Origin of the sequence: Streptomyces sp. G7(2002) (genome assembly GCF_028870195.1) — a bacterium.
GTDB classification, from domain to species: Bacteria; Actinomycetota; Actinomycetes; order Streptomycetales; family Streptomycetaceae; genus Streptomyces; species Streptomyces nigrescens.
The window spans coordinates 5,777,660-6,239,032 of the sequence record NZ_CP102609.1 but is presented as its reverse complement, the minus strand read 5'-3'; the positions used below and the strand labels follow the sequence as shown (position 1 = coordinate 6,239,032).

Genomic DNA, 461,373 nt, shown 5'->3' with positions numbered 1-461,373 from the left:
GGGTGTGGACAAGGCGGTGCTCTACGGCCGCGAGGCGTATATCGCCGATGCCCTGCAGCGCACGATGCTGCCGGACTCGCTGCCGCAGCCGACCGGGGTCCGGCTGGCCAGCCGCTATCTGCCGGCCGCCGAGACGGCCCGGGTGGGCGGTGACTGGTACGACGCGATCCCGCTGCCGGGCAGCCGGGTGGCGCTGGTCGTCGGCGATGTCATGGGGCACTCGATGACCTCGGCCGCGATCATGGGCCAGCTGCGGACCACGGCCCAGACCCTGGCCGGGCTGGATCTGCCGCCGCAGGAGGTGCTGCACCACCTCGACGAGCAGGCCCAGCGGCTGGGTACGGACCGCATGGCGACGTGCATGTACGCGGTCTACGACCCGGTGGCGCACCGGATCACCATCGCCAACGCGGGGCATCCGCCGCCGGTGATGCTGCACCGCGGCGGGCGCGCCGAGGTGCTGCGGGTGCCGTCGGGCGCGCCGATCGGTGTCGGCGGGGTGGACTTCGAGGCGGTGGAGCTGGACGCCCCGGCGGGCGCCACGCTGGTGCTGTACACGGACGGTCTGGTCGAGTCGCGGATCCGGGACGTGTGGACCGGGATCGAGCAGCTGCGGGAGCGGCTGGCGGAGACGGCCCGGCTGACGGGGCCCAACCCGCCGCCGCTGGAGCCGATGTGCGACGAGGTGCTGGACATGCTGGGCCCCGGCGACCGCGATGACGACATCGCGCTGCTGGCGGCCCGGTTCGACGGGATCGCGCCCAGCGATGTCGCGCGTACTGGTATCTGGACCCGAAGGCGCAGACGGCCGGCCAGGCCCGGCGGCTGGCCCGGCGGGCGCTGGCGCGCTGGGGTCTCGATGAGCTGACCGACCAGCTGGAGCTGCTGGTCAGCGAGGTGGTGACGAATGCGGTGCGGTATGCGGAGCGGCCGATCACGCTGCGGCTGCTGCGCACGGACGTACTGCGCTGCGAGGTCGGTGACGATGTTCCGCAGCTGCCGCGGCTGCGTCAGGCCCGGCCGTCGGATGAGGGCGGGCGGGGCCTCTACCTCGTCAACCGGATGGCGCGGCGCTGGGGCGCGACCCGTCTGAGCATGGGAAAGGTCGTCTGGTTCGAGCTGTCGATGCCGCCGGGGACGCCGCGCCGCTGAGCCTGCCGGGCGCCCCGGCCCCGTCCCACATGTTGGACCCCGTCTGAGACCGGACGGGGTCCAACTCTTGCCGACATGCCGTCGGGGGAGTTCACTGCTTGGGTGGGCGCAAGGGACTGACTGCCCCAATTCGGGACTGACCGACCCCTGCTCCCAGTCGTCGAAACAGGAGGCACTCCTCCATGACCAGCACCGCGCACAACGTCCCGCGCACGACGAACAACGCCGGCGTTCCGGTGGAGAGCGACGAGCACTCCCTCACCGTGAGCCCGGACGGCCCCATCCTGCTCCAGGATCACTACCTCATCGAGAAGATGGCCCAGTTCAACCGCGAACGGGTCCCCGAGCGGGTGGTGCACGCCAAGGGCGCCGGCGCGTACGGCTTCTTCCAAGTCACCAATGACGTCAGTCAGTTCACCAAGGCAGATCTGTTCCAGCCGGGCAGGACCACCGAGATGCTGGCCCGGTTCTCGACCGTCGCGGGTGAGCAGGGCTCCCCCGACACCTGGCGCGACCCCCGTGGCTTCGCGCTGAAGTTCTACACCCAGGACGGCAACTACGACCTGGTGGGGAACAACACCCCGGTCTTCTTCGTCCGGGACACGATCAAGTTCCAGGACTTCATCCGCTCCCAGAAGCGCCGCCCGGACAACGGGATGCGCGACAACGACATGCAGTGGGACTTCTGGACGCTCTCGCCGGAGTCGGCCCACCAGGTCACCTGGCTGATGGGCGACCGCGGCATCCCCAAGAGCTACCGCCACATGAACGGCTACGGCTCGCACACCTACATGTGGGTCAACGCCGGCGGCGAGAGGTTCTGGATCAAGTACCACTTCAAGACCGACCAGGGGATCGACTTCCTCACCCAGGAGGACGCCGACCGGATCGCCGGCGAGGACGGCGACTACCACCGGCGCGATCTGTTCGAGGCCATCGACGGCGCGAACGCTCCGTCGTGGACGCTGTATGTGCAGGTCATGCCGTTCGCGGACGCCCCGGACTACCGGTTCAACCCGTTCGATCTGACCAAGGTGTGGCCGCACGGCGACTACCCGCTGATCGAGGTCGGGCGGATGACGCTCAACAAGAACCCCGAGGACTACTTCATCCACATCGAGCAGGCGGCGTTCGAGCCGTCCAACATGGTGCCGGGTGTCGGTCCCTCGCCCGACAAGATGCTGCTGGGCCGGCTCTTCTCGTACGCGGACACCCACCGGTACCGCATCGGCCCGAACTACGCCCAGCTGCCGCCCAACCGGCCGCATGTGCCCGTCCACTCGTACGCGAAGGACGGCCCGATGCGGTACGAGCCGTCCCGTGCGGCCCGGCCGTACGCCCCGAACAGCTACGGCGGCCCGGCGGCGGACACCCTGCGCTACGGGGAGCCCGCGGGCTGGGAGACCGGCGGTGAGATGGTCCGCGAGGCGTACACGCTGCGCCGCGACGACGACGACTTCGGCCAGCCGGGCACCATGGTCCGCCAGGTCCTCGACGACGCGGCCCGCGACCGGCTCGTCGGCAATGTGTCCGGCCATCTCCTCAACGGCGTCAGCCGTCCGGTGCTGGACCGCGCGCTCCAGTACTGGCGCAACATCGACAAGAACGTGGGCGACCGGATCGCCCACAAGGTGAACGGCGGCTGAGGCACCGCCCGCCGTAAACACGCACCGCGGCCCCCGCCTCGATGGTGGGGGCCGCGGTGCGTGTGTGCCGGGACCGGTGTCAGCGGAAGTCGGTCAGGCTCTCGCCGTCGGGCTTCCCGCCGGTCGGCTTGCCCCCGGTGTCCCCGTCGTCCGTGCCGCCGGTCGGCGGACCGGAGCTCGGGTCGGTCGGGGTGGCCGGGTCCGACGGCTTGCCGCTCGTGGGGTCCGACGGCCGCCCGCTCGGGCTGGACGGGGTCTGCGACGGGGTCTTGCTCGGCGTCTCGGACGGTGTCGGGCTCGTCGACGGGGTCTTGCTCGGCGTCGGGGTGGGCGTCGGCGGCACCCCGGCACCGAGGTCGGTCTCCAGGTCGAACTCCGCGCCGGTGCTGCCGCCCAGCGCCGACTCCGTGTAGTCGGCCCACACCCGGGCCGGGTAGCCGCCGCCGTTGACCCGGCCGCCGCCACCGGTGCCCTTCAGGGTTACCTGGGCGCCGCCCTTGGGGGACTCACCGAACATGCCGACCGCGGTGACCAGCTTGGGCGTGTAACCGACGAACCACGCCGACTTGTTGTCGTCGGAGGTACCGGTCTTGCCGGCCGCGTCGTACGCCGTGTTCTGCACGGACTCCGAGGCGGTGCCGTCGTTGACCACGCCGGTCAGGACCGAGGTGAGGGTGTCGGCGGTCCGGCGGCTGAGGACCTGGTCGCCGATCGGGTCCTTGAGCGGGACCGCGGTCTGGACGCCGTTGACGGGGTGCATCGCCTTCTTGACCAGGGTCGGGGTGACCTTCTTGCCGTGGTTGTCGAGCGTGGCGTAGGCCCCGGCCATCTGGAGCGGGCTGGCGCCCATGGTGCCCAGGGTCATCGCGGGCTTGGCGTCGATCTTGGAGCCGTCCATGCCCAGCTTGACCGCGGTCTCCTTGATCTTCTCCAGGCCGACGTCCGCGCCCATCTGCGCGAAGACCGCGTTGACGGAGTTGTTGGTCGCCGTCTGGACGCTGATCTTCCCGTACGGGTGCTCGTCCTCGTTGGGCGGCGCGAAGGGGATGGTGCCGCCGACGACCGGGCGGCGGTTACGGCCGTCGTAGATCGTGTTCGGGGTGATCGGGAGGCCGTCCTGAGTGACCGCGTTGTTCTCCATCGCCGACGCCAGGATCAGCGGCTTGAAGGTGGAGGCGGGCTGGTAGTCGGAGCGCGTGGCGTTGTTCGTCCAGTGCTTCGGATAGCCGTCGCCGCCGTACATCGCCACGATGTGCCCGGTCTTGGGGTCCACCGAGGTGGCACCGAGCTGGGCGTCCCGGTCGACCTTGCGCTTCTCGGGGTCGAGGTCGTCGGTGAGCTTGCGCTTGACGGACTTCTCCAGCGCCTTCTGCTTGTTCTTGTCGATGCCGAGGGTGACGGTCCAGCCGCCGGCCTCGAATTCGGACTCGTCGACGCCCTGGGCGAAGAGTTCCTGCTTGGCCTGCTTGACCAGGTAGCTGGTCTGGCCGCTCACGCCGGGCAGCGGCCTGGGGGCCTGGGGCACCTCGAACTTCTGCCGGGCCCGGTCCGCCGCGGGGAGCCACTTCATCTCGACCATGTTGTCGAGGGTGTACGCCCAGCGTTCCTTGACCCGCTTCTTGCCGGCCTTGGTCGCGCTGGACCAGTCGTACTGGCTCGGCGCCTGGAGGAGCGACGCGAGGTAGGCGCCCTCCGAGACGGTGAGCTTCTCGACGTCCTTGCGGTAGTAGGCCTGGGCGGCAGCCTGGATGCCGTAGGCGCCGCGGCCGTAGTAGCTGGTGTTGATGTAGCCGGCGAGGATGTCGTCCTTCTTGAACTTGTTGTCCACCTTGAGCGAGATGACGATCTCCTGGAGCTTGCGGGAAACCGTCTGCTCCTGGCTCAGGTAGTAGTTCTTGACGTACTGCTGGGTGATCGTCGAGCCACCCTGCTTGCCCTGACCCCGCAAGGTGTTCAGGACCCCGCGCAGGGTGCCCTTCAGGTCGACGCCGGAGTCTTCGTAGAAGGATTTGTTCTCCGCGGCGACGAAGGTGCGCTGGACGTCCTTGGGTATGCGGTCGAGCGGGACCGTCTCGCGGTTGACGTCGCCCACCCGCGCCATGACCTTGCCGTCGGCGTACTTGTAGACATTGCTCTGCAGCTTGGCAGCGCTGTTGCCCTTGGGGATGTCCACGTACAGGTACAGGCCGATGAATCCGAGGATGCCCAGCAGGCACGCCCCGAGAAAGGCTCCGAGGAGCTTCTTCCAGGTGAAGAAGCGGCGTATGCCGGACTTCTTGTCTGTCTGCTTGGCACGGCGAGCGCTCCCCTGTCGCGCCCGTCTCGCTTCCGCTCGGCCCATCGCTTCAGCAACTCCAGTCGTTCCGCCCCCAGCTAATTCAGCTGTTGAAGCTAACACCGCATCTGTCAACAAATACTCATCGATCAAGGCTTTTCCCGACGTGACAAACAGCACCCGCCGCGACGGAACCATGAGGTGGGTTTTGCGCGTCGCCACCCCCTCACCTGGGGCCTTGCCGCCGGAGAACCCTCGCACACCACTGGACGCCGGTACGCGGCGCCAGATAAAGTGCTATCACTTTGCTAGACCAGCGACATCACCAATTGCGGCGGACATCACCTGCCGCACCTGGAGAAACGGGGACCCCTATGTCCGACCAGACACCGGCCGACACGTCAGGCCAGACGCCGGCCGACCACCCCGGCGGCGACCTCGGCGTCGACGCCCCCGAGATGCCCAGGCCGCAGGTCCGCGAGGTCCCGGCGCACAGCATCGGGGGCGGGCTGGCCCTGCTGCTGACCGTGCTCGGCGTCGCGCTGAGCGTCGGCCTGCTGATCGTCGGCGGCATACTCGGCTCCGCCGGCAAGGACGCGGCCGCCGTCCCGATGTTCATCGGCGGCGTCCTGCTGCTGCTCACCTCGTTCTTCTGCATGACCGGCGTGAAGATGGTCGCGCCCGGCGAGGCCCGCGTCATCCAGCTCTTCGGGCGTTACGTCGGCACCATCCGCACCGACGGACTGCGCTGGGTCAACCCGCTCACCAGCGCCCGCAAGATCTCCACCCGGGTGCGCAACCACGAGACCGCGGTACTGAAGGTCAACGACGCCTACGGCAACCCGATCGAGCTGGCCTCGATCGTGGTCTGGCAGGTCGAGGACACCGCCCAGGCGCTCTTCGAGGTCGACGACTTCCTGGAGTTCGTCGCCACCCAGACCGAGGCGGCCGTCCGGCACATCGCCATCGAGTACCCCTATGACGCGCACGACGAGGACGCCCTGTCCCTGCGCGGCAACGCCGAGGAGATCACCGAGAAGCTCGCCCTGGAGCTGACCGCCCGGGTCCAGGCCGCCGGCGTACGGATCATCGAGTCCCGCTTCAGTCACCTCGCCTACGCCCCCGAGATCGCCTCCGCCATGCTGCAGCGCCAGCAGGCCGGCGCGGTGGTCGCGGCCCGCCAGCAGATCGTCGAGGGCGCGGTCGGCATGGTCGAGCAGGCACTGGCACGGATCAGCGAACAGGGCATCGTCGAGCTGGACGAGGAGCGCAAGGCCGCCATGGTGAGCAATCTGATGGTGGTGCTGTGCGGCGACCGGGCCGCCCAGCCGGTCCTGAACACGGGCTCGCTCTACCAGTGAGCACCGACGCCCCCAGGGAGACCGGCTCCGGGAACGAGCCGGCCCCCGCGCGACGGCCGCAGCAGCGCAAGCAGGTGCTGCTGCGGCTGGACCCGCTGATCCACGACGCCCTGGCGCGCTGGGCCGGCGACGAGCTGCGCAGCGCCAACGCCCAGATCGAGTTCCTGCTCCGCAAGGCCCTGTCGGAAGCGGGCCGGCTGCCGAAGGGAGCGGGGGCACCACCGCGACGGGGGCGGCCGCCGAAGGAGCCGGGGGGCGAGTGAAACACGAGCTCTATACACACTATGTATAGAGCTCGTGTAGAGTGCGTCCACGCCCCTGGCCCGGTACGTGCACAGGCCAACGGGGATCAGTCCCCCCGCCCGCACTCCCGGAGGTCCGCCATGAGGAGGAGCATCCCTGCCGCCTGGGCCCGTGACCTCGCACGGGGTGCCCGCTTCGCCGTCGGCACCGGCCGGGAGGGCTGGGCCCGTACGCTCCTGACCGCGGTCGGCGTGGGGCTCGGCGTGATGCTGCTGCTCGGTGCCGCCTCGGTCCCGCACCTCATGGACAGCCATCAGGCACGCCGCGAGGCCCGGCTCATCGACGCGAACACCGAGAAGGGGACCCGGCCCGGCCCCAGGACCCTGCTGTACACGGACCGTGACACGGTCTTCCGCGGCGACGGAGTCCACGGCGTACTGCTGCGGCCCGACGGCCCCGCCCCCGTCCACCCGCCCGGTGTGCGCACCCTGCCGCGGCCCGGCGAGATGGTGGTCTCGCCCGCGCTCAAGGAACTGCTCGCCGCACCGGACGGCGCGCTGCTGCGGGAACGGCTCGGCCGCACGGTGGTGGGCACCATCGCCGCCCCGGGACTCGTCGGACCCGGCGAACTGACCTACTACGCGGGCGATGACACCCTCACCGCCTCTGCCCGGACGCCCCGCATCAGCCACTTCGGTGGCGAGCTCCCCACGTCACCGATGGGCCCCCGGCTCACCGTCATCGTCATCGAGGCCTGTGTGGTGCTGCTGATGCCGGTGGCCGTCTTCCTCGCCACCGCCGTGCGCTTCGGCGGCGAGCGCCGCGACCGCCGGATGGCCGCGCTGCGGCTGATGGGCGCGGACAGCCGGATGACCCGCCGGATGGCGGCCGGGGAGGCACTGTGCGGGGCGCTGTGCGGGCTGGTGCTGGGGGCGGGCCTGTTCCTGCTCGCCCGCCGGTTCAGCGGGCGGATCACCGTCTGGGACGTCAATGCCTTCCCCTCCGACCTGGTCCCGGACCCCGCGCTCACCGCGCTGATCGCCCTCGCCGTACCGCTCTGCGCGGTCATCGTCACCCTCGTCGCGCTCCGCGGTGTCACCGTCGAACCGCTGGGCGTCGTACGCCACCACACGCCCCGGCGCCGGCGGGTGTGGTGGCGGCTGCCGCTGCCGGTCCTCGGCGCGGTGATGCTGCTGCTGACCGGCAGGGCCGGCCCGGCACCGGCGGAGGCCCGGGTCGATCCCTATCTGCTCGCGGGCGGTGCGCTGCTGGTGCTCCTCGGGATCACCGTGCTACTGCCGTGGCTGGTGGAAGCGGTGGTGGCCAGGCTGCGCGGCGGCCCGGTCCCCTGGCAGCTCGCCGTCCGCAGGCTCCAGTTGAACAGCGGCGCCGCGGCCCGCGCGGTCAGTGGCATCACCGTCGCGGTGGCCGGCGCCATCGCGCTGCAGATGCTGTTGGCCGCCGTCCAGGACGACTTCACGAGCGTGACGGGGCAGGACACGTCGCGGGCCCAGCTCACCGTCGCGTTACCGGCCCGGGGTGCCGTCACCCACCGGAAGGTGCTCGACGAGTTCCGTGCGACGGAGGGGGTCCGCGGGGCCACCGCCGTCCTGCACTCCACGGTGTCGCGCCCCGGGGGCCGGGCCTTCGACTCCGCCGCCCCGTTGACCGTCGGTGACTGCCGCAGCCTCCGGGAGCTGGCGCGCCTGGGCCCCTGCAAGGACGGCGATGTCTTCCTCGTCCGGGACAGCAGCGGAGCGGTCGGCGACGGCGCTCTCGCACGGACCGCGCAGCCGGGCGGGAAAGTGCTGCTCCACAGCGAACCGGACGGGCCACGGGCCAAGGGCCGGCCGCCGCTGTGGACCGTCCCGGAGACGGCCAGGACCGTCCCCTCGCGCTCCGGCCCCGCGGGCGATGTGGTCTTCGGGATCTTCGCCACTCCGTCGGCGGTCCCGGTGCCGGACCTCGCCGCCCCGGTGGCCGAGGCGATGCTCACGCTCGCCCCCCGGGTCCCGGACGCGGCCGAGTACGCCCGCAACACCGCGGCCCGCCTCGATCCGTGGGCGGACGTCCGCACGCTGCGGAACACCGAGCGGGACCATCAGTTCTCCACGGTGCGCACCGGGCTGCTGGTCGCCTCGACGGTGACGCTGGCGCTGATCGCGGCGAGCATGCTGGTCACCACACTGGAACAACTGCGGGAGCGCCGCCGGCTGCTGGCGGCCCTGGTGGCGTTCGGCACCCGGCGCGCCGACCTGTGCTGGTCGGTCCTGTGGCAGACCGCCGTTCCGGTGGCGCTCGGGCTGGCGCTCGCCGTCGTGGGCGGCTGCGGGCTGGGGCTCACCCTGCTCCGCCTGGTCGGCGAATCCTCGCCCGACTGGTCGGTGATCTGGCCGATGGCGGGAGCCGGTGCGGCCCTGGTCCTCCTCGTCACCCTGCTGAGCCTCCCGCCGCTGTGGCGGCTGATGCGCCCCGACGGGCTGCGAACGGAATGAACACCCCCGCCCCCCCGGGCCGACTGCCGCCCCCGGTCAGGCCGCTATACAACACACGTATACACCGACGACACACCCACGAGTAAGGTGGTCGGCATGTCAATCGGTCATACGCTGCTGGGCCTCCTGGAGTCCGGTCCCCGCCACGGCTACGACCTCAAGCGGGCCTTCGACGAGCACTTCGGGCAGGACCGTCCGCTGCACTACGGGCAGGTCTACTCCACGATGTCCCGGCTGTTGAAGAACGGTCTGGTCGAGGTGGACGCCGTGGAGGCCGGTGCCGGTCCGGAGCGGAAGCGGTATGCGATCACGGACGCCGGGATCACCGATGTGGCCCAGTGGCTGGCCCGTCCGGAGAAGCCCGAGCCGTATCTCCAGTCGACGCTCTACACCAAGGTCGTCCTGGCGCTGCTGACCGACCGTAACGCCGCCGGACTGCTGGACACCCAGCGCGCCGAGCATCTGCGGCTGATGCGCGGGCTGACCGAGCGCAAGCGCACCGGTGACCTCGCCGACCAGCTGATCTGCGACCATGCGCTCTTCCATCTCGAAGCCGATCTGCGCTGGCTGGAGCTGACCGCCGCGCGGCTGGACAAGCTGGCGGAAGCGGTCCGCGCATGACGCCGGAGGGATCCCTGCTCGCGGCGGAGGGGCTGTACAAGGCCTACGGGGCGACACCGGCGCTGGACGGCGCGGAGTTCTCCATCCACCCCGGTGAGGTCGTCGCCGTCATGGGCCCGTCCGGCTCCGGCAAATCGACCCTGCTGCACTGCCTGGCCGGGATCATCAGCCCGGACTCCGGCACCGTCCGCTACGGTCCGCACACCCTGACCCGCCTCAGCGACGCACAGCGCAGCGCCCTGCGCCGTACCGACTTCGGCTTCGTCTTCCAATTCGGCCAGCTGGTACCGGAGTTGACCGCGCTGGAGAATGTGGCGCTGCCGCTGCGGCTGAACGGCACCAAGCGCAAGGAGGCCGAGCGGCAGGCCCGCGCATGGCTGGAGGAGCTGGAGGTCGAGGCCGTGCACGACCGGCGGCCCGGTGAGATATCCGGCGGCCAGGGCCAGCGGATCGCGGTCGCCCGCGCCCTCGCCACCCGGCCGCGGGTCATCTTCGCGGACGAGCCCACCGGCGCCCTGGACTCGCTCAACGGCGAACGCGTACTGACCCTGCTGACCAACGCCGCCCGGGAGAGCAATGCCGCGGTGGTCCTGGTCACCCACGAGGCCCGGGTCGCCGCCTACTCCGACCGGGAGATCGTCGTCCGCGACGGCAAAGTGAAGGACATGCTGGCGGGCTTGATATGAGCCCGCTGCGCTCGCCCGCCGGCTCCGGCGGCGGGCACGGTGACGACCGCGCGCCGGCCTCCCCGGCCCCGCTCGCCACCCCGCGCACCGGCCCCGGGACCTGGGCCCGTGACCTCGCGATGGGGATGCGGTTCGCGGCCGGCGGGGGCCGCGAGGGCTGGATCCGTACGGCGCTGACGGCCGCCGGTGTCGCCCTGGGCGTGGCCGTCCTGCTGCTCGGCGCGTCCGTGCCCACGCTGATGGACTCCTGGCACGGCCGGGAGAAGGCCCGCGAGAACCTGGGCCAGTCACACGAGCCCCTGCCCGCCGACAACACCCTGCGCTACGCCTCGGCCGACACCCTCTTCCACGGTACGCCGGTCCGCGGCCGCCTGGTGCGCCCGGACGGCGCGCGTCCGCCGGTCCCGCCCGGCGTCCGCCAACTCCCCGGCCCCGGCCGGATGCTGGTCTCCCCGGCGCTCAAGGAGCTGCTGGCCTCCCCCGAGGGCGCGCTGCTGCGCGAGCGGCTGGACTTCCGGGTGGCCGGTGTCATCGGCAACGAGGGTCTGCGCGGCCCGCGAGAGCTCACCTATCTCGCACAGAGCGCCACTCTCGCCGCGCCCGACGGCTATCGCATCGACCACTTCGGCAAGGGCTGGAACCCGCTGCCGATGCGGGCGCCCGCCGTGGTCCTGGTGATCATGACCTGTGTGGCGCTGATGACGCCGGTGATGGTCTTCATCGGCACCTCGGTACGGTTCGGCAACGAGCGCCGGGAGAGACGGCTGGCCGCGCTCCGGCTGGTCGGCGCCGATGTCCGCACGACCCGCCGGATCGCCTCGGGCGAGGCGCTGTTCGGCTCGCTGCTGGGGCTGGTGGCGGGCGGGGCACTGTTCCTGGGCGGCCGGCAGTTCGCTTCGGTGATCACGCTGTGGGACATCAATGTCTTCCCCTCGGACGTGACGCCGGGGCCGCTCGCCGTGGCGCTGATCGCCGTGCTCGTGCCGGCGGCGGCGGTGGGGGTGACGCTGTTCGCGCAGCGCGGGGTCACCGTCGAGCCGCTGGGCGTCGTCCGCAACCGCCCGACGGTCCGCCGCCGGCTGTGGTGGCGGGTGGCGCTGCCCGCCGTGGGCGCCCTGCTGCTGGTGCCGCTGGCCCGGGAATTCCCGTGGCGGGACACCCCGTTCAACACCGTCCGGCTCGCGGCCGGGGCGATGCTGCTGCTGTTCGGTGTCACCGCCCTGCTGCCCTGGCTGGTGGACGCGGTGGTCGGCCGACTGCACGGCGGCCCGGTGTCCTGGCAACTCGCCGTCCGCCGACTGCAGTTGAGCAGCGGCTCGGCCACCCGCGCGGTCAGCGGCATCACCGTCGCGGTGGCCGGCGCCATCGCGATCCATATGCTGATGACCGGTATGCAGACCGGCTACGCCCAGGCCTACGCCGAGTCCGGCAAGGCGCCGCGGATCGGGCTGTGGGGCAACGCCCACGACTGGCCGCAGGTCCAGCGGGCGCTCACCGCGCTGCGTGCCACCCCCGGAGTGGCGGCGGTCCGCGGCACGATCGACGCGAACGTCGCCCGCCGGCCCGCCGCCGGGAACTCCCGGTCCGCCGGCCGCTACGCGACGATCGCCGTCGGCAGCTGCGCCGAACTGCGCACCCTGGCCCGGGTGGGCTCCTGCCGGGACGGCGAGGTGTTCCTCACCGGCGCCCGGGGCCGGGACCTCACGCCCGGCGCGGCCGTCGACCTCAACCCTCCGGACTTCCAGGGCGATCCGGCTGCGCCGCGGCCCTGGAAGATCCCCACGGCGGCCCGCGAGGCCCGGCTGCTCCACCCGGGACGCGCTCCCGACCGCGTCCCCTACGATCTGCTGGCCACGCCGTCCGCGGTCGACATCGGCCGGTTCCGGTCCCCCACCATGGAGCTCAAGGTCACCTTCGACCGTGGCACCCCGGACGCGGTGGAGCACATCCGCACCACCGCGGCCCATATCGACCCGACGATGAACGAGTTCTCCGCGGTCGACAATCCGCATGACGCGCAGTACTCCAGCGTCCGCAACGGCCTCTTCGCCGGCGCCGTCGTCACCCTGCTGCTGATCGGCACGGGCCTGATCATCTCCACCGTCGAGCAGCTCCACGAGCGCCGCCGGGTGCTGTCCACCCTCGATGCCTACGGCACCCGCCGCACCACCCTGGGCTGGTCGGTGCTGTGGCAGACCGCCATCCCGGTCGTGCTCGGCCTGGGCCTGGCGCTGGGCTGCGGACTGGCACTCGGGACGCTGCTGCTGACGATGCTGGACAGCGTGGTGACGGTGGACAAACCGGTGGTGGCGGGGATGACCGGTATCGGCGGCGCGGTGATCCTGTTCGTGACGGCGCTGAGCCTGCCGCCGCTGTGGCGGATGATGCGGCCCGACGGGCTGCGGACGGAGTGAGCGCGGCGATGCCCGGCCCTTCCCGCGCGGACCGCACCCGGGGCCGGACCGCCCGCCGCTGGTGTGCCGACCTCACCATGGGCGCCCGGTTCGCCTTCAGCGGCGGCCGCGAGGGCCTGCTCCGTACGGCCCTGACGGCGCTCGGCGTCGGCCTCGGCGTCGCGGTCCTGCTGCTGGCGGCCGCCGTCCCGAACGCGCTGAACGCCGCCACACACCGGCAGTCGGCCCGCTCCGTCGTGCCCGTCGCGGAAGGGACCGGCCCCTCGGACCAATCCCTGCTGACCGTCTCCTCCTCCAGCGGCTACCGCGAACTGCCGCTGCACGGCCGGATCCTGGCCGCCGAGGGTCCGCACGCCCCCGTCCCGCCGGGCCTGTCCCGGCTGCCGGGCCCCGGCGAACTGGCCGTCTCCCCCGCCCTCGCCGAACTGCTGTCCTCGCCCGAAGGCGCACTGCTCAAGGCCCGCTTCCCGCATCTGCGGATCACCGACACCATCGGCGACGAGGGCCTCACCCACCCCGGCGAACTCCTCTTCTACCAGGGCAGCGACGGCTTGCCGCGGCCCGGCAACGGGGTCGAGCGGATCACCGCGTTCGGCGACCACGGCACACCGTTCCGGGCGAGCCCCCTCGTGGTGCTGATCATCCTCGTGTGCTGTGTCGCGGTGCTCACCCCCGTCGCCGTCTTCATCGCGACCGCGGTGCGGTTCGGCGGGGAACGCCGCGACCGGCGGCTCGCCGCGCTCCGGCTGGTGGGCGCGGACCGGGCCACCACCCGGCGGATCGCCGCGGGCGAGGCGCTGGCCGGTGCGCTGTGCGGTCTGCTCACCGGCGCCGCGCTGTTCCTGGCCGGCCGGGCCCCGCTCGCCGGCCTCTCGCTCTTCGGCCTCGGCGTCTTTCCCTCCGATGTGGTGCCCGACGCCGCGCTCGTCTGCGCCATCGCGTCGGCCGTCCCGCTCTGCGCGGTCGGCGTCACCCTGTTCACCCTGCGGCGGGTCGCCGTGGAGCCGCTGGGCGTCACCCGTACGGCACCGCCGCTGCGCCGCCGGCTGTGCTGGCGGGTGCTGCTGCCGGCCGCCGGGGTGGCGCTGCTGCTGCCGCAGGCGATCGGCGGGCTGGGTCCCGGCGACACCGCCGACGCCCAGGTGCTCCTCGGGGTGTCACTGCTTCTGCTGGGGGTGGCGGCGCTGCTGCCCTGGCTGCTGGACGCGCTGGTGGCCCGCCTGGGCCGCGCGGGCTTCGGCGGCCAGTCCTGGCATCTTGCCGTACGGCGGCTGCAGTTGAGCAGCACCACGGCCAGCCGCTCGGTCAGCGGGATCACCGTGGCGGTGGCCGGCGCGGTCGCCGTGCAGGTGCTGCTGACCGGTTCCCAGGACCTCGCCGAGCGGATGCGGCGGCCCGCCTGGACCGAGGTCGTGGCGCGCTCCGGTACGGTGCCCGCCGGCCGCGCCCCGCGGATGTCCGCCCGGCTGCGCGCGGCCCCCGGCGTCCGCGAGGCGCACGGCCTGGTCTCCGTCTATGCGGACTCCGTCCGCCACCACCGGGCCATGGCGCACACCGCCCCCGAGGACCGCGACGACCCCGAGCCGTATCCGGTGACCGTCGCCGGCTGCGGCACCCTGCGCCGGCTCGCCCACATCGGCACCTGTTCCGACGGCGATGTCTTCCTCTCCACGGACCGCGAGGCCTCCGTCCCGCTCCCGGCCCCCGGCACCCGGCTGGCCCTCGACCCGGTCGGCAGCGACAACGACCACCGGGCGCCCGCGCACTGGTCCGTCCCGCGCGGCGCCCGCCACACCACCGCCGTGTCCTACGGTCTCGCGCCCGACGTCACGGGTATCGGGGTGCTCGCCACCCCCGGCGCGCTGGACGCGACGCTGCTGCGCCACCCCGGCCTCACCGTCCTGCTGCGGCTCGACCCGCACGCCCCCGACGCGATCGAACACGTCCGCAACGCGGCCGCCCGGATCGCCGTGGGCACCGCCGTGTTCACCTCCGGCGACGGCACCGAGGACGCCATCACGGTCTTCCGCCACGGTCTGACCGCCGGCGCCGCCGCCGTACTGCTGCTGATCGGCTGCGGCCTGCTGATCACCGCCCTGGAGCAACTCCGTGAGCGCGCCCGGATGTTGTCCGCCCTGGAGGCCCTCGGCACACCGCGCGCCGTACTGGGCCGCTCGGTCCTGTGGCAGACCGCCGTCCCGGTGGCCCTCGGCCTGGCCCTGGCGGTCGGCTGCGGGGTGTCCCTCGGCGCACTGCTCCTCCACATGGTCGACCGCCCGCTCCGGCTCGACTGGTCGGGCATCCTCACCCTCAGCGGCACCGCGGCGGCCGTCATCCTGGGGGTCACCGCGCTCTCGCTGCCGCTGTTGTGGCGCCTGATGCGGCCGGATGGCCTGCGTACGGAGTGAATCTGCGAGATCATTCCGGCGCAGCAGTGCACACCAACTGCCCAAGGGGGGCCCTTCATGCGCCGACTCGTCTACTGCATCGCTTCCACTCTCGACGGCTTCATCGCGGGCCCTGACGGCGCGGACCCCACCGGCCCGGACGGCTTCTGGCCGATCGCCGACGACTACATCAAGCACCTGGCCGCCGAACTCCCGGAAATCCTGCCCGTCCAGGCCCGGTCCGCACTCGGCATCACCGACGAGGGCACCCACTTCGACACCGTCCTGGAGGGCCGCCGCACCTACGAGATCGGCCTCCGGGCCGGCCTCACCGACGCCTATCCCCACCTGCGGCATCTGGTCTTCTCCCGGACCATGACCGAGAGCCCTGACCCGGCGGTGGAGCTGGTGGCCACCGACCCGGTGGCCAAGGTGCGCGAACTGAAGGACGCGGACGGCAAGGACATCTGGCTGCTGGGCGGCAGCGAACTCGCCGGTGTGCTCTACCCGGAGATCGACCAGCTGATCGTCAAGCTGAGCCCGCTCACCGTCGGCAGCGGCATCCCGCTCTTCTCCCGGGACACCGCCTTCGATCCCCGCACCTGGGAGCTGACCGAGCACACCGTCCTCCAGAGCGGGGCGGCCTTTCTGACGTATACGCGGGCGGCGGCAGCCTGAGCCCTGCGGGCGCTCCACGGCCTCATGGAGCGGGCGCCCGGCGGCGCATCGTGCAGAGTGACCCCACGAACGGGTGAACGCTCTCGGACGAGACGTGCGCGGGCGCCCGGCCTACGATGATGACCTCGGCACCAGGCAACGGGAGGCGTGCAATGTCCGCAGCAGCTGCCGAGGGTCCGTACGCGGGTGAACACCGGCCCCTGACGCTCCTCGAACAGGCCGACCAGCTCATGAAGCAGCTCCCTGGCCACCGCGTCGAGATCCTCGGAGGCGTCCTCACTGTGACCCCACCCCCCGACCCCGCCCACGCGAAGGGGCTGTCCCGCCTCAGGCGCCCCTTCGTCGCGGCCGGCCTGGACGGCGGCGAAACCGAAGTCCTCGAAGGCCTCGGCCTGTGGCTCCCGGACGGCCCGGAGAACTTCGCCGTACCGGACCTTTGCGTAGTGGACGCCGACATCGAGGACCACATCATCCAGTACGAGTGCTGTGACCCAGCGGCATTCCGCATGGTCCTTGAGATCACCTCCGGCAATTACACGAACGACTTGCGTACGAAGGTCACCGCTTACGGCTCCGCGAGGGTTCCGGTGTATGTGATCGTCGACCGCAAGCACGAACGCCTCCACGTCCTCACCGAGCCCATGGAAGACGGCTACGCCGTACACCGCATCCATGTAGCCGGGGAGAAGGTCACCCTCCCGGAGTCCATCGGCGCCGGAGTCACGCTGGACGTGGCCCAGACCCTGGACGATGCCAGGCGTCGCACTCCGCAGCGCCCCTGACCCTCACCCCTTCACGATCCGCACCGGCAGCCCCCGCAACGCCCCCCGCAGCGCCTCCGCGAACTCCTCGAACTCCTGTTGGCGGGCGGCGCCCGTCCGCATGGCCAGGGCGATTCTGCGCGAGGGGGCCGGATCCGCGAAGTAGCCGGTCGTGAGCTGGTCGTTGCGGCCGGTCTCGACCCGGAGCGCGGTGCGGGGCAGGAGGGTGACACCGAGGCCGCCGGCCACCAGCTGCACCAGGGTGGAAAGGCCCGCCGCACTGGTCGTCACCGGGGTGTTCTCGTCGCGGCCGGCCTCCCGGCAGATGTCCAGGGCCTGGTCCCGTAGGCAGTGGCCCTCGTCGAGCAGCAGCAGATCCAGTTCCTGGAGGGCCTGGCGCGGGATGTCGCCGCGGCCGCCGAGCCAGTGCTCCTTGGGCGCGACCAGGACGAAGTCCTCGTCGAAGAGCGGGAGTTCGGCGACCTGGGGGACGCCGAGGGGGACGGCGAGCAGCAGCAGGTCGAGTCGGCCGTGGGCCAGACCGTCCAGGAGGGACGCGGTCTGCTCCTCGTGCACCTGGAGGTCCAGGTCGGGGTAGGTGTCATGGACCAGCCGCAGCACGGCCGGCAGCAGATACGGGGCGACGGTCGGGATGACGCCGAGCCGCAGTACGCCCGTGAAGGGTGCGCGGGCCGCCTCCGCCTCCTCCATCAGATCCCCGACGGCCTCCAGGACCGCACGGGCCCGGGCGGCCACCCGCTCCCCCGCGGGCGACAGCAGCACCTTGCGCGTCGTACGCTCCAGCAGCTGCACTCCGAGGGTCTCCTCCAGCGTGGAGACCGCCCCGGACAGCGCGGGCTGGCTCATACCGATCTCGGCCGCCGCCTCGCGGAAATGCAGATGCTCGGCCACCGCCGCGAACGCCCGCAGCTGCGCCAGGCTGGGCTGGCGGGGACGGCCTCCCAGGCTTGCCGGTGACGCCACTGATAACCACCTCCGATCAACATCAACCAGTCTAGCTATTTCCCTGATCAATGGCTGCTGTGCCACTGTGTAACCCGTCCAAGCCTCAAGGAAAGTCCTCAAAAGGGACTTTCTGCGCAACAAGGAGAGTACGTGCTCACTGTCGGTGACAAGTTCCCCGAGTTCGACCTGACCGCCTGCGTTTCGCTGGAAAAGGGCCAGGAGTTCGAGCAGATCAACCACAAGACCTACGAGGGCAAGTGGAAGATCGTCTTTGCGTGGCCCAAGGACTTCACCTTCGTGTGCCCGACCGAGATCGCCGCCTTCGGCAAGCTGAACGACGAGTTCGCCGACCGTGACGCCCAGGTCCTCGGCTTCTCCGGCGACTCCGAGTTCGTGCACCACGCCTGGCGCAAGGACCACCCGGACCTGACCGACCTGCCCTTCCCGATGCTCGCCGACTCGAAGCACGAGCTCATGCGCGACCTGGGCATCGAGGGCGAGGACGGCTTCGCGCAGCGCGCCGTCTTCATCGTCGACCAGAACAACGAGATCCAGTTCACCATGGTGACCGCCGGCTCCGTCGGCCGTAACCCCAAGGAGGTCCTCCGGGTCCTCGACGCGCTGCAGACCGACGAGCTGTGCCCCTGCAACTGGAGCAAGGGCGACGAGACCCTCGACCCGGTCGCGCTGCTCTCGGGCGAGTGAACCGCAGCTAGCGAACTGGAGGCAGATCTGACATGGCTCTCGACGAACTGAAGTCCGCGGTCCCGGACTACGCCAAGGACCTCAAGCTGAACCTCGGCTCGGTCATCGGCAACAGTGACCTGCCGCAGCAGCAGCTGTGGGGCACCGTTCTGGCCTGCGCGATCGCCTCGCGCTCGCCGAAGGTGCTGCGCGAGCTGGAGCCGGAGGCCAAGGCCAACCTCTCCGCCGAGGCGTACTCCGCCGCCAAGTCGGCCGCGGCCATCATGGCGATGAACAACGTCTTCTACCGGACCCGGCACCTGCTGTCGGACCCGGAGTACGGCAACCTGCGCGCCGGTCTGCGGATGAACGTCATCGGCAACCCGGGCGTGGACAAGGTCGACTTCGAGCTGTGGTCGCTGGCCGTCTCGGCCATCAACGGCTGCGGTATGTGCCTGGACTCGCACGAGCAGGTGCTCCGCAAGGCCGGTGTGGACCGCGAGACGATCCAGGAGGCCGTCAAGATCGCGTCCGTCCTGCAGGCCGTCGGCGCCACCCTGGACGCCGAGGCCGCGCTCGCCGAGTAATTCCCGGTACGCGCGGACACCCGCAGACAGAGCCCCCGCAGACCTGGCGTCTGCGGGGGTTCTGTGCGTCCGGTGCGAGGTGGGGCTACTCCTGGTGCCCCTGGGACGGGCGCGGCTCCGGGGGCGGCGTCGGGGCCACTCCGAGCGCGGTGGCGCCGCGCGGGGCCACCGACATCCGCAGCGCCTGTTCCCTGGAGTAGGAACGGAGGTAGCCGACCACCGTGTTGGTGACCGCCACCAGGGGGACCGCCACGACCGCGCCGCCGATGCCCGCGATCAGCCCGCCCGCGGCGACCGAGAGGATCACCGCGAGCGGATGGACCCGGACCGCCCGGCCCAGGATGAACGGCTGCAGGACATGGCCCTCGATCTGCTGGACGGCCAGCACGACCGCCAGCACCATCAGGGCGGTGAACACCCCGTTGGCGACCAGCGCGATGACACAGGCCAGCGCGCCCGAGACCACTGCGCCGACCAGCGGGATGAAGGCGAACAGGAAGATGAAGACGGCGAGCGGGACGGCCAGCGGCACATTGAGGAAGTAGAGCCCGATGCCGATGAAGATGGCGTCGATCAGGGCGACGACGACCGTGCCGCGAACGTAGGCGGTCAGGGTGCGCCAGGCCCGCGGCCCGGCCCCGGCCACGCCCTCGCGGGCCGCGCTCGGGACCAGCTTGAGCAGCCAGTTCCAGATCCGCCGGCCGTCGTAGAGCAGGAAGAGCGTGGTGAACATCGCGAGCAGGATGCCGGTGAACACCTCCAGGATGACGGTGACGCCCTCCAGGCCGGCCGAGGTGATCGCCTCGGTGTTGGCGCCGACCGCGTCCTGCAGATTCTTCGCGATGTGGTTGATCTGACTCTCGGTCACATGGAACGGGCTCTTCAGCAGCCAGCCCTTGAGCTCGGTGATGCCCTCCTGGATACGGCTGGAGACCGAGTCGATGTTGTCCTGGACCTGCCACACCACGAACCAGCCGACCAGGCCCATGATCACGAACCCGCTGATGAAGGTCAGCGCGGTGGCCGGCCCGCGCGGCAGCCCGCGCGCACGCAGCCACCCCACGGAGGGCTGCAGCAGCGCGGTGATCAGCGTCGCCGCGATGAAGGCCAGCACGACCAGTTCGATGGTGGTGATGACGCGCGCCAGCACCCACAGGGTGGCGGCCAGCACCAGCAGCCGCCAGCTCGCCTCCGCGGCGACCCGTACGCCCCACGGCACCGCGTCCACCGGCTCCGGGCGGGCCGCGACGGCCGGGGCGTAGGAGGGCGGTGCGGGCACCGACTCCGGCGGGCCGGCCGCGGTGGCCGGCGGCACCTGCTCGGTCCCGGGCCCCGGCACCCCGTCCACCGCCTTGGGCAGCTGGGTACGGGGGACGGTGAGCGTGCCCACCGGGCGGTCGCCCGCCGAGCCGTCGCCCTCCGGACCGTCGACCGCCGGGCTTTCGACCGCGGGGGCGTCCGCGTGCCCGGCACGCCTCAGCTCATCCGGGTCGCCTGCCGCCGCCGAAGCCTCCGCACGGCGGCGCTGATCCTCCAGCCGCTGCGAGAGCCGCGTCAGACCGGCGCCGAGGCCACCGACCCACTGAGGCAATCTGGACATGTCCTTCCTCTTCCCCTCCCACGCGCCACAACCTGACGGCACGACGTTACCTGTGCAGCACGCGCGAAACCCCCGACGCGGGCGCGTTCGGGGGTTTCGGAAGTGCTGTGGTGCGGCTTACGGCCTAGTACCAGCTGTTGGCCTGCCAGAACGACCAGGCACCACACGGGCTGCCGTAACGGTCGTTCATGTAGTTCAGGCCCCACTTGATCTGGGTGGCCGGGTTCGTCTGCCAGTCGGCACCGGCCGAGGCCATCTTGGAGCCGGGCAGCGCCTGGACGAGCCCGTAGGCGCCCGAGCTGGCGTTGGTGGCCTTGTAGTTCCAGGTGGACTCGTGGTCCACGATGTTGCTGAAGCACTGGAACTGGTCGCTCGCCATCATCTGGCGGGCCATGGCCTGCGTCTCGGCGACCGTGTACGAGCCCTTGACGGCGAAGTCGCCCGCGTCGCGCGTGGCGGAGCGGGACGCGGCCAGCGTCTTCTCCTTGCGCGCGTCGGCTTCCTTCTTCGCCTTCGCCTCGTCCGCCGCGTCCTTCTTGCTCTGCGCGGTCTCAGCAGCTGCCTTGCGGGCCGACTCCTGCGCGGACTTGAGGGCTGCCGTGTCCGCCTGGGTGGACTGGTCGTCCGCCTGCTGCGTCAGGGAAGCCGTCTGCACCTGGGCCTGTGCGCCCGCGGGGATGTCGGCGATCGTCGCGTCGGCAGCGGTGGCCTCGGTGTTGCCGACCGAGGCGGGCTCGTTGCCTGCAGCGACGCCGACCACGGCGCCGACGGTGGTGACCGCGGTGGCGGATGCCACGGCGAATCCCCGGACCGAGATCCGGCTCACACGTTTTCCTTCCAGCATCGTCCGCATAGGTGACCTCGCGGACGCAATCGTGCCCCTGGCGCTGGTCTCCCCTTGTTCCGGGCCCGGTTGAACGGGTGGGTCCGGCTGGTCACGGGAGGCACTGGCCCGGTACGTCCCCCTCGGGGTCCGCGTGGTGCTCGGGCGGCATACGGCTGTTCGCTATGAAGTTCGAGTTCGTTCCACACCGCTGGGGGTGTTGATGCTGCCGTATGCGGGGCCTGACAGGACCCAGACTCTGCCCGACCGGCACGCCGGGAATCAATTCCCCGCTGGGTGTGAAAGCTCACACCCCGTTTACGGCAAACGATTTTCGGATATCCACTCGCAGCACAACGCCGCCCGGCTAAGCTCCTTGGCTTCGCCGGGCGGCGTCGTCTTCATGACCGGTCAGATCCGGCCTTCCTCCAGCATTTCGGTCACCAGCGCCGCGATCGGCGAGCGCTCCGAGCGGTTCAGCGTGACGTGGGCGAACAGCGGATGCCCCTTCAGCTTCTCCACCACCGCGACCACACCGTCGTACCGCCCGACCCGGAGGTTGTCGCGCTGCGCGACATCATGGGTCAGCACCACGCGCGAGTTGGCGCCGATACGGGACAGAACCGTCAAAAGGACGTTCCGTTCCAGTGACTGGGCCTCGTCCACGATGACGAACGCATCATGCAGCGACCGCCCCCGGATATGGGTCAGCGGCAGCACCTCCAACATGCCGCGCCCCACCACCTCTTCGATGACGTCCTTGGTGGTCACCGCGGACAGCGTGTCGAAGACGGCCTGCGCCCAGGGGCTCATCTTCTCCGCCTCGCTGCCCGGCAGATAGCCCAGCTCCTGCCCGCCGACGGCGTACAGCGGGCGGAACACCATCACCTTGCGGTGCTGCCGGCGCTCCAACACGGCCTCCAGGCCCGCGCACAGCGCCAGCGCCGACTTGCCCGTACCGGCCCGCCCGCCCATGGAGACGATGCCGACGTCCGGGTCGAGCAGCAGATCCAGCGCGATCCGCTGCTCGGCGCTGCGGCCGTGGATCCCGAAGACCTCCCGGTCGCCCCGCACCAGCCGGACCGCCCCGTCCGAGGTGACCCGGCCGAGCGCCTTGCCGCGCTCGGACTGCAGCACAAGTCCGGTATGCACCGGAAGTTCGGACACTTCCGGCACATGGGCGGTCTCGGCGGCGAACAGGTCGTCGACCTGGTCGGCGGAGATGGTCAGCTCGGCCATCCCCGTCCAGCCGGAGTCGGTGATCGCCAGCTCGGCGCGGTACTCCTCGGCCAGCAGCCCGACCGAGGAGGCCTTGATGCGCAGTGGCAGGTCCTTGGAGACGACCGTGACGTCGTACCCCTCGGCCTGCAGATTGCGCGCCACCGCGAGGATCCGTGAGTCGTTGTCGCCGAGCCGGAAGCCCGCGGGCAGGATTCCGGGGTCGGAGTGGTTCAGCTCGACCCGGAGCGTCCCGCCGAGATCCCCGATGGGGATGGGCGAGTCCAGCCGCCCGAACTGCACCCGGTACTCGTCCAGCAGGCGCAGCGCCTGCCGTGCGAAGTAGCCGAGCTCGGGGTGGTGCCTCTTGGCCTCCAGCTCGGTGACCACGACGACCGGAAGCACGACTTCGTGCTCGTCGAAGCGGGCCATGGCGCCTGGGTCTGCCAGCAGGACACTGGTGTCGAGGACATAAGTGCGCCGGTCGTTCTCACGGCGCTGCTTGATGTTCACCACGGGTGGACGAACCCCCTCGGATGAGGTTGGGGTGCGACGGCGTCGCGGGGCGGTGTTCTCCCGGGACCGCCGCTCTCCCAGCTGCTGCTGGGCGGCGTCCCCGGGACCCCCGGCCATCTAGTGACCGGACCGGGCTCGGACCACAATGCGCGGGCCGAGCGCCGGCCCTCCGCGTCGACCGTGCGGTGTGCACGGACCTCCGTGATGTGCAAAGGGCCTCCCGGGCGGACGGCCCCATGCCGTCCGCTGAGATGCGGCGCCTGATGGCTTGTTCCTGACGCCGACCTGGAAGGGATATTCCCTCGAACCCTCGTTGCCATGCCACGGCATATGACGCACGGCCGATGAACCTTGGGTGACGTGTGATCGTCCAGCGGCGGCGGCATTCGGGTGAGACCCGAGGGGACGGAGCGTCAGAAGAGGCCCCGCCGACGGTTCATGGGGCCGGCGGGGCCTGGTGACGCACCGTGACAGCAAAGGATGTCCGGGACGTATGGGGCGTTTGGGATGTAACGCGCCTGGCGGAACGGGAGCGGCTCGGCAGGACGCCGTTCAGAAGCCGTAGCGCCGGTGCCGGGCGGCGTAGTCGCGCAGGGCGCGCAGGAAGTCGACCTTCCGGAACGCCGGCCAGAAGACTTCGCAGAAGTAGTACTCCGAATGGGCGCTCTGCCACAGCATGAAGCCCGACAGCCGCTGCTCCCCGCTCGTACGGATCACCAGGTCCGGGTCGGGCTGGCCGCGGGTGTAGAGGTGCTCGGAGATCAGGTCGATGTCGACGACCTCGGCGAGCTCCTCGAAGGAGGTGCCGCGCTCGGCGTGTTCCAGCAGCAGGGAGCGCACCGCGTCGGCGATCTCCTGCCGGCCGCCGTAGCCGATCGCGACATTCACCAGCACGCCGGTGTTGTCGACGGTGGCCTGCTCCGACTCCTTGAGCACCCGCTGGGTGGCGGTGGGCAGCAGATCGCGGTTGCCCACGTGGTGGACCCGCCAGCGGCCGTCGGCGGCCAGGTCCCGGACGGTGTTCTCGATGATGCCCAGCAGCGGCTTCAGCTCTGCCTCGGGCCGGTCGAGGTTGTCCGTCGACAGCAGCCACAGCGTGACCACCTCGACATCGGTCTCCTCGCACCAGCCGAGCAGCTCACTGATCTTGGCCGCACCGGCCTGGTGGCCCTGCTCGGTCGTCCGCCCGTCGGCCCGCGCCCAGCGCCGGTTACCGTCCAGGATGACGCCGATGTGCTTGGGCACCTGGGTGTGATCCAGGCGACCCTCCACCCTGCGCGCGTACAGCCGATAGACCAGATTGCGCAGTGCAGGCGGATACGGGATGCGCATCCCGGAAGATCGCAGCATGTGTGGTCCAGCCCCTCCGTGCCAATGGCGGTCGCCCCGTCGCCTCAAGTGGGCAACTTTACTTCTCGGCTGTCTCGACAGCCCAATCAGGTAGGTCACAAGTACGTGATAGGGAGATGAGCATGACTGGCACCGACTACCGTGCAGCGGATTCCCGCTACGACTCGATGAAGTACCGGCGAACGGGTCGCAGCGGACTCAAACTCCCCGCTATCTCCCTTGGACTCTGGCACAACTTCGGGGACGACCGCACCCTGAGCTCCCAGCGCGCCATCCTGCGCCGCGCCTTCGACCTGGGCGTGACCCACTTCGATCTGGCCAACAACTACGGTCCGCCACCCGGGTCCGCCGAGCTCAACTTCGGAAAGATCTTTGCACAGGACTTCCGCGGCTACCGCGACGAGATGATTCTCTCGACGAAGGCCGGATATCTGATGCACCCCGGCCCCTACGGCGAATGGGGTTCGCGGAAATATCTCCTCTCATCGCTGGATGCCTCCCTGAAGCGGATGGGGGTCGATTACGTCGATATCTTCTACTCGCACCGCTTCGATCCCGACACCCCGCTCGAGGAGACGATGGGCGCGCTGGCGTCCGCCGTACAGCAGGGCAAGGCCCTGTATGTCGGCATTTCCTCGTACAACGCCGAGCAGACCCGGGACGCGGCCGGCATCCTGCGCGCCATGGGCGTACCGGCGCTGATCCACCAGCCCTCGTACTCGATGATCAACCGCTGGACCGAGGACGACCTGCTGCTGGACACCCTCGAAGCGGAGGGCATGGGCTGCATCTCTTTTGCGCCACTGGCACAGGGCATGCTGACGGACAAGTATCTGCAGGGCATCCCCGAGGGCTCGCGCGCCGCCCAGGGCAAGTCCCTGGACCCGAACCTGCTGTCCGACGAGGTCGTACGGCGGCTCCGGGGCCTCAATGACATCGCCGCCCGCCGTGGCCAGTCGCTGGCCCAGCTCGCCCTGGGCTGGGTGCTGCGCGACGAGCGGATGACCTCCGCCCTGATCGGCGCCAGCAGCGTCGCCCAGCTGGAGGCCAATATCGCGGCCCTCGACGCCCCCGCGATCACGGAGGCCGAGCTGGCCCAGATCGACGAGTTCGCCAGGACCACGGACGGTGTGAACATCTGGGCGCGGCGGTAAGCGCTCCGCACGCGGGACGTGCCGGGAGGTGCCGTGATGCGTCTGCGGCCGCGTTGTGGCTGGTCGCGCAGTTCCCCGCGCCCCTTCCGGGCGCAACCGAACCGCACCCGATGTCAGCGGGGCCACTCGCCGCCCGTGCGCGCACAAAAAAGCGGGCCGGTCCGTGGGGGGGGATACGGACCGGCCCGAGGGGGGGTTTCCACCATAACCCCGCGGGAGGGGTGCTGCGTGCACCGGCGCGCGCGGCGGCGTGGCTCGGGTGGAGCGGGGTGTGCCGGAGGCTCCGGCACAGGTGGGGGTCAGGCCGCCGCGGCGGCGCCCAGGAGCAGCCCGCAGAACGCCCCGATGATCATGAAGGGCCCCAGTGGCATGGCCTCTTTCCACGCCTCGCGCCGTACGAGCAGCAGCCCCGCGGCGTAGAGCGCGCCGATCAGCACCCCCGCCGCGCCGCCCACGACGAGGGTGCGCCAGCCGTACCACCCAAGGGCGATCCCCAGCCCGACCGCGAGCTTGACGTCGCCCAGCCCGATGCCCCGTGGGTTCACGACATAGAGCAGGAGATAGAAGGCGCCGAGGAACAGCCCGCCCAGCAGGGCCCGCCGCCATGCCCCGGTCTCCCCCGTCAGCCAGCCGCCGAGCCCCAGCAGCGCCGCTCCCGCGACCGCGAGCGGCAGCGTCAGCGCGTCCGGGAGGCGCCGGGCCCGCCAGTCGACGGCGGTCAGCAGCACCGCGACCGGTGCCATCACCAGCCAGGCGACGAGTTCCGGCCGTGGCCCGGTGGCCGCCGCGAGGGCCGCGCAGACCAGTGCGGTGGCCGCCGCCGTCGGCAGTGGGCCGGGCCCGTACGCCCCGCAGTCCGGGCAGCGCCCGCGCCCCAGCCAGCCCCGGGCCGGACCGGTGATCGGATGCCCCCCGGGACAGACCGCGCGCCACTCCTCCTCGGGCTCGACGGCCATCCGGTGGGCGGGCCGCGGTATGAGCAGCCCGGCCGCGGCCCCGTAGACGGCGGCGAGAACCATCAGCATCAATGACACCTGTCGACCCTAGAGCCGTCCAGCGCCGGTCCGGAGCCCGTCCGCCGGGAAAGACCTGGAGTGCGGGAGCTGATAGAACGCTGCGCATGGCGCGTTGGGAGAACGGTCCGGGAGTCCTGCACGGCGTGGAGAGCGCCGTTCCGGTGGAGATCGCGGCGTCCTACCGCGCCCGCGCCCGGGGCCTGTTGGGCCGCGACGGCATCGAGGGGGCGCTGCTGCTCACCCCGGCGAGCGGGGTGCACACCTTCCGGATGCGGTTCGCGATCGATGTCGCCTATCTGAGCCGGGACTTCACCGTGCTCGCCGTACGCACCATGCCCCCGGGGCGGCTGGGGCTTCCCCGCCTCCGCGCCCGGCACGTCCTGGAGGCGGAGGCCGGCGCCATGGCGCGCTGGGGCCTGCGTCCCGGACTGCGCCTGGGCGTCGAAGCCCGCCGCTGACGGCGGTCCGCGCGCTCATTCCCGCCAGTCGGCGACCAGTGCCAGCAGCCCGGGGAACCGCGCCTCCAGGTCGTCCACCCGGACATGGCTGCGCCGCTCCAGCCCGTACTGCCGCTGACGGATCAGCCCGGCGTCCCGCAGCGCCCGGAAGTGGTGGGTGAGCGAGGACTTGGGCCGGTCGAGGCCGAACCAGCCACAGGTGTGGTCGAAGGCCTCCGACTCCAGCAGGAGGGTGCGCACGATGTGCATCCGCAGGGGATCGCTGAGCGCGCCCATGACGGTCTCCAGCCGCAGGGCGGCGCGCGCCGGCTCCGGCAGCGGCTCGGGGGCGCCGTCCGGGACGGGCCGTTGCGCCGCCGCGAAGGCGCGCCGCGACGCCTCTCCCGCCGCCGCGGCCTGCCCGGTCGCATGGGTCTGCTCGGCTCGCACGCCCGCCTTGGACGACATCCGGCGCTCCTTCTGGTCGGTCCCCCGGTCACCCGGTCACTCAGTACGACTTGCATCGTACTGTGTGGCACTGTACGAATCTTCTCGTACCGCTTGTACGAATCAACTCGTACTCGCTGGAGGAGGGGACACACCCATGCCCGAAACCCGGCCCGCACCGGTGCCCGTGACCGCGCCCGCGGCAACCACGCCACCCACGGCCACGCCACCCACGACCGCACCGCTCCCGGCCGCGCCGCCGCCCACCCGGGAGGTCTGGTTCGCCGCCTGGCCGGTGGTCGCGCTCTTCATCCTGTCGAATGCGGCGATGCCGCTGTACGCCGTCTGGCAGCGGCAACTCGGCTTCCGCTCCGGCACCTTGACGCTGGTGTACGCCGCCTATGTGGCCGGACTGCTCGGCGCGCTGCTGGTGGCGGGCGTGGCCGCGGACCGTCTCGGGCGGAAGCCGGTACTGGTCCCGGCGCTGCTCCTGGGCATCGTCGCCTGCCTCCTCTACGCCACCGCACCCTCGGTGGCCGTGCTGGTCGTCGCCCGTCTGCTGACCGGAGTGGCCACCGGTGCCGCCGTGTCGGCCGGGATGGCCGCCGTCACCGATCTCGCGGCCGGCCGCCGGACGGGGCCGCTGCTCGCCTCCGCCGCGATGGTGCTGGGCGCCGGGATCGGGCCCGTACTGGCCGGGGTGCTGTCGGAGACCGTGCCCGCGCCGACCGTCACCGTCTTCGTCGTCGAAGCCGCCCTGCTGGTCACGGCGTTGGCGGTGGTGGCCAGGATGCCGCTGCCGCCGCGCCGGGCGGGCGCCGGTGCGAGCGGCCCGTCCGGCTCCTGGGTGCGGCTGCCGGCCGTCCCCCGGGACAACCGCCGCCATCTCGCCCTGGGGCTCGCCGCGTTCGCCCCCGGCATCAGCGCCACCGCCTTCGTGCTGTCGCTCGGGCCGTCCCTGCTGTCCGGGCTGCTCGGCACGACGAACCGCGCACTGGCGGGCGGTTTGGCGCTGGCGATGTTCCTGGCCGCCACCGGCGTGCAGTTCGCGCTGGGGCGACGGGCGGTCCGTACGGTCCTGCTCACCGCCGGCGGTGCCACCGTCTCGGCCGGCCTGGCCATGGTCGCCGCCGTGCACACCGGCACTCTGCCCCCGCTGATCGCCGCGGTGATCCTGGCCGGTGCGGGTCAGGGGGCCGGACAGCTGGGCGGGCTGACGCTGCTGAGCCGTGAGGTACCGGCGACCCGCCGCGCGGAGGCCAACGCGGCGCTGAACGCGGGTGGTTATGTCCTCGCCGGTGCCCTCCCGGTCGCCGACGGCTACCTCAGCGACGCCATCGGCCTCCCGTCGGCGGCCACCACCTTCGGCCTCGCGGTGGCCGCGCTCGCCGCGGCGGGGGCGGTGCTGGTGGCGGTACGGGGCGGGGACGCGCGGTGAGGGGGGTGGCAGGGGCGGACGTGCGGGCCGGGCCGCGGGCGTGCGCTGGGCGGCGGGCGGCCGGGCGGACGGACCGCGGGCGTGCGCCGGGCGGCGGACAGCCGGGCGGGCGGACCGCAGGCGTTCGCCAGGCCGTCAGAAGGTGCTGAGCGTCGCGTCCGCGACGGCTTCCAGGGCGGCGCGGCCGACGCCGGACCGCGCCGAGACGCGCAGCCCGCCGACCGAGGCGATGACGAGGTGGGCGAGGGTGCCGGCGTCCTTGCCGGGCGCGATGTCGCCGTCGCGCTGACCGGACTCGATCACGGCTCGGAGGGCCGCCAGCCGTACGCCGTAGTCCTGTTCCAGCGAGGCCGCGACCGACGGGTCATGGGCCGACACCTCGATACAGGTGTTGACCACCAGACAGCCACGGCCGTCCCCGTCGTCGGCGCACTCCTCGTCGATCACCCGCTGCAGGAGCGCGCGGATCTTCTGCCGCGCGGGCAACTCGCTCTCCAGCAGCGTGAAGAGTTCGGCGTTCTTGTGCTCCATGTAGCGGGCCAGCGCCCGCTCGAAGAGGTCGTGCTTGCTCTTGAAGGTGTGATAGATGCTGCTGCGCCCCAGGCCCGTGGCGTCACACAGGTCCTGGGTGGAGGTCGCCGCATAGCCGGCGGCCCAGAACGCGTCCATCGCGGCGTCGAGCGCCTGCCCCTCGTCGAATTTCCTGGGTCGCGCCATAACGGAAACGCTAGCAGTTATTGGATCGTACGGTTCAATACGTCGGGCGCACGCGCTCCGGCCGCCCCAGGGGGCCTGCCGGTATCAAGTTGCCGCCGGGCAGGGCGGGATGGTCACATGCGCGGCATGAACGCGACACCGCCACCCAGACACATACCTCCGCCGGGCCCCGGACTTCCGGCGGACCCCGGACTTCCGGCGGGCCCCGCGTACCCCGCGGCTCCGGCGCCCCAGGGGCCGGCCCCGCGCATCCTCGGTAACCGGGGGCTGCGGCTGCTCGCGCTCCTCATCGACGTGGTGCTCGCCGTCACCGTCCTGTTCCTGGTCACCACGGGCGTCGGCCTGGTCGTCACCTTCGGCGACAGCAAGGACAACTCGCCGTTCTACCTCGGCGTCCTGGTGGCCGTGGCGCTGCTCTTCCTCTACTCGCCGCTGCTGACGGCCCGTTGCGGCGGCACCCTGGGCAAGCTCCTGTGCGGACTGAGCGTCGTACGGCTCGCCGACGGGAGCCCGCTGTCCTACGGGGCCGCCCTGGGGCGGCACCTGGCCCATCTGGGCATGCGACTGGTGCCGGTGCTCGGGCTGCTGGACCCGCTGGCCTGCTGCTGGGACCGGACGTTGCGCCAGTGTCTGCACGACAAGGTGGTGGGCAGCCTGGTCATCCGCCGCAGTATGCGGCCGACTCCGGCACCCGCCCCGGTCACGAGGCCCGCGGGAAGCTGACCTCGACCCGGCGGTTCTTCTTGCGTCCCACCTCGGTGCCGTTGTCGGCGATCGGGTACTGCTCGCCGTAGCCGCGGATCTGGAAGGTGACGGACGAGCCGAGGTCCTTGGCCAGCTCCTGCTGGACGGCGTTGGCGCGCTTCTTGGACAGCACCAGTCCGTGGCTCGCCGAGCCCAGGTTGTCGGTGAAGCCGAAGACCCGCAGACGGGTGGCGTTCTGCTTCTTGATCTCCGCGCCGATCGTGCTGATCCGGGACAGCGCCTCCGGCGTCAGCTCGGCACTGTCCTTGCCGAAGAGCACCTCGGCCTGGAGCGCGAAGGTCACATTGTCGTTGGTGTCCTGGCGGCGCTCGGAGCCGTCGTCGGCCTCGACGATCGACTTGATGTTGAGGACCTTGGACGGGGCGAGCTTGCCGCCCTGCACCATCCGCAGATCGGGGTCGTGGGGGTCGATGTGCACCGGCGGGCTGGAGTCCTCGGTCACGCCCGGCGGATCGGCATGGGCGACGGGGACCGTCAGCGCCGCGGTGAGCAGCAGCGCGAAGGCGGCGGTGGCGGCGCTGCGGGGCGCTCGGCGCACCCGGCGTCCTCGGGGCATCTGGGTCGCGGTCATCGCTGCCCGCTCAGTCCGTGATCCGCACGCTGGCCGGCGGCAGGGTCGGCAGCTGGAAGTCGACCTCGGTCACCTTGGCCGGCGGCGCCGGGAACTGCGCGAAGACCGGGCGGCTGGCACCCGGCATCAGCCCGCTGAGGCCGGTCGTGCACAGGCACTCGCCGTTGGTGTCGCGCAGCACCAGATACCGCTTCTTGCCCGCCTTGTCGACGAGGGTCGCCCCGGAGATGGACGAACGGGAGCGCAGCTCGGTCTCGTTGGAGCGCCAGTCGATGGCGTTGAAGGCGCGGGTGCCGCGGTTGGTGACCGTGCCGTTGACGGTGACGAAGCCGCCGGAGTCACGGACGACGGAGTGCAGCGTGACCACCACGCCGTCCGGCCCCTTCATCTCCCCGATCACCTTGTCGGAGTCGGCCGCCGGGGCGCCGGGGCCACTGTCCTTGGGGGCGGTGCTGCGGGCCGGCGGCTTGTCGCCGTCCGACCCCTTCGCGCCGCCGCCGTTACCACCACCGCAGCCGGCCACAACGAGCGCGAGGCCGACAGCGCTCGCCATGGCGACCGCTCCCCTGGCGGCCTTCGTGGTGCGCCGAATGCTCATGGGATGCGATTCCTTTGATCGTCGTCTGGTCGTCTCAAGGGGGGTGGTCGGGTGCGGGCGGTCAATGGGCGAGGCGTACGGAGAACAGGTCGGCGGCGTCGGGCAGGTCCTGGAGGTGATCGGGGTCGAGCGTCCAGCGCGTGCCGTCGCAGGTGATGTCGACGGGGGCGGGGGCGTCGTCGTCCTTGCCGTCTTTACCGCCCTTGCCCCCCTCGTCGTCCTTGCCGCCCTTGCCGTCCGCCCCGCCGGTGTCGTCCTTGGCGGGGTCGAGGGTGCAGCGGGGGCCGACGACGGACTTCGCCTCGGCCGACGCATGGGTGCTGCTGGTCTTCGGGATGACGGAATCCCCCACGGTGTTGCGGGTGGTGACCTGGACGGCGAACGCGGTGGGCCAGGAGTCCGGGGTGCAGCGGGGGCCGGAGAGCTCGGCGCCGTTGCGTCCTGCGAACCAGCCCGCGCTCGCGCAGGCCGCCTCGGACGGGGCGCCGCGCCCGTTCAGCAGTTCCTCCCAGGCCGTCGGATCGGTCCGGTAGCTGCCGTCGCGGAGGCCGTCGAGCACACCCTCGCGCAGCAGGTCGCGGTACTTCTGGCCGGCGGCGAGCGCGGCCGCGTCTGCGGCGGTCTGCGCACCGTTACGGGTGGCCGCCGCCTGCCCGACGGCGAAGAAGGCGAGCGCGAGGAAGAGCAGGCCCCCGACCGCGACGATGTAGAGCGGGAAGGCCTGCCCTGCGTCGCGCCGGCGGCAGCGTGGGGTCATGGCCGGCACGGTGATGGCGGTGGGGGCTAAATGCCGACGACGTCGGAGATCTTGTTGGCGATGGCGTTCGCGATCTGGCTGCCGAAGTCCGTGGTCGACAGGACCAGGACGATCGCCACGACCACCGCGATGATGCCGAGGTACTCGATCGAGGTCTGTCCCCGGTCGTTCCCCAAAATACGCTTCGCCATCGTCTTCCCCTCCATGGGCGGCCGTACCGCTCTGGTCCGGCTGGTCTGTCCCCGTGGTGTCGGCGCGTTCGGCCGCGCTCACGACACGAGAAAAGTACGCCGGAACAGCGTGCCCGGAACAGGGATTCCGTACCCAATCCTCTTTCGGGAACCCGGATGACAGGCACAACATCGCATTTCGGCCACTCAGTCGCACTCTACCCACCCCCGCTCCCCGCCGGGACCATGCCCCGTTCCGTCACCCATAAAGACCGGACGATTCCTCAGCACCATAGTGCGAGCGCAACCGTCCGCCCACCCACTGTGACACAACTCGTTGCTGTTGCGAAGGAGTTGACGGGAAGCCGGGCCCGCGGCGCACTCATCCGGCCGATTACGGGGCGCCGCCGCCCGGGCCCGTCCACGCGAAGATGTGCATCCGCAAGGACGAGCCGAAGCGGCGGCAGTCCTGACGGGTGGCGGCGGAGGGCGGGGCGGGGGTGCGGCCGAACGCCGCGCCGAGGGCGGCCGGCGCACGGACGCCGGGCCCGGTCCCGTGGCGCCGGACCGGTGCGGGCGGGGCCGGTGCCGGGCCCCGTACCACGGGTCACCTGCCCATCAGCGACCCGAAGTTGGTGCCCGAGCCCAGGAAGAAACCGGCGATGAGCAGGATCATCGTGGCCGGAACCATAAAGGTGGTGACGACCATGGTGGCCTTGGGGACCGCGCGGGCGGCCCGGCGCCGGGCGTTCTGGGCGTCGGTCCGGCGCATGTCGTCGGCGATCTGGATCAGCGTCTCGACGATCGGCGAGCCCAGCTCCTCGCCCTGCTGGAGGGCGGTGACGAACTGCGCGACCTGTTCGGAGTCATTGCGTTTGCGCAGTTCCTCGAAGGCCGCGCGGCGGCTGACGCCCATGTCCATCTGCCGCAGGGTGATGCGGAGTTCATCGGCCCATGGCCCCTCGTACTTCTCCGCGACCCGGTCCAGGGCCTGACGGAAGCCCAGGCCGGCGCTGACCACGACGGCCAGCACATCCAGAAAGTCCGGAAGGGTGCGCTCGATGGTGTCCTTGCGCTGCCGGATGGCGGCCCAGATACCGACCTCGGTCCAGAAGAGGCCGAAGAGCACCATCAGCACACCGAGCAGCGGCTGGCCGCGCAGGAACATCACCAGCGCGCCGAAGAAGCCGAGGGCCCCGTAGACGGCGCGCCGGGCGGCGTACCGGTCGACGGTCAGCCCGCCCGGATTGCCCGCCAGGTCGATCCGGCGGCGGACCCGGGCGGTGCGCTTACCGCCCATCAGCCGCAGCACCAGGGGCGCGTACCGCATCCCGGCGCGGTCCACCGCCGAACCGACGGCCGTGGTGCGGGTCGCGCCGACCTCCAGGGACAGCGCCAGGTCGGGCGGCAGCCGGGCTTCGCGCCGGTAGAGCGCGATACCGCAGCAGATACCGGCGACCGAGAGGGCGAAGGCGAGGGCCAGCAGGATTCCGAGTGCCATGGCGATACCGATACCTAGACGTCGATCTTGGAGAGGCGGCGGATGAAGAAGAACCCGAGGCCGTAGAGGGCGAAGGCCACCACGACCGCGAGCTGGCCGAGGAAGGAGGAGGTCATCCGGTCGATGGCGCCCGGCGCGATCCGGTTCATCAGCAGCAGGGTGCCGATCCCGAGCAGCGGGACGACATAGGCGGTGACCACGACCTGGGAGAGCTGGGTGCGGACCTCCCGGCGGGTCTCCTTGCGCTCCTCCAGGGTCTTGGTGAGGTTGCGCAGCGAGCCGACGACGGTGCCTCCGGCGCGGTTGGCGAGCACCAGCGTGGTGACGAGCACGACGAGTTCGCGGGACGGGAGGCGTTCGGCCAGCTCGCCGAGTGCCTCGTCGATGGAGTGGCCGACGGAGAGCTTGTCGGAGACCTTGGCCAGCTCCTCACCGGCCGGGGCCTCCAGCTCCTCGGCCGCCATGCCCAGGGCCGTCCGCAGCGCGAGCCCGGCCTGGGTGGCGTTGGCGAGGATCCGGGAGAGCTCGGGCAGCTGGTTGATGAACTTCTCGATGCGCTTCTGCCGCTGCCAGTTGAGGAAGGCGAACGCCGCCCAGATGGCGACCAGTGCGGCGATCGGGCCGAAGAACGGGGCGAGGGTGGCCTGCGCGACCAGCCACAGCGCGAGGATCGCGCCGAGCAGATAGACGACGAACTCGCCGGGGGTGACGTCCAGGCCGGTGGCGGTCAGCCGCAGTTCGAGGCGGCGGCCGAAGCGGGTGCCGCGCAGCGCCCGGTCGACGGACGGGAAGCGGCGGCGCCCGGTCGCCGGCAGTCCGCGCTCGTCGGCCAGCCGGTCGACGACGGCCTGCCGCTGGGCGCGCCCGGCCGCGTACGTCCGGGCGCCGGCGATCGCGAGCAGCCCGCACAGCAGCGTGGCGCCGATGGCGAGCAGGGCGAGGGGGTTCCCGCCGGTCATGAGAGGGCCTTCCGGGTGGCGAGTTGGTCGTCGTGGGTGGCGACGCCGAAGGCGGGCGGGGTGGGCTCACTCGCCATGAAGAGGCGTTCGGCGACCCGGCGGGGCAGCGGGAAGTAGCGGAAGCGGCCGTGCACGATGCGGTCGGCGCCCATCGGTTCGGCGTCGAAGCGGCAGACCGTGGCGATCCGGTAGTCCTCGTGGCCGCGGGAGTCGAGGATGGCGATCTCGCTGATCCGGCGGGAGCCGTCGGCGTGCCGGGTGAGCTGGACCAGGCAGTCGACGGCGCTGTTGATCTGGTCCCGCAGCGCCTCGAAGGGGATCTTGACGTCGGACATGGACGCCAGGGTCTGCAGCCGCATCAGGGCGTCCTCGGCGCTGTTGGCGTGCACGGTGGCCAGCGAGCCGTCGTGGCCGGTCGACATCGCCTGGAGCATGTCGAGGGTCTCGCCGCCGCGCACCTCGCCGACGATGATCCGGTCGGGGCGCATCCGCAGGGAGTTGCGGACCAGGTCGCGGATGGTGATCCGGCCCTTGCCCTCGACGTTGGGCGGCCGGGACTCCAGCCGGATGACATGGCTCTGCTGGAGCTGGAGTTCGGCGGCGTCCTCGACGGTGATGATCCGCTCCCCGTCCGGGATCAGACCGGACAGCGCGTTGAGGAGCGTGGTCTTGCCCGCACCGGTGGCACCGGAGACCACCACATTGAACTTGGCCCGCACCAGCCCCGCCAGCAGCATCAGCATCTGCTCGTCGAGCGTGCCCATGCCGATGAGTTCGGCGAGGGTGTAGGCGCGCGGGAAGCGGCGGATGGTGAGGGTGGCGCCGTTCAGCGCGAGCGGCGGGATGATGACATTGACGCGCTCGCCGGACGGGAGCCGGGCGTCGACCATCGGATTGGACTCGTCGACCCGGCGGTTGACGGTGGACACGATCCGCTCGATGGTCTGCATCAGCTGCTCGTGCGAGGCGAAGCGCACGGGCAGCAGCTCGACCCGGCCGGCCCGCTCGACGTACACCTGGTCCGGGCCGTTGACCATGATCTCGGTGATCGAGGCGTCTTCCAGCAGCGGCTCCAGCACTCCCAGGCCCAGCGCCTCGTCCACGACCCGGCGGATGAGCTGGGAGCGTTCGGCGGTGGAGAGCACCGGGCCCTCGCGGCTGATGATGTGGCCCAGTACGCGTTCCAGCCGCGAGCGGCGCTCGGCCGCGGCCAGCGAGGACATCTCGGCGAGGTCGATCTCTTCGAGCAGCTTGGCACGGTAGACGGCGACCATATGGCTGTCCTCGCGCGCCTCACCGGCCGGCTCGGGTGCGACGATCCGGGCTTTCAGGCTCATCGCGGGGGTGCTCCTTCGTACGTGTCCGCGGCCCGGAGACCCAGGGCGCCGGGTTCCTGCGGGCGGGGCATGGTGGCGGTGCGGCTGGCGGTGCCGAAGTTGTCGACGCCGGGGATGATCGAGGGGATCGGTACCCGCGCCGTCGCGCTGACCTCGTCGCCCCCGCCGCCCACCGAGATCGTCGCGCCGTCCGCGACCCAGCCGCTCATCGCGGACCGGCCGGCGTCCTGCGGGCCGGCCTCCCGGTCGGCCTCGTCCATCGAGGCGGTACGGGCCGCGGCGCGCGCTCCGGTCCCGGCCTGCTGGACGGTGTAGGCCGCCAGACCGAGCTGGACCACGGCCAGCCCGACGACCAGCAGGATCGGCAGGAAGCCGAGGAATTCGATGGAGACCTGGCCCCGGTCGCGGCCGTGGCCGCGCAGCCGGGCGGGAAGGCGTACAGCGCTCATCCGGTGTCCTCCTTCGCGGCGCCGGCCGAACCGGTGACCGTCCACGGGTAGCTGCCCGCGCCGGGGAAGAGCACCGGGACCTTGATCCGGACCGTTGCCTTCCACAGGCCCGACTCCGTTCCGCAGGAGGTCGAGGCGCCCGCGCGCCAGGAGCCGGGCAGCTCGTCCTCGGCGGCGGTGCGGCAGGCGCCCGCGCCGCCGCCCTCGGTGGCGGTGGCGGCCCGTGCGCCGCGGTCGGCGGAGTGCGCGGCGAGCGAGTAGGTGTACCCGACCAGCACCAACTGCCAGAGCAGGGCGAGGACCAGCAGGATCAGCGGGAGCAGCCCCATGAACTCCACGGCCACCTGCCCCCGGTCGTCACCGCCCAGCGGGCGCCGCACCGCTCAGCCCTCGCCGGACGGGTCGAACGGCCCCTGGCCGCCGGCCGCCGCCGCGGGACCCCGCCGCACGCCGAACCGGGTACCGGAGCCCGGACCCGCCCCGGAGGCCGCCCCCGGTGCCTGACCCGGAACTCCCCCGGAACCGGGAGCCGCCCCCGGCGTTATGGCCTTGCGCTTGCGCCCCGTCAGCGTCGGGCGGGCCCGGTGGCTGCCGCGGCCCTGCCGCGCGGCCGGCGAGTCGACCAGACCGAGTTCGCCGGCCAGCGCGCACAGTGCCTGCTTGACCGTGGACCGGTTGTCCAGATCCTGCATCCGGCCCGCGTCGACACAGGGCTGGAGCTCCTTGAAGGCGGCCGGTACGTGGGTCCGGGCGACCTGGGTGCCGGTGGCCTTGGCGACCAGCGGCGGCTGGATCTCGGTGTTCCGGGTGAGGCGGTTGACCACCGTCGTGGTGTCCTCCGCCTTACGGATCTGCAGCCGGTCCCACAGTCGGACCTGCCGCTTGGCGGCCCGTACGGCCACCACGTCCGGAGTGGTCACCAGCAGGGCCAGATCGGCGAGTTCGACGGCCGCGGCGTTGGCGGACTGCATCTGGGAGCCGCAGTCGACCAGCACCACTTCGTAGCGGGAGCGCAGCGCGCCGATGATCTGGCGGGCCGCCCGGTCGTCGACCTCCTCACCGCGTTCGCCCTCCTCGGGCGCCAGCAGCAGCCCGAGGCCCGTGTGGTGGTCGTGCACGGCGTCCTGGAGGACCCGTACGGAGATGTCGTGAATGCCCGCCAGATCGACCACCGAGCGGCGGAACTGGACGTCCAGATAGGAGGCCACGTCACCGGACTGCAGATCCAGGTCCACCAGCGCGACACTGCGGCCCGCGGCCCGCGCCGCCAGCGCCAGTTGTACGGCGGTGACGGTGGTGCCGACGCCGCCCTTGGCGCCCGTCACCGTCACCAGCGTGCCGGCCGGCCCGGGCACCGCCTCCGGGCTCCCCCCTAGGTGGACCCGTACGCCCGCCGACCACTGGGCGGCGGCCTGCACCCGGGCGGCCAGCTCGTCGTAGCCGAGCGGCATCCCGACGATGCCGCGGGCACCGGCGTCCATCGCCGCGGAGAACAGCGCGGGCCCGGCGTCCGTGGTGATCAGAACGACGCCGACGGCCGGGAAGCGCAGGGCCACCTCACGGATCAGCTCCAGCGCCGGCGTCGGACCGATCCGCTCATGGACGAGCACGACCTCGGGCAGCGCCTCCACGGCGGACGGCTGGCCCGCGGCGGGCGGGGCACCCGCGGCCGGAGCGCCGGCCCCCTGGGCGGCGGCGCCGGCCAGCGCGTGGAGCAGCGCGGCGGAGTCGGCGACCGTGGGCGAGGGTTCGGCGTCCGGCAGCTGGTGGAGCAGCGAGGACACGGCGCGTGCGGCATCGGGGTCACCGATGGCCGGGAGGATGCGGATGGTCACCTGAGGCTCCGGGTCACTTGTCGCCGTCGAGGGTGTAGCTGCGCTGGCCGGGCGGGATGGCGGTCCCGTCGCCGGGGGCGAGCAGGGCGAGCCGTACGTGGGAGGCGAAGGACTCGGCGTACGCGACCCGTTGGGCGTCCTGGGTGTTCAGCGCGAAGGTGATCGGGACGGCCTCACCGGCCTGCCGGCTGTTGGCGGTGGTGTCCCCGGGGTCCTTGGCCTCCAGGGGCGTCAGCTTGCCGACGTCGATGACCTGGGCGCCCGCGACGATGACCTTGGAGACCGGCTTGTCCTCGGGGCGCTTGCCCTCGAAGGTGGCGTAGATGTTCACCCGGGCACCGGGGTTGATCTTGCCGGCCACACCGGTGGCGGCATCGATCATGATGGCGATCTCCTGCTGCCCCGCCTTCAGCGCGGGCCGCTCGACGATCATGTCGTCCTGCAGCAGCGACCCCTTCTTCAGCGGGGTCACCGCGATCCTGCCGCTGACCTGGTCCAGGTCGGTCACGGCGGTGGGCGGCAGCCACCGCTGCGGCATCGTCACCCTTTCGAACTGCCCAGGATCCAGCTCTTTATAGGCCGCGACATCCGTCTTCAGCCGGTACGCGGTCTTCTCGGGTCCGACCTTGGATTCGACGTTCTTGATCACCGACAGCACGCCGACGAACGCGCCGACCGCACAGAGAACCGACAGGAGCAGCAGGATCACTCCGCGGCGCTGGCGTGAGTTCATGGGGGAGGGACCTCGATCGGGACGGGGAGAAGGGACGGGCGGGCGGACGGGGGGCGGGCGGTCACCGGGCGGGACCACCCGGCGGGGACGGCCTGCGGGGACGGCCGGCGGGGCGGGGCCACGGCGGCCCGTTCGGGCTCAGCGCACGCGGGCCACCGTCCGCGGGGTGCCGGGGACGTCCGGGTGACCGGGAAGATCCGGATGACCGGCGACATCGGAGTGACCGGTGAAATCGGGGTGGCCGGCGAAGTCGGGGTGACCGGGCAGCTCCCACTGGCCGGAGACGTGGGGCGCGTCGGTCGCATAGGGGTTTCCCGGCACCGGGCGGCCGGACCCGTACGGGTTCCCCGGCGCCGCCGGGCCGCCCGCCGCGAGATCCGGTCCGCGTACGTCCAGTTGCCCGGATTCACCACAGCCACCGGGGCGGCCGCCCCATACACCCACCACACCGGGCGCATCCGGCACACCGGACACTCCCGACGGCGGCACCACCGGCGCCAGGTCGCGCTCGCCCCACGGCGAGGCAGGCTGCCCGGCCGGCGGCGAGGCGGAGGAGGACGCGGGCGCACCGGAAATGCCGGAGGGTGGGGGCGGGGCGGGAGTGGACGGCTGGGCCGGGGCCGGAGTGGATGCCGGGGCGGCCGGGGCCGGAGTGGGCACCTGGGCCGGGGTTGGAGTGGCCACCGGGGCCGGGGCCGGAGTGGACGAGGGCGCGGCAGACTGAGCCTGGCCGCGGGCCTGTTCCGGGCTTTGGGTCTGTCCCTGGCTTTGTGCCTGCCCCGGGCCCTGACCGGCGGCCGGAACCGGAACCGGAACCGGAGCGTGCGCGGGCACGGGCGCGGCACCAGGAGACGCCCCGACGCCCGGAGACGCCACAGCGCCCGGAGACGACGCACCACCCGGAGACGCCCCAGCGCCCGGAGCCGGAGCAACGCCCGAAGCCGGGGCAGCAGCGGAAGCACGGGCCCCGGCCGCCCCCGGAGCGTGGACGGCGGGGGCCTGCACCGCAACCGCAGGGGATGCCGGGGCCCCTATGGCCGCCGGCCCCTGGCCCGAGCCGCCACCCCCCGTCGCCCGTTGCCTCGCCAGTGGGGCCGCGCAGAACGCGCAGCGGTCGCCGAGGAGTTCCAGCCCGCACCAGCCGCACTCCTCGCGGCGTACGGAGGCCACCAGCTGATAGAGGACCGACACATCCGGTATGGCCGCCGCGAATTCGATCAGCTTCTGTGTGCCCCACCACCGGGCGGACTCGGCAGGCAGCCGGGCCTCGTAAACCCCCTGCACCTGCCAGGCCGGGGCGAGCGCACCGGTCACCCACTCCGAGGTGAGCTGACCGCGGGCGACCGCGAGCTGGGTGGCGAACCCGGGCGCCGGTAGTCCGGCCTCGGTGCTGTGCCGGTCCAGATGCAGCAACTGCGGCTGGGGATGGGCCAGCACCGCGAAATGCGCGCCGGGCAGCCAGGACTTCATATGGGCCCGGAGATCGACCTCGACCCGGTCCAGGCCGTTGACGCTGCCCAGCAGGGCGCCGGCGTGAATGTAGTGGGTCAGCAGCCGGGCCGCGCTGGCCAGCACCCCGGGGCTGAAGTCGCACAGCGACAACTGCCGCAGCTGCCGGGCCAGTAAGGCCACCCCCAGCGGCGGCAGGGACAGCGGCACGATGGCGATCCGGTCGCTCTCCAGGACGGCGCGCAGGGTGTGCAGCCGGCGGATGTGTTCCGGCGGGCAGACGGAGGAGTACAGCACGACGAGATGGCCGTGGTGCTCCAGTATCGCGCTGGTCTCCGTCAGGGCGTCGTCCAGTGGCTGGAGATGCGGAGCCTGGACGACGACGGCGGCGGGGGTCTGCCGGTCAGTCGCAGGCAGCGCGAGGTCAGGGCTGGTGACTGCAATCGCGGTCGGCACGTCGCTCCCCCACTCCCTCCGGCCGCCGGGGGTCCCGGGACCGCGGATCGGCACAGCTCTGCGCCATCGGCGCCATTCGCTCAGCACTTTATCCACAGAGATACGTCCCAGAGAACACGTTCTGGGCTACTCGTCATGACCATCACCCCGCAGGGAAATGGCGTATACCGGCCAAGCGTCCCGCAGAGGAACATCCGCTTCCGACAGGACTCTTGACAGAGCGATTGGTCTGGACCACGTTGTACGGCACGCACAGGGGCCCCTGAACACGCGTCCGCACACCCCCCAACTCCCCCACATCCGGAGGCAGTCGTGGTTCGCGCACGATCAGGAAGACCGAAGACCAGGCCGATGACCGGACTGCCGGCGAGGCTGCTCGCCGGACTCACCGCCGCGGTGCTGGCCTCGGCCGGCATCGTCGGGACGGGTACCGCGCAGGCGGCCGGAACCCGCTCCCCGGCCCCCGCGACCTCCTCGGCCCCCGCCGCACCCACCGCCGCCGTCCCCCGGCACGCCGTCACCGGCTACTGGCAGAACTTCGACAACGGCGCCACGGTGCAGAAACTCAAGGACGTCGACGACGCCTACGACATCATCGCGGTCTCGTTCGCCGACGCCACCGGACAGCCCGGCGCCGTCACCTTCCGCCTCGACCCGGCCGTCGGCTACGGCTCCACCGACGAATTCAAGGCAGATATCAAGGCGAAGCAGGCGGCCGGGAAGTCGGTGATCCTCTCCGTCGGCGGCGAGAGGGGCGCGGTGTCGGTCAACGACGCCGCCTCCGCGAAGAACTTCGCCGACTCCGTCAGCGGCCTGATGGACGAGTACGGCTTCAACGGCGTCGACATCGACCTGGAGAACGGCCTCAACTCGACCCACATGACACAGGCGCTCAAGTCCGTGCACGACCGGCACGGCGATGTCGTGGTGACCATGGCCCCGCAGACCATCGACATGCAGTCACCGCAGAACGAGTACTTCAAGACGGCGCTCGGCATCAAGGACTTCCTGACCGCCGTCAACATGCAGTACTACAACAGCGGTTCGATGAACGGCTGCGACGGCAAGGTCTACTCCCAGGGCACGGTCGACTTCCTGACCGCGCTCGCCTGTATCCAGCTGGAGGGCGGGCTCGATCCGTCCCAGGTCGGCATCGGGGTACCGGCCTCCGCCCGCGCGGCCGGCGGCGGTTATGTCGCCCCGTCCGTCGTCAACGCCGCCCTGGACTGCCTCACCCGGGGCAGCAACTGCGGCTCCTTCAAGCCGTCCCGGACCTATCCGGGGCTCCGCGGCGCCATGACCTGGTCCACCAACTGGGACGCGGCCAACGGCAATGCCTTCGCGAGCCAGGTGGGCGCGCACGTCCACGGGCTCCCGTAACGCTCCCCGGGCCCTCCCCGTCAGCGGCCGGACGCCGGCCCCGCCCCCAGGTCCCGCGCACCTCGCGCACGGGACCTGGGGTGCGGCTTCCGCCTCAGCTCACCGGCGCGTGGCCTGCGGCTTCGGCAGCACACAGCCCTCGGCGTTCAGGTCCAGCTTGTTGCCGTCGCCGAAGCACTTCGGTATCTGGTACGTCTCCTGGGCGTAGCCGATGCCCTTGCGCACCGTGGTCTTGCCGTTCTCGTCCACCTCACAGGGGTTGTTGAGGGTGCACTCCTCGCCACTCTCATTGGTGGTGTTGTTGACGGCCGTGACCTTGCCGGTCGCGGTGTCGACCACCGGGGATCCGGACGTGCCGCCGATGATCTGGCACTCCGGGGTGTAGCGGACCGAGTCCTTCCAGGTCCACTCGCCCTCCTTGAGGGTGGAGGCGAACCCGTCGATGCCGCAGGAGTAGATCTTCTTCCAGTAGCCGGAGACGATGCTGATCTTCGCGCCCTTGGCCGGGTGCTCGGTGGCCAGCTCCAACGGCTTGATCTTGTACTTCTTCTCGATCTCGGCGTAGGTCGAGCCGGTCTCGTAGAGCGAGACATCGGTGTCGGTCATCGTGGCGTAGGCGACCTTGGTGGCCTTGATCGTGCCCAGCTTGCCGGCCGACTTGTCCAGCAGGGTGAAGCTGCGGCTGGACGGCTTGTCGACGACGACCTCGCCGGCGCCGGGCATACCGCCTTCCAGGCAGTGGCCGTTGGACATCACCAGTGCCGGGTCCTCCGGCTTCGAGCCGGGCATCCGGACGACCGAGCCGGAGCAGTTGCTCAGCGCGACACTGCCGGCGAAGTCCACCGCCTTGGTCTTCTTCTGTGCGGGGCGCTGGACACCGTCCTGCGGCGCGGCGTGTGCCGTTCCGACGGTGCCCAACAGGGTTGCGGCGCCCAGTGCGGCCGTGGCCAGGGTGCCGACGAGAGGTCGATTCATGTGGGGGTCCTCTCAGCGTCTGTCACCGAAGTCCTTGTGCGGACCTTCGGTTTTGTCGTGCGCATTGTTGGCGACTCCGCAGCGCCTGGCAATCAATTTCCGTCCCTCAGGAGGAAGTTGAGGGATTCGCCACTTTCCGGTGGCCGATTCCCGTGCGCCCCACATATGACCGTCCGACGTCTTGACCCGGCCATGCCAACAGCCGAACACTGACGCCGTCGCTTCGCCTCACACCCCACAGGAGACCGCATGCGACCACGTATCCGCGGTGGACGCACCACTGTCCTCGCCGCACTCCTCTCCCTCACGCTCGCCGCCCCGATCGCCGCCGCCCAGGCACAGGACGCCCCCTCCCCCGGGTCCACCACCGGCGCCGCGCGGCATGCCGAACTCCCCCACCAGTACGAGGTGACCGGCCCCGCCACCCGCGCCGAGCGCACCGCCCTCCTCGCGACCGGCGTCAGCATCGACGAGGTCCACACCCGCGCGGTCGTCATCACCGCGACCCGCGCCCAGGCCGCCACGGTCCACGAACTCGGCTACACCCTCCGCAAGTTGCCCGACCCGCCCGGCTTCGCCACCGCGGCTCCCCACAAACCCCGCGTCAAGGACTTCCCGGCCGGCTACGCGAACTACCACACCTACGACGAGGCCACGAAGGAGATCGACGCCCTCGTCGCCAAGTACCCGGAGATCCTCAGCAAGCAGGTCATCGGCACCTCCCACGAGGGCCGCAACATCCTCGCCCTCAAACTCAGCAAGAACGTCACCAAGGACGAGCAGGAGCCCGAGGTCCTCTTCACCGCCCACCAGCACGCCCGGGAACACCTCACGGTCGAGATGTCCCTCTACCTCCTCAAGGAGTTCACCTCGAAATACAGCAGCGACTCCCGCGTCACCAAGATGCTCGACTCCCGCGAGATCTGGATCATCCCGGATCTGAACCCGGACGGCGGCGAGTACGACATCGCCTCCGGCCAATTCCGGAGCTGGCGCAAGAACCGCCAGCCCAACGCCGGATCGAGCGGCGTCGGCACCGACCTCAACCGCAACTGGGACTTCAAGTGGGGCTGCTGCGGCGGCTCTTCCTCCAGCCCCTCCTCCGAGACCTACCGAGGCAAGTCCCCCGCCTCGGCCCCCGAGGTCCAGGTCGTCTCGAAGTTCGTCCACGGCCGCAACGTGGGCGGCAAACAGCAGATCAAGGCCGCCATCGACTTCCACACCTACAGCGAACTGGTCCTCTGGCCCTTCGGCTTCACCAACGACGACACCGGCCCCGGTATGACCCAGGACGACCACGACGCCTTCGCCACCATCGGCAAGAACATGGCCGCCACCAACGGCTACACCCCCGAACAGTCCAGCGACCTGTACATCACCGACGGCTCGATCGACGACTGGCTGTGGGGCGACCAGAAGATCTTCGCCTACACCTTCGAGATGTACCCGTCCTCATTCGGCTCCGGCGGCTTCTACCCGAAGGACTCGGTGATCCCGAAGGAGACCGCACGGAACCGGGAAGCGGTACTCCAACTCCTGGAAACCGCCGACTGCGTCTACCGCGCGATCGGCAAGGAAGAGCAGTACTGCAGCGGTAACTGACCCGCAGCTTCCCCGACGAAAAAGGCGGGCCGCACCGTCGCGGCCCGCCTCCTCCAGTCCTTACGCCGCCTTCCGATAGGCCCGGAAGGCCCGTGTGGCCAGGAAGCCCATCACGAGGACCGCCACCGCGAGCAGTCCCAGACAGGACAGGACCGTGCTCCCGTCACCGGGCGCGGACATCGCCTGCCGCGCCGCGACGACCGCCCATTCCACGGGGTTGTACCGGGCGACGTTCCCCACCCAGGCCGGAGCGAGGTGAAGGTCCATCACGGCAGAGCTCAGGAACATCAGCGGCAGCGTGGTGAACTGGGAGATCGCGATCAGCGTCGCCTGCTGACGGGTCAGCAGGGCGACGGCATTGGACAGTGCCGAAAAGACCAGCGTCAGCAGCACCGCGGCCAGGACGGTGACCCCGACCCCGGCGACGCCGCCGGGGAAGCGGGCGCCGGCGATCAGCGCGATGACCACGATGATCAGGCTCTGGATGACGGTCTGGATCGCCTGGTGGGCCATGGTCGCGCACATCATGGCGCCCCGGCTGACGGGCGAGGTCAGCAGCCGGTCCATCACACCGCGGTCGATGTCCTGCAGGTAGGTCGTCCCTGCCCACGCGCTCGCGAACAGCGCGGTCATCATCACCACACCCGGGGTGAGGAACGTCAGGAACCCGTCGCTGCCGTACGCGAATCCGGGCAGATGCACCACCGACCGGAAGAGCTGCCCGAACAACAGCAGCCAGATCACCGGCTGCACGAGCCCGATGACGAGGAAGGTGGGCATCCGCCACAGCGCGCGCAGCAGGCGGCCGGTGAGGAACGCGGAGTGTGTGATCACGGTCAGCGGACGCGTGCCGACGGGTTCGATGTGTGCCGTGCTCACTTCGCCACCTCCAGGACCTTCACGTCGTCGTCGCCGGCGGCGGCCGCAAGGCTGTGGCCGGTGTGCTGAAGGTAGACGTCATCGAGCGAAGGGCGGGCCAGCGTCGCAGAGGTCACGACGATTCCCGCGTCGTCGAGTGCGGCCAGCACGGGAGGCAACGCCCGCGCGCCGTTATCGGTCCGGCCACGGACCGTGCACCCGTCCATGGTGATCTCGCGTAGCTCCGGCACCCGTTGCAGCACCGCGCGTGCTCTGCCGTCGGACTCGGCCAGCTCGACCTGCACCGCGTCACCGCGCAGCTCGCTCTTGAGTTCCTCCGGGGTGCCCGCGGCGACCACTGTGCCGTGGTCGACGATCGCCAGCCGGTCGGCGAGGTGGTCGGCCTCGTCGAGGTAGTGCGTGGTGAGCAGCACCGTCATCTGCTCGTCACCGGCCATCCTGGCGATCTCGTGCCACATCTCGCTCCGGGCCTGGGGGTCGAGACCCGTCGTCGGCTCGTCGAGGAAGAGCACCTGCGGGCGGTGCATCAGCCCCAGCGCGACGTCCAGCTTGCGCGCCATCCCGCCGGAGTACGTACCCACCAGCCGCTCCGCGGCGTCGGCCAGGCCGAACCTGCCGATGAGCTCACGGGCCCGCGCCTTGGCGTCACGGCGGGACATCCCGTGCAGGCGGCCCGCGAGCAGCAGATTCTCGCTCGCGGTCCCCCTCGGATCCGTACCGGGCTTCTGCGCCACGAACCCGATCGCCTGGCGCACCCGGTCCGGCTCCGCCGCAACGTCGAAGCCTGCGGCGCGTGCCGACCCCGAGTCCGCGACGGACAGCGTGGAGAGAATCTTCACCGTGGTGGACTTGCCTGCCCCGTTCGGGCCGAGCAGCCCGAAAACGGTCCCCTTCGCAGCGGAAAAGCTCAGCCCCCGCAACGCGGTGACCGGGGGTTTGTTCCTGCCTGCCGAGTAGGTCTTGACCAGATCAACGGCTTCCAGAGCCGTTTCCGCTCGCCGAACCACAACCATCGCCGCACACCCTTGTCAGAACGTGGTGTGACTCCCACCTTCCTGGTGTCACCGGACACAAGGAGGCTGAATGGCGAGGGCGGAACCCTACGGTGAGATGTCGCAGCCGAAGGTAACAAGGGCGCGCGAGCAGTTGCAACCAAATTCTCCGCGCGGAGCGGGCCCGACGGCCCCCGCCAACTCAGTGCCGACGCGCCCTAGAGCAGGTGGTCGGCCTTGCCGGCCTTGATGTCACGGATGAGCATGCGGAGGGCTTCGCGGGTGTCGGTCACGTAGGCGTCCTCGGCACCGGCCACGGCGATGTAGGCGTTGCCCTGGTCATCGGTACCTATGCGGAAGCAGTTGTTGCCTTCGCCGCAGAAGGGTTCTTCCCAGTTGATGTCTCGCATGGTGACCTTTCTAGAGTGAGCGCTCGATGTTGCGGATGAAGTCACGCGAAGCCGGGACCGACAGCGACGCGTTGTCCATCCAGTCCAGATGGGCACGGTACTTCGCGAGCTGGGCTTCGGCGTGCGTGAATTCCGGGCCGTGGGCAGAGTCCAGCTGCACCGTGTCGAGCTGAGGTACGACGCCTCCGGCGTACAGGAGAGCATGTCCAGCGCCCGGGAACGCGCCGACCTCCACCGGGAGGACCCGCACGTCGACTCCCTCGCGTTCCGACACGTGGCACAAATGCTTGAGCTGGTGGCGCATGACGTCGGCTCCGCCGAACCTCATACACAGCGCTGCCTCGTGAACGTATGCCACATAGGTGGGTGGCTCAGGCCGCTCGAAGACCTGCTGGCGCTCCATGCGGTGGGCGACGCGCAATTCGATTTCGAGTCGTGTCGGCGGCGGCAAGACGGCAGTGAAGACGGCTCGGGCGTAGTCCTCGGTCTGGAGCAGACCCGGAACGTGGACCGTCTGCGTGGTGCTAATGCGTGCGGCATGCCATTCGAGCTCCGCGATATCCAGCAGCCCGGCGGCGAGCGTGCCCCGGTACCGCTCCCACCAGCCGCGCTCCCGGTTCGCGGCCATGTCGACCAGGGCGTCAACGTACGACTCGTCCGGGCAGGCGTAATTGCAGGCCAGAGTGCGCACACGATCAAGGGAGACCGGCCTGATGCCGCCCTCCATATTGGAGATCCGCGTCCGGTCGATGCCCAATAGCCCCGCGGCGTATTCGGTGGTGGCCCCGGCAGCGAGACGCATCTTGCGCAGCTCGGCACCAAGTCGCTGCTGGCGCACCGTTGGTGTGGTCCTGGTCGGCATGCAGCCCCTTCCCGCGCGGTGGTCGGGGTCAGTCTGCCTCTGCGCGGCCACGCCAGTCCATCACGGGTAGGGGTAATTACCCCTCAGCGAGGTGGACACTGTGCCAGGCACTCCCTACAGTCAGTAACGCAACGCTTACGCTCCACGCAGTCGGAAGCGCATCGCGCGAGCCTGCCCGCGACCTCCTGCCCTGGGAGAGGCGGGCCCGCGCCAGGGAGACAGGCCACTGACTGCCGTGCCATCAATCAACCCTCTGCAACAGGGAGTTGCCATGCCCGAAGCCGTGACCGTCTGCCCGCACCCCGTCGACACCCGCACACCTCGCGTGCCGGAAAACCTGGCCTATAGCCTCACCCTTCCCGCCGCGCTCGCCAGTCCGGCCGTTGCGCGCTCTGCCGCCCGTACGATCCTGGAGGCGCACGGCCTGTATGACGTGACCGCCGCCGCGATCCAGGTGATCGGTGAACTCGCGGCCTGTGCCTGCCTCTTCACGCCGTCCGACAACGTCTACCTGTCGCTGCGCTATCGCGACGACGCGCTGCGCATCAGCCTTTACGACGGGCACCCACGCCACACCCACCGCCGTCTCGCAGCGGCCTGCGACGGCAGGCGGCGGTCCCTGCTCCTGCTGCTGGCCTGTGTGATGCGTGCCTGCGACGGTGAGTGGGGGTTCGGGGCGTCCCAGGAGCCCGGCGACGGGACCCGGTTGTGGGCCGTGCTGCCGCGCAAAGGGGCGCGGGCGTACGGGCAGGTGGCGTGACGCCGAGGGGCCCCGATGCCGGGCGCACCCTCGGCGTACGCGGACGCGATGTCGCCACCCGCGCCTACACGACCAGGCTCACCAGCGCCGCCACCGCGAACCCCGCGACCGACAGCACCGATTCCAGCACCGTCCAGGACTTCAGGGTGTCGCGTTCCGAGATGCCGAAGTACTTGCTGACCATCCAGAAGCCGCCGTCGTTCACATGCGAGGCGAAGATCGAACCGGCCGAGATCGCCATGATGATCAGGGCCAGTTGGGCCGGGGACAGGCCCTGGCCCTCGACGAGGGGGACGACGATGCCGGCTGTGGTGACGATGGCGACGGTGGCCGAGCCCTGGGCTACGCGGAGGACGAGGGAGAGCAGGTAGGCGAGGACGATGACGGGGAGGCCGACGTGGTGGAAGGTGTCGGAGAGGGCGGTGGCGACGCCGCTGCCCTTGAGGACGGCGCCGAAGACACCGCCGGCGCCGACGACCAGGATGATGTTGCCCACCGGCTTCAACGACGCGGTGGAGACGGTCTCCAGGGACTTGCGGGACCAGCCGCGGCGGATGCCCAGCAGGTAGTACGACATCAGCAGGGCGATCGACAGGGCCACGAAGGGGTGGCCGAAGAACTCGATCACCGAGCGGCCGGCCGAGGGCGCCAGGGCGATGGAGGAGAAGGTCGCCAAGAGGATGAGGAGCAGCGGGGTGCCGATGATGGTGAGGACGGTGCCGAGGGAGACCGGCTCCTCGTGTGTCGTGAGGCCGGCCGCGGCCTTTTCCCGGGTGACCGCGGCCCTGGCCTCGTCGGCGGCCTCGACCATGTCCTGCGGGACGTCCACGAAGAGGCGCTTGCCGATCCAGGCCGCGTAGCCCCAGGCGGCGAGCACGGCCGGGATGCCGCAGATGAGGCCCATGAGGATGATCCAGCCCAGGTCGACCTTGAACAGGCCGGCGGCGGCGACCGGGCCGGGGTGCGGCGGCAGGAAGGCATGCGTCATGGAGAGGCCCGCGAGGAGCGGCATGCAGTAGAGGAGGATCGACTTGCCGGACCTCTTGGCCGCCGCGTAGACGATCGGGGCGAGGACGAAGATGCCGACGTCGAAGAAGACGGGGATGCCGAAGATCAGGCCGGTCAGGCCCATGGCGAGGGGTTCGCGCTTCTCGCCGAAGAGGCGGAGCAGCCGGGTGCTCAACACCTCGGCGCCGCCGGAGACTTCGAGGATCGCGCCGAGCATGGTGCCCAGGCCGATGATGATGGCGACATGCCCGAGGATGCCGCCCATGCCGGTCTCGATCAGCGAGACGGCGTCGGACTTCTGGACCGTGCCGAAGAGTTCGGTGACGGAGAGGCCGGCGGCGAGGCCCACCGCGATGGAGACCGTCAGCAGTGCCACGAACGGCTGTAGCCGGACCTTGATGATCAGGACGAGGAGCAGGGCGATGCCCAGGGCGGCGACCGTCAGCAGCCCCGCGGTGCCCGGTATCAGGGCGAGCAGTCCACCGGTGTGCGGTGGTGGTGGAGGGGCGGCCGGGGCGGCGGTCGTGGCGGCGAGGTACATGGGGGCACTCCGTTGGCAGGCAGAGGTTTTCCAGGTAGGGGGGACCGCGGCAGGGCGCCCCTACGGTGCGGGGTGCCCTGCCGTGCGGCGGATGGTGCGGACGTACTAAAGGCACAGCGGGTGGCTCACTAAAGGCGCGGCGGGTGGCTCAGCTCAGGACGGCGAGGGCGTCGATCTCGATGAGGAGCCCCGCGGGCAGACCGACGTAGACGGTGGTGCGGGCGGCGGGGGCCTCCTTGAGGCCCTGCTCCTCGAAGTAGGCGTTGTAGATCTCGTTCATCTCGGCGAAGTGCGCCACGTCGGTGAGGTAGACGCGGATCATCATCGCGTCGTCCCAACTGGCGCCGCCCTCTTCGAGGATGGCCTTGACGTTGGCGAGGGTCTGCAGGGTCTGCTCGCGCAGGGTGGGGCCGGCCGGGGTGGGGGCCTGGCCCTCGACGGCGGGGAGGAAGCCGACCTGGCCCGCGACCTGGAGGATGTTGCCCTTCTTGACGCCGTGGGAGAACTTCGCGGGCGGGGTGGTGTGGGTGGCCGGGGTGAGCGCGGTCTTCTCGGTCATGGTGTTCAGGCTTCCTCTGCGGGGTCGGTGGCTGACGGGGGGACGGCGGTTCCGGAGTACTCCCTGCTGATGGCGTCGGCGGTGCGGCGGACCAGCGGGAGCAGTCTGAGGAGTTCCTCGGCGCTGACGACGACATTCGGCGCGGAGACCGACATGGCGGCGACCAGACGCCCGTCCGCGCCGCGGACGGGGGCCGCGACGCAGTTGATGGACTCCTCGTGGCCACCGAGGTCGGTGGCCCAGCCCTGTTCGCGGACCTTGGCCAGCTCGGCGAGGAACGCCGTGGCGTGCGGGGTCGAACGGGACGTGTAGTGGGGGTAGTCGAGCTTCTCGGCGAGGGCGCGGCGCTCGGGTTCGGGGAGGTCGGCGAGGAGCAGCTTGGCGACCGCGGCGACGGTGATCGCGACGGGTTTGCCGATCCGGGAGTACATCCGGACCGGGTAGCGGCTCTCCACCTTGTCGATGTAGAGGACCTCGTTCTCCTCGTGGACCGCGAGGTGGACGGTGTGTCCGCATTTCTCGTTGAGTTCGACGAGGTGGGGGTGGGCGATCTCGCGTACGTCGAGGCTTTCGACGGCCTGCTGGGCGAGCGCGAAGAGCCGGGCGCCGAGGCGGTAGCGCTGGTCGGACTGGCGGTAGACGAAGCCGTGTTCGTGGAGGGTGCGCAGCAGCCGGAGAGCGGTGGACTTGTGGACGCCGAGCCGGTCGGCGACCTGTCCCAGGTCGGCGGGCCCCTCGGCGAGCAGCGGCAGAATGCCCAGCGCGCGGTCGACGGTCTGACTCATACCGGCACCTCGCTCCGCCCGGCGTCGCCCTCGCCCGGCGCGCGCCTCCCGGTGGTTCTCTCGCATCGCTCGTTCACTGCGTAGGTACCTCCTCGTCGGCCCTGCGGCCGGATACGTCGGCGTCGGTCCAGCCGGGACCGAGGTGCAGTCTCTCCCAGGCCGTGTCGTCGAGGGCGGCCAAGCGGTCGGCGTACGGCCGGCTCGGCGGGGTGGCGAGATCGCCGGGGACGGTGAGGGCGGCGGCGGCCCACAGATGGCCGTGCCGGAGGCGGTCGCGGTCCGGGAGGCCGCGGAGGGTGGCGGAGAGGAAGCCGGCGGCGAAGGCGTCGCCGGCGCCGGTGGCTGCCACGAGGTCGACGTTCAGGGCGGGCACGAAGGTGGCGGTGGCGTCGTCGCGGCGTCCGTCCAGCTCTCCCGTACGCCGGAGGTCCGTCTCTCCCGTACGCCGGAGGTCCGTCTCTCCCGTACGCCGGAGGTCCGTCTCTCCTGTACGCCGGAAGTCCGGCCCTCCCGTTCGCCGGAACACTGTGGCTCCGGCCCTGCCCTGTTTGACGACCAGGAGTTGCGGTTCCGGCAGTGCGCGGCGGATGGCCCGGGGACCGTGCAGGCCCCAGGCGTCCCGGGCCTCGTCGTCGCCCACGAACACGAGGTCCGCGCCACGCGCGAGGTCGAGCAGTACCCGGGCCCGTGCGGTGTCGCGCCACAGCCCCGGCCGGTAGTTGACGTCGAAGGAGAGCAGGGGGCGCCCGGGGCGGCGGGCGGTCAGTTCCCGCAGCAGGCCGAGGCAGTCCGCGGAGAGCGCCGCCGTGATGCCGGACAGATGCAGGATGCGGCCGGCGCGGAGGGCGGCCGCATCCAGGCCGTCCGCCGTCATGGCGGAGGCGGCGGAACCGGCGCGGTAGTAGGCGACTTCGTGGGTGTCGGTGGCGCGGTCGCCGGCGGTGCGGAAGTAGACGCCGGTGGGACGCAGCGGGTCGCGCCGGACATGGGCGACGTCGACGCCGCAGTCGGCGATGGCGGTCAGGAGGTGGTCGCCGAAGCCGTCGGAGCCGACCCGGGAGATCCAGCGGGTGGTGTGGCCGGTGCGGGCGAGGGTGCAGGCGACGTTGGATTCGGCGCCGCCGATGGCGCGGTCGAAGGAGGGGACGTCGGCGAGCCGCCCGGGGAGACGGGGCAGGAAGGTGACCATGGACTCGCCGAGGCAGACGACATCGACGACCGGGACGGACGCGCCGTCCGGGCCGGTGGTGCCGCTGACGTCCGGGGGCTGGATCACGATCGGTTCCGCTCCTTCGCTGCGGTGCGTGCCGGGCCGGGAGCCTCGGTGTTCCGGCCGTTTCCCGCCGTGTTTCCCACCATTGACCGGGCAATGCTGCGGATGTTAGACAGCGGTTAGCGATACGCGCAATGAGCGTTGCAGATGGTGCAACATGATCTTTTGAGGAGGCCGCATGGCCGGCGAACGGCTCGCGCAGGGACTCAAGGGACTCGCGGACGAACGGGTCGATCACCGCTTCAAGGGCCTCCCCCCGGACGCCGACGGCCGGACCGTCGGCGAGCTGGCCGCCGAGCGCCGCAACCTCTTCGGTGACGGTTTCACCACCCCCGTCCTCGCCCTCTCCGCCGAGTCGGTCGAGCACAACCTCGCCCTCATGGAGACCTACTCCACCCGGCACGGCCTGGCCTTCGCCCCGCACGGCAAGACCTGCATGGCCCCGCAGCTCTTCGCCCGCCAACTGGAGCACGGCGCCTGGGGCATCACCGCCGCCGTCCCCCACCAGGCCCGCGTCTACCGCACCTTCGGTATCCAGCGGATCTTCCTGGCCAACCAGGTGGTGGACGCGGCCGCGCTGCGCTGGCTCGCCGCCGAGCTGGCCGCCGACCCCGACTTCCGCTTCCTCTGCTACGTCGACTCGCTGCGCGGAATCGAGCTGATGGACACCGCGCTGCGCGAGGCCGGTGCGGTCCGCCCGGTGGACGTGGTCGTCGAGCTCGGCGCCGGGGAGGGCGCCCGTACCGGGGTCCGTACCGAGGCCGAGTGCCTCGAACTCGCCGACGCCATCGCGGGCGTGGACACCCTCCGCCTGGTCGGCGTGGCCGGCTACGAGGGCGAGGTCCCCGACGCCACCGCTGAGCGGGTGGACGCCTGGATGCGCCGACTGGTCGCGCTGGCCGCGGAGTTCGACAAGGCGGGCCGGTTCGCCGACCTCGACCAGATCGTCATCAGCGCCGGCGGCAGCGCCTGGTTCGACACGGTCGCCGAGGTCTTCGCCGAGATCCCGGAGCTGTCAGCCCCGGTCCTCAAGCTGCTGCGCTCGGGCGCGTATGTCTCGCACGACGACGGGCACTACCGCCGGCTGACCCCCTTCAACCGCGTCCCGGAGGAGGGCGCCCTGCAGCCCGCCTTCCGCCTCTGGGCACAGGTCGTCTCCCGCCCCACGCCCGAGCAGGCATTCCTCAATGCGGGCAAGCGCGATGCGGCGTACGACCTGGATCTGCCGCGGGCCCTGGTCGTACGGTCCGGCCGGGACGGCAGCCTGCGCCCGGCGGACGGGCTCACCGTCACCAAGCTGTCCGACCAGCACGCCTGGGTCAGCACCGAGCGGGCCGGCGACCTGGAGGTCGGCGACTGGGTCGGGCTGGGGCTGTCGCACCCCTGCACGTCCTTCGACAAGTGGCAGCTGATTCCGCTGGTCGAAGAGGACGGCACGGTCACGGACTTCATCCGCACCTTCTTCTAGGCCTGCTTCTTCCAGGACCTGCCCGGCGGGGCCGCCCCCGGCCCCGCCCGGCTCCCCGGGCCGGAGCTCCGCGCCCGCCCCCGGACCGCCGGCGGTGCGCGCCGATCCCCCGCGGCGCGCGCCGCCGGCCCCACGCCCCTGCGACCGCACGTCCCCTGGGCACCGAGGCACTGACAGAGCGAGCCGCCGAGGTACCGAGAGAGGCAGGCTTCACCATGGACACCGTGTTCCGCGACGTACGCGTCATCGACGGGTCCGGCGGGCCGTCCTACCGCGCCGATGTCGCCCTGTCCGGCGGCCGGATCGCCGAGATCCACCGCGAGTCGGACGGGGGCCCCCGTCCGGGCGCCGCCCGTGTGGTGGAAGGCCAGGGCCTCGCCCTCTCCCCCGGCTTCATCGATATGCACGCGCACAGCGACCTCGCGCTGCTGCGGGACCCCGGGCACGAGGCGAAGGCCGCCCAGGGCGTCACCCTCGAAGTCCTCGGCCAGGACGGTCTGTCGTACGCGCCGGTCGACGACCGCACCCTCGCCGAGGTCCGCGCCCAGATCGCCGGCTGGAACGGCGGAGCGCCCGGGGACACCTCCCTCGACTTCAACTGGCGCACCGTCGGCGGCTACCTCGACCGCCTCGACCACGGCTTCGACGGCCAGGGCATCGCCGTCAACGCCGCCTATCTCGTCCCGCAGGGCACCGTACGGATGCTCGCCGTCGGCTGGGACGACCGCGCGGCCACCGCCGAGGAGCTGGCACGGATGCGGCAGCTGGTCGCCGAGGGCCTGGAACAGGGCGCGGTCGGGCTGTCCTCCGGTCTGACCTACACCCCCGGCATGTACGCCTCCGACGCCGAACTGACCGAACTGTGCCGGGTGGTGGCCCGCTACGACGGCTACTACTGCCCGCACCACCGCTCGTACGGCGCCGGCGCCCTCCAGGCGTACGAGGAGATGGTGGCCCTCACCCGTGAGGCCGGCTGTGCGCTGCATCTGGCGCACGCCACCATGAACTTCGGCGTCAACGAGGGCCGCGCGCCCGAGCTGCTGGCGCTCCTGGACCGCGCGCTGGACGCCGGCGCGGACCTCACCCTGGACACCTATCCGTACACTCCCGGCTGTACGACCCTGGTCGCCATGCTGCCGAGCTGGGCGAGCGAGGGCGGTCCCGGGGTGATCATGGCCCGCCTCCGGGACGAGACGACGGCCGCCCGCATCCGGCACGTCATGGAGGTGGAGGGCGCCGACGGCTGTCATGGGGTACCCATCGACTGGGACACCATCGAGATCTCCGGTGTCTCGGACCCCGCGCTGGCTGACCACGTCGGCAAGACCGTCGCCCGTAGTGCCGCGGAGCGCGGTGAGGAGCCGTGGCAGACCGCCCGCCGGCTGCTGATCGAGGACCGCCTCGGTTCGACGATCCTGCAGCACGTCGGCCACGAGGACAACGTCCGCCGGATCATGCGCCACCGGGTGCACACCGGCGGCAGCGACGGCATCCTCCAGGGCGACAAGCCGCATCCGCGCGCGTACGGCACCTTCCCCCAGTACCTGGGCAAGTACGTCCGCGAGCTGGGGGTGCTGTCGCTGGAGGAGTGTGTCGCGCATCTGACGGCCCGTCCGGCCGCCCGGCTGCGGCTCCCCGACCGCGGCCTGGTGCGCGAGGGCTACCGCGCCGACCTGGTCCTCTTCGACCCGGAAACGGTCGCCGCCGGCTCCACCTTCGACGCCCCGCGCACTCTTCCCACCGGCATCCCGCATGTGCTGATCGACGGCCGGTTCGTGATGGAGGACGGGCGGCGGACTAGCGTGCTCGCGGGGCGGGCGGTGCGGCGGACGGCGTCAGGCCGGGGCTGAGGTCAGCCGGGCGGCGGCAGCTGCCCTTCGGCCGCGCGCAGCACCAGCCGCTCGATCTCGGGCCCGCTGCTCGTCAGATGGGCCCCCAACTGCTGGGTGAGCGCGATCCGTTCCGGTGTGACACGGCCGGCGTAGAAGACGACCGGACCGGTGTAGCGGCCCTCGCGCCGCAGCCGCCCGATGTGCTCCAGGCCCTCCCGCGGATTGGTTCCCCTGTCGATGTCGGAGACGACCATCGTCGGTGTCCCGACGGCGAGGGCGGCGTCCGCGGCCTGGGAATCCTCGGCGATCCGCACCACGGCGCCCGCCGCCCGGAAGGCGTTGACCAGCGTCTCGTTGTTCCGCGGATGGTCGTCCACCCACAGGATGTGCACACCGCGCAGCACCTGGTCAGCCGCGCGGGGTGCCGCGGTCCACGCCGGCGGCACCGTGCCGTACAGCTGCCCCTGAGGCGGACGCGCCTGGACGTACGGGGCGGGCTCCGGCGGCACCGGAGCCGGGAGCGAGGCCCCTTCGCGCAACCGCCGCAGCAGCTCGTCGGAGCGGGGCAGCGCCACCAGCCCCTCGATCAGCGAGGTGAACTCCTGGTCGGACACCATCTCCGGGAACCCGCTGGGCAGTTGGCGCTCCAGCCGGCTCAGGGTCTCGCCCCGTGCCGCGGTGCTCAGGTTCTGCTCCGGCAGGTCGTGCTCGCGCAGAAAGCGGTTCACCCGGGGCAGCTCCGCCTCGGGAACCGATTGCGGTGTCCGCAGCAGCCGGCGCACCTGCTGATAGGTACGGAACTCGGCGATCACATCGCCCACACCGGCCCCCGGGGCACCGGCCACCATCCGGTAGAAGTCGGGGTAGAAGTACTGCAGCAGCAACGTCCTGACCACCGCCTCGGGCGGGAAGTCCTCCCACATCGGATTGAGCGTCGCCTCCAGCACGAAGCCGTTCACCAGACGCTTGATGCGGCGCGGATTGCGGGCCGAGCGCTCCGCGAGCAGGGTGGTCAGCCGCTCGTCCAGGAGCTGGTCGATCCCGACGGCGCGGGCGCAGCGGTCGATGTACTCCCGGACACCCCGCTGGTCGGGGACCGGAATGCGATAGCTGGTCTGGAAGATTTTTTCCATGAAGGCCGAAGCGGCGGGCGACAGATCACGTAACAGCCCGTTGGGCGCCAGCGCCGAACGGTCGCAGCCGATGACGAACTCCAGCCCCGGCACGTCCAGATAGACCTTCACCGCCTCGCAGACGGCGAGCACCGTCTCCTCCGAGCAGCGGTCGAGGTCGTCGATGAAGACGACCAGGAGCCGGCGCGGCCGGAAGTCGTCGGTCTGCGACCACTCCTGCACCAGTTCCCCGATCGCCCCGCGCATCTCGTTGCGGGCCTGGGAGTTGACGGACAGGCTGCGCCACAGCTCGTCGACCAGGCCGGCCACCCCGAGCGGCCCGGCGGCGACCGTCAGCACGGACCGTACGGCCCGCAGCAGTGCGCGCCGCTCGGAGATCCGCTGCAGTCCGCGCCGCAGCACCCGCCGGTCGAACCGCATCAGTACGGACTTGATCAGCCCTTCCAGCGCGTCGGCGCCGGTCGAGGTCCAGGCGTTGTACCAGACGGTGTGCACCTCGGGGGCCTGCGCCAGCTCCGCGTCGACCAGCCGCATCAGGCTGCTCTTGCCCATACCCCAGCCGGCGTCGACGGCGAGGGTGAAGGGGGTGGAGTCGCGGGAGGCAACCAGGAGCCCGGCGAGGCGGCGGGCGGCCCGGCCGGCGCCGAGCAGATCCGCTCCGGACTCGACCACCGGCTCATCGTTGAGCAGCGCGAACGGGCCGGGTGACGAGGGTGCGGCCAACAGCGGTGCGGCAGCCCCCCCCCCCCGTCACCGGGCGTGAGGAACTCCACACCGTCCGCTGATCAACGTGGGGAAAAACACCGGGCGGCCACCGAAACACGCCCGTAAGGTGGCGGACATGCAGGTGATCCAGTCAACGAAGCTCTCCAACGTCTGCTACGAGATCCGTGGCCCGGTGCTCGAGGAGGCCATGCGGCTGGAGGCGGCGGGTCACCGCATCCTCAAGCTCAACACCGGAAACCCGGCAGCGTTCGGCTTCGAGTGCCCGCCCGAGATCCTGGAGGACATCCTCCGCACGGTCGGGACGGCGCACGGCTACGGGGACGCCAAGGGCCTGCTCTCCGCCCGCCGCGCGGTGATGCAGCACTACCAGACGCAGGGCATCGACCTCTCCGTCGACGACATCTACCTGGGCAACGGCGTCTCCGAGCTGATCCAGATGTCGATGCAGGCCCTGCTGGACGACGGCGACGAGGTGCTGGTCCCAGCCCCGGACTATCCGCTGTGGACGGCGTCCGTATCGCTCTCCGGCGGTACGGCCGTGCACTACCGCTGCGATGAGCAGGCGGACTGGATGCCGGACCTCGCCGACATCGAGCGCAAGGTCACCGACCGCACCAAGGCCATCGTCGTCATCAACCCGAACAACCCCACGGGTGCCGTGTACGACGACGAGCTGCTGCGCGGTATCGCGGAGATCGCCCGCCGGCACAACCTGATCGTCTGCGCCGACGAGATCTACGACAAGATCCTCTACGACGGTGTCACCCACACCCCCTTCGCCTCGCTCGCCCCCGACCTGCTGACCCTGACCTTCAACGGGCTGTCCAAGTCGTACCGGGTGGCGGGCTACCGCAGCGGCTGGATGGCGGTCTGCGGCCCGAAGGCACATGCCTCCTCGTACATCGAGGGGCTGACGATCCTCGCCAATATGCGGCTGTGCGCCAATATGCCGGCCCAGCACGCGGTGGCCACCGCCCTCGGTGGCCGTCAGTCGATCAACGATCTGGTGCTGCCCGGCGGCCGGCTGCTGGAGCAGCGCGACACGGCGTACGAGCTGCTGACACAGATCCCGGGCGTCAGCTGCGTCAAGCCCAAGGGCGCGCTGTACGCCTTCCCGCGGCTGGACCCCAAGGTCTACAAGGTCAAGGACGACCGGCAGATGGTGCTCGATCTGCTGCGCGAGGAGAAGATCATGATCGTGCACGGCACCGGCTTCAACTGGCCGGAGCCCGATCACTTCCGCCTGGTCACGCTTCCCAGCAAGGACGATCTGGCCGATGCCGTCACCCGGATCGGCTCCTTCCTCGACGGTTACGGACAGTACTGACCCGGAGCAATTTTCTGTACGCGCCACAACTTTAGACAGTGTCTAAGCTAGGATGGTCTCCTAGACGTTTTCAGGAGGCCGTCCCATGTACGAACCGATCCGCACCAAGTCGGTCCACACCATGGCCGCCGCCCCGGAGATCCCGCACCGCTCACGCGAACAGGAGCTGGACATCCGGCTCGCCGGACAGCTGACCGCCCTGCTCACCGTCACCGATGAGCTGCATGCGCTGGCGACGCGGACGGACGGCGGCGCGCAGGGCACCGGGCCGGACGGTGCCGCGCTGGACGGTGCCGCGCTGGCCGCCGCCGCCGAGCGCATCGCCGAGCAGGTCGCGCGGCTGAGCGGCGGCCACTATCCGCTGCGCGCCGAGCCCACCGACGGCGGCGCCCCGGCCCGGACCGAGGCCCTCCAGCAGCGCGCTCACACCCTGGCCGGGAACGCCCTTGCGGTCGCCACCTCCCGGGGCGACTCCGCGGCCATGGCCCTGGCAGCGGAGCGGATGGAGGCCCACACCGCAGCACTGCGGGACCGGGACCTCGCCACGGCCTGAGGCCGGGGGGCGGCGGGACGTCGCTGAGGCCGGGGGCGGCGAGACGTCGCGGCCTGAGCCCGGGGCGGACGGGACCCCGCGGCCTGGAGGCGCCACGCCCCCGCATCACTCCACCGGCCCAACCGGCCGGCATCTCTTTCTGCGCACGGTCCGTGGCGTCGCCCGGTCACAGGGCGGGCGCCCATGCGCCGGGCACCCACGAGCCGGGGCCCCGCACCTCTCGTGCGGGGCCCCGGCCTGGGCGGTGTGCGCGGCGGTGACTAGCCGAGCCGCTGGACCAGTGCGCGGTACTCGTCCCACAGCTCCTTCGGCGTGTGGTCACCGAAGGTGTTGAGGTGCTCGGGGATCAGCGCCGCCTCCTCGCGCCACACGTCCTTGTCGACGGTGAGCAGGAAGTCGAGGTCGGCGTCGTCGAGGTCGAGGCCCTCGGTGTCCAGCGCCTCCTTCGTGGGCAGCACACCGATGGCGGTCTCGACGCCCTCGGCCTTGCCTTCCAGCCGCTCGACGATCCACTTGAGCACCCGGCCGTTCTCGCCGAAGCCCGGCCACACGAAGCGGCCCTTGTCGTCCTTGCGGAACCAGTTGACGTAGTAAATCTTCGGCAGCTTGGACTGGTCCTTGTCGGCACCGACCTTGACCCAGTGGCCCATGTAGTCGCCCATGTTGTAACCGCAGAACGGCAGCATGGCGAACGGGTCCCGGCGCAGCTCGCCGACCTTGCCCTCGGCCGCGGCGGTCTTCTCGCTGGCGACATTGGCGCCCATGAAGACCCCGTGCTGCCAGGTCAGCGACTCGGTCACCAGCGGCACGGCGCTGGCGCGACGGCCACCGAAGAGGATCGCCGAGATCGGCACGCCCTTGGGGTCCTCCCACTCCGGCGCGATGATCGGGCACTGGCCGGCCGGGACGGTGAAGCGGGCGTTGGGGTGGGCGGCCGGGGTCTCGGACTCCGGCGTCCAGTCGTTGCCCTTCCAGTCGGTCAGATGGGCGGGCTTCTCCTCGGTCATGCCCTCCCACCAGACATCGCCGTCGTCGGTGAGCGCGACATTGGTGAAGACGGAGTTGCCCCACATCGTCTTCATGGCGTTGGCGTTGGTGTGCTCGCCGGTGCCGGGCGCGACACCGAAGAAGCCGGCCTCGGGGTTGATGGCGTAGAGGCGGCCGTCCTCGCCGAAGCGCATCCAGGCGATGTCGTCACCGATGGTCTCGACGGTCCAGCCGGAGATCGTCGGCTCCAGCATCGCGAGGTTGGTCTTGCCGCAGGCGCTCGGGAAGGCGGCGGCGACGTACTTGGACTCGCCCTGCGGCGGGGTGAGCTTGAGGATCAGCATGTGCTCGGCGAGCCAGCCCTCGTCACGCGCCATGACGGAGGCGATACGCAGCGCGTAGCACTTCTTGCCGAGCAGGGCGTTGCCGCCGTAGCCGGAGCCGTAGGACCAGATCTCGCGGTCCTCGGGGAAGTGCGAGATGTACTTGGTGGAGTTGCACGGCCACGGCACATCGGCCTCGCCCTCGGCCAGGGGCGCGCCCAGGGAGTGCACCGCCTTGACGAAGAAGCCGTCCTCGCCGAGCTCGTCGAGGACCGGCCGGCCCATGCGCGTCATGGTGCGCATCGAGACCGCGACATAGGCGGAGTCGGTGATCTCCACGCCGATCGCGGAGAGCGGGGAGCCGAGCGGGCCCATACAGAACGGGACGACGTACATCGTCCGGCCGCGCATCGCACCGCGGAAGATGCCCTGCTCACCGGCGATGCTGCCGTCTCCACCGGTAAAGATGGCCCGCATTTCGGCGGGGTCCTTCCAGTGGTTCGTGGGGCCGGCGTCCTCCTCCTTCGCGGAGCAGATGAAGGTGCGGTCCTCGACACGCGCCACGTCCGAGGGGTCGGAGGCCGCGTAGTACGAGTTGGGGCGCTTGATCGGGTCGAGCTTCTTGAACGTGCCCTTGTCGACGAGCTCCTCGCACAGACGCTCGTACTCCGCCTCCGAGCCGTCACACCAGACGACCCGGTCGGGCTGGGTGATCGCTGCGATCTCGTCGACCCAGGAGATGAGCTCCTGGTGACGGGTGAGGACGGGGGGAGCCGCGTTGTCGCGCGCCACGATCGCTCCTAGATGAGGGTGTGGACGAATTTATGCCCGATTTAGCCGGGAAAATCCGCTTCTTTAGATGTCTACCCCTTGGGGGCTGCGACCCGGATGCTTCGTGACCGCTCATCCGGTGCCGACCGCACTCATTTGATCATCCGACCGTTATGGGGTTCTGTCCAGAGGGCGCCTTCGTGACCGTCACCACTTCGGCACGAATCCGTAACTTACGGTCGCGTAGGTAGCATTGCGCCATGACTTCCGCGCCCGACGCCGCCGAGAGCCAGCCCCCCTCCGCTCCGCCCGCGATCGCGGCGGTCGCCGCCGTGGCCGCACCCCTCAAACCCAGACTCCGCGGCTGGCTCCACGCCGGAATGTTCCCCGCCGTGCTCCTCTCCGGCGTCATACTCACCGCCCTCGCCGACAGCCCCCGCGGCCGCCTGGCCTGCGCGATCTACACCATGACCGCCTGTCTGCTCTTCGGGGTCAGCGCCCTTTACCACCGCGGCAATTGGGGCCCGCGCGCCGACGGCGTACTGCGCCGGCTCGATCACGCCAATATCTTCCTGATCATCGCGGGCACCTATACGCCGCTGACGATGCTGCTCATGCCAGGCTCCCGCGGACAGACGCTGCTCTGGGCGGTCTGGGCGGCCGCACTGGCCGGGATCCTCTTCCGGGTCTTCTGGGTCGGCGCTCCACGCTGGCTCTACACCCCCTGCTACATCGCCATGGGCTGGGCCGCCGTCTTCTTCCTGCCCGACTTCCTGCGCACCGGCGGCGTCGCCGTCCTCGTCCTGGTCATCGTCGGCGGGCTGCTCTACAGCGCCGGCGGCGTCATTTACGGGCTCAAGCGCCCCAACCCCTCACCCCGGTGGTTCGGCTTCCACGAGGTCTTCCACTCCTTCACCCTGGCGGCCTTCGTCGTGCACTACGTCGGCATCTCCCTGGTGGCCTATACGCACTCCTGAGGCACCCCGGCCCGAGCGGCCGGCACCCCCGATCCCCCGCGCCCCGTGGCCGCGGCCTTCCCGGCCGCGGCCATGCGCCGTATCGGGACCTCCGCAGAACCAGGGTCGTCGCGGAACCGGAACCTTCACGGAACACCTCCCCACCCCCTGCACCTCACTCACAGTAACCATTCCCATGCCACAGCGTGACACACCCCACCGACAGTCAAAGCCGTGGAATGTCCGCGGCGCCGCTGACGGCCGTCTTGAGGCCCAACTCCCGTACGGGGCCGTACCCGCACGGGCCCGGCCGTGGCCTCCGGGACACCTGATGCCTGACAATGCTGCGCATGGTCTCCGCACGTACCTCTGCCACCACGCCGCCCGGAACTCCGAAGGTCGGGCTGCGGGAGCGGAAGAAGATCCAGACCCGGCAGGCGATCCGGCGGGCCGCCTACCGGCTCTTCGAGGAGCAGGGGTACGACGCGACCCCCATCGATCAGATCGCCGAGGCCGCCGATGTCTCGCCGAGCACGGTCTTCCGCTACTTCCCGACCAAGGAAGACATCGTGCTCACGGACGAGTACGACACCGTCTTGGAGGCCGGACTGCGGGCCCGTCCCGCGGACGAGCCGATGGTCGAGTCGATGCGGCGGGTCACGGTCGAGGCGCTGCGCGAGATCGCCGCTGCCGACCGCGGCGAACTCGTGCAGCGCATCCGGCTCATCCGTGAAGTCCCCGCGATCCGGGGCCGTACGGCCGAGAACACCGCCCGGGACGCCGCGTTGATCAGCGCCGTGCTGGCGGAGCGCACCGGCCGCCCCGCCGGTGATCTGGAGCTGCGGGTGATCAGCGCAGCGATCCTGGCCGCGCTCCAGGAGGCGATGCTGAACTGGGTCGAGGGCGGCGAGAGCGCCGAACTGGAGGCGCTGATCGACCAGACGATGGACGTGCTGGCGCGGGGCCTCACGCTCTGACGGCGGGGGTGCCCGGGGCCGGCGCGTCCGCCAGCCGGAAGAGCGCGCCGCTGTCCGCCCCCGCGCGTACCGTGCCGCCCGGTGAGGCCGGCTCCGTCACCCCGGCCTCCGGTTCGCCCAGGCGCGCCGCGAGTCGCGCCCGGAGGTACGACAACCGCGCGATACGGGCATCCAGGTCGGCGAGCCGGCGCCGGGCCACCGCCTCCACCGCCGCACAGCGGCCCGGGCGGGGTTCTTGAGAGAGCAGGTCCGGCACCTCGTCGGCCGGCACCCTGCCCAGCAGATGGGCGAAGGCCCGCACGTCCCCGACCGTCAGCCCCGCGTCCCGGAGCTCGCGCACCGCCCGCAGCCGCCGGATGTCCTCCTCGTCGTACACCCGGTGGCCGGACGGCGTCCTACGGGCCGTCACCAGCCCCTGCTGTTCGTAGTAGCGCAGCGCCCGCGGTGTCATTCCGGCAGCCGCAGCGGCGTCCCCGATGCGCATCTCCCCCTCCTTCGTCGCAGTGCTCAGTCCACCCGTTCCGGGCCCGGACGGCGCCCCGCACGCCCCCGACCACCGGCGTTCCGTGCGCTTTCGCTGGGCACGGCCGTGTCCCGCCCGCCCCCGTTGAGTACGTGCTCGATCCCTGCCGCCCCGTGGAGCAGGTCTTCGTCCGCGCCGGATCCGCCGATGAGTTGGAGTCCCAGCGGCAGCCCGTTGGCGGCGTGCCCCGCGGGCAGGCTGACGGACGGCAGTCCGGCGTTGCTCCACGGCAGGCACATGATCGAGGCGCCGGTGGTGGTGAGACCGGCGGGCGCGGGCCCGGTGGCCGACGGGGAGATCCACAGGTCGATACCGGCCGCGGCGCGGTCGGCCGCGAGCCGTGCGCGGAAGGTGTTGCGCCGTGTCCGGGCCGCCTCGTAGGCGGCGTCCTCGATGGTCCGGCCCTCCAGGATGGCCGCCGTGGTCTCCTGGCGATAGCGGTCGCCGAAGCGGGCGAACCAGTCCTGGTGCGCCCGCGCCACTTCGTAGCGGTTCATCGTGCGCAGCTGCTCCACGATCTGCTCGAAGTCGTCCATCACCGGCACCTCGTGGACGGCATACCCCGCGGACCGCAGCAGCTCCCGCTGCTCCTCGAAGGCGCGCAGGGCCTCGTCGCCGGCGCGCTCCAGGTAGGGACCGGCCGGCACGCCCAGCACCGGGCGGGGCCCGCGCCCCGCCGGATCCCTCCACCGGGCACTCCGGCCGGCTTCGTTCGGCGGGTGTCCCCTCTGCCACCCGTCGACCAGCGCCGATGCCGCCAGGGCGACACCCGCCACCTCCGTGGCGTAGCAGCCGAGGGTGTCGAAACTCGCGGCGTTGGGGATCACCCCGTCGACCGGTATCCGCCCGTAGCTCGGCTTGAAGCCGACCACTCCGCAGTACGCGGCGGGCCGGATCATCGAGCCGACGGTCTGCGTCCCGATGGCCAGCGGCACCATCCCGGCGGCTACGGCGGCCGCCGAACCGCTGCTCGAACCGCCGGGCGTATGCGCCGGGTTGTGCGGATTGCGGGTCGGGCCCGGGGCCGTGACGGCGAACTCCGCGGTGACGGTCTTGCCCGCGACCAGCGCACCGGCGGCGCACAGCCGGTCGACGACGGTGGCCTGCGGGCCGCCGAGCGCCTCGGGCGGCAGCGCCGAGCCCGCACGGGTGGGCAACCCGTCGACCTGCACGATGTCCTTGATACCCACGAGGACGCCATGGAGGGCGGGCCGGCCGGCGGGGCCCCGCACATCGGCGGCCGCCCGTCGCGCCGCCTCCAGAAGCCGGCTACGCCGCCCTTCCTCGGGCACGAAGGCCCGCACCTGCGGATCGACGGTGTCGATGCGGTCGCACGAGCGGTTGACCGCGTCGACGGGGTCGTCCGTGCCGGCCCGTAGCGCCGCGGCTTCCTGGACGAGTGATCGCTTCCTGAGCAAGTTCGTCACACTGCGAGGCTACAACCGGCCTCTGACAGCGCCGGGTTCCTCACTCCGCCACGCTCTCCCGGCGCCCGTGCTCACAACTCCACGAGTACGGCGCCCAGATGGCGTCCCTCGGTCAGCTCGCGCAGTGCCCGCGGCGCCTGCTCGATGCCGTGCAGCCGGGTGTGCGGGAAGGTGAGGGTGCCGTCGCGCAGCCCCTCGCCGAACCGCTGGTTCCACTCGGGGACCAGATCCATGTGCGCGTGCAGGGCGACACCGCGCAGGGTGATGTTGCGGGCGAGCAGCGAGAGGGTGTCGATCTCGGTCGTATGAGGCTTGCCGTCCTCGGACAGCTGGCTGGACAACGCCCCTACGAGGGCGAGCCGGGCACCCGTGTTGGCGACGGCGATGGCGGCCCTCAGCTGTTCGCCGCCGACGTTGTCGAAGAGCGCGTCGATGCCTTCCGGGGCCGCCGCCCGCAGCTGCTCCTCGATGGGTCCTGCGCCGCGGATCACCACCGCGTCATAGCCGAATTCCTTGATGAGCCGGTCCGCTTTCTCCTGCGACCCGGTGCTGCCGATCACCCGGGCGGCGCCGCGCAGCCGGGCGACCTGACCGGCCAGGGAGCCCACGCCGCCGGCCGCCCCGGTGACGAAGACCGTGTCCCCGGGGCGTACTTCGGCACCGCGCACGATGCCCATCCAGGCGGTGGGGCCCTGGGAGAGGTAGGCGGCCGGGTCGGGCATCAGGCCGGGGTCGCACCGGTGTACCCCGTCGGCGTCCAGCAGGGCGTATTCGCGCCAGCCGAGGCGGTGTTCCACCAGGTCGCCGGGCGTGAGGTCGGTCCCCGGGGCGGCGACGACCTCGCCGAGGGCGGGCCCGTTCAGCGGCTCGCCGACCTCGAAGGCGGGCACCGGCACGACATTGTTCTCGTCCATCAGCGTGCGCATCACGGCGGCGACGCCCATCACGGTGTTGCGTACCAGCACCTGGCCGGGTCCGGGTTCCGGGACCGGCACCTCCACGATCTCGAAGAGGTCATCGGTGACCGGCCCCTGGGGGCGGGCGGTCAGGCGGACTTCGCGGTGTGTGCGGTGTGTCATGCGCCGAGGCTAGAACTTGACGCGCACGTCAAGGGCAACTCCGTCGCTGGTCCTAGGACCGGCGGCGGGGCCCCTGGGACGGCCGCCGATCCGGGCGTCCCAGGGGCCCGCGGCTCATCCCCGGAGTCGCTCCGCCAGCTCCTCCGGGTCGGTCGTCGGCCGCTCGCAGGTGAAGTGGCGGCAGACATAGGCGGCCGGCCGGCCGTCGACCAGAGGGCGGTCCTGGAGGAGCGGTACCTCGTCGGCCCCGGGGGCGCCCAGCGCGACGGCCGCCCCCGGGGCGGTGCCGAGCAGCGCGGCGCGGTGCAGCGCCACGGTGGCCGGATCGCCCTGCGGGCCGACGACCGCGACCTCGCGCGGCCCGTCCAGTGCGGCCTCGGCGACGGCCAGACCCCATCCGATGAAGCGCGGGGCCCGGCCGCCGAGCGCGGTGACGATGCCCAGGGCCCGCTCCGCGGCACCCCGGTGGAGGTCACTGCCGGTGAGCGCCGCATACGAGAGCAGGGCGCCGGCCGCCGCGGTCCAGCCGGAGGGCGTCGCATTGTCGGTCGGGTCCTGGGGGCGGCGGATCAGCGCCTCCGCGTCGGCCGCGGTGTCGTAGAGCGCGCCGTCCTCGGTGGTGAACTGGAGCAGCACGGTGTCCAGGAAGAAGCCCGCGAACTCCACCCAGACGCCCTCCCCGGTGACCGAGGCCAGGGTGAGGAAGCCCTCCGCGACATCGGCGTAGTCCTCCAGGACGCCGGAGTTGGCGCCGGGGGTGCCCTCGCGGGAGGTGCGGTGCAGCCGGGCGTGCCAGTCCATGTGGACGCGGACCAGTAGGTCGGCGGCGTCGGTGGCGGCCTGGATCAGATCCGGCCGGTCGAAGTAGGCACCGGTCTCGGCGAGCGCGGCGATGGCCAGGCCGTTCCAGGAGGCGACGACCTTGTCGTCGCGGCCGGGGCGCGGGCGCTCGTCCCTCGCCGCGAGCAGCCGCCGCTTGACGGAGGCCATCCGTTCGGCGTCCACCGGGCCTTCGGTGTCCGGGAGTTGGAGGACCGAGGCGCCCTCCTCGAAGGTGCCCTCCTCGGTGACGCCGAAGGAGGCGGCGGCGAATGCCGCGTCCTCGTCGCCCAGTACGGCGCGCAGCTGCTCGGGCGTCCAGACGTAGTAGGCGCCCTCGACGTGCTTGCCGGTGCCCGAGCCGTCATCGCTGTCCGCGTCCAGCGCGGAGGCGAAACCGCCCTGGTCGGTACGGAGTTCGCGGACCATGAAGTCGGCGGTCTCGACGGCGATCCTGCGGGCCAGGTCCGAGCCGGTGGACCGCCACAGATGGGCGTAGGCCCGGCACAGCAGGGCGTTGTCGTAGAGCATCTTCTCGAAGTGCGGCACGGTCCAGGTGGCGTCCACCGCGTAGCGCGCGAAACCGCCGCCGAGCTGGTCGTAGATGCCGCCGCGGGCCATGGCCGCGCAGGTCGCCTGCACCATTTCCAGGGCTCCTTCGGAGCCAGTGCGGGCGTGGTGGCGGAGCAGGAATTCCAGCGCCATGGACGGCGGGAACTTGGGCGCCCCGCCGAATCCGCCGTGCACCGCGTCGAATTCGCGGGTCAGGCCCATCAGGGCGCCGTGCAGCTCCTCGGGGCGCGGCGGCCGCCGGTCCGCGGGCAGCGACTCGGTCAGGGACCGTCCGGCGAGGTCGGCGACGATCCGGCCGGCGACCTCGCCGACCTCGTCCCGGCGGTCGGCCCAGGCGCTGCGTACGCCGTCGAGGATCTGCCCGAAGGACGGCATGCCGTGGCGGGGCTCGGGCGGGAAGTACGTACCGAAGTAGAAGGGCTCGGCGTCCGGGGTGAGGAAGACGGTCATGGGCCAGCCGCCCTGGCCCGTGGCGGCCTGCACGGCCTCCATGTAGACGGCGTCGACGTCCGGGCGCTCCTCGCGGTCGACCTTGACGGACACGAAGTGCTCGTTGAGCAGCGCGGCGGTGGCCGGGTCCTCAAAGCTTTCGTGGGCCATCACATGGCACCAGTGGCACGAGCTGTAGCCGACGCTGAGCAGCACCGGCACCCCGCGCCGCCGGGCCTCCTCGAACGCGGCGGCGGACCACGGCCACCAGTCGACGGGGTTGTCGGCGTGCTGGAGCAGATACGGGGAAGTCTCATGGGCCAGGCGGTTCGGCATGGGTCCATCCTCTCCCAACGGGGGCCGGTGAGCCGGGAGCGGAGGGAGTTGTCCACAGGCCTGCCGGAAATCGTGCGGACGCGGAACACTGTGCGTGCGGGGACGATCACCGCTGGAGACTGCTGGAACTGCTGGAGGGGGATGGCATGCCGGGCTCACTGGCTGTGCTGCGCGACGGCCACCGGGCGGAAGCGGAAGCGCTGTTGACCAGGGCGATCGAGGAAGAGGTGCGGCGCTCGGGCGGGCGGCTCGACGGGGACACGCTGCTCAGCAGGGCGCGCTCGGCGCTGGAGGAGCTGGCGGGCAGCGCCGCCGAGGAGTACACCGCGTACGTCCGGGCGCTGGACGAGGCTGCCGCCGGTCAGCCCTCGCTGGGCCGGCGGCTGACCCGCAAGGAGCTGGGGACCCCGGCGGTGGCGACGGCCGCGGCGGCGGTGGCGGCCTGCGGTGCGGACCTCGTGTACGGCACGGGCGCGGCCGCCGCGCTGGGCGCGGGCGCCGCCGTGGTGGTCGCGGGGGCGGCGGCCACGGTCGTGAAGCTGACCGCGGGCCACTGGCCGGCGGCGCACCAGGAGGCCGGGAGGCGCGGCCAGCCGGGCGGCGCCCAGCAGCTGCGGCTCCAGTGGCTGACCGCACTGGAGGTGCGGGGCATCCGGCCGTTCCTGGACCAGCAGCGGATGCTGACGGCGGCGGCCCGCGGCAGCGGCACGGCGTCCAAGCCGGCCGCCGCGACGGCCACCCGTGGGCCGCAGTTGCGCGGCGCCGACCGCAGCGCGGCGGCCCGCCAGCGGTCCGTTCTGGAGCATTCGTTCGCCCAACTGCCGCGTCCAGAGGGCCCGTTCGCCGGGCGCCGCGCGGAGCTGACACAGATCGCCCAGTGGGTGCACGCGGCCCGCGCGAGCACGGAAACCAAGCCGACGGTGGTGGTGCTGCACGGCGAGCCGGGGTCGGGCCGGACGGCGCTGGCGGTGCGGGCCACCCATCAGCTGCGCGATCAGTTCCGTGGCGCGTGTGTGGTGGATCTGCGCAGTGACACCCCCGGGGAGGTGCCGCTGCCGACCCGGGACGCGCTGCTGCATCTGCTCAACCGGCTGGGCGCACCGCGCGAGCAGCTGCTGTTCCGTGAGCGGCCGTCCCAGGAGCAGCACGTCAAACGGCTCACCGAGCTGTACCACCACCATCTGACCGGTCTGCCGGTGACGGTGCTGCTGGACGACGCCGCGGATCCGGAGCAGGTGCGCACGCTGGTGCCGGAGCGGTCCGACAGCCTGGTGCTGGTCACCTCCCGTACGCCGCTGGAGCTGCCCGAGGACCTCCAGGCATGGGTGCATCAGCTGCCGGTGGGAGAGCTGGACGCCGCGGGCACCGAAGAACTGCTGCGGGCCACTGCCGCGGGCGGCAACGAGGGACCGGACGCGGCGGGTCCCTACGACTCGCGGGCGATCGAGGAGATCTCCGGGCTGTGCGCGGGGCTGCCGCTGGCGCTGCGGGTGGCGGGCTCCTCGCTCGGTGCGCGCACCGCCGCCGCGCTGGCCACGGACCTGGCGGCCCATGAGCAGCGGTCGCCGGTGGAGCGTGCGCTGTGGCTGCGCTACTCCGACCAGTCCGAGACGGCCCGGCGGCTGCTGCGCCGGCTGGCGCTGGTGGGCCGGGCGAGCCTGGGGGCGGCGGCCTCGGCGGCGCTGCTGGGTGTCGAACAGGCCGAGGCGGAGCGGCAGCTGACGACGCTGGCCCGCGCGGGGCTGATCGAGCATGTCCGCGGCGAGCGCTACCGTCTGCATGCCCTGGTGCACCGCTTCGCGCACGACCGGCTGGTGGACGAGGAGGATCCGGGCGAGCGCGGCGCGGCCCAGGAGCGGCTGATCCGCGGCTATGCGGAGCTGGCCGACTCCGTCATCCGGCTGGTCGACGGCCGTACCTCCACCCGTGCCGACCGCTTCGGCTCGCACGGCTTCACCTCCCTGGACGCGGCCCTGCAGTGGCTGGACGACGAGACCAGCTTCATCACGTCCGCGCTGCGCCATGCCGACCACGGCGTGGACCAGGCGGCGGTCTCGCATCTGCTGGGCGCGCTGGCCGACTACTGCCTGCTGCGCGGCGATCTCTACCGGCTGGGCGAGCTGAGCGAGCTGACCCGGGCCGTCGGGCAGGGGCTGCTGGTCCGCTCGGTGCAGTGGCGCACGGGTGTGGCGGCCCGGCAGCTCGGCGAGCTGGACAAGGCGCGGACCACCCTGTCGTCGGTGGTCGATCTGTATTTCGAGGCGCAGCATCCGGCGGGCGCCGCCCGTGCGCTGCGCGATCTGGGCATCACGCTCCAGCAGCAGGGCAATCTCACCGAGGCCTCGGCCAAGCTCCGGGAGGCGCTGGAGCTGCAGTCCGGCGCCGATATGCACGGCGACCGGGCGTGGACGCTGCACGCCCTGGCGGCGGTGGAGCGGGACCGCGCGCAGATCGCCGAGGCCCTCACCATGCTGCGCGAGGCGCTGGAGCTCCACGAGGAGAGCGAGAGCGTGCACGGCCAGGCCTGGGCGCACTTCCAGCTCGGCCAGGTGCATCTGCGGAGGGGCGATGTGCCGGCCGCGGAGCGCGCCCTGCAGGCGGCGATGGAGCTCTACGGCCGTACCCACGACGAGCGCGGCGAGGCCTGGGCGATGACACAGCTGGCGCGCGCCCGGCTGGTGGACGGCGATCCGGGTCCCGCGGTGGACCAGCTGCGGCAGGCGCTGCCGCTGCACCATCAGCACGAGGACGCCCGCGGTGAGGCCTGGACGATGTACTACCTGGGCCAGGCGCTGGAGGAGCGCGGCGAACACGATGCGGCGCTGCGGCAGCTGGAGCGGTCCCGGACGATGTTCAGCCGGATGCAGGACGGCTACGGTCTCGCCTGCGCCCGGCACCATTCGGGGCGGGTCACCCGTGATCTGCGGGCCGAGCAGACCGGCTCACTGCGCAACAGCGGCTTCGCCCGGCAGCTGCTGCAGGACGCCCGTAAGGACTTCCAGCGGATCGGGGTGCCGCACGGGGAGGCGTGGTCCTGCCTGGAGTTGCTGATCATCGACGCCGGCAACGGCCGGGCGGCGCAGGCGCTGGAGCTGGCCGACGAGGCGGCGCGGCTCTTCGCCGGCTACGGCGACCGGCGGGGCGAGGACTGGGCGCGGTTCCTGCGCTGCACGCTGCTGCCGCTCGCCTCGCCCGGCGGCTCCGTGGTGGGCGCGGCCGTCGCCCAGGAGGAGCTGGCGCAGCTGGTCCGGGAGAAGCATGCGGCCCGCGATTCCAAGCTGGAGGACTGTGCGGAGGCGTTCGCGCTGCTGCTGGACCGCGGGGTGGAGCCGGAGTCGGGGTGGCAGGCATGGCGGCTGGGCATGGTGCCGAACCGCCATGCGCGCGAGGTCATGGGGGTGCTGATCGCACCGGCCGGCACGGAGTGACGGCAGAGCGGGCCGGGGAGCGCCGCCGAGCACGCCGGGGCTCGCCGCCGCCGTCCGTACGCCGGTGACGCCCCGAGGGCGGACACGCCCCCGGGCGTCCGGGCCCGGCTCGCCGGCCGCTCGGACCGACGAGCCGCCGGGCCGGTCAGCCGGCCGTGTCCATCGGCCGGCCGTCGACCGCCACCCGGTCTCCATGGACCACCCGGTCCACACGGAGCGGCCGGCCCCGTGGGCCGAGCGGTCCTCGCGGCGGGGCCGGCGGCCCCGCCGTCAGCTGGTCTTCGGCTCGGTGGCCGGTGCGGCGGCGGAGGCGGTGGTGCCTGCCTCGCCGCCGTCCGACTGCTCCTCGAAGTCCACCTTCTTCATGTGCTTGTTCATGGACTTCATCAGCAGCCACACGGCGCCGCCGATGACCGCGAAGACGATGAAGCCGAGGACGCCGGGGGTCACCTTGTTCTTGTCGAAGCTGTCGGCAAGGGTGACGAAGTGCGTCAGGGCGAGGGTGCTGGTCGCGCTCATCATGGGGTCAATTGTTGCGGATGCCCGCGAAGAGGTCGTCCTCGGGGAGGGAAGTGTCCACGAGCGACTTCGCGAGCTCGTACTCCTCCGTCGGCCAGACCTCGCGCTGGATGTCCATCGGCACCCGGAACCACCCGCCGTCGGGGTCGATCTGGGTGGCGTGGGCGATCAGCGCCTTGTCACGGATCTCGAAGAATTCATCGCACGGGACATAGGTGGTCAGCGTGCGCTCCCGCTGCTCGAACTGCTTCCAGCGCTCCAGCCACTCGCCGTAGGGCGAATCCATCCCGCGTGCCAGCAGCGCCTCGTGCAGCGCGACCGTACGGGGGCGGTTGAAGCCCTGGTTGTAGTAGAGCTTCTGGGGCTGCCAGGGCTCACCGGCCTCCGGGTACTTCTCCGGGTCGCCGGCCGCCTCGAAGGCCACCATCGTGATCTTGTGGGTCATGATGTGGTCCGGGTGAGGATAACCGCCGTTCTCGTCGTAGGTCGTGATGACCTGCGGCTTGAACGTCCGGATCAGACGGACGAGGGGCTCGGCCGCCGCCTCGACGTCCTGCAAGGCGAAGCAGCCGTCGGGCAGCGGCGGCAGCGGGTCCCCCTCGGGCAGCCCGGAGTCGACAAAGCCCAACCACTCCTGCTTGACGCCCAGGATCTCCCGGGCCTCGTCCATTTCCTTCTTCCGTACCTCGTGGATGTTCTCCTCGATGTACGGATCGCCCTGGAGTTTGGGGTTGAGGATGGATCCTCGCTCACCGCCTGTGCAGGTGGCGACCAGCACGTCCACCCCCTCGGACACGTACTTGGCCATGGTGGCCGCACCCTTGCTCGACTCGTCGTCGGGGTGGGCGTGAACCGCCATCAATCGCAGCTGCTCAGTCAAGACTCGATCCTCAATGAAGGGCCGGAGAAGATGCCTCCTATAGTGACCGAAGCGAGGGGGCACTGTATTCCCAGGGGCGGGGACCCCCCGGGGGTTCATGGTTCAGGTCCCCGTACCCAGGAGGACTGATCATGACCGCGGTGCGCGAAGGGCTCCCCGACGGACGCTACGGCCGCTCCGCGGATGAGCGCGCGGACCGCAAGCTCAAGATCATCGGCGCGGTGCTCGGTGCCGCGCTGCTGGGCGTGATCGGCTGGTCCGGCATCTCGTACATCTCGGGCCAGGACCTCAGCGGCCGCGTGATCGGCTGGGACGCGGTCTCCGACCACGCCCTCAAGGTCCATCTCGAGGTCGTCAAGGACGCCGACACCACGGGTGTGTGCACGCTCCGCTCCCAGGCCGAGGACGGCTCCGAGGTCGGCCGCAAGGACATCACCGTCGACCAGCGCTCGGGCCAGGTGGACACCGAGGTCACGGTGCGGACGACGAAGCGGGCGACCAACGCCGTGCTCGTCGGCTGTACGGCGTCCGGCGCCCGCTGACCCCACCGTCGGCCGCTCGGCCCCACGAGCCACCACCGCCGTCGGCCGCCCGGCCCACGGCCCACGGCCCACGGCCCACCGCCACCGTCTGCCCCCGGCGCCACGAGCCACCGAGCACACGCACCGGCCACACGCCCGCACAGCGGGTCAACCGCACGCTCCGTCCCACCCGCCTCACTGGCCACGGCAGGCATCAGGCGTGTCGTGACCGCCTCTGACCAGGCATGATGTGCTCCTGTGCGGTCGCTGTGAATTTCCTCTTCCCCGTTTTGTGCCGGAATTGTTAGGCTCGTGGTTTCGCCCACCTGTGAAGGCGCAAACCTTCCTGGTAGGGCGTTTGATTTATCCCCAGTACCGACGAGGAGCACCTGTGACCCAGACCAGCGAGAACGTCACCTGGCTGACCCAGGAGGCGTATGACCAGCTCAAGGCCGAGCTGGAGCACCTGTCTGGTCCCGCACGCGCCGAGATCACCGAAAAGATCGCGGCGGCCCGCGAGGAAGGTGACCTGAAGGAGAACGCCGGGTACCACGCGGCCAAGGAAGAGCAGGGCAAGCAGGAACTGCGTGTCCGCCAGCTCACCCAGCTGCTGCAGACCGCCAAGGTCGGCGAGGCCCCTGCCGCGACCGGCGTCGTCGCTCCCGGCATGGTCGTCACCATCGCGTTCGACGGGGACCCGGACGACACGCTGTCGTTCCTCCTGGCCTCCCGGGAGTACGCGAGCTCGGACATCGAGACCTACTCCCCCCAGTCGCCGCTGGGCACCGGCGTGAACGGCAAGAAGGTCGGCGCCGAGGCGGAGTACGAGCTCCCCAACGGCAAGACGGCGACCGTGAAGATCCTCGACGCCAAGCCGTACACCGGCTGAGTCCGAGACACCGCAGACGGCGAAGCGGCCCGGAGCGTGATGCTCCGGGCCGCTTCGCCGTGTCGTGGACCGTGTCGTACGCCGCGTCCGTGGGCCGCAAGGCCGTCCCGGGGCGGCTCAGGCCGCGGCCGACCGGTACTTGCGGACGGCCAGCGTCCGGAAGACCGCGATGATCAGCACGGACCAGATCACCGAGGCCACCACCGGGTGCTCCATCGGCCAGGCGCCGGTCACCGACTTCGGCACCCCGGCGCTGGTGTTGCCGAACAGCTCCCGGGCGGCGGCCACCGTCGCACTGAACGGGTTCCACTCCGCGACATGCTGCAGAAACGCCGGCATGCCGTTGACCGGTACGAACGCGTTCGAGATGAAGGTCAGCGGGAAGAGCCAGATCAGCCCGCCCGACGTGGCCGCCTCGGGCGTGCGCACCGAGAGGCCGATGAGCGCGCCGATCCAGGAGAAGGCGTAGCCGAGCAGGAGCAGCAGCGCGAAGCCCGCCAGCACCTCGGCGAGGCTCTCGTGGGTGCGCCAGCCGATCAGCAGCGCGACGATCGCCAGCACCACCAGCGTCAGCGCGGTCTGTACGAGGTCGGCGAGGGTCCGGCCGGTGAGCACCGCGCCCCGGGACATCGGCAGCGACCGGAACCGGTCGATGAGGCCCTTGTGCATGTCATCGGCGATGCCCGCGCCGGCCCCCGCCGTGGCGAAGGTGACCGTCTGCGCGAAGATCCCGGCCATCAGGAACTCGCGATAGGCCTGGGCGTCGCCCACCGGGGCGCCGGGGATGTTGATGGAACCGCCGAAGACGTAGGTGAACAGCACCACGAACATGATCGGCTGGATGAGTCCGAAGATCACCACTTCGGGGATGCGGATCATCCGGATCAGATTGCGCTTGGCGACCACCAGGGAGTCGCGTACGGAGCGGCTGAATCCGCCGCGTGGCTGCGGGGTCCGGACGGGGGCGCCGCCGGCCGCTTCGGTCACCGTGGTCACTTCACGCCCTCCTTGTCGGTCGTCGGGCCCGCGCCCACGGCACCGGCCGACGCACCTGTCCCGTCCGGTCCGGCCTTGCTGCCCTTCTTCTGCCGCCCGACGGCGCCGCCGCCCTCCTTGCCGCCGTCGGCGCCGTTGCCGTCCGCCGTCTCGGCGGCATGGCCGGTCAGCGAGATGAACACGTCGTCGAGGGTCGGGCGGCGCAGCCCGATGTCATCTATCTCCACACCGCGGAGGTCGAGTTCGCGGATGACCTCGGCGAGCAGCTTGGCGCCGCCCGCCACCGGGATCGTGAGCTTGCGGATGTGCGGATCGACGGTGCCCTCGCCCTTGCCGAAGCCACGCAGGACCTCGTCGGCGACGGTGAGGTGCTCGGGGGCGTGCACGACGACCTCGACGCGCTCACCGCCGGTGCGCGCCTTGAGCTGGTCGGAGGTGCCGCGGGCGATGACCTTGCCGTGGTCGACGACGCAGATGTCGTGGGCGAGGCGGTCGGCCTCCTCCAGATACTGCGTAGTGAGCAGCAGGGTCGTGCCGCCGGCGACCAGCTCCTGTATGACGTCCCACAGGCCCTGGCGGTTACGGGGGTCCAGTCCGGTGGTCGGCTCGTCCATGAACATCACGGGCGGGCTGACGACCAGTGCGGCCGCGAGGTCGAGCCGGCGGCGCATACCGCCGGAGTAGGTCTTGGCGGTGCGGTCCGCGGCATCGCCGAGATGGAAGCGTTCCAGCAGTTCAGCGGCTCGCCGCTTCGCGTCGCGCCCGCTCATCTGGTAGAGCTGGCCGACCATTATCAGGTTCTCGCGGCCGGTCAAGTACTCGTCGACGGCGGCGAATTGGCCGGACAGGCCTATCGAGCGCCGCACTGTGTCGGGGTGCGCGAGAACATCGATCCCGGCAACCACCGCCTTGCCCCGGTCGGGCTGGAGCAGGGTCGTCAGGACCCGTACTGCGGTGGTCTTGCCGGCACCGTTGGGGCCGAGCATTCCGAGGACTGTTCCTTCGGGGACGTCGAGGTCGACGCCGTCCAGTGCCCTCACGTCGCCGAAGGTCTTCACCAGACCTTCGGCGTAAATGGCGCCTGGCATAGGGGTACTCCCATGACTTGGGTCAGTTCCAGGTCGAATATTACGGTTGGCGGTCTATGCCTGCTCTGTGGGCATTTGTCCGCAACGGAACGCCATGACGCACCGGCACCCCGCAGCCGCGATACTACTGCGCAAACGCGATACATCGCGATACATATTTCAGTTTTGCCGCGCACCGGTGGAGGGGAACGGACACTCGCCGACGCGTGTGGGGCGCCACGGTATACCCGTGACGCCCCATGGCCCCATCCCTTTTCGGCGTCTTTGGCGCCCGCCTCAGTCGGCGACGACGTACCCCGCCTCGTCCAGCGCCGCGCGCAGTTCGTCGCAGTGCGCCGGCCCCTTGGTCTCCAGATGCAGCTCCACCTCGACCTCGGTCAGACCGAGCCGCGGATCCGTGCGCACATGGCCCACATCGAGGACGTTCGCATCGGCCACCGACAGCACCCCCAGCAGCGTCGCCAGCGCCCCCGGCCGGTCCGTCAGCCGCAGCCGCAGCGAGAGATAGCGTCCGCCGGCCGCCATACCGTGCCGCAGGATGCGCTGCATCAGCAGCGGATCGACATTGCCGCCGGACAGCACCGCGACCACCGGCCCCTCGAAGGACTCCGGATCGGCGAGCAGCGCCGCCACCGGGCTCGCCCCGGCCGGCTCCACCACCAGCTTCGCCCGCTCCAGGCACAGCAGCAGCGCACTGGAGAGCTGGTCCTCGGTGACCGTACGGACCTCGTCCACCAGCTCCTCGACCATCCCGAAGGTCACCTCGCCGGGCCGCCCGACCTTGATGCCGTCCGCCATCGTCGACAGCCCCTCGATCGCCACCGGACGCCCGGCCGCCAGCGACGGCGGATAGCAGGCCGCACCCGCCGCCTGCACCCCGACGACCCTCACATCCGGCCGCAGCGCCTTCACCGCGAGCGCGATCCCGGCCACCAGCCCGCCGCCGCCGACCCCGACGACGATGGTCCGTACCTCCGGGCACTGTTCGAGGATCTCCAGGCCGACCGTGCCCTGACCGGCGATGATGTCGTGGTGGTCGAAGGGGTGGATGAAGACCGCGCCGGTCTCGCGCGCGTGGTCCTGGGCGGCGGCCAGCGTCTCGTCCACCACATTGCCCTGCAGCCGCACCTCCGCCCCGTATTCACGGGTCGCTGCGACCTTCGGCAACGGGGCGCCGACCGGCATGAACACCGTCGAGCGCACCCCCAGCAGGGACGCCGCCAGCGCCACCCCCTGCGCATGGTTGCCCGCGCTCGCGGCCACCACACCGGCCGCCCGCTCCTGCGCCGAGAGCCCGGCGATCCGTACGTACGCGCCACGGATCTTGAAGGAGCCGGTGCGCTGGAGGTTCTCGCACTTGAGGTGCACGGGCGCGCCGACCAGCCCGGACAGATAGCGACTGCCCTCCATCGCGGTGGCCCGGGAGACACCGGAGAGCATCTTGTGCGCCGCCCGGATGTCGTCGACCGTGATCGCGGCCATCGGACCCTCGGCGGGAAGCGCGGATGCGGCGGTCTCGGGCGGCGTACGCGGCGTGTGGTCGGCCATATCGCCAGTCTTGCAGTTCGCCCACCGGGGAGCCTTTTCTGCCCGAATGGCGATCAGGTGCGGCGGCGGGCGGCCGCGCGGCCGTGCCCCGTACGGCCGCGCGGGGGCTACGTGCCGTTATCGGAATGGACAGCGCAGGTACGCTCCGCGCCGGGTCCGCGTACGCTGTCCCCCATCCATTCGCACATCCATCGAAGCGAGCTCCCGGCCATGCCCACCACTTCGGACATGACGACCCACACCGACCCCGCTCTCCTCGACGCGCTGCAGCACCAAGTGGCCGTCTTCGCCCGCCGCGCAGAACAGAGCCGGCTCGGCGGCGTCGGGCAGGCGCGCAACTCCATGGACCGCGCCGCGTATCTGCTGCTCAACCGCCTGGACCAGGAAGGCCCGATGGGCGTCAAGGCCCTGGCCGCCGGGATGGGCATCGACTCCTCGACGGTCACCCGGCAGGTCGCCCCCCTGGTCGACTCCGGTCTGGTCAGCCGCGCCACCCACCCCGAGGACGGCCGCGCCGTGGTGCTCCAGCTGTCCGAGCGCGGGCGCGCGCGTCTGGACGAGGTACGCACCTCGCGCCGTGCGCTGATGGCCCTGGTGACGGAGCAGTGGTCCGAGGAGGAGCGCACCGCCTTCACCGCCCTCCTGACCCGCTTCAACGCCTCCCTCGCCGACATCACCGCGTCCTTGACGCCGGCCGGCCCGACGTCCTGACGCCCGCGCACCTCGCGCCCCACCGGCTGCCGGCCGGCTCCGCCCGCTGACCGCCCGGCCCGTCACGCCTCTTGACCGGCTGCCCGCACCGCCGTGCCCTAGGGCCTGTCTTCAAAGTCGCGTCGCGAGGCAGCCGGGACTTTGAAGACAGGCCCTAGGAGCCCAGGAGGCCGGGCGTCCGTAGTCCGGGAAGCGCGGTGCGAGAGCGACGGCCGGCGCAGGAACGCCACCACGCCCGGGAGTTCAAGCGGTTCACGGCGGGCCGGCCGCTGCGCACCGCCACCCTGCTGCCCCCGAACCCGCCTCCCGGCCCGCACCGGCCGCCGGGGAGTTGGCTGATCCGCCGCAGACGCGCACGGCGCTCGGCCGTCTGCTCGCGCCCCTCGCCAACTCCTCGGTGGCCCTCGCCCGGGCGGTCACGGCCCGGCCGTGGCTGCCGCACCCGCCGGCCCACACCACCCCTCGCACGGAGGGGTGGTGAACGGCAGGTCCGGCGACCCGTCCCGTCAGCCCAACGCCTGGGCGAGGTCGGCCAGCAGGTCGTCGACGGACTCGATGCCGACGGAGAGGCGCACGAGGTCGGCGGGGACCTCCAGCAGCGACCCGGCCGTCGAGGCGTGCGTCATCCGCCCCGGGTGCTCGATCAGCGACTCGACGCCGCCCAGCGACTCACCGAGGGTGAACAGCTTGGCCCGGTTGCAGACCTCCACCGCTTCCTGCTCGCCGCCCGCGACCCGGAACGACACCATGCCGCCGTAGGACCGCATCTGCTTGGTGGCCACCTCGTGGCCCGGGTGCTCGGCCAGCCCCGGGTAGTACACCTGGGTCACCTTGTTGTGCGAGCTCAGCAGCTCCGCGATCCGCTCCGCGTTGGCGCTGTGCCGGTCCATACGGACGGCGAGCGTCTTGATGCCGCGCATCACCAGCCAGGCGTCGAACGGCCCGGCGACCGCGCCCATCGCGTTCTGGTGGTAGGCGAGTTCCTCACCGAGGGTGTCGTCGTTGACGACCAGGGCGCCGCCGACCACGTCTGAGTGGCCGCCCATGTACTTGGTCGTGGAGTAGACCACCACGTCCGCGCCGAGGGCGAGCGGCTGCTGCAGGTAGGGGCTGGCGAAGGTGTTGTCGACGACGAGCTTGACCCCGGCGTCCCGGGCGACCGCGGCGAGCGCCGAGATGTCGCTGATGCCGAGCAGCGGGTTGCTGGGCGTCTCCACCCAGATCGCCTTCGTACGGGGCCGCAGTGCGGCGCGTACGGCCTGCGGGTCGGAGGTGTCGGCCACCGACCACTCCACGCCCCAGCGCTCGACGACCTTCGAGATGAGGCGGAACGTACCGCCGTAGGCGTCATTGGGGATGACGACATGGTCACCGGGGGTCAGCAGGGTGCGCAGCAGGCAGTCCTCGGCAGCGAGGCCGGAGGCGAAGGCGAGGCCGCGGCGGCCGCCGTCCAGGGCGGCGAGATTCTCTTCCAGGGCGGTACGGGTCGGGTTGGCGCTGCGGCTGTACTCGTAGCCGCCGCGGAGCCCGCCCACGCCGTCCTGCTTGTACGTGGATACCTGGTAGATGGGAGGTACCACCGCACCGGTCGCCTCATCAGGCTCCTGACCTGCGTGGATGGCAAGGGTTTCAAAATGCTGGTGGCGCTCTTCGCGCTGTTCGCTCATGCCTGCCGAGGGTAGTCGTCCGCGCAACCGAACTTTCCGGAACTTTCTGGTTGGCTGGATAGTGGATACATACGAGGATCCGTACACCGGTTCCCGTCGTCCGCCCGCCGCACACCGCCCACCGACCCCTCCGCCCGCGTCTCCGCCCCGCTCCGCCCCCAGGCAGCCGTTACAAGAATTTCAGGTACAGGACACCTCTCATGGACGCTCTGCTGGTTCTCTTCGCCGCGCTCGCGCTCGGCGGCCTCGTCTTCCTGCCCTGGATGCGACGCCGACGGGCCGTGCAGCACACCCGGCAGGGCCTGGTGGTGGCCGCCGACCCGATGGCCGGCTACGGCTTCGTACCGCTGGAGGAGCTGGACGTCCGCCTGCCCGGTCCGGACCAGGAACTGGCCGACGCGCTCGCCGAGATGCGCCGGACGCACGACTGGCGCCCGGCCGCCGAGCTGCTGAAGTCCACCGGCGACGACTGGGAGCGCCGCTGGCAGCGGGTGCAGACACTGGCCGGCGCCGCCGCCTTCGAGCTGGCCGCGGAGGAGGCGTCGGAGCAGCAGCGGCGCGGTACGGCCCCCGGGTACGGCGACGGCGGACGGACCGGCGGGATCTGGCTGCGCACCTGGCGCTCGGAGGCCCCCAAGGACCCCGGCGGCGCCCAGACGCACGCCCAGTTCCTCGTGGTCCAGGCGCTGCGCGATCCGGGCTCCCAGGACTTCCGCATGATTCTGGAAGAGGCCCGTACGGTCTGCCGGGAAGCGGCGCTGCTGGCCCCCGGCAGCCCGGTCCCGTACATCACCGAGCTGGCGATCGCCCGCGGCCTGCACGACCGCCCCGCCGACTACGAGGAGCTCTGGACCAAGGTCGCCCAGCGCGCCCCGCAGCACATGGGCGCCCACCTCGCCGCGCTCCCCTACTGGTCGCAGAAGTGGCACGGCTCCCGCGAGCAGGCCGAGGCCTTCGCCGAGCGCGCCGCGGCCGCCGCCCCCAAGGGGACCCTGCTCCCGGCCCTCCCCCTCTTCGCGGTCTACGAGCACCTCCCCGAGGCCAACATGGTCCGCAGCCTCTACCAGAGCGCGGTCGTCGAGCGCGCGATCGAGGGCGCCCACTTCGCGCTCCGCGAGGCGCCCGCCGACCACCCCATGGCACCGCACGTCCGCCATCTCCTGGTCTGGTTCCTGGTACGCGCCGAGCGCTACGCCGAGGCCATGGAACAGCTCCGCCTCGTCGACGGCCACGTGGGCGCCGTCCCCTGGTCCTACGGCCGCAGCCCCGCCGCCGAGTACGCCGCCTACCGCGCCCTGGCCATCGCCGGCTGGGAACAGCTCGGCGGCACCTCCGCGGGCTTTCCGCCACCTGGGAGCTGACTCCGGAGGCCAGATCCTGGAGGCCGGAACCTGGAGGCCGGACCCGGAGACGGAACCTGGAGACCGGATCCCGAAGGCCGGACCCACAGGCCAGCCCCGGAGGCCGGATCCCACAGGCCACACCCCACAGGCCAGACCCCACAGGCTGGCCCCCGCAGACAGCTGGAGCCGGAATGCCTCCCGGCTCCCCGGCGTTACCGTCATAGTCACTGCGCTCAGGCCCGCTCGCCCGCTCGCCCGCTCGCCCGCCCTCCCAGGAGACCGATCCACATGCTGTTCTCCCGCTTCAAGAACCACCTCCCCACCCCGGAGGAGGCGCTCGAAGGCCGCCCCGAGCGGGCTTTCGCCGTCCCCGACCGGCACACCGTCCTCGGCAACCCACTGCTCGGCCCGTACCCGGACGGCCTGGAGATCGCCGACTTCGGGCTGGGCTGCTTCTGGGGCGCCGAGCGGAAGTTCTGGCAGACCGAGGGCGTCTGGACCACCCTCGTCGGCTACCAGGGCGGCCACACCCCGAACCCCACCTACGAAGAGGTCTGCAGCGGCCACACCGGCCACACCGAGGCCGTCCGCGTCGTCTACGACCCGGCCGTCGTCCCCTACACATCCCTCCTGAAGCTCTTCTGGGAGTCCCACGACCCCACCCAGGGCTTCCGCCAGGGCAACGACGTCGGCACCCAGTACCGCTCCGCCATCTACACCCACTCCCCCGCCCAACAACACTCCGCCGAAGCCTCCCGCGACGCCTACCGCCCCGTCCTCCACAACGCCGGCCACACCGACATCACCACCGAAATCCTCCCCGCCACGGGCCGCCCCTTCTACCCGGCAGAGGGCTATCACCAGCAGTACTTGGACAAGAACCCGGCGGGGTACTGCGGGATCGGGGGGACGGGGGTCTCTTGCCCGATCGGCGTGGCCAGGGCGGATGGCTGAGCAACTGTCGTCGCAAGCGACGACAACCCTGCAGGCGCTGCTGGCCGGCCCGGATCCAGTGAGCAGCGCCCTGCTGGCCCAGATTCCACACACACGGGTGGTGGGCAGGTGCGGCTGCGTGACGGTCGATCTGGACGTGGACCGTACGGCTGCGGTTCCTGCACCGTCGCACGACAATCCGGCCGTTGATGCCTGGTACGACGCCCCGCACTCGGCCGGAGTCATGGTCTGCACCGAGGGCGGCTACCTCTCCCTCCTGGAGATCTACTCAATCTCCGACGAACCGATCACCGCATGGCCAGACCCTCGCTTCATCGAACGATGAGCACGTGAGGGCACGCACCAGCAGGACTTGGCCAAGAACCCGGCGGGGTACTGCGGGATCCGGGGGGCGGGGGGGCGGGGGTCAAGCTAAGTGCCCCGTCCGAAGGCGACTGGGGCTCGTGTCCGACGGGGATCGCGCCCGTCGAGGACTGACCTTGGGAATCTCGGCCGGAACAGGGCGTACGGACTAACGCCCCGCTTGGCACGGATGACATAGCCAGGCAAATCACGCAACCAGCACGCATTCGCCTACCTGCGCTGCTTTCCAGCCAAGGAGGGGCAGCACCGTACAGACTGCGGGAGCAGACCCACCAAAATGCAGGCCATGGCAACCTCGGGGGCAGCAGGAAAAGGGCTAGGTGGTCTGGGCAAGTGGTGGGGGGTCCTAAGTGGCCTTCTGCTGATCGCCGCGTGGATCAACCATGCAGCAGGACCAGTCGTGGTGATCGTGCTTTCAGCAGTCACTACCGCGTGGTGCTTCTTCCGAGCCCCTGTTACGTGTGGTGCTCCGGTCCGAGGGAGAGATGACGGCTGCCGGAACAATGCTTCGGGACTTCTCATGGGATGTCCGCAGGTCCGCCAGCACCGCTGGGAGAGGCTTAAGGTGTTGGTCCTCCGACGCCAGCTACGCGCCTTCTGCTCGGGCCTGTTCTCGGACGGCAAGGCCATCATCGTCACGCTCGCAGGCGTAGGGAGCTTCGTCTCCGGTCTCGTCGCCCTTGTCCCAGGCGTCGTCATCCACTGACCGGCCGAGCCAATCACGGGGCAAGACACCCCCTTAGGGACGAGCGTGAGCGGCCAGATGGGCATGACTCCGGCCAGGGACTGACCTCGGAGTCGTCACCCCAGGTAGGGGCGCTCCCGATGCTCCAGGAAGTGCTGGATACGGAGCTGCTGCGTGTGGTGCATCGGGAGATCGCCGATCTCATCGGGGTGGACGAACCGCAGCTCCGTGGACTCGTCCGAGATGGCAAGCTTCCCTCCGACGACGCGTGCCGTGAAGCACACGTTGAACTGCCGCCGTACCTCCCCGTCCGTGTAGGCGATCACATGACGGGGATCGGTGTACGTCCCCACCAGCCCCGTGATCTCCACATCGAGCCCGGTCTCCTCCTGGACCTCCCGGACCGCGGTGCCGGGAAGGGAGTCGGTCATCTCCATGCCGCCTCCGGGCAGGGCCCAGAGGTCGTTGTCCCGGCGCCGCTGGAGCAGGATGTGGCCCTCGTCGTCGGTCACCACAGCTGAAGCGGCAACGACGAGGCTGTTGGGCTCGGGGGCATCGGGATCGTCGTAATACTCGGTGCGCGACAGGGTTCACTCCTCGAGTACAGGCTTCGCCGTCGTCCAGACCGCGTCGAAGCTCTGGGCGTAGGTGTCGAAGATGCCACCATCCCCGTTGCGACGAAGGTGCCATACCGGTGCCATAGGCGTTCACGCCCCAGACATGGGCATTGGCCAGAAGCTGATCGTCCGCCCGGTAGATGGAGTTGTACAGCGTGGTTCCGTGGGTCCGGATCTCGACTCCGGGTACCCCGAGGAGCGGCCGGTAGTGCATGAGAGCGAGCTGGCAACGCGATTCGATGCCGTGCCCGAACCGTTCCTCCTCGCCACGCTGCCGCACGTTCTCGCTCTCCGCATCACCCAATGCGATGCGGACGGAGCACCCTTCGGCGGCACGCTCACGGAGCAGATCGTTCAGGCGCGGAAACCCCTCGTGCAGGAAGACCGCCGCGTACACGAGTACGTCGATGTTCTCGCGGGCCTCCGCCATCATGTCCGCGAACGTGGATACGGGAACGTCCGCCCGCTGGTCGTACAACGCGACCAGCTCTGAGCTGACAGCGCGGGCAGAGCGTGCTTGCCTGAGCGCCGGCCAAAGTGCATGCACGTCTTCTCCTAACGTCTCAGCCGCCAGCAGGGCCGTCGCCCGTCGAGGGATCCGGCCCAAGTTGACCCACCGCTCAACGGACTTGGGGTCCACCTGAGCCCTGGCTGCGAGGGTGGCGTGGGTCCACCCTCCGGCTGCCATGGCGGCTCGAAGCCTCTCGTTCGGTATCCGCAGTCTCTCCCTGGAAGTTGGGACGTTGCTAGGGACGTTCTACCTCCTCCGGGACGTCCCGAAATGGGTTTTGGGCGAGGTTCCTACGTCCTGGGCGTCGCCGTGATCCTCCTTGCATGAGCGACAAGAAAGCCCCTTCGGTGGGTACTTTGACGCTGGACACCAGGAGCGGCCGGGTCGGCCGGGTCATGGACGTCATGTGGTCGCACGTACAACTACGTCCGCCCCAAGGCAGGATCGAATGGGACGCACGTCCGGAGGATCTACGTCCGCTCGGTTCCTGTGACGATCTGAGCTCACGAGTGGCAGAACTCAACGCTCACAGCAGGAGCGGGCTGTGACCAGGTCCGTCTTCCGCCATCTCAGATGGACGATGGGACCGGAGACCGCTCCGGAAGCCCCCGAGATGGTGCACGAGTTGGAGTGCATGTCCTGCGACGCCGCAGCAGACCCCTCGGAAGAGTTCGAGACCGCACGCGACTGGGCCTTCTCACATACCGGCCAAAACCCCACGCACCGCCAGTATCGCGAGACCGTCACACGCTTCTGGCGCATGACACCGACGGACGGTGAGTGCCTGTGAGACAGCGATTATTCAGCGTTCTGATCGTGGCCTTCTGTGCGGCGATAGTCGTGCCGCTTGTCGTCATCAGTACCCCTGACAACGGCTGACCCAAGACATGTGAGACCGGACCACCCCTCGCCTGGACAGCATCCGGGGTGGTCCGGTCCGGAGCCCTCGCGGACCCCGGTGCCGATGGCACTGGGGCCGCAGTCATGCCCGTTGACCGGCGGGTGACCTGCCCCAGGTAATCAACTACTGCTCCTGGGAGTGACGTTCTGTGCAGCACGATCCGATGGATCCGAACTTCGACGGCGAGGCTCTGGAACCGGACGGCTGGATGTGGGTACGCGGAGTGGACTACGTGGCCGGCTGGCGGAGCCCGGTGGACGCTGCGACGGAGCTGAAGGGCGCGATGGATGAGGCGGGCATCGACACGGCTGAGATCATGTGGACGGCATCGACAACAACTGACGGCTCGGGAGTACTCCGGCTGTCACTGCCCGTGGAGGCCGCCCTAGCTCTGGCCAACGCAGCGCGAGAAGAAGCGCTCAGGTGGCGAAGGGCCGGCGCTTAGGGTGCTCGAAGCTGCTGCGCGCCGTGCGCCTCCTTCACGCTCGCTGCTTTGTAAGCCTGGTGGTGATCTCCGCGATGTATCTGCTGGACGATAACCGGGCGGCTAGCTCCGGCCTCACTAGGGGTGCGGGGACCGTTCGGCGCCCGTTGACCATGGTTGCCCCTCCGTTCTGGCGCACATCTGGCACGCCTTGGTTCGCAGCCCGCCTGAACCTCAACCGACGACAGTCAGCCACGACGGTGGGTGTGCCGACCGATCAGGCGCGCGTGTGCCTCGCGGTACCAGTTCCTGCCTCAGCCACTCTCCCCGTTTATAGGCACACCCCCTGCAGCCAGCTGGTAGGAACGCTGATCGACCACCGCATTAGGAGTTCGACCCCCTCGGCCTTCCGGGGAGCCACCCGACCCCGCTGACCATGCCAGACCGCCTAGATGTGCTGGCATCCGGCGCCGTTGATGTCACTTGTGGATGTCAGAGCGGACCAACTGCGTGCGCTCGCCAGCACTATGGTCCAGCGGTTGACCTGGAGCGCATCGCGGCAGAGATCATGGCGAACTACCAAGCACTCGACGAGGGCGCCGCTCTGCGGCACCGCTTCCGCCATGCCGTCGAGGAAGGCGGGCTCTGGTACATCTAGGCCCGTGCAGCCACTGGAAGGTCATTTTGTGGACACCCGCGACCAGTCCTTGCTGTTCCCCGTGGTTCCCCGCAGGATCTGGCACGCGAATGGCACGGCCCTTCGTAGAGTCGTCGGGTAGAAGGTGGACTTGGGAACGCTTGAGCCTCAGCGCACGACAGTCAGCCACGCTGGTGGGTGCGCCGACGGACCCTGCGCGCGTGTGCCAGCGCACTCACCGCCGGGCCTCGACCAGGCTGCTCGGTGACGTCTGTCAGAACAAGCCCTGGCGGCGGAAGTGGAGGGGTGGAACTGGTTAACGTCTACGGCGTCGTGTATGCCGATGCCGTCGATATTTCGGCTAACTGAGTCTGGGCCGGTACACGCGCTGGCCATCCCCGGCTCACCGTGGGTCCAATTCGTGCCTGAGATCCCCTCGCACCCACGAGCCCAACAACCCGGCGCCTGGCGGTGTTCAGCCCGCCGCTCATTCCATTCCTCGGCGTGCGAGGACACCACACTCGACGTAGTCTGGAACGCAAAGACGCGAGGGAAACGAAAGCGTCCGAGCAGCGGCATCTCCTCTGAGCCGCGCTCCTTGGAACCATGTCCTGTGGACGGTCGACATGTCGCCAAGTAACCCACCTCATTTCGTTGCTGTTACCGGTGATCCCACTCTCGACTGGGGGGTAATGCTGCCTGACCACCGATGTCCAACGGTCGAGGAGCGGCTAAATTCTGCAGCAACCACTCACTGGCATTGGGGTGGTGCAATTGGTCTCTGCGAGCTGATGCAACTTGTTGTTTCCGATCCCGACCGAGTCCGAAGCCAGGAGTGGCCTAAACCATCCGATTATCCACCAGGAGGGGACCCCAGATTTCACCACTCGTACAACATTCTACAATTCTTGCCGTTGCCGGATGACGAAAAGGGAAGGAATAAATCCGAAACGAACCGGAAGGTTCGAGTCAAAGAGTTTCTCGGATTTCACGTCCAGGAGGAACTTCAGCCTCTAACCCAACCAAAGCTGAAGGGTGGCCAACTCCTATCGCTCTTGCTCCTAGACGACGAGGGCCTCGGTTTTGGGGATAACGAAGAGCTGTGCCAGAGCACGAATGAACTGGCCAGAAGGGGAGACCCTTGGATTCTTGTTAAACTTGGAACAAGGGCACTGAAAGGAAAAAGTAAACTCTGGCAGAGCCTAAGTGGGTCATATGACGTTCATGACCACGTCATCCCCATCGTCACTGCCCCGAGCTTGCGAGAAATTGGCGCTGCCGTAAGTAGAGGACTTTCCTGGGAGCGCTCCGCTCAAGATGTACTGGCGGAACTTGAACTGAGTGATAGGGCTGAGAAATTCGCTCTCAGTAACCTTGCCAAACATAAGCGGCTGGTTGTTTCGTTTGGCCCCTCGGGTGTGCTCATCATTGATCGCACCTCCAGGCAATCTCGGCATCGGCTATTTTTCCATCGGGAATTTACGGAAGCCACGTGGGGGAAATATGACCACGGGGGTATGTTCGGGTACACGCAGGCCCTTACAGCCGCAATTGGAAGCTCACTGTTGAAACGTGCTAATTCGGGAAGTAAGCCTTCTATTTCGGCAGCCCTTGCCGAGGGAACCCGGAATGGCCTAGCAGCCATGCGGGCAATGTATGACCTGGGTTTTGAGGCAGACTCAGGTTTCGACAAACCGGAAGGTCGGCGACAGCCTGGAGAAATGCACTTTCCACTTGAGTGTATGACAGAAGGTGCCGACTCAAAAAAGAGGTACCTCGAGGAGTTGGAGGACACCCAGGTTCCAGAGCCGAGGTCCGGATCCGAGCTGCCCACTTGGTCGAGTCTTGAGTGGTTTGCAGCAGAATCTTCAGAATCCGTGGAAGATAAAGCTGTTCAAGTGGCCATTCAAGGGTGCGGACAGCTCAAGGGTGTACCTATAGCGCATTTTCGTGATCTAATAACGGCCGATTGGCACGAGATAGAAGGATTGCGCGTAGTCCAGAATCTCATTGCAGAATATACAAACAACCCGGAAAAGAAAAAGCCGCGATCGATTGGCGTTTTCGGTAGACCTGGCGACGGGAAGTCTTTCGCGGTGCGCGAGGTTGTGGCATCACTGTACCCTAACCGAGATAAGGGACTGACTTTCAATCTCTCTCAGTTTCAATCTGTCGCTGACCTAGCTAATGCCTTGCATCAAGTCAGGGACAGGGGACTTCAGGGGCAGGCTCCGTTGGTCTTCTGGGATGAATTCGACTCCAGTTTCAGGGAAGCTTCACTGGGATGGCTCCCTTACTTCCTGTCGCCGATGCAGGATGGAACCTTTCAGCAGGGCGAGATAGTTCATCCCATCGGGCGAGCCATTTTTGTCTTCGCTGGCGGCACCTGCCACCGGTACGACCAATTCATCAAGATGGCCAAGAGGGCCGGATCTAATTCAAAGGCGACTGACTTCGCTAGCCGATTGCAGGGTTACCTGGACGTCGTAGGTCCCAACCCTGGGAAAAATCGAAATAAAGAGAAAGCTGCTTGGATGTTCCATCGCGCACTACTCCTAAATCATTTCCTAATCGATGCCGGGGTAGGAAAAGAAGAGGGAAGGCTCGACATTGACGAAGGCGTGGTGAGAGCCTTCCTCCGGGTTGAGAAGTATTTCCATGGCGCTCGCTCAATGCAAACAGTGGTTGACATCAGTCGACTGCACAGGGGTGGCAGATTTGGCCGAGCAAGCTTGCCGCACAAGACTCTACTAAACTTGCATGTCAATGCAGAGGAATTTCTTAATATTGTCCGAGAGGTTCCGCCCAAAGGTGCTTGAGGCGGCTTTAGCCAGTCCCATTGGCGCGAGCCTCGAAGATCCTGGTCCCAACGTCGTACTGTTCCGGGCAGGTCGCGGCGTAGCTTTCTCTGGCATCGGGTGGCTGATTGCTGTGAGCGCGGCATGGGCGTCGGCCGGGCTGAAGCGGGACGAGGGCAGGAGCGCAGGCCCGGCCGGGGGCCGGGCCGCGCGCGGTGAGCGGAGCGAGCCGCCTTGAGTAAGTAAAGACAGTTTTCGACAGTTGGCGGGAGCGTGGGCTCAAACGGCGCGGAGTACACGGGGCTGTCGGCGGTGATTGAGTAGGCGAGTTGGGTGCGGTCGGCGCCGGCGCGGAGTTCTTCGAGGATCAGCGGGCGTTGATCGGTGCCGCGGGTGACGCGGATGGCGTGGACGATCGGGGTGGCGTCGGGAATTTGTAGCGTGGCGCTCGTCGGGCAGGGGCATGCGGGCGCTGACGGTCTCGTCCCAGGTGAGTTTGTGGCCGGCTGCGGTGGGGATGGCATAGATCTGCTCCGGCTCGGTGTCCGAGGCGTCGCCAAGCTGTTCGGCCTCGTTGACCGCGGTGGCGAACGGGATGAGCACGCGGTGCAGCGCCCGGGTCTCGGTGCGGGGGCCGGACAGCAGGCGGTCGACGGCGAACAGGGCCTCGCCGTCGGGGAGTACGAGGAGTGGGCTGGTGGTGGCCGTGGTCGTGGTGCGGTAGACGGTCAGCGCCTCCACTTCATGCCACGACTGATGGCTGGTGCGGAACGTCTTGCCGCTGCGGGTGATGGTCGTCAAAGCACCCGGATGCTTTCCGCAGAATCGGACGCATCACCAGAGTGCGGTGAAAGCTCGTGCGCGGTAGCAATGCGTGAGTAGATGTCGGCCACTACTGCCGCCAAGGTCACCGCCCCCGCCTCAGCACCCCATTGGCCGGCACCTGACGACTCCCGAGGAGCGCGACCGGGTCCGGAACCGTCATTCGACCCGACCGGCCTGTGAGCCACGGTTCCGGAGACAACCCAGGAGGGCCGATCACGTAGCGGCTGGTCCCACATCCGGGCGGGCAGCCAGCTGGTGCCACTCGTGAGCGCAGCCGTCGGCGCAGTAGCGCTCGCGCCGACGGGTATCGGCGACGGCAAGTAGCGCTACCAGCAGGCGAAATGCTCTGGGAAGGTCATAGGGAGGAAGTCCGGTCATGTGGAGCCGCCACCGGGTCAGCATCACGGCGGGCGTGTGAGTGGGGCGTATTCCGGAGCGCGCAATGGCCTCCTCGGCGTCCTCCTGTGTGGCGCGTGCCTGAAGGCAGAACTGCGTCAGTTCCCGCAGCGCCAGACGTTGCTCGTCCTCCGCGAGGTCGGCGAACCATGCAACACCTTGTGGCATGGGGCGAATTCCCTGGGCAAATTCGTTGATGATGAGCTCACGTTCATACACGTGCCCCGACCTTCCGGCGAGGCGGCGGCTGGAGCCTCGCTCTCCGCAGGATGTTCAGGTCGCCCCGGCTATCAGCGCCCGCGGTGCCTGAGCTTCAAGCGGCCGTAGCCCATGGCCCCGGAGATCCGGATGTGCGGGCCGCCGTGATGCTGCGCCGGCGGGCCTTGTAGACCGGCTGCTTCCACTCTGCGTTCAGTTCCTCGTAATCCACTGTCGCGTCGCGCGGGAGGACGATCCGGGCCCGGCCGTACTCAAGCCGCAGTTCGATATCGATCACCGGGTATTCGATGATGCCCTGGGACAAGTCCAGTTCTACCTTGCCGAACTCGGACTCGATCTTGAATGCGCGGGGCACCCGCCACCCACTGCCCCGCTGGATCCGTCCACCGCGGGCCTCGATCTCGACGGTCGGGCCCGTGTCCTTATCGGGCAGCGCATCCAGGACCGGCACCAAATCGCCGTGCGTCTTGGCGGTGAGCGCAATCTGCAGGCGCTCGTCCATCTCTTCCTGGTTGATGTACCCCTGGGCGAACGCCTCCTGGAGACGCTCGATGGCCGTGTCGCGATGGTCATCAGAGATCCGCGACGACATGTCTTGGGGCATGGCGGACGTCATCCCATTCTCGTAGCAGTGACAGCAGCGGTGGTACGGCACTGACCGGTGACGATAGTCGTACGCAACTGTTGGCGTGCTCAGATGCACGCTTCCAAGTCCGTTGGTGCGCGCCGGGGTTGTGCAGGGGGGCGTGTGCCTGGGTTCGTGAGCGGCATCAGGAAAGTGGTTGCACGAGACGTTTCGTCTCGTTTACTGTGAGGGCATGACGACCCCGGAACGCGAAAAACGTGCCCATATCGCCATGTTCTCCATCGCTGCCCATGGGCACGTGAACCCGAGTCTTGAGGTGATCCGCGAGCTCGTTGCGCGTGGGCACCGTGTTACGTACGCGATTCCGCACCTCTTTGAGGAGAAGGTCGCCGAGACGGGGGCCGAGCCGGTGCTGTACCGCACGACGCTGCCGTCGCCCGACGACGACCCGTCGGCGTGGGGGACCACGCTGCTCGACAACGTCGAGCCGTTTCTCGACGACGCGATCCAGGTGTTGCCGCAGCTCATCGAGGCTTATCAGGGGGATGAGCCGGACCTCGTGCTGCATGACATCACCTCGTATCCGGCGCGCGTCCTGGCCCACCGGTGGGGCGTGCCCGCGGTCTCCCTCTCGCCGAACCTCGTCGCGTGGGAGGGGTACGAGGAGGAGGTCGCCGAGCCGATGTGGGCGGAGCCCAGGGCGACCGAGCGTGGCAGGGCGTACTACGCGAAGTTCACCAACTGGCTTACGGAGAACGGGATCAGCCAGCACCCTGACCCGTTCGTCGGTCGCCCCGGCCGGTCGATCGTGCTCATCCCGAAGGCGCTCCAGCCGAATGCCGACAGGGTCGACGAGAAGGTGCACTCCTTCGTCGGCGCCTGCCAAGGGGACCGTGCCGCGCAGGGGGACTGGGAGCGGCCCGCGGACGCCGAGCGCGTGCTGCTGGTCTCGCTCGGCTCGTCCTTCACCAAGGAGCCCGGTTTCTACCGTGAGTGCGTCAAGGCGTTCGGCGACCTGCCGGGGTGGCATGTCGTGCTCCAGGTGGGCAAGCATGTCACCGCCGAGGAGCTCGGGGACATTCCGGGGAACGTTGAAGTGCGCCATTGGGTGCCGCAGTTGGCGATTCTGAAGAAGGCCGATGCCTTCATCACGCACGCCGGCGCGGGTGGCAGCCAGGAGGGGCTGGCCACGGCCACGCCCATGGTGGCCGTTCCGCAGGCCGTCGACCAGTTCGGCAACGCGGACATGCTTGAGGGGCTCGGCGTGGCGCGCCACGTACCGATGGAACAGGCGGACGCCGCCACCCTTCGCGCGGCGGTGCTCGCGCTCGTCGACGATCCGGAGGTGAGGCGCCGTCTCGCGGTCATCCAGGGGGAGATGGCCACCGAGGGAGGCACCCGACGGGCCGTCGACCTCATCGAGGCGGAACTGCCCGCTGCTGAGTGACGGCGTCGGCCGGCAGCCGCGGTGTGGGAACGAAACGAACCTTCGTGACCGGTCGGTGGGTCGGTGGGTCGGCGGGGCGGTGGCTGGGCTGCGCGCGGGGAGCCGGTTTCGCGGTGCGGCTGGCGGAGCGGGGGCGGTTTCGCGGTGCGGCTCGCGGGGAGGGGCGGTTCCGCGGTGCATCTCGCGGGGAGCCGGTTTCGCGGTGCGGCCGATTCGGACGCGTCGGACGCGTCAGGCGTGTCAGGCGTGTCAGGCGTGCCGGGTGAGTCGAAGGGTTAGCATCCTCTGAAATCACACGTTGGGGGCATTGTCGTGGACGAGGCTGAACTGCGGTATCTGCGCCGCTGTGTGGAGCTGGCAACAGAGGCCCTGGAAGCGGGCGACGAACCGTTCGGGTCCGTGCTCGTCGCCGCGGACGGGGCCGTCCTCGCCGAGGACCACAACCGGGTGGCCTCGGGCGACCGGACCCGCCACCCGGAGTTCGAGCTGGCGCGCTGGGCCGCGGCGAACATGTCCCCCGAGGAACGGGCGGCGGCGACCGTCTACACCTCCGGCGAGCACTGCCCGATGTGCGCCGCCGCGCACGGCTGGGTCGGGCTGGGGCGCATCGTGTACGTGAGCTCTTCCGAGCAACTGGCGTCCTGGCTGGCCGAGTTGAAGGTTCCCGCCCCTCCCGTGCGCACCCTTTCGATCCGGGACATCGTTCCCGACCTCGTGGTGGAGGGCCCGGTCCCCGGCCTCGCGGAGCAGGTACACGACCTGCACCGCCGCTTTCACCGCGCATCCTGACGCGCCACGGCCTCATCCGGCGCCGTCGGCTGCCTCATCGCGGCCCGTTGGTCTGCACCGATGGCCCGGCGGGACGAGTTGTACTGCCTAGCCGCGCTGTCCGCGTCCACGTTCACGTCCATGTCCATGTCCATGTCCATGTTCACGTTCGACATAGACCACCAGCGTCTGTTCCCGCTGTTCGGCCAGGTGGAAGGCGGTGTAGGCGTACTCGACCGGGCCGCGTTGTGGGTGGCGTAGGCGTTTGTGTCCGCTGTGGCGGGCCTGGACCTCGTACTGGTGCCACCATGTGCGCGCTTCCGGGCTGTGCTCGTTCAGCTCGTCGATCAGGCGGGTGTATCGCGGGTCGGTGGGGTGGCGTCCGGACTGGGTCCGGAGGCGGGCGAGGAGGGCGCGTGCCTCGGGTTCCCAGTCGACGACGACATCGCGGGCCGCCGGTTCGAGGAAGACCCAGCGGAGGAAGTTGGCCGGCCGCTTCGTGTCCTTGTCGATGAGGCGGGGGAAGAGCGCTTCGGCCGCCCGGTTGTGACTGAGTACGTCGTAGTTGCCGCCGATGATGTACGCCGGGTTCGGCTGGAGCAGCAGCGGCACGGCTGCCGCCTCGGGTGTGAGCGGCTCGCGTTCCTCGGGTTCGTCCGCGGTCGCGTGACCGGCGAGCTGGAGGAGATGAGCGCGCTCGTGCCGGTCGAGCCGCAGCGCCTCGGCCAGGGCGGTCAGCACCTGTTCGGAGGCACGGATCTCCCGCCCTTGCTCCAGGTACGTGTACCAGGTGGCGCTGATCCCGGCCAGCAGTGCCAGTTCCTCCCGGCGCAGGCCCGGTGTGCGACGGCGGGCGGTCTGCGGGAGGCCGACCTCGGCCGGGGTGAGGCGCGCCCTCCGGCTGCGCAGGAACGCACCCAGCTGACGGCGTTGGTCCGGCTGCAGTGGCATGGGCAGTGGCATGGCACCTTCAGTTCCAGAATAAATGGATTCTGGATACCAGGTTAAGGCTCCTGAAGACTCGTACGGGAGAGCACGGGCCGGCGCCTCGGCGGCCTTGCCGACGGCCTCACACGGTCGTGGCGGTGCCCGGCCGTGTGGTGTGCAGCGGCTTCGACACTGCTCCACGAGCCGCCGAGCCGACGAGCCGACGAGCCGACGAGCCGCTGGCCCCGTGCCTCAGCCCCCGTGCCGAGAAGGGAAAGGAAGTCGGTCCTCATGTCCGGAATCGAAGGAAAAGTGGTGGCGATTACGGGAGCCAGCAGCGGTATCGGCGAGGCGGCTGCGCTGCTGCTCGCCGAGCGCGGTGCGCGGCTGGTTCTCGGTGCGCGGCGGTCCGAGCGGCTGGCGGCGCTGGTGGCCCGGATCGAGGAGGCGGGTGGCGCGGCCGTGCAGATCCGTACCGACGTGACGCGGCGGGAGGATCTGCACGCCCTGGTCGCGCTGGCCCGTGAGCGCTTCGGCCGGCTCGACGTCCTGGTCAGCAACGCCGGGGTCGGCACGATCTCGCCGCTCGATGATCTGCGCGTCGAGGAGTGGGACCACATGGTCGATGTCAATGTGAAGGGTGTGCTGCACGGTATCGCCGCTGCCCTGCCGGTGTTCCGCGCACAGGGCACCGGGCACTTCGTCACCACCGCCTCCACGGCTGCCTTTCGTGTCGTCCCCGCCATGGCGGTGTACGCCGGTACCAAGTTCGCGGTCCGGGCGATCTGTGAAGGGCTGCGCCAGGAGGCCGGCGACTCCCTGCGGGTCACCACCGTTTCGCCCGGTGTGACCGCCACCGACTTCGCTGAGGCGTCCAGCAACAGCCGGGTCAGAGCGGAGATCACGAAGATGCGGGACGACCTCGCCATACCGCCCGATGCGATTGCCCGCGCGATCGCGTTCGCCATTGAACAGCCCGCCACGGTGGATGTGAACGAGATCGTCGTGCGGCCCACTTCCCAGAGGTGACGGCTGTCCCTCCCCTTCCGCCCCCCGGTATCGCCCTACGGGGCACACGGCAGCATGGGCTCGCCGGATTGACGGGAATGAGCGCCTCGGTGGAGTGGATCCGGAGGGACCATGGAACAAGAGCCAAGGGATGAGGGCGGATGCAGACGGTTGTTTACCGAGTGAAGGGGCCCACCTGGGGGGATAGCCATCGACCTCACGGCGGGGTCGGCCTCGGCGGCGGCTCCTCCGGCCGGCGCCGAGCGGATCAGCAACCGGATCTGGCTGGACACCACGCCCGTCCTGGAGCATCCGCCCGCCGACCGCTCGGGGCTGCGCCTCACCCAGGATGAAGTCGGCTGGCTGCGGCACGGCTTGGGCCTGGCAACGGAGGCGATCGAGGCAGCCCGGCCACCTGGGCGGCACACGGTGGTGACGGTGCACCGTGTGCTGTTCCCCGCAGCCGACTTCCAGGTGGAGGGCCTGGCCGGAGCGATCGTGGAGTGGTCCGGCAAAGAGTTCGGCATTCCCGAAGTTGCCGTTGGCCTCTCGTTCGATCGTGCTGCGAACCGGTTTCTCTTCGACTGGCAGCCGCACCGGGGGCCCCGGGAACAGGAGTCCGCCGAGTGCGCCCCGCCCGGGATCTACGTGGCCGTCCTCTGACCAACGCTTCTGGAACGGAGTAGTGCGGCAGGGGACTTCAGCCCCGCCCCCTCCCCCGCGGCACCGAGGCTGTCGCCACCGTCACGTCTTCCGACGGGTACGCGCGAGGGCGAACCGTCTGACGGGACCGGGGAGTTCTCGGGCACGATCCTGCTCCGCTCTGCCCGATGCCGGCTGTCTCACTCCGCATGGCGGTCCGGTCGTGCTTCCCGGTCCGCGCACGCGGCCGCGGTGGCCTGGGCGAACGCTTCAGGATTGTCCAGCATGATGTTGTGTCCGCAGTCCGGGATCGCCACCACGGCCACCCCCGCCGCGGTGAGCGCGTCGGCACCCGGGAGTGGGCCGTCGGCTTCGGGCAGCAGATAGGTACGGGGAATCCTCAGGTCCAGCAGGAGTTCGCGCATGGTGGGGACGCTGCCGCGGATGAGGTGCACCGCGCTGCGGTGCAGGGCCTCACGGCCGGCCAGGCGCATGGTGGCCCACCAGTGCGGACCGACCCGGTCCCGGACCTCTTCCCAGCCGCCCTCCAGGAACGCCTGCTCGGAGTAGGCGGCGATGCCGCTGCTACCGCCGGAGCCGGGCCGGCGCGGGAGCGGGTCGAGGTTGGCGTCGACCAGGACCAGGCGGGAGACCAGATGCGGGTGCCTGGCGGCCAGGACGATGGCCACCGAGCCGCCCATGCTGTGGGCGATCAGCTCCGCGCCGGTGACGCCCGCGGAGATCAGGGCGTCCGCGAGTGCATCGGCGTGCGAGTCGAGGGTGTAGTCGAAACCCGTCGGGCGGTCGCTGAGGCCGTGACCGAGCAGGTCGATCAGCAGCGAGCGGCGGCCGGCCAGCAAGGGGTGGACCGCGATCTCCGCGAAGTAGGCGGGTGACGTGGCGCCCAGGCCGTGTACGTAGACACGGGGAGGCTCCTGCCCCGGCAGCTCCACCCAGCGGATCCGGTCACCCCCGGGCGTCACGACGGCGTTGCGCACAGTCTTCTCCCCCTGCGGTCAAGGTCGTTGGAGAGATGAGGGTAGCCACCGGAACTCGGCCACGGCACCCGTCCCCCTCGTCAGGGCGCGTGTCCGGCAGGTACGGCCCGTCGCCCCGTTCGACTCGCCTCCGGCGCGCGGGACGCGAGTGATTGGATGGCCGCCAGCAGTGAGGAGAGGTTGCCGTGCCCCGTACAGGCTCAGCCGGTCGTAGTGCCGGTGTGGATCCCGAGCAGCTCTGGTCGCGGGCGGAGCGCCCGCGGCGGGGGCGGCCGCCGGCGCACAGCCGTGCCGAGATCACCGATGCGGCCGTTGCCCTCGCCGACGCCGAAGGGCTCGGGGCGGTCACCATGCGTGCGGTCGCGGCCCGGATCGGGGCCGGGACGATGTCGCTCTACAGCTATGTCCCCAACAAGGAGACACTGCTGGAGCTGATGATCGACCAGGTGAGCGGCGGCCACCGGCTGCCGGCCGAGCCGTCCGGCGACTGGCGTGCCGACCTTCGGCAGTTCGCGCACGAGCAGCGCGCGATCATGCGGCGCCACCCGTGGCTGTCCGCGGCACTGTCCGCACGGCAGACGTTCGGCCCGAACGCCCTCGCCGCCCTGGAGTACGCCCTCGCCGCCCTCGCCCCCATCGGCCTGGAGGCCTCGGCACGGCTGGAGACCTTCAGCCTGCTCACCGGTTTCGTGGCCAGCCACGTTTCCTATGAGCTCGCCCAGGAGCGGGCGGTCGAAGCCGGCGGCCGCTCCTCCGGCGAACTCCTCGACGCCCAGGACCGCTACCTCCGGTCCATTGCCGCCGAGGGCCGGTACCCCCATCTTGCGCAGGCCCTGGCGGTGCCGAGCCATGACTCGGCACCCGACGCCGTTTTCGACCGCCTTCTCGGCCGCATGCTCAACGGGCTCACCGCGGCGGTGTGACCGCCGCGGCGTCCATGGCCCCGGCGGTCAGTGAGCCGCCCGGGGCGGGGTCGCGCCCGGCCGGGGGCCGTAGGCGGTCAGAAAGCGGTCGCGGAAGGTGTCCATACGCCAGACCGGGGTCTTCGGACCGGGCTTGAGGCCCTTCTGCCAGCCCCAGCCGGAGATCCGGTCCAGCACGGCCGGGTCGTGGGCGACGAGCGCGACCGGTACGTCCCGGCTCGCGTTCTCGCCGGTGACGGTCGGGACGGGCTGGTGGTCCCCGAGGAAGACGAGCACGGTGTTCTTGTTGCCGTACTTCTCCATGTACGAGACGAGGCTGTGCAGCGAGTACTCGATGGCGCGGCGGTACTCGGTGCGCACCTGCGCGGGGTCCTTCCACACCTCCTTGGGGTCCTTACCCGCCTTCTGGATGCCGTGGTAGACCGAGCCGTCGCCCAGTTCGTCCCAGCCGATCATCTTGGGGATGGGCGCCCAGGGGTTGTGGCTGGAGACGAGGATGATCTCCGACATCAGCGGCTTGTCGTGCCGCTTGCCGTGCTCCAGGCGTTCAAAGGCCGACAGACTGAATTGGTCGGGCACCCGCGACCAGCTGAACTGCGGGCCCTTGTAGCCCAGGTGGTGGGTGTCGTAGACGTGGTCGAGGCCGTAGAACTTGCCCTCCGGCCAGGAGCGGGTGACGCCCGGCATGATGCCGGCCGTCCGCCAGGCGCCGGAGCGCTTGAAGGCGTCGGTGAGGGGCATGCGGTCGCTGGAGGTGACGGTGCGGTAGCGCTGCTGGTTGTTGATCCACAGGCCGGACATGAAGGTGGAGTGGGCCAGCCAGCTGCCGCCGCCCGCCGTCGGTGAGGTGAGCCAGGCGCTCCGGGAGGCGAACCCGGCCTTGTGCAGCCGCTTGGTTCCGTCCTTGAGCACCGCGTCGATCTGCGACGCCATCGCCGGGTCCGCGATCGCGCTGCGGCCGTAGCTCTCGATGAAGGTGAAGAGGACGTCCTTGCCGCGCAGCCCGGTCAGCAGCTGGTCGGGCGGGGTGTCACGGAAGGCGTCCTTACGCGCCTCCTTGGCGAACACCCGCTGGTCGGCCAGGCTCGCCCGCAGCCGCTGGGCGCTGTCCTGGACGAGGTCGGCGGTGTTCGTGGAAGCGACCGGCACACCGGCGAGCTGTACGCCGAGCGCCGCGCAGGTGATCCAGACGGTCCCGAGCACCAGGGTGGTACGGGTCGCCACGGCGCTGTGCCGGACCATGAGGCGGCTGAGCCGGACGACCGCCAGCGTCATGAGGACGAGCAGGCCGAGCACGAGGACCACGACGCCGATCACCGCGGCGGTCGCGCCCGCCTGGCCTATCGAGTCCCTGAGGAACGACTCGGCGTCGTCGAACAGGATCCAGTCCAGCACCGGGTCGAAGGGCCGCGCGAGCACCGAGTAGAAGCCCATGTCGAGGCAGTTCAGGAGGGTCCGCAGGCCGAGGCCCACACCGGCGACCACCGCCGCCACCCGCCGCGCCTTCGGCGGCAGGAGCAACAGCAGGGCCGCGCCGAAGATCCCCTCCACCGGGATGCGCAGGAACTCACCGGGTGTGAGGCGGGTGAGCTGGTTCGGCAGCAGGAGCGCGGCGAGCACCAGCACGGCGGCCGAGACCGTCACCGCCGACGCCACGGTCCGGGCCACGGCCGGGTACCGGTCCCGCCAGCCGCCGCGCACGACGTCCTCGTCCGGGGCGGCGGCGTCACTGGTGGAGCCCGTGGCGGCGGCGCTGAGGTCGCCGGTCGTCGCGTCGGCGGCGGAGCTGTCGGTGTCGGTGTCGGCGGCGGCCGTGTCGGTGCCGACGGCCGTGTCGGTGCCGACGGCCGTGTCGGTGCCGACGGCCGTGTCGGTGCCGACGGCCGTGTCGGTGCCGACGGCCGTGTCGGTGCCGGTGTCGTCCGGCGTCTGCTCCGGAGGGCTGTCCGGCGGCAGGTCGTCCGTCGTGGTTGCCTTCTTCGTGTTCGGCGGCTGGCGAAAGCGCGTGGAGTGCGGCAACCCGAAGGTCCTTCCGTGCGAGGCGCGGTGGTGGCACGGCGGACCGGAACCAGGGATTCGGCCGCCGTTATCTGTACGGCCGGCCGACGGCTTCGCGTTCAATCATCAAGGGTCCGCTTGGGTGGTGGTCTCACCGCCCGCCCTACAGTCGCCTGTCATGGAGTGGATCGAGCGGGTGGGAAATCTGCGTCAATGGACGCACAACGGGACACGGGCACCACACAAACCCCTGTTGCTGCTCTATGCGTTGGGGCGGTTCCAGCGGCAGCCCGACGGCTCGATGCGCTACTCGGACATCGAGCGTGACCTGCGGGAACTGCTGCAGGACTACGGTCCCGCGCACCGGACGTCGCCCGCGTACCCGTTCCACCATCTCGTCAGTGACGGTGTCTGGGAGGTACGTACCGACGCCGGGGAGCCGAGTCCGGGCACGGGGGTCCGGGTGTTGCGGGAGAGCGGGGCGCGGGGGCAGCTGGTTCCGGGGCTGCGGGCCGCGCTGTCCACGGAACCGGCGCTGCTCGGGCAGTTGGCGCAGCTGCTGCTGGACAGCCACTTTCCGCCGTCGATCCATTCCGACATCGCCGCCGCCGTCGGACTCGACCTCGAACCGGCGGAGGTGGCACCGCGCACCGCCGGCCCGGCGCCCGAGCGGCGGCGCGCGGCCGAGCTGCGCCGACAGGTGCTGGTGGCCTACGAGTACCGCTGTGCCTTCTGCGGGTTCGACGGGTCGATCGGCCGGGTGCCGGTCGGGCTGGAGGCCGCCCATGTCCAGTGGTGGGCCTTCCAGGGGCCGGACGAACTCGCCAACTGCCTGTGTCTGTGCTCGCTGCACCACAAGCTGTTCGACCGGGGTGTGCTCGGCCTGGATGCCGGCCGGCGGATCGCCGTCTCCCAGGAGTTCGTCGGCCACGGCACCGCCGCCCGTACGCAGGTGCTCGCCCTCACCGGACAGACGCTCATCGGGCCGCAACGGGGAAGTGCCCGGGTTGCCCCCGAGCACATCCGCTGGCATACGGCGCAGGTGTTCCGCGGTGAGGCGCGCCTGGCCGAACACGCCTGACCGGCCCGGTGCGGGCCGGGCCGGACGGCGCGCCCCGGTCGTCAGACCGCGGCCGGCTGTTCTTCCGTACGGGCCGGCTCGGCGGGCGAAAGGCGAATGCGGCGGCGCTTGGCGACCAGTACCGCGGTGCGGGTGATGACCATGGCAAGGGACATGAAGACAAAGGCATTTGCATAGACGTCCGGACCGCTGAGCTCATTTTCGATGCTGAAGCGGATCAGGCCCTCGGCGAACCAGTGCTCGGCGCCATAGGCGAAAAGGACACGGGCGCTGGAAATGACGATCCAGACGAGGGCGTATCCGAATCCGCCGATGGTGTAGATCTGGCCGTCGGCGCCGCGGTGGGCGGGGAGCAGGGCACCGGCGACCAGCCCGCAGATCACGCCCACTCCGACACCGATGAGCTGGAACGACAGGGCGTTCCCCGAGGTCGGGAACGAGTGGACGAAGAGCGCGATAATGATGGCGACCGCGATCACGGAGCGCAGCATACGCATATTGGTGACCCGGCGGCGGCCCAGGTCGGTCGCCAGGATGATGGTGAGAATGGACGCGCTGGCAATCAGCGCGATGACGAACTGACTCAGGTGGCTCATGGAAATCCGGGGCCTTTCCGCAATGCTGCGAGGTCTGTTGCTCCGGCGGTTTCCGCGTGGTGCGCTCACCGCCGTCAACGACGTTATGGCGGCGGATGGTTGTGGGGGTACGACCGGCTGGTGGATTCGGCTGTCCACCGGTCGGTGGACAGCGCCGCGGGAGGCGTAAGGGGAGGGTGATAGGACTGTGAGGCGGTGGCACGGCGGCACCTGCGCCCCCGGTGGGGGCCGTTCGGATTCAGGGGGACACGGTGACGCGTGAGGCGCGGCGCGCACCCGAGGCACGGGTGCGTTGGTTCGGGCTGTGGGACAGCTACTTCGTGATCTGCTATCTGGTCACCACGGGGCTGGTGTTCACCTCCGCCGTGCCGCAGACCGCGCGGCTGATCGCCATCGGCGCACTGACGCTGATCGTGCCCTGGTACGCGGGGATCGGGCGGCCGTTGATGCTCCGCCATGAGAGCGACCGGCGCAACGGATTCTTCGTCGGCGGCCTCTTCGTGCTGTTCGGGCTCGCCACCGCGGTCGATCTGACGAGTGCGTTCGCCCTGTTCGCGATCGTCCCGATGCTGATGATGAGCCTGGCGGTCCGGCCGGCCGTCGTGGCCGCTGTGCTCGGCAATCTCCTCCCCGTGACGATGCTGTGGCTGCAGGGCGGCGCCACGGCCCCGCTCATGCTGTTCGTGCTGCTGGCGTCGCTGCTGGGGATCGCCCTGTCCGTGCTCCTCGGGCTGTGGATCAAGCGGGTGGTACGGCAGAACAGGGAGCACGCCGAACTGATCGAGGAGCTGCGGCGGAACCGTGAGCAGGTGGCCCGGCTGTCGCACCAGGCCGGGATCTCCGCCGAGCGCGAGCGGCTCGCACGGGAGATCCACGACACCCTGGCGCAGAGCCTGACCAGCATCATCAGCCTGGTGCAGGCCGCCGATGCGGAGGTGGAGGACGCCCCCGCCGTCGCCCGGAAACACCTTGCGCTGGTCGGGCGGATGGCGACGGAGAGCCTGGCGGAGGCCCGTGCCTTCGTCGCCGACCGGACGCCCGCTTCGCTGCGGGAGAGCTCCCTGGCGCAGGCGCTGCGGCGGCAGGCGGACGGGCTGGCCGCGCAGACCGGGCTGCTGGCGCGGTTCGCCGTCGAGGGGGACGAGCGTCCGCTGCCGATGGCCGTCAATGTCGTGCTGCTGCGGGCCGCACAGGAGGCCGGCACCAATGTGCGCAAGCACGCCGACGCCCGTGCGGTGGACCTGGTGCTGCGGTACGGCGAGGGTCAGGTCGGGCTCCGGGTCACCGATGACGGCAAGGGGTTCGACGCGACGGAGGCGGAGCGCGGGGCGGCCGAGGCCGGTCCGGACGGGGGCGGCAGTGGGGACGAGGACAGTGGCTTCGGGCTGCGCGGAATGGCGGCCCGGGTGGCGGAGATCGGTGGTGTGCTGAGCGTGGTGAGCAGGCGGGGAGCGGGCACCGTCGTCGAGGTGAAGGTGCCCTTGGACGGGGCGGCGGAACGGCCGTCCGGGCCGTCGGCGCCGCGGCCCGGAACGGCGGGACGGCTGGCGGAGGCGGCGGATGACGTAGGCCTGGGATGACGGACGTTGAGAACCCGGCGGCGGTGCGGGTGCTGCTCGCGGACGATCATCCCGTCGTCCGCGAGGGCCTGTGCGCCATGCTCGAATCCGACCCGGGCATCGAGGTCGTGGGGCAGGCGGGGTCCGGCGAGGAAGCCGTGACGCTGACGGAACGGCTGGCACCGGACCTCGTCCTGCTCGATCTGCGGATGGGGGCGATGGACGGGGTCGCCGCCACCGGGCACATCCTGCGGCGGTCGCCACGCACCAAGGTCGTCATCGTCACCACCTACGAGGACGACTCCGACATCCTGCGCGCCGTGGAGGCGGGCGCATCCGGCTATCTCCTCAAGGGCAGTTCCCGTGCCGAGCTGATCGACGCCGTGCACGGTGCGGCGCGGGGGGCGACCGTGCTGACGCCTTCGCTGGCCCCCAAGCTGTTCCGGGCGCGGGCGGTGGAGACGCCGCTATTGTCCGCCCGGGAGTGCGAGGTGCTGCGGCTGGTCAGCCAGGGCCTGACCAATGCCGAGATCGGCCGGCAGCTGTTCATCGGTGAGGCGACGGTCAAGACCCATCTCCTGCGTGCGTTCAAGAAGCTGGAGGTGTCGGACCGGACCGCGGCCGTGATCACGGCGCTGGAGCGCGGCTTGCTGGCGTAGCCCCGGCACCGGGGCGGACGGCGCGCCGCGCGCTCACGGACGGACGGCGCGGAAGCGGAAGTAGTCGTGTCTCAGGCTGATGTCGGGGGTGCGGAATCCGGCCGCGCGCAGCCGCTCCGGCAGCGTCCCGGGCGGCACCGGGACGTAGGTGTCCCACAGATGGATGAGGCGGAAGCCGCGGCTGGCCCGGCCGTCGCAGCCCGCGAAGATGCCGCCCGGCCGGAGCACCCGGAACGCCTCCGCGAAGAGCTGGTCCTGCTGCCGCGGCGACGGCACATGGTGCAGCATCGTGAAGCAGACGACGGCGTCGAACCGGCCGTCCGGCAACGGCATCGCGCAGCCGTCACCCTGCACGACCTCGACCCGGTCGCCGTACTCCGCACGCAGCCGCTCCGCCGACCCCCCGTCGACTTCGAGAACGCTCAGCCGACCGCCGGCCCGGCGCTCCAGCACCCGCGTCGTGGCCCCGTAACCGGGCCCGATCTCCAGCGTTTCGGCGCCCAGTTGTACGTCTTCGAGGGCCCAGGGCAGCAGATCCCGTTCCACCGCGCGGGCCCACATCCGGGAGTTGCACAACCACTGGTGATAGCGATTCATGGTCATGCGGCGAGCCTAGAAAGCGGCCTCGGTGACCACCACGCGACAGGGGGACATGTTGTATCGCAGAACGGACAGCGGTGAGCGGCGGCCGGACGGGCGCGAACAAACGGAGGGGCGGCACAGTCAGCCGGGCGGGCGCGAACAACCAGAGGGGCAGGGACCGAGGACCTGACCGACGAGGCACAGACAGGCGGCAAGCGCGGAGCCGCCGCGTTCCGGGAGGCGAAGGAAGACACGAAGGCACGGGCTTACCGGAACCGGGTGGAGAGCGTCGCCGGGCTCATCGTGACGGCCTTGGAAGAGGGCACCGAGGAGGAAACCTGGCAAAGTAGCGACGCGCAGGCGTACGGTCGCGGGTTCGTCAACAAGCTCCACAATGCTAGGCAGGCGATGCAGTGAGCCATCCCATGAGAGACACCGCCAACCGGATGGCGACCGCGTCCGATAACCGACACCGAAGCCGAGGGGAAGCGGTTGGGGCCCTCATCAGCGCCTCTGTGCTGGTGGCGGCAAACCTCGTCACCCTCTACGTCCTCTATCTCGCCGTGGCGATCTCCCCGGACGGCTCGTGGGACGTGCGTCAGTCAGCCGACAACGTCCAATTGTTGTCCGCAGTCTCCGGCGTACTCGCCGTGGCAGTAGCCGTCCTCACCGCATTCATTCTGGCGACCCGCTGGCTGCGCAGCAGATGGTGGCTCACCGGGCCGGTTGTGATGCTTCTGTGTTCCGCGGTCCGATGGCTCTTCCCCTCGTGACAGAAGCGGTTTTCCCGCTGCACGATCAGCCGCACGCACACGAACGACCAGAGGGGCGGCACGATCAGCCGCACGCGCTCGACGAGCCGGGCGGGGAGGTGGCGCCGCCGGGGCCGCCTGCCGGGGCGGCGGTTGTCGTCGGGAGCTTTGCGATGGGGCGGGGGCAGTGGTTCGCGCGCCATCGTCATGAGCACCATCAACTGGCCTGGGCGCGACGGGGAGTTCTGGCCGTACGGGCCACCGGCACCACCTGGGTGCTGCCCCCGTCCATGGCGCTGTGGATCCCGGCGGGAACCCCGCACGCCACCGGCGCCGCGGGCCCGGCGCTCTTCCGGAGCCTGTATTTCCTGCCGGACCGCTGCCCGGTCGGCTGGTCCGCGCCCACTGTCGTCGGCGTCTCACCCCTGCTGCGCGAGCTGATCTCGTATCTGTCGGACGGCGCACTGGACCCGGCGGCCCGCGAACGGGCCGAGGCCGTGGTCCTCGATCAGCTGCGGCCGGTGTCGGTGGCCACGGTGCAGGCGCCGATGCCGCAGGACCCACGGGCGCGCCGGGTCGCGGAGGCGCTGCGCGCCGACCCGTCCGACGGGCGGACGCTGGCGGAGTGGGGCACCCGGGTGGGTGCGAGCGGCCGGACGCTGGCCCGGGCGTTCGTGACCGACACCGGTATGCCGTACGGGCAGTGGCGCACCCGGGTCCGGCTGCAGGCGGCGATGCCGCTGCTGGCCGGCGGCGCCACGGTCGCGGCGGTGGCGGCGCGGGTGGGCTATGCCTCCCCGAGCGCCTTCGTCGCGGCCTTCCGGCGGGCGGTCGGGGTACCGCCGGGCACGTACTTCGCCCCGTAGGGCGCGTACTTCGCCCCGTAGGGCTTCCCCCCTAGGTGTACGGGCCTCCCACAGTCACCCGCACCGTCACCCCTCCCCCAGCCGTGCCCGGTCCGCCGCCGCTCTGCCCTGGTGCCAGCCGTCGGCGTCGCGGGCGCCGCGGAGGCGGACCGGGGCGGTGTCGGGGAAGAGGGCGCCGGTGGTCTGCTCGACGGCGAGAGCGCGGGCGGCGAGGACCGGGAGGAGGCCGGGGGCCGTGGGGGCGGACTCGGCGGTGGCGGCGGCCGTGGCGGCAGCGGTGGCCGCCGCGAGCCGGTCGCGGATGCGGTCGGCGTACCCGACGAGGAAGGTCTGGCGGAAGTCCCGGGTGCGGCGGGAGCGGCCGCGGGCGTGGTGCAGGTCGCCCGCCCGGTTCATCGCGGTGGTCGCCTGGAGGAGCAGCGAGGTGTAGAGCATCTCGGCCGCCTCCAGGTCGGGTGCGAAGCCGACGAGGGTGGAGAAGCCGACGTCGGCGGCCCAGACGGCCTGGCAGCGGTTGGCCGCCGCGACCGCGTCGAGCAGCAGCGCCTTGGCCTGTTCGTAGGGGCCCTCGATGCCGATACGGACGGCTGACGGGCCGTCGGTCCGGCCGCCCGGGGAGCCGTCCGCGCGGTCGAGGAGCGCCTCGTCGATGCTGTGCCGGGCCATCAGCTCCTGCGCCTTGGCGGACAGCGCCTCGGCCTCCTCGGCGTAGTCGGTCGCCTCGGCCTTGGCGAGCAGACCGCGGATCCGTCCGAGGGCACGGGCCGCGGCGGCGTCGGCGGGTCCGCTCCGGCCGCCGGCCTGCGGCGGGGCCGGCAGCGGGGTGATGCGGGGCAGCCGGGCGAGTACCCGCAGCGCCGCCAGCACCTCGTACACCGTCTCGAAGCGGGAGGCGCGGCGGCGCCGGGCCAGGGCGTCGAGGTAGCCGGTGTCGGCGGGCCACCAGACCTCGGCGCCGAGGTTGCGCAGCTGCTCGGACCGGCGCGGGTCCGGAGCCGGGCGGGTGGCCGACGGCCGGGCCGCCTCGGCCGCGATGGCGTCGACGACCAGCGCCACCAGGGCGGTGCCGGAGGTCTCGCGCCGTACGATCCGCGCCAGGTCGGCGGGCTGCCAGCCGCCCGCCCAGCACTGCCGCACGCCCGCCACGGCGGCCTCGACCACCGCGGCGCTCACCGCCTCCGGACCGGCCTCGGCCGCGGCCAGCATCGAGGCGCCCGCCTCCAGGGCGTCCTCGGCCTGCTCGCCGTCCGGCGCGTAACGGACGCTGCCGAGCACCTGCCCGACCAGTTCGCCTGCCGACGGCGACGGCCCGCCGCGCCCTTTTCCTCCGCGCTCACTCACCCGTTCACTGTACGGAGGGCCCGGCCGCCCCCTCCCGGGAGGCGGGCGGGAGCCGGGGCGCGGACGGGGCCCCCGGCTCAGAGCCGCACTTGGTAGAGGCCGAGGCTGCTCTCCGCCCGGTAGCCGAGCGCCTCATTGACCGCCCGCATCGGGGCGTTCTCGTCCGCGACCGTCGTGACGATCTCCCGTACGCCCGGCCGCCCGTCGCGCAGGTACTCCAGCATCCGCAGCTTGACGGCGCGGCCGAGGCCATGGCCGCGGTGGGCGGGCACGACGACGGTGTCGTACTGCAGGGCCCGTACGGATGCCGGTGTGGGCAGGACGAGTTCGGTGTAGCCGGCCACGGCACCGTCGGACTCCGCGAGGGCCGCCACGGTCAGCAGTACCCCGCCACGGTCCAGGATGACGCGGGCGGCGGCCCGTATCCGCTCGGCGTCCCAGGGGTCGTGCTGTTCGTCCAGGTCGCCGGTCGGGGCGTCCTCCATGGCGTCATGGGCGCGGGCGTGCGCGGCGGCATGGGCGTCCGGGACGACACCGCTCCAGGTGGCGAAGCGATAGCCGGCGGGCAGCGGGACGCCGGAGGCCGGGGCGGGGGCGGTCCGCACCTCCTGGACGGAGGCCACCAGCGGCAGCGCGCACTCCGCGCCCTGGGCGACGGCGAACCTCTCGCCCGCGCCGCCCTTACCGACCAGCGCGCTCACCGAGCTGCGGCCCTCGGCGGCCAGCCTCGCGCGGACCATGTCCCACAGCGCCCGGCCCGCCCCGCGGCCGCGGTGGGCGGGGTGGACCGTCAGGGTGTCGAGGAAGGCGGTGCCGGCGTTCTCCGCGGTGTCGTGGAGGCGGAGCAGGGCGACGCCCGCGTAGCCGGTGGCGCCGTCGGGGGCCGGCAGCGTGACGGGGACGGCCCGGCTGTGCAGGGCGGGGATGCGCAGCCGGCCGGTCTCGGCGGCCCGTTCGGGGGCGGGGCCGCCCGGCCGGTCGTGGGCGTGGGCGGCGGTGAGCACGGCGAACCAGGCGTCGGGGTCGATGTCCATACGGCGGACCGTACGCAGCAACGACGCCCGGCGCGCCTTGTTTTCGGCGCCGCCGGGCGTCGGTCACTCCGTGCGGTGAGCGGTCAGGTCACGTACCGGCCGGGGGTGCCGGGCACGGCCGTCTCACCGGGCCGTCACTGCACAGCGCTGCCATCCACCCACTGCGACCAGTCCATGTTCCAGCCGTTCAGGCCGTTGTCCGGCTTGACGCTCTGGTCGGGGGAGTTGACGACGTCGACCACGTCACCGGTCCGCGAGTGGTCGAAGAACCAGGCGCCGTCCGTCTTGGAGTCCTTGGCGCCCTTGGCGTCCTCCAGGCCGATGCAGCCATGGCTGGTGTTGGCCTTGCCGAAGATGCCCTTGCCCCAGTAGTTGCCGTGGATGAAGGTGCCGGAGTCGGTCAGGCGCATCGCGTGCGGGACATCGGGGATGTCGTACTCGCCCTTGCCGTCGCGCTTCTTGAAGCCGACGGTCGAGCCGTTCATCCGGGTCTGCTTGAACCGCTCGGAGATGACCATCTTGCCGTTGTAGGTGGCGTTCTCCTTGCTGCCGGCGGAGATCGGGATGGTCTTGAGGGTCCGGCCGTCGCGCACCACGGTCATCGTGTGCGCCTTGGTGTCGACGGTGCTGATCTGCGAGTGGCCGACGTGGAAGCTGACGGTCTTGTTCTGGATGCCCTTGACGCCCGGCGAGGCCTCGACGCCGTCCAGGCCGAGCTCCAGGGTGACGTCGGAGTTCGCCTTCCAGTACTTCTCGGGGCGGAAGTCCAGCCGCTTGTCGTTGAACCAGTGGCCGACGACCTTCTGGTTGCTGCTCGACGCGACCTTGATCGCGGACTCGACGTCCGCCTTGTTCTCGACCGGCTTGTCGAACTTGATCGACACCGGCATTCCGACGCCGACGGTCGAACCGTCCTCCGGCGTGAAGTTCCCGATGAAGCTGTTCGCCGGGGCGACGGTGGTGAAGCTGGAGTTCTCCACCGCGGTACGGCCCTGGGAGTCCACGGCGTGCGCGGTGACCCTGTACTTCGTCGAGCGGTCCAGGGGCTGGTTCGGCTTCCAGGAACTGCCGTCGGCGGCGAACGTGCCGGCGACCGGCTCCTTGGACTCGGCCGAGGTCATGGCGACGTCGGTCAGGTTTCCGTCGCTGACCGTGACCTTCGCGTCACTGTTGAGGCCGGTGTCGGTGGCGCCGTCCTCCGGGAGGATCGTGATCCTGGCGTCGGAGGCGTCCTTCGCGGCCGCCTCGTCCACCTGCCGGCTGTTCTCGTGCCAGGTGGCGCCGGCACCGCCATCATCCCGGTCAGCCGCACTGCTGCCACCACACGCCGCAAGCGTGAGTACGCCCCCGAGCAGCGTGGCGCTGGCTATGAGGCCCTTCCGGCGCTTGCTGTCCGTTATCACACGCATCTCCATTGCTACCGATTTCGCACGATTCCCCGAGCGAGCAGCCAACTGAACGCTGGCTCATATGGACGCTGGCATTCCGGCCGACGCCATTTGAACGCCTTTTCCGTTTCGCCCGTTCCATGCGTCCACAAAGTGTGGGGAAGGCCACTTATTGCCCGGACCGGTCAGATTGCCCGGACCGGTCATACGGTGACATGGAGCGACAGCGCACCGGCCACGTAGTCGGCCCCCGCACGGCGGGCAGCCGTACGGGGGCCGTGGCCATCGGGGGTGCCGGTCAGCCCTCCCCGTCCGCGTCGTCCGCCAGATCCCACTCCGCCGCGTCCCACTCGGCATCCGGGTCGTAGTCGGTCAGCTCCTCGCTGCTCCAGGAGGCCTGTGCGAGTTCGGTGCCCGGCACCTTGGTGACGAGGTCGAACGGGTCGATCAGATGGGCCAGCGCCTCCGCCGGGTCCTCCCGGACCGTCTCCAGCGACTGTCTGCGCTCCTCGTCGGGCAGCGAGGGATCCCCGCTGATGTGATCGACGGCGGCGCCGGTCAGCCGGCGGGCGTCGGCGACCTCCATGATCAATTCGACATGAAGGCGCACAAAACGTGATGTCTCACCATTGCTCATAGCACGGAGGTTAGGCATGGAGGGCTCCTGACTTCCCCGCGACCCGCGGCGGTCACTAACATCTGCGGTCAACGGCCAATTTGCCGAACCCACAAGGGGGATCGCTTCCGTGACCGCACGACGACCACTGCTGACCGCCGCAGCCGCGGGATCGGTGCTGTTCGCCCTGTGGTTCGTACCGTCCGCCCAGGCGACCGCGGGGCATGACGGAGCGACAGATTCCGCCCTGCGGGTGGCGTCCGCACCGGCCGCGCCGGGCCTGGCCGACCGCACGGCCGGCGGGGCTCAGGACACCGGCGGCCGCTCCACGACGGCCACCTCGGACGACCGCGGCACAGCGGGCGGCACCGGCACCGGCGTCGACACCGGGACCGGAACCGGAACCGAGGGTCCCGCCGGCACCCCGCACCTCCTCGCCGACACCGGCAGCCCGGACACCATGCCGTACGTGATCGGCGGCGCCGCCTGCCTCGCGCTCGGCGCCGGCCTGGTCGGCTACTCCGTCCACCGCACCCGCGACGAGGCCGTCTGAGACCGGACGGCGCCCGGCGGCCGTTAGAGGGTGTGTCCCCCTACGCCAGCGTGCCCGTGACCGACTCCACGGCCGCCACCAGCTTCCCGCCCCGTACGAACGCATACGCGCTCTCCAGGTCCGGCGCCAGGAAGCGGTCCTCGCCCGGCCCCTGGATGCCCGCGCCGCGCACCGCGTCCAATACGGCGCGGGTGGCCGGGGCCGGCGTCAGGCCCTCGCGCATCTCGATGGCACGGGTCGCCGCATAGAGCTCGACGGCGATGATCCGGGTCAGGTTGTCGACCGCGGTGCGCAGCTTGCGCGCCGCCGACCAGCCCATCGAGACATGGTCCTCCTGCATCGCGGAGGACGGGATGGAGTCCACCGACGCCGGTGCGGCCAGCCTCTTCAGCTCGCTGACCAGCGCGGCCTGGGTGTACTGGGCGATCATCAGGCCGGAGTCGACGCCCGGGTCACCGGCCAGGAAGGCGGGCAGCCCGTGCGAACGGTTCTTGTCCAGCAGCCGGTCCGTACGGCGCTCCGCGATCGAACCGAGGTCGGCCGCGGCGATGGCCAGGAAGTCCAGGACGTAGGCGACCGGAGCGCCGTGGAAGTTGCCGTTGGACTCGACCCGGCCGTCCGGCAGCACCACCGGGTTGTCGACCGCGGCGGCCAGTTCGCGGTCCGCGACGAGCCGGGCGTGGCCGAGGGTGTCCCGGCCGGCGCCGGCGACCTGCGGGGCACAGCGGATGGAGTAGGCGTCCTGGACGCGCGGGGCGTCGTCCTGGTGGTGACCGGTGAAGCCCGAACCGGCCAGGACCTTGGCCATGTTGGCGGCCGAGGCGGCCTGCCCGGGGTGCGGGCGGATGGCGTGCAGCTCGGGCGCGAGGACCTTGTCCGTGCCGAGCAGCGCCTCCAGGGAGAGGGCCGCGGTGATGTCCGCCGAGGTGAACAGCCGGGCGAGGTCGGCGCAGGCCATCACGAGCATGCCGAGCATGCCGTCGGTGCCGTTGAGGAGGGCCAGGCCCTCCTTCTCGCGCAGTTCGACGGGTTCGATGCCGTGCGCGGCCAGCAGCTCGGCGGCCGGCCGTACGACGCCGTCGGGGCCCTCCGCGTCACCCTCGCCCATCAGCGCCAGCGCGCAGTGCGAGAGCGGCGCCAGGTCGCCGGAGCAGCCGAGCGAGCCATATTCGTGGACGACGGGTGTGATGCCGGCGTTGAGGAGGGCGGCCATCGTCTCGACGACGAGCGGGCGGACGCCGGTGTGCCCGGAGGCGAGCGTCTTCAGCCGCAGGAACATCAGCGCGCGGACGACCTCCCGCTCGACCCGCGGGCCCATACCGGCCGCGTGCGAGCGGACGATGTTGCGCTGGAGCTGCACGCGCAGCTCGGGGCTGATGTGGCGGACGGCGAGGGCACCGAAGCCGGTGGAGACGCCGTAGACGGGGTCGGGCTTGGCGGCGAGTTCGTCGATGAAGGCGCGGGAGGTGGCGACGGCCGCGAGGGCTTCCTCGGACAGCTCGATCCGGGCCGCGCCGCGAGCCACCGCGATGACGTCCTGTGCGGTCGTGCCGGACGTCCCCAGCACCACAGTGTGCATATCCATATTCAGGCACCCTAGAGACTGAATCGCCGGATGTCACCACCGGATTTCGGGATCACCCCTTACCCGGCATCCCGACGGACCGGTGGACAGGCACGGGCAGACCTCCTCACCTCCGGAAGCGCCGGCGCTCCGGCCCCGACCGCCGGTCGGGGGCGTCCGCGAGCCGGACGACCGGGTCGTCCTTGCCGCCGTGCCGCCCGGCGATCACCGGCTCGCCCGACCGCGCCGCCTTGGCCTTGTACTGCGCGGCGTCCGCGAGCCGGAAGAGCCGGCGGGCGCTGCGCACCGGGCCGATCGGATCGCCGGTCGAGGCGACCCCGACCGCGACCCCCTCGCCGAGGTCCAATTCCCCCGCCCGGTCGCACAGTTCACCGGCCACCTTGACCACCTCGTCGGCCGGCGGCCCCACCGCCAGCAGGCAGAACTCATCACCGCCGAGCCGGGCGACGAGCGTGCCCGGCAGCATCGCGCCGCACAGCGAGAGCACCGAGCCGAAGCGCTCCAGCAGACGGTCGCCGACCGCATGGCCGCGTGAGTCGTTCACCCGCTTCAGCCCGTTGAGGTCGCACACCACCAGGCTGACCACCACCTCGTCCCTGCGGTGCAGCTCCAGCGCCTCGTCCAGCCGCATATCGACGGCACGGCGGTTGGCCAGGCCGGTCAGCGCATCGGTGAAGGCCAGCCGGCGGGCCTCCGCCAGCCGCTCGGTCTGCGCGATCCCGGCGGCCGTCACGGCGGCGAGCACACTCGCGAAGTCGGCGTCGGCCCGGCCGAAGACCGGCTCCCCCGTACGCCGTGCGACATACAGCTCGCCCCAGGCCCGGCCGTGCAGCACGATCGGCGCGACCACACAGCAGCCACGGCCGCGGCGGCGCAGTGCGGCCATCCGCTGACGGTTGCCCCCGCCACCCCCGGCCGGCCCCTCCTCCGCCGTCCGGGGCGCCGGGCGACCGTGCGGCCCCTCGGCGGTCTCCACCCAGGCACTGGGCTCGCCGCCGCCCGCCCACTGCTCGTGCAGAAAGCCGACGATCTCCGGGAACTCATGGACGGGGTAGCTCTCGTCGTCCGGGAACTCCTCCTCGCCCTCGGCGAGTTCGCCCGTGTTGACCAGCACCCGCAGCTTCCCCAGCTCGCGCTCCCATTTCGAGATCGCCGCGAAGGAGCCGCCCAGGGCCTGGCGCACCCCCAGCGCCGCGGCGTGCGCCGATTCGCGCGGCGTGTGCGCGGCCGCCATCGCCTGCGCCAGCTCCACCACGGCCCGCAGCCTCGCATCGCCCTCGCCCGTCACCGGATCCTCGCATTCCGTCACCGTGAGCACGCTCTGTACTACAGCGTAGGAATGTTTAACCCCTTTCGCCCCTTTCCGTGCGCGATCGACACCCGGGCGTTATGCGCGTCGTTCCTGGTCGGGGGGTCAAGGAGGGGATGCGGCAGGGGGCAATACGGTGCGTGACGAGGCGGGGACCCGCCGGAACGCACGGTGCGCAGGCGGCCGCCCCGCCTGCGCCCCGCCCGGTTCAATCCCCGGGGCCCCGATTCACTCCCCGGGCCACTCCGGATCCCGCTTCTCGTTGAAGGCCGCCACGCCCTCCGCCCGGTCCCCGGAGAAGGCCACACTGCGCCATGCGCCGTCCTCCACCTCCAGACCGGCCCGCAGATCCAGTCCGTGCCCCAGCCGCATGGCGCGCTTGGCGGCCCGCAGGCCGACCGGCGAATTACGGGCGATCCGGGCCGCCAGCTCCAGCGCCTCGGCCCGGTCCTGTCCGTCCGCCGCCAGCTGGTCGACCAGCCCCAGCTCCACGGCCTCGGGCGCCGGCACCCGCCGCGCGGTGAACACCAGCTCGGCCGCCCGCGCCGCACCCACCCGGCGCGGCAGCAGCTGTGTGCCCCCGCCGCCCGGAATGACCCCCACCGACACCTCCGGCAGGCCGACCAGGGCCGTACCGTCGGCGACGATCAGATCGCAGGCCAGCGCCAGCTCGAAGCCACCGCCGAGCGCGAAGCCGTGCACCGCGGCAATGGTGGGCATCGGCAGTTCCAGTACGCCCGTGTAGGCGGCGCGGGTGTGCGGGCGCTGGCGCATCAGGTCCGCGTCCGTGAAGGAGTTGCGCTCCTTGAGGTCGGCGCCCACGCAGAACGCCCGCTCATGGGTGGAGCTGAGGACCACCGCCCGTACGGAGCGGTCCGCGGCCAGCTCGGCGCAGGCCTGCACCAGGCTGTCGGCCATGGCCGTCGACACGGCGTTCATGGCCTTGGGGCGGTCCATGATCAGCTCCGCCACGAAACCGTGCCGCTCGATGGCGACCCAGCCGTCCGCACCGAACCGTTGCCGTTGCATGCAGCCCTCCCTGTTAACGGCCGTTGACCTGACGTGGGGATCATGTCAGGTGGGGGCCCGGAGGAACAGGACGGGTTTCCGGCTGTGGACGGGCGGGACGCGGCCCGGTACCGGCCCGGTGCGGCCCGGGGACTACGGCGCCGTTCGGGCCGGGCAACCGCCCGCCGAGAGGCTGCCCGCCGGTGGCATGCGCGGTCGGTGACATGCGCTGGCGGCGCCTCGTCAGTCGCGGCGGCTCAGCAGCCAGGGCTCGACGACGCCCAGACCTCGCACCGGCCGCTGCCACATCGGCTGGAGGGCGAAGCGGTACGTCGGGGGCGGAGCGCCGGTGCCCTCCTCGGCCGCCTTCTCCGCCGCCGCGGCGTCGGCCTCGGAGACCGGAGCGTCGCCGATCCGGCCCAGCTCCTCGGCGAACGCCTGGTCCACCAGCACGGTGTCCTTCGGCGCTATCGACGTCAGGCGGCTGGCGAGGTTGACGGTCGTACCGAACACATCGCCCATCCGGGTCGTGACCGTGCCGAACGCGATGCCGACCCGCAGCTCCGGCATCGTCTCGTCGTGGGCCATCGTCTCGATCAGCCGCAGCCCGATCTCGGCGGCGATACCGGCGTCGTCGGCGGCGAAGAGGACCTCGTCACCGAGGGTCTTGATCAGCCGGCCACCGTGCGCGGCCACCAGGTCCGAGCAGGTGGTCTCGAACGCCTCCACCAGCTCGCCCAGTTCCTCCTCCTCCAGGCGGCGGGTCAGCCGGGTGAAGCCCACCAGGTCGGCGAAGCCGACGGCGAGGCGGCGGTCGACCATTTCGGCGTCGTCCTGGGCCCGGACGACCCGGCCGGTGGCGGCGGCGAGCTGGCGCCGCCAGACGTAGACGAGGAACTCCTCCAGCTCGGGGAGCAGCAGCTCGACCAGCGGATAGGTGATCTCCGTACGGGTCAGGCCGGAGTCCTGGGGCTCGGTGAGGCCCTCCAGGAAGGAATCGATCTGCCAGTCGGCCAGACGGGCGGTGGTCTGGCCCGTGGAACGGGCGACCTGGATGGCCATGGCCTCGCTGAGCAGACCGGCCTCGACGAGACCGGCGAGGCGGCGCAGGGCCAGCACATCGGCCTCGGTCAGGGCCTTGACCTGGCCGATGTCGGCGAAGCCCATGGCCCGCCAGAAGCGGGCCGCGAGATCCATGGAGACACCGGCGCCGCGGGCCGCCTGGAACGGCGTGTAGCGGCGGTCGGCGCCGAGGATGAGTTGTTCGAGGCGGACGGCGATGTTGTTCTCGTCGCCCTCGTCCCCGGCCCCTGGGGGGTCGCCGGCGGGGACGTCACGCACCGCATCGTCGTCGGTGTCCGTGTCGCGCGGGGTGGCGCCCGAGTCGTCGGCGGTCACCGGCCGCTCCCTGTCCGATCCCTGCGCACTGCCCTTCCGATCACTGCTCGCCGGTGGTCCGCTCCCTGGCGGACCGCCTCAACGATACGGCAGGTGTGCTCTGGCTCACTCTCACATGTCGGCTCTGACCAAGGAAGAGGCGGGGACACGTCGGCGCGGCGGGGGTCGTGGTACAGGGGTGGCCCGGGCGGACCGGAGGTGCGCGACCCGTCCGGCCTCACCGTTCCGGGGAATCCTCGCCGTCGGCCCGCCGGGACGCCGCGGCGCGCAGATGGATGATGTCGCCGGCGCCCACCGGATGCCGTACACCGTTCGCGGTGGCCAGGACCAGGCGGCCGTCACCGTCGATGGCCACTGCCTCGCCGGTGAGGTCGCTGCCGCCGGGGAGTTCGGCGCGTACGGAGCGGCCCAGGGTGGCGCAGCCCGCCGCATAGGTCTCCTGGAGGCGGCTGGCGCCGGGGTCGCCGACGGCGGACTGCCAGGTGGCGTACCACTCCTCCAGTGAGCGGAGCACGGCGCGCAGCAGCGGGTCGCGGTCCGTGGTGCGGGCGCCCGCCAGGGCCAGCGAGCCGGCGGTGGGCACGGGGAGTTCGCCGGCGGTGAGGGAGACGTTCAGGCCGATGCCGATGACGACGCCGGAGCCGGCCCGCTCGGCGAGGATGCCGCCCACCTTGCGCTCGCCGGTGCCGGGGGTCCCGTCCGGGCCCGCGGCACCGGCGTCCCCGGGGCAGCTGACCAGGATGTCGTTGGGCCACTTGAGGGACGTGTCGATACCGGCCGTCCGGGACAGGGCGGTTGCGGTGGCGACTCCGGCGAGCAGCGGGAGCCAGCCCCAGCGCTGCACGGGGACGTTGGGCGTGAGGTAGACGGAGAAGAAGAGGCCGGAGCGCGGGGGCGCCGACCAGCTGCGGTTGAGCCGGCCGCGGCCGGCGGACTGTTCCTCGGCCACCAGGACGGCGCCCTCCTCGGCCTTCCCCTCGGCCACCCGGGCCGCCAGGTCGGTGTTGGTGGAGCCGGTGGCGGGGACGACGTCCAGGGCGGTCCAGAGCGCGCCGGGGCGCACCAGGGCCCGGCGCAGTGCCGCGGCGTTCAGCGGGGGGCGGCTCAGGTCGCTCCAGCGGCCGGCATCTTTGTCCCGGTTTTCCGGTGGTTGAGGCGTCATGGGACCAGCCTAGGTGTGGTCAACGACGCAGTGCCGCTGAGCAGTCCCGCGGATACGCTACGAATCGGTAGCCAAACCCGTACCACCCTCAGTACGAGCACCAGTCCAGGACGAGCAGGAGCCGCATCCCGATGTCCGAGCCGGAAGCAAACATCCACACCACCGCGGGCAAATTGGCGGATCTGCAGCGACGGGTCGAAGAAGCCACGCATGCCGGTTCCGCCCGTGCAGTGGAAAAGCAGCATGCGAAGGGGAAGTTGACGGCGCGTGAGCGCATCGATCTGCTGCTGGACGAGGGCTCCTTCGTCGAGCTGGACGAGTTCGCGCGGCACCGGTCGACCAACTTCGGAATCGAGAAGAACCGGCCGTACGGGGACGGCGTCGTCACCGGTTACGGCACCGTCGACGGCCGGCCGATCTGCGTCTATTCGCAGGACTTCACGATCTTCGGCGGGTCGCTGGGCGAGGTCTACGGCGAGAAGATCGTCAAGGTGATGGACTTCGCGCTGAAGAACGGGTGCCCGGTCGTCGGGATCAATGACGGCGGCGGGGCCCGGATCCAGGAGGGCGTGGTCGCCCTCGGTCTGTTCGCGGAGATCTTCCGGCGCAATGTGCACGCGTCGGGTGTGGTGCCGCAGATCTCGCTGATCGTCGGTCCCTGTGCGGGCGGCGCGGTGTACTCCCCCGCCATCACCGACTTCACGGTCATGGTCGACCAGACCTCGCACATGTTCATCACCGGCCCCGACGTCATCAAGACGGTCACGGGTGAGGACGTCGGCTTCGAGGAGCTGGGGGGTGCGCGTACGCACAACACCACCTCGGGCGTGGCGCACCACATGGCGGGCGACGAGAAGGACGCCATCGACTACGTCAAGGGCCTGCTGTCCTACCTGCCGTCCAACAACCTCTCCGAACCGCCCGCCTTCCCGGAGGAGGCGGACCTGGAGACCTCGGACGTCGACCGCGAGCTGGACGCCCTGATCCCGGATTCGGCGAACCAGCCGTACGACATGCATGTCGCGATCGAGCACGTCCTGGACGACCACGAATTCCTGGAGACCCAGGCACTGTTCGCGCCGAACATCCTGACCGGCTTCGGGCGGGTCGAGGGCCATTCGGTGGGCATCGTCGCCAACCAGCCGATGCAGTTCGCCGGCTGCCTGGACATCAAGGCGAGCGAGAAGGCCGCGCGGTTCGTGCGGACCTGCGACGCCTACAACATCCCGGTGATCACCTTCGTGGACGTGCCCGGCTTCCTGCCGGGGACGGACCAGGAGTACGACGGGATCATCCGGCGCGGCGCCAAGCTGATCTTTGCGTACGCGGAGGCGACCGTCCCGCTGATCACGGTCATCACACGCAAGGCGTTCGGCGGCGCGTACGACGTCATGGGCTCCAAGCACCTGGGTGCGGACCTCAACCTGGCCTGGCCGACCGCGCAGATCGCCGTCATGGGCGCACAGGGCGCGGTCAACATCCTGCACCGCCGCACGCTGGCCGCGATCGAGGACCCGGCCGCGCAGGACGAGCGGCGCCAGGAGCTGATCCAGGAGTACGAGGACACCCTGCTCAACCCGTACGTCGCGGCCGAGCGCGGCTATGTCGACGCGGTGATCATGCCGTCCGAGACGCGCCGGCACATCGTCCGCGGGCTGCGCACGCTGCGGAACAAGCGCGAGGCGCTGCCGCCGAAGAAGCACGGCAACATCCCGCTCTGACCGGCAGAACCAGCGGAACCAGCGAAGGGAGCCGTTCTCGATGATCAAGGTCGTACGGGGCAATCCGACCCCTGAGGAGCTGGCCGCCGCACTGGCGGTGGTCCAGGCCCGCGCGGCGGCCGCCGCTGCCGTCGCGCCCGGAAAGAAGGACCGCGGCACCGAGTGGTCGGACCCCGCGTCCACGGTTCCGGCGCGGGCCCGTATGCCGCATCCGGGGCCGCGGGCCTGGCGGACGAGTTACTGGCCGCATTGACCGGTTGACATCGGGTGGCCGTCCGGGGCCACCGGGTCGGTGCATAGTGCATTGACTAGTCCCTTGCACCGTGGCGCCTGAGTACGCGTACTCAGGCGCCACAGGTCGTCATGGGCACAGGATCGATACATGCTGTGGTCAGATCCGCCCGATGAGCCTCCTGAGGAGCTGCGCGATGTGCAGGCCAAGCTCCGCCGGATGGGCATCGTGCTGGCCGTGGCCGCGGTGGTGCTGATGGTCCTGCTCGCGGGGAAATAGCCGCTCCCGTACGCGGCGGCATCGCTGTTCCCGCGTACGGAGAGGCAACGCTCACACTTCCCGACCGCAACCGCCTCCGCCGATTTCGTGTCTTTTCCTCTCGACAGCGCAATTCGGGCTTTCGGCCGCCCGGGCGGCAGCCGGACGGGAGTGGGAGAGCGATGAACAGGCCGCTGAGGCATATAGCCGTCTTCTGCGGGGTGCTGGTGCTCGCACTGCTGGTCCGCGTGACATGGGTCCAGTTCGTGCAGGGCGAGGAACTCTCCAACGACCCGAACAACCGCCGCGTCAAGATCGAGGCGTTCTCCTACCCGCGCGGCAACATCATCGTCGGCGGCAAGCCGGTCACCGGCTCGGTGGCCACCTCCGGTGACTTCAAGTACAAGCGGACCTACAAGAACGGCCCGATGTACGCACCGGTCACCGGGTTCGCCTCACAGGCCCAGGGGACGTCCTTCCTGGAGGGCATCTACAACAAGGTGCTCAGCGGCAAGGACGACCGGCTCGCCCTCAAGAACGCCAAGGACATCCTGACCGGCGAGAAGCCGCGCGGCGGCGATGTGATCACCACCATCGACCCCAAGGCGCAGAAGGCCGCGTACAAGGGTCTGACCGACCTCAACGCCAAGGGTGCGGTGGTCGCGCTCGACCCGCGCGACGGCCGGGTCCTCGCGCTCGCCTCCACCCCCTCCTACGACCCGTCGCTCTTCACCGGCATCTCCAACGCCGAGGGCCGGAAGTTCAAGGAGCTGGACGCCGACAAGTCCAAGCCGCTGAGCAACCGGGCGCTGCGCGAGACCTACGCCCCCGGCTCCACCTTCAAGATCCTCACCGCGGCGGCCGCCCTGGAGCACGGTGTGGTCTCCGACATCAACGCGTCCTCGGGGGCGCCCGCTCCGTACCAGCTGCCGCAGAGCACCACGAAGGTCGGAAACGATGTCGCGGGCGCGCCCTGTGACAAGGCCTCGCTGAAGACCGGTATGCAGTGGTCGTGCAACAACGTCTTCCTCGACGCCGCGCTGAAGGTCGGCAAGGACAAGATGCGCGAGACGGCCGAGAAGTTCGGCTTCAACGACAATGTCTACGACGAGGACCTCGGGGACCTGCTGGCCACCAAGAGCCTCTACCCGGCGAAGCTCGACAAGCCGCAGACCGCGCTGACCGGTATGGGCCAGGGCAGCCTCACCAGCACGCCGATGCAGATGGCGATGGTGGCCGCCGGCCTCGCCAACGACGGCAAGGTGATGATGCCGCACCTCGTCGACGAGGTGCGCGGCTCCGACCTGTCGACGATCGAGAAGACCGAGCCGAAGATGATGTCCCAGGCCGTCTCCGCCGACACCGCGAAGAAGGTGCAGGAGATGATGGAGTACACCGTCAACGAGGGCACCGCCGAGAAGGCCGCGATCGACGGGGTGACCGTCGGCGGCAAGACCGGCACCGCCCAGCACGGCGCGAACGTCAACGACGAGCGCCCCTACGCCTGGTTCGTCTCCTACGCCAAGCAGAGCGACGGCAGCTCCCCGGTCGCGGTCGCCGTCTTCGTCGACCCCAAGGACATGAACATCCCCCGGGAGGAGATCGCCGGCGGCAAGCTGGGCGGGCCGATCGCGAAGTCGGTCATGGAGGCCGTGCTCAAGAAGTAGTCCGGGCGGAGCCCCGGCAACCGGGGCTCCGTACGATGGCGGGCATGACCGAAGAGTCCCGCCCCCGCCGTCTCGTCCTCGCCTCCCAGTCCCCCGCCCGGCTGGCCCTGCTGCGCCAGGCCGGGCTGGCCCCCGAGGTCATCGTCAGCGGCGTCGACGAGGAGGCGCTCACCGCTGCCACGCCCGGTGAGCTGGCCCGGGTGCTGGCCGAGGCGAAGGCCGAGGTGGTCGCCGCCCGCCCGGAGGCCGCCGGCGCCCTGGTCGTCGGCTGTGACTCGGTCCTGGAGCTGGACGGGCGGGCGCTCGGCAAGCCCGCCGACGCCGAGGACGCCACCGCCCGCTGGAAGTCCATGCGCGGCCGCTCCGGCATCCTGCAGACCGGCCACTGCGTCATCGACACCGCGAACGGCCGCCGGGTGGCCGCGACCGCCTCGACCACGGTCCGGTTCGGCGAGCCGACCGACGTGGAGATCGCCGCCTATGTCGAGAGCGGCGAACCGCTCTTCGTCGCCGGCGCCTTCACCCTCGACGGCCGCTCCGCCCCCTTCATCGACGGCATCGACGGCGACCCCGGCAATGTCATCGGCCTCTCCCTGCCGCTGCTGCGCCGGCTGCTCGCCGACCTGGACGTCGCGATCACCGACCTGTGGACCTGATTGGCGCCCCCGGCGCCGGACGTCCCACGCCGCGGTAAAGCCGGGGACGTGCCGGCGTCCCGCGCCTACGCTGCCCGCATGGCAACAGTTGTCGAGCTGATCAGCTACCCCGTCAAGGGCTGCGCGGGCGTTCCGGCGGCCGAGGCGGAACTCACCCCGGCCGGCCTCCCCCACGACCGCAGTTTCCTGGTGGTCGGCCCCGGAGGCGTCTTCCGCAGCCAGCGCACGGACCCCCGGCTGGCGGTGATCCGGCCGGAGGTCGGCGCCGACGGGACGCACCTCACCCTGCACGCGCCGGACAGGGACCCGCTCCGCCTGGACATCGACCTCGGCACCGGCTCGACGGTCCGGTCCGAGGTCGAGATGTTCGGTCAGCCGTACCGCGCGGTCGACCAGGGGGACCGCGTGGCCGGATGGCTGTCCGAGGCGCTGGGCGCCGAGAGCCGGCTGGTGCGGGTACCGCCGGAGCACGACCGGGTGACCGACGGGCTCACCCCCGGCACCTCCGGCTTCGCCGACAGCAGCGCGATGCACGTCCTCTCCCTGGCCTCCTTCGACGACCTCAACCGCCGGATCGCCGCCGCCGGCCGCCCGCCGGTCCCGATGGACCGCTTCCGGCCCAACCTCGTGGTGGACGGCTGGGACACCCCGCAGACCGAGGACCGGGTACGACGGGTCACGGTCGGCGGCGGCGAGCTGGGCTTCACCAAGCTCGCCGTCCGCTGCGCGGTCACCCTCGTCGACCAGCGGACGGGCGGCAAGGCGGGCCCCGAGCCGCTGCGCACACTCGCCTCGTACCGGCGGGTGCCCGAGGGCGGGGTGGCGTTCGGATCGAAGTTCTCGGTGCTGGCGACCGGGAAGGTGGCGGTGGGCGACGCATTCGAGGTCACCGAGTGGGGAACCGATTGATCCGAAACGACTCGATCGCCCCGATCGACACCATCGTGAGGAGTCCGCACCATGCCGAAGATCCTGATCGTCGCCGGTGACGCCACCGAGGACCTGGAGTTCTTCTACCCCTACCAGCGGCTGCTGGAGGAGGGGTACGAGCCCCGGATCGCGGCCCCCTCCCGCAAGAAGCTCCAGTTCGTCGTCCATGACTTCGTCGACAACTTCGACACCTACGTGGAGCGCGAGGGCCACTCCTGGCCGTCCGACCTCGCCCTGTCCGAGGTCGATCCGGCCGACTACGCGGCGCTGGTGCTCCCCGGCGGCCGGGCACCCGAATACCTCCGCAACGACGCCGACTACCGACGCGTCGTCACCCACTTCTTCGACGCCGACAAGCCCGTCGCCCACATCTGCCACGCGGCCATCTCCCTGGCCCCGCTGGGCGTCCTCAAGGGCCGCCGCACCTCCGCCTACCCGGCCTGCGCACCGGACGTGGAGATGGGCGGCGGCACCTTCGTCGACGGCGCGGCGGTGGTCGACGGCAAGGTCGTCTCGGCCCGCGCCTGGAACGACCACCCCGAGTGGATGCGCGCGTTCCTGGAGGTGCTGCGGGAGCATGCGCCGGTGAAGTAGGGGGCGGGGGCGAGGAGGGCGGCGGCGCCGGACGGGGCGTCAGAACACCGGCAGGACGTAGAGCGATGCGTCACTCAGGACGAAGACGCGGTTGCCGTCGGCCGCCAGGGCCTGGCGGTCGCCCCCCACCGTGTGCGTCGCGACCTGCCGGCCGTCCTCCTGGTTCACCGCGGTGACGTCGCCCGCTTCGTCATCCGCGATCATCCACAGGCCGTTCCCCTGGCGGATCACCGGGGTGTAGACATTGGACCTGCCGCGGAGCCCGGACACGTAATGGCCGTCGCTGGGATGCCACTTGGCGGAGTATGCGGGTTCGCCGGGGTAGCCCTCGTGCGTGGCGTAGAGGGCGTCCGCCGTGGCGGTCACCGGGCCCCACTCGGCGTAGGGCGGCTTGCCCTTCAAGTGGATCGGCAGGGTGCGCCTGCGGACCGTCCACAGCTCCTTGCCATCGGTGATCCTCCGGGCCGTCATCGACTTGCCGTGGAGGTAGACGGTGCTGCCGTGACAGGCCGGGCGGATGATGGTGTCGGACTGGCCGCGCAGGTCCCAGGCCCGGCGGCCGTCCGCGGTGCGCACGGCGAGGACATTGCCGTCGTAGGTGCCCAGAACGAGCCGGCCATGGGCGATGACACCCGGCAGGTTCGCCTTGCGGAAGGGCTTGTCGAGGGGCACGGTCCAGCGGACCTTGGCGTCGGAACGGCCGACGGCGCGCAGCCGGTCGTCCTTCGTCAGCACGTAGACGGCCGTGTCGTCGGCGGCCAGCACGGCCTCGGCGCCGACCGCGGCGGTCCACCGAGGCTCCCCCGTGGAGGGGACGAAGGTGCGCAGCGTCCCCTTGGCGTCGACGGCCACGAGCAGCCGGTCCGAGAGGGACACATAGCGGCCGCCGGCCTTGATGCCGGGGGCGGCCCAACGCCGTTTGCCGTCCACGACGTTGTGGGCGGCGATCCCGCCACCGCGGACGCCGAAGACGACGACGTCCCGGACGGGCAGGGGGGCCGGGGTGTTGTGGGCGAGGTGGTGCACGGCCCACAGCACGTTCAGCGACCCGCCGACGACGAGGTCGCCGTTGTCCATGTTCAGCAGGTGCGCCGTGGGCGTCTTGACGGCGGGCGGGTAGGCGAAGAGGTCGACCTTCTTCTCGGTCGGCTTCGGCGGCCGCGGCCACCAGGCGGCGGCCGCCCCGCCGCCCGCGGCGAGCACCACCCCGCCCGCCGCCAGACCGGTGAGCAGCCGGCGGCGGGAGACCTGCCCGGGGGCCGTCGCTCCGTTGACCGCGGTGGTCAGCTCGTGGATGCCGCTCTCCCGCTCCTTGATCGCCTGGCTCACCGGGCCGCGCCGCCAGGCCCGTTCGGCGCCGCGCGGTGGTGCGAAGGCGGCGGCGATCCGGTCGGGCGTGGGGCGGACGGCCGGGTCCTTGGCCAGCAGGGGGAGGATGAGCGGGCGCAGCGCCTCCGGGACACCGGTCAGATCGGGCTCGTCGTGCACCACCTTGTACTGGAGGGCGGCGATATGACCGCCGTCGAAGGCCCGCCGTCCACTGGCCGCGTGCACGAGGACGACGCCGAGCGAGAAGACGTCGGCGGGGGCCGCGACCCGGCGGCCCAGGACCTGCTCGGGGGCGCCGTAGCCGGGGGTGACCGGGACCTGTCCGGTGGTGGTCAGGGTCAGGCCGTGTTCGGGGCGGGCGATGCCGAAGTCGATGACGCGCGGACCGTCCGAGGTCAGGACGATGTTCGGCGGTTTGAGGTCGCGGTGGATCAGGCCGGTGGCATGGATGTCCGCGAGGGTGTGCGCGAGCGACGCGGCGAGGGCGCGTACGGCGGGCTCGTCGAACGGGCCGTATGCCTCGACGGCCTCGTCGAGGGTCGGACCGGCCAGGAACTCGGTGGCGATCCACGGGCGTCCGCCCTCGGTGTCCGTGCCCAGCACCCGGGCCACGCCCTTGCCGGTCACGGCCGTCGCCGCCTGCGCCTCCCGGACGAAGCGGCGGGCGAGGTTCTCCTCGCCGGTGAGCTCGGGCCGGAGGACCTTGACCGCGGCGACGGTGCCTTCGGTGTCCTGGCCGACGTAGACCTTGCCCATACCGCCCTCGCCGAGCACGCCGAGCAGGCGGTACGGACCGAGGCGGAGCGGGTCGCCGGTGCCGAGCGGTTTCATGGACGGTGTCCTTCTGGCGAGTTCGCGGCCGGTGGGGGCGTCGGGGCGGGGCGCGGCGGGTCAGCGGAGGGGGAAGCCGGCGAGGAAGTCGGGCCCGGAGGCGATGACCGTCCGGCTCTTCTCATGGGCGGTGAACTTCTTCCCGCTGGTCTTGTACAGCTGTTCGGTGGTGTGCGAGGTGAGGCCGACGGCCCGGAGGAACGTGCCGGTGATGCTGTACGAGTAGGCGTACTCGGAGCCGATCACGGGGCGGACGAGGTGGTCCGCCGATTTGCCCTCCCAGCTCTTCTCCGTCCAGCGCGGCTTCCCGCCGCCGGTGCCGAACGCGACCAGGCCGAGGTCCTCCTCCACCGCGTACAGCACACCGTCTTTGAGGACCGGCGGTCCGTACGTCTTCCCGGGGCGGGTGCCGGAGGTGTCCCACGCCTGGCCGCCGTCGCTCAGCCGCAGCGCCCGCAACGGGCCGTGGCCCAGGTAGAGATGCTGGTCATCGGCCGTGAGCGGGTCCCGTACGTGCCGCCGGTCGGCGCCCTTCCACGGCTTGCCCCAGGCCACCTTCCCGGTGCGGAGGTCGCGGGCGACGATCCGGACCGTGCCGTCGTTCATCTGCTGCAGGAGCACCAGACGGTTTCCGACGACCTTGGCGGACAGGAAGTGGTTCTCGTCGCTCTCGGCGGCCTGGAACGGCAAGGGGTCCGTCCACTTCCGGCTCCCGTTGGTGAGGTCGAGCGCCACCACGGACCAGGGGAGCTGGCGTTCGTACTTCTTGGCCTTGCCGTGGGAGATCGCCAGATAGGCGGTGTCGTCGACGACCGCCAACAACCGGCTGTCGAGGCCGTTGTGCTGGTCGTCCGACACCGGGGCGAGGTTCTTGCCGGCCTTGCCCGTGGCGAGGTCCACACGGGCGAGGAACCACGAAACGGACTTCGGGAACATGCTGCCCTTCTCCCGTTCCTCCTCCCGCGTGATCCGGTAGACGCGGGCACCGTCCGAGGCGACCTGCCAGCGCTCGTCGAAGGACAGCGAGAACGTCCACCGGGACTCACCGGACTTCGCGTCCACCCCGCGCGCCTCGGCATCGGACACCATGACGATCTGGTCGCCTGCCACCAGGGGCACTTCGGGGTTCTGGTCCTCGTCGGGACCGCTGATCTGCTTCTGCCACACCGAGTCCAGCTTTTTCTTCTTCAGCGCGCTGACGCTCGGCCCCGGCTTCGGCTTGGTGTATCCGGGCCCGGTGGCGGGACCCGGCGTCGGCTGGTCCCGTCCCAGCCAGGCCCATACCCCCGCCCCGGCCCCCGCGACGCCGAGCACCGAGCCCGCGCCCGCCATCAGCAGCCCCCGGCGGGACAGCCCACCGGCGGCGGGGACGTCGGCGGACGGCGCGGTCGCCGGCTGGTCGGGCGGCGCGGGCAGCCGCTGCGGCACGAGCTGCCAGACCTCGCCCGCCCGCCGGCCGATCTCCGCCAGCACCGCATCCGGCAGATGATCGGCGAACTCCCCTCCTCCGTCGTGGAGTTGGGCGGCCAGCTCGGCGGTCGACGGGCGCTCGGCGGGGTCCTTGGCCAAGGCGCGGGACAGGACCGGGACGAGGGCGGCGGGGGTGCCGGTGAGGTCGGGCTCGCTGTAGCGGACGCGGTAGAGGAGGTCGGCGGGCTGTCCGTCGCCGAACGGGCCGCGGCCGGTGGCGGCGAAGACCAGGACCCCGGCGAGCGCGAAGACGTCTCCGGCCGGGGTGTGTTCCTGCCCGGTGGCCTGCTCCGGCGACATGAACGCCGGGGTGCCGACCGCGGCGCCCGTACGGGTCAGCCGGTCGTCGCCGAGGGCGCGGGCGATCCCGAAGTCGATGACCTTCGGGCCGTGCGCGGTGACCATGATGTTCGACGGCTTGAGGTCACGGTGCACGACGTCCGAGTGATGGAGCTGGCCGAGCGCCCCGCAGAGCGCCGCCCCCAGGGCGCGGACCGACGCCTCGGGCAGCGGGCCGGCGAGCTCCACCGCGTCGTCGAGGGGCGGGCCGAGCACGTACTCGGTGGCCATCCAGGGGGTCGCGGCGAGCGGATCGGCCTCGACGACCTGTGCGCCGTAGCGGCCGCCGATGACCCGGGCGGCATCCGCCTCCAGCCGGAACCGGGTGCGGAATTCCGTGGTGGCGGCGATCCGGGCGTGCATCGTCTTGAGCGCCAGGGTCCGGCCGCCCGGGGAACGGGCCAGATAGACGGTGCCCATACCGCCGCTGCCCAGCCGGGCGAGGAGGCGGTACGGGCCCAGGCCGGGCGGGTCGTCATGGGCGAGAGGGAACGGCATGGGGGTGTCAGTCCTGTGGGGCGGGCGGAACCGGGAGGGTGGCGGCGAGCAGCTCGGCCGACTGGCGGGCGAGGGCCGCGATGATCCGGCCGGGCAGCCAGCCGGGGCCGAGCAGGGCGACGGCGCGACCGGCCGGGTTTCCGGCGGGGCCGAGCTCCGAGGCGGAGGACAGCGGCCCGGCGGGGTCGAGCCCCGAGGCGGAGGACAGCGGTCCGGCGCGGTCGAGCCCCGCGGCGGGGGTCGGCGGTCCGGCGGGGCCGAGCCCCGCGGCGGGGGTCGGCGGTCCGGCGGCCCCGGCCCCCGGCGCGGGCGGTCCGGGCGCCGGGCCGAGCGCATCGAGCAGTCGGCGGGGCGCGGGCGGGCCGCCGGGTCCCGGGACAGACAGGCCGTGACGACGGACCGCAGGGCGGCCGGGAGCTCTTCCCGCTCCGGCACGGTGTACCCGGTCGCGGCATACGCGAGCGTCGCGCCGAGTGCGTAGACATCGCCCGCCGGATGCGGCCGCCCGCCCGCCGCCTCTTCCGGCGGCAGGCTGCCCGATTCCAGGCCCGGCAGCCCGGAGCGCGGGGCGCCGTCCCCGGCGGCGGCCCGTACCGCCCCGAAGCACGTCAGCCGGGGCCCGTCGGCCGCCAGCAGCACGGCCGCGGGCGACACACCGGCATGGGCCAGGTCCTGCCCGTGCCCGATGGCCAGGGTCTCGGCGAGGGCCGCGCCGAGCGCCCGTACGGTGCGTTCGGGCAGCGGGCCGCCGTGCACGGTGAGCGCGGCGGGCAGCGGGAGCGCGGGCACGTACGGGCGGGCGTGCCAGGGCGCGTCGCCGGGTGCGGCGACCTCGGTGGCCGGCGAGGACCAGGGTCCGAGCAGATAGCGCGAGGTCTCCGCCTCGGCCAGGAACCGGCCGGGGTCGGCACCCGGCAACGGCGCACTGATCAGGACCGTACGGTCGCCGTCCGCGCTCCGCCCGATGAACCGCCGCTCCGGTACGGGTATGCCGGACGCTTCGTCATCCAGCCCCCGCAACACCGTGTAGGGACCTATCGCGCTCCCGCGCCCCCGGCCCTCCGCACCCGCAGCCGATGCAGGCATGCCCACCGTCCCCCGTCCTACGACATCGCGCGAAGAGCCTACCCGGGCGTGTCGTACGGCCCCGGGGGAGTCGATCGGCCCCGGGGGACGGGGAGTTCGGGCCCGGCCGGGGAGCGGCGGATCCGGCCGCCGGGCGGGAAGCGAGGGGGGTCAGGCGGAGGTGGGGGCCACCGGCGGTGCGCCGTTCGGGGTGTTTTCCGCGTTTCCCCGCGCATCCCCCGTAAGGCCCTCGTTGTAGGCCATCAGTGTCAGCACCAGCAGCCCCAGCACGACCATCATCGCGAGGAAGGCGACCCAGCCGACCAGGCCGACGGAGAAGGCGCCCAGGATGCCGTGCACCACCGCGCAGCCGATGAGGGCGATACGGGTGAAGCCTCCGGGGGCGCGGTCGCGCAGGGCGCTGCGGAGCAGCACGGCGGCGCAGAACAGCAGGAAGAGGCCGAAGAGAATGCCGGCCACCCAGGAGCCGGTGGACATCGCGCGGGGCTGCAGACCGGCCAGGGACATCTGCTGCCGGTCCACGACGATGCTCAGAATCCAGTTGAGCAGCACGATCCCGAACGCCTCCAGGATCAGTACCACCGCCGCGGCCAAGGCCACCGGTCGTCGTGCCACCCTCACCCCGTCCACCCACTTCCGCCGTTGTCCAGCCCGATGCGCCATGTGGGCGCCTGTTGCCGCCGTTACCCCGGTTACCGCGAGTACAGAAGACATCGGGCACGCTACTAATGGGTAATAGCTGGGGCAAGGGTTGTGCACGGGTGGGCAGGGACGACTGTGGACACGAGGCCGTCGGCGCGCCGACGGACGGAGCGGACCGCAAAGTTTCCTTCGCCCATTCGTAGGGACTCCACAAAGAATTGACGATCCGCTGGACGTCCAAAGTTCGAGACCTAGGCCACACCAGGTCGCGAGCCGGAGCCCAGGAATCCGGGCCTACCCTGGGATACCAGGGGACTTAGGTTCCTCACTGGCGCCCCGAGCACACTCCGTGTGGGCAAGCTCACCCCAGGGAACGGGTCGGCACGCGGTGTCGCCAGTCCCTAAAATCGCGGCATCCAATAGATGCGGCGAAGCGCCAAGGAAGGACCCATCGTGCGCAAGGTGCTCATCGCCAACCGTGGCGAAATCGCTGTTCGCGTTGCCCGTGCATGCCGGGACGCGGGGATCGGCAGCGTAGCCGTCTACGCCGACCCCGACCGGGACGCACTGCACGTACGCGCGGCAGACGAGGCGTACGCCTTGGGCGGTGACACTCCTGCCACCAGTTACCTGGACATCGCCAAGGTCCTGGCTGCCGCCGCCGATTCGGGCGCGGACGCCATCCACCCCGGGTACGGCTTCCTGTCGGAGAACGCGGAGTTCGCGCAGGCCGTCCTGGACGCCGGGCTGACGTGGATCGGCCCGCCCCCGCAGGCCATCCGTGACCTCGGCGACAAGGTCGCCGCGCGGCACATCGCCCAGCGTGCCGGTGCGCCGCTGGTCGCCGGCACGCCCGACCCGGTCTCCGGCTCGGAGGAGGTCGTGGCCTTCGCCAAGGAGCACGGCCTGCCCATCGCGATCAAGGCCGCCTTCGGTGGCGGCGGCCGCGGTCTGAAGGTGGCCCGTACGCTCGAAGAGGTTCCGGAGCTGTATGACTCCGCGGTGCGCGAGGCGGTCGCCGCGTTCGGCCGCGGCGAGTGCTTCGTGGAGCGCTACCTGGACCGCCCGCGGCACGTCGAGACCCAGTGCCTGGCCGACAAGCACGGCAACGTCGTCGTGGTCTCGACCCGTGACTGCTCACTGCAGCGCCGCCACCAGAAGCTGGTGGAGGAGGCCCCGGCCCCGTTCCTGACGCAGGAGCAGAACGCCGAGCTGTACCGCGCCTCCAAGGCCATCCTCAAGGAGGCCGGCTACGAGGGCGCCGGCACCTGCGAATTCCTCGTCGGGCAGGACGGCACGATCTCCTTCCTGGAGGTCAACACCCGGCTGCAGGTCGAGCACCCGGTCACCGAGGAGGTCACCGGCCTCGACCTGGTCCGTGAGATGTTCCGGATCGCGGACGGCGAGAAGCTCGGCTACGACGACCCGGAGGTCCGCGGCCACTCCTTCGAGTTCCGGATCAACGGTGAGGACCCGGGCCGCAACTTCCTCCCGGCCCCCGGCACGGTCACCACGTTCGACGCGCCGGCCGGTCCGGGCGTCCGCCTGGACGCGGGCGTCGAGTCCGGCTCGGTCATCGGCCCCGCCTGGGACTCCCTCCTCGCCAAGCTGATCGTCACCGGCGCCACCCGCCAGCAGGCGCTGCAGCGCGCCGCCCGTGCGCTGGCCGAGTTCACCGTCGAGGGCATGGCCACCGCCATCCCCTTCCACCGCACGGTCGTCCAGGACCCGGCGTTCGCCCCCGAACTCACCGGCTCCACCGACCCGTTCACGGTCCACACCCGCTGGATCGAGACCGAGTTCGTCAACGAGATCGCCCCGTTCGCCGCCCCCGGCGCGGACGAGGCCGAGGCCGACAGCCGCGAGACGGTCGTCGTCGAGGTCGGCGGGAAGCGCCTGGAGGTCTCGCTGCCGTCCTCGCTGGGCATGCCGCTGGCCCGGGCCGCGGTCGCCGGCGGTGCCAAGCCGAAGCGCAAGGCCGCCAAGAAGTCCGGCGGCGCCGCCTCCGGCGACGCTCTGGCCTCCCCGATGCAGGGCACCATCGTCAAGGTCGCCGTCGAGGAGGGCCAGCAGGTCACCGAGGGTGAGCTGGTCGTCGTCCTGGAGGCCATGAAGATGGAGCAGCCGCTCAACGCCCACCGCACCGGCACCATCAAGGGCCTGACCGCCGAGGTCGGCGCCGCCCTCACGTCCGGCGCGGTGATCTGCGAGATCAAGGACTGACCCGACGGCATCCCGCCCGACGGACGAGGGGCTCCCGGCATCACCGCCGGGGGCCCCTCGCGCCGTTCCGCGGCCCCTACGAGTTCCCCACCACGTCCTCCGGGAAGCTCAGTGACCTGCCCATCCACTGGAGCGCGGCGGGCAGTTCACGGCGCCAGGTGGCGAAGTTGTGGCTGCCGTGGTCGAGGATGACGGAGTCCGCCTTCATCGGCGGTTTGACGGCGGCGAGGAAGGCCCTGGCCGCCGGATAGTTCTTCTCGCCGGTACGGCTGGTGCCCACCAGGACGTTCACCCGGGGCGCGGGCAGATGCTCCAGACGCCACATCAGGTCGTGTTCCTGGCGGCGGCGCACCCGGTCGCGGCCCTCACCGAAGAGGTTGCCGCTCGTGGCGTCGTTGCTGACCTTGTAGTCGGGCGACAGGGCGGCCGCCGCGGTGTACGTACGGTCGTGCCGCATGGTGAGCTGGAGGGCGCAGCTGCCGCCCGAGGAGTAGCCCAGAAGGCCCCACCCGCCGGGGTCGTGACCGACGCGGTAGTGCGACTTGAGCGCGTCCGGCACATCGCGCGCGAAGAACGTCTCGGCCTGCGGTCCGCCCGGCACATCGACGCACTGGGTGTCGCGGGGCGGGGCGATGGTGGGCCGCAGCATCACGATGACGGTCGGCTGCATCTTGCCGGCCCGGATCAGCCGGCCGGCGGTCTGCGGCAGCCGCAGATGCTGGCCGAGCAGGAAGGTGCCGCCGGGGTAGCCGCTGAGCGCGACGATCACGGGGAACCGCTGGCGGGCGTACTGGGGCTGGAAGTACTGCGGCGGCAGATAGACGTACGCCGGGTTCACGGCCCGGGTCCGCTTCCCGACGATCCGTACGGTCTCGACCTTGCCCGCCTGCTCCGGCGCCCCCTTCGGCAGCCCGTGCACCTTGTCCAGGCCCTCCGGCCCCGAGGTCTGCACCAGGCCCTTCGACGGGTCACCGACGGGGCCGGCCGTTCCCTGGTCGCCCCATTTGCCGACGGCGGCCGGTGCGTCGTCGTACAGCCCGAGCAGCTCGTGCCACGAGGCGTAGAACTGGAAGTTGGTGTTCACCACGAGGCCGAGCGCCGCCACGATGGTCAGCTGGGTCACGAAGATCGAGCCGAGCCGCCCCAGCAGCGCCCGCGGCCCGCGCCCGGCGAACCGCGGCCACAGCCAGAGCGTGAGGCCCACACAGACCACGGCGACCGCGGCCACGGCGTACAACAGCGATCGACTGGTCAGTCCCATGGCGTTTCCCCAGATGTCCCGCGCCGCGCCCGCTTCCCCGGCGGCCGGTCACGGCGTCTTCCCGGGCCTCCGGAAGACCCCCGGAAGACCTCATTGCGCCTGGTTTGATGGCCCTTGGAGGCGCGGCGTTGCGGGGACGGCGAGGTGTTCGGCCGCACGACCACCGGGGGATGCCGGGACTTCATCCCAGCGCTGCCGGACGGCCACCGGGCGGGCGCGGCGGAACCGTTCCCCTTGCTTCGGAGGCCCCCTCCGCCAGGCCCGGCCCAGGGACCGGGGCAGCCGCCCGTGCACGCAATGGCATCCTGGAGCCACCGGGCCGCAACCGGCCGGGTCGAGGGAGGACGGCGATGGCGACCGAGACGGCAGGGCAGCCGCAGACGACGGGCCCGGCGGCGACCGCACCTGCGCGGACGCCTGACGTGCGCCCCATGCGGGCCGATGCCCGCCGCAACTACGACCGGCTGCTGACCGAGGCCCGTACGGCCTTCACCGAACACGGCACGGACACCTCGCTGGAGGACATCGCGCGCCGCGCCGGCGTCGGCATCGGCACCCTCTACCGGCACTTCCCCAACCGGACCGCCCTGATGGGCGCGGTCTTCCAGGGGGAGGTCGACGCCCTGCTGACCCACGCCAGGGAGCTGGCCGACGCGCCGCAGCCGTGCGCCGCGCTGGTCGAATGGCTGCGCGCGATCATCACCCACGCCACCACCTACCGCGGGCTGTCGCGGGCACTGATGACGGCATCGGCGGACGACAGCTCGGGGATGCGGCGGTGCAGCGTGCCGATGCGGGAGGCCGGCGATGCGCTGCTGACCCGCGCCCAGCAGGCCGGGGCCGTACGCCCGGATGTGAGCATCAGCGATCTGATGCAGCTGACCAACGGCATCGCGCTGGCCGTCGAGGAATCCCCGGACGACCCCAAGCTCGCCGACCGGCTGCTGACACTCACCCTGCGCGGGCTGAAGGGGGAGAACCACTAGGGGGTGTCCGGCGGATCAGGGCAGGAGAGGCCCGACGGGCACCCCGGCGCCGGGTCGGCGCGCCCCGGTGGCGCGCCCCCGGCTTCTGCCTCAGCGCCGCCGTGGGGCCAAATCGGCGACCCGGCCGCCGGAGGCCTCACTCAGGGACGGGGCCGAGCGGAGCTGTGGACCACCTGCCCCGCCACCCTGCGGATGGCTGCGCCGCTGGCCCGGGAGCGGGACGTCCCGCCGGGGCCCTCTGCGGTCCCCCGGGCCACCGTCCATCCCCGGCTGCCCCGGCCCGTGGCCCACGCCCGAGCCGTTGGCGACGGCGATCTGCACGCCCTGGTCGGCCAGCGCCTGCAGCTCCGTGGCGGCGCGGTCGTCATGACCCGGCGGCTCGTCCGTGACCAGCCGTGTGATCACATCCGTCGGCACGGTCTGGAACATCGTGTCGGAGCCGAGCTTGGTGTGGTCGGCGAGCACCACCACCTCCCCCGCCGCCTGCACCAGCGCCCGGTCGACGCTGGCGGAGAGCATGTTGGAGGTGGACAGACCGCGCTCTGCGGTCAGGCCGCTGCCCGACAGGAAGGCGCGGGACACCCGCAGGCCCTGGAGGGACTGTTCGGCACCGCTGCCGACCAGCGCATAGTTGGAGCCGCGCAGGGTGCCGCCGGTCATCACGACCTCGACGCGGTTGGCATGGGCCAACGCCTGGGCGACCAGAAGGGAGTTGGTGACGACGGTCAGACCGGGGACGCGGGCGAGCCGGCGGGCCAGCTCCTGCGTGGTCGTTCCCGCGCCGACGACGATGGCCTCGCCCTCTTCGACGAAGCCGGCCGCGAGATCGGCGATGGCCGTCTTCTCCGCGGTCGCTAGATGGGATTTCTGTGGGAATCCTGATTCGCGGGTAAAGCCTCCCGGCAGGACCGCACCGCCGTGCCGGCGGTCGAGCAGTCCCTCTGCCTCCAGCGCCCGCACGTCCCGCCGTACGGTTACTTCGGAGGTCTGGACGACGCGGGCGAGCTCCCGGAGCGATACGGCTCCATTGGCGCGCACCATTTCAAGGATCAATTGGCGACGTTCTGCAGCGAACACGAAACTGACAGTAACGCCAACGACCGTCTGTTTTCAGCAGGTTGCACCAATTAACGGAAGTTGCTCACACTGCGGAGCGTGACGTGGTATGCGGTATGCATATGTCGTGCGGATGTCGAACTCCCGGGCGGGACGACCGGCTTGGCGCCTGGTCAGGCGCCCCGACGGCCCGGACGACGGCCACCCCGCGGCAGTGGGTCGGCACCTGCCCGCTGCAGGCACGTTTCATCCCAAGTGCTCACCGGTGGCACAAACAATCGACCGCGGCCGTCCGCCGGTTGCCGCACACCGGTTACTCGCTGGCGGCCTTGCGCGTGTGCAGCTGGCGGGCGACCTCGGCGATCGAGCCGGACAGCGACGGGTAGACCGTGAAGGCATTGGCGATCTGCTCGACGGTCAGGTTGTTGTCGACCGCGATCGAGATGGGATGGATCAGCTCACTGGCGCGCGGCGAGACGACCACACCGCCGACGACGATGCCGGTGCCGGGGCGGCAGAACAGCTTCACGAAGCCGTCGCGGATGCCCTGCATCTTGGCCCGCGGGTTGCGCAGCAGCGGGAGCTTGACGACCCGGGCGTCGATCTTGCCGCTGTCGACGTCGGCCTGGGAGTAGCCGACGGTGGCGATCTCCGGGTCGGTGAAGACGTTCGCGGAGACCGTCTTGAGGTTCAGCGGGGTGACCGCGTCACCGAGGAAGTGGTACATCGCGATCCGGCCCTGCATGGCGGCGACGGACGCCAGCGCGAAGATGCCGGTGCAGTCACCGGCCGCGTACACGCCCTGGGCGGAGGTGCGGGAGACCTTGTCGGTCCAGATGTGGCCGGAGTCCTTGAGCTTGACGCCGGCCGCTTCCAGGCCGATGCCCTCGGTGTTGGGGATGGAGCCGACCGCCATCAGGCAGTGCGTACCGGAGATCGTGCGGCCGTCGGCCAGGGTGACCTCGACGCGGTCGCCGACCCGTTTGGCGGACTGGGCCCGGGAGCGCGACATGACGTTCATGCCGCGGCGGCGGAAGACGTCCTCCAGGACGGCGGCGGCGTCCGGGTCCTCGCCCGGCAGCACGCGGTCGCGGGAGGAGACGAGGGTGACGCGGGAGCCGAGCGCCTGGTAGGCACCGGCGAACTCGGCACCGGTGACACCGGAACCGACCACGATCAGCTCTTCGGGCAGCTCGTCGAGGTCGTAGACCTGCGTCCAGTTCAGGATCCGCTCACCGTCGGGGAGCGCGTCCGGGATCTCGCGGGGGTGCGCGCCGGTGGCGATCAGCACCGCGTCCGCGATCAGCCCCTCGGAGGTGCCGTCGGCGGCGGTGACCGTCACCTTGCGGGAGCCGTCCGGCGCCTGGCCGGGCTCCAGCCGCCCGCGACCGCGCATGACCCGGCCGCCGGCGCGGGTCACGGACGCGGTGATGTCATGCGACTGGGCGAGCGCGAGGCGCTTGACCCGTCGGTTGACCTTGCCGAGGTCGACGCCGACGACCCGGGCGGGCCGGTCCACGTGCGGAGTGTCGTCCTCGACGATGATGCCGAGCTCTTCGTACGAGGAGTCGAAGGTCGTCATCACCTCGGCCGTGGCGATAAGAGTCTTCGACGGCACGCAGTCGGTCAGCACCGACGCCCCGCCCAGACCGTCGCAGTCGACGACGGTCACCTCCGCGCCGAGAGAAGCCGCCACCAGGGCAGCTTCGTATCCGCCGGGTCCGCCACCGATGATCACGATCCGAGTCACGTACTCCATTGTCCCGCACGCCCGTACGTCGCTCTCGCCCGGGGGCATCCTCCGTCCCTGACGGGCACCGGAGCGCGCTCCACCTGGGCTACCGTCCGAACCTCCGGTACCACGAGCCCGAAGGGCAACCTCCCGTACCCTCGGAACCATGTCGCTCTACGCCGCGTACGCCGGCAACCTCGACGCGCGGCTGATGTCCCGCCGCGCACCGCACTCGCCGCTGCGCGGCACCGGCTGGCTCAACGGCTGGCGGCTCACCTTCGGCGGCGAGCAGATGGGCTGGGAAGGCGCACTGGCGACGGTCGTCGAAGCCCCCGCCTCCCAGCTCTTCGTCGCGCTCTACGACATCGCGCCCATGGACGAGGAGTCCATGGACCGCTGGGAGGGCGTCGGTATGGACATCTACCGCCGGATGCGGGTGCGGGTGCACACCCTCGACGGCGACGAGGCGGCGTGGATCTATGTCCTCAACGGCTATGAGGGCGGTCTGCCGTCGGCCCGCTATCTGGGCGAGATCGCCGATGCCGCGGAGTCGGCGGGCGCGCCGCACGACTATGTGATGGAGCTGCGCAAGCGGCCCTGCTGACGTGCGGCACGGGCCGGCCGCGGCGGGCGCGCCGCCGTACGGGTGCCGCGACGCGCCCGGGGACCTGCTTTTGGCAGATGCCACAACCGTCCGATCCCAGCACCGTGAGCAGCGACATCTACGCGCGTAGGGGAATACCGGCTACCCTCGTCCGCGTGAACGCATCTGTTACTCCGGACATCGCGCGCGACCCCCAGGGTGCCGCCGCCGACGCCGCCGCCCGTCTGCGTGAGCTGACCGGCGCCGAGACCCATGACGTCGCCCTGGTGATGGGCTCCGGCTGGGCTCCGGCCGCCGAGGCCCTGGGCGCGCCCGAGCACGAATTCCCCGTCACCGAGCTGCCCGGCTTCCCGGCGCCGGCCGTCGCCGGGCACGGCGGCACGATCCGCTCGTACCAGGTCGGTGCGAAGCGGGCGCTGGTCTTCCTGGGCCGTACCCACTACTACGAAGGCCGCGGGGTCGCCGCGGTCGCGCACGGTGTCCGCACCGCCGTCGCGGCCGGCTGCAAGACCGTCGTGCTCACCAACGGGTGCGGTGGTCTGCGCGAGGGCATGCGCCCCGGCCAGCCGGTCCTCATCAGCGACCACCTCAACCTGACCGCCACCTCCCCGATCGTCGGCGCGAACTTCGTCGACCTGACGGATCTGTACTCGCCGCGGCTGCGCGCGCTGTGCAAGGAGGTCGACCCGAGCCTGGAGGAGGGCGTCTACGCCCAGTTCCCCGGCCCGCACTACGAGACCCCGGCCGAGATCAAGATGATCCGGACCCTGGGCGCCGACCTGGTCGGGATGTCCACGGTCCTGGAGGCCATCGCGGCACGCGAGGCCGGCGCCGAGGTGCTCGGCCTGTCGCTGGTGACGAACCTCGCCGCCGGCATGACGGGCGAGCCGCTCAACCACGAAGAGGTGCTGCAGGCCGGCCGCGACTCCGCGACCCGGATGGGCAGCCTGCTCGCCCAGGTGCTCGGCAAGCTCTGAGACACCGCGGCGCCACCGCGCCGCGCCCGGACGACGACGGCAGACGGCCACGGCGGGTGCGCCACACCCGCCGGGCCGCCCCGCCGCCGTCACCGCCGCACCGGTCCCGCCGTCCGCCCGCCGGTCCACCCGCCGCGCGGCGCGGCCCTCCCCCGCGCGCTGCCATCCAGTGGCATTGGCCGGTTCTGCGGCTCCCCGTACGCGCGTACGGGGTATGCGTGACGAGCCGAGAGCGCCCAGCCCTCCCCAGCTGTCCTCAGCGCGCCCCCACCCGCATCCACCGTCAGGAGCATCACGTGGCTACCGATCCCACGGAGCTGATCCACCGGGCCCAGGCCTGGCTGGCCGAGGACCCCGACCCGGAGACCCGGGACGAGCTGTCCAAGCTCATCGAAGCCGAGGACACCGACGAGCTGGCCGCCCGTTTCGCCGGCACCCTCCAGTTCGGCACCGCCGGGCTGCGCGGTGAGCTGGGCGCGGGCCCGATGCGGATGAACCGCTCCGTGGTCATCCGCGCCGCGGCCGGCCTCGCCGCGTACCTCAAGGCGCAGGGTGACGGCTCGGGCCTGGTGGTCATCGGCTACGACGCACGCCACAAGAGCGCCGACTTCGCCCGCGACACGGCGGCCGTGATGGTCGGCGCGGGCCTGCGCGCCGCGGTGCTGCCGCGCCCGCTGCCCACCCCCGTCCTGGCCTTCGCGATAAGGCACCTGGGCGCGGTGGCCGGGGTCGAGGTCACCGCCAGCCACAACCCGCCGCGCGACAACGGCTACAAGGTCTACCTGGGCGACGGCTCGCAGATCGTGCCGCCCGCGGACGGCGAGATCGCCGCCGAGATCGCCGCGGTCCGCTCACTGGCCGACGTCCCGCGCCCGGAGGCCGGCTGGGAAACCCTCGACGAGACGGTCCTGGACGCCTATCTGGCGCGTACGGACGCGGTGCTGACCCCCGGCTCGCCCCGGGACACCAAGGTCGTCTACACGCCGATGCACGGCGTCGGCCGGGACACTCTCGTCGCCGCCTTCGCCCGGGCCGGGTTCCCGGCGCCGACGGTCGTCGCGGAACAGGCCGAGCCGGACCCGGACTTCCCGACGGTCGCCTTCCCCAACCCGGAGGAGCCGGGCGCGATGGACCTCGCGTTCGCCACCGCCCGCGACCGGGGCGCCGCCGGCGTCGACATCGTGATCGCCAACGACCCCGACGCGGACCGCTGCGCCGTCGCCGTCCCCGCCCCCGGCACTCCGGACGGCTGGCGGATGCTGCGCGGCGACGAGGTCGGGGCACTGCTCGCCGCCCACCTGGTGAGCAAGCGGGCGTCCGGCACCTTCGCGACGACCATCGTCTCCTCCCAGCTGATGTCCCGTATCGCGGCCGGCGCCTCGCTGCCGTACGAGGAGACGCTGACCGGCTTCAAGTGGCTGGCCCGGGTGGACGGTCTGCGGTACGCCTTCGAGGAGGCGCTCGGCTACTGCGTCGATCCGGAGGGCGTCCGCGACAAGGACGGCATCACCGCGGCCCTGCTGATCACCGAGCTGGCCGCGGAACTCAAGCAGTCCGGGCGCACCCTCACCGACCTGCTCGACGACCTCGCCCTGGAATTCGGGCTGCACGCCACCGACCAGCTCTCGGTCCGCGTCGAGGACCTGTCGCTGATCGCCGACGCCATGCACCGGCTGCGCGCGCAGCCGCCGACCGCGCTGGCGGGCCTGAGCGTGACCCGGGCCGACGATCTGAACCGGGGCACGGAGACGCTGCCGCCGACCGACGGGCTGCGCTACTACCTGTCCGGTTCGCCGGAGGCCGGCATCGAGGCCGCCCGCGTGGTCGTCCGCCCCAGCGGCACCGAGCCCAAGCTCAAGTGCTACCTGGAGGTCGTGGTCCCGGTGCCCTCGGCCGAGGCCCTGCCCGAGGCCCGTACGAAGGCCGACGCGACGCTGGCGTCGATCAAGGCGGATCTGTCGGAGGCGGCGGGGATCTGAGCCGACGCCCCTACCCGCCCTACCTTCCCCGTCCTGCCTTCCCTACCCGCGCCTGCCTACCCGCGCCTCCCCTCCCGTACCCGCCCACCCCCCGAAGGGGGGTGGGCGGCGGGGAAACAACAACACCGGGGTGGGCGGCGGGGAAACAACCCTGGGGTGCGCGCAACTCCCTGGCCCCCACTACGGGCCGCAGCCGCGGGACCGCTACAGCGCCACCATCACGGCCAGCCCCACCGCGCCCACCACCATCGGCGCGAGGACCTCGTACGACCAGCGCACCACCGGCTCGCCCTGGGCGCTCTCGCGGTGGGCGGCGCGTTCCTTGATCTCGCGCAGCTCGTCGAGGGTCTGGTCGGCCATGGCGCGCGGCACCGGGCCGGCGTCGGCGTTCAGCCCGAAACGGGGCCGGGGCGCGGAGCCCCGCGCCGCCTGGCGGCTGACCTTCTTGCGCTGCCGCAGCGAGACCGGGACGGCCCAGAGCTGGTACTTGCCGCCGCTGGTGAACACCTCGGTGGAGAACGCCGCCCGCAGATCCTCCACCGCGCCCCACGGCAGCGTGATCGTACGGAACGGATTACGCACCGTCAGCCGGTCCTCGCCCGCCCTGACCTGCGGCCGCAGGGTGAAGGCGATCACCAGCGGCACCCCGAGGAGCAGCGCGAACAGCGCCGTGAGCTTGGTGTGCACGACGCCCCGCAGCAGTGCGTCGCCGCCGAGCCAGAGTCCGAGCAGAAGGAGCAGTGCGCCGCCGACGAGGGCCGCGGGCGAGCGGTAGCTGCGCTCCGCGTACTGCTGCTGAGGCGGGGTGGTGCGGTCCGGGCTCGTCATGAGGCCGATTCTGCCTGACCGTCCGGATGCCGGACATTGCGTTACGGCATCATTCGGGCGCGGGGTGTGGGCGCGTCCGGACGCCGGCCGCACCCTTCATGGGCGCCCGCCACCGGGCATGTTGCCGAAATCGGCCGTGTCCGGCCGGCCGGATGCCCCGCCCGCCCGCCCGGATTCGGACGGCCGAGGGGGATGACATGGCGCTACGCGCGTAGATATGCTCCCCTCGTGACCATGCCCATCACTGTTCCCGCATACGGCAAGGAAGCCGCGGGGCGTCTGGCGTCAATGGCGGACGTGACCGCCGACGACGGTGCGCTGCGCCGCTTCCTCCACGGCCTCCCCGGCGTCGACGCGGTCGGCCTCGAGGCCCGCGCCGCCACCCTCGGCACCCGCTCGATCAAGACGACGGCGAAGGCGTACGCCATCGATCTCGCCATCTCGATGATCGACCTGACGACCCTCGAAGGCGCGGACACCCCGGGCAAGGTCCGGGCGCTGTGCGCCAAGGGCGTCCACCCCGACCCCACCGACCGCACCAGCCCCAAGGTCGCGGCGATCTGCGTCTACCCGGACATGGTCGCGACGGCCAAGGAGGCACTCGGCGACTCCGGTATCCATGTCGCGTCCGTCGCCACCGCCTTCCCCGCGGGCCGCGCCGCGCTGCCGGTCAAGCTGGCGGACACCCGTGACGCGGTCGCGGCCGGCGCCGACGAGATCGACATGGTGATCGACCGGGGCGCCTTCCTCTCCGGCCGCTACATGGACGTCTTCGAGGAGATCAAGGCCGTCAAGGAGGCCTGCGCGCGCCCCGACGGCACGGCCGCCCACCTCAAGGTCATCTTCGAGACCGGTGAGCTCCAGACGTACGACAACGTCCGCCGGGTCTCCTGGCTGGCGATGCTCGCGGGCGCCGACTTCATCAAGACCTCGACCGGCAAGGTCGCCGTCAACGCCACCCCGCCGGTCACCCTCCTGATGCTGGAGGCGGTCCGTGACTTCCACACCACGACCGGCGTCCAGGTCGGGGTGAAGCCGGCCGGCGGTATCCGTACGACCAAGGACGCGATCAAGTACCTGGTCATGGTCAACGAGACGCTCGGCGAGCCCTGGCTGACCGCCGACTGGTTCCGCTTCGGCGCCTCCAGCCTCCTGAACGACCTGCTGATGCAGCGCCAGAAGCTCAGCACCGGCCGCTACTCCGGCCCCGACTACGTCACGGTGGACTGAGGCTCCCATGACCTTCGATTACGCACCCGCACCCGAGTCCCGCGCGGTCGTCGACATCGCGCCGTCCTACGGCCTGTTCATCGACGGCGAGTTCGCCCCGGCCTCCGACGGCAAGGTCTTCAAGACCGTCTCCCCGTCGTCCGAGGAGGTCCTCTCCGAGGTCGCCCAGGCGAGCGCCGATGATGTCGACCGCGCCGTGAAGGCCGCCCGCAAGGCCTTCGAGAAGTGGTCCGCGCTGCCCGGCGCTGAGCGGGCCAAGTACCTCTTCCGGATCGCCCGGCTCCTCCAGGAGCGCTCGCGCGAGCTGGCCGTGCTGGAGTCGCTGGACAACGGCAAGCCGATCCGCGAGTCCCGGGACGCCGACCTGCCGCTGGTCGCCGCGCACTTCTTCTACTACGCGGGCTGGGCCGACAAGCTCGACCACGCGGGCTACGGCGCGAACCCCCGCCCCCTGGGCGTCGCCGGCCAGATCATCCCCTGGAACTTCCCGCTGCTGATGCTCGCGTGGAAGATCGCCCCGGCGCTGGCGACCGGCAACACGGTCGTCCTCAAGCCCGCCGAGACGACCCCGCTCTCCGCCCTGTTCTTCGCGGACATCTGCCGTCAGGCGGGCCTGCCCAAGGGCGTCGTCAACATCCTGACCGGCGAGGGCTCCACGGGCGCGGCGCTGGTCGCGCACCCCGACGTCAACAAGGTGGCCTTCACCGGCTCCACCGAGGTCGGCAAGGCCATCGCCCGTACGGTCGCCGGCACGGACAAGAAGGTGACCCTGGAGCTCGGCGGCAAGGCGGCGAACATCGTCTTCGACGACGCGCCACTCGACCAGGCCGTCGAGGGCATCGTCAACGGCATCTTCTTCAACCAGGGCCACGTCTGCTGCGCGGGCTCCCGCCTCCTGGTCCAGGAGTCCGTCCAGGACGAGCTGCTGGACGCCCTCAAGCGCCGGATGCGGACCCTGCGCGTGGGCGACCCGCTCGACAAGAACACCGACATCGGCGCCATCAACTCCGCCGAGCAGCTGGCCCGGATCACCGCGCTGGCCGACGCGGGCGAGGCCGAGGGCGCCGAGCGCTGGTCGCCGTCCTGCGAACTCCCCACCACCGGCTACTGGTTCGCCCCGACGCTGTTCACCGGCGTCACCCAGGCGCACCGCATCGCCCGCGAGGAGATCTTCGGCCCGGTGCTGTCCGTGCTGACCTTCCGCACCCCGGCCGAGGCCGTGGAGAAGGCCAACAACACCCCGTACGGCCTCTCCGCCGGCATCTGGACGGAGAAGGGCTCGCGGATGCTGTGGATGGCGAACAAGCTCCGCGCGGGCGTCATCTGGTCCAACACGTTCAACAAGTTCGACCCGGCCTCGCCCTTCGGCGGCTACCAGGAGTCGGGCTACGGCCGCGAGGGCGGCCGGCACGGTCTGGAGGCGTACCTCAATGTCTGAGCTGACTGGCCGACTCTCCGTCTTCAAGACCTACAAGCTGTACGTCGGGGGCAAGTTCCCCCGGTCCGAGAGCGGGCGGGTGTACGAGGTGATCGACTCCAAGGGCACATGGCTCGCCAACGCCCCGCTGGCCTCCCGCAAGGACGCCCGGGACGCGGTGGTCGCCGCCCGTAAGGCGTTCGGCGGCTGGTCCGGCGCCACGGCCTACAACCGCGGCCAGATCCTCTACCGCATCGCCGAGATGCTGGAGGGCCGCCGCGACCAGTTCGTCGCCGAGGTCGCCGCCGCCGAGGGGCTGTCGAAGGCGAAGGCCACGGCCCAGGTGGACGCGGCGATCGACCGCTGGGTCTGGTACGCGGGCTGGTCCGACAAGGTCGCCCAGATCGCCGGCGGCGCCAACCCCGTGGCCGGTCCGTACTTCAACCTCTCCTCCCCCGAGCCGACCGGCGTGGTCGCGGTCCTGGCCCCCCAGGACTCGTCGTTCCTCGGCCTGGTCTCGGTGATCGCCCCGGCGATCGTCACCGGCAACACGGTGGTCGTGGCGGCAGCCGAGAACGCCCCGCTGCCCGCCCTCTCCCTGGCCGAGGTGCTCGCCACCTCCGACCTCCCGGGCGGCGTGGTCAACATCCTCTCCGGCCGCACCGCGGAACTGGCGGCCCCGCTCGCCGCCCACCAGGACGTCAACGCCCTCGATCTGGCGGGCGCGGACGACGCGTTGGCGAAGGACCTGGAGACGGCCGCGGCCGACAACCTCAAGCGGGTGCTCCGCCCGTCGGCGGCGAACTGGACCGCCGACCCCGGCACCGGCCGCCTGCTGACCTTCCTGGAGACGAAGACGGTCTGGCATCCCATGGGGGTTTAGGGCTGCTGTGGCGCCCGGACGGCGTCCGCGGAACGACGGTGCGGGGTCTCGCCCATGTGGCGGGGCCCCGCACTGTTGTGGTGTACCGGACAGGGAAGATGAGGGCGTGAAACCTGATCACGTCACCCCCTGCCGCCAGTTCCTGCACCCCGGTGAGGTGTTGTGGGAGGCCAGGCAATACACCGAGTACCCCGATCTGCCGCTCGTGCCCGCCCAGCTGCGGGCGCCCCGGCAGCGGTCGGCGCGCAAGAAGGGGATCTTGGGGGCGCTGGGCGAGGTGCTCGACAAGGCGTCGCGGCCGCCCAGCGGTACGGCCGGCAGCCGGCCCGGCGGCCGGCTGCTCGACAACCGGCTGGTCAACAACCCGGTGACGCGCGCGGTCGGCACGGTCGCGGAAACCCTCAACGAGGCCCGGGAGAACATCGAGGACGCCGTCGACGACGCCGCGAACCGCGCCCTGTTCGGCACGACCATGGAGGGCGACTGGGCGAGCATGGCCGGCCGGTTCCTCGTTCAGGTCACGAACGCGGGCGGCTCGCCGCAGCACCAGGCGCTCACCGACCGCCGGCTGTTCGTGCTGACGGATCATGCCTCGGGCTGGCGGGAGCGCCCGCCGGAGCTGGAAGTCGCCGCCCAGGTGCAGCTGTCGAACATCGCGGAACTGCGACCCAGGCCGCGCGCGGTGTTCCCCCGTGGCCGCTTCGACCTGGTCTTCGTCGACGGCTCATGGCTGGCGTTGTGCTGTTCGTTCCAGGAGGACATGGAGGCGATGGTCGGGGCCTTCCGGGGGCGCTGATCCCGGTCCTGCCCAGGCCCTTCGACCGCCGCGGCTCCTGCGGCGGGGCGCGCGGTCCGGGCGGTGGGAGCCGCCGGGGCAGCGCCCGCCGCGCCGGACCGCGGCCCGGCCGCAACCGCTCACCCCGGCAGCACCCTCGTCACCTGCCCGATCAGCGGCAGGTCCTTGAGCGCGGCACCGTTCGAGAGGGTGCCGGTCAGCAGCTCGGTGCCCACCGGCTTGAAGTCGGCGATCTGGGTGCTCACGGCGTTGGCGAGCGGGTCGACGGAGGTGTTGGCCAGCGGGTCCAGCTGGAGGTTCTTGACCGGGCCGAGGCCGCCGGCCGCGGAGTGCAGCAGTGCGCCGGTCAGTCCCGAGGCCGCGGCACCGGTGTCGGTGGCGCGGTCCGCGGCGGCCGGGGCCGCGCTCGCCGTCGCCGCACCGCCCGCCGCGAGCGCGGCACCGGCCGCGGAGATCACCAGTCCGGCCCGCAGCAACGTGCGGGGAACGCGGCTGGGCTTGGGACGCGCATGGGAGGGCATGTGCCACCTGCCTGTGGATCGAAGGGGTCGAAGTGCTGTACGAGCCACAGCATTCGGGTAATCAATTGACTGCGTAGCGTAGTTGAGCTGCGGGGGCCGATCCACCTCGCGCGCCAGGGGTACCCCACACGGCGCAATACGCGACAATGGGTGCCCGTGAGCTCCCACTCGTGCACCCCGCCGTCCTCCCCTGCGTTCCCCATCCGGGTCGTTCTGCTGACCGGCCCGTCGGGCTCCGGGAAGACCTCCCTGGCCATGCGCAGCGGCCTCCCCGTCCTGAACCTCGACGACTTCTACAAGGAGGGGACGGACCCGACACTGCCGCAACTGCCCGACGGCGGCGGCGCCGACTGGGACGCACCGCAGTCCTGGGACGCCGGCGCCGCCCTCGCGGCCATCGACGCGCTGTGCCGTACGGGGCGTGCCGACGTCCCGGTGTACGACATCGCGGCCAGCGCCCGGGTCGGCGCCTCGTGTCTCGACCTCGGCGGCGCCCCGCTGTTCATCGCGGAGGGCATCTTCGCGGCCGAGATCATCGCGGACTGCCGGGCCGCGGGGCTGCTGGCCGATGCGCTGTGTCTGCGCGGCCGGCCGACCACCACCTTCCGCCGGCGGCTGGCGCGGGATCTGCGCGAGGGCCGCAAGTCCGCCCCGTATCTCGTACGCCGCGGACTGCGGCTGCTGCGCGACGAACGCTCGGTCGTCGCCCGGCACACCGCCCTGGGCGCGCACCCCTGCGCCAAGCCGGAGGCGCTGGCCCGCATATCGGCCGCGGGGGCAGCGGACACGGTGGACGCGGCCGTACGTTCCTGAGGCGCGGGCGGCGGGCGGCGGCCGGTTCAGCGCAGCCGGCGGCGCGGGCGCGCGCTGCACGCGGAGGCACACACGAAGGAGCGGGCTCGGACAGACCCCCCGGCCGTCCGAACCCGCTTTTCTCTCCCCCGTGATCCCCCCTGCTCCCCCGTGCTTCCCCCGTATCCCCCGATACGTCCGGCCTCCGTGGATCACTCCGCTTCGGCCGGTTCCCCCGTATCCCCGTTCCCCCCTCGGGCGTTCCCCCTGGTCCCCCCTCGGGCTCCCCCCGGATCCTCAGGCCACCAGCTCGCCGAAGGACTCCTCCTCGTCACGGCCGAAGCTGAGGACCTCGTCCTCACGCAGCCGGCGCAGGGCGCGCCAGATGCTCGACTTCACCGTGCCGACACTGATGTTGAGAATGTCCGCGATCTCCGGGTCCGTACGGCCCTCGTAGTAGCGCAGCACCAGCATCGTGCGCTGCGTCTCGGGCAGCCGGACCAGCGCCTGCCACAGCACGGCGCGCAGCTCGGTGCCGCGCATCGCGTCCACGTCGCCGGCCGTCTCCGGCAGCTCCTCGGTCGGGTACTCGTTGAGCTTGCGCCGGCGCCAGGCACTGATGTGCAGATTGGTCATCGTCCGGCGCAGATAGCCGCCGAGCGCCGCCTTGTCACTGATCCGGTCCCACGCCCGGTAGGTCGAGAACAGTGCGCTCTGCAGCAGGTCCTCGGCCTCGTAGCGGTCGCCGGTCAGGTGGTAGGCGGTGGCGTACAGGGAGGCCCGGCGCTCCTGGACGTAGGCGGTGAAGGCCGCTTCGGCCTCCGCCGTCTCCGCCGGGGAACGCCGTTCCCCCGTGGCCTCCCTGTACTCCGCTCCCCCGGTGTTTCCCCCGTTTTCTCCCCCGTGGGCGGCATTGCCCCCGTGCCCCCGGTTGAGTTCCACCGTCGTCGCGTCGATGGCCACCATGAAGGGCGGCCGCTGACGCGCGGTGCCGCGGGTGCATCCCCGCACGGCACCGGACTTCTCGCCGGACCGGACGACATCGTGGAGTCGCGTGATAACTGCGCTGGAAGTGGTGCCGTGCAGTGTGTTCATCTCGCGCCCCCCGTCGTAGAGCCAGCTCGTTCGGTGTGTCCGGGTTGTTGATCTCTCCCGGTGCCCAAAAGACTGCCAAGCCAGTTTCATCGCGTTGTCCGTCGACTGTCACAGGCCTGTCACAGGCCCCGGTGCGGCGCGTCGCGAGGGCCTCACGAGCGTGGGCCTTGTGTACGAGAGCGCCACTGGTCGATGTCCCGGCGTCCCATGGGCCAGAATGGCTGAGTGCCTTTCCTGTTGCTGATCGAGGACGACGACGCCATCCGCACGGCTCTCGAACTCTCGCTGTCCCGCCAGGGTCACCGTGTGGTGACCGCGGCGACGGGCGAGGACGGCCTGAAGCTGCTGCGTGAGCAGCGCCCGGACCTGATCGTGCTGGATGTGATGCTGCCGGGCATCGACGGTTTCGAGGTGTGCCGGCGGATCAGGCGTACGGACCAGCTGCCCATCATCCTGCTCACCGCGCGTAACGATGACATCGACGTCGTGGTGGGGCTGGAGTCCGGCGCCGACGACTATGTCGTCAAACCGGTCCAGGGCCGGGTGCTGGACGCCCGGATCCGGGCCGTGCTGCGCCGGGGCGAGCGGGAGTCCAGTGATTCGGCGACGTTCGGCTCGCTGGTGATCGACCGGTCGGCGATGACGGTCACCAAGAACGGCGAGGATCTGCAACTGACACCGACCGAACTGCGGTTGCTGCTGGAGCTGAGCCGCCGGCCCGGTCAGGCGCTGTCCCGGCAGCAGCTGCTGCGGCTGGTGTGGGAGCACGACTACCTCGGCGACTCGCGCCTGGTGGACGCGTGTGTGCAGCGGCTGCGGGCGAAGGTGGAGGACGTGCCGTCCTCGCCGACCCTGATCCGTACGGTCCGTGGCGTCGGCTACCGGCTGGATTCGCCGCAGTGAGGGAACGTTCCGCGGGCGGCGGTTCGACGAAGGACAATGCGGGCGGCGAGGCCGGGGAAACGGCCGCGCCCTCGGCCGGCCGGCGGCGGCTGCAGCGGGTGCTGCGCGGGCTACGCCGTGCGTCGGGGCTGCTGCGCTGGACCAGTCTGCGGCTGCGGCTGGTCGTGGTCTTCGCGCTGGTGGCGCTGACGGCCGCGGTCTCGGCGTCGGGCATCGCGTACTGGCTCAACCGCAACACCGTTCTGGAGCGCACCCAGAACGCCGTCCTCAACGACTTCCGCAAGTCGCTGGAGGACAGTACGCGGTCGCTGCCGCTGCGTCCGCGCTGTGCCGAACTGCAGGACGCGGCGCGGCAGATGGCGGCCGGGCCGCAGGACTACGCGGTGCTGTTGATAGGGGTTGACCGCGAGGGCAAGGCCTGCGCGGCCACCACGAACAAGAATCTGCTGACGCTGAACAGCGTGCCCGTGTCGCTGCGGACCGCGGTCGACGAGGTGCGTCGGGTCGACGAGTCCAACCGCTATCCGCACCATCTGTACTGGCAGCGCAAGGAGGTCGGGGACGCCCCCTATCTCGTCGCCGGGGCGAAGGTGATCGGCGGCGGGCCCACCGGCTACATGATGAAGTCGCTGGCCACCGAGCGGCAGGACCTCAACTCGCTGGCCTGGTCGCTGGGGATCGCGACCGCGCTCGCGCTGGTCGGCTCGGCGCTGCTGGCGCAGGCCGCGGCGACGACCGTGCTGCGGCCCGTACAGCGGCTGGGGCATGCGGCGCGGCAGCTGGGCGAGGGGCGGCTGGACACCCGGCTGCGGGTGACCGGCACGGACGAACTGGCCGATCTGTCCCGGACGTTCAACCGTACGGCCGAGCGTCTGGAGCAGCGGGTCGAGGAGCTGAGCGGGCGCGAGGCGGCGTCCCGGCGGTTCGTCGCCGATATGTCGCACGAGCTGCGGACGCCGCTGACCGCGATCACCGCGGTCTCCGAGGTGCTGGAGGAGGAGGCGGACTCCCTCGACCCGATGATCGCGCCGGCCGTGCAGCTGGTGGTCAGCGAGACGCGGCGGCTGAACGACCTCGTGGAGAACCTGATGGAGGTCACCCGCTTCGACGCGGGCACGGCCCGGCTGGTGCTGGACGATGTCGATGTCGCGGACCAGGTGACCGCCTGTATCGACGCCCGGGCCTGGCTGGACGCGGTCGAGCTGGACGCGGACCGCGGCATCGTGGCCCGTCTGGACCCGCGGCGGCTCGATGTGATCCTGGCGAATCTGATCGGCAACGCCCTCAAGCACGGCGGCTCACCGGTGCGGGTCTCGGTGCACACCGAGGACGTGGCGGGTGACGTCGCGGGCGGCCGGACGGGCAGCACGGCCGTCTCCGGCGGGCCGGCCGCGCCCGACGGGTCCGGCGGACCGGAGGCCGGTACGGAGGACGAGGGGCCGGAGCGCTCCGAGCAGGCGGCGGGCGCGGAGCGGCCCGGGGGCGGGACGCTGGTGATCCGCGTACGGGATCACGGCCCCGGCATCCCGGAAGAAGTCCTTCCGCATGTCTTCGACCGCTTCTACAAGGCGAGCGCCTCCCGGCCGCGGTCGGAGGGCAGCGGTCTGGGGCTGTCGATCGCGCTGGAGAACGCACATATCCACGGCGGGGAGATCACCGCGGCCAACTTCCCCGAAGGCGGCGCGGCCTTCACACTGCGGCTGCCGATGGACGCCGCGCCGCTGACGGACGGCGACCGGAGGGACGGCGGCACGGCCCGCGCGGATGACGAGGGCACGGAGGACGGGCGATGACGCCGAGCAGGCGGACGGGGCGGCGCACCGCCGCAGTGGTGGCGCTCACGCTCGCCGCCGCGGGCTGCGGGATCCGGGGCACGTCGGTACCGGTCGATGCGGGCCGTGCGCCCTCGCGGGTGAGCTGCAAGGCCCCGGCGAGCGACCCGGCGCCCAACCCGCCCGGCGGGGCCCAGGCCACCGTCTATCTGGTGTGCGGCTCGGCGCTGGCCCAGGTGGAGCGGACGGTGTCGCTGCCCAAGAACACGGCGGGCACCGAACCGCGGCTGCCGACCGCCCGTGCGCTGCTGAAGGAGCTGCAGCGGCAGCCGTCGCACGACGAGGACCGGGCCGGCTTCAGCAGCGCGCTGCCCCAGGACCTGAAGGTCGCGGCGCCGCGCACGGGCGATCCCGCGGATGCGCTGCGGCTGAGCATCCGGCCGGACGATCTGCCGTCCTTCGCGCTGGCCCAGCTGGTGTGCACCTACGGCGCGAGCCCGGCGCTGGGCCGGACCCATGCGGCGGTGCTGGGCGGACCGGGCGACGATACGGCGCACCGCTACGAGTGCTCCGCAGAGGTGCTGGCCAATCCGGACATCGCGGAGAACACCGGCTGGGGAGACCCGTTGTCGGAAGAGGGCTGACCCGGCGGGCCAAGACGGGCGCAATTGGGCGGAACCACAGCCACCGCTGGTCGCGTCCTGGCCTTTGTGCAGCGTCATGGCCCCGGCACCACCGCCGTCCCCCGTATGCGCGTCACCGGACTTCTCCTCCTTGTGGCGCATCTGCTGATCGTCGGCTGGCTGACGTTGCGTCCCCGCACGGTGCCCTGGGTGTCGGCCACGAACCTCGAACCGCTGGCGACGATCCAGGCGGAGCTGGCGACCGGCCCTTCCTGGGAGGCCATACAGCATCTGGGCGGCTCGGTGCTGCTGCTGGCGCCGCTGGGCGTGCTGCTGCCCCTCTCGGCGGGCCGGCTGAACGTTTCTCCGCTGGTGTCCCTGACCCGCACCGTGTTCGCCGGCGCGATGATCGCGCTGGCCATCGAGCTGCTGCAGTCAGGGGTGCCCGGCCGGGTCCCGGACATCGACTCGGTGCTGCTCGGCTCGCTCGGAGTGGCCCTGACGCATCTGACGGTCGTCCCCGGTGCCCGGCGCCGGCTACGTCGCCGGTACGGGGATCTCGGGGAGGTAACCCCGAGAATCCCCAGGGTTGGACTGGCCCCGCAGGCTGATGCTCTCTCCGGCAGCCGGACCTACCTTTGAGGCATCGGGGCAATCGCCCCACCGAGTCATAAAGGAGTCCGCATCATGGCCGCCGCACTGGTCCGCCCCAGCAACAACCGAGTGATCGCCGGAGTGTGCGCGGGCCTGGCCCGTCGCTTCGGTATGACGCCGACGACGATGCGCGTGCTCTTCGTGGTGTCGTGTCTGCTGCCCGGCCCGCAGTTCCTGGTCTACCTGGCGCTGTGGATATTCCTCCCCTCGGAGGAGAAGGCCGCCACCAGCGCAGCCGCCTGGTGACCGTTCCGCCCGGCGGGCTGCCCGGCAGGCCGCCCCGCGGCCCGGCGCGGATGCCGACCGGGCGCCGCGCCGCCCGGTTTCCCGGCAGCGCATGACGATGCCCCGGCCGTCCGCACGAGGCGTTCGGCCGGGGCACGGCGCATGACGCGTCCCTAGGGGACGAGCCGCGTGGCGGGATCAGCCACCCAGGGGGAGGGTCTTGGTGACGGCGTTGGTCGGCAGGCCGCCCAGCAGCTTGTTGCCCTGGGAGTTGACCTTGGTCTTGACGTCGTTGCCCTTCGCCTTGGCCTTGGTGAGCCCGGAGACGGTCTTGGTGGCGTCCTTCACCGGCAGGCTCTTCAGCACCCCGGCGGTGTCGAGCGCCGGGGCCGCGCTGGCGACGCCCGCGGCGGTGACGGCGAAAGCGGCACCGAGCGCGACGGTACCGAGAGTCTTGATGGTTCCCTGCTTCATCGAATTACGTCCTCATGATGGGGGCTTGACCGGCAAATCAACCTACTGAGGCGGCAACCGGCGCCGCAAACAGCCACGACCAAAGAAAAAACGGCCGGTGGACATTCCACCGGCCGTTGCGCTATAGGCTCGCGCCACCCCTTACGCAGGGTCAGAAGCACTGCTCACAGGGGACGTTGTGGTCGCCGGACGGAACAGCCATTCGGCCCGGAGTTCCGCGTAACCGGGCTTGATGACGTCATTGATCATGGCCAGACGTTCATCGAAAGGAATGAACGCTGATTTCATCGCATTGACTGTAAACCACTGCATGTCATCGAGCGTGTATCGGAATGTCTTGACCAGGTGCTCGAATTCCTCGGACATGCTCGTGTGGCTCATCAGCCGGTTGTCGGTGTTGACCGTGAGCCGGAACTGCAGCCGGCGCAGCAGGCCGATGGGGTGCTCGGCGTAGGAGGGGGCGGCGCCGGTCTGGAGGTTGGAGGTCGGGCACATCTCCAGCGGGATGCGCTTGTCCCGTACGTACGAGGCGAGCCGGCCGAGCTTGACCGAGCCGTCGTCGGCGACCTCGATGTCGTCGATGATCCGGACGCCGTGGCCGAGGCGGTCGGCGCCGCACCACTGGAGGGCCTGCCAGATCGACGGCAGGCCGAAGGCCTCACCGGCGTGGATGGTGAAGTGGTTGTTCTCCCGCTTGAGGTACTCGAAGGCGTCGAGGTGGCGGGTGGGCGGGTAGCCGGCCTCGGCGCCCGCGATGTCGAAGCCGACGACGCCGGTGTCCCGGTAGCGGTTGGCGAGTTCGGCGATCTCCAGGGCGCGGGCGGCGTGCCGCATGGCGGTGAGCAGCGCCCCGACGCGGATGCGGTGGCCGTTCTCGCGGGCCCGGCGCTCGCCCTCGCGGAAGCCCTCGTTGACCGCCTCGACGACCTCTTCGAGGGTCAGGCCCTGCTCCAGGTGCTGCTCGGGCGCGTACCTGACCTCGGCGTAGACCACACCGTCGGCGGCCAGGTCCTCGGCGCACTCGGCGGCCACCCGGGCCAGTGCGTCGCGGGTCTGCATGACGGCGCAGGTGTGGGCGAAGGTCTCCAGGTAGCGCTCGAGCGAGCCGGAGTCACTGGCCTCACGGAACCAGATCCCGAGCTTGTCCGGGTCGGTTTCGGGCAGTCCCTCGTAGCCGTTCTCACGGGCAAGCTCGACGACGGTGGCGGGGCGCAGGCCGCCGTCGAGGTGATCGTGGAGCAGCACCTTGGGGGCGCGGCGGATCTGTTCACTGGTCGGCTGGGTGGTGGTCTCGCTCGTCATTTCGGCACTCTAGCCCCTACGCGCGTAGATCTCATCGAACGATACGCAACAGTGACCCGTCCACGGGGTGGCGGGCACGCGTCCTTCTGCCATCGTTCTGGTCATGGCTCAGCAAGCGCTGCCGGTGCGTGAGGCCCGGCTCGGAAAACCGCTGGGAACGGCCGGCAAGGAAGGGGCGCGGGAAGCGCTCCGGAGGAGGGGCGGCAGGCGCGGCACCGGCCGGGAGGTGAGCGGGGTCGCGCTTTTACTGCCCGGCGGCGGACCGACCGGGGTACGGCGCCCTTCGCCGGTGGCGGCACTGGCGGTGCGCCCGCTGGCGGTCCGGCTGGCGAAGGCGGGGCGCCCTGAGGGCCTGACGGCCCATGTCGTGCGCTACCGCTGCAGCGGCTGGAACGGGACCGAGGCCCATCCGGCGCGGGACGCGGACTGGGCCCTGGAGGAGGTGGTCCGCCGCTACGGCGATGTCCCGGTCTGCCTCGTCGGTACGGGCATGGGTGCCCGCGCCGCCCTGCACGCCGCGGGGCACCCCGCCGTCAACTCCGTGCTGGCGATCGCCCCTTGGCTGCCCGACCCGCACCGGGACGACGCACAGCCCGATCCGGTGAAACAGCTCATCGGCCGGCAGGTCCTGCTCATCCACGGCACCAACGACGAGCGCACCGACCCGGATCTGTCGTACCGCTACGCCGAGCGCGCCAAGAAGGTCAACCGGGACATCTGCCGCTTCGAGGTGCACTCCGACGGCCATTCGCTGCATCAGCACCGTGCCGAAGTCCTGGCCCTGGCCTCCGACTTCATGCTCGGCTCGCTCTTCGCCCGGGGCTATGCCAGACCGGTGAAGGACGCGCTGGCCGCACCGCCGCCGCTGGGTCTGCGGATGCCGCTGGCAGCGGGCTTCGGGGCGTCACTGCGGCACTGAACGCGGCACTGAACGCGGCAGGCCCCGGCACCACCGTCATCCGGCGGCGGACGCCGGGGCCATCGCTTCCGCACCGGCCGCCGCAGGCCCCAGCCGGGCCGCACCCGTCACCCGGCCGCGGGCCGGTCGCGGGCCGTCGGGGGCATCGCTGCGCACCGGCCGTCCTCGCCCCTGGACAGCAGGCCCATCCGTCACCTGGGCAGCAGCCGCCCCCTCCGGCTCAGCAGGAACTTCTTGAACGCGGCCACCGGCGGGGTGTCCGGATGGCCGTCCAGCCAGGCGACGCCGATCTCGCGGACCGCGCGCGGTGCCGTCACGGTCAGCTCGGCGACGCCGGGGCGGGGCACGGCCGGTGGCGGAAGCAGGGCCACGCCCAGCCCGGCCGCCACCAGCCCGCGCAGCGTCTCGGCCTCCTCCCCCTCGAACGCGACCCGCGGCGTGAAACCCGCCTCGGCGCACAGCGCGTCGGTGATCCGGCGCAGCCCGTAGCCCGGTTCGAGGGTCACGAACAGTTCGCCGGCGGCCTCCGCGAGCCGGATGCGCTTGCGGGCGGCCAGCGGATGGTCGTCCGGGACGACCAGGCGGAGCTTCTGCTCGTCGAGCCGGCGGGCGACCAGGTCCGGGTAGTCGGGCACCGGCGAGGTCAGACACAGATCGAGGTCACCGGCCCGCAGCCGCTCGATCATGGCCTCGCCGTAGTTCTGGACGAGCTGGAAGCGGACGCGCGGATGGTCGGCGCGGAAGCTGCGGATCAGGCCGGGCACGGTCTCCGACCCGAGGGTGTGCAGAAAGCCGAACGCCACCTTCCCGGCCGCGGGGTCGACATCGGCCCGTACGGACTCCGTCGCCCGCTCCAGGTCCGTGAGCGCCCGCTCGGTGGAGGCGAGAAAGGCGCGGCCCGCCGGGGTGAGGGAGAGGGTGCGGCCGTGCCGGGCGAAGAGGGCGACCCCGAGGTCCTCCTCCAGGCGGACGATGGCCCGGCTGAGCGTCGGCTGCGGCATCCCGAGCTCCTGCGCGGCGCGGGTGACGTGTTCGTGCCGGGCGACGGCGGTGAACTGGGCGAGCCGCGGGGCGAGGGTCACCGCCCACGAGTCGGCGCCGAGCTCGGCCACCTCCCCCGTGTCCGCCCCGGCCCGGCCCGAACCGGCGGTGTCTTTTCTGTTGCGACCTTGCAACAGCGGCCCTTGCGACCTGCGATCATGTGCCACAGCATCGATTATGCCGTTTCCATGCATTGGACGCATGAAACACAGAGGCTTACTTTCGAAACATGCCTCCCGCTGATACCGGGGCGTCCGTAACCGACCGTGCGGCCGCCTCTCCCCAGTCGTCCCCTGACTCCTCTACCGCCGCCGCGCCCGACCCCGAAGCGGGCAAGCTGCGGCCGGGCGGCCCCGGCTACCGCCGGATGAGCTTCGCCCTCTTCGCCGCCGGAGTAGCCACCTTCGCCCTCCTCTACTCCACGCAGGCACTGTTGCCCGCGATCTCCGGTGACCTCGGGGTGAGTCCGGACCAGGCGAGCTGGACCGTATCCGCGGCGACCTTCGGCCTGGCGCTCGGCGTGATCCCGCTGAGCGCGGTCTCCGAACGCTTCGGCCGGCGCACGCTGATGACGGTGTCCCTCTCGGTGGCCGCGCTGATCGCGATGCTGGTGCCGTTCGCCCCGTCGCTCGGTGCGCTGATCGCGCTGCGCGGCATCCAGGGCGTGGCGCTGGCCGGGCTGCCGGCCTCGGCGATGGCCTTCCTGGCCGAGGAGGTGCGCGCCAAGGCGCTGGTGGCGGCCATCGGACTGTTCGTGGCGGGCAACAGCATCGGCGGGATGTCCGGCCGGATCGTGACCGGCTGGGTCGCGCAGGCCTGGGGCTGGCGGGCGGCGCTCGCCGCGGTGGGTGTGCTGGCCGTGGTGTGCGCGGTGACCTTCCGGCTGCTGGTCCCCAAGGCCCGGCATTTCGCGCCCCGTTCGGTGGGTCCGCGGGCGCTGGCCCGTACGCTCGGCAGCCATCTGGCCGACCCGCTGCTGCGCCGCCTCTACGCCATCGGCGGGCTGTTCATGACGGTCTTCGGCGCGGTCTACACGGTCATCGGCTACCGCCTGGTCTCCGAGCCGTTCAACCTCCCGCAGGGCATTGTCGGTTCGATCTTCGTGGTCTACCTGGTCGGTACGGTCTCCTCGGCCGCGGCCGGCCAGCTGGTCGCCCGGGTGGGCCGTCGCGGCGCCCTGTATTTGGCCGTCGGCACCACCTCCACGGGTCTGCTGCTCTCCCTCGCCGACTCTGTCGCCGCGGTGCTGGCCGGCCTCATCCTGATCACCGCGGGCTTCTTCGCGGGCCATGCGGTCGCCTCGTCCTCGGTCAGCCGCACCGCCAAGACGGCGCGCGCCCAGGCGTCGGCGCTGTACCAGTGCGCGTACTACGTCGGCAGCAGCCTGGGCGGCGCGCTCGGCGCCGCCGCCTTCCACGCCGTCGGCTGGGAGGGCACCGTCCTCCTCGGCCTCGCCGCGATGCTCGGCGCCGCCTCGATCACCCTCTACGCCACCCGCAAGGCCGTGGCCGAACGCCGCCTCCTCCACCTGGAAAAGGCCGCGTAGCCACCCGCAGTCCGAAGGGCCCGCCCTGCCACCTGTCCTGGCGGGGCGGGCCCTTCGCCCTTCCCCCTCGGTGCCGGTCGGCCTTCCTGGCCAGTGGCGGCGAGAACGATCTCGCGGAGGGTGACGTTCCGCGGCCGGCGGTAGGCGACGGCCTCGGCCTCGGCCACCCGGCTACCGCTTGTCCCGCTGGGCCGCCACGACCTCGCGGATGGTGCGCTCGGCACCGGAGCCGCGCTGCACCTTCTCCGCGAAGCCGGGGAACTGCCCGGCGAGGGCGCTGAGCACCTTCAACTCCACCGGCCTTCGGGCCCGTGGCGCAGAGCCATATGCGGCATGACCGGGAGGGCGGAAGGCGGGACGCCCTGCCCCGAAGGGCTCGGGCGTCCCGGCCGCCTCAACCGATGCGTTCCAGCACCACCGGAGTGGTGGCGAAGGCCGCGTCCTCGGGGCCGACGAGTACGCCGCCGTCGAGGGCCTCCAGGGCGTAGGGGAACTTCTCCGGGGTGTCGGTGTGCAGGGTCAGCAGGGGCTGGCCCGCGGTGACCGTGTCGCCCGGCTTGGCGTGCAGCTCCACGCCCGCGCCGGCCTGGACCGGGTCCTCCTTGCGCGCACGGCCGGCGCCCAGGCGCCAGGCGGCAAGACCCACCGCATAGGCATCGAGGGTGGTGAGGATGCCGGAGGAAGAAGCGGTGACGACATGCTGTTCGCGGGCCACGGGGAGGGCCGCGTCGGGGTCGCCGCCCTGGGCGCTGATCATGCGGCGCCAGTGGTCCATGGCGGAGCCGTCGGCCAGCGCCTTGGCCGGGTCGGCGTCCTTGAGACCGGCCGCGTCCAGCATCTCGCGGGCCAGCGCCAGGGTCAGCTCGACGACGTCCTGCGGGCCGCCGCCGGCCAACACCTCGACGGATTCCCGTACTTCGAGGGCATTGCCTGCGGTCAGGCCGAGCGGGGTGGCCATGTCGGTGAGCAGCGCAACGGTCTTCACCCCGTGGTCGGTACCCAACTCGACCATCGTGGAGGCCAGTTCCCGGGCGTTGTCGAGGTCCTTCATGAAGGCGCCGGAGCCGACCTTGACGTCCAGGACGAGGGAACCGGTGCCCTCGGCGATCTTCTTGGACATGATCGAGGAGGCGATCAGGGGGATCGACTCGACGGTGCCGGTGACATCGCGGAGCGCGTAGAGCTTCTTGTCGGCGGGGGCGAGACCGTCACCGGCGGCGCAGATGACCGAGCCGACGTCGTGCAGGACGTTCAGCATCTCCTCGTTGGAGAGCGTCGCGCGCCAGCCCGGGATGGCTTCGAGCTTGTCGAGGGTGCCGCCGGTGTGGCCGAGGCCGCGCCCGGAGAGCTGCGGGACGGCCGCGCCACAGGCGGCGACGAGCGGGGCGAGCGGCAGAGTGATCTTGTCGCCGACGCCGCCGGTGGAGTGCTTGTCGGCGGTGGGGCGGGGCAGCGACGAGAAGTCCATCCGCTCACCGGAGGCGATCATCGCGGCCGTCCAGCGGGCGATCTCCGTGCGGTTCATACCGTTGAGGAAGATCGCCATCGCCAGGGACGACATCTGCTCGTGGGCGACCTCGCCGCGGGTGTAGGCGTCGATGACCCAGTCGATCTGATCGGGGGTCAGCTCGCCGCGGTCGCGCTTGGTGCGGATGACGGAGATGGCGTCCATGGACGGTTCCTTTCGAACGGGTAGGTACGTTCTACACGCATAGATGCCGGGGTGGCCAGGGAGGGCGGGGGCCGTTCACCCGCGGGCGAACGCGCTTGGCACCGCCATCGCCCGTCAGCCGGGCCGGCTTCGGCCGCAGCCGGCCCGGCTGACGCCTTACCCCTTCACCCGGCTCCCCCCTGCGGACGGGGTCCGAACGGACCGTAGCCACGCCACGGCGTCGGTGAGCGCGTCGGCATCCCCCGGCGTGGGCTGGTCCGGGGCGATGGGAGCGTTGCCGTAGAGGCGGCCGGTCCGATCGGCCTCGCGGGCCACTGTGAGAGGGTGGTTTCTCCGGCGCTCATGGTCCTTCCGTCGATGAGGACCGCGACGGGCGGCTCGGGTTCGGCCGGCAGATACGGGTGGGGGGTCGCCGAGAGCGCCTCGTCGTCCACGTACACCACACCGCCCCGGAGCAGCCAGCGTCCGGACACCTCGCCCGCGGCGTCGACGAAGGATCCCAGGCGCCCGTGCCCGAGCAGCGGAGCGAGCACCGTGAGCATGGGGTACATCGAGCCGCCGGCGTTGCCGCGCAGGTCCACGACCCAGCCTTTCGGGCGGTGACGGTCCAGATCACGCACGACGGCGGCCCCTTCTCGTATGCACCGCCTCTCCACCTCCGCGCCCCCGTAGGCCTGTCCCGTCACCGTCGCCGTCGCGTCCGCGATCTGCGCCTCCGCTTCCCGCCGTACCCGCGCCCAGTCCACCCGTTCGCGGTTGAGCGCGTGCTCCTCCAGCAGATCCAGGACCGCCTCCAGGTAGTCGCGCACCGGCGACGTCCCCCCGGACGGAGCCGCTACGGACATTTCACCCATTTCACCAGCACCCCCGTTTCGGACAAGACCCCGCGGTCTTCGACACGTCGGAGCCAGAACCTGTCCGACGGTCATGCGCGAGCGTGGTCGGCGTCGTTGTGCGGACGGTGCGCGCACCCGGAGTACGGGCCGCAGCGTTCGCGCGGATCGCTCACGAATCATCCCCGATCCAGGCCATTTCCGCCCTGATTCTGCTTGGCTGGTGGCTCTGCCGATCACAGGAGGTCGATACGCATGGCGCTCACGCACTGGGGGTTCATCTACACGGCGGACGGCAGTACGGCAGGTGGCGATGTCAGGGCCGTGGACACGGGTACGTGCCGCAGTGTGTTCGTCGGGGTGGAGAAGCCTGAGGAGGGCATCGAGGCAGCGCGCCGCCTGGTGGCCGAGGGTGTGCAACTCATCGAACTGTGCGGGGGGTTCGGCCCGGTATGGGCCGGGCGCGTCATCGAGGCGATCGACGGCGCGGTCCCCGTGGGCGTAGTGGGCTATGGGCCCGAAGCGGTCGATCAGGTGCACGCGATTTTCTCCTGACGTGCGCCGCCTCCTTCCTTTCGAAGGGGGCGGCCCGGGCCGGCCCAGAGCGAGGAGGCCGTGATGACAGCGCCAGAGGCAATCACTATCGAGCCCTTGGACGGCCCGGCCGCCGCGCGGGCCGAGCCCGCGTTCAGGCTTGTCTACGCCGAGGTGTTCGCGGAGGAACCGTATGAGGAAACCCCGGAATCGGTAGCGGCGACCTTCCGCCGTTTCCGCTCCCAGGTCCGCAAATCCACCTTTCGTGCTGCGCTGGCCCGTACCGCCGGCGGTGAGCCGGTGGGCATCGCGTACGGCCATCCGCTCAGTGCCGCGGCGGATTGGTGGGACCGCCTGGTCACCCCCGTCCCGGCCGAACTCAGGCGAGAAGACGGGCAACGCACGTTCGGCCTCATGGAGTTCGCGGTACGAAAGCGCTGGCGTCAACTCGGGGTCGGCCGGCGACTGCACGAGGCGCTCCTCGCGGGAGCCAACGAAGAGCGCGTGCTGCTCAATGCGCTACCGGCCGCCGAGGCGGCTCACGCGGCTTACCGGTCCTGGGGTTACCGCAAGGTGGGTGAGGCCCGCCCCTGGGAGGGCGCGGCTCTCCATGACGTGATGGCTCTCCAGCTCGGCTGAGCTGTCAGTCCGGTGCCGTGGTCGTCTCCAGCAGGCGCTGTCGGCCTGGGTGGCGGGGGCAGAGCCGCTTGCTTGTCGCTCGCGGCTCTCCGGGTACGCGTACCCTCGGATACCGCCCGCCCCCGTCACCCCCTCAAATGCCCCGGCCCGAATGCATCCGGCAGCAGCTCCGCCAGCGGGCGGATGCCGCCCGCCGTGTCGACCAAAAGCTCAGGCCCCCCGTGCTCGTACAGCAGCTGGCGGCAGCGGCCGCAGGGGACGAGGAGGGCGCCCGTGCCGTCGACGCAGGTGAAGGCGGTCAGGCGGGGGGCGGGGGCGGCGTTGTCGGGGCGGTCGGCGAACAGGGCGGAGATCAGGCCGCATTCGGCGCAGAGGGAGAGGCCGTAGGAGGCGTTCTCGACGTTGCAGCCGGTGATGGTGCGGCCGTCGTCCACTAGGGCGGCGGCGCCTACGGGGTAGCCGGAATACGGGGCGTAGGCCCGGGACATGGCGTCCCGGGCCTGCGCGCGCAGTGCGGTCCAGTCGACCGGCACCGGTGGTGTCATGTGCCTTGTCCTCGGCGGTAGGGCTTGCCGTTCGCCTTCGGCGGCCGCAGCCGCTGGGAGAAGAGGGCGAGTACCAGCAGGGTGGCGATGTAGGGGCTCGCCTCGACCAGTTCGAGCGGAACGGTGTCGGCCAGGGCGTACCAGATGACCAGGACGGCGGCGGCTATGCCGGCGACCACGGCCTGGGTGCGCTTGGCGGCGCGCAGCCGGAACAGGGCGAGCACCGCGAGGAGCGCGGCCAGGCCCAGGAGCAGCGCATGGACGGTCGGGCCGCCGCTGCGCAGCTGCATGGCGTCCATGAAGCCGAACAGGCCCGCGCCCATCGCGACGCCGCCCGGCCGCCAGTTGCCGAAGATCATCGTGGCGAGACCGATGTAGCCGCGGCCGCCGGTCTGGCCGTCCTGGTAGAAGTGCACCCCGATGGAGAGGAAGGCACCGCCGAGGCCGGCCAGCGCGCCGGAGACCAGCACCGCCGCGTACTTGTACGAGTAGACGTTGACGCCCAGGCTCTCGGCCGAGATCGGGGCCTCGCCGCAGGAGCGCAGCCGCAGGCCGAACGAGGAGCGCCAGAGTACGTAGAAGGTGCCGACGAACAGGGCGATGGTGAGCAGGGTCAGCCAGGAGACGTTGGTGACCGCGGCGCCGAGGATGCCGGCGACGTCGGAGACCAGGAACCAGTGGTGGCCCTCCAGGGTGTTCAGCGCGTCCGAGAGGCCGGGGACGGTGAACGTCGGCATGTCGGGCATCGGCGGGGACTGCTTGTCGTTGCCGCCGGCCGCCATGGCCGCGCTGCCTTCCTGGCCGAACCACAGCGTGGCCAGGTACTGGGTGGCCCCGAGCGCCAGGATGTTGACCGCGACACCGGAGACGATGTGGTCGACGCCGAAGGTCACGGTGGCGATGGCGTGGATCAGACCGCCGAGCGCGCCGCCGATGATGCCGGCCGCGGCGGCCGCCCAGGGGCCGTGCTGCCAGCCGACCCAGCCGGCCGCGAACGAGCCGAGCATCATCATGCCTTCGAGGCCGATGTTGACCACGCCCGCCCGCTCGGACCACAGTCCGCCCAGGCCCGCCAGGCCGATCGGTACGGCGGCGCTCAGTGCGGCGCCGAACTGGCCGGTGGAGGTGAGGTCCGCGGTGCCGGTGATGGCCCGGAGGGCGGAGACGGCGACCAGGCCGATGGCGATGATCAGCAGGATCCAGGGGTAGGTCAGCTTGCGCCGGCTCCCCTTCCCGGGGACCGCGAGCTTCGTCGCGGTCTTGAGGTCCGTACTCACGCCGACACCTCCGGCTTGTCGCTCTTGTCAGAGTTCGTCGTGCGGGACAGGACGGCCAGCTCCTCGCCGACCTTGCGCTGCTGCAGGTTCAGCCCGTAGCGGCGCACGATCTCGTAGGCGATGACCACGCACAGGACGATGACGCCCTGGATGACGCCGACGATTTCCTGGGCGTACCCCTCGAACTCCAGCCGGGAGCCGGTGCGGTCGAGGAAGGCCCACAGCAGGGCGCCGAAGGCCATGCCGATGGGGTGGTTGCGGCCGAGCAGCGCGATGGCGATACCGGTGAAGCCGATACCGGCCGGGAAGTCCGTGCCGTACTGGAAGGACTCGCCGAGCAGGGTCGGCATACCGACCAGACCGGCCGCGGCGCCGGACAGCAGCATGCTGCTGATGACCATGCGCTTGACGCTGACGCCGCTGGCCTCGGCGGCCGGCTCGGAGGCGCCCACGGCGCGCAGGTCGAAGCCGAAGCGGGTGCGGTTGATCCCGAACCAGTACAGCGCACCGGCCAGGATCGCGATCACCACGAAGCCGTAGACGGGCTTGGGGTGGGTCGGGAAGGAGAAGAAGTGGCTGGATTCCGGCAGGAACTTGGTGTGGAGGAGGTTGCCGTCCTTGATGGCGAGGCGGCCGTCCTGCAGGAAGTAGCCGATGATCGAGGCGGCGATGGCGTTCAGCATGATCGTGGTGATCACTTCGCTGACGCCACGGGTGGTCTTGAGGAGACCGGCGATGCCGGACCAGATCGCGCCGACCAGCATCGCGATGACGATGAGCAGGATGATCTGGATCGCGCCGGGCAGCGCGATGGCGCCGCCGACCGCCGCGGCCGCGAACGCCGCGAGGCGGTACTGGCCGTCGACACCGATGTTGAAGAGGTTCATACGGAAGCCGATGGCGACCGCCAGCGCCGAAAGGTAGTACGGCACCGCCTTGTTGATGATCCAGACCTGGCTGTCGCTGTAATGACCGTAATCGGCCATGATCCCGTAGGCGCGGAAGGGGTTCTCCCCCGACGCCAGGAAGACCAGGGACGAGATCACTATCGCGGCGACGATGGCCAGGACGGGCGCGGCGATCGCCAGGATCACCTTGTCGCGGGTGGCGCTCTTGGCGATGGCGTCCACGGCGGGGTTCTTGGTGGAGGTGCTCACTGCTCGTCCCCCTCCTGCTCACCGGCGTCGGGCGACGCACCGTCTTCCGGCGCACCCTTTTCCGGCGCACCGTCTTCCGGCGCACCGTCTTCCGACGCGCTGAGGTGGCCTCTGGCGGCACCGGTCATGGCGGAGCCCAACTCCTCCGGGGTGATGACGGCGGGGTCCGCGTCCGCGACCAGCCGGCCCCGGTACATCACCCGCAGGGTGTCGGACAGCCCGATCAGCTCGTCCAGGTCGGCAGAGATCAGCAGCACCGCCAGGCCCTCGCGGCGCGCCTCGCGGATCTGTTCCCAGATCTGCGCCTGCGCACCGACGTCGACCCCGCGGGTGGGGTGGGCGGCGATCAGCAGCTTGGGCTGGTGGCTCATCTCGCGGCCGACGATCAGCTTCTGCTGGTTGCCGCCGGAGAGCGAGGACGCGGTGACCTCGATGCCGGGGGTGCGCACGTCGTACTCCTCGACGATGCGCGCGGTGTCCCTGCGGGCGCCGGGGATGTCGAGGAGCTTGCCCTTGCTGTTGGGGCGCTCGGTGACATGGCCCAGGATGCGGTTCTCCCACAGCGGGGCTTCCAGCAGCAGGCCGTGGCGGTGGCGGTCCTCGGGGATGTAGCCGATGCCGCCCTCTCGCCGGGCGCGGGTGGAGGCGCCGGACAGGTCCGTGCCGTCCAGGGTGATCGCGCCGCGGTCGGGGCGGCGGGTGCCCATGACGGCCTCGACCAGTTCGGCCTGGCCGTTGCCCTCGACACCGGCGACGCCCAGCACCTCGCCCTTGTGGATGGTGAAGGAGATGCCGTCCAGGACGGTGCGGACCACTCCGTCGGAGTCGGTCGCGGAGAGGTGGACGTCGCTGACGCGGAGCATCTCCTCGTCGGTGACCGTCGATTCGCGGGTCTCGGGGGACGGCAGTTCGCTGCCGACCATCAGCTCGGCCAGCTGCTTGGGGGTGGTCCCGGACGGTTCGACCGAGGCCACGGTGGTGCCGCGCCGTATGACGGTGATGTCGTCGGCGACCGAGAGCACCTCGCCCAGCTTGTGCGAGATGAAGATGACGGTCAGGCCCTCGGACTTGAGCTCGCGCAGGTTGTCGAAGAGCGCGTCGACCTCCTGCGGGACCAGGACGGCGGTCGGCTCGTCGAGGATGAGCGTGCGGGCGCCGCGGTAGAGGACCTTGAGGATCTCCACCCGCTGGCGGTCGGCGACTCCGAGGTCCTCGACCAGGACGTCGGGCCGGATGTTCAGCCCGTACGCGTCCGAGATCTCCTTTATCTTCGCGCGGGCGCCGGCACCGATGCCGTGCAGCTTCTCCGCGCCGAGAACGGTGTTCTCCAGGACGGTGAGGTTGTCGGCGAGCATGAAGTGCTGGTGCACCATGCCGATGCCGCGGGCGATGGCGTCCGCCGGGGTGTGCAGGGTGACCTGCTCGCCGCCCAGCGCGATGGTGCCCTCGTCCGGCTTCTGCATGCCGTAGAGGATCTTCATCAGGGTGGACTTGCCGGCACCGTTCTCGCCGCACAGGGCGTGGACGGTGCCGCGGCGCACGGTGAGGTGGATGTCGTGGTTGGCCACGACGCCGGGGAACCTTTTGGTGATTCCGCGGAGTTCTACAGCGGGGGCGTCCGGGACGGCGGGGCCGCTGCTCGTGGATGCTGCGTTGATGGCGCACTCCCCTCAGGGATGAAGGAGCGGAAAGGACGGAAAGTCAGGGACCGGAAGGTCACAAGGGGGACGGGGGCTCGCCCCCGGGGGTCCGGCGCTGCGGCGCCCCGGGGCGGCGGTGGTCCCGGGCTACGGCGTCTCCTTGACCTTCACCTTGCCCTCGATGATCTTCTTCCGGGCCGCGTCGATCTGCGGCTGGATGTCCTTGATGAACCCGCCCGAGGTCGCGAGCGACACCCCGCTGTGCTTGAGGTCGTAGGCGTGGATGCCGGTCAGCGGCTTGCCGTCCTCGGCGCTCTTGATCAGGTCGAACACGGCCACATCGACGTTCTTCACGACCGAGGTGAGGATCCGGTCCTTGTAGCGGGCCAGGCCCGGCTGCTGGTACTGGTCCGAGTCCACGCCGATCGCCCAGGCGCCCTTGACCTTGCTGACCGCCTCGATGGTCCCGGCGCCCGACTGCCCGGCCGCCGTGTAGATCACATCGACACCGCTGTCGAGCATGCCGCCGGCCTTGGCCTTGGCGGCGGCCGGGTCGTTGAACCCCTTGTCGTTGTTGGGGTACAGGTACTGCGAGGTGACCTTGGCCTTCGGGTCGGTGTCGCGGACCCCCTGCTCGAAGCCGGCCTGGAACTTCTGGATCAGCGCATTGTTCACGCCACCGATGAAGCCCACCTTGTGGGTCTTGCTCTTCAGCGCGGCCGCGACGCCCGCCAGATACGAGCCCTCGTGCTCGGCGAAGACCATCGCATCGACGTTCTTGCCCTCCGGCACGGCGTCCACGACACCGAAGGTGGTGTCGGGGAAGTCCTTGGCCACGTTCTGCACGGACTGGCTGTAGGCGAAGCCGACGCCGATGACCGGGTTGTAGCCGGCCTCGGCGAAGGAGGTGAGCCGCTGCTCGCGGTCCGCCTCGGTCTCGCCGTTCTTGGCGGTGAGCATCTTGACGTTGACGCCCAGCTTCTTGGTCGCGTTCTCCGCACCGCGGGCGGCCGCTTCGTTGAACGAGTGGTCGTCCCGGCCGCCGATGTCGAAGGCCAACCCGACCCCCGCGTGTTTGGCGCGGTTGGCCTCGGCAAAGCTCTGACCGCACGCGGTGGCGGTGAGCGCGAGGACCGCGGTGGCGGTGGCCGCGGCGGCAATCCTGATGACCCGACGCACGGGGCCTTCCCTTCGCTCTAAGCGCCCCCAGTGGCGCTGGCTTGTCGGGAGATTAACGCGCGTAGACCTGGCGCAAAACCCTCCACTGCGTGGACGTTATCGATTCGAGGCGTAGGGCACCTGGACGAAACACGGCGGGCGATATGCGAAGCCCGTCCCGGCTCCTCGCCGGAACGGGGCGATATATACATTTCGCGGCCATTTATCCGCCATGCGAGTTCGATCATGAGTGCCGCGACGAACTAGGCGACGTCGACAGGCTTCGGCTCGCCCTGCGAACGAACCTCAGCACTGCGCCGACCACATCGGCACCGAGCAGCAGCATCGCGACGCCCTCACCCGCTGGGACCCCGTGAAGTACAAGCGCGTCCACGCTCTCACCCACGCCGACCTCGGCGACAGCCTCGCCGCCCAGGTCCGTGCCGACGAAGCCATCGCCGCTTGGACTCAGGCAGTGACCCTCATGGCGGGCATGACCTCGGACCGCACCCGTAAGGCGATCTCTTCCATCAGACCCACGCTCGTGGTCTACCAGCGGCGCAAAGTCCCCGGTGCCGCCGAACTCGCCCGCCGCGTAAGCGAGGCGCTGATCTAGCATGCCGATCAACCTGGCCGACGAAGGGACCATCGTGGCTCAGCCCAAGACCGACCCCAGCCCTCAAGCGCTCAAGCCTGCACTCGAATCCATGACGCTCCTGGTCGCGGCCGTCATCGTGCACGACAAGGAGACCAATCGGGTCGTCCTCCTGCAGCGCAGTGAGCAGGCCAAGTTCGCCCAGGGGATGTGGGACCTCCCGGTCGGAAAGAGCGAGCCCGGCGAGCCGGTCACCGAGACGGCCGTCCGCGAGCTGCACGAAGAGACCGGTCTCGTCGTCAAGCCCGAGGCCCTTCGCATCGCCCACGTCATCCATGGAGCCTGGGGTGTCGAGGCTCCCAATGGCTTCCTCACCATCGTCTTTGTCGCGGACGCGTGGAGTGGCGAGCCCGAGAACCGCGAGCCCAAGAAGCACGCCCAGGTGCAATGGGTCAGTACCGACTCCATCCCCGAGGAATTTGTCGGCACCACCGCCAGCGCCCTTCACCGCTATCTCGCCGGCGGGCCGGAGGTCTCGCTGGACGGCTGGGCACCGCGCGCCTAGAGATCCCCGTCCAGCAGCGCCGCCCGGATGCTCGGCGCTCAGTCCGCGAGGTCTCCGTCGAGGAGCGCGCAGGCGGTGAAGAGCTCCACCCCCACCTTGATCGCCTGTTCGTCCACGTCGAAGTCGCCGCGGTGCAGGTCCCGGTGTGTGGGGTCGGCGGGTGGGTGGACGCCTAGGCGGGCCATGGCGCCGGGGACGTGTTCGAGGTACCAGGAGAAGTCCTCGCCGCCGAGGGACTGCTCGGTGTCCTCGATGGCGCCCTCGCCGCGGCGGGCGGCCATCGCGGAGTGCAGCAGCTGGACGGTGACCGGTTCGTTGACCACCGGCGGGACCCCGCGGACGTAGGTGATCTGCGACTTCGCGCCGTGCAGTGCGGCGACCTCGTCGATCGCGGCATGCACCAGGTCCGGGGCGCGCCGCCAGGCGTCGAGATCGAGACAGCGGACGGTGCCGGAGAGTTCGGCGTGCTGCGGGATGACGTTGCAGGCGTGGCCGGAGGCCAGCCGGCCCCAGGTGACGGCCAGGCCGGCGCGGGCGTCGACCCGGCGGGCGAGCAGCGCCGGTACGTCCAGGGCGACCCGGGACGCGGCGGTGACCATGTCGGTGGTCAGGTGCGGGCGGGCGGTGTGGCCGCCGGGGCCGTCCAGCTCGACCTCCAGCCGGTCGCAGGCCGAGGTGATCGCTCCCGTACGGAGCCCGATCCGGCCGGCGTCGACGCGCGGGTCGCAGTGGACGGCGAGGATCCGGCCGACGCCGTCCAGGGCGCCGGACTCGATCGCGTCGGAGGCGCCGCCGGGCAGCACCTCCTCGGCGGGCTGGAAGAGCAGGCGCACGGGGCGCGGCAGGGCGCCGGCGCGGGCCAGCTCGGCCAGGACCAGACCGGCGCCGAGGACGACGACGGTGTGCACGTCATGGCCGCAGGCGTGGGCGCGGCCGGCGACCGTCGAGGCGTAGTCGACGGTCTTGGTATCCGGGATGGGAAGGGCGTCGATGTCCGCGCGCAGCGCCAGCAGGGGGCGGTCGGGGGCGGCCGCGACGGCCCGCCCGTCGGCCGTGGCGTCCCGTGTGCCGATGTCACACACCAGGCCGGTGCCGGTGGCCAGTACCCGGGGCCGCAGACCGGCCCGCTCCAGCCGCTCCTTGATCGCCGCGGTGGTCCGGAACTCCTGGTTGCCGAGTTCGGGATGCCTGTGCAAGTCGCGGCGGAAGAGGCCGAGTTCGGCGCGCAGCGCCTCGGGGAGGGCGCCGGGGAGCTGGTCCCCGGCGGGGGTACGGGCGGCGCTGACATCTCGGGACATCACGTGGTTCACCTGTGGAAGGTTACGGGTCCCGATGGGGCAACTGTCCTTCGATCAACAAAAGTTCAGCCCGTTAGGGGAAGAAAATCTAGGCCGCTCGGCGCATGGACGGTTTATGCGACGGGTATGCAGTAAGGCTTCCCGCGCGCCTTCAGCCGGCGGCCATCCGCTGGGTGAACGGCAGTCGCTGCACGTCGCGGGCGGTGCCGGTGACCCCGTCGAGGAAACCCTGGGCCCGCGGTGAGGCGTTGGCCGTCAGCCACTCCGGATCGATGTCACAGACCGCGACCTTGACCTCCGTACCCAGCAGCGCCAGCGGCAGGGTGTGCACCACGGTGGAGGGGAAGCTGACGATCAGCCGTCCGATGGGGCCGCGGCGGGCGATCAGTTCGAGCGGCAGATCGGGCCGTACGACCTCCAGGCCGGTCTCGGCCACGAGGCGGTGCAGCTTTTCGGTGCTCTCCTTGCGGTGCGCGAAGTAGCGGGTGGCGCCGTGCGTACGGGCCAGGGTGCGGACCGCGGCCAGGTAGCGGTCGGCGTCGACGACTCCGGTCTCCACCAGCGAGGTGCCGACGATATCGGCGGCGCGGGTGAGCCGGGGCGGGCCGAAGCGGCCGCGGGTCCAGGCGAACTCGTTGGTGGTGACCTCGACGCCCGGCGGTGCCTCGACGGGCATCGAGCTGAACAGGCCGACGGTGCGCCGGCCGCCCTCGGGCGCCGGGGTGAGCCGGCGCCGGGCGGTGGCCGAGAACGGCGCGAAGACCAGGTCCCGCGGGCCGCGTCCGCTGCCGTTGCGGTGCCAGCGCACCAGCCGTTCACCGCGGGCGAGTTGGGAGATGAACTCCATGGTGGCGGTGCCGTCGTCGACCACGACCAGCTCGCGCGCCTTGGCGAGGGAGAGCAGCAGCTGGACGTAGCGGGAGAACGGGTCGCCGATGACCACGCGGCGGGCGCGGCGCAGCAGCGGGGTGAGGCCGCCGATGGTGCGCATCGGCGCGGTCGGACCACCGCGGGCCTCCTCCCAGCGCACCGTATGGCCTTCGTCGCGGGCGAGTTCGGCCATCCGCCGCAGCTGGCCGCGGGTCATCGGGTCGTGCGGGGAGAGCACGACGACGGTGAGCTCGGTGGCCTGGGCCGTGTGCGCCCATTCCAGGGCGTTCAGCAGCTGCACCGGGCTCTCGACGAACGCGAGGGTGCCGGTGTCCCGGGCTGCCGCACGCGGCGCACCGGAGCGTGCGGTCCGGTGGCGCTGCCGGGGCACCCCCCGGAGACCACGGGCGGGAGAACCCGTCGTCTCCGGGGGCGGAACCTCGGCGCCGGGCGTGCCGGGCACGGCGCGGGTCCCTTCAGGTGAGCTCACCATGGCTCCCGTCGGTTCGTCGGCCGCGGCCGTCAGACGGCGGCCGGCTCGGCGGCCTCGGCCTCGGCCACCACGCCGGTGACGCGGCGCAGCTTCTTCATCGGGCCGAGCTCGCTCTCGTAGACCTTCTTGACGCCGTCACCGAGGGACTCCTCGATGGTGCGGATGTCGCGGACCAGGCGGGACAGTCCGCCGGGCTCGACGGAGGCGGCCTGGTCGGAGCCCCACATGGCGCGGTCGAGGGTGATGTGGCGCTCGACGAAGGTCGCGCCGAGGGCGACCGCGGCGAGGGTGGTCTGCAGACCGGTCTCGTGGCCGCTGTAGCCGATCGGGACGTTCGGGTACTCGTCCTGCAGGGTGTTGATCATCCGCAGGTTGAGCTCCTCGGCCTTGGCCGGGTAGGTGCTCGTGGCGTGGCAGAGCAGGATGTTCTCGCTGCCCAGGACCTCGACGGCGTGCCGGATCTGCTTGGGGGTGGACATGCCCGTGGAGAGGATGACGGTGCGGCCGGTGGCGCGCATGGCGCGCAGCAGGTCGTCGTCGGTGAGCGAGGCGGAGGCGACCTTGTAGCAGGGCACGTCGAACTTCTCCAGGAAGGCGACGGACTCGACGTCCCACGGGGAGGCGAACCAGGCGATGCCGCGCTTCTTGCAGTACTCGTCGATGGCGCGGTAGCCGTCCTCGTCGAACTCCACACGGTGGCGGTAGTCGATGTAGGTCATCCGGCCCCAGGGGGTGTCGCGCTCGATGTCCCACTGGTCGCGCGGGGTGCAGATCTCCGGGGTCCGCTTCTGGAACTTCACCGCGTCACAGCCGGCGTCGGCGGCGGCATCGATCAGCGCGAACGCGTTCTCCAGGTCGCCGTTGTGGTTGATGCCGATCTCGCCGGTGACGTAGACGGGGCGGCCGGGGCCGGCCTCGCGGGAGCCGAGGGTGCGGAGGCGGGAGTTGCTGCTCATGGGGAGGGTTCCTTCGCGTTGATACGGGGGTGTGTGGGGGTGGGGTCTGGGTGGGTTACAGGGACGGGCCCAGGAGCCAGCCGGCGATCTCTCGGATCGCGCCGCTGCCTCCAGGCGTCGCGGTGAGCGCGCGGGCCGCGCCGCGCACCACGTCGTGCGCCCCGGCGACCGCCACGGGCCAGCCGACGAGGTCGAAGCACGGGAGGTCGTTGACGTCGTTGCCGACGTAGAGCACGCGCTCGGGCGCGATGCCCGCTTCCTCGCACCACTGCTTGAGGGCGAGGTCCTTGCGGTCGATGCCGTGCAGGACGGGCACCTGCAGCTTGCGGGCCCGTGCGGCGACGACCGGGTTGGTCTCCGAGGACAGGATCAGCAGCTTCAGCTCCGCCCTGCGCAGGGCGGCGATGCCGAGGCCGTCGCCGCGGTGGACCGCGACGATCTCCCGTCCGTCGGCGTCGATCAGCACCCGGTCGTCGGTCTGGGTGCCGTCGAAGTCGAGGACGACGGCGTCGATGTCGTCCATGGTGGGCAGGGCGCCGGGCCGCGGCGCGTCCAGCAGCGGGGCCAGCGCACGGGCGCGGGCCAGGTCGTGCGGATCGTCGATCTCCAGCACCCGGGCCGGGTCGGTGCGCACGAGTTCGGTGCGCCCGAAGAACCGGTGGCCGCTGGTGCGGAAGCCGGCCGCGTCCATGGCGTAGGCGGCGCCGGTCTCCAGCAGGTCCTGGGGGCGGTCCTGGCGGCGCGGCCGGAAGGACTTGTCGTGGTTGACGCCGTGGCCGCCGTCGGCCGCGGTACCCCCGCCGACCTCCGGCTCGGCGTCGCGCCAGACGAAGCCGTGGAACGGTGCCACGGTCAGCGCGCTGTCGGCGCCGCCCTCGACGACCGCGGCGGCGACCCCGTCGATGTCCTCGCGGGCGATGAAGGGGCTGGTGCACTGGACCAGCAGCACCGCGTCGACCCGGGCGCCCTGCTCGGCCTCGTAGGCGTCCATGGCGTGCAGGACGGCGGCCTCGCTGGTGGCGGTGTCGCCCGCGATGTCGCCGGGGCGCCGTATGACGACCGCTCCGGCGCCGCGGGCCGCGGCCGCGATCCCGGCGTCGTCGGTGGACACCACGACATCGGTGACCAGGCGGGCGGCACGGCATTCGCGGACCGCGCGGGCCACCAGGGGCACTCCCCCGACGGCGGCGAGGTTCTTGGCGGGCACGCCCTTGGATCCGCCGCGGGCGGGGATGACGGCAACCACGGTGGGCGGGCTGCTCTGCGGGTTCGGCGGCATGTCGGGCTCCTTCCGGGAGCTGGCCGGGGTGGTCACAGCTGCCCCCAGCGGCGGATGGCGGGGGCGACGCGCTGGACGCCGTGGCGGTAGGCGCCGCGGGCGGCCTCGCGGACCGTCTCGCGGGCGACCCGGCGCAGTCCGCCGGTCTCCTCGGGGGCGTCCGCGTGGCCGGCGACCGGCTCACCCTGCGGGTCCAGGCCGTGCCGGGCGAGGATGCCGGGGAGGTAGCCGGGGGCCGTGCGGGCCGTGTAGTAGGGGGTGAGCGGCGGCAGCCGGTCGGCGGTGCGCAGCGCGGTGACCCGGGCGCGGGCCACGTCGAAGGCCTGCTCGTAATCACCGTCGGCGGCGACGCCCTGGCGGGCGAGCCACTCCGGGTCCGGCTCCGGGCGGTGACCGGCGTCCAGCTCGTCCCAGGAGGCCAGGCAGCCGGAGCCGAGGAAGTGGTGGTTGCCGAGGACCTCGCGGATGCCGAGGTCGGTGAGGACGGCGGTGGGGATGCCGCGGTGCAGCGACTCCAGGGCGGCGGTCGAGCTGACCGTCACCATCAGGTCGGTGCGGTCCAGGACCTCGCCCATGTTGCCGTACACCAGGCGGCAGTTGGCGGGCAGTCCGCCGGGCGCCTTGGCGGCGAGCTTCTGGTAGGGCAGTTCCTCGATGTGGGTGGTGTGCTCGCCCGGCTTGCTGCGGAGCTTGATCAGCACCTCCCGGTCCGGGTGGCGGCGGGCGTGCTCGACCGCCCGGCGCAGCAGGTAGGTGCGGTCGGCGCGGCTCTCCGGGACGGAGGGCTGGGCGGCGAACACCACGGTGTAGGGGGTGTGCGCGCCGGTGTAGGGCGCGCCGCCGAGGAACGGCAGGGCGCATTCGACGACGCTGCTGTCGTCGGCGCCGACCCCTCGGTACACCGCGCGGAAACGGTCCGCGTCGTGGCGGGAGTTGGCGAGGACGACGTCCGCGCCGTGCCGCAGCAGCAGCCCGTCGGCGAGCTTCTCGTAGACGACCCCGACATAGCCGGTGACGACGACGGGGCGGGCGTCGGCGCCTCGCCAGGCGCGGGCGAGGCCGTGCAGCATCGCCTGCACCGCTCCGCCGACACAGGCCAGCACGACGACGTCGTAGCGCGTACGGTCGATGGACCGGACGCTGTCCTTCATCTGCTCCAAGAAGGCGACGCCCCTGATTTCGCGCAGCGAGTCCGCACGGGCGCCGACCTCGTCGAGCTGGCGGACCGTGGGAGTGGCGCGGCCGCGGAGAAGGTAGCCGTCGAGCCGGATGTCCGGTTGGATTCGGTACGCTGTCAAAGCGCCCCATTTCCACCGGGTATCCGAGTCGGCGAGTACGGCGACCCGCGGCGAAGAGTTGGTACGTGATGGCACGTCCAAGACGCTAGGAAGGCATTCCGTTGGACGGGCCAACTGGGCCGCAACAAAGGGTTAACAGCGGGTCGACGAATGGCGAACCGGCCCGATAGTCGGCCTGGTTAACCATCCCGCCATTCTTCGTTCACCTTGAGGTCCGCACCCGGTAAAGACGAATGCCGTCTGCGCCCCTAACGTCACCAGGGTGGTTAAGCTCTCCGTCATCGTGCCGTTCTACAACGTGCAGACATACGCGCCCGACACCCTGAAAAGCCTGGCGGCCAATGCCCGCGAGGACTTTGAATTCCTGCTCGTCGACGACTGTTCGCGCGACGAGACCCCGGAGATTCTCGCGCGTGCCGAGCGCGAGCTGCCGGGCGCCAGACTGCTGCGGCACAGCCAGAACGGCGGCCTGGCCACCGCCCGCAACACCGGTCTGGACGAGGCCCGCGGCGAGTACGTCACCTTCCTGGACGGCGACGACTGGCTCGCTCCCGGCTATTACCCCCAACTCCTCTCCATGATCGAGGAGTTGGGGTGCGACTTCGTCCGTACCGACCATGTCCAGTGCACCGCCCGCGCGCGCAGCGTCCACCGGGTCCCGCACGGCCGGCGCGGGGTGGTGATGGACCCGCGCGAGGTGATCCTGCCCGCCGACCGCTCCACGTCCGTCGACTACGCGTTCGCCTGGGCCGGGATGTACCACCGCCGGCTGCTGGACGACGGGGTACTGCATTTCAAGGACGGACTGCGCACCGCGGAGGACCGGCCGTGGATCTGGCGGCTGCACCGCGAGGCAAAGTCCATGGCGGTGGTCGGACTGCTCGGTGTTTTCTACCGGCGGGGCGTGGCATCTTCCCTGACCCAGATCGGTGATGTGCGGCAATTGGACTTCATTCGCGCCTTCGATCAGGTGATCGAAGAAACGGCGCAGGACCGCGCTGCGGATCTTCTGCTGCCAAAGGCGGTGCGCACTTATTGCGCGATCATTTCTCACCACCTCGGTTCGATCGAACGGTTCGAACCGCAGGTCGCCCGTAAATTGCGAACGATGAGTGCCGCGGCCATGAAACGTATGCCGCAGGACGTACTGAAGGAAGCCCTGGATTCGATGGATGTGCAGCGCGCGTCCCGGCTGCGGCGGCTGCGCCGTCGCCCCGTCCCGGCGGAGGTCGCCGCCTGATGTCCACCCGACCGCGTACCCAGATCTTCATGGCGTCCACCCTCTACGGCGCGGCGACCCTCGCCGCGGCGCTGGACGCCGACTGCTTCGCCCCGGCCGACCGCCGGCTGCTGCTGCTCAGCAACAACGCGACGAACCCGGAGACCGCCGCGTCGCTGGACACCATGCCGGGCTTCGGGCGGCTGCGCGGCCGCTTCGACCGGGTGCTGTCGTGGAACGAGACGATCAGCCCGTTCCACCCCGGCGGCTGGTCGCCGCGCCCGGACGACGTCCCGCTGTGGGAGCGGCATCTGCGCCTGCTGTGGGGCCTGGGTGACGACCACGTCGAGCTGATCGTGGAGTCCATCCAGGTCAACCCGGCGCTGGCGCTCGCCCAGCTGTTCCCCGACGCGCCGATCGACGTCTACGCCGACGGCCTGATGAGCTACGGCCCCACCCGCAATAAGCTCGATCCGCTGATCGGCACCCGGATCAACCGGCTGCTGCATCTGGACCTGGTGCCGGGCCTGACGCCGCTGCTGCTCACCGAGTTCGACGTCGAGCCGCTGACCGTGCCGACCGACGCCTTCACCAAAGTGCTGTCCGAACTCTCGGACGCCAGTGGCACGTTGGAGGTCCCGGAAGGGGCGGCGCTGCTGCTCGGCCAGTACCTCTCCGCGCTGGGCATCCTCACTCCCGAGGAGGAAGAGGAGCTGCATGTGCGGATGGTGCGCGGCGCCGTCGAGCGCGGCCACCGCGAGATCGTCTTCAAACCGCATCCGTCCGCGCCGGCCCGCTGGTCGCGGCTGCTGGAGCGGGAGGCCGAGAAGCTGGACATCGCGCTGACCGTGCTGGACAGCCCGGTGCTGGCCGAGGTGCTCTACCAGCGGATGCGGCCCGCGCTGGTCGTCGGCTGCTTCTCCACCGCGCTGCTGACGGCCGACACCTTCTACGGGCTGCCGACGGCGCGGACCGGCACCGGGCTGCTGCTGGAGCGGCTGACGCCGTATCAGAACAGCAACCGGATGCCGGTCACGATCGTGGACGCGCTGGTGCCGGACCTGGGTGACCTCAGCGAGCGCCCACGGGCCCATGTCACCGCCGAGAGCGTCGAGGGCCTGGTCAGCGCGGTCGGCTATGCGATGCAGCACCAGATCTATCCGCAGCTGCGGCCGTCCGCCGAGCGCTATCTCGCGGCCCACCTCGACCCGTACACCCGGCGCTACTTCAAGCGCCGCCGGCTGACCGCGCTGGCGCTGCCCGGGGCGATCCCGTCGCAGCTGTCGTTCATTCCGCGCAATGCCACCGTCCGCAGGGTCGCGCGCCGGGCGCGTGCGGTGCAGCGGCGGCTGAAGAAGCGGGCCGCGTTCGGATGACCACCACTCAGCTGACGACCGGCGCGCCGCCCGCCGCGCCGGATCTCGTCACCCCCGCACCGCAGCCCGCCATACGGGGGCGCAGCCGCGCCGGTGCCTCGCGGCTGCGCGCTCTCGACGGGCTGCGGCTGCTCGCCGCCCTGATGGTCGCCGCGTACCACTACGGGGGGCGCGACGGCGAGATAGCGCAGGCCTGGGGCGGTTCACCGGCCGGGCAATTCCCCACCGCGGCACCGCTGTTCGCCTATGGCTGTCTGGGCGTCCAGATCTTCTTCGTGATCAGCGGCTTTGTGATCTGCCTCAGCGGCTGGGGGCGGACCCTGCGGGCCTTCATCGCCTCACGGGTCTCCCGCCTCTTTCCGGCGTACTGGGTCGCGATCCTCCTGGTCACCGCGGTCTTCGCGCTCCCCTGGGTCACCTACAAGGCGCTGTCGCCGAGCGACGTACTGACCAATCTGACCATGCTGCAGCAGCCGTTGGGCGTGGACCGGGTGCTGGGGGTGTGCTGGACGCTCTGGGCGGAGATGCGCTTCTACGCGCTCTTCGCGCTCTGTGTCGTCCTGCCCGGCGCCACCCGCGGCCGCGTGGTGCTCTTCTGCGCGGGCTGGACGCTGGCCGCCGCACTCGCGCAGGCCGCCCACGAGCCCCTCCTCGACACCGTCCTGATGCCCGAGTACGCCCCGTACTTCATCGGCGGCATCGGTCTGTATCTGCTGCACCGCTATGGCGCCCGCGATCCGATCGCCTGGGCGATAGTGCTGGTCAGCTGGCTGATCGGCCAGCATTACGCGATCGCCAGGCTGTGGCACGCACCGTCGGCCGACGGTTTCTCCTACCGCTCGTCGGCCGGCATCATCGCCGTCGTCACCCTCGGCTTCGCGCTCGTCGCGGCCGTGGCACTGGGCAAACTGCGGTGGGCGAACTGGCGCTGGCTGACCGTCGCCGGTGCGCTGACCTACCCCTTCTACCTCGTGCACGAGCACCTGGGCTGGGTCGTGGTGCGGGCGCTGCACCACGGCGTCGGGCTGCCCTCGTACGCGACGCTGCTGCTGACCGTGGGCCTGATGCTGCTGCTCGCCTGGGTGCTGCACCGCTTCATAGAGCGCCCGCTCACGCCCGTTTTGAAACGGTCCATCGACCCACGTCGGTGACCGGCCGCCGGTTCAGCTCCGCCGCCCCGGACCGGCCGTCACCTCGATCCCGGCGACGATGATGCGCAGTCCGGCCTCGAAGCTCCGGTCGAGGTCGCCGAACATCTCCTCGCCGGCCAGCGCCGCGAGCGGATAACCCGCGCCGATCTTCTCGGCGCGGGTTTCCACGTCGTAGGCCGGATCGCGGGTCGTGGGGTCGCGGTGCTCCGGCTCACCGGGGTCCGGGTAGACCGACTGCTCCTCGATCACCAGGCCGACGGTGTAGTTGTAGGCGGTCCACCACGCCTGGGCCGCCTCGCGCAGGGTGAAGCCCACGTCCGTGAGGCTGCGGAGCAGGCCGTCCAGCGGCCCGGCGTAGCTGTCGTCGGTCATCCGGGTACCGCTGAAGACCTTGCCGCCGTCGCGGTAGCCGAGCAGCTCGCGGCGCAGCCCCCGGCAGGCGACGACGAGGGTCTCCTGCCAGGAGTGCCCCTGTCCGGCCTCCTCGGCCCCTTCCCACTCCAGCGACGCGGCCATCCGCCGGAAGATCTCGGTGGCCATCTCGTCCAGCAGTTCCTGCTTGTTCTTGAAATGCCAGTAGAGCGCGGGTGCCTGGACGTTCAGCTCCTTGGCGATGCGCCGCAGGGTGAGCCCGTCGAGGCCGACCTCGTTCAGCAGCCGCAGAGCGGTGTCGACGACCTGTTTCCGGTCGATGCGCGAAACCATGTTGACAACTTAACACCGTTAAAGCCATCCTCGGAAACATGGAACTTAACAACGTTAAGGACGCAGTCGGCGTGACGGACGATCTCCCCACCACCGTCGACGTACTGATCGCCGGCGCCGGCCCGACCGGCCTCGCCCTCGGCATCGACCTCGCCCGGCGCGGGGTGCGCGCACTGCTCGTCGAACGGCAGGACCGCCTCTCGCGCGGCGCCCGCGGCACCGGTCTGCAGCCGCGCACCCAGGAGGTCTACGACGACCTCGGCGTGCTGGCGGCCATACAGGCGGCCGGCGGGCTCTACCCGAAGACGGCCCGCTGGGAGAACGGCCGGATCGCCGAGATCAGCGAGATGATCGAGCGGGTCGACCCGACACCCGCCATGCCCTACTCGAACGCCCTGATGGTGCCGCAGTTCCGCAACCAGGAGCTGCTGTCCGCGCGCCTCCAGGAGCTCGGCGGCAGAGTGCTCCTCGGCACCGAACTCACCGCATTCACCCAGGACTCCGACGGGGTGACGGCCCGTCTGCGCGGCGCCGACGGGGTGGAGCGCAGCGTGCGCGCCGCCTATCTGGTCGCCGCCGACGGCGGGCGCAGCACCGTCCGCCGGGCGCTGGGCATCGGGATGAGCGGCCCGTCGCTGCCGGCGGGCGCCGCGGTGCTCGCCGATGTCCGGGTGGACGGCCTGGACCGGGACCACTGGCACCGCTGGAACCTGCAGGGCGGCGGGTTCGTCGCCCTCCTCCCCCTCGCCGGTACCGACCACTTCCAGACCTTCATCGTCGCCGGCGGAGCGACGGACACCTCACCCGAGGCGGTCCGCGCCCTGCTCGCGGCCCACACCCACCTCGCCGCCGAGCAGATCCGCGAGGTCCTGTGGTCCTCCCTCTACCGCCCCAAGGCGGGCATGGCCGACGCCTTCCGCGCCGGCCGGGTCTTCCTGGCCGGCGATGCCGCGCACATCCACTCCCCGGCGGGCGGCCAGGGCCTGAACACCAGCGTCCAGGACGCCTACAACCTCGGCTGGAAGCTCGGCCAGGTACTGCGGCACGGCGCCCCCGACACCCTGCTCGACAGCTACGAGACCGAGCGCCGGCCGATCGCCGCACGCATCCTCGACACCAGCACCCGGCTGCACCGCTCCGGTTCCCTGCGCCGCGGCCGGGACCTGCACCAGCTCGACATCGGCTACCCCGACAGCCCGCTGACCCAGGAGCTGCGCACGGACCTCGCCGAGGGCGTGCCCGCCGCGGGCGACCGGGCCCCCGACGCCCCGTGCACCACGGCCGACGGCCGGCCCACCCGGCTCTTCGACGCCTTCCGGGGCCCGCACTTCACCCTGCTCACGCTCGGTGCGACCGACCTCGACGACACCGCGCTGCCGGCCGATCCCGCGCTGCTGCGCGTCGTCCGCGTCGGCGGCCCGTCCCCCGATCTGCTCGACACCGACGGCCATGTCCGCGACGCCTACGGCAGCGGCCCCGCCGTCCTCCTCATCCGCCCCGACGGCTATCTCGCCCTCGCCGCACCGGCCGAGGACGCCACGGCCCGGGTGACCGCGGCCCTCGGGACGTACCTCGGCGCGGGCACGGCGCAGGCGGTCCGGTGAACACCGCGGGCCGGCCCGGCGGACCGGCCCGCCCTCAGGAGACCACCCCCGCGGCGGCGAGCAGCGCCCGTGCCTCGTCGCGGGCCTGACCGAGCGGGTCGGGGAAGATGCCCAGGCCATGCGCGACCAGGGCCCCTTCATGAAGGAGCATCAGCGACCGGCCCAGCCGGCCGGCCCGGTCGGGGGCGGCGTCCCGGACGAGACCGGTGAACAGCGCGAGCATCCACTCCTTCTGCGCGGTGATGATCGCGTACGCGGGGTGGGACGGATCGCTGATCTCGGCATGGGCGTTGACCATGCTGCACCCCTTGGCGCTGTGCTGTGCCGACCAGTCGCGTGCGGCGTCGAACACCGCCAGGACCCCTGCCACGGGCGACGGCCGTGCGGCATCGAGGTACGGCGCGAGAAAGGCCCGCCACCGTTCGTCGCGGTCCGCGAGGTACTCCACGACGATCTGCTCCTTGGAGCCGAACCGGTCGTAGAGGGTCTTCTTGGTCACCCCGGCCTCGGCCGCGATCAGATCCACCCCGACGGCATGGATGCCGCGCTCGTAGAACAGCCGCTCGGCGGCCGCCAGGGCGCGTCGCGCGGCAGGCGTCATGGTGATCCGTCGCGGCGTCTGCGCAGCACTCATGGCAAAAAGTATACCGATCTGTATAGTAAAAGGAGAGGTATACAGATCGGTCTACTTGCTGAAGGGGGACGGACGGTATGCGCCTCCTGCTCTCAGCCGCCTTTGTGCTCTGCTGGAGCTCCGGCTTCATCGGCGCCAAGCTCGGCGCGGGCAGCGCGCCCGCGGCCACGCTCCTGATGTGGCGGTTCCTGCCGCTCACCGCCGTCCTCGTCCTGGTGGCGGCGACCGCCGCCCGCGCCTCGTGGCGGGGCCTGACGGCACGGACGGTCGCCCGGCAGGCCGCCATCGGCGCCCTGTCACAGAGCGGCTATCTCTTCACCGTCTACTACGCGATCCAGCTCGGGGTCTCCAGCGGCACCACGGCCCTGATCGACGGCACCCAGCCCCTGGTGGCCGGGGCGCTCGCCGGACCCTTGCTGCACCAGTACGTCTCCCGCCGGCAGTGGCTCGGACTGTGTCTGGGCGTGGGCGGCGTCGCGCTGGTCACCACGGCCGATGCGACGGCCGCCGCGGGCGTGAGCCGGTGGGCGTACCTCGTCCCGTTCCTCGGTATGTCCTCGCTGGTGGCGGCCACGTTCCTGGAAGGCCGCTCGCGCACCCGGGTCGCACCGTCGGTGTCGATGACCCTCCACTGCACCACCAGCGCCGTCCTCTTCACCACCCTCGCCGCCGCCACCGGCTCCGTACTGCCGCCCCCCTCGCTCTCGTTCTGGGCCGCGGTCTGCTGGCTCGTGACGCTGTCCACCTTCGGCGGGTACGGGCTGTACTGGCTGATCCTCCGGCGCTCCGGCGTCACCGAGGTGAACACCCTGATGTTCCTGATGGCACCGGTCACGGCGCTGTGGGGAGCCGCCATGTTCGGCGAACCGTTCGGCCCGCAGACCGCCGCCGGACTGGCGGTCGGCCTCGCCGCGGTCGTCCTGGTACGCCGCGGGGCAACACCCCCTGGTGAGAACCCGCCCGGGCGCGCACGAGGCCGTACCAGCGGGGAATCCGCTCGTACGGCCTCGTGCCGAGGACAGGCGCCTGAGGGGGGTGAGGCGCCCGGGACGGTGACCCGCCCGGAAAGAACAGCGGTCCGACGGACCGGCCTTAGAGGAAGACGCCCCCTATAGAACCAGCGACAGCAGCAGCACACAGACGATCCCGACCACCGAGATCAGCGTCTCCATCACCGACCAGGTCTTCAGCGTCTGGCCGACGTTCATCCCGAAGTACTCCTTGACCAGCCAGAACCCGGCGTCGTTGACATGGCTGAAGAACAGTGAGCCGGAGCCGATGGCCAGTACCAGCAGCGCGGCATGAGGGGTGCTCATCTCGGCGGCGAGCGGGGCGACCAGTCCGGCGGCGGAGATGGTGGCAACGGTCGCGGAGCCGGTCGCGAGCCGGATGGTGACCGCGATCAGCCAGGCCAGCAGCAGCGTGGAGATGTTCCAGCCCTTGGAGATGTCCAGGATCATCTGGCCGACGCCGGCGTCCACCAGCGTCTGCTTGAAGCCGCCGCCCGCGCCGACGATCAGCAGCACCCCGGCGATCGGGCCGAGCGACTTCTCGACGGTGGCGGCGATCCGACCCCGGGTGAAACCGGCCGCCCGCCCGAGCGTGAACATCGCGACGAGGACGGCGGTGAGCAGCGCGATCAGCGGCGAGCCGACCACGTCGAAGACCCTCTGGACGGTGTGCTCCGGATTGTCGACGACGATGTCCACCAGCGCCTTGGCCAGCATCATCACCACCGGCAGCAGCACGGTGGCCACGGTGATCCCGAAGCCGGGCCGCTTCTCCAGGTCGTCGGAGGTGCGCTCGGGCACCAGATTCTCCGGCGGCTGGATGTCGACCCAGCGAGCCGCGTAACGGGAGAAGACCGGACCGGCGATGATCATGGTCGGGATGGCGACGACCACCCCGAGCGCGAGCGTGACCCCGAGGTTCGCGCCGACCGCGTCGATCGCCACGAGCGGCCCCGGGTGCGGGGGTATCAGCCCGTGCATGACGGACAGTCCGGCCAGCGCCGGGATGCCGATGCGCATCAGCGAGAAGTTGCCGCGCTTGGCGACCAGCAGCACCACCGGGATCAGCAGCACGATGCCGACCTCGAAGAAGATCGGCAGCCCGACGATCCCAGCGATCAGCACCATCGCCCAGGGCATCGCCTTCCGGCTCGCCTTCGCCAGGATCGTGTCGACGATCTGGTCCGCGCCTCCGGAGTCGGCCAGCAGCCGCCCGAGGACGGCACCGAGCGCGATCAGTACACCGGTGCCCGCGACCGTCGTACCCAGGCCCGCCGAGAAGCTGGTGATGGTCTTGTCGAGCGGTGCGCCGGCCACCGCGCCGAGCACCAGCGAGCCGATGATCAGCGCCAGGAAGGCATGCAGCTTGAACTTGGTGATGAGCAGGACGATGACGGCTATGCCGGCCAGGACGGCGATGCCCAGCTGCGCGTGACCGGCCGTGGTGATCGGCTCGGCCGCGTCCGCTGCGAGCATCTCGACGCTGAGATGTGTCACGGCGATTCCCTTGGTTGGACGGAGGGGGAAGGGGTGCTGCGTTACCTGTGGGGGGAGTTCGGGTGGTGAGGGGGGCGTCCTAACCGTCCGCCGCGTCCCTCGCGTGCAGTGCGGCCACCGCCCGCTCGGCGATCTCCTCCGGGGTGCCGGCCACGTCGACGGTGACACCGGCCTCATCGGCCCCGGGCGGTTCGAGCGTGGCGAACTGGGAGTCCAGCAGCGCGGTCGGCATGAAGTGGCCCTTGCGCTCGGCCATCCGCTCCTCGATCAGCGCGCGCTCACCGGTGAGGTGCAGCAGGACGATGCCGGGGGCGACGGCACGCAGCCGGTCGCGATAGGCGCGCTTGAGCGCGGAGCTGCTGACGACCCCGCCGCGCCCGGCCCGCTCGCGCGCCCAGGCTCCTATGGCATCCAGCCAGGGGCCCCGGTCGTCGTCGTTCAGCGGGATGCCCGCCGACATCTTGGCGATGTTGGCCGGCGGATGGAAGTCGTCACCCTCGGCGTACGGGACGCCCAGCGCGCCGGCCACCAACGGGCCGATCGTGGTCTTGCCGGTGCCGGCCACGCCCATCACGACGATCACGTCGGGGGTGCTCATCCCGTGGTACCTCGCTGTCCTCATCGACCTCGTGCGGGCCCCACTGAAACCCATTAGGTACGACGTATTCAAGAGCCTGTGATGCAAACGTCATACTTAATTGGCCGAGGGGCCGGGAACGTAGGCTTGGCCCATGGAAAACGAGGGGAAGGGACTGCACGCACGGGTGCTGGAGTCCCTCGGACCCGCGATCACCGCGGGCGACTACCCTCCGGGCACGATCTTGCGTACGGACGAACTGGAGCAGCGCTTCGACGTCTCACGCACGGTCATCCGCGAGGCGATCCGGGTACTGGAATCCATGCAGCTGGTCGCCTCCCGGCGCCGGGTGGGGGTGACCGTCCGGCCCACCGAGGAGTGGAACGTCTACGACCCACGGGTGATCGGCTGGCGACTGGCCGGCCGCGACCGCCCGCGCCAGCTGCGCTCGCTGACCGTCCTCCGCTCGGCCGTCGAACCGGTCGCCGCGGGCCTGGCCGCCCAGCACGCCACCCCCGAGCAGTGCGCCCGGCTCACCGAAGAGGCGATGGGCATGGTCGCCACCTCACGCGGCCAGCAGCTCGACGCCTACCTCGTCCACGACATGGCCTTCCACCGGGTGGTGCTGACCGCCTCCGGCAATGAGATGTTCGCCCGGCTCGGCGATGTGGTCGCCGCCGTCCTGACCGGCCGCACCCAGCACCATGTGATGTTCACCGACCCCGACCCGGCCGCGGTCACCCTCCATGTACAGGTCGCCGAAGCCATCCGCACCGGCGACGCGGCGCGGGCGGAATCCCTGACCCGCGAGATCACCGCCGGCGCCATGGCCGAACTGGACGTCCTCGCACCGTAGTTGACCGCGCGGGCGGGGTCCCCCCTCAGAACAGCGGCTGCTGCCCCGGGATCGGCGGCTCCTCCGGGTCGAACAGCTTCTCCGCCGGCGCCATCATCGGCGCCATCCTGCGCGACCCCGGGCAGGAGATCAGCTCCAGCACCGTCCGCCGCCCGGGCGGATCATGGCGAGCGAAACGGCCGCCGACAACGGCGATCTCTCGGGTGCAGATGGGGCACGCGCGGCGGGGTGACGACATGGCTCCAGTGTGACTCAGGTCAGCTCACCGGTCACAAGCTCCCGCCCCCACACCCGCACTCGCTAGCCGCACCAGCATCAGCACCGCGAGCGGCCACGCCACCGCCCGCGCGTCAGCAACCTGCCCCACCACCCATCGGACTCCCCCACCACCACCGCCACCGCGACATCCCCCGCACACCGCCATCAGCCCCAACTGCCCCCTCAGAACGCATCCGTCGGCACATAAGTCCCCCACACCCCCCGCAGCGCATCGCACACCTCGCCCACCGTCGCCCGCGCGCGCAGTGCCTCGCGCATCGGGTAGAGGACGTTGTCCGTGCCTTCGGCGGCCTTCTGCAGATCTCCCAGGGCCGTGGAGACCGTGCGCTGGTTGCGGCGGGCCCGCAGGGTGGCGAGCCGTTCGACCTGCTGGGCCTCGATCGCGGGGTCGACCCGCAGCGGCTCGTAGGGTTCCTCCTCGTCCAGCTGGAAGCGGTTGACGCCGACCACGACCCGCTCGCCGGCGTCCGTCTCCCGCGCGATGCGGTAGGCGTTGCGCTCGATCTCCTCCTTCTGGAAGCCCCGCTCGATGGCGGCCACCGCACCGCCCATGTCCTCGACCCGCCGCATCAGCGCCACGGCCGCCTCCGCCACGTCGTCCGTCATCGACTCGACGGCGTAGGACCCGGCGAACGGGTCGACGGTGGCGGTCACATCGGTCTCGTACGCCAGCACCTGCTGGGTCCGCAGCGCGAGCCGGGCCGACTTGTCGGTGGGCAGGGCGATGGCCTCGTCGAAGGAGTTGGTGTGCAGCGACTGGGTGCCGCCGAGCACGGCGGCGAGCCCCTGGACGGTGACCCGGGCGAGGTTCACCTCCGGCTGCTGGGCGGTGAGCTGCACCCCCGCGGTCTGGGTGTGGAACCGCAGCATCATCGACTTGGGGTTCTTCGCACCGAACTCCTCCCGCATCACCCGGGCCCAGATCCGGCGCGCGGCACGGAACTTGGCGACCTCTTCGAGCAGCGTGGTGCGGGAGACGAAGAAGAACGACAGCCGGGGCGCGAAGTCGTCCACGTCCATCCCGGCGGCGACGGCCGTACGCACATAGGCGATGCCGTTGGCGAGCGTGAAGGCGATCTCCTGCGCGGGCGAGGCACCCGCCTCGGCCATGTGATAGCCGGAGATGGAGATGGTGTTCCACCGGGGGATCTCGGCCCGGCAGTACTGGAAGATGTCCGCGGTCAGCCGCAACGACGGCTGCGGCGGGAAGATATAGGTGCCCCGCGCGATGTACTCCTTGAGCACATCGTTCTGGATGGTCCCGTTCAGCTGACCGGCCGCCACCCCTTCCTCCTCCCCCACCAGTTGGTAGAGGAGCAGCAGCAGCGCGGCGGGGGCGTTGATCGTCATCGACGTCGACACCCTGTCCAGCGGGATACCGCCCAGCAGCACCCGCATGTCCTCGACGGAGTCGATGGCCACCCCGACCTTGCCGACCTCACCCGAGGCGATCGGGGTGTCCGAGTCATGGCCCATCTGCGTCGGCAGGTCGAAGGCGACCGAGAGCCCCGTCGTGCCGTGGGCGATCAGCTGCCGGTAGCGGGCGTTGGATTCGCGCGCGGTGCCGAAGCCGGCGTACTGCCGCATCGTCCAGGGCCGCCCGGTGTACATCGACGGATACACCCCCCGGGTGAAGGGGTAGCCGCCGGGCGCGCCGAGCCTGCGCTCCGGGTCCCAGCCGTCCAGCGCCTCCGGCCCGTACACAGGCTCGATGGGCAGACCGCTCTCGTTGTACCGCACACTGCCCGACTCGTGCGCCATGGGTGTACGCCTCCCATTGGGTGACCGGTTCGTCCGGGTTTACGCCTTGCTGACAGCATGCCCGCAGGTTCGCCGCCCCGCAGCACTGGGAAGAGTCACCGATGGCCGGTCGGGCCGCCGAGATCCGGGGGTTGCGCATGCAGCGGAGCAGGGGAAGACGTACGGCGCCGGCGGTGGCCGCGGTGCTGGTGGTGGCGGCGCTCGCGGTGGGCTGCCGCCCGGTGACGGTCACCGGGGCCGGCTCCCCGGACAGCAAGGGCACCCGCTACGCCCCCACCACTCCCGCTCCCCCGCCGCTCGGCCACCACCCGCCCCCCGCGCACGCCCGGCACACCGCCAAGCCACATCCCCCACGCACCGCCCACCACACGCCCGCGGCCCCCAGGCCGCTGATGGCGCCGGGCTCGCGCGGCGCACAGGTCCGCGAACTCCAGGCGCGGCTGGCCCAGCTGGGCCTGTTCGACCGCGCCCCGACGGGCTATTACGCCTCGGTCACCGCCACCGCGGTCCGCGCCTTCCAGCGGCGGCAGGGCCTGCCCCGTACGGGCACCGTGCAGCCCGCGGCCTGGCGCGCACTGCGCTCACAGACCCGCCGGCCGTCGCACGCGGAGCTCTACCCGCCCACCACCCGGCCGGTCGGCACCCCCGATCCGCGCTGCATGCGGGGCAGGGTGATCTGCATCAGCAAGCGGAGCAATACGCTCACCTGGGTGGTCAACGGCCGGATCGTCTCGGCGATGGATGTCCGCTTCGGCTCGCAGTACACCCCCACCCGCGAGGGCACCTTCCACATCACCTTCAAGAGCCGCCATCACGTCTCGACGCTCTACCACACGGCCATGCCCTACGCGATGTTCTTCAGCGGCGGCCAGGCCGTCCACTACTCCGCAGATTTCGCCGCCCACGGCTACCGCGGCGCCTCCCACGGCTGCGTCAACGTCCGCGACAAACAAAAAATCGCCGCCCTGTTCCACACGGTGAGGGGCGGCACGAAGGTGGTCGTCTATCACTGAGCCCGCACGCTATCCACGGGCCCAGCCCAACGCTCTGACCGAAGCGACAATTGCTCCACCCCCACCCACCGCAACCACATCCGCGAGAGCGGCGCCGGCTTAGGCGCAAAGAGGGGTGGCGCCGGCTTAGGCGCAAAAGAAGGGCGCGGGCAGGGCCGGGGGAACGTGCCCCGCCCGCGCCAGATGCGCTGAGCCGTGGGTACGGGGGGAACCCCGGCTCCTCGCGCAGCCGATGACCAGTCGGCTTCATTCAGTACTGCGTCACCGGTTCAAAAAACGTCACACCTACGGGGTGGCGGTTCCGCTCGGGACGGCGTTTCCGGGGTCGGCGGTGGTCGCCGGGGGCGTGGGGGCCGGGGCGGTCGCGCCGGGGCCGGGGGTGGTGCCGGGTGTCTGGGAGGGGTGATCCTCGTCGTCCTCGTCGCCGCCCGAGCCGCCGCTCTGTCCGGTGCCGCCGGAGCCGCCCGTGCTGCCGCCGAAGCCGTCGTCGCCGCCCGTGCTGCCGCCGTCCTGGTAGCGCGCCAGGTAGGCGCGGCAGAAGAGGTGCACCTTCTCCGGGCCGCCGGCCTTGCGTTCGAGGCGTCGCAGGGTGTCGCGGTCCATGGCGTCCCGCTTGCCGGACTCGTAGTTCTGGCACAGGGCGAGCAGCACGTTCTTCGTGTCGCCGCGGCCGGGCGGCCGGGTGCCGTCGCCGCCGGGCTTGTCGCCGCGTCCGGTGCCGCCGCTGGGGGTGCCGCGGCCGGGGTGCTTGGTGGCGCCGGGGCTGCTGCCGGGTGCGGGGGTTCCGGTGGGGCCCGTCGATTCCCCGCCGGGGGTGGCGTCGGGGGTGTGCGCCGTGGTGCCGTCGGTCTGGGCGCCGGGCTCGCGGGTGTCGAGCGGGCCGGGGCTCTCGGCGGCGGAGACGCTGGAGGCGGGTGAGGGTTCGCCGCCCCTGAAGGGGCTGGGCAGCACGCCGGTGCCGGCGCCGACGGCGACGCCGCCGATGGCGCAGGCGGCGAGCGCGACGGCGAAGCCGCGCCGGAAGGGGCGGCCGAGGCGGGTGCGTTCGGCGAGGCCGGTGGCGTGTGCGGCGCGCACGGCCGGGGACGGTTCGTCGGCGGCGCGGTTGTGTGCGCCGGCGCCGCGGCGGGCAGCCTGCCGGAACGCGGCGACGGCGGCCTCTTCGCCGGGGAGTTCGGCGGTGCCGGGCGTCTTGCCGCCGACCGCGGAGGCGGCCTGCAGGAGCTGTTCGAGTTCGCGTGCGCCGTCACCGTGCCGGGCACTGACCTGTTCACCGCGCAGCAATCGCTCCGCGGTGTCCTTGTCGAGCCAGTTGTACCGGTCGTCGGCCATCACATGTCCTTCTGCGTTCGTGCGGCCGTTTCCGTCACACCTGGTACGTACGATTCCGCCACGCCGTCGCGGCGCCTTCTGCCCTGTACGGGCACCCCACTCACCGTTCCACCACCTCGGCGCGGGCCTGCTGAGGGCCGGCCGGAGGGGGCGCCTTCTTGCTGGTCGGCGCCGCCTTCGCCGCCGTCCTGACTGCTGTCCTGCCGTCCGCCCGGGCCGGCTCCCGGCTCCTCGCCGAGAAGCTCGGCGAGCCGTCGCAGCCCGCGGTGTGCGGCGGTGCGCACCGCGCCGGCCCGTTTGCCGAGCACTTCCGCGGCGCTCTTGGCGTCGAGCCCGACCACCACCCGGAGCACCACGGCCTCGGCCTGGTCCTGCGGCAGCCGGGCTATCAGCCGCATGGTGCGGCCGGTGCCCAGTGCTTCGAGTGCTTCGCCCGCGGTGTCGGACACAGCGGGGGTGTCGGCCAGTTCGCTTTCGTCGCCGCCGATCGCCGGGCGGCGGCCGCGCATCCGGATGTGGTCGAGGGCGCGGTTGCGGGCGATACGGGCGGCCCAGCCGCGGAAGCGGTCGGCGTCCCCGCTGAAGCGGGCGAGGTCACGGGTGATCTGGAGCCAGGCTTCGGAGGTGACGTCCTCTACGTCCGGTTCGCTCACCAAGGTCCGTACATACCCCAGAAGTCGGGGATGTACGGCGCGGTAGACGGTACGGAACGCCGCCTCGTCGCCGGCCTGCGCCGCCTGCACGGCCACCGTCAGCCGACGGTCGTCCGGCTGAATGTCGTCCCCTCGCACGGGTCCATCCTGTCGCACGCGGAATGTCCGCCGCCCGGTCCTTGCTGCATTGTCGCTTCACCCGGCCACGTCACCGGCCCGGCTCCGCCGGCGGCACCGGAGCTGTGCCGGCTACCGCCCGCCGCCGGCCACGGCCGGCCGGAAACCCCCGGTAACCCGGATGTTCCTGCTGACCGTAACCCGTGAGCCGCCGCGCTCCGCACCCGGGAGGGGCGCACCGCCCGCTCCGGCGGGGCCCGGAGCGCGGGAGCACACAGCGGCCGGTGCACCGGTGAAGTGCGTGCTCTGACCCATCTGGAACTCCCGGCAAGGACGGCTTTTCGGGCCGCGGCAAGCGGCGTGAACAGTGCGCCCATCGGCGCGGATCCGCACGTTACGGGCCTGATCGGGCCCGCGTCCAGACCACTAGCCGTACCCCTGCCCGTACCCCGTGTGACGCTTTCGCGGCGTCTGGCGCTGTATCGGATAGGGGCCTTTACCGGCCCTTCGCGAACGACGGCCGGGGCCTCTCCTGTGGGGGGTGGCGGCCCCGGCCGTCCTCGTTCGCTCACCCGGTGCTTCGCCCGGTTCTCTCACCCGTTTCTTACCGGGCCCGCTCTCACACCCGGTTGGCCAGCGCCTTGAAGCCCGTCCAGGACAGGGCGGGCGTCCGCGGGTCCCAGGTCTTCTGCGCCAGCGCCGCCAGCGGCAGCCGGATACCGGCCGCCACCTGCGGGGCGGTCTGCGCCTGTGCCCGGTCGCACCAGATCGCGAAGCGCGCCCCGGGGATCCGGTCCGGACCGGTCATGCTCGCGGGCACCGCCACCGCCCCGGTGCCGCGGATCACCAGCGGGGTCCAGCTCTCGTAGATCCGCTGGCCGGTCGGGTAGACGAACTGGTTGGGCTCGCCGAGCACGTAGTAGAGGTACTCGTCGTTGAAGTTCATGACGTTGCGGCCCTCGCGCAGGAATGCCGAGGGGTCACGGTGCCCGGCTTCCTTGCCGGTCCAGTAGTCGACCATCCGGTCCTTGTCGGCGGACGCCCGCGGGCTGGAGAAGAATCCGTCGTTCCAGGCCTCGATGCGGTTCTTGCCCTTCGCCTCCACGGTCTTCTGCCGGTCGTTGAGCCAGCCGGTCGCCAGGTCCGCGATGGTGCCGTTGGGTCCGTACTTCTGCCGTGCGGCCCGGGTGAGCTGCGGATATGTGGTCGCCGGGGTGGACGACAGCAGGGCCTGGTACTCATCGCCGCCCAGGTGCCAGTAGGCGGGCGCGCCCTTGGGGTTGGTGAACAGCTCGCTCATTTCCTTCAGCAGCGAGTCGATCAGCGGGGCCGCCTTGGGGTTGGAGATATCGATCGCACCGGGGACCACGCTGCCTGACGCGCGGCGCAGCAGCAGGTCCGGATAGTGCTTGAGCACGGCGCCCAGGTGGCCCGGCGAGTCGAGTTCCGGGATGACGGAGATGTGCAGGCTGCGCGCGAGCGCGATGATCTGGCGGATCTGGGCCTTGGTGAGATGGTCGGCGGAGACGATCTCGGGGTGGGTGTCGCTCTGGATGCGGAAGCCCTGGTCGTCGGAGAAGTGCAGCTGGAACTGGTTGAGCTTGAGGTCGGCGATCTCCCGGAGCCGGGCCTCGATCCAGTCCTGGGTGAACGGCTTGCGGGCGTTGTCCAGTGACATACCGCGCTGCGGACGGCCCGGACGGTCCTGGATGGTGCCCTCAGGGAGCCCGCCGGCGGCGCGCACGGCCTGCTTGACGGTGCGGGTGCCGTAGAAAATTCCGGCGTCGGTGGGGGCCGTGAGAGTGAGCCGGGTGCCCTCGGCGGTGAGTGTGTAGGCCTCGTCGGCGGCGCCCTGGACGGGCACATTGTTCGCCTGGTCCGCACCGTTCCCCGTCAGCTTCACCTCGATGTCGCCCGGCTGTACGGTCTGGTCGCCGTAGACGACGGCCAGCCCGCCGAGGTCGCGGGCCATCCGCTGGGCCTCGTCGGCGACATTGCTCTTCTCGCCGGCCGGTACGACCACCCGGGCCCCCTTGCTGGGCCGCCAGCCGCGGCCGTCGGCCCGGCGGAAGTCGCGGACGGCGGGGATGACCTGCGGCGTCCCGGTCACCGGCGCCCAGGTCGGGGTGGCGGCGGAGGTGGGGTTCATCTTGGCGCTGGTGCTCCCGGGCGGCTCGGTGTCCGCGGCGTCGGAGCAGCCGGCGAGCAGCAGGGCACCGGCGAGCGCCGCGGCCGGCAGCGCGGACCGGGCCGCCGGGCCCTTGCCCGTCATCGGCTGCGTGGGGCGCGGGGAGGCCGAGGGCCGCGGGGCGCGCGGCGGCCGCATCGGGTTCGACATCGTGCAATCCTCACTTTTCGGGGCGAAGGCATTGCCAGGTGTGCGGAGCTGGTCGTCCAGGGAAGGCGCGAAAGCTCTCCCATCCGGGTGAAATTCGCGCATCCGTCGGACAGTGGTCGCCAAGCGTCGTTAGCGTGGCGTCTCCTTCGTCACCCCCTTCAGGGCTCTCCCGGAACTCCGGATACCGCCGGGGTGTCGTCGCACACGCACCACCGCCATACCCGCCGCCGCGTCGTCCGCGTCCCGGCTTCGGTCCGCTTCTCCCCCAGCTTCCTTCAGTCGTCCGTCCCGCACCTGTCGAACCGACCTATTCGCATCCGTCCGAGGAGCCCACGCTGTCCGGTGACATCCCGGCCGCCCGGCCGACGACGCTGCACCCTCCGCAGCCCCCGCGGCGCGGCATATCCGCGCGGGTCCGCGGCGCCGCGCTGCCGCACCCCCGCGCCGAGGGCATCGGGCTCGCCCGCTTCAACGCCCTCACCAGGGAGGACGTCCTGGCCGTGCTCCTGAGCTGCTGCGGCAGCCGCCGTTGGGCCGAGCGGGTCGCCGCGCACCGCCCGTACCCGGACCGGGAGTCCCTGCTCGCCGCGGCCGACGAGGCCTGTTACGACCTGACCGCGGCCGAGCTGGACGAGGCGCTCGCCGAGGAGTCGCTCTCCTCCCAGCCGCTCGTCGGCGCCCGCGGCCCCGGCACCCTGGCCGCCCACACCGCGCTGCGCGCCGCGCACGCCGAGTACGAGCGGCGCTTCCGCCATGTCTTCGTGATCTGCCTGGACGGCTATCGCGACGAGGAGCTGCTCGACCAGGTGCTGTCCGGGATCCGCACCCGGCTGGGCCATGAACCGGACGAGGAGCGGGCGGTCGCCGCGGACGAACTGCGCCGGCTGACCCGCGGACGGCTGACCCGGCTGACGGCCTCCGGCCCGTGACGGATCGCGGCATGTGACCTGGAACATTCCGGTTCGTGCTTGTGTGATAGCCCGTTGGTGCCTGTTTGATCACACCTAAGGACCCCGGCGCAAGGAACCGACAACACGTCGCTACGATGGCCAGGGCCGGTGGACCGTACCCGGCCGGGCCCGACCGACAGAGAAGCCGGCTGGCCCCAATCCCCGCTCCCGGAGGGTTTTTCCGTGCCGGCTGGAACGCTGTACCGCGGCCGGGAAGGCATGTGGTCCTGGGTGGCTCATCGAGTCACCGGCGTCCTCATCTTCTTCTTCCTGTTCGTTCACGTCCTCGACACCGCACTCGTACGCGTCTCCCCCGAGGCGTACGACGACGTCGTTGCGACCTACAAGACGCCTATCGTCAACGTGATGGAGTACGGCCTGGTGGCCGCCATCCTCTTCCACGCGCTCAACGGCCTCCGGGTCATCGCCGTGGACTTCTGGTCGAAGGGCCCGAAGTACCAGAAGCAGCTGCTGTGGACCGTTGTCGGTATCTGGGCCGTACTGATGGCCGGTGCCTTCTACCCCGTGCTGCAGCACACCCTGCGCACGCTGTTCGGGAGCTGACGCGAGATGTCTGCTGAAACCACCTCCGCAGGGGCCCCCGCGGCGGACAACGTCACGCTCTACGACGTGGACAACCCCGCTCCGGTCATCGAGCCGCCGCGCAAGCGCACCGGCAAGACCCCGAAGTCGACCCGCACGAACTTCGAGCTGTACGGCTGGCTGTTCATGCGGCTGTCCGGCATCGTGCTGGTCGTCCTGGTCCTGGGCCACCTGCTGATCCAGCTGGTCCTCGACGGCGGCGTCTCCAAGATCGGCTTCGCGTTCGTGGCCGGCCGTTGGGCCTCGCCGTTCTGGCAGGTCTGGGACCTGCTGATGCTGTGGCTGGCCATGCTGCACGGCGCCAACGGCCTGCGTACGGTCATCAACGACTACGCACAGCGGGACAACACCCGCTTCTGGCTGAAGATGCTGCTGTACACCGCGACGGTGTTCACCGTCCTTCTGGGCACGCTGGTGATCTTCACCTTCGACCCGAACATCTCCTGAAGCCGGGGCTGACTGGAACCATGAAGATCCACAAGTACGACACCGTCATCGTCGGCGCCGGCGGCGCGGGCATGCGCGCGGCCATCGAGTCGACGAAGCGCAGCCGCACCGCGGTCCTGACAAAGCTCTACCCGACCCGCTCCCACACCGGCGCCGCCCAGGGCGGTATGGCCGCGGCCCTCGCGAACGTCGAGGAAGACAACTGGGAGTGGCACACCTTCGACACGATCAAGGGTGGCGACTACCTGGTCGACCAGGACGCCGCCGAGATCCTCGCGAAGGAGGCCATCGACTCGGTCCTCGACCTCGAGAAGATGGGCCTGCCGTTCAACCGCACGCCGGACGGCACGATCGACCAGCGCCGCTTCGGCGGTCACTCCCGTAACCACGGTGAGGCCCCGGTCCGCCGGTCCTGCTACGCCTCGGACCGCACCGGCCACATGATCCTCCAGACGCTGTACCAGAACTGCGTCAAGGAGGGCGTGGAGTTCTTCAACGAGTTCTACGTGCTCGACCTGCTGCTCCAGGACGTCGACGGCGTCAAGAAGTCCGCGGGCGTCGTCGCGTACGAGCTGGCCACCGGCGAGATCCACGTCTTCCAGGCGAAGGCGATCATCTTCGCGTCCGGCGGCACCGGCAAGTTCTTCAAGGTGACCTCCAACGCGCACACCCTGACCGGTGACGGCCAGGCCGCGGCCTACCGCCGCGGGCTGCCGCTGGAGGACATGGAGTTCTTCCAGTTCCACCCGACGGGCATCTGGCGCATGGGCATCCTCCTGACCGAGGGTGCGCGCGGCGAGGGCGGCATCCTTCGCAACAAGGACGGCGAGCGCTTCATGGAGAAGTACGCGCCCGTCATGAAGGACCTCGCCTCGCGTGACGTCGTCTCGCGCTCCATCTACACGGAGATCCGCGAGGGCCGCGGCTGCGGTCCCGAGGGCGACCACGTCTTCCTGGACCTGACCCACCTGCCGCCGGAGCAGCTGGACGCCAAGCTCCCGGACATCACCGAGTTCGCGCGGACCTACCTCGGTATCGAGCCCTACACGGACCCGATCCCGATCCAGCCGACCGCGCACTACGCCATGGGCGGCATCCCGACGAACGTCGAGGGTGAGGTCCTGGCGGACAACACCACGGTCGTCCCGGGTCTGTACGCCGCCGGCGAGGTGGCCTGTGTCTCCGTGCACGGCGCCAACCGCCTGGGCACCAACTCGCTCCTGGACATCAACGTCTTCGGGCGCCGGGCCGGCATCGCCGCGGCGGAGTACTCGGCCACCGCCGAGTTCGTCGAGCTCCCCGAGAACCCGGCGCAGCAGGTCGTCGACCAGGTCGAGCGGCTGCGCAACTCCACGGGCAGCGAGCGGATCACCGAGATCCGCAAGGAGCTCCAGGAGACCATGGACGCCAATGTGATGGTGTTCCGCACCGAGCAGACGATCAAGTCCGCGGTCGAGAAGATCGGCGAGCTGCGCGAGCGCTACCTGAACGTGTCCATCCAGGACAAGGGCAAGCGGTTCAACACCGACCTGCTGGAGGCCATCGAGCTGGGCAACCTCCTCGACCTGGCCGAGGTCATGGCCGTGTCCGCGCTGGCCCGCAAGGAGTCCCGCGGCGGCCACTACCGCGAGGACTACCCCAACCGCGACGACGTCAACTTCATGCGGCACACCATGGCGTACCGCGAGGTGGGCGCAGACGGCGTCGAGTCGATCCGCCTCGACTACAAGCCGGTCGTGCAGACCCGCTACCAGCCGATGGAGCGTAAGTACTGATGAGCACCCCGACTCTCGACAAGGACTCCGCGGCTGCGGACACGGCCGAGGCCGGCGCTTCGCACCTGATCACGGTCACCTTCCGGATCCGCCGGTTCAACCCGGAGGTCTCGGAGGACGCCAGCTGGGAGGACTTCCAGCTGCAGATCGACCCCAAGGAGCGCGTCCTGGACGCCCTCCACAAGATCAAGTGGGAGCTGGACGGGTCGCTGACCTTCCGTCGTTCCTGCGCCCACGGCATCTGCGGCTCGGACGCCATGCGCATCAACGGCCGCAACCGTCTCGCCTGCAAGACGCTGATCAAGGACATCAACCCGGAGAAGCCGATCACGGTCGAGGCCATCAAGGGCCTCACGGTGATGAAGGACCTTGTCGTCGACATGGAGCCCTTCTTCCAGGCGTACCGCGATGTGATGCCGTTCCTGATCACGACCGGCAACGAGCCGACCCGTGAGCGCCGGCAGTCCGCCGAGGACCGCGAGCGCTTCGACGACACCACCAAGTGCATCCTGTGCGCCGCCTGCACGTCCTCGTGCCCGGTGTTCTGGAACGACGGCCAGTACTTCGGCCCGGCGGCGATCGTCAACGCGCACCGCTTCATCTTCGACTCGCGTGACGAGGGCGGCGAGCAGCGGCTCGAAATCCTCAACGACAAGGACGGCGTCTGGCGCTGCCGGACGACCTTCAACTGCACGGACGCCTGCCCGCGCGGTATCGAGGTCACCAAGGCCATCCAGGAAGTCAAGCGGGCGCTGATCACCCGCCGCTTCTGAGCCCGGCGGCGATCCGGGTCCCCACCCGGCCGCCGAGCAGTGACGGCACCTCCCGAAGGGCCTCGCCTCCGTACCCCCGGAGGCGGGGCCCTTCGGCACGGTCGCTCACCCTCTCCTTCGCCGGGTAGACGAGCACCGGCGGCAGGGCGTCGTCCACCAGCGCCACCGGTACGTCGCGGCAGAAGTACGACGGGACGAACACCAGCCCCCGCCCTTCCAGGTACAGGTCCCGCTCCACCGGATAGCCGGCCTCCAGCACCGGCGGCCGCCAGCGCATCACCGGCCCGAACGTCCGCAGCATCGCCTCCGCCCCGGACTGCGCCAGCGCATGCCTGCGCAACGCCCGGTCGAGGCCGACGCGTTCGGCGATCCGCGGCCAGCTCGGTGCCACCGCCCGGTGGTGGTACGTCCGCAGGCTGCGCGCCAGATGGCGCAGGGCGGCCGGCTCACCGTCCGCGATCCCGCGCGACCAGCCCGGCAGCGCCCGGTGCCCCGACAGCAGCACCAGCTCGGACCGCAGCCGCTCCCGCGGGGTGCTCATCACGGCCTCCAGCCCCGGCTCGACCCCGTCCAGGCCCGCGAACGGTGTGAGGAAGTCCGGGAAGTAGCCGTGCCGTGGCACCAGCGGCAGCAGGGTCCGCAGCGGCCCCGGACCGTGCCGTACGGCATGCTGCCGCCAGGCGGCCAGCGCCGGTTCGGCCCGGTTCTCCCGCAGGGCGTGCAGGCTCAGCACCGTCTCCCATAACGGGTCGGCCCCTTCGGCCACTCTCGTACGCGCCAGATCCTGCGCGGTGAAGTGCACTCGCAGCACGTCGTCCCCCTGGTTCTGCGCCGCCTCCCCGAGCGGCGTGCCACGAGGATCTGTCCGGCGGGTACATTGCCGCAACCGAAACCCGCGGGTAGCCTCCCTCCCCCACCGGAAGCCTTCCCCCGGACCACTCAGGCCGACCGCAGCGCCCTCGCCGCCAGCGCCTCGTCCTCCGCCCGGCGCTCCTCCATGACCTGCGCATACGCTTCGAGCGCGGCCCGCCTCCTGCTCAACTCTGCTATTTCTGCCTCAAGTTGGGACATCTGCCGTTCCACGATGCCGGAGGAGAACGCGCACGGCATCAGCCCGGGGCCGCCCTGGGCGCAGGGCAGCACCGCACCGATGTCGTCGGTGTTCAGCCCGAGGGCGAGGAGTTCCCGGATCCGCCCGACACGCTCCACCGACTCCTTCTCGTCATAGCGCCGGTAGCCGTTCGCGTCCCGCTGCGCACGGAGCAGCCCCCGCTCCTCGTAGTAGCGCAGCACTCGCGTGCTGACTCCCGTACGGCGCGCCAGCTCACCTATCCGCATCTGTTTCCCCCGCATCCGTTCCGCTCTGCATCCGTTCCGCTCTGCATCCGTTCCCCTCCGCGCCGGGCCGTTGCCGGGCGCCGGGTGCCCGTATTGCCGGGTGCCCGGTGCCGGACTGCCGGTTGCCCGGTGCCCGTATTGCCGGGTGCCCGGTGCCGGACTGCCGGGTGCCGGACTGCCGGGTGCCCGGTGTCGTACTGCCGGTTGCCCGGACCGACTTGACCTTCACACCGGCGTCAAGGTGCAACCTTTTCCGCATGACGCAGATTCCCGCCGCGGCCACCGCGGCCGCCGCCCTCCCGCCCCTGTCCACCACCGTCGCCGGTGATCCCGCCGGCCCCGGCATCCTGCTGGCCCACGGGGCGACCGGCAGCATCCAGGGCAACTACGGCGACCTCATCCCCGCCCTGGTCGCCTCGGGCCATCGCGTGGTGGCCCCCGACTACCCGGGCTCCGGCAAAACCCCGCGCGCCACCGGCCCGTTGGAGCTGGACGCACTGGCCGATGCCCTGGTCGCCGAGGCCCTCGCGGCCGGCCTGGAGACCTTCACCCTGATCGGCTACTCGATGGGCACGGCCGTCTCCGTACGGGCCGCCACCCGCCATCCCGAGCGGGTGCGCGGCCTCGTGCTGACGGCGGGCCTCGCCGCGGCGGATGCCCGCACAACCGTCTGGCTCGACCTGTACCTGCACCTCCTGGAGCGTGCCGACTACACAGGCTTCGCCCGGGCCCGAGCCCTCAGCGGCTTCGCACCCGACCACTTCAACGCCCTGTCCCCCGCGGAACGGGCCGCCGCACTGGACCCGGACCCGTCCCTCCCACCGAGCGGCTCCGCCGAACAGGCGGCACTCGTACGGACCTTGGACACTACTGCCGATCTTCCCGGCATCTCGGTGCCCACCCTGGTCATCGCCACCACTCTGGACGCACTGGTGCACCCGTCCCACTCGCGCTATCTGGCAGACCACATCCCCGGCGCCGTATACACCGAGATAGCCACCGGCCATCTGCCCATGGTCGAACGCCCGGAGGAGTGGGAGGGGCTGATCCAGGGCTTTCTCGGGCGGGAGGGGTTGTGACGGGGGGAGGTGCTGCTGACCGGGAAGGGGACGCGGGGTGCCGGGGGTGCCGGGGGTGCCGGGGGGCCGGGGGGCTTGCGACGCCCCGGGGGCTTCCGGTGACGCCAGCGGCTATCCGGTGACGCCGGGGGCTGCCGGTTGCACCGGAGGGTTGAGGCTCCCGCCAGGCCCTGACGCTCCCGGTAGCGCCCTCCGCGAATCATGACTTTCGTCAGTACCAGCAGCGAGAGGCTCTGCTTACGCTCCGGTCATGAACCGAATTCGCCGTGGGGCTGCCGCGTTACTCCTCGCCGTCACGCTCCCCCTGCCCCTCGCCGCCGCCGGCACCGCCGTCGCGGCCCCCGCACCGCCCGCCGCCCACACCGCGTCGCCCACGGCCCCCGCCGCCCCCACCCGCCTCGAACTCCCCCGCCCCACCGGGCCGTACGCGGTCGGACGTGACACCCTCCCGCTCACCGACACCCACCGCAAGGACCCTTGGGTACCGTCCGCGGGCCCGCGCGAGCTGATGGCGTCGATGTACTACCCGGCCCACCCCGGCACCAGCGGCGCCCGCGCTCCCTACATGGCCATCGAAGAGGCCCGGCCTCTTCTGGAGGGCATCAAGCACGCGGACGCGCTGCCGCCCGAGCAGCTGGCCGCCACCCGGACCCACGCCCGCACCGGGGCCCGCGCCATCGACGGCAAGCACCCCCTGGTGGTGCTCTCTCCGGGCTTCACCCTCAACCGTGCGACGCTCTCCCTGCTCTCCGAGGAGCTGGCCTCCCGCGGCTATGTCGTCGCCCTGCTCGACCACGCCCACGAGTCCTTCGGCACCACCTTCCCCGGCGGCCGCACCCTCACCTGTGTCGCCTGTGACACGGTCAACAAGGCTCCCGAGAAGGCCCAGCGGAAGCTCATGGCCAAGGTCGCCGACGGTCGCGCCGCCGATATCTCCTTCGTCATCGACACCCTGACGGCCGCGCCCGGCCGCCACCACGCCCCGGCCTGGCGGCACTCGGCAATGATCGATCCGAAGCGGATCGGCACCGCCGGACACTCCATCGGCGGCAACAGCGCGGCAAGCGCCATGGCGGCCGACCGGCGGATCCGCGCCGGGGTGAACATGGACGGCACCTTCTTCGCCCCCGTCCCGCGCTCGGGGCTCGACGGGCGACCCTTCCTGATGCTCGGCGGCCTCAACGGCCATGCGCCGGGCGACGAGGACACCAGCTGGCTGCGCGACTGGCACCGCCTGGACGGCTGGAAGCGCTGGCTCACGGTGCGCGACGCCGGCCACTTCACCTTTATCGACCTGCCGGTCCTGGGCGCGCAGCTCGGCGTCACCGACCCCAACGCCCCGCTCTCCGGCAAACGCTCCGGCGAGATCACCCGTGACTACGTGACCGCCTTCTTCGACCAGCAGCTGCGCGGCATACCCCGGACCCTGCTGGACGGCCCATCCGCCGCCAACCCCGAGGTTGTCTTCCAGAAGCCCTGACCTCACACCGGCCCGGCCGACACAGTGCTACTCACTCGCCCTCAAGAACCTTGTCCAGGAAGGCGTCCAGGTTCCGCACGGTACGAGCGATCCGCTCCTCCAGCGGCAGCGTCTCCTCATGCCGCCCCGCGAGCTGGGACCGCTTGCGTCCCCGGACGTAGAGGGAGCATGCGAGGTCGGCACACAGATACGTCCCGACGGTGTTCCCCTGCCGTCCCAGCGCCCCGGCCCGGCGCGCGGCGAGCAGGCTGACTCCGGACCCGGGATGCCCGGTCACACAGACCGAACACACCGTCGTCTTGGTGAAGCTCCGCCGCACACCCTGCGGCACCCGCAACGTCACCCCGATGATCCCGTCACCCCGCGGCGCCACCAGATAACTCCGGTCCGGCGCCCCCGGATCCCGCCACCCCAAGAAGTCCAGGTCATCCCATGGGAGTTCAGCGAGTCCCACGGGCAGATGAATCCTGCTCGCCTCACCCTTCGAGCAATTGACGAACGAGGCACGTATTGCTTTTTCACCTACGGGGTCCATGATCCAGGAAGCTAACAGCGCACCCGGAGCGGTGTCGCCCGGTTTTCACCGCCCTGCAAGGTCGAGAGCGCCACCCACCGACACTTCACCCGGCACCGGCACCGCACCGGACCACTGCCGTTCCCGCCCCGGTCGTCTTCCGGATGAGCCCGGCCCGGAGCCGGATACGCAACGAGCCGTGTCCGGCATGCACCCGGACACGGCTCGTTGTGCGGTCCATCCACGCAGGGGGTGGACCAGGCTGCGCTCAGCCCCAGGCCTGGGGGCCGGGGTTGTTGCGGCGGCGGACGGCGACCACGACGGCGATGATGATGCCGATGACGACGAGCACGCCGAGCCCGATACCACCGTAGAGCGTAAGCTTGTCGGCCATGCTCATGGGCGGATTCGGGTTCGGTCCATTCTTCACGCCGGCGGTGACGGGCGTCTTGGACGCCTTCCCCTTCGGCATGGGCAGGGGGCCCTGCGCGGGGCCTGCGGGGATGTCCTCATTGAGGGCGGCCTCGGGAACGATGTAGCCATACCCGTAATGATCATCGGGAAGCTTGAGGTGCTTCTTTTTCACGGAAGGGCTCAGACCGGCTGTCTTCACAAGGCGGTTGGCAATTTGCCCCGGCGTGAGGTTGGGGTATTTCTCGCGGAGCAGGGCGACTGTGGCGGAGACGTAGGCGGTGGCGACGGAAGTGCCTTCGGTCGTGCCATAGTGAGAATCGCTCTTGCCGCCAAGGACCGGGACGTCCACGCCGGGCGCAAGAAGGTCGACAGCGGAGTTGTGGTTACTCATCGACCAGACGTTCCCGTACTCATCGACGGCGCCGACTCCGATCGCACCGGGGCAAGCGGACGGCAGATTCTTCTCCGACTGCCCATCATTGCCGACACCCGCCACCACCACGACGCCCTTTTCCACCGCGTAATGGATGGATTCGCACATGTCCGGCGTATTCGGGTCGGCCAGGAATGACATGTTGATGACGTCGGCTCCGTGATCCACCGCATAGCGAGTTGCAGCCGGAACCGTCTTCTGCGCCGTCAAGGGCAAGATCTTCACCCCGGGTGACAGCCCCTTCATACCTGCAGAGCCACCGGGGCCATGCCCATGTCCGGCGATGAGGCCGGCCATGCCGGTACCGTGATCGCGAAGGTCTTCGCCCGGCTTCAAATACGGACCGCCGTCATCCTTTCCCGTCGGATTGGGGAAGTCCTTGCCCGGGAGAAACTGGCCCGTGAGGTCCTGATGGGTCTTGCGGAACGCCTTCTCAATGACGGCCACAGTGACACCCTTGCCGGTGCTCTTCTTCCAGATGTCCTGGGCACCGAAGGCGGTCAACGGCCACTGGGCGTCCCTGTTTTGATCCGCTACTGCCGAGCCGCCCGTGCCCAGAAACAGCGCTCCGGTCAGCGCAGCACCGATGGTCGCGCGCAGAGTTCGTGTGACCCTCATGCCTTGCTCCTCATTGCTTCCGTTCCGGGCGGATGGTGACCGCCGGACGAGGTGCTCCGTTACGCGGACGCACGGAGCACCCCTTCAAACGCCGACAGGGTCGTCGGCGTTCGCCGCCCTACTCGATGACTCGCGGCGCCACATTACGTTGCGGAGTCCACGTCTCTTCGTCCTCGATCAGGTAATCGGGGCGCTGACCGGTGGTGCGCTCCTTCTCCTTGCCGTTCCCCTTGGCTCCAGGGGCACCGGCCATGCCCTGGCCGGCCATCGCGCCCCCGCGGCTGCGGTGCAGCCCGGAGCCGCCCTGCTTGGCGCCACCCGTGGGTGCACCCGGCTTACCGACCATGCCGCCAGGGGTACGGGCCTGCGCACCGCTGCGCCCGGCAGCACCGCCGCGGCCGGCGCCGCCTCCGGCTCCGCCCCCCATTCCGCCGCCGGGCATTCCCGGACGCCCCGCTCCGGCTCCGCCGGGCATGCCCGCACGGCCCGCTCCGGCCCCACCAGGCATGCCCGTACGGCTCGCCCCGGACCGGCCACCCATGGCTCCGCCGCGGCTAGCGCCGCCGGGCCCCTTGGATCCGCCTCCCTTGCCAGGCATGACGGGCATCATTCCGCCGGGCATGCCGGTCGAACCGCCGCCACCCCCACCACCGCTGTGGCCACCACCGCCGGTGGAACCGCCGCCGGGGACATGCGGGTTGGCCGGCGTCAAGGTGCCGCCCTGCACACCATCGAGGTCCGTCCGCACGGGAGGAGACGACGGCTTGATGTTCACGCCACTCGGGTCGAACGGCGCGCTCGGGCCACTCGGCCCGTGCGGGGAGAGTTGGGACGGCTTGACGCGCGGGCCACCGGGAGTCGGCATATTGACGGGAGCCGGGCGCGCAGGCTCCCTCGGCTCGGTAGGCCAGTCATGGCCAGCTCCGGGCGGGGGGCCGAGACCACCGGAAACAGTCGGTTCGTTCGCCCGGTAATTGCTCGCCAACTCTTCCATGACGATGACCGCTTCGACCTGACGCTCTTTACTCAGGGAGAGATTGTCCCGGTTGAGCTCGAGCGCCATCTTGGCGTCCATCTTCGGGTTGGCCATGTCCTTATGGAACTGCTGGTCAGCGCCGTCTTTGCCATTGGTGTCGAAGAAGCCCTCGACCTTGCCGGCGTCCTCAATCTTCGACATGGTCTTCTTGGCTTCACGCAAGCTGTGCGCAATACCGCCCTGCGGCCCGGACCCGCGACCTCCGATGAGGGCAGTCTCAACGTTCCGCGCATGGCGATAGGTCAGGTCGATCTTCTTCAGGACCTTCTGCGCTTCTCGCCGGAAGGCATCCGCCGCGGCGCCGTGCCAGTGCGCCGAGGCATGGTCGACAGCGTCCATGAACGCCTTGCGGATCCCGCCGCTTCCGTCTTCACCTGCAAGCCGGTCAGCCGACGCTCGCCAGTGATCGCCCGCACTCTCAATGGCGTCCGGGTCGGAATTCTTGACCATCGCCCGGAGTGCGTCGAGTCCGTGGCCATGGAAGTTCGAGCTGGACTTCTCGACAGGCTTGTACGAACCGAAATCTTCTTTGATCTGCTCTTTTCGGTTCTTTTCGTTGATCTTCTTTTCGTACTCTTCGGTGCCGGATGTCGCGGGTGTGTCGGACATGGCCTCCCCCTGATCGTCAGTCTGGCGTTCGTTTTACTGCGGACTCAGCTGCCTTGGCGCATGGACGCCTTGGTCTCGTGCTCCTGGTCCTCGTACGCGCCACGGCTGCGCTCGGTCTTGTCTCCGAAATCCGTGATGAGTTCGGAGAGCGCAGTGATCACCTGAGTCATGTACGTCTGCATCTTGTCGTGCGACGCGGCAAGCTTTTCGGCTTCGTCGAAGCTGGAGCCGAACGCCGACTTCGGGATGGCCGTGCTGTACTTCACCTTCTGGCTGGGTTCGTCCATGTCGCCGCGAAGATGCTTGAGTTTGCGCACGACGCCGTCGAGCTCGTCGAGGTCGACCCTGAACTGCTCACCCACTGGTTTCACTCCCCCGTTGGCTCACCTCACAGGCCGACGAAGCCTGCGGTATGAGCAGCGTAAAGAATGCCAAGACTAGGGAGTTGGGGGCCCTCGCTGCAAGATCGAATGTCGGAATGTGTACGATTTAGTGCACGATGCGACCGAACTTTGTCGACGGGTTGTTACCGACGTAGCGCAACTCTTCCCGGGCCCGATCAGGCGCGCAGCGACGCGAGTTCGACCACCGTAACGTCCGGCGGTGCCCCCAGCCGTACCGGTGGTCCCCAGGTGCCTGCGCCGCGGGAGACGTAGAGCTGGGTGTCGCCGTAGCGTTCCAGGCCGGCGATGGTGGGGTTGGTGGCGTCGGCGATGTAGGTGAAGGGCCACATCTGGCCGCCGTGGGTGTGGCCGGAGAGCTGGAGGTCGACGCCGTAGCGGACGGAGTCGTGGATGGTGACCGGCTGGTGGGCCATCAGGACGACGGCGCGGGCGGGGTCGCGGTCGCTGAGGGCCTGGTCGTAGTCGGGGCCGGCGCTCTCGGTCTGGCCCGCGACGTCGTTGACGCCGGCGAGGTCGAAGCCGGGGAGTTCGGTGCGGGCGTTCTCCAGGGGGTGAATGCCCAATTCCCGTACGTGGTCGACCCATTGGTCGGCGCCGGAGTAATACTCGTGATTTCCGGTGACGAAATACGACCCGTACCGGGATTGCAGTTCACGCAATGGCTCGGCCGCCGGGGCGAGGTCGGCGACATTGCCGTCGACCAGGTCGCCGACGATGGCCACCAGGTCGGGGCGGGTGCGGTTGATGGTCTCGACGATGCGCCGGGTGTGGGCGCGGCCGAGGACCGGGCCGAGATGGATATCGCTGACGACGGCGATCCGGAAGCCGTGGGCGGCGCGCGGCAGTTTGGCCAGCGGGATCGTAACGCGCTTGACCACCGGTCCGCGGAGTGTCGTGGCGGTGCCGTATCCGACGGCGGCCGTGGCGGCGAGGGAGGCGCCGGCGGCGACCGCCCGGGCGAGGAAGAGGCGGCGCGGCGGGGTCGCGAGCGGCGGCAGGGCGGGGGTGCGGGGCGGGAGGAGCGTGGGGGCGGAGGAAGGGGATGGGGAAGGGGAAGGGGAAGGGGGCTGGGTGGGATGCGGGGCCGGGGAGGGATCGGGGGTGGGTTCCGGAGTCGGTGGTGGGGTCTGGGCGCGGGGCTTGTGCCCGTGATCGGTGGATGACGACGGGACCTGCTCCGTGCACTCGCGGGTGCGTACGGCTCGCAGGCATACCGCCCGGACCACTTCTCCTGCCAGCAGCGCCAGGGTGAGGTAGAGCACCAGGGCCAGCCAGAGATAGCCGGGCCAGGCCAGGGCCTGCTGGAGGGGGAAGGGGGCGCCGGCACGGCCGGACAGGAAGGCGGCGAGGGTGGTCAGGGGGAGGACGAAGGCGGCGACGGTGCCCGTGCGGCGGGGCCGGCTGCCTGGGGTGGTGGTGTCACGGACCAGCCGGCACCACAGGTAGCGGTGCACGCCGAAGAACAGTCCGAGGACCGGGACCACGATCAGGGCGAAGATCACGGCGGCTCTCCCCGTGCCCGTGGTTCAGGAGCCGGATGAGGAGGAAGCGGGTGGCTGAGGCGTGTGGTCCGCGGCCTCGCGGCGCAAGGCGCGTACGCCACGGAACCCGATCACCCCGATCGCCGTCCCCAAGAGAAAGGAAGTCACTGCGAGCAGCAGATGGACCCAGAAGTAGGCGGTCGGGTCACCCGCATCGTCGAAGGCGAGACCGCTCCCGTCCTTCCAGAGGTTTTTGACGAAAGTGATCCAGATGAACCAGCTCCACACCCCGAAGGCGAGCAGGAACCAGGACACGGGGCGAGAGAGCTTCATACCTCCCAGTATGGGCAGCGGCTCCATCCGGCGGTCGGCAGGGGCACTCTTCCGTGGGGTGCTGTCGGCGTCCCGGGCAAAGGCGGGTACGTTCACCGACGTGCCGACGACCTTCTGTGCTTCCACGGCTTCCTCCGACCCGACCGCCCCGAATGCTTCGGCCACGACCGGCAGTGCCGGGCGTGCGGCACGTCACGGCTTCCCCCTGCGCACCGTCGCCGCGCTGGCTTCCACCGGACTGCTGGCCACCCCGCTCCTGGCCGGCACCGCCCACGCCGACCCCAAGGAGCCCAAGGCTCCCAAGCCGCCGACGAAGATGTCGCAGATCGGCGGGGACCGGCTGGGGACGCCCGGCGTCCAGGTGGCCCTGAAGCCCGGCGCCCCGAAGCTGCCGGGCCCGGACACGCTGACGGCCCGTTCGTGGATCGTGTCCGACGCCGAGTCCGGCAAGGTGCTGGCCGCCAAGAACCCACACTGGCAGCTCGCACCGGCCAGCACGCTGAAGATGCTGTTCGCCGACACGGTGCTGCCGAAGTTCCCCAAGGACCAGAAGCACACGGTCAAGCCCGCCGACCTCGCGGGGATGGGTGCCGGCAGCAGCCTCGTCGGGATAAAGGAGAACCTGAGCTATACGGTCCGCGACCTGTGGCTGGGGGTCTTCCTGCGGTCCGGCAACGACGCGGTGCACACGCTGTCGGCGATGAACGGCGGGACCAAGGCCACCGTCGCGCAGATGCAGCGGCACGCGAAGGAGCTCAACGCCCAGGACACGCATGTCGTGACCCCGGACGGCTATGACGCGCCGGGCCAGGTCTCCAGCGCGTACGACCTGAGCCTGTTCGCCCGGTCGGGCCTGCAGAACCCCGACTTCCGCGAGTACTGCTCGACGGCCAGTGCGCAGTTCCCCGGCGACAAGGGCAAGGACGGCAAGCGGGCGACCTTCGGCATCCAGAACACCAACCGGCTGCTGAGCGGCGATTACGACATGAAGCCGTATCCGGGCATCGCGGGGGTGAAGAACGGCTCGACGACCAATGCGGGGTCGACCTTCACCGGTGTCGCCCAGCGCGGCGACCGCAAGCTCCTGGTCACGGTCATGAACCCGGAGAAGAAGGAGCACAACGAGGCCTACAGGGAGGCCGCCAAGCTGCTCGACTGGGGCTTCGCGGCGGCCGACAAGGTGGAGCCGGTCGGCCGGCTCGTCGGCCCCAGGAGCGAGGACGACGGCACCGGCGCCGTGGGCGCCAAGGGCGAGGGCAAGGGCGGGAAGCAGAGCACCCAGGCCGCGCTGGACAGCGCCGGCGGCAGGAGCGGCGCCTGGACGGCGGTGGGCCTCAGCGCCGCGGCGGTGGCGCTGCTCGCCGTCGCGGCGTTCGCCGTGCACCGCCGCTGGCCGCTGCCAGAGCTGGTACGGGGGCGCCGTTCCGGCAAGTGAACGGAGGCGGAGGGGAGATGGGCCCGGCGGGAGAGGGGCCGGGCAGGCAGGAGAGGGGCTGGGGCTAGGGCTGGGGCTACGCCGCCCTGGGGTGCTCCGGGCCTCCCCGCCTCTCCGGACCTTCCGGCCCGTCCGGCCCCTCCGGCTGCTCCCGCTCGTCCGGCCCCTCCGACCCGTCCGGCTGCTCCGACCCCTCCAGTCGCTCCGGCCGCTCCGGCCGCTCTGGCCCGTCAGGTCCCCCCGGTACCCCTGGTCCCCCCGGCACCTTGAGTTCGTCGTCCTCCCCGTGCCGCTCGCCGTCCGTGGCCGTCCACGAGGCGCAGTAGACCAGCAGCTTCGCGGTGAAGTTGATCCACAGCAGCAGGGCGATCGGGGTGCCGAAGGCGCCGTACATGCTGCGTGAGGCGACGCCCTGGAGATAGCCGCTGAGCAGCAGCTTCAGCAGTTCGAAGCCGATGGCGCCGAGGAGGCCGGCGACCACGACGGCACGGCGCGGCGGATGGACGCCGGGGAGCCTGGTCAGTATGTAGGCGAGCAGCAGGAAGTCCGCCAGGACGGCGATGACGAAACCGGCGACGGAGAGCAGGACGCTGCCGATACCGCCCTCCGGCAGACCGATCGCCTCGGCCGCCTTGCCCACCGCGGCGGACGCGAAGGTCGAACAGGCCAGGGAGAGCACGGCGACGCCGCCCACCCCGAGCAGCAGCGCACCGTCCCGGAGCTTGCCCAGGAAGAAGTTGGTCTCCTCGTCGGGCTTCTCCCATACGGCGCGCAGACAGTCGCGCAGCGATTCGACCCAGCCGATGCCGGTGAGCAGCAGCGCGGCACCGGCGACCAGACCGACGGTGGTGGCGTGGGCGACGAGTCCGGCGATGTCGAGCCGGTCCGAGAGGCCGGGGAGCTGCTCGGCGAGCTTGTTCTCCAGTGAGTGCAGCCGGGCGTCGCTGAGCAGTGCGGCGCCGATCGCGGCGGCGACGGTGAGCAGTGGGAAGAGCGCGACGAAGCTGGTGAAGGTGATCGCGGCGGCCAGCCTGGTCCAGTGCACCCGCAGCATGCGTTCGTAGGCGCGCCAGAGGTGTGTGGTCATCAGCCGGCTGACGGCCGGTCCGATCACCGGGAGTTTGCTCAACCAGTCCATGGCATTCCCCTCGTGCCCTGTCGACCGCCGGGCCGGGCAGGTGTGGCGGCCGGCGCTCCGGCTGATCCGGAACACTAGCGTCCGGGTACCCCGGAAACGCGCACACTCATACGTGCCGTACGGCCATCGCGGGCCGGGACGGGACGGGCAGGGCAGGATGCCGGGGCCGCGCGGCTCCCGGGCAGGGCTCCAACGGGCTCCAACGGGCGGCTGCCGCGCCGAGGGCGGGCGGCGGGCGTCAGCAGGACGGCAGCAAGCCTCAGCAGGACGGCGCCGGCGGGCGGGAGAGATCGGCGGCCTGGCGGGGGACGCCGGCCGACTGCGGTCCGAAGGGGTACTCCCGCGCCGGCCGCCACACCGCGTCCGCACCCTGCTCGTAGAGGGCGAAGCCGCCGATCGTCCAGGTCGCGGTGAAGTCCCGGAGTCCGGCCTGGGCGCGGTCCATGGCCTCTTCGGTGATGCCGTGGGCGATGGTCACATGCGGGTGGTACGGGAACTGCAGCTCGCGGGCGCAGGGGCCGGAGGCGGCGCGGATCCGGGCCTGGAGGGCGGTGCAGCCCGCCACCCCGTCGGTGACCTTGACGTAGACGACCGGGGAGAGCGGGCGGAAGGTGCCGGTGCCTTCCAGGCGGAGCGGGAAGGGGCGGCAGCCGGCGGCGACCTCGGCGAGGTGGCGCTCGATGGCGGGCAGCGCCTCGGTCCGTACCTCCGTCGGCGGGAGGAGGGTGATATGCGTGGGGATGCCGGGTGCGGCAGGGTCCCCGAAGCTCTCGCGCTTCCGCTGGAGGAAGCTGCCGTAAGGCTCCGGGACCGCGATCGAAACGCCCAGCGTTACGGTCCCCACTGCGTTCTCCCTCCTGACGTGTGTGCGGCGCGCTCGCGCACCCTCTTAGTGTGCCGGGTGCGCGCCCTTCTCGGGGAGCGTCCTCGGTCCTGTTGCAAGCGGACAAGGGGCCCACGGGCGGGGCCCCCTGGCTCGGCGGGGTCCGCGCGGCCGGCCGTGGCCCACCGCGCGGACGGCTGCCGTCAGTGCTTGGCCGGCAGGAATCCGAGCCGGTCATAGGTGGTGGCGAGGGTCTCGGCGGCCACCGCGCGGGCCTTCTCCGCACCCTTGGCCAGGATCGCGTCCAGCGTCTCGGGGTCGTCCAGATATTCCTGCGTACGGTCCCGGAACGGTGTGACGAAATCGACCATCACCTCGGCGAGGTCGGTCTTGAGAGCGCCGTACATCTTGCCCTCGTACTTCTGCTCCAGCTCCGGGATCGAGGTGCCGGTGAGGGTGGAGTAGATGGTGAGGAGGTTGGAGACACCGGGCTTGTTCTCGGCGTCGTAGCGGATCACCGTGTCGGTGTCCGTGACCGCGCTCTTGACCTTCTTCGCGGAGACCTTCGGCTCGTCGAGGAGGTTGATCAGGCCCTTGGGGCTGGCGGCCGACTTGCTCATCTTGGCCGAGGGGTCCTGGAGATCGTAGATCTTCGCCGTCTCCTTGAGGATGTACGGCGCCGGCATCGTGAAGGTGTCGCCGTAGCGGCTGTTGAAGCGCTCGGCGAGGTCGCGGGTCAGCTCGATGTGCTGGCGCTGGTCCTCACCAACCGGGACCTGGTGGGCCTGGTAGAGCAGGATGTCGGCGATCTGCAGGATCGGGTACGTGAACAGGCCGACGGAGGTGCGGTCGGCGCCCTGCTTGGCGGCCTTGTCCTTGAACTGGGTCATACGGGACGCCTCGCCGAAGCCGGTGAGGCAGTTCATGACCCAGCCGAGCTGGGCGTGCTCGGGCACATGGCTCTGGACGAAGAGCGTGCAGCGCTCCGGGTCGAGACCGGCGGCCAGCAGCTGGGCGGCCGCGATCCGGGTGTTGCTGCGCAGTTCCGCCGGGTCCTGCGGGACGGTGATCGCATGCAGGTCGACCACCATGTAGAAGGCGTCGTGGGACTCCTGCAGCGCCACCCACTGGCGTACCGCACCGAGGTAATTGCCGAGGTGGAAGGAGCCGGCGGTGGGCTGAATGCCGGAGAGCACACGCGGACGTTGCTGCATGGCGGAGCCATTCCCCTGGGGGTGGTGGTGGGCGACGGGCGGGCGATCGAGAGCCATGTCATTGATTGTCTCAGGTCGGGGAGAGGGCAACGGCGCGTGGTGGCGCGTGCGGCGACGGGCCCGGCGGGCCGTGGCGCGGCGGGCCCCTCCCGGCGGCGCGGCGGGCCCACCCGGCGGACCGCCGCCGTCTGCGCCTCGGCGGGCTGTTCGGGGCGGCCGGGACCTGGAATCGTGGGCCTGTTGCGGCCGCGCGACCGCCCCGGATCACCGCCACCCGATCTGTGAGGACCGCTGATGACCGACGGACAGCCGATCTCCGACGACGACCGCCGCACCGCCCCCGCGCCCCTCCCCCCGCCCGGAGCCACCTGCCCCGTGCGCCCCGGAGGCGGGCCGCCGCACCGGCTCGCCTCCGGCGGCGCCGGCCGGGCCGCGGCCGATGCGCTGCTGCGGGAGGCCGGGGCGGTGGTCCCCGTCCTGCTGCCCGGGGAGGTGCCGGCCGTCGCCGTCACCCACCATGCGGTGCTGCGCGAGGTCCTCGCGCACCCCGAAGTCGCCAAGAACGCCTGCCACTTCGCGGCGCTGCACGACGGCACCGTGCCGCCCGGCTGGCCGCTGACCACCTTCGCCACCGTCGACGGGATGACCACGGCCGACGGCGCGGACCACCGGCGGCTGCGCGGCCTGGTGACCAAGGTGTTCACCCCGCGGCGGGTGGCGGCCCTGCGGCCCCGGGTGGTGGAGCTGACGGCCGCGCTGCTGGACGGGCTGCCGGGCGCCGCCGCGGCCGACGGCACGGTGGATCTGCGCCGGCACTTCGCCTATCCGCTGCCGATGAGCGTGATCTGCGAACTGCTGGGCGTGGACGCCGCCTTGCGGGACCGGCTGCACGAGCTGTCGAACCTGATCGTGGGCACGACCGGCACGGCGGACGAGGTGCAGGCGGCCAACCGTGAGATCACCGCCGTCCTCGGGGAGGTCGCCGAGGCCCGGCGGGCGGACCCCGGGGACGATCTGACCAGCGCGCTGCTCGCCGCCCAGGAGGAGGACGGCGACCGGCTGAGCGCACGGGAGCTGGTCGGCACCCTGCTGCTGATGATCATCGCCGGGCATGAGACCACGCTCAATCTGATCACCAACGCGGTGCGGGCCCTGTGCACCGGCCGCGAGCAGCTGGAGCTGGTCCGGGCCGGGCGGGCGACCTGGGACGACGTGGTCGAGGAGACGCTGCGCCACGACAGCCCGGTCGCCCACTTCCCGTTCCGCTATCCGGTCCGGGACCTGGAGCTCGGCGGCACGGTCGTGCCGCGTGGCACCCCGATGCTGGCCTCCTACTCCGCGGCCGGCCGGGACCCGGAGGCGTACGGGGCCGACGCGGACCGGTTCGACGTCACCCGGCGGCCCGCCACCCGGCATCTCTCCTTCGGCCACGGACCGCACTACTGCCTGGGCGCGCCGCTGGCCCGGCTGGAGGCGACCGTCGCCCTGGAGGCGCTCTTCACCCGCTATCCGGCGCTGGACCTCGCCGTCCCGGACGCGGAGCTGCCGCCGCACCAGAGCTTCATCGGCAACAGCACCCATGTCCTGCCGGTCCGGCTCACCGGCTGATCACGGCCGGTGAGCGGTGTACCGGGGCGACGGGTGCCCCGGTACACCGCGAGCCTCAGGCCGTCGGCAGCCCCGGCGCCGGGTAGGCCGCCATCAGCTCGGCCACCTCCGTACGGATCACCGCCAGCGCCTCCTCGTCGCCCTTCGCCGCGGCCTGGACGCTGCGGTCGATCCACTCGGCGACCAGCGGCATCCGGTCCGTGCCCAGTCCGCGGGAGGTGAGGGACGGGGTGCCGATGCGGATGCCGGAGGGGTCGAAGGGCTTACGCGGGTCGAAGGGGACGGTGTTGTAGTTGACGACGATGCCGGCCCGGTCCAGCGCCTTCGCGGCGACCTTGCCCGGGACGTCCTTCGAGGTGAGGTCGATCAGCACCAGGTGGTTGTCGGTGCCGCCGGAGACCAGGTCGTAGCCGCGGGCCAGCAGCGCCTCGGCGAGCGCCTTGGCGTTGGCGACGACGGCGTGCGCGTAGTCACGGAAGGACGGGGCGGCCGCCTCGCGCAGCGCCACCGCGATGGCGGCGGTGGTGTGGTTGTGCGGGCCGCCCTGCAGACCGGGGAAAACGGCCTTGTCGACGGCCTTGGCGTGGCTCGCCCGGGACATCAGCATGGCGCCGCGCGGGCCGCGCAGGGTCTTGTGCGTGGTGGTCGAGATGACGTCCGCGTGCGGTACGGGCGACGGGTGGGCGCCGCCCGCGATCAGGCCGGCGATGTGCGCGATGTCCGCGACGAGTACGGCGTCGACCTCCCGTGCGATCTCGCCGAAGGCGGCGAAGTCGATGGTGCGGGGGACGGCGGTACCGCCACAGAAGATGATCTTCGGGCGTTCCTTGCGGGCGAGGTCGCGCACCTCGTCGAAGTCGATCAGCGCGCTGTCGGGGCGTACGCCGTACTGCACCCCGCGGAACCACGTACCGGTCGCCGAGACGCCCCAGCCGTGCGTGAGGTGCCCGCCCATCGGCAGCGCCATGCCGAGCACGGTGTCGCCGGGCTCGGCGAAGGCGAGGTAGGCGGCGAGGTTGGCGGGCGAGCCGGAGTACGGCTGGACGTTGGCGTGCTCCACGCCGAAGACGGCCTTGGCCCGCTCGACGGCCAGCGTCTCGACCCGGTCGATGTTCTGCTGGCCTTCGTAGTAGCGACGGCCCGCGTACCCCTCGCTGTACTTGTTCTGCAGGACGGTGCCGGTGGCTTCCAGGACGGCGGCGGAGACGTAGTTCTCGCTGGGGATCAGTCGCAGCGTGTCGGCCTGGAGCTGCTCCTCGGCGCCGACCAGTGCGGCCAGTTCGGGGTCGGCGGCGCTCAGCGCGGGATGCGAAAGGGGCTGTGCGGCATGGGGCTGTGAGACATGCGGCTGTGACATGGCGTCCTCCGGGGCGGTCGATCGGTGTTGCCGGTCGTGGTCCCGGGGTGCCCAGGCGGGGCGGCACCTCGTGATGGTTGCCGCGCACCGCTTCCTCGAGGTTGCTTCCCCGTACGCCAGTCGCAGTGCGCAACGCAGAGTCTAGGACACCCCCCGGGGCCCTGTCCGGCGGATCTTCGCAGGCCGGGCGGTCCGGGCGGGCGCAACAATGGAGAGGGACGCGGCAGTGCCCGCGCCCGCACGGCCTACCGAACGGAGTCACCGGTGACGTCCACGGAACGCGGCATCGCGGCCGCCGAAGCCCACAGCGCGCACAACTACCACCCGCTGCCCGTCGTCGTGGCCACCGCCGAGGGCGCCTGGGTGACGGACGTCGACGGCCGCCGCTACCTGGACATGCTCGCCGGGTACTCCGCACTGAACTTCGGGCACGGCAACCGCCGGCTGCTCGACGCGGCCACGGCACAGCTGGAGCGGGTCACACTCACCTCACGCGCCTTCCATCACGACCGGTTCGCCGACTTCTGCACCCAGCTGGCGGAGCTGTGCGGGATGGAGCTGGTGCTCCCGATGAACACCGGCGCCGAGGCGGTCGAGACGGCGGTGAAGACGGCCCGTAAATGGGGCTACAAGGTCAAGGGCGTCCCGGACGGCCGGGCGAAGATCATCGTCGCGGACAACAACTTCCACGGCCGGACGACCACCATCGTCTCCTTCTCCACCGACCCCGAGGCACGCGCCGACTTCGGCCCGTACACCCCCGGCTTCGAGATCGTCCCGTACGGCGATCTGCCCGCGCTGGAGGCCGCCGTCGACGCCGACACGGTCGCGGTGCTGCTGGAGCCGATCCAGGGCGAGGCGGGCGTGCTGGTGCCGCCGCCGGGCTACCTGGCGGGCGTACGGGAGCTGACCCGCAGCCGGAACGTGCTGTTCATCGCCGATGAGATCCAGTCGGGGCTGGGCCGCACCGGCCGGACCTTCGCCTGTGAGCACGAGGGCGTGGTGCCCGACATGTATGTGCTCGGCAAGGCGCTGGGCGGCGGGGTGGTGCCGGTCTCGGCGGTGGTCTCCTCCCGCGAGGTGCTGGGCGTCTTCGCCCCCGGCGAGCACGGCTCGACGTTCGGCGGGAACCCGCTCGCCTGCGCGGTGGCGCTGGAGGTCATGGCGATGCTGCGGACCGGTGAATTCCAGCAGCAGGCCGTGGAACTGGGCGAACATCTGCACAGCGAGCTGGGGCTGCTGGTGGGCGGCGGCGCGGTGGACGCGGTGCGCGGCCGCGGACTGTGGGCCGGTGTGGACATCAACCCGTCGCGCGGCACGGGACGGGAGATCTCCGAACAGCTGATGGCGCGCGGGGTGCTGGTCAAGGACACCCACGGCTCGACGATCCGGCTCGCGCCGCCGCTGGTCATCAGCAAGGAGGACCTGGACTGGGGGCTCGATCAGCTGCGGGGGGTGCTGGAGGGATGAGGCGGGGCGCGTGCCGTTCTCCTCAGGATGTCGGCTCCAGCAGGGGACGTTCGGCCCGGTGAACCTTCCGCGCCGGGCCCGCGTCTTCCCCCGCGACCGCCACCCTGTGCCCAGGAGAACAGACCATGGCCGACAAGGACGTTGAGCAGACCGACGAGCGGGGTCACCTCCCGGGGCCCTGGTGGGCGGACCTCGGGACGTGGGGCGCTGTCGCACTGATCGTCTTCGGCGGCCTCGCGGCGGCATGGGCCTTCTTCCGGCTGCCCGGCACCCCGGATGAGCCGGCGGTCGGCTACTACTGGGCCGCCAAGGTCATCGCCATCGGCCTGGTGATTGTGGGAAGCGCCCTGCTCGGCCGCCGTCGCACGCGACAGCCCTCAGGCGGAGAGTGAGGCCGGGGTGACGAGCCGGGCGCGTTCGTCGAGTTCGCGGGCTGCGGGGTTCTTGAGGTGGGGGCGGATGAGTTTGAACATTGTTTGCATGCGCTGATCTGCCCGCCCCGACTGCACCAGAGGGTAATCGTCCAGGGCGAGATGCCATGTCGCGCATGCTGCTTCGAGGTGGCCGATTTCCAGTTGCCGCTCGGCCAAGGTGGCGCGGTGGCGTACGCGAGCGCGACGGTAAACGCTGTAGCGCACCTTGTCCGATTCCTGCATGGCCTTGATGGAGCCGGGAACATCGCCGAGTTCGTACCGGACCTGGCTGGTGTGGTAATTCAGGGCTGCCGGATCGTATGAGCCGAACGCCTTCCCCCTTGACTCAGCCCTCTCCATGGCCACCTCGGCCTCTCGTAGATACATCAGCGCCTTGCTGTGGTCGCCGATTTGCGCGGAGGTGTGCGCCTGCTGCCCGGCAAGGAAGGCGCGCATTCGCGGGCCGGCTTGCGGAGACGCGGCAGCCGCAGCGTCAGCGAGCCGCATTGCCTGCCTGCCGTGCCGTAGGTCAACAGCCTGCACACTCATCCCCCGAAGCGTTGTGCAGTACGTCAAGTGATCCTCTGCCGCTCCGGCAAGTTCCAACGCCTTGAGGTAATACTGTTGCGCAAGGCCGTGAACGCCTTCGTCCACCGCCATGTACCCCGTGAGATAGCACAAGTCGGCAGCAGCCGACATCATCGCTTTGCGTACCGGCTCGGAGGCGTCAGCCCGTAGATACGGGGTGACTGTGTTCACCAAAAAAGCCGCTGCCATCGGACGGGCGTGGCGCCCGCCGAATTGGTCGTCCAGTTCTGACACTCGTTCGGTCATGGCAATGACCATGTCGACCTCCGGCATGCCAATGCGCCGGGGTCGACCACTTTGAACGGCTTCCATCCTGCCCACCACATCCGGCCAATTGGGCACCGTCAGCGCAACGGAAAAAAGCCCTATACCGAGAACGCCGCGGCGCGAGGGGTCCATATCTCCCCTACTGAGATCGATCAGCCCTTCAACCGTGCCCGGAGTGGCATCGGAGCTATTGGCCGGTGCGGGGAATCCCACCTCGGCATGCGTGACCGGACGTCCCAGCTTCCGTGCCAGGGCCTCCACGATCAGCGGTCTGACCTGCTCCTTCGGCAGGTGACCTCGGCACCACTGATGGGCCGACGGCTCGCGGTACTTGAGCGGGGTTCCCCGCTCGGTGCCGATGCGGTTCACGGTCTGGACGAACTGCCGCAGCGTCCAGCCGGTCTGCCGGTAAAGCCGTTCAAGGTGCCGGTTCGGTTCCCGAGTGCCCACTAGCCCTCAACTCCCCGGTGTGCACGAGCACTTAAAGCTCTTAAAAGCCGCTTCCAGTGCCACCGTACCGCTGGGCGTAGCGGAGCCGTTGCCCAGAGCGAGGAAGGCCCTCCTCGCAAGACAGGGAGGACCCCCGCGACCGTGGTGGACGGCCCGGGGGCGTGGCCCTCAACTACAAGGGAGTTGACGACATGCCCAACGCTGCAGCGAGGGTCTTCGTCCGGCTGCTGCCGTGGACCAGCCCGGACGGCAAACCGTGCTTCCTGGCAGGCGACGGGACCGGATATGTCTCCCGCATCGCCGACCAGGTGGAGGAGGAGCAGCTCAGTTCTGCCGGCGATCTCATCGACGAGGCCCGCCGAGTGCTTGCCGCACTGGCGTGGACGCCCGGGGAACTGCACCTGCTGGCCGTTGAACTGACCGCGGCCCTTGCCGATGTCCGCCGGGTGGCCAAGAGCCGGGGCGGGCGCTTGACCGCTCTCGGGCCGGCGTCGGTCCACACATAGAAGTTCGGCTGTACCCCTGACCGGGGAGCCCGAGCGGGCCCCCCGGCGGATTCAGCGGATCACATGCGGCAAGAACCGCGCGTACTCATCGGTGACCGGTCCCGCCGACTCCCGGATGCCGAGGCCCGCCGCCTCGTCCTCGACGACCCAGGCGCCGAGGACGACGCGGTTGCCGTCGAAGTCCGGGAGCGGGGCCAGCTCCTGGTAGCAGCAGGGGTCCTCGGGTCCCCGCAGCACCGGTTCGGCGCCCGGCTCGTGCAGGGTGACCCCGGCGCCCTCCCGGCCGAGCAGTGGCTTGGCGACGTAACCACGGGTGTGTGCCAGCTCGCGCGGCCCGTCGAGGTAGGCGGGCAGCAGATTCGGATGCCCCGGATACAGCTCCCACAGGATCGCCAGCAGCGCCTTGTTGGAGAGCAGCATCTTCCAGGCGGGCTCGATCCAGAGGGTGGAGCCGGTGCCGCCGCCGTTGTCGAGGGTGTCCAGGACGTACGGGCCGAAGTCGTCGGTGGCCAGCCACTCCCACGGGTAGAGCTTGAAACAGGCCCGCATGAAGCGCAGCCGCTGATCGACGAAGCGGCCCGACAGCCGGTCCCAGCCGATGTCCTCCATCGAGATGGCGACCGTCTCCAGGCCCGCCTGCTGCGCCGTCTCCTCCAGATAGGCGACGGTCATCAGATCCTCGCCGAGCTCGTCGCCCGCCGAGTGCGCGAAGTGCAGCGGTGCGCCGGGCGGCAGCAGCGGGGCCTGCCGCTTCCAGGCCGCCACCAGCCGCTCGTGCAGCGAGTTCCACTGGTCGGCGCCGGGAAAGCGCTCCTCCATCCAGAACCACTGCGGGCTGGCGGCCTCGACCAGCGAGGTCGGCGTATCGGCGTTGTACTCCAGCATCTTGGCCGGGCCGGTGCCGTCGTAGTGCAGATCGAACCGCCCGTAGAGGGAGGGGAGTTCGTCACGGCGGCGCCAGGATTCGGCGATCAGCTTGGCCAGCCGCGGGTCCTCGATGCCGAGGTCGGCGAAGCGGTCCTTGTCGACGATGTGCGCGGCCGCGGCCAGGCACATGCCGTGCAGCTCCTCGACGACCTCCTCCAGGGCCTCGACCTCGGGGAGGGTGAAGGAGTAGTACGCGCTCTCGTCCCAGTACGGGCGCAGCGAGTCGTCCGGGTAGCGGGTCAGCGGGTAGATCAGGCCCTGCGCCTCGACGGTCTGCTGCCAGCCGGGGCGCGGGTCGATGGTGTGGCGTTCCATACCGTGCCGCGTCCGCTCAGCCGCCGGAGGAGCCGTGCCGACCGCCCGAGCCCGAGCAGCCGAAGCCGCCGCGGTTGACGGCCGTGCTCTTGCTGAAGGTGCCGTTGTCGGCGTATTTGCCGCCGGAGTTGTCCGGGGCGTAGTACCACTGGCCGTCGACGGACTTGCCGCGGCCGCTCTTTCCGTATCCCCCGCTGCTGGAACCACTGCTGGAACCGCTGCTTCCGGAGGATGAACTGCCGCTTGCCGAACAGTTCTTGGAGTCGACGATGCGATAGCCGTTGAGCGTGTCGTAGCTGTTGCGGTCGACGCAGCGCTTGTCGGGCTCGGAGCCGCAGGACGTCAGGGCGGCGGCGAGCGCACCCATGCTTCCCAGGATGACCGTGCTAGACCGCAGCCGCCGGCGTGCATTTTCCGCCATGTCGTGCCTTCCCCCGTGAACATTTGTCTGAGCACGGACAGCCTAAAGGGCACCCGTGGGCCGGTTGCAACACGGGGCGGCCCGCTCTCCGGCGGTGCCTCGGACATCCACGACGGTCCCGGACGAAGGCCGTGGCCGGAAGCGCCGTGGCCGGAAGACAACAGTCGGGCGCCGGACCGCCCTCGGATGAGGGTGGCCCGGCGCGAGGGGCAGGAAAGGGCGTGTCAGGCGCCGACGACGGTCTGGGTGTCGGTGTCGGACGAGCCGGTGAAGTTGGTGTCACCGCCGTAGACGGCCGTGACGGTGTAGATCCCCGCCGTGGCAAGCGGCGAGCTCGCGGCGGCGACACCGTCGCCGTCGACCGTGCCGGTCAGGGTCACGGTGGTCACCCCGTCGGTGACGGTGAAGGTGACCGTGCCGGTCGGGTCGCCGCTGCCGGGCGCCACCGGCTGCACGAAGGCCAGGAAGGCCACCGTGTCACCGGCGTTGGACGGGTCGGGGAACGAGGTGACGGTCGTGGTGGTCGCGCTCTGGCTGACCGTGTGGATGTCGGTGCCGGTGGAACCGGTGAAGTTGGCGTCACCGCTGTAGATGGCGAAGACGTTGTGCGGGCCGGCTTCGAGGGTGCTGGTGGTGATGGTGGCCACGCCCCCGGAGACGGTGGCGGTCTGCGTTCCGCCTCCCGCACCGTCGATGGTGAAGGTGACCGTGCCGGTCACCGTGCCGGAACCGGGCGACACCGGCGCGACCGCCGCCGTGATGGTGACCGTCTCCCCGAACACCGACGGGTCCGGAGCCGACGTCACCGTGGTGGTCGTCGCCGCCTGGGTCACCGTGTGGGTGTCCATGCCGCTGGAACCGAGGAAGTTGGTGTCACCGCTGTAGGTGGCCGTGACCGGGGAGGTCCCCACCCCCACCGCACTGGTCGTGGCGGTTGCCGTGCCACCGGACAGGGTGGCGGTCAGCGTCGGGCCGCCGGTGATGACGAAGGTCACCGTCCCGGTCGGGGTACCCGTGGCCGGCGCGACCGGAGCGACGACGGCCGTGAAGGTGACCGTCTCCCCGAACACCGACGGATCCGGAGCCGACGTCACCGTGGTGGTCGTCGCCCCCTGGGTCACGGTATGGGTGTCCGCACCGGTGGATCCGAGGAAGTTGGCGTCGCCGCCGTAGGTCGCGGTGACCGTGTAAGCCCCGGCGGTCACCAGCCCGCTGGTGGTGACACTGGTGGTGCCCCCGCTCAGCGTGCCGGTCAGGGTCACCGTGGTGACCCCGTCGGTGGCCACGAAGAGCACCGTCCCGGACGGCGTGCCCGCGCCCGGTGCGACCGGCGTCACCGTCGCCGTGAAGGTCACCGGCGCACCGGCCCCGGACGGGTCCGGAGCCGTGGTGACAGCGGTCGTGGTCGCCGCCTGGACCACGGTCTGGGTGTCCGTGCCGGTGGAAGCGGTGAAGTTTCCGTCGCCGCTGTAGGTCGCCGTGACGTTGTAAGTGCCCGCGGTGACCAGCCCGTTGGTGCTCACGCTGGTGGTACCGCCGCTGAGCGTGCCGGTGAGAGCCACCGTGGTCACACCGTCCGTCGCCACGAACGTCACCGTGCCCGTGGGCGTACCCGCACCCGGCGCAACCGGCGAAACCGTGGCCGTGAACGTCACCGTCTCACCCACCACCGACGGATCCGGCGTCGAAGCGACCGTAGTGGTCGTCGAGGCCTGACCCACTGTCTGCGTGTCCGTACCGACCGAGCCGGTGAAGTTCGCGTCGCCGCTGTAGGTCGCCGTGACGTTGTAAGTGCCCGCGGTGACCAGCCCGTTGGTGCTCACGCTGGTGGTACCGCCACTGAGCGTGCCGGTGAGAGCCACCGTGGTCACACCGTCGGTCGCCACGAACGTCACCGTGCCCGTGGGCGTACCCGCACCCGGCGCAACCGGCGAAACCGTGGCCGTGAACGTCACCGTCTCACCCACCACCGACGGATCCGGCGAGGACGAAACCGCAGTGGTCGTCGACGCCTGGTTGACGGTCTGGGTGTCCGTACCGACCGAGCCGGTGAAGTTCGCGTCACCGCTGTAGGTCGCCGTGACGTTGTAAGTGCCCGCGGTGACCAGCCCGTTGGTGCTCACGCTGGTGGTACCGCCACTGAGCGTGCCGGTGAGAGCCACCGTGGTCACACCGTCCGTCGCCACGAACGTCACCGTGCCCGTGGGCGTACCCGCACCCGGCGCAACCGGCGAAACCGTGGCCGAGAAGGTCACCGTCTCACCCACCACCGACGGATCCGGCGTCGAAGCGACCGTAGTGGTCGTCGAGGCCTGACCCACTGTCTGGGTGTCCGTACCGACCGAACCGGTGAAGCTTCCGTCACCGCTGTAGGTCGCCGTGACGACGTACGCGCCCGCGGTCACCAGACCGCTGGTGGTCACGCTGGTCGTACCGCCGCTGAGCGTGCCGGTCAGCGTCACCGTGGTCACGCCATTGGTGGCTACGAACGTCACCGTGCCGGTCGGGGTACCTGCCCCCGGCGCGACCGGCGACACGGTGGCCGAGAAGGTCACCGGCGCTCCCACCACAGACGGATCGGGCGACGAAGTGACCGCAGTGGTCGTCGACGCCAAGTTCACCGTGTGGGTGTCCGTACCGCTGGAACCGGTGAAGTTCGCGTCACCGCTGTAGGTCGCGGTCACGGTGTGCGTGCCGACGCTCAACGCATTCGTCGTGACGCTCGCCGTCCCACCGGACAGCGTGCCGGTCAGGGTCGGACCGCCGGTAATGACGAAGGTGACCGTCCCGGTCGGGGTGCCCGCGCCCGGTGCGACCGGCGCGACGACGGCCGTGAACGTCACCGTCTCACCGAACACCGACGGATCCGGCGACGAAGTGACCGTCGTGGTCGTCAATGCCTGACCCACCGTCTGGGTGTCCGTACCGACCGAACCGGCGAAGCTTCCGTCACCGCTGTACGTCGCCGTCACCGTGTACGCGCCCGCGGTCACCAGACCGCTGGTGGTCACGCTGGTCGTACCACCGCTGAGCGTGCCCGTGAGGGTCACCGTGGTCACGCCATTGGTGGCAACGAACGTCACCGTGCCGGTCGGGGTACCTGCCCCCGGCGCGACCGGCGACACGGTGGCCGAGAAGGTCACCGGCTCTCCCACCACGGACGGATCGGGCGACGAAGTGACCGCAGTGGTCGTCGACGCCAAGTTCACCGTGTGGGTGTCCGTGCCGGACGACGACGTGAAGTTCGCGTCACCGCTGTACGTCGCTGTGACCGTGTGCGTGCCGACGCTCAACGCGTTGGTGCTGACACTCGCGGTACCGCCCGAAAGCGTCCCGGTGAGCGTGGGACCACCAGTGATCACGAAGGTGACCGTCCCGGTCGGGGTGCCCGCGCCCGGTGCGACCGGCGCGACGACGGCCGTGAACGTCACCGTCTCACCGAACACCGACGGGTCGGGGGCCGAGGTGACCGTCGTGGTCGTCGAGGCCTGACCCACCGTCTGAGTGTCCGTACCGACCGACGAGGTGAAGCCGGCGTCACCGCTGTAGGTCGCCGTGACGATGTACGCGCCCGCGGTCACCAGACCGCTGGTGGTCACGCTGGTCGTACCGCCACTGAGCGTGCCGGTCAGCGTCACCGTGGTCACGCCATTGGTGGCAACGAACGTCACCGTCCCGGTCGGGGTACCCGCACCCGGCGCAATCGGCGCGACCGTGGCCGTGAAGGTCACCGGCTCGCCGACCACGGACGGGTCCGGCGACGAAGTGACCGTCGTGGTCGTCAACGCCTGGATCACCGTTTGGGTGTCCGTGCCGGACGACGACGTGAAGTTGGCGTCACCGCTGTAGGTCGCGGTCACGGTGTGCGTGCCGACGCTCAGCGCATTCGTGCTGACGCTCGCCGTCCCACCGGAGAGCGTGCCGGTCAGGGTCGGACCGCCGGTAATGACGAAGGTGACCGTCCCGGTCGGCGTACCCGCACCCGGTGCGACCGGCGCGACGACGGCCGTGAACGTCACCGTCTCACCGAACACCGACGGGTCGGGGGCCGAGGTGACCGTCGTGGTCGTCGAAGCCTGACCCACCGTCTGGGTGTCCGTACCGACCGAACCGGCGAAGTTCGCATCACCGCTGTAGGTCGCCGTCACGGTGTACACGCCCGCGGTTACCAGCCCACTGGTGGTCACGCTGGTCGTACCGCCGCTGAGCGTGCCGGTCAGTGTCACCGTGGTCACACCGTCCGTCGCCACGAACGTCACCGTGCCCGTGGGCGTCCCCGCACCCGGCGCAACCGGCGCGACCGTGGCCGTGAAGGTCACCGGCTCGCCGACCACGGACGGGTCCGGCGACGAAGTGACCGTCGTGGTCGTCGAGGCCTGGTTCACCGTCTGGGTGTCCGTACCGACGGAACCGCTGAAGTTGGCGTCACCGCTGTAGGTCGCGGTCACCGTGTGCGTACCGGCGCCCAGCGCACTGGTGCTGACGCTCGTTGTCCCCCCGGACAGCGTCCCGGTGAGTGTCGGGCCGCCCGAGATGACAAAGGTGACCGTGCCCGTGGGCGTACCCGCGCCCGGCGCGACCGGCGCCACCGTGGCCGTGAAGGTCACCGTCTGGCCGACCACCGACGGGTCCGGCGACGAGGTGACCGTGGTCGTCGTCGACGCCTGGTTGACCGTCTGGGTGTCCGTACCGACCGACGACGCGAAGTTCCCGTCGCCGCTGTAGGTCGCGGTGACCGTGTGCGTACCGACGCCGAGCGCGCTGGTGCTGACGCTCGCCACCCCTCCGGACAGTGTCCCGGTCAGCGTCGGACCACCGGAGATGACGAAGGTGACGGTCCCGGTCGGTGTACCCGCACCCGGCGCGACCGGCGCCACCGTGGCCGTGAACGTCACCGTCTGACCAACCACCGACGGGTCCGGCGACGAGGTGACCGTGGTCGTCGTCGCGGCCTGGAGGACGGTCTGGGTGTCGGTGTCACTGGAGCCGGTGTAGTTCGCGTCCCCGCTGTAGGTCGCGGTGACGGTGTAAGTGCCCGCCGTGACCAGTCCGTTGGTGCTGACGGTCGCGACGCCGGCGCCGTCGAGGGTGCCGCTGAGGGTCACCGTGGTGACCCCGTTGGTGATGACGAAGCTGACGGTTCCGGTCGGGACGCCGCCACCGGGGAACACCGGCCCCACGAAGGCGGTGAAGTTGACCGTTTGCCCCACCACGGAGGGGTCGGGGAACGAGGTGACCGTGGTGGTGGTCGACGCCTGGTTGACGGTCTGGGTGTCCGTACCGACCGACGACGCGAAGTTCGCGTCACCGCTGTAGGTCGCCGTGACGGTGTGCGTACCGACGCCCAGGGCGCTGGTACTGACGCTCGCCGTCCCCCCGGAGAGCGTGCCGGTCAAGGTCGGGCCACCGGAGATGACGAAGGTGACGGTCCCGGTCGGTGTACCCGCACCCGGCGCGACCGGCGCCACCGTCGCCGTGAACGTCACCGTCTGACCAACCACCGACGGGTCCGGCGACGAGGTGACCGTGGTCGTCGTCGACGCCTGCCCCACCGTGTGGGTGTCCGTGCCGACCGACGACGTGAAGTTGGCGTCACCGCTGTACGTCGCGGTGACCGTGTGCGTACCGGCGCCGAGCGCGCTGGTGCTGACGCTCGCCACCCCTCCGGACAGTGTCCCGGTCAGCGTCGGGCCGCCGGAGATGACGAAGGTGACCGTGCCGGTCGGCGTACCCGCACCCGGCGGCACCGGCGCGACCGTCGCCGTGAACGTCACCGTCTGACCGACCACCGAGGGGTCCGGCGCCGAGGTGACCGTGGTGGTCGTCGACGCCTGCCCCACCGTGTGACTGTCGGTGCCGACGGAGGGGTTGAAGTTGCCGCTGCCGCTGTAGGTCGCGGTGACCGCATGCGTACCGGGGGACAGGGCGCTGGTGGTGACGCTCGCCGTACCGCCGGAGAGCGTGGCGGTCAGCGTCGGACCGCCCGTGATGACAAAGGTGACCGTGCCGGTCGGGGTACCCGCACCCGGCGCCACCGGCGCGACCGTGGCCGTGAACGTCACCGGCTGGCCGACTGCCGACGGGTCGGGCGCCGAGGTGACCGTGGTGGTCGTCGAGGCCTTGTTGACCGTCTGGGTGTCCGTACCGCTCGACGACGCGAAACTGCCGCTGCCGCTGTAGGTCGCGGTCACGGTGTGGGGGCCCACGCTGAGACTGCTGGTGGTGACGCTCGCCGTACCGCCCGAGAGCGTCGCGGTCAGCGTCGGGCCGCCGCTGATGACGAAGGTCACCGTGCCGGTCGGGGTGCCCGAACCGGGCGGGACGGGGGCGACGGTGGCCGTGAAGGTCACCGGCTGCCCGAAGACCGACGGGTCGGGGGACGAGGTGACCGTGGTGGTCGTCGGCGTCAGGACCTGCTGCACCGTCTGCGTATCGGTGCCGGACGACGCGTTGAATTGCGCATTGCCGTTGTACGTGGCCGTGATGAGGTGCGTGCCCGGAGTGAGAGTGCTGATGGTGACGGTCGCCGTACCGCCGGAGAGTGGTGCGGTCAGCGTGCCGCCCCCGCCGCCGGCGATGACGAAGGTCACCGTGCCGGTCGGGGTGCCCGCGCCGGGCGCGACCGGTGTGACGGTGGCGGTGATGGAGACCGTCTGCCCGAAGTTCGACGGGTCCGGCGACGAGGTGACCACGGTGGTGGTCGACGCCTTGACCACCGTGATGGACCCGAAGCCGCTGGACGGCGAGAACTGGGGGCTGCCGTTGTAGTTCGCGGTGAAAGTATGAAAGCCGATGGGGATACTGCTCGTGGTGACGGTCGCGACGCCACCGATGAGCGGAGCGGTCAGTGTGGGCCCGCCGGCGACGACGAAGGTCACGGTTCCGGTGGGTGTTCCCAGGCCCAGCGGGATGACGGTGGCGGTCAAGGTGACCGGCTGCCCGAAGACAGCTGGATTTGGCGCTGCGGACGTCAAAGTAAAGGTGGGTGCCATGCTATGGCCCTCCGATTGCGGGATGTTGGCGGGCCGTTCAGCTCCCCGCGGAGCTTGTGTTTCTGCGGGAAGTGGGCATCAACCTGGGCGCAGGTTCGGTAATGACAGCCGACGGGATTCGCATCTGCATACCAATGTCCTCCGCCAGGTAGGCAACCCGCCGGTCGATAGCATCAGTAGGCGCGCCGATCATGCCGCCACGCCATAGGCGTCACACCCATTTACCCTGAATGGCGCAGCGCGAAGTGGCGCTCACGACGCGGCGGGGCGCGCGCCACCGGGCGTAGATGTGACAGACGTCAGCACTGGTGACGCGCGGTCAGTACGGGACGCCATCGTGAGCGGTCGCGGCACCACCCTCAACGCCGTTGCACAACCGCGCAGTTGAGCGCGAGGCAGGACGCGAGCGGGGGCGCACGGCGGGCAGCGGCCATTTCATTGAATTTGCCCCCGCAACGCATCCTCGAAGCCTGACGAACGCCCCGAACACTCCCCCTTTTTCACCTCAACCAGCCGTCACAGCAAGGAAGTTGCCGTTGCGACGGGCGACTTTTCGCCAGTCGCCGGACAGGCCGCCGTCTACGCTGGCCAACACACGACCGGAGCGTCGGGCCCCGGTCACCCTCGGACGGAGGAGCCGGACCATGACGGAGCACGCCCGGGTTCTGGAACAGCTGCCCGGACATCTGGCGTTGCGCCACCCCGCCCCCGCGGACCACCCACGGCTTCAGCAGGCCCTCGCCGGCTGGTGGGACGGCCTGGGCGGGGAAGCGGGCGCACTGCAACGCCAGTTGCTCGTCCCGCGCCTCTTCCTCCAGCACTTCGCCGGCACCAGCTTCTGGGTCGAGCGGCCCGATCACACCCTGCATGCCTTCCTGATCGGCTTTCTGTCCCAGACGGACCCCAGGGTCGCGTACATCCACTTCGTGGGCGTGTGCCCGGAAGGCCGGCGGGAGGGTATCGGCAGCGCCCTCTACGACCGCTTCTTCGCGACGGCCCGCGCGGCCGGCCGTACCCAGGTCCGCTGCATCACCAGCCCCAACAACCGCAACTCCATCGCGTACCACACCCGTATGGGCTTCCAGCTGGAGCCGGGCGACCGGATCGACGACGACGGCGTCCCGCTGCAGGGCGACTACGACGGGCCGGGGCTCGACCGGGTGTCCTTCGTACGGAAGTTGTGACCGGAGTGGTGGCCGGCTTCTCCTACTCCGCCTGCTCCCCCTCCCCTCCCGGCGGGCCCGGCGACGACGCCGGCGGCAGTGCCCGGAGCAGTGCGTCCAGGGCGTTGGCGAAGGAGTGGTCGGGCGGGGTGCCGTAGGAGACCACCAGGGCGTCGCGAGAGGCCGGTGGGGCGGAGGGGTCGTGGAAGCGGCTCAGGCCGTCCAGGGCGAGGCCCTGCCAGCGGGCGGCCTGGATGATGGACTGTTCGGTGCCGGACGGGAGTTCCAGCACGGCGTGCAGACCGGCGGCGATACCCGAGACATGGACATGGGGCGCACGGTCGGCCAGGGCGGCCACCAGCTGATCGCGGCGTCGCCGGTAGCGCAGCCGCATTCCGCGCAGATGGCGGTCGTAGGCGCCCGAGGACAGGAACTCGGCCAGGGTGAGCTGGTCCAGCGCCCCGGACTGCCATTCGCCGGTGCCCTTGAGCGCGAGCACCGGGTCCACCAGCCGGTCCGGCAGCACCATCCAGGACAGCCGGAGCGCGGGGGCGAGGCTCTTGCTCGCGGTGCCCAGGTAGACGACATGGTCGGCGTCCAGCCCCTGGAGGGCGCCGACCGGCTGGCGGTCGTAGCGGAACTCGCCGTCGTAGTCGTCCTCCAGGATGAAACCCCCGGTGGCCCGGGCCCAGTTGACGGCGGCGGCGCGGCGCTCGGGGTGCAGCGGTACGCCGGTGGGGAACTGGTGGGCGGGGGTGAGCAGGGCCGCCCGTACGTCGTCGAGCGTGGCCAGTTCCTCGGTGCGGGCACCGCGTTCATCGACGGGGAGCGGGACGGTGCCCAGGCCGGTGCGGGTGATGACGCTGCGGTGGAAGTCCAGGCCGTACGACTCGACGGCCAGCCGCCCGGTGCCCAGCGCCCGGCTGAGCAGCGCCAGCCCCTGCATGAAACCGGCGCAGATGACGATGCGGTCGGGGTCGGCGCGTACTCCGCGGGCGCGGGCGAGGTAGTCGGCGAGGACGGTGCGGAGTTCGGGGCGGCCCTCCGGGGTGTTGTAGCCGAAGGCCTCGCTGGGGGCGGTGGTCAGCGCGCGTCGGGCGGCGGCGAGCCAGGCGGTGCGGGGGAAGGCGGAGACATCGGGGGTGCCCGGGGTGAGGTCGAAGCGCGGCCGTTCGGTGGGGCCGGCCGGGCCGGGGGTGCGCCGGGCGGCGGGCGCGGCGCGCGGCGGGGTCCTCCCCCGGGCTCCCTCCGGGAGGTGTCCCCATGCGACGCGGGTGCCGGAGCCCTGGCGCGCGCTGAGCCAGCCCTCGGCGACCAGCTCGGCATAGGCGTCGGCGACGGTGTTACGGGCGATGCCGAGGTCGGCGGCGAGCGAGCGGGAGGACGGGAGCCGGGTGCCGGGCGCCAGCCGGCCGGACCGTACGGCGTCCCGCAGGGCACGCAGCAGCGCGGCCCGCAGCCCGCCGGGGCCGGTGAGGTCCAGGTGCAGATCACGCCCAAAAGTGGCCCAGGAATTCTCCATGGAAATGGACCATACAGCTGCGCCATTACCCCCGTAGCGTCGTAGCCATGACGACCACACCGACAGCACGCACCACACCGACAGCAGGGACGACACCGGCCACGGCACACGGGCACGGCCCCCGGCTGCCTTGGGCAAAGCTCGCGCCGGAGGTCTACAAGGCCATGATCGCGCTGGATGCGGCGGCGAAGCAGGGTCTCGACCCGGCGCTGGTCGACCTGGTCAAGATCCGGGCGTCGCAGCTCAACCACTGCGCCTTCTGCATCGATATGCACATCAAGGACGCCCGCGAGACCGGCGAGACCGAGCAGCGCATCTACCTCCTCAACGCCTGGGAGGAGGCGGCCGGCCACTACACCGACAAGGAGCAGGCCGCCCTCGCCCTCACCGAGGCGATCACCCTCCTCACCGAAGGTTTCGTCCCGGACGCCGTGTACGACCGCGCCGCGGCCCACTTCGGCGACACCGAACTCGCCCACCTCGTTGCCCTGATCACCACCATCAACGCCTGGAACCGCTTCGGCGTCTCCACCCGCATGGCCCCGGGGCCGGCATGACGGCCGCCGCACTCCGCGCCCTGCACCAGGGCCCCGACCTGCCCCTGGTCCTCCCCGGCCCCTGGGACGCGGTGAGCGCCAAGGTCTTCGCCGACGCCGGCTTCCCGGCCCTGGCCACCCCCAGCGCGGGCGTCGCGGCCTCCCTCGGTTACGAGGACGGCCGGACCCCCGCCGACGAAATGTTCGCCGCCATCTCCCGCATCACCCACGCCGTCGACATCCCGGTCTCGGCGGACGTGGAAGCCGGATACGGCCTCCCTGCAAAGGAGTTGGTCGCCCGCCTCACGGACGCCGGCGCCGTGGGCTGCAACCTGGAGGACACCGACCACACCACCGGCGCTCTGCGGGACGCCCGGGAACAGGCCGACTGGCTGGCCCAGGTACGAGCCGAGGCAGGCGACGCCCTGGTGATCAATGCCCGGATCGACACCTACCTGCACGGCGCCCAGGACCTGGAGGAGTCCGTCCGACGCGGCCGCCTCTACGCAGAGGCCGGCGCCGACTGCGTCTACCCCATCCTCGCCCCACCGCCCCTACTGGCCGACCTGTCCACCGGCATCGGCCTCCCCGTCAACGCCGTGGTGACGCCCGACGGCCCCTCCCCCCGCGAACTCGGCGCCCTGGGCGCGGCCCGGGTCACCTTCGGCCCGGGACTGCAGCACCGGGCGATGGCGGCTGTGGCGGAGATGGCGGAGCGGCTGCGGGAGGAGCTGGGGGCGAGGAGCGGGGGCTGAGGCCCGAAGCCGCTACCGCTCGTCCGTCCCCGCTACCTTCCCTGTGCTGAGGGCGAGCCGGTTCCAGGTGTTGATGGTGAAGATCAGGGCCAGCAGGCGGGCCAGTTCGGGCTCGTCGAAGTGGGCGGCGGCCCGCTGGTAGACCGCGTCGGGTACGCCGCCCTGGGCCACCAGGGTCACGGCCTCGGTGAGGGCGAGGGCCGCCTGTTCCTTCGGGGTGAAGAAGTGCGGCGCCTCCTGCCAGACGGCGACCATGTGCAGGCGCTCCTCGCTCTCGCCGGCCTTGCGGGCGTCGGTGGTGTGCATGTGCAGGCAGTACGCGCACTTGTTGAGCTGGGAGGAACGGATCTGGACCAGTTCCACGAGGGCCGGGTCGAGGCCCTCACGGGCGGCGGCGTCAAAACCGATCAGGGCCTTGAAGGCCTTCGGAGCGGCCTTGGCGAAGTTCACCCGGGGGCTGCGGCCCACCGCTCCGTTCACCTCGTTCACCTCGTTGGCCTGGTTGGACTCGTTGACCTGGTCCGCCTCGTCGGGCTGTGCCTTGCTGAGCTGCGCTTCGTTCGTCATGTCTTGAATCTAGAAGGACAGGCGACCGGCTGTAGGGTGCATTTCCATGCCGGAATCATGGGTCAATCTTGCCGAGAGTCTGGGCGCCGATCTGCATCTGGAGCTGACCGGTCCCGGCAGCCGCCGCGCCGTCCTCATCCGGGCGCTACGGGACGCGGTACGGTCCGGACGCCTCGCCCCCGGTACGCGGCTGCCGCCCTACCGCTCGCTCGCCGCCGACCTCGGCATCGCCCGTAACACCGTCGCCGACGCCTACGCCGAGCTGGTCGCCGAGGGCTGGCTCAGCGCGCGCCAGGGCTCCGGCACCCGTGTCGCCCACCGCGCGAAGCCGCTGACACCCACCCGGGCCCTGGCCCACCGCGCCCCGGAGAGCCGCCCCACGCACAACCTCCTCCAGGGGCAGCCGGACGCCGCGTCCTTTCCGCGCACCGCCTGGCTCGCCGCCGCCCGCCGTGCGCTGACCGCCGCCCCGCACGACGCGTTCGGCCCCGGCGACCCCCGGGGCCGCCCCGAACTGCGCCGCGCCCTCGCCGACTACCTGGCACGCACCCGCGGCGTACGCACCGACCCCGAACGCCTCGTGATCTGCTCCGGCTTCGCCCACGCGCTGCGGCTGCTGCTACCCGCCGTGCTCCCCGGCCCCCTCGCCGTCGAGTCCTACGGCCTTCCGTTCCACCGTCATCTGCTGGCCACGGCCGGTGTCTGCACCCATCCGCTAGGCATTGATGAACAGGGCGTGGAGAGCGAGGAGTTGGGTTCGACCGCAGGGGTAGGGGCGGCACTGCTCACCCCCGCCCACCAGTTTCCGCTCGGAGTGCCGCTGCACCCCGACCGTCGTGCGGCGGTCATCAACTGGGCGCGGGAGAACGGGGCTTACGTTCTCGAAGACGACTACGACGGCGAATTCCGTTACGACCGCAAGCCCGTCGGCGCCCTCCAGGGCCTGGATCCGGAGCGCGTCCTCCATATCGGCTCGGTGAGCAAGAGCCTGTCCCCCGCACTGCGTCTGGGGTGGATGGTGCTTCCCGACCGCCTCGTCGACGCCGTACTGGAGGCCAAGGGCGAGCGGGAGGCCTGGGCGGGTGTCACCGATCAGCTCACCCTCGCCGAGTTCCTCACCCACGGCGCGTACGACCGGCACATCCGCCGGATGCGCCAGCGCTACCGCCGACGCCGCGACCAGCTGATCGACGCGGTGGCCACCCATGCTCCGCACCTCACCGTCACCGGTATCGCCGCCGGTCTGCATGCCGTTCTCCAACTCCCCGACGGATCCGGCGAGTCGGATGAACGCGCGGCCCTGCGTGCGGCGCGCTGGCAGGGCCTGGCGCTCGACGGCCTGTCCGGCTACCGCCACCCGGAGGCCACCATGGCACCCCGCCATGGCCTGGTCGTCGGCTATGCGACTCCCAGCGACAGCGCCTTCCCCAGCGCCTTGGAGGCGCTGTGCCGGGCGCTGCCGCCCATGGGGTAGCCGGGGGGGTACCCCCACCCCTGAGTGGTGGCTCGCCGGATGGGCAAGGGCATGCGCGCGCAGCGATCGTGTTGTCACAGATTCTCGACTCACATTCTCAGCGCACATTCTCGGCGCACATTCTCGGCTCATCGAGGGATCACGAAGGGGGAACCGTGAAACGTTCTGTGGAGCATGCTGCCGCGCGCCGCACACTGCTGGCCGGCGCGGCGGCAGCCGGTGCGGGCATGGTGTGGGGCACCGCGGGGAGGGCCGCGGCCGACGGGCGGGGGCTGCCGGTGCGGCAAGGCACGGCGGAGCAAGGCGCAGTGGGGCAAGGCGCGGTGGGGCAAGGCGCGGTGGACGCCGAGGTGGCGCGTATCCAGCGGGAGCTGATCGCGCTGCGGCGGGACCTCCACCGGCATCCGGAGATGCCCGGCCAGGAGCGGCGCACCGCCGGTGTGGTGGCCCGTGAACTGCGCGCGGCCGGGCTGACCGTCGCCACCGGGGTGGGCGGCGGCCACGGCGTCATCGGCATCCTGCACGGCGCACGCCGGGGCCGGACCGTGGCGTACCGGGCGGACATGGACGCGGTGCCGCCGAAGGACATCGTGGGAGGCGGCCCGGCGGCGGCCCATGTCTGCGGGCACGACATCCACACCACGGTCGCCCTCGGCGTCGCACGGGTCCTGGCGCGACTGCGGCGGCAACTGCGCGGAACGGTGGTGTTCCTCTTCCAGCCGGCCGAGGAGACCCTGTCCGGGGCCCGCGCGCTGATCGACGCGGGCGTGCTGGAGCGCACCGGCGTCGCGGAGATCCATGCGCTGCACTGCGGACCGTTCCCCGTCGGCACGTTCGCGGTGACACCGGGCTACGGGCTGCCGGGCCAGGACAAGGCCGAGGTGACTCTCCCCGGGCCAGGCGCGCCCGATGCCGCGCGGCGGCTGGCCGCCGAGATCGGCGCACTCGCCACGGTGGCACCGCCGCAGACGCCCGCCGACATCGAACGGCTGCTGGCCGACGCCCTGACACCCGACGGGCCCCTGGCGCGCTTCGTGGCGGTCCGGGCCAGGGCTCAGGAGGCCGGGGTGAGTGTGGCCTATCGCTGCTGGCCACAGGAGCGGTACGGGGAGGTACGCGCGGACATCCGCCGACTGGCCATGTCCTGGGCGGGGGCAGCGGTGCGCTTCCCCGCCGAGCCGTTCCCGGCCATGGTCTGCCCGGAACGCGACGCCCGCATGCTCGCCCACCACCTGCGCCGCGCGATGGGCCGGGAAGCAGTGACCGAACTCCACGCCGCGTTCCCGCCCTTCAGCGGCGAGGACTTCGCCCTCTACTTGGACCGCGTCCCCGGCACGTTCACCTTCCTGGGTGTCCGCGCCCCCCATGCACCCATCACTGCCGGATACCCGCACTACCCCGACTTCGCGCCGGACGAGCGGGCGGTCGGCGTCGGCGTACGGGCGATGGCGGGCTGGATCGCGGAGCGGGCGCACAGGGCGCGGGGCCTCCCCGGCGGGTCCGGCGGGTCCGGCCGGGGAGGCCCCACGACTCCTACTGGTTGGCGAACTTCTGGCTGATGTTGGCGAAGACCCGCTGGGCCTCCGGGCCCAGGTGCGGGCCGGCCAGCCAGGTGTGGGTGTTGGAGCTGATCGAGGTGTTGGACACCAGGGTCAGCTTGCCGCCGCGGTTGACGAACCATCCGCCGCCGGAGGTGCCGCCGGTCATGGTGCAGCCGATGCGGTTCATGGCGGGTGTGCCCTGCTGCATGACGAGGCGGCCGGGGCGGGCCGGGCAGTTCATCATGCGTGCGCCGTCGTAGGGCGGCCCCGCCGGGTAGCCGAAGGCGTCCAGCGAGCTGAGCTGGTTCGCGGCGGGGGCGTTGAACCAGACGCGGGCGGCGTTGCCCACGGTCTCCTGGAGGGACTTGCCGCTGCCGTTCTCCGGCTTGACGTGCAGCACGGCGAAGTCGTAGGCGGAGCCGCCGTTGCCGGTCGCCTCGCTGCCCATGTTGATCCACTCACCGGACGTGGTGATCCAGTCGGCCCAGAACCGGCCGTACGGGGTGATCTGCTGCGAGGGCGTGCTGTTGACCTGGTTCATCGGCACGCCGTTGTCGTTGTAGGACGGCACGAAGACGATGTTGCGCATCCAGCCGCCCTTCTTGCCGGAGTGCACACAGTGGCCCGCGGTCCACACCAGGTTGGACTTGCCGGGGTGCGCCGGGTCCTCGACGATCGTGCCGGAGCAGACCATCGGGCCCTTCGGGCTGTCGAAGAAGATCTTCCCCACCGGGGCCATGTGCTGGTGGTACGGCCGGGCGACCTGCTCGGCGGTGACCGGCTGCGGTTCGGGGTCCGTGCCGTTGAACTCGCCTTCCGTGCCGGTGGCCTTCACGCCGATCTCCGGCGAGCTCTTCGCCTTGGCCAGCCGGTCCGACTTCCAGTGGTCCTTGATGATCGGATTGGCGAAATCCGAGGCGTCACGGGCCCACTTGTCCCAGTTCTGCCAGCCGCCGTCCTTCCACTTCTTCAGGTCGTCCAGGCTGGTCGGCATGTCCTTGGGGAGCTCGATGCCCCCGTCCGCCTGGTCCTTCTGATCGGCGGCCGAACTGCCCGCGGCCTTGTCGTCACCGGGGCCGCAGGCGGTGGCGGTGCCCGCGAGCAGTGCGACGAGTGCCGCGGCCGCGGCGGTGGAACGGCGGATGGATGGCATGGAGCGGGAGTCCCCCTGGTACGGGGCGGCGCCGAGCGCACAGCGCGCCGTTGCCGCCGTTAATTGTCATGTCCCTCATCGGGCTGCGCCCTACTATGCCGTCACGCCACGACCGGCGGGCAACCAGGGGCCAGGCCGCCCGGGGCACGAGAGGACGGGACGTACCGCAATGTCACCTTCGCCGGTCCTGCTCCGCACGGAGCGCCTCGCGCTGCGCCGATTCACCGTGGACGACGCGGAGTTGGTGGTCGGGCCGCGCTCGGGGTCTGGGCGGCGGAAGTGGCGGCCACCGGGGAGTTCCTCGACTGGTTCGAGCTCCGGCCGACCCGCCCGGGGCAAACCGACGAGGCCGAGCTCGGCCACCGGCCTGTGACGAGTGGGCGGCCGGAGCCGCGAGCCGATGACTCCGCATGCCCATTGCCCCACTGGCTCATTGGCTCACTGGCTCATCGACCCACTGGCTCATCGGCTCACTGACTCATCGGCTCCCGCCGGCTCATCGGCTCATTGCGCGCTGCGGATCGTGTCGAGCTTCTTCGCGAGGGCCTTCGTCTCCGCGATCAGCCGGTCGTGCGCGTGCTGCTGCGCCTTGTCGCCCTGGTCCTTGAACGACCCGCGGAAATGCGGCTTGAGCTGGGTCCACCAGCCGTAGTCCAGCATCGCCCATGCCTGCGGGCACAACGGGGCGCGGGACTTCGGCAGATAACCCGCGCCCACCAGGGGTCCCTCGTACCTCTTCGGGTCGCTCCCCTCCAGGTGGCAGAGGAAGGTGAAGACGCGCTGCTGAGTGACGGGGTGATCGCTCGCGAACCCTTCCAGCGTCAGTTCGCCCTCCTCGCGGGCGAGCTCGTCGAAGAGGATTGCGGCTGCCAGCGAGGGCTCCGGTCCGACCTCATTGACGGTGTAGAACGACGCGAACCCGTCGGCGGCGTCCTCCTCCAGGCCGAGGTTCGCCAGCAGAAGCTGCCGCTGCAGCGCATGGCCCATCTCGTGGCCGAAGATGAACTGGGCCGACAGCGCGGTCAGGTCGTCGGCGTTGTACTTGGCCGCGGGGAACAGGGCTGGACGCTTGACGGTCTTGACCACATGGCCGTTGACCTCTTCGATCCGGGTCAGGAACGACGGGGGAACGAAGACCGTCCTGCCGTCGGGCTGGGTGACCGCGTCCGTCACCCCGGGCGGGACCTTGGCGGTGACCCTCACGACCAGGTCATGCGGGAGAGCGACCGACGCGTTCACCCAGTCGGCGACCTGCTCCAGCACACGGGACTTGCGGATCACCGCCACCGCCTGCCGGTCCTTCGGCTTGATCGTCTTGTCCTGGTAGACGACCGTGACCTTGCCCGTGGCGTCCGCCCTGCTCGCGTCCGCCTTGCTCACGCCCGCCTCGCCCGCCGCACCCGCCCTGCCCGCGTCCGCCTTGCCCCCGCCCGCCCTGCTCACGTCCGCCTCGTCGCCGCCACACGAGGCGACACCGAAGCCGGCGACCAGCAACGCCCCCGCGAAAGCAGCCCGCCACACGGCTGAGGACCCACCATTGCGCAGCACCCTGGTCAGCTCTTCCCTTGGTCAAGGCGTCGGGGCGGCCGGTGGTGCTTGCGCAGCGTCCGGTGCCGCGTTCCCGATGCCGGTGACAGCACCCGAACCTGACACGCGGATTATGAGCGAGAAACTCCGTGTCCTCAATGACCCTTTTGTAAGGCTTGTCGCCCCGTGAGTGCGGGACGCACCCCCGTCGCGTCCCGCACTCCCGTTGCGCCCCCCGTACCCCCGCCTGTGGAAGCGGCCCGGCCCGCGCCGCAGGCCGGGCCGCTCCCTGGAGGCGCTCAGGCGCGCGGGTTCGGCCTGCCGGCCTCACACACGCCCCGGTCCACGCTGTTGCCGCGGTACTTACGCACCCCGATCTCCAGGTACTGGATCCCGTCCCGGTCGTAGATCGACGGAGTGGTCCAGCGGTTCTCACCGTTGCGGACATGCCTCCAGGGGGTCGCGCTCGTGTGGCCCTTCTTGTCGGTCCACACGATCCGGACGCCCGGGTGCCGTCCGTCGGCCTTGGTGTCCTTGCCCCGGAGGGTGATCGAGCGGATCTCGTTCCTGTTCTTCCAGTTCCATGCGGCGCTGCCCTTGCCGCCGTTCCCCGAGCAGGACAGCTTCACCGACGCCGCGGCTGCCGCCGGAGCCGTGGTGGTGGCCGTCGCCGGAACGGCGGTTGCCGGCACCGTGACGGCCGCGGCCGCCAGAGCGGCGGCGGCGAGCTTCATCCCCCGTGTGCGCACAGGAATCTCCTTCGTTGGTCACCTCGTGGCCCGGCCGGGGCCGGAGCCCACCCCGTGTGGGTGACTTCCAGAGATACCGCTTCTGTGCTCGCCGGCATAGAAGATTCGATGAGCCTCGAAAGAGGAATCTCGAAAGTCGGCCTACCGGCGGGCCGGTTGCGGGCCGCGGTGCGCCACAGCGGGCCAGCTCGTCCCGTAGCGGAACTCCTGGAGCTGGTCCGCCGTGGGATACCACTGGTGGCGGCAACGGCAGCACCACCAGCGCCAGTTGTCCCAGTCGGTGTTGGTGTGCGCGGTGTCCTTCCACAGCCAGTCGTCGCAGTCGGGCGTGGGGCACTTCGGCGGCAGCGGCATGACGGCCTTTCGTCGGTGACGGCTGCCCAGCCTTCTGTGCCGGCCGTCGCGCCGTGCGGCGGTTCGCCGCCCGCCACCCGAACGGGTGCGGCCCCGGAACGCGCTCGCGGGCAGCCGCACACCCGGTGTGCGACTGCCCGCGAGATTGCGCGCTTGCGTGCGGCGGCTACTTCTTAGGAAGCCACTTCTTCCAGACCTCCGGGTGCTTCTCCACCCAGCGCTTCGCCGCCTCGTCGGCGGACAGGCCGCCCGAGGCGATCGATTCGGAGACCTCGTTCTGGTCGTCCTTGGTCCACTTGAAGTTCTTCAGGAACGCCGAGGCGCTGCCGCCCTTCTTGGCGAACTCCGTGTTGAAGAACTTCTGGAGCGGCGTGGTCGGATAGGCGCAGTCGATGGACTCGGGGTCCTTCGTGCCCTTCTCCGCGCAGGCGTCGGTGTACTTGGGGAGCTTGACCTCCACCATCGGCACCTGGTTGAAGAGCCACTGCGGCTCGTACCAGTACGTCAGGAAGGGCTTCTTCTCCTTGGCGAACTGCTGGATCTGGGTGATCTGCGCCGCCTCGGAGCCCGCGAAGACGACCTCGTAGTTGAGCTTGAGGTTCTTCACCAGCGCCTTGTCATTGGTGACATAGGACGGCGAACCGTCCATCAGCTGGCCCTTGTTGCCGCTCTCCGAGGTCTTGAGCTGGTCGGCGAACTTGTTGAGGTTCTTCCAGTTCTTGATCTCGGGGTGCTTGTCGGCCCAGTACTTGGGGACGTACCAGCCGATGTGGCCGGTGACGCCGTTGCCGCCGCCCGCCGTGATCGTCTTCTTGTCCTTGACGTAGCGCTGTTCCTGCTCGGGGTGGCCCCAGTCCTCCAGGATCGCGTCGACCCGGCCCTGGCTGAGGGCGTCCCAGGCGGGGATCTCGTCCACCTGGACGGTGTCGACGTGGTAGCCGAGCTTCTTCTCCAGAAGGTACTTGGCGACCGCGACATTGGACTGGGCGCCGACCCAGGTCTGCGTCGACAGGGTGACCGACTTGGAGCCCTTGGCCGCCGCGAACGGCGAGGACTGCTTGGTCATGTCGGCCTTGCCGCAGGCGGACAGGGAGAGGGAGAGGACCGCCGTGCCGGCCAGCGCGGCCGTCCCGATGATCATGCTTCGCTTACGGGACATGGTCAGGCTCCCTTCCCCGCCGTACGGCGTTCCGTGGGCTGGGTGACCCGGTCGAGCATCAGGCCCAGGCACACGATGGCCACACCCGCGACCAGGCCGAGGGCCAGGTCTCCGGTGGCGAGGCCGGTGACGACGTCGTAGCCGAGGGCACCGCCGCCGACCAGACCGCCGATGATGACGACGGCGAGGACCATGACCACGCCCTGGTTGACGGCCAGCAGCAGCGAGGGCCGGGCCAGCGGGAGCTGGACCTGGCGCAGCATCTGCCAGCGGGTGGCGCCCAGCGAGCGGGCGGACTCCATGGCGGCGGGGTCCACCTGGCGCAGGCCCTGGGTGGTGATGCGGATGACGGCCGGGAGGGCGTAGACCACGGCAGCGGCGGCGGCCGGGGCGCGGCCCACGGCGAAGAGCGCGACGACCGGGATCAGGTACACGAACTGCGGCATGGTCTGCATGACGTCCAGGACCGGGCGCAGGATCGCTTCGAAGCGCTTGCTGCCCGCCGCCAGGATGCCGATGCCGAAGCCCACCACCAAGGTCACCGCCAGGGCGGCGATCACCTGGGAGAGGGTGTTCATCGACGGCTTCCAGACACCCAGGACACCGATGGCGGCCATCGCGAGGACGGCGGTCAGGGCGGTGCGCCAGGTGCCGATGAGCCAGGCCAGCGCGGCGACGATGAGCAGCGTGCCGTACCAGGGCAGCGCGGTCAGGCCGTCGCGCAGCGGGTTGAGGACCCAGTCGGTGAAGTGGGCGGCCCAGTCGGCGGTGCCGCCGATGACCGGGATGCCGGAGTAGAGGTGGTCGACCATCCACTCCTTGAAGTCGTTGACGGGCCGGGCGACATCGACCGCCCAGGCACTCGGCCAGACCAGCGAGCCGCTCAGCCGCCCGGCCAGGGCCAGGGCGGCGGTGACCACGGCGATGCCGGTCCAGGCCTGCCAGCCGCGCAGCCACTTCGGGCCGGTGGCGGCGGTGTCGGCACCGAGCCGTTCACCGGCCGCCGCGGTGGTGCGGTCCATGACGATGGCCAGCAGCACGATCGGAATGGCGGCGGCGAGCGCGGCGCCGACGTCGACCGAGGCGAGGGCCTGGTAGACGCGGTCACCGAGACCGGCGGCGCCGATCATCGAGGCGATCACGACCATGCCGAGCGCCATCATGATCGTCTGGTTGACGCCGAGGAGGAGTTCCTTGCGGGCCAGCGGCAGGCGGGCGGTCAGCAGCCGCTGCCGGCCGGTCGCGCCGAGCGAGGAGACGGCCTCCAGGACGCCCGGGTCGGCGCCGCGCAGACCGAGCGCGGTGAGCCGAGCCATCGGCGGAGCCGCGTAGATCACGGTGGCCAGGAGGGCGGCCGGTACGCCGATGCCGAAGACCAGCACGACGGGGAGGAGGTAGGCGAAGGCAGGCAGGACCTGCATGGTGTCCAGGACCGGGCGAAGAATCTTGAACAGGCGGTCGGAGAGGCCGGCCGCCAGGCCCAGCAGGGCGCCGACCACGACCGAGACGGCGACCGCCACGACCATCAGCGCGAACGTCTGCATGGTGGGGACCCACATGCCGAGCAGGCCGCTGACCAGGAAGGAGATCAGGGCGGTGGCGGCGATGCGGACGCCGGCGACGCGCCAGGCGATCAGCGTCACACCGGCCGTCACACCCGTCCAGCCGAGCGCGAGCAGCAGCAGGTAGACGCCGCGTACGGAGATCACCACGGCGTTGCTGAGGTGACCGAGGAAGTAGACGAACAGCGGGTGGCTGTCGCGGTTGTCGATGATCCAGTCGCTGGTCTTGCCGAGCGGGCCGGAGACATCGATGGTCAGCGACGACGGCCAGGCGGCCCCGAACTTGGCGTGCAGCAGCGGGACGATGACCGCCGCGGCGACGGCGAGCAGCAGGAGCTTGCCGAGGCCGGGGCGACGCAGCAGCTGCTGCACGGGGGCGGGCTTGACGGTGTCGAGGTACCTCTGGGAAATGGGGGGCGTGCCGAAGAAACTCATGCGCGGCCCCGCTTCACGGTGCCGGTGGGCACGTTCAGCGCGGCGCAGCGCTGGGCCTCACGCCAGTGGCGCAGCCAGGAGGCGCGCAGCCGGGTCCGGGGCGTGGCGGCGGGAGCTCTGGAGCCGACGGCGCGGAGGGCGCCGTCGCGGGTGGTCGCGGTGTACATCAGGCGGCCACCTCGTCGTGCTGCGGGCTGTCGAGCCGGGCGACCACGTTCAGCAGACAGGCGTGGTCGACGATGCCCAGGCAGCGCTTGCCGTCGACGACACGGGCCGCACCGCCGGAGCGGACGACCGCCTCGATGGCGTCGGAGATCAGGGTGTCGGGGCTGAGCGCGGGGCCCTGGTCGGCCTCGCCGTCCTCGGCCGGGCGCATCGCGCGGCGCACGGTCAGCACCTGCTCGCGGGGGACGTCCCGGACGAAGTCGCGGACGTAGTCGTCGGCCGGGGAGCCGACGATCTCCTCGGGGGTGCCGAGCTGGACGATCTTCCCGTCGCGCATCAGGGCGATCCGGTCACCCAGGCGCAGCGCCTCGCTGAGGTCGTGGGTGATGAAGACCATCGTCCGGCCCTCCTCGCGGTGCAGGCGGACGACCTCTTCCTGCATATCGCGCCGGATGAGCGGGTCGAGCGCGCTGAACGGCTCGTCGAAGAGCAGGACTTCGGGGTCCACGGCGAGCGCACGGGCCAGGCCGACGCGCTGCTGCTGGCCGCCGGAGAGCTGCCCGGGGCGGCGCTTCTCCATCCCGGCCAGGCCGACCTTGTCGACCATCTCGTTGGCCTTCTCGCGGCGCTCCGTCTTGCTCACGCCCTGGATCTCCAGGCCGTAGGCGACGTTGTCGACGACGGTGCGGTGCGGCAGCAGACCGAAGTGCTGGAAGACCATGGCGGCGCGGCGGCGGCGCAGTTCGCGCAGCGTGGCGCGGTCCATGGCGCGGACGTCCTCGCCGTCCATCTCCAGCGCGCCGCTGGTCGGCTCGATCAGCCGGGTCAGGCACCGGACGAGAGTGGACTTGCCGGAGCCCGACAGGCCCATGACGACGAAGACCTCGCCCTTGTGGACGTCGAAGGAGACATCGCGGACGGCGGCCACACAGCCGGTCTGCTCACGCAGCTCCTGGGCGCTCAGCTCCGTGACGGAGGAGTCCTCGGGGATGCGCTCGGCTTTGGGGCCGAAGACCTTCCAGAGGTTGCGTACGGAGAACACGACCTCACGGCCGTCGGACGCCTCGGTGGCGGAGGTGTCCTCGGGCGTACGGGCGTTGGGTATCTCGGATGCGCCGGCGGAGGTGGTAGCCATCACGCATCACCTCCTTGGGTCGGAGCCTTATGGAGCAGTTCAGCGCACTTCTCCCCCACCATGAGCACGCCCAGCATCGGGTTGACCGCGGGCATCGTCGGGAAGACGGAAGCGTCGGCGATACGGATGCCGGACAGCCCGCGGATCTTCAACTCGGGGTCGACGACGGCGAGTTGGTCGTCGGCGGCGCCCATCTTGCAGGTGCCCGCCGGGTGGTAGACGGTGTGGGCCGCCTTGCGCACCAGCTCGCTGATCTCCGCGTCGTCGGTGACCTCGGGGCCGGGGAAGACCTCCCGCTTGAGCCACTTGGCGAACGGCTCGGCCTGGGCGACCTTGCGGGCCAGCTTGATGCCGTCGACGAGGGTCTTGCCGTCGTAGTCGTCCTCGTCCTCGAAGTAGCGGAAGTCGAGGGCGGGCTTGACCTCGGGGTCCGCGGAGGTGAGGTAGAGGCGGCCGCGGGAGCGGGACTTGGGGATGTTCGGGGTCATCGACACGCCGTGCTCGGGGCGCTCGTAGCCCAGCCGCTCGGGGTTGTCGGTGAACGGGATTTGGTAGAAGTGGAACATCAGGTCGGGGCCCTTGTGCTCCGGGTCCCGCTTGACGAAGAGGCCCGCGTCGGAGTCCATCGCGGAGTTGCCCGGGATCGGCCCTTCGGTCTCCCAGACGATCACCGACTCGGGGTGGTCGATCAGGTTCTCGCCGACGCCCGGCAGGTCGAGCACACAGGGCAGACCGAGCGCTTCCAGGTCCTTCTTCGGCCCGATGCCGGAGTGCATCAGCAGCCGCGGGGTGTCGACGGCGCCGGCGCAGACCAGCACCTCGCGGGCGGCCTCGACGTAGACCTCCTCGCCGTCCTTCGTCCGGACGTGGACGCCCTTGGCGGTCGTGCCGTCCAGCTCCAGCTTGGTGGCCCAGGTCTCCAGCATCAGGTGGAGGTTGGGGCGGTCACCGGCCTCCATGTGCGGGTGGAGGTAGGCGACGGAAGCGGAGGAGCGCTTGTTGTTCTCCGGGTGGTAGGAGAGGTCGAAGAAGCCGACGCCCTCGTCGAAGGGCTTGTCGTTGAAGCCGACGACCTCGGGCACGCCGAGGGCGGTCTTGGTGGCCTCGATCCAGTCCGTCGCGATCTGGTTCTGGTCCTTCTTCGCCACCCGCACGATGTTGTTGCGCAGCTTGCCGAAGTACGGGTCCATCTCCTTGGCGCCCCAGCCGGCCGCGCCCGCGGCCTCCCACTCGTCCCAGTCGGACGGCAGCGGCTTGAAGGAGATCAGGGTGTTGTGGGAGGAGCACCCGCCGAGCACCTTGGCGCGGCTGTGCAGGATGTGCGAGTTGCCGCGCGGCTGCTCGGTGGTCGTGTACTCGTAGTCGAGGTCGCCGCCGAGCAGGCCGAGCCACTTGCGCAGTGTCAGGACGTCCTCGCGGTCGATGTCGGAGGGGCCGCCCTCGATGACGGCGACCGTGACGTCCGGGTCCTCGGTGAGACGGGAGGCGATGACGGAACCGGCGGTGCCGCCGCCGACTACGACATAGTCATACACAGGCATTGGGGGTGCTCCTTCTTACAACGTGCGTGGTGCGGGTGGTGCTGTGACAGGGGCGGGTGTCAGCCCGCGAACCAGCGCACCGGCTCCGGCCGGAGGTTTTCGTAAATGTGCTTGCTCTCGCGGTACTCGTCCAGACCCGTGGGGCCCAATTCCCGTCCGATTCCGGACTTGCCGAAGCCGCCCCACTCCGCCTGCGGGAGGTAGGGGTGGTAGTCGTTGATCCAGACCGTGCCGTGCCGCAGCCGGGCGGCGACCCGGCGGGCGCGCGCGGTGTCGGCGGAGAAGACGGCGCCGGCCAGGCCGTACTCGGTGTCGTTGGCGAGCGCCACGGCCTCGTCCTCGGTGGTGAAGGTCTCCACCGTCAGGATCGGGCCGAAGGTCTCCTCGCGGATCACCTTCATCTCGCGGTGGCAGCCGTCGAGCACGGTCGGCGCGTAGAAGTAGCCGGTGGCCGGGCGGACGTCGGACGGCTTGGGCCGGGCGCCGCCGCAGCGCAGCTGGGCACCCTCGGCCAGCGCCGAGGCGACATAGGCCTCGACCTTGTCGAGCTGCTGCTGGGAGACCAGCGGACCGCACTCGACACCGTCCTCGGTGCCCCGGCCGAGCTTGATCTTCTCGGCGCGGCGGGCGAGCTCGGAGACGAAGCGGTCGCGCACCGACTCCTCGATGATCAGCCGGGCGCCGGCCGAGCAGACCTGGCCGCTGTGGATGAACGCGGCGTTCAGCGCCTGGTCGACGGCGGTGTCGAAGCCCTCCTCGGTGGCGCAGGCGTCGGCGAAGACCACATTGGGGTTCTTGCCGCCCAGCTCCAGGGCGATCTTCTTGGCGCCGGAGACCGCGGCCGCACCCGCCTTCGTCCCGCTGACCAGGCCACCGGTGAAGGAGAACAGGTCGACGTCGGGGTGCTCGGCGAGCCGCTGGCCCACCGGGAGGCCCGCACCGGTGACGATGTTGGCGACCCCGGCCGGCAGCCCGGCCTCGACCAGCAGCTTGACCAGGTGCACGGTCGACAGCGGGGTGACCTCGCTGGGCTTGATCACAAAAGTGTTGCCGGCCGCGAGGGCCGGCGCGATCTTCCAACTTGCCTGCAGCAGCGGGTAGTTCCACGGCGTGATGAGCGAGCAGACACCGACCGGCTCGTGCACGACCACGCTGTGCACATCCGGCGAACCGGCGTCGACGACCCGGCCGCCGCTCTCGTTCATCACCACGTCGGCGAAGTACCGGAAGGCGTTGGTGACGTCATCGACGTCGACCCGGCCCTCCTCCAGCGTCTTGCCGGTGTCGCGGCTCTCGATGAGCGCGATCTCCTCGCGGTCGCGCTGCAGCAGGTCGGCGACCCGGCGGAGCAGCGCGGAGCGCTCGGCGACGGCCGTACGGGGCCAGTCACCCTCGTCGAAGGCCCGGCGGGCGGCCGCGACCGCCGCGTCGGCGTCCTCGGCACCGCCCTCGGACACCAGCTGGAGCGTCGTCGCGTCGGCGGGGTCGAGGACCTCCCGCGTTTCGCCGGATGCGGCGGCCAGCCACACCCCGTCTACGTGAATGGTCTCGATTGACGACACGTCGTTCTGCCTTCCGGTTACCGATCTCGTTCCCACTGGTGCAACCACTGGCGTCACCAGCAACGTGGACCCCTCCCCGGAAGCGGCGGACCTATGCCCAAACGTTCATGGAAAGTGACTCGACTCACTGAATGTGCGGCCGAATGTCCCGGAACGTACCCTGAATAGCCGTATGTCCCAGGCTGTATTTTCCCTCGGGACCGGAGGTACCCAGATGACCAGCAGACGGCGTGCCGCCACCGCCACCGCCGCCCTGACCTGCGGCGCGGCCCTGATCGTCGGGCCCGCCTGCACCGGCGCCGCGGCGGCCGAGGACCCGGACGGCGGCGAGGGCGACCTCGCGAACAAATCCGCCCAGCAGATCTCCGACGACGCCCTCCGCCAACTGGTCGCCGCGAAATCGCTGCGGTTGCGCACCCAGACCAGTGCTGATCCCACCAAACTCGACCTCACCCTCGACCAGGCCGGCAACTGCACCGGCGCCATCAGCAAGGGCGAGCTCGGCCGCGTCGAGCTCGTCAAGCGCGGGAACCAGGTCTGGATGAAGCCGGACGCCGCCTTCTGGAAGAGCCAGCTGCCCGGGAACGAGGGCGACGAGGCCGCCGCCAAGTACAAGAACACCTTCCTGCACGGCACCACCAAGGACGCCTTCCTCCACAACCTCTCCGCGGCCTGCGACCTCACCGCATTCCAGAAGACCGCGATACCCCCCGAGGAACCCCCCTCCGGCGCCCCCTCGCCCTCCGTCACCCCCACCCTCACCAAGGGCCGCCCGACCACCCACGAAGGCACCCGCGTCCTCCCGGTCGTCAAGAAGGCCCAGGGCGCCGTCCAGACCCTCTACGTGGCCATCGACGGCAAGCACTACCCCCTCAAACTCACCGCCGAGGTCGACCACCAGACCGGCACCATCCTCCTGAGCAACTACGACACCCCGGTCTCCACCAAGACCCCGGCCCCCGGCGACACCGCCGACATCTCGGTACTGGAGGAGCGGCTGCGGGGCTCGCAGAACACCTGACTCCCGTCGGTCGCGGTACGTAACCGTTCGTACATACGTATCGTTGAACCGTGCGGCTGCCCGCGGCGCGCGGGCGGCGGGGAGGAGCGGCACGGTGACTGAGCTGAGTCCGGACGCACTGTTCGAGCAGCTGCAGCGGTTGCCCGCCCCCGAGGGATACAAGGTCGAGATCGTCGAGGGTGCCGTGTACATGACGCCGCAGTGCGACGTCCATTGGCAGACCATCCGCCGCATCATTCGGGGACTGGACGATCATTTCGGGATGGAGGCCCTGGTGACCTCAGACGTCCGGATCACCTTTCCCGGTGAGCGGAACGGCTTCGCCCCGGACGTCGCCAAGATTTCCGACGGCGCCGAGAAGAACGAGTCCGGGCGCTGGCGCCACCAGGACGTCGAGTTCATCGCCGAAGTCACCTCCAAGGGCACCGCGCCGAACGACTACGGCCCCAAGAAGAAGGCCTACGCCCTCGCCGAGGTCCCCGTCTACATGATCGCCGACCCCTATCTGGGCCGGTGCCGCGTCTTCACCGACCCGCAGGACGGCGATTACAAGATCGACAGCACCATCGCTTACGGCACGCCTGTCGACCTCACCCACACGGTCGTCGGAATCACCTTCTCCACCGAAGAGTTCCCCAGGGACTGACCCCACCGGCCGGTGCCGCCCCCCTCACACCGCCCCGTCGGCCGTCCGCCTCCCCGGCGGGATCGCGCAGGCATCGGAGAAGCCCTGGCTGCGCAGGCCCATGGCGCTGTTCAGGCGGGAGCGGAGGTTCTCCACCGCGACCATGGCGGTGAGCTCGACGAACGCCGTGTCGCCCAGTCGCCGGCGCAGGCTCTCCGCCAGCTCGTCGGTCACGGCCGGTGGCGTGGCGGTCATCGCCTCCGCGTACTCCAGCACCAGCCGCTCCAGCTCGGTGAAGGACTCCTCGTGCGCCCGCCAGTCGGGCACCTTGGCGGCCTTCTCCAGCGGCAGCCCCAGCTGGTCGGCGTGCCAGTGGCCGAAGTCCACACACCACGAGCAGCCGATCGTCACCGCCGACGCCATCTCCGCCAGCAGCTTCAGCTTCGGGTCCAGCGCCTTCCAGCGCGCCACCTTGCTCTCGAAGGAGAAGTAGGAGCGGAGGACCTTGGGGTGGTGGCCCAGTGCCAGTGCGGGCTGCAACACCTCGCCGTATGCGCGCCGTGAGTACCACTCGGCCAGTCGCAGGGTGAGTGTGCGCCGCGGCGTGAGAGAGATCCGGGCCATGGCAGTGCCTCCTCGTTCCGGTGTGCTGTGACGCCCCGGAGAGGGCGTCCTTCACCACGTTGACGAGCGGGCACCGCGGGATGTGACACCGGACGGTGCGGCAGTGAGGCGCGTGAAGGCCCCGTGAACGGTGTGACGCTTTTGCGCCCGCAGACGCTTGTTCCTATGTGAGTTCGAATCCTCGGGCTCACGTACACCGAGGCCGCCCCGGCCTCGTCACGGAAGGAGCGTACGTGCGGATTTCACGCACTGCGTTGCCCATCGTTCTTGCCGCCGCGGTGAGCCTGCCCCTCATGGGCAGTGCGTCCGCGGCGGCCCCCCTCACCTCGGACGGCTCCGGCAGCCTGGGTGAGACCCGGCTCCTGGTGTCCGAGCGGTCCGGCGACCAGCGCCGGACCGTCGAAATGGACCCCGCTGACGGAGCTGTCACCCATACCGTCGCGAACGGCCTGGACGGCCTCTACTCCCCCAGCGGCTCCCAGATCGCCTACATCCGCTACGGCGACACCTGCGTCCCGCAGGCCGAGGGCTGCACCTACCGCCCCGACCTGGTGACGGCCACGGCGAGCGGCGCCAACCAGCGGGTACTGGCCCCGGGCGTGGAAAGCGAGACCGGGGAGGTGTACATCGCCAATCCGGACTGGGCTCCGAGCGGCAAGCGGGTCGTCTTCGACACCCCCCGCGGCATCGAGTCGGTCAACTCCGACGGAACCGGGCGCGAGACGCTGACCACCTCGGGACTCCGCGCCACCTTCTCGCCGGACGGCAGCCGTATCGCCTACCTCCGCGCCACCTCGTACGAGGGCCCCGAGGGCACCGAGTACGGCACGGATGTGTACGTCATGGACCTCGCCACCCGCGAGAGCCGGCAGGTCACCACCGACCACCAGGCCGTGTCGACCCCGCCCGACTGGTCCCCGGACGGCCGGCGCATCGTCTACGGCGGAACGTACGGTCTGAAGGCCGTCGACACGGTGACCGGCGAGCAGTCGGACCTCTACGACTCCGCCACCTGGGCCACCTCCGTCACGGACGTCCGGACCCCGGTGTACTCCCCCGACGGCACCCGCATCGCCTTCTCCGGCTGGGACGACGCCACAGCGACCCGTCGCCTCTACATGGTCGACGCGGACGGCACCCGTCTCCGGGCCGTCGCCGACACCGGCGGGACCCTGACCGACTGGGTCGGCAAGTAGCCGACCGGAGCGACAAGTAGCCGCTCCATGGCACCTCGGCCGGCCCGGTGGGACGTGTGTCCCGCCGGGCCGGCCGTTCGCAGGGCCCGCCGAGCACCGTCGACGGGCCGTCACCCGCGCTGCCGAACCGGAGGGGCCGGGACCGGCGGCCCGGAAGACAATGCAGGCATGGCTGACACAGCGGCGAAAGCAGTGCTCGAAGGCGGCCCCGAGGAACTCGCCGGGCGGATCGTGCCGATCGATCCGCCCGGGACCGAGCTGAAGATCCCGTTCCGTAATGGCTATGAACACTTCCGGGCCACCGACCGGCAGCAGAAGACCTCAGAGGGGACCCTGCCCGTCTACGAGTGGTGGGAGCGCACGGAGCTGCCCGGGTAGCGACGGTCCGCGCGCTGTCCCAACCGCTCAGGTATGCCGTGCCGACCGCTCAGCTATGGGGAACGAAGGTCCGCAGCGCGATCTGCTGGGTGTACTCCTGTTGCGGCCAGTCGGTCTCGGGACCCAGGACGAGTACGGCGAACTGGCGGCCGTCGGCGGCGGTGAAGGCACAGTCGACGACCTTGACGCGTGTCCCGAGACGCTTGCTGTCATAGGCATAGACCAGTTGGTTGGCGTCTATGCCCGGCCCCGGGAAGCCCAGCGGCTCCAGGCTGATCTCCTCGTAGCCGGGATTGCTCGACAGGCCCTGCGACGCCTGCCGCAACGCCTCGCGCGGGGTGATTTCGGGGTCGGTGATCTCGAAGATCTGCACCAGTCCGCGGTCGTCCGGGGCGGTGTAGAAAACCCCGGTCTTGCGTTCGCTGCGCGTCCAGGTGCCGGGCACCGCCAAGGTGAAGCCCTTCTTGTCGTGGGCGAGGCGGTAGCCGTCGGGCAGGTCGGTGAGGGTGGGGGCGGGCGCGGTGCTGTCCGTGGCGCCGGTGGACGGCGAGGTGGCCGTGCCGGACGGGGCGGAGGCCTTGGTGCGGGCCGGCGGATGGGCGGCGGCCGGGTCGTCGCCGTGGTTCCAGAGCAGATAGCCGCCGCCGATGGCCGCCGCGATCACGGCCACCGCCGTACCGGCGACCAGTGCCGTACGGCGCCGGACACCGGGCCCGTATCCGGCGCCGGACACGGGGGTGTGGAAGGGGTCGGTGGCGGGGTCCGGTAAGCCACCGGCACCGGGATACGAGCTGGGGTGCGGATACGGGTACGTGGTGCGGGGTGCGGTGTCTGCCGGGGGCGTGGTGGTCGAGGGCCCGCCGGTCGGGGGCGTGGCGGACGGAGGGGTGGCGGACGGAGAGGTACCCGTCATGGCCCCGTCCGCAGGCGCGCCGGCCGTCGGCGCCCCGCCCCCGGCAGGGCCTCCCCTCGCCGCCGCCCCGTCCACCGACGGTGTGAAGGACGGCCGGGGCGGCATCGGGCCCGTGTAGGGCGCGGGGGGTGGGGTGCCGTCCTCCCAGCTCTGGGTCTCGTCGTTCCAGCGGGCCTGGCCGCCGCGCTTCATGGTCAGCCTCCCGCCAGCGCCGCGACCGCCTGGCTCACCGCGGCACCGGAGGCCAGCAGGCCCACCACGGCACCGGCGTCGGCGAGCGCCGTACGGAGCCGGGCCAGCCGGCCGGGGCCCGCCGCGCCGCTGTCCGCGATCTCCGCCTCGGTCTCGGCGAGTTCCCCGCTGAGGGCCGTGATCTGCGGGCTCTCCACCGCCCGGGACAGATCGTCGCGCAACGCGCGGACGGCGCGCAGCAGTTCCTCCTGCGCCGGGTCCCCGGCCGGTGCGGCCTGGCCCTCGTTGTGGGTCACCGTGTTGTGGTTGCCGATGGCGAAGGCGCCTTGGACGCTGCCGATGTGGATCCCGTTGCCGCGTTCGTCAGCCGTTGCCACGCTTGGCACTTCCCTTCGCCCCTGCACCACGCGGGGTGGTGCCGTTGTTCGTGATCGTGTTGTGGTCGCCGATACCGACGGCGCCCTGGGCGGACTCGACATAGACGCCGCCCTCGGCGACATGCACGATCCGCTGCTCGAACTCGTCGGTCTGATAGCCCGCCTCGCGCAGTGCCGTGGTCACCCCGGCCGCCACCCGCTGCTGAATGGTCTTCAGATAGCGGGCGACGTCCATGTCCTGGAAGAGCGAGGACTCCCCGTACGAGCCCAGTTCGCGTACGGAGGCTCCGGGGCCCTCGGGCAGCGCCGCGCCATGCCCCGCGGTGGCCAGCCGCCAGGCCGACAACAGGCCGCGGAGCAGCGTGCCGAGGGCGTGTCCGGCGGAGCGGGGCGTGCTGGCCAGCGCCCACACCGCCTTGCCGAAGTGGTGGTGGTGACGGTACTGGTGGGCGATCCGGTCGGCGTCCTGGAAGGCCTGCCGCAGCGGCCACAGCACATGCGGCGCGACCTCCAGCATCAGCATCCCGCCCTGGGTGTGCACCCGTACGAAGATCGTGGTGACGACGCCCTCGTTCCAGCCGCCGACCCGGATGCGCAGGAAGTGCCGCCGGGTCTCGCCGCCTTCCTCCACCGCACGCGCCCGGTGCTGCTCGAACGCCTCCGGGGCGTACGGCGCCGCCGCCCGCGTCGGCAGCCCCTCGGCCGGCAGGAAGACACACTCGTCGATCTCCAGCGCGCGCAGCCGGTCGCGGACCGCGGCCGCCGACTCCGGCGAACCGTGCGGCGACGGCACCCGCAGCGCCGCCACCAGCGGCACGATCCGGGCCAGGATGGCGCTGTTGTCGAGCGGTTCGGCGGCACCGTCGGTGCGGGGGTTCAGCTCCACCGACAGCGACCAGGTCTTGTACGGGTAGCCGGCACCGCAGAACGGGTCGGCGGCCCGGTACATCACCAGCGGCCCGTGCTGCTCGGTCCGCACCCGGTCCCGCAGCCGCTGGAAGCGGAGGCCCTCGGAGCGCTCGGCGGGGTCGGACATGACGTCGGGGAAGCGTTCCCTGGACAGTTCGTGGGCCAGCACCCGGGCGAACTGCCCGTCCTGCAGCCAGACCACCACGGCCACGAGCAGCGGCAGCAGCAGCGCGACCCACACCCCGAACAGGGCACCGAGCACGGCACCGGCCTCGTACGCGGTGCTGGAGCCGCCGTAGGCGGAGTCATAGGCGGAGCCGTAGCCGTCCGAACTGCCCCCGGTAAGGGAGCTGAACACGTCCGGCAGCAGTGCCGGGAAGGACCCTGCGCCCCCCAGGATGCCGACCGCGCCGCCGAACGCCGCCACCAGCAGCGACAGCCACAGGAAGGCCAGCGACAGCCTGCCGTACCAGCGCAGGCAGAAGGAGACGTAGCGGGCCAGCCACTGCGGGACCGGCGCCCGGCGGACGGCGCGGCCCAGCGCCATGAGGACGACGGGGAAGACGTAGAGCGCCGCGAGGCCGTAGGACAGCGGGAGGGCCACGATCCACAGCAGCAGGATCGTGGCCGCCCAGCCGAGCTGGAGCCGCCGGGCGCGCAGCGCATGGGCCAGTACTCGGGCGGCGTCGATGCCCAAAGACGGCGCGGCGAACCGCTCCTCGTGGACATACAGCTCGTCGATGACCGCGTCACGGAAGCTGTCGTCCATGTAGGTGCCCGCGCACAGCAGCCGGGTGGCCTCGCTGGCGCCGGGCGGGATCGGCGGGAGCTGCGCCGGTGGCGAAGAGCCTCCGGCCGCTTTCCGTAACCGCTGTGGATCGCCTGGATCACCAGGCTGGGCAGGCACATCCGTCCGCGTCATCGGCTTCCCCCATCACCACACCAACGAGTTGTCGCCGCAGGCCTGTTGGGCGGATGAGCTGCGGCTCCGGCCAAGGCGTGCGGAAACCGCAGCATAGGGGAGCGGAGCGTTCCGTGTCAGCGCGATAACCCAAGGTTGCCGCGCGGGTCAGACGGCCGCGGGGAACTCCCCGTTCTTGAGGGCGCCGACGAACGACGACCAGCCGCCCGTCGGGAAGACAAGCACCGGCCCGTGCGGGTCCTTGCTGTCACGGACGGGGACGGCGTCGGGGATACCGGGGGCTACTTCGATGCAGTTGCCGCCGTCGTCGTGGCTGTAGCTGCTCTTCATCCAGGTGAGCGCCACCTCGATGCAGTCGCCGCCGTCGTCGTGGCTGTAGCTGCTCTTGATCCATATCGCTGTGCTCAGCTGGTGCTTGTTCATGGTCCCCGTACCCTTCCATGAAGTCGCCGATCAGAGCGGCGGATTCGGGGGCTGACAGAGCATCCGCCCTGAGCACATCATAGGTCTGGGTGTGACGGGCATAGACGGCCGGATCGTCGTTGAAATGGCCACGGTCCAGCGACTCCGAGTAGAGCCAATATTTCCCGTCGGGCAACGCGATCAGGGCCATGGAGGCTTTGGGTCGTCGAAGCTCGGCACGGTCGGCCGGAGCAACCTGTACACGGACGTTGGGGTACTGCCCGACGCTCAACAGGTGCGCACACTGGTCGCGCATGACCTCCGGGCTGCCCACAACGTTGCGCAGACAGCTCTCGTCCAGAACGGCTACGTACAGCGGGCCGTTGACAGCCAGGAAGCGCTGCTGTCGGCTCAGTCGCGCCCGGACTCGCTCCTCCACCTTCTCGGCGCTCATGATGCGGCGACTGAACAGCGCATGCGCGTAATCCGGCGTCTGCAACAGCCCCGGGATGACCTGCTCTTGATAGGCACGCAGGGCGACCGCCTCCGCATCCATCTCCGCCCGCCGCTCGAACCAGTCCGGATGCTGCACCTCCGGATACCAGTCGATCCGCCCCCATAGCCGCAGCAGTACTCCGCCCGTCCCCAGCAGGTCATCGCACTGCTTGGCGAAGGTGTCCTGCGGTACGCGGGTGCCCGCCTCCACGCGGGCCACCTGTGAGCGGTCGCACGGGATCTTGTTCGACAGCTCCTCCTGCGTGAGGCCCGCCGCCTCCCGGAAGTGCTTCAAGACCTCCCCGAACACGGCGGCATTGGTGGCTGCCGGTCCACTCTCTGCATTGCGTCGTCGTCGGCTCACCGCATCCCCCTTGGTGCCAGATGGTGAGTGTCACGCGTCCGACGTTGCGACCCGCGCTACGGGGCGCAACGCTGAACACACCCAACGTAACGGGTCGTTCGGCCGACCGCGCCGCCTTCTCGCCGCAATCAACTTCTGGGAGTCATTGAGCATGAGTTACGACCGGGATGCCGCCCCCGCGCCCGTGCCGGGGCTGCGTCTGCTGCCGTGGGAGAGCGAGGGCGGGAAGCCGTGCTTCTTGTCGGCGGACGGGGCCGGGGGTGTGCTGTCGCGGTTGGCCGATGAGATCGAGGCGGAGCAGTTGTGTGACGGTGCCGAGGTGCTCAAGGGCGCGGTGGCCGTACTGGACGACGGCAAGGCGGGGGAACACGCGTTACGGCTGGCGCTGCGGGCGACCACGCAGTCCTTCGGCGATGTGCTGCGGGTCGCCGACAGCCGGGGCGCGCGCCTGCCCGTGGCGACGGACGGTGACCAGGAGGCCGACGCAAGGGAGCTGCGGGCCGAGCGCACATGACCGAGCCCGCACGGCCGTTGCGGGCCGTGCGGGCTCGGGTGGTGCTGCGGTGCCGCCGCGTGGGGCGGCCGCGGCGAGGGGTCAGCCGAGGAGGCCGAGACCGCGGACGGCCTCGCGCTCCTCCTCCAGCTCCTTCACGGACGCGTTGATGCGCTCGCGGGAGAAGTCGTTGATGTCCAGGCCCTGGACGATCTCGTACGCGCCGTCCTTGGTGGTGACCGGGAAGGAGGAGATCAGGCCCTCCGGGACGCCGTAGGAGCCGTCCGAGGGGATACCCATGGAGGTCCAGTCGCCGTCGGCGGTGCCGTTGACCCAGGTGTGGACGTGGTCGATGGCCGCGTTGGCGGCGGAGGCGGCGGAGGACGCGCCACGGGCCTCGATGATCGCCGCACCGCGCTTGGCGACGGTCGGGATGAAGTCCTCGGCCAGCCACTTCTGATCGTTGACGACCTCGGCGGCGTTCTTGCCGGCGACCTCGGCGTGGAAGACGTCGGGGTACTGGGTGGCGGAGTGGTTGCCCCAGATCGTCAGCCGGCGGATCTCGGAGACCGGGGTGCCGGTCTTCTTCGAGAGCTGCGAGAGCGCACGGTTGTGGTCCAGGCGGGTCATGGCGGTGAAGCGCTCGCGCGGTACGTCCGGCGCGGCGGCCTGGGCGATCAGCGCGTTGGTGTTGGCGGGGTTGCCGACGACCAGGACCTTGATGTCGTCCGCGGCGTGGTCGTTGATGGCCTTGCCCTGCGGCTTGAAGATGCCGCCGTTGGCCTCCAGGAGGTCGCCGCGCTCCATGCCCTTCGTGCGGGGGCGGGCGCCGACGAGCAGCGCGACGTTCGCGCCGTCGAAGGCCACGTTCGGGTCATCGGAGATGTCGATGCCCTGCAGCAGCGGGAAGGCGCAGTCGTCGAGCTCCATGGCGGTGCCCTCGGCGGCCTTCAGACCCTGTGGGATCTCCAGAAGGCGCAGCTTGACCGGCACGTCGGCGCCGAGCAGATGACCGGAAGCGATGCGGAAGAGCAGTGCGTAACCGATCTGGCCGGCTGCACCGGTGACGGTGACATTGACGGGAGTGCGGGTCATGGCGATCTCCTGCGCGGTGTTTTCCGGGGGCAAGCCCCTGGACCACCATGGGTGGCGGTGGGTGTCCCTGCCCAGCTATCGAGGTCTCTTGGTATCGAGAGACCCGGCCGTCAGGCTATCGGACCCCTGCCCGGGCCCGGTGCCGGGCCGGTGTGGAACACCTCACCGGGTACCTCGGGGACGTCCGTACGGCCGTCGGAACCTGCCGTGGGGGGATCGGCGTGCGCTCCGGGCGGCCCCTGTGGACAAGTGGCTGGCGGCCGCCCGCTCAAGGAGGGGGGAAGCGGGCGGCCGCCTAGTTGTGCCACACCCGTGGGGGGGTACTCGTCGCATGCCCGGGATCCCGGCGGGCATGCCCCCTGACTTTCGGACATCGTTCGAGGGCGGAGATTTCGGCCCTGCGGGCGGTCCGGGGCGGCCCTCGCTGTGCGCGGTTGCCGCTCCCTGCCAGGGACGTCGGCTAACGGGCCGCGGAGCCGGCCGACGGGGCCGGTGCTCCGGCGGGCGTGGCCGGAACCGGACGGGAGCAGCCCTTGACCCCCGCCACGGTCGTTCCGCAGGCGGCGACCTTCGCCGGGTCGCCGGTCACCTCGACCATCGGGGTGTAGGCGGCGCCGTCCCGCTCGGCCCGCGCCGTGGCGCTGTGGCCGCCGGCGCTGAGGGTGGCCTGGTCGCCCTGTGCCGCGCGGCTGATCCGGGCCCAGGCGGTGTGGCAGACCTTGCTGTAGCGGACCTCTATCACCGCACGGCCCGCCTTTCCGCGGGACGGGGTGATGGCGTGCTGCCCGCCGCACCCCATGTCCTCCGGGTCCTTGCCCACACAGCCGGCGCCGGTGCAGCGCACCCCGGCGGGCAGGGCCTGCTCCGCGCTCGGAGCGGCCGCGGGCCGGGTCGCCTCCTTCTTGGCCGGGCCGGTGCCGGGGTTCAGCAGCAGTACGGCAGCGCCGGCCACCAGCGCCGCACCGACCGCACCGACCACGGCGAACATGACCGTCCGGCCACGGCTGCCGCGCCGGGCAGCCGGGCTCGGGGCCGCGGGCGCCGCGGCGGCCGGGGAACGGTCCGCTGCCGCCGCCCATTCGGGAAAGTCCGCGGCCGACGGGAGGTCCGTGCGCCGTGGTTGGGGGGCCTGCGGCATCGCTGCCGTCCCGGGAGCCTCCGAGGCCGGTGCGGACTTCGCGGACTTCTTCGCGGACTTCGCGCCCTTCGCCGGGGGTTCGGCCGCGGGCTGGTCGGTGTCCCACCCCAGCGCGGCACGCGCCTGGGCCACGCTGATCGCTTCCATGGTGACGTCCTGCCGCATCTCCGCGCGGCTCCAGGCCCGTTCGGCCAGCTCCCACAGCGTGGTGAGGTGGGCGGGCTGTGCGCCGGTCGTCTCGGCGAGCGCGACCACGGCGCGCAGCGGTGGCAGCAGCCGCCCGTTGAGATAGCGCTCCCAGGACGTTTTGCTGTAGCCCGTGGCGTCCGCGACGGCGGCCACACTCAGTCCGCTGCGGTCCACGAGCCTGCGCAGCTGACCGGCGAACTCCCGCACCTGCGGATCCAGTTCCTCCGGAAGCGCCTTCCAGCGAGGCATTGCCTCCCCCTATTCCCCACTCACGTGCCCGAGCGCGGCTCCCCCGGACCGCCCTCCTTGCTCCCCGTAAGGACGCCCCCGGCCAGGACGGCAATCCCCTTTCACAGGCGCACGGGAGCATTTGGGCATACGTCACCCCTCCGTGCGCCCCGTGACCCCTGCAGTGTGGCATTTCCGTCGGAGTCCGGACGACTTCCGTACGTATCCTGACAAGAACCGGCCAGGATGGTGTCAATATAAGCCGCGCTCAGGCACTATGCCGCGAAGCACTCCTTGGGCCCGCCCCCCGCCGGATAGAGACACAGAAGGACGCCCTCGGGCCCGCGGGCCGCTGCCATCGGTGTGACGAGGGAGGCCTCGGCGTCGAACCGGTCCAGCACCCGCACCGATCGCGGTGTCACCCCCGGCACCACGACCTCGACCCGGTCCCCGATCCGGCCGTGCCTGACCCGCCCCCAGGCCGCGCCGCACCGTGTGCTGTAGCGGAGCTGCACCTGCTCTCCCCCGGACGCGGTGCGCTCCACGGGCGTCCGCACCAGGTCCGGGAGGTCGCAGCGCATCGACTCCGGGTCCTGGCCGTCGCACGCCCGCGCCCGGCAGCCGGTCACCTCGGAGGGCCCGGGCTCGGCATCCACCACCGGGCCGCCGCCACCGGCCCCCGCCCAGAGGGCCAGCGCCACGAGGACCGCCACCCCGCCGGCACCGGCACCGGCCGCCACGCCCGCCACCCGCCGTGACAGCCGCGGCGCGACCTGCCCCCGCCGGGCCGTGGCGCCTCCGTCCGCCGCGGGCACGGCCACCTCAGCCCCGGCCGCACCCGGCGCACTTGCCTCACCCGGCCCGCCGGGGGCCGCGCTCCCCCCGCCCCGGACCTGCGCCGCGCCCGACCGGCCCCGTCCGCTCCAGGCCGCGTCCGCCAGCTCCCACAGCGCCACCAGCCGTCCGGCCGGCTCCTCCGCCAGTCGGCACAGCGACTCGACCGCGTCCCGCGGCGGCAGCTTCTTCCCGTTGAGATAGCGCTCCCAGGACGACTTGCTGTACGAGGTCCGGGCGGCCAGCGCGGCCAGGCTCAGCCCCGTGCGCGCCCGTAACTCCCGTAGCCTCGCGGCCAGCCGGGCACTCTCGACCCCGTCCCGCAGCTCACTGCCGGGCCCGCTCACCCGCGCAGCGCCTTCCAGGTGGCGGGGCCCACGGTCCCGTCCGTGGGCAGCCCCGATCCGGCCTGCAGACGCTGTACGGCGCGGCGGGTCCGGCCGCGGACGATGCCGTCCACCGCGCCCGGGTCGTACCCCTGGTGGTGCAGCAGACACTGTGCCTCGACGACGGCCCAGCCCTCCGCGCCGCTGCCCAGGACCTCCGTATCCGTACGGCTGTGTCCGGCGTACAGGACGCCGCCCCGGCGCTGGACACGGCAGCCGAAGACCTCCCCCGGCCGGTGCGTGAACTCCGGTGCGGCACCGGGGGCAGGGCCGGCCAACGCGGCGCCCGCACCGCGCCAGGCGCCCGAGTGGCCCTGCCAGGGACGGAGGGCCGGCAGCGCCACCCCGGCCACCACGAGCACGGCCAGCGCGCCCAGGACGAGCGACCCGAGCGGCACCCGTCGGCCGGCCCCGGATACGGTGGGTACCGGCGCCCCGTCACCCGCCGCCCGCGGTGGGGGACCGCTCCGGTCCTGCGGGAGCGGCGGCCGGGCTTCCGGGAGCCGGACTTCCCGCGGCCGGGCTTCCGGCGTCGGCCGGCCGGCGCTCCAGGCCTGTGCGGCGACCTCGTGCAGCGCCAGCAGCCGGGGCACATCGGCCCCGCAGAGCCGCCCCAGCGCCTCCACGGCACCGGCCGGCGGCAGCTTCTTCCCGTTGAGATAACGCTCCCAGGACGACTTGCTGTACGAGGTCCGGGCGGCCAGCGCGACCAGGCTCAGCCCGCTGTGGTCCTTCAACCTCCGTAGCTGTACGACCAGTTGCCGCACCCGATGGTCCAGCGATGCGGGCAGCCCGCTCCAACGCGACATGTCCCACCCCATACGCGTTCGTTCTCCCCCGAGGCCATGGCCCCCTTTGTCGCCGATGATGGCGCGGATGCCCCCTCCGTTTCTGCCCTTTGCCGCTCCGCGCGCTGTCCGGGACAGTGTCCGGGCCTCTCCCCGTCCCACCGAAGCCTCCGGAGCGGTGCCGTCCCCGCAGGTCAGCGGCTGGGACATCCCACGGCGTCCCCACCGGGGCGGTTGCCGTGGCCGGACACGGCAGGTGGGCGCAGAGTCGGTGGCGCAACAGCCGGCGGCGCGGTCGACCTCGCGCCGCCTCCGCCGTACACGGGGAGGAACCCACACCATGAACGTCCGCAAGCGCATCGCCCTCACCGCGGCCGCCGCGGCCGTCTCCGGAGGCCTGGCACTGGCCCCGGCCGCGGGCGCGTCCGCCGCCCCCGCACCGGCCGGGCACGGCTCGGTCACCGTCCAGCGGGCACCGGCCAACTGCCCCCGCGGCTATCTGTGCGTCTACCCGAAGTTGAACTTCAAGGGCACACCGAAGAAGGTCAGGTCGAACAACCGGAACCTCCAGCACTACGGCGGCGCCTTCAACTGGCCGCTGTCCGCGTACAACAACGGCACCCAGTGCAGCGTGACCGTCTACCAGAAGGCCAACTACCGGGGCCAGCACGCAAAACTGAACCGCGGCACCGGCTGGAAGGCCATCGGCGGCAACCTCCTGACCATCTACTCCAACAAGTGGTGCGTGCGCTGACCCGGCCGGACCGGTAGTGCACTTCGTCACAGCACGGCGGCGGCCCGCCTCCTCCAGAGGGGAGGGGCGGGCCGCCGTTTTGGGGTGTGTGTTTCCCTAGCGCACCGTGAAGTGCACGATGTCGTCCAGGAACGGGATATGGATCCACGGCTTGGGCTGCACCATCAGCGACAGCATCGTGATCACGAAGCCGAGCAGACCGTACGTCGCCATGTCCGTGAAGCGGGAGCGGACGGCCAGCATCCCCACCGACGGCAGCGCCCATCGCAGCACCGCACCGGCCAGCAGGGAGAGCCCGATCACCATCGTCCCGATACGGAACGCGTCGAGCGCCACGAGCAGCAGGCCGACCGCGACCCCGCCCATGACGCTGAGCAGCGGCCACTGCCGGGCGGGCGCGGGGTAGCCGCCCGAGGTCGCGCGGCCGCCGCCTTCCGGCCGGGCGGTGTCGCGGGTGAGCGTCGGAAAGCGGCGCGAGGAGCGCTGCGGCTCGGAGGCTCCATCCGAATGCGCTTCGGCACCCATGGCGGGCAGCCCCTTCCGGTGTCCGGATACGTCTGTCGAAGACAAGGGTCTCAGGTTCCGCCGCGGTCAGCCGGCCGCGCGCTCGGCGGCCTCGACGACGTTGACCAGCAGCTGGGCGCGGGTCATCGGGCCGACACCGCCCGGGTTGGGGGCGACCCAGCCGGCCACCTCGGCGACGCCCGGGTGCACATCGCCGACGATCTTGCCGGCCTCGTCACGGCTGACGCCGACGTCCAGGACGGCAGCGCCGGGCTTGACGTCCTCGGGCTTGATGATGTGCGGCACACCGGCCGCGGCGACGATGATGTCGGCCTGCTTGAGGTGCGAGGACAGATCACGGGTGCCGGTGTGGCACTGGGTCACCGTGGCGTTCTCGGACTTGCGGGTCAGCACCAGCGGCATCGGGCGGCCGATGGTGATCCCGCGGCCGACGACCACCACATGGGCGCCCTTGATCTCGACCTCGTGGCGCCGCAGCAACTGCACGATGCCGTACGGGGTGCACGGCAGCGGGCCCTCGATGCCGAGCACCAGCCGGCCCAGGCTCATCGGGTGCAGCCCGTCGGCGTCCTTGGCCGGATCCATCAGCTCCAGGACGCGGTTGGCGTCGATGCCCTTGGGGAGCGGGAGTTGGACGATGTAGCCGGTGCAGGCGGGGTCCTCGTTCAGCTCCCGTACGACCGCCTCGATCTCTTCCTGGGTGGCGGTCTCCGGCAGCTCGCGCTGGATCGAGGCGATGCCGACCTGGGCGCAGTCGCGGTGCTTGCCGTTGACGTACCAGCGGCTGCCCGGGTCGTCGCCGACCAGGAGGGTGCCGAGGCCGGGCTGCACGCCCTTGGCCTTCAGCGCGGCCACGCGGGTGGCGAGCTCGGACTTGATAGCGGCTGCGGTGGCCTTGCCATCCAGAATCTGGGCAGTCATGCCCCCCATCCTCCCGGATGAGGGCGGCAACGTTCCAATCAGGGCATGCGGGGCGCCCGTGGCCGGAATTGATCATTGCACTTGCACAACAGTGAGCAACCTTGACTGGACAGAGTGAATGCGCAACTAGAAGGATTGACACGCAGTGCCGCAGGCTTCGTCGGGGGGTGGCCAGTGAAACCTGTTTTTCCTCCCAGTCATGCCGCGTCGTCCGCGACTGAACACAACGGAGGAAAACAGCAGTGAGCTTTGGTGACCCGAACAACCCTTACGGCCAGCAGCCGCAGGCACCGCAGGGCCCGTACGGCCAGCAGCCCCCGGTCCCGCCCCAGGGTCAGCCGGGCTACGGCTACCCCCAGCAGGCTCCCCAGCAGCAGCCGTACGGCTACCCCCAGCAGCAGGCCGTCCCGCAGCAGCAGGGTTACGGCTACCCGCAGCAGGCGGCCGCGCCCTACGGCCAGCCGATGCCTGGCATGGGCATGCCCACCGGCTACGCGAGCTGGGGTGCCCGGGCAGGCGCCCTCCTGCTCGACGGCCTGATCATCGGCGCGGTGCCGATGATCCTGTACATCATCAGCATTGTCATCGCGGCCAGCTCCGGCTCGGTCACCCCGGACTACTCCAGCTGCTCAACGGGCGACTACACCTGCATGCAGAACGCGGCCAACGAGGCCACGGCGAGCAGCACTCCGGTGGGCGCCATCATCTTGTCGGTCCTCGCGTGGCTGCTCATGATCGGCGGGACCTTCTTCCTCATCGCGAAGGAAGGCAGCACCGGCCAGACCCCGGGCAAGAAGGCGCTGGGCGTCAAGGTGGTCAAGGAGTCCACTGGCCAGCCCCTCGGCTTCGGCATGACGTTCGTGCGGTACCTCTGCCGCTACCTCAACGGTCTGCTGTGCGGCATCGGCTGGCTGTGGCCGCTGTGGGACGACAAGAACCAGACGTTCGCGGACAAGATGGTCGCCACGGTGGCCGTCGCGACCAAGTAGGCCGGCACGGGCCGCCGACAACAGGCCGGCCCGACGCCACCACCCCGAAGGCCCCCTCGCAACAGCGCGATCGGGGCCTTCGCGGCTTTACGGACAGCGGGTCCCGCCCCGCGGAGCACGACGGAAGCCGGTTGGCCTACCGTCCCTTACATCGCTGATATCCGCTCAAGACGCTTGAAGGACGCCGCTCGTGAGCTACCCCAACCAGAACCCTTACGGTCCACCGCCGGGTCAGCAGCCCCAGCAGCCCCACTACGGCTACCCCCAGCAGCCGCAACCGCCGTCACCGTACGGCCCGTACCCGGGCGGCGGCGGGATGCCCGGTATGCAGATGCAGTACCCGACGGTCATGCCCGGCGGGGTCAAGGCCGCCCGGGTGATGCTGTTCGTGCTCTCGGGCCTGAACCTCATCGGCCTGGTCCTCGCGGTGATGGGGCTGGGCGGCGTCAGCAAGGCCTCGCACGAGGCCACGCTGGACACCGCCGCCGACAACATCACGGCGATGAACGTCGGCAAGGGCCTGCTGATCGCGGTGATCGTGATCATCGTGGTCTTCACCGCGACCGCGATCACGCTGGCCCTGCAGTTCGCCAACGGCGGCAGCGGGGTCCGCGCCGGCACCATCGTCTTCGGTGTCGCCAACATCATGCTGAGCCTGTTCACGTTCCCGATCGGCCTGGTGCACACGGTCCTCGGCATCCTGGTGCTGGTCTTCGTCGCCAAGGACGAGGGCAACGCCTGGTTCAGCCGGCCGCGTTACTGACCGCAGCGGGCACGAGCGACCGAGGGCCGCACCCCCGAGCGGGGGTGCGGCCCTCCGGGCATCCGCGGCTCAGTGGAAGAAGTGCCGCGTCCCCGTGAAGTACATCGTCACGCCGGCCTTCTTCGCGGCCTCGACGACCAGCTCGTCACGGACCGAACCGCCGGGCTGGACCACGGCCTTGATGCCGGCGGCCGTCAGGATCTCCAGGCCGTCCGGGAACGGGAAGAACGCGTCCGAGGCGGCGTACGCACCCTGTGCGCGCTCCTCGCCCGCCCGCTCGACCGCGAGCTTCGCGGAGTCGACGCGGTTGACCTGGCCCATGCCGACGCCGACCGAGGCACCGTCCTTGGCGAGCAGGATCGCGTTGGACTTGACCGCGCGGCAGGCCTTCCAGGCGAACGCCAGCTCCGCGAGCTCGGCGGCGGACAGCGCCTCGCCGGTGGCCAGCGTCCAGTTGGCCGGGTCGTCGCCCTCGGCCTGGAGCCGGTCGGTGACCTGCAGCAGCGCGCCGCCGTCAACGGGCTTGACCTCTACGGGGTTCGACGGCGCTTCGGCGCAGCGCAGCACGCGGATGTTCTTCTTGCGGGCGAGGATCTCGACCGCGCCGTCCTCGTAGCCGGGGGCCACGATGACCTCGGTGAAGATGTCGGCGACCTGCTCGGCCATCGCCACGGAGACCGGGCGGTTGACGGCGATGACGCCGCCGAAGGCGGAGAGCGGGTCACAGGCGTGCGCCTTGCGGTGCGCCTCGGCGACATCCGCGCCGACCGCGATACCGCAGGGGTTGGCGTGCTTGATGATCGCGACGCAGGGCTCGGTGTGGTCGTACGCGGCCCGGCGCGCGGCGTCGGTGTCCGTGTAGTTGTTGTACGACATCTCCTTGCCGTGCAGCTGCTCGGCCTCCGCGAGCCCGCCGCTGCCGTCCACGTACAGCGCGGCGCCCTGGTGCGGGTTCTCGCCGTACCGCAGGACGTTCTTGCGGGAGTAGGTGGCGCCGAGGAACTCGGGGAAAGCGGCGTCGTCGGCTGCGTAGTCGTCCACGAACCAGGAGGCGACGGCCACGTCGTACGCCGCGGTGTGCTGGAAGGCCTCCGCCGCCAGCCGCTTGCGCTCGGCCAGTCCGAAGCCGCCGTCGGCGACGGCCTTGAGGACGTCCCCGTAACGGGCGGGGTTGACGACGATGGCGACCGACGGGTGGTTCTTGGCGGCGGCGCGGACCATCGAGGGGCCGCCGATGTCGATCTGCTCCACACACTCGTCGGGGGTGGCGCCGGAGGCGACGGTCTCCCGGAACGGGTAGAGGTTGACGATCACCAGGTCGAAGGGCTCGACCCCGAGATCGGACAGCTGCTGCCGGTGGTCCTCCAGGCGGAGGTCGGCCAGGATGCCGGCGTGCACCTTCGGGTGCAGGGTCTTGACCCGGCCGTCGAGGCACTCGGGGAAACCCGTCAGCTCCTCGACCTTGGTGACCGGCACCCCGGCCGCGGCGATCTTCGCGGCCGTCGATCCGGTGGAGACGAGCTGGACGCCCGCCGCGTGCAGACCCTGTGCCAGCTCCTCCAGCCCGGACTTGTCGTAGACGCTGACCAGCGCGCGGCGGATGGGCCGCTTCGTGCCTTCGGTGGCGGTCACGAGATACGTACCTTTCGTCCCTCAATGCGGTAGCCGTGCCGGGCCAGATGCCCCACGACCTCGACGAGCAGCGATCGCTCGACTTCCTTGATGCGCTCATGCAGCGCGGATTCGTCGTCCTCGTCCCGGACCTCGACCACGCCCTGGGCGATGATCGGGCCGGTGTCGACACCGTCGTCGACGAAGTGGACGGTGCATCCGGTGACCTTCGCGCCGTACGCGAGCGCATCGCGCACGCCATGGGCACCGGGAAAGCTCGGCAGCAGCGCCGGGTGGGTGTTGACGGTGCGGCCGCCGAAGCGGGCGAGGAACTCCTTGCCCAGGATCTTCATGAAACCGGCCGAGACCACCAGATCGGGCTCGTACGCGGCGGTCGCCTCGGTGAGGGCCGCGTCCCAGTCCGCACGGCTGTCGTAGTCCTTGACCCGGCAGATGAATGTCGGGAGCCCCGCGGACGCGGCGCGCTCCAGGCCCGCGATGGCGCCCCGGTCGGCGCCGACGGCCACGATCTCGGCCCCGTACGCCTCCGGGCCCTGCGCGGCGATGGCGTCCAGCAGCGCCTGCAGGTTCGTCCCGGAACCGGAGACGAGGGCGACGATGCGGGCGGGGCGAACGGGCTGGGCGGGGGGTGGGGAGGAAGCCACGGCGGGGCTCTTTTCCGATCTCGCGTGCTTTGTGTGGTCGTACAAGACTGCGGGTACCGCAGATCCGGGGAACCCTACGAAGGCGCCGACCGTCAGCAACGATACCGGCACACCGCGCGGCCCCCACGGGACGGGGGCGGGCCCGGGAGGTAGCGTCAGGCGTAAGACTGCATGCAGTTCGTGGTAACCGCGCGCCGGCCGCTGAGGTCCGCGCGCGGACGAGACAAGGGGAAGACTCACTCCAGATGACGGACCGACGCCGCCGCGCGGCCCTCCTGCTCCCTCTGCCCGCCACCTCCCCCGGGGTGGTGCTGCTGCCGCGGGAGCGCAAGTCGTCGTCCTCGTCGCCGGAGCCCACCGCCCCGGATTCCCCGGGCACCGAGCAGGACAACCCCTTCGCCCCGCCGCCGGCCGGCGCCCCCGACCAGGCATGGCGGCCGCGCCACCGGTCCGGAGAGGACCGCGACGGCGACGGCGACGAGGAGCAGCCGCAGGACGAGCAGACGCCCAGCTGGGGCAACCAGTGGAGCCCCCGGCAGCCGGGCCGGCAGAGCGGCGGCTTCGGCAACCGGCCCGGCGGCCGCAACGGCCAGCAGGGCGGACCGGGTGGTTCCGGCGGACCCGGCGGCCCCGGCGGGCTGCGCTGGGACCCCACCGACCCCGCGCAGCGCCGGGCGCGCTATGCGCTGCTCGCCGGCATGTGGTCGTTCTTCTTCGTGCTGTTCAGCCTGCCGGAGGTCGCCCTGCTGCTGGGTGCGCTGGCGATCTACTGGGGCATCAGCTCGCTGCGGGCCAAGCCGGCCCCCGCGAAGGCCTCCGCCGCGGCGACCACCGCCGCCATGGAGGGCCGCCCCGCGCCCAGCGCCCAGCCCGACCGGGGGGACCGGCCCGGCGGCGCCCCGTCCGCGCCCGGCTCCACCCGGCCGCAGGTCACCTCGGCGATCGCGGGGCTGGTGACCGCGTCGCTGGCGCTGATGATGGTGGCCGCGACCTTCACCGTGCAGATCGTCTACCGCGACTACTTCGCCTGCGTGAACGACGCCCTGACGCAGTCGGCCGGCAAGTCCTGCGAGAACCTGCTCCCCAAGGAGCTGCGGCCGCTGCTGGGCACGCGGGAGTAGCGGGCGGCACTACGCGGGGCGGGCCGAGCCGGGCCGTCAGGCGTCTGCGGCTGCGTCGTGGCCGGTCGCGCCGTTCCCCGCGCCCCCACCGGGCGCCGCCGCACCGCACCGGGCTGCGGCGAGGCCGCTCAGCGCGTCCGCGCCGTCGCTGTCTTGCTTGAGGCCGCCGCCGTCCTCCGGGGCGCTGTTGTGCGGGGCGCCGTTCTGGGCACCGTTCTGCTCACCGTCGTCGCCCGTCTTGCCGTCCGCGCCGTCCGCGCCGGCCGCCGCATCGCCGCCCCCGCCCTTCGGGGCCCCCGTCTCGGGCCCGGCCGCCTCTTGCCCGGCCGTCTCGGTCTCCCGTCGTGGGGCGCGCAGCCACCAGAACCGGAGCGCGACCGCGACCGGGATGCCGGTCAGGGCGGTCCAGGCCGCGGTCGCCAGGCCCGTACGCCACCAGCTCGGGCCGAAGGCGGCGAGGGCGCCGGTGCCCAGGGCGCCGCCGGCGAGGCCCGCCAGCACGGCCATGACCACGCCGCAGGCGCCGGCCCCCAGGGCCGCCACACAGGCCGTCGGCCACCAGGACCAGGGCGCGCCCGGGGAGTCCGGCGCGGTCGCGGAACGGGCCACCTGACGGGCGAGCAGTACCCCGGCCGCCACGGGGACGACGGCCACCGCCCAGGTCAGCGGGTTTCCGGGGCCGGCGTCCGGCAGCCCGCTGAGCAGTGGCAGCTGCGGCAGCACGGGGTGCGCCGAGGTTCCCAGCGGGGCGACCGTGCTGCCCGCGCCCACCGTGAAACCCGGCCCCAGGCCGTAGGCGGCGCCCCAGACCGCCGCGTTCGGGAGCAGGGCGAGGCACAGCAGCAGCACCGTGGCGCGACCCGCCCAGTCGGGCGCCAGCTGGAGGAGGTCGTGGTGCACCCGGCCGGCGTGCAGGCCGAGCGAGAGCAGGGTGAGCAGTCCACCGGCGGCGAGCAGGGCGCCGAGGGCGGCGCCGGCGGCCCGGCAGACGGTCCCCCGGCGGGCGGCGGCGACCGGGGAGCCGCCGAGGAAGGCCCGCAGCCGGCGCGGCGCCCTGGAGCGGGCTTGAAGGATCTTGGCGGGCAGCAGCTCGGTGCCGGGGTGGCGGAGGAGGCGCCAGGCCGTGCCGGCGAGGATGGCGGCCGTGGTGGCCGGTACGCACAGCAGCACGCTGAGCGGCTCGGCCTGCAGGCGTCCGTCGGAAGCGTAGAGCAAGGCGGCGGCCACGATCAGCAGATAGCCGGTGAGCAGCGCGCCGAGCAGGGTGCGCGGGGCGACCGTCCGGGCGGGGTCCGCGGCGCGGCCGGCGGCCGGGGCGGGGACGGGCGGACCGTCGACCGAGGTGGCCAGGGCGTGGCGGGCGGCCCGGTGGAGCAGCCAGACCGGGAGGACGGCGAGCAGCAGCGGGGTCACGGCGACCGGGGCGCCGGAGTGGGAGGTGGTGCGTACGAGGTCGCCGCCGTGCGCCAGCAGCCACAGGTCGGCGGCGAGATGCAGGGCCCGGGAGGGGCCGCTGTCGGGGTAGGGGGAGGCGACCCAGAGCAGGAGCACGGCGACCGTCAGCGCGCCGAGGCCGAGACCGGCGGCCGTCACACCGCCGAGGAAGGCCGCGCCGATCGCGGAGGAGCGCTGTGCGGCGGTCCGGCCGTGCGAGGACAACGTAGGGCCACGCTCGATCAACTGGCTCACGCCGCCATGCTGCCAACAAGACACCTTTCCGCCATGTACTGGCGAAATGCCCGACGTGTCGCGCTGCGCCGGTTGTGCGGGTTTTCCACACTGCTCTGTATGACCCAGCGCGAGCAGGCCGCCACCGCCTTCGACGATCTCCACACCCGGCACGCGGCGGCGCTGATGCAGCAGGCCTATCTGCTCACCGGGCGGCCGTGGCTCGCCCGGCGGGCCGTGGAGCGGGGGTTCCGGCTGGCCTGGCAGTGCTGGCCGGAGGTCGCGGTGGATCCGGATCCGGCGGGGTGGGTGCGGGCGGCGGTGTACGAGTACGCGCTGACGCCGTGGCACCAGCTGTGTCCCGGGCTGCGCACCGCCCGCGGCCCGCGGAAACCGTCGAAGGACGCCGGGCCGGACGGCGCGCTGCCGGCGGCCCTGCTGAGCCTGCCCGCCCCGTACCGCCGGGTCTTGCTGCTGCACGACGGGGTCGGGCTCGGCCTGGGCGCGACCGCGGCCGAGATCGAGGCGAGCACCCCGGCCGCGGCGGGGCGGCTGGCGCATGCGCGCGAGCGGATCGCCGCGCTGCTGCCGGAGCTGGGGCTCGACGGGCACCCGCCGGAGCGGCAGGGCGAGATCCTGCGGGACCGGCTTGCCGGGCCGCTGTCCGCGGTGGAGGTGACGCCGCGCGCGGCGGCGCACGTACGCGGCGGCAGCGAGCGCAGCGCCCGGCGGACCACCCGGGCGGCCTTCGGGGGGACCGGGCTGTTCGCGCTGGTGACGCTGGTGATGATGGCCCTCGCCCCGGACCACTCGACGCCGCCGCCGAAGCGGCCCCTGGCGACCGCGCCGCACACCCGGGTCTCACCGGCCCGGACCCATGGCGCGGCCACCCGGGAGCAGCGGGACGCGGCACGGGAGCGCAGAAACGCGGCGCGGGAGCAGGGGAACGCGGCCGTACGGAAGCGGCTCAGGGAGGCCCGGCTGGCCCCCGAGCTCCGCTGAGGCGGGTGGCACGCAGGGCGCCCCGCCCGGAACGGCCGCGGGCCCGCACCCCAGAGGGTGCGGGCCCGCGTCCGGTGCACTGCGCCGCAGGACGGGTCCGGCGGTGCGGGTCGCGCAATCAGCCGCCGAGGATCTCGCGGGCCAGTCGCGCGGTCTCCGACGGGGTCTTGCCGACCTTGACGCCGGCGGCCTCCAGGGCCTCCTTCTTCGCCTGGGCGGTGCCGGAGGAGCCGGAGACGATGGCGCCGGCGTGGCCCATGGTCTTGCCCTCGGGCGCGGTGAAGCCCGCGACGTAGCCGACGACCGGCTTGGAGACGTTGGCCTTGATGAAGTCGGCCGCACGCTCCTCGGCGTCGCCGCCGATCTCGCCGATCATGACGATCAGGTCGGTGTCGGGGTCGGCCTCGAACGCCTCAAGGGCGTCGATGTGCGTGGTGCCGATGACCGGGTCGCCACCGATGCCGACGGCCGAGGAGAAGCCGATGTCACGGAGCTCGTACATCATCTGGTAGGTCAGCGTGCCGGACTTCGACACCAGACCGATGCGGCCGGGCTTGGTGATGTCGCCCGGGATGATGCCGGCGTTGGACTGGCCGGGGGTGATCAGGCCGGGGCAGTTCGGGCCGATGATCCGGGTCTTGTTGCCCTTGGCCTTCGCGTACGCCCAGAAGGCGGCGGAGTCGTGGACCGCGATGCCCTCGGTGATCACGACGGCGAGCGGGATCTCGGCGTCGATCGCCTCGACGACGGCGGCCTTGGCGAAGGCCGGCGGCACGAAGAGCACGGACACGTCGGCGCCGGTCTTCTCCATCGCCTCGGCGACGGAGCCGAAGACGGGTACCTCGGTGCCGTCGAAGTCGACGCTCGTGCCGGCCTTGCGCGGGTTCACACCGCCGACGATGTTGGTGCCGTCACCGAGCATCAGCTTGGTGTGCTTCATGCCAGTGGCACCGGTCATGCCCTGGACGATGACCTTGCTTTCCTTGGTCAGGAAGATAGCCATGGTTGTTGTGTCCTCGTCCTTTACTTAGCAGCCAGCTCGGCGGCCTTGTCGGCCGCGCCGTCCATGGTGTCCACACGCTGCACCAGCGGGTGGTTGGCCTTCGACAGGATCTCGCGGCCGAGCTCCGCGTTGTTGCCGTCGAGACGCACGACCAGGGGCTTGTTGACGTCCTCGCCCTTGGACTTGAGGAGCTCCAGGGCCTGGACGATGCCGTTGGCGACCTCGTCACAGGCGGTGATGCCACCGAAGACGTTGACGAACACGGACTTGACGTCCGGGTCGCCGAGGATGATCTCCAGGCCGTTCGCCATGACCTCGGCGGAGGCGCCGCCACCGATGTCGAGGAAGTTGGCGGGCTTGACGTTGTCGTGCTTCTCGCCGGCGTAGGCGACGACGTCCAGGGTGCTCATGACGAGACCCGCGCCGTTGCCGATGATGCCGACCTGGCCGTCGAGCTTGACGTAGTTCAGACCCTTGGCCTTGGCCGCAGCCTCGAGCGGGTTGGCTGCGTCCTTGTCCTCCAGCGCCTCGTGCTCCGGCTGGCGGAACTCGGCGTTGGCGTCCAGGGAGACCTTGCCGTCGAGGGCGATGACCTCACCGCTGGCGACCTTGGCGAGCGGGTTGACCTCGACGAGGAGCGCGTCCTCGTCGATGAAGGTCTTCCACAGCGTCACCAGCACGTCGGCGACCTTGTCGGCCACCTCGGCCGGGAACTTCGCCTGGGCGACGATCTCCTGGGCCTTCTCCTTGGTGACACCCTCGTTGGCGTCGACCGGGACCTTGGCGAGCTCGTCGGGGCGGGTGGCCGCGACTTCCTCGATGTCCATGCCGCCGGCCACGGAGGCCATGGCCAGGAAGGTGCGGTTGGTGCGGTCGAGGAGGTACGAGACGTAGTACTCCTCGACGATCTCCGGCGCGGTCTCGGCGATCATCACCTTGTGGACCGTGTGGCCCTTGATGTCCATGCCGAGGATGTCCGTCGCCCGGGCGACAGCCTCGTCCGGGGTGCCGGCCAGCTTGACGCCGCCGGCCTTGCCGCGGCCGCCGACCTTCACCTGGGCCTTGACGACAGACTTGCCGCCCAGCCGCTCGGTCGCCTCGCGGGCCGCCTCAGGCGTGTCGATGACTTCACCGGCCAGCACCGGTACACCGTGCTTGGCGAAGAGGTCCCTCGCCTGGTACTCGAACAGGTCCACGCGCGTCCGTCCCTTGTCTTCTCAGAATCGCCGTAGTGATCGCGGTTCGTTCGTCTGCGATGGGCGTGCCGCGAAGGGCAACGTGACGGCGCTGTCACTGAGGGAGGCGTACACGGTGACCGGATACGCGGCATGTCCGTCCCGCAGGTTATCGCCGCAGGACGTGAGGCCCTAAATCGCAGATCACACTCCAGCGGTGATTACCATCACAGATCTTTTGGCCAAGTTACGCCTCCCTGAGATTTCCGCATGTTCTCGGGTGGTTTTCCTCCGTCCCGAGGGCTTATGTGGCGGGAGGCGCCTCCCGGCCCCGTCCGGGGGCCGACGCGGTTGTCACTCGCCGTGCACTCCGGCGTCGCGCGAGGTTCGCGATCTCCTCCCGGTACGCCCCCGTGCGCCCCGTCTCAGGTGATTTCGGTTCCGGTGACGCGGGAATCCGTTTGGGAAGAAGCTGCGACTCCTAGGCACAAGACCTCCGCAGGGGGTGTCCGGAAAGGACTCTTGACCCTTCAACTCCCCTCTGCGGACACTGTGTTGAGCACTTACGCATACTTACGCATCAGGAGTCACAAGCTTCGGGCTTGGTCCCGTGCAGGTCGGTCGGCAGACCGCTTTGCACCGGGTGCAGACGGGGGAACTTGATGAGTAGTGGGGGGATGCGTGGCCGCGGGCAGGGGCGGTCGCGAGGCCTCCCGCATCCGCTCTCCCTCCCCCTTTCTCGATTTCTTGGTGTCCTCACACTCGGTGCCCGAAGGGATTGGAGGGGGAATGCCGACACATACGACCTATCCCGGCGTTTATGTCGAAGAGCTTCCCAGCAGCATCCGCAGCATCACCACCGTCACCACATCCGTGACCGCTTTCGTCGGCCACACCCGGCGCGGACCGCTCAACCAGCCCGTGCAGATCACCAGCTTCGCCGACTTCGAGCGCCGCTTCGGCGGTCTGACCTCGCAGAGCCCGGTCGCGTACGCCGTCCACCAGTTCTTCGGCAACGGCGGCGCCGTCGCCGTGATCGTCCGGGTCACCAAAGCCGGCAGCGGCAAGGAAGCCCAGGTCACCCTGGAGTCCACCGAGGGTCACAGCCAGTGCCCGGTGCTGGAGGTGCACGCCAAGGAGCCGGGCGTGTGGGGCTCCGGCCTGCGGGTGGCCGTCGACCACGACACTCCCGCCGAAGGCGCTTCGGGCCACCCCTCTCCCTGCGAGACCTTCAACCTCCAGGTCCTGGACGCCCACGGCACCGCCCGTGAGTCCTTCGCCGGCCTGTCCATGGACCCCGGCCACGGCCACTTCGCCGAGACGGTGATCAACGCCGGCTCCTCGCTGATCCGCGTCCGGGTCGTCGGCGAGGGCCGCCCGGACCCCTCCGGCACCGTCTCCAAGGCCTTCCACCACGAACTCCCCGATCTGAACGTCGCGTTGACGGTGAAGATCGGCGAGGTGGAGCGGGAGTTCACCCTCTACGACCCGGACTGCGACGGGGAGCCGCCGTGCACGGTCGCCGAGCTGGCGCTGCTGCTGGAGCACAAGCTGCGCGCCCTGCCGGACGCCCCGGGCAAGCACGCCTTCGCGGGCGCCGAGGTCACCGCGTTCGGCCGCCGCATCCAGGTCGTGGCCGGGTCCACCGACCCCGGCGACGTGGTGCGGTTCCTCGGCGAATGCGCCAATGACCTGGGCCTGGAGGCCTCCGTCAACCCGCCGGTCTTCCCGCTGTGCGGCGGCGAGGACGGCGAGCCGCCCGGACCGCGCGACCTGATCGGCAGCGAGGCCCGCAAGAGCGGTCTGCAGGCGCTGCGCGAGGTCGCGGACGTCAATCTGCTGGCGCTGCCCGAGCTGGCCTCCTACGAGTCCACCGAGGACATGATCACGGTGCTGTCGGCGGCCGGGCGGCTGTGCCGGGAGCGGCGGATCTTCCTGCTCGTCGACGCCCCCGCGGCCTGGAGCGGCGTGGACGCCGCCCGCGCCGGTATCGCCGCCTTCACCCCCGTCCGCAGCAACCACTCCGGCCTGTACTTCCCGCACCTCCAGCTCACCGACCCGCTCACCGGCCGGCTGCGCTCCTTCCCGCCGTGCGGCGCCGTCGCGGGTGTCATCGCCCGTACGGACAGCGAGCGCGGTGTCTGGAAGGCACCGGCCGGCACCGAGGCCCGGCTGGCCGGGGTCCACTCCCTGTCGGTCAGGCTGACGGACCGGGAGAACGGCCTGCTCAACCCGCTCGGGGTGAACTGTCTGCGCACCCTCCCGATGGTCGGCCCGGTGATCTGGGGCGCCCGCACCCTCGAAGGCGCGGACGCACTGGACAGCGAGTGGAAGTACGTGCCCGTACGCCGCCTCGCCCTGCACGTGGAGGAGAGCCTGCTGCGCGGTCTGCAGTGGGTGGTCTTCGAGCCCAACACCGAGCAGCTGTGGCAGCAGATCCGGCTCAACGCCTCGGCGTATCTGCACTCGCTCTTCGAGAAGGGCGCGTTCAAGGGCAGCACCCCGCGCCAGGCGTACTTCGTCAAGTGCGACAAGGACACCACGACCGACGCGGACATCGACCGCGGCATCGTCAACGTCGTCGTCGGCATCGCGCCGGTCAAGCCAGCGGAGTTCGTGATCGTCAAGATCCAGCAGATGGCCGGCCAGTTCGACGTCTGACCACCCGCAGGCACAGGACGTGACCGCAGAGGACGTGAAGGAATCCGATGGCTGAGTTTCAGATCAACGCCCATCGCTTCGACCCGTACAAGAACTTCAAGTTCCTGGTCCTGTGGGACGGTCGTACGGTCGCGGGCATCAGCAAGATCAGCCCGCTGAAGCGCACCACCGAGGTCGTCAAGCACCGGCACGGCGGCGACCCCAGCTCCCCGCGCAAGTCCCCGGGCCGCTCCGAGTTCGAGGGCATCACCCTGGAACGCGGTGTCACCCACGACCCGGAGTTCGACCGCTGGGCCAACAAGGTCTGGCAGGTCGGCGCGGGCCTCGGCGCCGAGGTGTCGCTGGCCGACTTCCGCAAGGACCTGGTGATCCAGGTCCTCAACGAGGCCGGTCAGGTCGCCGTCTCGCACAAGATCTACCGCTCCTGGCCGAGCGAGTACCAGGTCCTGGGCGAGCTGGACGCCAACGCCAACGCCGTCGCCATCCAGAGCCTGAAGCTGGAGTGCGAGGGCTGGGAGCGGGACTACGAGGTACCGGAGCCGACCGAGCCGTCGTTCACCCATCCGGCCTGACCCGGCCCGTACGGCACATCGCGTACCCAGCACCCGGCTGGTACGCCACGGCACCTGCACCGGACGAGGTGAGGAATGACGGTCACCGGGCCCGCGGAACTGCTGGCCACCTGGGAGGCCGGGCTGGCGCGGCAGGGCGGCGACCGGGCCCTGCTGCTGCACCGGGCGGCCCGCCCCGGGGCCGGCGCCGACGCACTGCTGTCGGTGCCGCCCGGGGAGCGGGCTGCCGATCTGTTCGCGCTGCGCCGGGCGCTGTTCGGCGAGCGGATGCAGATCACGCTCGACTGCGCCGACGAGGACTGCGCGGCGGCGATGGAGTTCGAGCTCGACGCGGCCGGGCTGGGCGCCCGGCCCCAGGTGCCCGAGGACGGTCTGCGGGTGGCGGAGGGCGACTGGACGGTGGTGTTCCGGCTGCCGTCGGTCGCCGATCTCACCGCGGTGGCGTCCCTGGCGGCCGGTGCGGAGGAGGCCCGGCGGCTGCTGGGCGCCCGCTGTGCCCGTTCGGCGCGGCGGGACGGGCGGCCGGCCACGGACGAGGAGCTGGCGGCGCTGCCCGAGGCGGTGCTGAAGCGGTTCGCCGAGGCGGCCGAGCGGGCGGACCCGGCCGCCGAGGTGGTGCTGAACATCGCCTGCCCGGAGTGCGGTGCCGCCACCCCGGCGGAGCTGGACATCGCCGCCTACCTGTGGACCGAACTCGACGTCTGGGCCCGCGATGTGCTCCTGGACGTCCACCTGCTCGCCTCGGCCTACGGCTGGAGCGAGCCCCAGATCCTGGCGCTGAGTCCGCTGCGCCGCCGTTACTACCTGGAGCTGTGCGCAGATGCCTGACTACTTCGACCGGCTGCTGGCGCGGTACGCACCGTCGCCCGGGGGCGCCTTTCCCGGCAGCGGCCGCGCCGACCGGGCCGGGCGCACCCTCGTACAGCCCCGGCTGCCGGGGCCGTTCGAGCGGATCGAGGCGCTGTCCGGCCCCTCCGCCGAACCGGACGGACCGGCGCCGCACGCTCCGCGGGCGCCCCGGCCCGCGCGCTCCGAGGAGGGGCGGATCCGCTACGAGCGGGAGATCAGGACCACCGAGCGGCAGACCGTCCTGCGGACCGAGGTCCCCCGGCAGGACGAGGACCCGGACCCCTCCGAGCATCAACTACGCCCGGCGAACGCGCTGTTGAGGCCCGCGGTGGACCCGGCGCCGCGGCCCGGCCCGCCCGGCGCCGTCCGTGCCCAGCGGACGGCAGGGACGCGGACCGGCGACGACCGGGCCGCACGTCCGACGGCGTCCACACTCGTCCTGCCGGGCTTCGACACCGCGCCCCTCGCCCCGGTCACGCCGCTGCGGCCGCGCACCGACGAGCCGCCGACGGCCCGTCCGGCCGCCCGGACCACGGTAACCGGGCGGCGCGGGCAGCGGGCCGCCGAGCGGGTGGTGCACGTACAGATCGGCCGGCTCGAGGTGAGCGCGGCCGGTCCGGAGCGGCCCGCGGCGGACCGGCCGGCGCGTACGGAGCGCCGCGAGCCCACGCTGAGCCTCGCGGACTATCTGGCGCGCGGGGAGAGGACGCACTGACGGTGACGCACCACACGACCCGGCCGGGGCCGCACCCACAGGGAAGGGCTTCATGAGCAACGCACTCGCCGTCGCGACGGTCACCCAGGCCCTTGCGCTGCTGATCGAGCACCACCTCCACCCCGAGATCGATATGGCCGTCTCGGTGGAGACCCGTAAGCCGCCGGCCGATCCGCCGACGGAGCCGACGATCACCGTCTTCCTCTACCAGGTCAGCCACAACCCCTCGATGCGCAACAGCGACCTGGTCACCCGCGCCTCCGACGGGACGCTGCTGAAGCGGCCCGCCGCCGCACTCGATCTGCACTTCCTGATCAGTGCGTACGGCGAGGAGACCGAGCTGGTCGGGCAGCGGCTGATCGGCAGCGTGGTGCGCACCCTGCACGAAATCCCGGTACTGCCCCAGGAGTTGATCGAGGAAGCGGCGCGGCGTCCCTATCTGGCGGGCAGCGATCTCGCCGAGTCCCCGCAGAAGGTGCGCTTCACACCGCTCCAGCTGGACGTCGACGAGACCTCGAAGCTCTGGGGGATGCTGCACCAGACGCCGTATGCGTTGTCCGTGGTGTACCAGGCCTCGCTGGTGCTGCTCGACGGGCATCAGAAGCCGGTCCCGGCGAAGCCGGTGCAGAAGCCGGACGTCAGGGTGCTGCCGTTCGGGGCGCCGGGGGCGCCGGAGCCGGGCGGGGTGGCGGGTGGTGCGGCCGGTCCGGGTGGTGCGGGTGGTCCGGTTGATCCGGGTGCGACGTCTCCCACCAGGGCGGCGCCGACGGCGGCTCAGACCGTCGGGGCTCCTACCGGCGAGTCCCGGTCCGGCGCCGCCAAGACGGCCACGAGCACCGGCGCCACCTCCACCGCCCGGGCCACCGTCGCCAAGGCCGCGTCCGGCGGAGGAGCGCGGGCCGCGAAGAAGGCGGCGGGCGACCCGAAGGCCGCGCGTCGCGGCAGCAAGTCGGGCGGCCCCTCCGCCGGTTCACGTACCCGCAAGGCGACCGGCGGCGGCGCGCGGGACGGCGGCCGGGACGGCACGGGCCGCACCGGCGAGGCGCGCCGCACCGACGAACCGGGGCATCCGGACGACGGCACGGAGAGCTGAGGCGCGGTGCGCGGAACGGGGGCGGAGAAGGACATGGGCGACGGCGGCAGCAGCGGGCGCCCGGACACGGCGTGGCCCGCCGACGCGGACGGCAGTGCACTGGCCGCGGCAGTCGGGGCCGTGCTGGCACGCCTGGACGCCCATGCGACACGCGCCCGTACGACGGTCCGCGGGAACGCGGCGGGCGACGACGGTGCGGCGGGTCCGCCCAGCGCCGCTCCGGCGCCCCGCCCGCAAGAGGACGCCGCCCTCTCCCCCGGCCGCGCGCTCCCCGCCCTCGACGCACTGGCCGCCTGCTTCGGCCTCAGCCCGTTCGAGCGGGAGGTCATCCTGCTCGGCGCCGCGGCCGAACTCGATCCGACGGCCGGCGCCCGCTGCGCCGCCGCGAGCAGCGACCCGGGCCATGCGTATCCGACGTTCTCGTTGGCGCTGGCCGCCCTCGGCGCTCCGCATTGGAGTGCGCTGACGCCGGTCGCCCCACTGCGCCGCTGGCGCCTGGTCGAGCTGGACGACGAGACCCGGCTGACCACGTCCCGCCTGCGCCTCGATGAACGCATCCTGCACTTCCTCGTCGGCTCGCCGTACCTGGATGCCAGGCTGCACGGGCTGCTGCGCCGTACGACGGCGCCCGCCACCTTGCCGGCCTCCTACGACGCGGCGGCGGACCGGGTGGCCGCCGGCTGGGCGGACGCGGGCCCCGACGCCCCGCTCCGCGTCGAACTGGTCGGCGGCGATCTCCGCACCCGCGCCGATATCGCCGCAACTGCCGCCCGCCGCACGGGCCTCGGCCTCTACTCCATGGCCGCCGACGATGTCCCGGCGGACGCCGCCGAACGGGACCGGCTCGCCCGCCTCTGGCAGCGCGAGGCGATCCTCCTGCCGGCCGCCCTCCTCATCGAGGTGGGCGAGCTGGACCGCGAGCAGCACGCCGCCGCCGACTCCTTCATCGCGGGTTCCGCCGTCCCGCTGGTCGTCTCCGGCCCGGATCCGCGACAGACGGGCCATCCGCGCGGGCAGCGGGTGACCGTACCGAAGTTGAACGACGAGGAACAGGTGGGGCTGTGGACGGACGCCTTCGCGGACGTCCCTGAGGTGACCGCCCGTGATGTGCAGGCGCTTGTGGCGCAGTTCCAGCTCCCGCCGCATGTCGTGCGGTCGGCGGCCGCGACGGTGCTCCGTGAGCTGTCCGGCCCGGGTGGTCCGGACGGCCCGGATGCCGCAGGGCTGGCCTGGCAGGCAGGGCTCACCGAGGCCCGGATGGGGCTGGACGAACTGGGCCGCCGTATCGAACCCCGCGCCGGCTGGGAGGACCTGGTCCTCGCCGGCCGCCAACTCGGCATCCTCCAGGAGATCGTCGCGCATGTGCGCCAGCGCGGCACCGTCTACCAGGACTGGGGCTTCGCGAAGGCGCTGCGCAGCGGTCTGGGCGTGACCGCGCTGTTCGCGGGCGGCTCCGGAACGGGCAAGACGCTGGCCGCCGAGGTGATGGCCAAGGAACTGGGGCTGGACCTGTTCATCATCGACCTCTCCCAGGTGGTCAGTAAGTACATCGGTGAGACGGAGAAGAACCTCAGTCGCGTTTTCGACGCGGCGGAGCGGGGCGGGGCGCTGCTCCTCTTCGACGAGGCGGACGCGCTGTTCGGCAAGCGCAGCGAGGTCAAGGACAGCCATGACCGTTACGCGAACCTGGAGGTCAGCTATCTGCTGATGCGCATGGAGGCGTACCGCGGGCTGGCGGTCCTCACCACCAACATGAAGAAGGCCCTGGACTCCGCCTTCATGCGCCGCATCCGGTTCGTGGTCGATTTCCCCTTCCCGGGGGAGAAGGAGCGCGCGGAGATCTGGCGCCGGGTGCTGCCCGCGCAGGCCCCGACGAAGGGCATCGACACCTCCCTGCTGGCCCAGCTCACCGTGGCCGGCGGTTCGATCCGCAATATCGCCCTCTCCGGAGCCTTTCTCGCCGCCGAGGAGGGCGACCGCCTGCGCATGCGCCACATGCTGGCCGCCGCCCGTACCGAATACCTGAAGCTCGAACGCTCCTTGACGCCGTCGGAGGTCCATGGATGGGTCTGAACGAGGTCGGGAAGCACGTCAGGAGCGCGGCCGGGGGCGTGGCTGGGGGCGCGGACCAGGCCGGGGGCGCGGTCGGGGACCACGCCTGGGGCGCGGCCGGGCAGGCGGTCCGGAGCGGGGGCGGGGAGGTGTCGCCGCGCTCCTTCCGTATCGACATCGGTGAACTGGTCCTGGACGGCTTCGACGCGCGCGTCGACCCGGCCCGCGTCTCGGCGGCGTTCACCTCGGAACTGACCCGCCTCGTGCACGAGCGCGGCATACCGCTGGCGGCGGACGGCACGGGCGTGGCGCTGGACGGCCTCACCGGTCTGCCGCCCCTGCCGGCCACGACGCACCCGGTCCGGCTGGGCGAAGCACTGGCCCGCGCGGTGCACGCGGGCCTCGCGGGACGGGGGGAGGCCCGATGAGCACGAGCCGGTCCTCGACACAGGACCCCAGCCGGTCGGCTCGCGACGACAAGCGCCGCAAGCGCCGGGAACGCTCCGCCCGGTCCCGTACCCCGGAGCCGAAGGACATCGTCAGCGGCGCGGGACAGCCCCTGGACCCCGGTGTCCGCCGCGAACTGGAGGAACAGCTCGGCCACGACTTCAGCCGGGTCCGCCTGCACACCGACCGCGACTCCGCGCACCTGGCGGACGTGATGGGAGCCGACGCCTTCGCCGTCGGCCAGGACATCTTCTTCCGCGAGGGCACCTACCGGCCGGGCACGGCGGACGGTCAGCGCCTGCTCGCCCACGAACTCCTGCACACCGTCCAGAATCCGCACGGGCTGGGCGCCCTCCGCGCCGGTCGCGACCTGGGCGCGGTCAGCCTGCCGCAGGAGTCGGTCGAACGGGAGGCGGAGTCGGCAGCACAGGCTTCCGTACTGGGCGCCCTGCGTGACTCGGTCCATGAGCCCCCTGACCCGGCTGCCGCTGAGATCGAGCCGGGCCGGGCGACGCCCGGGTGGCTGCGGTACGCGACGGTCGACGCGAACCGTCGCCGGGAGGAACAGGCCGACCCGGCGACCCTGGTGGACCGCCTGGCCAACGGTGTGCTGCGGTCACTGCGGGGTGACCCGGAGGATCTCTCCGGCCGGGTGCGCGGGGAACTCGCCCGGATGGGGCCCGAGTTGCAGGACTCCGTGCTGGACCGGCTCGAAGTACGGCTGCTGACCTGGGAGTTCCACCAGATTCTGGAGCTGACGGAGGAAGCCGGGACCGCTCCGCCCGGGCTCCTGCCCTCGAACGTACCCGGGCCGGTCCCGGACGCGATCGACCTGATCGAGGACGAGCGGGCGGTGACGGCCGGCCGTAAGAACGGCAGGGAGCAGGCCGAGAAGCAGCGGGCCGCGGACGCCGAGCAAGAAGAGAAGGACGTCAAGGGGCGGGACGGCGCTCGTGCGCAGGAACGGACCCGGGCGCAGCGGGACGCCTCGGCGGAGGAGAAGGAAGCCGGCGAGCGCAAGGCGCAGGAGGACGAGCGGGCCGAGGAGCTCGCCGACTCGAAGAAGGAGCAGCAGCAGGAAGCGGAGAAGCAGGGCGAGGAGCGCGAGAAGGCCGATCAGGCCGACGCGGAGAGGGCCCAGGAGGGGCAGGAGGGCTCCGAACGCGCCAAGGAGGAGCGCAAGGAGCAGCGTGAGCGCGAGGAGCAGGACCCGGAGCAGGCCAACCGGCCGGGTGCGGACAAGCGCAAGCGCAAGGACGACGAGAGGAAGCCGGCCGACGGCGCCAGGCAGGAAGAGCTGGAGAAGAAAAAGAAGGAGCAGCAGGGGCCGGTCCGCCCGGAGAAGGTGGATGAGCGGGCCGACCAGCGCGACAGCGCGCTGTCCGAGCACGGTCTGCACGAGAAGGACGAGAACGAGGGCGAACCGCGCGAGGAGGAACAGCCCCTCGGGCTGGAGGCCGGCGCCGACAAGGAGGTCGACGGCGGGCAGGAGGAGAAGCACGGCGGCGGCCCGGGGGCGGGCGAGGCGGAGCTGAAGCCCGAGGACCATCTGCCGGAGGCCGATCCCGACCTGTCGTCCGTACCGACCGCCGAGAATCCCACGGCGGGCATGCCGGCGTTCCCCGCTCCGCCGCCCACCAAGGCGGAGAAGATCCAGAAGGAGCGGGAGGACGACGCCGATGAGGAGGAGGACGAGGAGGCGCCGGAGGCCGAGGCCAAGGCGCCGGGTGAGGAGCGCGGCCCGGTCGAGGGCGAGGCGCCGCAGCCGGAGCACGGCCCCGCGTCCGAGGCGCCCGACCGCAGCGAGCGGGACCTGCAGCCGGAGAAGCCGGTCGAGCAAGAGGTCGGCCCGGACCCCTCGGCCGAGGAGAGGCCGGATCCGGCGCAGGAGGCCGAGGAGAAGAAGGACCCCGAGCAGCAGCAGGACCAGGACGAGGACGGGGCCAGGGCCGCCAAGCAGGACGCGGCCGACAAGGACGCGGAGCGGGACGAGAAGTCGGGCGACGGCGAAGGGGCGCCGGACGCCAAGGAGTCCCAGGACGAGCAGCAGGACAAGAAGGACCAGGACGAGCAGGAGGAGAAGAAGGAGGCCAGGGGGCAGCCGGAGGGCGCGGCGGCGGACAAGCCGAGTGGTGGTGTCGCGGGCACCGGAGCGGCCGGTGGCGGGGCCGGGCCGTCGGCGGCTTCGCCTGCGCCGCCCGCCGGTGCGCACACGGAACGTACCGCGGTCGAGGACCGGCACCCCTCCCCCGCCGCGCGACGGACCGCGGCGCCCGTACGGGCCGAGAACGAGGCGGCCGCGCCGAAGAGCGCGGTGCCGAAGGAGTCCGGCCCGGGGGCGGCGCCCAGCGGCACGGTGGGCGCGAGTGAGCCCGCCGCCGCACCCAAGGGCGCGGCCGGTCCCGGAGGTGCGCCGTCCGTCGCCCAGGCCGCGGTCGGTCCGGCCGCCGAACAGGCCGAGAACCCCGGGAAGATGGGCGCGCCCGCGCCCGAGGGCGCCAAGGCGCAGCCCGACGCGTCGCTGGAGAAGGACGGCGGTGGCTGCGCGCCGCCGGAGCCCGCGGCGGAGAAGGAGGAGAAGGGCGGTTCGTGCGGTGGGGGCGGGGGTGGTGAGAAGGCACCCGCGGAGAAGCAGGAGGAGCCGCCGGACGTCTCGGGCCAGGACCCGAAGGCCGCACTCAGCACCGTCAGCAAGCTCTCCCCCGACCAGGCTCAGGCCGCCATGCCCGGTGTGGACGCGGCCGCCGACAAGAAGGTCAACGAGGAGCAGAAGCGTCTGGAGGCCAACCCGCCCCAGCGGGAGCGTCCTTCGGGTGCGCCGCAGACCCAGTCCTCGCCTCCGGAGGCCGAGGCGCCGGAGACGGCGGTCAGCGGGAAGCTGGAGAGGGTCGGGCCGGAGGACCAGGGCGAGAAGCAGCGGGCCAAGGGCAGTGAGAAGGCTCAGGGCGCCAGGCCCACCGACCATGTGACGGCGCCGCAGCTCCCGCCCAGCAAGGACGGCAAGCTGACGGCCGGCGATGCGAAGAGCGTCGAGGCGGCCGCGGACAAGGTGCCCACGACCGACCCCGAGCTGCGTAACAAGACGGTCGGCCCGGCTCCCAAGATCAAGCTGGAGGGGGCGAGCGACCCGCAGCGTACGGACAAGCAGGCGGAGAAGCTCAAGGAAAAGCAGGGCACGATCCAGGACACCGGCCGGGCGGACGCGTCCAAGCCGATGGGCGAGGACAAGATCTTCCCCGACGCTCCCCGGGAACGGCTGACGGGCAAGGCGTCCGGGCGCGCGGGCGGCGGCGGAGGCCGCCAGTCGGCAGGCGGTGGAGCCAAGCAGCACGTCGGCGTCGTCGCCAAACAGGAGCGCGGTGCCGAGCTCAAGAGCGGGGCGGCGCAGTCACAGACCGACCTGTCCGCCAAGGAGCAGGAACACCGGCAGGGCGAGCAGCAGGCCAAGCAGGAGAAGCAGCAGGAGATCGACAACGAGGTCGTGCGCAATGCCGAACAGCAGACGGCGGAGCGCGGCCGGGCGGCCGAGCAGGCCGGCAAGGAGCGCCAGAACTGGCGTGACGAGCAGGACAAGAAGATCGAGAAGGCCGACGAGGACACCGAGAAGGAGCACAAGGACGGCAACCAGAAGATAACCAAGGAGCGGGACGGCAAGGACAAAGAAGTCGATGACCGAAAGAACAACGACAACAAGGACATCGACACCAAGGCGGAACAGGCCGAGAAGGACGCCGAGAAGAAGAAGGAGGAGAAGAAGGGAGAGTCGGACAGCCTCTTCGGCAAACTGCTGGACGCCGTGGGCGACTTCTTCAAGGGCCTCCTGGACGCCGTTACGGCGATCTTCGACGCGGCGCGCAACGCCATCAACAGCGTCATCGACAAGTTCAAGGAGTTCGCGAACAAGGCGATCGACGCGGTACGCGACTTCGCCATCAAGGCCATCAATGTGCTGGCGGACGCCCTGATCGCCATCGGCGACGTCCTGCTGGCCGCCTTCCCCGAACTCCGCGACAAGTTCCGCAAGGCCATCGAGGGTTTGCGTGACGCGGCCATCGCGACCGTCAACAAGCTGGCCGACGGCCTGAAGAAGGCCGTCAACACCCTTCTTGACGCGCTCGCGGCCGGTCTCAACAGGCTCCTGGACGTCCTCGAAGCCGGGGTCAAGGCGGTCATCAAGGCGTATCAGGCCGTGATCACCGCCGCGATCAAGTTCGCCGAGGCCGCCATCGAGGCGCTCGGTAAGTTCGCGGCCCTGGTCGCCGATATCGCACCGGACCCGGGCGGCTGGATCGGCAAGGCGGGCAGCGCCGCCAAGACCGGCATCCAGGAACACCTCTGGGGCGCGATCAAGTCCGCCGTCAAGCAGTGGTTCGACACCAAGGTGGAGGGCATCCTCGGCCTCGGCAAGGCAGTGATCAACGTTCTCCTCAAGGGCTGTATGTCCTTGAAGCAGATCGGCAAGATGGCCTGGGACGCGATCATTGCCTCGCTGCCGATGATGATCGCCTCGCTGGTCATCGAGAAGGTCGTCTCGATGATCGTCCCGGCGGCGGGCGCGATCCTCACCATCGTCCAGGGCCTGATGGCCGCCTGGGAGAGCATCAGCTCCATCCTCACCGCGTTCGGCAAGTTCTTCGCCTACCTCAAGGCGGTCAAGGCCGGACCGGCGGCCTGTCTCTTCGCGGAAGCGGTGGCCGCCGGTGTGGTGGCCCTCCTCGACTTCCTCACCAACCTCCTCCTCCAGCGCCTCGGCCGGGCCGCGAAGGGCGTGGGCACCCGCCTCAAGGCCATGGCCCAGAAGATCACCGCCGGCCTCAAGAGGACCGGCAAGGGCGCCCGCAAAGTGGCCGGCAAGGCGGTCAACGCCGCCAAGGGCGCCGCCCGCAAGGCCGCCCAGGCCCTCCGCAAGCCGGCACGCCCGGCCAAGCCCAAGGGCCCCCGCGTCCCGTCCCGCCCCGGAACCCCCGCCGACCGCACCCCGGGCGGCGGCCACCCGAAACACCAGCCGAAGACCCAGCCCACGGGCCGCCCGGCCGACAAGACCCCGGACCCGGCCAGGAAGAAGCGCGAGGACGAGGCCGAGGCGAAGAGGGCCAAGGACGGGGACAGCACAGCCAAGACTGCTGACCAGAAGCCCGGCAGGACTCCGGAGAACAACGGCCCAGGTGGGAAGAAGGACGCCGCTCCGGACAAGGACAGCACTCCGGGCAAGAAGTCCGACAAGGCCGACGACGGCAACAAGAAAGACAAGGCGCCCGACAAGACACCGAAGAAGAAGGAGACAGAGGCGCCCAAGCGCACCAAGCAGCAGAAGCCGAAATCTCCGCTGGGCCGGGCCCTGAAGAAGATCAAAAAGACAATCAAGTCGGCATTGAAGAAGGTCAGGAACGCGGGCAAGGCTCTCGGAAAGAAGCTCCGCAAGAGCAAGGTCGGCAAGGCGCTCAAGAGTGGCGCGAAGAAGATCTGGAATAAATTCAAGACCAAGCGCGACAACATGCGTGACAACAAGAAGAACCGCACAGAAAAGAAGCGCAAGGGCGACCGGGGGAAGAAAAAGGAAAAAGAGAAGGAATCAAAGACGGCACGCCTGCAGAAGGCCGCCGCACGCATCCACCGGATCTATGAAGACCGCCTGAAGCGCGGCATTCCGGTCAAGGACAATCCAGAGCTCCTGTCCAGGATCCGCAGACACTACCGCCTGACCGACCTGCAGAAGTCCGTCGGCGAAGAATTCAAGCTGTGGGCAACCCTCAACCCCACCACCCCCACCAACTCGGGAGTGCAGCAGGCGAATCTCCTCCTCCTCAGGAGGCTTGAGCGACCGGACCCGCAACCAGCTGTTCCACCCTTCAGCAATGGCGCCGAACTGAAGCCGACTTCCTTCTCCCAGCGGTACATCAATCAAGCATGGTCCAAAGACCACGGAAGAGAGCCAGGCGGAAGAACTTGGAAGTTGAACAACATCCCGGGGTTTCAGTACATCAACAATCGTGATATCTGGGACCAGGCGGGCGGGTCACCCAACCAGTGGGATGCCATGCACCTCCTCCCGAAGGAAATCGGCGGACCGAACAAGTCGACCAACTTCGTACCCGCGCCGAACTACAAAAACGCGGGCTTCTATCGGTCGTTCGAAAGTCAGGCAGCTGCAGCATTCGGATACCAGAAGAGCGACGGAGCAGACACGAAGACGAAGCCGCCTGGCGACTACGAACTGACACTGAACCTCTACGACAGACCGGCGCGACAGTACCCCGGAGGCAGGTATCCAAAATGGTTCCCGGAGAGCATTGAGGCGCAGTACCGCACCTACAAGTACAAGGGCCCCGCGACAGCAGGGCAAGCCCCTGGGAAAGACCCGAATGAATGGAAAGCTGAATCCTGGCGGAAGTCGAGCCCGGTAACTTTCCAGCCACCACCCGTGGGAAATGTAGGAATACCGAACCTGAACACCATACCCCTGACCGGGCAGAACCGAATTCTGGCACACAAGCTTCTGGCAAGAAGAGAATCGATCGTCAGAGCCGTAGCGGCCCTCCGCCAACCCAATGGCTTCCAGGGAATCGACGACATGCTGAATCAGCTCAAGTCCTACAAGAGCCCGGGAACCGGTCGGAGGGTACCCAGAATCGATACGCTTGTCGATGAAATCAGGAGGAACTACGAGAGCGGCCTGTTCACGCTGTGACGGTCAGAGGGGAAAAACCTTGAACCAGATCGAAATGCTTCACATTTCCTCGCTCGATGAACTCGAGCGGCAGGATTCGATCGAGATCCTGGATGTGCGTCGCGGAGAAATCAGCGAATCCTTTGAAGACCTTCTTCCGCTGGACGAGTTCAACAGGTCCTGGGAAGAAGTGACCCTTGACGACGATATCGTGGCGGAGAGTCTCCGATTCGATGAACTCGCCGTGTACTGGCAGACCAGGCCCCCACTGCCGGAGTTTTTCGGCGAGTACCGCCTGCCCCAGCCGTACGAGATCCTTGTGCAAGATCCTCAAGAAACCGACAACCTGCCGGGCCGTTCCCAGAAAGATTTCGTAGGGCAGCTCAGATACATCGATCACGCCTACCGGTCGACTTCAGGTTCGGTGACATACCTTCGAATGGCACCGAACACATCGCCTCTTGAAATCTGGCACCACGACCTTGTCATGACGGGTGGCGACCCCTACCCGTACGGCTTCGTCCAGCTTGACCTCACCTACCGCCAGTACATTGAGATGCTGCTGACCACCAAAGGTGTCAGAGGGTGGCAATACCTTTTCTCTGATGTCCCTTTCCGGAACAGCCCCATCGAGCACCTCGGCGACAACGTTCGGTTCATGCTGGAAAAGTTCCCCGAAATCTTCCCCGACCACGACTACACAGACCTCCAGCGCCGCTGGGAGGCCCGCCGGTGACCCGCTACGCCGACATCCCCAAGCCCATCCGTTCCGGCCTCGTCATCGTCGACCCCGAGCGGGGTACGCCCCAGCGCATCATCGTCCTTCAGTTCAATCCGGACACACTGGAGCGGTCCGTCGCGCCCCAGGCCGCCGGTGGGGAAGGCGGTGGGGGTGGCGGGGACAGCGGTGGTGACCGGAATGAGGCGCTTCGGCTCAAGGGGCCGGCGCAGGAGTCGTGGAAGTTCACCGCGGAGATCGATGCCACCGATCAGCTGGATGTGGCGGCGCCGAACGGGATTCATCCGCAGTTGGCCGTTCTGGAAATGCTGGTGCAGCCCACTACCGCGCAGTTGAGGGCCGCCTCGCATCTCAGCAAGAAGGGGACCATTGAGATCAGTCCCATCGAGACGCCGCTCACCCTTTTCACCTGGGGAAGCAAGCGGGTCATGCCGGTCCGGCTGACCGAGTTGTCCGTCAATGAGTCGGCGTTCGACGTCAATCTCAATCCGATCCGGGCCGCGCTCAGTATCGGGTTGAAGGTGCTGACGGTGAGTGATCTGCCGGCCGGGCACCGGGGGGCCGAGCTCTACCTCGCGCATCTGGCGCAGAAGGAGCAGTTGGCGCGGGCCGCGCAGGGCGGGAGTTTTGCGCAATTGGGGCTCGGGAGGGGGATCTGAGGCGTGATCGAGCCGTATGAGCGGGCGTTGGACGAGGTGCCGGGGGCGCATCCGTATGGGCGGAGCAGCCGGTACAGCGAGGTGGAGATCGGGGTGTACCGGTGCCGTGACGGCACCGAAGTCCGCTATGCCAAGCGGAGGTTGTTGCCCCGGCTCGATGATGCCGCCGAGGAGACGGCCGCGCACACCGTGAGCAGCGGTGAGCGGGCCGACCAGCTGGGGCAGCGGTATTTCGGGGATTCCGGGCAGTGGTGGCAGATCGCCGATGCCAATCCCACGCTCGATCCCCGGGAGTTGACGGATGAGCCCGGGGAGCGGATCGCCGTTCCGTTGCCGGGTGGGTTTCCGGGTGGCATGGGCGGGCCGGGTGTGCGGAATGGCTGATGAGCCCGTAGGGCGCGGTCCGGTCCATGTCTCGCTGTACATGGGGCCGAAGCTGGCCAGGCCGGTTCCGGCCGAGGTGACCGAGGCCCTGCTGTCCGCGCAGATCACGAGTACGGCGGGTGAGCGGAGCGGATTTCAGCTCGCCTTCGATCTCACCAAGAAGGGCGCCCTCATCGAGCGGTTGCTGCCGGAGGGGTTCTTCGATCCGAAGACGCGGGTGATTCTGGCGGTGTCGATCAAGGGGACCGCCTTTGTGCTGCTGGACGGCTTGATCGTCCGGCAGGAGGTGGGAGCCAGCAATCAGCCCGGCCGGACGACGCTCACCCTCACCGGGGAGGATCTGACGCTGCTGATGGATCTGGAGGAGCGGGCGGACCGCTATCCGAATCTGGCGCCCTCGCAGCGGGTCGAGCGGATTCTGGCGAAGTACGCGGATTACGGAATCGATGCGCGGATCATCCGGGAGCAGATTCCGCAGCCGCCACGGGAGCAGGTGCGGGTCGATTACCAGGTCGGCACCGATCTGCAGTATGTGAACGAGCTGGCCCGCGCCAATGGGTACACCTTCTATCTCGACCCCGGTCCGGTGCCGGGGCACTCGACCGCGTTCTGGGGGCCCGAACAGCGGCTGGGGCAGCGGCAGCACGCGCTGAACGTGAATATGGATGTGCATTCGACCGTTGACCAGCTGACGTTCGCTTACGACGGGACGGCGCGGGAAGAGCCGCAGGCGAGGGTGCAGGACCCGGTGACCCGGAATGCCCCGCTGCTCGCTCCGCCGGATATCGGTCCGCTGCGCCCGCCGCTCGGACGCCGGGCCTCACCGGCCCTCAAGCGCAGAACCCTGACCGGGACGGCGAAGAAGGACGAGGCGATGGCCCGGGCGGAGGCGCTGGGGCGGGCGGCGACCTCGGCGGACGCCATTTCGGGCTCGGGGCAGCTCGACGTCAACCGGCATGGATATGTGTTGCGGGCCCGGGAGTTGGTGGGGGTGCGCGGGGCCGGGGTGACCTACGACGGCGACTACTACGTGAAGAGTGTGACGACCAATCTGCGGCCGGGGTCGTACCAGCAGAACTTCACGCTCTCGCGTGAGGGGCTGATTGCGCGGAGCGGCACCGTTCGTCCGTGAATCCCGTCCGTAAGGAGAGAGAAACCGCTCATGGCTGGTGGACCGAACAACCGCTTTCTCGGCAAGTTCCGTGGCCGGGTGGTGGACAACAACGACCCGATGGGGACGGGGCGGCTGATCGTCCAGGTCCCGGATGTGCTCGGTGATGAGCCGTCCACGTGGGCGCTGCCGTGTTTCCCGTTCACCGGGCCGGAGGCGGGACAGGTGGTCGTGCCGTCGGCCGGGGCGGGTGTGTGGGTGGAATTCGAGCAGGGCGATCCCAGCTATCCGATCTGGACGGGGTGCTGGTACGGGCAGCGCGAAGAACTGCCCGAGGACGCGCGGGTCCAGCCGCCCGATTCCCGGCCCGTGGTCATTCAGACGCCGAAGAAGCACAAATTGGTGATGTCGGATGTGCCGAGTCGCGGGATTGTGCTGGAAGCGCCGGGCGGCGCTTACGTGAAGATCGATGCGACGGGTGTCCACATCAATAACGGGCAGGGCGCGTCGATTTCTCTGGTCGGGGATCGAGTCGACATCAACGAGGGCCGGTTGACCGTGCCCAAGAAGCGCTGAAGGGAACGGGGGACAGATGGCGAGCGGGAATCTCGTCCACGGCGGGGCCGTGATCAGCTGCCCGCACGGAGGCCGCGTGTTATCCACCGCGGCCGCCGGGGCGGGCGCAGGGGTGCGGATCGACGGCGCGCCCGTGGCCACCACCGCGGACCTCTTCACGGTCGGCGGGTGTCCGCACTCCGTCGGCGGCCGGCCGCAGCCCTGTACGAGCGTCCGCTGGACGCCGGCCGCGGGCGAGGACGCCGTACGGGCCGACGGGGTGCCGGTGCTGCTGGACACGACCGCGGCGATGTGTTTCAGCGCCGGGCCGGTGCCGCAGGGCCCGCCGGTCGTGGCGTCCGTCCAGCAAGGCCAGGGGGTGTCGAGCCGATGAAGGCGGTGCGGACGGTACGTACCGAGGTGGCCTTCCCGTTCCGGGTCGACCGGCGGGGGCGCACCGCGCATGCGGATCACGAGGCGCATGTGCGGGATCTGATCGAGCAGTTGCTGTTCACCGGCCCCGGCGAGCGGGTGATGCGGCCCGACTTCGGGTGCGGGCTGCTGGATCTCGTCTTCACCCCGAACAGTCCGGAGCTGGCATCCGCGGTGGAGCTCTCGGTCCAGGCCTCGCTGCAGCGCTGGCTGGGCGAGCTGATCGAGGTGGAGGCGCTGGACGTGGTGAGCGAGGACCAGGTCGTACGGGTGTATCTGCGCTATGTCGTGCGCTCCACCGCGAGCCGGCGTGACGACGTCTTCGAGGGGCGGGGCCAGGGATGACGGAACGGCGCGGCACGGCAGACGGGCCGGTGTGCCCCGCGGACGGGCGGCGCGGGCGGGTCAGGGCGGCGCGGCTCAACGGGATCGATGCGGTGGAGGTGGCCGATGACGGGGTGACGCTGACCGTCACCTTCCTCGGCAAGGCACCGCACGGGCTGTGCCCGGAGAACATCCGGATCGACGGCGGGCGGCGGATCACCGGTATCGGGGTGCGGGAGATCTCCGTCGAGCGGGAGGAGGACCCCGAGCTCGACGACCGGCTGCTGGTCGTCCTCGACCGGACCGGGGACACCTCGCGCTACCAGCTGTCCGTCGTGGAGACGGATGCGTACGGGCGGCCCGGCAGTACCCCGTACGAGGGCTTCGACCAGCGGTACTTCCGCGCAGAGTTCTCCTTTCACCCCCACTGCCCCAGTCCCTTCGACTGTGTGGACGAGGAGCCCGCGGACTGCCCGGGGACCTTCGGGCCCGCCCCGGTCACCGACTACACCGCGCGCGACTACGACACCCTGCGCCGGCTGGTCCTGGACCGGCTCCGGCTGACCACCCCCGACTGGGTGGAGCGCAACCCGGCCGACCTGGGGATGACGCTGGTCGAGCTGCTGGCGTACACCGCGGACCAGATCAGCTATCAGCAGGACGCGGTGGCCACCGAGGCGTATCTCGACACCGCCCGCCGCCGGGTGTCCGTCCGGCGGCACGTCCGGCTGATCGACTATCCGATGCACGACGGGTGCAGCGCACGGGCCCTGGTGACCGTGGAGCCGACCCGCGAACTCACCCTGTTTCCGGGGGAGTTCCGCTTCGCGGCCGTCGACATCAGGACGTACGGCCCGCGCGACCGGCCGGAGACCGGGACGGTCCTCGACGACCGGGATCTGGCCGTGCTCGACGAGCGCGGTGCGGTGGAGGTCTTCGAGCCGGTCGCCGGGGCGCCGCTCGTCGTACGGCCCGAGCACACCGCGATCCGCCTGTGGACCTGGGGCGGGGAGGTGTGCATGCTGCCGAAGGGCGCGACCTCGGCGACGCTGCGGGACGCATGGACGGATGAGGCGTGCGAGCGCCGTGCGCTCCGGCTGTCCCCCGGCGATCTGCTGCTGTTCGAAGAGGTCAAGGGGCCGCGTACCGGCACCCCCGGCGACCAGGACCCGGCGCACCGGCAGCCGGTCCGGCTGACCTCGGTCACCCCGGCCGTCGACCGGCTCGACGACCAGCCGGTGCTGGAGGTCACCTGGGCGCCGGAGGACGCGCTGGCCTTCCCGCTGTGTCTGTCGACGCGCGGCGGCCGCGACTGCGCACCGGTCGAGGACGTGAGTGTGGCGCGCGGCAATGTCGTGCTGGTCGACCACGGGCGGTCGCTGACCTTCGGTGCCGGGGCGGAGAGCGCCCCGGAGACCGTGACCGTGCCGCCCGACCCCGCCGTGCCCGGTTCCTGCGATCCGCCCGCCTTCGGCTGCGGCGACCGCAAGGACAGCGGCAATGCCCCGGCCCGGCTCATCGACGCCCTGCTGGAGAAGACCAGTTGCCACCGGGCGCTGACCGCCGACGACCTCCGTGAGCTGTGCACGGTCGTCGGCGCGGAGGCGACCGCCCGGGCCGGGCTCGGTCTGGAGCCGGCCGGGCAGCGGCGGACGGGGGCACCGTCCGGCGGGGAGAAGGTCGTACCCGGCACCGTGCACGCGCAGGCCGAGGCGCTGCGTACGCTCCTCGCGCAGTCCGTCTACCCGGGCCTCGTGCCCCGGTTCCGGCCCGTGCTGCCGCGCTCCCCCGTCGCCCGGACCGTGCCCTGTCCGCAGCCCGCGCAGGTGGCCGCGGGGCAGGCCGACCGGCTGGCGGGCCTACGGGAGCGGGTGCGGGCACGGCTGGTGGAGCTGTGGCGCAGTGCCCGGGACCACGACGGGCTGTCGGAGGCGGAGATCACCGAACTCACGGTGCTCTTCGGCCTCAAGGTCCTGGAGCGGCTGGAGCTGCGGCGGCATCCCGTACGGGCGCTGCGGGAGCTGCTGCACCGCGGGGACCGGCTGCTGGCCGCCAAGCTGCGGCGCCTGGAGGTGCTGACCGCGCGGGCCCGTGCGGGCACGGTGCTGGACGGGAGGATCGCCTGGGAGATCGCCCACAGCTGGGGCCCGGACCATGCGGTGGGGCTGCATCCGGACGAGCCGGTGCTGCACGGCCCGGCCGCCGCCCTGCTGCCCGACCCGCGCGCCGCGCTCCCCGCCGTACGCCTCCAGGACGGCGAGCACAGCTGGACCCCGCGCCGCGATCTGCTCGACAGCGGCCCCCGCGACCGGCACTTCGTCGGCGAGCTGGAGGACGACAGGCGGATCGCGCTGCGCTTCGGTGACGGACGGTACGGCGCCCGCCCCGCCCCCGGCAGCCGCTGGGAACTCCACTACCGGCTGGGCGGCGGCACGGCGGGCAATGTCGGCGCCGAGGCCATCAACCACCTGGTGCTGAGCCGGGATCCGGCGGCTTCGGACGCCGGGGAGCCGCTGCCGGTGGCGGGGGTGCGCAATCCGCTGCCCGCGGCCGGCGGGACCGGTCCTGAGCCGCTGGAGCAGGTGCGGCAGCTCGCACCGCTCGACCTCCGGCGGACCCGGCTGCGCGCCGTGACCGCGGCGGACTACGCGGAGCTGGCGGCCGCGCTCCCGGGCGTCGGCCGGGCGGCCGCGGAGATCCGCTGGACCGGCAGTGTGCAGGAGGCACATGTGGCCGTCGACGCGGCGGGGACCGGCGAGCCGGGCGCGCCGCTGCTGGAGTCCGTCGCCCAGGCGCTGGAGCGCTACCGGCGGATCGGGCACGACCTGGTCGTCGGGCCGGCCCGGACGGTGCCGCTGGACATCGCGATCGAGGTCTGCGCGGAACCGGGACATCAACACGGGCAGATCCTGGCCGAGTTGACGCGGGTGCTCGGCAACCGGCGGCTGTCCGGCGGACGAGTGGGCTTCTTCCACCCGGACGCGCTGACGTTCGGGGAGCCGGTCCGGCTGAGCCGGCTGACCGCGGTGGCCGCGGCCGTAGCGGGCGTGCGGAGCGTACGGGTGACCCGGCTGCAACGGCTGTCCCATCAGGACAACGGAGAACGGGAGGACGGTGTGCTGCGGATCGGCCCGCTGGAGATCGCCGTGTGCGACAACGACCCGGAGCGGCCGGAGAACGGCCGGCTGGTCATCGAACTCGGAGGTGCCCGATGAGTGCCTCCCGCTGTGGTTGCGGCTGCGGGGGCGGCAGCGACGAACGCCGCGCCCCGGACGCCCTCCACAACCCGCCGGGGCGTACGTCCCTGGACTACCGTGTCGGCGACTACGGCTCCTTCCTGGCCGCCATGCTCGACCGGCTCGCCTCCCCCGCGTACCCGGCGCTGCGCGGGCTGACCGTCCGCAGTCCGGACGACCCGGCGATCGGGCTGCTGGACGCCTGGGCGGTGCTGGGTGACGTCCTGACCTTCCACAGCGAGCGGATCGCCGACGAGGGCTATCTGCGGACCGCCCACGAGCACCGGTCACTGGCCCTGCTGGGGCGGCTGGTCGGGCACCGGCCACGGCCGGGGGTCGCGGCCGGCACCCACCTCGCGTACACCCTCGACCGTGACCCGCGGGCCGAGGATCTGCCGGTGGTCGTCCCGCGCGGCTCGCGCAACCACAGCGTGCCCGGCGCGTCCGGCGAGGAGTCGCAGACCTTCGAGACGGACGAGGACCTGACCGCCCGCTGGGCGTGGAACGAGCTGAAGGTCCGCCGGCGCCGCCCGGCCCTGCTCGTCGCCGAGGATCTGGCCCGGCGCGCGGAGGTGTTCGTCGCCGGGACGTCCACCTCCCTGCAGACCGGGGACCAGCTGCTCTTCGACTTCGGCAGCACACGGCTGCTGCTGCCGGTGGCGAAGGTACGCATCGACCGGGACGAGGACCTCACCGCGCTCGGGCTGCCGCAGTCCGCGCCGCCCACCCTCAAGGAGCTGGTCGACGAGCTGCGGCAGTGGATCACCGAACCGGCGGACGGCGGCGATCCGGACGACCCGGCCAAGGACCGCCCCACCCCCGCGACCCCCAACCCGCGGCCCGTCAGCAAGCTGATCGAGACCTTCGACCACCAGGTGCTGGCCCCGCTGCGCACGGACCTGGACGGGGCGGCCGGCAAGAATCCGGCGGCGTTCGCCGAGCGGCTCGCCGGACCGCATGAGCGGCTGGCCGAGGCGCAGGTGCTGGCCGCGCCGTACGAGGCGGTCGCGGCCTGGTTCGAGCAACTGGCGGCCGTGGTCGGGGAACTGCGGGAGCGGGCGGTGGACCTGGCGCCCGTACGGGCCGTACCGCCGGAGCCGCGGTCCTTCGCGGCGGGCGGCGGCCCCACCGCGGCCCTGCGGGCGCTCGACGCCGTCCTTCCCGCCCTCCGCACCGGGGTGGTGCGCCCACCGTCCGGCGCCCGGCCCCTCGCGAGCGGTCCCGGACCGGGCCCGGCTCCGGGCTCCGACCTGACCGCGCGGCTGCTGGCCGCGCTCGATCCACGGGTCGCCGACGGGATGTACGCGGCATGGCGGCAGGCGGCGCCGGAGGTGCCGTCGGCGCTGCGTGCGCTGCTGGCGATGCGGGTGACCGCCGCGCCCTTCGGGGCGACCGCGCCGCTCAAGCCCGTCCAGGACGACAAGGGCCGGGTCATCCGGCAGTCCGACTGGCCGCTCACCGGCGGGGTGCTGACCAGCATGCGGGTGGTGTTCGACACGGCCGGCAAGGTGCCGGTGAAGGCGGAGTTCCAGCACATCGAGACCGGCAGTTCGGTGCAGCGCACCGTGAATCTGCCGTCCGACGAGCCCTTCGACCTCGGCCCCGGCCGGATCGAGCTGTCCACCCGCACCGGCCCGGACCACGATCTGAGCTGGCTGGGCCGCCGCCCGTCGGACGCACAGGAGTCCGGGGTCACCGCCCGGCTGCTGTCCGGTCTGCCCGAGCGCACGCTGTCCGTGGCCCGCCCCGACGACGGGGGCCGGATCGCGGTCGCGGTGCGCAACGGCCGGACCGAGACCTGGCACCTCACACCGGGCGAGCAGCACCAGATCCGGCACGGCGAGTACGAGGTGACCGTACGCCGCACACCGGGCAGCGAACCGCCCGCCGTGGAGATCGGCATCGCGACGGTCCCGGAGGCCGCCAACCGCTCGGTGCTGCCGCTGGATTCGGTGCAGGACGGCATCACGGTCGGCAGCTGGGTCGCCATCCGGCGGCCCCGTAAGGGCGCGGACGGGCCGGACGGCATCCCGGGTGACCGGAAGCTGGCGTTCGTCACGACCCGGGTGACCGCGGTCCGTACCGCCGTGTACACCCAGTTCGGCATCACCGGGCGCGGTACCGAACTGACCCTGGCCGACCCCTGGCTGGACGAGCACGATGTGCTGCTCTCCGCGATCCGCGACACGACCGTGTACGCGGGCGGCGAGCCGCTGCGCATGGCGGACGAGCCGCTGGGCGAGGACGTGCACGGCAACGAGCTGGAGTTGGCCGAGCTGTATGACGGTCTGCTGCCCGGCCGTCGCCTCGTCGTCTCCGGCGAACGCACCGACATCCCGGGGCCGGCCGGGCTCCGCGGTACCGAACTCGCCGTGATCGCCGGGGTCGAGCAGCGGCTGGACCCCGACCTGCCGGGCGACCACGTCCACACGGTGCTCACGCTCACCGCGGACCTCGCCCACCGCTACCGCCGGGACACCGTCCGCATCCAGGGCAATGTCGTGCCTGCCACCCACGGCGAGAGCCGGGACGAGCCGATCGGCAGCGGCGATGCCGCGCGCGCCCACCAGACGTTCGCCCTCTGGCAGTCACCGCTGACCTGGCTGCCGGACGACAGTCCCCTGGGCGCCGCCCCGCAGTTGGAGGTGCGGGTCGACGGTCTGCTGTGGCACCCGGTGGACAGCCTCGCCGGGCGGGGGCCGCGGGAGCGCGTGTATGTACGGGGGACGGCGGGCGACGGCCGGACCACGGTGACCTTCGGCGACGGGGTCCACGGCGCCCGGCTGCCGAGCGGCCACGACAACGTCCGGGCCCGCTACCGGTTCGGCACCGGCCGGGCGGCGAATGTCGCGGCGCACCGGATCACCCAGGCGGTCTCCCGGCCGCTCGGGGTGACGGGGGTGACCAATCCGCAGCCCGCGAGCGGCGGTGCGGACGCGGACGGGCCGGGGCTGACCCGGCGCACCGTACCCCTGGCCGTCTCCGCGCTGGACCGGCTGGTCTCGCTCGCGGACTACGAGGACTTCGCCCGCTCCCGGGCCGGTATCGGCCGGGCGTCGGCCCGGGAACTCTTCGACGGGCGGCGGAAGGTGCTGCATGTGACGGTCGCGGGGGTGGACGACACCCCCCTCGCACCGGACGCGGAGGTGCTGCGGGCGCTGCGGTCCTCACTGGCCGAGTACGGCGATGCCCGGCTTCCGGTCCGGGTCGACGTCCGCGAACCGGTCCTCCTGCTGCTGAGGGCGAAGGTGAAGGTGGCGCCCGATCACTCCTGGCCGCTGGTCGAACCCCGGCTCCGGCGGGCGCTGTGGGCCCGGCTGGGCCCCGACGGGCGGGAGCTGGGGCAGTCCGCGCAGCTGTCGGAGGTGCTGGTGGCGGCCCACTCCGTGCCCGGTGTCGACCATGTGGACGTGGACGCCTTCACCGGCGTACCGGCGTCCGTCACCCCGTCCGAACTCGCCCGGCTGGCCGACCAGTTCGACGGCCCGCCCCGCTCCTCGGTGCCGGCCCGGTTCGCCACGTTCGACGAACGGGTCCACGAGGTCACCGCGGACGGCGGGGAGACGCTGACCGCGATCGCCGCCCGCTACGGCATCACCCTGGCCGCACTCCTGCGGCTGAACCCCGATATCACCGACACCCGGCCGCTGCCGAAGGGCCGCGCGGTATGCGTCTTCCGCGGCATCCGGCCGGCCCAGCTCGCCCTGTTCTCCCCGCAGGTCGCGGACACCCTGATCCTCACGGAGGTGACCCGATGAGTACCACCCGAGAGCCGGACGGGCTCGCGGAGCTGCTCCCGCAGTGGCACCGGCTGCGCGACGCGGAGCACGGCGAGCCGCTGCGGGCGCTGCTGGCGGTGATCGCCGAGCAGGTGGACCGGGTACGCGACGGGGTCGCCCAGCAGTACGACGACTGGTTCGTGGAGACCGCCGCCGCATGGGTCCTGCCGTACCTCGGCGACCTGGTGGGCTACCGTCCGCTGCCCGGCTACGAGCGGGTCCTGGCAACCGGGCTGCGGGACGGCGGGCTGCCGGACTCCTCCCGGCGGCGGCTGGCGGAGGCGCTGGCGCCGCGCCGCGACGTGGCGGCGACGGTCGGCAACCGGCGGCGCAAGGGCACCCTGCCCCTGCTGGAGGAGCTGTCGGAGTCGGTCGCGGGCTGGCCGGCCCGGGCGGTGGAGCTCTCCCGGCTGGTCGCCCATCAGCAGCCGGTGAAGCTGTACGGGGCGGGCACCGGGGCCGACGCCGCACGGCGGCGCGGGCGCGGCCGGCTGGTGGACGTACGGGACGGCGCGGAGCTGGACCTGGCCGGCGGGCCGTTCGGGACGGTGGCCCGCTCGGTGGATGTACGGCGGGCCAACTCACCGCGCAGGCAAGGTGGTTACACCCCTTCCGGTGTCGGGCTGTTCGTCTGGCGGCTGAAGCCGTACTCGGTGACCCGGGCGCCCGCGTACTGCATCGACCGGGCCCGCAACCTCTACACCTTCTCGATCCTTGGCAATGACACCCCGCTGCTGACCCGCCCGGAGCCGGAGCCGTCCGCGGCGCATATCGCCACCCTCGACAATGTGCCGGCCGTGATCCGCCGGCGGCAGCTGCACGACCGGCTCGCGGACTACTACGGGCCCGGGAAGAGCCTGGTGATCCGCCGGGACGGCCAGGAGGCGCCCGTCCCGCTGTCCGACATCGTCGTCGCCGACCTGAGCGACTGGCGCTACCGGCCGAAGCGCGGGCAGATCGCCGTCGACCCGGAGCTGGGCCGGATGGCGTTCGGTGCGCGCTCGGCGCCGCGGCAGGGCGTATGGGTGGACTACCACTACGGGTTCGGGGACGACCTGGGCGGCGGCGAGTATCCGCGGGAGCGGGCCACCGCGCCGGACGCCGCCGTCTATCAGGTCGGGCCGCACCGGCCGTTCCAGCGGATCATGGACGCCTACGCCGCCTGGCAGCACGACCGGCGGTCCGGGCGCTGCGGCCCGGACGGCATCATCGAGATCACCCACAGCGGCGCCTACCAGGAGCAGCTGGACTTCGATCTGGACCCCGGCGACCGGCTGGAGCTGCGCGCCGCCGAGGGCACCCGTCCCGTCATCCGGCTGCTCGACTGGTACAGCAACCGGCCGGACGCACTCAACATCCGGGCCCGGGAGGAGGATTGCGCCCCGGGCGACCGGCCGCGGATGGTGCTGGACGGGCTGCTGGTCACCGGCCGCGGCCTCCATGTCAGCGGCCCGATGGGCTCGTTGGTACTGCGGCACTGCACCCTGGTGCCGGGCTGGTCGCTGGAGCCGGAGTGCGCTCCGCACTCCCCCGAGGAGCCGAGCCTGGTGCTGGACCGGACGAGGGCCTGTGTCGAGATCGACCGCTGCATCCTGGGCACCATCGAGGTGGTCGGCGACGAGGTGAGCACCGATCCGCTGGAGGTCCATCTGCGCGACAGCATCCTCGACGCCACCGGGTCCACGCGCTCGGCGCTGTCCGCGCCGGACTGCCGGCATGCGCATGCGGTGCTGTCCGTGCACCGCAGCACGGTCATCGGCGAGGTGCACACACATGCGGTGCGGCTCGCCGAGAACAGCATCTTCACCGGGCAGCTGCGGGTGGCCCGCCGCGGCATCGGCTGTCTGCGGTTCAGCTACGTCCCGCCGGGGTCGCGCACCCCGCGCCGTCACCGCTGTCAGCCGGACCTGGCGGGCCCCGAAGGCGCGGAGCGGGTGCGGCCACAGCTGCGCGCCGAGCGCTACGGGACGCCGTGGTACGGGCAGTTGGCGGCGGGCCGTACGGACTCGATCCGGCGCGGTGCGGAGGACGGCGCCGAGATGGGCGCGTACCACGATCTCTACCAGCCGCAGCGCGAGGACAGCCTGCGGGCCCGGCTGGCGGAGTACACACCGGCGGGGAGCGACGCGGGGATCGTGTTCGTGACGTGAGCCCGCTGTTCTGTGACGTGAGCCCGCTGTTTCGTGACGTGAGCCCACCGCCCGTTCGCGGGGCGAACCGCCGGCCGTCCCCCCGCGCCCCCGGCGTGCCGGGGGGACCGTCCGCGCCGCACCACCACCGGGGCCTGCCGCGCCGCTCCGGCCGTCCGAGCGACTCCGACCGTCCGCACATCCCGTCCGAGGGGGACCCCTTCCATGCACGCTGATCTCTCGCGCCTCACCCACCGGCCGGAGCGCCACTACTCCGCGGTCGTCGCCCAGCAGGGCCGGGTGCAACTGGACGCCGACGCCAATGAGCAGACCGCGATCCAGCTGTTCCAGGCCCGTACGCTCGCCGCCGACCTGATCGGCCCGCACGGCGGGCCGCGCGGCGCCACCGGCTTCCGGATCGCCCTGCGCGGCGGCAGCCGTGAGCTGGACGACCTGGTCATCGGCGGCGGCCGCTACTACGTGGACGGCATCCTGTGTGACGCGACCCGCCCGCAGCCCGGGGTGCCGGTGCCCGCGCACGGCACGGCCGACACCGGCAAGGAGGGCAAGGAGGGCCAGGACGGCGGCGAGGGCGAGCCGGCCGCGCCGCCCGCCACCTGGACGTACTGGGACCAGCCGGACGGCTTCCGGGACCCGGAGCGGCCCGGCGACCGGCTGCCCACCGCCTTCCCGTATCTGGTCTATCTGAAGGTGTGGGAGCGGCTGGTGACCGCGGCGGAGGACCCGGCGCTGCGCGAGGTCGCGCTGGGCTCCGCGCTGCCGGACACCGCGGCCCGCGCGAAGGTGGTGTGGCAGGTACTGCCGCTGCCCGCCGCCGCGTTGGGGCTGGACTCCGGCGACCCGACGGTCGACGAGGTCCGCGCCGCGTTCGCACGCTGGGCGGAGCAGGCGGCCGCGCCCGGCTCCCGTCTCGCGGCCCGCAGTGAACACCCCGGCGCCGCGGACGACGAGCCCTGCCTGGTCGCCCCGGACGCCCGCTACCGGGGCCCGGAGAACCAGCTCTACCGGGTCGAGGTGCACGACGGGGGCAGCGCGAAGGACGCCACCTTCAAATGGTCCCGGGAGAACGGCTCGGTCACCTTCCCGGTCGACGGACTCGACGGCACCTGGGTGGAGTTGGCGACCCTGGGCAGCGACGACAAGCTGGATCTGGACGTCGGTGACCTGGTCGAGTTCGTGGACACCGGGTACACGAGCCGGGGCGAGGCGGAGCCGCTGCTGCGGGTGGAGGAGGTCGATCTGCCGGGCCGCCGGGTGCGGCTCTCGGGCGAACCGGCACCGGGCGTGGGACGGCGGCCCGAGCTGCATCCGTTCCTGCGCCGCTGGGACCACCACGAAAGCAGCCGGCGGACGAGCGGGCGCGGCGCCCGGGACGGCCGGCTCCGGCACGGCGCGCTCCCGGTCGAGGAGGGCGGCTGGCTGCCCCTGGAGGACGGTGTCGAGGTCTGGTTCGCGCCGGGCGGCAGTTACCGCACCGGCGACTTCTGGCTGATCCCGGCCCGTACGGCCACCGGTGGAGTGGAGTGGCCGACGGACCCGGCGCGCCGGCCGCTGCTGCAGTACCCGTCCGGAATCGCGGTGCACTTCGCGCCGCTGGCCTGGATCGCCGGTGAGCAGACCGAACCCGATCTGCGGCTGGCCTTCCGCCCGCTGGCCGCGGGCATTCCGGCCGCGGACGATGCGGCGCTGGCCGCCGAGGAGGAGGCTCGGGCGGCGGAGTCGGGTGACGCGTCCTACGGCTCGCCGTACGACGCGTCGGGTCCGGCGCCGAGCAGGTCGCAGACCACCGCCGCGGCGGAAGCCGCGGTCGACGAGGAGGGAACCGCCTGATGGCCACCCCATTGACCGCGAGCCGGCTGCTCAAGGCGCTGCGCGACGAGGGCCTGGTGGTCCACGAGGTCCGCAGCTGGCGCACGCACAACCGGAACGCGAAGGGCCCCTGGGGCCCGATGCACGGTGTGATGATCCACCACACCGCCACCGAGGGCACCGACAGCTCGGTGGACCTGTGTTACGACGGGCGCTCCGATCTGCCGGGGCCGCTGTGTCATGGCGTGATCGACAAGAAGGGCGAGGTCCATCTCGTCGGCAACGGCCGCGCCAACCACGCCGGGCTCGGCGACCGTGACGTCCTGCGGGCGGTGATCAACGAGGACGCGGAGCTGCCGAAGGACAACGACGCGGACACCGACGGCAACCGTCACTTCTACGGCTTCGAGTGCATCAATTCCGGGGACGGCAAGGACCCGTGGCCCGAGGAGCAGCGGATCGCCATCGAGAAGGTGTCGGCCGCGATCTGCCGGGCGCACCGCTGGAGCGAACGCTCGGTGATCGGCCACAAGGAGTGGCAGCCCGGGAAGGTCGATCCGCGCGGCATCGTGATGGGCGACCTGCGGGGCCTGATCAAGAAGCGGCTGGCGAAGGCGGCGGAGGGCGCGCCGGACGCGGACGGCTCGGAGCAGGTGCCGCCGAAGCCGCAGCATCCGCCGTACGAGCCGTTCCCCGGACGGGACTTCTTCCGGTCGGGGGCCCGCAGCCCGGTGATCACGGCGATGGGCGAACGGCTGGTGGCCGAGGGCTGCGGCCACTACAAGGACGGCCCCGGCCCGGAGTGGACCGAGGCGGACCGCACGTCGTACGCGGCCTGGCAGCGCAAGCTCGGCTTCCGTGGCAAGGATGCGGACGGGGTGCCGGGCCGGGTCAGCTGGGAACGACTGCGGGTGCCCAACTCGTAACTCACGACGGCTTGTTGGCTCTGGATACACCAAGGCCGGGCGGCCCTCCCCCACAGAGGTCCGCCCGGCTGTTCATGGGTGTTCCGGCATCGGCCGCCGCCGCGGCCGAGGAGCCGGTGGTGTCAGCCTGAGACTCAGACGGCCTGGACCGGGAGGGCCGGGAGGGCCGGGAGGGCTGGCAGCGCCGGGATGTTGGCGGCGTTGGTCAGGTCGGCCAGGTCAGCAGGCACGGCCGGAACGGCAACGGCGTCGGTCAGGTTGGCCGGGACGGACGGGATGGCGGGCACGGCCGGGGCGGCCGGGGCGGCCGGGGCGGCCGGGAGGGCAATGGCGTCGGTGACGTTGGCGGGGACGGACGGGACGGCAGGCACGGCCGGGACGGCGTCCGTCACGTTGGCCGGAACCGCGGGCACGGCCGGGACGGCGGGCACGGACGGGACGGCAGGCACGGCAGGCACGGCAGGCACAGCCGGGGCGGCCGGCGCAGCCGGAACCGCGGGCACGGACTTCACCGGGGTCAGGCCCTGCACACCGGTGGCGGCCTGGCCGGCGGTGCCCCGCGCGTCGGTCACGACCACGGTGGCCAGACCCTGCGCGAACGGGGTGGCGTCCGTGGCCGCACCCTGGGCGAACGCCACCGCGTCGGCCGCCTTGCCCTGCGCGAACGGCACCGCCTTGGCGGCCTCACCCTGCGCGAACGGCGCCGCGTCGGTGGCCACACCCTGGGCGAACGGCACCGCGTCGGCCGCGGCACCCTGCACGAACAGCTGCGCCTGGCCGCCGACGACGGTCACGAACGGGGTCGCCTGGCCGGCCGCGTCACCGGCGAGCTGACCGGCACCGCCGACCGCACCCTGGGCGACCGGCACGACCTTGATGACGACCCGGCGGGCGACGGGCGGCAGCGCGTCGGCGGCGGCCTGGTCGACGGCCGGACGCGCGGCGGCCAGCGCACCCTGGGCCTGCTTCGTCAGCTGCTCGGGCCGGATGCCCGCACCGGCGAGACCGGCCAGCAGGTTGTCGGCCGAGCCGGGGGCCTTGGGCAGCGCGGGAGCCTTGGGCAGCGCCGGGGTGCCGGGCAGGGACGGGACGCCCGGGGTGGCGGGCAGCTTCGGAACGGCGGGCAGCGTGCCGTCCGTCAGGCGGCCGGCCTGGCCGAGGTCGGCACCCTTGGCAGCCTTCTTGACGGTCTTGACGGCCTTCTTGGCCTGCTTCAGGCCGGCGGCCTTCCGCACCTCACCGGTGTCGGGCAGACCGGCACCGTTGGCCCGCTTCTGCACGCCGTCGAGCGCACCGGTCACGTCGCCGGTCTGCGGCAGCTTGCCGGTGGGCAGCTCCGGGGCCGACACGCCGCCGAGGGCGCCGGTGGCCTTGCCCGCCACCTCGCCGACCGTCTTCTCAGCGGTCCCGGCGGTCTTCTTCGCGGTACCGGCCACGTCGCCGGTGGGCAGCTGGCGGGCGGTGTCGGTGACCGTGCCGGTGGCCGGGAGGTCCGTGCCGACGGGCAGCTCGGCGGCGTTGGCGGCGACGGAGCCCAGGGCCCACAGACCGGTGGTGGCGGCGGCAACGACGATGGAACGGCGGATGGTGGAGCGCATGGTGGTGAAGTCCTTCGAATTCGGAGGGGTTTGACGGGCAGACCTGTCCCGCCCCCGCGCGGCAGGTCCAGTTACAGACGCGGAGCGGTCTGCCCTAGCCCGGGAATTCGAGGATTTCTTCGGCACGCCGACGCGTCGGAGCGCCATCGGCCGTGCGGACGCCACCGGGCAGCAGCCGGAAGCGCATGGGGTCCGCCGTGACGGCGGCGTACTGGTCCCCGCCACGGGGGCCGTGGCCGTCCCCGGCGGTGTGCGAGGCGGGTGCGACCGGGCCCTGCGGATACTGCCCCGGAAGGCCGTCGTGGCCCGGGTCCCGCTGCTCGTGGGCGGTGGCCGAGGGGCCCTCGGAGACCGGCTTGCGCAGGTCGTCGAGGGACTGCACCGCGTCGGCGGCGGCAGCGCCGCAGGCCGGGGCAGCGGTCCGCGAACCGGCCGGCCGGTCCTCGCCCGGCGTCCGGCCGTGCTGGTCCGCGCCGCCGTCGCCGGGGTGTTCGCCGTGCTCACCGGACGGGAGGTGGACGGGCAGCGCGGCACCGGCCGACTCCCCGATCTCCCGTACGACGCGGCTCACCGGCTCGGTCACGCGGCCGGTGACCGGTGCGGTCTGCTCGGCGGCGGGCCGTACGGCCCCGGCCACCGCGTCGGACGCGGCGTGGGTGCGCTCGGCGGCCTTCGCGCCGGAGGCCTCACCGCGCTGCGTGACCGCGGAGCCGGAGCCGGAGAGCCGGTTTGCCCCGTCCCGGGTGGCGGCCCGGTCCGGGGTGGATGCCTCGGCCGCGGGCCGTGCCGGGGCCGAGGCCCCGGGCAGGTCCGCGTTTCGCGTGCGGTCGTCGGCATGGGCGCCGGGACCGAAGGCGAAGCCGAGGGCGACGAAGCCCACCAGGAAGATCCCGGCCAGCAGCGCACGCCGCACGGCCACCGTGCGCGGAAGGCGCACGACGGCAGGCAGGGCGAACACAGCAGACAAGGGGGGACCTTCCCATACGGACGGGGACACCCGGAGAACCGGTCCTCGGTGTCACGCGCGTCGCGGGCGATCGAGCGATGAGCAGATACTTGCATGAGAAACCAGGTGCCACGCAAGTCCCCCGGGGATACCTGTCACCGTTGCTCCGCCATGTCCGGTATGGGCAGCGGCCGTTTCTCGATCGCGGCCGCCATCACGTCCGGGAACAGGTCCGGAGTGCAGGCGAACGCCGGTGCGCCCAGGGCCGCGAGGGCCGCGGCGTGATCACGGTCGTAGGCGGGCGCCCCCTCGTCGGACAGCGCGAGCAGGGTCACGAACTGCACTCCGGACGCCTTCATCGCGGCGACCCGCTTGAGCATCTCGTCCCGGATGCCGCCCTCGTAGAGGTCGCTGATGAGGACGACGACGGTGTCGGCGGGGCGGGTGATGCGGGACTGGCAGTAGGCGAGCGCGCGGTTGATGTCCGTGCCGCCGCCGAGCTGGGTGCCGAAGAGGACATCGACCGGGTCGTCGAGTTGGTCCGTCAGATCGACCACCGAGGTGTCGAAGACGACCAGCCGGGTGTCGAGGGTCCGCATGGAGGCCAGCACCGCGCCGAACACCGAGGCGTAGACGACCGAGGCGGCCATCGAACCGGACTGGTCGATGCAGAGCACCACGTCCTTCTTCACCGACTGCGCGGCGCGGCCGTAGCCGATCAGCCGCTCGGGCACGACCGTGCGGTACTCGGGGAGGTAGTTCTTGAGGTTCGCCCGGACCGTGCGGTCCCAGTCGATGTCGCGGTGGCGCGGCCGGCTGATCCGCGCGGAGCGGTCCAGGGCGCCGGTGAGGGTGGCGCGGGTGCGCTGCGCCAGCTTCTTCTCCAGCTGTTCCACGACCTTGCGGACGACGGCGCGGGCGGTCTCCTTGGTCGTCTCCGGCATGACCTTGTTGAGCGACAGCAGGGTGCCCACGAGGTGCACATCCGCCTCGACGGCCTCCAGCATCTCCGGCTCCAGCAGCAGCGCGGACAGCCCCAGCCGGTCGATGGCGTCCCGCTGCATCACCTGCACCACGGACGACGGGAAGTACGTACGGATGTCGCCGAGCCAGCGCGCCACCCCGGGCGCCGAGGCCCCGAGCCCCGCCGAACGCCGGCCGCCGTCGGCCCCCTTGCCGCCGCGGCCCGTCTCCCGTCCGTAGAGCGAGGCCAGCGCCCCGTCCATCGCGGCGTCCCGGCCGCTGAGCGCACACCCCGTCCCGTCCGCGCCGCCGCCACCGAGCACCAGCCGCCAGCGGCGCAGCCGTTCGGCCTCGGAAGTGGGGGCGGCCGAAGCGGCGGCAGGGTCCTCGGCCGGTCCCGGGGCGGGCGTTGCGTGCGTGGTGGGTGTGGTGGGCGTGGCGTGTGTGGTGGGCGTTGCGTGCGTGGCCACCGTGGTGGTGGCCGTCGGGTCCGGTGTCGTGGTCGTCATGTCCGTGCTCCCGTGAGGTCGTCGGCCGGGCGGGACAACTCCGGTGGGTCGTCGCCGAAGCCGTGCTGTCCGATGCCCAGCAGCATGCGGAGGGTGGGGAGGACGGCCGCGGCACGGTCGCGGTCCAGGCCGGGGCCGAAGCCGGGCACGGCCGCGTCCGGGGCGTCGCCGGCCGGGTGGCGGGGTGCCGTCGCGGGGCCGCGGCGGACCAGCTCACCGAGGGTGCGCCGCACTCCGGACTCGTACTCCGCGAAGGTGCGGCGCAGCAGCGGGAGTACGTCGGTGAAGGCGGCGTCCGGCACACCGGTCAGCCAGCCGTCGACCAGCGCCAGCAGCCGTTCGTCATGGACCAGCAGCATGCCGCCGTCCCCGCCGCCGACGAATCCCTCGATCCATCCGGCGGCGTCGGTGGGCGGGGTGCCCGGCGAGAGGGCGAGCCCCATCAGCCGCTCCGCTCCCCCGTCGCCCAACTCGCCGTCGTCCAGCAGGAGCCGGGTCGCTCGGCCGCGGAGCAGCCCCGGCACGGTGTCCCGTTCGCTGACCGCCCGCAGCACTCCGGCCCAGCGGGTCCGCAGCCCGTTCCCTTCGGGCCGGCGCTCGGTATCCGGCTGACCGAGCAGGCCGACGGCCTGGTGGGTGGCGTCGAGATGCCCGCGCATGTCGGCGGCGCCGTCGGCGTCCAGCCCCGGGCAGGCCGGGGGCAGTCCGACGAAGACCCGCTCGGCCAGGCCGGTGGCCACCTCGCGGAGCGCCACGGCGTCCGTGCCGCGCACATCGCCGTAGCGCACGGACCGTACGAGGGCGGGCAGCGCCTGGGCGAGATGGCCCACGTCCGCGTCCAGCGCCGCGCGGTCCGACAGCGCCTGCATCACCACCGGGAGGGCATCGGGGAGTTCGGCGAGCAGACAGCGCTCGGCGAGCGCCGTGACCTCGGCGAGATGGGCCGCCCCGGCGGCCTCGGACGCGGCCTTGGCGGTGGCCGCCGAGAGCACGGTCGTGCCCCAGATTCCGGCCTCCGCGACCCGCACGGCGAGCTCCGGCTCCCAGCGCAGCCGCCAGGTCTCCCGGAAGGTGCCCGTGCTGCCGCGGGAGCGGGTGGGCTCGCCCCAGGGGATGCCGAGCAGCCGCAGCCGGTGCAGCAGCCGGCTGCGCCCGGCGTCGGTCTCCTTGCGCAGGTCCAGCTCCAACTCCCGTTCCAGGGCCTCAGGTTTGAGCCGCAGCGTCCGCTGGCTGCGGGCGATGTCCCGTTGCAGCGGCACCGCGGGGGCGTCCTCCGGGACCTCGCCGAGCACCTCCCCGACCACCAGCCGGTCGTGGATCAGCAGGAACGGGGCATCGGTGCCGTCCCCCATGACGGCGCGCACCGCGTCGTCCAGCTCCGTCAGCCCGGCCAGCGGGCGGCCGCGTACCGTGGCCAGCCCCTCGGCGAGCCGCACCGCTTCGATGACATGCGCCGACGAGACGGCGTAGTCCTCCTCGCGGAGCAGCCCGGCGACCTTGGTCAGCCAGCGTTCGACGGGGCGGTCGGGGGCGCTGAAGAGATGGCCGTACCAGCCGGGTGAGGCGATACCGGCGCCGTATCCGCTGCGGCGGGAGAGCCGCCGGTGTGTCCAGGGCACCCAGGTCACCGCCGCCTTCACCTTCGGCAGGCCCTTGAGCAGCTGCCGGTCGGCGGTCATGGTGGTGCGCTGCGCCAGGGCGGGTACGTGCCAGGCCCCGCACACCACGGCGAGGTCGTCCCCGAACTCCTTTCGCGCGGCCCGCAGCCGGAGCCGCATATGGGCCTCGCGCACCGGATCACGGTCATGGCCGCCGTCGCCGTAGGTCTCGCGCAGCGCCGCCATCGCCTCGGCCAGCGCCGCGAACGGCGCCAGCGCGTCCGCACCGGCTCCGCCGCCCCCGCGGTGCTCGACCACGTCCTCCCACCAGCGCTCCGGGTCGTCGTACCCGGCCGTCTCGGCCAGCACCCCGATCGGATCGATCCGCACCTCGGCGGCGCCGGCCCCCTGCTCACCGGTCTCCTGATCACCGGCCTCCTGCTCGCCGGCCCCCTCGTCCGCCGTCTCCCCGTCGTCTCCCCCCGCCAGGGAGTGCGCCGCGGGCAGATCGATGAAGCGGACGGGGACGCCGTGCTCCAGCGCCCAGCGCATCGCCACCCACTCCGGGGAGAACTCGGCCAGCGGCCAGAACGCGGCGCGGCCGGGGTCGTCCTGCGCATGGGCGAGCAGCGCGACGGGCGGCCGCATCTCCGCATGGGCCGCCAGCGGCACCAGCTCGTCCGCCTCCGGCGGCCCCTCGATCAGCACCGCGGCCGGTGTGCACTGCTCCAGGGCGGCGCGCACCGCCCGCGCCGAGCCGGGGCCGTGATGACGCACCCCGAGCAGCACCGGCCCGCACCTGTCCGTGGTCCGCCCGCCACGCCCGCTCATGCGCTCACCTCACGGCAGGCACGGTAGAAGTCCTTCCAGCCGTCGCGCTCGCGCACCACGGTCTCCAGATACTCCTGCCATACGACCCGGTCGGCCGCGGGGTCGCGGACCACGGCGCCCAGGATGCCCGCGGCCACGTCGCCGGAGCGCAGTATGCCGTCCCCGAAGTGGGTGGCCAGCGCCAGGCCGTTCGTCACCACGGAGATGGCCTCGGCCGTGGAGAGGGTGCCGGACGGCGACTTGAGCTTGGTGCGACCGTCGGTGGTGAGGCCGGCCCGCAGCTCACGGAAGACCGTGACGACCCGGCGGATCTCGTCCAGGCCCTCCGGTCCGGCCGGGAGATCCAGCGAGCGCCCTATCTGCTCGACCCGGCGCGAGACGATGTCCACCTCCTCGTCCGGCGTCGCGGGCAGCGGCAGCACGACGGTGTTGAAGCGGCGGCGCAGCGCGCTGGAGAGTTCGTTGACCCCGCGGTCACGGTCGTTGGCGGTGGCGATCAGGTTGAAGCCGCGGACCGCCTGCACCTCCTGCCCCAACTCCGGGATCGGCAGGGTCTTTTCCGACAGGACCGTGATGAGGGTGTCCTGTACGTCGGCGGGGATGCGGGTCAGCTCCTCGACCCGCGCGGTCATGCCCTGCGCCATCGCGCGCATCACCGGGCTGGGCACCAGCGCCTCGCGGCTGGGGCCGTGCGCGAGCAGCTGGGCGTAGTTCCAGCCGTAGCGGATCGCCTCTTCGGGGGTGCCGGCGGTGCCCTGCACCAGGAGGGTGGAATCACCGCTGACGGCTGCCGCCAGATGCTCGGACACCCAGGTCTTCGCGGTGCCGGGCACGCCCAGCAGGAGCAGCGCGCGGTCCGTCGCGAGGGTCGTCACGGCGACCTCGACGATCCGGCGCGGGCCGACATATTTGGGTGTGATGACCGTGCCGTCCGCGAGCGTGCCGCCGAGGAGGTAGGTCGCGACCGCCCACGGCGAGAGCCGCCAGCGCTCCGGCCGGGGCCGGTCGTCGGCCGCGGCGAGGGCCGTCAGCTCCGCCGCGAAACTGTCCTCGGCATGCGGCCGCAGCGCCTCGCCGCCCGCGGCTTCCGGCGCCGTCCCGGCCGTCTGATGGATCTGCTCGTCCGTCGTCGTGAGGCTGTTCCCGGACATGGTTCCCCCTCGTCGCAAGGTGTGCGGCCGGCACCCCGAAATCGCTGCGGCCGCTTGCGGGATCAACCCTGCACCAAGCCACTGACAATCGCCCGGAAACCGGCCCTGACCTGCCCGTTCATCGCGGCCGACGGCGATTGTCAGTGGTGCGCCGTAGCGTCGAAGACATGAATCCGCAGGGGGAACGCTGGACGACGGATCAGGTGCTCGCGCTGGCGCCTGACGAGGCATCACGCAAAGCGGGCGGCAAGCTCGCGGCGCCCGGGCCGTGGTCGGAAACGGGCGCGGACGAGGGTGCGGTGTGGGGGCAGTGCAAGGGCAGCGGAAAGAAGCCGTATCAGACGGTCGTGGACATCAAAGGTCCCGCCTTCAAGTGCAGTTGCCCGAGCCGTAAGTTTCCGTGCAAGCACGCGCTGGGGCTGCTGCTGCTCTGGGCGGGCGGCGGCGGGGAGGTGGCGGCCGGGGAACCGTCCGCATGGGCGGGCGAGTGGCTGGCCGGACGCCGGGAGCGGGCCGAGCGGCAAGCGGGCGCGCCCTCGGGCGCGGCCGCCCCGCCGCGGGCGCCCGCGGACCCGGAGGCCGCCAAGCGGCGGGCGGAGCGCCGGATGCAGCGGATCGGCGCCGGCGCCACGGAGCTGGAACAACGGCTGGAGGATCTGCTGCAGTCCGGGCTGGCCTCGGCCGAGAGCGGGACAGACTCCTGGGACGAGACGGCGGCCCGTATGGTCGACGCCCAGGCGCCCGGACTCGCCTCGCGCGTACGGGAGTTGTCGTCGGTGGTGGCGTCCGGCCCGGACTGGCCGGCGCGGCTGCTGGAGGAATGCGCGCTGCTGCACCTCCTCGACCAGGGGTTCCTCGGTATCGAGCGGCTGCCGGGCCCGCTCGCGGCGACGGTCCGCTCGCGCGTCGGGCTGACCACGGAGGCGGCGGACCTGCTGACCGGCCCCGATGCGGCGACGGTCCGGGACCGCTGGCTGGTGCTCGCCCAACAGGACAGCGACGACGGCAAGTTGCTCACCCGCAGAATCTTCCTGCGGGGCGAGCGGACCGGCCGGATGGCGCTGCACCTCTCCTTCGGCGGCTCTCCCGGCCGCCCCCTGGACCTGGCACTGCCGCCCGGTCTGGTGCTCGACGCGGACCTCGCCTACTACCCGGGCGCCCGCCCGCTGCGTGCCACTCTCGGCGAGCGGCACGCCCCGGCGGCTCCCGGGCCGGTTCCCCCCGGCGGTGGCATCGATGCCGCCCTGGCCGCGTACGGCGATGCGCTGCGCGACGACCCGTGGCTGGATTCCTGGCCGGTGGTGCTCACCGATGTCACACCGATACCGAGCCACGACGGAAAGGGCTGGCAACTGGCCGACGCGGACGGGGAGTCGGCGCTCCCGCTGGACCCGCGCGGCCTCGGCCGTACGAGCCTGTGGCAGCTGGCCGCCATATCGGGCGGGGCACCGGTCACGGTCTTCGGCGAATGCGGCCATCGCGGCTTTCTGCCGCTGACGGTCTGGGACCCCGCCCCGGTGTCCCTGTGACCCGCGCCGCGGCCGCGACGCCCCGGCCCCCACGGACGCCGTCCACCACCGATGCCTGGAGGAAGGCATGACGCGCACCACCACCCCCACCTCACCCGCCACACCCACCCCGACCGCCCCCGCCCCCTGGTCCGATCTCGTGAGCGCCGCGCTGCTCGGGACCGAGCGGCGGACACCGCCGGTGGCGGCACGGCCGGCACAGACCGCCGCGGCCGCGCTGCTGGACGCGGCCGCGGTGAGCACGGTGCGCCGGCGCGCCGCGCTGCGCCCCGCACCGGCCGGTGAGCGGCCCGCCCCGGCCCCGGCCGACCCGCGGCCCCCGCTGCCGCCCGCGGCGCGCCGCCGGCTGTCCCTGCTGCTCGCCGACCGCGGCGGCAACGGAGGCGGCAGCCGCCGGGGCACCGCCCCCGACCTCACCGAGCTGCTGCCCCAGTGGCTGGCCGCCGCCGGCACGTACGGCTACCGCGCCCCGGAGGCCCTGCTGCCCGCGCTGCTCGACGCCGCCCGCGCCCGTACGGATCTGCGGCCCGCCGCGCTCGCCCTGGCGGGGCCGCGCGCCCTGTGGCTGGCCCGGCTCAACGACGAATGGAAGTTCGCGCTCCGGGGGGCCGGCGGCCCGTCCGCGCTCCCCGGGGGCGACGATCCCGAGGCCGTGCGGCGCCGGTGGGAGGAGGGCCTGTTCGCGGAGCGGGTCGCCCTGCTGACCGCCCTGCGCCGCCATGACCCGGCGGCGGGCCTGGCGCTGCTGACCACGACCTGGTCCACGGAGCGGGCCGAGGACCGCCTGATGTTCCTCGACTCGCTGCGCGAGGACCTCGCGACGGGCGATGAGCCCTTCCTCGAACAGGCCCTGTCCGACCGCAGCCGCAACGTCCGCGCCACGGCCGCCGAGCTGCTCTCCGCCCTGCCCGGCTCCGCGCTCGCGGCCCGTATGGCGCAGCGGGCCCACACCTGTATCGGCCTGGACCGGACGGCCGGCGCACCGGTGATCGCGGTGGAGGCGCCCCATGAGTGCGACATGGGGATGCAGCGGGACGGCGTGGCACCCAAACCGCCCTCCGGACGGGGGGAACGGTCCTGGTGGCTGAGCCAGTTGGTGGAGGCGACACCACTGGACGGCTGGCACGCCCGCTTCGGGGGCCGTGACGCGGCGGCGATCGTCGCGCTGCCGGTGGGCGACGACTGGCGTACGGAGCTGCACGATGCCTGGTGCCGCGCCGCCGTGCGCCAGCGCAACGCCGACTGGGCGCGGGCACTGCTGGGTGCGCCGGCCGCACCGTCCCAGGCCGCCGAGGTCACCCCGGCCGGCTCGTCACGGGATCTGACGAAGCTGCTGACCGTCCTCCCCGAGGACGAACGGGCCCGGTGGGTCGCCGAGTTCATCGCGGCACACGGCCTGTCGGAGGCCTTCCGGATGCTCGGCGTGTGTGCGGTCCCCTGGGCCGAACCGCTCGGCGGAGCGGTGGTCGACGCCCTGGACATCGCCCGGGACGCGGGCAGCTATCCCTGGAGCTTCAGCGGGGTGATGGGCCTGGCCGAGCGCTGTCTGGACCCGGCCGCCGCGGACCGTCTCGACATGCTCACGGCCGTCACGGACGAGCCGGAGGGCGCCTCCCCGGGCTCCGGCGGCTACTGGTCCGAGGCCTTCCAGCGCCTGGTCGGCACCCTGCGCCTGCGCGCCACGATGCGCAGGGAATTCACCCCGCCGCCCGCCGGCGACACCACCGGCCCCGGCGCAGACCTCGACACCGCCGCCGCAGCCGCCACGCCCGGCGGTGCCACACCAGGGCCCCGCGTGCCATGACCACTCACGCCAAGACAGCGCACACGGGGGCTGCGCGTACCGGGTCTGCGCGTACCGGTGCCCGCCGGGCCGGGGCCCGACCCCGGCACGGCCGCCCGGCCCGGCCTCCGGGCCGGGCCGCGGCACCGATCCGCCGTGCCTCAGACCGCCAGCGAGCGGACGTTCTCGTTGACCCACTCCACGATCGAGGTGGTCGTGGCGCCCGGCGTGAAGATCTCCGCGACGCCCTGTGCCTTGAGCGGAGCGATGTCCGCCTCGGGGATGATGCCGCCGCCGAAGACCTTGATGTCCGCCGCGTCCCGCTCCTCCAGCAGGGCGATGACCTTCGCGAAGAGGGTGTTGTGCGCCCCGGAGAGGATGGACAGCCCGATCGCGTCGGCGTCCTCCTGGATCGCGGTGTCGACGATCTGCTCCGGGGTCTGGTGCAGCCCGGTGTAGATCACCTCCATACCGGCGTCGCGCAGCGCCCGCGCGATGACCTTGGCGCCCCGGTCGTGCCCGTCCAGGCCCGGCTTGGCCACCACCACACGGATCGGCCCCGACCTGCCCGCCGCGCCCTGGCTCCCCGCTTGCGCTCCGTCATGCCGAGCCACACTCATCACTGCCTCCAAGCCATGCACGGCACTGTGGTGCCGCCGAGCCGACAATCGATCGCGCGACCGCGATCCGGCGGCCACGAGCGTGAACGAACGTTATCGCCAGCATCCCGTACCCAGCCGTTTCGTGACATCCGGGGAGGGGGAAATCACACATGGGACACGTTCGCTACGCGCCGCGTCCCGCGTTTTGTGCCGCCGGAGCCGGGCGGCGCAGGGCGCGGGCCGGGCGCACGGGGAGCCGCAGCCGGGCCACCGGGCGCCGGGCACGCAGCAGTGCGAGTCGCCGCATGCTCGCCATCACCGCCCAAGGGCTTCCCACGAGGGCATACGGGGGTCGACGCCGCCTCCCGCATGCCATTCGGGAGGTCGGCCATGCAGGCCCTGCCCTTTCTCTCCGCACCCCTTCTGATCGCGCGCCTCGTTGCCACGCCACTGCGGTGCGTGCGCCTGCTCCCCACCCGCGCCTCGTCGCTCCCCCTGCGCAGCACGGTCGTGGACCTGGCGGTCCTCGCCGGCCATCTCCTCCTCTATCCGACCGGCATCTCCCAGGAACGCCCCCTGCCACGGCCCGCACCCCACCCCGCGGCCGGGCCCCCGGAAGGGTTCACGGCACCGGAGGCCCCGCAGCCCGCCCCCGGCGCGCCCACGATGCTGCCGACCGAGGGCCGGGCCCATCCGCCCGTCCTCCTGCTCCATGGCTTCATCGACAACCGCTCCGTCTTCCTGCTGCTGCGCCGCTCGCTGCACCGGCACGGCTGGCGCCATGTCGAGGCGCTCAACTACTCCCCGCTGACCTGCGATCTCCGTAAGGCGGCCGAGCTGCTCAGCCGCCATGTGGAGGAGGTCTGCGCCCGGACCGGCCATCGCCGGGTGGACCTCGTGGGCCACAGCCTCGGCGGACTCATCGCCCGCTATTACGTACAGCGGCTCGGCGGCGACACCCGCGTCCGTACGGTGATCACGCTCGGCACCCCGCACGCCGGCACCCGTATCGCGCCGCTGATGTCGGCGCACCCCCTCGTCCGCCAGATGCGCCCCGATTCCGAGGTGATAGCGGAGTTGTCGCGGCCGGCACCGAATTGCCGCACGCAATTCGTCGCTTTCTGGAGCGAGGAGGATCAGGTGATGGTTCCGGCCACAACAGCGAGAATCAGTCACCCTGATTTGGTCGCGTACAACGTGCATGTCGCCGGTGTCGGACATCTCGCCCTGCCGGTCAATGGCGCCGTAGCAGCCGGAATACGGGAAGCACTGACCTCGGCGGAGACCGCGGAAGGAGCCGCGGACGCCATTTCGGTGGCCTGACAACGCCCCGCACGCACCCCGCGGGACGCCGCAGCGGCGTCGCACCGGCGACATGATCTTGACTTGAAGTCGAACAAACTTCGAACGGGGCGCCAAGAGCTCGCATGGGGACTGCCGAAAGGCGGCCAAATGCCCGATCTGGCCTAGCCCAAAACCAGTTGAAGATTGTCGCCGTCGCGTACCGCCGGGTACAGTCGCCGCTAATTCTCCTGCTGCCGAGGCGAAAGAGAAGTTGGTGAACGACCGTCACCCCTCGGGGGCCCAGCCTCCGACCGGCTCTGCTTCCGACGCCTCGTATGCGCACTATCCGGCCTACGACTCCTACGGACAGCAGGCCTCGACCGGCAGTGCCGAATACGGCGACGGTGATCCCCTCTTCGGTTCGCTCCCCGGCTCGTACGAGACCGGTATGTACGACACCGGTACGCACGGCACGGCGGACGCCTACAGCATGAGCAGCTACGGCACCGGCACCTACAGCACCGAGGCCTATGACACGGGGGCGTACCCGGCGGGCGACGGCTATGCCACCGGCGCGTACGACACCGGCACCTATGCCACAGCTCAGTGGGACACCGGCGGCTGGGACACCGGCGCTTATGCCGCCGCCGATCCGCACGCGGCCGCCCCGGGCTACGACCCGTACGCACACACCACCTACGACGCCCCGGCGCACGACGCGACCGCGTACACCTCGTCCGGGTACGAGACGGCCGGTTACGAAGCCACCGCGTACGGCCACGGCGGCTTCGACAGCGGCTTCGACACCGGGACCTACCCCACCGGCGCGTACGACACCGGCAGTTACGACCCCGGCGCGTACGAGACCGCCGATGCCTTCGACGCCTTCGGCCGGCAGGCCACCGCGGTCGAGGAGACCGCGAGCTTCGAGGCCACCGCGATCTGGTCGACCACCGACCAGGACCTGATCGCCGGTATCCCGGCGCAGGCCGGACCGCCCCCGAACGACACGATCCAGTGGGACAGCACCACTTGGGACGAGGCCGGGCACTTCGACACCGCCGGCACCGACGCCGGACGGCCCGGGAACGACCCGTACGACACCGGCCGGGCCGAGGCCGACGACGGCTCCCCCCGCGATGCCGAGGACTACAGCGAGGCCGCGGCCGTGGCGGACGCCATGACGCAGGCCATGCCGATCACCCCCGCGGCCCCCGCCCCCGCAGGCCGGCGGGTCACCGGGCCGGAAGCCGGGCAAGCCGTCCGCGGCCGGGGCCGGCGGCGGACGGCGAAGCGGTCGGCGCTGCTGACCGTCGCGGTGCCCTCGGTCGCCGCCATGGGCGTGTGCGCCGTGGCCACCGCGGCCGTCGCCGATTTCGGCGGGGACGACAAGGCCGATGCGACCGCCCAGGCCGCGCCCGATGTCGCGGCCGTCAAGCCGTCCGCGGCCAACAACAAGCTCGACACCCAGCTCGCCGGACTCAGCGCCAGCGCGGATGACTTCCGCGACCGCGCCAGCCGCACCCAGGAGCGGATCGACCTCAAGGAGCGCCAGGCGCTGGAGCGCCAGCGCAAGGCGAAGGAAGCGGCCCGCAAGGAGGCCATGCGGCCCAAGTTCCTGCTGCCAGTCAAGCAGCACGGGCTGAGCGCCCAGTTCGGCCAGGCCGGGGTCAACTGGATGTCGCTGCACACCGGTATCGACTTCCCGGTCAGCTACGGCACCCCGGTCATGTCCGCCACCGACGGCACCATCCGCACCCAGTGGAACTCCGCCTACGGCAACATGGCGATCGTGACGGCGGCCGATGGCACGGAGACGTGGTACTGCCACCTCAGCAGCACCAAGATCCGTTCCGGGACGGTCAAGGCCGGTGACCAGATTGCCTATTCGGGCAACTCCGGCAATTCCACCGGACCGCATCTGCACTTCGAGGTGCGTCCCGGCGGCGGCGCGGCGGTCGACCCGCTGCCCTGGCTGCAGGACCACGGCCTCGACCCGAACTGACCGCTGAACCGGCCGCTGTCGGCTCCGGCTCCGTCGAAGCCCCCAGGGCACGTCCCCGGGGGCTTCCGGCTTCCGGCTTCCGGCTTCCGGCTTCCGGTACAGCCTTCCGGTACAGCCTTCCGTTACAGCTTCTCCACCGGCGCATACCGCAGCAGCAGCCGCTTGGGCTTCTCGCCGCCGAAGTCGATGGTCGCCTCGGCGTTGTCACCACTGCCCTTGACGCCGACGACCGTGCCGAGGCCGAAGCTGTCGTGCGTGACGCGGTCGCCGACGGCCAGCGAGACCACCGGGCGGTCCTGGGAGCGGCGGGTCGCGAAGCCGCTGGGGCCCTTGGCGCGCGACGACGACAGCGAGGAGCCGAAGCCGCCTCCGCCGCCCGCCGAGAGTCCGCCCATGGAAGCGGACGGCGTCGCCGGGCCCGTCCGCTTCCACTCCACGAAGTCGTCCGGGATCTCCTCCAGGAACCGGGAGGGCGGGTTGTACGAGGGCTGGCCCCAGGCGCTGCGCATCGTGGAGCGGGTGACATAGAGCCGCTCACGGGCGCGGGTGATGCCGACATAGGCCAGCCGGCGCTCCTCCTCCAGCTCCTTGGTCTGGCCCAGCGAGCGCATGTGCGGGAAGACGCCGTCCTCCATGCCGGTCAGGAAGACCACCGGGAACTCCAGGCCCTTGGCGGTGTGCAGCGTCATGAGGGTGATGACGCCGCTGCCCTCCTCGTCCTCGTCCGGGATCTGGTCGGAGTCGGCGACCAGCGCGACCTGCTCCAGGAAGTCGGAGAGGGTGCCGGGGTTCGCTTCGCCGCGGTCCTGCTCGAATTCCAGGGCGACGGCGGCGAGTTCCTGGAGGTTCTCGATCCGGGTCTCGTCCTGGGGGTCCGTGGAGGCCTGGAGTTCGGCGAGGTAGCCCGTACGCTCCAGGACCGCTTCCAGGATGGTGGCGGGACCGGCGCCGGACTCGACGATCGTCCGCAGCTCCTCCATGAGGACGTTGAAGCGCTTGACGGCGTTGGCGGAGCGGGCCGCCATGCCGTAGGCCTCGTCGACCCGGCGCAGCGCCTGCGGGAAGGTGATCTTCTCGCGCGCCGACAGGGCGTCGATCATCGCCTCGGCGCGGTCGCCGATACCGCGCTTGGGAACGTTCAGGATGCGGCGCAGCGGGACGGTGTCCTCGGGGTTGGCGAGCACCCGCAGATAGGCGAGGACATCGCGGACCTCCTTGCGCTCGTAGAAGCGCACTCCGCCGACGACCTTGTAGGGCAGCCCGACCCGGATGAAGATCTCTTCGAAGACCCGGGACTGGGCGTTGGTGCGGTAGAAGACCGCGACGTCGCCGGCCTTGGCGTCCTTGGCGTCCGTCAGCCGGTCGATCTCGTCGGCGACGAACTGGGCCTCGTCGTGCTCGGTGTCGGCGACATAGCCGGTGATCTTGGGGCCGGTGCCGGCGTCCGTCCAGAGGTTCTTGGGGCGGCGGTTCTCGTTGCGCTCGATGACGGCGTTGGCGGCGGACAGGATCGTCTGCGACGAGCGGTAGTTCTGCTCCAGCAGGATCGTGGTCGCGTCCGGGTAGTCCTCCTCGAACTGGAGGATGTTGCGGATCGTGGCGCCGCGGAAGGCGTAGATCGACTGGTCGGCGTCACCGACGACGCAGAGCTCCGCGGCGGATTCGGCGGGGCCGACCAGCTCGCGGACGAGGGTGTACTGGGCGTGGTTGGTGTCCTGGTACTCGTCGACGAGGACATGGCGGAAGCGGCGGCGGTAGTGCTCGGCGACATCCGGGAAGGCCTGGAGCAGATTGACCGTCGTCATGATGATGTCGTCGAAGTCCAGGGCGTTGGCCTCGCGCAGCCGCGCCTGGTACATCGCGTACGCCTCGGCCAGCGTCTTCTCGAAACCGTCGGCCGCCGTCCCGGCGAAGGTCTCCTCGTCGATGAGCTCGTTCTTGAGGTTGGAGATCTTCGCGCTGAAGGACTTGGGCGGGTAGCGCTTGGGGTCCAGATCGAGATCACGGCAGACCAGGGCCATCAGGCGCTTGGAATCGGCGGCGTCGTAGATCGAGAAGGACGAGGTGAAGCCGAGCTTCTTGGACTCGCGGCGCAGGATGCGGACGCAGGCGCTGTGGAAGGTGGAGACCCACATGGCGTTCGCGCGCGGGCCGACCAGCTCCTCGACGCGCTCCTTCATCTCACCGGCGGCCTTGTTGGTGAACGTGATCGCGAGGATCTGGCCGGGGTGGACATGGCGCTCGGCGAGCAGATGCGCGATGCGGTGGGTCAGCACCCGGGTCTTGCCGGAGCCGGCGCCGGCGACGATCAGCAGCGGGCCGCCGGTGTGCACCACGGCGGCCTTCTGCTCGTCGTTGAGCCCCTCCAGCAGCGCCGCGGCGTCGACGGGCGGGCGGGCGGCGCCGTCGCGGTAGTACGACTCCCTGGGGGCGGGCGCGTCGAACCTCCCGCCGAAGAGGTCGGCGGGGATCTCCTCCGGGGCCGGACCGTGCTCGTCCTCGGGGGGCGGCGGGTGCTCCTCCTCGCCCTTGTGGCCGAGGTCCGCCAGGAAGCTGTCGTCAAAGAGGCTGCTCATCGCCCACCGAGTCTAGGCCGCCGCACTGACAGTCCGCCGCGGAGTAGCGGATTGCGGGCCGTCCGCGGGGCGGGCCGTGGCGCCGCGGCAGGTCAGACGTCCGGGGCCGTCACAGATCGGGCGGCGCCTCGTCTACCCGAATCCGACATCTGGCAGCACAACACCCGCATCGCGTTCAGGTCACGAAAAGGTTTCGGGCATATCGAACATCAGCCTTCACAGGAGCCACACGAGTTGGCTAACGTCCTCGCTCAGGCAGCCCGCCTCCCCGTGGACGACAGCGTCCGCACGGGCCGCCACGCCGAGTCCGGCACTGCCCCCAGGCACCCGGAGCCGGGGACCCACCAGCACCACCGGGGTGAATCGATCCGTACGGCCGTCGCCAGTGGACGTCCGGACCGTAGGGCAAGCCTTCCGTCAGCGACACCGCCCGAACCCGACAGCTAACCCGGTAGGCGGTCCACGGAAGGAGTTGCCGGTCTTGGCGTCGCATCGCAAGCCGCGCACCAGCGTTCTCGCCTCACCCGGAGGCCGTCGTACGGCGGCCGGACTCACCACCGCCGCCCTCGCCTCGGTCACCCTGCTCTCGCAGTCCGCCGAAGCGGCCCCCAGGGCGCCCAAGCCCACCGTCGAAGAGGTCAAGCAGAAGGTCGACGATCTCTACCACCAGGCCGAGGTGGCCACCCAGAAGTACAACGCCGTCAAGGAGCGCGCCGACGAACAGCGCGACACCGTGGACGGCCTGCTCGACGCCGCGGCACAGCGCGCCGAGAAGATGAACCAGTCCCGGCGGCTGCTGGGCACCTTCGCCTCGGCGCAGTACCGCACCGGCGGCATGAACCCGACGGCGCAGCTGATGCTGGCCAAGGACCCGCAGCAGTTCGTCGACCGCAACCACCTCATGGAGCGGCTGTCCGGCCGGCAGAAGCAGGCCGTCACCGACTACCAGGAGCAGCAGGCGAAGGCGGCCAAGCAACGTGCCGAGGCGACCCGCAGCCTGGAGCGGCTGCAGACCTCGCAGGCCTCCCTCAAGGAGTCCAAGCGCTCCGTCCAGGACAAGCTGGCCGAGGCCCGTCAGCTGCTGTCCCGGCTGACCGCCCAGGAGAAGGCGCGGCTGGCGGAGCTGGAGCGCCAGAAGGAGGAGGCGGCCAAGCGCCGGGCCGCGGAGGAGGCGCGCAAGCAGCAGGAGCGGGAGCGCCAGCGGCAGCAGGACGGCGACGGCTCGTCCGACGACCGGACCGGCGGCGGCTCCACCGGCGGCGACTCCGCCGGTGACTCGGCCTCCACCAAGGGTGAAAAGGCGCTCGCCTTCGCCCGCGCCCAGATCGGCAAGCCGTATGTCTGGGGCGCGACCGGCCCCGCCTCCTACGACTGCTCGGGGCTGACGCAGGCGGCGTGGAAGGCGGTGGGCGTCGATCTGCCGCGGACCACCTGGGACCAGGTCAAGATCGGCCAGCGCGTGGCCACCAAGGATCTGCAGCCCGGTGACCTGGTCTTCTTCTATGACGACATCAGCCATGTCGGCATGTACATAGGCAACGGGAAGATGGTCCACGCTCCGAAGCCGGGCGCCAACGTCCGGGAGGAGTCGATCTACTACATGCCGATTTACGGGAGTGTCCGCCCGGGCTGACGCCCGGCCCGCTCCCCCACAAGACCACCCCCCACGGTCACCCCCCACACGCCACCGCGCGGCCGTCGCCTCCGGATCCGGAGTGCGAGGACCGCGCGGTGTGCCGTGGTGGGGACGTGCGTCAGGTCCAGAGCACCGCGATGAAGATGTTGGCCACCGTCAGTCCGCCGACCGCGGCGAAGAGCGGCTTGTCGACCGTCTCGTCGTCCCGCTTGACGTAGACCAGCGCCAGGATCACCACCAGCAGGGCCATCTTGATGCCGAGCTTGATGTTGTTGAGGGGGTGGTCCTGGGCCTGGTTGAGGCCGACCAGCACGATGCCGGTGACCAGCATCGTCAGTGCGCCGTGCAGCATGGCCGGCACGAAGCGGGCGGTGCCCGCGCTCATCGCCTTCATCTGGGTCAGAAAGCCGCCCAGCAGGGAGGCGATGCCGATGATGTGCAGGCCGACGAAGATATTGGTTACTACGTCCATAGTGCTGGATCGTAGCCGCCGTATAGCACGGCCCTTCGGGCAGGGCGCCCACTATCGCCGCTTCGGTCAGGCCAGACCGGTCCCGGCCGTAGGACCATGGCGCCGCGGTCACCCGCGTACCTGCCGTGGTCGAAAGCGAACAATGCCGGGCAAGGGGACTCACTGCCGTGACATCCAGGCTTAGCGTCCTCCCTCAGGCGGCCGACTCCCCGCCTCGCCGGCCTCCCACCGGCGTTCCGTCGGCCGTCCCCGCCGAGAGGTGCGGCGGCGGTCCGTTGCCCCCGTGACGGACCGCCGCCGGGCCCACGGCTCGAAGGGAAGGAAGTGACGGCCACCGTGGCCTCGCACCGCAAGCCCCGGCAGCATCCGCTCGCCGCGCTCACCGGCGGTGGCTCGCGCAGCGCGCGCACCGCCCGTACGGCCGCCACCCTGGCGCTGGCCGGCGCCGCCACCGCCACCGCCACCGGCTTCGAGGGCACCGCCCAGGCCGCACACCGGCCCACCCCCGCCCAGGTCAAGGACCGGGTCGACGCGCTGTACCAGGAGGCAGAGGTGGCCACGCAGAACTACAACGGTGCGAAGGAATCCGCCGACACCGCACGCGAGGAACTGAGCAGACTGCAGGACGAGGCCGCCCGCAGGACCCGGAAGCTGAACGCCGCCCGCACCGAACTGGGCACCCTGGCCGCGAGCCAGTACCGCTCCGGCGGCGTCGACCCGGCCGTACGGCTGCTGCTGTCCGCGGACCCGCAGCGCTATCTGGACGGCGCCGCGGTGCTGGAGCGTACGGGCAGCCATCAGGCGACCGCGGTGGCCGGCTATGCGCGCCGGCTCGGCAGCGTACGGCAGGTCCGGCAGCGGGCCGAGGAGACCGTGGAGCGGCTGGCGGACACCGAGGCCAAGCTGAAGAAGCACCGGGTCACCGTCGTGCACAAGCTGGGCGCCGCCGAGGAGTTGCTCCACCGGCTGACCGCGGAGCAGCGGCAGCGGATGGCGGCCCGGGACGGTGCGCGGAGCGGGCCGGGGCAGGGCCGCACGGGCCACGGGGCCGGTCGTGGGGACGGCCCGCTCGACGGGATTCCCGGGGGCGCGGGAGGCGTCGCCGCGGCACAGGCTCCCAGCCCCCGTGCCGCCCGCGCCGTCGCCTTCGCCTACAGCGCCCTCGGCAAGCCCTATGTCTGGGGCGCGACCGGCCCGTCCGCCTACGACTGCTCGGGGCTGACCCAGGCCGCCTGGAAGGCCGGCGGGGTCGCCCTGCCCCGTACGACCTACACCCAGATCAGCTCCGGGCCGCGGGTCAACAGATCCCAACTCGCCCCTGGTGACCTGGTGTTCTTCTACTCGGGCATCAGTCATGTGGGGCTCTACGTCGGGAACGGCCAGATGATTCACGCACCGCATCCGGGGGCGCCGGTACGGATCGCACCGATCGACCAGATGCCGTTCGCGGCGGCGACCCGGCCCGCGTAGGGCGCCCCACGGGCTGCGTTTCGGCCCGACTTCCGCCCCCGGAAAGGCAGTTGGGGCGGCAGCGGCCTCCGCGTACGATCGGCCGGATGACGCACACCGCCGCGGCCCCCGACACCAGCCTCCGCTCCGCCGTCCATGCCTGGGTCGACGGCTGGGCGCGTGCGCGGGGTACGGAGGCGCCGCAGGCGGTGCCCGGCGGGTTCCGGATCGAGGTGCGGCGGCCCGGTCATCTCGCGCGCCATGTCCTCCCGGAGGCGGAACCGGCCGTCCTGCGCGACCTGGTGGACACGCTCACCACGCCCGGTCTGTGGATCAAGGCCTGCGCCCCGCGCGAGGTGGTCGAGCCGCTGCTGACCGCGGACTGGGAGATCAGCGAACCCCAGTACCTCATGACGACGGACCGGTTGGCGGCGTCGCGCTCCGGCGCGGGCCTGCCGTCCGGCTACCGGCTGGAGATCGTCGACGAGGGCGGGGCGGTGTTCGAGGCCCGGGTGCACGCTGCGGGCGGGCCTGGGGCCGGGGGCGGGGCCGGCTCCTGTTCCGGGGCCGGGGCCGGGGCCGGCTCCTGTTCCGGTACTGGCTCCGGCTCCAGTTCCGGTACTGGCTCCGGTTCCGGTGGTGTCGAGGGGTCCGGGCCGGTCCTCGCCGCGAGTGGACGTGCCGCCCTCACCACGGGGGCACCGGGCAGCTCCCCCGCCCCGTACGCCCCGTCCGTCGTCTTCGACATGATCGGCACCGAGCCCGCGCACCAGCGGCGCGGGCTGGGCCGGGCGGTCATGGCCGCGCTGGCGGGCCGCGCGGTGGAACGGGGCGCGCGGCAGGGCGTGTTGGTGGCCAGCCCGGACGGCCGTGCGCTCTACGAGGCCATGGGCTGGCGGCTCCGGTCCCCGGTCACCGCCGCCGGCCGTATGGGGTGAACGGCCGCGGGCTCCGGTACCGCCGCCCGTAGGGGGAAGTGTCCCAAGCTCCGCGGTGCCCGCTCCCGTGCCCTCACGCCCTGAGCTGCGTCCCCAGCCAGCGGAAGATCTCCGGCACCTGCTGCTTCCAGACCACCGTGGTGTGGCCCGCGCCCGGCGGGATCTGCCGCAACGTCACCGTGGTCGGATTCTGCGCGAACTGGCGGAGGCCGAGCCCGGCCTGGAAGCCGTCGCGCTCCGCGCCCGACACATACAGCGCGGTACGCGGCGGCTTCCCGGCCGCGTTGGCCGACTTCAGGATGTGCAGCGGGTTGGACTCGATACGCAGCTTGGGGTCCTTGCCGGCCAGCGAGTCACGCTCTAGTGCCGGGTCGTTGTAGCCGGACATGGCGACCGCGGCACGGTAGCGGTCGGGGTGGGCCAGTGCCAGCTTGGCGGCGCAGTGCGCACCGGCCGAGTAGCCGGCCAGGGCCCAGGAGTCCGGCTTGTCGCCGGCCCGGAAGTTGTCAATGATCATCTTGCGGACGTCGACGGTCAGCCAGCTGTCGGCGTTGACCTTCCCGGGGATGTTGACGCACCCGGTGTCCGCGCCGGGGAGGAGATTGGTCCGGGGCGCCACCAGGATGGCCGGCTTGACCGTGCCGTTCTGCATCAGCGGCATGAGCTGCTCGGCCGCGCGCAGCGAGCCCATCCAGGACTTCGCCGAACCCGGATAGCCGGGCAGCAGCTCGACCACCGGGAACTTCTTGTCCCGGTAGGCCGGGTCGTTGTACTGGGGCGGCAGCCATACGTAGACCTCGCCCCGCACCCCCGAGATCCGGCCCTGGAGATCGGTCATCTGAACGCCGGCGCCCACCTTGGGGTCGTCGGCCGGGCGGAACTGCTGCAGCTGCTTGGGCTCGTGCTTGATCTGCCGGCCGCCCATGCCGTCGGGGCCGAGGTCCCGGGCCGCCTCGACATGGCTGCCGGTGCCGAGCAGATCGTCCCAGGTGTCGTAGAGGCTGTTGGCGTTGTTGACCAGGACGAAGACCACGGTGATGGCCGTGACCTGGGCGAACAGCAGCATCAGCAGCCGGCCGAGGCCGCGCACCAGGGGCGGCCCGGCTATTCGGCCCCAGAGGGCGAAGGGCAGCACGACGGCGACGATCAGCAGCGTGAGCGAGGTGAGGAAGAAGGGCGTGCCCGTCAGGCTCATCGGGTTCTCGCTTCCAGGACAAACTACGCGAAGGACGTGGGGTGGTTCCGGCCCCGCCTTCGGCAGTGAGCCTCTCCGCGCCCTTAGATGGTGACCGCAGGGTCCTGGTTGCCCTTCTTAGGTGCTTTGTTACTCCCTCGTCATGAAGCGGTGTGTGAGCCCGCCTCCGTGCCGGTTCCGCAGGTCAGACCAGCCGCCGGGCCGCTGCCCACCGGGTCAGCTCATGGCGGTTGGAGAGCTGGAGCTTGCGCAGCACCGCGGAGACATGGGACTCGACGGTCTTCACGGAGATGAACAGCTGCTTGGCGATCTCCTTGTAGGCATAGCCGCGGGCGATCAGCCGGAGGACCTCGCGCTCGCGCTGGGTGAGGCGGTCGAGGTCCTCGTCGATCGGCGGGGCGTCCGTCGAGGCGAAGGCGTCCAGAACGAAGCCCGCCAGCCGCGGGGAGAAGACCGCATCGCCGTCGGCGACCCGGAAGACCGCGTTGACCAGGTCCGTGCCCGTGATCGTCTTGGTGACATAGCCGCGGGCGCCGCCCCGGATGACGCCGATGACGTCCTCGGCCGCGTCGGAGACGGAGAGCGCCAGGAAGCGGACCGGGCGCTCGGTGTCGGTCATCATCGCGGCGCTGCGGCGCAGCACCTCGACACCGCCGCCCCCGGGGAGGTGGACGTCCAGCAGGACGACCTCGGGCCGGGTGGCCGTGATGACCGTGAGCGCCTGGTCGACGTCGGCGGCCTCGCCGACCACCTCGACGCCGGTGCGCCCGGTCTCGCCGATCTCGGCCTGGACGCCCGTACGGAACATCCGGTGATCGTCGACCAGCACGACCCGTACGGTCCGGCCCTCGGCCGTCCCGCCGCCGGTCCCGTCCTGCTGTGCGCCGTCGCTGCTCATCTCTTCCGCCCGTCCCTCGGTGTCTGCCCCGCCATCATCCCGTGCACCGCCGCGCGCTGTCGCCTCCGGCCGCCCCTCGCCCGGCCCGGTCATATCCCGTGCTCCGTCGCCGCGCGCTCCATCTCCAGCTCGACGACCGTGCCGCCCTCGGGGGCAGAGCGCAGCTGGGCGGTGCCGCCGTGGCGCTCCATACGGCCGATGATGGACTCCCGTACGCCCATCCGGTCCGCGGGGACCGCGTCCAGGTCGAATCCGGGGCCGCGGTCACGCACCGAGACAAAAACCGAGCGGCCCTCCACCTCGGCGAACACCTGCACCGCGCCGCCCTCTCCGCCGTATTTCGCGGCATTGACCATCGCCTCGCGTGCGGCCTGCATCTGGGCGCCCAGCGGCTCGTCCAGCGGGCAGTCGCCGACGACCACGACCTCGATGGGGACACCGTGGTCGTCCTCCACCTCGGCGGCGGACTTGCGGACCGCCTCCGCCAGGGTGGCCGGCTCCTCGTCCTCCTCCTTGCCGCGGCCCTCGGGCTTGTAGAGCCAGGCACGCAGCTCACGCTCCTGGGCGCGGGCCAGCCGCGCCACCTCCCGGGGGTCGTCGGCGCTGCGCTGGATCAGGGTGAGGGTGTGCAGGACCGAGTCATGCACATGGGCGGCCACTTCGGCGCGCTCCTGGGCACGGATACGCATCAGCCGCTCCTCGGAGAGGTCCTGGGCCATCCGCACCAGGTAGGGGCCCGCCAGCAGCGCGATGCCGACGACGACGGCGAGCGCGGCCTGCAGCACCGAGCCGAGATGACGCACCGACCCCTGCAGCACGACGATGCCGGTCACCCCGACGCCGACCAGAAGGACACCGGCCGCGCCGCGCAGCATCGTCAGCAGGCCGTTGCGGCGGCCGAGCTCCAGCCACTGCGCACGGCGGGAGTTGTCCGCCTGCCGCCACACCAGGGCGACACCGGCGCCGATCAGCAGCACCGGCCAGAGATAGCCGTCGGCTTGGCCCAGCTGGAAGCGGGAGGCGACGATCGAGGCGCCGATGAGCAGCGCGATCAGCGCGAAGACCTGGCCCTTGTCGGGGCGGTGCCGCAGCCGGAGGCGCCTGCCGTCCGCCGGGGCGGGCTGCCGGTGGTCCACGCCGCCGACGCCCAGCGGGACGAAGAACCAGAACGCGGCATACAGCAGGGCGCCCATCCCGTCGGCCATGAACAGGGCCACGAACACGATCCGCACCCAGGAGACCGGCAGTCCGAGATGGCCCGCGAGCCCCCGCGCGACGCCACCGAGCAGCCGCCCGTCAGCGCTGCGGTAGAGCTTGCGCACAGGCGGGTCGTCGGGGTCCGGCGCCGGGGCGTAGCTCGTCTCGGCGCGGGGCGGTGCGGTGGTCATGTGCTCGATCGTCACACGGCGCCGGGGCCCAGGGCATCAGGGTCGTCCCTGAACCTGTCCCTGACGTTTCCGGGGTGTGGTCAGGGGCCGGGCGCCGGCGACGGCCCGACGGGCCTGCAGCGCCCGCCCCGGCCCACCGCGCTCCGGTGCCTCAGTCTTTCGGTGCCTCAGCTCTTCGGGTCGGTCCTGCGGAAGCCGTCCCTCACCACCGAGAAGAAGGGGCTCCCGAACTTCGTCCAATTGGCTTCCGGGGCGGACACGAAGATCGCGTAGTCCGTGCCACCCGCGCGGCCGAACCCGAGATCTGCCGCCCGATACGTACGGGCCTCACCCCGGAAGGTGTACTCCCAGATCGCGGCGGGTTCGCCTTGGAAGACGGTGCTCGCCAAACGCAGCTGCGTGTAGTCCCGGCTATGCGCCTTCTGGTAGGCCTCGAGGCCCTTGAAGTGCTTCACCGCGTCGCCGGAGGAAAGCTCCAAGACGCTGACGGTCAGCCTGACGTTGTCCTTTTCCGAGTAGTAGTTGATCGTCCGGCCGTGGTCCTTGACCTGCCGGATCCAGCCATCGGGCACCGGGAAGGTCACGCCGAGCGCGGATTCATTCACTTGCCGGTAGCCGTCGGGAAGGGGCGGCGGCGGTCCGATGCTGTTGTCCGGGACGCCGGAGGGCTTCGGGGTGCCCTTGTCCGCCGCCGCGTTGGACGCGCCGGCCTCATCGGGGCGCATCAGGTACCAGGCCGTGCCCGCACCGCCCCCGGCGAACAGCACCCCGGCGATGCCCCAGACCACGACCCGGGCGACACGCCGCCTACGGGGGGACTTGCCGCCGGACAGGGCCTCCGTGCGGTCCCCGTTGGCCCGCCTGCCGACCGCCCCGTCCGGGAGAGCCATAGGGCCGGTCACGGCGCTGCCGCCGAAGTCCGTGCCCGAGCCCGTGTCCGAGCGCGCGCCCGTGGCCATGCCCGCACGGGTTCCGGTGCCGCTCCCGGTTCCGGTTCCGGTGCGGTCCGACGTGGCGCCCGCCCCGCCCGTGTGCGGCACCGGACGGGTCGGAGCCTCCGTCTGCTCGCCCGGCGTTGCCGTTTCCGGCGTACCGCGTCCGACCGTGCCCAGTGCCAGCGTCGGCCTGCCGTACAGCGCCGTGTCCGCATCGGCCTCGGCGGCCCGCAGCGCCTGTTCGACGACCTCGGCCGTCGGGCGGTCGGCCGGCTCCTTGGCGAGCAGCGCCTCGATCAGCGGGGTCAGCACCCCGGCATTGCGCGGCGCCTCGAGCGGGTCCATGGCGATCGCGTACGCCGTCTCGACCGCGGTGTCCTTGCGGAACGGGGGCCGTCCCTCGACCGCTTGATAGAGCGTCGCTCCCAGCGCCCACAGGTCGGATGCGGGCCCGGGGCTGCCGCTCCTGACCCGCTCGGGCGCCAAGTAGTCGATGGAGCCCACCAGCTCACCCGTTTTGGTGAGCGTGGAGGTACCACTGGCGACCGCGATGCCGAAGTCGGTGAGCACGACCCGGCCTTCCTCACCGAGCAGCACATTGCCCGGCTTGACGTCACGGTGCAGCACACCGGCGGAGTGCGCGGCACGCAGCGCCGCCACCATGCCGCGTCCGATACGGGCGGCCTCGCGCGGCGTGACCGAACTGTCCTGCAGCGCGGCTTCCTTGATGAGATCGCCGAGTGTCGTCGAGGGGACGTACTCCATGACGATGCACGGCATCCCGGCGTCGTCCACGACGTCGTGCACCCCCACCACATTGGGGTGGTTGATGCGCGCCGCGGCCTGCGCCTCACGGGTGGTGCGCTCATAGCGCCTCGCCAGTTCGTCCGCATCGAGATACGGCGCCACATGCAGACGCTTGACCGCGACCTGACGGCCAAGGACCTCGTCCCGGGCCCGCCAGACGGTTCCCATACCGCCCTGGCCTATCCGCTCAACCAGGCGATATCGCCCGGCGACCAGTCGCCCCTCGTCCACCGACGCCGCCTCCGTCACCGCACGCCCCTCCGGAAACCCGTACGTATCCAGGGCGCAACGATAGTCGCCCGCGCCGGTGGAAAGCCCTCCGGCCACCGTCCGTCCGCACCCGTGTTCCGGCCGGACCCACAGGGCCGGGGGCATATGCGAATGCACGAGGGGTTTCGGGACCCCCCAGGGGCATCTCGGGGCCGGCATCGGGGGATCTCAGGGATCTGCCAGGGTTTCCACTGATGCCGGGAGTGCGTTGCCCTTGTCACCATGAGCCCATGAACGATGCAGCCCACGTCGAGGAGTCGGCGCCCTCCGACCCCGCCGGCTCCGCCCCGTCGCATCCGCCGCTGCGCCGCAGCCGGCGGCACAAGGTGATCGGCGGGGTCTGCGGCGGGCTGGGCCGGCAGTGGGATCTCGATCCGGTGATCTTCCGGGTGGTGCTCGCCGTGCTGTCCGTCGGCGGCCTCGGGCTGATCGCCTACGGCTTCGCCTGGCTGCTCATCCCCCTCGACGGCGAGGACGAGAACGAGGGCCGCAGGCTGCTCTCCGGCCGTGTCGAGGGACCCGCGCTGACGGCCCTGCTCCTGGCGCTGATCGGCTGCGGACTGTTCCTGACGACCCTCGCCAAGGGCAGCATGATGTCGTTCGCCATCATGCTGACGCTGGCGGCGGCCGGTTCCGCCCATTGGTCGCGCCGACGCCGGCAAGTGGAGGCCGAGGGCCCGCAGGCGAGGGACACCGCCACGGCCCAGGCCGTCGCCGACGCCCCGCCCGAGACCAAGGCGCCCCCGGTGCCGGCCGGCCCCTCCTGGTGGCGGGCCCAGCGCGGGGAGGCAGCCGGTCCGGGCTATCTGTGGGGACCCGACACCACCCCGCTCCCCCTCGACATCACTTACCGGGCCGAGCACGGCGTGGCCACGGCCCCGTACGGGCACGACGGCCGGTCCGACGCGGGCCGTCCGCCCGGGGCGCCCGTGCCGCCGGGCGGTGCGCCGCCGGCCCGCGACCCGCGCCGGGGCCGCCGCAGCGGACGCCCGATCGGAGGCTGGACGTTCCTGCTCGCACTGCTCGCCGGCTGCGGCACCGCGCTCGCCGTCTCCCGCCACGACGGCCCGGTGCCGGCCCTCCAGGCGGGCCTGGCGTGCGCGCTGGTCGTCTTCGGTCTCGGGCTGGTGCTCAGCGCCTGGTTCGGGCGCACGGGCGGCGGCACGGTCTTCATGGTGGTGCTGACGGCCCTGCTGCTGGCGGGCGCGACGACGCTGCCCGACAACCTCACCGCCCAATGGCAGAAGCGCACCTGGTCCCCCACCACCCTCAGCGCCGTCCAGCCGCAGTATGAACTCGGTTCGGGAGAGGGGGAGCTGGACCTCACCGCCCTCCCTCTCAAAGCGGGCAGTACGGTCCGCACCGGCGCGGAAGTGGGCGCCGGCCGCCTTCAAGTGACGCTGCCGCACGGTGTCACCGCCCGTCTCCATATCTCGCTCGGCCTCGGCGATGTCCAGCTGCCCGGCGAATCGCCCCACGACGTGGACCTCACGGCGGGCGGGCAGCGGACGGTCACCCTCCCCGCCGACGGCCTCAAGAAGGGCGAGAAGCCGCGCGGCTCGGTGGAGCTGAACCTCGAACTCGGCGCCGGCCAGGTCGCCGTCGAACGCGCCGCACCGGCCCCCGCCGCGCCGGCCGCCCCGACCACCCAGGGAGCCCACCGGTGAAGCGCCACCCCTTCGCACCGGCCCGCCTGATCTCGGGCCTCACCGCCCTCACCCTCGGCACGGCCTACGGCCTCGACGCCCTCGGCCACTGGCACGCCCCCGGCCCCTGGCTCTTCCTCACCCTCCCCGCGGGCCTGCTCCTTTCCGGCATCACCGCCGCCGTCTGGCCCTCGACCCGCCGGCGGCACACGGACCCACCACCCCCGACGGACTCATGACACACACCGACCGGGAGCCCCGTTGCCCCGCCACGGCGCGAACGACTCCGCGACGGTGCGATCGGTCCCGCCACGGCACGAACGACCTCGCCACGGCACGAACGGCCCCGTGACGGCGCGAACGGTCCCGCCACGGCACGAACGACCCCGCGACGGCGCGAACGGCCTCGCCACGGCGCGATCGGCCTCGCCATCCCGCCCGTCACGACCACGCCCTCCCCTAGGCATGTCGCGCGTCACCAACGTGCCGGGACAACACGCCTAGGGCCTCTCCCCCCCCGATCCACCCGATCCACCGGACAGGCACCAGGAGGTGTCTCCCCTAGCCGAACAGCTGCGCCCCGTGCCGCTTGCGGCGGTTGGCCAGGGCGGCGTCCAGGGAGAACCTCGGCGTACCGGCCAGCAGGAGCGGGACCCAGGCCATCAGGTAGGCGAGGTCATTGCCGTAGTAGTAGGGCGTGGTCGCCCAGCTCACGGTGAGCCACAGCATCAGCGAGATCAGCGCACCGCCGAACGCCGCCAGCCTTCCCAGCAGACCCACCAGGATCCCGAGGCCCACCGCCAGTTCACCGGCCGCGATGGCATAGCCGAAGCCCACCGGACTCTTCTGCGCGATCTCCACGAGCTGCGGCAACGCCGCCGCGTCATGGACCTGACGCAGCATCTCGCCGAGCGAACCCGCGCCACTGGCCGACAGGAACGCCGGATCCGTCAGCTTGTCGATGCCCGCATAGAGGAAGGTGGCCCCCAGGAAGAGCCGCAGGGGGAGCAGCGCATGGCGCGCCAGCTGCCCCCGCAACCCGGCACCGGCGCTTTCGACGCCCGCCCCTCCCAAATCGGCACCGATCGTACGATTCGCGTGCACCATGACGTCCGCCTCTCCGTTGCCACCGGGCGCAGACGATTGTGCCCGCGCCCGCGCCTCCTGGGGAGATACGTACGCACGTGCGCAAGAGGTTCAACGGACCGATGCACTTCAGGCAACTGCGGCACACAGAATCGTCACGCAACAGCGGCACCGCCCGTACCGGTCGTACCGGCCACCCCGCCCGCACCGGCTTCCCCGCCCGCACCGGCCACACTGCCCGCACCGCCCACACCGGCCGCCGCCCCACGACCGGCCCTCCCCCGACGACCAGCCCTCCCCCGACCGGCGCTCAGTCCAGGACGTCGATCGGGTAGCCGTCCGTCTCCACTCCCGCCGCCGTGACCACCCGGACCTCCACCCTGCCGGGTTCGACATCGACCGGCACCGGGACCGTCAGCACGCCGTCCGTCGGATTGGCGAAGCCGCCGGCCACGGGGACCAGCGGGACGGGGACATGCACATCTCCGATCCGTACGACGGTCCGGGCGAGTCGGTCGGGAGTCCCGGCGCCCGGCGGCACGAAGCCGGCGCCACGGATCTCGATGTCATCGCCGGTACGGACCGGCGCGGCGAGATCCCCCAGCTCACGGGAGCGGACCACCGAGAGGATCACCGGACGGCCGCCCGTCATCGCCTTCCCCGCCAGATACGTCGCCCCGGAGAGCACCAGCAGAACCACCAACCCCCAGGGCAACTGCGGCAATTGCTCCGGCCGCCCGGCCAGCCGGACCAGCGCGTACCCCAGCACGACCGCATGCACCAGGACGTACTGCACGTCCAGGAGACTGCCCCGTCCCGCGTCGTCCGCCAGCAGATCGGCGGCCCGCGGCCGCTCCGCGGGAACCTTCTGCAGCCGCCCCGACCGCACCCGCGAGGCCACCAGCCCATGCGCCAGCACGGCCACCCCGCACCCGACGGCGAGCGCCAACAACAGGGCCCCGGACCGTTCGAGCGCCAGCCCCTGGAGGAGCCGACGCCGCTCGCCCGGTGCCGCGGCCGCCTGCTGTACGGCCACCGTCAGGACGGCGTACAGCACCGCGGCCGCCCAGCCCGCCGCCACCGTCCGCGAGGTGGACAGCCGTCCGTCCTCGCCGATCAGCGGTGCCAGCGCCCCGCCGTGCGCCCGGTGCCGCCAGGCCGCCGCCGTCAGCCCCAGCGCCAGTACGACGGCCGCGAGCAGCCCCGCCGTACGGGCCACCGTCCAGCCGGTGCCGAGGGCGGTCAGCGCCTGCCCGAGCAGCAGGGCCACCACCGCGCCCCAGACGACGAGCAGAGTGCGCCACCGTACGGCCGCCAGCCAGGCCGCCTTTCCGGCGGCCCGCCGCTGGGCGACCTCCCGTGCGGACAGCGTCAGTTCGTCGGAGACCCACTGCCGGGCCGCACCCGCGGAACGTGCGAGTCCGGCCGGCACCCCGCGCCCGGCGGCGAAGTCCTCGCGGAGCGCGACAAACGCGGCAACCGCCTGCTGATGCCCGGCACGGGCCCCGTGCGGGCACCGTCCGCATCGACACTCGCCGCCGGCGGCGCGCTCCGCACCGTCCCCCGGCTCGCCCGTTCCGGCCATCCTGCCCGCCGCTTCCACCGACACGTCCGCTACCGCCCGCCACCACTGATCATCAACTTGACCTATACGCAGGGGAATTGTGCCCCACCCCGGCAGGGCGGACATCAAACGTCCAGTTGGTGGCGGGTGGCGGGCGCATCGGCGCGTTGACGTATGACAACAAACGAGCCCCTCCCGCACCACAGACCCCAACAGCAGCGCCCGACACCGCGCCCCTCCCCCGCCTGCACACCTGACCGGCGCACCGATCACGGAACCCCGGTGCTTCCCCTATTCGGGCGAACCGGGCCACGGCGAAGGCTGAGCGGTCGGCGCACTGCGCAAGCTTCCGCCGTGCGTTACATATACGGATTCCACTACGGATTCCACGGATCACACAGCCGCGATGACCTGGACGGAGCGCAAGCTCAGCGGAGATCGCAAACTCCGCTGCGACCGAGAGCTCAGCGGAGACCGCAAGCCCCGCCGAGCCCGCAAGCTCCACGCAGACCACAAGGACCAGGTAAACGGGAGGGACCGCGGAGACCGGCAGGGCCGCGCCTCGGTTGCGGGCCGGCGTCCGTCGCCGCGTTCCTCCTGCTGACCGGGCTCGCCGCGCTGCTCGTCGTCGCGCCGGTGGCCACCGCTCATGGCAGGCCCAACGGCCCGGTCACCGGCGACAACTGCGCCTACGCCGGAACGGCGCCGCCGGTGGACGTACCGACCGGCTTCCCCATGCCCCACGACTGGCACTTCCCCTGCACCGCGACCAAGCCCCCGCCGACGCCCTCCCACGCGCCGGCACCCCGCCCCCACGTCCCCAAGCCCGCACCACCACCGCCGCCCGCCCCCGCACCCCGGCCGACACCGCCCCCGCCGCCACCGCCCCCACCCCCCACTCCGCGCGCCCGCCCGGCGGCACCACCGCCCGCGCCGAAGCCGAAGCCGAAACCGAAGCCCACGCCCGTCCTCCGCCGTCCGGCGTCACCACCGCCCGCCCTGCCCCGCAGCTATGCGCGGCCGTACCACCGGCCGCACAACGGGCGCTCCATGGTGACCACGACCTTGCTGATCACCGCTCCGGCCGTGCTGGCCGGCGCCGCCCTCCGTCCCCGTTCGAGCTCCTCGTCCGGTTCCGCCGGGCGCCGTTCCTCGTAGGAGGTCCCCATGTCGCAATGGCTGGTGCTGACCATCGCCATGGCCGCTGCCTGCGGCGTCGTCCTGACCATCACCGTGCTCAAGGAGCGCCGGGTCACCGAGGACGACGACCCGTCCGAAACACCCGATGTGATCGAGTATCTGACGATGATGGTGGGGGTGGTGTACGCGATCGTGCTGGGCCTGGCCATCGCCGGTGTCTGGGAGGCCAGAAGCGCGGCCGAGGACACCGTACGGACCGAGGCGCAGGCCCTGCACGAGGTCAGCGCGCGGGCCCGGGCCTACCCCGCGCCGGTGCGGGACCGTATCCGCGCGGACGTCAACGCGTACGCGAGCCATGTGGTGCACAAGGAGTGGCCGGTGATGGCCGAGCGGGGGGAGCTGACCCCGCGCGGCACCGAGCTGCTGACGAAGGTCCGGGCGGATGTCACCGACTACTGTCCGCGCAACGACTTCGAGGGGCAGTCGTACCAGCCCCTCGTCGACCAGGTCGCGGTGGCCGACGGGGCCCGCGCCGCCCGTGCGGACGCGGCCGAATCGACGCTGCCGGGGGTGGTGTGGTTCGGGCTGATCATCGGTGGCGCCATCTCGATCGGTGTCATGTTCACCCTGCAGATCCGGCGCTCGGGGCGGGAGTTGCTGATGGCCGGGCTCTTCAGCGCGCTGATCGCCTTCCTGCTGTTCCTCGTGTGGGACTTCGACGCACCGTTCAGCCGCGGTATCTCGGCGACGGCCGCGCCGTTCCTCGATCTGTTCCCGCATCCGTGAGGCGCGGTGCCCTGCGGGACCTCGGTACGTCCCCCGCAGGGCACCCGCCCTGGCACTTCGCACGCCCGCCGACCGCCGGCCGCCGGGGAGGGCTCCCTAGTCGAAGAGATCGGGCTCGCTGCGCACGATCTGCTGGTACAGCGGCTGGTAGTTGATCCAGGCGACCAGGTCGTTGCCCAGCTGTTCGCGGGTGTGGACGGCGTTGTGGTGGTCGATCAGCACCGGCTTGCCGGCGGCCTTGGCGGTCAGCTGGACCTGGCAGGAGCGCTCCATCGTGAGGAACCACCACGCCGCCGCGTCCACCGAGTCGCCGACCGTCAGCAGCCCGTGGTTGCGCAGGATCACCGCTTTGTGGGGCCCGAGGGCGGCCGCGATCCGCCGCCCTTCCTCCTCGTCCACCACCACGCCCGTGTAGTCGTCGAAGAGGGCATGGTCCTCGTAGAACGCGCACACGTCCTGGGTGATCGGCTCCAGCAGCTCGCCCAGTGAGGACAGCGCCCGGCCGTAGGTGGAGTGGCTGTGTGCCGCCGCGATGACGTCGGGGCGCGCCCGGTGGACCTGGGAATGGATGGCGAACGCCGCCTGGTTGACGTGGTAGCGGCCCTCGACGACCTTCCCCTCCGCGTTCACCAGGATCAGATCGCTGACCGTGAGGTGCCGGAACGACATCCCGAAGGGGTTGACCCAGAAGCAGTGGGGGAATTCCGGGTCGCGCACGGTGATATGGCCCGCGACGCCCTCCTCGAAGCCATGGCGCCCGAAGAGACGCAGCGCCGCGACCAGGCGTTCCTTGCGGTGGCGCCGTTCGCCCTCGACGGTCTGATGCGTCGGCGGCATCGCGAAGTGCAGCTGGTCGGTGGGCACGGGCGTCGGCTCGGGCATCGCGGCTCTCCTCCTGGCACGTACGGCTCTTGATGCTCGATGCGGAAGCTACCTTCCACTACCGCAGGTAACCAGGGTCGTGACCAACGCAGCTGCGGCTGCCTGCATGATGAGGGCACCAGCAACGGCAGCAGAGGGGACACACCATGAGGGCCATATCGGTCAGCAGGGACATCGTCGCCGCACCACGGCAGATCTTCGCCGTCCTCCGGGACCCGGCCCGGCATGCCGAGCTGGACGGCTCGGGCATGCTGCGCGGCCGCCCGCAGGGGCCGTCGCCGCTGGGCCCCGGCGACCGGTTCAGCATGGGGATGGCGCAGGGACGCATCGCGTACCGGTCGGTGAATGTCGTGGTGGAGTACGAGAAGGACCGGCTGATCGCCTGGGAGACCTGGGGCGAGTTCCGCGGCCGGCGGCTGGTCGGCGGGCAGCGCTGGCGCTACGAGCTGACCCCCGTGAACGGCACGGAGGGCACGGACGGCTTGGACGGCACGGACGGCACGGACGGCACGGAGGGCGGGGGCACCACCCGGGTCACCCACACCTATGACTGGTCGCGCGCCCGGCTCCCCCGTCTCATCGTCGAACTCCCCGGCTATCCACGGCGGATGGGCCCGGCGATGACTACGACGCTGGAGCGGCTGGCCTCGGCCGTACGGGACTGAGGGCGCGGCCACTGGCCGTACGGGACCGAGGACACAGCCACTCCGCGCCACCGTCCCTCAGGCCGCGGCGCAGCGCGCGGAGCCGGGGCCGCGCCAAGACCCCGCCTCCTGCTCGTTCACCCCATGAGCCGGCCGAGGACCGCCGAGGCGAGCGCCGCGTCAAGCGCTCCGACACCGGTGAGGTCGGCGACCGTGATCGCGGTGTCCGGCCGGTCGACGGGCGCCTTGAGCAGCAGGCCGGCCGCGATGTCGCCGTCCTCGGCGGCGGCCCCGGCGCGGACGGCATGGCCGAAGTCTCCGTGGTCGAGGCACTGGTCGTGGTCATCGGTGGCGACGATCCGTGCGCGGTGGAAGAGCGCGGGCGGCAGCTCGTTCTTGTGCGGCATGTCCGTGCCGATGCCGGTCACATGGGCGCCCGCGCGCACCCGGGCGGCGTCCAGAACGGGCGACCTGGCCGGTGTCGCGGTGATGATCATGTCGGCCTCTGCCGCCTCCGCCGCGGCAGCGGGCCGGGCGGCCAGACCGTGTGCACCGAGTACGTCGCACAGGGCCCGGGCCCTGTCCGGGGAGCGGCCATGGACCAGCACCGCGCCGACCGGCCGGAGTTCGGCCAGCCAGAGCGCCTGGAGGCGGGCCTGTTCACCGGTGCCGAAGACGGCCAGCGTGCCGGCAGCGGGCCGGGCCATGGCATGGGTCAGCAGCGCGCCCGCGGCGGCGGTGCGCCAGGCGGTCAGCAGACCGCCGTCGTCGAGGAGCGCGCGCGGCTGTCCGGTGCGGGCGCTGACGACGCAGACCAGACCGTGGTTGGCGGGGAGGCCCAGCGCCGGATTGCCGTAGAAGCCGGTCGCGATCTTGACGGTGAAGTCGGCGGCGCCGCTGATCCAGCCGGCTTTGACATGACAGTCCCCGTCGGCCTCGCGGAAGTCCAGGTGCAGTGGCGGCGGCACATGGGTACGGCCCTCCGCGTGCGCGATCAGCGCGTCGCGGACGGTCTCCAGGACCAACTGCGGCCCGGCGGCCCGCTCGATGGCGGCCGCGCCGAAGACGGGGAGCGTCATCGGCGCGCCCGCATCCAGTCGGCGAAGGCCGCCAGGCCCTCTTCCGGGTCGCGGCGGCCGATGCCGATGCGGAAGCGGTCGGCGGGGGTGGCGGTGAGTTCGGAGCGGTAGATGCTCGCGGGCAGCAGCAGGACTCCGGCCTCCTCCACCAGGCGGGTGCAGAACTCCTCCACTCCGTCGGCGCCGAGGTAGCGGGGGTAGGCGACGCATCCGCCGTCCGGCGGCTGCCAGGCGAAGTCGTCCGCGAACTCGGCGAAGAAGGCCTCGAAAGCGGGCAGATTGGCCGCGATCAGGGCCCGGTTGCGGTGCAGGATCGTCTCGCGGGCCTTGAGCGCGATACGGGCCAGGACCTCGCTGGGCGCGGAGTTGCAGATGGTGGTGTAGTGCTTGGCCCGCTCCAGACGCGCGCGCAGCGCACGGTCGCGGCAGGTGATCCAGCCGATGCGCAGTCCGGGAAGCCCCAGGGACTTCGAGGTCACGTTCAACGACAGTGCGCGCGCGGACACATCGGCGGCCTGCGGCAGGGTGCGGGCCGGGTCGCGTTCCAGGCCGCGGTAGACCTCGTCGCTGAACAGGTGGATGCCGCGCTCATCGCACAGGCGGGCCAGGGCGAGGAAGTCGGCGGCGTCGATGACCTTGCCGGTCGGGTTGTTGGGGAAGTTCACCGAGACGACCCGGGTGTTCGGCCGGATCGCCGCCGCCACCTCGCCGAGGTCCAGGGCCCAGTCCCGGTCCGCGTCGAGGGCCACACCGGTGACCTCGCACAGCGCCAGCGGCACGGTCTCGGCGGCCTGGTAGTTCGGGGTCACCACCACCGCGTGGTCACCGGCCCCGAGCAGCACGTTCATCGCCAGATACAGGGCTTCCTCGGCACCCGCGAAGCAGATGACGTCGTCCGCCCCTGCCTGCTCGTACGTCTGGGCGATCACCTCGCGCAGGGCCGGGTCGCCGAAGGTCTCGGTGTAGCCCAGCGACAGGTTCTCGAAGGCGTCCCGGTCCTTGTCGTCGGCCAGCCCGAGCAGCTCGCTGAGCGTCATGGTCTGGACGTCGGAGGCGGTCAGGTGGTGGCGGGCGGTGAACTCCCAGCGGGAGAAGTACGTTTCGAGGCGGAAGTCGGGCAGCCGGGTCATGACGGTCAGTCCTTTGCGCTGGATGCTCTGAGCTCGGCCAGCAGGCCGTAGACGGTGGACCGGGACACCCGCAGGGCCCCGGCGACGACCGGCGCGGCGCGGCGCACGGCGAACACCCGCGCCTCGTCCAGCCGGCCGAGGACGGCCAGGCGGTCCTGGCGGGTCATGCGCTCGACGGGACGGCCCGTTTCGCGGACGTGGCTGCCGACGATGTGCTGGATGCGCTCGGACCAGTCCTGCTCGAACAGCGGCTCGGGACGCTGCACGGTCGGGGCGCCGAAGGCGGACAGCACCGCCGCGGCCTGTTCCAGCGGGGTGCGGTCGAGATTGATGCACAGCACGGCCGACGGCCGGTCGTGCGCATCCCGCAGGACCGCGCTCACCGACGACAGCCGGCGGCCGTCCGCGAGCAGCTTCTCGTACGGCCCGTACACGCCCTGCGGCGACGGGTCGAGCTCGTCCAGTTCGCCGAGCAGCGAGGGGTCTCCCGGGCCGCGGGAGCTCATCGGATTCCAGATGTCCAGGACCCGGTCGGTGTCCGGATCGTGCAGCACCACCTCGGCGTACGGACCGAGCAGGCGCGCGACGGCCTGGCACACCGGCGCCCACATCCGCACCCGGGGGTCCGGCGCCTCTTCTGCTTCATCCATGCTTGGACTGTACGTCCAGACTGGACAGAAAGTCCATGAGTGAGGCTCCCCACCAACAACAACGCCGCCGCTCAGCAGGCTGAGCGGCGGCGTTGTCGGACGACCGGCGGGATCACCCCGGCCCGACGGGTGGGGTCACTCCCACTCGATGGTGCCCGGGGGCTTGCTGGTGACATCGAGGACGACGCGGTTGACGTCGGCGACCTCGTTGGTGATGCGGGTGGAGATCCGCGCCAGCACGTCGTACGGCATCCGCGTCCAGTCCGCGGTCATCGCGTCCTCGGAGGAGACCGGGCGCAGCACGATCGGGTGGCCGTACGTACGGCCGTCGCCCTGGACGCCGACCGAGCGGACGTCGGCGAGCAGCACCACGGGGCACTGCCAGATCTCGCGGTCCAGACCGGCCGCGGTCAGCTCCTCGCGGGCGATGGCGTCGGCCTCGCGCAGCAGGTCCAGGCGCTCCTTGGTGACCTCACCGACGATGCGGATGCCCAGGCCGGGGCCGGGGAACGGCTGGCGCTGGACGATCGCGTCCGGCAGGCCGAGCTCGGTGCCGACCATCCGGACCTCGTCCTTGAACAGCTGCCGCAGCGGCTCGACGAGCTGGAACTCGATGTCGTCGGGGAGCCCGCCCACGTTGTGGTGCGACTTGATGTTGGCGGTGCCCGTACCGCCGCCGGACTCGACGATGTCCGGGTAGAGCGTGCCCTGGACCAGGAACGCGACTTCCTCGCCCTCGGCGCCGGCCTCGGCGACGAGCTCGGCCTGGGCCTGCTCGAAGACGCGGATGAACTCCCGGCCGATGATCTTCCGCTTCTGCTCGGGGTCGCTGACCCCGGCCAGTGCTGTCAGGAAGCGCTCCTCGGCGTCGACGACCTTCAGCTGGACGCCGGTGGCGGCCACGAAGTCCTTCTCGACCTGCTCGGACTCGCCCTTGCGCTGGAGACCGTGGTCGACATAGACGCAGGTCAGCTGGTCGCCGATGGCCTTCTGCACGATGGCAGCGGCCACCGAGGAGTCCACGCCGCCGGACAGTGCGCAGATGGCGCGCTTGGTGCCGACCTGGGCGCGGATCGCGGCGACCTGCTCCTCCACCACGCTGGTGGTGGTCCAGCTGGGCTCGATGCCCGCACCGCGGTAGAGGAAGTGCTCCAGCACCTGCTGGCCGTGCGTGGAGTGCATGACCTCGGGGTGGTACTGGACGCCGTAGAGCTTCTTCTCGTCGTTCTCGAAGGCGGCGACCGGGACCACGTCCGTGGACGCGGTGACCGTGAAGCCCTCGGGGGCGGCGGAGCAGGCGTCACCGTGCGACATCCACACCGACTGCTCGGTGGGGGTGCCCTCGAAGAGGGTGGAGCCGGGGCGGGAGACGGTCAGCGGGGTACGGCCGTACTCACGGGCGCCGGTGTTGTCGACGGTGCCACCGAGGGTGGTGGCCATGAGCTGGAAGCCGTAGCACATGCCGAAGACGGGGACACCGGCCTCGAACAGGGAGCGGTCGAGGCTGGGGGCGTCCTCGGCGTAGACCGACGAGGGACCGCCGGAGAGAATGATCGCCTTCGGGTTCTTGGCGAGCATCTCCGCCACCGGCATGGTGGACGGCACGATCTCGCTGTAGACCCGGGCCTCACGGACCCGTCGGGCGATGAGCTGGGCGTACTGTGCGCCGAAGTCGACTACGAGGACGACGTCCGGGGCAGCGGCAGGGGGCGCTGATGGCACTTCGGCGGCCTTCCGGCGGTGTGGAGCAGGGGTTGGACTTTCGATTCTAACGGGCTCATACTGAGCCCCATGAACAAGCAGCTGACCTTCGTCTTTACCTATGGCACCGGCCCAACCGGCTGCCATGGTCGTGCTGCTTGATCCACTGACGAGCAACTTCCCAGGCGCCCCGGGCCGACAAGGTCCGGGGCGTCTGCGTCTGTCAGGACCGATCGTCGGCTCCGGGGCCACCCACCCCAGGAGATACGCCATGAGCACCCGGACCCGCACCGCCCCTGACACCGGCGCCCACTCCCCCGAGGCCGCCGGGATCATCACCGACGCACGGCAGCGGATCGACGATCTCGACGGCCACATCATCGGCCTCGTCCAGGAACGGATGGCCGTCTCGGCCGTCATCCAGCGCGAGCGCATCACCTCCGGCGGCCGGCGGGTGAACCTCGCCCGCGAGATGGAGATCCTCGCCCACTACCGCGACCAGCTCGGCAAGCCGGGCACCGCGCTGGCGAAGACACTGCTGGAGCTGTCCCGGGGCCAGATCTGAGGCAGGCACGGGTCAGCAGCGTGGCCGGTTCTGACTGGTGTTCGGTCGGTTTTGCGGACCGGTGGGGCGCGTGGAAGGACGCTCGCGCCCCGGCGCAGCTGCCGGATCTGCGTTCGGTTGCCGACTCACCCGTACGGCGCGTGACCGGCCGCTGCGAGGCTTCGTTGTTCCCGGTGCCACGCCAGCCAGGTGCGGCCTGCAGGACTACGCGTAGACGCCGCCTCACGGGCGGAAACCCGGAGCGATGAGACGCCGGCCGCCAGCCGCGGCCCGCGTCGTGGGACCTCGCTCCGGTGCCGTGGCCGGTCAGCAGGGGACAGCAGCCCGGTCACATCCGATGGGGTGGTCGGTCCTGGGGACGCCCGGGACCGACCGCATCCGGTCGAAACGGTTGCGCCAGGTGAGGCGTATCCAGGACGATGCTTGACGTACGACGCACCGCGTCCGGTGGGGACCTTGCACTGCCATTGGTCCGACCATCGCGGACTCCGCACCATCGCGCACCACCCCCCGAAAGCCAGCGGCGCTACCCCCCCCAGCGCCGCCCCTCGGTGCCGGCGCTGCCCTGACGCCGGCACCGAAAGCCAAGGGCCCCGTGACCGTCCGCAACCCCCCTCGCGGACGGTGTCCGGGGCCCTTCGCTGTGCCGGGTGTGCGCCCGGCGCACACCCACCCTCCAGCCAGTGCTGTGCACTGCCTTTGTGAATCCTGTGAGGCTGCTGTGACGGGTGTGATCGGCATCACGGCGGCATTTCTGGTTGAGTGAACAACCTTTTTCGGCCATGGCCGGTCATGTACCTGCAATCGCACGGCCATCCCGCGCCCCACCGCGACGGCCCGCAACCCACTTGTGCCGGACACCGGCACTTTGGACCCCGAGAGGTCTTCTCGATGAAGCTTCGCCGTGCCCTGACGGCTGCCGCCGTGACGGCCGTCATAGCCCCCGCCGCTCTGCTGGCGGCCCCCGCCGCGTACGCGACCGGTCCCGAGACCGAGGCCGGCGCGAGCGCCGAGCCCACACCGGGCACCCCTGGCCCGGAGCAGTCCGACGAGCCCACCGCCCAGCCGGAGACCCCGGACGCCGGTGACGAGAACACGACGGACGACACCACCCCGGGCGACACCACGCCGGGTGACGACACCGAGTCCGGTGAGGAGACCGGGACCGGTGACGGCGCCGAGCCGTCCACCCCGGGCACCCCGGGCACCCCGGGCGGCGAGACCAAGCCGAGCGGCACTCCCAAGCCCTCCACCTCGGCCGAGCCCACCGAGCCGGGCGAGCCCGGTGACGAGGACGAGTGCACGGTCGACGACGCCGCCATCAAGGTAACCGTCGCCAACCTGCCCTCCAAGCTCGTCGCGGGCGGCGGCTGGAAGGGCTTCAGCGTGCAGCTGGCCAACACCACGGACCAGACGCTGGACGAGGTCTACCCGGTCATCTACGCGGTGCCGACCGGCGACATGGACCACCCCAAGTCGCAGCTCGACCTGGAGTACCAGAACCCGGACACCGGCAAGTGGACCTCGTTCGACGAGTGGACCGACGGGGAGTACTTCGGCTGGTTCCAGCTCGACGCGCACCAGACCGCCGAGCTGAAGCTGCGGATCCGCGCCGACAAGGGCGCCACGCCCGGTGACGGCTTCGCGCTGGTGGCGGGCGACTACCAGAACAAGGACGGCTCCTGCGGCTGGTCCGAGGAGCAGTGGTACGACTTCACGATCCTGCCCGCCGGCAGCGACACGGGCGAGATCCCGCCGGCCAAGCCCGGTAAGCCCGGCAACAAGCCCGGTACGCAGGGCGGCGGAAAGCCGGTCAACAACGGCAAGCCGAAGGACGGCATGGACAAGCTGCCGGTGACCGGCAACCTGGCCGAGACCGGTGCCTCCTCCGCGCTGCCGACCGTCGGCATCGTGGGCGGGGTCGCCATGGTCGTGGGCGCGGGCGCGATCTTCGTCGTCCGCCGCCGTAAGACGGACGGCGCCGCCGCCGCGTAACGGCAGGCGCAGAAGGGGAGGGCCGCACCCGGTTCCGGGTGCGGCCCTCCGCCGTGCTCGCGCAGGACGGGACCCGGCAGAACGAGACCTAGGTGAGCGACTTCTTCGACGGGACCGGCGGGACGGCGAGGAACGGCAGGTTCAGTGCGCCGAACGCCTTCTTGGGGACCGCCGGGCGGACCGGTTCGACCGGCGCCAGCCGCCGGTAGGCCCCGCCCGGCGCGGGGCGCGGGTCCGCCTCGCCCTTGTTGGGCCACAGCGACATCGCGCGCTCGGCCTGCGCGGTGATGGTCAGGGACGGGTTGACGCCCAGGTTGGCGGAGACCGCGGCGCCGTCGACGACCGAGATGCCCGGGTGGCCGTAGAGGCGGTGGTACGGGTCGATGACGCCGTGGTCGGCGTCCGCGCCGATCGGACAGCCGCCCAGGAAGTGCGCGGTCAGCGGCGTCCCCATCAGCTCGCCGACATTGCTGCCCGCGAAGCCGTTGATCTCCTGGGCGAGCAGGGTGGCCGCCTCGGTGGCCTCGGGGATCTGCTCGGGGTTCGGCGCGCCATGGCCCTGGCGGGCGGTGAGCAGGCCCTTCCCGAGGCCGTCCGGCTTGCGGTAGGTCGTCAGGGAGTTGTCCAGCGACTGCATCACCAGGCCGATGATGGTGCGCTCCGACCAGCGGCGGTTGGAGAGCGACCGGAGCAGCAGCAGCGGATGGCGCAGACAGTTCGCGGCCCAGCGGGTGGCGCGCGAGCCGCGGCCGTCGACGGGCACCTGGAGGATGGACATCGCGCCCATCGCGTTCGAGCCCTTGCCGTAACGGACCGGTTCGATATGGGTGTTGCTGTCGGGGTGGATGGACGAGGTGATCGCGACCCCGCGGGTGAAGTCGGCCTTGGTGCCGTGCCGCTTGCGGTAGCGGCGGTTGTCGGTCTGCGCGCCCACGAGCGCCTCGGAGTTCGTCCGGGTCAGCTCGCCCAGCCTGCCGGAGAGGCCGGGCAGCAGTCCGCTGTCCTTCATCTTGTGCAGCAGGGTCTGGGTGCCGTACGTGCCGGCGGCGAGGACGACCCGGCGGGCGGTGAAGGTGCGGCCCCGGCCCTTGCGCTTGTTGTCGGTGGGGAGGGTGCCGACGGCGAAACCGCCGCGCGAGTCCTCGGTGACGGTGACGACCGAGGTCATCGGGTGGATGACGGCGCCGGCCCGCTCGGCGAGGTGGAGGTAGTTCTCGTTGAGGGTGTTCTTGGCGCCGTGCCGGCATCCGGTCATGCACTCGCCGCACTCCGTACACGCCTTACGGGCCGGGCCCTGGCCGCCGAAGTAGGGGTCGGGGACCTCCGTGCCCGCAGCCGCCTTCGACGTCCCGTCCGCGTCCTCCCCGTCCCCGAAGAAGACCCCCACCGGCGCGAGGTGGAAGGAGTCGCCGACGCCCATCTTCTCCGCGGCCTCCTTGAGGTGGACGTCGGAGGGCGTCATCGTCGGGTTGAGGCGTACCCCCAGCATCCGCTTGGCCTGGTCGTAGTACGGGGCCAACTCCTCCTGCCAGTCGGTGATGTGGCCCCACTGCCGGTCCTCGAAGAACTGCTTCGGGGGGACGTAGAGGGTGTTGGCGTAGTTGAGCGAGCCGCCGCCGACGCCCGCACCGGCCAGCACCATGACATTGCCGAGCAGATGCACCCGCTGGATGCCGTAGCAGCCGAGCGCCGGGGCCCACAGGTAATTGCGGATGTCCCAGGAGTTCTTCGGCAGGGTCTGCCGGGTGAAGCGGCGGCCGGCTTCGAGGACGCCGACGCGATAGCCCTTCTCGGTCAGCCGCAGGGCGGAGACCGCGCCGCCGAAGCCGGAGCCGACGACGAGCACGTCGTAGTCGTAGCCGTCGTCGGGGACACCGGTGGCGTCGGGGGCGTCGGGGACCTCCCGGTCGCCGTCGCCGTCCTGATTCCGGGCAGAGTTCTCCTGGGGCACTGGCTCTCCCTGCTGGATTGGTTGGGGCATGATCCGCCGGACAGGCCCGGGGAGATGCCCCCTAGCGGAGTCGGAACGCCTTCATCGCGCGCAGGCTGCGGCTCATGAGCTGCGCGTACTTCTCGTCGGTCATGCCGAAGGACGGGGCGAGCGGCATCAGCCGCTGCTGGGCGACGGTCTGGGCCTCGGTGTACTTGAGGATGCCCTCGGAACCGTGCCGGCGGCCCAGGCCCGAGTCGCCCATACCGCCCATCGGGGCCTGCACACTGCCGTAGCCGGCCGCGTAGGACTCATTGACGTTGACGGTGCCGGTCCGCATCCGGGCGGCGACCGCGCGGCCGCGGCGGCCGTCCTTGGTCCATACGCTGGAATTCAGGCCGTACGGGGTGGCGTTGGCGAGCGCCACCGCCTCGTCCTCGTCGCGGAAGCGGTAGATCGAGACGACCGGGCCGAAGGTCTCCTCGCCGCAGACCGCCATCGGGGCCTCGACACCGTCGAGGATGGTCGGCTCGTAGAACAGCGGGCCGATGTCGGGGCGGGCCCGTCCGCCGGCGACCAGTGTGGCGCCCTTGGCGACGGCCTCCTCGACATGGCGGGTGACGGTCTCCAGCTGGCGCTCGCCGACCAGTGAGCCCATGTCGGCGCCGTATGCCAGGGCGTTGCCCAGCCTCATCGCCTTCGTCCGGGCGGCGAAGCGCTGGAGGAAGTCGTCGGCGATGGACTCATGGACGTAGAGCCGCTCGATGGAGATGCACAGCTGGCCGGCGGAGGAGAAGCAGCCGCGGACGGCGCCGGCGGCGGCCTTCTCCACATCGGCGTCCCGGAGCACCAACATGGCGTTCTTGCCGCCGAGTTCGAGGGAGACGCCGACCAGCCGTGCGGCGGCGCCCTGGGCCACCTCACGGCCCGTACGGGTCGAGCCGGTGAAGGAGACGTAGTCGGCATGCGCGACGACGGCCGGGCCGACGACCGGGCCCTCACCGAGCACGACCTGCCAGACGTCCTCCGGCAGCCCGGCCTCGATGAGCTGCTCACGGGCCCACAGCGCGGTCAGCGCGGTCTCCGTGTCGGGCTTCATCACGACGGCGTTGCCCGCGACGAAGGCCGGCAGGGCGTCGCCGACGGACAGCTCGAAGGGGTAGTTCCAGGGGGCTATCTGCCCGACGACGCCACGGGGCTGGCGGAGTTCGGTGACCTTGGTGAGAGTCGGTACGACGCCGGTGCGGGCCTTGGGCTTGAGGTAGGCGTGGGCCTTGCGGCCGTAGTGGCGGGCGGTGACGGCGACCGCCTGCACCTCCTCGTGGGCGTGCAGCCGCGCCTTGCCGGTCTCCAGCTGGATCAGGTCGAGCACCTCGGCCTGGCGGCGCAGCACCAGGTCGTGGAAGCGGAGCAGGACCGCGGCACGCTGCTTGACCGGGACCTTCGCCCAGCGCTCCTGGGCGGCGCGGGCGCGCTCGAAGGCGGTGGCGACGTCCTCGGGGGTGGACTCCGGCAGGTCGGCCAGCTTCTCCCCGGTGAACGGGGTGTGGTTGGCGGTGCGTCCTCCTCCGCTCACCACACCGCGGGTGAGCCGGGCGGCGACCTCGGGGGTGACCACGTCCGCCGCGGTACGGGCTCCCGCGGGGGCGGGGGCGACCGGGTTGCCTCCCCCACTCTCGGCCGCTCCCCCGGCCGGGGCCGCGTCGGGCGCGGTGGCCGCGGGGGCCTCGGCGGCTACGGGGACCTCGGCGGCTACGGGGGAAGTCTGCGCGGGTGCCTCCGCGCGAGCTTCGGCGGGGGCTTCCGTGGGGGCCTCGGCGGCGGAGGAGGCGGTTCCGGTGTCCTGCGAGTCCGTCATGCGGGCGAGCGTATTCCTCCCCCGGCGCTTTGTGTACCCGGCAGTAATGAGTTTTCACGCGGCACCCACAATCGTGCCAGTGTCCACTGGCCGCAAGGGCGCTGGTCTGGGACGGCAGCGCCCAGGACAGAGACCCGCGATCACGCCCCGGACAGCCGGAACGCGTCGAGCGCGGTGTCGAAGTGCCGCTTGGCCTCGGTGCGCGAGGCGACCGGGGAGGAGATCCACACATCGATCATCCGGCCGCCCTCGTCCCAGCTGAGGTCGTAGGTGTACCGCGAGCCGCCGTCCTGGGCGCTGCCGTCCCAGACGAACTCCCAGAGTCCGGCCTGGAGCCCGTTGTGGGTGGTCTCGGTGACCTGTCCCTGACGGTAACCGCGGTAATCGGCGGGGCCCTTGGCGTGCGCCGTGCGCATCGCGCCCAGCGGCCCCTCCGGCACCTGCTGCTGCAGCTGGATGCCGATCCGGAACCGCTTGCCCTGGGAGTAGTAGTAGACGCGGTCGTTCTCGTAGGAGCGGGTGAAGCCCTCGGGTACGGCGAGCGCGAAGCCCTCCGGGTCGCGGACCAGGCGGTATCCGGCCGGGATCTTGCCGGTGCCCCCGGAGGCCGGCGGCGCGGTGACGGTGGGTTCCGCCGAGCCTGAGCCGCCGCTCTGCGGTGACCCGGTGTCCGAGGCCTGCTGGGACCGGCTGGGCCGGCCGCCCGTGCCGGTGCCGCCGTCGGTTCCGCCCTGGTTCATCAGCAGTACCGCGATGCCCGCGCCCACACCGCCGATCACCACCGCCGCGAGCGCGACCAGCAAGGCGGTGCGGGCCCGGCCGGTGTGCGGGCGGGCGGCCGCCGCCAGTGCCCGGTCGTCGAGCGCGTCCCGGATCGGCATACCCGGCGTGCGGCCGCCCGTCCGTCCGCCGGGTCTGCCGGCGCCGCCTCCGGCGGGTGTACGGGCGGGAGTGGCCGGGCCCGGAGGCGGCGTACCCGCGACCGGAGCACCCTCACTGGGCGGGTGCCCACTGGGCGGGTGCTCCCCCGGCAGACCGCCGTCGGGGACGTCGTACAAGGGGGCGTGGACGTCCGGCCCGGGATACCGCGGGACGTCCGGCCCTCCGAGGAACGGCCCGCCCGGTCCGCCTGGTCCGCCCGGTCCACCCAGTCCGCCCGGTCCGCCCGCGCCCGCCACGGCCTCGGCCGCGAGGCCCGCGGCCCCGCCGTCTCCGACCCCACCGTCTGCGGCGCCGTGACCGCCATGGCCGCCGTGACCGCCATGGGCGCCATGGGCGCCATGACCGCGACCAGCCCCCTGCCCCAGGTGCCCGCCCGGCCCGCGCTCCGGGGCGCGGCCCGACTGCAGATAGCCGCGCAGCAGCCGCTCCGTCTCGGCGACGCCCAGCCGCCGCTCCGGCTCACGCTCCAGCAGGCCGTGGACGACGGCGTGCAACGGGCGGGCGGATTCCGGGAGTTCGATCTCGTCGTACACCACCGCGTGCAGCACCCCGCCCAGCGAGTCGCGGTGGAACGGCGAGGCACCGCTCAGCGCGGCGCACAGCAGCACCCCGAGCGACCAGAGGTCGGCCTCGGGGCCGGTGCCGCGCCCGGCCATCCGCTCCGGCGCGGTGTATTCGGGCGAGCCCACGAAGCCGCCGGCGTCGGTCAGCGTCGTGACGCCGGGCACCTGGGCGATACCGAAGTCGGTGAGCACGACCCGGCCGCTGCCCGACTCCATCAGGACGTTGGCGGGCTTGATGTCGCGGTGCAGCACCCCGCGGGTATGCGCGGCCCGCAGCGCGCCCAGCAGCGCGATGCCGATCCGGGCCGCCTCGCGCGGGGCCACCGGTCCGCCGCTCTGCAGCCGGTCGGCCAGCGACGGGCCCTCCACCAGCTCCATCACGATCCACGGCCGGCCGTCCTGTTCGACGACGTCATGCACGACGATCACATTGGGATGCTTGATCTGCGCGACGGTCCGCGCCTCCCGCATCGCCCGCTCCCGCTGCACCCGCGCCTCGGGCTCGGCCGTTCCCTCGTCCAAGTGCAGCTCTTTCACCGCGACTTGACGACCCAGCACTTCATCGGTGGCCCGCCAGACCGTTCCCATTCCGCCGCGGCCCAGCCGTATTCCCAGGCGGTACCGGCCACCGATCAGTCGGCCCTCGCCCCCGAAGATCCCCATGGCCCCATCTTGCCGCACCGCCGCCCTTCCGGCAGGGGCGGCACCCATGGACCGGCCATGGTCATGCGTACCCTGCCGCTGACCTGGTCCGCTGTGATGCACTGCCCTCATGGAGGCAGTTGTGGCAAGCGTCGTGGCCGTCGTGGGCACCCTGTTGGGTTCCGGAATCACCCACGTCTTCCAGAGCCGTTCGGCCGACCGCAGCGAGCGGTTCGCCCGCGCGGAGCGGCTGCGGCAGGAGCGGATCGACGCGTACTGCGCCTACGCGGGGGCGCTGCTGGAGTACCGGCGGGTCCTGGTCCACCGCTGGTTCGTCCTGCACGAGGACGACCGCTGCGGTGAGGACACCCCGGAGCTGCGCGAGGAGGTGTACAAGACCCGCTACAGCGCCCAAGAGGCCATGTTCCGGGCCCAGATGGTGTCCGACGACCCGGAGATACTCGACCGCAGCGAGCAGGTGATGGCGGCGACGACGGAGTTGCACTGGGCCCCCGACCGGGAGGCCCTCACCGAACTGCGGGCCACCACCCGCCAGGGCATCCGGGATTTCATCGCGGCCACGTCCCGGCATGTGCGCTGATCAAACGGACGGCAGCCGGACGACACGGGGTGGAACCTCCACCGGCTCTCCCACCGTCCTTGACACAGTGAGGCTGTTGTACGGGAACTGCCGGTACGGCGGCCACGAGAGGCGGATCGGGGGTCGGTCATGGTGATGCAGGACGGTGGAACGGTGGATGTCCGTCCGGGTCCCGATCCGGGCCGGGCCGCTCCGGAGCACAGCGGCGCCTATCTCGCGACCGGCCTGTGCCTGACGCTGTACGCCGGTGTGCTGGGCGCCTGGACGGTCTTCGGCATCACCCAAGGGGACGGCAGTACCTGGGACTTCGTCGAGGGCCTGTTCAACCCGGGCGCCTCCCCCACGACGCAGATCCTCGGCCCGTACGAATGGGCCTTCACCATCGCGTTCCTGGTGATCGCCGGGATGACCCTGGCCCAGCGGCGGGTGGCGCGCTCCGCGGCGCTGCTGTCCGGTTTCGTACTGCTCGCCCTCTCCCTGCGGGAGGGCGTGGGCCTGCTCCACGCCGCCTACCGCCACCAGTACACCAACGACCCGCTGGGCAGCTGGGCGCTCGCCACCCGTGGACTGGGGGTGGTGGTGGCACTGGTCGTGCTGTTCTCGATGTTCCCGGCCACCGAGCGCGCGCACGACAACCGCCCGCCCGCCGCCGGCGCGGCCGGCCCGGACGACCGGTGGCGCCGCATGTCCCGCATCTGCGGAGTGCTGTTCCTGGTCATGGCGCTGGCGGAACTCGGCTGGGCCCTCCGCGATCTCACGGCCACCGGCATGGACGCGGGCCGCTATCTGCGCGGGGTGGTCGACGGTTCGGTGCTCGGCGCCCTCGATCTCGCGGCCTCCGCCGAGTTCACCACCGTCGGCTCGGTCCTCGTCCTGCTGATCCTCGGCGTGCTGGCCCTCCGAGGACGCCGCGAAGTCCGGGGCGCCCTCCTGGTGTTCGCCGCACTGGAGCTCTACATGACCGTACGGACGGTGGTGTGGCTGACCGTCTCCGACTTCTTCAACCGCTCCTTCGAAACCACCGAGGGCGCCCTGTCCATGGCCACCACCGCCTACGGCCTGGCCGCCATGACCTCGGTCGTCGTCCTGGCCACCGGCCACGGCTCCGGCCCCTACGGCGAGCCCCGCACGGAGGGCGTCCGGGCGGCGGCGGTGGGGCGGGAGGGGTGGCTGTAGGGTCCTGCCCCGCCGCGCACGGACGGGGAGGGGCCGGGAGGTTCAGCCGCCCGCCCCGAGTTCCTTGCTCATGAACAGCGCGGTCTCGCCCTCGCTCGACGTACCCCGATAGAGGGTGGTGTCGAGGCCACAGAAGCTGAACCCCATCCGCCGGTAAGCGCGGATGGCGGGAACGTTCACATTCGTCGTCTCCAGCCAGGCCGTTCGCGCTCCGAGGCGGCTCCCGTACGCGCAGGCCCGCTGCATCAGCGCCGCGCCGACCCCGAGCCCACGGTGCGTGGACGCCACCGCGATCTGCTGGACGACCAGGCGGCGATGCCACTCCTCGACCCCGACGGCAACAAAACCGCACACCGTCCCGTCGTCGACGGCGACTTCCACGTGCACGCCATCAGCCACCCCGTCGTCCTCGCCGTCCTCATCGTCGGGGAAGGTCTTGACCAGCGGCGGATCGACGAAGGCCGACCGCAGCGCGAACCCCTCGTCCCCCACGACGACCTCGTAGACGGTGTCCGTGGTGAACGAGTCGTCGATCGCGTCGATCTGCTCCTTGTCCGCGGGCTGTGCTTCTCGGTACACGATGGGTCGTTCGGGGGTCACCTGTACTCCGTGTCCTTGGGCAACTCGGTTATCCAGCAGACGAACGGTCCATGTCTTGCGTTCCGCCGCGACCGAGGCTGTAGGAGCTGACCCTCCGCGCACGGGCGTAGCGTGGGTGGTACGTCCTTCTTGCGGGGGTGGCCATGGAGTTGTTCCACGAGGAACCCGGTATCGGTGAGCGTATTGCCCGGCTGCGCGCACGGCGGAAACTGACGCAGGAGGGGCTCGCCGAACGGGCGGGCCTGTGCGTCGACATCGTCCGCAAGCTGGAGCAGGGCGTTCGCCGGACGGCGCGGCTGACAACGCTCAATGCGCTGGCCAGAGCCCTGGACGTGGAGCCGTCCGCGCTCGTCGGGCAACCCGCCACCTTCGAGGTGCGCAGTGAGGGTGATCAGCCCTCCGTCCTGGCGCTGCGCCAGGCCATCTCGCCGGTGTCCGACCTGTTGGGTGGTGATCCGGACCCCGAGGATCCGCCCGGCATCGCGGCACTGCAGGCCTCGCTGCGTTCGACGGAGCGCATCCGCCGTGACGGGCGGATGGGGGAAATCGGTGTGCTGCTGCCGCAGTTGATCAGGGACGCCAAGGCGGCCGCCCGCGCCGGCAGCGGGGCCGAGGCCGCCGCGGCGCACTCGGTCCTGGCCGAGGCCTACCAGGTCGCCGCGACAACGCTGACGGCGCTGGGCAAGGAGGACGCCGCGTTCACCGCCCTCGAACGGTCGATGGCCGCGGCGGCCAAGGGAGACGATCCCCACCTCCAGACCGTCGGCTTCTCCAGCCTCGCCTGGATCCTCACCAAGCAGGGGCGGCTGGCCGACGCCGAACGCGTCGCGCTGAACGCCGCCGAACGCATCGAGCCGGGGTTCCGCTCCCCGCCGGCCGAACTGGCGCTGTGGGGAATCCTGCTGCTTCGCGCGGCAACGGCCGCGGTCCGCCTGGAGCGGCACGACACGGTACGGGACTTGCTCAACCTGGCGAGCGCGGCAGCGGCGAGGATCGGCACAGACCGCCTCGATTACGCGACTCCGTTCGGCCCGACCAACGTAGGCGTGGCCAAGGTGAACTTCCTGGTGGAGATGGAGCAGAGCACCGAGGCCCTGCGTGCCTCACGCACCGTGCCCGAACTGCAGGCGCTCCCGCCGACCTGGCGTGCGCGGTTCCACGTGGACCGCGCCCTGGCCTTCGCCGACCTGCACAAGGACGACGGCGCACTACAGGCGCTGCTCACCGCCGAGCGCACCGCGCCCGAATGGATGCGCTACCACTCGACGAGCCGTCGCCTCGTGGCCGACCTCCGCCACCGCGAGCGGCGGCGCACCTCACCGCTCACGGAACTGGCCAGCCGCCTCGGCCTCGACGGGTAGGACAGGGCGTCCCACCACCCGCGGAAAGTGGCACAGCACGTCACTGTCCGGGCCGCGGCCTGCTGCCTAGCGTGGACGCGCCGTCACACACGACGGCCCCCTGGGCGACCGCTCCGGCGCCCCAGGGGCCTCGCCCACCCGACGAAAGCAGGTCGATGTGACGCACGCGCTCCTCGTCCGCTCCGGTCTCCGCCCGTACGCCCCGGAGGCCGCCCGATGAACACCCCCCACACGCCCCACACCCCCCGCCTGCTCCCCTGGACCTCCCCCGACGACAAACCCTGCTATCTCTTCACGGACCGGGAGGGCGGCTACGTCGCCCGGTACGCCGACGACGTCGAGGCGCTGCAACTCGGGATGGGGATCGGGCTGCTGGAGCATGCCGGGGATCTGATCGGTGATCCGGCGGCCGATGCGCGGCAGTTGCGGTATTTGTCGGCTCAGCTCAGTGCCGCGTTACGGGATGCGGTACGGGTCGCGGAGAGCCGGGGGGAGCGGCTGAGGGGTGGCGAAACCCCGCCTGACCAGCGACTTTGAGGGGACGACAGGTCGTCCCTTGGCGATGCGGGGGAGATCCCCCTCCGAACCGCCCCCGCACGCCAAAGGCGGCCGTCGCGTGTGGGGGTCGCGGCGGCCGCCGATGTGAACTGCAACGCGTCCTGGGCTTGTGGCCTCTTCAGTGGTGCAGCATGAGAACCACTCTGCCCGCGGGGGCCTCCCCTCGGCATCCTCCAGAGGTCGCGGGCTCACCCCCGCCGCTCGGCGGGGGTGGGGGTCCGTCGTAAGGCGGTCCCCGGTGACAGAGGAACGGAATCGCGCAGCGCCGGGCGGTTCCGCGGGCTCGGATGGGTGCGAAGGAAAGGGGCGGCCGGTGATCCGTGTCGCTGTGGTGGACGACGAACGGCTGGTCAGGTCGGGACTGCGGATGATTCTGGGGACCGCCCCGGACATCGAGATGGTCGCGGACTGCAGTGGCGCCGAGGCCGTGGACACCGTGCTGAGCTGTGCGGCCGACGTCGTACTGCTGGACATCCGCATGCCGGACGTGGACGGGCTGACCGTACTGCGCCGGCTGCGCGCCGCTCCGGAGCCGCCCGCGGTGGCGATGCTGACCACCTTCGACGCCCAGGAGTACCTGACGGCGGCGCTGCGCGAGGGCGCGGCCGGGTTCCTGCTCAAGGACTCCGATCCGGAGCAACTCGTACGGGCCGTACGGACGCTGGCGGAGGGCGGCAGCGTGCTCGACCCGGGCGTCACACGTGCGGTGATCGGGGGCTATCTGACCGCCGAGGACCAGGCGTCGGCGGCGCGCGCGGTGAGCGGGCTGACCCCGCGGGAGTCGGAGGTGCTCGCCCTGCTCGGCGAGGGCCTGGGCAACGCCCAGATAGCCGACCGGATGGGGCTCGCCCCCAGTACGGTCAAGGACCATGTACGCGCCCTGCTGGGCAAATTGGGCGGGATCAACCGCATCCAGGCGGCCATCGTCGCCGACCGTGCCGGCCTGGTCGCGGGCACCCCCCGGGGGGCGTGGTGAGGGCCCGGGGCGGGCGGAGCCGTCTGCGGGTGCTCGCGGGGGCGGTGGTGGATCGCGGGGAGGCGAAGGGGCGGGCGCTGGCGCGCGGGGTGCTGGGGCGGCGGCTGCGCGCCCTCGCCCCGGTCGTGATCCCGGTGCTGCTGGCGATCGCCGACGCGATGCTGGTCAACGGCCTCGAACTCGACCTGGAGGTCGGCGTCTCGATGCTGGCCGCGGCGGCCCTGATGCTGCGCCGGCGCTTCCCGCTGCTGGTCTTCCTCTTCACGCTCCCCGGGCTCTACATCGGCTACATCTGGTTCGCGCCGATGATCGGGCTCTACACCCTGGCCGTCCGCCGGCCCGGCCGGGCACGGCTCGGCCTGTGTGCGGTGCTGCTGATCACCGCGCACTTCTTCCCGTACCCGCTCTCCGACTTCGTGCTCACCGACTACCGCGAGAACACCCAGGTGCTGATAGACGCCAGCGTCACCTCGGCCGCGCCGATCGCCCTGGGCCTGCTGGTGCGCACCCGCCAGGAACTCGCCTCCCGCATCGAGGATCTGACCCGTAGCCGGCGCCGTGAGCACCGGCTGCTCGCGGACCGGGTCAAAACCACCGAACGCGCCCGGCTGGCCCGTGAGATGCATGACGTGGTGGCCCATCAGGTCAGCCTGATCAGCCTGCAGGCGGGCGCGGTGCAGGTCAGCACGGAGGACGCGGCGGCGCGCGCGGGTGCCACATCGATCCGGGAGCTGTCCGTGCGGACCCTGGAGGAGCTGCGCCACATGGTGGGCGTACTACGGGCGGACGGCGGCGAGGCGGCGGAGGCGGACGGCCTGGCTCCGCAGCCCGACTTGGAGGAGTTGCCGCGGCTGATCGAGATGAGCGCGCTGGATGTGACGTACGAGGGCGGTGTGGTGGCCGGCGCGAGCGGCACGAAGACGGTGGAGCGGGCGGCCTTCCGTACGGTCCAGGAGGCGCTCACCAACATCCGTAAGCACGCGCCGGGGGCACGGGTCCGGGTGCGGGTGGATCCGGTGGATCCGGGGGACGCGGTGGACGCGGTGCGGGGCAGGGGTTCCGGACGGGCGGGGAGTTCCGCACGGGGCGAGGGTGCCGGAGGGGCCGGACGGGCCGAGGGGTGCCGTGCGGCGCACGGGCTGCGGGTGGAGATACGCAACGGGCCGCCGGACGCGACGGCGACGGTCCCCGCGCTTCCCGGGGGCGGCCACGGGCTGGTGGGGCTGCGCGAGCGCGCCCAGAGCCTCGGCGGGACGCTGGAGGCGCGTCACACCTCCGACGGCGGCTTCGTCGTACGGGCGGAGTTTCCGTACGGAGCGGGGTGAATCAGGCAGAGACGGGCATACGGGGGCAGAAAGACCGCACCCCGGGCGCGTTCAGGCGGAGAGCGGTGCGGCGGCCTCGTCGACGGCGGTGTGCAGGTCCGGGTAGACCTCGAAGAGCCGGCGGACACCCAGCGCGGCGAGCACACGGTTGACGTGCGAGCCGTCCACGGCACCCTGCGCGGGGAGGATCAGCCGCAGCCGCCCCTGACAGGAGCGCATCAGACGGCGGGCGGCGATCAGCACACCGACACCGCTGGAATCGCAGAACCGCACCTCGGAGAGGTCGAGTACGAGCGATCTCCGGCCGTCCGCCACCGCGTCGTGCACATGCTGACGCACCGCAGGCGACGTGACCAGGTCCATCTCCCCGGACACCTGGAGTACGGCCCATGGGCCCTGTTCGTCCTCTGCCACCTTCAACGACACGCGCTCGAAGCCTTTCGCTCGCTTTCGGACCGGATGGGCCCGGTTGCATCCGGAACTCATCCTTCCCCGCCTCGACTGCCCGGCCTCTCTCCCCTGAAACTCTTCCGAATCCTTGGCGCAACAGGCAGTCCGCCTAAGGCTATGCCCCAGCGGCCGCACCTTTTCGCCGACATCCGGTCACACACGGATAACACATCACCGTATGTGGACACGAACGATCGGCATCGATCCGCTTCGATCGGGCAGTATCGCCACAAAGCGAGACCGTTTTCCTCGCGAGGTCTTTACCATCCCCGTCCCCCTCGGGGCTCGGTTTGCCGCAAAGGAGCGTGCGTTGTCAGACCCGCGCACTACATTCGATGGCACGGTGGTTTCTGTGATCGTGCGCACAGCTCCGGGCGTGAGCGCGTGTGCAGGAGTGACGGCTGAGGAGTGAGCCCGGAGGCGACGGGCAGGGATGGGGTTCCGATGGGACACGACGCGCCACCGCGCTGGGACAGGCGGATGCAACAGCGGCTCGCCCACGGCGAGGCCGCTGCGCTGGGCGAGCTCTACGACCGCTTCGCCTCGCTCGTGCACAGCCTCGCCCACCGTGTCCTGGACGACGAGGACGCCGCCGACCGCCTCACCCGCGAGGTGTTCACCTACATCTGGGAACACCCGGATTCCTACGACCCCAAGCAGGGCCCGCTGCGCTCCTGGATCGCCGGTGTCACCCGCCACCAGGCCGTCCAGCGGCTGCGCCAGACCGAGGCGGCCTCGGCGCGCGACTGCGGAGACGGTGCCCCGGCGCCCGCCGAGATAGAGCAGAAGATCCGCGAGGCCTCCACCGCCGCCCGCGCCGACTACATCGTCACGTCCATGCCCGCGCCCCTGCGGGCCGCACTGGAGCTGGCGTACTTCCAGCGCCGGGACTACCGCCAGACCGCCGCCGACCTCGGCGTCACGGAGGACGAGGCCCGGCGCCGGCTCCGCCTGGGCCTCCAGCTGCTCTCCACCGCCCATCACCACCAGGCCCTGCCACCCGGCCACCGCGCCTCGTACTCCGCACGCGCCCCGCGCTCCTCCCCCGCCGCGCCGCACGCTCCCCGCGGCCCGCTCCCGCCGCACACCCAGCACACCGGCCCGGGAACCTCCGCACCGCCCGGTCCGGGCCATGGACGGTCGCGGTGAAGGGCCCGGACGAATGGGACGGCCGCGAGCTGCCCGGCAGCCCCGGTGAGCGGCCGCGGATACCCTCCCCGCGCTCCGCGGCCGAGGACCACGGCCCCCTTCCGGACACCCCGCCGGTGCCCGTCGCCGACCCGGTGACCGACCCCTTCGGCACCCTTCCGGACGCCGGGCCCGGGTCCGAGCCGCCCGCCGCGCCCCTGCCCGTCCCCGACCCGGATCCGGCCCCGCCGCACCGGATCCTCAAGTCGCTGCTCGGTGCCTGGGCGCTGTCGGCCTGCTCCGCCGAGGAGACGGCCGCCGTCGAGGCGCATCTGACCGACTGCGCCTCCTGTGCGGACGAGGCGCTGCGGCTGCGCGATGCCGTCGGGCTGCTGCATCCCGCCGACAGCCTCGACCTCGATCCGCTGCTGCGCTCCCGCGTCCTGGAGGGCTGTCTGGGCCGGCGGCCGGCCCGTATCCCGGTGCCCGACTGGGCGTCGCCGTACGACGCGGAGACCGCCAAACTCGATGCGCTGCTGCGTGACATGGGCGAGGCGGAGTGGCGCGCCCCGGTGCGGCTGCGCTGGTTCGAGGGCGAGCGCCCGGTCGAGCGGGAGACCACCGTCGCCGGTGTCATGGGGCATCTGATGGCGGTGGACGGCCTGGTCGCGACGGCGCTCGGGCTGACCGACCCGCTCGGCACCGCCGCCCCGCCCGGCACCCCGGACCCCCTCATCCGTACGGAAACGTTCTGGCGCGCGGCGGACGAGAAGCAGAATCCGCTCGCCATCCACGCCCCGTGGCGCGACCAGAGCTACGCGCTGATGAGACAGGTGTCGTTCGCCGGCAGCAAGGTCGCCGAACTCGCCGTTCCGTACGGCGACTTCCGGCTCGCGCTGCGCGACTCGTTCCTGGACCGCGCCTTCGAGTGCTGGGTGCATGCCGGCGATATCGCCGAGGCGGTGGACTATCCGTACGTTCCCCCGGCCGCCGGGCATCTCCACCAGATGGTCGACCTCGCCGCCCGGCTGCTGCCCAGTGCGCTGGCCGACCGCCGCCGGGCCGGGCTCGCCGCGCCGCCGCAGCGGCTGGTCGAGGCGGGCGCCCCGGGCCGTACGCTCCATCTGGAGGTCGAGGGCAACGGCGGTGGCCATTGGTACATAGCGCTGGACTCACCGGCCGCCCTGGGCACCCCGGACCGCACCGTCGCGCATATCGCCCTGGACAGCGCCGAGTTCTGCCAACTTGCCGCCGGCCACATCTCCCCCGAGGAGGCCGCCGCCGGCCAGAACGGCGAACGCGACGCGATCCGCGATGTGCTCGCTGTCCCGCCTCTAGCGCTCGCCGTAGGGCTGGCCGTAGGGCTCACCGGCAGGGGCGGCTTGCCAGTAGGGGGCGGTCGAACATGTCCCGTAGGGGGTCCGAGCGCCCCCTCGGGGCCACAACGTGAGCGGTGCGGAAGGTATTCCGGCTGTTACGCGAAGACGACCGTCCGGCTGCCGTTCAGCAGCACCCGGCGCTCGCTGTGCCACTTCACGGCCCGCGCCAGCGCCTGGCACTCCACGTCCCGGCCGATCGCCACGAGCTGGTCCGGGGTGACCTCGTGGCCAACGCGCTCGACCTCCTGCTCGATGATCGGGCCCTCGTCGAGGTCCGCGGTGACGTAGTGCGCGGTGGCGCCGATGAGCTTCACCCCGCGGGCGTGCGCCTGGTGGTACGGCTTGGCGCCCTTGAAGCTCGGGAGGAAGGAGTGGTGGATGTTGATGATCCGGCCGGACAGCGCCTTGCACAGATCGTCGGAGAGCACCTGCATATAGCGGGCGAGGACGACCAGCTCGACGTTCTCCGCCGCCACCAGCTCCAGCAGCTGCGCCTCGGCCTCGGCCTTGGTGTCGCGGGTGACCGGAATGTGGTGGAAGGGGATGTCGTACGAGCCGACCAGCTCGGCGAAGTCCGTGTGATTGGAGACCACGGCCGCGATCTCCACCGGCAGCGCGCCGATCCGGGAACGGAACAGCAGGTCGTTGAGGCAGTGCCCGAACTTGGACACCATCAGGATGACCCGCATCTTCTCGTCGGCCCGGTGGATCTGCCAGTCCATGCCGAAGGAGTCGCCCACCGCCGCGAAGCTGGCCCGCAGCTTGTCGACGCTCACCGAGGTGTCCGCGCTGAAGTGGACCCGCATGAAGAACAGCCCGGTGTCGTGGTCGCCGAACTGCTGGCTGTCCTCGATGTTGCAGCCGGTGATGAAGAGGTAGCTGGACACGGCATGCACGATGCCCTGCTTGTCCGGGCAGGACAGGGTGAGGACGTACTGATCGTGCGGACCGGGCTGGGTGGTGGGCTGCGACTCGCTCATGACCTCATAGGGTCGCACACCCGCGGAGCAGGTCAGGCCGGGGCTTCCGCCTGACCGGTCATGATGGCCAGCACCTCCAGCGAGCGCGGCGCGGCATCGGGGTCCTCACCGTCCGCGGCGGCCAGCTGCACATGGGCCTCACGGGCCGCGTGTACGGCCTCCGGCCAGCCCTGGTGCGCCATGTACGCGGCGACCGGGGCGTCCGCACCGACCTGGTGCATGATCCGCAGCACGCGCAGGACGGCGACATCGACGAGCTGTGCTTCCTGGGCGTCCCGGAAGATCGTGCCGATGTACTTCTCGGCGGACCAGTTGTCCAGCCAGGTGTCCTCGACGAGCCGGTAGACGGCGTCGGTGACATCTCCGTACCCGGGCCGTCCGGCCAGCCAGGTCTCCTGCTGGAAGGCGGGGTCGGAGAGCATGTGCAGCGCGGAGCGCACATTGCTGCGCCAGCGCCACCACGGCATGTCGTTGAGTGGCATACCGCCCATGGTGGTCGAGCGGCGGCCGCGACGGGAAGACTTCTCCGAACCTTGCACAGTATTGGATCGTACGTTCCGCACAGATGATCTCAAGCGGCCCCCCGGAATTCACCTTCGCGTCACCATCCGTTGCCTTGTCGTCACTCACCCGTTCCTGGCAGGACGGAAGGCTGCGGTGTCATGACCGGACGGCGACGCTCCTCCCCCCGCCCTTTTGCTCATGCTCCCGCGGTCGCTTCGACGGTGGCATGTACGGCGGTCATCGCGTCACTGCTCTCGGGCTGCGGCTCCCTCCCCGGAGCCTCGGGGGACTCCGGGGAGAAGGACCCGGTCACGGTGATGACCTGGGCGCCCGAGGGCACCAAGGCCACCAATATGCCGGGTATGCCCGCCATGGCGCAGGCCTACGCCCGCTGGGTCAACTCCCAGGGCGGCATCAGGGGCCATCACCTACGGGTGCTGACCTGCAACGAGCGCAACGACTCGGTGTCCGCCGCCCAGTGCGCCCAGCGCGCGGTGGACCAGGGCGCGGTCGCCGTCGTCGGCTCCTACAGCCAGTTCGGCCGCTCGTTCATGTCGCCGCTGGAGGTCAAGGGCGTCCCCTTCATCGGCGGCTACGGCGCCTCGGACGAGGAGTTCGAGAGCCCGCTGTCCTATCCCGTCAACGGCGGGCAGGCCTCCCTGCTCGCCGGGAACGGCCGCCAGTTGGCGCGCGACTGCAGCCGCGTCGCGCTGGTCCGCCCGGACACCATCCAGGGCGACCAGATGCCGTCCCTGCTCAACTCCGGCCTGGAGAGCGGCAGCCGGCACCCGGCCAAGGACATCAAGGCGCCCGAGGACGGCACGGACTACTCGACCGAGGTGAACCGCGCCCTGGACGGTGTGGGCGCCGACCCGCTCGTCTACGGCACGTCGGAAGCCGGCGGCAAAGCGGCCGGCTCCTGTGTGACCGCCTCGCTCGGTGATCACACCGATGCGTTCTTCGACTCGTTCCGGCGGCTGCAGGAGGACAGCCCCAAGGTGCGGGTCGCCTCCGTTCTGGGCAGCGTCGGCCAGTCGCTGGTGAACCGTACGGGCGGCAGATCCGGGCCGCTGGAAGGCGCGGACATCACCGGCTGGTATCCGGCCGCCGGCGATTCACGCTGGGAGCCGATGCGCAAGGTCATCAAGGACTTCGCGTTCAACGACAACCGCATCGACCCCGCCGACCAGGGCACGCAGACGACCTGGATCGCCTACACCGTGCTGCGTTCTCTGATCGAGGATCTCGATGACGAGGGCATCGAGGACATCACCCCGCACGCCCTGCAGACGACGCTGGACCGCGGTGACCGTGCCGTCGACACCGGCGGGCTGACCCCGAAGCTGCGCTGGCGCGAGGACGACATGCTCGCCGTCCAGGACTTCCCGCGCATCGTGAACGGGACGGTGACCTACCAGGTCGTCCGGGACGGCGAGTTGGTCGCCGCCCAGCACGGCTTCGTGAACGTCACCAAGACGCTGGAACGGCGGCGCCCGGACAGCTGAGCGGGACGGGGCGGGCAGCCCGGCGCGGCGCCTGCGCGGCACCTGTAGCGGGCCGCATGGAGCGTGGCGCCGCCCGCCCGCATGGGGAGCGTGGCGCCGCCCGCCCGTCCGGCGCTCAGAGCTGCTCGGGGCGGCGCTCCGTCAGCCCGTACTTCTTGGCGAGCGGGTTCCAGATCTGTGCCGCCTGCTTCTTGGCCGTGGTGGCCTGACCGCTGGCCGCGTTGCCCTGGGCGGTCTGCCGGGTGACCCGGGCCTTGCCCTTGTGGCAGCCCTTCTTTCCGCCGACCTGTCCGGCCCACGCCGCGTAGTGGTTGTCCGCGGACGCCGAGGACTGCCAGGCCTTGGTCAGCGCGGCGGTCAGCCGGTCATTGTTCGGGATCTTGTCGACGGGCAACTGCTGCAGCCGCTTCACCAGGTCGTTGCGCTGCCCGGCCGCGGCCCGCAGGTCCTTGGCCGCGCCGCCGAGGTTGTCACAGGACTTGATGCTGTTGACGGCGCCGATCACCGAGGAGCGGCTGTTGTTGCTGTCGCCCAGCAGCGCGTCCAGCCCCTTGGCCTGGGCCTCGGCCGGGTCGGTGGTCGGCTTCGGCTTCTCCGGCTCCTTGGCCTTCTTCGTCGTGCCGGCCCCGGAGCCCTGCTTCTTCGTGGTGTCCTCGCTGCTTCCGCCGCTCAGCGCCCAGCCGAGGCCGAGTCCGGCACCCGCGAGCGCCACGATGACGATGCCGACGATCACTGCCGGGGCGAGCCGGCGGCGTCCGCTGTCGTCGCCACCGTCGAACGTGGGCTTCGGCTCGTAGCCGCCGCCGGGCGGGAACTGCTGTCCGTAGCCCTGGCTCTGGCCCTGCTGCCCGTACGGCGGGCGGCCCGGGTCCTCGAAACGCGGCAGCTGCGCGGTGGAGTCCGGGGCGCCGGTCTGTCCGGCCTGGCCGGGTGCGCCCGGTCCGTCGCGGAACAGGCCGTCGAACTCGGAGGGGGTGGGACGGTCCCCGGGCGCGCCGGGGCGCACGCCGTAGGGCGCGCCGGGCGGCGGGGGCGGCGCAGCACCGGCGCCCACCGGCGCGATGAGCTGGGTGGCCTCGGCGTCGCCCGCGCCCGGTGCGCCCGGCATCGGCTGGGACTGCGGCATCGGCCGGCCCTGGGGCCCGCCCTGCGTCGGCTTGATCGCGCGCAGCATGGTCGTGGACTCGTCGGGCGTCTCGGGGCGCGAGGCCGCCTCGGGCGGCAGCGGCGCGGCGCCGGGGCCGCCGGACCGGGCGTCGAAGGGCGGAATCAGGGCGGTGGCCTCCGCGTCGCCCGAGGCGGGCGGCAGCGGCGCACCGGTCTGCGGGGTCGCCCGCACCAGCTCTCCGGACGGGCCCTGGGGCTGCTGCCCGTATTGCTGTTGAGGCTGCTGGGCCTGCTGCGGGGGCTGGGTCTGCTGCGGCTGCGGGGCCGGCTGACCGTACGGCTGCTGCGGGGGCTGCTGCCCGTACGACTGCTGTCCCTCGGGCGGAAGTGCGCCGGGCGCACCCTGGCCGGGCTGTGCGCCGTGCGGCATCAGCGCCGTCGCCTCGGCGTCGAAGCCGGTCTGCGGCTGCGGTGCGGCGGGCTGCTGGGGCGCCTGCTGCGGCATCGAGGGCGGCATGGCCTGCGGCGCCTGCTGCTGTTCCTGGGGCGGCGCCGGGAAGCCCTGGCCGCCCTGCGGCTGCGGCGGCACCGGACCCTGCGGGGCCGGCGGCTGCGCCGGGGCGTACCCCTGCTGCGGGCCCTGACCGTAGCTCTGCTGCTGGCCCTGGCCGTACCCCTGCTGTGCGGCGGGCTGCTGGCCCTGGGCGGGCGCCTCGCCGTACGGCTGCGGGGCGGGGGCGGCCTGCTGGCCGGGTCCCCAGGGCTGGCCCCACGGCTGGCCGGCCGGCGGCGCGGCCTGCTGGTCGGGCACCCACGGCTCACCGTTGGCGGGCAGCACAATGCCCTCTCGCGCGGGACCGGCCGCAGAATTCTGCGGGTCGTGACCCTGTCCGCTCTGCGTCACCGTGACTCCTACCAACGTGCAGACCTACGGAATCGTCGGCTGCACGCTACCGGGTCGCAGCAACGTTCGACCACGTCGCCTGGTCACCGCCCCTGCCCGCCCGCGGAAGGCCCCGGGCGGGCCCCGCCGTCCGGGTCGTCCGGCGTCCCACGACAAACCTGACGTGGCACGACAAACCAGTCGCCGCCCCGTCTTGGGGCGCTGCTCACGCCGCCGTGGCCCGCAGCTCCAGTCGCGCGCTGAACTCCCGCACCACCGGTTCGTCCCGATAAGGCTCCAAACGCAGCTGAAAGTCCTCCAGATACTCCGCGCCACGGTCCGAACGCAGCCCGCTCAGCAGATCCACCGCCTGGGTGCCCGTATGGCAGGCCTGCTCCACCTCGCGCTGCTGCACCTGGGCGCCGGCCAGCAGCAGCAGACCGATGGCCCGGCGCCGGGCACGGCCGGCCGGATGCCCGTCCAGCGCCTCCTGCGCCCGCTGCGCGGCGGGCCCCGGCTGCCCCAAGTCGCGGTGGCAGTGGGCGAGTTCATCGGCCAGGTAGGCCTGGTCGAAGTGGGCGATCCAGACCGGGTCGTCGCCCGCTTCGGCGGCCGCGTCGGCGCGCTCCATCGCGGCGACCGCCCGGCCCGCCACCACCTGGAAGGCCCGGCCGTCGCCCATCAGCGCATGCCCGCGGGCCTCCGCCGCGCAGAACATCGCCTCCGCGCGCGGTGTGACATGACCGCGGGCGCCTTCCTGCGCGGCGCGCGCGAGCTGGGCGATCTCCCGTGGATTGCCGAGCGAGGCGGCGAGATGGCTCATGCTCGCGGCGAGCACATAGCCGCCGTAGCCGCGGTCACCGGCCGCCTGGGCCAGCCGCAGCGCCTGGATGTAGTAGCGCTGGGCGAGGCCGGGCTGGCCGGTGTCGACGGCCATGTAGCCGCCCAGTTCGGTCAACCGCGCGACGGCGGCGAAGAGTTCCCGCCCGACGGACTCACGGTAGGAGCCGGCCAGCAGCCCCGAGACCACGCTGTTGAGGTAGTGCACGACGACCGGCCGGACATGTCCGGCGCCGAAACGGTGGTCGAGCTCACTGAGCGCCGTGGTCATGGCGCGGACCGCCTCGACGTCCGAGATCCCGACCCGGGCGCCGGCGTTCCGGGCGACCTGGGTGTCCGCCCCCGTGATCAGCCAGTCGCGACTGGGCTCCACCAGGGCGGACGCCGCGACCGTGGAACCACTGAGGAAGTCGCGCCGGCCTACATCGCTGCGCCACAGCTCACAGACCTGCTCGATCGCCCCGAGGACGGTGGGCGAGAACTGCAGCCCCACCCCGGACGCGAGGTTCTTGCCGTCGGCCATCCCGATCTCGTCGATGGTGACCGTGCGCCCCAGCTTGCGCCCCAGCGCCTCCGCGATGACGGCCGGCGCGCGGCCCCGTGGTTGCTGTCCGCGCAGCCATCTGGCCACGGAGGTCTTGTCGTAGCGGAGGTCGAGACCGTGTTCCGCACCGCACATGTTGACGCGACGGGCGAGCCCCGCGTTGGAACAGGCGGCTTCCTGGATCAGCGCCTGCAGCCGTTCGTTGGGCTGCCGTGCGACGAGTGGCCTGGCGGCCATGCTGTACCCCCTGTGTACCGCTGTGCGTTCACCGTCGAACGCCGCTCCCCGTGATCGATTCCCCAGGAATATGCCGGATATCCGAGAGATCCTGAATATGCGCGATAGGGAGGATCGTTGTGATATGCGCGTTGCAGAGGATGCTCGGTTATGAGCGCTTTGCGCCCTGTCCGGTGCTTCCTCGGTGCCGAACGCCGTTCACGGGTGGGGAAGGCTGCGCGGTGCCGTGCACAGATCGCGGCGCCGCCGTGCCGGGCTCCCCCGGGTGCACTTCGGACCGCCGCCGGGCGGTCCCTCCGCCCGTCAGGCAGGTGGCTACCCGTTCCTCGGGCCCCGCCCGCATACGCGCCCCCACCGGTGCACCCATGCGCCCCACGTGCGAGAACGATGCGCCGGGGGGGTTCACCCCTGAGCCGTAACCCTTGGTGACAGCGGAAGTTGTCCTCAGCGTGGAAGAGACCATCGGAGTCACAGGAGCCTCGCAAATTCCCCTGCAGCGCGGCGAGCAGCTGCTCGACACTGCGGTGCGTTACGCGGAAGAACGGCATTGGGACGTGTTCCCCGGCGCATGGCTGGAGCACGACGGTGAGACACCGCGCTGCTCGTGCGACGCCGTCGACTGCGCGGCACCCGGCGCGCACCCCGCCGGCCCCGGCTGGGCCGGACAGGCCAGTGGCAGCGCGACCGCCGTCCGCCGTATGTGGAGCAAGCAGCCGCGGGCCTCGATCCTGCTGCCGACGGGCCGGACGTTCGAGGCGCTCGACGTGCCCGAGACGGCGGGCTGTCTGGCGCTGGCCCGTATGGAGCGGATGGGGCTGGCGCTCGGTCCGGTCACCCGCACCCCCGACCGCCGGATGCTCTTCCTCGTCCTTCCCGGCGCCTCGGTGAAGGTGCCCGCCCTCGTACGCACCCTGGGCTGGGCGCCGGCCGCGCTCGATCTGATCTGCCGCGGCGAGGGCGAGTACATCGCCGCACCGCCGACCCGGGTGGGCGCGCACGGCTCGGTGCAGTGGGCGCGCCGCCCCACCCCCGCCAACCGCTGGCTGCCGGACGCGGAGGAGCTGATCAGCCCGCTCGCCTATGCCTGCGCACGGGACGCGGTCGCTCTCCGGGGACGCTGATCCCGGGTCGCGAACGCGCCCCTTGTCCACAGGAGTGTCCACTGCCCGGCCCCGTCCCGGTATCCGCCCGTATCGTGGGATGCCGACGGGGGTCGGGACCGGCCCCTGCGGGGACGTCGAAGGGCAGGACCGGTGGCGAACGAGCCGGAACACATCGATGAGCGGGGCACATCGGCACCGCCGCAGCGCACCACGGCCGCTTCTGCGGGCGGATCGGCCACGGCCCCAGGGGGCGAAGCATCCGGCCCGCCCGCCGTCCGCATCCAGGGCCTGTGGAAGAAGTTCGGCGAGCAGATCGCCGTCAACGGCATCGATCTGACGCTGCCCGCCGGCCGCTTCATCGGACTGGTCGGCCCCAACGGCGCCGGCAAGACCACCACCCTGTCCATGGTGACGGGCCTGCTGCGGCCGGACGCCGGGCTGGTCGAGATCGGCGGGCACGACGTCTGGCGGGACCCGGTGTCCGTCAAGTCCCGGATCGGGGTGCTCCCCGAGGGGCTGCGGCTCTTCGAGCGGCTGTCGGGCCGCGAACTCCTCGGCTACATAGGGCGTCTGCGCGGCCTTCCGGGCGACGAGGTCGACAAGCGGGCCGCGCAGCTGCTGGACGTGCTCGATCTGGCCGGATCGCAGCACAAGCTGGTGGTCGACTACTCCACCGGTATGCGCAAGAAGATCGGGCTGGCGGCGGCGCTGCTGCACAACCCCGAGGTCCTCTTCCTCGACGAGCCCTTCGAAGGCGTCGACCCGGTATCGGCGCAGACCATCCGCGGCGTACTGGAGCGCTACACCACCTCCGGCGCGACGGTGATCTTCTCCAGCCATGTGATGGAACTGGTCGAGTCGCTCTGCGACTGGGTCGCGGTGATCGCCGCCGGGCAGATCCGGGCGGACGGCCCGCTCGCGCAGGTGCGCGGCGCGGCGCCCTCGCTGCAGGACGCGTTCCTCGAACTCGTCGGCGCGAACGACCGGGGCGCGGGAGCGAACCTGGACTGGCTGGGCGGTGGCGGCGCCCGATGAGCACCGAATCCGCCGCGGTGGCCGCAGGCCCGGCCGCCGCGCCGTCCCTGACCGCCGTCTTCGTACGGCTGAAGCTGACGCTGCTGCGCAACGGGCTGCGTCAGTCGACCGGGCGCACGCTGGCGTATGTCTCGTCCGTCATCGTGGGCCTGCTGTTCGCCTCGGGTGTCGTGGTGGGGCTGATCGCGCTGCGCGGCAACCCCCATGTCGGCGCGCTGGTCGTGCTGCTCACCGGGATCCTCACCCTGGGCTGGGCGGCGATGCCGCTGTTCTTCCCCGCGAGTGACGAGACCCTCGATCCGACCCGGCTGGTCATGCTGCCGCTGCGGCCGCGGCCGCTGATCGTCTCGCTGCTGGTGGCCTCGCTCGTCGGCATCGGCCCGGTCGTCACCCTGGCGCTGGTGACCGGCTCGGTGATCGCGGTCGCGGACGGGGCGGCCGCCGCGGCCGTCGGCGTGGTGGCCGTGGTCCTGGTGGTGCTGGTCTGCGTGTCGCTGGCGCGGGCGGTCGCCACCGCCTCGGTGCGGCTGCTGACCAGCCGGCGGGGCCGCGATCTCGCCGTGCTGAGCGGCCTGTTCATCGCCATCGGCGCCCAGGGCGTCAATATCGCCGCCCAGAAGCTGGGGCGGCCGGACGGCCTGTCCGTACTGGAGCCGCTGGGCAACATCCTGCGCTGGGTGCCGCCGGTGTCGGCGGTGGGCGCCGTCGACGACGCCGGACACGGGGAGTACGGGCGGGCGCTGGCCGGCCTGGGGCTGACGGTGCTGGCGCTGGTCCTGCTGCTGTGGTGGTGGCAGCGCACCCTGACCACCCTGATGACGTCCCCGGACTCCTCCACCCTCCAGGCGGTGGAGAAGGACAGCGCACGCCGCAGCGGGGAGCGGGGCCTTGCGCGGCTGCTGTCGCGCGGGCGCACCGGCACGGTCATCCTCCGTTCGCTGCGCTACGGATGGCGCGACCCCAAGTCGAAGATGTCGTGGGCGACCGCACTCGCCGCCGGACTCCTGGTACCGGTCATCTCGGCCGTACAGGGCAACGGCAGCATCTACACCGCGTTCTCGGCGGCCACGCTGCTCGGCCTGCAGATGTACAACCAGTTCGGCCAGGACACCTCGGCGTTCTGGATGGTCGCCTCGACGATCGCCACCCCGCGGGACGCCTATCAGGAGCTGCGCGCCCGCGCGTTGGCGCTGGCGCTGGTGGCCGTCCCGTACGTCACGCTGGTCGTCATCGGCAGCGCGGCGCTCATCGGCCCGTGGTCGGCGTTCCTGGAGGTGTACGGGCTCTCGCTGGCGGTTCTTGGCGCCCTGCTGGCCACCGGGGCGCTGTCGTCGGCGCTCTTCCCGTATTCGATCCCCTCGGAGGGCAACAAGAACGTCGCACCGGGGCAGGGCGCGATCGCCTGGTTCAGTCTCTTCGGCGGCGTCGTGGCGGGTGCCGTGCTGTGCGCACCGCTGCTGGGCCTGACGATCTGGCTGCATGTCGCGGGTCTGCACCACCTGCTGTGGGTGCTGCTGCCGGCCGGTGTGGTCTACGGCGTGGGCATCGCGGTGCTGGGGCTGCGGCTGGCGGCGCCGCGGGTGGCAGGGCGGCTGCCGGAGATTCTGGGGGCCGTCAGCAAGGGCTGAGCACCCGCGCCGGCCGGGCCCCGGCGGCCTCGCCGTGGAGTTGTCCACAGGCCCCACCGGCCGGCGCGCGGTGGCGGTAGCGTCATCCACGACCTGGACGAAGGGTGGTGGGGGCGGTGCCGCGCGCCGGATTGGTGCTGGTGACGGGCTGGTTGACGGTGCTGTTCTGCGCCGGGGCGGTGCAGGCGGCACCGGCCGGCCCCCACGCACCCGACAACCCGACTCAGTTCGCGTACCTCGCCGAGCAGCTCCGCAAGAGCCCGGTCCACGTCAGCGACCAGATCCCCCGCGAGGTCCCCCGGTCGACCGCGCCCGCCTTCGCCCGGGAGGCCCGGCGGCTGGGCGTGCCGACGTACGTCATGGTCCTGCCGCACGCCTCCTACGGCACCGCGGCGGACGGCCTGCTCGCCGGAGTCCACGACCGGCTGGGGCGCAAGGGCCTGTATGTCGCCCTGAGCGACACCGGCCTGGAAGCGGCGCAGACCTACGGTGTGGACCTGCCCGGCACGGCGGACGCGGTCACGGAAGCGGTGTACGCGGTGCCGTACGACGCCACCCCCCGCGAGGTGTTCCGGCACTTCGTCGACGTGGTCACCTCGGGGGAGGCGCATGAGCGCGCCGAGGAGGTGCGCGCCGCATACGACGACGGCGGGACCGACGAACCCCCCGGTCTGCACACCGACACCACCGAGCGCGAGAACCAGAGCTTTGTGACGGGCATCGCCGTCCTCGGCATTCCGCTGACCGTGCTGCTGGTGACGGTCCATGCCCTGCAGCGGCGCCGGGTGCGGCGGGCCGCGGCAGCGGGCGGACCGGCGCGGGTACCGGGTGCGCGCGGCGGTCCGCAGGGCGGGGGCAGGACGGCCGGCGGCGGCACGACGGGGAGCGGCCGGCAGCAACCGGGAGGCGGGCCCGGACCGTTCCCCCGCGAGCGGCTGCTGCCCCTGATGCTGGGTGCCGCCGTGCTGGGCGGGCTGGTCGCCTTCACCGCCTCCCAGATCTTCGACGACACGACCAGTGGTGACGGCACCCGTCCCACGGCCGCCGATATGCGGGCCCGGATCGACCGGGTGTCCGCCGGACTGCGCCGCGACCCGCTCTACCTCGACCCGGAGAGCCGGTCCACGCTGGACGGCACCGAGCGCGCCCACCTCCGCAAGCGGCTGCGGGAGCTGGACGTTCCGGTGGTGATCGCCGCCGTGCCCACCCCGCCGGACGACGAGTCCGGGGGCAGCACGGAGCTGCTGGCCAAGCAGGTGCACGACCGGCTGCACCGCGATGTCCTCATGGTGCTCGCCGACCCTGCGACCGGCGTCATCGAACTCGTCAACTACAGCACCCGCATCGACGACAGCTACCTCGTCGACCGTCCGCGCGACCTCGCCTACACCGGGCCGGCCGAGGAGCAGCTCGGCCGTCATCTGGACGAGCTGCTGACGTATGTCGACAAGGCCCCACGGGCCAGGACGGGCGGCAGGCCCTATGACCCGCCACCCGCCGCCGACCCCGTCGAGGAGAAGGCGCTGCCCGGTCTGTTCACCGGGGACTTCGAGGCCGGGATGGTCCTCGGCACCTTCGCCGCGGGTCTGGTCTTCGGGCTGGTCGCGGCGGCCCGTGCTCTCGCCCGCCGGCTGGTCCGACGCGGGAGACCGGCGGGCCGGGGAGCGGGTGGCCGGGGAGCGGGTGGCGCCGCGGTCCCCGCAGCGCCGGACCGGCCCACGCTGTCATGGCTGCGGCGCACCGCCCGGCAGGATCTCGATGCCCTCACCGCCGCCCTGGAGGCCGCGGCTTCGCTGCCCGAGGAGGCCCGGCGCAGGGCCTGGGAGTGCCTGGACGCCGCGGCGCTGCTGGTCGACGGCGACAGCGACGGCCGGATCGACGCCGATGCCACACCCGTCGGCCTCACCTGCGCCGTGGTGCTGGCCCGCGCCGGACGGACCGCGATCGAGGAACCGGCCGCCGCGCGGTATGTCTGCCATCGCAATCCGCTGCACGGCGCGGCCCGCAGACGCGCGCCTGGACGGCCCGCCGGTGGTCCGGCGCGGTCGTTGCCGGTGTGCGAGGCGTGCCGGGTGGCGCCCGGCCCGGTGTTGCGGCTGCGCTCCCCGGGGAGTGGCGGACGCGGCGCGTATGCCCCGTACCCCACTCTGACAGGACCGCTGGCGGCGCTCGGCGACGGCACCGGAATCGATCAACTCACCCTCGATGTACGGGAGTACTTCGGTGTGCACTGACCTCCTCCACCCCGCCGGTCCGCGGCAGTCCTCCGCCACCGCCCGCCGGCTGCGCAGGGCCGTCGCCCTCGGCGCCGCGTCCGTCGCGCTGCTGTGCGGCACCGCGGCGCCGAGTGCGGCCGCCGAGAGCCCGGGGCAGAAGATCGCCGATGCGCTGCGCCGCTCCCCCGTCCATGTCGACCCGTCCCTCACCTCCGCCGTCGACGCGGAACAGCAGCGGGAGCTGGCCGCGCGGATCCGGCGGAGCCGGCTGCCGATCCGGGTGGCGCTGGTGCCGCTGGTCGAGGGCGACAGCTGGGGCGGCAAACCGGAGCAGCTCGCCGAGGTGGTCCATGACCGGATGGGCGGCGGCCCGTCCATCCTCATCACGCTCGGGAACTACCCCGATGACATCTCCGCCCGCGAGTGGCCCTCGGGCGCGCATCAGGCGTTCCACGCCGCCGCGGCGGTCTTCTTCCAGAAGGACATGAAGGGCGCGGGGCCGGCGAAGCGGGTCGCCCGTGCGATCGACATCATCGAGGCCGGCAACGGCGACACGGTGTACGCGCGGGCCACCGCCGGTCTCGGCGCCCCGAAGCCCACACAGGACACGGCGGACGGCGCGGGCGCGGGCGCGAAGGCCCCGTCCGCGCACGGCTCCCCCGTCGTGCGGCTCCTGTCCCTCGTCGTCGGGCCGGTGCTGTTGCTGGCCGCGGTCGGGCTGTTGCTGCGGCGGCGGTCACGGCTGCGGGACCTCTCGACGCCGTTCGCGCTGCCACGCTCGGTCTTCGCCGCCGCCCGTCAGGCGGACGAGGCGGGGCTGCGTGACCGTGCCGCCGAGGAGGTCGTACGGCTGGGCGAGGAGGCGCGCACCGCACAGGGCGCCCCGGCAGCCGTCGAGCGGGCGCTCGACGCCTATGCCGCGGCCGGCACGGTCCTGGACCGGGCGCGTGGAGTCCCGGACCTGGCAGGGGTGTTCGCGCTGGTCGCCGAGGGCCGGGCCTCCCTCTCCGCGGCCACGGCCGCGCTCCCGCTGTGCTTCTTCCACCCCCTGCACGGCCCGGCCGTCCGCCGCATACCCTGGCGGCCGCTGGGCCGGCGCGAGCAGCTGCGGGTGGCCGCCTGCGAGACCTGTCTGCGGGCGGTACGCACCCGGCGTGCCCCGGAGGTGCTGACCGACCGGCGGGACGGCCGTCCGGTGCCGTACTTCGAGGTCCCCGCCGAGGACAGCCTCTGGGCGGCCACCGGCTACGGCTCACTGCTGAGCGGCGCCGCCGACTCCCTCGCCGGGCGGGTCCAGCGCGGCGACTTCACCCGCACACAGGACTGACCGGCACACGGCTTCGGGCCCTGCCCCCCCGCTCCGCCGACGTGACATGCAGGCAACTCCCGCCGTCCCGTCGGCCCGTCGGCCCGCGCCCACCCCATACCCCGTGCCGTCTCGTTCCCCCATGCCGCCGTGCCCCGTGCCCCCCTGTGACGCGCCCCACTCGGAAAATTCCGTCCCCCACTTGGAAGATTCCGTCAATTGATGCGGCACAGCAATCACATGGAATTCACCGCCAATTGGACAAACGCTCAGGGGAACACCCCAGCTTTTTCGGGAATTTCACGCGAATCACCAAGGGCGGTCCCGATTCCCGTTCACGGCAATGTTTCGACAAATCCGAAAGCCCGCTCCTATGCTCCGCTCACACAGCCGTTCGCAGAACACATGGGGAACTGTGTTGTGCGACGGGGGAGAACGCCTGCTAGGAGAACGTTGTGCTGCACAAGAAGACCGCTTTGCTGCGCGCCGCCGCGCCCGTTGCCGTACTGGCGCTGGCACTGACCGCCTGTGGCGGCAACAAGAAGAGCACCACCACCGAGAACGACGCACCCAAGACGGAAAAGAGCTCGTCGGCGCCGGCGGGCGGCGGTGAACTGAAGCCCGGTCAGGGCGGTACGGGGAAGTTCAAGGAAGAGGACGGAACCATCACCTATGAGGTCGCCGCACAGAAGGTGAAGGTGAGCACCGAGGCCGAGACCAAGAAGCTGGTCTCGGACCCGAAGCGGGCAAAGGGCCTGGTGGCCGCCACCGCATGGGTGAAGTACACGAACAAGGGCGGCGGTGTCGTCAAGGAATCGCCCGACGTGGCCGACGAGTCCGAGATCTACGCGGACGGACAGCGCGGCGGTCTGCTCATCGGTGCCGCCGAGGACGGTCCGGGCTGCGAGGACACCATCGACATCGAGAACTGGAAGACGGGGCAGAGCCACACCATCTGCCAGACCTACATGATCCCCAAGGGCGCGAAGTCCGTGGAGGTCCACTGGACCGGCGAGGGCAGCTCCCCGCTGATCTGGAAGTTCGACAACGCCGGCTGAGCCGACGGCATGCCGGATGCCGTGCGCCAGGCCCTCGGGAGCCCTGGCGCACGGCAGAGGGCTTCTACTTCGGCACCGTGGCCGCCTGGAGAAACGGTTCGATGGCGGCGCACCAGGCGTCGGGCTGCTCCCACGGGAGCAGATGCCCGGCGTCGGGGATCTCGGCGTAGGCACCGCGGGGCAGGACCCGGACCATCTCCTGGGCCTCGGCGCGGCCGAGTTCGGCATCGAGGCCGCGGACCACGAGGGCCGGGCACGGCACCTGGGCGAGCTCTTCCCAATGAGCGTCATGGACCCAGGTCTCACGGGCGCTGAGCATCTGCCGACGGGAGAAGACAGGCCGCCAGCCGTCGGCGCGCTCGGCCATCACCTCGGCGAAGAACTCCCCGCGGGCGGGTCTGGGCCGCTCCAGGGTCGGATCGTCCTCGCCGAACCACTTACGGACATCCGCGAGGGTGGCGAACGGCACCGGCCAGGACCGGAACCACTCGGTCCATTCGCGCTGCGAGGCCGCGCCGAGCGCCGACGCCCGCATATCGCAGATGACCAGCGCACTGACCAGATCCGGGCGCCGGGACGCTAACTGCCACGCCGTCAGGGCGCCCATGGCATGCCCGACGAGGGCGACCGGGGCGAGGCCGAGCTGCTCGATGGCGGCGATGGCGTCATCGACATACGCCTCGCGGTCATACGGCCCCTCGGCGGGCTTCTCGCTGCGCCCGTGGCCCCGCTGATCCAGCGCGACCGGGCGGTGACGGGCGCTCAGGCGGCGTGCGGTGGCCGCCCAGTGCGAGGCGCGCCCCATCAGGCCATGGAGCAGCAGCACGCCCGGCCGCTGCTCGCCCTCCTCCAGCCCGCCGCCGATCTTGGGCGGGTCGGTGAACTCCCAGGCGGCGAGACGCACGCCGTCGGCCCCTGCTACATCGATGCGCCGCACCATGTGCCCTGGCACCCCCAATCGTCCCTTGAGCAGCTCCACACTATCGAACCCCTATTCGAACGCACCGTTCCGACGCGGAACACCCCTCGTTCGAGTGACCTCGCTCAAGGATTGGCCGCGTCCGCCACGGGGAGACATCTGCCGGGAGGCGGGCCCTACCGGGAAGGGGGCCCGTGGGGACAGACCCTGGGAGCTCGGGGCTCCGGGTCTTGGGTGGGGGACATGGGGAGGCAGGGCCCCGGCTGCTCGCAGCGCCGGGGCCCTGACTGTCTCCCGAGCAAGTGGATGCATCCAAGCCCCCTCCCTGGCCAGGACAGGCCGATGCATGGCCATGCGTCAGGGTGGCACGAGACCGGCCGTATCGCACGGATTCGCACAAGTCCGTTCAGCGGGAAAGAACTTGCCGAGCCCGCCGAACAGCGCGTCAGCGCAGCTCAGCGGGCTCGGAAGCGACGTACGGACGGGAGTGCGAAAAAGAAAACAGCCGAAACTGCTTTCAGCGCTTGGCCACGAAGACATGCGAGGCGATCTCGGAGTCCAGCTCGGCGGCCTCGCCGCTGCTGCCGACCAGCACCCCGGCCGGCGACTCCGTCACGCTCACCACCGCGCCCGGCTGCACACCGGCCCGCCGCAGGGTGTACATCAGCTGGGCGTCCGCCTGGATCGGCTCACCGATCCGGCGCACCACGGCCGTCTTCCCGTCGGCCCCGGCGTCCAGATCCATCAGGCTCACCATGCCTGCGTCCAGGAACGGGTCGCCCCCGGCCTTCTCGCCCAGCTCCTCCAGCCCCGGGATGGGGTTGCCGTACGGGGACTCCGTGGGGTGCCGCAGCAGTTCCACGACGCGGCGCTCGACCGCCTCGCTCATCACATGCTCCCAGCGGCACGCCTCGGCGTGGACCTGCTCCCATTCGAGCCCGATGACGTCGACGAGCAGGCACTCGGCGAGGCGGTGCTTGCGCATCACCCGCGTCGCCAGCCGCCGGCCCTCCTCCGTCAGCTCCAGATGCCGGTCGCCCGCGACCTGCAGCAGACCGTCTCGCTCCATGCGCGCCACCGTCTGGCTCACCGTCGGGCCGCTCTGTTCGAGCCGCTCCGCGATGCGGGCGCGCATGGGCACCACACCCTCCTCTTCCAGCTCGAGGATGGTGCGGAGATACATCTCCGTGGTGTCGATCAGTCCGGACATGCGTGCCCCTCGATGTGTGGTGCGGTGGCCCTGGACTCAATTCTGACGCATCCCACTGACAACGGTGCCGCCTCGTCCATTCGCCGGACCCTCTCAGCCGTATTGACAGGGCACTGGTCCAGACCGCAACGTGATCCGCGCCACTGATCAGATACGCCGAGATCCGACGAGAGGGGCCCGCGGCCATGGCTGAGAGCGACCGGAGCGACCGGCTGGCCGGGAAGTACTTCGACGCCGCGATCGACCTGCTGCAGCAGGTCCGCGACGAGGAGGGCGACCGGATCACCGCGGCCGGTGCACTGATCGCGGACACCGTCGCGGCGGGCGGCCGGGTCTTCTCCTTCGGTGCCGGGCACTCCTCGCTCCCCGCCCAGGACACGGTCTACCGCGCGGGCGGGCTGGCGATCATGAATCTGCTGTCCGTCCCGGGCGTGGTCGGCGTGGACGTGCGGCCGGCGACCCTCGGCAGCGCGCTGGAGCGGGTCGACGGGCTGGCCGCGGCCGTCCTGGACACCAGCCCGCTGGAGCCGGGCGATGTGCTGGTGATCATCTCGCTCTCCGGGCGCAATGCGCTGCCCGTCGAGATGGCCCTGCACGCCCGCGCCCTCGGCATCAAGGTCATCGGCGTGACGTCGGTGGCGTACGCGGACGCGACCACCTCCCGGCACGCCTCCGGGGGCTTCCTCAGGGACCACTGCGATCTCGTGCTGGACAGCCGGATCCCGGTCGGCGACGCGGAGCTGACGCTGCCGGGCATCGACGCGCCGTTCGCCCCCGCCTCCACGGTCGTCACCAGCGCGATCATGCAGGCCGTGGTGGCGACGGCCGCGGGCACGCTCGCCGAGCGGGGCATCGACCCGCCGCTGCTGCGCTCCGGCAACGTCGACGGCGGGCACGACTGGAACGCCCGGGTGATGGGCGCGTACGCGGACCGGATCTTCTACCGGCAGTGAGCGGCCGGCGCCCTCAGCGCGCGGCCGCGCCCGCGAGGTCCAGGGACGCGGCGATCCGCGCCGCGACCTCCTCCGCGTAGTCCGCGTCCGCGCGGTCGAACGGGCGGCGCGCGGGCGCCCGCAGAAAGGTCGCGACGCCGAGCCTGCGGCCGCGGCTGCACAGCACCACACACAGCCCGTGCACGGTGCCGTCCGGCCAATTACGGGCGGCCGCCCAGCCCTCGGGCGAGGCGGGCCCGGCGCTGGTACGCACCGAACCGCGCCGCTCGTACGCCTGGAGCGCCGGATGGCCCGGCACATACGGCGCGGGAATGCCGGCCGCCGCCAACGTCTCGGACGGCCCGGGGGAACCCGCCGGAGACACCAGGGTCCGCACCAGACGGGGCGCGCCCGCTCGCGCACGGCGCCCGGCCCCCGCCCCGGTGACGGCGGCGCCCCCGGCACCGGACGACGGTCCGGCCCCGCCCCCGGCGCCCGCCGCACCCTCCGCCCCGTACGCGCCCTCCACGTCGTACGCATCGAACCCATCGCCCTCGGCGACCGCCCCGAACGGGGCCGGCGCGGGCGTCGTGGCGAGATCGACCAGACCGTGGTCGGCGAAGCCCGCCAGCGCGAAGTCGAGGTGGACCGCGGCGGCCCCGGCCGGGTCCGGGCACTCCGCGGCCGCCCGGCCCGCCCGGTGCAGCTGCTGGGCACGGAAGCGCAGCAGGGAGCTCTCCTGCTCGGCGCGCTTGGCGTCCGTGACGTCCTGGAAGAGCCAGGCCACGCCCAGCGGTACCGGCTCCTCCGCCAGCGGGGAGGCCAGCCGGACGAAGCCGCTGCGCCAGCACCGGCGCGGCACCTCGGCCTCCGCGGAGCGCAGCGTCACCCACAGCTCGGCGGCGGCCGGCGGCGCGCCCTCGGCGAGGACGTGCTGCAGGGCGCACTCCAGCTCCTCGACGCCCTGCGCCAGCAGCTCGCCCAGGGGGCGGCCCAGCAGGGCCGTGCGCCCCACACCCAGGGCACGGGCGGCGTGCGCGTTGACGACCGCGGGCCGCAGATCGGCGTCGATCAGCACCACGCCCCACGACGCGTCCTCGAACAGCGCCTCGCTGAGCGCGATGGACCGCTCCAGGTCCATTTGGGTGTGCACCTCGCTGAAGGCGCAGTAGACGCCCACGACCCGGCCGCCGGGGGCGCGGACCGCGGAGGACTGGGTGCGGACGAGGACGCGGTGGCCGTCCTTGGTCAGCAGGGCGAACTCATGGACCTGGCGGCCCGGGGAGCGCATGGCGGCCGCCAGCGCGGCCTCGATCCCGTCGGCGTCCTCCTTGCGGACCGCCCAGCCGGTCAGGCCCGTACGGCCGACGGCCTCGGCGGTGGTCCAGCCCAGGATGCGCTCGGCTTCGTGGTTCCAGTGGGTGACCGTGCCGTCCGCGGCGAAGGCGGCCAGGGCGGCGTCCATACCGTCCAGGAGCGCGGCGAGCAGACCCGAGTCATCGGTCTCGTCGGCGGCGCAGCGCGCCGAGGCCGACGCGGCGGAAGAAGCTGACGAAGCAGTCACTGGCACCCCTTATGAACGCGGCCACACATGCTCCACCTGGGAACATTCAACTGGAACGTGACACAGCACACACCCGATTCGCGGAAATCGTTGCTAACGGGAAATTCCCTTGTGTGCGGCCGGACGGCTTCCTAATCTGTGGAGCACACGAGAAGGGAGGTGGTTCGGCCAATGATTTCGCACCGGACGCGTGAGGTGGCTGCGGGCTAGCGGCCCGTCGCTTCACCGAAGTGCAGCGCCGGACCAGCGCATACTGCAGATGCGCAGCCGGCCAATCCCAAGCAGTCACCCGACCCGCGGGCTGCCGGTTCGTCCGACCGGCCCTTCGCGCCACCGAGCGCGGAGGAAGCAGCCCGCGGGTCGTCTGCGTCTGCGTACGGCGGATGACCCGCGGCCCGGCGACGGGGCACCGGCCCCGCCGCCCCTGTCCTCAGGGCGCCAGCCGCTCCACGCTCCAGGCGTCGCCCTCCCGCACGTACCGCAGCCGGTCGTGCAGCCGGTTGAGCCGGCCCTGCCAGAATTCGATCGTCTCGGCGGCGATCCGGTAGCCGCCCCAGTGCGGCGGCGCCGGCACCTGCTCGCCCTCCGGGTAGCGGGCCGCCAATTCCTCGTAGGCGCGCTCCAGTTCCTCGCGCGAGCCGACCCGTTCGGACTGGTCGCTGGCCCAGGCTCCCAGCTGGGAGCCGTGCGGACGGGTGCGGAAGTAGGCGGCGGTCTCGTCACGGCCGATGCGCTCCGCGGTGCCGGTCACCACGACCTGACGGGCGAGGGGGTGCCAGGGGAACAGCAGCGAGATGGCCGGATTCTCGGCCAGTTCACGGCCCTTCCGGCTGTTGTAGTTCGTGAAGAACACAAAGCCGCGGTCGTCGAACGCCTTCAGGAGCACGGTCCGTGAGCTCGGCCGGCCCGCCGGGTCCACCGTCGAGACGACCATCGCGTTCGGCTCGTGCAGACCGGCCACCGTGGCGTCCTTGAACCAGCGCGCGAACTGGTCGTACGGGCTGGCGGCAAGGTCGGACTCGACGAGTCCCTCGGCGCGGTAATGGGCGCGCATGGAAGAGGGATCGGGGGTCTCGGCATGAGGCGCGTCGGCTGGGTGCACGGCCTCATCTTGCAACACCCGGTCGGACGCGGTCAGCCGGGAGGGGCGGAAGTCTGCCCCTCGTCGACCGGCCGTAACCCTCCCGTCGGCAGATCGACCGGTGTGCGGGTCGCACGACTCCCCGCAGGTGAGGGACCCGCCACAATCAGGGGCAGGCCCCCTGTGGACCCCGGGCACAGAGAGCTATCGTGTCCGTCCGGCCTGAAGGGGCGCACCACAGCGCACCTGGCCGCCCGCGGACCGACCACCGCGGACAAGACCGTCGCGTGACCCACCCCCTGGCGGGGCATCACCGGGGTGACCGGTACGGACCGCGAGCTGCCGGCGCAGCCGCGGAACCGCACCGGCACCGCACACCAGAGACTCGACCGCACGGCAGCCGGTCACGGACCGCTTGCCGTCCCCATCTTGAGGAGCTGCCTGATGTCCGACTTCGTACCCGGGCTCGAAGGAATCATCGCGTTCGAGACGGAGATCGCCGAGCCGGACAAGGAAGGCGGTTCGCTCCGCTACCGCGGTGTCGACATCGAAGATCTCGTCGGGAAGGTGTCCTTCGGAAACGTCTGGGGACTGCTGGTCGACGGCGCGTTCAACCCCGGCCTGCCGCCCGCGGAGCCCTTCCCGATCCCGGTGCACTCCGGTGACATCCGGGTCGATGTGCAGTCGGCGCTCGCCATGCTCGCGCCCGTATGGGGCCTGAAGCCGCTCCTGGACATCGACGAGCAGACGGCCCGTGACGACCTCGCCCGCGCCGCGGTGATGGCGCTGTCGTACGTGGCCCAGTCGGCGCGCGGCCCTGGCCTGCCGATGGTGCCGCAGAAGGAGATCGACAAGGCGGACACCATCGTGGAGCGCTTCATGAAGCGCTGGCGCGGCGAGCCCGACCCCCAGCACGTCAAGGCCGTCGACGCCTACTGGACCTCGGCCGCCGAGCACGGCATGAACCCCTCCACCTTCACCGCCCGCGCCATCGCCTCCACCGGCGCGGATGTGGCGGCGGCGCTGTCCGGCGCGGTCGGCGCGATGTCCGGTCCGCTGCACGGCGGCGCCCCCTCCCGCGTCCTCGGCATGATCGAGGACGTCGAGCGGACCGGCGACGCCTCGGCCTACGTCCGGCAGGCGCTGGACAAGGGCGGCCGGCTGATGGGCTTCGGCCACCGTGTCTACCGCGCCGAGGACCCCCGGGCGCGGGTGCTGCGGCGGACCGCCCAGGAACTGGGCGCCCCCCGCTTCGAGGTCGCCGAGGCCCTGGAGAAGGCCGCACTCCACGAACTGCGCAGCCGCCGCCCGGACCGCGTGCTGGCCACCAACGTCGAATTCTGGGCCGCCATCGTCCTCGACTTCGCCGAGGTCCCGGCCCACATGTTCACCTCGATGTTCACGTGTGCCCGCACGGCGGGGTGGAGCGCGCACATCCTGGAACAGAAGCGGACGGGCCGACTGGTCCGGCCGTCGGCCCGGTATGTGGGGCCCCGTACGCGCAGCCCGCGGGAGATCGACGGGTACGACGGCCTCGCGGCGCGGTGAGCAGGCTTCCCACGTTTTTGGCTTTCCCGCCGTGATTGTTTCTCGCCGTTGCGGGTCCGCTGCGCGGGGCTTGGGCGCGGGTGATGCTTGCGGGTCCCCGCCGTGGCGCCTGCGGCGGGCCGGTCCGCTGCGCGGGGCTGTCGGGGTGCGGTGACGGACCTCCGGGGGAGGGGTGTGGGACTGCTTGCTTTACGTCCCACACCCCTCCCCTCCGGCCCGTCCCTCCCGTTGGTGGGTGGGAAAAACGGCTGGTGGGGGTGCCGGTGGTCCACTGCTCGCGAAGCAGAAGGAAAGCGCCGCCTACGGACGCCCGCCCCCACTCCACCGCCACTCCTCCCCTCATCGGGAGGGGAAGGCCTGGTGTGGACGTAAAGCGAAGCAGTCCACACACCAGGCCCCGGAGGCCCGTCACCGCACCCGACACCCACCCGCCCGCCGCAGGCGCAACGGCGAGCAACCACCACGGCGGGACAGCCGAAAAGAAGGGGGAGGGCACCCTAGCCATCAGGGCAAAGGATCGCGTCGATGATCTTTGCCCATTGCTCGACGACCCGCTCCCGGCGGGCCGAATCGTCCGTAAGGAGATTCGCAAGGCCCAGGCCACGGGCCATGTCGAGCAGGCCCTGGACGGTCTCGCGGACACCGGCCACCGCCTCATCCGCGTCGAGCAGCGCCACCGCCGTGCGGTGGGCCTCCCGGCCGACGCGGGCCTCCAGGGCGGTGACCCGGTCACGCAGCTGGTCCTCGTCGGAGGCGGCCACCCACAGATGCAGCGCGGCGCGGAACAGCGGTCCCGTGTAGAGGCCGACGAGTTCCTCGACGATGACCCAGGTGCGGGCGACGGAGCCGGCCGGCGGCAGGTTGTGGGCGACCGCCTTGACGGCGCCCTGGCGCTTCTCCGCGACATGTTCGACGGCCGCCGTGAACAGGTCCTCGCGGGTACGGAAGTGGTGCTGGGCGGCGCCCCGGGAGACGCCGGCCCGCTCGGCGACCACCGCGACCGTGCTGCCGCTCCAGCCGCGCTCCGCCAGGCAGGAGACCGCGGCCTCCAGCAGTTTGAGCCGGGTGGCGCGGCTGCGTTCCTGCTGGGGCTGCTTGGGGCCGCGGGCGGGGGTCAGCGCGCCCATGCCGGGGCCCGTCGTTCCAGGAAGGCGGTCATGCCCTCGCGGGCCTCCGCGGAGCCGAAGAGCCGCGCGGACTGTTCGGCGAGCGCCTCGGTGTCGCGGTCGAAGGCGGCCAGCACCGGGGCGGTGACCAGCTTCTTCGACTCGGCCAGGCCCTGCGGTGAGCCCTTGCGCAGGCCGTCCAGTACGGGCGCGAGGCCGGTGTCGACGTCGTCGGCGGCGAGGGTGACCAGGCCGATCCTGGCCGCCTCGGCGGCGTTGAACTTCTCGCCGGTCAGGTAGTAGCGGCCGGCGGCCCGCGGGTCCAGCCGGGGCAGCAGCGGCAGCGAGATGACGGCGGGGGCGAGGCCGAGCCGGGCCTCGGTGAAGGCGAACGTGGCGTCCGGTCCGGCCGCGGAGATGTCGCAGGCGCCGAGCAGCCCCAGGCCGCCGGCCCGGACGTGTCCGGTGACCCGGGCGACGACCGGTTTGGGCAGCGCCACGAGGGCGCGCAGCAGCTTGGCCAGACCCAGCGGGCCGTCCTTCGCCGTGCCCGAGGTGGCCTCGGAGAGGTCCGCGCCGGCGCAGAACGTGCCGCCGGTGTGGGTGAGCACGACGGCGCGGGTGGCGTCGTCGGCCGCGGCGGCCGCGAGCGCCTGGTGCAGTTCGGCCACCAGGCGGGTGGAGAGGGCGTTGCGGTTGTGCGGGGAGTCCAGGGTGAGGGTGGTGATGCCGTGCTCGTGGGAGCGCGGGACGAGGGGTGTCGCGGGTGCGTCGGTCATCGGGGCGTCGAGCTCCTTTCCCTGGCGCGCAGTTCGCGCCGCAGGATCTTTCCGGTGGTGGCGCGCGGCACGCTGGCCAGGAATTCCACGCGGCGCACCTTCTTGTACGGGGCGACCTGTCCGGCAACGTACGCGATCACCTCGTCCTCGCTCAGCCGGGCCCCCCGCTGCCGCACCACGAACGCCTTGGGCACCTCGTTGCCGTCCTCGTCCCGGACGCCGATGACCGCGGCGTCGGCGATCGCGTCATGGCCGAGCAGCAGTGCTTCGAGGTCGGCGGGGGCGACCTGGTAGCCCTTGTACTTGATCAACTCCTTGACGCGGTCGACGACATGGAGCCAGCCGCCGTCGGTCCGCCCGATGTCGCCGGTGTGCAGCCAGCCCTCGGGGTCGATCATCGCGTCGGTCTCGGCGGGCCGTCCCAGATAGCCCTTCATGACCTGGGGCCCGCGGATGAGGATCTCGCCGCTCTCCCCGGGCCCCACGTCCTCGCCGGTCTCCAGGGACACCAGGCGCATCTCGGTGTTGGGGATCAGCTTGCCGACGGCGCCCGGCGGCGGGTTCGGAGTGTCGAGGGGGACGCAGTGGGTGCCTGGGGACAACTCGGTCATGCCGTACGCCTGGAGCACCGGCGGGAGGCCGAGCCGGCGGGAGCAGGCCGCCGCCAGTTCGGCGTCCAGGGGTGCCGCGGCGGAGACCAGGTAGCGCAGGGAGGAGAGGTCGTAGTCGGCGACCAGGGGGTGTTTGGCGAGGGCGAGGACGATCGGGGGTGCCACGTAGACGGCCGTGATGCGGTGCTGCTCGATGGTGGCGAGGAATTGCTTCAGGTCGAAGCGGGGCAGGACGACGACGGTGGCGCCGTTGCGCAGCGGGGCGTTCATCAGGGCGGTCAGCCCGTAGATGTGGAAGAACGGCAGCACGGCCAGCACCCGGTCGTCGGGCCCGTTGGAGACCAGTGGGGCGAGCTGGGCGAGGTTGGTGGCGATGCTGCGGTGGGTGAGCATCACGCCCTTGGGGGTGCCGGTGGTGCCGGAGGAGTAGGGCAGTACGGCCAGGTCGTGGGCCGGGTCGAGGGTGACGGACGGTTCCGGTCCTGTGCAGGCCGCCAGGTCGAGGACGGAGCGGTGGCCGGCGGCCCGGTCGCAGACGAGGATCTCGGCGACACCGCCGGTCTGCTGTGCGGCGGTGCGGGCGGTGTCCAGCAGCGCCGACACGGTCACGATCCAGCGGGCCCCGGAGTCCTGGAGCTGTTTGGTGAACTCGCCCTCGGTGGCGAGCGGATGGACGGTGGTGACCGCCGCCCCGCAGCGCGAGGCGGCGTGGAACACGGCCGGGAAGAGCACGGTGTTCGGGCTGTGCAGGGCCAGCACGTCGCCCTTGCGGACCCCGGACGCTGCCAGGCCGGCCGCGATCCGGCGGCTGAGGCGGTCCAGTTCGGCATAGCTGACGGCGGTGCCGTCGAGGCCGTCGATCAGTGCGGGCCGGTCGCCGTACTCCGCCGCCCGCCCGAGGACGGCCTCATGGATCGGCAGCTCTACGGGCGCGACGTCGGCGTACTCGCTGTGGAACACGTGGAACACCATGCCTGGGCCTTCCCTTCGCGGAGGTACGGCGGGCGGGGCGGGTGCGGAGCCGCCCCTCCGGCCGGGACGGGCCGCCCGGCCGGCACGGTCAGCATCCCGTCCTCAGTACGACTTGGGCAGCCCCAGGGACTGGTGCGAGACAAAGTTGAGGATCATCTCGCGGCTGACCGGCGCGATCCTCGCCACCCGGGCGGCGGTGATCATCGAGGCGAGGCCGTACTCCTGGGTGAGGCCGTTGCCGCCGAGGGTGTGGACGGCCTGGTCGACCGCGTGCACCGCGGCCTCGGCCGCCGCGTACTTGGCCATGTTGGCGGCCTCGCCCGCGCCCATGTCGTCGCCCGCGTCATAGAGATGCGCGGCCTTCTGCATCATCAGCCGGGCGAGCTCCAGCTCAATATGGGCCTGGGCGAGCGGGTGGGCGAGGGACTGGTGGGTGCCGATGGGCTCCTTCCACACCTGGCGGGTGCGGGCGTAGTCGACGGCCCGGCCGAGGGCGTAGCGGCCCATGCCGAGGGCGAAGGCGGCGGTCATGATCCGCTCCGGGTTGAGCCCGGCGAACAACTGGAGCAGCCCGGCGTCCTCGTCACCGACCAGCGCCTCGGCGGGCAGCCGCACCTCGTCCAGGGTCAGCTCGAACTGCTTCTCCGGCGCGGACAGTTCCATCGCGATGGGGCTGCGGCCGAAGCCGGGGGTGTCGCGCGGCACGATGAACAGGCAGGGCTTGAGGCGGCCGGTGCGAGCGTCCTCGGTGCGGCCGACGATCAGGGTGGCGTCGGCGATGTCGACGCCCGAGATGAAGACCTTGCGGCCGTTGAGGACCCAGTCCCCGCCGTCCTTGCGGGCGGTGGTGGTGATGCGGTGCGAGTTGGAGCCGGCGTCCGGTTCGGTGATGCCGAAGGCCATCTTGCGGGAGCCGTCGGCCAGGCCCGGCAGCCAGGTGCGCTTCTGCTCCTCGGTGCCGAACCGGGCGAGGACCGTACCGCAGATGGCGGGCGAGACGACCAGCATCAGCAGTGGGCAGCCGGCGGCGCCCAACTCCTCCAGGACGATGGAGAGTTCGACGATGCCGCCGCCTCCGCCGCCGTGCTCCTCGGGGAGGTTGACGCCGAGGTAGCCGAGTTTGGCGGCCTCCGCCCAGAGTTCGTCGGTGTGTGCGCCCTCGGCCACGACTCGGGCGAAGTATTCGCGGCCGTAGCGGTTGCCGAGGGCGGCTACCGCCGCACGCAGGGCTCGGTGTTCCTCGGATTCGATGGTCGGGGTGCCCATGGGGTCTCCTCGGGGGTCGTCGGTTCCGGTTGCGTTGCCGAGCGCGGCGCCGTTCCCGCCTTCGGCGGTGGAGAGGGTTTGTGGGGTGGGGCCCAGGTGTGTGGGTGGTGCGGTGTCGGGGCCTCCGGGGCGGGGTGTGGGACTGCTGCGCTTTACGTCCCACACCCCGCCCCTCCGGCCCCGACACCTCGCGTCTCGTGGCGGGCCCCACCCCGGTGGGGGGAGCTGTCAAAGCCCCGGGGGTGGTGCCGTCAGTCCGTGACGACGGCCAGGAGGGTGCCTACTTCTACCTGCTGGCCCGGGTGGACGGGGAGTGTGGTGAGGGTGCCTGCGGAGGGGGCGGTGATCTTGTGTTCCATCTTCATGGCCTCCAGCCACAGCAGCGGCTGGCCGGCCTCGACCGGGTCGCCCTCGGTGAGGCCCGCCGCGATCCGTACGACCGTGCCGGGCATCGGCGCCAGGAGGGAGCCGGGCTCCGTACGGGCGGTGGGGTCGGGGAAGCGGGGCAGTGCGGTGAAGGCGTGGGAGGTGGGTGTGGTGGTCCCGCCCGGGGCCGGTGGGGCGTCGACATGGACGCGGTCGCCGTAGCGGGTGATCGCGAACTGCCGCCGTAGTCCGTCGATTTCGAGCACGACCTCGTCCGGGCCGAGGGCGAGCAGGCGTACGCCGGGGAAGTCCTCGGCCCGTAGTCCGTCCCGGCCGAGCCGGTAGCGGATGGTGTGCTCGGTGGCCCCGCAGGCGTAGGTCTTGACCTGGGGTCCTGAGGGGACGTTGCGGAAGCCGCCGAAGCGGGAGCGGCCGTGTGCGTCGGCGAGGGCGGCGGCGAGCGCGAAGACGGGTGCCCCGTCGGTGCCGGCCTCGGTCAGCTCGGCGAGGTGGCGGTCGTAGAAGCCGGTGTCCAGCGCGCCGGGGTCGGTGAACTCCGGGTGGCGCAGGGAGCGGACGAGCAGGTCGCGGTTGGTGACGGGGCCGTGGAGGGCGGCTCGTTCCAGGGCGCCGGCCAGTTTCCGTACGGCCTCGTCGCGGCTCGGTGCCCAGGCGATGACCTTGGCGAGCATCGGGTCGTAGTGGACGCCGATGGTGTCGCCGTCGGTCACACCGGAGTCCAGCCGGACGCCGTCGGGCAGCGCGAGCCGGTGCAGGGTGCCGGTCTGCGGCTGCCAGCCGGCCGCCGGGTCCTCCGCGTAGAGCCGTGCCTCCACGGCGTGCCCGTGGGGCCGCGGTGGTTCGGGGTCCAGAGGGCGGCCTTCGGCGATGCTCAGCTGGAGGGCGACCAGGTCGAGGCGGTAAACGGCCTCGGTGACCGGGTGTTCGACCTGGAGGCGGGTGTTCATCTCCAGGAAGAACGCCCGCCCGGTGCGGTCTACCAGGAACTCCACGGTGCCGGCGCCCCGGTAGCCGATGGCGCGGGCGGCCCGGTCCGCGGCCCGGTGCAGGGTGGCCCGCAGTTCCTCGGACAGCCCGGGGGCCGGGGCCTCCTCGATGACCTTCTGGTGGCGGCGCTGGAGGGAGCAGTCGCGGGTACCGAGGGTCCAGACGGTCCCGTGGCCGTCGGCGAGGATCTGCACCTCGACATGGCGTCCGCCGACGACGTAGGGCTCGACGAACACCTCGCCGTCGCCGAAGGCGGATGTCGCCTCGACCGCGGCTGCCTTCAACTCCCCTTCGAGAGCGGATAGTTCAGAGACCACGCGCATACCGCGGCCGCCGCCGCCGGCCGCCGCCTTCACCAGCAGCGGCAGATCGGCCTCGGTGGCCTGTCCGGGGTCGACGGGGGCCAGCAGCGGCACCCCGGCCCGGTCCATCAGCTCCTTGGCCCGCGTCTTGGAGGCCATGGCCTCGATGGCGGCGGGTGGCGGCCCGATCCAGGCCAGGCCCGCTTCGGCCACCGCCGTGGCGAATCCGGCGTTCTCGGAGAGAAAGCCGTAGCCGGGGTGGACCGCGTCGGCGCCGGCGGCTCGTGCGGCCCGCACCAGCAGATCGCCGCGCAGGTAGGTGTCGGCGGGGGCGTCGCCCGGGAGCCGTACGGCGGTGTCGGCCTCCCGTACGTGCGGGGCTCCGGCGTCCGCGTCCGAGTGCACGGCGACGGTTGCGATGCCCAGTTCACGGCACGTGCGGAAGACCCGCCGGGCTATTTCGCCACGGTTGGCGACGAGTACGGAACGGATCACTTCTGCCTCACATCCGGAAGACGCCGAAGCCGCCCCGCGCGCCCTCGACGGGGGCGTTGTGGAGGGCGGACAGACACAGGCCGAGGACGGTTCGGGTGTCGCGCGGGTCGATGACGCCGTCGTCGTAGAGCCGCCCGGACAGGAACATCGGCAGCGACTCCGACTCGATCTGCTGCTCGACCATCGCGCGCAGCCCGGCGTCGGCCTCGTCGTCGTACGGCTGTCCCTTGGCCGCCGCCGACGCGCGGGCGACGATCGAGAGCACCCCGGCGAGCTGCTGCGGTCCCATGACGGCGGACTTGGCGCTCGGCCAGGCGAACAGGAAACGGGGGTCGAAGGCGCGGCCGCACATGCCGTAGTGGCCTGCACCGTAGGAGGCGCCCATGAGGACGGAGAGGTGCGGGACCTTCGAGTTCGACACCGCGTTGATCATCATCGCGCCGTGTTTGATGATGCCGCCCTGCTCGTACTCCTTGCCGACCATGTAGCCGGTGGTGTTGTGGAGGAACAGGAGGGGGATGTCGCGCTGGTTGGCCAGCTGGATGAACTGGGCGGCCTTCTGGGACTCGGCGCTGAACAGGACGCCCTGGGCGTTGGCGAGGACGCCGACCGGGTAGCCGTGCAGCTCGGCCCAGCCGGTCGTCAGGCTCGGCCCGTAGAGCGGTTTGAACTCGTCGAAGTCCGAGCCGTCCACGATCCGGGCGATGACCTCGCGGGGGTCGAACGGCGCCTTGAGGTCGCCCGGGACGATGCCCAGCAGCTCCTCCTCGTCGTACTTGGGCGGTGCGGCCGGGCCCGGATCGGGCTGTGCCTTGTGCCGGTTGAGGCGGGCGACCACGCGCCGGGCCTGGCGCAGCGCGTCCGGCTCGTCCACCGCGAAGTGGTCCGCGAGCCCGGAGGTGCGGGCGTGCATCTCGGCGCCGCCCAGCGACTCGTCGTCGCTCTCCTCGCCGGTCGCCATCTTCACCAGCGGCGGGCCGCCCAGGAACACCTTGGCGCGCTCCTTGACCATGATCACGTGGTCGGACATGCCGGGGACGTAGGCGCCGCCCGCGGTCGAGTTGCCGAAGACCACGGCGACGGTCGGGATACCGGCCGCGGACAGCCGGGTGAGGTCCCTGAACAGCGCCCCGCCCGGGATGAAGATCTCCTTCTGGCTGGGCAGGTCGGCGCCGCCGGACTCGACGAGGGAGATCACCGGGAGGCGGTTGGCGAAGGCGATCTCATTGGCCCGCAGCGACTTCTTCAGCGTCCAGGGGTTGCTGGCGCCGCCGCGTACCGTCGGATCGTTGGCGGTGATCACGCACTCCACGCCCGCGACCGTGCCGATGCCGGTGACCAGCGAGGCGCCGACCTGGTAGTCGCTGCCCCAGGCCGCGAGCGGCGACAGCTCCAGGAACGGGGTGTCGGGGTCGACGAGCAGCTCGATCCGCTCCCGGGCCAGCAGCTTGCCGCGCTTGCGGTGCCGGGCGACGTACTTCTCCCCGCCGCCCTCGGTCGCCTTGGTGTGTTCGGCCTCGATCTCCGCCAGCTTCGCGAGCATCGCCGTACGACGCTCCGCGTACTCGGCGCCCGACGGATCGAGCCCGGTTCCGAGCACGGTCACCACAACACCTCCGGTATGTCCATGTGCCGCGAACGCAGCCACTCCCCCACGGCCTTGGCCTGGGGATCGAACCGGGCCTGCGCGGCGACGCCCTCGCCGAGCAGCCCGTCGACGACGAAGTTGAGCGCCCGAAGATTCGGCAGTACGTGCCGGTCGACCGGCAGTTCGGCGGTCTCGGGCAGCAGCTGCCGGAACCGCTCGACGGTCAGCTCGTGCGCCAGCCAGCGCCAGGCCCGGTCGGTGCGGGCCCACACCCCGACGTTCGCCGAGCCGCCCTTGTCGCCGCTGCGGGCTCCGGCCACCTGGCCGAGGGGGCCGCGACGGGTGGCCCCGGCGGGCAGCGACTCGGGGAGCGGTGGGTCGGGCAGCCGCACCAACTCCTGCGTGCTGGGCGCATGTTGACTGCTGATCCGGGTGCCGTCCGGCAGTACGGCGACATGCGGCACCCCGGCCGCGTCCACCGCCACCGCCTCGAAGACCCCGTACGGGGTGCCCTTGCCGGGCGGCGCGGTGACATGGAAGCCGGGGTAGCTGGCCAGCGCCAGCTCGACCGCGGCGCCGCTGACCACCCGGCCCACCGCGTCCTGGTCGGGGTCCCGCACCACCAGCCGCAGCAGTGCGCTCGCCTCCTCCTGGACGTCCGCGTCCTCCCGATCGGTACGGGCCAGCGTCCAGCGCACCTCGGCCGGGCGGTGCTCCGCCGCGTCGAGGGCCGCCTCCATCTGCCGGCGGACCAGCGCGGCCTTGGCCGCCACATCCAGCCCGGTCAGGACGAAGGTGACCTCGTTGCGCCAGCCGCCGAGGCGGGTCAGCCCGGTCTTGAGGGTGGGCGGCGGCGCCTCGCCCCGCACTCCGTCGATCCGGACCCGGTCCGGCGCCTCCTCCGTCAGCCGTACGGTGTCCAGCCGCGCGGTGACGTCCGGCCCGGCGTAGCGGGCCCCGGCCGTCTCGTACAGCAGCTGGGCGGTGACCGTGCCGGTGGTGACCGCGCCGCCGGTGCCCGGGTGTTTGGTGATCACCGAGCTGCCGTCGGCGGCGATCTCGGCGAGCGGGAAGCCGGGCCGCAGCAGGTCATGGCCCTCGAAGAAGGAGTAGTTGCCGCCGGTGGCCTGGGTGCCGCATTCGAGGACATGCCCGGCGACCACCGCACCGGCCAGCTGGTCCAGATCCTCGGGCCGCCAGCCGAAGTGGGCCTGGGCCGCGCCGCTGACCAGCGCGGCATCGGTGACCCGCCCGGTCACCACCACATCGGCACCGGCCCGCAGACAGGCGGCGATACCCCCGCCGCCCAGGTAGGCGTTGGCGGTCAGCACCCCCTCGCCCCACCCGCCGCGCGCCAGCAGATCATCGCCCTCCACATGCGCCACACGCACGGGCACACCGACCTTGTCCGCCAACTCCCGTACGGCGTCGGCGAGTCCGGCCGGGTTCAGCCCGCCCGCGTTGGTGACGATCCGCACCCCGCGTTCGACGGCCAGCCCGAGCCCGTCCTCCAGCTGCCGCAGAAAGGTCCTGGCGTATCCGCGGGTGGGGTCCTTCAGCCGGTCCCGGCCGAGGATCAGCATGGTCAGCTCGGCGAGGTAGTCGCCGGTCAGCACGTCCAGCGGCCCGCCGGTGAGCATCTCGCGCAGCGCGTCGAAGCGGTCGCCGTAGAAGCCGGAGGCATTGCCGATGCGGAGGGTGGCGGGGTCGGCGCCGATGGGACGTACGGGGTGTGTGGGTCGTATGGGGCCGGTGTCCTCTGCGGAGTCTGCGGTGCGGCCGTCGCTCATGAGGTGGCGGCCTTCCCGGACGGCTCCCGGCCCTTCCCCGGGGGGCCCGCGAAGGCCTGCGCGATCTCCAGCCACCGTTCCGCGTCCGCCCCTTCGGCCCGTACGGACGGCAGATCGGCCCGGTGCGCCCGCTGGGTCACCAGCAGACAGAACTCCAGCGCCTCACCGGTCACCCGCTGTGCGGCATCCGGCGGCCCGTACTCCCACACCGTGCCGTCGGGCGCCCGCAGCTCGACCCGGAACTCCTCGTCCGGCGGGGTGAGTTGATGCGTCGCATAGGCGAAGTTGCGGGTCCGGACCCCGATCCGGGCGATATGCCGCAGCCGCGCGGTGGGAGGCCGTACGGCACCCAGCGCATCGGCGACGTCCTGCCCGTGCGCCCAGGTCTCCATCAGCCGCGCGGTGGCCATCGACGCCACGCTCATCGGCGGGCCGTACCAGGGCAGTTTCCCGCCCTCGGGCCGCTCCGCCAGCGCGCGCTGCAGCGCCTCCCGCCCCGCCCGCCAGTCCGCGAGCAACTCGGCGGGCGGTGTGCGCGCACCGGCTTCGGCGGCCTCGTCGACGAAGGTGAGCGGTGCGGCGAGCGCCTCCTGCGCGGCCCGCGCGAACCCGTCCGGGTCGGTGGCCGAGAGCAGCGCCTGCCGGTCGGTCCAGGCCAGGTGGGCGATCTGATGGGCAACCGTCCAACCCGCGGCGGGCGTCGGGGCCGCCCAGCGCTCGGCCGGCAGCCCGGCGACCAGTGCGTCCAGCTCCTCGCTCTCCGCCCTGAGATCCGCCAATACGGCGCCGGGATCGGACACGCGACACTCCCCTCATCCACCCAACTGCCGGGGCAGCGGGGCGCGTTGACAAACGGCGACGGCCGCGGCGGAGTGCTGCGGCCGTACGGGTGCGGTGTGGTGCGGGTGCGCTCCGAGCGTGGCAGCGCGACCAGAAACAATCAAGCACGCCTGCATGATTTTTTCCTCAGCGGTCCTACTGCGGATGGTGCAGGCGCTTGCTGCTTGAGGAGGATGCATCCGCCGCACCCGGCGACAGAGGCTTGATCAGTGCCGTCCGCGGGGGCTGACATGGCAACACGTCATGGGAGGCACCGCGGATGACGCCATGTCATCTACGGAAGGTCTGAAGATGCGCATCATCCCGAAGCGGCGCGCAGCCGGGGTCGGGGCGGCGGCCGTCGCCCTCCTCGTCGCCTGCGGCGGCGCGGCAACCGCCACCCCGTTATCGGCCGAGTCGACGGCCGCCCCGGTGGCTGCCCGGTACAAGACCATGGTGGTCGCCAGCGTCCACGGCGCCCCCATCTATGCCAAGCCCTCCTCCGACGCCCACCGCTTCCGGACGTACCGGCAGGGCACCCCCGTGCGGATCCAGTGCCAGACCACCAAGACACCCTCCGGGCGGCTCTGGTACCGGCTGTACAACTCCATGCCGACGTCATGGGTCCACTCCGGGCACTTCGCCTCCCCGGTGCACCCGCCCAAGGAGTGCTACCCCTAACGGGCGGCCGCGGGCGGCCCGTAGCTCAGCCGTGGGCCGCCGCGCTCCGTACCGCCCCCACACTCGCGATCACGACCAGGCCGATCGCCAGCACCTCGGCCCAGCCCAGTGCCTGGTGCAGTACGAGGAATCCGGCGGTGGCAGCGGCGGCCGGCTCCAGGCTCATCATCACCGCGAAGCCGGAGGCCGGGAGCTTGCGCAGGGCGAGCAGTTCCAGGGTGTAGGGCAGGACGGACGACATCAGGGCGACCGCGGCGCCCAGCCCCAGCGTGACCGGGTTCAGCAGGGCGGAGCCCGCGCTGACGATGCCGAGCGGCAGGCTGAGCAGCGCCGCGACGGTCATCGCCAGCGCCAGTCCGTCCGCCTGCGGGAAGCGCTGGCCCGTACGGGCGGAGAGCAGGATGTAGGCGGCCCACAGCCCGCCGGCCGCCAGCGCGAACCCGGCTCCGGCCAGATTGAGCCCGTCGAACCCCTCGCGCCCCAGCAGCACCACACCGCCCAGCGCCAGCGATGCCCACACCAGGCTCAGCAGCCTGCGGGAGGTCGCCACCGAAAGAATCAGCGGGCCGAGGAACTCCAGGGTGACCGCGGCGCCCAGCGGAATGCGGTCGATCGCCTCGTAGAAGAGCGAGTTCATACCGGCCAGTGCGACGCCGAAGGCCAGCACCGTGGCCCAGTCGCCCCGCGCATGGCCACGGACCTTGGGACGGCACACGAGCAGCAGCACCAGCGAGGCGACGACCAGCCGCAGCGTGACGACGCCCAGCGCACCGGCCCGCGGGAAGAGCAGCACCGCCACCGAAGCGCCGAACTGCAGCGAGACGATCCCGCCGATGACCAGCGCCACCGACCCGATCCGCCCGCGCGCACCCGTCGCACCGGCGGTCCCGGCCTGCGCCTCCGCCGTCAGCACCTCTGGCGAGGACGGTATGGGATGCGGCAGCCCGCCGTGATCGGCGGGCATGGTGTGGACGGGAGGGGCGGGGGTGGCGGGGGTCCCGCCATCGGGGCTCTCGGGCGAAGCATTCACGCCACCACGCTACGGCCCGCCCTTCCGGTCCGTGAAATGCCTTTTCCCCTGTTGTTATGCTCCGCACGCATGAGCATCGAGCTGCGTCATTTCCGCTGCTTTCTCGCCATCGCCGACACCCTCAGCATCACCCGCGCCGCCGAGCGGCTGCATCTGACCCAGCCCGCCGTCTCCCGCACCCTGCGCCAGCTGGAGCAGGCGCTGGGCGTCCGCCTCGTCGACCGCTCCACCCATCACCTCGCGCTCACCCCCGACGGCCTGTCCTTCCGCGACCGGGCCGCGGTCGCGGTGGCCGCCTTCGACCGGGCGCTCGGCTACGCCCACCACACCGGCTGGCCGCTGCGGCTGGGCCATGCCTGGGCGGGCGCCGGTACGGACACCACCGCGCTGCTCCGCCGCTGGCACGAGGAGCACCCGGCGACCCCGCTCGAACTCCTCCGCATCGACGACCGCACGGCCGGTCTCGCCCGCGGCGAGGTGGACGCGGCCCTGCTCCGCGGCGAGGTCCTCGCCCCGGGCCTGATCACCGAGCGGCTGACCACCGAACCCCGAGTGGCCGGACTGCCCGCCGACGACCCGCTCGCCCACCGCACCGCCCTCTCCCTCGCCGATCTGGCCGACCGCACCATCGCCGTCAACACCGTCTCCGGGATCACCTCCCTCGACCTGTGGCCGCCCTCGGCCCGCCCCGCTTCCACGATCACCATCGGCAACACCGACGACTGGCTGGCCGCCATCACCGGCGGCCGCGCCGTGGGCGTCACCACCTCCGCCACCGCCGATATGCACCCGCACCCGGCCATGGCCTACGTCCCCCTGACCGACGCCCCGCCCGTCCCCGTCGTCATCGCCTGGCGCGACGGCCCGGGGCACCCGCGGATCCCGGACCTGATCAGGCTGGCCCACGAGGTCATGGGGCATCACCAGGGCCGGCCGTGACGTACCGGTACCTCCCCGAACTGTGCACCGCCGCGATCGCCGCGGTGCTCCTCCTTCCGGCCGCGCGCAGCTACTTCACCCCGGGCGAGCGGACCGGCTGAGCGCAGGGGTCCCCGGCAACCGACGGTAGGCGCACGTCCGTCCCGTACCTGGGTGTGCGACACCCGGCCTCGCCCCCTCCCCTGGGTGTGCGACACCCGACCTCGGCCCCTCCTGGGTGTACGACACCCGGCCTCGCCCCTCCTGGGTGTACGGCACCCGGCCTCGGCCCGTCCTGGCTGAGTGGGCGCCGACGGCCCAGAGTTGCCGCATCCGGCGCATCCGGCCGACGCGAACGCTCTCGTCGCCGGCCGACGCCGTGGCCCATGACCCCTCTCAGAGGAGCAGACGCTGTGTCCGTCTCCCCCGGCAACGACGCCACCTTCGTACGACGCCTGCAGCGCCTGGAGGACAAGGAGTCCCTGCGTGCGCTGCTGATCCACGGCTGGCGGGCGCTGGACCGCAAGGCCTGGCGCACCTGGATCGAGTGCTGGGCCGAGGACGCGGTCCTGGAGTTCGGTCCGTGGCAGCAGGTGCACGGCCGGGAGGCGATCCTGGCCAAGGTCATCGAGGCCGAAGCGCCGTACACCAGCATGCAGCACCACCTCCTCAACACGGACTTCGAGGTGCAGGGCGACCGGGCGACCGGCATCGGCTACATGTGGTTCGTGGCCGTCGCCGACCCCGGGACGACCGCTTCGCCCTATGCCATGGGCGGCCCCTACGACTGGGAGTTCACCCGGGGCACCGACGGATGGCGCCTGACCCGCCAACGGCTCGGCGTCTGGTGGACCACGGGCACGGACACCCTCCACTCATTCACCACGGCCGACTAGCCACTGTCCGATGGTTCGTGTGCCCGCCTCAACGCGCCCGCTCCACCTCCCTGACTTCCGTCCCGGGCAGTGCGGATCGGCCCCGTAGTGGGCTACCGCAGCGGGCACGCGAGATCAGGTCGCACCCGGTGCGGACTACAGGCGATCAGGTTCAACGAGAGGAACCGTCCCCCGCTCACCCACCAGCCCCCGACCCGGTCCTCACCGGCGGACAGGGCCCGTACGGTCTCCTCGTACAACGGCCTCGGCGGGTAGGAGCCGACGAAGAGCTCGACGTAGTGGTCGAGTTGCGCGTCGTACCAGTCGGCCGCCTCCTTCGGCTCCTCGAACGTCGCCTCGATCCGGTCGGCCGGCTTCAGCAGCCAGTCCGCGCACTCCAGCGGCATCACCTGCGCGGACGCAAACTCCTTGTGGCCCGGTCGCCGATGAGCGTCCCCCGGCTTGACGAGAACATCGCCGCTGCCGAGCCAGACGTAGGCATGGTGGTGAGGTCCGGTCATCGCTCTCCCTGGTACGAACGCTCCGCGTGAACTGGTCCGAATGGGCGGCGGCCCACGCCCCGGTGGAGGGACGGGGCCGCCTGATCCACGTACTACTGGCGCCCGCAGCCTTGGCCGTCGCCGCAGCCTCCGTTGGGGTTACCGCTCTGGTTGTCGTCCTCATCGCCGCCGTACTTGACCGGATCGAGGCGGTATCGCATGGTCATCTCCTCGGGTGCTGAGTCGACGCACGGTCGGTCCGCGCGTCGTCGCGCACTTGCGAGGGCCCCTTTGCGGGCCCACCCCGCTCCGGCCGTGTCCTGCCAGGGAATGGCGGCCGGGGCGGGAGTTATCAGGACTGCCCGCTCCCGTTCACGGTCCCGCCGGGTGCGTCATCCGGTGCCGGACGATCAAGACGTTGAAGTCGGTCACCTTGCTGGGGTCCCGGTCCGCCTCGGCCTGCTTCCGGCCGCGCTCCAGCGCAGCGCAATCTGGACAATGGGACTCCAGCCGGGAATGAATCCGCACCGAGAGCTGCACCTCGGGTGACGCGTCCTCAACGTGGCACGGGGCACTGCCGAATTCGACGATCCCGTCAGAGGCTGGCGCATGGTGGAGGGGCTCGGCCGCTCCGACGGGACTAGTCCGGTCCGGTGTAGTCATGGCCAGGACGCTAGAGAGCCAGGGGCGGCTACGGAGGCCGATATTCTCCGATATTCTCGATGCCTCCTCGACTATTCTCTGGCATTCTCATGTCATGGGCCTCACCCCCTGGTTGAGCCGTGCAGTGAGACGCAATCCTGATCTCAACATGCCTACGAAGGGGGTAGATCATGGCGCGACGACTGCGCTTCAACGGCACGGGGAGCGACGAAGACGGCTGCCCGTCAGTACACGAGGACCTCGATAGCGGCGAGATCATCGTGCACGGCCCGCAGCTGACCGACCCTGACGACATCGCACAGCTTCAACGGCTGTCTCCTGGCGAAACCCCGATCGTGGTGCCGCGAGCACTGCTCGTCGACTTCGGGCCCAAGGAGGTCACACGCGTGCCGAAGATCATTGATCTGGACGCCTTCGGACGGCTCTTCACCTCGTTCGAACATACGGCCTGGCGCCTGGAGACGCGGGGGCGCTACGCAAGCGACGAAGGCACCACAACTTACGCCCAGTTCACGCGGGGCGAGCCAGTAGCGTGGGAGGGTGTCAGCCCGGACTGGTGCGCACGGCGGCGTGAACAGACCGCTCTCGGAAAGCGCTTCGAGCGGGTCCGCATCGTCGACAATCCGGCAACCACAGGACAGCTCTACCTCCTTGACAATGCGAAGCGGAACAGCGCGGTCGGAGAGGACATCCGCAACCTGTGGCGCTCGGATGCCAATCGCCTCCACCTGCCCGTCGAGGACTTTTGGATCTTCGATTCGCGACTTGTCGCACTGCTCAACTTCGACGACGCGGACAACTTGATTGACGTCGAGCTGATCAAGGAACCCGAACGTGTACTCAGGTACGCCCAGGTACGCGACGCGGCGTGGCACCACGCCGTTCCTTTCAAGCAGTTCGCGGCGCAATTGACTGCGGAGGAGTAGCGAGCGTGATTCGGTGACCGACTTCCAGCAGTCGCGAGTTGCCCTCGGGGCTCGACTGCGCGAACTCCGTACCTCGCGGCCTGGAGGTCGGCTCACCGGCACACAACTGGCCGAACGCCTAGGCTGGACTCAGTCCAAGGTCAGCAAGCTGGAGCGGGGCCGCCAGACGGCCACTATCGAAGACCTCCAGCAGTGGGCAGAGGGGACTGATCAGCCCGAAGCATTCAACGAACTCCGGTCACGTCTCCATGGAATAGAGTCACACCATCGCTCATGGCGGCGGCTGCTCAGCTCCGGACACAGGGCCGTTCAGGAGGATTTGAACGCCCAGCATGCGCAATCAACCATCTTCCATGCATGGCAAAATGCAATGATCGTTGGCGTTCTCCAGACACCTGATTATGCGCGCCACATTTTCAGCCGCTATGCAGAACTACAGCGCTCCCCAAAAGACACCGAAGACGCCGTACGCGCAAGGATGAAACGCCAGCAAGGACTGTACGATCACCGACGTAAATATCACCTCCTGATGTGGGAACCAGTCCTGTACACACTGATCTGCCCACCATCAGTCCTCGCTGGGCAACTGGACCGAATCGCCGGGGCTATCGGCTTGGATACCGTCGAATTGGGTATCGTGCCACTTACTGCCGCCGTGAAGGTACCGCCCGCAAGCGGATTCTCAATCCATGATGAGCGTCTTGCTGTTGTCGAGACATGGCATGCGGGACTCCGGATCGATGACCCTGACAGCGTCTCAACTTACCTCCGAACGTGGCAGACGCTTCAGAAATCCGCCGTTTACGGTCACGCCGCATACCAGATCATCGACCGTGCGAGACATGCCATCGGCGCCAAATGAGAGAAATCAATGAAATGTCGAATTGCTTCGGTCAGGGAAATTCGGGAGACAACTAATAGACTGAAGAGTCGGGATAAATAACGAAAGGTTGTCCGATGCGGCAGAACGCGCCTAACGGTGAGTCGACGTACACCGAGTGGCGCCACAAGGTAGGCGACGGGCTGAAGCCGCTCCAGAACAGTTTGGTCCAGTTATTCCAAGAGACCCGGCTGTTCCGGATCTACTCCTCCACCCTCATGCCCGGCCTGTTGCAGACCGAGGGTTACGCAGCCGCAGTGCTGCGCACGGTCGCCGACTTTCAGGAACTTTCCTTCGACGACAGCGCGGAGGCCGCGAGGGCGCGGGTGGAGCGCTCCCGCATCATCCATGACCCAGAGCGCCGATTCGTTCTGCTCGTCGAAGAAGCGGTGCTGTACCACCACATCGGAGATTCGGAGGTGATGGCTGCCCAGCTGGACTACCTGCTCACGACCGACGCCCTGCCGTCCGTGTCGCTCGGGATCATCCCGATGGCGACGCGCGAGCGGGTGCAATGGCCACGCGAGACGTTGCACATCTACGACGACAACCTCGTGTCGGTCGAGCTGGTGTCCGCAAAGGTGGAGATCACCCAGCCCTCCGAAATCGCCCTCTACCTGAAGGCGTTCGAGCAGCTGCGCAGCATGGCCGTGTACGGCGCGGAGGCGCGGGCGCTCATCCTGAAGGCGCTTGAGGCGTTGCGGTGAAGCTGCGAGCGACGGCATGAAGCTCATGGGCTGGCCCTCTTGCCGTCGTCAGCCTCGGTGTCTGGACGTCGTACTCGCCTGATCAAAGGGGGCCGCACCCCTGCGGTGTCTCCGGTCAGTCCCGGACGAGACAGAACGGGTGACCTGCCGGATCAGCGAAGATGCGCCAACTCCGCCTCCCGTCCCCCTCATCGAGCATGGTGGCACCCAGATTGAGCACGTCTTCCTGAGCTTGGTCCAGGTCCTTGACCCCCAGGTCGAGGTGGAACTGCTGGGGCCGAGCGGGATCCGGCCACCGCGGCGACTGATGATCTTCCACTCGTTGGAAGGCCATCACGAACCCACCATCGGTGTGGAGCGTCGCCCAGCCGTCGTCGAGCGACCACCGCGGATCCGGCCGGTTCACCACACCGCCGAGAAGCGACTGGTAGAACCGGGACAGCTCAACGATATCGGCACAGTCCAACACCACACACTGCAGCTTGGCGATCATGAAGGGCAGCGTAGAGCAGCACCGCGCACCGGCCTCGAACGAGCCTGATCACGATCTGCAGCTGGAGTACTAAGACACGCCCTCTTCCTCTCCGTCGCCGGCATCCGCCGCCCCCGCCGCGGGCGGCCCGTCAGCGTGAGCGGGTCCTTGGGTGCCGTCCGTGGCCCGCGTGGGCTTCTCGCCGCGCTTGCGCGCCAGTTCCTCGGCCCGGCGGTCGGAATCCAGCCGCATTTCCGCTTCTGCCTTGAGGTCAAAACTCCGCACCATCGCCCCCAGAATGTCGCGGCGCTCCCTGGCTCCGTCGCGGCGTTCGGGCGCGTTGTCCTTCCACGCCGCGCGCACAGGACCGCCGGTTGGCTTCTCACCTGCACTGTTAGTGTTCCCGGCGCACCCGCACCCACCCGGCCGCCGGTGCCACGGAAGCCGCCGTTGGATGCACACCAGGCCGTCGCCCGGGGCCGGTACGCACCGGTGCGCACCCCCCGGCGCGCACCGGCCCCGTACACCCCCGCGAACGTCACCCTTCTCCCGGCGCTCCCGGCGCTCCTGACACTCGCCGCTCCCCGGACCCTCCCAGCTCGCCCCGCTCTCCCATCTCCCCCAGCGCCTCCGCCAGCACCTCCGCCAGATGGCGGCCCGGGCGGTCGCTCAGTTGATCAAGCTGAGTACGGCACGAGAAGCCGTCCGCGAGGATTTCCGTTCCGGGGGCGGATTCCCGTACTGCGGGCAGGAGTTGGTCCTTGCCAGTCGGGGGCCAGTTCTTCCAGGCCTTGGGCGAAGGTTCCTACGGAGCCGACCAGTTGGCTGCGCGTGGGTCGTCGGAGAGCAGTTCCGGCAGGTCCGTGCGGAGGGCGGCGGCGCAGCTCGGTTCGAGGACGACCAGGGGGTGGCCGTCCTGGAGCAGGGGGCTGAGGACCTCGACGGTGCGGCGCATGACGCGGCGGGCCCCGTCGAGTTGTCCGGTGGAGACGTAGGTGAGGCCGCAGCACAGGGGAGGGCGGTGCAGACGGGGGAGGCTGGGCTGAGGGAGGGCCCCGCCGGGCTGGCGTAGCGGGGCGGTCGGCGGCAGGAGGGGGCGCAGTCCGGCGGCTTCCAGGACGCGTACGGCGGCGCGGCCCACCTCCGGGGAGAGGTGGTTGGTGAAGGTGTCGGGCCAGAGGATGACCGTGCGGGCGGAGGTTCCCCCGGTGGCGTCGTCGAACGGCCGGAGAGTCCCCCAGTAGCCGTCGTCGAACGGCCGGAGACTCCCCCAGTAGCCGTCGCCGAACGGCCGGAGACTCCCCCAGTAGCCGTCGCCGAACGGACGGAGGCGCCCCTGGTGGCCGTCGCCCTGTGACGGCGCCACCACCAGCGAACGTCGCCTCGATCCGGGCGGCCGGCTTCAGCAGCCAGTTCGCGCACGCCAGCGGCATCACCTGGGCGGAGCGGGGCCCACCCGGATCACGGACCACTGACGGGCCTCAGCCCTGGCCGTCACCGCAGCCCCCGCTGGGATTGCCGCCCTGGCTGTCGTCCTCCTGAAGTCGCCTCATGCGGCGGGCCCGCGGCAGGAGATGAGGAGTTCCGCGCCGGGCAGCGGAGGCGGTATACGCAGCAGGCCCCCGGAACCAAGTCCCGGGGGCCTGCTGTTGGAAGACGAACGTGCGGGCTGACGGTCTTGTCAGCGTTGTCGTCCCGCTCGGGCCGGAGCATCGCGCTCGGCGGAGTGCACCGCCGTCCGCCCTTCGCCGTACTCCTGGCCGAGGCCGGAGTGCGTCGGCGTCACGTCAGCCATGAAGCCGATCTGCGCTTGTTACGCCAGGCCGCAGGCCGTGAGTCCGTAGTCGCTCTTGACGCCGAGTTCCTGTAGCTCCCGCCAACACATGTCGCGGCCCGCCGGGCCTGAGGCATGTGCCGCGGTCGCACATGCATGCTTCACTCCGGCGCCGACGTTGTAGCCCCTCCCCTTCAGATAAGCAGTGCAGTCTGACTGGGACGCCGAGGCCGGCGTCGCGAGGGCCACAGGCAGAGCCCCCGCGATCAGGGCCAGAGACGCAGCGGCAGCTGTACGACGCAGCGCTCCGCCCCGGTGGTTCGTACGAGCCTTGTCACGCATGGAACTTCCCCTCTTTTCCTGCATGGAGCTTCCCCCAGTTGCATATTCGTGGCGCAGCTTTTCTCAGCGAGTGCGCGCCGGTCATGCGCACACTCGGCAATGTCGGCTGACGGGCACCGGGATACGAGAGCACCCACCGGAACGTGCCGCATCGGCGTTACGGAGGTCCCGCGTATGGCGGTTCAGGGCTCTCGCGCCTCGCTGTCCTGCCCACGTGCACCAATCGAACAGATGATCACGCTACCATCGCGTCTCGCACGCCACCCGGGTTTTTGAAGGCCTCGCCCTGGCCTTGCGCTCGAATGAACGCCGGTGGCCTCAGAAGGCCGCGGGATCTTCGGTCTTGAGCGTTTCCATGAACGATCCCCACGCGCCCTCGCCCACGATGAGGCGAGGGCCGGCTGGGTACTTGCTGTCACGTATGACTTCGGGCGGCCCCATGACGCGCGAGGCAGCGTTGTCCCTCGTCACGCCCGGCTTCTGGTGCGAGCGCCGGGCCCGGCCCGTCCCCCGTCAGTCGCGGATATTGCCGCACGTATACATCACGCCCCCTCCCCCAACGCCTCCGCCAGCACCTCCGCCAGATGGCGGCCCGGGCGGTCGCTCAGTTGATCAAGCTGAGTACGGCACGAGAAGCCGTCCGCGAGGATTTCCGTTCCCGGGGCGGATTCCCGTACTGCGGGGAGGAGTTGGTCCTCGGCGCAGGCCACCGAGACGTCGTAGTGGCCGCGCTCGAAGCCGAAGTTGCCGGCCAGGCCGCAGCAGCCGCCGGTCAACGAACCGGTGAGGCCCGCGCGTTCGCGGAGGCGGCGTTCGGCCGCGTCGCCGAGGACCGCATGTTGGTGGCAGTGGGTCTGGCCGGCGATGGGGCGGTCGATGCGGGGTGGCTGCCAGTCGGGGGCCAGTTCTTCCAGGGCTTGCGCGAAGGTGCGTACGGAGGAGGCCAGTCGGGCCGCCCGGGGGTCGTCGGAGAGCAGTTCCGGCAGGTCCGTGCGGAGGGCGGCGGCGCAGCTCGGTTCGAGGACGACCAGGGGGTGGCCGTCCTGGAGCAGGGGGCTGAGGACCTCGACGGTGCGGCGCATGACGCGGCGAGCCCGGTCGAGTTGTCCGGTGGAGACGTAGGTGAGGCCGCAGCACAGGGGTGGGCGGTGGAGGCGGGGAAGGGCGGGCTGAGGGAGGGCGCCGCCGGGCTGGCGTAGCGGGGCGGTCGGCGGCAGGAGGGGGCGCAGTCCGGCGGCTTCCAGGACGCGTACGGCGGCGCGGCCGACCTCCGGGGAAAGGTGGTTGGTGAAGGTGTCGGGCCAGAGGATGACCGTGCGGGCGTCGGACGGGGACCCGGCCCCGGCCGTCGTGCGGCCACCGGACAGCTCCCCTGTCCCAGTCACCGTGCCGCCACCGGACAGCTCCCCGGCCCCGCCCGCCGTCCCGCGGCGCCGGCGCCACCACCAGCGGGTGAAGGTCTCGGTGGCCAGTGCGGGGATCGGCCGCTCGGCGGCGATTCCGCCGAGGCGTTTGGCGACGGCGGCCAGCGGCGTACGGGCGAGGACGTTGAGGGCGGGGGCCAACGGGGCGGCGGCGTGCAGCCACTGGGGGAGGCGGCCCATCGAGTAGTGCGCGGCGGGGCGCACCCGGCCCTCGTAGTGGTGGTGCAGGAATTCCGCCTTGTAGGTGGCCATGTCGACGCCTACCGGGCAGTCGCTGCGGCAGCCCTTGCAGGAGAGGCAGAGGTCGAGGGCGTCGTGCACCTCCGGCGACTGCCAGCCGTCCGTGATCACCTCGCCGGCCAGCATCTCGTGCAGCAGACGGGCCCGGCCGCGGGTGGAGTGCTGCTCCTCGCCGGTGGCGCGGAAGGACGGGCACATGACGTCGGTCGAGCCCGGACCCGTCGTGGTGTTGCGGCATTTGGCGACGCCCACGCAGCGGCGGACGGCGGCGGAGAAGTCGCCGTTGTCGTGCGGATAGCCGAATTCCACCGGGACCGGGCGCGAGGGCAGCACCTCGAAGCGGAGGTTCTCGTCGAGCCGTGCGGGGCGGACGAGCATGCCGGGGTTGAGGCCGGCGGCCGGGTCCCAGAGCGACTTGAACTGCTCGAAGACGCGGACGAGTTCGGGGCCGTACATCTTCGGGAGCAGTTCGGCGCGGGCCTGGCCGTCGCCGTGCTCGCCCGAGAGCGAACCGCCGTGCGCGACGACCAGCTCGCCCAGGTCGTAGGAGAAGTCCCGGAAGCGGCGAATGCCGGGCGGGGTCAGCAGGTCGAAGTCGATGCGGATGTGGATGCAGCCGTCGCCGAAGTGGCCGTAGGGGGTGCCGCGCAGGCCGTGCTGGGTGAGCAGGGCGCGGAAGTCGCGGAGGTAGGGGCCCAGCTGTGCCGGGGGGACGGCGCAGTCCTCCCAGCCGGGCCAGGCCTCGCTGCCGTCCGACAGCCGGGTGGCGGTGCCCGAGGCGTCCTCGCGGATGCGCCAGAGCGCGCGCTGGCCGGCCGGGTCGGTGACGACGGTGTGGTCGGTGCTGCCGTCGGCGGCGGCCGCCCGGCAGAGCGCCTGGGCGCGGGCGGCCGCCTCACCCGGGCTCGCACCGCCCATCTCCACGAACAGCCAGGCGCCGCCCTTGGGCAGCCCGGCGGCGTCGCCCACCAGATCGGCGGCCATCCCCTCGACGGTCATCGGGCCGTGCGGGAGGAGGGTGTGCGCGGCCTCGGCGGCGGCGCTCTCGTCGGGGTAGGCGAGGACGGCGAGCACCCGGGCCGCGGGGGTCTCCACGAGGCGTACGGCCGCCTCGGTCAGTACCCCGAGGGTGCCCTCGCTGCCGGTGAGGGCGCGGGCCAGGTCGGTGCCCTTCTCCGGGAGCAGTGCGTCCAGGGCGTAGCCGGAGATGCGGCGGGGAAGGTCGGGGTAGCCGGTGCGCAGCAGCGCCAACTCGCTGTCCACCAGGGCTTTTACGCCGTCCCGGAGGCGTGGGGGCAGTCCGGTGGGGGCACCGGTGGGGTCGGTGCCGCGGCCGGCCCGTACCCGCTCGCCGCCGTAGGTCAGCAGCTCCAGCTCGCGGACGCTGTCGGCGGTGGTGCCCCAGGCCACCGAGTGCGAACCGCAGGAGTTGTTGCCGATCATGCCGCCGAGGGTGCAGCGGCTGTGGGTGGAGGGGTCGGGGCCGAAGGTCAGTCCGTGGGCGCCGGCCGCCGCCCGCAGGTCGTCCAGGATGACGCCGGGCTGGACGACGGCGGTGCGGGCGGCGGGGTCCAGCGACACGATCCGCCTCATGTGCCGGGTGAAGTCCAGCACCACCCCGACGCCGGTCGCCTGCCCCGCGATACTGGTCCCGCCGCCGCGCGGCACCACCGGCACCCCGTGCTCCCGGCACACCCGCAGCGCCGCCGCGACGTCCTCGGCGTCCCGGGGCGCGACCACCGCTCTGGGCACCCGCCGGTAATTGGACGCGTCCATCGTCATCAGTGCCCGGTCGGCCGCGGCGAACGAGACCTCCCCCCGGACCGCGGCCGCCAACTCCTTCGCCAGATCCCGCTTCTCCGTCTCCGTACGATCAGCCATGTCTCCAGCCTGCCCACTGGGACGGGTTCATGGGTGGTCGGCAGGCCCGATCGCCGGGGCGAGTTGCGGCCGTCAGCCGGAGTGCGTGGCGGCGGCCGTCAGCCGGAGGAGGTGACGGCGGGCCGTCAGCCGGAGGAGGTGGCGGCGGGCCGTCAGCTGGAGGAGGTGGCGGGTGCCGGTGTCCGGTCCGCCGCGGCGGCGCCGGCGGGGTGGAAGCGGAAGACGTTCTCCGGGTCGTGGCGGGCCTTGAGTCCGGCCAGCCGGCGGTGCTCGTCGGTGCCGTGCACACTGCGCGCCACCTCCGCGGCGTCCGGCCGGTGCCCGTGCCCGCCGAAGAGGAAGTTCACGCTCCGGCCGAGCCGCCAGGGCGCGACGGCCGCCAGCGCCTCGGCGTGCAGCGCCCGTACGGTCGCCAGGGCAGGGTCGGACCCATCGTTGCCCGGCCCGTCGTCCGCCGCGGCTCCCGTCAGCGGTGACAGCAGCCGCAGCGCATACCGGGCGTCCCGGTGGCCGACGGCGCCGGTCCCGGTGGACAGCGCACCGCCGAGATGGTTGAGCTGGACCACGGTCATCACCGGCGCGGCCGGTCCGGTCAGCGCCGCCACCCGGCGCAGCGCGGCCGCGTCCAGCCCGCTGAGCAGCGCGTTGTCCCCGTCGTAGGCATGCGGATCGCTCGGGTCCCGGTGAATGGTGTGCGACTCGGCGTACGGCATCTCGCGCAGGTCGTCGCTCACCCGTGGGCCCACCGCCCGTAGCGGGGCCACCAGCCGCTCGCCCTCCGCGGCTCTCCCCGTACAGGCGATCCGGATGTGCGCCAGGTAGCGGCCGCGCAGCGACCCGGGCAGCTGCGGGAGGTCCGGGTAGGCGATCAGGGCGAGCGACGAGGTCAGCTCGTCCGGCACGGTCTCGGTCCAGCGCAGATACGCCGCCAGCGCCTCGTCGATCTGCTCGGCGCCGAACACCAGCTGCCCGCCGTACAGCCGGGCCACCGGCACCAGCCCGAACTCCATCGCGGTCACCACCCCCAGGCCGTGGCCGCCGCCGAGCAGCGCCCGGAACAGCTCGGGATCGGTGTCCGCGGTGAGGTGCCGCAGCCGGCCGTCGGCGGTCACAAGGGCGACGGACCGCACCTGGTCGGCGGCGAAGCCGTACGTCCGGGCCAGCACCCCGACGCCGCCCCCGAGGGTGTACGAGATGACGCCGACGCCCGGGGAGGAGCCGTTGAGCGGGGCGAGTCCGTGCGGGGCCGCCGCCTCGACGACCTGTCCCCAGACGACGCCCGCCTCGACGTGCGCGGTGCCGGCCGCCGCGTCCACCCGCACCCCGGCCATCCGCCGGGTACTGATCAACAGCCCGCCGTCGGTGGCCGCGGACAGCCCGTGCCCGGTGGCCTGGACCGCGACCGGCAGCCCCTGATCGCGGGCGAAGCGCACCGCGGCGACGACGTCCTCGGCGCGGCGCGCGCCGACGATCACGGCGGGCCGGTGCTGACGGGCCAGCTGGAAGCCGGACCGCTCGGCGTCGTAGCCGTCGTCCCCGGGGACCAGGACCGGGCCCCGGACCCGGTCCACGAGGGCGGCGAGGGAGGCGGGGTCGAGTGGTGCGGGCGCGGACGGCAGAGCGAGGTCGTTGGTCTCCATGCCCCGCACTCTGGCGCGATAACTTGACACCCGCCGTCATATATAACGGCGGCTGTGAAGTCGTCCCGTCTGCTCTCGATCGTGCTGCTGCTCCAGACCCGCGGCCGGGTGCCGGCGGCGGAGCTCGCCGAGCGGCTGGAGGTCTCCACCCGGACCGTCTACCGCGATGTCGAGGCGCTGTCGGCGGCCGGGGTGCCGGTCTACGCCGAACGCGGCCGGCACGGCGGGATCGCGCTGCTGCCCGGCTTCCGTACGGATGTCACGGGGATGACCACCGACGAGGCGCGGGCCCTGTTCATCCTGGCCGCGCAGGGTGCCCACAGCGCCCTCGGCCTGGACGACGCGCTGCGCTCGGCGCTGCGCAAGGTGATGGCGGCGCTGCCCGCCCCGCACCGGCCGGCCGCGGAGCTGGCCGGGCGCCGCATCCTGGTCGACCCGGACAAGTGGACGCCCCGCCCGTCGTCCGCCCCTTCGGCTGACGGGCCGTCCGGCGACGCCGCCGCCGCGCGCCCCGCGGTGGACCTCGATGTGCTGCACACGGCCGTCTTCACCGACCTCCGGCTCCGTATCCACTACCGCCACAGCGGCGAGACCCGGCTGCGGACGTACACCGTCGACCCGTACGGGCTGGTGGCCAAGGCCGGCACCTGGTACCTCGTCGCGGACCGGCGCGGCCGGCCGCAGCTCTTCCGGGCCGACCGGGTGGCGTCCGCGACCCTCACCGACGTCCCGGTACGGCGCCGTGCGGGGGTGGAGCTCGCCGAGGTGTGGCAGCAGCTGCGGCGCCAAGTGGAGGACCGGCCCGCCGAGGTACGGGTGACCGCCCGGATCCGCCGCGAGCGGCTGGATCTGGCGGTGCGGATCCTCGGCGGGGCGCTGACCGGGCCGCCCCGTACGGGTGACGGCGACGAGGGCGGGGACTGGGCCACCCTCGATCTGGCGTACCCCGTCCTCCCCGCGGTCCGTCAGCTGCTCCAGTTCGGCGACTCCCTCGAAGTGCTCGCCCCGCCCGAGGCCCGCCGGGTGATGGCCGAGGCCGCCGCCGCCCTCACCGCCGTCTACGCAGGCGACACGCCCTAGACCCGGCCGTCCACCGTATGGGCGGCCCGCATCTCACCCGCTGGACGCGGCGCCGGAGCCCGCAGCGCGACGGATTAGGCTTCCCCCGTGGCTGATATCCAGATTCCCGCTGACATCAAGCCCGCCGACGGACGCTTCGGCGCGGGCCCCTCCAAGGTGCGTACGGAGGCGCTCGGCGCCCTCGCCGCCACCGGTAGCTCACTTCTCGGCACGTCCCACCGCCAAGCCCCGGTCAAGAACCTGGTCGGCAAGGTGCGCGACGGCGTACGCGACCTCTTCCAGCTCCCCGAGGGCTACGAGGTCGTCCTCGGCAACGGCGGCTCCACCGCCTTCTGGGACATCGCGACGCACGGCCTGATCGAGCGCAAGTCCCAGCACCTGAGCTTCGGTGAGTTCTCCTCGAAGTTCGCCAAGGCCGCCAAGCTGGCGCCGTGGCTGGAGGAGCCCACCGTCATCTCCGCCGACCCGGGCGACCACCCGCAGGCGCAGGCCGAACAGGGCGTGGACGTCTACGGCTTCACCCACAACGAGACCTCGACCGGTGTCGCCGCCCCCATCAAGCGGGTCGCGGGCGCCGACGAGGGCGCGCTGGTCCTGGTCGACGCCACCTCCGGCGCCGGCGGTCTGCCCGTGGACATCACCGAGACCGATGTCTACTACTTCGCCCCGCAGAAGTCCTTCGCCTCCGACGGCGGTCTGTGGCTGGCGGCCTTCTCCCCCGCCGCGCTGGAGCGCGCCCGCGCCATCCACGCGTCCGGCCGGCACATCCCGGAGTTCTTCTCGCTGCCCACGGCGATCGACAACTCGCTGAAGAACCAGACGTACAACACCCCGGCGCTGTCCACCCTCTTCCTGCTCAATGAGCAGCTGGAGTGGATCAACGGCCAGGGCGGTCTGGACTGGGCGGTCCGCCGCACCGCCGCCTCCTCGCGCACCCTCTACGGCTGGGCCGAGGACTCCAAGTACGCCACCCCGTTCGTCACCGACCCGGCCAAGCGCTCGCAGGTCATCGGCACGATCGACTTCGATGACAACATCGACGCCGCGGCCGTCGCCAAGGCCCTGCGCGCCAACGGCATCGTCGACACCGAGCCCTACCGCAAGCTCGGCCGCAACCAGCTGCGGATCGCGATGTTCCCGGCGATCGACCCGGCGGACGTCGAGGCCCTGACGGCCTGCATCGACCACGTCATCGGCAAGCTGTAACCGGCTGTCCGGCACTCTGCGCACAGGCCCCGGCGGGCGCCCGCCGGGGCCTGTGCGCTGTGTGCGCGCGGTCCGGGCTCAGCGGCTCAGCCGCCGGAAGCGCCGTACCGCCAGCGGCAGGAAGACCGCGGTGAGGACGGCCGGCCAGAGCACCGCCATCAGCACCGCATGCTGTTCGACCCAACTGCCGCCCGTGGTGGCCGGGTTGCCGAAGAGTTCACGGATGGCGCCGGCCGTCGAGGACACCGGGTTCCACATCGCGATCGTGCCCAGCCAGTCCGGCATCATCGACGGCGGGGTGAAGACGCTGGAGATCATGCCGAAGGGGAAGGCGACGGCGTAGAGGCCGCCGGCCGATTCCTGGTTGGGTGCCAGGAGGCCGAGGTAGACGCCGATCCAGGTGAGGGCGAAGCGCAGAAGCAGCAGCAGGCCGAAAGCGGCGAGGGTGGCGGCCGGGCTGCCGTGGGAGCGCCAGCCGACGACCACGGCGATCGCGGCCAGCACCACGAGATCGACGGTCGCGCCGATCACATCGGCGACCCCGCGCCCGCTGACCACGGCGGACGTCGCCATCGGCAGGGAGCGGAACCGGTCGGTGACCCCGTGGTCCCGGTCGACGACGACGGCCACCGCGGTGTTCATGAAGCCGAAGGAGATCGTCATCGCGAAGATGCCGGGCATCGCGAACGTCGAGTAGTCCACCCCGCCTCCGACGTTCATCGCGCTGCCGAAGACATAGACGAAGAGCACCACGGAGACGATCGGGAAGCCCAGCTGCCAGGCAATGATCACGGGCTGCCGGACGAGATGGGTCAGATCCCGGCGGACGATGGTCAGACAATCGGCGAAGGCCCAGTAGAGACGGCGCACGGGGCCGTCGTCCGCACCGGCCGGCCTCCACGGGGCGGGGCCGTCGTCGTGCGGGATGTGCAGCACGGTGCCGGCGCTCATGCGGCCACCTCCTTCCCGGCCTCGGCCGTACCGCGTCCGGTGAGGCGCAGAAAGACCTCGTCGAGCGTGGGGCGGCGCAGCCCGATGTCCTCGACGCCGATGCCCTCGTCCTGGAGGGTGCGCGCGACCTCGGTCAGTGCGGCGACGCCTTCCGTCACCGGGGCGCCGACCCGCCGCTCCGCCTCGTCCGTCGTGGGCGCCACGCCGTTCGCGGCGACCCGCGCCACGGTCCGTACCGCGTGCGGGAGATCGGCCGGATCGCGCAGCACCACCTGGAGGCGCTCGCCGCCGATCTGCCGCTTCAGCTCGGCGGGCGTGCCGTCGGCGATCGTCCGCCCGTGTTCGATGACGGAGACCCGGTCGGCCAACTGGTCCGCCTCGTCGAGGTACTGGGTGGTCAGCAATACGGTGGTGCCGGTCGCGGTGAGCCCGCGGACCGACTCCCAGACCTCGTTGCGGCCGCGCGGGTCGAGGCCCGTGGTCGGCTCGTCCAGGAAGAGCACCTCGGGTGCGAGGATCAGGCTCGCGGCGAGGTCGAGGCGGCGGCGCATCCCGCCGCTGTAGGTGCGGGCCGATTTCCCGGCCGCGTCGCCCAGCCCGAACTGGTCCAGCAGCTCCGTGGCCCGCACCCGCGCCCGGCGGGCGCCCAGATGGAAGAGCTTGCCGAACATCTCCAGGTTCTGACGTCCGGTCAAGATGCCGTCCACGGCGGCATATTGACCCGCGAGTCCGATCCTGGCGCGCACCTGCTGCGGCGACCGCACCACCTCGTGCCCGGCGACCGTCGCCCGTCCGCCGTCCGGTCGCAACAGGGTGGCCAGGATGCGGACGACGGTGGTCTTGCCCGCCCCGTTCGGCCCGAGGAGGCCGTGCACCGTGCCGCGGTGGACGGTCAGGTCGAGGCCGTCCAGGGCCCGTTTGTCGCCGTACCGCTTCTCCAGACCCTCCGCGCGCACCGCCGCATCGGGCGGCGCCGGCGCCTTTCCGGCACCCGCCGTCGCCACCCCGCCCCTTGTTCCACACGTCATCCCGCTCGTACTGCCGGCCATCGCCGCTCCCCTCCGGATCGAAAACTGGGTACACCGTACCCGATTACGCGTACGCCGTACTCAGTTTTTGGGCGGCGGCATAGGATGGCCGCACGATGACGACGACAGAACACAGCGGCAGCGGCGATGTCTCGCGCAGCCTGGAGCTGCTCTGGGGCCTCGGCGAACGGCCCAGCCGCGGCCCCAAACCGGGCCTCACCCTCGACCGCATCGTCACCGCCGCGGTGGCGGTCGCCGATGCCGAAGGGCTCGGCGCGCTGTCCATGCGCCGGGTCGCCACCGACCTCGGCGTCGGCACCATGTCGCTCTACCGCTACGTCCCGGGCAAGGCCGAACTCCTCGACCTGATGCTCGACAAGGTCGCGGAGTTCGACGCCGACGCCCACCCCGACCCGGCCGCCGGCTGGCGCCCCGCGATGGAGGCCCTCGCCCGCGGCAGCCGGCAGCAATACGAACGGCACCCCTGGCTGCTCCAGGTCGACCAGGCCCGCCCGCTGCTCGGCCCCAACGCCCTGGACTCACTGGAGTACTCGGTGCGCGCCCTGGCCGGCACCGGTCTGACCGACCGCGAGAAGATCCACGTACTGGTGACCTTCGGCGGCTTCCTCACCGGCATCTCCCGCACCGAGCTCAACTCCGCCCTCGCCGAGCAGCGGACCGGCATCAGCAATGCGGACTTCTGGCAGTCACAGGAGCCGGTGCTGTCCAAGGTGATGCTGAGCGGCCGTTACCCCGCCCTCGCCGCCCTGGACGAGGACACGTTCGCCGGCGACGACAGCTCCGTCTTCGAGCTGGGCCTGGCCGCGCTCCTCGACGGCATCGCGGCACTCATCGCCACCCGCACCGCCCCGACGGACACACCGTGAGGTGACGAGGCGGGCCGGTCCCCTACCGCCGCCGCACCAGCCTGCGGAGCACGACGACCAGCCCCGTGGCCAGGGCGAGGACCATGGCCCCCTTGATGAAACCCGGGTCCAGGTCCGTGCCCGAACTGCCCTTCCCGCCCTGGCCGTTGGCGCCGTCACCGTTCGCCGGGTCGTCCTTGGCCGCGTCCGGGAGCTGCTCGTCGCTCAGCCCGACCGGCTCGACGGCACTGCCGCCGCCCTCGGAGCCGTACATCAGGGTGCGGCCGTCCGCGGTGAAAGTGACCGATTCGCCCTGCTGCTGGACCGGTACGCCCACGCTGCCGAGGTCCTTCGGGCGGCCGTCCTGCCAGCGGTAGATCCGGGAACCGAAGTAGCTGCGCAGCACCAGACGGGTGCCGTCGGGGGAGAACGCGCCGTCGGTCACCCACAGATCGACCGGGGCGACCTTGCGGAAGGTGTTGGTGCCGGAGGCGGTGAGCTGCCGCGGGCCCTCGTAGAGGGCGCCACCGCCGCCCTGCTTCTTGCTGGCGAGATAGACCCGGCCGGTCTTGGGGTGCACCATCATCGCCTCGGCGTCCCGCGGCCCGTCGGCGTATTTCACCACGAACTGGGTGGCGGTGACGGTGGTGTCGCGCAGCCGCTTCGGCTCGGGGAAGCGGTAGATCCAGACGTGGTTCCAGCTGCCGCCGAGGTTGTCGCCGATGTCGCCGACGTAGAGGTCACCGTCCGGGCCGGCCGAGATCGCCTCGACATCGCGCGGCGCGCCGACACCGCGCAGCGTGATGCGGGCGACCGTACGGCCGGACTTGCCGTCGACGGCGTAGAGGTAGGGGCCGTCGTCACTGTCGTTGTGGGTCCAGTAGATCCCGGGGTGCGTGCGGCTGGCGGTCAGCCCGCTGGACTCGGTGATCCGGGGATCGCTGATGGTGAAGCCGTCGGGCTCGTCGGCGGCGGCGGGAACGACGGCCGCCGACCACAGGATTCCCGCGGCACCGGCCGCGCACAGAAGCGAACGCATGGGCACAGACTGCCATCCCGGGCCGCGGCGCGGGGGCGCGGTGGCCGCCCCGGCCCCGGCGCTCCGTGCCGGACGGGCGTGGCGTGTCCAGCGTCACGTACCGGCCGGTAAGGATTCTCGGCCATCATGTCCGGATGAGGATCATGTTCGTCGGTGACTCCATGACGATCGGCAGCACCGGCGATTTCACCTGGCGTTACCGCATGTGGCAGCACCTGAACGCGGCCTTCGACGGGTCGTACCGCATCGTCGGGCCGCGCCACACGCTCCATGAACCCACCGAGGGCACGGACACCTCATCCGCCTATGCCGACCCCGGCTTCCCCGCGGAGGCTCGCCGTCATCTCGCCGGCTGGGGCGAGGGCTGGCTGCACATGGCCCCGCTGATCGGTGACGCGGTGCGCCGGCACGAGGCCGACACCCTGCTGGTCTCGCTCGGCCTGATAGACCTCGGTTTCTATACGAACGCCGGGCAGACCGCGGAGAACGTACGGCGGTTCGTGGCAGCGGCACGGGAGGCGGCGCCGCACCTGCGGGCGGTGCTGATGCCGGTGATCCCCAATGTGCGGGCGGCGGCGGACGCCGCGTTCGGTGCGGAGTGCGCACGCTTCAACGAGCTGCTGGCCAAGGCCGTCGCCGATCTCTCCACCCCCGCCTCGCCGTTGCTGCTGGCCTCCGAACCGGCCGGGTGGGAGACCTGCCGTGCCACGTACGACGGAACCCATCCGTCGGAGTGGGGAGAGCACCTGCTGGCCGGGGCGTTCGCCGATGCGATGCACCAGGCGTGGGGCGTCGGCGGCCCGTACACCGCCGACTCGCCGGCGGTGGCCGTCCCGTCCCCGTGAGGCCCCGGCCGGTGGCGGTCAGGAGACGGCCGCCGCCGTCCAGGAGTCGGCCAGCGCACACAGCTCCGCCAGCGCGGCCTCGGTGCGCACGCGGTCACCGGTGACCAGGAAGTCGGTCTGCAGACCCGCGTAGGCACTGTTCAGGAAGGTGGCGTGGACCCGCGCCGCCTCGGGGGCGAGACCGCGGGCCTGCAGGGCGCCGGCGACGAACTCGGCACGGTCCGCGAGGAACTTGGGGACCCGGCCGCCGAGCCTGCCGGCCGCCGCCAACCCCTCGATCTCGTGGATGAGCCGGGTCGCGCCGAGGTTGCCGGGCTCCAGATGACGCCGCCAGGAATCCCGCACGATCGCGCCGATGCCCAGCGAGGCGTCGTCCCAGCCCTCGGTGGCCCGCAGCTGCCCGTGCTGGATCTCGTCCAGCCGCTCCAGTACGGCCGTCAGCAGATCGTCCTTGTCCGCGAAGTGGTGGGTGAGCACCCGGGTGCTGTGCCCGAGCGCCTGGGCCAGCGGGCGCAGGGAGAGGTTGGAGATCCCGGTCTCGGCGAGGTGGCCGATGGCCGCGTCGAGGATCTCGGTACGGCGGTGGGGGTCGCGGGGCCTGGCCATCGGTCGGACTCCTCGTGGTGCGGGGATCTCTGGGCGGTGCGGGGATCTTCTGGGCGGTGCGGCGATCTTGGGGACGTGCGGAATGCTCCGGGCCTGCGGGCCCACTGACGGCCCCTCTGACAGACCCGTTGGCAGACCCTCTGGCGGGACACCACCCACCCTAATTAGGGAAACGAGTGTTACGTTAATGGGTATGTTGACGACAGCCCCCTTACGAGGACGCCTCCCCGCCCCCTGGCTCTGCGCCCTCACCCTCTGCGCCTTCGCCCTCCAGACCGACGACTTCGTGATCGCCGGCGTACTGCCCGCACTCGCCCGCGGGCTGACGGTCAGCCAGGCCGCCGCCGGACAGCTCGTCACCGTCTTCTCCGTGGTCTGCGCGGTGGCCGCCCCGGTCGCCGCCGTCAGCACCGCCCGGCTCCCCCGCCGGGCACTGCTCACCGCCGCGCTGGCCCTCTTCTGCCTCGCCAACTTCGCCGTTCTCCTGACCAGTTCCTACGTCGCACTGATGGCGCTCCGGGTACTGGCCGCGCTCGCCGCCGCCGTCGCCCTGCCCACCGCCCTCGCCGCGACCGCCCGGCTCGCACCGCCGGAACGACGGGGCCGCAGTCTCGCCACCGTCATGGCCGGGCTGACCGGCGCCATGGTTCTCGGGGTACCGGCCGGCACCTGGGCCGGGGCGGCGCTGGGCTGGCGGGCCACCTTCGTCCTGGGCGGGACGCTCGGGCTCGCGGCCCTGCTCCTCGTCCGCGGCACCCTCCCCGCGCTGCCGCCCGCCCCCGCCACGCCGCTCGCCGCCCGTCTCCGCCCGCCGAACCGGCCCGCCGTCCTGTACGCCCTGCTCGCCGCGGCCGTCGCGGTGCTGGGCAATCTGCTGCTGCAGACCTACCTCGCGCCGTTCCTCCACGACCTGGCGGGCGTCACCCCCGGCACGCTCGGTGTGCTGCTGGCGCTCACCGGCGTCGCCGGCATCGCGGGCGCGCGGGCGGGCGGCACGCTGGTGGACCGCTGGGGCGCCGGGGCCGCCTTCGCCACGGCGGCGCTGGTGTTCGCCGCGGCCACGGCCGGGCTCGCCCTGTGCGGGGTGCGGCGGCCCGCCGCACTCGCCCTCGTCGTCCCGCTGCTGTTCGTTTGGGCGGCCGCGGCATGGGCGATACCGCCCGCCGTACAGACCCGTGTGCTGACGCTGGCCGGCTCCGCGCACGGGCCGCAGGCGCTCGCGCTCACCAGCAGCGGGGTCTACGCCGGCGCCTCGCTGGGCGGCGCCCTCGGCGGCCGGCTGCTCGCCTCGTACGGACCCGGTGCCCTGCCGGTGGCGGCGGCCTGCTGCACCCCGGTCGCGCTGCTGCTCTTCGCCGCGGCCGGGCGCCGGAGGCCCCGCCCGGTCCCGCCGCGGCAAGGCGCCCTCGCCTCCTCGGCGCGGCATCCGCAACGCTGACCGCCACCCCGAACGGTCCTTGCTTCGAGTGCACTTCAAGGCGTTGGCTGGGCAACCATGAAGTACACGCAGCTCGGACGCACCGGACTCAAGGTCAGCCGACTCGTCCTCGGGACGATGAACTTCGGGCCTCAGACGGACGAGGCCGACAGCCACACCATCATGGATGCGGCGCTCCACGCGGGCATCAACTTCTTCGACACCGCCAATGTCTACGGCTGGGGAGCCAACAAGGGCCGTACGGAGGAGATCCTCGGCTCCTGGTTCGCCAAGGACGGCGGCCGGCGGGACAAGACCGTGCTGGCCACCAAGCTCTACGCCAACATGGCAACCGACGACGGCAAGGTCTGGCCCAACCACGACAAGCTCTCCGCGCTCAACATCCGGCGGTCGGTGGACGCCAGCCTCAAACGGCTGGGCACCGACTACATCGACCTCTACCAGTTCCATCACGTCGACCGGGACACGCCCTGGGACGAGATCTGGCAGGCCATGGACGTGCTCGTCCAGCAGGGCAAGATCCTCTACGTCGGCTCGTCCAACCACGCCGGCTGGCACATCGCCCGCGCCAACGAGACCGCCGCCCGCCGCGGCTCGTACGGCCTGGTCAGCGAGCAGTGCCTCTACAACCTCGCCGAGCGCCGCGCCGAGATGGAGGTCATCCCGGCCGCCGAGGGCTACGGCCTGGGCGTCATCCCGTGGTCCCCGCTGCACGGCGGGCTGCTGGGCGGCGCCCTCCGCAAGGAGCGCGAGGGCGGCGCGGCCCGCTCGGGCGCCGGCCGCTCCGCCGACTCGCTCGCCAACTCCACGATCCGTGCCCAGATCCAGTCGTACGAGGATCTGCTCGACAAGCACGGTCTGGAGCCCGGTGAGGTGGCTCTGGCGTGGCTGCTCACCCGGCCCGGTGTCACCGGCCCGATCGTCGGCCCGCGCACCGCGGACCAGCTCGCCTCCGCGCTGCGGGCCGTCGAACTGACCCTCCCGGACGAGCTTCTCGCCGCACTCGACGAGATCTTCCCCGGCCCCGGACCGAGCCCGGAGGCCTTCGCCTGGTGAGGGGGCCGAGGGCCCGGCGGACGGTTCCGGCCGTCCGCCGGGCGCTCGGCGGAGGCGGCCGCGGCGGCCGTCAGCGCAGAGCCGCCGCCACGATCACGACGACGAGCAGCACGGCGAGCAGACCGGACATGATCCGGTTACGGGTTTTGGGATCCACCCTCTGAGCGTAACCGGGACGGATCCGAACGTTTCAGCGGGCCGGGACCACGCGGCCGCCGGGCCTCAGTGGCCCAGTGGCCAGGACCCCACCGTTTCGTACCGGGGCTGCTTGCCCGCCACGCCGGGGACCGGGGGGTGGCTGCACACCAGGGCGAGGTCACCGACCGTCCAGGAGGTGCCGGCGAAGTCCTTGAGGGCGCTCGCGTACGGGCGGAGGTCCAGGTTGGGGATGCGGTTCCTGGCGAGGGTGAGGTGGGGGGTGTACGGGCGGTGCTCCTCGTCCATGGCGAGGCCGGCCCGGCGGGCCGCCGCGGAGGCCGCGTCGGCCAGGATGCGCATGGCGGGGCGGTCGCCGTCGGCCCCGGCCCACACCACCCGGTCCGAGAAGCGGCCGCCGCCGGCGATCCGCAGCTCATAGGGGTCGCGGCGGTGGGCGGCGCGCGCCAGCCGCTCGGACAGCTCGGGGACGGTCTCCTCGGGCACCTCGCCGTAGAAGGCGAGGGTGAAGTGCCAGCTGTCCCGGCCGGTCCAGCGCAGCCGGCCGGCGGCCGGGAGCTTCTTCAACTGCGCCACCTCGGCGGCCAGTTCCTCGATCGCGGGAGCGGGGGGCAGGACGGCGGCGAAGAGTCTCATGCGGCCAGTGTGGCGCAGCGCACCGGCCGTCCGGCGGACACGAGGTGCTCCGGCCCGGCCCCGCGGGACCGGGCCGAGGAGCGCGCTACGCCGCCGGCGCCATCTTCTGCTCCTTCTCCTGCCCCGGCCCCTGTTCTTGCTCCTGCCCCTGCTCCGCGGACGGATCGGGGGCGGGGCCCCGGGGCACGAAGACGAGGTGCTGATGCCCGCGGCGCAGGTCGATCTTGAGCCGCAGTCCGCCCACCCTCGCGAGGATCAGGCCGATGAGGACGGCGGCCGCCAGGGAGACCGCACCGCCCGCCATGAAGCCGATCCGCGGGCCGAAGCTGTCGGTGATCCAGCCGACCAGCGGTGCGCCGAGCGGGGTGCCGCCCACGAAGACCATCATGAACAGGCTCATCACCCGGCCGCGCATCAGCGGATCGGTGGCCATCTGGACGCTCGAATTGGCCGTGACGTTGATCGTCAGGCCGACCGTGCCGATCAGCACCAGCAGCGCCGCGAAGACCCAGAACGACGGGGCGAGCGCGGCCGCGATCTCCAGGACGCCGAAGAGCATCGCCGCGCCCACCAGCAGCCGCAGCCGGGAGCTGGCGCGGCGGGCCGCGAGCAGCGCGCCGATCAGCGAACCGGCCGCCATCAGCCCGTTGAACAGCGAGTACGTCCCCGCGCCCTGGTGATAGACGTGATGGACGAACGCGGTCAGCCAGATCGGGAAGTTGAAGCCGAAGGTGCCGATGAAACCGACCAGGACGATGGGCCAGAGCAGGTCGGGGCGGCCCGAGACATACCTCAGGCCCTCCCGCAGCTGGCCCTTGCTGCGCGGGACGCGGTCGACCTTGTGGAGTTCGGCGGTGCGCATCATCAGCAGGCCCGTGAGCGGGGCGATGAACGAGAGACCGTTGAGCAGGAAGGCCCAGCCGCTGCCGAAGGCGGTGATCAGGACGCCGGCGACGGCGGGCCCGATCAGCCGCGCGGACTGGAAGTTGGCGGAGTTCAGGCTGACCGCGTTGCGCAGCTCGTCCTGGCCGACCATTTCGGAGACGAAGGCCTGCCGGGAGGGGTTGTCGAGGACGGTGACCAGGCCGAGGACGAAGGCGACCAGGTAGACGTGCCAGACCTGCACCTGCCCGCTCAGCGTGAGCGCGGCGAGGGCCAGGCCGGTGAGGCCCATGGCGGACTGGGTGAAGAGCAGCAGTTTGCGCTTGGCGAAGCGGTCGGCGATGACACCGCCGTAGAGCCCGAAGAGCAGCATCGGAAGGAACTGCAGCGCGGTGGTGATGCCGACCGCGGTGGACGAGCCGGTGAGGCTGAGCACCAGCCAGTCCTGGGCGATGCGCTGCATCCAGGTGCCCGTGTTGGACACCATCTGGCCGGTGGCGAAGAGGCGGTAGTTGCGTATTCGCAGAGAACTGAACGTGCCCTTGCGCGGTGTGGCGGCGGGGCCTGCGGCGACACCCGGGGCGGTGCCCGGAGTGGTCGCGGTCGCGTCGTCGGAAACCGTGTCTTCGTGGGAGTTCGGTGCGGGGGCGGAGTGTGCTCCGGATCCCGTACTCAAAGTGGGTTCGCCTCCTCGGCCTCGGTTCTACAGCTGTGCGAGCTTCTCCAGCACGGGCGCGGCGGCCCGCACCTTCGCCCACTCGTCCTCGTCCAGCCCGGAGGCCAGCTCGGCGAGCCAGGCGTTGCGCTTACGGCGGCTCTCTTCGAGCATCGCCTCGGCCTGCTCGGTCTGCGTGACGACCTTCTGGCGGCGGTCGTCGGGGTGCGGTTCGAGCCGGACCAGTCCCTTGGCCTCCAGCATGGCCACGATGCGGGTCATCGACGGCGGCTGCACATGCTCCTTGCGGGCCAGCTCGCCGGGGGTGGCATGGCCGCACCGGGCGAGGGTGCCGAGCACCGACATCTCGGTGGGGCTCAGCGATTCGTCGACCCGCTGGTGCTTGAGTCGGCGCGACAGGCGCATCACGGCGGACCGCAGAGCGTTCACCGCGGCCGCGTCGTCGGGGGGCACCTCCGGCCCGTCGGGCTGGAGGGAGGACAGTTCCGGCATGGTCTTTAGCATAACTCATTACCCTTTCTAAGGAAAGCCAAGGGGCGCCTTCCGTCCCGGGTCACCCATATGAGTGAGGACGCGGCCGAAAGTGACGCGCCTGACCGCGTACGGACGGGACCGTGTCCGGATGGGATCGCAAGTGCTCAGCCTGCGTGTGGACGGGGAGCTGCTGGAGCGCATTCGGCAGCACGCAGCAAAACGCGGAATGAGCGTCCAGGACTATGTGGTCCGGACGCTCATTCGCGAGGATTTCGACGAGCGGTTCAAGTCCTCCGTCGACGAGACGGAGAAGCTGGGAGTCCGCTGGCCGGCTACTTGACCCCGAGTGCCTGCTCGATCGGGTCGAGCAGGAAGTAGACCAGGAAGCAGAAGCCGACCGCGTTCAGCAGCCAGGGGATCTCCTTGACCCGGCCGGTCGCCGCGCGCAGCAGGATGAAGGCCAGGACGCCGATCCCGATGCCGTTGGTGATGCTGTAGGTGAACGGCATCGAGATGATCGTCAGGAACGCCGGGATGCCGATGGTGGGGTCGCCCCAGTCGATGTCCCGCACGTTCGAGGCCATGATCAGGAAGCCGACGACCACCAGCGCGGGCGTCGCGGCCTGCGAGGGGACGACGGTCGCCAGCGGCGTGAAGATCAGCGCGAGCAGGAAGAGACCGCCGGTCATCAGGTTCGCGAGGCCGGTACGGGCGCCCTCGCCGACACCGGCGGTGGACTCCACGAAGCAGGTGTTGGCGGAGGCGGAGCCGAAGCCGCCGCCCGCGACCGCGATGCCGTCGACCATCAGGATGCGGCCCATGCCCGGCAGCTGGCCGGTCTCGTTGTCCAGCAGACCGGCCTCCTCGCCGACGCCGATGATGGTGCCCATCGCGTCGAAGAAGCCGGAGAGCAGCACGGTGAAGACGAACAGGCAGCCGGTCAGCACGCCGACTTCCTGGAAGCCGCCGAAGAGGCTGATCTGACCGATCAGCCCGAAGTCCGGGGTGTCGATGATCTTTTCCGGAACGTTGGGGACCGCCAGGCCCCAGGACGCGTCCGGGATCTCGACGAGGGCGTTGATGACGACCGCGACGACGGCCATCGAGACCATGCCGATCAGGATCGCGCCCCTGACCTTGCGCACGATCAGGACGAACATCAGCGCCAGCCCGATGACGAAGACCAGCACCGGCCAGCCCTTGAGCTGGCCGCCCTGCCCCAGGCCCATCGGGACGGTGGTGTGCGCGGCGTCCGGGTTACGGGTCACGAAGCCCGCGTCGACCAGGCCGATCAGCGAGATGAACATGCCGATGCCGATGGCGATGGCCCGCCGCAGCCCGTTGGGGATCGCGTCCATCACCCGCTGCCGCAGACCCGAGGCGACCAGGAGCATCAGCACCAGACCCGCGAGCACGACCATGCCCATCGCGTCCGGCCAGCTCATCTTGGGGGCGAGCTGCAGCGACACCACGGCGTTGATACCGAGGCCGGCGGCGATGGCGATCGGGACATTGCCGATGAGGCCCATCAGGACCGTGCTCAGTCCGGCCATCAGCGCGGTGGCGGTGACCAGCTGGGCGTTGTCGAGCTGATGGCCGAACTTATCCACTCCGGCGCCGAGGATGATCGGGTTCAGCACGATGATGTAGGCCATCGCGAAGAACGTCGCCAGACCGCCGCGCAGTTCGCGGCTGACCGTCGACCCCCGCTCGGAGATCTTGAAGAAGCGGTCGAAGCCGTTCTTGGGAGGCTTCGGACCTGGGTCGTTGAGGGTGTCGACCGGCGTGGTGGCCGAGGGGGACATGCGGGGACCTCAGTCGGACGGGCCTGGGCAGGCGCGGGGGCCCGAGGGCCCGGAACATGTACAGAAGGAGAAAGAACTGGATCAGGTTGGAGGAAGAGACGATCCAAACCAGCCGTATCCAGAAAGGTTCAGTATGAATAAACAATGCGTTGATCGCTATCTCCGCGCGTAGACCCTTGGGGCACATGGCCCTGGGCTTTTGGCCCACGCCCGCCCCACGCCCGCCCCACCCCGCTCCCGGCAACCGGCCGCTGCCCACCGCCGCCCGCGGAGCGCTCATCCGGCCCCCGTAAGCTGAGCACCATGTGGAAGAAGTCCGAACTGCGCGAGGCCCCGGCGCCTCTCGAGGGCCCCGTCGTCGGCACGATCACCGGCGGCACCATCATCTGGTTCGTGCTCTTCCTCGGCCAGCTCCCCTTCTACGGCTGGTTCGCCGACAACGGCCACTCCTGGTGGGTGTGGACCTGCCTGGCCGGCGGCGGCCTGGGCCTGGTGGGCATCTGGTACGTCCGCGGACGCGATGCCGCCCTCAAGCGCGCCGCGGCGGCCGACCGCTCCTGAACACCGCGGCGCCCTCCCCCGGCGGTCCGCGCTCTCGGCCCACCCGCCCGGCCAGCGGGTGAAGTGCGCATTCCGCCCGTAACGTCGAGGACATGACGGAGCGGGCGAGGACCGACGTCGAGCAGTCCGGGCCGGGTGGTGAGCCCGCCCGGCGGGCAGCTCGGGAACCGGTCAACCCCGGACTGACCACCGCCGAGGTCACGGAGCGGGTCGCCCGGGGCGAGGTCAACGACGTCCCCGTACGGTCCTCCCGCTCGGCCGCCGAGATCGTCCGCGCCAATGTCTTCACCCGCTTCAACGCGATCATCGGCGTGCTCTTCGTGATCATCCTGGTCGTCGGCCCGATCCAGGACGGCCTGTTCGGGTTCGTGATCGTCGCCAACACCGGCATCGGCATCGTCCAGGAGCTGCGCGCCAAGAAGACCCTGGACAACCTGGCGGTCATCGGCGAGGCCAGACCGACCGTCCGGCGCGACGGGGTCACCGAGGAGATCCCCACCTCCGCGGTGGTGCTCGACGACATCATCGAACTCGGGCCCGGCGACAAGGTCATCGTCGACGGCGAGGTGCGGGAGAGCGACAGCCTGGAGATCGACGAGTCACTGCTGACCGGCGAGGCCGATCCGGTCCTCAAGAAGCCCGGCGAGCAGGTGATGTCCGGCAGCTTCGTGGTCGCGGGCGGCGGCGCCTTCACCGCGACCAAGGTCGGCCGGCAGGCGTACGCGGCGCAGCTCGCCGAGGAGGCCAGCCGGTTCACCCTGGTCCACTCCGAACTGCGGAGCGGCATCAGCCAGATCCTCAAGTACGTGACCTGGATGATGATCCCGACCGCGATCGGCCTGATCCTCAGCCATCTGCTCACCCTCGGGCTGCCGGGCGACGCGGCGATCCGCCGGATGGTCGCCGGGATCGTGCCGATGATCCCGGAAGGCCTGGTGCTGCTCACCTCCGTCGCCTTCGCGATCGGCGTCATCCGGCTCGGCCGCAAGAAGTGCCTGGTCCAGGAGCTGCCCGCGATCGAGGGCCTGGCCCGGGTCGATGTGGTCTGCCTGGACAAGACCGGCACGCTCACCGAGGGCGGCATGGACGTCAACGGGCTGCGGACGCTCGACGGCGAGGAGGCCTACATCCGGCAGGTGCTGGGCGCACTCGGCGAGTCCGATCCGCGGCCCAACGCCTCCCTGCAAGCGATCATCGAGGAGTATCCGGCGGACGGCGGCTGGCGCTGCACCCAGTCGCTGCCGTTCTCCTCCGCCCGGAAATACAGCGGCGCGTCCTTCAACGGCCCGGACGGCGAGAGCAGCACCTGGCTGCTCGGCGCCCCGGACATCCTGCTGCCCTCCGGCGACCAGCGGCTCGCCGAGACCGACGCGCTCAACGCGCAGGGCCTCCGCGTCCTGCTGCTGGCCCGCGCCGAACGGGAACTGGACGACCCCGAGGTCACCCGGGGCGTCCGGCCCACCGCGCTGGTCGTCCTGGAGCAGCGGCTGCGCCCGGACGCCCCCGACACCCTGCACTACTTCGAGGAGCAGGGCGTCCGGGCCAAGGTGCTCTCCGGCGACAACGCGGTGTCGGTCGGCGCGGTGGCCGGCAAGCTGCGACTGCCGGGCGCGGACGCACCGGTGGACGCGCGCGAACTGCCCGGCGAACGGGACGCGATGGCGGCCGAGATCGAAGAGGGCGCGGTGTTCGGCCGGGTCACCCCGCAGCAGAAGCGGGACATGGTCGCCGCGCTGCAGTCGCGCAGCCACAACGTCGCGATGACCGGCGACGGCGTCAATGACGTGCTGGCCCTCAAGGACGCCGACATCGGCGTCGCGATGGGCTCCGGCTCCGAGGCGACCCGCGCCGTAGCCCAGATCGTCCTCCTCAACAACAGCTTCGCCACACTCCCGTCGGTCGTCGCCGAGGGCCGCCGGGTCATCGGCAACATCACCCGTGTCGCCACCCTCTTCCTCACCAAGACGGTCTACTCCGTCCTGCTGGCGATCCTGGTGGCCTGCTGGCAGATCCCCTACCCCTACCTGCCGCGCCACCTGACCCTGCTCTCCACCCTGACCATCGGCATCCCCGCGTTCTTCCTGGCCCTGGCCCCCAACAAGGAACGCGCCCGCCCCCACTTCGTCCGCCGGGTGATGCGCTACGCGATCCCGTCCGGCCTCATCACGGGCGCCGCCGCCTTCGTCACCTACCTGCTCGCCCGCAGCTACTACACCGGCCCGGACGCACTGCCCGCCGAGACCAGCGCGGCGACCCTGACCCTCTTCCTCACCGCGATGTGGGTCCTGGCGATCATCGCCCGCCCCTACACCTGGTGGCGGATCGCCCTGGTCCTGGCCATGGGCCTGGCCTTCCTCATCGTCCTGGCCACCCCCTGGCTGCAGACCTTCTTCGCACTGCGGCTGGTCGGCACGACGATGCCCTGGGCGGCGGTCGGCATCGCGGTGGTGGCGGCGGTGCTGCTGGAACTCACCTGGCGGTGGGTGGCCCGGCGGTTCCCGGCCTGAGCCCCCGCCCACACCCGGGAACGGCGTACCGGCCCCCGGGAAGGGCGTATCGGCCGGGAGCGACTTATCGACCCAGAAAGGATGTACCGGCCCGGGAGGTACGTATCGGCCCGGTCACAGAAACCGGCCCGGCATGGTATCCCCCTCGCCTCCCGCCTACTCTCCGCCCATGACCTTCAACCCGCGGGACCTCCCATACGAGGTGCTGGCCCGCACCCACCACTCCCACCACTACCACTCCGGCGACAGCTCCTACGGTGCCGGCGACGGCGTCCTCGACTGGTGGGAGTGGCTGATCCTGGTCGTCGGCGCGGTCGCGGTGATCTGGGCACTGGTGAGGAAGTTCAGCTCGGACTGAGCGACCGCCGGCCTCGGACTGAGCTGACGACGCCGACAGCGGCAGCCGGCCGGCCGGCCCTATGCCTCACGCCCGTCCACGCAGCCCGACGAGCGCTCGGCCGCACACAGCCGCGCACCCCTGCTGTCCGCGACGCGGCGCACATCCCTCAGGGAATCGGTCAGCCCACGGGCCAGGAACCGGAGTTCCCGGTTGCTCACCCGCTGACAGCCGAGCAGGTCGTCCGCATGACCGGTGAGGTCATCCGCCATTTCGAGCTGCAGAGACTCGATTTCGTCGGCAACCCGGGAGACATAGCCCGTGCCGTCCCCCAGGAGATAGCAGGGGTTGCCGTCGCCGTTGGACCATGGCAGGAGGCGTACGGAGTCGGGGTGTTCGAGCGCACCGTCGCCTTCGGACGAAGGTTCGAAATGCTTCGCGATATCGTCATTCACGTCGTCGACCTCATCGGGGCTGATGACCATGCCCCCGGGCCGTTGCAGCGGTCGCGGGGGTCTTTCCGTCCTCACTCAGCATTGCCGAAGAAATACGCTGGGCACACGCCGCACGCGTCACCAAAGTCAGCCAGTGGACAGCGAGTTGAAGGTGTGTTCGAGCAATGGAGCTGAACAACGAGGACGACGACCGGGCCACCCCGCGCACAGTGCTCGGGCGACGCCTGCGCCGCATGCGGGAAACCGCGAACCTGTCGCAACGCGCCCTCGCCGACAAGGTCGGCTACCCGCACACCTACATCAGCCGGGTGGAGCGGGGCGAGCAACTGCCCTCGGAGGCACTCACCGAGGACCTGGACACGCATTTCGCCACGGACGGGCTCCTCGCCGAGTTGCTGTCCATGGCTCTGGACGCCTCGATTCCCGATTATGGCCGAGCCGTCGTGGAACGCGAGGGCAAAGCGGCCCGCATTCAGGTTTTCGGCAGCAGCCTGATCCCGGGACTCCTGCAGACCGAGGACTATGCGCACGCCTTGTTCCGCGAGTCACTACCCGGCGAATCCGAGGAACGGACGAACGAGCGGGTCGCCACGCGAATGCGCCGCCAACGTCGGCAGTTGAGCCGTCCCAGGTCGCAGTCCAGGTACTTCCGTTCAGCCAGGGGGAACACCCCATGCTGGGCGGCAGCCTGAGCCTGCTCACCTTCCGCAACGGATCCACGACGGGATACGTCGAGAGCTTCTTTTCGGGGGAGTTGCTGGAATCGCCGGATAAGGTTCTTGCGCTTACGCACATGTTTGACGTTGCCCGCTCCAAGGCTCTGCCGGAGCATGAATCCCTCGCCCTGATTCGCGATTACCTGAGAAGGTACGAGGATGAAGATGATTCCTGACGCGTCCACACTGCCCGACTGGCGCAAGTCCAGCTACAGCAACGGGCAAGGAGCCGAGTGCATCGAGGTGGCCGACGGCTTCCCCGGCGCCGTACCGGTGCGCGACTCCAAGAACCCGCACGGGCCCGCGTGCGTCTTCCCCGAGGCGGGCTGGCTCTCCTTCGTCGCCGCGGTCAAGGACGGCGCGTTCGGCAACTGACGCGCGCGGCGCAGTACGCAACGAAAGGTCAGCCCCCGCCGGCCAGAGCGCAGGGAAGGCGGGGGCCTCCTTCGTACGTGCGGGTCCACAGCACGTACCGGCCGGGAGCCCGGCGTCCACGGCCTGGGTTCAGCTGATCGTGTCCACCGGCGGGCAGCTGCGGTCGCCTTCGTGCCTCGATCGCCGAGCCGCCGGCGGGCGGCCCCGTCGCTACAGGGCCGCCCGGTGATCCCCCCTCAGTCGAACCAGCGTGCCCGCGCCAGCTCGTCGCCCCGTTCCGGGTCCTCCAGGAGGGCCGCGACCTCGAAGCGGCGGGGCCACTGGGCCGTGGCCCAGGCCAGGCCGGCCGCCACGCCCTCCAGGGTCGCGGCGTGCAGGGTGCCGTCGGGCGTGTAGCGCCAGTCCAGTTCGGCGGTGTCGTCCGGGCCGTCGCCGACGAGCAGTTCCTCGTGCTCCTGGTACGCCTCGGGGGTGGCGGCGCCCAGCAGGACGCGTACGGCCTCGGGGACCTCGTGCCGGACGCCCTCGGAGCGCACCTCGGCGCTGACCGCCTCGCTCAGCCGCCGCACCTGCAACAGCTCCGCCAGCTCGGCGGCGCGGGCCGGGCGGACCGGCAGCAGGGCGAGGCCGGCCGCCAGCGGGACCAGGTCCGGGGCGTCGGCGACCACGGCGTCGGCCGCGTCGACCACCTGGACTTCCTGGTCGCGCACGGTCCGCAGTTCGTCCGGGAGGGTCACCTGGTCGGGGTCCAGGTCCGCCAGCAGGCCGTAGAGCGCGTGCAGCTGTGCGGCGCCGACGGTCAGGTCCGGGTCGGCGAGCCGGGCCAGCAGCTCCGCGGCGCCGCCCGGCTCGTCGAGGAGCGCGGAGACCGAGGTCCGTACGCCGAGGGCCCGCAGCACCTGCGCATCGACGTCGCCCGCGTCCGCCGACTCGTACAGCCCGGCCAGCAGCGGATCGCCGCCCGCCGAGCGCAGACCGGCGGGCCGGCGCCCGTCCAGCACCGGGTGTCCGCGCAGCCACCAGGCGGTGTAGGGGCGGACGGATTCGGTGGTGCCGTCGGGGAGCAGGACGCGCACGGGCGCGGTCAGCGCGTCGCGCAGCGGGGGCTGGGACAGCATCGCCAGCACCTGCGGCCAGGCGTCGTCATCGACCAGATCGAGGTCGCGCACCGCCACCAGCTCGGTCACCACCGGCGGGACGGGGGTCTCCGGCAGCGCGTCGAGGATGTCCTCGCACCACACATCCACCGCGTCCAGCAGCCCGACGTCGTCCGGCTCGGCGAAGTCGCCCTCCCGCGGCTCCATTTCGTCCGGGTCGAGCACCACATCGGTGGCCCGCACCAGCGCGAAGGCGGCCATGACGCCCACGGCCGTCAACGGCTGCTCGCCCCACCGCTCGGCCAACTCCGCGTCACAGGCCGCGATTTCGCCCTCCCGGATGACGCGCTCGAAGGCGCTGCCCGGGAACACCAGCTCACCCGCCGGCGCCAGCTCACCGTCCTCGTCGGGCAGTGCGAGCGCCCCGAGCCAGGGCTCGTCGCCCGGTGTGAGGTTGGCGTCCCGGACCAGGCCGAGCACCGTCTCCGCCAGCTCCTCGGCGCCCAGCGGGGCACCCGGCCCGCCGCCCAGCTCGTCGGCGAAGACGTCATACGCGTCCTCGTCGGCCTCCAGCGAATTCGCCACCGCCGCCCGCACCTGGGGCGTGGTCAGCACGGCGCGCGGGAAGGCCGGGGTGGCGCCCAGCTTCTCCAGCAGCGGGTGCACCGCGTCGGGGTGGGCGACCTTCAGGCCGAGCCGGGCGAGCGTACGGTGCCGTGCCGCGGCGTCCTCGTCGGAGCCGCCGCCGGGCAGCGGCAGCAGCACCTGACGCGGACCGATCGTGGTCCGTACGCTGCCCTGCGCCCCGCCGGCCCCCTGGCCGGACGTGCCCGCCAGCGGCACCGGCAGCCCGCTGAGCCGGTCCGGGTCGGTACCGGCCAGCGCGTCATAGAGCCGCCACCACCAGCCGGGGGACCGTTCGACGCCCGCCAGCCGGTCGATCATCTCGCCGAGCGGCACCCGGGCCACGCCCAACGCCCGCAGCTCCGGCCGGCGTTCGAGCCCGGCCGGCAGCAGGCTGGGGAACAGCTCGGCCAGCACGCCCACGGCCGCCGCGCCCGCTCCCTCCACCAACTCGGCATCCACCGGGCGCAGGACGTAGCGGTCCACCCCGCCGTCGCCCGCGTCCCACTCGTCCGCCGCCGACACCTCGGGCTCGGCCGGCCGGCCGCCGGCCGGTGCGCCCGCGCTCGGCAGGAAGCGCACCCGCGGCAGCAGTTCCAGCACCTGCCGGCGCAGCTCCCCGTCCAGACCGCCCTTGCCCAGCGGGCCCGGCACCAGATCGAGGGTGCCGACGGACACCGGCTGCCAGTCGCCCAGCAGCGCCGCGTACGTCGCGGCCGCCCGCCCCACCAGGAAGTCCGTCAGCGGGCCCGGCGCGACATGCCGGCGGGTCGGCTCCAGCGGGAACGACGCGATCAGCAGCGCGGGCAGCCCCAGCGGCTCATCCGTCGGCGTCGGCGCGTGCACCACCGCCGCCGTCCCCGGCCGCACCGGTGCGCCCTCGCCGTCCACGGGCACCGCCCAGGTCACCGACCAGGCCGGCCGCAGCCGCTCCTCGACCGGCCGGTCCGCGAGCAGCGCCGGGTCCAGCGGACCGCCGTCGCTCGCCACCCGCCAGCGGGTGGCGCCCCGCTCACTGTCCTCGATCAGGACGTACGGGCCGTCCTGGCTGCGCCGCAACTCCCGTACGCCCTCCGGGGTCTCGACCACGACCTCGGCCAGCCCCGGCAGCGTCAGCAGCAGCGCCGCGTCGATCCCGTTCAGCAGCCGCTCGGCGAGATCCTGCGCGGCGACGTCCCGCAGCGGCAGCACGACGGCGGTGTCATACCCCTCGGGCGCGCCGCCCTCCGCGGGCAGCGGCAGCCGCAGCAGCGGGACATGTCCGTCCCGGCGGCGCAACTCACCGCCCAGACCGGGGCTGTGCGCGGCCACCTCCTCCGCCAGCGCCCGCGCCTCGGCCAGCGACCAGCGGACCCCGCCGGTCCGGCCCACCAGCGCCGGCTCGTCACTCACCGACAGCACCGCGGCGAAGCCCACACCGAACCGGCCGACCGCGCCGGCCGCCACACTGGACTCCCGCTTCGCGGAGGCCCGCAGCGTCGACAGCGACTCGACGCCGGTGGCGTCCAGCGGGGCGCCGGTGTTGGACGCGACGAGTACGGCGGGCGCGTCGCCGTTGGCCGCGTGCAGGGTCAGCCGGAGCCGGCCGGGGACGCCGGCGCGGGCCGCCGCGTCCGCCGCGTTCTGCGCCAGCTCCACGGCGAGCCGGTCGCGGTAGCCGCCGAGCGCGAGGTCCTCCTCGGCGTTGGCATCCTCCCGGAACCGGGCCGGCGAGGCGGCCCAGGCATCCAGCACGCCACGCCGCAGCCGGGCCGTCCCGAACGGGTCTCCGGCTGCGCCTCGCACCCACGACGTCGCTGTCACTGTCCGTCTCCCTTAACCGTGTCGGTGGGCCGACGGTATCGCCCCACGTTGTCGGGTGGCCCGCCGCGCCCTGTTTCCCCGCCTGTCGGCGGGAGGGGGGTGTGTATGGGGTGGGGCCCCGGTCTGTGGTGGGTGCCGGTGGCGGGGCCTCCGGGGTGGGTGTTCGGACTGCTTCGCTTTACGTCCGAACACCCACCCCTCCGGCCCCACCCCCTCCCGTACGCGATGGAACCCCACCCCGGTGGGGGTGAAGAAAACAAAAGACCTGTACCTCGGCCGCACCACGACGCGGCCGAACCACTGGTCTTTAAAAACCCTCACCCCCACCGGACGGGGGCCGCCATCCGGACGGGAGGGGGGGGCCGGAGGGGCGGGTTTCCGGACGTAAAGCGAAGCAGTCCGGAAACCCGCCCCCGGAGGCCCGCACCCGTCACCCACCACCAACAACAAGCGGCCCCCGCCCAAACACCCCCACCCCCGCCGACAGGCGAAAACAGAAGAGGCACGGCGGGCCACCCGACAACGTGGGAAGCGGGGCTACAAGCCCTCAGCTGTGGCCGAGCTCCTCGGCCGGCCCGGTCTCCTCGACCGACCCCCCATCCCGCTCGGGACGCAACGACAACGGCTCGACAACGGTCTCGTCCACAACCGGCGCGGCCGGCCGCGGCGGTTTAGGCATGACGGCAGCCTCGGAATGCGCTCCGCACCCGTACGCGAGGGACACCACCCGCCCGTCCGCCGGGGAGAACTCGTTGGCGCAGACGCCGAACGCCTGGCCCAGGGAGCCGGGCAGCTGGGTGAGGAAGCCGCAGGTCACGCAGGTGGCGGGGGCCGCCTGGGCCATGGCGGTCTTGGCGCCGTAGGCCTCTTCCCAGCGGTCGGCGGCGGTGTGCAGGCCGTAGCGGGACAGTACCCGGGCACGGCGCATGCCCAGTTCCTCGGCGACCGCCGCGATGCTGCCGCGCTCGGGGGCGGGCTGGACGGCGGGCGAGCCCGGGAGGACGTCCGCCTCCTCGGAGTCGGCGACCTCGGCGGCCATGCCCTCGGCGACCGGGGAATTCGGCGGCGGGATGTCCTCGCCGGTGAAGCCGGGCTCCAGGCGCAGGTCGTCGGCCTCGGTGGGCAGCAGGTCGCCGGGGCCCATGTCGCCGGGGCGCAGCCGCTCGCTCCACGGGACCCACTCCGGCGCGAGGAGGGCGTCGGGGCCGGGCAGCAGGGCCACCTCGTCGAGCGTGACGATCTTGGCGCGGGAGGCCCTGGCGACCGTCGCGGCCCAGCGCCAGCCCCGGTAGCCGGGCTCGTTGCAGGCGAAGAGGTGGGTGACGACGCGGTCCCCGTCGGCGACGACATCGATGTGCTCGCCGACCATGCCGGGCAGTGCGGCTTCCTCCGCCGCCGCCCGGGCGAGGTCGACCGCCTCGGCGCACAGGCGGTCAGGGGTACGGCTTCGCATCGCAGCACTCACAAGAATCGATTCTCTCTTCTACGCCGTCTCACGAGTGCGCCAGCCGGAGCTGTCCTTGTCCTGTCCGGACGACCGGCGGTGCCGGGGCGGGCGGAGCGGACCAGGGGACCGCGTCGACGTCCGCGCCCGGTCGTTTCGGTCGAGCGCACCTCTTACGTCCCATTCTGCGGGATCGCGATGAGGCACGCGGCCAAGAACGACCGCCGGTGGCGCGCTACACACGCTACCCCTTCAACGGTGGACGACCCCTCGGTGGGAGCGGCAAATGTCCACGGCCGCGACCGCGGGCCGGTACGCCCCGCGCGGCAGGGGGGAGAAAGTGCCCTCTCCTGGGCGAGTTGGGGCACTATGGCCGGGTGGCTGCCGCACGGGCGTCGAAGATGTCGAAGGTGTCGAAGACATCAGGGAAGTCGTCACGGTCCTCGCGCGCATCGACGCGCGGCGGGGACGGGCACAACCGGGCCCGCGGGGCGGGACGGGCCGTCGGACGTGCGCTGCACCGGCCGTTCACCGGTGCGGCACGCGGGGTGCGGCGCGCCACGCATGCGCACGGCGCCGGGGAGTCGGGCCTGGGCAAGCTGATCGAACTGCATGCGGTGAACGCGGCCGGGGACATGATGATCACCGTCGCGCTGGCCTCCACGGTGTTCTTCGCGGTGCCGACGAATGAGGCGCGGGGCCGGGTGGCGCTGTATCTGGCGGTCACCATGGCGCCGTTCGCCCTGCTCGCACCGGTGGTCGGGCCGCTGCTGGACCGGGTGCCGCACGGCCGCAGGGCGGCGATGGCGGGCTCGATGCTGGCGCGGGCGCTGCTGGCGCTGACGATGTCCGGCGCGGTCGCCACCGGGGGGCTGGAGCTGTATCCGGCGGCGCTCGGTGTGCTGGTGGCGTCGAAGGCGTACGGGGTGGTCCGCAGCGCGGTGGTGCCGCGGTTGCTGCCGCCGCGGATTTCGCTGGTCAAGGCCAATTCACGGGTGACGCTCGCGGGACTGCTGGCCACGGGGCTGGCGGCTCCGGCGGGGGCCGGGCTGCATCTGATCGGGCCGAGCTGGCCGCTGTACGGGGCGTGCGTGGTGTTCGCGGCCGGTACGGCCTTGTCGTTCACGCTGCCGCACAAGGTCGACTCGGCGAAGGGCGAGGGCCGGGCCCGGCTGGCGTCCCGGGACGCGGCGCGGCAGGCGGACGGTGGGCGGAAGCCCGGGCTGCGGACGGTCGGGCCGTCGGTGCTGCACGGTCTGCAGGCCAATGCCTGTCTGCGGGCGCTCTCCGGTTTCCTGACGTTCTTCCTGGCCTTCCTGCTGCGTGAGCATCCGCTGGGCGGGCTGGGTCCGGCGGCCTCGCTCGGGCTGGTGGTGGTCGCGGCCGGTACCGGCAATGCGCTGGGGACGGCGGTCGGCGCCTGGCTGAAGGCCCGCGGGCCGGAGCGGATCATCGCGGCGATGCTGGGGCTGGCGCTCTGCGCGACGGTGCTGGCGGCGGTGTTCTACCAGGCGGTGGCGGTGGTCGTGGTGACCGCCGCGGCGGCCTGCGCGGGGCTGTGCCAGGCGCTGGCGAAGCTGTCGCTGGACGCCATGATCCAGCGCGATGTGCCGGAGGAGGTGCGGACCTCCGCCTTCGCCCGGTCCGAGACGGCGCTGCAGATGTCGTGGGTGGTGGGCGGCGCGATCGGGATTTCGCTGCCGCTGGTCGGCACGCTGGGGATGGCGGTGGCCGCGGGGCTGGTGGCGGTGGGCGTGGTGCTGGCCGTACGGGGACTGCTGAGCGCGGCCCGGCGGGGCGGTACGCGGAGCTCTCGGGTGGTCTGACCGGCGACGGGCAACGCGGCACGCCGCACCCGGGCGTGGCGTGAGCTGAGGCGCCAGATAGCCTGCCCGTATGACCGCTGCGTTGATCTCCTGGGGCAAGGGCCGCCGCGCCGCTGCCGCCATCGGTGCCGTGTCCCTGGGTCTCATCACCCTCTCCGCCTGCGAGAAGCCGACCGCGCTCGCGACCGTGACCGTCGGTTCGTCGACCGTGACGGCCGAGGCCACCCCCGGGTGCGACGGTGACGGCAAGGTCCTCTCCAAGAAGGACATCTCGGCCTGCCTGACCAAGAAGGGCGGCAAGACGATCACCGTCCGCCCCGGTGAGAAGGTGCGCGTCGGCGTCGACCCGGAGGTCGCCAAGTCCGGCTGGATCGTCATCGGTGCCGGCCCCGTCATGCGTGAGCCCAGCAAGGGGACGTACCGCAGCTTCGACGCGGACACGCTCTTCATGCAGCAGAACCCGCAGACCGGCCAGACCACGTACTCCAAGGACGTCACCCTCCAGGTCGCCGAGCTGGGCGCCGGCGAGGGCCCCAAGACGATGTGGCACTTCACGCTGAAGCAGGAGAACTAGGGCGCGCGGGCCGCATGATGCGGGTGCTGGTCGTCACGGCGGTGGCCGCCGAGCGGGACGCGGTGTGTGCCGCGGCGGAGCCCTGTGAAGGGATGACGCTGCCCGGTGGCCATGAGCTGCGACGGGCGGCCGGCCTTCCGGTGGCGCTCGATGCGCTGGCCGCCGGTGTCGGTCCGGCCGCCGCGGCCGCCGGTACGGCCACCGCGCTGACCGCCGCCGCGCTCGCCGGGCAGCCGTACGACCTGGTGGTCTCGGCCGGAATCGGCGGCGGTTTCTCCCCCGGTCCCGGCTCCGGCGCGCCGCTGGGGTCGGTGGTGGTCGCGGACGCGATCGTCGCGGCCGACCTCGGCGCGGAGAGCCCCGACGGGTTCGTCCCGGTCACCGAACTCGGCTTCGGCACGGTCGTGCACCGCCCCGACCCGGCGCTGGTGCGGGCCGTCGCGGCGGCGTCCGGCGCGGCGGTCGGCCCCGTCGTCACCGTCTCGACGGTCACCGGCAGCGCGGACCGCGCCGCCGAGCTGGCGGAACGTCACCCGGGGGCGCGGGCCGAGGCGATGGAGGGTTTCGGGGTCGCCGAGGCGGCCGCCGCCCACGGGGTGCCGGTGCTGGAGATCCGTACGATCTCCAATGCCGTCGGCCCCCGCGACCGCGCCGCCTGGCGCATCGGCGAGGCCCTCACCGCGTTGACCGGTGCCTTCCGTACGCTTCCCGGAGCCCTGACGGCCACCGCCGGACCGGCCCCGGAACCGCACCACCCCTGAGGAGGACCCCGTGACCCGGCCGCTGAACATCGCGTACTCGCCGTGCCCGAACGACACCTTCGTCTTCGATGCGCTGGCGCACGGCCGCGTCCCCGGCGCGCCGGAGCTGGCGGTCACCTTCGCCGATATCGACATCACCAACGGCATGGCCGAGCGCGGTGAGTTCGATGTGCTGAAGGTGTCGTACGCGGTGCTGCCGTGGGTGCTCAAGGAGTATGCGCTGTTGCCCTGCGGCGGGGCGCTGGGGCGCGGCTGCGGGCCGCTGGTGCTGACCCGGGAGCCGGGCGCGGCCGCGGATCTGGCGGGCAAGACGGTCGCGGTGCCCAGTGAGCGGTCCACCGCGTATCTGCTGTTCCGGCTGTGGGCGGCGGCCGAGGTGCCGGGCGGTGTCGGGGAGATCGTGGTGCTGCCGTTCCACGAGATCATGCCGGCCGTCCGCGACGGCAAGGTCGATGCGGGCCTGGTCATTCACGAGGCGCGCTTCACGTACCAGAACTACGGCCTGTCCTGCCTGGCCGACATGGGCGAGCACTGGGAGCACACCACCGGTCTGCCGATCCCGCTGGGCGCGATCATCGCCAAGCGGTCTCTGGGCGAGGGGGCGTTGCGCGGCCTCGCGGCGGCGATCCGCAGCTCGGTCCTGATGGCCTGGGACGATCCGGAGGCGTCCCGGCCGTATGTCCTGGAGCACGCCCAGGAGATGGACCCGAAGGTCGCCGACCAGCACATCGGGCTGTACGTCAATGAGTTCACCGCCGACCTCGGCGAGGACGGCTATGCCGCGGTGCGCGGGCTGCTCACCCGCGCCGCGGCCGAGGGGCTGGTTCCGCCCCTCGGCCGCGATGCGTTGAGCTTTGTGTGAGTGGGCCGGGTGTGCCGGCCGGGGCCGCGGGTGACGTCCGGATACGGAGGCCCGCGGCCGGCCCGTCAGACGTCGAGCTGGTCGGCGACGGCGCGCAGCATGCCGGCGATCTTGGCGCCATGCACCTTGTCCGGGTAACGGCCGCGTTCGAGCTGCTGGGTGACGTTCTCCAGGAGCGTGGTGAGGTCCTGGACGATCGAGGCGAGTTCGTCGGGCTTGCGGCGCTGCGCCGCGGCCACCGAGGGTGCGGGGTCGAGGAGTGTCACGGTCAGCGCCTGATCGCCGCGCTGGCCCGCGACGACGCCGAATTCGACGCGCTGGCCAGGCTTGAGTGCGGCTACGCCGTCGGGCAGCACCGACGAGTGCACGAAGACGTCACCGCCGTCATCGCGGGAGAGAAAGCCGAAGCCCTTCTCACTGTTGAACCACTTGACCTTGCCGGTAGGCACGTCTGTCCTCGTCCTCGTACTCGTTGGAAAAAACTGGGCCGGGTCTACTGCGGAACTGCGGGCTGGCTCCCCTCCGCCCGGCGGGGCCGGGAAGGGGAGAGGTCTGGAGAGCAATGCAGCGGGCCGCAGGACCCGCCACCCCAAGGCTAATGGTCCCAAGGCCGGTGACAAGACGCCGCCGGGTGGATCCTCCGTGCTTCTGGCCCGGACTTACCCTGGTCAGGTGTCTGACGAAACTCCCCTTGCCGGGGATCTGCTGGTCCGAATCGGCGCGATCATGTTCCTAGTTGGCGCAGCGGCCACTCTCGCCACGGTGGCCCCGCTGTTCCTCGGGACCGATCCGCTGCCGTCCGTCTTCTACGCGGTGTGCATGCTGATGGGCGCCGGTTTTCTGGTCGCGGCGGCCGGAGTGATCCGTTCCGTGGTCGCTCAGCGCCGTCAGGTGGCGGCGGCTTCGCCCCCGTCAGCGCCCTCGGCGACATAGCGCGCCAGCCAGGACGGAAACTCCGTCAGGTTGTTGAGCACCACCTCGGCGCCGGCCGCGCGCAGCTCCGTGGCGTCGCACGGGCCGGTGGCGACCGCGACGGCCAGTGCGCCGGCGGTGTGCGCCCCGACGATGTCGCCGGTGTGGTCGCCGACGTAGATCTGCGCGTCGTGCTTGCGCAGCGCCTCGGCCTTGCCCTCCGCCCACAGGGAGCCGAAGAGGGCGTCCACGTCGAGGCCGAGGTGCGACAGGTGCAGCTTGGCGTTGGGCTCGTATTTGGCGGTCACCACGAGCGTCCGGCCGCCCGCCGAGCGGACCGCGCCGAGGGCCTCCCGGGCGCCGGGCAGGGCGGTCGTCGCCGTGACCGCCTGGGCCGGATACAGCGCACGGTAGAGGTCGGCGGTCTCCGCCACCCGCTCCGCGGGGAACCACCGCCTGATCTCCTCCTCCAGCGGCGGCCCCAGCCGGCTCACGGCGAGGTCGGCGTCGACGAAGGTGCCGGTCCGGGCGGACAGCTCGTGATAGGCGGCCCTGATGCCGGGGCGGGAGTCGATCAGCGTCATGTCGAGGTCGAAGCCGACCGTCAGGGAGTGCGCAGCCATGCCTGCCATTGTGCCCGCGGCGGCGGGGCGGTCAGGAGGGGCGTGGGGCCCTGCCGTATGGGACCTCCGGCCGGACCTGCCGGACGGCGCCGCGGGGCGCGGTCACGGAAGCGCGTGACCGGGCCGGGTGAGCCGTGGTGCGCCCGGCGGCGCCGTACGCGGCTGTCTCACTGCGGTGTGCGCCGCATCCGCCACACCAGGAACAGCGCCGAGACGACGGCCGCCACCCGCGCCGTCCCCGGCAGCGCGTCCAGCATTTCCTGCCCCAGCCGGCCCTGCGCGAGGGGCTCGCCCCACCGCCCGTCGAACCGGCCCCACAGCCACACCACCAGACCGCCGACGACGGTGCCCGGCACACCGAGCGCCGCGAACTTGGCCTCGGCCCGGCTCAGCCGCCGTGAGACATAGGCGAGCCCCCAGCCGCCCGCCAGCGCGAGCCACGACCCCAGCGCCGCACCGGCCACCAGCAGGAGCACGGCCAGCATCAGGACGGGGCTGAGCGGCGCCCGCGCGGGGACCACCACGGCCTCTTCCCCGTCCCCGGCCTCCGCCGGGGGCGCGGGGGCGGCGCGCCGGCGGCCGAGCACGCGCCGCAGCATCCGGGGCAGCGGCCGTTCCGCCGGCGCCGCCGCGTCCTCGTCCCCGTCCCCGTCCTCGCCGTCCTTCTTCAGTGACAGCGGGCGCTCGTCCTCGGGCCGGTCCCACATCTCCGGGATCTCGATCCCGCCGACGAATCCGGGCACGGTCTCGCCCGGTCCGAACGGCGCCGGCTCCACCCGCCACCAGTCGGGCGCGTCCCCGTCGTCACCCAGCTCGTCGGCGCCGGCCAGATGCGGCGGCAGGCCGACGGCCGGCGCGGTGTCCGGCGCCTCGTCGCGCGGGGCGGGGACCGTGCCGCCGCTCCCGGCCGCCTTTGCGTTCCCGGCCGTCTTCCCGTTCCCCGCCGCCTTGCCCGTCAGGCCGCTGCGGGCGGCCAGGCCGGTGAGCTTGTCGCGCGCGCCGGTCCACCGCCGGGACAGTTCGTCGGACCGCGACGGCCCCGGCGCGCCGAGGGGTACGGCGGGCCCGCCGTCCGCGGTGGCCCCGGCGCCCGGGTCCTGCCGCGTCCCCGGGCCGCTCCAGGACGCCCCCGGCACCCGGTCGTCCGCGCTCCCCGCGGCCGCGACCACCGCCTCCGGCGTCCCCAGCCGGGCCAGCGTCCGCTTCACACCGGATACCGAATCGGCCTGCTGACCGTCGATCTCGGCCCGGAGCCCGGTCACCAGCCGCATCCGCGTGGCGGCGGGCAGCCCCCGCTGCTGGGCCAGGTCGCCCACCCGGCTCAGATAGTCAAAGACGAGCTGATCGCTCTCGATCCCCACGAAATCCCCTGCGGCGTCCGCTGGTTGCTGCCCCGACGGTACCGCCTCGACCGGCGGCCGGGCCGGAGGCGGCCGGGGGCGGCGTCAGCGGGTGTCTTCCGGACCGGGGCGGATCGGGGCGCCGCCGTGCGGCCACCCGCTCCCCCGTCCTCCCCCGCCCCGCTAACGTAGGACGAATGACCGGTACACCCCGCACCCTCGCCGAGGAGCTCAGGACCCGCACCGACCGCGGGCTCGTCGGGCTGCTGCGGGCGCGGCCCGACCTGCTCAATCCGGTGCCGGGCGATGTCACCCAGCTGGCGACCCGGGCCGGGACGCGGGCGTCGGTGGTCCGCGCCGTGGAGCGGCTCGACCGGTTCGTGCTGCAGACCGCCGAGGCGCTGGCGGTGGCGCCCGACCCGTGCCCGTACGACACGCTGGGCGCGCTGATGGCCGGGGACGCCGGGGACCCGGCGGTCGCCGCCGAGCTGCCCCGGGCGGTGGCGGAGCTGCGGGCGCAGGCGCTGGTGTGGGGTCCGGACGAACGGCTGCGGCTGGTACGGACCGCCCGTGAGCTGCTCACACCGAGCGCCGCGCACCCGTCGCCGACCGGTCTGGGCCCGACCGTCGCCGAGGCGATGGCCGGGATGTCGCCGGGGCTGCTGCAGGAGATCATCGCCGCGGCCGGGCTGCCCACCACCCACGACCCGGTCACCGCGGTCGCCTCGCTCACCGCGCTGTTCTCCGACCGCGCCCGGATGGCGGCGCTGCTCGACACCGCGCCCGCCGAGTCCGTCGCCGTCCTCGACAAGCTGCTGTGGGGCCCGCCCTACGGCGGGGTCACCGACCGCCCGGCCCCGCATCTGCAATGGCTGCTGGACCGGGGGCTGCTGATCCCGGCGGGCGCCCGGAATGTCGTGCTGCCGCGGGAGGCGGCGCTGCATCTGCGGGGCGGTCGCGCCCATCGCACCCCCGAGCCGGTCCCGCCCGCGCTCTCCCCCGCCACGGAACGCGATCCACAGCTTGTGGACAACGCCGCCGCGAACCAGGCGTTCACCGCGCTCGCGACCGTCGAGGAGCTGCTCAAGGAGTGGGACCTGGGCGGGCCGGCCGTGCTGCGCGCCGGCGGGATGAGCGTCCGCGACCTCAAGCGGACCGCCACCGCCCTGGACACCACCGAGCAGCTCGCCGCCTTCTGGCTCGAACTCGCCTACGCGGCAGGGCTGATCGCCTCCGACGGCGAGGCCGACGAGCGGTTCGCGGCCACCCCGGCCGCCGAAGAGTGGCTGCAGCTGCCCGACCACGAGCGCTGGGCGGCGCTGGCGGCCGGCTGGCTCGCCGCCACCCGCGCCCCCGGGATCGTCGGCACCGCCGACGCGAAGGGCCGCGCGCTCGCCGCCCTCGGCCCGCACCTCGACCGCTCCCCCGCCCCCGAGGTCCGCCGCCGCGCCCTCGGCCTGCTCGCCACGCTGCCGCCGGGCACCGCCGTCCCGGCGACGGCGGTGCTGGCCCGGCTGCAGTGGGAGCGCCCGCTGCGCGGCGGCGCACCGGCCGCGGGCCAGGCGCCGGCCGCCGCTGACGGCGCCACCGCCGCGCCCGGCGCCGACCCCGCCGACGACCTCCGCTCGCGCCTGGCCCACTGGACCCTGACCGAGGCCGAGTTGCTCGGCGTAACCGGACGCGGCGCGCTGTCCACCCACGGCCGCACCCTGATCGACACCGCGTCGGACAGCGCCGCGCCCACCCCCGCCGAAACCACCGCCGCCGCGACCCGCGCCGCCGCCCTGCTCGCCCCGCTGCTCCCCGAACCCGTCGATCACGTCCTGCTCCAGGCGGACCTGACCGCCGTCGCGCCCGGCCCGCTGCGCCGCCCGCTCGCCGAGGCGCTCGGCGTACTCGCCGACATCGAGTCCAAGGGCGGCGCGACGGTCTACCGCTTCACCCCCGGCTCCGTACGCCGCGCCCTGGACGCCGGCCGCTCCGCCGCCGAGCTGCAGGAGTTCCTCGCCACCCACTCCCGCACCCCGGTCCCCCAGCCGCTCGCGTACCTCATCGACGATGTGGCCCGTAAGCACGGGCAGCTGCGGATCGGCGCGGCCGCCGCCTACGTCCGCTGTGACGACGACGCGCTGCTCTCCGAGATCCTCGCGGACCGCCGGGCCGCCGCGCTCCGGCTGCGCCGGCTCGCCCCGACCGTGCTCGCCGCCCAGACCTCCCCGGACCAACTCCTCGACGGCCTCCGGGCGATGGGCTACGCCCCGGCCGCCGAGTCGGCCGCCGGTGACGTACTGATCGCCCGCGCCGACTCCTACCGGACCCCGCCGCGCACCGCCCCCGCCCCGGTCCCCGACGGCCCGCCGTCCCCCGACCCGACGCTGCTCGCGGCGGCGGTGCGGGCCATCCGCGCCGGCGACCTCGCCGCCACCGCGGAACGCAAGCCGGTCCACGCGCCCGCGCCGTCCCCCGGCGCCCTGCCCCGCACCACCTCCGCCGAGACCCTCGCCACCATGCAGGCCGCGGTGCTGACCAACTCCGCGCTCTGGATCGGCTATGTCAACGCCGACGGCGCCGCCAGCCAGCGCGTCATCGCGCCCGTACGGGTCGAGGGCGGCTTTGTGACGGCCTACGACCACACCTCCGACGAGGTCCGTACGTACCCGCTGCACCGCATCACCGGCGTGGCGGAGCTGGCGGACGACTCGGTCTGAACAGCCCGGCACATCTGAGTAGGTCTACGGATGGCCTCCCGCCCCCGCGCTCCCCAGGATGGCTCCATGAGCGAGCACGAGCTGTCCCCCGGAGCCCCTGCGCGACCCGCCGACGCCCATCGGACCGCGGGCACCGTAATGAAGGGCGTCCTCGTCGTGGCGGGCGTCGCGGCGGCGATCCTGCTGCTCTACATGGTCTTCTTCGTCGGCGTCTTCGTCATGGCCGGCTCCCGCTGATCACGGCACCGCGGGACGGCATGCCGATGCCCGGCCGACCTTCGCGGACGGCCGGGCACCGGCGGGGATCAGTGGATCCGCGGCGGGATCAGCGGGGCCAGCCGCAGTGGACATGGGTGGCGTGTCCGGCGTTCCCCGGCCCGAGCACCTCCGTGGCGCCGAGCTTCTTGCAGGCGGCCATCAGGTTCCGGTGCGGGGCGCCACTGCCGACATGGCGGCCGTTGATGTAGTTGATGTCGAAGGCGATTCCGGCGTAGTGCCGGGAGCGGCTGCTGTGGTCACCGCCGACGATCTCGGAGACCGCGATCCGGTAGCCGTACTGGGTCCGCAGCTTCAGCATCCCGTTGAGCATCCGGGTGTCCAGCGCGACCCGGCGGTGCGGCCGGTCGCCCCAGGGGCTGGTGAGCGCGCCCTTGCCGTGGGCGGTGTCGACGAGGTTCTGCCGGGCGGTGGACGCGGCGTGCCGGCCGCCGGCGTGGGCGGTGGCCGGCGCGATCCCCTTCGTCCCCAGGATCTGCTTCGCCAGCGCGGCCCGGTTGGGGGCGGCCGGGGCAGCGGTGGCGGAGGTGGTGGCCGCGGTGCCCATGAGGGCGGCGAGGGCGGCGACGCCGGCGATCAGGCGCGGCGCGATGGTGCGTACGGTGCGTACGGACATGGGTGACTCCTTGTCGGATGACGGTGGTTGGTGGATAGCGGTTGGTGGTTGGTGGGCGCTGGTTGATGGCTGGGTGGTTGGCGGTTGGTGGTTTCTGGGTGGGGCGCCGCCGGCCGGGGCAGGGGTCAGGACGCCATCACCCGGAGTTGGTCGCGGCTGCCGCGGAAGACGTTGCGGTCGCCGGTTCCCGGGATGCCGGGTGTGCGGCCATGTTCGGTGTGCTGCCAGAACGTCCAGGAGCTGCCGGCGCCCGGGACGGGCTGCGGCTCGTGGGTGCCGCTGCCGTAGCGCGCCAGCCACAGCGGATGGCCGGCGAAGACCCGGCCCCGGCCGCCCATGCACTCCTTCACGAAGGACGCCCGGGTGTAGACGATCGGCGTGACCCTGAAGGCCTTGCGCACCTCCCGGAGGAACACCGTCAGCTGCGCGGGACGCAACGCGCGGGGGCAGACCTCCCTGTGGTTCCGGCGCACCTTCTCCACGTCCAGTACGGGCGGCAGTTCACCCGCCCGGTTGCCGCGGTAGCCCGCCGCGCGGGCCGTGGCGATGAAGTGCCGGGCCTGCGCGGCCCCGTCGCCCGTGCTCCGGGGGTCGAAGAAGTGGTACGGCGCGCGCAGCAGCGACGTACGGGCGACCGCCGCGTGGTCGCGGGTGAACCACGGGTCCTTGTAGCCGGCGCCCTGGCTGGCCTTGAGGAAGACGAAGCTGTGCGTCCTCGCCACCCGGGTCCAGTCGATCCGCTCCTTCTCCCCCCGGCCGTGACTGTGGTGACTGGTGTCCACCCCCGCGACGGAGTACGACGCCGGTGACGCCGCCTGCGCCACCGGCACGGCCGTCGCCAAGGCGGCGAGCACGGTCCCGGCCGCGGTACAGGCAAGCGCGGTACTTACCCGAACGGGTGATGTCAGGGGCATAGTCATTTCCCTCGTTTCGTTGCTGCACAGGTTCCGTTGAGCCCCTCCGCTCCCGGATTCGCGCAGGCCGGAGCACCCCTGGGCAGGGGCGGGGACGGAGCGGGGGGTGCGCGGCCCGGTCGGCGGCGCCCCTCAACGATGCAGCAACGGCGGGGACTTCACTACGATCTGCCGGGCTCCGGCTCATGCATCGATGCAGCGACCCGATGCACTGCGCTGACCTGCGCTTATGCAGCTGCACTTGGCCGAGCGAGACAGCTGAGGACACTCGAACGCCCCGGGGGAAAGCATGACGGGACCAACCGGACCGGACCGGGAAGCGGTCCGCGCGCTGGCGGAACTGCTCAGGAAGTGGTGGGAGTTGTCGGCGCGGGAGGGACGTCCGAAGCCCACCCAGCAGTCGCTGGCCGGACGTCTGGGCATCGACCAGACCACCCTCTCCCGCTATCTCAACCCCCGTCACCCCTCCACCGCGCCGCTCAGGACCGTCGAACTCCTCCACACGGTGCTGCGCGCCCCGGCCGCCGACCTGCCCCGGGCCCGCGCCCTGGCCGAGGAGGCGGCCGCCGTACCGGCCCGTAAATCACCCCACCCGGCCGACCCCACCCCGGCGGACGCCACCCCGGCCGATGCCACCCCGGCGGACGCCAGCCCGGCGGACCCCACCCCGGCCGATGCCACCCCGGCCAATGAAGCCCCGGCCGACGCCGCAGCGGTGGTGGTGGCGCCCGCGCCCCGCCGTACGGCCACCACCCGCACGGCCTCCCTCCGCACCGCCCTCGCCTTCCTGGCCGTCCTCGCCCTCGGCGGCGGGATCGGCCTCGGCTGGAGCGCGTTCGCCCACCGCGCCGGCCAGGGCGGTCCGTCGGTCGCCGCCGCGGCCGCCTCGACCGGCCCCGCGGCCTCCCGCTGGCCGCTGGCCCGCAAGGGCGACCTGCTGTGGAAGGCCCGCACCGTCCAGTACCTGCTCCAGGCCCATGGCCATGCCGTCGAGGCCGACGGCGACTTCGGGGCGGCGACGGCGGCCGCCGTGAAGACGTTCCAGGCCGCCCACGGTCTGCTCGCCGACGGCAAGGTCGGCGCGCAGACCTGGTCGCACCTGATCATCCGGATCGACTCCCACAACGACCCGAAGCAGGCGGTCGTGGCCCTCCAGTACCTGCTCAACAACACCGGCACGGCCACCGACATCACCGGGATCTTCACCCCCTCCACCACCCGCTCCCTCGACACCTTCCAGCGCGCCCGGGCCCTGCCCGTGACCGGCGTCGCCGACCCCGCCACCTGGCGGGCCCTCCTCGCCTCACAGGGGCCCGCCATCCATCGCTGACGTCCGCCGCGGCGATGCGGCACACTGGACGTTTGGCCGTATCTGCGGTCGATGTCTGCGGTCGTGATCAACGGTCGAGGTCTGCGGCCGGTCTCAGCGGCCGCCGGCCGGGAAGCGAAAGGCGAGGCGCGTGAACGGACCCCTCATCGTCCAGAGCGACAAGACGCTGCTCCTGGAGGTGGACCACGAGCTGGCGGACGCCTGCCGGCGGGCCATCGCGCCCTTTGCCGAGCTGGAGCGGGCGCCGGAGCACATCCATACGTACCGGGTGACGCCGCTGGGGCTGTGGAACGCGCGGGCCGCCGGGCACGACGCCGAGCAGGTCGTGGACGCCCTGGTGCAGTTCTCGCGGTACCCCGTGCCGCATGCGCTGCTCGTCGACATCGCCGAGACGATGTCCCGCTACGGACGGCTGACGCTGGTCAAGCACCCCGCGCACGGCCTGGTGCTGAGCTCCACCGACCGTCCGGTGCTGGAGGAGATCCTGCGCTCGAAGAAGGTGCAGCCGCTGGTAGGGGCGCGGCTGGACCAGGACAACGTGGTCGTCCACCCCTCCGAGCGCGGGCAGATCAAGCAGACGCTGCTCAAGCTGGGCTGGCCCGCCGAGGACCTGGCCGGTTATGTCGACGGTGAGGCGCACCCGATCGAGCTGCGCGAGGACGGCTGGGCGCTGCGGCCCTACCAGCGGCAGGCCGTGGAGGGGTTCTGGCACGGCGGCTCGGGTGTGGTCGTGCTGCCGTGCGGCGCGGGCAAGACGCTGGTCGGGGCTGGCGCGATGGCGCAGGCCAAGGCGACCACGCTGATCCTGGTGACGAACACGGTCTCGGCCCGGCAGTGGAAGCACGAGCTGGTGAAGCGGACCTCGCTGAGCGAGGACGAGATCGGTGAGTACAGCGGGACGAAGAAGGAGATCCGGCCGGTCACCATCGCCACGTACCAGGTGCTGACGACCAAGCGGAAGGGCGTCTACCCGCATCTGGAGCTGTTCGACTCCCGGGACTGGGGCCTGATCGTCTACGACGAGGTGCATCTGCTGCCCGCCCCGGTCTTCAAGTTCACCGCCGATCTGCAGGCCCGGCGGCGGCTGGGGCTGACCGCGACGCTGGTCCGCGAGGACGGCCGGGAGTCGGATGTCTTCTCCCTCATCGGGCCCAAGCGGTTCGACGCCCCGTGGAAGGAGATCGAGGCGCAGGGCTACATCGCCCCCGCTGACTGTGTCGAGGTGCGGGTCAATCTGACCGACTCGGAGCGGCTGGCGTATGCGACGGCCGAGACCGAGGAGAAGTACCGCTTCTGTGCGACCACCGCCAGCAAGCAGTACGTGACCGAGGCGCTGGTGCGCCGGCACCAGGGCGAGCAGACGCTGGTCATCGGCCAGTACATCGACCAGCTGGACGAGCTGGGCGAGCATCTGGACGCCCCGGTGATCAAGGGCGAGACCACCAACGCGCAACGCGAGAAGCTCTTCGAAGCCTTCCGGCAGGGCGAGATCTCGGTGCTCGTGGTCTCCAAGGTCGCGAACTTCTCCGTCGACCTTCCCGAGGCGACGGTCGCGATCCAGGTGTCCGGCACCTTCGGCTCCCGCCAGGAGGAGGCCCAGCGGCTGGGCCGGGTGCTGCGCCCCAAGGCGGACGGGCACGAGGCGCGGTTCTATTCGGTCGTCGCGCGCGACACCATCGACCAGGACTTCGCGGCGCACCGCCAGCGCTTCCTGGCCGAGCAGGGGTACGCGTACCGGATCGTGGACGCGGACGAGCTGCTGGCGGCGGACGAGGACGTCTGAGGCCGCTCGGGCTCGGACCGCCCGGGCTCAGGCCGTCCGGGACGGGCTGACCGGCTCCCGGGCGGCGCGCGGCGCGGGCAGGCCGCCGCCCGGAGTCACCGGCGGCCGCCGTGTCCACCACACGACCGCGGCCAGCAGCGCCAGTCCGAGCAGGGGGTACGGGGACGCGAACGGCTGCTGCCACCAGCTGACCCGCAGATCGAGGTCGCCGGTGTGCGGCACGATCCACATCGTGCGGGCGGTGAAGGCGAGGGTGACGGCGGCCAGCAGCGCCCTGCGCCACGGGTCGCGCCGGGTGTGGGCGGCGAGCGCGATGAGCAGCGGCACACACCAGACCCAGTGGTGGGACCAACTGATCGGCGAGACCAGCAGCGCCGTGACGGCCGTACACAGCACGCCCCAGCCGTCCAGGCCGCGGCGCAGATAGACGCGGCGGGCGGCCCAGAGCCCGGCCGCCGCGGTCAGCAGCGCGGGCACCGCCCAGAGCAGGCCCGGCTCGGGCTGGTGCAGCACCCGGGTGATCAGGCCCTGCAGGGACTGGTTGTCGACGATCCAGACCTTGCCGACCCGGTCGGTCTCGAACATCCGCCGGGTCCAGAACTCGATGCTGGCACCGGGCAGGACCAGCCAGCCCAGCAGCACGGAGACCAGGAACCCGGCGAGCGCGGTGCAGGCGGCCTTCACCCGGCCGGTGACGAGGAGGTAGACGGCGAAGATCGCGGGGGTGAGCTTGATGCCGGCCGCGATGCCGGTGGCGAACCCCTTGAAGCGGGCGCCGTCCGGACGGGAGAGGTCCCACAGGACCAGGCAGGTCAGCGCGAGGTTGACCTGCCCGAAGACGAAGGTCTGGAAGACCGGCTCCAGCCAGAGGCCGAGCGCGGTGGCGGCCAGGAGGAAGGGCGCGGTGTGGGCGGCCTTGCGCAGCCCGGCGGCCTTGCACGAGAGGTGGATCAGCAGCGCGAGGAGTGCCGCGTTGACCAGCACGCAGACGATTTTGAGCGTGCCGAGCGAGAGCCAGGTGGTCGGTATGAAGAGCAGGGCGGCGAACGGCGGGTAGGTGGCCGGAAGGTGCCACTTGGTGACCGTGAAGCCGTAGAGATCACCGCCGGTGGCGGCGGCCGCGCCCTCGGCCCGGTAGACCGCTATGTCGGACATCGGCAGCGGCTGGACCTGGTAGAGCACCCAGAGTCCGGCGAATGACGCCAGGAGCAGCGCCGTGGCGAGCGCCAGTCGTCCGGGGTGGGCGATGCTCTGCGCCCAGGTCCGTCTCCATGTCCACGCCCCGTCGACGGCAGACACCCGCTGACCCCTCCCCGTTGCCCTGAGCGCGCCTACTGCGGTGACGCTAGTGGATCGAGACCGACCGTCCGTAACGGTTTCCGGTCATCCCGATGGCGACGCGGAGTCGGCTTTCCCGCACCCGATCGCGCAGGTGTTGCGCATGATCTGTACGTGCCTGGCCGGTACGTGTTTGATGCGGCTTCCTGCCCCATATTGTGCGCGGTGTGCGCGGGCAGGGGCGGCTGAGGCACGCGCTCGGCTACATCACGCGGTGCCGGGAAATCAGTCGTCCGCGTACTCACCCATGACGACGACGCTGAAGGCGGCCGACGCGAAGACCTTGATCGCGCGGAGGGCGTTGCCCACGACATAGCGGTGCTCATGGGCGGCCGCCGTATCGCGCTCGGGGCCGCCGCCCAGGGCCGTGGCGCCCTTGACCGGGTGGAGGGAGGCGGGGTGGACAGAACCTGGGGGAATCGCTGCGCTGCTCATGACTCCATGATGAAATTCACGCGATTGCAGCACATCGGTCCATAGGTCCATCTCTGAGGGCCGGACGTCCGCCTCCAGGCCCACCCCCTCCCCTACGGGGGACCTACGGCAGCCGGCCGCCGCGGAGCCCGCCGCGGCCCGCCGGAAATCCGTTGGCGCCGTCTTGCGGCGCTGACTACAATCGCGCGTCTGCCTGCCTCCCGTCGAGGAGTGCCGCCGACCGGTCGGAAACCGGCCGGCCCCTTCGCTTCACGCCGCTGAACCGCACACCGCCTGACCTGCGCTGTGCACCGACACCGGCCCGCCGCGCCGCGCTCATCGGCGCGCGCCCGCCGACGTACCCGCCACGGAGGCAACGCCGTGCCCTCGCACGCCCACCACCCGACGACGGAGCCGCGCACCGAGAGCTCCGGCCCCCGGCCGGGATCCGACGACCCGCTCCAGCGCGAAAAGTCCCACCTCGCCGCCTCCCGCTCCGCCCTGCGCGCGATGCGGGCGGACGCCGAAGCGCTGAACATCGCCGATGTCACCGCGAACTGGGTCAACGCCGAGGTCCTCCAGGGCGAGATCGACGCCCGGATCAAGGCGCTCGCCGACCTCTCCCACACCCCGCTCTTCTTCGGCCGCCTCGACTATCTCCACGCGCCCGGTCTCGAACTCGCCGAGGGCGCCGCGGGAGAGAACTTCTACATCGGCCGGCGGCATGTCCACGACGCCGACGGCGACCCCATGGTCATCGACTGGCGCGCGCCCGTCTCCCAGCCGTTCTACCGGGCCTCCAAGAAGGACCCGATGGACCTCAAGCTGCGCCGCCGTTTCGGTTACACGGGCGGTGAGCTGACCGCGTACGAGGACGAGCACCTCACCGACCCGACCGAGGCCGCCCGGACCAGCGCCCTGCTCCAGTCCGAGATCGAGCGTCCGCGCGTCGGCCCCATGCGGGACATCGTCGCCACCATCCAGCCGGAGCAGGACGAGATCGTGCGCGCCGGCATCGGCGGCTCGGTCTGTGTCCAGGGTGCTCCGGGCACCGGAAAGACGGCGGTCGGTCTGCACCGTGTCGCGTATCTGCTCTATGCGCACCGCGAGCGGCTGGCCCGCTCCGGCACCCTCGTCATCGGCCCGAACCGCTCCTTCCTGCACTACATCGAGCAGGTGCTGCCGGCCCTCGGCGAGCTGGAGGTCAAGCAGGCCACGGTCGACGACCTGGTCGGGCATGTGGAGGTGCGCGCCACGGACGAGGCGGCCGCCGCGACGGTCAAGGGCGACGCGCGGATGGCGGAGGTGCTGCGGCGGGCGGTGCGCTCGCACATCACGATGCCGCAGGAGCCGTGTGTGGTCGTCCGCGGCTCCCGCCGCTGGCGCGTACCGGCCTACGAACTGGAAGAGATCGTCCAGGAGTTGCGGGACCGGGAGATCCGCTACGGCGCGGCCCGCGAGGCGCTGCCGCAGCGGATCGCCCATGCCGTGCTCGTCCGGATGGAGCAGGCGGGCGAGGCCCCGGACGACCGGGTGCAGGACGCGGTGGCCCGTAACACCGCCGTGAAGGCCGCGGTCAAGGCGGTCTGGCCGCCGGTCGACCCGGCGAAGCTGGTGCTGCGGCTGCTGGGCGATGCGGAATTCCTCGCCGATCAGGCCGAGGGGATCCTGACCCCCGAGGAGCAGAAGACGATCCTGTGGACCAGGCCGGCCCGCAGCGTGAAGAGCGCCAAGTGGTCTTCCGCGGACGCGGTGTTGATCGACGAGGCGATGGACCTGGTGGCGCGCACACCGTCGCTCGGCCATGTGGTCCTCGACGAGGCCCAGGACCTCTCCCCCATGCAGTACCGCGCGGTCGGCCGCCGTTGCACGACCGGCTCCGCGACCATCCTCGGCGATATCGCCCAGGGCACCACCCCCTGGGCGACCGACACCTGGGAGGAGGCGCTGACGCACCTGGGCAAGCCCGGTTCGGCCGTCGAGGAACTCACCCAGGGCTTCCGCGTACCGCGCGAGGTCATCGCCTATGCGTCCCGGCTGCTGCCCGCCATCGCCCCCGACCTGACGGAGGCCACCTCGATCCGTGAGTCGGCGGGCGACTTCGCGATCCGTACGGTCGAGCCGGCGGACCTGACCGCCGCCACCCTCACGGCCTGCGACAACGCGCTGGCGAAGGAGGGCTCGATCGGACTGATCGCCGCGGAGGCCCGGATTCCGGCGCTGCGTACGGCCCTGGAGGCGGCGGGCGTGAGCTATCTGGCCCCCGGCGAGGAGACCTCGGCCGAGGCCCGGCTGACGCTCGTACCCGCCACCCTCGCCAAGGGTCTGGAGTACGACTACGTGGTCCTGGACGAGCCGGCCGCGATCGTCGACGGCGAACCGGACGAACGCACCGGGCTGCGCCGCCTGTACGTCTGCCTGACCCGGCCGGTGTCCGGACTGACGGTGATCCATGCGGCGCCACTGCCGGAGCAGTTGGCCGACCGCTGAGGCCCCGGGGTCGTGTGCCCGGGGCCGCCAGGGGTCGCCTGATGCCACGACGTCAGGCGACCTTGGCGCAGATCATGGTCCTCCCGTCGTACACGTTCCACGAGTAGCGGTAGCGCCCCGGCTCCCCAGGGCAGGCGCCGGTGCCCGCCGAGGCCCGCAGGACGGCCGTGACCTGCATGATGTAGCTGAACTCCCGGGGCACGCGGTCGGCGCTGCAGTTCCACGCGGTGAGCAGGTTCGCCGGCCCGGGGCGCCCGCCCTGGGCCTTGGCCAGGAAGCACTGGCCGTTACGGAACTGCCGCTCCACACACAGGTTGGCGGACGAGGAGCCCACCCCGCCGTGCCACCAGCTACCCCGTCCGCCGCCGGACGGGCAGCTCCCGGCCCTGGCCACCCGCAGCACCCGCAGATACGCACTGGCCGCCCCGCAACCGACCCGCACCGGCGCCGAACGACTCCAGTTGCCGTACCCGTCCTGGTACGCGTCGAGGCAGTCGCCGGCCCGTACGGCCGCGAAGGCCGCGTCGACCTGGCTGGGGGTACGGGAACCGGTCCCACCGCTGGTGGACGTGCCGGAGCCTGACGTTCCGGAGCCCGAGGTGCCACTCGTGGACGTCCCGGAGCCGGACGAGCCGGAGCCGGACGAGCCGCTCGTGGATGTACCGGAACTCGTTCCACCGCTCGTGTACGTACCGCTTGACGCCCCCGAACTCGTCCCGCCGCTCGAATACGTACCGCTCGACGAGCCGCTGGACGTACCGCTGGACGTACCGCTCGACGAGCCGGCGGTGTCCTCGGCGTTCCAGGGCTTCCAGAGGAAGACCACGAACGCGATGCACAGGAGCACCGCCCAGACGCAGCCGCCGCCGGACGAGGAGTTGGCGGGCTGCGGGGCGGGCGACGTCTTGGATGACGACGACATCTTGGACGCCGACGACGTCTTGGACGAAGGCGTCTTGGGCGACGCGGGCGCGGCGGTCTGCGCGGAGGCCGCCCGCCTCCGCTGCTCCCGCCGCGCGTCGTCGGTGCGCTTCTGCCGCTCCCGCTCGGCGCGTTCACGCCGCTGTTTCTCCGCGGCCTGCGCGGCCGCCCGCGCCCTGGCCTGCGCCCGCTTACGCTCCTCCGCCTCCTTGCGCTCCCGTGCCTTGCGCGCCGCCTGCTCCCGCTCGGCGCGGTCCCGCTCCTCCTGCTTCTGCCGCGCCGCCCGCTCCTCCTGCTTCCGGCGCGCGGCCTGCTCTTCCTGCTTCTGCCGCGCGGCCCGTTCCTCGGTGTAGACGCGGGTGGGATCCGGCGGCGGGACCTGTTGCGTCCACTCGTCGGCCGCGGGGGTCTGCGCGCCCCCGGCCGCGGCGCCCCCGGCTTTCCCTAAGGCCCGCCCCTGCGCCTCGTACTTCCCGATCAGTGCGGTCCACCGCTGCGGCAGCCAGCGCTCGCCGCGCCGCGAGGTCGGCATCCGGTCGAGTTCCTCCAGGAACTGCCGCAGCAGATCGGCGGGTTCGGGCCGCTCGTCCGGACCGGCGGACAGACACGGGCGGATCAGCGGGGCCAGTTCCCGGGGCAGCCCGGTCAGATCGAGTGCGCCGCGCTGTACGAGCGTCAGCAGCCGGATCGTGTCGTCGGTTTCGGGGTACGGCGGGCGGCCGACGGCCAGATAGAAGAGCGTCGCGCCCAGCGAGTACACATCGGACGCCGTGGTGGACGGCTCGGCACGGGCCTGCTCCGGCGAGGTGAAGGCGACGGTACCCAGCGTCAGCGACGTCCGCGTGATGTCGTTGGCGTGCGAGATGCCGAAGTCGATGAGCCGGGGCCCGGCCAGCGGCAGCAGGATGTTCTGGGGTTTGACGTCCCGGTGGACGATGCCCTCGTCGTGCAGGATCACCAGGGCCTGCGCGGTACCCGCCGCGATCCAGCGCACCGCGGAGCCGGGCAGCCGCCCCGCGCTGCGGACGAGCTCGGACAGCGCGGGCGCCGGTATGTACTCGATGGCCATCCAGGGCAGTTCGGCGTCCGGGTCGGCGTCGCGCACCCGGGCCGTATGGACGCTGTCGATCCGCCGGGCCAGCGTCACCTCGCGGGCGAACCGCCGCCGGTCGGTATCGCTGACGACGCCCTCGGCGAGCAGCGTCTTGACCGCGGCCAGCGACCCGTCGACCGTGGACCGCGCCAGATAGATCCGCCCCATGCCGCCCGACCCGAGCCGCCCCAGCATCCGGTAGACGCCGAGCCGCTGCGGGTCGTCTCCGCTGAGCGGCTTGACTCCCATACCTGTCATGCCGTGTCACCCTCCCCCTGGTCCCCCAACCGTGACACTCGTCAAACGGTCCCACGCCAAAGGGAGTTGAGGAAGCGGGCCGGACGGGCGCCCGAGGGCACGCCCGTCTCCCGTTCCGCCTCTGAAGGCCGCCCTCGTAGACCCCTCAGGTCTCGCGGGTCTCGCGGGCCTCGTGCGTCTTGCGGGTCTCGTGCGTCTTGCGGGTCTCCCGGATCTCTCGGATCTCCCAGCTCTTCCGGATCTCCCGGGTCTCCGGGATCTCTCAGACCCGCTGAGCGACAGGCAGATCCAGCGCCTCCCGCCACTCCCGGACCGCCGCCGCCTCCACCGGCGCCGACCACCCGGCGGGCCGGGCCGCGCCGCCGATGTGGAACGCGTCGAGACCGGCCGCCCGCAACGCCGGCAGATGGCCGAGCCCGAGTCCGCCGCCGACCAGGATCCGCGGCGCGTACCCGGGCTCGCCCGCCGCCGTACGCGCCTGCTCCGCCAGCAGCGTCGGCAGCCCCCCGTCGACCCCCTGCGCGGACCCGGCCGTCAGATAGGTGTCGAGCCCCGCGGCGCCGGCCGCCCCGGCCAGCTCCTTGCGCAGCGCGTCCCGGTCGGCCGCCCGGTCGATGGCCCGGTGGAAGGTCCACGGGCAGCCGTCGATCACCTCGGTCAGCGCCGCCACCGCAGCAAGATCGGGCCGCCCGTCCGGCGTGAGGAATCCGAGGACGAACTCCTCGGCACCTTCCGCCCGCAGCGCCGCGGCCTCCTCGCACAGCGCCGCCACGTCACCGGCCGCGAAGCCGTCGGCGGCCCGCAGCATGACCCGCAGCGGAAGGCCGACGGCCGCCCGGACCGCCGCGAACGTGGCCCGGGGCGGGGTGAGCCCGTCGGCCGCCATGTCCGTCACCAGCTCCAGCCGATCGGCCCCGCCGGCCTCGGCGGCGACCGCGTCCTGCGGGCCGAGCGCGATCACCTCCAGCAGCGCGCGCTTGCTCATATGACCCAATCCTTCGATGACGACATGACGAGACGGACCCCACAACAGGTCTAGTCCAATATCCCAGAGTAAGGGCCACCCACTCTTCCGGACACCGGGCCACCACCGGCACACCCGGAATCCGCCCATACGCCGTACTCCCACACCTACCCGCACGACCGGCCGCCGACCGTCGGCAGACCTGACCGGACCTCACCCTCCGCCCCGTATTTCCCGGGGCGCGAGGCACAATGGCTCGTATGACCTCCGTGCCCCGTACGGCAGACACCACCGACCCGGCGCCGGAGCTGCGGCAGCGCTGGGCCGACACCGTCACCGCGGCCCGCGGCACCAAGAACCCCACGGCACCCGACCCCGCCCCGTACGCGGACAACCTCCTGTCCCGCTGGCGCGAACCCCAACGCCGCTATCACACCGTCGACCACCTGGCCGCGGTCCTGTTCCGCATCGACGAACTGGCCGAGCACGCCGACGATTTGCCCACCGTCCAGTTGGCAGCCTGGTTCCACGATGCCGTGTACCGCCCGGACCGCTCCGAGAACGAGGAGCGCAGTGCGGCCCTCGCCGAACGCGCACTGCCCGAGCTGGGCGTCGGCGCGGCCCGCACGGCCGAGGTCGCCCGCCTGGTGCGGCTCACCGTCACCCACGACCCGGCGCCCGACGACCCCGACGGCGAGGTGCTGTGCGACGCGGACCTCGCGGTGCTCGCCGGTTCCCCCGACCAGTACGCCGCTTACGCCGCCGCGGTCCGTGCCGAGTACGCGTTCGTCCCCGACCCCGATTTCACCGCGGGCCGCGCCGCCGTCCTCACCCAACTCCTCTCCCTGCCCCGCCTCTTCCGCACGCCCCGCGGCTACGACCTCTGGGAACACACCGCCCGCCGCAACCTCTCCACGGAACTGGATCTGCTGCGGGGGGCGTAGGGGGGCTTGGGCCGTTGTTTGTCTGCGGGTGCGGTGGTGGCTGGGCGCGCCGTTCCCCGCGCCCCTTCGTGGCGCGGCCGATCCGTCACCTGCTTCTCGGGCCGTGCGGCTTGGTGGGGGCTGGGGTTTTGCGGGTTGTGTGGTTGCCGCGGGGGTCGGAGGGGACGCACCGGTACCCGTCCTCGGCGCGGGCGACGCGGCTACGAGGAATTGAGTGCCCCGGCGTTCGCTCCAGTCCTGCGGGCGGGCACCGGTACATCCCCTCCAACCATTCAGCGTCGCCGACTGCCGGCCGGTGACACCGCCCGTTACGGCCCCCACCTCGGCCGCGCCCAAACTGCGGGCGGCCCGGCCAGGTCCCTGCCAAGAGGTGCCGCGCATTGGTCGTAACGGTGATCGGTACGGCGGGACAGCCGCCCACGTACGGCGGTCGGAGGGGATGTCCGGTGAGCCGCCCGCAGGACCCGGAGCGAACAACGGGGCTCCCAACCTCCGGGACCCGCGTCGCCCGCGCCGAGGACGGGTTACCGGGCGTCCCCTCCGACCCACCACCCACCAAGCGACAGCGCACCGACCCCAGCCCACGGCAACCCCGCACCAACCCCAACCCCAGCTCAGCAACACCGCGTCAACCCGCCGGCCCCGCTCCCGCAGAAGGAATCGGCCGAGCCGGGAATGTAAGCCGTCCTATCGCTGTTAGTAGCTGACATGCCCGCACAGTCCGACCGCTCAAGCCTGCCCATCGCCGTATACGTCCTCGGCCTGTCCGTCTTTGCTCTTGGCACGTCCGAGTTCATGCTCTCCGGCATCCTCCAGCCCCTCGCCCGCGACCTGAACGTCTCCATTCCGCAGGCCGGACTGCTGGTCTCGGCCTTCGCGATCGGCATGGTGGTCGGCGCCCCGGTGCTCGCCGCCGCCACGCTCCGCCTCCCGCGGCGGACGACACTGATCGCGCTGCTCGCCGTCTTCGGCCTCGGCCAGGTGGCGGGCGCGCTGGCCCCCTCCTACGGCGTGCTCTTCGTCTCGCGCATCGTGAGCGCACTGGCCTGCGCCGGATTCTGGGCGGTCGGCGCGGCGGTCGCCGTCTCGCTGGTGCCGGTTACCGCGCGGGCCCGCGCCATGGCCGTGATGGTCGGCGGCCTGAGCATCGCCAACATCGCGGGCGTCCCGGCCGGCGCACTGCTCGGCCAGCACGCCGGCTGGCGCGCCGCCTTCTGGGCCGTGGCCGGTCTGGCCGCGATCGGCCTGGTCGGCGTGATCGCGCTGGTGCCACGTACGGCCGTGCCCACCGGCGAGGACCGCCCGCAGCTGCGCCGTGAGCTGACCATCTACAAGGACAAGCAGGTCTGGCTGGCCCTGACCGCCACGGCCCTGAACGGCGCCGCGGTCTTCGCGCTCTTCTCGTACCTCTCGCCGCTGCTGACCGACACCGCCGGCCTCGCCGAGAGCTGGGTACCGACGGTGCTGGCACTCTTCGGCGTCGGCGCGCTGACCGGCACCTTCATCGGCGGCCGGATCGCCGACGCCCACCTCTTCGGGACGCTCTTCGGCGGTATCGCCGCGTCCACCGTCGTGCTGGCCGTCCTGGCGCTCACCGCGCACAGCGCGGTCGCCGCCATCGCGCTCTCCCTGATGCTCGGGGTGACCGCGTTCACCACGGCCCCGGCCCTCAACGCGCGGATGTTCAACGTGGCGAACGCCGCGCCGACGCTGGCCGGAGCGACCACCACCGCCGCGTTCAACATCGGCAACACCCTCGGGCCCTGGCTCGGCGGGCTGGCCATCGGCGCGGGCTGGGGCTACCCGTCCGTGGCCTGGACCGGCGCCGCGCTGGCGGCGGCGGCCGTGATCACCACTGCCCTCGCGTTCCGACTGCACCGCGCGACGAACCAGTCCCGGCTGGTCGCCTCCTCCACCACCCCCGCCGCGCAGACCACGGCAGTGGCGCAGCCAGCGGAAATGGCCGAGGCTGCGGAGACGGCAGAGGCAGCAGGGACCGCGAAGGCGACGGGGGCGGCAGGGCACCACTGAGTCCCGCGGGGCGACGCGCGCCCGCGCGGTTCATGCCCGGCCGTCGAACGTCCATCGCGTCTGGCTGTAGGTCTCGCCCCGTCCGAACCCGAAGGCCGTGACCGGCTCGACCCGGAAGACCACGGCCCGGTTGCCCTCCCCGTAGAACGCACCGTCGCGGACGTCGAAATGCCAGTCGCTGCCGTACTTCTCGGCGTACAGATCGGCCAGCCGGCGCAGCGTGGGCTCGTCGTGCACCCGCACCGCGTCGCCCTCGACGACCACATCGAGCCCCGCGTGCAGGTCGTTGCCGCCGGCGGTGGAGGTCGTCAGCACACAGTGCGCGTTGGATTCGAGGTTCTTGGCCTTGCGTTCGCCGGGGCCGGTGCAGAAGTGCAGTGCACCGTCCGACCAGACGGCGAGCAGCGGGGTGACATGCGGGCGGCCTTCGGGCCGGACGGTGGTGAGCCAGAAGATCTCCGCCTCGGTCATCCCGCCGACGGCCGCGGGCCATGCGGTCGCCGTGGCGCCCTCGCTGCTGTAATTCGGGTCGAGGTCGGTGGCCGGTTGTCCGCCCTGTTCGCTGGCTGACATGACTGTCCCCTTTCGGTGCGGCGGTGCGGCGCACGGTCAGGCCCATCGTGCGGGGACCCGCCGCCGTGCCGCCGCTACGACGCGCCGCGACGGGCCGTACGGGGCGCCGGCCGGTGCTTGGGACGGCGCAGACCGGCGGCGGTCAGCCGGCGCAGCAGCTCCTTGGAGCCGACCTCCACGGCACCGGCACGCACCGCGTCGTCGTACCGCTCCGCCGGCAGGTCGTAGTGGTCGCGCTCGAACGCCCGCCGGGGCGCACCGATCCCCGCCGCGAAGGCGTGCAGTTCGTCGAAGGAGTGGTCGCTGACCAGATGCGACCACATACGGCCGTGCCCCGGCCAGGTGGGCGGATCGATGTAGATAGCCACGTCAGCTCTCCGGCCGGATCGCCGTGTCAGCCCGCCGCACCATCAACCACCTCAGCCTTCCATCGGGGCGCCGAGCCGCCCGACCCGGGCCACCGCGACGGCTGTCTTGGGGCAGACCCAGTGCGGATCGGTCCCCAACTCCGGTTCGACATCGAGCGCATGGGGATCCCCCGACTCCGTGCACACGGGGCACAGCGGCCAGCGGCCGTACCGGTCCAGGAGGGCGTCCTGGACGTCCTGCGCTATGAGTCCTGCGACGAATGCCGCGCCTTCAGGCCATTGCTCCACCCACCACCGGCGGTGGACGACCGCATCCTCCACGAGCGAAACGATGTCGGCGTCGGCCACCTTGTCCGCCATCAGGTCGGCGAGCACCAGCGCCCGCGCGGCGTGCAATGCCTGTTCCATCTCCATGCCCCCCATTGTCTCCCGGCCGCCCGCCGCCGAACGGGGTTGTCCACAGCCCGCCGCGGATCACGCGTTCTGTCCACAGCACTCACGGAGGGTATTGACGCCGGGGCGTCGATGAAATT

Annotated in this window: 396 protein-coding genes, 8 pseudogenes and 2 riboswitches (1 of these 406 running past the window's edge); of the genes and pseudogenes, 193 read left to right on the top strand and 211 right to left on the bottom strand. The window is 71.5% G+C overall.

Translation table 11 applies throughout. From position 1 onward, the window contains the following. Both NUT86_RS26615 and NUT86_RS26610 read left to right on the top strand, forming a co-directional pair. A pseudogene (locus NUT86_RS26615) lies at positions 1-1,152 on the top strand (SpoIIE family protein phosphatase); it begins 995 nt to the left of the window's first position. 182 nt (positions 1,153-1,334) lie between these two features. Then, complete coding sequence (locus tag NUT86_RS26610) at positions 1,335-2,798, top strand: catalase (RefSeq protein WP_018089335.1); 1,464 nt, start codon at positions 1,335-1,337, stop codon at positions 2,796-2,798. Positions 2,799-2,877: 79 nt separating this feature from the next. On the opposite strand, the gene NUT86_RS26605 is transcribed toward NUT86_RS26610, so the two are convergent. Further along, the gene (locus tag NUT86_RS26605) at positions 2,878-5,139 is read right to left on the bottom strand and encodes a transglycosylase domain-containing protein (RefSeq protein WP_274737932.1); all 2,262 of its coding nucleotides are present in this window, start codon (positions 5,137-5,139) and stop codon (positions 2,878-2,880) included. Between the two features lie 308 nt (positions 5,140-5,447). Here NUT86_RS26605 and NUT86_RS26600 point away from each other — a divergent pair, with 308 nt between their 5' ends. From NUT86_RS26600 to NUT86_RS26560, 9 genes are all read left to right on the top strand, one after another. Further along, positions 5,448-6,434, top strand: a complete 987-nt coding sequence (locus NUT86_RS26600; RefSeq protein WP_159486370.1) for an SPFH domain-containing protein — start codon at positions 5,448-5,450, stop codon at positions 6,432-6,434. Further along, positions 6,431-6,697 carry a hypothetical protein gene (locus NUT86_RS26595; RefSeq protein ID WP_018089332.1) on the top strand — a complete coding sequence of 89 codons (267 nt, stop codon included), beginning with the start codon at positions 6,431-6,433 and terminating at the stop codon, positions 6,695-6,697. Before NUT86_RS26600 ends, NUT86_RS26595 begins: the two co-directional genes overlap by 4 nt. A 120-nt stretch (positions 6,698-6,817) precedes the next feature. Beyond that, on the top strand, positions 6,818-9,172 hold the full coding sequence (locus NUT86_RS26590; RefSeq protein ID WP_274737929.1) for an FtsX-like permease family protein: 2,355 nt from the start codon (positions 6,818-6,820) through the stop codon (positions 9,170-9,172). A 96-nt stretch (positions 9,173-9,268) separates the two neighbouring features. Next, positions 9,269-9,793, top strand: a complete 525-nt coding sequence (locus NUT86_RS26585; protein WP_018089330.1) for a PadR family transcriptional regulator — start codon at positions 9,269-9,271, stop codon at positions 9,791-9,793. After that, positions 9,790-10,479: an ABC transporter ATP-binding protein gene (locus NUT86_RS26580; RefSeq protein WP_018089329.1), complete on the top strand. Its 690-nt coding sequence runs from the start codon at positions 9,790-9,792 to the stop codon at positions 10,477-10,479. The genes NUT86_RS26585 and NUT86_RS26580 overlap by 4 nt, the downstream gene beginning before the upstream one ends. After that, positions 10,476-12,893, top strand: a complete 2,418-nt coding sequence (locus NUT86_RS26575) for an FtsX-like permease family protein (protein WP_274737927.1) — start codon at positions 10,476-10,478, stop codon at positions 12,891-12,893. Before NUT86_RS26580 ends, NUT86_RS26575 begins: the two co-directional genes overlap by 4 nt. Positions 12,894-12,901: 8 nt before the next feature. Beyond that, entirely contained in the window at positions 12,902-15,301 is a 2,400-nt protein-coding gene (locus NUT86_RS26570; protein ID WP_274737925.1) for an FtsX-like permease family protein, read from the top strand. A 57-nt stretch (positions 15,302-15,358) separates the two neighbouring features. Then, positions 15,359-15,958, top strand: coding sequence for a dihydrofolate reductase family protein (locus tag NUT86_RS26565; protein ID WP_266439228.1), 600 nt, complete (start codon positions 15,359-15,361; stop codon positions 15,956-15,958). 152 nt (positions 15,959-16,110) lie between these two features. Further along, a complete protein-coding gene (locus NUT86_RS26560) occupies positions 16,111-16,740 on the top strand; it encodes a Uma2 family endonuclease (RefSeq protein ID WP_159486378.1) in 630 nt (209 codons plus the stop codon). Positions 16,741-16,743: 3 nt separating this feature from the next. Here NUT86_RS26560 and NUT86_RS26555 read toward each other — a convergent pair whose 3' ends face one another. Then, positions 16,744-17,703: a hydrogen peroxide-inducible genes activator gene (locus NUT86_RS26555; protein ID WP_018089324.1), complete on the bottom strand. Its 960-nt coding sequence runs from the start codon at positions 17,701-17,703 to the stop codon at positions 16,744-16,746. Between the two features lie 132 nt (positions 17,704-17,835). On the opposite strand from NUT86_RS26555, the gene NUT86_RS26550 reads away from it, so the two are divergent. Then, positions 17,836-18,390 (top strand): peroxiredoxin, encoded by a 555-nt coding sequence (locus tag NUT86_RS26550; protein ID WP_018089323.1) that lies wholly within the window; start codon positions 17,836-17,838, stop codon positions 18,388-18,390. A gap of 32 nt (positions 18,391-18,422) precedes the next feature. Then, on the top strand, positions 18,423-18,956 hold the full coding sequence (locus NUT86_RS26545; RefSeq protein ID WP_018089322.1) for an alkyl hydroperoxide reductase: 534 nt from the start codon (positions 18,423-18,425) through the stop codon (positions 18,954-18,956). Positions 18,957-19,041: 85 nt separating this feature from the next. On the opposite strand, the gene NUT86_RS26540 is transcribed toward NUT86_RS26545, so the two are convergent. From NUT86_RS26540 to NUT86_RS26525, 4 genes are all read right to left on the bottom strand, one after another. Then, positions 19,042-20,556, bottom strand: a complete 1,515-nt coding sequence (locus NUT86_RS26540) for an AI-2E family transporter (protein WP_274737920.1) — start codon at positions 20,554-20,556, stop codon at positions 19,042-19,044. Positions 20,557-20,680: 124 nt separating this feature from the next. Continuing rightward, entirely contained in the window at positions 20,681-21,382 is a 702-nt protein-coding gene (locus NUT86_RS26535) for an aggregation-promoting factor C-terminal-like domain-containing protein (RefSeq protein ID WP_018089320.1), read from the bottom strand. 408 nt (positions 21,383-21,790) lie between these two features. Then, positions 21,791-23,113, bottom strand: coding sequence for a PhoH family protein (locus tag NUT86_RS26530; RefSeq protein ID WP_018089319.1), 1,323 nt, complete (start codon positions 23,111-23,113; stop codon positions 21,791-21,793). Positions 23,114-23,665: 552 nt separating this feature from the next. Then, positions 23,666-24,445 (bottom strand): isoprenyl transferase, encoded by a 780-nt coding sequence (locus NUT86_RS26525; protein WP_018089318.1) that lies wholly within the window; start codon positions 24,443-24,445, stop codon positions 23,666-23,668. Between the two features lie 140 nt (positions 24,446-24,585). Here NUT86_RS26525 and mgrA point away from each other — a divergent pair, with 140 nt between their 5' ends. Then, on the top strand, positions 24,586-25,617 hold the full coding sequence (gene mgrA, locus NUT86_RS26520; protein ID WP_274737917.1) for an L-glyceraldehyde 3-phosphate reductase: 1,032 nt from the start codon (positions 24,586-24,588) through the stop codon (positions 25,615-25,617). A 299-nt stretch (positions 25,618-25,916) separates the two neighbouring features. On the opposite strand, the gene NUT86_RS26515 is transcribed toward mgrA, so the two are convergent. After that, complete coding sequence (locus tag NUT86_RS26515; RefSeq protein WP_381845240.1) at positions 25,917-26,642, bottom strand: prepilin peptidase; 726 nt, start codon at positions 26,640-26,642, stop codon at positions 25,917-25,919. A gap of 95 nt (positions 26,643-26,737) precedes the next feature. Between NUT86_RS26515 and NUT86_RS26510 the strand changes: the two genes are divergently transcribed. Further along, a complete protein-coding gene (locus tag NUT86_RS26510) occupies positions 26,738-27,091 on the top strand; it encodes a DUF192 domain-containing protein (protein ID WP_274737914.1) in 354 nt (117 codons plus the stop codon). Between the two features lie 15 nt (positions 27,092-27,106). Here NUT86_RS26510 and NUT86_RS26505 read toward each other — a convergent pair whose 3' ends face one another. Next, positions 27,107-27,538 (bottom strand): ArsR/SmtB family transcription factor, encoded by a 432-nt coding sequence (locus NUT86_RS26505; RefSeq protein WP_174876337.1) that lies wholly within the window; start codon positions 27,536-27,538, stop codon positions 27,107-27,109. Between the two features lie 136 nt (positions 27,539-27,674). Between NUT86_RS26505 and NUT86_RS26500 the strand changes: the two genes are divergently transcribed. Continuing rightward, positions 27,675-28,955 (top strand): MFS transporter, encoded by a 1,281-nt coding sequence (locus NUT86_RS26500; protein WP_174876338.1) that lies wholly within the window; start codon positions 27,675-27,677, stop codon positions 28,953-28,955. Between the two features lie 135 nt (positions 28,956-29,090). On the opposite strand, the gene NUT86_RS26495 is transcribed toward NUT86_RS26500, so the two are convergent. Further along, a complete protein-coding gene (locus tag NUT86_RS26495; protein WP_274737913.1) occupies positions 29,091-29,672 on the bottom strand; it encodes a TetR/AcrR family transcriptional regulator in 582 nt (193 codons plus the stop codon). Between the two features lie 126 nt (positions 29,673-29,798). Between NUT86_RS26495 and NUT86_RS26490 the strand changes: the two genes are divergently transcribed. Next, the gene (locus NUT86_RS26490) at positions 29,799-30,395 is read left to right on the top strand and encodes an RDD family protein (RefSeq protein ID WP_274737912.1); all 597 of its coding nucleotides are present in this window, start codon (positions 29,799-29,801) and stop codon (positions 30,393-30,395) included. Here NUT86_RS26490 and NUT86_RS26485 read toward each other — a convergent pair. The 12 genes from NUT86_RS26485 to NUT86_RS26430 all read right to left on the bottom strand — a co-directional run bounded on the left by NUT86_RS26485 (position 30,373) and on the right by NUT86_RS26430 (position 41,252). Beyond that, complete coding sequence (locus NUT86_RS26485; RefSeq protein ID WP_266439190.1) at positions 30,373-31,008, bottom strand: OmpA family protein; 636 nt, start codon at positions 31,006-31,008, stop codon at positions 30,373-30,375. The genes NUT86_RS26490 and NUT86_RS26485 overlap by 23 nt on opposite strands. Before the next feature lie 10 nt (positions 31,009-31,018). Continuing rightward, positions 31,019-31,606 (bottom strand): hypothetical protein, encoded by a 588-nt coding sequence (locus tag NUT86_RS26480; protein WP_093637520.1) that lies wholly within the window; start codon positions 31,604-31,606, stop codon positions 31,019-31,021. A 61-nt stretch (positions 31,607-31,667) separates the two neighbouring features. Beyond that, entirely contained in the window at positions 31,668-32,363 is a 696-nt protein-coding gene (locus NUT86_RS26475) for a pilus assembly protein TadG-related protein (protein WP_159486390.1), read from the bottom strand. A 26-nt stretch (positions 32,364-32,389) separates the two neighbouring features. After that, positions 32,390-32,554 (bottom strand): membrane protein, encoded by a 165-nt coding sequence (locus tag NUT86_RS26470; RefSeq protein WP_018089307.1) that lies wholly within the window; start codon positions 32,552-32,554, stop codon positions 32,390-32,392. 586 nt (positions 32,555-33,140) lie between these two features. Beyond that, the gene (locus NUT86_RS26465) at positions 33,141-34,034 is read right to left on the bottom strand and encodes a DUF5936 domain-containing protein (protein ID WP_018089305.1); all 894 of its coding nucleotides are present in this window, start codon (positions 34,032-34,034) and stop codon (positions 33,141-33,143) included. Positions 34,035-34,048: 14 nt separating this feature from the next. Further along, positions 34,049-34,993 (bottom strand): type II secretion system F family protein, encoded by a 945-nt coding sequence (locus NUT86_RS26460; protein ID WP_018089304.1) that lies wholly within the window; start codon positions 34,991-34,993, stop codon positions 34,049-34,051. After that, positions 34,990-36,330 (bottom strand): CpaF family protein, encoded by a 1,341-nt coding sequence (locus NUT86_RS26455; RefSeq protein WP_018089303.1) that lies wholly within the window; start codon positions 36,328-36,330, stop codon positions 34,990-34,992. The genes NUT86_RS26460 and NUT86_RS26455 overlap by 4 nt, the downstream gene beginning before the upstream one ends. Continuing rightward, complete coding sequence (locus NUT86_RS26450; protein ID WP_018089302.1) at positions 36,327-36,779, bottom strand: TadE/TadG family type IV pilus assembly protein; 453 nt, start codon at positions 36,777-36,779, stop codon at positions 36,327-36,329. Before NUT86_RS26450 ends, NUT86_RS26455 begins: the two co-directional genes overlap by 4 nt. After that, positions 36,776-37,159 carry a TadE/TadG family type IV pilus assembly protein gene (locus tag NUT86_RS26445; protein ID WP_018089301.1) on the bottom strand — a complete coding sequence of 128 codons (384 nt, stop codon included), beginning with the start codon at positions 37,157-37,159 and terminating at the stop codon, positions 36,776-36,778. Before NUT86_RS26445 ends, NUT86_RS26450 begins: the two co-directional genes overlap by 4 nt. Positions 37,160-37,162: 3 nt before the next feature. After that, positions 37,163-38,614, bottom strand: a complete 1,452-nt coding sequence (locus NUT86_RS26440; protein WP_018089300.1) for an AAA family ATPase — start codon at positions 38,612-38,614, stop codon at positions 37,163-37,165. 13 nt (positions 38,615-38,627) lie between these two features. Next, the gene (cpaB, locus tag NUT86_RS26435; RefSeq protein WP_026169570.1) at positions 38,628-39,347 is read right to left on the bottom strand and encodes a Flp pilus assembly protein CpaB; all 720 of its coding nucleotides are present in this window, start codon (positions 39,345-39,347) and stop codon (positions 38,628-38,630) included. A 138-nt stretch (positions 39,348-39,485) separates the two neighbouring features. Next, positions 39,486-41,252, bottom strand: a complete 1,767-nt coding sequence (locus tag NUT86_RS26430; protein ID WP_274737901.1) for a hypothetical protein — start codon at positions 41,250-41,252, stop codon at positions 39,486-39,488. A 351-nt stretch (positions 41,253-41,603) separates the two neighbouring features. Here NUT86_RS26430 and NUT86_RS26425 point away from each other — a divergent pair, with 351 nt between their 5' ends. Continuing rightward, a complete protein-coding gene (locus tag NUT86_RS26425) occupies positions 41,604-42,632 on the top strand; it encodes a chitinase (protein WP_274737899.1) in 1,029 nt (342 codons plus the stop codon). Positions 42,633-42,731: 99 nt separating this feature from the next. Here NUT86_RS26425 and NUT86_RS26420 read toward each other — a convergent pair whose 3' ends face one another. Continuing rightward, a complete protein-coding gene (locus NUT86_RS26420; protein ID WP_018089296.1) occupies positions 42,732-43,607 on the bottom strand; it encodes a S1 family peptidase in 876 nt (291 codons plus the stop codon). Between the two features lie 249 nt (positions 43,608-43,856). Between NUT86_RS26420 and NUT86_RS26415 the strand changes: the two genes are divergently transcribed. Then, positions 43,857-45,209 (top strand): M14 family metallopeptidase, encoded by a 1,353-nt coding sequence (locus NUT86_RS26415; RefSeq protein ID WP_274737897.1) that lies wholly within the window; start codon positions 43,857-43,859, stop codon positions 45,207-45,209. Between the two features lie 60 nt (positions 45,210-45,269). Here the strand turns inward: NUT86_RS26415 and NUT86_RS26410 are convergent, their stop codons facing one another. From NUT86_RS26410 to NUT86_RS26395, 4 genes are all read right to left on the bottom strand, one after another. After that, positions 45,270-46,088 (bottom strand): ABC transporter permease, encoded by an 819-nt coding sequence (locus NUT86_RS26410; RefSeq protein ID WP_018089294.1) that lies wholly within the window; start codon positions 46,086-46,088, stop codon positions 45,270-45,272. Next, positions 46,085-47,101, bottom strand: coding sequence for an ATP-binding cassette domain-containing protein (locus NUT86_RS26405; RefSeq protein WP_274737895.1), 1,017 nt, complete (start codon positions 47,099-47,101; stop codon positions 46,085-46,087). The genes NUT86_RS26410 and NUT86_RS26405 overlap by 4 nt, the downstream gene beginning before the upstream one ends. A gap of 197 nt (positions 47,102-47,298) precedes the next feature. Next, positions 47,299-47,490: a hypothetical protein gene (locus NUT86_RS26400; protein ID WP_274737894.1), complete on the bottom strand. Its 192-nt coding sequence runs from the start codon at positions 47,488-47,490 to the stop codon at positions 47,299-47,301. A 10-nt stretch (positions 47,491-47,500) separates the two neighbouring features. Continuing rightward, complete coding sequence (locus tag NUT86_RS26395) at positions 47,501-48,352, bottom strand: helix-turn-helix domain-containing protein (protein WP_274737893.1); 852 nt, start codon at positions 48,350-48,352, stop codon at positions 47,501-47,503. Positions 48,353-48,623: 271 nt separating this feature from the next. On the opposite strand from NUT86_RS26395, the gene NUT86_RS26390 reads away from it, so the two are divergent. Further along, the gene (locus NUT86_RS26390) at positions 48,624-49,112 is read left to right on the top strand and encodes an ATP-binding protein (protein WP_148591692.1); all 489 of its coding nucleotides are present in this window, start codon (positions 48,624-48,626) and stop codon (positions 49,110-49,112) included. 64 nt (positions 49,113-49,176) lie between these two features. Here NUT86_RS26390 and NUT86_RS26385 read toward each other — a convergent pair whose 3' ends face one another. The 4 genes from NUT86_RS26385 to NUT86_RS26370 all read right to left on the bottom strand — a co-directional run bounded on the left by NUT86_RS26385 (position 49,177) and on the right by NUT86_RS26370 (position 53,194). Next, positions 49,177-50,661, bottom strand: a complete 1,485-nt coding sequence (locus NUT86_RS26385) for a GntP family permease (RefSeq protein WP_018089289.1) — start codon at positions 50,659-50,661, stop codon at positions 49,177-49,179. A gap of 148 nt (positions 50,662-50,809) precedes the next feature. Beyond that, positions 50,810-51,220 (bottom strand): RidA family protein, encoded by a 411-nt coding sequence (locus NUT86_RS26380; protein WP_093637477.1) that lies wholly within the window; start codon positions 51,218-51,220, stop codon positions 50,810-50,812. 5 nt (positions 51,221-51,225) lie between these two features. Further along, positions 51,226-52,005: an IclR family transcriptional regulator gene (locus tag NUT86_RS26375; RefSeq protein WP_018089287.1), complete on the bottom strand. Its 780-nt coding sequence runs from the start codon at positions 52,003-52,005 to the stop codon at positions 51,226-51,228. Positions 52,006-52,078: 73 nt separating this feature from the next. Next, positions 52,079-53,194 carry a sugar kinase gene (locus tag NUT86_RS26370; protein WP_446750835.1) on the bottom strand — a complete coding sequence of 372 codons (1,116 nt, stop codon included), beginning with the start codon at positions 53,192-53,194 and terminating at the stop codon, positions 52,079-52,081. A 262-nt stretch (positions 53,195-53,456) separates the two neighbouring features. Between NUT86_RS26370 and NUT86_RS26365 the strand changes: the two genes are divergently transcribed. Together NUT86_RS26365 and NUT86_RS26360 are read left to right on the top strand one after the other, a co-directional pair. Next, entirely contained in the window at positions 53,457-54,746 is a 1,290-nt protein-coding gene (locus NUT86_RS26365; protein ID WP_018089285.1) for an amino acid deaminase, read from the top strand. 215 nt (positions 54,747-54,961) lie between these two features. Further along, the gene (locus tag NUT86_RS26360) at positions 54,962-56,596 is read left to right on the top strand and encodes an N-acyl-D-amino-acid deacylase family protein (RefSeq protein ID WP_274737888.1); all 1,635 of its coding nucleotides are present in this window, start codon (positions 54,962-54,964) and stop codon (positions 56,594-56,596) included. A 2-nt stretch (positions 56,597-56,598) separates the two neighbouring features. On the opposite strand, the gene NUT86_RS26355 is transcribed toward NUT86_RS26360, so the two are convergent. Then, positions 56,599-58,434, bottom strand: a complete 1,836-nt coding sequence (locus tag NUT86_RS26355) for a P-loop NTPase fold protein (RefSeq protein ID WP_274737886.1) — start codon at positions 58,432-58,434, stop codon at positions 56,599-56,601. 118 nt (positions 58,435-58,552) lie between these two features. Here NUT86_RS26355 and NUT86_RS26350 point away from each other — a divergent pair, with 118 nt between their 5' ends. After that, positions 58,553-59,764: a pyridoxal phosphate-dependent aminotransferase gene (locus NUT86_RS26350; protein WP_018089282.1), complete on the top strand. Its 1,212-nt coding sequence runs from the start codon at positions 58,553-58,555 to the stop codon at positions 59,762-59,764. 85 nt (positions 59,765-59,849) lie between these two features. Continuing rightward, positions 59,850-60,317: an SCO4983 family protein gene (locus tag NUT86_RS26345; protein WP_274737884.1), complete on the top strand. Its 468-nt coding sequence runs from the start codon at positions 59,850-59,852 to the stop codon at positions 60,315-60,317. A 260-nt stretch (positions 60,318-60,577) separates the two neighbouring features. Here the strand turns inward: NUT86_RS26345 and NUT86_RS26340 are convergent, their stop codons facing one another. Then, positions 60,578-62,419: a phosphoenolpyruvate carboxykinase (GTP) gene (locus NUT86_RS26340; protein ID WP_266439088.1), complete on the bottom strand. Its 1,842-nt coding sequence runs from the start codon at positions 62,417-62,419 to the stop codon at positions 60,578-60,580. A 239-nt stretch (positions 62,420-62,658) separates the two neighbouring features. On the opposite strand from NUT86_RS26340, the gene trhA reads away from it, so the two are divergent. Next, positions 62,659-63,375, top strand: coding sequence for a PAQR family membrane homeostasis protein TrhA (gene trhA, locus NUT86_RS26335; RefSeq protein WP_018089279.1), 717 nt, complete (start codon positions 62,659-62,661; stop codon positions 63,373-63,375). Between the two features lie 329 nt (positions 63,376-63,704). Beyond that, positions 63,705-64,331, top strand: a complete 627-nt coding sequence (locus NUT86_RS26330; RefSeq protein ID WP_266439084.1) for a TetR/AcrR family transcriptional regulator — start codon at positions 63,705-63,707, stop codon at positions 64,329-64,331. Here the strand turns inward: NUT86_RS26330 and NUT86_RS26325 are convergent. The 4 genes from NUT86_RS26325 to NUT86_RS26310 form a co-directional block, all read right to left on the bottom strand. Then, positions 64,321-64,815, bottom strand: a complete 495-nt coding sequence (locus tag NUT86_RS26325) for a MerR family transcriptional regulator (protein ID WP_274737880.1) — start codon at positions 64,813-64,815, stop codon at positions 64,321-64,323. The genes NUT86_RS26330 and NUT86_RS26325 overlap by 11 nt on opposite strands. Positions 64,816-64,838: 23 nt before the next feature. Next, on the bottom strand, positions 64,839-66,281 hold the full coding sequence (locus NUT86_RS26320; RefSeq protein ID WP_274737879.1) for an amidase: 1,443 nt from the start codon (positions 66,279-66,281) through the stop codon (positions 64,839-64,841). A 71-nt stretch (positions 66,282-66,352) separates the two neighbouring features. Then, positions 66,353-67,360, bottom strand: a complete 1,008-nt coding sequence (locus NUT86_RS26315) for an MDR family NADP-dependent oxidoreductase (protein ID WP_274737878.1) — start codon at positions 67,358-67,360, stop codon at positions 66,353-66,355. Between the two features lie 114 nt (positions 67,361-67,474). Continuing rightward, positions 67,475-69,517, bottom strand: coding sequence for a thioredoxin domain-containing protein (locus tag NUT86_RS26310; RefSeq protein ID WP_274737877.1), 2,043 nt, complete (start codon positions 69,515-69,517; stop codon positions 67,475-67,477). Positions 69,518-69,663: 146 nt separating this feature from the next. Between NUT86_RS26310 and NUT86_RS26305 the strand changes: the two genes are divergently transcribed. Continuing rightward, positions 69,664-72,945, top strand: coding sequence for a tetratricopeptide repeat protein (locus tag NUT86_RS26305; RefSeq protein WP_274737875.1), 3,282 nt, complete (start codon positions 69,664-69,666; stop codon positions 72,943-72,945). A 270-nt stretch (positions 72,946-73,215) separates the two neighbouring features. On the opposite strand, the gene NUT86_RS26300 is transcribed toward NUT86_RS26305, so the two are convergent. Together NUT86_RS26300 and mca are read right to left on the bottom strand one after the other, a co-directional pair. Further along, positions 73,216-73,467 (bottom strand): hypothetical protein, encoded by a 252-nt coding sequence (locus NUT86_RS26300; RefSeq protein ID WP_266439064.1) that lies wholly within the window; start codon positions 73,465-73,467, stop codon positions 73,216-73,218. A gap of 4 nt (positions 73,468-73,471) precedes the next feature. Further along, a complete protein-coding gene (gene mca, locus NUT86_RS26295) occupies positions 73,472-74,344 on the bottom strand; it encodes a mycothiol conjugate amidase Mca (RefSeq protein WP_078885506.1) in 873 nt (290 codons plus the stop codon). A gap of 131 nt (positions 74,345-74,475) precedes the next feature. On the opposite strand from mca, the gene NUT86_RS26290 reads away from it, so the two are divergent. Next, positions 74,476-74,886: a DUF4307 domain-containing protein gene (locus tag NUT86_RS26290; RefSeq protein ID WP_159486422.1), complete on the top strand. Its 411-nt coding sequence runs from the start codon at positions 74,476-74,478 to the stop codon at positions 74,884-74,886. A 370-nt stretch (positions 74,887-75,256) separates the two neighbouring features. Then, positions 75,257-75,754, top strand: a complete 498-nt coding sequence (greA, locus tag NUT86_RS26285) for a transcription elongation factor GreA (RefSeq protein ID WP_018089268.1) — start codon at positions 75,257-75,259, stop codon at positions 75,752-75,754. Positions 75,755-75,871: 117 nt separating this feature from the next. On the opposite strand, the gene NUT86_RS26280 is transcribed toward greA, so the two are convergent. The 3 genes from NUT86_RS26280 to ilvA all read right to left on the bottom strand — a co-directional run bounded on the left by NUT86_RS26280 (position 75,872) and on the right by ilvA (position 79,386). Next, positions 75,872-76,750 carry an ABC transporter permease gene (locus NUT86_RS26280; RefSeq protein ID WP_174876339.1) on the bottom strand — a complete coding sequence of 293 codons (879 nt, stop codon included), beginning with the start codon at positions 76,748-76,750 and terminating at the stop codon, positions 75,872-75,874. Continuing rightward, positions 76,747-77,838, bottom strand: coding sequence for an ATP-binding cassette domain-containing protein (locus tag NUT86_RS26275; RefSeq protein WP_274737873.1), 1,092 nt, complete (start codon positions 77,836-77,838; stop codon positions 76,747-76,749). Before NUT86_RS26275 ends, NUT86_RS26280 begins: the two co-directional genes overlap by 4 nt. A gap of 276 nt (positions 77,839-78,114) precedes the next feature. Further along, positions 78,115-79,386, bottom strand: a complete 1,272-nt coding sequence (gene ilvA / locus NUT86_RS26270) for a threonine ammonia-lyase (protein ID WP_018089265.1) — start codon at positions 79,384-79,386, stop codon at positions 78,115-78,117. A 210-nt stretch (positions 79,387-79,596) separates the two neighbouring features. On the opposite strand from ilvA, the gene NUT86_RS26265 reads away from it, so the two are divergent. Together NUT86_RS26265 and NUT86_RS26260 are read left to right on the top strand one after the other, a co-directional pair. Beyond that, complete coding sequence (locus NUT86_RS26265; protein ID WP_018089264.1) at positions 79,597-80,097, top strand: MarR family winged helix-turn-helix transcriptional regulator; 501 nt, start codon at positions 79,597-79,599, stop codon at positions 80,095-80,097. Between the two features lie 331 nt (positions 80,098-80,428). Beyond that, on the top strand, positions 80,429-80,578 hold the full coding sequence (locus NUT86_RS26260; protein ID WP_274737871.1) for a hypothetical protein: 150 nt from the start codon (positions 80,429-80,431) through the stop codon (positions 80,576-80,578). Positions 80,579-80,603: 25 nt separating this feature from the next. Here the strand turns inward: NUT86_RS26260 and NUT86_RS26255 are convergent, their stop codons facing one another. Then, entirely contained in the window at positions 80,604-81,764 is a 1,161-nt protein-coding gene (locus NUT86_RS26255; protein ID WP_109892297.1) for a cystathionine gamma-synthase, read from the bottom strand. Positions 81,765-81,964: 200 nt separating this feature from the next. Between NUT86_RS26255 and NUT86_RS26250 the strand changes: the two genes are divergently transcribed. The 4 genes from NUT86_RS26250 to NUT86_RS26230 all read left to right on the top strand — a co-directional run bounded on the left by NUT86_RS26250 (position 81,965) and on the right by NUT86_RS26230 (position 85,130). Further along, positions 81,965-83,125 (top strand): hypothetical protein, encoded by a 1,161-nt coding sequence (locus tag NUT86_RS26250; protein WP_266439045.1) that lies wholly within the window; start codon positions 81,965-81,967, stop codon positions 83,123-83,125. A gap of 270 nt (positions 83,126-83,395) precedes the next feature. Further along, positions 83,396-84,061 carry a peptide-methionine (S)-S-oxide reductase MsrA gene (msrA, locus tag NUT86_RS26245; RefSeq protein WP_093637426.1) on the top strand — a complete coding sequence of 222 codons (666 nt, stop codon included), beginning with the start codon at positions 83,396-83,398 and terminating at the stop codon, positions 84,059-84,061. After that, a complete protein-coding gene (locus NUT86_RS26240) occupies positions 84,054-84,386 on the top strand; it encodes a hypothetical protein (RefSeq protein ID WP_274737867.1) in 333 nt (110 codons plus the stop codon). The genes msrA and NUT86_RS26240 overlap by 8 nt, the downstream gene beginning before the upstream one ends. Before the next feature lie 603 nt (positions 84,387-84,989). After that, a complete protein-coding gene (locus tag NUT86_RS26230) occupies positions 84,990-85,130 on the top strand; it encodes a hypothetical protein (RefSeq protein WP_228332523.1) in 141 nt (46 codons plus the stop codon). A gap of 95 nt (positions 85,131-85,225) precedes the next feature. Here the strand turns inward: NUT86_RS26230 and NUT86_RS26225 are convergent, their stop codons facing one another. Then, entirely contained in the window at positions 85,226-85,696 is a 471-nt protein-coding gene (locus tag NUT86_RS26225) for an NUDIX domain-containing protein (RefSeq protein ID WP_274740627.1), read from the bottom strand. A gap of 3 nt (positions 85,697-85,699) precedes the next feature. Beyond that, positions 85,700-86,414, bottom strand: a pseudogene (locus tag NUT86_RS26220) (XRE family transcriptional regulator). Positions 86,415-86,560: 146 nt separating this feature from the next. On the opposite strand from NUT86_RS26220, the gene NUT86_RS26215 reads away from it, so the two are divergent. The 4 genes from NUT86_RS26215 (at position 86,561) to NUT86_RS26200 (ending at position 91,018) form a co-directional block, all read left to right on the top strand. After that, positions 86,561-86,785: a hypothetical protein gene (locus tag NUT86_RS26215; protein WP_274737865.1), complete on the top strand. Its 225-nt coding sequence runs from the start codon at positions 86,561-86,563 to the stop codon at positions 86,783-86,785. Further along, positions 86,782-87,027, top strand: a complete 246-nt coding sequence (locus tag NUT86_RS26210) for a DUF7848 domain-containing protein (RefSeq protein WP_274737864.1) — start codon at positions 86,782-86,784, stop codon at positions 87,025-87,027. The genes NUT86_RS26215 and NUT86_RS26210 overlap by 4 nt, the downstream gene beginning before the upstream one ends. Before the next feature lie 274 nt (positions 87,028-87,301). Next, positions 87,302-87,583 carry a hypothetical protein gene (locus NUT86_RS26205; RefSeq protein WP_274737862.1) on the top strand — a complete coding sequence of 94 codons (282 nt, stop codon included), beginning with the start codon at positions 87,302-87,304 and terminating at the stop codon, positions 87,581-87,583. 1,530 nt (positions 87,584-89,113) lie between these two features. Then, complete coding sequence (locus tag NUT86_RS26200; RefSeq protein ID WP_274737861.1) at positions 89,114-91,018, top strand: hypothetical protein; 1,905 nt, start codon at positions 89,114-89,116, stop codon at positions 91,016-91,018. A 258-nt stretch (positions 91,019-91,276) separates the two neighbouring features. On the opposite strand, the gene NUT86_RS26195 is transcribed toward NUT86_RS26200, so the two are convergent. From NUT86_RS26195 to NUT86_RS26185, 3 genes are all read right to left on the bottom strand, one after another. After that, positions 91,277-91,798, bottom strand: coding sequence for a hypothetical protein (locus tag NUT86_RS26195; protein ID WP_274737859.1), 522 nt, complete (start codon positions 91,796-91,798; stop codon positions 91,277-91,279). Positions 91,799-92,035: 237 nt separating this feature from the next. Next, entirely contained in the window at positions 92,036-92,437 is a 402-nt protein-coding gene (locus NUT86_RS26190; RefSeq protein WP_274737858.1) for a DUF5958 family protein, read from the bottom strand. A gap of 94 nt (positions 92,438-92,531) precedes the next feature. Then, entirely contained in the window at positions 92,532-93,053 is a 522-nt protein-coding gene (locus tag NUT86_RS26185; protein ID WP_342456258.1) for a DUF1707 SHOCT-like domain-containing protein, read from the bottom strand. A gap of 202 nt (positions 93,054-93,255) precedes the next feature. Between NUT86_RS26185 and mgt the strand changes: the two genes are divergently transcribed. Continuing rightward, on the top strand, positions 93,256-94,470 hold the full coding sequence (gene mgt, locus NUT86_RS26180) for a macrolide-inactivating glycosyltransferase (protein ID WP_274740625.1): 1,215 nt from the start codon (positions 93,256-93,258) through the stop codon (positions 94,468-94,470). Between the two features lie 306 nt (positions 94,471-94,776). Then, positions 94,777-95,259 (top strand): nucleoside deaminase, encoded by a 483-nt coding sequence (locus tag NUT86_RS26175; protein ID WP_274740624.1) that lies wholly within the window; start codon positions 94,777-94,779, stop codon positions 95,257-95,259. An 87-nt stretch (positions 95,260-95,346) separates the two neighbouring features. Here NUT86_RS26175 and NUT86_RS26170 read toward each other — a convergent pair whose 3' ends face one another. Then, positions 95,347-96,189 carry a helix-turn-helix transcriptional regulator gene (locus NUT86_RS26170; protein ID WP_274737857.1) on the bottom strand — a complete coding sequence of 281 codons (843 nt, stop codon included), beginning with the start codon at positions 96,187-96,189 and terminating at the stop codon, positions 95,347-95,349. A gap of 267 nt (positions 96,190-96,456) precedes the next feature. Between NUT86_RS26170 and NUT86_RS26165 the strand changes: the two genes are divergently transcribed. Both NUT86_RS26165 and NUT86_RS26160 read left to right on the top strand, forming a co-directional pair. Next, positions 96,457-97,194 carry an SDR family oxidoreductase gene (locus NUT86_RS26165; protein WP_274737855.1) on the top strand — a complete coding sequence of 246 codons (738 nt, stop codon included), beginning with the start codon at positions 96,457-96,459 and terminating at the stop codon, positions 97,192-97,194. A 426-nt stretch (positions 97,195-97,620) separates the two neighbouring features. Then, positions 97,621-97,836, top strand: coding sequence for a hypothetical protein (locus tag NUT86_RS26160; protein WP_274737853.1), 216 nt, complete (start codon positions 97,621-97,623; stop codon positions 97,834-97,836). A gap of 179 nt (positions 97,837-98,015) precedes the next feature. On the opposite strand, the gene NUT86_RS26155 is transcribed toward NUT86_RS26160, so the two are convergent. After that, positions 98,016-98,813: an alpha/beta fold hydrolase gene (locus NUT86_RS26155; RefSeq protein ID WP_274737851.1), complete on the bottom strand. Its 798-nt coding sequence runs from the start codon at positions 98,811-98,813 to the stop codon at positions 98,016-98,018. 185 nt (positions 98,814-98,998) lie between these two features. On the opposite strand from NUT86_RS26155, the gene NUT86_RS26150 reads away from it, so the two are divergent. Continuing rightward, on the top strand, positions 98,999-99,736 hold the full coding sequence (locus tag NUT86_RS26150) for a TetR/AcrR family transcriptional regulator (protein ID WP_371874829.1): 738 nt from the start codon (positions 98,999-99,001) through the stop codon (positions 99,734-99,736). A gap of 27 nt (positions 99,737-99,763) precedes the next feature. Here NUT86_RS26150 and NUT86_RS26145 read toward each other — a convergent pair whose 3' ends face one another. Next, positions 99,764-101,755 carry a sulfatase gene (locus NUT86_RS26145; RefSeq protein WP_274737849.1) on the bottom strand — a complete coding sequence of 664 codons (1,992 nt, stop codon included), beginning with the start codon at positions 101,753-101,755 and terminating at the stop codon, positions 99,764-99,766. A 157-nt stretch (positions 101,756-101,912) separates the two neighbouring features. On the opposite strand from NUT86_RS26145, the gene NUT86_RS26140 reads away from it, so the two are divergent. Then, entirely contained in the window at positions 101,913-102,815 is a 903-nt protein-coding gene (locus NUT86_RS26140; protein WP_274737848.1) for a phosphorothioated DNA-binding restriction endonuclease, read from the top strand. Positions 102,816-102,856: 41 nt separating this feature from the next. Here the strand turns inward: NUT86_RS26140 and NUT86_RS26135 are convergent, their stop codons facing one another. Continuing rightward, the gene (locus tag NUT86_RS26135; protein WP_018089251.1) at positions 102,857-103,411 is read right to left on the bottom strand and encodes a hypothetical protein; all 555 of its coding nucleotides are present in this window, start codon (positions 103,409-103,411) and stop codon (positions 102,857-102,859) included. Positions 103,412-103,662: 251 nt separating this feature from the next. Between NUT86_RS26135 and NUT86_RS26130 the strand changes: the two genes are divergently transcribed. Then, positions 103,663-104,991: a sensor histidine kinase gene (locus NUT86_RS26130; protein ID WP_274737846.1), complete on the top strand. Its 1,329-nt coding sequence runs from the start codon at positions 103,663-103,665 to the stop codon at positions 104,989-104,991. Further along, complete coding sequence (locus NUT86_RS26125) at positions 104,988-105,629, top strand: response regulator (RefSeq protein WP_018089249.1); 642 nt, start codon at positions 104,988-104,990, stop codon at positions 105,627-105,629. The genes NUT86_RS26130 and NUT86_RS26125 overlap by 4 nt, the downstream gene beginning before the upstream one ends. 33 nt (positions 105,630-105,662) lie before the next feature. Here NUT86_RS26125 and NUT86_RS26120 read toward each other — a convergent pair whose 3' ends face one another. Further along, positions 105,663-106,232: a class I SAM-dependent methyltransferase gene (locus NUT86_RS26120; RefSeq protein ID WP_190076354.1), complete on the bottom strand. Its 570-nt coding sequence runs from the start codon at positions 106,230-106,232 to the stop codon at positions 105,663-105,665. Between the two features lie 258 nt (positions 106,233-106,490). Between NUT86_RS26120 and NUT86_RS26115 the strand changes: the two genes are divergently transcribed. The 3 genes from NUT86_RS26115 (at position 106,491) to NUT86_RS26105 (ending at position 107,829) form a co-directional block, all read left to right on the top strand. Then, positions 106,491-106,628, top strand: a complete 138-nt coding sequence (locus tag NUT86_RS26115) for a hypothetical protein (RefSeq protein WP_274737842.1) — start codon at positions 106,491-106,493, stop codon at positions 106,626-106,628. Between the two features lie 8 nt (positions 106,629-106,636). Next, entirely contained in the window at positions 106,637-106,984 is a 348-nt protein-coding gene (locus tag NUT86_RS26110; RefSeq protein WP_190076356.1) for a hypothetical protein, read from the top strand. Between the two features lie 98 nt (positions 106,985-107,082). Continuing rightward, on the top strand, positions 107,083-107,829 hold the full coding sequence (locus NUT86_RS26105; protein ID WP_159489079.1) for an AraC family transcriptional regulator: 747 nt from the start codon (positions 107,083-107,085) through the stop codon (positions 107,827-107,829). Between the two features lie 66 nt (positions 107,830-107,895). Here NUT86_RS26105 and NUT86_RS26100 read toward each other — a convergent pair whose 3' ends face one another. The 4 genes from NUT86_RS26100 to NUT86_RS26085 form a co-directional block, all read right to left on the bottom strand. Beyond that, positions 107,896-109,104 carry a DUF2786 domain-containing protein gene (locus NUT86_RS26100; protein ID WP_446750834.1) on the bottom strand — a complete coding sequence of 403 codons (1,209 nt, stop codon included), beginning with the start codon at positions 109,102-109,104 and terminating at the stop codon, positions 107,896-107,898. A gap of 143 nt (positions 109,105-109,247) precedes the next feature. Continuing rightward, a complete protein-coding gene (locus NUT86_RS26095) occupies positions 109,248-110,204 on the bottom strand; it encodes a GNAT family N-acetyltransferase (RefSeq protein WP_159486463.1) in 957 nt (318 codons plus the stop codon). A 134-nt stretch (positions 110,205-110,338) separates the two neighbouring features. Then, positions 110,339-111,604, bottom strand: coding sequence for a L,D-transpeptidase (locus NUT86_RS26090; protein ID WP_229838039.1), 1,266 nt, complete (start codon positions 111,602-111,604; stop codon positions 110,339-110,341). Between the two features lie 286 nt (positions 111,605-111,890). Then, positions 111,891-112,229 (bottom strand): hypothetical protein, encoded by a 339-nt coding sequence (locus NUT86_RS26085; RefSeq protein ID WP_037741384.1) that lies wholly within the window; start codon positions 112,227-112,229, stop codon positions 111,891-111,893. 109 nt (positions 112,230-112,338) lie between these two features. On the opposite strand from NUT86_RS26085, the gene NUT86_RS26080 reads away from it, so the two are divergent. Next, entirely contained in the window at positions 112,339-112,761 is a 423-nt protein-coding gene (locus tag NUT86_RS26080) for a hypothetical protein (RefSeq protein WP_274737837.1), read from the top strand. 40 nt (positions 112,762-112,801) lie between these two features. Here the strand turns inward: NUT86_RS26080 and hutH are convergent, their stop codons facing one another. The 5 genes from hutH to NUT86_RS26055 form a co-directional block, all read right to left on the bottom strand. Further along, complete coding sequence (gene hutH / locus NUT86_RS26075) at positions 112,802-114,346, bottom strand: histidine ammonia-lyase (protein ID WP_159486469.1); 1,545 nt, start codon at positions 114,344-114,346, stop codon at positions 112,802-112,804. 106 nt (positions 114,347-114,452) lie between these two features. Continuing rightward, positions 114,453-115,580 (bottom strand): GGDEF domain-containing protein, encoded by a 1,128-nt coding sequence (locus NUT86_RS26070; protein WP_051104110.1) that lies wholly within the window; start codon positions 115,578-115,580, stop codon positions 114,453-114,455. 303 nt (positions 115,581-115,883) lie between these two features. Continuing rightward, a complete protein-coding gene (locus NUT86_RS26065) occupies positions 115,884-116,684 on the bottom strand; it encodes an enoyl-CoA hydratase/isomerase family protein (protein ID WP_093637359.1) in 801 nt (266 codons plus the stop codon). A 222-nt stretch (positions 116,685-116,906) separates the two neighbouring features. Further along, positions 116,907-118,061 (bottom strand): adenylate/guanylate cyclase domain-containing protein, encoded by a 1,155-nt coding sequence (locus NUT86_RS26060; RefSeq protein ID WP_018089235.1) that lies wholly within the window; start codon positions 118,059-118,061, stop codon positions 116,907-116,909. 217 nt (positions 118,062-118,278) lie between these two features. Then, the gene (locus NUT86_RS26055; protein WP_018089234.1) at positions 118,279-119,223 is read right to left on the bottom strand and encodes a biotin--[acetyl-CoA-carboxylase] ligase; all 945 of its coding nucleotides are present in this window, start codon (positions 119,221-119,223) and stop codon (positions 118,279-118,281) included. A gap of 131 nt (positions 119,224-119,354) precedes the next feature. On the opposite strand from NUT86_RS26055, the gene NUT86_RS26050 reads away from it, so the two are divergent. From NUT86_RS26050 to NUT86_RS26020, 7 genes are all read left to right on the top strand, one after another. Then, positions 119,355-120,944 carry an acyl-CoA carboxylase subunit beta gene (locus NUT86_RS26050; RefSeq protein WP_018089233.1) on the top strand — a complete coding sequence of 530 codons (1,590 nt, stop codon included), beginning with the start codon at positions 119,355-119,357 and terminating at the stop codon, positions 120,942-120,944. A gap of 40 nt (positions 120,945-120,984) precedes the next feature. Beyond that, complete coding sequence (locus NUT86_RS26045; protein WP_018089232.1) at positions 120,985-121,197, top strand: acyl-CoA carboxylase epsilon subunit; 213 nt, start codon at positions 120,985-120,987, stop codon at positions 121,195-121,197. Between the two features lie 129 nt (positions 121,198-121,326). Then, the gene (gene mmpB, locus NUT86_RS26040) at positions 121,327-121,455 is read left to right on the top strand and encodes a morphogenic membrane protein MmpB (protein ID WP_018089231.1); all 129 of its coding nucleotides are present in this window, start codon (positions 121,327-121,329) and stop codon (positions 121,453-121,455) included. Positions 121,456-121,616: 161 nt separating this feature from the next. Beyond that, a complete protein-coding gene (locus NUT86_RS26035) occupies positions 121,617-123,101 on the top strand; it encodes a peptidoglycan D,D-transpeptidase FtsI family protein (protein WP_109892261.1) in 1,485 nt (494 codons plus the stop codon). Positions 123,102-123,145: 44 nt separating this feature from the next. Continuing rightward, positions 123,146-123,757 carry a nucleoside triphosphate pyrophosphatase gene (locus tag NUT86_RS26030; RefSeq protein WP_026169556.1) on the top strand — a complete coding sequence of 204 codons (612 nt, stop codon included), beginning with the start codon at positions 123,146-123,148 and terminating at the stop codon, positions 123,755-123,757. A gap of 78 nt (positions 123,758-123,835) precedes the next feature. Further along, the gene (locus NUT86_RS26025; RefSeq protein ID WP_018089228.1) at positions 123,836-124,666 is read left to right on the top strand and encodes an MOSC domain-containing protein; all 831 of its coding nucleotides are present in this window, start codon (positions 123,836-123,838) and stop codon (positions 124,664-124,666) included. Positions 124,667-124,717: 51 nt separating this feature from the next. After that, positions 124,718-125,281 (top strand): DJ-1/PfpI family protein, encoded by a 564-nt coding sequence (locus NUT86_RS26020; protein WP_018089227.1) that lies wholly within the window; start codon positions 124,718-124,720, stop codon positions 125,279-125,281. 39 nt (positions 125,282-125,320) lie between these two features. On the opposite strand, the gene NUT86_RS26015 is transcribed toward NUT86_RS26020, so the two are convergent. The 3 genes from NUT86_RS26015 to NUT86_RS26000 form a co-directional block, all read right to left on the bottom strand. After that, on the bottom strand, positions 125,321-127,441 hold the full coding sequence (locus tag NUT86_RS26015) for a serine/threonine-protein kinase (protein WP_274737829.1): 2,121 nt from the start codon (positions 127,439-127,441) through the stop codon (positions 125,321-125,323). A gap of 60 nt (positions 127,442-127,501) precedes the next feature. Then, on the bottom strand, positions 127,502-130,834 hold the full coding sequence (locus tag NUT86_RS26010) for a protein kinase domain-containing protein (protein ID WP_342456257.1): 3,333 nt from the start codon (positions 130,832-130,834) through the stop codon (positions 127,502-127,504). 150 nt (positions 130,835-130,984) lie between these two features. After that, a complete protein-coding gene (locus NUT86_RS26000) occupies positions 130,985-131,449 on the bottom strand; it encodes a hypothetical protein (RefSeq protein WP_229837997.1) in 465 nt (154 codons plus the stop codon). Positions 131,450-131,929: 480 nt separating this feature from the next. Here NUT86_RS26000 and NUT86_RS25995 point away from each other — a divergent pair, with 480 nt between their 5' ends. After that, complete coding sequence (locus tag NUT86_RS25995; protein ID WP_274737826.1) at positions 131,930-133,699, top strand: acetyl/propionyl/methylcrotonyl-CoA carboxylase subunit alpha; 1,770 nt, start codon at positions 131,930-131,932, stop codon at positions 133,697-133,699. Between the two features lie 76 nt (positions 133,700-133,775). Here the strand turns inward: NUT86_RS25995 and NUT86_RS25990 are convergent, their stop codons facing one another. Beyond that, a complete protein-coding gene (locus NUT86_RS25990) occupies positions 133,776-134,960 on the bottom strand; it encodes an alpha/beta hydrolase (RefSeq protein ID WP_274737824.1) in 1,185 nt (394 codons plus the stop codon). 350 nt (positions 134,961-135,310) lie between these two features. Between NUT86_RS25990 and NUT86_RS25985 the strand changes: the two genes are divergently transcribed. Continuing rightward, positions 135,311-135,946 carry a TetR/AcrR family transcriptional regulator gene (locus NUT86_RS25985; RefSeq protein ID WP_078518583.1) on the top strand — a complete coding sequence of 212 codons (636 nt, stop codon included), beginning with the start codon at positions 135,311-135,313 and terminating at the stop codon, positions 135,944-135,946. Positions 135,947-136,036: 90 nt separating this feature from the next. Here the strand turns inward: NUT86_RS25985 and NUT86_RS25980 are convergent, their stop codons facing one another. Together NUT86_RS25980 and NUT86_RS25975 are read right to left on the bottom strand one after the other, a co-directional pair. Next, complete coding sequence (locus tag NUT86_RS25980; RefSeq protein ID WP_078518582.1) at positions 136,037-137,023, bottom strand: DeoR/GlpR family DNA-binding transcription regulator; 987 nt, start codon at positions 137,021-137,023, stop codon at positions 136,037-136,039. A 292-nt stretch (positions 137,024-137,315) separates the two neighbouring features. Further along, entirely contained in the window at positions 137,316-138,761 is a 1,446-nt protein-coding gene (locus NUT86_RS25975) for an NAD(P)H-quinone dehydrogenase (RefSeq protein WP_018089219.1), read from the bottom strand. 139 nt (positions 138,762-138,900) lie between these two features. Here NUT86_RS25975 and NUT86_RS25970 point away from each other — a divergent pair, with 139 nt between their 5' ends. The 3 genes from NUT86_RS25970 to NUT86_RS25960 all read left to right on the top strand — a co-directional run bounded on the left by NUT86_RS25970 (position 138,901) and on the right by NUT86_RS25960 (position 142,294). Continuing rightward, the gene (locus NUT86_RS25970; protein WP_018089218.1) at positions 138,901-139,338 is read left to right on the top strand and encodes a gamma-glutamylcyclotransferase; all 438 of its coding nucleotides are present in this window, start codon (positions 138,901-138,903) and stop codon (positions 139,336-139,338) included. 155 nt (positions 139,339-139,493) lie between these two features. Then, positions 139,494-140,315: a purine-nucleoside phosphorylase gene (locus NUT86_RS25965; protein WP_018089217.1), complete on the top strand. Its 822-nt coding sequence runs from the start codon at positions 139,494-139,496 to the stop codon at positions 140,313-140,315. Between the two features lie 296 nt (positions 140,316-140,611). Next, complete coding sequence (locus NUT86_RS25960) at positions 140,612-142,294, top strand: phospho-sugar mutase (protein ID WP_274737820.1); 1,683 nt, start codon at positions 140,612-140,614, stop codon at positions 142,292-142,294. Between the two features lie 204 nt (positions 142,295-142,498). Here NUT86_RS25960 and NUT86_RS25955 read toward each other — a convergent pair whose 3' ends face one another. Continuing rightward, positions 142,499-143,122: a PH domain-containing protein gene (locus tag NUT86_RS25955; protein ID WP_274737818.1), complete on the bottom strand. Its 624-nt coding sequence runs from the start codon at positions 143,120-143,122 to the stop codon at positions 142,499-142,501. Between the two features lie 234 nt (positions 143,123-143,356). Between NUT86_RS25955 and deoC the strand changes: the two genes are divergently transcribed. From deoC to NUT86_RS25935, 4 genes are all read left to right on the top strand, one after another. Beyond that, positions 143,357-144,352, top strand: coding sequence for a deoxyribose-phosphate aldolase (gene deoC, locus NUT86_RS25950; protein ID WP_266439471.1), 996 nt, complete (start codon positions 143,357-143,359; stop codon positions 144,350-144,352). 7 nt (positions 144,353-144,359) lie between these two features. Then, complete coding sequence (locus NUT86_RS25945; protein WP_018089213.1) at positions 144,360-145,790, top strand: aldehyde dehydrogenase family protein; 1,431 nt, start codon at positions 144,360-144,362, stop codon at positions 145,788-145,790. Next, positions 145,783-146,652 (top strand): aldehyde dehydrogenase family protein, encoded by an 870-nt coding sequence (locus tag NUT86_RS25940; protein WP_274737816.1) that lies wholly within the window; start codon positions 145,783-145,785, stop codon positions 146,650-146,652. The genes NUT86_RS25945 and NUT86_RS25940 overlap by 8 nt, the downstream gene beginning before the upstream one ends. 106 nt (positions 146,653-146,758) lie before the next feature. Then, positions 146,759-147,448, top strand: coding sequence for a hypothetical protein (locus tag NUT86_RS25935; protein ID WP_159486485.1), 690 nt, complete (start codon positions 146,759-146,761; stop codon positions 147,446-147,448). A gap of 119 nt (positions 147,449-147,567) precedes the next feature. Here the strand turns inward: NUT86_RS25935 and NUT86_RS25930 are convergent, their stop codons facing one another. Beyond that, positions 147,568-147,969 carry a hypothetical protein gene (locus tag NUT86_RS25930; RefSeq protein WP_266438957.1) on the bottom strand — a complete coding sequence of 134 codons (402 nt, stop codon included), beginning with the start codon at positions 147,967-147,969 and terminating at the stop codon, positions 147,568-147,570. A 156-nt stretch (positions 147,970-148,125) separates the two neighbouring features. Here NUT86_RS25930 and NUT86_RS25925 point away from each other — a divergent pair, with 156 nt between their 5' ends. After that, the gene (locus NUT86_RS25925) at positions 148,126-148,782 is read left to right on the top strand and encodes an ATP-binding protein (protein WP_274737813.1); all 657 of its coding nucleotides are present in this window, start codon (positions 148,126-148,128) and stop codon (positions 148,780-148,782) included. A gap of 276 nt (positions 148,783-149,058) precedes the next feature. Here the strand turns inward: NUT86_RS25925 and NUT86_RS25920 are convergent, their stop codons facing one another. Next, complete coding sequence (locus NUT86_RS25920) at positions 149,059-149,856, bottom strand: SigE family RNA polymerase sigma factor (protein WP_018089209.1); 798 nt, start codon at positions 149,854-149,856, stop codon at positions 149,059-149,061. Between the two features lie 225 nt (positions 149,857-150,081). On the opposite strand from NUT86_RS25920, the gene afsQ1 reads away from it, so the two are divergent. The 5 genes from afsQ1 to NUT86_RS25895 all read left to right on the top strand — a co-directional run bounded on the left by afsQ1 (position 150,082) and on the right by NUT86_RS25895 (position 154,054). After that, a complete protein-coding gene (afsQ1, locus tag NUT86_RS25915; RefSeq protein WP_026169550.1) occupies positions 150,082-150,759 on the top strand; it encodes a two-component system response regulator AfsQ1 in 678 nt (225 codons plus the stop codon). Beyond that, complete coding sequence (locus NUT86_RS25910) at positions 150,756-152,552, top strand: sensor histidine kinase (protein WP_274737809.1); 1,797 nt, start codon at positions 150,756-150,758, stop codon at positions 152,550-152,552. Before afsQ1 ends, NUT86_RS25910 begins: the two co-directional genes overlap by 4 nt. Next, positions 152,549-153,175, top strand: a complete 627-nt coding sequence (locus tag NUT86_RS25905; protein ID WP_229837998.1) for a hypothetical protein — start codon at positions 152,549-152,551, stop codon at positions 153,173-153,175. The genes NUT86_RS25910 and NUT86_RS25905 overlap by 4 nt, the downstream gene beginning before the upstream one ends. Positions 153,176-153,280: 105 nt before the next feature. Continuing rightward, the gene (locus tag NUT86_RS25900; protein ID WP_174857820.1) at positions 153,281-153,796 is read left to right on the top strand and encodes a VanZ family protein; all 516 of its coding nucleotides are present in this window, start codon (positions 153,281-153,283) and stop codon (positions 153,794-153,796) included. A 45-nt stretch (positions 153,797-153,841) separates the two neighbouring features. Beyond that, positions 153,842-154,054 (top strand): PspC domain-containing protein, encoded by a 213-nt coding sequence (locus NUT86_RS25895; RefSeq protein ID WP_274737808.1) that lies wholly within the window; start codon positions 153,842-153,844, stop codon positions 154,052-154,054. A 177-nt stretch (positions 154,055-154,231) separates the two neighbouring features. Here the strand turns inward: NUT86_RS25895 and NUT86_RS25890 are convergent, their stop codons facing one another. Both NUT86_RS25890 and NUT86_RS25885 read right to left on the bottom strand, forming a co-directional pair. Then, positions 154,232-154,507 (bottom strand): hypothetical protein, encoded by a 276-nt coding sequence (locus NUT86_RS25890; protein WP_018089203.1) that lies wholly within the window; start codon positions 154,505-154,507, stop codon positions 154,232-154,234. A 141-nt stretch (positions 154,508-154,648) separates the two neighbouring features. Continuing rightward, complete coding sequence (locus NUT86_RS25885) at positions 154,649-155,809, bottom strand: adenosine deaminase (RefSeq protein ID WP_093637315.1); 1,161 nt, start codon at positions 155,807-155,809, stop codon at positions 154,649-154,651. A 103-nt stretch (positions 155,810-155,912) separates the two neighbouring features. Between NUT86_RS25885 and NUT86_RS25880 the strand changes: the two genes are divergently transcribed. After that, on the top strand, positions 155,913-156,728 hold the full coding sequence (locus tag NUT86_RS25880; RefSeq protein WP_274737807.1) for an alpha/beta hydrolase: 816 nt from the start codon (positions 155,913-155,915) through the stop codon (positions 156,726-156,728). Between the two features lie 191 nt (positions 156,729-156,919). On the opposite strand, the gene NUT86_RS25875 is transcribed toward NUT86_RS25880, so the two are convergent. Further along, positions 156,920-157,903, bottom strand: a complete 984-nt coding sequence (locus NUT86_RS25875) for a LysR family transcriptional regulator (protein ID WP_262038779.1) — start codon at positions 157,901-157,903, stop codon at positions 156,920-156,922. Between the two features lie 95 nt (positions 157,904-157,998). On the opposite strand from NUT86_RS25875, the gene NUT86_RS25870 reads away from it, so the two are divergent. Further along, a complete protein-coding gene (locus tag NUT86_RS25870) occupies positions 157,999-159,315 on the top strand; it encodes an MFS transporter (protein ID WP_266438948.1) in 1,317 nt (438 codons plus the stop codon). A 394-nt stretch (positions 159,316-159,709) separates the two neighbouring features. Here NUT86_RS25870 and NUT86_RS25865 read toward each other — a convergent pair whose 3' ends face one another. After that, entirely contained in the window at positions 159,710-160,987 is a 1,278-nt protein-coding gene (locus NUT86_RS25865) for a thymidine phosphorylase (protein WP_159486499.1), read from the bottom strand. Between the two features lie 164 nt (positions 160,988-161,151). Continuing rightward, positions 161,152-161,832, bottom strand: coding sequence for a S41 family peptidase (locus tag NUT86_RS25860; protein ID WP_274737803.1), 681 nt, complete (start codon positions 161,830-161,832; stop codon positions 161,152-161,154). Between the two features lie 243 nt (positions 161,833-162,075). On the opposite strand from NUT86_RS25860, the gene NUT86_RS25855 reads away from it, so the two are divergent. Both NUT86_RS25855 and NUT86_RS25850 read left to right on the top strand, forming a co-directional pair. Further along, complete coding sequence (locus NUT86_RS25855; protein WP_274737802.1) at positions 162,076-162,375, top strand: DUF6506 family protein; 300 nt, start codon at positions 162,076-162,078, stop codon at positions 162,373-162,375. 63 nt (positions 162,376-162,438) lie between these two features. Beyond that, positions 162,439-162,993 (top strand): GNAT family N-acetyltransferase, encoded by a 555-nt coding sequence (locus NUT86_RS25850; RefSeq protein ID WP_159486505.1) that lies wholly within the window; start codon positions 162,439-162,441, stop codon positions 162,991-162,993. 125 nt (positions 162,994-163,118) lie between these two features. On the opposite strand, the gene NUT86_RS25845 is transcribed toward NUT86_RS25850, so the two are convergent. The 5 genes from NUT86_RS25845 to NUT86_RS25825 form a co-directional block, all read right to left on the bottom strand. Continuing rightward, entirely contained in the window at positions 163,119-163,538 is a 420-nt protein-coding gene (locus NUT86_RS25845; RefSeq protein ID WP_266438940.1) for a cytidine deaminase, read from the bottom strand. After that, complete coding sequence (locus tag NUT86_RS25840; RefSeq protein ID WP_159486509.1) at positions 163,535-164,815, bottom strand: ABC transporter permease; 1,281 nt, start codon at positions 164,813-164,815, stop codon at positions 163,535-163,537. Before NUT86_RS25840 ends, NUT86_RS25845 begins: the two co-directional genes overlap by 4 nt. After that, positions 164,812-165,972, bottom strand: coding sequence for an ABC transporter permease (locus NUT86_RS25835; RefSeq protein WP_371874830.1), 1,161 nt, complete (start codon positions 165,970-165,972; stop codon positions 164,812-164,814). The genes NUT86_RS25840 and NUT86_RS25835 overlap by 4 nt, the downstream gene beginning before the upstream one ends. Then, entirely contained in the window at positions 165,969-167,630 is a 1,662-nt protein-coding gene (locus NUT86_RS25830) for an ABC transporter ATP-binding protein (protein ID WP_446750833.1), read from the bottom strand. Before NUT86_RS25830 ends, NUT86_RS25835 begins: the two co-directional genes overlap by 4 nt. A 129-nt stretch (positions 167,631-167,759) precedes the next feature. Beyond that, positions 167,760-168,791 carry a BMP family lipoprotein gene (locus NUT86_RS25825; protein ID WP_018089183.1) on the bottom strand — a complete coding sequence of 344 codons (1,032 nt, stop codon included), beginning with the start codon at positions 168,789-168,791 and terminating at the stop codon, positions 167,760-167,762. 295 nt (positions 168,792-169,086) lie between these two features. Here NUT86_RS25825 and NUT86_RS25820 point away from each other — a divergent pair. Beyond that, a pseudogene (locus tag NUT86_RS25820) lies at positions 169,087-169,386 on the top strand (tetratricopeptide repeat protein); the annotation flags it as partial. A gap of 1 nt (position 169,387) precedes the next feature. Continuing rightward, positions 169,388-169,930: an NUDIX domain-containing protein gene (locus NUT86_RS25815; protein WP_159486513.1), complete on the top strand. Its 543-nt coding sequence runs from the start codon at positions 169,388-169,390 to the stop codon at positions 169,928-169,930. 38 nt (positions 169,931-169,968) lie between these two features. Here NUT86_RS25815 and NUT86_RS25810 read toward each other — a convergent pair whose 3' ends face one another. The 5 genes from NUT86_RS25810 to NUT86_RS25790 all read right to left on the bottom strand — a co-directional run bounded on the left by NUT86_RS25810 (position 169,969) and on the right by NUT86_RS25790 (position 176,199). Next, entirely contained in the window at positions 169,969-171,228 is a 1,260-nt protein-coding gene (locus tag NUT86_RS25810; RefSeq protein WP_093637789.1) for an amidohydrolase, read from the bottom strand. A 151-nt stretch (positions 171,229-171,379) separates the two neighbouring features. Continuing rightward, positions 171,380-172,591, bottom strand: a complete 1,212-nt coding sequence (locus tag NUT86_RS25805) for a hypothetical protein (RefSeq protein ID WP_371874831.1) — start codon at positions 172,589-172,591, stop codon at positions 171,380-171,382. 29 nt (positions 172,592-172,620) lie between these two features. Next, positions 172,621-173,547: an N-acetylneuraminate synthase family protein gene (locus NUT86_RS25800; RefSeq protein WP_093637278.1), complete on the bottom strand. Its 927-nt coding sequence runs from the start codon at positions 173,545-173,547 to the stop codon at positions 172,621-172,623. 55 nt (positions 173,548-173,602) lie between these two features. Then, the gene (locus NUT86_RS25795) at positions 173,603-174,826 is read right to left on the bottom strand and encodes an acylneuraminate cytidylyltransferase (protein ID WP_148590719.1); all 1,224 of its coding nucleotides are present in this window, start codon (positions 174,824-174,826) and stop codon (positions 173,603-173,605) included. A 32-nt stretch (positions 174,827-174,858) separates the two neighbouring features. After that, complete coding sequence (locus tag NUT86_RS25790) at positions 174,859-176,199, bottom strand: DUF6716 putative glycosyltransferase (RefSeq protein WP_338149743.1); 1,341 nt, start codon at positions 176,197-176,199, stop codon at positions 174,859-174,861. A gap of 187 nt (positions 176,200-176,386) precedes the next feature. Between NUT86_RS25790 and NUT86_RS25785 the strand changes: the two genes are divergently transcribed. The 3 genes from NUT86_RS25785 to NUT86_RS25775 are packed head-to-tail and all read left to right on the top strand — an operon-like array spanning position 176,387 to position 179,870. After that, entirely contained in the window at positions 176,387-177,364 is a 978-nt protein-coding gene (locus NUT86_RS25785; protein WP_018089171.1) for a glycosyltransferase family 2 protein, read from the top strand. After that, positions 177,364-178,719 (top strand): alpha-2,8-polysialyltransferase family protein, encoded by a 1,356-nt coding sequence (locus tag NUT86_RS25780; protein WP_274737793.1) that lies wholly within the window; start codon positions 177,364-177,366, stop codon positions 178,717-178,719. Before NUT86_RS25785 ends, NUT86_RS25780 begins: the two co-directional genes overlap by 1 nt. After that, positions 178,716-179,870: an acyltransferase family protein gene (locus NUT86_RS25775; RefSeq protein ID WP_159486519.1), complete on the top strand. Its 1,155-nt coding sequence runs from the start codon at positions 178,716-178,718 to the stop codon at positions 179,868-179,870. The genes NUT86_RS25780 and NUT86_RS25775 overlap by 4 nt, the downstream gene beginning before the upstream one ends. 12 nt (positions 179,871-179,882) lie before the next feature. On the opposite strand, the gene NUT86_RS25770 is transcribed toward NUT86_RS25775, so the two are convergent. Further along, a complete protein-coding gene (locus tag NUT86_RS25770) occupies positions 179,883-180,575 on the bottom strand; it encodes a TetR/AcrR family transcriptional regulator C-terminal domain-containing protein (protein WP_274737791.1) in 693 nt (230 codons plus the stop codon). A 38-nt stretch (positions 180,576-180,613) separates the two neighbouring features. Here NUT86_RS25770 and NUT86_RS25765 point away from each other — a divergent pair, with 38 nt between their 5' ends. Beyond that, positions 180,614-182,179: an FAD-dependent monooxygenase gene (locus NUT86_RS25765; RefSeq protein ID WP_274737790.1), complete on the top strand. Its 1,566-nt coding sequence runs from the start codon at positions 180,614-180,616 to the stop codon at positions 182,177-182,179. A gap of 34 nt (positions 182,180-182,213) precedes the next feature. On the opposite strand, the gene NUT86_RS25760 is transcribed toward NUT86_RS25765, so the two are convergent. Next, positions 182,214-182,813, bottom strand: coding sequence for a TetR/AcrR family transcriptional regulator (locus NUT86_RS25760; RefSeq protein WP_274737789.1), 600 nt, complete (start codon positions 182,811-182,813; stop codon positions 182,214-182,216). 77 nt (positions 182,814-182,890) lie between these two features. Between NUT86_RS25760 and NUT86_RS25755 the strand changes: the two genes are divergently transcribed. After that, on the top strand, positions 182,891-183,928 hold the full coding sequence (locus NUT86_RS25755) for a DMT family transporter (protein ID WP_274737788.1): 1,038 nt from the start codon (positions 182,891-182,893) through the stop codon (positions 183,926-183,928). Here the strand turns inward: NUT86_RS25755 and NUT86_RS25750 are convergent. Both NUT86_RS25750 and NUT86_RS25745 read right to left on the bottom strand, forming a co-directional pair. Then, positions 183,923-185,320 (bottom strand): GntT/GntP/DsdX family permease, encoded by a 1,398-nt coding sequence (locus NUT86_RS25750; protein ID WP_148590711.1) that lies wholly within the window; start codon positions 185,318-185,320, stop codon positions 183,923-183,925. The genes NUT86_RS25755 and NUT86_RS25750 overlap by 6 nt on opposite strands. 79 nt (positions 185,321-185,399) lie before the next feature. Continuing rightward, positions 185,400-185,918, bottom strand: a complete 519-nt coding sequence (locus tag NUT86_RS25745) for a gluconokinase (RefSeq protein ID WP_018089163.1) — start codon at positions 185,916-185,918, stop codon at positions 185,400-185,402. 133 nt (positions 185,919-186,051) lie between these two features. On the opposite strand from NUT86_RS25745, the gene NUT86_RS25740 reads away from it, so the two are divergent. Beyond that, positions 186,052-186,753, top strand: coding sequence for a FadR/GntR family transcriptional regulator (locus NUT86_RS25740; protein WP_018089162.1), 702 nt, complete (start codon positions 186,052-186,054; stop codon positions 186,751-186,753). A 25-nt stretch (positions 186,754-186,778) separates the two neighbouring features. On the opposite strand, the gene NUT86_RS25735 is transcribed toward NUT86_RS25740, so the two are convergent. Both NUT86_RS25735 and NUT86_RS25730 read right to left on the bottom strand, forming a co-directional pair. Next, positions 186,779-186,991 carry a hypothetical protein gene (locus NUT86_RS25735; RefSeq protein ID WP_026169541.1) on the bottom strand — a complete coding sequence of 71 codons (213 nt, stop codon included), beginning with the start codon at positions 186,989-186,991 and terminating at the stop codon, positions 186,779-186,781. A 203-nt stretch (positions 186,992-187,194) separates the two neighbouring features. After that, positions 187,195-188,793 (bottom strand): acyl-CoA mutase large subunit family protein, encoded by a 1,599-nt coding sequence (locus tag NUT86_RS25730; protein WP_274737785.1) that lies wholly within the window; start codon positions 188,791-188,793, stop codon positions 187,195-187,197. Positions 188,794-188,930: 137 nt separating this feature from the next. Between NUT86_RS25730 and NUT86_RS25725 the strand changes: the two genes are divergently transcribed. Then, positions 188,931-189,806, top strand: coding sequence for a L,D-transpeptidase family protein (locus tag NUT86_RS25725; RefSeq protein ID WP_274737783.1), 876 nt, complete (start codon positions 188,931-188,933; stop codon positions 189,804-189,806). A 285-nt stretch (positions 189,807-190,091) separates the two neighbouring features. On the opposite strand, the gene NUT86_RS25720 is transcribed toward NUT86_RS25725, so the two are convergent. The 3 genes from NUT86_RS25720 to NUT86_RS25710 all read right to left on the bottom strand — a co-directional run bounded on the left by NUT86_RS25720 (position 190,092) and on the right by NUT86_RS25710 (position 194,246). Beyond that, positions 190,092-191,138: a hypothetical protein gene (locus tag NUT86_RS25720; protein WP_266438906.1), complete on the bottom strand. Its 1,047-nt coding sequence runs from the start codon at positions 191,136-191,138 to the stop codon at positions 190,092-190,094. Next, positions 191,138-191,929, bottom strand: coding sequence for an RNA polymerase sigma factor (locus NUT86_RS25715; RefSeq protein WP_371874833.1), 792 nt, complete (start codon positions 191,927-191,929; stop codon positions 191,138-191,140). The genes NUT86_RS25720 and NUT86_RS25715 overlap by 1 nt, the downstream gene beginning before the upstream one ends. A gap of 598 nt (positions 191,930-192,527) precedes the next feature. Next, entirely contained in the window at positions 192,528-194,246 is a 1,719-nt protein-coding gene (locus tag NUT86_RS25710; RefSeq protein WP_159486531.1) for a beta-N-acetylhexosaminidase, read from the bottom strand. A gap of 134 nt (positions 194,247-194,380) precedes the next feature. Between NUT86_RS25710 and NUT86_RS40690 the strand changes: the two genes are divergently transcribed. From NUT86_RS40690 to NUT86_RS25685, 5 genes are all read left to right on the top strand, one after another. After that, positions 194,381-195,175, top strand: coding sequence for a 2-oxo-4-hydroxy-4-carboxy-5-ureidoimidazoline decarboxylase (locus NUT86_RS40690; protein ID WP_371874834.1), 795 nt, complete (start codon positions 194,381-194,383; stop codon positions 195,173-195,175). Between the two features lie 204 nt (positions 195,176-195,379). Beyond that, complete coding sequence (sdhC, locus tag NUT86_RS25700) at positions 195,380-195,760, top strand: succinate dehydrogenase, cytochrome b556 subunit (RefSeq protein WP_026169539.1); 381 nt, start codon at positions 195,380-195,382, stop codon at positions 195,758-195,760. A gap of 6 nt (positions 195,761-195,766) precedes the next feature. Continuing rightward, positions 195,767-196,246 (top strand): succinate dehydrogenase hydrophobic membrane anchor subunit, encoded by a 480-nt coding sequence (locus NUT86_RS25695; protein WP_018089153.1) that lies wholly within the window; start codon positions 195,767-195,769, stop codon positions 196,244-196,246. A 20-nt stretch (positions 196,247-196,266) separates the two neighbouring features. Beyond that, the gene (sdhA, locus tag NUT86_RS25690; RefSeq protein WP_159486533.1) at positions 196,267-198,021 is read left to right on the top strand and encodes a succinate dehydrogenase flavoprotein subunit; all 1,755 of its coding nucleotides are present in this window, start codon (positions 196,267-196,269) and stop codon (positions 198,019-198,021) included. Next, the gene (locus NUT86_RS25685) at positions 198,021-198,794 is read left to right on the top strand and encodes a succinate dehydrogenase iron-sulfur subunit (RefSeq protein WP_093637218.1); all 774 of its coding nucleotides are present in this window, start codon (positions 198,021-198,023) and stop codon (positions 198,792-198,794) included. The genes sdhA and NUT86_RS25685 overlap by 1 nt, the downstream gene beginning before the upstream one ends. On the opposite strand, the gene NUT86_RS25680 is transcribed toward NUT86_RS25685, so the two are convergent. Then, positions 198,778-199,605, bottom strand: coding sequence for a hypothetical protein (locus NUT86_RS25680; protein WP_229838002.1), 828 nt, complete (start codon positions 199,603-199,605; stop codon positions 198,778-198,780). The two genes, NUT86_RS25685 and NUT86_RS25680, sit on opposite strands and share 17 nt — an antisense overlap. 128 nt (positions 199,606-199,733) lie before the next feature. Then, positions 199,734-200,132 carry a MerR family transcriptional regulator gene (locus tag NUT86_RS25675; protein ID WP_274737778.1) on the bottom strand — a complete coding sequence of 133 codons (399 nt, stop codon included), beginning with the start codon at positions 200,130-200,132 and terminating at the stop codon, positions 199,734-199,736. Between the two features lie 257 nt (positions 200,133-200,389). Between NUT86_RS25675 and NUT86_RS25670 the strand changes: the two genes are divergently transcribed. Together NUT86_RS25670 and NUT86_RS25665 are read left to right on the top strand one after the other, a co-directional pair. Continuing rightward, positions 200,390-201,211 carry an alpha/beta fold hydrolase gene (locus tag NUT86_RS25670; RefSeq protein WP_159486537.1) on the top strand — a complete coding sequence of 274 codons (822 nt, stop codon included), beginning with the start codon at positions 200,390-200,392 and terminating at the stop codon, positions 201,209-201,211. A 250-nt stretch (positions 201,212-201,461) separates the two neighbouring features. Further along, on the top strand, positions 201,462-202,691 hold the full coding sequence (locus NUT86_RS25665) for an alpha/beta hydrolase family protein (protein WP_274737776.1): 1,230 nt from the start codon (positions 201,462-201,464) through the stop codon (positions 202,689-202,691). A 31-nt stretch (positions 202,692-202,722) separates the two neighbouring features. Here the strand turns inward: NUT86_RS25665 and NUT86_RS25660 are convergent, their stop codons facing one another. From NUT86_RS25660 to NUT86_RS25635, 6 genes are all read right to left on the bottom strand, one after another. Continuing rightward, positions 202,723-203,226, bottom strand: a complete 504-nt coding sequence (locus NUT86_RS25660; RefSeq protein WP_159486541.1) for an FBP domain-containing protein — start codon at positions 203,224-203,226, stop codon at positions 202,723-202,725. 247 nt (positions 203,227-203,473) lie between these two features. Then, a complete protein-coding gene (locus NUT86_RS25655) occupies positions 203,474-204,670 on the bottom strand; it encodes a S8 family peptidase (RefSeq protein WP_274737774.1) in 1,197 nt (398 codons plus the stop codon). A 118-nt stretch (positions 204,671-204,788) separates the two neighbouring features. After that, complete coding sequence (locus NUT86_RS25650; protein WP_274737772.1) at positions 204,789-206,315, bottom strand: WXG100 family type VII secretion target; 1,527 nt, start codon at positions 206,313-206,315, stop codon at positions 204,789-204,791. Between the two features lie 44 nt (positions 206,316-206,359). After that, entirely contained in the window at positions 206,360-206,677 is a 318-nt protein-coding gene (locus NUT86_RS25645) for a hypothetical protein (protein WP_109892193.1), read from the bottom strand. 197 nt (positions 206,678-206,874) lie between these two features. After that, a complete protein-coding gene (locus NUT86_RS25640; RefSeq protein WP_266438878.1) occupies positions 206,875-208,221 on the bottom strand; it encodes a metallophosphoesterase in 1,347 nt (448 codons plus the stop codon). 24 nt (positions 208,222-208,245) lie between these two features. Then, positions 208,246-208,533, bottom strand: coding sequence for an SCO4848 family membrane protein (locus NUT86_RS25635; protein WP_018089140.1), 288 nt, complete (start codon positions 208,531-208,533; stop codon positions 208,246-208,248). 10 nt (positions 208,534-208,543) lie between these two features. On the opposite strand from NUT86_RS25635, the gene NUT86_RS25630 reads away from it, so the two are divergent. After that, positions 208,544-209,968, top strand: coding sequence for a D-alanyl-D-alanine carboxypeptidase family protein (locus tag NUT86_RS25630; protein WP_274737769.1), 1,425 nt, complete (start codon positions 208,544-208,546; stop codon positions 209,966-209,968). A gap of 76 nt (positions 209,969-210,044) precedes the next feature. On the opposite strand, the gene NUT86_RS25625 is transcribed toward NUT86_RS25630, so the two are convergent. The 3 genes from NUT86_RS25625 to trpS form a co-directional block, all read right to left on the bottom strand. Then, positions 210,045-211,106, bottom strand: coding sequence for a YihY/virulence factor BrkB family protein (locus tag NUT86_RS25625; protein ID WP_274737767.1), 1,062 nt, complete (start codon positions 211,104-211,106; stop codon positions 210,045-210,047). Between the two features lie 259 nt (positions 211,107-211,365). Then, the gene (locus tag NUT86_RS25620; protein WP_018089137.1) at positions 211,366-211,950 is read right to left on the bottom strand and encodes a 2'-5' RNA ligase family protein; all 585 of its coding nucleotides are present in this window, start codon (positions 211,948-211,950) and stop codon (positions 211,366-211,368) included. 182 nt (positions 211,951-212,132) lie between these two features. Continuing rightward, positions 212,133-213,143 carry a tryptophan--tRNA ligase gene (gene trpS / locus NUT86_RS25615; RefSeq protein ID WP_109892187.1) on the bottom strand — a complete coding sequence of 337 codons (1,011 nt, stop codon included), beginning with the start codon at positions 213,141-213,143 and terminating at the stop codon, positions 212,133-212,135. Between the two features lie 294 nt (positions 213,144-213,437). On the opposite strand from trpS, the gene NUT86_RS25610 reads away from it, so the two are divergent. Next, positions 213,438-214,751, top strand: coding sequence for a cytochrome P450 family protein (locus tag NUT86_RS25610; RefSeq protein WP_274737765.1), 1,314 nt, complete (start codon positions 213,438-213,440; stop codon positions 214,749-214,751). Between the two features lie 55 nt (positions 214,752-214,806). Here the strand turns inward: NUT86_RS25610 and NUT86_RS25605 are convergent, their stop codons facing one another. Next, positions 214,807-216,108: a serine hydroxymethyltransferase gene (locus NUT86_RS25605; RefSeq protein WP_274737763.1), complete on the bottom strand. Its 1,302-nt coding sequence runs from the start codon at positions 216,106-216,108 to the stop codon at positions 214,807-214,809. Between the two features lie 42 nt (positions 216,109-216,150). After that, a riboswitch (ZMP/ZTP riboswitch) is annotated at positions 216,151-216,242 on the bottom strand. 130 nt (positions 216,243-216,372) lie between these two features. On the opposite strand from NUT86_RS25605, the gene rocD reads away from it, so the two are divergent. Both rocD and NUT86_RS25595 read left to right on the top strand, forming a co-directional pair. Beyond that, positions 216,373-217,578 (top strand): ornithine--oxo-acid transaminase, encoded by a 1,206-nt coding sequence (gene rocD / locus NUT86_RS25600; protein ID WP_109892185.1) that lies wholly within the window; start codon positions 216,373-216,375, stop codon positions 217,576-217,578. Positions 217,579-217,703: 125 nt separating this feature from the next. Then, complete coding sequence (locus NUT86_RS25595) at positions 217,704-217,970, top strand: hypothetical protein (RefSeq protein WP_159486557.1); 267 nt, start codon at positions 217,704-217,706, stop codon at positions 217,968-217,970. Here NUT86_RS25595 and NUT86_RS25590 read toward each other — a convergent pair. Then, positions 217,956-219,296 (bottom strand): tetratricopeptide repeat protein, encoded by a 1,341-nt coding sequence (locus NUT86_RS25590; protein WP_159486559.1) that lies wholly within the window; start codon positions 219,294-219,296, stop codon positions 217,956-217,958. The genes NUT86_RS25595 and NUT86_RS25590 overlap by 15 nt on opposite strands. Positions 219,297-219,487: 191 nt before the next feature. Between NUT86_RS25590 and NUT86_RS25585 the strand changes: the two genes are divergently transcribed. Continuing rightward, positions 219,488-219,802, top strand: coding sequence for a hypothetical protein (locus NUT86_RS25585; RefSeq protein ID WP_229838008.1), 315 nt, complete (start codon positions 219,488-219,490; stop codon positions 219,800-219,802). 51 nt (positions 219,803-219,853) lie between these two features. Here the strand turns inward: NUT86_RS25585 and NUT86_RS25580 are convergent, their stop codons facing one another. The 3 genes from NUT86_RS25580 to NUT86_RS25570 form a co-directional block, all read right to left on the bottom strand. Beyond that, entirely contained in the window at positions 219,854-221,044 is a 1,191-nt protein-coding gene (locus tag NUT86_RS25580; protein WP_018089129.1) for a glutathionylspermidine synthase family protein, read from the bottom strand. 16 nt (positions 221,045-221,060) lie between these two features. Then, on the bottom strand, positions 221,061-221,465 hold the full coding sequence (locus NUT86_RS25575) for a hypothetical protein (protein ID WP_266438848.1): 405 nt from the start codon (positions 221,463-221,465) through the stop codon (positions 221,061-221,063). Between the two features lie 224 nt (positions 221,466-221,689). Next, on the bottom strand, positions 221,690-228,457 hold the full coding sequence (locus NUT86_RS25570; RefSeq protein WP_274737757.1) for an Ig-like domain-containing protein: 6,768 nt from the start codon (positions 228,455-228,457) through the stop codon (positions 221,690-221,692). Between the two features lie 644 nt (positions 228,458-229,101). Here NUT86_RS25570 and NUT86_RS25565 point away from each other — a divergent pair. Continuing rightward, the gene (locus tag NUT86_RS25565) at positions 229,102-229,641 is read left to right on the top strand and encodes a GNAT family N-acetyltransferase (protein WP_274737756.1); all 540 of its coding nucleotides are present in this window, start codon (positions 229,102-229,104) and stop codon (positions 229,639-229,641) included. 22 nt (positions 229,642-229,663) lie between these two features. Here NUT86_RS25565 and pdxR (NUT86_RS25560) read toward each other — a convergent pair whose 3' ends face one another. Next, positions 229,664-231,142 (bottom strand): MocR-like pyridoxine biosynthesis transcription factor PdxR, encoded by a 1,479-nt coding sequence (gene pdxR, locus NUT86_RS25560; protein WP_274737754.1) that lies wholly within the window; start codon positions 231,140-231,142, stop codon positions 229,664-229,666. Between the two features lie 47 nt (positions 231,143-231,189). Here pdxR (NUT86_RS25560) and NUT86_RS25555 point away from each other — a divergent pair, with 47 nt between their 5' ends. Beyond that, on the top strand, positions 231,190-231,699 hold the full coding sequence (locus NUT86_RS25555) for a carboxymuconolactone decarboxylase family protein (RefSeq protein ID WP_174876345.1): 510 nt from the start codon (positions 231,190-231,192) through the stop codon (positions 231,697-231,699). Beyond that, positions 231,696-232,433 carry an isocitrate lyase/PEP mutase family protein gene (locus tag NUT86_RS25550; protein WP_274737752.1) on the top strand — a complete coding sequence of 246 codons (738 nt, stop codon included), beginning with the start codon at positions 231,696-231,698 and terminating at the stop codon, positions 232,431-232,433. Before NUT86_RS25555 ends, NUT86_RS25550 begins: the two co-directional genes overlap by 4 nt. 12 nt (positions 232,434-232,445) lie before the next feature. Here NUT86_RS25550 and NUT86_RS25545 read toward each other — a convergent pair whose 3' ends face one another. Next, entirely contained in the window at positions 232,446-233,000 is a 555-nt protein-coding gene (locus NUT86_RS25545; protein WP_274737750.1) for a carboxymuconolactone decarboxylase family protein, read from the bottom strand. A 46-nt stretch (positions 233,001-233,046) separates the two neighbouring features. Between NUT86_RS25545 and pdxR (NUT86_RS25540) the strand changes: the two genes are divergently transcribed. Together pdxR (NUT86_RS25540) and NUT86_RS25535 are read left to right on the top strand one after the other, a co-directional pair. Further along, positions 233,047-234,474 (top strand): MocR-like pyridoxine biosynthesis transcription factor PdxR, encoded by a 1,428-nt coding sequence (pdxR, locus tag NUT86_RS25540; protein WP_274737748.1) that lies wholly within the window; start codon positions 233,047-233,049, stop codon positions 234,472-234,474. Positions 234,475-234,797: 323 nt separating this feature from the next. Beyond that, positions 234,798-236,033 (top strand): M20 metallopeptidase family protein, encoded by a 1,236-nt coding sequence (locus tag NUT86_RS25535; protein ID WP_274740621.1) that lies wholly within the window; start codon positions 234,798-234,800, stop codon positions 236,031-236,033. Here NUT86_RS25535 and NUT86_RS25530 read toward each other — a convergent pair. From NUT86_RS25530 to NUT86_RS25485, 10 genes are all read right to left on the bottom strand, one after another. Next, on the bottom strand, positions 236,008-237,168 hold the full coding sequence (locus NUT86_RS25530) for a trypsin-like serine peptidase (protein ID WP_018089524.1): 1,161 nt from the start codon (positions 237,166-237,168) through the stop codon (positions 236,008-236,010). The genes NUT86_RS25535 and NUT86_RS25530 overlap by 26 nt on opposite strands. 504 nt (positions 237,169-237,672) lie before the next feature. Further along, positions 237,673-238,689 (bottom strand): DUF4344 domain-containing metallopeptidase, encoded by a 1,017-nt coding sequence (locus NUT86_RS25525; RefSeq protein ID WP_274737746.1) that lies wholly within the window; start codon positions 238,687-238,689, stop codon positions 237,673-237,675. Positions 238,690-238,994: 305 nt separating this feature from the next. Beyond that, the gene (locus NUT86_RS25520; RefSeq protein ID WP_274737744.1) at positions 238,995-239,444 is read right to left on the bottom strand and encodes a hypothetical protein; all 450 of its coding nucleotides are present in this window, start codon (positions 239,442-239,444) and stop codon (positions 238,995-238,997) included. A 141-nt stretch (positions 239,445-239,585) separates the two neighbouring features. Continuing rightward, positions 239,586-239,798, bottom strand: coding sequence for a hypothetical protein (locus tag NUT86_RS25515; RefSeq protein ID WP_274737742.1), 213 nt, complete (start codon positions 239,796-239,798; stop codon positions 239,586-239,588). A 166-nt stretch (positions 239,799-239,964) separates the two neighbouring features. After that, positions 239,965-240,957 (bottom strand): ABC transporter substrate-binding protein, encoded by a 993-nt coding sequence (locus NUT86_RS25510; RefSeq protein WP_159486579.1) that lies wholly within the window; start codon positions 240,955-240,957, stop codon positions 239,965-239,967. Between the two features lie 2 nt (positions 240,958-240,959). Then, complete coding sequence (locus NUT86_RS25505) at positions 240,960-242,954, bottom strand: ABC transporter permease (RefSeq protein WP_266445867.1); 1,995 nt, start codon at positions 242,952-242,954, stop codon at positions 240,960-240,962. After that, a complete protein-coding gene (locus NUT86_RS25500; protein ID WP_018089530.1) occupies positions 242,951-243,121 on the bottom strand; it encodes a hypothetical protein in 171 nt (56 codons plus the stop codon). The genes NUT86_RS25505 and NUT86_RS25500 overlap by 4 nt, the downstream gene beginning before the upstream one ends. After that, on the bottom strand, positions 243,121-244,254 hold the full coding sequence (locus NUT86_RS25495; protein WP_109892157.1) for a quaternary amine ABC transporter ATP-binding protein: 1,134 nt from the start codon (positions 244,252-244,254) through the stop codon (positions 243,121-243,123). Before NUT86_RS25495 ends, NUT86_RS25500 begins: the two co-directional genes overlap by 1 nt. Next, positions 244,254-245,795: a GMC family oxidoreductase gene (locus tag NUT86_RS25490; protein ID WP_093637134.1), complete on the bottom strand. Its 1,542-nt coding sequence runs from the start codon at positions 245,793-245,795 to the stop codon at positions 244,254-244,256. Before NUT86_RS25490 ends, NUT86_RS25495 begins: the two co-directional genes overlap by 1 nt. A gap of 59 nt (positions 245,796-245,854) precedes the next feature. Beyond that, complete coding sequence (locus tag NUT86_RS25485) at positions 245,855-247,357, bottom strand: aldehyde dehydrogenase family protein (protein WP_026169612.1); 1,503 nt, start codon at positions 247,355-247,357, stop codon at positions 245,855-245,857. Positions 247,358-247,571: 214 nt separating this feature from the next. Between NUT86_RS25485 and NUT86_RS25480 the strand changes: the two genes are divergently transcribed. Together NUT86_RS25480 and NUT86_RS25475 are read left to right on the top strand one after the other, a co-directional pair. Further along, positions 247,572-248,378, top strand: coding sequence for a hypothetical protein (locus tag NUT86_RS25480; RefSeq protein ID WP_018089534.1), 807 nt, complete (start codon positions 247,572-247,574; stop codon positions 248,376-248,378). A gap of 94 nt (positions 248,379-248,472) precedes the next feature. Then, positions 248,473-249,024, top strand: a complete 552-nt coding sequence (locus NUT86_RS25475) for a Uma2 family endonuclease (protein WP_266445860.1) — start codon at positions 248,473-248,475, stop codon at positions 249,022-249,024. A gap of 24 nt (positions 249,025-249,048) precedes the next feature. Here the strand turns inward: NUT86_RS25475 and NUT86_RS25470 are convergent, their stop codons facing one another. Beyond that, complete coding sequence (locus NUT86_RS25470; RefSeq protein ID WP_266445857.1) at positions 249,049-249,627, bottom strand: carboxymuconolactone decarboxylase family protein; 579 nt, start codon at positions 249,625-249,627, stop codon at positions 249,049-249,051. A gap of 233 nt (positions 249,628-249,860) precedes the next feature. Between NUT86_RS25470 and NUT86_RS25465 the strand changes: the two genes are divergently transcribed. Further along, the gene (locus NUT86_RS25465; RefSeq protein WP_159486585.1) at positions 249,861-250,823 is read left to right on the top strand and encodes a TolB family protein; all 963 of its coding nucleotides are present in this window, start codon (positions 249,861-249,863) and stop codon (positions 250,821-250,823) included. A gap of 168 nt (positions 250,824-250,991) precedes the next feature. Further along, positions 250,992-251,201: a DUF5988 family protein gene (locus tag NUT86_RS25460; RefSeq protein ID WP_026169613.1), complete on the top strand. Its 210-nt coding sequence runs from the start codon at positions 250,992-250,994 to the stop codon at positions 251,199-251,201. A 49-nt stretch (positions 251,202-251,250) separates the two neighbouring features. Here NUT86_RS25460 and NUT86_RS25455 read toward each other — a convergent pair whose 3' ends face one another. The 5 genes and pseudogenes from NUT86_RS25455 to NUT86_RS25435 all read right to left on the bottom strand — a co-directional run. Next, the gene (locus tag NUT86_RS25455; protein WP_274737740.1) at positions 251,251-252,306 is read right to left on the bottom strand and encodes a hypothetical protein; all 1,056 of its coding nucleotides are present in this window, start codon (positions 252,304-252,306) and stop codon (positions 251,251-251,253) included. A gap of 2 nt (positions 252,307-252,308) precedes the next feature. Then, positions 252,309-252,683 (bottom strand): hypothetical protein, encoded by a 375-nt coding sequence (locus tag NUT86_RS25450; RefSeq protein ID WP_266445849.1) that lies wholly within the window; start codon positions 252,681-252,683, stop codon positions 252,309-252,311. Further along, entirely contained in the window at positions 252,670-254,514 is a 1,845-nt protein-coding gene (locus NUT86_RS25445) for a hypothetical protein (protein WP_274737739.1), read from the bottom strand. The genes NUT86_RS25450 and NUT86_RS25445 overlap by 14 nt, the downstream gene beginning before the upstream one ends. A 147-nt stretch (positions 254,515-254,661) precedes the next feature. After that, entirely contained in the window at positions 254,662-254,937 is a 276-nt protein-coding gene (locus NUT86_RS25440) for a DUF397 domain-containing protein (RefSeq protein WP_229838010.1), read from the bottom strand. A gap of 40 nt (positions 254,938-254,977) precedes the next feature. Beyond that, positions 254,978-255,721: pseudogene (locus NUT86_RS25435) on the bottom strand (helix-turn-helix domain-containing protein); the annotation flags it as partial. A gap of 205 nt (positions 255,722-255,926) precedes the next feature. Between NUT86_RS25435 and NUT86_RS25430 the strand changes: the two are divergent. Beyond that, positions 255,927-256,289, top strand: a complete 363-nt coding sequence (locus NUT86_RS25430) for a hypothetical protein (RefSeq protein WP_266445840.1) — start codon at positions 255,927-255,929, stop codon at positions 256,287-256,289. An 81-nt stretch (positions 256,290-256,370) separates the two neighbouring features. On the opposite strand, the gene NUT86_RS25425 is transcribed toward NUT86_RS25430, so the two are convergent. The 4 genes from NUT86_RS25425 to NUT86_RS25410 form a co-directional block, all read right to left on the bottom strand. After that, positions 256,371-257,363, bottom strand: a complete 993-nt coding sequence (locus NUT86_RS25425; RefSeq protein WP_018089544.1) for a malate dehydrogenase — start codon at positions 257,361-257,363, stop codon at positions 256,371-256,373. Between the two features lie 460 nt (positions 257,364-257,823). Further along, positions 257,824-258,939 carry a helix-turn-helix domain-containing protein gene (locus tag NUT86_RS25420; protein ID WP_159486591.1) on the bottom strand — a complete coding sequence of 372 codons (1,116 nt, stop codon included), beginning with the start codon at positions 258,937-258,939 and terminating at the stop codon, positions 257,824-257,826. A gap of 254 nt (positions 258,940-259,193) precedes the next feature. Further along, complete coding sequence (locus NUT86_RS25415; RefSeq protein ID WP_274737738.1) at positions 259,194-260,099, bottom strand: helix-turn-helix domain-containing protein; 906 nt, start codon at positions 260,097-260,099, stop codon at positions 259,194-259,196. Next, on the bottom strand, positions 260,096-260,947 hold the full coding sequence (locus tag NUT86_RS25410) for a helix-turn-helix domain-containing protein (protein WP_159486593.1): 852 nt from the start codon (positions 260,945-260,947) through the stop codon (positions 260,096-260,098). The genes NUT86_RS25415 and NUT86_RS25410 overlap by 4 nt, the downstream gene beginning before the upstream one ends. 319 nt (positions 260,948-261,266) lie before the next feature. Between NUT86_RS25410 and NUT86_RS25405 the strand changes: the two genes are divergently transcribed. Beyond that, positions 261,267-261,680, top strand: coding sequence for a peptidase inhibitor family I36 protein (locus NUT86_RS25405; RefSeq protein ID WP_159486595.1), 414 nt, complete (start codon positions 261,267-261,269; stop codon positions 261,678-261,680). Positions 261,681-261,776: 96 nt separating this feature from the next. On the opposite strand, the gene NUT86_RS25400 is transcribed toward NUT86_RS25405, so the two are convergent. Both NUT86_RS25400 and NUT86_RS25395 read right to left on the bottom strand, forming a co-directional pair. Then, on the bottom strand, positions 261,777-262,205 hold the full coding sequence (locus NUT86_RS25400) for a DUF3017 domain-containing protein (protein ID WP_018089547.1): 429 nt from the start codon (positions 262,203-262,205) through the stop codon (positions 261,777-261,779). Between the two features lie 66 nt (positions 262,206-262,271). Next, the gene (locus tag NUT86_RS25395; protein ID WP_018089548.1) at positions 262,272-263,126 is read right to left on the bottom strand and encodes a bifunctional methylenetetrahydrofolate dehydrogenase/methenyltetrahydrofolate cyclohydrolase; all 855 of its coding nucleotides are present in this window, start codon (positions 263,124-263,126) and stop codon (positions 262,272-262,274) included. A 242-nt stretch (positions 263,127-263,368) separates the two neighbouring features. Between NUT86_RS25395 and NUT86_RS25390 the strand changes: the two genes are divergently transcribed. Both NUT86_RS25390 and NUT86_RS25385 read left to right on the top strand, forming a co-directional pair. After that, complete coding sequence (locus tag NUT86_RS25390) at positions 263,369-264,115, top strand: RDD family protein (RefSeq protein WP_266445829.1); 747 nt, start codon at positions 263,369-263,371, stop codon at positions 264,113-264,115. Positions 264,116-264,305: 190 nt separating this feature from the next. Then, positions 264,306-264,878, top strand: a complete 573-nt coding sequence (locus NUT86_RS25385) for a hypothetical protein (RefSeq protein WP_159486599.1) — start codon at positions 264,306-264,308, stop codon at positions 264,876-264,878. A 69-nt stretch (positions 264,879-264,947) separates the two neighbouring features. On the opposite strand, the gene purH is transcribed toward NUT86_RS25385, so the two are convergent. Further along, positions 264,948-266,510: a bifunctional phosphoribosylaminoimidazolecarboxamide formyltransferase/IMP cyclohydrolase gene (purH, locus tag NUT86_RS25380; protein WP_274737735.1), complete on the bottom strand. Its 1,563-nt coding sequence runs from the start codon at positions 266,508-266,510 to the stop codon at positions 264,948-264,950. Continuing rightward, positions 266,507-267,154, bottom strand: coding sequence for a phosphoribosylglycinamide formyltransferase (gene purN / locus NUT86_RS25375; protein ID WP_093637092.1), 648 nt, complete (start codon positions 267,152-267,154; stop codon positions 266,507-266,509). The genes purH and purN overlap by 4 nt, the downstream gene beginning before the upstream one ends. 245 nt (positions 267,155-267,399) lie before the next feature. Here purN and NUT86_RS25370 point away from each other — a divergent pair, with 245 nt between their 5' ends. Next, a complete protein-coding gene (locus NUT86_RS25370) occupies positions 267,400-268,275 on the top strand; it encodes a hypothetical protein (RefSeq protein ID WP_274737733.1) in 876 nt (291 codons plus the stop codon). 36 nt (positions 268,276-268,311) lie between these two features. Here the strand turns inward: NUT86_RS25370 and NUT86_RS25365 are convergent, their stop codons facing one another. After that, positions 268,312-269,964, bottom strand: a complete 1,653-nt coding sequence (locus NUT86_RS25365) for a cell division protein PerM (protein ID WP_274737731.1) — start codon at positions 269,962-269,964, stop codon at positions 268,312-268,314. A gap of 99 nt (positions 269,965-270,063) precedes the next feature. Between NUT86_RS25365 and NUT86_RS25360 the strand changes: the two genes are divergently transcribed. After that, positions 270,064-270,945 carry a hypothetical protein gene (locus NUT86_RS25360; protein WP_274737730.1) on the top strand — a complete coding sequence of 294 codons (882 nt, stop codon included), beginning with the start codon at positions 270,064-270,066 and terminating at the stop codon, positions 270,943-270,945. 118 nt (positions 270,946-271,063) lie between these two features. Here the strand turns inward: NUT86_RS25360 and sucD are convergent, their stop codons facing one another. Further along, positions 271,064-271,948: a succinate--CoA ligase subunit alpha gene (sucD, locus tag NUT86_RS25355; protein WP_018089556.1), complete on the bottom strand. Its 885-nt coding sequence runs from the start codon at positions 271,946-271,948 to the stop codon at positions 271,064-271,066. 20 nt (positions 271,949-271,968) lie between these two features. Next, positions 271,969-273,144, bottom strand: coding sequence for an ADP-forming succinate--CoA ligase subunit beta (sucC, locus tag NUT86_RS25350; RefSeq protein ID WP_018089557.1), 1,176 nt, complete (start codon positions 273,142-273,144; stop codon positions 271,969-271,971). A gap of 768 nt (positions 273,145-273,912) precedes the next feature. Here sucC and NUT86_RS25345 point away from each other — a divergent pair. From NUT86_RS25345 to NUT86_RS25250, 20 genes are all read left to right on the top strand, one after another. Further along, entirely contained in the window at positions 273,913-275,784 is a 1,872-nt protein-coding gene (locus NUT86_RS25345) for a phage tail sheath family protein (RefSeq protein ID WP_274737727.1), read from the top strand. A gap of 47 nt (positions 275,785-275,831) precedes the next feature. Then, positions 275,832-276,356: a phage tail protein gene (locus NUT86_RS25340; protein WP_093637077.1), complete on the top strand. Its 525-nt coding sequence runs from the start codon at positions 275,832-275,834 to the stop codon at positions 276,354-276,356. A gap of 75 nt (positions 276,357-276,431) precedes the next feature. Further along, entirely contained in the window at positions 276,432-277,184 is a 753-nt protein-coding gene (locus NUT86_RS25335) for a hypothetical protein (protein ID WP_148591232.1), read from the top strand. Continuing rightward, the gene (locus NUT86_RS25330) at positions 277,177-277,920 is read left to right on the top strand and encodes a hypothetical protein (protein WP_274737724.1); all 744 of its coding nucleotides are present in this window, start codon (positions 277,177-277,179) and stop codon (positions 277,918-277,920) included. The genes NUT86_RS25335 and NUT86_RS25330 overlap by 8 nt, the downstream gene beginning before the upstream one ends. A gap of 52 nt (positions 277,921-277,972) precedes the next feature. After that, positions 277,973-279,013, top strand: coding sequence for a DUF4255 domain-containing protein (locus NUT86_RS25325; protein ID WP_274737722.1), 1,041 nt, complete (start codon positions 277,973-277,975; stop codon positions 279,011-279,013). Positions 279,014-279,046: 33 nt separating this feature from the next. Beyond that, on the top strand, positions 279,047-281,086 hold the full coding sequence (locus tag NUT86_RS25320; RefSeq protein ID WP_274740620.1) for an ATP-binding protein: 2,040 nt from the start codon (positions 279,047-279,049) through the stop codon (positions 281,084-281,086). Further along, entirely contained in the window at positions 281,077-281,493 is a 417-nt protein-coding gene (locus NUT86_RS25315; RefSeq protein WP_274737721.1) for a hypothetical protein, read from the top strand. The genes NUT86_RS25320 and NUT86_RS25315 overlap by 10 nt, the downstream gene beginning before the upstream one ends. Beyond that, entirely contained in the window at positions 281,490-288,200 is a 6,711-nt protein-coding gene (locus NUT86_RS25310; protein ID WP_274737720.1) for an eCIS core domain-containing protein, read from the top strand. The genes NUT86_RS25315 and NUT86_RS25310 overlap by 4 nt, the downstream gene beginning before the upstream one ends. A 19-nt stretch (positions 288,201-288,219) precedes the next feature. Further along, positions 288,220-288,915 (top strand): hypothetical protein, encoded by a 696-nt coding sequence (locus NUT86_RS25305; RefSeq protein WP_159486615.1) that lies wholly within the window; start codon positions 288,220-288,222, stop codon positions 288,913-288,915. Beyond that, entirely contained in the window at positions 288,912-289,577 is a 666-nt protein-coding gene (locus NUT86_RS25300) for a hypothetical protein (protein ID WP_148589579.1), read from the top strand. The genes NUT86_RS25305 and NUT86_RS25300 overlap by 4 nt, the downstream gene beginning before the upstream one ends. Before the next feature lie 3 nt (positions 289,578-289,580). Further along, a complete protein-coding gene (locus tag NUT86_RS25295; RefSeq protein ID WP_159486619.1) occupies positions 289,581-289,961 on the top strand; it encodes a hypothetical protein in 381 nt (126 codons plus the stop codon). Continuing rightward, positions 289,954-291,093: a hypothetical protein gene (locus NUT86_RS25290; protein WP_148589578.1), complete on the top strand. Its 1,140-nt coding sequence runs from the start codon at positions 289,954-289,956 to the stop codon at positions 291,091-291,093. Before NUT86_RS25295 ends, NUT86_RS25290 begins: the two co-directional genes overlap by 8 nt. Positions 291,094-291,123: 30 nt before the next feature. Then, the gene (locus tag NUT86_RS25285; RefSeq protein ID WP_018089567.1) at positions 291,124-291,648 is read left to right on the top strand and encodes a phage baseplate assembly protein V; all 525 of its coding nucleotides are present in this window, start codon (positions 291,124-291,126) and stop codon (positions 291,646-291,648) included. Positions 291,649-291,724: 76 nt separating this feature from the next. After that, positions 291,725-292,021 carry a hypothetical protein gene (locus tag NUT86_RS25280; protein ID WP_446750784.1) on the top strand — a complete coding sequence of 99 codons (297 nt, stop codon included), beginning with the start codon at positions 291,725-291,727 and terminating at the stop codon, positions 292,019-292,021. Then, positions 292,018-292,404: a GPW/gp25 family protein gene (locus NUT86_RS25275; RefSeq protein WP_018089569.1), complete on the top strand. Its 387-nt coding sequence runs from the start codon at positions 292,018-292,020 to the stop codon at positions 292,402-292,404. The genes NUT86_RS25280 and NUT86_RS25275 overlap by 4 nt, the downstream gene beginning before the upstream one ends. Further along, complete coding sequence (locus tag NUT86_RS25270; protein WP_274737717.1) at positions 292,401-295,598, top strand: putative baseplate assembly protein; 3,198 nt, start codon at positions 292,401-292,403, stop codon at positions 295,596-295,598. Before NUT86_RS25275 ends, NUT86_RS25270 begins: the two co-directional genes overlap by 4 nt. Further along, positions 295,595-299,377: a putative baseplate assembly protein gene (locus NUT86_RS25265; protein WP_274737716.1), complete on the top strand. Its 3,783-nt coding sequence runs from the start codon at positions 295,595-295,597 to the stop codon at positions 299,375-299,377. Before NUT86_RS25270 ends, NUT86_RS25265 begins: the two co-directional genes overlap by 4 nt. Continuing rightward, positions 299,374-301,548, top strand: a complete 2,175-nt coding sequence (locus NUT86_RS25260) for a hypothetical protein (RefSeq protein ID WP_274737715.1) — start codon at positions 299,374-299,376, stop codon at positions 301,546-301,548. The genes NUT86_RS25265 and NUT86_RS25260 overlap by 4 nt, the downstream gene beginning before the upstream one ends. A 204-nt stretch (positions 301,549-301,752) precedes the next feature. Next, positions 301,753-303,378, top strand: coding sequence for a DUF6519 domain-containing protein (locus NUT86_RS25255; protein ID WP_274737713.1), 1,626 nt, complete (start codon positions 301,753-301,755; stop codon positions 303,376-303,378). Then, a complete protein-coding gene (locus NUT86_RS25250; RefSeq protein WP_274737711.1) occupies positions 303,378-304,283 on the top strand; it encodes a peptidoglycan-binding protein in 906 nt (301 codons plus the stop codon). Before NUT86_RS25255 ends, NUT86_RS25250 begins: the two co-directional genes overlap by 1 nt. Positions 304,284-304,417: 134 nt before the next feature. Here NUT86_RS25250 and NUT86_RS25245 read toward each other — a convergent pair whose 3' ends face one another. The 5 genes from NUT86_RS25245 to NUT86_RS25225 form a co-directional block, all read right to left on the bottom strand. Then, positions 304,418-305,881, bottom strand: a complete 1,464-nt coding sequence (locus NUT86_RS25245) for a hypothetical protein (RefSeq protein WP_274737709.1) — start codon at positions 305,879-305,881, stop codon at positions 304,418-304,420. 94 nt (positions 305,882-305,975) lie between these two features. Then, positions 305,976-306,848: a hypothetical protein gene (locus NUT86_RS25240; RefSeq protein ID WP_159486635.1), complete on the bottom strand. Its 873-nt coding sequence runs from the start codon at positions 306,846-306,848 to the stop codon at positions 305,976-305,978. A 134-nt stretch (positions 306,849-306,982) separates the two neighbouring features. Next, positions 306,983-308,299 (bottom strand): VWA domain-containing protein, encoded by a 1,317-nt coding sequence (locus NUT86_RS25235; protein WP_274737707.1) that lies wholly within the window; start codon positions 308,297-308,299, stop codon positions 306,983-306,985. Then, a complete protein-coding gene (locus NUT86_RS25230; protein ID WP_274737705.1) occupies positions 308,296-310,728 on the bottom strand; it encodes a DUF5682 family protein in 2,433 nt (810 codons plus the stop codon). The genes NUT86_RS25235 and NUT86_RS25230 overlap by 4 nt, the downstream gene beginning before the upstream one ends. After that, entirely contained in the window at positions 310,725-311,879 is a 1,155-nt protein-coding gene (locus NUT86_RS25225; protein WP_274737703.1) for an ATP-binding protein, read from the bottom strand. The genes NUT86_RS25230 and NUT86_RS25225 overlap by 4 nt, the downstream gene beginning before the upstream one ends. Positions 311,880-312,046: 167 nt before the next feature. Between NUT86_RS25225 and NUT86_RS25220 the strand changes: the two genes are divergently transcribed. Together NUT86_RS25220 and NUT86_RS25215 are read left to right on the top strand one after the other, a co-directional pair. Next, complete coding sequence (locus NUT86_RS25220; RefSeq protein ID WP_159486637.1) at positions 312,047-313,408, top strand: SWIM zinc finger family protein; 1,362 nt, start codon at positions 312,047-312,049, stop codon at positions 313,406-313,408. 67 nt (positions 313,409-313,475) lie between these two features. Beyond that, positions 313,476-315,212 (top strand): DUF5691 domain-containing protein, encoded by a 1,737-nt coding sequence (locus NUT86_RS25215; protein WP_274737700.1) that lies wholly within the window; start codon positions 313,476-313,478, stop codon positions 315,210-315,212. Between the two features lie 140 nt (positions 315,213-315,352). On the opposite strand, the gene NUT86_RS25210 is transcribed toward NUT86_RS25215, so the two are convergent. After that, complete coding sequence (locus NUT86_RS25210) at positions 315,353-315,811, bottom strand: cobalamin B12-binding domain-containing protein (RefSeq protein WP_051104120.1); 459 nt, start codon at positions 315,809-315,811, stop codon at positions 315,353-315,355. A 372-nt stretch (positions 315,812-316,183) separates the two neighbouring features. Between NUT86_RS25210 and NUT86_RS25205 the strand changes: the two genes are divergently transcribed. Further along, positions 316,184-317,116: an esterase/lipase family protein gene (locus tag NUT86_RS25205; protein WP_274737699.1), complete on the top strand. Its 933-nt coding sequence runs from the start codon at positions 316,184-316,186 to the stop codon at positions 317,114-317,116. 235 nt (positions 317,117-317,351) lie between these two features. Next, positions 317,352-319,082, top strand: coding sequence for a M23 family metallopeptidase (locus tag NUT86_RS25200; protein WP_274737697.1), 1,731 nt, complete (start codon positions 317,352-317,354; stop codon positions 319,080-319,082). Between the two features lie 122 nt (positions 319,083-319,204). On the opposite strand, the gene pcrA is transcribed toward NUT86_RS25200, so the two are convergent. After that, complete coding sequence (gene pcrA, locus NUT86_RS25195) at positions 319,205-321,658, bottom strand: DNA helicase PcrA (RefSeq protein ID WP_274737695.1); 2,454 nt, start codon at positions 321,656-321,658, stop codon at positions 319,205-319,207. Positions 321,659-321,962: 304 nt separating this feature from the next. Beyond that, a riboswitch (cyclic di-AMP (ydaO/yuaA leader) is annotated at positions 321,963-322,132 on the top strand. 7 nt (positions 322,133-322,139) lie between these two features. Here pcrA and NUT86_RS25190 point away from each other — a divergent pair. Beyond that, a complete protein-coding gene (locus tag NUT86_RS25190) occupies positions 322,140-323,291 on the top strand; it encodes a C40 family peptidase (protein WP_093637004.1) in 1,152 nt (383 codons plus the stop codon). 121 nt (positions 323,292-323,412) lie between these two features. Here the strand turns inward: NUT86_RS25190 and NUT86_RS25185 are convergent, their stop codons facing one another. Beyond that, positions 323,413-323,766: a hypothetical protein gene (locus NUT86_RS25185; protein ID WP_274737692.1), complete on the bottom strand. Its 354-nt coding sequence runs from the start codon at positions 323,764-323,766 to the stop codon at positions 323,413-323,415. 324 nt (positions 323,767-324,090) lie between these two features. On the opposite strand from NUT86_RS25185, the gene NUT86_RS25180 reads away from it, so the two are divergent. Beyond that, the gene (locus tag NUT86_RS25180; RefSeq protein WP_159486649.1) at positions 324,091-325,236 is read left to right on the top strand and encodes a C40 family peptidase; all 1,146 of its coding nucleotides are present in this window, start codon (positions 324,091-324,093) and stop codon (positions 325,234-325,236) included. A gap of 86 nt (positions 325,237-325,322) precedes the next feature. Further along, a complete protein-coding gene (locus NUT86_RS25175) occupies positions 325,323-326,153 on the top strand; it encodes a GNAT family N-acetyltransferase (protein ID WP_274737690.1) in 831 nt (276 codons plus the stop codon). A 73-nt stretch (positions 326,154-326,226) separates the two neighbouring features. On the opposite strand, the gene NUT86_RS25170 is transcribed toward NUT86_RS25175, so the two are convergent. The 4 genes from NUT86_RS25170 to NUT86_RS25155 form a co-directional block, all read right to left on the bottom strand. Next, positions 326,227-327,348 (bottom strand): alpha/beta hydrolase, encoded by a 1,122-nt coding sequence (locus tag NUT86_RS25170; RefSeq protein WP_159486653.1) that lies wholly within the window; start codon positions 327,346-327,348, stop codon positions 326,227-326,229. A 184-nt stretch (positions 327,349-327,532) separates the two neighbouring features. After that, the gene (locus NUT86_RS25165) at positions 327,533-328,246 is read right to left on the bottom strand and encodes a LuxR C-terminal-related transcriptional regulator (RefSeq protein ID WP_109896413.1); all 714 of its coding nucleotides are present in this window, start codon (positions 328,244-328,246) and stop codon (positions 327,533-327,535) included. Between the two features lie 89 nt (positions 328,247-328,335). Next, positions 328,336-329,634, bottom strand: coding sequence for an ATP-binding protein (locus tag NUT86_RS25160; protein WP_159486657.1), 1,299 nt, complete (start codon positions 329,632-329,634; stop codon positions 328,336-328,338). Between the two features lie 167 nt (positions 329,635-329,801). Further along, positions 329,802-331,544 carry a serine/threonine-protein kinase gene (locus NUT86_RS25155; RefSeq protein WP_274740618.1) on the bottom strand — a complete coding sequence of 581 codons (1,743 nt, stop codon included), beginning with the start codon at positions 331,542-331,544 and terminating at the stop codon, positions 329,802-329,804. A gap of 332 nt (positions 331,545-331,876) precedes the next feature. Here NUT86_RS25155 and NUT86_RS25150 point away from each other — a divergent pair, with 332 nt between their 5' ends. Beyond that, positions 331,877-333,313: a PspC domain-containing protein gene (locus tag NUT86_RS25150; protein ID WP_274737686.1), complete on the top strand. Its 1,437-nt coding sequence runs from the start codon at positions 331,877-331,879 to the stop codon at positions 333,311-333,313. Continuing rightward, entirely contained in the window at positions 333,310-333,531 is a 222-nt protein-coding gene (locus NUT86_RS25145; RefSeq protein ID WP_159486663.1) for a hypothetical protein, read from the top strand. The genes NUT86_RS25150 and NUT86_RS25145 overlap by 4 nt, the downstream gene beginning before the upstream one ends. A gap of 322 nt (positions 333,532-333,853) precedes the next feature. On the opposite strand, the gene NUT86_RS25140 is transcribed toward NUT86_RS25145, so the two are convergent. The 3 genes from NUT86_RS25140 to NUT86_RS25130 all read right to left on the bottom strand — a co-directional run bounded on the left by NUT86_RS25140 (position 333,854) and on the right by NUT86_RS25130 (position 337,111). Beyond that, positions 333,854-334,399: a TQO small subunit DoxD gene (locus NUT86_RS25140; RefSeq protein ID WP_018089596.1), complete on the bottom strand. Its 546-nt coding sequence runs from the start codon at positions 334,397-334,399 to the stop codon at positions 333,854-333,856. 289 nt (positions 334,400-334,688) lie between these two features. Beyond that, positions 334,689-335,963 carry a hypothetical protein gene (locus tag NUT86_RS25135; RefSeq protein WP_159489119.1) on the bottom strand — a complete coding sequence of 425 codons (1,275 nt, stop codon included), beginning with the start codon at positions 335,961-335,963 and terminating at the stop codon, positions 334,689-334,691. Positions 335,964-336,952: 989 nt separating this feature from the next. Then, complete coding sequence (locus tag NUT86_RS25130; RefSeq protein WP_018089598.1) at positions 336,953-337,111, bottom strand: hypothetical protein; 159 nt, start codon at positions 337,109-337,111, stop codon at positions 336,953-336,955. On the opposite strand from NUT86_RS25130, the gene NUT86_RS25125 reads away from it, so the two are divergent. After that, positions 337,110-337,868, top strand: coding sequence for a bestrophin-like domain (locus NUT86_RS25125; RefSeq protein WP_274737682.1), 759 nt, complete (start codon positions 337,110-337,112; stop codon positions 337,866-337,868). The two genes, NUT86_RS25130 and NUT86_RS25125, sit on opposite strands and share 2 nt — an antisense overlap. Positions 337,869-337,964: 96 nt before the next feature. Here NUT86_RS25125 and NUT86_RS25120 read toward each other — a convergent pair. Beyond that, positions 337,965-338,786: pseudogene (locus NUT86_RS25120) on the bottom strand (class II aldolase/adducin family protein); the annotation flags it as partial. 110 nt (positions 338,787-338,896) lie between these two features. Between NUT86_RS25120 and NUT86_RS25115 the strand changes: the two are divergent. Beyond that, positions 338,897-339,415 (top strand): SRPBCC family protein, encoded by a 519-nt coding sequence (locus tag NUT86_RS25115; protein ID WP_274737680.1) that lies wholly within the window; start codon positions 338,897-338,899, stop codon positions 339,413-339,415. 116 nt (positions 339,416-339,531) lie between these two features. On the opposite strand, the gene NUT86_RS25110 is transcribed toward NUT86_RS25115, so the two are convergent. From NUT86_RS25110 to guaA, 4 genes are all read right to left on the bottom strand, one after another. After that, complete coding sequence (locus NUT86_RS25110; protein ID WP_274737678.1) at positions 339,532-340,473, bottom strand: ornithine cyclodeaminase family protein; 942 nt, start codon at positions 340,471-340,473, stop codon at positions 339,532-339,534. Next, positions 340,470-341,603: a pyridoxal phosphate-dependent aminotransferase gene (locus tag NUT86_RS25105; protein ID WP_274737676.1), complete on the bottom strand. Its 1,134-nt coding sequence runs from the start codon at positions 341,601-341,603 to the stop codon at positions 340,470-340,472. The genes NUT86_RS25110 and NUT86_RS25105 overlap by 4 nt, the downstream gene beginning before the upstream one ends. 5 nt (positions 341,604-341,608) lie before the next feature. Next, complete coding sequence (locus NUT86_RS25100) at positions 341,609-342,253, bottom strand: helix-turn-helix transcriptional regulator (protein WP_148589973.1); 645 nt, start codon at positions 342,251-342,253, stop codon at positions 341,609-341,611. Positions 342,254-342,388: 135 nt separating this feature from the next. Beyond that, the gene (guaA, locus tag NUT86_RS25095) at positions 342,389-343,975 is read right to left on the bottom strand and encodes a glutamine-hydrolyzing GMP synthase (RefSeq protein ID WP_018089605.1); all 1,587 of its coding nucleotides are present in this window, start codon (positions 343,973-343,975) and stop codon (positions 342,389-342,391) included. A gap of 250 nt (positions 343,976-344,225) precedes the next feature. Here guaA and NUT86_RS25090 point away from each other — a divergent pair, with 250 nt between their 5' ends. Then, complete coding sequence (locus NUT86_RS25090; protein ID WP_018089606.1) at positions 344,226-344,519, top strand: chorismate mutase; 294 nt, start codon at positions 344,226-344,228, stop codon at positions 344,517-344,519. Positions 344,520-345,410: 891 nt separating this feature from the next. Next, positions 345,411-346,514: a cell wall protein gene (locus tag NUT86_RS25085; protein WP_274737672.1), complete on the top strand. Its 1,104-nt coding sequence runs from the start codon at positions 345,411-345,413 to the stop codon at positions 346,512-346,514. Between the two features lie 88 nt (positions 346,515-346,602). Here NUT86_RS25085 and NUT86_RS25080 read toward each other — a convergent pair whose 3' ends face one another. The 3 genes from NUT86_RS25080 to NUT86_RS25070 form a co-directional block, all read right to left on the bottom strand. Beyond that, positions 346,603-348,465 (bottom strand): GMC family oxidoreductase N-terminal domain-containing protein, encoded by a 1,863-nt coding sequence (locus NUT86_RS25080; RefSeq protein WP_274737670.1) that lies wholly within the window; start codon positions 348,463-348,465, stop codon positions 346,603-346,605. 61 nt (positions 348,466-348,526) lie between these two features. After that, the gene (locus NUT86_RS25075; protein WP_274737668.1) at positions 348,527-350,302 is read right to left on the bottom strand and encodes a succinic semialdehyde dehydrogenase; all 1,776 of its coding nucleotides are present in this window, start codon (positions 350,300-350,302) and stop codon (positions 348,527-348,529) included. Between the two features lie 140 nt (positions 350,303-350,442). Continuing rightward, positions 350,443-352,470, bottom strand: a complete 2,028-nt coding sequence (locus NUT86_RS25070) for a serine/threonine-protein kinase (protein WP_274737666.1) — start codon at positions 352,468-352,470, stop codon at positions 350,443-350,445. 121 nt (positions 352,471-352,591) lie between these two features. Here NUT86_RS25070 and NUT86_RS25065 point away from each other — a divergent pair, with 121 nt between their 5' ends. Together NUT86_RS25065 and NUT86_RS25060 are read left to right on the top strand one after the other, a co-directional pair. Then, positions 352,592-353,050 carry a hypothetical protein gene (locus NUT86_RS25065; RefSeq protein ID WP_018089611.1) on the top strand — a complete coding sequence of 153 codons (459 nt, stop codon included), beginning with the start codon at positions 352,592-352,594 and terminating at the stop codon, positions 353,048-353,050. Positions 353,051-353,179: 129 nt separating this feature from the next. Then, the gene (locus NUT86_RS25060) at positions 353,180-354,226 is read left to right on the top strand and encodes a hypothetical protein (RefSeq protein ID WP_159486682.1); all 1,047 of its coding nucleotides are present in this window, start codon (positions 353,180-353,182) and stop codon (positions 354,224-354,226) included. Positions 354,227-354,268: 42 nt separating this feature from the next. Here the strand turns inward: NUT86_RS25060 and NUT86_RS25055 are convergent, their stop codons facing one another. Beyond that, a complete protein-coding gene (locus NUT86_RS25055; RefSeq protein WP_266445702.1) occupies positions 354,269-354,826 on the bottom strand; it encodes a GNAT family N-acetyltransferase in 558 nt (185 codons plus the stop codon). A 143-nt stretch (positions 354,827-354,969) separates the two neighbouring features. Here NUT86_RS25055 and NUT86_RS25050 point away from each other — a divergent pair, with 143 nt between their 5' ends. The 4 genes from NUT86_RS25050 to NUT86_RS25035 all read left to right on the top strand — a co-directional run bounded on the left by NUT86_RS25050 (position 354,970) and on the right by NUT86_RS25035 (position 359,046). Further along, on the top strand, positions 354,970-356,187 hold the full coding sequence (locus NUT86_RS25050) for a helix-turn-helix domain-containing protein (protein WP_274737664.1): 1,218 nt from the start codon (positions 354,970-354,972) through the stop codon (positions 356,185-356,187). A gap of 216 nt (positions 356,188-356,403) precedes the next feature. After that, positions 356,404-356,724, top strand: a complete 321-nt coding sequence (locus tag NUT86_RS25045) for a hypothetical protein (RefSeq protein WP_274737662.1) — start codon at positions 356,404-356,406, stop codon at positions 356,722-356,724. A 334-nt stretch (positions 356,725-357,058) separates the two neighbouring features. Beyond that, a complete protein-coding gene (locus NUT86_RS25040; RefSeq protein WP_018089616.1) occupies positions 357,059-357,721 on the top strand; it encodes a response regulator in 663 nt (220 codons plus the stop codon). A gap of 44 nt (positions 357,722-357,765) precedes the next feature. Next, positions 357,766-359,046 carry a sensor histidine kinase gene (locus NUT86_RS25035; protein WP_274737659.1) on the top strand — a complete coding sequence of 427 codons (1,281 nt, stop codon included), beginning with the start codon at positions 357,766-357,768 and terminating at the stop codon, positions 359,044-359,046. Between the two features lie 51 nt (positions 359,047-359,097). Here the strand turns inward: NUT86_RS25035 and NUT86_RS25030 are convergent, their stop codons facing one another. Next, the gene (locus NUT86_RS25030) at positions 359,098-359,472 is read right to left on the bottom strand and encodes an STAS domain-containing protein (RefSeq protein ID WP_026169623.1); all 375 of its coding nucleotides are present in this window, start codon (positions 359,470-359,472) and stop codon (positions 359,098-359,100) included. A gap of 468 nt (positions 359,473-359,940) precedes the next feature. Between NUT86_RS25030 and NUT86_RS25025 the strand changes: the two genes are divergently transcribed. Both NUT86_RS25025 and NUT86_RS25020 read left to right on the top strand, forming a co-directional pair. Beyond that, positions 359,941-360,645, top strand: a complete 705-nt coding sequence (locus tag NUT86_RS25025; RefSeq protein WP_190076357.1) for an RNA polymerase sigma factor — start codon at positions 359,941-359,943, stop codon at positions 360,643-360,645. Next, positions 360,642-361,946: pseudogene (locus NUT86_RS25020) on the top strand (zf-HC2 domain-containing protein); the annotation flags it as partial. The gene NUT86_RS25025 and the pseudogene NUT86_RS25020, both read left to right, overlap by 4 nt. Before the next feature lie 152 nt (positions 361,947-362,098). Here the strand turns inward: NUT86_RS25020 and purU are convergent. Together purU and NUT86_RS25010 are read right to left on the bottom strand one after the other, a co-directional pair. After that, positions 362,099-362,983, bottom strand: coding sequence for a formyltetrahydrofolate deformylase (gene purU, locus NUT86_RS25015; protein WP_018089621.1), 885 nt, complete (start codon positions 362,981-362,983; stop codon positions 362,099-362,101). Between the two features lie 32 nt (positions 362,984-363,015). Continuing rightward, positions 363,016-363,474: an SCO4402 family protein gene (locus tag NUT86_RS25010; protein WP_018089622.1), complete on the bottom strand. Its 459-nt coding sequence runs from the start codon at positions 363,472-363,474 to the stop codon at positions 363,016-363,018. 171 nt (positions 363,475-363,645) lie between these two features. Between NUT86_RS25010 and NUT86_RS25005 the strand changes: the two genes are divergently transcribed. After that, positions 363,646-364,992, top strand: a complete 1,347-nt coding sequence (locus NUT86_RS25005) for an ABC transporter substrate-binding protein (RefSeq protein ID WP_159486696.1) — start codon at positions 363,646-363,648, stop codon at positions 364,990-364,992. 115 nt (positions 364,993-365,107) lie between these two features. Here the strand turns inward: NUT86_RS25005 and NUT86_RS25000 are convergent, their stop codons facing one another. Together NUT86_RS25000 and NUT86_RS24995 are read right to left on the bottom strand one after the other, a co-directional pair. Continuing rightward, positions 365,108-367,003 (bottom strand): hypothetical protein, encoded by a 1,896-nt coding sequence (locus tag NUT86_RS25000; RefSeq protein ID WP_342456256.1) that lies wholly within the window; start codon positions 367,001-367,003, stop codon positions 365,108-365,110. A 205-nt stretch (positions 367,004-367,208) separates the two neighbouring features. Next, positions 367,209-368,603: a hypothetical protein gene (locus NUT86_RS24995; protein ID WP_018089625.1), complete on the bottom strand. Its 1,395-nt coding sequence runs from the start codon at positions 368,601-368,603 to the stop codon at positions 367,209-367,211. 449 nt (positions 368,604-369,052) lie between these two features. Here NUT86_RS24995 and NUT86_RS24990 point away from each other — a divergent pair, with 449 nt between their 5' ends. The 6 genes from NUT86_RS24990 (at position 369,053) to NUT86_RS24965 (ending at position 376,949) form a co-directional block, all read left to right on the top strand. Further along, positions 369,053-369,724, top strand: coding sequence for a bifunctional DNA primase/polymerase (locus tag NUT86_RS24990; protein WP_018089626.1), 672 nt, complete (start codon positions 369,053-369,055; stop codon positions 369,722-369,724). A 132-nt stretch (positions 369,725-369,856) separates the two neighbouring features. Next, positions 369,857-370,741, top strand: a complete 885-nt coding sequence (locus tag NUT86_RS24985; protein ID WP_414507652.1) for an ABC transporter ATP-binding protein — start codon at positions 369,857-369,859, stop codon at positions 370,739-370,741. Beyond that, positions 370,738-372,369: a transporter gene (locus NUT86_RS24980; protein ID WP_148590529.1), complete on the top strand. Its 1,632-nt coding sequence runs from the start codon at positions 370,738-370,740 to the stop codon at positions 372,367-372,369. Before NUT86_RS24985 ends, NUT86_RS24980 begins: the two co-directional genes overlap by 4 nt. Positions 372,370-372,485: 116 nt before the next feature. Further along, complete coding sequence (locus NUT86_RS24975) at positions 372,486-374,603, top strand: hypothetical protein (protein WP_274737655.1); 2,118 nt, start codon at positions 372,486-372,488, stop codon at positions 374,601-374,603. Next, positions 374,593-375,912, top strand: a complete 1,320-nt coding sequence (locus tag NUT86_RS24970) for a hypothetical protein (RefSeq protein WP_274737653.1) — start codon at positions 374,593-374,595, stop codon at positions 375,910-375,912. The genes NUT86_RS24975 and NUT86_RS24970 overlap by 11 nt, the downstream gene beginning before the upstream one ends. A 434-nt stretch (positions 375,913-376,346) precedes the next feature. Then, complete coding sequence (locus NUT86_RS24965) at positions 376,347-376,949, top strand: hypothetical protein (RefSeq protein ID WP_274737652.1); 603 nt, start codon at positions 376,347-376,349, stop codon at positions 376,947-376,949. A gap of 64 nt (positions 376,950-377,013) precedes the next feature. Here the strand turns inward: NUT86_RS24965 and NUT86_RS24960 are convergent, their stop codons facing one another. Both NUT86_RS24960 and NUT86_RS24955 read right to left on the bottom strand, forming a co-directional pair. After that, positions 377,014-377,889: an alpha/beta fold hydrolase gene (locus NUT86_RS24960; protein WP_109892016.1), complete on the bottom strand. Its 876-nt coding sequence runs from the start codon at positions 377,887-377,889 to the stop codon at positions 377,014-377,016. Between the two features lie 496 nt (positions 377,890-378,385). Beyond that, a complete protein-coding gene (locus NUT86_RS24955; protein WP_018089633.1) occupies positions 378,386-379,078 on the bottom strand; it encodes a metal-dependent transcriptional regulator in 693 nt (230 codons plus the stop codon). Positions 379,079-379,263: 185 nt separating this feature from the next. Here NUT86_RS24955 and NUT86_RS24950 point away from each other — a divergent pair, with 185 nt between their 5' ends. After that, on the top strand, positions 379,264-380,031 hold the full coding sequence (locus NUT86_RS24950; RefSeq protein WP_093636903.1) for an SIS domain-containing protein: 768 nt from the start codon (positions 379,264-379,266) through the stop codon (positions 380,029-380,031). Between the two features lie 13 nt (positions 380,032-380,044). On the opposite strand, the gene NUT86_RS24945 is transcribed toward NUT86_RS24950, so the two are convergent. After that, positions 380,045-381,574: a PAS domain-containing protein gene (locus tag NUT86_RS24945; protein WP_159486704.1), complete on the bottom strand. Its 1,530-nt coding sequence runs from the start codon at positions 381,572-381,574 to the stop codon at positions 380,045-380,047. 430 nt (positions 381,575-382,004) lie between these two features. After that, positions 382,005-382,628, bottom strand: coding sequence for a pyridoxamine 5'-phosphate oxidase (gene pdxH / locus NUT86_RS24940; RefSeq protein WP_274737649.1), 624 nt, complete (start codon positions 382,626-382,628; stop codon positions 382,005-382,007). A 471-nt stretch (positions 382,629-383,099) separates the two neighbouring features. Between pdxH and NUT86_RS24935 the strand changes: the two genes are divergently transcribed. Continuing rightward, positions 383,100-384,203, top strand: a complete 1,104-nt coding sequence (locus tag NUT86_RS24935) for a citrate synthase 2 (RefSeq protein ID WP_174876347.1) — start codon at positions 383,100-383,102, stop codon at positions 384,201-384,203. 497 nt (positions 384,204-384,700) lie between these two features. Here the strand turns inward: NUT86_RS24935 and NUT86_RS24930 are convergent, their stop codons facing one another. From NUT86_RS24930 to NUT86_RS24895, 8 genes are all read right to left on the bottom strand, one after another. Then, on the bottom strand, positions 384,701-385,330 hold the full coding sequence (locus NUT86_RS24930; protein WP_274737647.1) for a TetR/AcrR family transcriptional regulator: 630 nt from the start codon (positions 385,328-385,330) through the stop codon (positions 384,701-384,703). Continuing rightward, entirely contained in the window at positions 385,318-386,088 is a 771-nt protein-coding gene (locus NUT86_RS24925; RefSeq protein ID WP_159486706.1) for an enoyl-CoA hydratase family protein, read from the bottom strand. Before NUT86_RS24925 ends, NUT86_RS24930 begins: the two co-directional genes overlap by 13 nt. After that, on the bottom strand, positions 386,085-387,671 hold the full coding sequence (locus tag NUT86_RS24920; protein WP_274737646.1) for a 4-coumarate--CoA ligase family protein: 1,587 nt from the start codon (positions 387,669-387,671) through the stop codon (positions 386,085-386,087). The genes NUT86_RS24925 and NUT86_RS24920 overlap by 4 nt, the downstream gene beginning before the upstream one ends. A gap of 102 nt (positions 387,672-387,773) precedes the next feature. Next, positions 387,774-388,937 (bottom strand): acyl-CoA dehydrogenase family protein, encoded by a 1,164-nt coding sequence (locus tag NUT86_RS24915; protein ID WP_159486709.1) that lies wholly within the window; start codon positions 388,935-388,937, stop codon positions 387,774-387,776. A gap of 251 nt (positions 388,938-389,188) precedes the next feature. Then, positions 389,189-391,108, bottom strand: a complete 1,920-nt coding sequence (locus NUT86_RS24910) for an acetyl/propionyl/methylcrotonyl-CoA carboxylase subunit alpha (protein WP_274737644.1) — start codon at positions 391,106-391,108, stop codon at positions 389,189-389,191. 7 nt (positions 391,109-391,115) lie between these two features. Beyond that, positions 391,116-392,714 carry an acyl-CoA carboxylase subunit beta gene (locus tag NUT86_RS24905; protein WP_266450612.1) on the bottom strand — a complete coding sequence of 533 codons (1,599 nt, stop codon included), beginning with the start codon at positions 392,712-392,714 and terminating at the stop codon, positions 391,116-391,118. Then, the gene (locus NUT86_RS24900; RefSeq protein WP_274737641.1) at positions 392,711-394,486 is read right to left on the bottom strand and encodes an acyclic terpene utilization AtuA family protein; all 1,776 of its coding nucleotides are present in this window, start codon (positions 394,484-394,486) and stop codon (positions 392,711-392,713) included. The genes NUT86_RS24905 and NUT86_RS24900 overlap by 4 nt, the downstream gene beginning before the upstream one ends. Further along, positions 394,483-395,286, bottom strand: a complete 804-nt coding sequence (locus tag NUT86_RS24895) for a TIGR03084 family metal-binding protein (RefSeq protein WP_266450608.1) — start codon at positions 395,284-395,286, stop codon at positions 394,483-394,485. Before NUT86_RS24895 ends, NUT86_RS24900 begins: the two co-directional genes overlap by 4 nt. A gap of 307 nt (positions 395,287-395,593) precedes the next feature. On the opposite strand from NUT86_RS24895, the gene NUT86_RS24890 reads away from it, so the two are divergent. Then, a complete protein-coding gene (locus NUT86_RS24890; RefSeq protein WP_266450606.1) occupies positions 395,594-395,986 on the top strand; it encodes a hypothetical protein in 393 nt (130 codons plus the stop codon). 25 nt (positions 395,987-396,011) lie between these two features. Here the strand turns inward: NUT86_RS24890 and NUT86_RS24885 are convergent, their stop codons facing one another. Then, entirely contained in the window at positions 396,012-396,950 is a 939-nt protein-coding gene (locus NUT86_RS24885) for an EamA family transporter (RefSeq protein ID WP_274740613.1), read from the bottom strand. 135 nt (positions 396,951-397,085) lie between these two features. Here NUT86_RS24885 and NUT86_RS24880 point away from each other — a divergent pair, with 135 nt between their 5' ends. After that, positions 397,086-397,955, top strand: coding sequence for a LysR family transcriptional regulator (locus NUT86_RS24880; protein ID WP_093636867.1), 870 nt, complete (start codon positions 397,086-397,088; stop codon positions 397,953-397,955). Between the two features lie 392 nt (positions 397,956-398,347). Continuing rightward, on the top strand, positions 398,348-398,830 hold the full coding sequence (locus NUT86_RS24875) for a nuclear transport factor 2 family protein (protein WP_018089649.1): 483 nt from the start codon (positions 398,348-398,350) through the stop codon (positions 398,828-398,830). A 92-nt stretch (positions 398,831-398,922) separates the two neighbouring features. Here the strand turns inward: NUT86_RS24875 and NUT86_RS24870 are convergent, their stop codons facing one another. Further along, positions 398,923-399,330 (bottom strand): hypothetical protein, encoded by a 408-nt coding sequence (locus NUT86_RS24870; RefSeq protein ID WP_018089650.1) that lies wholly within the window; start codon positions 399,328-399,330, stop codon positions 398,923-398,925. 812 nt (positions 399,331-400,142) lie between these two features. Between NUT86_RS24870 and NUT86_RS24865 the strand changes: the two genes are divergently transcribed. From NUT86_RS24865 to NUT86_RS24855, 3 genes are all read left to right on the top strand, one after another. Beyond that, the gene (locus NUT86_RS24865; RefSeq protein WP_274737639.1) at positions 400,143-400,898 is read left to right on the top strand and encodes a DUF6879 family protein; all 756 of its coding nucleotides are present in this window, start codon (positions 400,143-400,145) and stop codon (positions 400,896-400,898) included. 13 nt (positions 400,899-400,911) lie between these two features. Beyond that, complete coding sequence (locus NUT86_RS24860; protein ID WP_274737638.1) at positions 400,912-401,760, top strand: helix-turn-helix domain-containing protein; 849 nt, start codon at positions 400,912-400,914, stop codon at positions 401,758-401,760. 95 nt (positions 401,761-401,855) lie between these two features. Next, the gene (locus NUT86_RS24855; protein WP_274737637.1) at positions 401,856-402,485 is read left to right on the top strand and encodes a DUF5753 domain-containing protein; all 630 of its coding nucleotides are present in this window, start codon (positions 401,856-401,858) and stop codon (positions 402,483-402,485) included. Positions 402,486-402,600: 115 nt separating this feature from the next. On the opposite strand, the gene NUT86_RS24850 is transcribed toward NUT86_RS24855, so the two are convergent. The 6 genes and pseudogenes from NUT86_RS24850 to NUT86_RS24825 form a co-directional block, all read right to left on the bottom strand. Further along, positions 402,601-402,978 carry a VOC family protein gene (locus tag NUT86_RS24850; protein ID WP_274737635.1) on the bottom strand — a complete coding sequence of 126 codons (378 nt, stop codon included), beginning with the start codon at positions 402,976-402,978 and terminating at the stop codon, positions 402,601-402,603. Positions 402,979-403,047: 69 nt separating this feature from the next. Continuing rightward, positions 403,048-403,320 carry a hypothetical protein gene (locus NUT86_RS24845; RefSeq protein WP_159486729.1) on the bottom strand — a complete coding sequence of 91 codons (273 nt, stop codon included), beginning with the start codon at positions 403,318-403,320 and terminating at the stop codon, positions 403,048-403,050. Positions 403,321-403,495: 175 nt separating this feature from the next. Continuing rightward, positions 403,496-404,155: pseudogene (locus NUT86_RS24840) on the bottom strand (hypothetical protein); the annotation flags it as partial. 1,236 nt (positions 404,156-405,391) lie between these two features. Continuing rightward, positions 405,392-405,514: a DUF397 domain-containing protein gene (locus tag NUT86_RS24835; RefSeq protein WP_078518606.1), complete on the bottom strand. Its 123-nt coding sequence runs from the start codon at positions 405,512-405,514 to the stop codon at positions 405,392-405,394. Between the two features lie 101 nt (positions 405,515-405,615). Continuing rightward, positions 405,616-408,618, bottom strand: coding sequence for an FAD-binding and (Fe-S)-binding domain-containing protein (locus NUT86_RS24830; RefSeq protein WP_274737632.1), 3,003 nt, complete (start codon positions 408,616-408,618; stop codon positions 405,616-405,618). A 152-nt stretch (positions 408,619-408,770) separates the two neighbouring features. Beyond that, positions 408,771-410,258 carry an FAD-binding oxidoreductase gene (locus tag NUT86_RS24825; protein WP_274737630.1) on the bottom strand — a complete coding sequence of 496 codons (1,488 nt, stop codon included), beginning with the start codon at positions 410,256-410,258 and terminating at the stop codon, positions 408,771-408,773. Between the two features lie 54 nt (positions 410,259-410,312). Between NUT86_RS24825 and NUT86_RS24820 the strand changes: the two genes are divergently transcribed. Together NUT86_RS24820 and serC are read left to right on the top strand one after the other, a co-directional pair. After that, entirely contained in the window at positions 410,313-411,338 is a 1,026-nt protein-coding gene (locus tag NUT86_RS24820) for a helix-turn-helix transcriptional regulator (RefSeq protein WP_274737628.1), read from the top strand. Between the two features lie 87 nt (positions 411,339-411,425). Further along, on the top strand, positions 411,426-412,544 hold the full coding sequence (gene serC / locus NUT86_RS24815; protein WP_018089662.1) for a phosphoserine transaminase: 1,119 nt from the start codon (positions 411,426-411,428) through the stop codon (positions 412,542-412,544). A gap of 78 nt (positions 412,545-412,622) precedes the next feature. On the opposite strand, the gene NUT86_RS24810 is transcribed toward serC, so the two are convergent. Both NUT86_RS24810 and NUT86_RS24805 read right to left on the bottom strand, forming a co-directional pair. Continuing rightward, positions 412,623-413,495: an ABC transporter permease gene (locus NUT86_RS24810; RefSeq protein ID WP_274737626.1), complete on the bottom strand. Its 873-nt coding sequence runs from the start codon at positions 413,493-413,495 to the stop codon at positions 412,623-412,625. Then, positions 413,492-414,499 (bottom strand): ATP-binding cassette domain-containing protein, encoded by a 1,008-nt coding sequence (locus NUT86_RS24805; RefSeq protein ID WP_018089664.1) that lies wholly within the window; start codon positions 414,497-414,499, stop codon positions 413,492-413,494. Before NUT86_RS24805 ends, NUT86_RS24810 begins: the two co-directional genes overlap by 4 nt. 140 nt (positions 414,500-414,639) lie before the next feature. Here NUT86_RS24805 and NUT86_RS24800 point away from each other — a divergent pair, with 140 nt between their 5' ends. Further along, positions 414,640-415,410: a TetR/AcrR family transcriptional regulator gene (locus NUT86_RS24800; protein ID WP_274737624.1), complete on the top strand. Its 771-nt coding sequence runs from the start codon at positions 414,640-414,642 to the stop codon at positions 415,408-415,410. A 22-nt stretch (positions 415,411-415,432) separates the two neighbouring features. Here the strand turns inward: NUT86_RS24800 and NUT86_RS24795 are convergent, their stop codons facing one another. Next, positions 415,433-416,428, bottom strand: coding sequence for a hypothetical protein (locus NUT86_RS24795; protein ID WP_274737622.1), 996 nt, complete (start codon positions 416,426-416,428; stop codon positions 415,433-415,435). A 143-nt stretch (positions 416,429-416,571) separates the two neighbouring features. Between NUT86_RS24795 and NUT86_RS24790 the strand changes: the two genes are divergently transcribed. Beyond that, positions 416,572-417,273 carry a GDSL-type esterase/lipase family protein gene (locus tag NUT86_RS24790; protein WP_274740611.1) on the top strand — a complete coding sequence of 234 codons (702 nt, stop codon included), beginning with the start codon at positions 416,572-416,574 and terminating at the stop codon, positions 417,271-417,273. Between the two features lie 18 nt (positions 417,274-417,291). On the opposite strand, the gene NUT86_RS24785 is transcribed toward NUT86_RS24790, so the two are convergent. Further along, positions 417,292-417,879 carry a TetR/AcrR family transcriptional regulator gene (locus NUT86_RS24785; RefSeq protein WP_159486743.1) on the bottom strand — a complete coding sequence of 196 codons (588 nt, stop codon included), beginning with the start codon at positions 417,877-417,879 and terminating at the stop codon, positions 417,292-417,294. A 193-nt stretch (positions 417,880-418,072) separates the two neighbouring features. On the opposite strand from NUT86_RS24785, the gene NUT86_RS24780 reads away from it, so the two are divergent. Together NUT86_RS24780 and NUT86_RS24775 are read left to right on the top strand one after the other, a co-directional pair. Next, positions 418,073-419,317, top strand: a complete 1,245-nt coding sequence (locus NUT86_RS24780) for an MFS transporter (protein WP_274737620.1) — start codon at positions 418,073-418,075, stop codon at positions 419,315-419,317. A 57-nt stretch (positions 419,318-419,374) separates the two neighbouring features. Continuing rightward, entirely contained in the window at positions 419,375-420,373 is a 999-nt protein-coding gene (locus tag NUT86_RS24775) for an aldo/keto reductase (RefSeq protein ID WP_018089670.1), read from the top strand. Positions 420,374-420,595: 222 nt separating this feature from the next. Here NUT86_RS24775 and thpR read toward each other — a convergent pair whose 3' ends face one another. From thpR to NUT86_RS24760, 3 genes are all read right to left on the bottom strand, one after another. After that, the gene (thpR, locus tag NUT86_RS24770) at positions 420,596-421,165 is read right to left on the bottom strand and encodes an RNA 2',3'-cyclic phosphodiesterase (protein WP_159486749.1); all 570 of its coding nucleotides are present in this window, start codon (positions 421,163-421,165) and stop codon (positions 420,596-420,598) included. Positions 421,166-421,250: 85 nt separating this feature from the next. Continuing rightward, the gene (locus NUT86_RS24765) at positions 421,251-422,723 is read right to left on the bottom strand and encodes an MFS transporter (RefSeq protein ID WP_018089672.1); all 1,473 of its coding nucleotides are present in this window, start codon (positions 422,721-422,723) and stop codon (positions 421,251-421,253) included. A 27-nt stretch (positions 422,724-422,750) separates the two neighbouring features. Then, complete coding sequence (locus tag NUT86_RS24760) at positions 422,751-423,215, bottom strand: MarR family winged helix-turn-helix transcriptional regulator (RefSeq protein WP_018089673.1); 465 nt, start codon at positions 423,213-423,215, stop codon at positions 422,751-422,753. A 130-nt stretch (positions 423,216-423,345) separates the two neighbouring features. Between NUT86_RS24760 and NUT86_RS24755 the strand changes: the two genes are divergently transcribed. Then, entirely contained in the window at positions 423,346-423,537 is a 192-nt protein-coding gene (locus NUT86_RS24755) for a ribbon-helix-helix protein, CopG family (protein WP_026169636.1), read from the top strand. On the opposite strand, the gene NUT86_RS24750 is transcribed toward NUT86_RS24755, so the two are convergent. Beyond that, positions 423,530-425,002, bottom strand: coding sequence for an NCS2 family permease (locus tag NUT86_RS24750; protein ID WP_109891978.1), 1,473 nt, complete (start codon positions 425,000-425,002; stop codon positions 423,530-423,532). The genes NUT86_RS24755 and NUT86_RS24750 overlap by 8 nt on opposite strands. Before the next feature lie 303 nt (positions 425,003-425,305). On the opposite strand from NUT86_RS24750, the gene NUT86_RS24745 reads away from it, so the two are divergent. The 3 genes from NUT86_RS24745 to NUT86_RS24735 all read left to right on the top strand — a co-directional run bounded on the left by NUT86_RS24745 (position 425,306) and on the right by NUT86_RS24735 (position 428,428). Next, a complete protein-coding gene (locus tag NUT86_RS24745; RefSeq protein ID WP_018089676.1) occupies positions 425,306-425,563 on the top strand; it encodes a DUF2530 domain-containing protein in 258 nt (85 codons plus the stop codon). A 92-nt stretch (positions 425,564-425,655) separates the two neighbouring features. Then, complete coding sequence (locus NUT86_RS24740; RefSeq protein ID WP_159486755.1) at positions 425,656-428,070, top strand: HAD-IC family P-type ATPase; 2,415 nt, start codon at positions 425,656-425,658, stop codon at positions 428,068-428,070. A 169-nt stretch (positions 428,071-428,239) separates the two neighbouring features. Further along, on the top strand, positions 428,240-428,428 hold the full coding sequence (locus NUT86_RS24735; protein ID WP_093636795.1) for a hypothetical protein: 189 nt from the start codon (positions 428,240-428,242) through the stop codon (positions 428,426-428,428). A 59-nt stretch (positions 428,429-428,487) separates the two neighbouring features. Here the strand turns inward: NUT86_RS24735 and NUT86_RS24730 are convergent, their stop codons facing one another. Then, complete coding sequence (locus NUT86_RS24730; RefSeq protein ID WP_274737614.1) at positions 428,488-428,892, bottom strand: hypothetical protein; 405 nt, start codon at positions 428,890-428,892, stop codon at positions 428,488-428,490. A gap of 134 nt (positions 428,893-429,026) precedes the next feature. On the opposite strand from NUT86_RS24730, the pseudogene NUT86_RS24725 reads away from it, so the two are divergent. Further along, positions 429,027-429,754, top strand: a pseudogene (locus tag NUT86_RS24725) (helix-turn-helix domain-containing protein). Next, the gene (locus tag NUT86_RS24720) at positions 429,738-429,953 is read left to right on the top strand and encodes a DUF397 domain-containing protein (protein ID WP_159486759.1); all 216 of its coding nucleotides are present in this window, start codon (positions 429,738-429,740) and stop codon (positions 429,951-429,953) included. Before NUT86_RS24725 ends, NUT86_RS24720 begins: the two are co-directional and overlap by 17 nt. Before the next feature lie 236 nt (positions 429,954-430,189). Here NUT86_RS24720 and NUT86_RS24715 read toward each other — a convergent pair whose 3' ends face one another. Together NUT86_RS24715 and NUT86_RS24710 are read right to left on the bottom strand one after the other, a co-directional pair. Further along, entirely contained in the window at positions 430,190-433,408 is a 3,219-nt protein-coding gene (locus NUT86_RS24715) for a sacsin N-terminal ATP-binding-like domain-containing protein (protein WP_446750832.1), read from the bottom strand. 616 nt (positions 433,409-434,024) lie between these two features. Continuing rightward, positions 434,025-434,930, bottom strand: a complete 906-nt coding sequence (locus NUT86_RS24710; protein ID WP_018089684.1) for a DUF3027 domain-containing protein — start codon at positions 434,928-434,930, stop codon at positions 434,025-434,027. Between the two features lie 392 nt (positions 434,931-435,322). Here NUT86_RS24710 and NUT86_RS24705 point away from each other — a divergent pair, with 392 nt between their 5' ends. The 4 genes from NUT86_RS24705 to NUT86_RS24690 all read left to right on the top strand — a co-directional run bounded on the left by NUT86_RS24705 (position 435,323) and on the right by NUT86_RS24690 (position 438,944). Further along, positions 435,323-436,747: an MFS transporter gene (locus NUT86_RS24705; protein ID WP_401855661.1), complete on the top strand. Its 1,425-nt coding sequence runs from the start codon at positions 435,323-435,325 to the stop codon at positions 436,745-436,747. A gap of 70 nt (positions 436,748-436,817) precedes the next feature. Continuing rightward, complete coding sequence (locus NUT86_RS24700; protein ID WP_018089686.1) at positions 436,818-437,321, top strand: hypothetical protein; 504 nt, start codon at positions 436,818-436,820, stop codon at positions 437,319-437,321. 17 nt (positions 437,322-437,338) lie between these two features. Then, on the top strand, positions 437,339-438,082 hold the full coding sequence (locus tag NUT86_RS24695; protein ID WP_274740607.1) for a futalosine hydrolase: 744 nt from the start codon (positions 437,339-437,341) through the stop codon (positions 438,080-438,082). A gap of 10 nt (positions 438,083-438,092) precedes the next feature. After that, positions 438,093-438,944, top strand: a complete 852-nt coding sequence (locus NUT86_RS24690) for a 1,4-dihydroxy-6-naphthoate synthase (RefSeq protein ID WP_109891970.1) — start codon at positions 438,093-438,095, stop codon at positions 438,942-438,944. A 65-nt stretch (positions 438,945-439,009) separates the two neighbouring features. Here NUT86_RS24690 and NUT86_RS24685 read toward each other — a convergent pair whose 3' ends face one another. Further along, complete coding sequence (locus NUT86_RS24685) at positions 439,010-439,393, bottom strand: cold-shock protein (protein ID WP_018089689.1); 384 nt, start codon at positions 439,391-439,393, stop codon at positions 439,010-439,012. A 223-nt stretch (positions 439,394-439,616) separates the two neighbouring features. Here NUT86_RS24685 and NUT86_RS24680 point away from each other — a divergent pair, with 223 nt between their 5' ends. Continuing rightward, positions 439,617-439,877 carry a hypothetical protein gene (locus NUT86_RS24680; protein ID WP_078518621.1) on the top strand — a complete coding sequence of 87 codons (261 nt, stop codon included), beginning with the start codon at positions 439,617-439,619 and terminating at the stop codon, positions 439,875-439,877. Here the strand turns inward: NUT86_RS24680 and NUT86_RS24675 are convergent. Together NUT86_RS24675 and NUT86_RS24670 are read right to left on the bottom strand one after the other, a co-directional pair. Next, positions 439,832-440,479 carry an HAD family hydrolase gene (locus tag NUT86_RS24675; RefSeq protein WP_274737608.1) on the bottom strand — a complete coding sequence of 216 codons (648 nt, stop codon included), beginning with the start codon at positions 440,477-440,479 and terminating at the stop codon, positions 439,832-439,834. The two genes, NUT86_RS24680 and NUT86_RS24675, sit on opposite strands and share 46 nt — an antisense overlap. A gap of 167 nt (positions 440,480-440,646) precedes the next feature. Then, a complete protein-coding gene (locus tag NUT86_RS24670; RefSeq protein ID WP_274737606.1) occupies positions 440,647-441,840 on the bottom strand; it encodes a hypothetical protein in 1,194 nt (397 codons plus the stop codon). Positions 441,841-442,016: 176 nt separating this feature from the next. On the opposite strand from NUT86_RS24670, the gene NUT86_RS24665 reads away from it, so the two are divergent. Together NUT86_RS24665 and NUT86_RS24660 are read left to right on the top strand one after the other, a co-directional pair. After that, positions 442,017-444,527, top strand: a complete 2,511-nt coding sequence (locus NUT86_RS24665; protein ID WP_266447567.1) for a helicase C-terminal domain-containing protein — start codon at positions 442,017-442,019, stop codon at positions 444,525-444,527. A 66-nt stretch (positions 444,528-444,593) separates the two neighbouring features. Then, on the top strand, positions 444,594-444,764 hold the full coding sequence (locus NUT86_RS24660) for a hypothetical protein (RefSeq protein WP_266447570.1): 171 nt from the start codon (positions 444,594-444,596) through the stop codon (positions 444,762-444,764). 88 nt (positions 444,765-444,852) lie between these two features. On the opposite strand, the gene NUT86_RS24655 is transcribed toward NUT86_RS24660, so the two are convergent. Both NUT86_RS24655 and NUT86_RS24650 read right to left on the bottom strand, forming a co-directional pair. Beyond that, a complete protein-coding gene (locus tag NUT86_RS24655) occupies positions 444,853-445,419 on the bottom strand; it encodes a hypothetical protein (protein ID WP_274737604.1) in 567 nt (188 codons plus the stop codon). Positions 445,420-445,544: 125 nt separating this feature from the next. Beyond that, a complete protein-coding gene (locus NUT86_RS24650; protein ID WP_274737602.1) occupies positions 445,545-446,273 on the bottom strand; it encodes a glycoside hydrolase family 25 protein in 729 nt (242 codons plus the stop codon). 349 nt (positions 446,274-446,622) lie between these two features. Between NUT86_RS24650 and NUT86_RS24645 the strand changes: the two genes are divergently transcribed. After that, positions 446,623-447,663, top strand: a complete 1,041-nt coding sequence (locus NUT86_RS24645) for a peptidoglycan-binding protein (RefSeq protein WP_274737600.1) — start codon at positions 446,623-446,625, stop codon at positions 447,661-447,663. Between the two features lie 130 nt (positions 447,664-447,793). Further along, a complete protein-coding gene (locus NUT86_RS24640; protein WP_093645108.1) occupies positions 447,794-449,446 on the top strand; it encodes a DNA repair helicase XPB in 1,653 nt (550 codons plus the stop codon). Positions 449,447-449,473: 27 nt separating this feature from the next. Here NUT86_RS24640 and NUT86_RS24635 read toward each other — a convergent pair whose 3' ends face one another. Both NUT86_RS24635 and NUT86_RS24630 read right to left on the bottom strand, forming a co-directional pair. After that, entirely contained in the window at positions 449,474-450,745 is a 1,272-nt protein-coding gene (locus NUT86_RS24635; RefSeq protein ID WP_274737598.1) for a glycosyltransferase 87 family protein, read from the bottom strand. 264 nt (positions 450,746-451,009) lie between these two features. Then, the gene (locus tag NUT86_RS24630) at positions 451,010-451,219 is read right to left on the bottom strand and encodes a hypothetical protein (RefSeq protein ID WP_274737597.1); all 210 of its coding nucleotides are present in this window, start codon (positions 451,217-451,219) and stop codon (positions 451,010-451,012) included. Positions 451,220-451,579: 360 nt separating this feature from the next. Between NUT86_RS24630 and NUT86_RS24625 the strand changes: the two genes are divergently transcribed. Beyond that, positions 451,580-453,688 (top strand): HelD family protein, encoded by a 2,109-nt coding sequence (locus NUT86_RS24625; RefSeq protein WP_446750783.1) that lies wholly within the window; start codon positions 451,580-451,582, stop codon positions 453,686-453,688. 52 nt (positions 453,689-453,740) lie between these two features. Here the strand turns inward: NUT86_RS24625 and NUT86_RS24620 are convergent, their stop codons facing one another. After that, complete coding sequence (locus tag NUT86_RS24620) at positions 453,741-455,960, bottom strand: protein kinase domain-containing protein (RefSeq protein ID WP_274737595.1); 2,220 nt, start codon at positions 455,958-455,960, stop codon at positions 453,741-453,743. A gap of 262 nt (positions 455,961-456,222) precedes the next feature. Next, on the bottom strand, positions 456,223-456,945 hold the full coding sequence (locus NUT86_RS24615) for a copper homeostasis protein CutC (protein WP_274737593.1): 723 nt from the start codon (positions 456,943-456,945) through the stop codon (positions 456,223-456,225). A gap of 239 nt (positions 456,946-457,184) precedes the next feature. Between NUT86_RS24615 and NUT86_RS24610 the strand changes: the two genes are divergently transcribed. Both NUT86_RS24610 and NUT86_RS24605 read left to right on the top strand, forming a co-directional pair. Then, positions 457,185-457,868, top strand: a complete 684-nt coding sequence (locus NUT86_RS24610; protein ID WP_109891950.1) for an HD domain-containing protein — start codon at positions 457,185-457,187, stop codon at positions 457,866-457,868. Between the two features lie 708 nt (positions 457,869-458,576). Further along, positions 458,577-459,899, top strand: coding sequence for a Cmx/CmrA family chloramphenicol efflux MFS transporter (locus NUT86_RS24605; RefSeq protein ID WP_274737590.1), 1,323 nt, complete (start codon positions 458,577-458,579; stop codon positions 459,897-459,899). 30 nt (positions 459,900-459,929) lie between these two features. Here the strand turns inward: NUT86_RS24605 and NUT86_RS24600 are convergent, their stop codons facing one another. From NUT86_RS24600 to NUT86_RS24590, 3 genes are all read right to left on the bottom strand, one after another. After that, entirely contained in the window at positions 459,930-460,472 is a 543-nt protein-coding gene (locus tag NUT86_RS24600; protein ID WP_018089718.1) for a pyridoxamine 5'-phosphate oxidase family protein, read from the bottom strand. Between the two features lie 74 nt (positions 460,473-460,546). Beyond that, entirely contained in the window at positions 460,547-460,840 is a 294-nt protein-coding gene (locus NUT86_RS24595; RefSeq protein ID WP_159486777.1) for a DUF4031 domain-containing protein, read from the bottom strand. A 51-nt stretch (positions 460,841-460,891) separates the two neighbouring features. Further along, complete coding sequence (locus NUT86_RS24590; RefSeq protein WP_026169645.1) at positions 460,892-461,254, bottom strand: hypothetical protein; 363 nt, start codon at positions 461,252-461,254, stop codon at positions 460,892-460,894. Between the last annotated feature and the right edge of the window lie 119 nt (positions 461,255-461,373).

Coding starts and splice junctions, on each gene's coding strand:
- NUT86_RS26610 (WP_018089335.1), top strand. CDS start 1,335: ATGACCAGCACCGCGCACAACGTCCCGCGCACGACGAACAACGCCGGC.
- NUT86_RS26605 (WP_274737932.1), bottom strand. CDS start 5,139: ATGGGCCGAGCGGAAGCGAGACGGGCGCGACAGGGGAGCGCTCGCCGT.
- NUT86_RS26600 (WP_159486370.1), top strand. CDS start 5,448: ATGTCCGACCAGACACCGGCCGACACGTCAGGCCAGACGCCGGCCGAC.
- NUT86_RS26590 (WP_274737929.1), top strand. CDS start 6,818: ATGAGGAGGAGCATCCCTGCCGCCTGGGCCCGTGACCTCGCACGGGGT.
- NUT86_RS26585 (WP_018089330.1), top strand. CDS start 9,269: ATGTCAATCGGTCATACGCTGCTGGGCCTCCTGGAGTCCGGTCCCCGC.
- NUT86_RS26580 (WP_018089329.1), top strand. CDS start 9,790: ATGACGCCGGAGGGATCCCTGCTCGCGGCGGAGGGGCTGTACAAGGCC.
- NUT86_RS26575 (WP_274737927.1), top strand. CDS start 10,476: ATGAGCCCGCTGCGCTCGCCCGCCGGCTCCGGCGGCGGGCACGGTGAC.
- NUT86_RS26570 (WP_274737925.1), top strand. CDS start 12,902: ATGCCCGGCCCTTCCCGCGCGGACCGCACCCGGGGCCGGACCGCCCGC.
- NUT86_RS26565 (WP_266439228.1), top strand. CDS start 15,359: ATGCGCCGACTCGTCTACTGCATCGCTTCCACTCTCGACGGCTTCATC.
- NUT86_RS26560 (WP_159486378.1), top strand. CDS start 16,111: ATGTCCGCAGCAGCTGCCGAGGGTCCGTACGCGGGTGAACACCGGCCC.
- NUT86_RS26545 (WP_018089322.1), top strand. CDS start 18,423: ATGGCTCTCGACGAACTGAAGTCCGCGGTCCCGGACTACGCCAAGGAC.
- NUT86_RS26540 (WP_274737920.1), bottom strand. CDS start 20,556: ATGTCCAGATTGCCTCAGTGGGTCGGTGGCCTCGGCGCCGGTCTGACG.
- NUT86_RS26525 (WP_018089318.1), bottom strand. CDS start 24,445: ATGCGCATCCCGTATCCGCCTGCACTGCGCAATCTGGTCTATCGGCTG.
- mgrA (WP_274737917.1), top strand. CDS start 24,586: ATGACTGGCACCGACTACCGTGCAGCGGATTCCCGCTACGACTCGATG.
- NUT86_RS26515 (WP_381845240.1), bottom strand. CDS start 26,642: ATGCTGATGGTTCTCGCCGCCGTCTACGGGGCCGCGGCCGGGCTGCTC.
- NUT86_RS26510 (WP_274737914.1), top strand. CDS start 26,738: ATGGCGCGTTGGGAGAACGGTCCGGGAGTCCTGCACGGCGTGGAGAGC.
- NUT86_RS26505 (WP_174876337.1), bottom strand. CDS start 27,538: ATGTCGTCCAAGGCGGGCGTGCGAGCCGAGCAGACCCATGCGACCGGG.
- NUT86_RS26500 (WP_174876338.1), top strand. CDS start 27,675: ATGCCCGAAACCCGGCCCGCACCGGTGCCCGTGACCGCGCCCGCGGCA.
- NUT86_RS26495 (WP_274737913.1), bottom strand. CDS start 29,672: ATGGCGCGACCCAGGAAATTCGACGAGGGGCAGGCGCTCGACGCCGCG.
- NUT86_RS26490 (WP_274737912.1), top strand. CDS start 29,799: ATGAACGCGACACCGCCACCCAGACACATACCTCCGCCGGGCCCCGGA.
- NUT86_RS26485 (WP_266439190.1), bottom strand. CDS start 31,008: ATGACCGCGACCCAGATGCCCCGAGGACGCCGGGTGCGCCGAGCGCCC.
- NUT86_RS26480 (WP_093637520.1), bottom strand. CDS start 31,606: ATGAGCATTCGGCGCACCACGAAGGCCGCCAGGGGAGCGGTCGCCATG.
- NUT86_RS26475 (WP_159486390.1), bottom strand. CDS start 32,363: ATGACCCCACGCTGCCGCCGGCGCGACGCAGGGCAGGCCTTCCCGCTC.
- NUT86_RS26470 (WP_018089307.1), bottom strand. CDS start 32,554: ATGGCGAAGCGTATTTTGGGGAACGACCGGGGACAGACCTCGATCGAG.
- NUT86_RS26465 (WP_018089305.1), bottom strand. CDS start 34,034: ATGGCACTCGGAATCCTGCTGGCCCTCGCCTTCGCCCTCTCGGTCGCC.
- NUT86_RS26460 (WP_018089304.1), bottom strand. CDS start 34,993: ATGACCGGCGGGAACCCCCTCGCCCTGCTCGCCATCGGCGCCACGCTG.
- NUT86_RS26455 (WP_018089303.1), bottom strand. CDS start 36,330: ATGAGCCTGAAAGCCCGGATCGTCGCACCCGAGCCGGCCGGTGAGGCG.
- NUT86_RS26450 (WP_018089302.1), bottom strand. CDS start 36,779: ATGAGCGCTGTACGCCTTCCCGCCCGGCTGCGCGGCCACGGCCGCGAC.
- cpaB (WP_026169570.1), bottom strand. CDS start 39,347: ATGAACTCACGCCAGCGCCGCGGAGTGATCCTGCTGCTCCTGTCGGTT.
- NUT86_RS26425 (WP_274737899.1), top strand. CDS start 41,604: ATGACCGGACTGCCGGCGAGGCTGCTCGCCGGACTCACCGCCGCGGTG.
- NUT86_RS26420 (WP_018089296.1), bottom strand. CDS start 43,607: ATGAATCGACCTCTCGTCGGCACCCTGGCCACGGCCGCACTGGGCGCC.
- NUT86_RS26415 (WP_274737897.1), top strand. CDS start 43,857: ATGCGACCACGTATCCGCGGTGGACGCACCACTGTCCTCGCCGCACTC.
- NUT86_RS26405 (WP_274737895.1), bottom strand. CDS start 47,101: ATGGTTGTGGTTCGGCGAGCGGAAACGGCTCTGGAAGCCGTTGATCTG.
- NUT86_RS26400 (WP_274737894.1), bottom strand. CDS start 47,490: ATGCGAGACATCAACTGGGAAGAACCCTTCTGCGGCGAAGGCAACAAC.
- NUT86_RS26395 (WP_274737893.1), bottom strand. CDS start 48,352: ATGCCGACCAGGACCACACCAACGGTGCGCCAGCAGCGACTTGGTGCC.
- NUT86_RS26390 (WP_148591692.1), top strand. CDS start 48,624: ATGCCCGAAGCCGTGACCGTCTGCCCGCACCCCGTCGACACCCGCACA.
- NUT86_RS26385 (WP_018089289.1), bottom strand. CDS start 50,661: ATGTACCTCGCCGCCACGACCGCCGCCCCGGCCGCCCCTCCACCACCA.
- NUT86_RS26380 (WP_093637477.1), bottom strand. CDS start 51,220: ATGACCGAGAAGACCGCGCTCACCCCGGCCACCCACACCACCCCGCCC.
- NUT86_RS26375 (WP_018089287.1), bottom strand. CDS start 52,005: ATGAGTCAGACCGTCGACCGCGCGCTGGGCATTCTGCCGCTGCTCGCC.
- NUT86_RS26370 (WP_446750835.1), bottom strand. CDS start 53,194: ATGGTCACCTTCCTGCCCCGTCTCCCCGGGCGGCTCGCCGACGTCCCC.
- NUT86_RS26365 (WP_018089285.1), top strand. CDS start 53,457: ATGGCCGGCGAACGGCTCGCGCAGGGACTCAAGGGACTCGCGGACGAA.
- NUT86_RS26360 (WP_274737888.1), top strand. CDS start 54,962: ATGGACACCGTGTTCCGCGACGTACGCGTCATCGACGGGTCCGGCGGG.
- NUT86_RS26350 (WP_018089282.1), top strand. CDS start 58,553: ATGCAGGTGATCCAGTCAACGAAGCTCTCCAACGTCTGCTACGAGATC.
- NUT86_RS26345 (WP_274737884.1), top strand. CDS start 59,850: ATGTACGAACCGATCCGCACCAAGTCGGTCCACACCATGGCCGCCGCC.
- trhA (WP_018089279.1), top strand. CDS start 62,659: ATGACTTCCGCGCCCGACGCCGCCGAGAGCCAGCCCCCCTCCGCTCCG.
- NUT86_RS26330 (WP_266439084.1), top strand. CDS start 63,705: ATGGTCTCCGCACGTACCTCTGCCACCACGCCGCCCGGAACTCCGAAG.
- NUT86_RS26325 (WP_274737880.1), bottom strand. CDS start 64,815: ATGCGCATCGGGGACGCCGCTGCGGCTGCCGGAATGACACCGCGGGCG.
- NUT86_RS26315 (WP_274737878.1), bottom strand. CDS start 67,360: ATGACACACCGCACACACCGCGAAGTCCGCCTGACCGCCCGCCCCCAG.
- NUT86_RS26310 (WP_274737877.1), bottom strand. CDS start 69,517: ATGCCGAACCGCCTGGCCCATGAGACTTCCCCGTATCTGCTCCAGCAC.
- NUT86_RS26305 (WP_274737875.1), top strand. CDS start 69,664: ATGCCGGGCTCACTGGCTGTGCTGCGCGACGGCCACCGGGCGGAAGCG.
- NUT86_RS26300 (WP_266439064.1), bottom strand. CDS start 73,467: ATGATGAGCGCGACCAGCACCCTCGCCCTGACGCACTTCGTCACCCTT.
- NUT86_RS26290 (WP_159486422.1), top strand. CDS start 74,476: ATGACCGCGGTGCGCGAAGGGCTCCCCGACGGACGCTACGGCCGCTCC.
- NUT86_RS26275 (WP_274737873.1), bottom strand. CDS start 77,838: ATGCCAGGCGCCATTTACGCCGAAGGTCTGGTGAAGACCTTCGGCGAC.
- ilvA (WP_018089265.1), bottom strand. CDS start 79,386: ATGGCCGACCACACGCCGCGTACGCCGCCCGAGACCGCCGCATCCGCG.
- NUT86_RS26265 (WP_018089264.1), top strand. CDS start 79,597: ATGCCCACCACTTCGGACATGACGACCCACACCGACCCCGCTCTCCTC.
- NUT86_RS26255 (WP_109892297.1), bottom strand. CDS start 81,764: ATGAGCGAACAGCGCGAAGAGCGCCACCAGCATTTTGAAACCCTTGCC.
- NUT86_RS26250 (WP_266439045.1), top strand. CDS start 81,965: ATGGACGCTCTGCTGGTTCTCTTCGCCGCGCTCGCGCTCGGCGGCCTC.
- msrA (WP_093637426.1), top strand. CDS start 83,396: ATGCTGTTCTCCCGCTTCAAGAACCACCTCCCCACCCCGGAGGAGGCG.
- NUT86_RS26240 (WP_274737867.1), top strand. CDS start 84,054: ATGGCTGAGCAACTGTCGTCGCAAGCGACGACAACCCTGCAGGCGCTG.
- NUT86_RS26215 (WP_274737865.1), top strand. CDS start 86,561: ATGAGCGACAAGAAAGCCCCTTCGGTGGGTACTTTGACGCTGGACACC.
- NUT86_RS26205 (WP_274737862.1), top strand. CDS start 87,302: ATGGATCCGAACTTCGACGGCGAGGCTCTGGAACCGGACGGCTGGATG.
- NUT86_RS26185 (WP_342456258.1), bottom strand. CDS start 93,053: ATGACGTCCGCCATGCCCCAAGACATGTCGTCGCGGATCTCTGATGAC.
- mgt (WP_274740625.1), top strand. CDS start 93,256: ATGACGACCCCGGAACGCGAAAAACGTGCCCATATCGCCATGTTCTCC.
- NUT86_RS26170 (WP_274737857.1), bottom strand. CDS start 96,189: ATGCCACTGCAGCCGGACCAACGCCGTCAGCTGGGTGCGTTCCTGCGC.
- NUT86_RS26165 (WP_274737855.1), top strand. CDS start 96,457: ATGTCCGGAATCGAAGGAAAAGTGGTGGCGATTACGGGAGCCAGCAGC.
- NUT86_RS26140 (WP_274737848.1), top strand. CDS start 101,913: ATGGAGTGGATCGAGCGGGTGGGAAATCTGCGTCAATGGACGCACAAC.
- NUT86_RS26135 (WP_018089251.1), bottom strand. CDS start 103,411: ATGAGCCACCTGAGTCAGTTCGTCATCGCGCTGATTGCCAGCGCGTCC.
- NUT86_RS26125 (WP_018089249.1), top strand. CDS start 104,988: ATGACGGACGTTGAGAACCCGGCGGCGGTGCGGGTGCTGCTCGCGGAC.
- NUT86_RS26120 (WP_190076354.1), bottom strand. CDS start 106,232: ATGACCATGAATCGCTATCACCAGTGGTTGTGCAACTCCCGGATGTGG.
- NUT86_RS26110 (WP_190076356.1), top strand. CDS start 106,637: ATGAGAGACACCGCCAACCGGATGGCGACCGCGTCCGATAACCGACAC.
- NUT86_RS26095 (WP_159486463.1), bottom strand. CDS start 110,204: ATGGACATCGACCCCGACGCCTGGTTCGCCGTGCTCACCGCCGCCCAC.
- NUT86_RS26085 (WP_037741384.1), bottom strand. CDS start 112,229: ATGAGCAATGGTGAGACATCACGTTTTGTGCGCCTTCATGTCGAATTG.
- hutH (WP_159486469.1), bottom strand. CDS start 114,346: ATGGATATGCACACTGTGGTGCTGGGGACGTCCGGCACGACCGCACAG.
- NUT86_RS26070 (WP_051104110.1), bottom strand. CDS start 115,580: ATGGCGGCCGCGCACACGCCGCGCGAATCGGCGCACGCCGCGGCGCTG.
- NUT86_RS26065 (WP_093637359.1), bottom strand. CDS start 116,684: ATGCAACGGCAACGGTTCGGTGCGGACGGCTGGGTCGCCATCGAGCGG.
- NUT86_RS26055 (WP_018089234.1), bottom strand. CDS start 119,223: ATGACGCCTCAACCACCGGAAAACCGGGACAAAGATGCCGGCCGCTGG.
- NUT86_RS26050 (WP_018089233.1), top strand. CDS start 119,355: ATGTCCGAGCCGGAAGCAAACATCCACACCACCGCGGGCAAATTGGCG.
- NUT86_RS26045 (WP_018089232.1), top strand. CDS start 120,985: ATGATCAAGGTCGTACGGGGCAATCCGACCCCTGAGGAGCTGGCCGCC.
- mmpB (WP_018089231.1), top strand. CDS start 121,327: ATGCTGTGGTCAGATCCGCCCGATGAGCCTCCTGAGGAGCTGCGCGAT.
- NUT86_RS26035 (WP_109892261.1), top strand. CDS start 121,617: ATGAACAGGCCGCTGAGGCATATAGCCGTCTTCTGCGGGGTGCTGGTG.
- NUT86_RS26030 (WP_026169556.1), top strand. CDS start 123,146: ATGACCGAAGAGTCCCGCCCCCGCCGTCTCGTCCTCGCCTCCCAGTCC.
- NUT86_RS26025 (WP_018089228.1), top strand. CDS start 123,836: ATGGCAACAGTTGTCGAGCTGATCAGCTACCCCGTCAAGGGCTGCGCG.
- NUT86_RS26020 (WP_018089227.1), top strand. CDS start 124,718: ATGCCGAAGATCCTGATCGTCGCCGGTGACGCCACCGAGGACCTGGAG.
- NUT86_RS26015 (WP_274737829.1), bottom strand. CDS start 127,441: ATGAAACCGCTCGGCACCGGCGACCCGCTCCGCCTCGGTCCGTACCGC.
- NUT86_RS26010 (WP_342456257.1), bottom strand. CDS start 130,834: ATGCCTGCATCGGCTGCGGGTGCGGAGGGCCGGGGGCGCGGGAGCGCG.
- NUT86_RS25990 (WP_274737824.1), bottom strand. CDS start 134,960: ATGGGACTGACCAGTCGATCGCTGTTGTACGCCGTGGCCGCGGTCGCC.
- NUT86_RS25985 (WP_078518583.1), top strand. CDS start 135,311: ATGGCGACCGAGACGGCAGGGCAGCCGCAGACGACGGGCCCGGCGGCG.
- NUT86_RS25975 (WP_018089219.1), bottom strand. CDS start 138,761: ATGGAGTACGTGACTCGGATCGTGATCATCGGTGGCGGACCCGGCGGA.
- NUT86_RS25970 (WP_018089218.1), top strand. CDS start 138,901: ATGTCGCTCTACGCCGCGTACGCCGGCAACCTCGACGCGCGGCTGATG.
- NUT86_RS25955 (WP_274737818.1), bottom strand. CDS start 143,122: ATGACGAGCCCGGACCGCACCACCCCGCCTCAGCAGCAGTACGCGGAG.
- deoC (WP_266439471.1), top strand. CDS start 143,357: ATGCCCATCACTGTTCCCGCATACGGCAAGGAAGCCGCGGGGCGTCTG.
- NUT86_RS25945 (WP_018089213.1), top strand. CDS start 144,360: ATGACCTTCGATTACGCACCCGCACCCGAGTCCCGCGCGGTCGTCGAC.
- NUT86_RS25940 (WP_274737816.1), top strand. CDS start 145,783: ATGTCTGAGCTGACTGGCCGACTCTCCGTCTTCAAGACCTACAAGCTG.
- NUT86_RS25930 (WP_266438957.1), bottom strand. CDS start 147,969: ATGCCCTCCCATGCGCGTCCCAAGCCCAGCCGCGTTCCCCGCACGTTG.
- NUT86_RS25920 (WP_018089209.1), bottom strand. CDS start 149,856: ATGAACACACTGCACGGCACCACTTCCAGCGCAGTTATCACGCGACTC.
- NUT86_RS25905 (WP_229837998.1), top strand. CDS start 152,549: ATGACGCCGAGCAGGCGGACGGGGCGGCGCACCGCCGCAGTGGTGGCG.
- NUT86_RS25900 (WP_174857820.1), top strand. CDS start 153,281: ATGCGCGTCACCGGACTTCTCCTCCTTGTGGCGCATCTGCTGATCGTC.
- NUT86_RS25895 (WP_274737808.1), top strand. CDS start 153,842: ATGGCCGCCGCACTGGTCCGCCCCAGCAACAACCGAGTGATCGCCGGA.
- NUT86_RS25890 (WP_018089203.1), bottom strand. CDS start 154,507: ATGAAGCAGGGAACCATCAAGACTCTCGGTACCGTCGCGCTCGGTGCC.
- NUT86_RS25885 (WP_093637315.1), bottom strand. CDS start 155,809: ATGACGAGCGAGACCACCACCCAGCCGACCAGTGAACAGATCCGCCGC.
- NUT86_RS25880 (WP_274737807.1), top strand. CDS start 155,913: ATGGCTCAGCAAGCGCTGCCGGTGCGTGAGGCCCGGCTCGGAAAACCG.
- NUT86_RS25870 (WP_266438948.1), top strand. CDS start 157,999: ATGCCTCCCGCTGATACCGGGGCGTCCGTAACCGACCGTGCGGCCGCC.
- NUT86_RS25865 (WP_159486499.1), bottom strand. CDS start 160,987: ATGGACGCCATCTCCGTCATCCGCACCAAGCGCGACCGCGGCGAGCTG.
- NUT86_RS25860 (WP_274737803.1), bottom strand. CDS start 161,832: ATGTCCGTAGCGGCTCCGTCCGGGGGGACGTCGCCGGTGCGCGACTAC.
- NUT86_RS25855 (WP_274737802.1), top strand. CDS start 162,076: ATGGCGCTCACGCACTGGGGGTTCATCTACACGGCGGACGGCAGTACG.
- NUT86_RS25850 (WP_159486505.1), top strand. CDS start 162,439: ATGACAGCGCCAGAGGCAATCACTATCGAGCCCTTGGACGGCCCGGCC.
- NUT86_RS25845 (WP_266438940.1), bottom strand. CDS start 163,538: ATGACACCACCGGTGCCGGTCGACTGGACCGCACTGCGCGCGCAGGCC.
- NUT86_RS25815 (WP_159486513.1), top strand. CDS start 169,388: ATGCCGATCAACCTGGCCGACGAAGGGACCATCGTGGCTCAGCCCAAG.
- NUT86_RS25810 (WP_093637789.1), bottom strand. CDS start 171,228: ATGTCCCGAGATGTCAGCGCCGCCCGTACCCCCGCCGGGGACCAGCTC.
- NUT86_RS25805 (WP_371874831.1), bottom strand. CDS start 172,591: ATGGTGAGCTCACCTGAAGGGACCCGCGCCGTGCCCGGCACGCCCGGC.
- NUT86_RS25800 (WP_093637278.1), bottom strand. CDS start 173,547: ATGAGCAGCAACTCCCGCCTCCGCACCCTCGGCTCCCGCGAGGCCGGC.
- NUT86_RS25795 (WP_148590719.1), bottom strand. CDS start 174,826: ATGCCGCCGAACCCGCAGAGCAGCCCGCCCACCGTGGTTGCCGTCATC.
- NUT86_RS25780 (WP_274737793.1), top strand. CDS start 177,364: ATGTCCACCCGACCGCGTACCCAGATCTTCATGGCGTCCACCCTCTAC.
- NUT86_RS25775 (WP_159486519.1), top strand. CDS start 178,716: ATGACCACCACTCAGCTGACGACCGGCGCGCCGCCCGCCGCGCCGGAT.
- NUT86_RS25770 (WP_274737791.1), bottom strand. CDS start 180,575: ATGGTTTCGCGCATCGACCGGAAACAGGTCGTCGACACCGCTCTGCGG.
- NUT86_RS25765 (WP_274737790.1), top strand. CDS start 180,614: ATGGAACTTAACAACGTTAAGGACGCAGTCGGCGTGACGGACGATCTC.
- NUT86_RS25760 (WP_274737789.1), bottom strand. CDS start 182,813: ATGAGTGCTGCGCAGACGCCGCGACGGATCACCATGACGCCTGCCGCG.
- NUT86_RS25755 (WP_274737788.1), top strand. CDS start 182,891: ATGCGCCTCCTGCTCTCAGCCGCCTTTGTGCTCTGCTGGAGCTCCGGC.
- NUT86_RS25745 (WP_018089163.1), bottom strand. CDS start 185,918: ATGAGCACCCCCGACGTGATCGTCGTGATGGGCGTGGCCGGCACCGGC.
- NUT86_RS25740 (WP_018089162.1), top strand. CDS start 186,052: ATGGAAAACGAGGGGAAGGGACTGCACGCACGGGTGCTGGAGTCCCTC.
- NUT86_RS25735 (WP_026169541.1), bottom strand. CDS start 186,991: ATGTCGTCACCCCGCCGCGCGTGCCCCATCTGCACCCGAGAGATCGCC.
- NUT86_RS25730 (WP_274737785.1), bottom strand. CDS start 188,793: ATGGCGCACGAGTCGGGCAGTGTGCGGTACAACGAGAGCGGTCTGCCC.
- NUT86_RS25725 (WP_274737783.1), top strand. CDS start 188,931: ATGCAGCGGAGCAGGGGAAGACGTACGGCGCCGGCGGTGGCCGCGGTG.
- NUT86_RS25720 (WP_266438906.1), bottom strand. CDS start 191,138: ATGGCCGACGACCGGTACAACTGGCTCGACAAGGACACCGCGGAGCGA.
- NUT86_RS25710 (WP_159486531.1), bottom strand. CDS start 194,246: ATGTCGAACCCGATGCGGCCGCCGCGCGCCCCGCGGCCCTCGGCCTCC.
- NUT86_RS25695 (WP_018089153.1), top strand. CDS start 195,767: ATGTCTGCTGAAACCACCTCCGCAGGGGCCCCCGCGGCGGACAACGTC.
- sdhA (WP_159486533.1), top strand. CDS start 196,267: ATGAAGATCCACAAGTACGACACCGTCATCGTCGGCGCCGGCGGCGCG.
- NUT86_RS25685 (WP_093637218.1), top strand. CDS start 198,021: ATGAGCACCCCGACTCTCGACAAGGACTCCGCGGCTGCGGACACGGCC.
- NUT86_RS25675 (WP_274737778.1), bottom strand. CDS start 200,132: ATGCGGATAGGTGAGCTGGCGCGCCGTACGGGAGTCAGCACGCGAGTG.
- NUT86_RS25670 (WP_159486537.1), top strand. CDS start 200,390: ATGACGCAGATTCCCGCCGCGGCCACCGCGGCCGCCGCCCTCCCGCCC.
- NUT86_RS25665 (WP_274737776.1), top strand. CDS start 201,462: ATGAACCGAATTCGCCGTGGGGCTGCCGCGTTACTCCTCGCCGTCACG.
- NUT86_RS25660 (WP_159486541.1), bottom strand. CDS start 203,226: ATGGACCCCGTAGGTGAAAAAGCAATACGTGCCTCGTTCGTCAATTGC.
- NUT86_RS25655 (WP_274737774.1), bottom strand. CDS start 204,670: ATGAGGGTCACACGAACTCTGCGCGCGACCATCGGTGCTGCGCTGACC.
- NUT86_RS25650 (WP_274737772.1), bottom strand. CDS start 206,315: ATGTCCGACACACCCGCGACATCCGGCACCGAAGAGTACGAAAAGAAG.
- NUT86_RS25635 (WP_018089140.1), bottom strand. CDS start 208,533: ATGAAGCTCTCTCGCCCCGTGTCCTGGTTCCTGCTCGCCTTCGGGGTG.
- NUT86_RS25630 (WP_274737769.1), top strand. CDS start 208,544: ATGGGCAGCGGCTCCATCCGGCGGTCGGCAGGGGCACTCTTCCGTGGG.
- NUT86_RS25625 (WP_274737767.1), bottom strand. CDS start 211,106: ATGGACTGGTTGAGCAAACTCCCGGTGATCGGACCGGCCGTCAGCCGG.
- trpS (WP_109892187.1), bottom strand. CDS start 213,143: ATGCAGCAACGTCCGCGTGTGCTCTCCGGCATTCAGCCCACCGCCGGC.
- NUT86_RS25610 (WP_274737765.1), top strand. CDS start 213,438: ATGACCGACGGACAGCCGATCTCCGACGACGACCGCCGCACCGCCCCC.
- NUT86_RS25605 (WP_274737763.1), bottom strand. CDS start 216,108: ATGTCACAGCCGCATGTCTCACAGCCCCATGCCGCACAGCCCCTTTCG.
- NUT86_RS25595 (WP_159486557.1), top strand. CDS start 217,704: ATGGCCGACAAGGACGTTGAGCAGACCGACGAGCGGGGTCACCTCCCG.
- NUT86_RS25585 (WP_229838008.1), top strand. CDS start 219,488: ATGCCCAACGCTGCAGCGAGGGTCTTCGTCCGGCTGCTGCCGTGGACC.
- NUT86_RS25580 (WP_018089129.1), bottom strand. CDS start 221,044: ATGGAACGCCACACCATCGACCCGCGCCCCGGCTGGCAGCAGACCGTC.
- NUT86_RS25575 (WP_266438848.1), bottom strand. CDS start 221,465: ATGGCGGAAAATGCACGCCGGCGGCTGCGGTCTAGCACGGTCATCCTG.
- NUT86_RS25570 (WP_274737757.1), bottom strand. CDS start 228,457: ATGGCACCCACCTTTACTTTGACGTCCGCAGCGCCAAATCCAGCTGTC.
- NUT86_RS25565 (WP_274737756.1), top strand. CDS start 229,102: ATGACGGAGCACGCCCGGGTTCTGGAACAGCTGCCCGGACATCTGGCG.
- pdxR (WP_274737754.1), bottom strand. CDS start 231,142: ATGGAGAATTCCTGGGCCACTTTTGGGCGTGATCTGCACCTGGACCTC.
- NUT86_RS25555 (WP_174876345.1), top strand. CDS start 231,190: ATGACGACCACACCGACAGCACGCACCACACCGACAGCAGGGACGACA.
- NUT86_RS25550 (WP_274737752.1), top strand. CDS start 231,696: ATGACGGCCGCCGCACTCCGCGCCCTGCACCAGGGCCCCGACCTGCCC.
- NUT86_RS25545 (WP_274737750.1), bottom strand. CDS start 233,000: ATGACGAACGAAGCGCAGCTCAGCAAGGCACAGCCCGACGAGGCGGAC.
- pdxR (WP_274737748.1), top strand. CDS start 233,047: ATGCCGGAATCATGGGTCAATCTTGCCGAGAGTCTGGGCGCCGATCTG.
- NUT86_RS25530 (WP_018089524.1), bottom strand. CDS start 237,168: ATGCCATCCATCCGCCGTTCCACCGCCGCGGCCGCGGCACTCGTCGCA.
- NUT86_RS25515 (WP_274737742.1), bottom strand. CDS start 239,798: ATGCCGCTGCCGCCGAAGTGCCCCACGCCCGACTGCGACGACTGGCTG.
- NUT86_RS25510 (WP_159486579.1), bottom strand. CDS start 240,957: ATGTCCCGTAAGCGAAGCATGATCATCGGGACGGCCGCGCTGGCCGGC.
- NUT86_RS25505 (WP_266445867.1), bottom strand. CDS start 242,954: ATGAGTTTCTTCGGCACGCCCCCCATTTCCCAGAGGTACCTCGACACC.
- NUT86_RS25500 (WP_018089530.1), bottom strand. CDS start 243,121: ATGTACACCGCGACCACCCGCGACGGCGCCCTCCGCGCCGTCGGCTCC.
- NUT86_RS25495 (WP_109892157.1), bottom strand. CDS start 244,254: ATGGCTACCACCTCCGCCGGCGCATCCGAGATACCCAACGCCCGTACG.
- NUT86_RS25490 (WP_093637134.1), bottom strand. CDS start 245,795: ATGCCTGTGTATGACTATGTCGTAGTCGGCGGCGGCACCGCCGGTTCC.
- NUT86_RS25480 (WP_018089534.1), top strand. CDS start 247,572: ATGACCAGCAGACGGCGTGCCGCCACCGCCACCGCCGCCCTGACCTGC.
- NUT86_RS25470 (WP_266445857.1), bottom strand. CDS start 249,627: ATGGCCCGGATCTCTCTCACGCCGCGGCGCACACTCACCCTGCGACTG.
- NUT86_RS25460 (WP_026169613.1), top strand. CDS start 250,992: ATGGCTGACACAGCGGCGAAAGCAGTGCTCGAAGGCGGCCCCGAGGAA.
- NUT86_RS25455 (WP_274737740.1), bottom strand. CDS start 252,306: ATGAAGCGCGGCGGCCAGGCCCGCTGGAACGACGAGACCCAGAGCTGG.
- NUT86_RS25445 (WP_274737739.1), bottom strand. CDS start 254,514: ATGACGCGGACGGATGTGCCTGCCCAGCCTGGTGATCCAGGCGATCCA.
- NUT86_RS25440 (WP_229838010.1), bottom strand. CDS start 254,937: ATGAACAAGCACCAGCTGAGCACAGCGATATGGATCAAGAGCAGCTAC.
- NUT86_RS25430 (WP_266445840.1), top strand. CDS start 255,927: ATGAGTTACGACCGGGATGCCGCCCCCGCGCCCGTGCCGGGGCTGCGT.
- NUT86_RS25425 (WP_018089544.1), bottom strand. CDS start 257,363: ATGACCCGCACTCCCGTCAATGTCACCGTCACCGGTGCAGCCGGCCAG.
- NUT86_RS25420 (WP_159486591.1), bottom strand. CDS start 258,939: ATGCCTCGCTGGAAGGCGCTTCCGGAGGAACTGGATCCGCAGGTGCGG.
- NUT86_RS25410 (WP_159486593.1), bottom strand. CDS start 260,947: ATGTCGCGTTGGAGCGGGCTGCCCGCATCGCTGGACCATCGGGTGCGG.
- NUT86_RS25405 (WP_159486595.1), top strand. CDS start 261,267: ATGAACGTCCGCAAGCGCATCGCCCTCACCGCGGCCGCCGCGGCCGTC.
- NUT86_RS25400 (WP_018089547.1), bottom strand. CDS start 262,205: ATGGGTGCCGAAGCGCATTCGGATGGAGCCTCCGAGCCGCAGCGCTCC.
- NUT86_RS25395 (WP_018089548.1), bottom strand. CDS start 263,126: ATGACTGCCCAGATTCTGGATGGCAAGGCCACCGCAGCCGCTATCAAG.
- NUT86_RS25370 (WP_274737733.1), top strand. CDS start 267,400: ATGACGGACCGACGCCGCCGCGCGGCCCTCCTGCTCCCTCTGCCCGCC.
- NUT86_RS25360 (WP_274737730.1), top strand. CDS start 270,064: ATGACCCAGCGCGAGCAGGCCGCCACCGCCTTCGACGATCTCCACACC.
- sucD (WP_018089556.1), bottom strand. CDS start 271,948: ATGGCTATCTTCCTGACCAAGGAAAGCAAGGTCATCGTCCAGGGCATG.
- NUT86_RS25345 (WP_274737727.1), top strand. CDS start 273,913: ATGCCGACACATACGACCTATCCCGGCGTTTATGTCGAAGAGCTTCCC.
- NUT86_RS25340 (WP_093637077.1), top strand. CDS start 275,832: ATGGCTGAGTTTCAGATCAACGCCCATCGCTTCGACCCGTACAAGAAC.
- NUT86_RS25335 (WP_148591232.1), top strand. CDS start 276,432: ATGACGGTCACCGGGCCCGCGGAACTGCTGGCCACCTGGGAGGCCGGG.
- NUT86_RS25330 (WP_274737724.1), top strand. CDS start 277,177: ATGCCTGACTACTTCGACCGGCTGCTGGCGCGGTACGCACCGTCGCCC.
- NUT86_RS25325 (WP_274737722.1), top strand. CDS start 277,973: ATGAGCAACGCACTCGCCGTCGCGACGGTCACCCAGGCCCTTGCGCTG.
- NUT86_RS25320 (WP_274740620.1), top strand. CDS start 279,047: ATGGGCGACGGCGGCAGCAGCGGGCGCCCGGACACGGCGTGGCCCGCC.
- NUT86_RS25315 (WP_274737721.1), top strand. CDS start 281,077: ATGGGTCTGAACGAGGTCGGGAAGCACGTCAGGAGCGCGGCCGGGGGC.
- NUT86_RS25310 (WP_274737720.1), top strand. CDS start 281,490: ATGAGCACGAGCCGGTCCTCGACACAGGACCCCAGCCGGTCGGCTCGC.
- NUT86_RS25290 (WP_148589578.1), top strand. CDS start 289,954: ATGGCTGATGAGCCCGTAGGGCGCGGTCCGGTCCATGTCTCGCTGTAC.
- NUT86_RS25285 (WP_018089567.1), top strand. CDS start 291,124: ATGGCTGGTGGACCGAACAACCGCTTTCTCGGCAAGTTCCGTGGCCGG.
- NUT86_RS25275 (WP_018089569.1), top strand. CDS start 292,018: ATGAAGGCGGTGCGGACGGTACGTACCGAGGTGGCCTTCCCGTTCCGG.
- NUT86_RS25270 (WP_274737717.1), top strand. CDS start 292,401: ATGACGGAACGGCGCGGCACGGCAGACGGGCCGGTGTGCCCCGCGGAC.
- NUT86_RS25265 (WP_274737716.1), top strand. CDS start 295,595: ATGAGTGCCTCCCGCTGTGGTTGCGGCTGCGGGGGCGGCAGCGACGAA.
- NUT86_RS25260 (WP_274737715.1), top strand. CDS start 299,374: ATGAGTACCACCCGAGAGCCGGACGGGCTCGCGGAGCTGCTCCCGCAG.
- NUT86_RS25255 (WP_274737713.1), top strand. CDS start 301,753: ATGCACGCTGATCTCTCGCGCCTCACCCACCGGCCGGAGCGCCACTAC.
- NUT86_RS25250 (WP_274737711.1), top strand. CDS start 303,378: ATGGCCACCCCATTGACCGCGAGCCGGCTGCTCAAGGCGCTGCGCGAC.
- NUT86_RS25245 (WP_274737709.1), bottom strand. CDS start 305,881: ATGCGCTCCACCATCCGCCGTTCCATCGTCGTTGCCGCCGCCACCACC.
- NUT86_RS25235 (WP_274737707.1), bottom strand. CDS start 308,299: ATGACGACCACGACACCGGACCCGACGGCCACCACCACGGTGGCCACG.
- NUT86_RS25230 (WP_274737705.1), bottom strand. CDS start 310,728: ATGAGCGGGCGTGGCGGGCGGACCACGGACAGGTGCGGGCCGGTGCTG.
- NUT86_RS25225 (WP_274737703.1), bottom strand. CDS start 311,879: ATGTCCGGGAACAGCCTCACGACGACGGACGAGCAGATCCATCAGACG.
- NUT86_RS25220 (WP_159486637.1), top strand. CDS start 312,047: ATGAATCCGCAGGGGGAACGCTGGACGACGGATCAGGTGCTCGCGCTG.
- NUT86_RS25215 (WP_274737700.1), top strand. CDS start 313,476: ATGACGCGCACCACCACCCCCACCTCACCCGCCACACCCACCCCGACC.
- NUT86_RS25210 (WP_051104120.1), bottom strand. CDS start 315,811: ATGAGTGTGGCTCGGCATGACGGAGCGCAAGCGGGGAGCCAGGGCGCG.
- NUT86_RS25205 (WP_274737699.1), top strand. CDS start 316,184: ATGCAGGCCCTGCCCTTTCTCTCCGCACCCCTTCTGATCGCGCGCCTC.
- pcrA (WP_274737695.1), bottom strand. CDS start 321,658: ATGAGCAGCCTCTTTGACGACAGCTTCCTGGCGGACCTCGGCCACAAG.
- NUT86_RS25185 (WP_274737692.1), bottom strand. CDS start 323,766: ATGGACGTAGTAACCAATATCTTCGTCGGCCTGCACATCATCGGCATC.
- NUT86_RS25175 (WP_274737690.1), top strand. CDS start 325,323: ATGACGCACACCGCCGCGGCCCCCGACACCAGCCTCCGCTCCGCCGTC.
- NUT86_RS25170 (WP_159486653.1), bottom strand. CDS start 327,348: ATGAGCCTGACGGGCACGCCCTTCTTCCTCACCTCGCTCACGCTGCTG.
- NUT86_RS25165 (WP_109896413.1), bottom strand. CDS start 328,246: ATGAGCAGCGACGGCGCACAGCAGGACGGGACCGGCGGCGGGACGGCC.
- NUT86_RS25160 (WP_159486657.1), bottom strand. CDS start 329,634: ATGACCACCGCACCGCCCCGCGCCGAGACGAGCTACGCCCCGGCGCCG.
- NUT86_RS25155 (WP_274740618.1), bottom strand. CDS start 331,544: ATGGGAACCGTCTGGCGGGCCCGGGACGAGGTCCTTGGCCGTCAGGTC.
- NUT86_RS25150 (WP_274737686.1), top strand. CDS start 331,877: ATGAACGATGCAGCCCACGTCGAGGAGTCGGCGCCCTCCGACCCCGCC.
- NUT86_RS25140 (WP_018089596.1), bottom strand. CDS start 334,399: ATGGTGCACGCGAATCGTACGATCGGTGCCGATTTGGGAGGGGCGGGC.
- NUT86_RS25135 (WP_159489119.1), bottom strand. CDS start 335,963: ATGGCCGGAACGGGCGAGCCGGGGGACGGTGCGGAGCGCGCCGCCGGC.
- NUT86_RS25125 (WP_274737682.1), top strand. CDS start 337,110: ATGTCGCAATGGCTGGTGCTGACCATCGCCATGGCCGCTGCCTGCGGC.
- NUT86_RS25130 (WP_018089598.1), bottom strand. CDS start 337,111: ATGGGGACCTCCTACGAGGAACGGCGCCCGGCGGAACCGGACGAGGAG.
- NUT86_RS25115 (WP_274737680.1), top strand. CDS start 338,897: ATGAGGGCCATATCGGTCAGCAGGGACATCGTCGCCGCACCACGGCAG.
- NUT86_RS25110 (WP_274737678.1), bottom strand. CDS start 340,473: ATGACGCTCCCCGTCTTCGGCGCGGCCGCCATCGAGCGGGCCGCCGGG.
- NUT86_RS25105 (WP_274737676.1), bottom strand. CDS start 341,603: ATGACCCGGCTGCCCGACTTCCGCCTCGAAACGTACTTCTCCCGCTGG.
- NUT86_RS25100 (WP_148589973.1), bottom strand. CDS start 342,253: ATGGATGAAGCAGAAGAGGCGCCGGACCCCCGGGTGCGGATGTGGGCG.
- NUT86_RS25090 (WP_018089606.1), top strand. CDS start 344,226: ATGAGCACCCGGACCCGCACCGCCCCTGACACCGGCGCCCACTCCCCC.
- NUT86_RS25085 (WP_274737672.1), top strand. CDS start 345,411: ATGAAGCTTCGCCGTGCCCTGACGGCTGCCGCCGTGACGGCCGTCATA.
- NUT86_RS25075 (WP_274737668.1), bottom strand. CDS start 350,302: ATGACGGACTCGCAGGACACCGGAACCGCCTCCTCCGCCGCCGAGGCC.
- NUT86_RS25070 (WP_274737666.1), bottom strand. CDS start 352,470: ATGGGGATCTTCGGGGGCGAGGGCCGACTGATCGGTGGCCGGTACCGC.
- NUT86_RS25060 (WP_159486682.1), top strand. CDS start 353,180: ATGGTGATGCAGGACGGTGGAACGGTGGATGTCCGTCCGGGTCCCGAT.
- NUT86_RS25050 (WP_274737664.1), top strand. CDS start 354,970: ATGGAGTTGTTCCACGAGGAACCCGGTATCGGTGAGCGTATTGCCCGG.
- NUT86_RS25045 (WP_274737662.1), top strand. CDS start 356,404: ATGAACACCCCCCACACGCCCCACACCCCCCGCCTGCTCCCCTGGACC.
- NUT86_RS25025 (WP_190076357.1), top strand. CDS start 359,941: ATGGGACACGACGCGCCACCGCGCTGGGACAGGCGGATGCAACAGCGG.
- purU (WP_018089621.1), bottom strand. CDS start 362,983: ATGAGCGAGTCGCAGCCCACCACCCAGCCCGGTCCGCACGATCAGTAC.
- NUT86_RS25010 (WP_018089622.1), bottom strand. CDS start 363,474: ATGGGCGGTATGCCACTCAACGACATGCCGTGGTGGCGCTGGCGCAGC.
- NUT86_RS25005 (WP_159486696.1), top strand. CDS start 363,646: ATGACCGGACGGCGACGCTCCTCCCCCCGCCCTTTTGCTCATGCTCCC.
- NUT86_RS24995 (WP_018089625.1), bottom strand. CDS start 368,603: ATGGCCGCCAGGCCACTCGTCGCACGGCAGCCCAACGAACGGCTGCAG.
- NUT86_RS24980 (WP_148590529.1), top strand. CDS start 370,738: ATGAGCACCGAATCCGCCGCGGTGGCCGCAGGCCCGGCCGCCGCGCCG.
- NUT86_RS24960 (WP_109892016.1), bottom strand. CDS start 377,889: ATGGTGCGGCGCATCGATGTAGCAGGGGCCGACGGCGTGCGTCTCGCC.
- NUT86_RS24955 (WP_018089633.1), bottom strand. CDS start 379,078: ATGTCCGGACTGATCGACACCACGGAGATGTATCTCCGCACCATCCTC.
- NUT86_RS24950 (WP_093636903.1), top strand. CDS start 379,264: ATGGCTGAGAGCGACCGGAGCGACCGGCTGGCCGGGAAGTACTTCGAC.
- pdxH (WP_274737649.1), bottom strand. CDS start 382,628: ATGCGCGCCCATTACCGCGCCGAGGGACTCGTCGAGTCCGACCTTGCC.
- NUT86_RS24935 (WP_174876347.1), top strand. CDS start 383,100: ATGTCCGACTTCGTACCCGGGCTCGAAGGAATCATCGCGTTCGAGACG.
- NUT86_RS24930 (WP_274737647.1), bottom strand. CDS start 385,330: ATGGGCGCGCTGACCCCCGCCCGCGGCCCCAAGCAGCCCCAGCAGGAA.
- NUT86_RS24925 (WP_159486706.1), bottom strand. CDS start 386,088: ATGACCGACGCACCCGCGACACCCCTCGTCCCGCGCTCCCACGAGCAC.
- NUT86_RS24920 (WP_274737646.1), bottom strand. CDS start 387,671: ATGGTGTTCCACGTGTTCCACAGCGAGTACGCCGACGTCGCGCCCGTA.
- NUT86_RS24915 (WP_159486709.1), bottom strand. CDS start 388,937: ATGGGCACCCCGACCATCGAATCCGAGGAACACCGAGCCCTGCGTGCG.
- NUT86_RS24900 (WP_274737641.1), bottom strand. CDS start 394,486: ATGAGCGACGGCCGCACCGCAGACTCCGCAGAGGACACCGGCCCCATA.
- NUT86_RS24890 (WP_266450606.1), top strand. CDS start 395,594: ATGTCATCTACGGAAGGTCTGAAGATGCGCATCATCCCGAAGCGGCGC.
- NUT86_RS24885 (WP_274740613.1), bottom strand. CDS start 396,950: ATGCCCGCCGATCACGGCGGGCTGCCGCATCCCATACCGTCCTCGCCA.
- NUT86_RS24880 (WP_093636867.1), top strand. CDS start 397,086: ATGAGCATCGAGCTGCGTCATTTCCGCTGCTTTCTCGCCATCGCCGAC.
- NUT86_RS24870 (WP_018089650.1), bottom strand. CDS start 399,330: ATGACCGGACCTCACCACCATGCCTACGTCTGGCTCGGCAGCGGCGAT.
- NUT86_RS24865 (WP_274737639.1), top strand. CDS start 400,143: ATGGCGCGACGACTGCGCTTCAACGGCACGGGGAGCGACGAAGACGGC.
- NUT86_RS24855 (WP_274737637.1), top strand. CDS start 401,856: ATGCGGCAGAACGCGCCTAACGGTGAGTCGACGTACACCGAGTGGCGC.
- NUT86_RS24850 (WP_274737635.1), bottom strand. CDS start 402,978: ATGATCGCCAAGCTGCAGTGTGTGGTGTTGGACTGTGCCGATATCGTT.
- NUT86_RS24835 (WP_078518606.1), bottom strand. CDS start 405,514: ATGGGGCCGCCCGAAGTCATACGTGACAGCAAGTACCCAGCCGGCCCT.
- NUT86_RS24830 (WP_274737632.1), bottom strand. CDS start 408,618: ATGGCTGATCGTACGGAGACGGAGAAGCGGGATCTGGCGAAGGAGTTG.
- NUT86_RS24825 (WP_274737630.1), bottom strand. CDS start 410,258: ATGGAGACCAACGACCTCGCTCTGCCGTCCGCGCCCGCACCACTCGAC.
- NUT86_RS24810 (WP_274737626.1), bottom strand. CDS start 413,495: ATGAGCGCCGGCACCGTGCTGCACATCCCGCACGACGACGGCCCCGCC.
- NUT86_RS24800 (WP_274737624.1), top strand. CDS start 414,640: ATGACGACGACAGAACACAGCGGCAGCGGCGATGTCTCGCGCAGCCTG.
- NUT86_RS24795 (WP_274737622.1), bottom strand. CDS start 416,428: ATGCGTTCGCTTCTGTGCGCGGCCGGTGCCGCGGGAATCCTGTGGTCG.
- NUT86_RS24790 (WP_274740611.1), top strand. CDS start 416,572: ATGTTCGTCGGTGACTCCATGACGATCGGCAGCACCGGCGATTTCACC.
- NUT86_RS24785 (WP_159486743.1), bottom strand. CDS start 417,879: ATGGCCAGGCCCCGCGACCCCCACCGCCGTACCGAGATCCTCGACGCG.
- NUT86_RS24780 (WP_274737620.1), top strand. CDS start 418,073: ATGTTGACGACAGCCCCCTTACGAGGACGCCTCCCCGCCCCCTGGCTC.
- NUT86_RS24775 (WP_018089670.1), top strand. CDS start 419,375: ATGAAGTACACGCAGCTCGGACGCACCGGACTCAAGGTCAGCCGACTC.
- thpR (WP_159486749.1), bottom strand. CDS start 421,165: ATGAGACTCTTCGCCGCCGTCCTGCCCCCCGCTCCCGCGATCGAGGAA.
- NUT86_RS24760 (WP_018089673.1), bottom strand. CDS start 423,215: ATGCCGGAACTGTCCTCCCTCCAGCCCGACGGGCCGGAGGTGCCCCCC.
- NUT86_RS24755 (WP_026169636.1), top strand. CDS start 423,346: ATGGGATCGCAAGTGCTCAGCCTGCGTGTGGACGGGGAGCTGCTGGAG.
- NUT86_RS24750 (WP_109891978.1), bottom strand. CDS start 425,002: ATGTCCCCCTCGGCCACCACGCCGGTCGACACCCTCAACGACCCAGGT.
- NUT86_RS24745 (WP_018089676.1), top strand. CDS start 425,306: ATGTGGAAGAAGTCCGAACTGCGCGAGGCCCCGGCGCCTCTCGAGGGC.
- NUT86_RS24740 (WP_159486755.1), top strand. CDS start 425,656: ATGACGGAGCGGGCGAGGACCGACGTCGAGCAGTCCGGGCCGGGTGGT.
- NUT86_RS24735 (WP_093636795.1), top strand. CDS start 428,240: ATGACCTTCAACCCGCGGGACCTCCCATACGAGGTGCTGGCCCGCACC.
- NUT86_RS24730 (WP_274737614.1), bottom strand. CDS start 428,892: ATGGTCATCAGCCCCGATGAGGTCGACGACGTGAATGACGATATCGCG.
- NUT86_RS24720 (WP_159486759.1), top strand. CDS start 429,738: ATGAAGATGATTCCTGACGCGTCCACACTGCCCGACTGGCGCAAGTCC.
- NUT86_RS24710 (WP_018089684.1), bottom strand. CDS start 434,930: ATGCGAAGCCGTACCCCTGACCGCCTGTGCGCCGAGGCGGTCGACCTC.
- NUT86_RS24705 (WP_401855661.1), top strand. CDS start 435,323: ATGTCGAAGGTGTCGAAGACATCAGGGAAGTCGTCACGGTCCTCGCGC.
- NUT86_RS24700 (WP_018089686.1), top strand. CDS start 436,818: ATGACCGCTGCGTTGATCTCCTGGGGCAAGGGCCGCCGCGCCGCTGCC.
- NUT86_RS24695 (WP_274740607.1), top strand. CDS start 437,339: ATGCGGGTGCTGGTCGTCACGGCGGTGGCCGCCGAGCGGGACGCGGTG.
- NUT86_RS24675 (WP_274737608.1), bottom strand. CDS start 440,479: ATGGCTGCGCACTCCCTGACGGTCGGCTTCGACCTCGACATGACGCTG.
- NUT86_RS24665 (WP_266447567.1), top strand. CDS start 442,017: ATGACCGGTACACCCCGCACCCTCGCCGAGGAGCTCAGGACCCGCACC.
- NUT86_RS24660 (WP_266447570.1), top strand. CDS start 444,594: ATGAGCGAGCACGAGCTGTCCCCCGGAGCCCCTGCGCGACCCGCCGAC.
- NUT86_RS24655 (WP_274737604.1), bottom strand. CDS start 445,419: ATGTCCGTACGCACCGTACGCACCATCGCGCCGCGCCTGATCGCCGGC.
- NUT86_RS24645 (WP_274737600.1), top strand. CDS start 446,623: ATGACGGGACCAACCGGACCGGACCGGGAAGCGGTCCGCGCGCTGGCG.
- NUT86_RS24630 (WP_274737597.1), bottom strand. CDS start 451,219: ATGAGCAGCGCAGCGATTCCCCCAGGTTCTGTCCACCCCGCCTCCCTC.
- NUT86_RS24620 (WP_274737595.1), bottom strand. CDS start 455,960: ATGACAGGTATGGGAGTCAAGCCGCTCAGCGGAGACGACCCGCAGCGG.
- NUT86_RS24615 (WP_274737593.1), bottom strand. CDS start 456,945: ATGAGCAAGCGCGCGCTGCTGGAGGTGATCGCGCTCGGCCCGCAGGAC.
- NUT86_RS24610 (WP_109891950.1), top strand. CDS start 457,185: ATGACCTCCGTGCCCCGTACGGCAGACACCACCGACCCGGCGCCGGAG.
- NUT86_RS24605 (WP_274737590.1), top strand. CDS start 458,577: ATGCCCGCACAGTCCGACCGCTCAAGCCTGCCCATCGCCGTATACGTC.
- NUT86_RS24600 (WP_018089718.1), bottom strand. CDS start 460,472: ATGTCAGCCAGCGAACAGGGCGGACAACCGGCCACCGACCTCGACCCG.
- NUT86_RS24590 (WP_026169645.1), bottom strand. CDS start 461,254: ATGGAGATGGAACAGGCATTGCACGCCGCGCGGGCGCTGGTGCTCGCC.